The organism is Nocardia sp. CC227C (assembly GCF_030767025.1).
In the GTDB taxonomy this organism is placed as follows: Bacteria; Actinomycetota; Actinomycetes; order Mycobacteriales; family Mycobacteriaceae; genus Nocardia.
In genome coordinates this window covers 57,672-519,044 of the sequence record NZ_JASITE010000002.1, presented here as the reverse complement: position 1 = coordinate 519,044, position 461,373 = coordinate 57,672, and the positions used below count along the sequence as shown (strand labels likewise).

Genomic DNA, 461,373 nt, shown 5'->3' with positions numbered 1-461,373 from the left:
CGGAGGAGCTCGTCGGAGCGGCCGCCGAAATCGCCGACATGGTGCGGGTGACCGGTGCGGCCGTACCGGCGGAGTGGGTTACCCCCGCCGGCTCCGATCCGATCTCCGCCGGAATGGTTCCGCAGCTCAATCAGGAAGCGGCGCAACTGCTCAACGGAATGCGGGGCCTGTTGAGCGTGCTGCAGCGGTCCGCCCACGAGGTCGGCGCGGCGGCCGTGGACTACGCGGCCACCGACTCGACCAACGCCCAACTGCTCGGCGGGACCTCCGGCACCGGCGTCGGCAACCCGGCGGAGCTACCCGGCAACGTGCCGATGCTGGTGCCGCCCGTCATCACGTTTCCCGATCCCGGCCTCGCCGTGGACCCGCTGACCTTCGCGCAGCAGTTGCACGCCGGGCCCGGCGCGGCGGCACCGGCCCGATTCTCGGAGGTGTTGCGCGCCTTCGACGCCGGGCCCGCCACCGACGCCGGCCGCCGCGTCGGCGCCGCCGCCGAAGTATTGCGGAACTGGACACCGGTCGGCGCGCAGGCGTCGGCGGAACTCACCCGGCACAACGACTGGATGGATCGAATCCGGCGGCGGCTGAGCCGACTCGCCGACCGCGTCGACGCCTACAGCGACGCGTTCCGGATCGCCAAGGACAAACACCCCACGCCGTCGGAGATCATCGCCGCCCGCAAGGAACTGCTGCGTGCCATGCGTTCGAAGAACGAGGCCGCGACCTCGGCCGCCCTGGCCAAGTACGAAGAGCTGAATTTGCGGTCCGCGGAGGCGATCGGCGGATACGAGGGGAGCATGGCCGCGGACGCCGCCCAGGGCAATGGCGAGGGCGGCGAGGGTGATTCCAGCATGTTGCAGGCGTTGCTGCCGGCGCTGCTGTCGGCACTGAGCCAGGGCGGAATGATGGCCGCCGACCAGACGCTCACCGAGGGCTCCTACGACGACTACTACGACGACTATCCCGGTGGCTACGGTGATTACGGCGACTATGGCGACTACGGCGGCGTCTCGCCGAGCAGCAGCCCGCCGGGGTCGTTGGACGGCTACGGGCCGGGCGTCAATCCGGCGTACACGCTCGGGCCGATGCCGATGAGCGCCGCACCCTCCGCCACGTCCGGGGGTGGCGCGGGTACCCCCCGCGCCTCGGCCTTCGAACCCATCCGATCCGGATCCTCCCCAACCGGGAACATGATGGGCCGCGGTGGCTATATGCCGATGATGCCGATGATGCCGGGCGCCGGTGGCGCCGGAGCCGGTGGCGGCGGCGGGGATCGCGGCCGGGTCGTCGCCTGGCATCCGGACCGGCTCATGTACGTCGACGACACCCCGCACACCGAATCGGTGATCGGCGAACGACCGGTGATCGCCCCCACCGTGACCCCGCCGACCCCGGCCCCGGCTTCGCAGACCCAGAACAATGCTGGAGGCTCCGCATGAGCGAAATCCATCCCGATGTGCAAGCGGCCCTCGACATGGCCCGCAATCTGCGCCACCGCATCGCCGATATGCGGGAACGGATCGACCAGATCCGCGCTCGCAGGCCCTCACCCGGAGGTGATGTGATCCCGGAGGTCGACGCCATGGGCCGGCTCACCGACCTGTATCTGGCACCCGGCACCACGATGCGGTACACCAGCGACGAACTCGTCCAGGAGATCATGGCGGCGGTCACCGAGAGCACCGCCGACGCCGCGCGTCAACACCGCGCCGTCATGGACAGCACCGTGACCGAAGACAGTGGTGCGGAAGTGGAAACGGTGTCCGGGGCCGCGGGGCCGCGGTCGTGACCGAGGTCGGCGGGACCGTGACGGTCACCGAGACCCTGCGGTGGCTGTACGAGGAAGGGTTGCAGCGGCTGGCGGGTGTGGGTGCGCGGCAATCGAATCCGATCGCCGCGTACACCGTGTCGGTGGCCACCGGCACGGTCACGGTGCATCCGGCCACCGGGGGCGGGGGCGGCTCCGACGCGATCACGCTGTCGGCCGAGGATCTGCCGCATCCGGCGGACAGTTCGCGGCGGCTGGTGGTCGTCGGGATCACCTCGGCGGAGGCGGCGCTGGTCGTCGACCTCGAGACCACGCTCGGCATGGCGATCAACGCCGACCGCCCCGAGTGCGCGGCCCGCTCCTGGGCCATGCAACTTATGCTCAATCCCGAGATCACGCTGACCACCAACAGCGCCGCCACCGCCATCGGCGGCAGCGACCGGTACCGGCACACCTTCATTCCCGGTGGCGGAGCCACCCTCATCAATATCGACGACGCGCGGCCGCCGATCACCACGGTCACGCTCAACCCGACGGCCGAGAGCCCCGATCGACTCGACGTCGAGGCCGACGGCAGCGGGGAGTGCTATCTCGGCACCCGGTTCTGGCGGCTGCGCAAGGTGATGACCATCGACGACACCACCTGGTCGGCGCTGTCGGCGACCCTGGACCCACGACTGGCGGAGGACAACAGCTGATGAACGACGCACACCTCGGCGAATCCGAGGAGGAGACCCCCGCGGCTCCGGACTGGGGCAAGCGCATCTACGAGGTGTTCAACCCGGACAACACGGTCGGTGTCGCCTGCAATCGCGACGGTGAGATCGTCGGCCTGCACATCACCGACGACGCCCGGGAGTACGGGGAGACCTGGCTGTCCGCCGAAGTGCTCAAACTGGCGCGGTTGGCCCATCAGAAATCACGGGTCGGGCTGCGCGCCGAGATGGAATACAAAGGGGCGCGACCCTACACCATCGACGCGTTCGATCTGCCGACCGAGGCGGCCTACCGCGCCATGGAGGACGCCGAACTCGGCACCAGGTCCTGACCGAGCACGCCACCGAGGAACGGAGTAGCCGATGTCGGACAGCGGCGGACCGATACTGGACATCGACGACGCGCCGGAGATCAACTCCGCCGCGGGCAGATTCACGACGGCCGTGCACACGGCCACCGAGGCGGCGCACGGGTCCGCGGCTACCTTGCGACCGGAGACCAAGCCGGTATCCGACCTCGACCGCACGATGTGCGATCAGATGGAATGGGTCCGGTCCACCTTCGCGGCGGCCGCCCGATCCAGCGCCGGCCGTGCCGACGATGTCCTCGTCGACGCCCTGTTCGGCACATCCGAGCTGGAAGCCGCGGATGTGCACAACGGATCCCGGACGCGGTACGAACCGATCTGATGTACGTGCGGTGACGGCACCGGAACAGCAGAGCGCGCACTGGGACGACATCGTCGGCGGGAATTGGCCCGCGATCGGCCCGGCGGAGTGGAGTGCGCTGGAAGCAGCCGCTCGGGAGGCATCCCGGGTGATGAACACCGACGACGCGGCCCGAGCGCGTCTCGACTTCGATGAGCGGGTGCGCTCGAGTGGCCGGTTGCAGTCGGTCAAGGACCGGATGCTGGCCCAGCGCAATGATCCGCAGGCATATTCGGATGCCCTCGCGGCCACCGCCGATGTGCTGCGCAGCTACTCGGATGTGGTGTACCGGACCAGGAATCAGATCCTCGATATCGTCGAGCGCGCGGACCGCGATATCCGCGCCGAACAGCGAGCCGCCGCGGCGGAGGCCGAGGACGACGAGGACGAGGACGGCGAATCGGAGGCGGACCGGGCGGCCGAGCGGGCGGAGCGGATCGCGGCCGTCCTCGCGCGGGCTCGTGCGGACGTCGACGATATCGCCGCCGCCGCCCTGAACTCGATCAGCCCGGTCTCGTTGCCCGAATTGACCGCTATCGCCGACCATTTGGGGCAGCCCGGGCCGCTGGCACCGACTCGGCCCGTGGCACCGGTACCGCCGTCTCCTTCGGTCACCCCGTCGGTGGAGACCCCCGAACCGGATGTCGAGGACCCGCCGATGCCGGACGCGGCCGGACCCCCGGGGGAGTCGCGCAATCCGTATGCCCGAGTACCGCATGCGGCGTTTCCGCTGCGACCGGAGGGCGGGGACGAGCCGGATTCCGCGCGGCCCATCGGTGACGATGTGCGTGCCGACGAGGATTCGCCGGACCCGCCGGAACGTCGGGGTCCCTCCGGGCCGACCGCCGAACCGGCGGGCGGGCAGCCGTCGATCGGCCCGACACCGGGTGCGCCGCCCGTGGGGCCGTGGCACGACCCGCCGGTCGGTGCGGGTACGGGGGGTCCGACCGGATCGGGGATCGGCCGTGCGGTCGCCGCCGCCGACTCCGAGCCGAACGATCGGGAAACGCGCTCGGACACCGAGGATTCGGCCGTCGGCCGGGTCGGTGAGCGCGCTTCCGGAGCCGACGGCGGCACCGACCGTTCCGACAACCCAGGCGGCACCGAAGGTTCCGGAGACAGCGGCGGTCATGGTTCCGGAGACATCGGCGGCGGCGAGTCGGCGTTCGGCCTGGACACGACGCCGGACGCCGGGACCCTCCGGTCCGACGGAGCCGTCGTACCGGGCCAGGTGTCGCCGCCCGCGGTGGTGACCGCGCCACCACCGATGCCGGTGGTCGCCTCGCAGTCGACAGCGGTCGCCACCGGTTCGGCGGGTGCCGCCCCGTCGGCGGCATCGGCCAACTCGGCCGGTGCGGCCCCGCGGCCCGGGGTCGGCGTATTCGGACCGAATTCGGCTGTCCCCCAAGGTGCTCCGGCGGGTGTGCCGCCACAACGGACCGATGCCCGGCCGGACCGGCCGTCGACCGCGATCGGGCGGGACGATGCGGCAGCCGAGCGTGACGAACCACAGCGCGCCGAAGCGGTGGTCGGTGCAGCCATGGTCGCCGCCGCCGCGCCGTCGTTCCTGGTGGGCGAACGCGTAGACGGCGACCTGGTGCTGGCCGAGACCCTGCTGGCCGGAGTGCTCGCCGCCGTCGGCCCCACGGTTCTCGGCCTGGACTGGGCGGTCGCCACCCTGCGTGGACCCGGCGGCCTGAGCGCCTTCCTGACCTCGAACGAGGGGCGTGGCTGGCTGCCCAGCGGGCTGTTCCTGCCGGAGGCGGTATCGATGCCGTGGCTCTGGGCGGAATCCGAACGGGCCGGTGGCGGCTGGGAAGGGATCGCCGATCCGGCCCGGGTACTCGTGGAATTCGGTCTGGCGTGGGGGCAACGCACCGCGGCGGGACTCACCGCGCTGGTCTCCTCGCGGACGATCGGTCTGGATCTGCGCGCCCGGTTCCGTGAGCTGCCGATGGCGGATTCGGTTTCGGCGTCGACGCGGTGGGATCTGCGGTCTCCGGCCCCGGGCCTGGTGGACCGCCTCGGCGCGGTCGGTGCGCGGGAACTGTCCGCGCGGGCCGACGCGATTCCCGGTGGTGAGGTCGCGGCACGGTGCGCCGGGCTGGCGTGGGATGCGCATACGAAGGTCGGCGCGACGACCGCGCCGGGGCCGGAATCGACCACGACTCGCGAAGTGCGGCAACGGATACTGGCGCTCGTGCGGCGGAACGAGGCGGTGCCGCCGGAGCTGTGGGACGAACTGCGCGACGCCGACGACCTGCTCACCGCCGCCATGATGTCCCGGCGGATGGACGCGTCCCGGGTCGACCTGGGTGAACTGAAGACCGGACCCGAGAGTGCCGTGCTGCGCGCCATGGTCTTCGAACGCCGCTGCGACGAACTGGTGCTCCTGCTCGCGGAGACCGCCGCAACCTCCAATGGTCCGGCGGCCAGGCAGTTGATGCGGGACGCCGTGTACGCCCACGCCCAGGTCATCGGGCATCCACGGTTCGTCCCGGATGCACCCGCCGGTCCCGCCGATCCGGGTGGTGGGCGACCGGTCATCACGGCACCGCCGCGCTGACCCCGCGCCGCCGCCTCCCACGACTGGGAAGGTCGGAGAATGTAGGCGACAGGCGCGGGAAAGGACAGAGCGAGCATGCCGGACCGGATGGATATCGACCCGGAAGTGTTGCGTCAGCTCGCGAATCAGCACGATCGGGTCGCCCGCGACACCCGGGAGTGGGCGCGGCCGCCGTCGGCCTGGCTCGACAACTTCCTGCCCACCTACGGCAAGATCGCCTATCCGGTGTACAACGCCCTCGTGCGGTACTACGACGCGCGCCAGCGCGCCGGGGAGCGTCTGGCCGATCAGCACGACCAGACCGCCGCGTCACTGCGGGCCGCCGCGAACGGCTACGAACGCACCGACGACGACATCGCCTCCGGACTCCGCCGGGCCGGAGACGAATTCGGTGCGCCGTCGCAGGCGCCGGGGACACCGGGGATCGGTCAACCTGCTCCGGTCAACGGCGCCCCGTCGGCCGATGCGCCCGCCGTCACCACACCGGGCGGCACGAATGCCGACGCCGGCCTGAACGGCGCACCGGTCGGCGATGGACTCGGTAGGGGTGCCGCCTCGACCACACCAGCCGCGGAACCCATGGCACCCGCGGCGACCGCCGCCAACCCGGCGGCCACCGCTCCATCGACCACCGGCACTCCGATGGCACCCGGCGACACGACGCAGTCGTCCGCCCCGGCCACCACTGGCACCGGCGCGCAACCGTCCGGAGTCCCTTCCGGCGCGTCGACCGCACCCGGCGGCGTGGTGCCGCCGGCGGTGGTGACGCCCGCCGCCGCTTTCACCGGCGGCGCGGACCAGAGCGCATCCGGCACACCGGCCGGATCGAACGCCAACGCCGCGGGCCTGCCGCTGATGCCGATCGCGCCGTTCGCCTCCGCACTGGCCAATGCCAGGGACAAGGCCGCCGGACCGGACTTCGTGGTCGGTGGGCGGCCGGATGACGACCTGGTGCTCGCCCGCACGCTGCTCGGCGGAATCCTTTCCGCCGTAAGGACTTCCGCGCTCGGCCTGCACTGGGCGGTATCGGTGCTGCGCGGACCCGGTGGCGCCATGGTGCTGGTGACCTCGAACGAGGGCCGGGGCTGGCTCCCCGCCGGGGTTTTCGTGCCGCAGGGCACCATGCTGCCGTGGACCGTGGCCGGGGCCGAGACCGCATGGGAGGGCATCTCGGATCCGGCGCGGGTGCTGGCCGAGTTCAGCCTCACGGTCGGCGCCGCGTCCGGTGCCAGGCTGACGGCACTGGTCTCCTCGGCGGAGATCGACTCCGGACTGCGGGAACGCTTCGGTGATGTCTCGATGCAGTCCGCGGTACCGCCCTCCGACGAGGTGGATCTCAGTGTGCAGACGCCGGATACGGTGGACCGGCTGGCGCTCACCGGCATGCCGCAGTTGCAGGACAAGGTCGGCGCGGTGCCCGAGGACAAGCTCCGCGACCGCTGCCTCGGGCTGGCGATCGACGCCCACTCCCGGGTCGGGCAGACCAGCGCACCGACACCGGAGTCGGCCGCGGTGCGCCGGTTGCGCACCAAGATCCTCGATCAGCTGCGGGAAGGCGCCGAAGTACCGCGCGAATGGTGGGACGAACTGCGCGACGCCGACGATCTGCTGGCCGCGGCCATGCTCTCGCGCCGCGTCGATGTGCGTCGTGTCGATCTCGGTGAGCTTCGGGTGGACGACCAGGCCGCGATCCTGCGCGCCCTGGTATATGAACGCCGCTGCGACGAAGTGCTGATGCTGTTGAGCGAGAACGTGACCCGGCAGGAACTGCGCGACGCGGTGTACGCGCACGTGCAGATCATCGGCCACCCGCTCTACACCGCGACACCGGAGACCGTGGCCGCGCCGGACGCGGTCGTGGCGCGGTCGTACGAGGTGCTCGTATCCGAGGCCGATCTCGTGGGTGGCGACACCGGGCAGCCGACCGTCAGTGCCGGACCGCCGGAGGCCGCCGCCACGCCCGGTCCCGCTGCCACGCCCGCTGCCACTGTGCCGCCCGCGTCCGTGCCCGCTCCGGGGGTTGCGCCGCCCACCGCGGCCGCGCCACCCGCCGGCGCCGTTCCGCCGGTATCCACCACGCCCACGGCGGGAGCCGTCGCACCGGACCTTCGCCGCGACGATCGCGGTTCCGGGAAGAGTGGCGAACGGTGACCGCTGGGCGTCGCCCGATCCATCCCGATGTGCGTGCCGCGCAGGCCATGGCGCGGGAACTGCGACACCGCGCGCTGGCGATGCGGGAGAAGTTCGAGCGCATCGTCGCGCGGCGGCCGTCTCCGTCGGGCATGGTGATTCCCGAGGTGAATGCCAAGGGGCAGTTGCTGAATCTGTATCTCGCGCCCGGAACGTGTGCGCGTTTCGACAGCCGGGAGTTGGTAGCCGAGATCATGGCCGCCGTAGTGGAGAGCACCAACGACGCGCGGCGGCAGTACCGGATCGCGATGAACGATCCGACCGATCGGCAACGGCCGCTCGGCGAGATCATGCGGGAGTGGCGTTCCGGAAACGGTCCGAAGGATCAGATTCCCAGCTTTGGGAAGCAAGGAGAATGAACGGCAGGTACGTCAGCGGAGGGAGATACCGGGATGGTCAACCAGCTGCGGGTTGATCCGGACAACCTACGCGCGCTGGCGGACCGGCACGATCGGGCCGCCGCCAAAGCCCGTGAGGCGGGCCGGATTCCGCACGGCTGGATCGGCCGTTTCGAATCCCAGTACGGAACCATCGCAGAACCGGTGCGCGCCGCGCTGGCCGACTATTTCGACCGGCGTCACCGGCGGTCGGAACGCCAGGCCGCCAGGCATGAGCGGACCCGCGACATCCTGCGGGCGGCGGCGAACGAACTCGAACATCGAGACCACGACTCCGGGCGGAATATCGGTGATCGCGGCCGCGGTTTCGACCCCGTGCTCACATCCGGTGGGCCGGTGCCGGTTTCGACGCCGCCCACCGCCACGAACCCGGTAGTGGCGAATCCGGTGGTCACGAACCCGCCGACCGTGAATACCGGACCGTCGGCATCGAATTCCGTGCCGACCGTGCCGATTCCCGGTCGATCGGTTGCGCCGCAAAGCATTCCGGAAGACGACGGACCGGCCCCCGTGGTGACGCCGACGGCGAATACGCCGAACCGCTCCGATCCTCAGCACCCCGGATGGTCGGTGCTGCCTCCCGTGGTGGGCGAACACCCTCGGGCACAGGAGAACATCGGCCGGGCGGGCGGCGGCGGGACCGCGCCACCACCGGGTGGCCCCGCCGGGCTCGGTTCACCGGCTCCGGCCGGGGTTACCGTCTCCGGTCCGGGAGCGGGTCCACCTCCGGTGGGCGGGCTCGCGGCCGCCGACGCCCGCTCCGGAGCCCAGCCCGCCGGAGTCGCCGCGCAGGCATCGCCCACAGCCGTCGGGGCGGCCGCGACAACCGATGGCAACCGGCGGCGCTCACGGCCGGCCCACGAGGAGACCGACAGTGTCGACCTGACGGCCGCCCGCACCCTGCTCGCCTCGATACTGCATGCCGTCGGGTCCACGGCGCCCACCGTGGCATGGTCGGTCGCGGCACTGCGCAGTCCGGTCGGCATGGCGCTGTGCCTCACCACGAACGAAGGCCGGGGCTGGCTGCCGCCCGGCCTGTACCTGCCTCGCAATCTGTCCACGCCGTGGCGGCACGACGATGCGGTGGGCGTTGGGGAATCCGAGTGGGCCGTCTGGGAGCAGTACACCGACCCGGCCCGGATTCTGGTGGAGTTCGCCCGGATCTTCGGGCCGAAAGCGAATGCCAGGCTCACCGCGCTGGTGAGCTCGGAGCACATCGATCCGCGATTGCTAGCGGATAATCCGGACGCGGCGGTCGGTGAGCGGGTCGAGCCCGCGAACGAAGTGAATCTGCGTAGTCCCGGACCCCGTACCGTCGATCGATTGGGCTTCGCCGGGTCCGCTGACGCGCTGGCCGAGGTATTCGCCGTGCCCCGTGCGACGCGCGCGGCCCAGGGACTCGCATTGGCTGTCGACGCCCATCACCGGGTGCGGCGTGCCGATGCCACGCCGGTGGCCGCGGTGCCTGTCGAACAACTGCGGGAACAGACACTGGCACTGCTCGAAGCCGGGGAGCCCGCGCCGAAACAGTGGTGGGCCGAATTGCGGCAGGCAGATAACGCTCTCGCCGAAGTGATCCGATCCCACGCGGCCGGGGACCGGGAAACCATACGGTCTCTGGTATTCCAGCGCCGATGCACCGAACTGGTGCTGCTGTTGGACGGAGAGCCGGGATATCGCCGGCTGCGGGACCAGTTCTACACATACGAGCAGATAGTGAAGCATCCGGCATTCGCCGATGCCCCGGTGGTGTCCGTCGGACCGGTGGGTGAAATCGGTCGACCTGTCACCGTCCCTGACCTCGGTGTCGGATCGGACAGTGGACTGCTGCGCGCCGAGTAGCGAGGAGAGATCATGTCGGATGATACCTATTACGCGGTATACGGCAGCGATGGTGAACGTAAAGACAACAGTGATACTCGCCCGGAAGAGGGATTTTACTACGCTCAAGACGATCCGGAAGGGGAGCTCACCCTTTACGAGGTCGTGGACGGACACCATGTTCCGATCGACTCATGGCCCACATCCGGCGATGTCGACTACCGTGTTTCCGAGGACGGAACCGCGTACTCGGCCGAGGAAACGGACATAAGTGGCGAGGACCACGGTTCGTATCAAACCGATGGCGACAGTCCGGTCGAGGAACACGATATCGAGCAGAGCGATACCCTGGCCGATCTGGATCTCTGGGGTGAATTCGGCGAGCAGACGGTCCTGACTCCGGAGGGCGAGCGCGTCGAAGTGGTGAACCTGCCCATTCCACGGGGTGCCAGTCCGGATCTGGTGCTGTTGATCAGGGATACCCAGGGCACCATGCAGGAAGGCTTCGACTCGATCGGCGTAAGCGATCCGGAGTCGGCTCCCGAGTTCACGAACGTCCTCGCGGATATCGCGACGACGACCGGCTGGAAGGAGGTCATGGGTATTGAGGACCAATCGTCGACCAATGACGAACACGAGACGTTCGCCGATCGAATGGATGAGCGGCAATCCCTGTTCGACGACAAGAACGACACTGTCAAGATCGATGTCGACGACCTCCCGGCCAAGAAGGAAGAGATCCTGACGGCCCTGCGGAGGATCAAGAATGTCCTGAAGTCGGATCTAGAAGTGGATCTACTCGAGTACATGGAGGATCGCGAAAATTCGACGATCAGAGTCGATGACGATGGAAATATCGTCGTAGACGGCTACGAGACCATCGGCAACTTCCATCGAGAGTATTACACCAATGTCGTGTACGAGTTGACCGAAAACGAGTCGGGTGCACGGCAGTACCAGCTGCATCCGGATAGGGAGCAGATCTACTACGTGCAGAAGATCATCGATGCCTCCGAGGCGTGGGAAACGGAATATGACAAGGCGATCGAGGAGTTCCAGGATGCTAGCGCTCGAGTCGATGACGATCCCGACCCCGATCCCGACCCCGACCCTAACCCCGATCCCAACCCCAACCCCAATCCCAACCCGAATCCGAACCCCAACCCGAATCCGAACCCCAACCCGAATCCGAACCCGAACCCCTTCGCCGGCAACGGTCTGAACAACGGCGAGGATCTGTTCGGAGATCTGATCGGTGGCCCGAACGGCGAGACCGGTGCGAACGGCGAGACCGGGGGCGGCAGCGGGATCACCGCCGAGAAGCTGGAACAGATAATCAGCGATCTGGAAGCGTCGCGGGAAACCGATGGTCCCGGGTCGGGTGACACCGGAAACGGTTCCGACGGTTCCGGTGCGGGTTCGGGCGACTCCCCTGACCCTGCCCCCGCCCCGAGCGCCACCCAGACCCCCGCGCCGAGCAACAGTTCCGGCATGGGTGGCTTGGACAGCATGCTGCCGATAGCCGCGCTCATGTCGGGGTTGTCCGGCAACAACAGTCCGTTCGCGCGACGGGAACCCGAGCCCGAGCCCGAAGAGGACCCCCGCGACACCGACCTCGGTGCGAATCCGTACGCGCCCGACCAAGCGGCGGTGCCGGTTCCGGGGAGTGAGTTGCCCGCGCCGGTGACCGCGCCCGACGGTGTCGGTCCCGCGCCGCAGACCTTCACCCCACGGGGTGGGATGGTGGACGTCAAGCTCCCGGACGGTACGACGCAGAAGGTGCCGTCGGTGGTCGCCGAGGCGGTGAACAAGGAGCTGCACAACCCGAACGGCAGTGACGGGCGGGGCGCTTACGAGGGGACGGTCGCGGAGGCGGCGGCCGGCAGTTCGTGGATACCCGTGGGTCCCACACCCGAGGGAACCGATACCGGTGACGAACCGCGCCCGGGCATCCAGACCGGCGATGTGGTGCAGTGGGAGAACCGGACGGCGTTGGTGGTGGTGACCGACGAGGGCCTGAAGGCCATCGTGAGCGGGCAGCTGGTTCCGCTGGATCCGAACAATCCCCCCGATGACGGCAACGGGCCGTACGGTGACTTCGTCGGCTACTTCCACCCGACCGGAATCGACCAGACCGCACCGAATCCCGACCGCACCGACGATGCGGCCACGGCCGAACCGCCGCCCGTCACCGCGTCGGACCGGACCGCGCCGGAACCGCCCGCCGTGGAGGCTCCGACGCTTCGGTGAGGTCGAAATCGGTTGCGCTGGCGGCGATCCGGTTCTCGTGGCTGCCCCGAAAGGTCGACAGGCTCATCCTTCGCCCTTCGATTCATAAGGTGACGGGTATTTGATGTACTCCGGTGGTTCGACGGTGCCGTCCGCATCGGATCCGACGCGGACGCCCAGAAACGATTCGCGTCTGTCATCGGACATTTCGAGGATGGGCGTGCCGGATCCGGCATACACATCCTGAATCATCCCGCCGTTCGTGCGAAGTGATTCGACCGTCAATGGCACGGCTGGTCCGGTCCCCGCTCCGGTGGAGAGCGGCCGACAGTAATAGCCTGGCTGGGCTCATTGCTCGATCTTCATACTGGCAGCCCTCCGTAGCCACAAGGACATGGCGATCGTACGGGTGCCGGAGCACTGGACACCTGGTGCATCCGGATTTTTAGTTGTTCGGGCACATTTCCGACCAATTCTGTTGTACGGTGTGCACACAACCTGTGTGTGCGCTGATGGCTTGGATCGGTGTGTTCACTGAGTCGGGCTCGGCCGTGCCGGATCAGGGCTCGTGGCTGTGGTCGTGGGCGAATCGGTCCGGATTTCCGGAGGCGGTCTCGTCGCTCGCGGCAATGGTCCACGATTACGGTGTCGCTCATGATGTCAACGAACCGACGCCGGCTGACCATCGATTCACCGGATCTTCGGCGTCCCGGAACTCGGCGATGTGATTCGCAAGGTCAGCAGTGGCTGTACGCGGGTCGAGGGCCGATCCGGCGCGAGTGGCGTTTCACGGCACGGATCAGAAATATGGGTGCTGTCAGGCAGAACGCCATGAGTGCTGTCCCGCCGAACAGCTTCCAGCGCCAGTCGTAGTCGGTGGTGTAGGCGACGGGTGAGCGGGCGTCGTCGTGCAATTCGATGCCGGTACGGCTGAATTCGCCGTCGTGGCTGATGAAGTCTCCGGTGAAAGCGCAGCCATCCTTGCCGCATCTGCGGTCGGTCGGGGTGAAGGTGCCGGACGGGCCGCCCGTGAGGTTGCCGTGCGCGGATAGCGTGTCCAGAGTTCGGGTATTTCGTACCCCGGAAACAATTCGAACCACCTTTCTTGTCGTCTTCGCACGATATCCGCACTGGTTTCGATGATTCACCGATTCACAGCGGATGCTGTCTGAATTCTGCGGTGGAGGGTTTTCATGAAACACGAAAGGTTCACTTTATGTCTCGCGCTGGCGAAGTCCGTCGGACGGCGGCCCGACTCGGTGGAATGCCCCAGTGACCTGCAAGGAAACAAGGGGAGAGCATCCGGTGCGTACTGTACGCGGGCTCGGACAAAATCGGTGTGACCGCGACGGTCACCTCCGCCGCGGTCGAGAACGGTAAACTCGACTACCGCCTCGACGTGATCGTGCGGGCGCGGGCGAAATCGCTAATCGTAACGAATTCCCCTTGATGGGAAATGTTGTGCGGTTGGTACGATCGCTCCGCTTCAACTTGCTCGTTCGAGAGGTCAAGAAATGCGAACCGTTCTCGCGCGTATCGCTGTGCGCAAAGAAGAACTGACCGGTCATCCCTTCCTCGAGTACATTGCGGATTCGTCGGTCGACCCGGCTGAGAGATTGAGCTTCGCGCCCTGCATAGCTCCTTTCGTTCTGGGATTCGCCGACGTGAACGTCCTGGGCCTTCGCGACCTCGACGCCGACCATGACCGTGTGCAACATCTCGTCAACGAACACACCTACAAGGGCGATCACCGTTGGCCCATGTTCCTGGATGATCTGGAGACCATGGGGCTCAATCACGCGACGGACCGGGTGTCGATGCTGCGCGAACTCTGGGGTCCGGATCGGCAGGCCGGTCGTCAGCTGGTCTACGGTCTGATGCGGCTCGCCGTGACCGCTGAACCGGTCGAGCGGATCGCCGTGGTCGAGGCCGTGGAGGCCACGGGATATGTTGCCTGGCAGTCGTTTCTGACCGCTTCGGGCGACTACTTCGATGCAACGGGGCGACAACTGCGGTATTTCGGTCCCGAGCACGCCGCATTGGAAACCGGTCACGCCATGGGTGGCGAGGATATCGGCGTGGAGCTTCAGCACATAGAGCTCTGGGATTCGCAACGCCGTCGCGCGCTGGACATGGTCGACGAGGTATTCCGGTTGTTCACCGCAATGTTGACCGAACAATTGAACTTCCTCGCGGTTGCGGATCGAGTGAAGCGGTGGCCGAAGCCGGGTGTGGGCACGTTCAGTTGGATTTCGGCGGACGGTCCTCGGGCGCGGTGACGTCGGGTGGTCCGGCGGAGTCGACCGGGTCGCCGCCACGGCTCGACACCGCCGGTGGCCGCCGATCGGCCGCGACCGGCAGTACGGGGTCGGGTGCGGCGGGCCGCGCGGAGACGGTGACGCCCGGCGGCGAGGTCGGCTCAGTCCTCCGGGTGTCGGATCCGTCCCCGGCGAGCGCGACTTTCGGTGCGGGACGGGCGGTTTCGGGCACGGAGACCCGGGCGGGCGTTTCGGTGGCGGGACGGGTTCTCGACCAGGGGGTCGCGAGAGGGGTGCGCTCGGCGTGCGGTGCCGGGGATGGGGTCGGGTCCACGAGGCCCGGCTCCGGTGGCGTCGTGCTCGATCCGGCCGGTTTCGCGATGCGTGCCCACGGCGTTGCCTTCGGGGAACGCTGTTGACCCGCTCCGGCGGATGGCGCGAGGTTCCCGAGACCGCTACCGGCCCGCTGGCCATCGGCGGATGCCGGTGCCGTCGCCGATGTCGATGCTGATGGAGTGGTGAATGCGGTTGTGTCGGAAAGGGAACCGGCACCGCGAGGGGCGGCCGGATCGGATATCGCGGTGGCCGTGGGCGAATCGGTGGCACGGATATCGTGCTGCCCGTCGGACCGTGGTTCGGCACCGGGACGCTGGCCGACGGGCTCGGAGGAATCGGAGATCGCTCGGGCCGGTGCTGGCGTGTCCCCGGCCGATTGGTCCGCCAGGCGTCCGGCATTGCCGCCGTTGCTCGCCGCGGCGGGGTCGCCGTTGTCCACCGCGGCCGGTTGTTCCGGAGTGCCGCTGCCGTTCCGGTCCGGTGTACCGGTGCCCTGCCGCGCGGCCTCGGTCGGCTGATCGCCTCGACCCGTGCCGTCCGGCGTGGCGGTCGTCGGATGCTGTGCCCGGGACTCGGACGCCGAGGACGCCGCGGATGCCGCGGCGGATTCCGATGATGTTGTGCCGGACGGTTCGCCGGGATCGATCGTCGCGGGTCGCGCCGCCTGTGCTTCCACGGTGGCCGGGGAGGCGGCCGTGGGCGGGCTACCGGAATACGGCGAGTCCCCGCCCGGATTCGGATCCGGTGCGCCCGCTCCGGGGTCGGGCGAGGCCCAGGTGCGGGGGATTCCGGCACGGTCGTCCACTCCGTCCGGAGTGGTGAAGTCCAGGTCGGCGACATTGTTCGCGAAATCCTGTGCGTGCCGGGTGATGTCGGCCGCGTGGTCGTCGAGGACCTGTGCGTATCGCAGTACCTCGTCGGGATCGATGCGGAGTGTCTGTTCCTGCCCGGCATCCGACGGGACGCCGAGGGCGCGGCGGGCGGACTCGTAGGCGAATCCGTTGACAACCCTGGCGACCGTCTCCTCGAGGGGTTCGACCGCGCGGGCGATCACCTCGGCGAGGAGGTAGCTGAGCAGGGTCTGCTCCATGGCGACCAGCAGCCGCCGGGCCGCCGCGGCGATGGCCGGAGTCATGGTGGCGGACAGCCCGGACGTCGCTACCGCGGCCGACATGGCGGTGGCGTAGGCGACCGCCAGTGCCGCGAGTTCGGTCAGGACGGCGACCTTGACCGTGACGATCACCACCGCCGCGGCGTCCAGCGCGGTGGCGACGACGGTGCACGCCTGGTCGAGGTCGGCCATGTTCGTCGCGCTCATGCGCGCCCAGGTGGTGACGAGCTGTTCGTAGGAGTACCCGGAGTAGACCGACCCCATATCGTTGATCGCGCCGGTCGCCGCGGTGTGCGTATCGCGTACCTTCTCCGCGAAAGTGCGAACCTGGTCGGCGAGTTCGCGCACATGGTCTTCGTTGATATCGGGATAGGGAAATCCCAAGAAGTTCAGGAAGAGCGCGACTTCGCTCGGAATCTGAATCGCCATGGGTGCGGCCTCCTGCGGCCCGGTTACAGCACCCGCACGACGACGGAGTTGCGGTCCATATCGGACCAGCGGACGGTCGCCCCGGAGTACGGCGCCTCGATCACCTTGCCGCCGCCCGCCGCGAGTTGCACATGTTCGGGACCGCGGGCGCTGAAGGAACTCCCGGGGAACACCAGATCACCCGGTTGGGCATCGCGCGGGTGTATCCGGACGCCGCTGTAGATCTGCTCGTAGGTGGTGCGGGGCAGCACCACCTCGCCGCCGGACGCCTGTGCCACCGCGTACTGCGTCAACCCCGAGCAGTCGAAGCCGCCGCCGCTCGGGCCGCTCGCGTCGCCGCCACCCCAGACATACGGTGTGCCCAGCCAGCCGCTGGCCGCGGATACCGCTGCACTTCCCGGTGTTCCGTCCGACTGCTGGCGCGGGTCGCGTGGAGCGGGATGAGAGCCGAGTGCCGCGGCCACCGGGCGGATGCGCCGCCGCCGTCGCACCCGACGTACCCGGCGGTCCGGGGGCACGGTGCGGGGGCGGGGCGGCGGGACCACCGGCGGCATGATCTGCGCGGCCAAGCGGCGGGCGGCGTCCACATCGGCGGTGACCTGTCTGGTCGCCTGCGCGATGCTCCGCTGTGCGGTGTCGAGCAGGGCGGGGCCGCTGAACCGCGCATCACCCACCGATACGAGGGCCTGCACCCGGGTCCGGAATTCGGTGAGCTGGTGTGCGAGTTGCTGTCTGCCGACCACGATGCCGTCACCGGATCGGGCCACGGAAGTATGTACGGTGCCGTCTCGGCGGGACTGGCTGTCGGCGACAACGGTGTGCGCGCCGAGGGCTTCGGTGTATCCGGCCAGGCCGGACGCGCTCTGTGCGCGCATACCGGCGGCGATATCGCGCATCATGACCGTCGAATGACCGGTCGCGGGCCGTCCTTCGCCGTACAGGGCGGCCAGCGTACGCAGTGTTTCGTCCACATCAGCAGTCAATTCGGACACCATTCGATCGCTTCACCGCCGCCCACCTCTCGGATCGCCCCCGGTTCATTGTCGGTCCTTCCCATGGTGGGGGATAACCGACAATGGGCAGACGGGGCAGAGAGGTGGTGGCGTCGAATGGCGGCTGAGCTGACCGACGAGCAGGCAGCGGATCTCGAGGAACGACTGTTCGCGCTGTTGGCCGAGGAGACCGAGGGCTCCGAAGGGAAAGAGGACAAGAACTTCTGGACCGTCGAGCTCGTCCGGCCGCCCGGCGCGTCGACCGGTCTGCTGGCCTACATCGCGCTGGCGGAGGCCGCCATCCAAGGCTGTGTGAATCTGCTCGGCATCGGCACGACCAAACCGCCACCGATCGTCGACGACCTCATCCGCCCCGTGGTCTACGAGAATCTCGGCAAGAGCGAGTCGACCGAGGACTACCAGGACACGCTGACCAAGGTCGAGGCCCGCCAGGGCGCGTTGCTGCGGGCGGACCGCAATGTCGTCGAGATCGCGAAATATGTCTCCAGCGAAGAGGATCAGACGCTACGCGCCATCAAGGACATCGTCGGTGACCTCAACGGCAAACTCGAGGCCGTCGGCAAGAGTGAGCTGAAGCCCGCCCAGGAGATGGAGCTGCTGCGCCATCTCGCGGAAGCCGTCGCCGCGGTGCAGAACAAGCTGACCGCTGTCGCGGAGCTGAACAAGGATATGGCCGGTTCCGAGGGCGACGGCGAGGCCGAGCCCGGCAGCGGCGGCGGTGGAGCGGGTGCCGGTGGCGGGGGCGGTGACGGCGGCGGAATCGCCTCGATGCTCCCGATGCTGGCCATGCTTCCCATGATGGCCATGCCGCTGCTGAACATGGTGCCCGACCTGCTGGAGAACCTCAACGGCGAACCGGAGGACGGTGAGGGCGGCGCACAGGCTCCGGAAAGCGCACCCGCGCCGAATGATTCGCCCGCTCCGACCGATCCCCGGAACTCCGAAGCGGAGCAGCCGAACCCGGACGGGAACGAGGCCGGGGGCGAACCGGAGTCGCCACAGCCCGATTCGTCGGCGACGGGCGAAGCGGTCGGGCAACCGGCGGCCGACCCGCTCGGGCCGCTCGGACCGGTGGTCGGCGCACTGGGCCGGACCGTCCGTTCCGCGCTGCAACCGGCGGCAGCACGACCGGCATCGGACGCCGAGGACGGGGAGGACGACGCACGGTCGGCCGACGATTCATCCGAAGACGGCCTCACCGAGATCTAGCGGCGCGGGTCCGCGCGGCCATCGCCGCACGTCCGGACCTGTTCCCACCGGTGGGAATGAGTCCGATGAGACGTTCGGCTGGGTGACTTATGGTGCGGGGGAACGAGATCGGCGGAAGGGACGGGTCGAGTGTCAGGTCCGGAGGACGCGTTCTACACCGGTGTGCAGGCTTTGGGCCTGATCGCCGGCGGTATGCGCAATGAGGAGCACGCGGCAGCCGCATTCCGGGCGGCGACAGATCTGGACCCGGATATGTGCGACGCCTGGCTGGGCCGCGCGATGGCGGGTGAGGTCACCCCCGAGGTGATCTACGGAGCCTACCGCTCGGTGCACAACCTGTACCGGGACCAGCAGCGGGCCGGGCTGGTCGATCGGGCGCTCTGGTGCCAGGTCGAAATCGGGATGTACGGGCTGCGGGTGGCCATGGCCGACCGCGACCAGATCGCCATCGCGCAGGCCGCCGCCTACGGGGAGGCGGGGGAGTGGCGGGAGGCCGCCGCGATCCTGGACGAGGTGCCCGGTGACGAGGTCGCCGAGTTCGTCCGGATGTCCCTCTACTTCCGCACCGAGCGCTGGCCCGACGTGCTGGAGCTGCGGACGCGTCGGCCGCAGCTCGACGACGGCCTGCTCGATATCGCCGCCGAACTGATGGCCGCCCAGGCCATGGCGCATCTGGGCAGGTTCGGCGAGGCCCTGCCGCGGGCCCGGCGACTGGTCGAGGACAGCTCGTCGGGCAACCAGTCCTACATCTGGGCGGACGCGCACTTCCTGTACGGCATGCTGTTGCGGCACACCGGTGAGCACGAGGCCGGCGACAAGGTGCTGAAGGGTTTGCAGGGCTCCGGACTCTGGTCCGCGCGCCCGGAGTGGCAGCGTGCGGTCGAGGACAAGTCCTATCGGCTGGCGGTGACCACGCCGGCCGTGATCGCGTCCCGTACCGACGAATGGGATCCGAAGTCCGGTGACGACCCGGTCGAGGTCGCGGCCGCCGCGGCCCGGGAGGAGCGGGCGTCGCTGCTCGCCGAGGCATCGGAGCTGTTGCGGGCGCAGATCGGCATGGAATCGGTCAAGGAGCAGGTGGACCGGTTGAAATCCGGTGTGCAGATGGATCAGGTCCGCGCCAAGCGCGGCCTGGCCGTCGACTCCAAATCCCAGCACCTGATCTTCTCCGGGCCGCCCGGTACCGGCAAAACCACCATCGCGCGGGTCGTGGCCAAGATCTTCGCCGGGCTCGGGGTGGTCGAGAACGCCGATGTGGTCGAGGTGTCCCGCAACGATATGGTCGGCACCCACCTCGGCCACACCGCACCGAAGACCAATGCGCTGATCGACTCGGCGCTGGGTGGGGTGCTGTTCATCGACGAGGCGTACACGCTGATCCAGGAGGGCCTGTCGGGCGGCGACGCGTTCGGCAAGGAAGCGGTCGACACGCTGCTCGCCCGGATGGAGAACGACCGCGACAAGCTGGTGGTGATCATCGCCGGGTACGAGGACGAGATCGACCGGTTCCTGGCCTCCAACGAGGGCTTGTCCTCACGGTTCACCAAGCGGATCCGCTTCCCCAGCTACGACCCGGACGAACTGGTGCAGATCGCGGATCACATTGCCAAGAAGAAGGATTCGCTGATATCCGAGGACGCCAGGGAGATTCTACGGGAACGGTGCGCGGAGATGTCCCGGCGCGACGCCGGGGGACGGCGCATGATCGATCTGGCCGGCAACGGTCGTTTCGTTCGCAATGTGGTCGAGGCCGCCGAGGCCGAGCGGGACTACCGCTTCACCCGCGACAATGTGGATATCTCGGCCATGACCGATCAAGAGTTGATGACCGTCGACGCGTTCGACATCACGGCGGCCCTGGCGGGTTTGACACCCACCGCACCGAGGTAACGCAGTGGCCCGCTTCCGGGTGGTGTCCAAACACCAGGTTTCCGGATGGCGCTTCCTGCTCCGCCGGATCGAGCACGCTCTGGTGCGCCGCGACGCATCGATGCTGGACGATCCACAGCGCGGTCGATCGACCGCGCTCATGATCGGCCTCGCGCTGGCCTGCGTGGGTGTCGCCGGAGCGGCGGTGCTGGCGTTCTTCTCGCCTGCGAAGAAAGTGGGCGACTCGCCCATCGTGGCCGACAAGGACACCGGGGCGCTGTATGTGAACATGGGCGGCCGCATGTATCCGGCGCTCAACCTGACCTCGGCGCGGCTGATCACCGGGCAGGCGGCCGACCCGGTGCGGGTGGACGCGGGCGAGCTGGCGAAGTACCCGCGCGGACCGTGGGTCGGCATTCCCGGCGCACCGAGCCGCATGGTGGGCAGCACGGATCGCGACTCGTCCTGGGCGGTGTGCGACCGCGCGCGGGGCGGGGCCGCCGCTCCGGTGGATCCGGAGACCGGAGTGCCGACGGCGACGACCGCGCCGGTCCACACCACCGCGATCGGCGGCCCGCTCACGGTGGACGACGACGCGGTCCGGGAGTTGGAGCCGGACGAGGCGCGGCTGATGCGCAACGGCCGCACCATCTGGCTGGTGTACCGCGACGGCTCGAACGGCGCGGTGCGCGCCATGATCGACCTCGCCGATTCCGCGGTGACCCTGGCGCTCGGGCTCGACGCCACCGCACCCGTCATGCCCGCGTCCGACGGACTGATCGAGGCCATACCGGAGGTCCCGGCCCTCCGGGTGCCCGAAATCCCCGACTTCGGTACCAGCATGACCTTCTCGACCGGGTTGACGGTGCCGGTCGGGTCGGTGCTGACGGTCTCACAACCGGACCGCGGCGCGGAGTACTACCTGGTATCGGCGTCGGGTGCGGTCCGGGTGAGCCCGGTATTGGCGGCGATGGTCCGCAATTTCGATGTGCGCGGGGCCATTTCGTCGCAGACGGTGAGCCCGAGCGTGATCGCCGCGAATCTGCGGCCGGGGGACTGGCCGGGGACCGAGCACTACCCCCGCCGTCCCATCAGCCTGGTGGACACCTCGACGCACGCGGTGACCTGCCTGTCCTGGGAACGTCTCGATACGGAACCGAGTGCCATGATCGATCTTCTGGTGGGCCGCCAGCTGCCGCTCGCCCCCGATGAACAGCGGCTGCCGGTCGGACTGGTCACCGCCGCCGGCTCGGCGGGCACCACCGCCGATGCCGCCTACCTGCCGCGCACCAGCGGGCGGTTCATTCAGGTGACCGGTGATGATCCCGAGTCCGGCCTGCGGGAATCGCTGTGGTGGATCTCCGACAGCGGAGTCCGCTACGGCATCGCCGTGGAGCCCGGTCGATCGCCGTCGGCGGATCCGACACTGCGGGCGCTCAACCTCGGTACCCCGGTGCCCGCACCGTGGTCGATCGTCTCGCTGTTCGCGGTCGGGCCCACGCTGTCCGAGGTGGACGCCCGGGTCCAGCACGACGGCATTCCATCCAACGACACCGGTGCCGGCTTCGGTGGGGACGGCCGATGACCACGACGCGACGGTTCGTGCGGCCGGCCAGGATGGTGACCGGGCCGAAGGCCCCGGCGGTGGCCGAGCTCAAACTGCAACCCCCGACCGAACTGCCCCGGCCGGTGCCGCCGTCCAAGCTGAAGATGATCCTGCCCGTCGTCATGGTGGCCGCGATGGTCGGCATGATGGTGATGATGTTCCGCGGCGGGCGGGCCATGTCGCCGATGATGCTGTTCTTCCCCATGATGATGATGGTGTCGATGGTCGGCATGATGAGCGGCGGGCTGGGCGGAGGCGGCAACAAGGGCTCCTCCGCCGAGGTGAACGAGGACCGCAAGGACTATCTGCGCAGCATCACCGACCATCGCAAGACCGTGCACGACGCCGAGGCCGAACTGCATCGCTTCCTGCGGTATTCGCATCCGGGACCGGACGAGGTCGGCAAGCTCGTCGGCGGCAAGCGGATGTGGGAGATCCAGGCGCCGCACCCGCAGTTCCTGCGGGTGCGGATCGGGTTGGGGCGGATCGCCAATCAGGTACGGGTGATCGTGCCGGAGGCGGCGCCCACCTCCGATCTCGATCCGGTGGGCGTCGTCGAGATCACCCGGTTCGCCAAGGCGTATTCCACCGTCGGCGGGATGCCGGTGGCGATGAATCTGCTGTCCACTCCCCAGGTGATCTTCGACGGTGATTCGGACGCGGTGGCCGCGCTGGTTCGGTCGATGCTCGCCGAGATCGTCGTGCTGCACGGCCCGGACCAGGTGGCGGTGGCCGCCGCGCTGCGGGATCCGGACGCGCCGGAGTGGAGTTGGCTGAAATGGCTGCCGCACAGTCAACATCGCGACGCCACCGACGGCATCGGCTCCGGCCGGATGGTCTACCGCACCGTCGGTGAGATCAGGGCCAAGGTGCTGGCCCAATTCAATCGGGGACCGTTCTCCACCACCGCCGAACCCGCGGTGGACAAGAAGCATCTGGTGCTGATCGTCGATGTCGGCGGTTCTGCCAACGAACGCGATATATCCGGTATCGACGGATGCACCTGGATCCGGATCGGTGCGACGGAACAACCGCTGCCGCGGTCGCTCCGGTTCACCGTGGACGCCGACCGGACCATCCGGGAGGTGACCGCGCGGTCCACCCGGCAGGTCGGCGTCGCCGACCGGATATCGGTGTCCGCCATGACCGCGCTGGCCCGCAGCGTCTCCCCCTACCGGCTGTCGTCGGTGGTGGAGGCCGTGGCGGCCGAGCAGGCCAGCGGCGGCACCTCGTGGCAGGAGATGGTCGGCATCGCCGACCCCGGGGCGATCCGCATCGACCGGCAGTGGCCGCCGCGCCGGGACAGCGACCGGGCCAGACTGAACATTCCGTTCGGCCACGATCCGGCGGGCGCGACGGTATTCCTCGACATCAAGGAATCCGCCGAGGAGGGCATGGGCCCGCACGGAATGTGCATCGGCGCAACCGGGTCGGGCAAATCCGAGTTCCTGCGCACCCTGGTGCTGTCCGCCGTCGCCACCCATTCGCCCGATACCCTCAACCTGCTGCTGGTCGACTTCAAAGGCGGCGCGACCTTCCTGGGCTTCGACCGCCTCTCCCATGTGACGGCCGTGGTCACCAATATGGAGGAAGAGTCCGACCTGGTCACCCGTATGGAGGACGTGATCAACGGCGAGATGGCGCGTCGGCAGCGGATTCTGCGCGACGCGGGCAATTTCGCCAATGTGGCCGACTACGAGAAGGCCCGCGAACAGGGCGCGGACCTGGCGCCCTTGCCCACCCTGTTCATCATTCTCGACGAGTTCGCCGAATTGCTGGAGCAGTACCCGGATTTCGCCAAGCTGTTCGTGGCGATCGGGCGGCTGGGCCGGTCGCTGCGCATCCACCTGCTGCTGTCCTCGCAGAAGGTGCCCTCCAACCGGATGGGTGAACTCGAGGCGCACCTGTCGTACCGAGTGGCGTTGCGCACCAACCAGACCAGCGACTCACGCGATGCGATCGGCACCGCGGACGCCTACCACCTGCCGAAGAAGCCCGGATCCGGATACCTGCGTGTCGGCGCCGGTGAACTCCAGCGGTTCCAGGCCGCGTACGTCGGCGACCCGTGGACCGCGCCGTCCCCGACCTCGGCCGGGTCCGCGACCCCGAATCGGGCCCGCAGGCCCGGCGGGGGCTACCGGCCGCCGCAGCTGTTCACGGCGGCCGCCGTCGCCGACATCCGGCCGCCGGTGCCCGAACCGGAGCAGCCCGCGACGCCGGAGCCGGAGCCGGAGGGCGAGCCGGTCACCGTGATGGAGACGGTGCTGCAACAGTTGGCCGGGCACGGCCGGCCGGCGCACAAGATGTGGTTGCCGCCGTTGAACGTGGCGCCCACGCTGGATCGGCTCGTTTCCGCCGTCGAGCCGGGCGGCTTGCGGGTACCGCTGGCGATCGTCGACAAGCCGCGCCAGCAGCGCCAGGACGTGTGGTCGATGGATCTGTCCGGTGCGGGCGGGCACGCGGCCATCGTCGGCGGGCCGCAATCGGGCAAGTCCACCGCGTTGCAGACGCTCATCCTGTCCGCGGCCCTCACCCACACCCCGGAACAGGTGCAGTTCTACTGCCTGGACTTCTCCGGTGGTCTGGCGGCGCTGCGGAATCTCCCGCACGTGGGTTCGGTGGCGCTGCCCCGGGACGCGGACCGAATCCGGCGCACCATCGCGTTGGTGAACAATCTGCTGGCGAGTCGGCAGGCCCTGTTCGCCGAACTCGGCATCGACAGCATGCGTGAGTTCCGGCGGCGATTGGCCGCGCCGGAGACCGCGGCCGAGTTGACCGCCCGCGATCAGCACGGCGACGTCTTCCTGGTCGTCGACGGCTGGGACATCGGGTTCACGATCACCGGGCCGTACTACGACGAGTACATGCCGACGCTGGAAGCCCTTGCCCTGCAGGGCCTGAACTACGGCATCCACCTGGTGATCAGCAGCTCGCGCTGGGCCGCGATCCGGCCCGCGATGAAGGACATGCTGCAGACCCGCGTGGAACTGCGGCTCGGCGATCTCACCGACACCGTCTTCAACTCGCACCGGAGCCTGGTCGCCGCGATTCCGCCGAACCGGCCGGGGCGCTGCATCTCCGTCGACGCCCTGCACATGTTGACCGCGCTGCCCCGGATCGACGGGGTGAGCGAGGCCGACACCGCGGCCGAGGGCTTGACGGCCGCGATCGACCATCTGTCCCGGGTCTACGCCGGACGCAAGGCACCCGCGGTGAAATTGCTGCCGTCTCGGATCGGCTGGAACGAGATCCACGCCGACCGTCCGGCCCCGCAGACGCTCGCACAGCGGCTGGTGCTGCCGTTCGGGGTGCGGGAATCCGATCTCAGTGTCGCGGCCGTCGATTTCGGGGTGTCCACGCACATGATCGTGCTCGGCTCCTCCGGCAGCGGGAAGTCCACGGTGATCGCGGCATTCCTGGAATCGATCCGGCGGCAGTTCACCCCGGACCAGGCCCGCGTGCTGCTCGTCGACTATCGCCGTCGGCACATGGATGCGATCAGCGATGAACAGCGGATCGGATACCTGACCACGGAACGCGATCTCGCCGACGGGCTGCCGGGATTCGCCGCCAAGATGCGCAGCCGCCGCGCCCCGAACGACGTCACCTCGCAACAGCTCAAAGAGCGGTCCTGGTGGAGCGGGCCCGAGATCTTCCTGGTCATCGACGATTACCACATGGTGGCGCAGCGCGGCATGATGAATCCCCTCGACCCGATCAAGGACATCATCGTGGACGGCCGCGACACCGGCCTGCACGTCATCGCGGCACGCAATATCGCGCAGGCCGACTCCGCGCTGTACGACAACATTCTCGGTCAGATGAAGAACCTGAACTCATCCGGCCTGATCATGGACGGATCCAAGCTCGACGGCATTCTGATCGGCGACGTGAAGCCCACGAAACAGCCGGCCGGCCGCGGGATCTTCGTCGAACCTTTACATGCGCGCAAAGACCTGGTGCAAGCGGCCTGGGAGCAGGAATAGGAACGACGAGAACCGATTTCGCGCGCGATTCGCGGAACTATCCCCACTGTTGGGGATGCCTTAACGTTCTGACTGTGCAGCCCGAAAGGGGCAGCATCCGTCGATAGGAGTTCATGCGATGACGCTGCACATTTCTCCGGAGCATCTTCCTGTCACCAGTGCCGAATTAGCCGTCGCGGAGACGACTCTCGTCGGCTCCATGTCGGCCGCCGCGGCGGTCGCCGCGCCTTTTCCCGCCGCCGTGGACCCGGTGAGCGTCCTGTCGGCGGCGGCGTTCGCCGGCTACGCCGCCCCGTTCTTCGAGACCACCGTGACCGGAGCCGGACATCTGCTGGCCGGTGCGCAGGAGCTGGTGCCGATCAGTGTCAACTACCAGGGCACGGATACCACCGGCGGCGCGGTGGTCACACCGCGCGGCGCCGCCTTCAACGGTTGACCTGGAGTGTCCCGTGGGCTTTCCGCTGACCTTCCTGTTCGCGGCGCTGCCGCCGGAATTCAATTCGTACATGCTGTCGACCGGTCCGGGACCGTCGCCCATGCTCGCCACCTCGGCTGGATACCGGCAACTGGCCAATGTGCTCGCTGGTACGGCCGCGGCCTCCGACGGGTCGATGAATTCGATGTCGTTCGCGTGGGCCGGGCCCTCGGCGACGGCCGCGTCGACCGCGTTTCGCACCCACGCCGCCTGGCTGCGGCAACAGGCCGTGGTCGCCGAACAGGTATCGCAGCATGCCGCCGGCGTCGCCGGGGCATATGCGGGAGCCATGGGGACGATGCCGCCGCTGCCGTCGATCCTGGCGGTCAAGGCGGTGATCGAGACCTGCAGGGCGGCCACTCTCGCGGGGGCGGCCTCGGCCCCGACCACCGCCGTGCTGGCGGCCGCCGAAGCGGTCTACGCGACCATGTGGGTCGCGGCGTCGACCTCGATGATCAACTACAGCGGGCAAGCGTCCGCCCATGTGGCGGCGCTCCCGCCACCGATCCAGCCACCGCCGATCGTCGCCGGCACCGGCCCGGTCTCCCCGTACATGTCCACGGCTCCGACCATCGGGCCGGCACCGGCTCCCGGGCCTTCCGCCACTCCGAAGACGACCGTCGGTCCGGGCGGCGGGTCCACCGCCGGTAACCCGACCGGCGGCAACTCGGGCGGTGGTCAGAGCGGGTCCTCGCCGAACACCGGCGATCCGGGGCAAGGACCCTCGCAGTCGACCCCGCAGGCCGACAACCCACTACCCGACGTCGAGCAGGCGGTGTCGTCGGCGGCGGACCAGATGAACGAGCCCGGACTACCCGACATGGCCGATTTCGGAATTTCGGAACACGGCGGTGAATCCATGGGCCAGCCGGGTTTTCCGGGCACGTCGATGGGGTCGACCACCCTCGCCGCCTTGAGTGGCGGTGCGGGCGGCATGGTGGCGATGGGACTGGTCCGGGGCGGCTTCGGCTCCATGTCGGGGCTGGCGACCGGATTCCGGATGCCGTCCAACTGGCCCCCCGGCGTCGGCACCGCCTTCGGGGCACCGGCTGCGGGTGCGTCGGGCGCACCGGCCTCCCGCAGTGCACCACGCCGCGGGGTCACCGCGCCCACGGCGAGAATGCGTCGTCGTCGCGACGACGAGAAGAAGTCGAGCAAGGCATACGTCCCGGGAGAACCCCAGGAGGTGCCGATCCTCGAGAAGCCACCCGTGATCGGCGTCATCGAGTACGCCGGCGACGAGGCCGACTCGTCACACGAGGGCGTTCCCGGTGACGTACACCGCGGCCTAGTGGTAACAACAGAGGAAGGAAAGCCCAATGGCACTTAATGCTGATCCCGATGTACTGATTCCCGCCGCCAGGAGCGCGATGGCCCTGCAGGGAAATCACGAAGGCTATCTGAAGGCGCTGCTCGGCGTACAGGACGAGCTGGCGGCGGCGATCGTCAGCGAGGGTGCCGGTACGGCCGTTCGGGAGGCCATGACGAACGCGCACCAAAAGGGCCATGATCTCGCCGTGAAATTGCAGGAGATCATCCAGACCCTGCAGGACACCGGCATCAGGATCGATGTCAGCGACATGGACGCGGCCGCCCAGGTCCGGAATGCGACATCGCTCGGCACCAATGGCGTGGTGGATGTCGCAGCACCCTCCGGCAGCACGTCAATAAATTACAACTGGTAAGGCCGAACCCCTTCACGAACCGAACATTAATTCACGAATAGCATACGAGGTCGATTGTCATGGCAATGACATACAACTATCAAGCCGTCGATACCACCACCTTGACGTTCCAGCAGATCGCGGGAGCGATCGACGAGAACAATCGGAGCCTGATCAGTCTGGAGAGCGGGCTCAAGGGCTCCTTCACTGGTGAAGCGGCGGAGAACGGCTGGCATCCGCAGATCGATCTGCTGCTGAAGAAGATCGGCGAATACAGCGCGGCCCTGCAGTCGCTGAGGACGGCCATCGCAGCGGCCGGTGGTGCGGGCGGTCTGATGAACATTACGGACAAGGACGCGGGATCGAGGTTCCTTGCTATCGGCATCTAGGCGCGATGGCATCGACCACCGGGTGGCGGAGTGGAATCGGATCCGGTAGCGGTAGATCTGAATGTCGATGCCGCCCTGCTGCTTCAGCAGTTGGTCGGCATCGACTCCTACCCCGTGGTGCTCGCGCTGATGCCCAACATCTACCGCGTCGAGGATCGCGACCGGGTGCACGCGGTCGTGCGTGAGCAGCTCGCCGAGGCGGGCGTGCTCCTGGGCGACCGGGTGCACCCACAGGTCGCGCACTGGCTGGAGTGCCTGTACCGACCGGACGTGGAACTCGCCGCACGGATCATCGACACCGGGGCCGACGAGGTTCCGGCGGGTGTGCTGCGCATGTCGCTGGTCCGCCGGGACGAGACCCATGTGCTGGCGTTGCGGTACGACGACCACGTGGTGATCCAGCCGGTCTTCAATGAAGCCCGCGACCTGCGCGCGGTGGCCGGTGCGTTGCTCGCGGCGTTGGGGTCGTGCCCCGCACTGGAATTCGAGCCGGTGACCGCCGAGCCGGAGGAATTCGTCGGTGAGTCGTCCGACGGCGCGAGCGAGTGGAAGCAGCGATTGCTGGAGTTGGGCGCGGTTCCGCATACCGCGGGTGTGCTGAGCCGGGTGTTCGAAGAGGTGCTGCGGCGGGCGGAGGTGGTGGTCGTCGAACATCACGACGGCGGGTCCACCGAGACCGGCGTCTGTATGAGCGTTTTCGACACCGAGTTCGGCCGGGTCGTCGCGACACCCGGAGTCGGTTACGACGGGCAGCAATGGGCGACCTTCGCACCGGGTGACGACGCCACCGTCGCGGCGGGGGTCGCCGCCCTGGTCGAGATGCTGCCGGGCCGCAGCTGGTTCGACACCAGCCGGGTCTGAACGGGCATCGGCGAGGGAACGAATGAACGTGCGAGGAAGAGGCACATGGTGAATCGACCACCGACTGTCAACGGGCGGGGGGCCGACTCGGGTCGTCCGCTGGGCGGGTACGGCACGTACCTGCTCCCCGATTCCACCGGTTCCGATGCCGCGGGACAGCGGGCGGCTCCCACGGGACCGGGCGACACCCGGTCCGGTGCCGACGCGTCCATCGCCCCGGATGTGTCCGCCGCGCCGTCGAGTCCGCAGCAGCCGAACCCGCAGCAGCCGAGTTCACAGCCGCAGAGCCCGGCCGGTACCGCGGCTCTCACGTCCGCACAGGCGATGGCGCCGCAACACTCCACCGTGCGGGCCCCCGCGCAGGGCGTGGCGCAACCGCCGAATCCGACCGGCGCCGCCACACCGGCATACGCCGGGTCCCCCGTGCATGCGTCCACCGCGCCACCGCCCACCGGGGCCTACCAGCAGGGCCGCGCATCGCGAGACGCGGACCACGGCGCGGTCGGGTCCGGTGGCGGGTCCGCCGCCTCGACGGCCGGTACGGCCGCGTCGGAGGCTTCCGGCGCCGCCGAGCAGGCGGGACGAGACGTGACGAAGTGGTCGGCCGCCGGTGGACTCGAGCCCGAGGTCACCATGGGTGTGGAGCCGATCGGGCAGCGGTCCGAGCCAGCGGGCCGCGTAGAGGTCATCTCGGCCTCGCAGGCCGCCTCACACCTGCTGGCGGAGATCACCGCGACCAATCGCGCCACCCTGCGGGCATCGACCGGCGTGCGCGGCGCGCTCAACAAGGTGGGCTTCCGTTTCGGACTGTCACCGGCCGAGCAGCGCGCCGAGGACCGGCGCACCCGCATCCGGCGGCAGATACCCGGCACCTACCAGATCGCGGTGGTCAGCGTGAAGGGCGGCGTCGGCCGGACCACGACCGCGGCGACCCTCGGATCGACCTTCGCCTCCATCCGCTACGACCGGGTGGTCGCGGTGGACGCCAACCCGGACTTCAGCGACCTCGGCACCCGGACCGTCCGGCATCCGTACGGGCTCACCCTGCGCGATCTGGCGCAGGCCCGGGACCTGCGGGCGTTCTCGGCGGTGCAGGCGTACACCACCACGAACAACGCCAATCTGGTGGTGGTCGCGTCGCCGTGGGCGACCGACGCCACCCGGCCGCTGAGCGGGGAGGAGTACGCCGCGGCCGTGCAGACCCTGCGCGTGCACTACAACCTGGTCCTGGTCGACTGCGGTACCGGTGTTTTCGACTCGGCGACCAATAGCGTGCTGGCCAGCAGCGATGCCGTTCTGGTGGTCACCCCGGCCACGGTGGGCGGGGTGACCGGTGCGGTGGCGACACTGAACTGGCTCGGCTCGCACGGCCTCGAGCGTCTGGTCCACCGGTCGAGCGTAGCCATCGTGCACCAGCACCCGGTGAAGCCGAACGTCGACGTGGCCGCGATCGAGCAGCTCTTCGCGACCGCGGAACGGCCCACGTTCACACTGCCCTACGACGCGCATCTGGCCGAGGGCGGCGAGATCGATCTGCGGCTGCTGGGCAGCGACACCGTGCTGGCCTTCGAGGAACTGGCCGCGGCGCTGTCCGACGGGTTTCCGACATTCCGGGGGGCGACACGGTGACCGCCGTCGCCTCGCCGCCCGCGGACGCGGCGACCTCGGCGGAAGTGGCCCGGGTACGGGTGGCGGTCATGGTCGCCACCTACCAGGTGGATGTCGTGGTACCCACCAAGTTCGCGGTGGAGACCTTCATCGACGATCTGCTCGAGGTGCTGGCCGCGGCGGTCGAGGACGACGACGTCGACTTCACCCCGCCGGTCGGGCAGTGGAGCCTGGCCCGGCCCGGGCAGTTGCCGATTCCGCGCTGGCGCAGCCTCGCCGACCACGACATCGCCGACGGCGCCGTGCTGGTGCTGACGCCGGTCGAATCCGCGGAGGTGTTCCGGCCGATCGTCGAGGACATCACCGACGCGCTCGCCCTGATCAACGAGCGCGAATTCGCCGAGTACGACGCCGGAACATCGGCGGTGGTCGGCTTCGGAGTGCTGGTGGCCGGTGCGGCGTCGATCGCGGGCATGTTGACCTGGTCGTGGTTGCAGAGCGGATCGATTCTGTGGTGCGCGGTGCCCGCTCTGCTGCTGGGCGCGGCGTTCTGGGGCGCGGCGGTCGTCGCGGGCCAGCGGTTTGCCGCACCGCGCGCCTGCCTGGGATCGGCCCTGGCGGCGCTGGTGCTGCTGTTCGCGGGCGGCGCCATGCTGGTGCCGACGGAATACGACGAGACCGGACGGTTCACCGCGGCCAATCTGGCGGCCGGCGCCGTGGTCGCGGCCGTCGCCGCGGCGACCATGATGCGCGTGACCCGGGTGGGGATCGCGACGCTGGTCTCGGTGACCGCACTCGGCATCGTCAGCGCCGTCGCGGCGTTGCCCGCGGCCTATCTGGAGCTGTCCGCGAGTCAGGTGGCGGCCGGGGCGGTGCTGGTCATCGTGATGCTGCTGGGCTCGGCGCCGCGGGTGGCGGCGGTGATCGCCCGGATCCGGCCGCCCGATCTGCCCGACCCGGGCAACGAGGTGGCGCCGGCGACGCTCACCGACATCTTCGACGCCGAATCCGGTAACGAGAGCCAACCGGACGACCCGCAGCGGCGGCGCATCGAGGCCACCTTCGAATCCCGGGCCAGGCTGGCGGTGACGAGCCTGCGCGGGCTGGTCGTCGCGCTGTCGCTGTCGTTGTCCGTCGCCACGGTGCTGACGGCCGCGATGCACCCCGGAAAGATCCGTGAGATCGTGCTCGCGCTGGCGGTGGCGGGAATTCTGGCGATGCGGGCGCGCTGGTATCCGGATCGCGTGCAGGCCATCGCGCTGGTGACCGGATCGGCGGCGACGGTGATCGGGCTGGGCATCGTGCTCGTCGGCGTGCACGACACCGTCGGCGTCCGGCTGCTGGTCGCGGCCATCGTCCTGGTGGCGGCGGTGCTGGCGTGTCTCGCGGCGGTTCGGCTGCCGAATGTCCGGCTGTCCCCGGTCACCAGGCGCGTGACCGATCTGTTCGAATACCTGCTGTTGCTGCTCGTGCCGATTCTGGCGTTCTGGATCATGGGCATCTACGCGGCGATGAGGGCGATCTGATGCGCACGACCGGATGCGCGGTGGCGCTGGTGGCGGCCGCTCTGTTCACTGGTGCGGCGCCCGCGGCGGCCGTCGAGCCGCCGCAGGTCGTCGTCGGCCCGCCACCGGCGGAGGAGCCGCCGAGGCCGGAGTTCCCGATGAAACAGGACAAGGGCTGCGTGGCCGCCGGTCTCCTGCCCGGAACCGATCCGGCGCGGCAGCCTCCGGCCGACACCGCCCTGAACCTGTCCCGAGCCCGGGAATTGAGCCGGGGCGCGGGCGTCACCGTTGCCGTGATCGATACCGGGGTGAAGCCGAGCCACCGGCTGCGCGACGTCGTCGGAGGCGGGGACTACGTCGCCGACGGCGGCGAGGGCCTGTCCGACTGCGACGCGCACGGCACCCTGGTGGCCGGCATCATCGCCGGCACCGCCGACCCTACCGACGGTTTCACCGGCGTCGCCCCGGAGGCCCGGATTCTGTCCATCCGGTACCGGTCCGCGGCGTTCACCGCCGAGGATCCGCAGCACTTCCGGCCGGCCGCGGAGGCGGCGGTGCGGGTCCGCGCGCTGGCCCGTGCCATCGTGCACGCGGCCCGGCAGGGTGCGGGTGTGATCACCGTGGCGCTGCCGATCTGCGTGCCGGTGCGGGAGGCGGTCGATCAGTCCGAGCTCTCGGCGGCCATCGGCTACGCCGTCCGGGTGCGCGGCGCCCTGATCGTCGCCAGCGCCGGTGATACCGGCGGCCCGAAATGCAATCAGCAGAATCCAGGGGTCGACCCCACCGATCCGGTGGACCCGCGCGGCTGGCGACGGGTGCAGACCATATCCACACCCGGATGGTTCACCCCCGAGGTGCTCACCGTCGGCGTCACCACCACCGCCGGCGCCGCGCTGGACAGTTCGCTCGCCGGGCCCTGGGTCTCGGTGGCCGCACCGGGTACCGGAATCGTGTCGCTCGGTCCCGGTGGCGGCGTCGTCAGCGGGGTCGGGGATCCGGCCGCGCTGTCCGAGATCGGCGGTGCGTCGTTCGCCACCGCCTACGTCAGCGGTGTCGCCGCGCTGCTGCGGTCGCGGTTCCCGGGCGAGACGCCGGCCGAGATCGCGACACGCCTGCAGGCCAGCGCTCACTCACCGGCGCGCGGTGTGGACAATGTGGTCGGCGCCGGGCTCATCGATCCGCTGGCGGCGCTCAGCTATCGGTCACCGCCCGGCAGACCGGAAGGACTGTTCCAGTCCGCGCCGCTGGCCGTGGAACCGCCCGAACGACCGCGAGACCTGCGCCCGGCGATCACCGCGACAGTGGTCATCGCCGGTGCCGTCCTGCTGGGTCTGGCGGCGAGTTTCGGCCCCGGGTTCGCCGGGATCCGGCGATCCGGAACACAGTCGACGAGGTCGCGGTGACCGTATCGTTCCGCGGCGCCGGTCCGAGCGGCAACCCGGCCCCGCGACTTCCCTTCGGCGCCGAACCCGGACCGGTCGCCGGGGCGGTGTTCATCGCCGTCCTCCTGGTGGTCGTGCTGTCCCGCACCCACCCGTGGTGGGTCGCCGCGCTCGTCCTGGTGCTGTGGTCGACCGTCGTCGTGGTGCCGGTGGGGCAGCGCACCGGCTACCGGTGGCTGCGCGACTGGATCGGCTACCGCGCCGGTCGATCGGCCCGCTCGCACGAACTCGTGCGACCGAAGCCGGTGGTGGACGTGCGCGTGGCCGCGGGGGTCTGCGGCATCCGGCGTGGGGACACCTCCCTGATCGCGATGATCCAACTGGCCCCGAATCTGGATCTGCCGACGATCATCGGCGCGGGCACCACCTATACCGAGGACACCGTGCCGGTGCCGGTGCTCGCCGAAATGCTCGACCAGTACGGCATCACGATCGATATCGACATCGTGACTACTGGCCGCCGGGTCCGGTCCGTGGGAAGCTACGGCATGCTGTACGACCAGCTGATCGGCACCGACCCGGCGGTCGGGGACCGGCTGACCTGGCTGGTGCTGCGCCTGGACGTCGAACGCAACCTCGAGCCGCTGGCACGGCGTGGTTCGGCGGCGGCCGCGGCGCCGAAAGCGCTTGCCTCCGCGGCACATCGAGTCGCGGCCCGGCTTCGCGAGATCGAGATCGCCGCGCACCCGCTGCCCGCCGAGGACATGCAGGCGGCGACTCGGTTGCTGCACACCGGATTCGAATTGACCGACCTGCGGGAGAGCTGGCGCATGCTGGTCGGCCCGGTGCCGACCCGGCACGTCACCAGCTACGAGATCGATCTCGCGCGGATCGACGATGCCCTGGATTCCTGCTGGACGTGGCACACCGGCCGGACGACCCTCACGGTGGCATTGACCAGCCGGGCCGGCGGGTCGGGCACGGGTGCCGCCGAAGACCGCGAGGTCGAGGTGCGCGCCCTGGCCCGCTATGTCGGCCCGGGGCCGGAGGTGGGCCGCCCCGGGTACCTGCATCCGCTGACGGGTCGCCAGGGCGCCGCGCTACTGGCATCGCTGCCGGTCGGCGGCCGCGATCAGCTGCACCGTATCGGCCGCCCGCGCCGCGTCGATCCGGTGGTGTGGCGGGTCGGGGCGGAGCTCGAGGAGGCGGCGGCGCGACTGCGCATGCCCATCGGCCCCAGCGGGCAGATTCTCGGTGCGATCAGTGGCCGGTCCGAACACAATCTCGCACTGCCCCTGTACGATCCGGTGCGGTACAACCAGCGGCGGCGCACCGTCGACGTGCACGCGGAGCTGCTGATCGCCCAGCAGATCGTGCTCCGTACCGTGGCCGTCGGCGCCGATGTCGAGATCCATTCGAGCCGCCCGGCGGAGTGGCAGCATCTGGTGGACGCGGTCGGAGATCCCCGGTCGTTGCGCCTGTCCGGTGCGCACGGCCCGATCGGGGCGCGGGGCGGCGCGGAGCCCGGAGTCGGCCCGGCGACCGTGGCGGTCTTCGACCAGCTCGTGCCGGATACCACGGCAGCGCCCACCACGATCGTCATCAACGCACCCGGTGGACCGCGGCAGCGGTCCGCCGACCTGTCCATCGATCAGACCGGCGAGGCCGCGATCGATGTCGGTATCCCGATGCACACCGTGCGGATCGACCTGATCGCGCCGATCGGCGAGGACCGGTTCCTGACCGGTGTCGACGAATCCGCCGGTACCTCGTTCCCGGACCGGCAGGGTCCGGTACCCGAACTAGCGGGCGCCCGTTCCGCGTCCAGCTCGGATGGAAAGTAGGTCGAATATCGTGTCAGCGGAGGCGGAACCCCGAAATGGTGGCGGCGGTGAGGAACTGACGCCCCGACAGTTGGCGGCGTCGGTGTTCTCGAAGCGGCTCGCCGAACTCGTCGCGGAATCGGTCGTGTCCACCGAGGACGACGGTCCGGTGCGGTCGCTGACGTTGTATTCACTGGCACAGCACTTGGAGCTGGCCTACCCGGACGTGCCGATATCGCAGTCCGGCCTCTACCGCCTCATCCACGGCGAGGCCATCCCGCGCTTGGATCTGATCGTCGCGCTGGCGCGCGTATTCGATGTCGCGCCAGAGTATTTCATCACCGACAGCAATCCGTAGCCGGTGGCGTTCTCACGTTTGGGAACGGGCGGCGACCGGGAGATCGATACGATTCTCGGCATGCCCGACGAGGAACCGGGAGATGTCTTCCTCCGCCATCGGAGCGTGGTCCTGGCCGCGCTGTTGCCGGGCTCGTCCGGGTCGAAGCCGGCACCGGAACAGCAAGTGCCCGAAGCGGTTCCGTCGGGCTCGGCCGCGCCGCCCCCGGATGCCGCGGACCGCGAGCTGTCGGAGGCGGAAACCGTTCCGGAACCGCGCCGGTCCACCGGGGCGGGGAGCCCGGCTGCGGTCCGCCCGCGTTCGGCCCGGAGGTCCTCGGCCAGTGAGCAGATCAACGCGCTGTTGAACGGCTCGGGGCCGATCGAACCCAGAGCACAGGATTTCCCCGATCCGGTCCGGGTGCCGCCGGAACGCCGCGATACCGCGGCACCGCCGAAACGGCCGGCGGAGCCGGTCGGCAAGGACCGGTTCGACGACCTGCTGCGGCCGGCGGCCGGCGGTCGGCTGGGTGCGTTGACCCAGCGGATCGCGCCCCAGCTGCGTAAACCCAAGGTGCTGCTGTCCGTCGGTGCGGTGCTGGCCGTCCTGCTGCTGGTCGTGCTCATCACCACCGGCGGAGAGCAGCAGTCGGGGCAACCGCTGGTCGTGACCTCGGCGGCGCCGACGCCCGCGCCGGCGCCGGCCGAGCCGACCGAGGAGGTGAGCCGCGGGAAGCCGATCGAGGTGGCGTCGGCGACCAGCCATTGTCCGCCGGGCAGCACCGACGGCATGGACGCCTTCTCGGGTGAAGCGGGCAAGGCGTGGTCGTGCGTGCGGGCCTATCGTGTCGACGGTCAGGTGCTGACCATCGACCTGGGCGGGACCTATCTCGTCGAATCCATCTCGATCGTGCCCGGCTGGGACCACATCCGCGCCGACGGTGTGGACGAATGGGCCAGGCACCGGACGGCGAGCAGGGTGTCGTACCAGTTCGACAACGAGAACTTCACCACCTACACCCAGGAGACCCTCGATCAGCGCGGCGTCGTGACCACCGAGATCGACCCGCCGGTGCGGGCATCGGAGGTCGTTCTGACGATTCTCGAATCGAGCGGCGATCGATCGCTGAACGACACCGCCGTGTCCTCGATCGTGATCACCGGAAAGAAGCAGGGGTAGGTTCGGATGCCCGCGGTGACGTGCGGCTACTGCTCGCATCGCAATGACGGCGACCTCGCGCGCTGTGCGAACTGTGGTGCGCCGCTGGCCGCACCCGCTCCGAAGTCCGGACCGGCGGCGGACCCGGGGCCGAGCGAGGCGCCGCCGAGTCCGGACCACCGGTACCCGGCGCTGGGCGGCGCCGTCGCCCGCATCGGCCACGATGCGGAGTCCGCGGCCCGTTTCGGCGGAGCCGCACTCCGCCACGGCGCGGACGCCTTCCGCACGGTGGGCGCCGTGGAGCACGGGGTGGCCTCCGGGCTGCGTACCCTGACCGAGCGGAAGCGGTATTCACCGCGGCACTGGCTGATGGCTGTCGCGGGGTTGGCTGTGCTGCTGGCGTGTGGCGTGTTCGTCGCGGGCCGGTTCTCGCCGCCGGTCGCGCCGGTCGCCACCACCTCCTCCGCCCGGCTGCCCGAACCACTGCGTGCCGCGACCTGCCGGCCCTACCACGCCGAGCCCGGCGAACGGTGCGTGCTCGCGGCCGGTGACCCGCTGTTGCGGGGTTTGTCCGCGGGCCGGGATCTGACCTTCCACGTGCGCACGCCGACGCCCGATACGCTGGCGGCCACCGTCGAGCGGTGGCGTGCGAGTGCGCGGATGATCGTCGCCGACGGCGACGTGTTCGCGGCGGTGGGTCCCTCGGCCACCGTGCACTACGCCGACACCGGGACCGGCGTCGTCCTGGAGACCGGGGCCTTCGACGGGGACCGGAGCGCCCGGAGCTTCCTGGAGCGGTCGGGCCTGCTCGATCAGGACTCTTCGTGACGTAGTGCCGCCGTCAGATCCGCCGGATCGTCGTAGAGTTCGGCCAATTCCGCGGTGTCGTCCTCCAGATAGCGCAGTACCAGCTGGCTCACCAGCGCCACGGTCGCGCGCCCCGGAACCACGCGGGTCGCGGCCAGCTGCTCGGTGACCCTGGCCAGGTCGTCGGGCGTGCGCTCGGACTGCTGGAAACGGGCCCAGCCCATCCGGTGGAAGAGGTCGACGTGCCGGCGTGCGATGCGGTCGCAGTCGGCGTACAGGTTCTCCAGCTCGTCGACGACCTCGCTCAACGGCAGCCCGGCCTCGGTGAGCCGACTGCCGATGGTGATCAGTCGAGGGTTGGCGATCCGGTAGGTGATGGCGTCGACGGGTTGGTAGAGCCCGATGGCGACGATCCGCGCGAGGCCGTCGGGGACATCGCGGTATCGCTCCTGCAGTTCGGCGGCCGAGATGGTCTCATTGGGGAATTTGCCGGATCGGGCGGTCGTCTCGTCGATGACGCCGAGCACGTCGGAGAGCCCGTCGCCGCGGTCCCATGCCTTCAGCAGTTCCTTGATCCCGCTCAGCTTGATCCCTCGGTTGAGCAGGCGGCTGATGGTACGCACCCGGCTCAGATGCTCGGGGCTGTAGTAGCCGGTTCGGCCCTTCACCATCGGTGGGGGAAGAATGCCACGCTCGTGATAGACGCGCAGGCTGCGGACGGTGGTGCCGGCTTCCCGCGCCAACTCGTCGATCGTGTACTTCGCCTCGACTGCCATCCCTCAAGGAAACCACAGTGACATTTCCTTGAAAATAGAACGACACGATATTCAGCGGTACGTCAGAAAGTGTCACACCAAAATCCAGACTGGTTGGGTCAACAGTCGGCCGATCGGGTGCCGCACGCACCGCAGAACCGGGCGTCGGGCAGCAGCGCGGCCCCGCAGCCGGTGCACGACCGCTCGGTGCTCATACGCTCACCGCAGCTGGTGCAGAACGCCGTCGACGTCGGGTGCACGGCCCGGCACCGTGGGCACGCGGGGCCGGTGTGCCCGCCCTCCGTGTTCCCGGAAGCGCTGTAGTTCCCGGAAACGCTGTAGTTCCCGGAAGCACTGTAGCGTGGCCGCGCCGCGAGTTGCGGGTGGACGGCGCCCAGGCCCAGCCCGGCGCCGAGGAATGCTCCGCCGACGGCCGCGTCACCGCCGCGCGCCATACCCTGACCGGCGCCGATCGCCAGCTCGCCGGCCGCGTACTGCCCGAAGTCCCCCACGAGTTCGAGGTATCTGGTGTCCTTGGCCAGCCGTTTGAGCCGGTCGGCATCGTCGGGCGCCAGGTTGATGTCGAAGTTGCCCATGCGGGTGATCAGCAGCCCGTACCTGCGCAGCTGCCGGTTCGTCACCGCCAGCACCTCGGCGTCGATCTCGGGCATGTGGGCGGAGAGGCCGAGCACCGGCCACCGGCCCCGGGTGACTCCGGACGTCACCGCGATCTTCATCGAGCGCAGCAGCAGGTCGGAGCACCATGCGGTGACCTGATCGGGGTCGGCCAGATCGACGGTCCCGATCAGCCCGGTGACCAGGGCCGCCGGGTCCTGGACCGTCAGCGCGTACTCGCCGAAGACGCGCAGGGTGACGATCTGCTCGGTGCGGGGATCCAGGATGTCGTCGAGCCGTCCGCCGAACTTGTTGCCCGGGAACTCCCTGGTTCCCACGAAGTACAGCTCCGCGCGGTAGGCGTTGCCGCCGGTGACGGCGTCCAGCAGGGCGCCGAGACCCGGCAGTTCGGTGGCGTCGACCCGGTGCCGGCCGGGGGTCATGAGACCCGCGACCTGTCCGGTGTGCACGAACAGCGCGACCTCACCGGAGTTCACGATCACGCGGGAGAAACGCCGGATGTTGACGTCCGGCCATTTGTAGACAAGCTGGTTCTTGCGGCTGTCGGGAACCGCGATGAATTCCCGCTCGAACCAGGCCATGTCGTCGAGGATAGGGCCGCGACCCGTGCCGGCCGGTGCGTCTATTCCCACGGTGGGGAAGAGCCGCGTGGCGCATCGGTGACCGGGCGGCGCAGAATGCCGAGCACACGCCGCCGAGGCAGACCGGGAGGGGGCCGAATGCTCGACCACGGCACCGATACCGCACCAGAGCTGTCCACCACGGGGTTGGTCGCCGCGCTCGACGACGCGGGGCTCGGATCCGGACGCGGTCCGAGGTCACGGCCGAGCGTCCGACGACTCGGCGGGGGCTGGGTCGAGCTGCCGCCGGCCGAGCCCATCGATCCGCGTACCGCGGTCCTCGCCGAACCGGTTGTCCGAGAAGAGAAGCGGTTCTGCTGGCGTTGCGATGAGCCGGTCGGCCGTTCCACCCCGGCAGTGCCGGCCACGGCGTCCGGCGAATGCGAAATCTGTGACGCGCCATTCGATTTCCGGCCCGCACTGGCGGAGGGAGATCTGGTCGCGGATCAATACGAGGTGCAGGGCTGCCTCGCCCACGGCGGCATGGGCTGGGTGTATCTCGCGATCGACCGCAATGTCAGCGATCGGTGGGTGGTGCTGAAAGGGCTGATGACCTACGGCGACTTCGAGGCCCACGCGGTCGCCGTCGCCGAGCGCCAGTTCCTGGCCGAGGTGTCGCACCCCAATATCGTCAAGATATACAACTTCGTTCAGCATCAGCCCCCGGGCGGGCAGCCGTGCGGCTACATCGTGATGGAGTACGCCGACGGCCGGTCGCTGGACGACATCCTGCACACCGCCGCCCCGCACCGGTTCTCGGTCGCCGAGGCCATCGCCTTCGTGCTGGAAATCGTTCCGGCGCTGGAGTATCTGCACTCGTCCGGCCTCGCCTACAACGACCTCAAGCCCGGCAACATCATGGTCGGGGACCGGGTCAAGCTGATCGACCTGGGTGCGGTGGCCGCCATGGATTCGGCCGGATACCTGTACGGCACACCGGGTTTCCAGGCTCCCGAGCTCACCAGCACCGGGCCCACGGTCGCCTCGGACATCTACACGGTCGGCCGCACCCTGGCCGCGCTGACGCTCGACCCGTCGGCCCGCCGTGCGCGCGGCGGCAACGATGATCTGCCCACTCCGATCGAGCAGCCGGTGCTGCGCCGCTACGAGGCTTTCTACCGGCTGCTGCTGCGGGCGACCGATCCCGATCCGGCACTGCGGTTTCCGACCATGCAGGCACTGCACACGCAGCTGACCGGCGTACTCGCCACCGTGCTCGCGACCGACACCGGTGAGGAGTACCCGCAGGCGTCGACGCTGTTCAGCGCGCAGCGCACCAGTTTCGGCACCACGGCACTGATCGCGCCGACCGACAGCCTCGCCGACGGCGTGTACCGGCACGGGACCCTGGACGCGTCCAGCGTGGTCGCGGCGCTGCCGGTGCCGCTGACCGATGTCGACGATCCGAGCGTGAATCTGTCGTCGCGGTCGTTGCCCAGTGATCCGCAGCAGGTACTCGACACGCTGCGGATGGTCGCGGAGTGGTCGCAGGCCGGCAAGATCGACACCCCCGCGTCGTACGAGCTGGAGGGCGCGCTGGCCGAGGTGCGCGCGCATCTCGACATGGGCGATCCGGTCGCCGCCAGGCAGCGGCTGGACCCGATCGAATCCGCCGGTCGGGCGGACTGGCGTATCGCCTGGTACCGGGGTGTGGCGGCGCTGCTGGCGGAGGACTTCGACGAAGCGTTCACCCGATTCGACACGGTGCACACCAGGGTGCCCGGGGAACTCACGCCCACCCTGGCCCTGGCCGCCACCGCCGAACTCCTGTTGCAGGACCGGATGGCGCGGTCCGAATCCGACCCCGCCGCCGAGGACATCGGGCGCTGGCACGAGGTGGCACTGCGCTACTACACGATCGTCTGGCGAACCAACCGCAGTGCGGTCAGCGCCGCCTTCGGGATGGCCCGCCGCCTGGCGGCCGACCGTGATCCGCTCGGCGCGGTGGCGGTCCTGGACGAAGTGGCACGGACCTCCAGTCTGCATTCGGTGGCGCGGATGACCGGCTGTGTGCTGCTGGTGTCCCGCCCGGCGGCAGAGCTCGAGGAATCCGACCTGCATGCCGCCGCGACCCGGGTGCGGGAGCTGCCCGCGGATGAACCGCGCGCACAGCAGATGCGCGTGCTGGTGCTGAATGCCGCGCTGATGTGGCTGACCACCCGCCGCGGCCCGGAACGCCCGGATACGACGCTGCTCGGTGTGCCGTTCACCGAGGACGGCGTGCGGCACGGCGTATCGGAGTCCCTTCGGCTGCTCGCGCGCAAGTGCGACGACCGGATGCACCGCTACCACCTCGTCGACCTGGCCAATCAGGTGCGGCCGCGCACCTGGTGGTAGCGCTGGGGATCCGATGACACGTCTGATCGACTACACCTTCGACGGAACCTGGCTGACCTATGTCGACGAGCGGCAGCTGTCGGCGCGGCTGCGACAGCGGCTCGGCGAGCGGCGGGCCGCCGGGTACCCGCCCGTCCATCAAGGGATCGCCCGGGGTAACGACGCCGCCGTCGTCCTGGGCGCCGTCGGCGTGCTCGGCTCGAGTGTGCTGATGCTGCTGTTCCTGACCGGCACGGGACCGCTGTGGTTGCGGGGCGTCGTGCTCGCCGCGGTGGTCGCCGCCGCCGGTGCGGCGGTGCGGCGGGGCGCGCGTTCCACCGTCTCGTTGACCGCGCGTGACCGGCGCGACGTGGCCGCCGCGACCAGACGCCTGTATGTGCCCGATCCGAGCGATGATCGGGCGCTGCGGGCCGATTCGGCCGAGGCGTTCCCGATTCCCGACCTCATCGCGCGAGCCGTGGAACTGCGGGACAGCATCGCCGCTTCACCCGCCTGGCAGAGCGGCTACCTGCTGTCGCATCGAATGCGGCTGGACCTGGACGCCGAACTCGACGAGATCATCCAGCACGCCCTGCGGCTGGAGTGCGCGTCCGGGCCGCTCGCCGACCCCGTCGGCGATTCCGCGGCCGCGACGACGGCGCGGCGGGCCGCCGAGAATACGCACGCCTCTCTCACCCGGGTGTGGACCGGTCTGGTCTCCCGGGTGAGCGCGCTGACGGCCTACCGCGCGCATCTGGCCGAACTCCAGGCGGAACTGACCAATGCCGAGATCGCCGAGCGCACAGTCGGTGTGGGACTCGACATCACCGAACTGATGGCGGTCGCGACCGACGCGGAACTGGCGGCCGGGCACATCGAGGGGCTGCGGGAGGAGGTCCGGGCGACGGCGCTGGCGATCAACGAGATCGTCGAAACGCTGAACGGCGACCTGGACACCCTGGCCGCGCTCTCGGCGGCGCGGGCATGAAACCGAGGACGAACAGACGAACAGCTGGATGGGAGCACAAGCAATGACGGTTCTGGCGTTGGAGATCGGCCCGGCCAGGTTCGCGGCCGGCCGGGTGGCACCGGACGGGCGCGTGCAGGATGTCCGGGCGATCCCGGTGACCTCGCGCGCGCCCTGGAACAGCTGCCGCGACCTGCTGGTCGAGGTCGCCGCCGGTGGCGATGTCACCAGCGTGGGCATCGGCACCACCGGACCCATCGACATGGCCGCAGGAGTGGCGGCGCCGCCGGATATCGCCGAGTGGCAGGTCGGCTTCGGTCTGGTCGAGGCCACGCGCAAGCAATTCCCTTCGGCCGCCGTGGGAATGGCGCTCGACGGCGTCTGCGTCGCGCTGGCCGAGCAACGCCACGGCCTGCTGCGCGGTGTCCCGGACGCGCTGGTCGTGTCGGTGTCGTCCCGGATCAGCGGCGGCATCGTGGTCGGCGGTTTCGTGGCGGTCGGCCGTACCGGAAACGCGGGGAACATCGGCCATATGGTGATGTCCGGTTACGACGATCTCTGCGACTGCGGCGCCCGCGGGTGCGTGCAGGCCATCGCGAGTACGTCCGCGGCCGTGCGTTGGGCCGAGAAGCGCGGCTGGCATGGAGACGGTTTCGCGGCGCTCACCGCTGCGGCCGGAGCCGGTGACGCGATCGCCGCCGCCGCGGTGGAGCGCATGGGAACCGTTCTCGGACAGGCGGTGTCATCGGTGGCGTCACTGTTCGACGTCGATCGCGTCGTGGTCGGCGGCGAGGCGGCGGCGGCCGGTCCCGCGCTCTGGAAGTCGCTGGGTGCGGCGGTCGGCGCGCATGCGCGGATCGGATTCCTGTCCGGTCTGCGGGTGGTGCCCTCACAGTTGGGCGATACCGCGGTGCTGACCGGTGCCGGATTGCTCGCGCTGCCGCCGGAGAAGCAGTAGCGACAGGCCACGGCGCTCGATGTTGTTGTGTGCCAGCACAGCTGCCGCGGTCTGCGGGGACGGCAGCTGTGCTGGCGAGGCCGGTGGTGATGAGGGGAACCGCCGCCCGACACCTATGTTATCGGCATATGTCGGCACAATCAATACCGTGCACTCAAACAGTGGCAAGAAAATTGAATAGTGCTGGCACCGATGCCCGGTCGGCGTCCTCGACGCCCGGCCGTGAAGGGTTCCCGGCGCTGGGAATCGGGGAGAATTCCACTGAGCCGAGCGGGAATCGAGTCCGCACCTGGCTCGAGGACGGCATGTTCGAGGAAGGACGGACACGACGTTGCGCAGCCGCGGGAATCACGAATCGCGAGCGACAACGCTGGGTTGGCCCCCACCGGCTCGCATCCGGCGCCTGCTGGTGGCGCTGGCCGCGGCGGTGTGCGGCACGGCGGGCACGCTGTTGCCCGCATCGCACGCCCAGGCCACCGATCCGGTGGTCGTGGTGCACCCAGGATTGGCGATCCGGACCACGACCGAGGAGGGCGGCAAGGTCGTCGGCTTCCAATGCACCGTCGGTTTGACCGGATTCGTCGGGAAAGCGCGCTACGCCGTCACGGCCGGGCACTGTCGGCGGCCGGGGGTCGTCACCGACGCCGACGGCAATCCGATCGGCTGGTACGAGTCGTATCAGCCGGACCGGGGACTCACCCTGGGGTTCGGGCTGATTCGCCTGTACGAGGGCATCGGCGTGTCCGCGTCCATGGGGGCCTTCGGTCTCAGCTCCGTCGACGTCGACCCGCGCCGCGGCCAGCAGGTCTGCAAGATCGGGGCCACCACCGGCTGGAACTGCGGCACCATCACCAAGGTCGAGGACGGCGTCATCTACACCACCCGGGACCTCTGGTTCGAACACGGCGATTCGGGTGGTGTCGTCTACCGCCAGACCGCCGACGGGCACGCGGCTTTCGTCGGCATCGCGATGGCCTATGTCAACGACGGTGACCGCGAGGCGATCGTAGAACCGGCCGGTTGGCTCTTCGACCAGATCCGGCGCTACGGCCCGACCGCGAACGAGCCGTTCAAGTGGTACCGGGTGCAGTGAGAACGCCGAATAGAGTTCGGCGCGAAAGGAGTTGCGCCGGTCCGGTGGGCTCGGCTCGCGCCGTCGCGGCTCTTCCCAGCTCCGGGGATGCACGAGACTTGAATGGTCGGAGGAGTCGGGCCGGATGGTGGCGCCGATGAGGCCGACGAGTCGATCGAGGAGCTGAGCATGCTGATGATCGTGTGCGCGCCGGCCACGGGCTCGTCCGGATCCGAGAATCGGATGCCGTCATGGTCGTGACCGGCCAGGACGGGACGGTGGCGCACTATCGAGGCTGGACCGTCGAGCTGCCGCATCCGGCCGGTGGGTCCGCGGGCCTCGATTCGGTGATCGACGCCGCCGAGTTGGCGATCCAGGTCTCGGTCGATCTGTTCGGGTCCGGAGCGGGGGCACAGGCGCCGGATCTGGTGGAGCGGTTCGCGGAGCGAGGGCTGGTCGACGATTCCGGGAACCAGTCGGTCATGGCGGACGATTACGCGTCGAATCGGGACGAGATCGACGAGATCGCGACCGAGCTGCGCAGACAGAACAAGGAGGTGGACACCTCCGCCTACACGACCTCCACCAAGACCAGCGCGGCGATGTCCGATATCGACCACGAGGTCGACGGGCTGAAATCGACGCTCGCCGCCGAGGGGCCCGTCGCGGGCGCGGAACATCTGTCGATGGTGGCCGAAGCTCGGCTCCTGCGCGCCATCCTGCGGACCGTGGACGAAGTCTCCGAGATCGTCGAGGAGGCGTCGAGGGGCGTCGTGGAAGAAGCTGAGCGAATCCACTATTCGTCGCCGACCTACGGGGCTCCGTATCCATCGATGATGATGAACACCGGCGGCTACGGCGGCTACGCCCCCGCCGGGAGTGATTCCGGCGGTGGCGGATACATGCAGCCGGTGAGCGCCGAGGGGATTCCTGGAGGGCAGCACGCCCGGGTGGACGAAATGTATCAACGGCTGCTCGACAACGGGTTCACACCGGCACAAGCGGCGGGCATCCTGGGTAATCTCCAGGTGGAGTCGAGTTTTCGCACCGATGCGTGGAATGCGGGTGAATCTGCCCTGGGCTTGGTGCAGTGGCGAGACGATCGGCTGGAGGGCCTCCGCCAGTTCGCCGCCGAGCGCGACGGGTCGGTCACCGACTGGCGCATCCAGATCGACTACATCTCGCATGAACTCAAGCACGGCGAATCGGCGGCGTACGCGCATCTGCGGAACGCGCAGACACCGGGTGAGGCCGCCGCGGTGTTCGACCAATACTATGAGCGCAGCGACGGGTCGGAGCGTGCGCAGCGCATCGCGAATGCGAACAGCATCGCGAGTTCCATGACGAACAGCATTTCGGTGTAATCGAATTCGGCTGTCATCGAATTCGGCTGTCATTGACCTCGGCGAAGCCGGCCCTGCCGCATCCGGTTCGCGGACTTGGGCCGGCGTCGGCGATTCAATGCTTGTGTTCGAATGTGGCTCGGTGGGAGGGTGATTGGCCTTCCAAACGCTCGTGCAGCGATCGGGCGACCAACTCCGCGGTGGCCGCGACCGCCAGCTGCCGAGCGTGCTCTGCGGCCTGCTCCGGCCCTGCCGTACCGGCATCGGACGATGGTGCCGCCGGGTGGTCGGTGAGACGGCGGATGATCTCGGCCTGCCGAGCGGCGATCCGGCTGCAGTCGGCATGCAGGCGGATGAGCGGCCGGAATATCTCGTCGGCGGGTAGCCCCGCGGCGATCAGCCGTGCGGCCAGCTCGTGCAGTCTGGGGTGGGTGGCGCGGAGCGCGCTGACATCCGGTTCGGTCCCACCGGTCGTGCGCAGCCGCTGCAGTGCGTTCGCCAGTCGGGTGTCGTCGTCGGTGGATCGGCGGTGCGGCGTGCCGTCCCCGAGCGCATTGCTCCGCACCTGTAGGACCTCATCGAGTCCTTCGCCGCGATCCCAGGCGTCGAGGAGCTCTTTGATGCCGGTCAGTTTCATGCCCTTGCGCAGCAGCTGGCCGATGGTCTGCAGCCGGACCAGGTGCTCCGGTCGGTAGTAGCCGATCCGGCCGCGGACCTGCGGGGCCGGTAGCAGACCGCGCTCGTGGTAGACGCGCACGCTGCGCACGGTGGTGTGGGCGGCGCGGGCCAGTGCATCGATGGTGAATTCGGACTCCGTCGTCATAAAACAAGGAAACCACATCGCATAGAGGTACACTAGATAATGTGCCGCTAAATGGCGGGACGCTAAGGGTTGCTCGGCGGCTCGGGATTGGGCTACTGTTCACGAACAGCTCATCCGCAGCTGGTTTCCGGGGACTGTTGAGCAGCCCTGATGAAGGACTTGCGCTTACTCGCGCGCTACGGGGTCGGCATCGCCCGATGCTCCCCGGCGTACCCGGAGACTTGCCATGACTGTTACGCAGCACCGTTCAATGGACCGAGATATCCACGCGGAGAACAAATCGATACCGCGTCCGCCGTGCGCTCAGCATCCCGACAACTGGGACCTGGACACCGGCACGCCGGACGCCTGGCGCCAGGCCGTGGCGGCCTGCCACGAGTGCCCGCTGCTCGTCCAGTGCCAGCGAATGGCGGCGGCCCTGGTCGAATCCGGTGAGGGGCCACGGGCCATGATCTGGGCGGGCGTCGGTTACGACAATTCCGGAAGGGTCATCCAGGATCTGGATCGGCACCGCATCGCTCCCGCCGACCGTCAGCGCCCCACCAGAATCGTTCGTACGCAGGCGGTCTGCAAGAAGGGTTCCGCCGAGCAGCTCACCACGTCCCGGTCCGCGCCCAGGACGCCCCGGGGTGGAATTCAGCGGCAGATCGTGCTCGGCCGCAGCGTGATTCGCTGTTCGGACGGCGAATAGCGGGATCCGACGGCCAGCGGCCGGTGTCGTGTCCCCGGACACGACACCGGCCGCTGCCCGTCAGGCCCGTCGCTCGAACTCGGCCGGGCCGCTCGCCATGCTTCTGATCTGCCGGGCCGCCACCGACAGGGTCGCGAGATCGTGGCCCGGTCCGGAGTGGATCTCGTCCAACATGGCCCGCGCCCGGGCGATCCTGGAACGGTGCGTGGATTCCCAGTGGGCGATCTTCTCCGCCGCTGACTCGTCCGGACCGGTGAGGTCGAGGACCGTGATGGTCAGCGAACGCAGTGCCGCGTAGATGTCGTCGGAGACGGCCAGCCGGGCCAGTGAGGACCAGCGGCCGGCCCGTTCCAGCCGGCGCACCTCGTTGAGGAGCTGTTCGATCTTCAGATGATCGTCGAGAACGTAATGGATCTCGGCCACTTCGGAACGGTCCCGGTGGGTGATCTCCGCGATGTCGATGACGTCCAGCAGCGGGAAGAGATAGATCAGCCGGCTCACCTCGGCCGCCAACTCCGCGGGCGCCCCCAGGTCGATGGCCGTACGCGCGCGCGAGGTGAGGTCGGCCCGGTGGTCGGCGCCGAGCCGGTCGGGCACCGCGGGAGCGAGCGCGCGCACCCCCGGTGCGTACCGGTCGACCTCCGCGGTGATATCGAGCGGCTGTGGCCGATTGCCGAGCAGCCACCGGGAAGCGCGGTCCAGCGTTCGTTTGGTCTCCATCTCCAGCGCGTCCCGGGCCGCCGTCGGCATCTCGGTGGTGCGGATGCGCTCCCACAGCTCGTGCAGATCGAAGATCTGTACCGCGACGCCGAAGGCCCGCACCGCGTCGGCGGTGTCGGCGCCCGCCTCCTCGGACTGCCGGAACGGGTAGGTGATCCCGCCGAAATCCACGACCTCGTTGGCCAGCACGGTTGCCACGATCTGCCGGCGCAGCGGATGCGCGTCGATGGCCCGGCCGAAACGTTGCCGCAGCGGGGCCGGGAAGTAGGTGTGCAGTCGATCCGCGAACAGCGCGTCGTCCGGCAGGGATCCGGCCAGCAGGTCGGCCTTGACGGCGAGTTTCACCTGTGCCATCAGTGTCGCGAGTTCGGGCGAGGTCAGGCCGCGTCCCTCGCCGCCGCGGCGGGCCAGTTCGGCATCCGACGGCAGCGCTTCGAGCTCACGGTCGAGGCCGTGGCCCGACTCCAGCGCCTGGATCGTGCGTCGGTGCAGGTCCAGTGTCTGCGCCGCGTCCGCGCGGGAGAGGCCCATCAGGAAGTTCTGCGCGATATTGTCGCTCAGGACGAGGTCGGACACCTCCTCGGTCATGGAGGCCAGCAGCCGATCACGTTCGCCGGCATCGAGTTCGCCGGCGGCGACCACGCGGTCCAGCAGAATCTTGATGTTGACCTCGTGGTCGGAGCAGTCCACGCCCGCGGAGTTGTCGAGTGCGTCGGTATTGATCCGGCCGCCGGACCGGCAGAACTCGATCCGGCCCCGGGCGGTGGCGCCCAGGTTGCCGCCTTCACCGATCACCTTCACCCGCAGCTGATTTCCGTTCACACGCACGGCGTCGTTGGATTTGTCGCCGGCATCGGCGTCGGTCTCCTCGGTGGCCTTGATGTAGGTGCCGATGCCGCCGTTCCACAACAGGTCGACCGGTGCCAGCAGGATCGCGCGCACCACCTCCGGCGGTGACAGCTCGGTGACGCTGTCGTCCAATCCGAGCGCGGTACGAGCCTGCGGGCTGATCGGGATGCGCTTGGCGGTGCGGTCCCACACTCCGCCGCCAGCACTGATCAGCTCGGCATCGTAATCGGCCCAGGACGAACGGGGCAGGGCGAACAGCCGCTTGCGCTCGGCGAACGAGCGGGCGGCGTCGGGGTCCGGGTCGAGGAAGATGTGCCGGTGGTCGAAGGCAGCGACGAGCCGAATGTGTTCGGAGAGCAGCATGCCGTTGCCGAAGACGTCGCCGCTCATATCGCCGATGCCGACCACGGTGAACGGTTCGGTCTGGACGTCGACGTCGAACTCCCGGAAGTGCCGCTTCACGCTCTCCCAGGCGCCTTTCGCGGTGATGCCCATGGCCTTGTGGTCGTAGCCGACCGATCCGCCGGAGGCGAAGGCGTCACCGAGCCAGAAGCCGTATTGCCGGGCAACGTCATTGGCGATATCGGAGAAGGTCGCCGTGCCCTTGTCGGCGGCGACCACGAGATAGGTGTCGTCGCCGTCGCGGCGCACCACCCGGTCGGGCGGCAGCACCGCGCCGGTGCGTTTGTCGATATTGTCGGTGAGGTCGAGCAGCCCGGAGATGAAGGTGCGGTAGCAGGCGACGCCCTCGTCGCGCAGGGCCTGCCGGTCCGCGGCCGGGTCACCGGTCGTAGCGGGCGGATTCTTCACCACGAAGCCGCCTTTCGCGCCGACCGGAACGATGACCGCGTTCTTGACCGCCTGTGCCTTGGCGAGGCCGAGGATCTCGGTGCGGAAGTCCTCTCGTCGATCCGACCAGCGCAGGCCGCCGCGGGCGACCGCGCCGAAACGCAGGTGCACCCCCTCCATACGGGGCGAGTAGACGTAGATCTCGTACTGCGGCTTCGGTTTCGGCAACTCGTCGATCCGCCGCGGGGCGAATTTGAAGGCCAGATGGTCGCGCGACACCGCCGCCTGCGACCGCACCGTGGCCGGTGATCCGGTCATGTAGTAGTTCGTCCGCAGCGTGGCGGCGATCAAGCCGAGGAAGGCGCGCAGGATCCGGTCGGCGTCCAGGCTGGTGACGGCATCGATGCGGGCGCGCAGCTCGGATTCGATGCGCTGCGCCCGGGCGGGATCGCTGCGATCGGGGTCGAAGTACGCGCCGAAGAGTTCGACGAAGGCCCGCGCCGCGCCGGGTTGCCGCAACAGGACTCGCGTGATGTTGCTCTGACTGTAGGCGAATCCCGCCTGGCGCAGATATCTCGCGTAGGCGCGCAGGACGGACACCTCGTGCCAGTGCAGTCCGGCGCGCAGGACCAGTTCGTTCAGTCCGTCGGTGTCGGCGCGGCCGTGCCACATGGCCGCGAAGGCTTCGGGGAACCGCCGCTGGGCGTCGGTGACCACCGCGGACAGGGCGTCGGCGGTGGTGAGCGCGGAGTCGATGGCGCCGTCCAAGGCGGTGTCCAGCAGGTCTCGCGGTGCGTGCAGGTTGAACCGGTAGATCCAGCGCGGCCGGGAGTCCGGCAGTTCGATCGGGTAGGGCCGCTCGTCGTGCACGTCGACCCCCAGGCTGTGCAGGATCGGCAGCACCCGGCTCAGCGATACGCCCGCGCCGCTGACGTAGAGCGCGAACTGCCAGTCGTCGACCGCGGCGTCGGCCGCCCGGGACAGGTGCATGTCGATCGCGTTGTCACCGAGTTCCTCGAGTCGCTGGATATCGGCCAATGCATGCCCGGGGGTGAAGCTCTCCTTGTAGCCGTCGGGGAAGCTGTCGGCGTACCGCTTGGCGGTCCTGGAATCCACGGCAGCCGTGGCCGCGGCCTCGGCCACCAGCCGATCGGCCCAGGTGTGGGTGGTGGCGAAGAGCAGGTCCTGTAGGTGCTGTCGCCGTGGCTCGGAGAGGTCCGCCGGTCCGGCGTGTTTGCCGCGGTGCACCGTGAAGTAGATGTTGACGAGCTCGGATTCGGTGGCTCGCGCGGAGTAGGCGATGTGTTCGCCGCCGAATTCGGCCAGCAGGATCTGCTGCATCCGCTGGCGCACGGCCGTGTTGTATCGGTCCATCGGCAGATAGACCAGGCACGACACCGTCCGGCCGCGCGGATCGGGTCGCAGGAACAGCCGCACCTGCCGTCGCTGGCCGAGGGTGAGCACCGCGGATGTGGTGTCGAACAGCCGCCTGGTATCCGAGGAGAACAGTTCCACCCGCGGGAAGGACTGCATCACCTCCAGCATCGATCGACCGGAGAACGAATTGAGTTCGAACCCGGCCCATTCGACGACCTGCCGTACCCGGTGTTCGATCACCGGAATGTCCAGGATGTTCTCGTGCAGTGCGGTGATGGTGAAGGTCCCGACGAACAGCTGCTCACCCACCACCCGGCCGTCGGTGTCGTACTCGGCGATGCCGATGAGATAGGGGTTGATCCAGCCCGGTGCCGCGGATTCGATCGCCCCCGGCGCCAGCCGCAGCAGGCCGCGATCCGGTCCGGGTGCCGGGACGTCGATCCTGGTCGCCGAGCCGGCGCGGAGTATGCCGAGCCCGGTGCCCGGCACCGGGCGCAGGGCGGCGGAATCGGCGGGGTCCGCGTTCTCCGCGACGGCGTAGCGGGCGTATCCGAGCAGCACGAAGCGGTCGTCGGCGAGCCAGCGCAACAGCCGTGCGCACTCGCGTGCCTCCGAGGCGTCGGCCCCACCGTGCGGATGAGCGTCCGAGTGGAGCTGATCGGCGAGGTAGGACTGCCGGCGTTGCATGGCGACGGTACTGTCCGCGATCTGGCGCAGATCGGCGAGCAGGGGCGGCAGGACGGCCGCGATCGTCGCCAGTACGCCGTTCTCGGTCGCGGCGCCGAGCTGGATGTGTATCCAGGATTCGCGGGTCGCCCCGCCTGCGGGGTGTGCCGCCGCCCCGTCGCCCTCGTACGGCGCCAGCGAGAGCAGCCGTCCGTTCGGATCGCGAACGACCTCGAAGATCGGATGGATGACGTCGGTGACGGTGGCGCCGAGTCGCCGCAGCGTCGCCACCAGTGACTCGACCAACAAGGGCATATCGGTATTGACCACCTGGACGGCCGGCCCGATGCCGTTCGCTTCGTCCGGGTGGTACACGCGGGTGCTGGCCGTTCCGGAGGTCCGGGTGGCGGCGAGGGCCAGGTGCCGACGGAAGACGCGTTCGGATTCGCCGGGATCCGGCAGCGCGGCGCCGGAACGCACCTGGCGGAAGTACGCCATCTGCAGCGATGTCGGATCACCACCGGGGGCATCGGGACGTGCTGTGCGCGCGGGCAGTTCGGTAACGGAGGTCGTGGTGGTGGCTGATCGGCGTTGCGTCGGCCGCATGGTCAACGCACGCCTTCCCGATGGCTCGACACGGTGTGAGCTCCTGACTGATGTCGATCGGCTGAGATTACCTGAGTGATGTACCGCTAAATAGCGGCACAATACGGTACGCTACACCTGCGTGTCTGCCGGTGGCAAGGAGTCCCTGCGCATTGCCCATCGGACGTCACGTGACTCGTGATCGGTGCGCGGGAGGTTTGCGATGTGCGATGTTCGGATGGGAAAGCTTCGGTTCCGCCGATTCCGGTCGGACACGTGTTCTAGGTTCAACCCATGACGCCTCAACGGCATTGGTGGCCTCAGAAACTCGGTGGACTCGGGAACATTCCCGCTCGGCGGGCTGTTGCCCCGGAAATTATGGGCTCGACTATCGGTGCATCCGTACGGTCGGCTCGGTCGTGGCGGCGGCCGGACATGGCGACACCTGCATATTTCAGCCTGGCATATTTCAGCTTGGTAACCGTCCCTTTTCGACGCGCCGCTGGCTATCGGGCCATCGTGTAGGTTCGCATGGAGCGGTACGGGTGTCAGGCATTACGGCAGCAATAGGCAACTGAGGAACCGATGACGGAATCAGGTCGGGCGATACCGTGGGTGACGGTGGAGACATTGGCTCCCGGTGCCATGTCGGTCGCGACCGTGGGTGGCGAGCAGCGAGCCTTCGCGAACGTGCGCCGCGTACTCCAACGAGTACTCACCAGAACGCCTGCCGTATACGACAGCATCACCACGCGCGGAATCATCGACATCGTCCGGGCCGCACGGCAGCGGGCCGAGCCGGCGGACCTGGAGGTGCCGACGGCCGCCGGGCAGCACCTGGTTCGGGCTCAGCCGGTGCTCGGACCCACCGGCGGCGTGCATGCCGTGCAGTTGTGGATCGGTCCCGTCGGCGCGGCCACCCCGCCGCCTCCGGCGGTGGGCGCGGTCTGGGATCTCGACAGCCAGACGGTCCGCCAGCCCGGTGCGATGACCACCCTGCGCGGTGTGTCGGCCGACGAACATGTGCCCACCATGTCCATCACGGAACTGTTTCATCGGGCGGCCGCGTTCGATCGCCACGGTGAGGTGCTCGATCTCCTGTACGACCCGGGGCCCGAGGACAAACTGCAATTCGATGTGGACGTGGGGCCGCTGGCCGGCCGGTCCGCCGGCCCGCTGGGGCGATGGCGGGTCGCGGCTCGCCCCCGGGATCGCGGCGCGTGGTTGCTGATCGAGGACATCAGGGAGCAGTCGGTGTCACCGGCCTGGCCCACGCTGGAGCAGGTCGGCCTGCGAGAAGCGCACCGGCGGGCCGGAACCCATCTCGCCGTAGTGCAACTCGAGCACACGTCGATCTCGCACTGGCTGACGGATCCGGCGCCCTGGGTGCGGTGGGAGTATCTGTACCGTCCCGTGGACGTCTTCCATCCCGACGACCGCGATCGACTGGTCGCCGCGCGGGACGGCATCCGAGCCGGGGAGACCGCGGAGGTGACCGTGCGAACGCTCGGCTACTCCGGCAGCTATCTCGCGACGCGGTTGCGGCTGTACCCGTATCCCGGCTACTCCCGCAGCCAGCTCGTGATCGGCGAGCTACGTCTGGCCGACGACCTCGGTGAGAGTCCGTCGAGCCGGGCGGGGCCGGGCCGGCTGCCGGAGCCGCTCGGATACGACGAACATTTGCGCCGCCACATCTCCGGGCGGGACCGGTTCGACCGGGCGTCGTGAACGGCTCCCCAGCGGTGGGAACAACGCCGCGGCTCGGGCTTCGGCGTCTCATTACGCTCGGACGGGTGAGGAAAGCAGCGGACGCACGGGTGGATTCGGGGGATGCGCTGCTACGCCGCATGGTCGCCCGACGCCGCCGCGACAACGTGGTCTTCACACTGCTGGCCGGGCTCGCGATACTCGGCGGCGGGCACGCGATCCTGAGCCTGTTCTCCGAACCGCCGCCCGGCCCGTCGGACGATTCGACGGTGGCGATCGTGGGCAATGCCCAACTGGCCGGATCCTTCGCACAGGAATTCGTGGTCGCCTATCTGGGCGCCACGGCCGGGGACCAGGATCGGATCGCGGATTTCGTCGGCGGTGGCGAGTCGATCGCGCTGCCCGCGACCGCTCGGCAGGTCTCCGATCCCGTCGTGGTGTCCGTGCGGCGGACCAGGGCTTCGACGCCGATCGAGATCTGGTCGGTGACGATATCGGTCCGGCCCGAGACCGCGACCAGGACCACGGGCGGGAAACAGACCTCCGCCGCTCCGCCGCCGGAGTACTACCGGGTGGGCGTCGCGGTGAATCACGGTCGGCTGCGCGCCCTTTCGCGGCCGTGGCTGGTCGCGCCGCCCGCCGAGGGGCACGATCTGCTCACGGTGTACTCCTCGCCCTGCGGTGAGGAGTCCCCGCTCGCCCACGTCGCGACCGGCTTCCTCGACGTCTTCCTCACCGGTTCCGGCGACGTGACCCGGTACACCAGCCACGATTCCGGTATCACCGCCCTGCGCCCCGCGCCGTTCGCCGAACTCGAGTCCATCGCGGTATCCGCCCAGGACTCCGGCTGCGGCACAACAGGATCGAGCGCGCTGGTGCTGGCGACGGTGACCCCGGCGGTCGGCGGTGAGACCCTGGCGCCGCTGGACTATCCGCTGACGATGGTGCGCGTCGAGGAGCAGTGGCAGGTGCAGACCATCGATTCCATACCGGCACTGCCGGATCCGATCACCGTCGTAGCCGGCGACGTGGCCCCGAACCCACAGCGGAGTTCGGTACCGACCACCGCGCCGTCGACATCGGTCACCGTACCGCCCGCGACGCAGAACTGACGGGAGCGACCATGGGTAGCAGTCTCACCAATATGCTTTACGGCATATTGCTGTTCGTTCGCTGGGCCGGCCTCATCCTGATCGCGATCGTGGGGATCGGCGTGCTGATCAGCGAAGCCGTCAAGGAGCGCCTGTCGCCGGGGAAGGTCTTGGCCGTCGCCGGCTCGGCGATTCTGGCCGGAGTCCTGATCTGGGTCCTGCCCACGCTCATCAACTACTCGCGTGCCGAGGTCGGTACCGTCATTCCCGATCGGCCCGTCGGGGGCTACTGATGGCCGAGGTCATCCGCGTCTTCACGCCGATCAAGCGCGTGCCGACCGTGATCGGCAAGGCGCAGAACGGGCAGAAGATCCCCTTCGGGCCGTACACGCTGCCGCAGGTCGCCGCGGGCGTCGTGCTCATGCTCGCCACGTCGATCGCCGCCATGTCCATTCCGGGCAATCCCGCCGTGTTCTTCATCATCGGCCTGGTGGTCACCGTGCTCGTGGTGTTCGCACTCGGTCTGGTCCCGGATACCGGGGTGCGGCTGACCTCCCGAATACTGTGGTTCGGCCGCCTGATCCTGATCCGGAAACCGGTGTCCGCCTCCGGAATGCCGGTCAGCCCGGACTCGGCGCGCTATTCGGTGTACATCGAGGACTCCGTCGTGGTCATCCTGCCCGACCCCGACGGGGCGCCCCGACCGGAGCCGCCGGCTCGCGAGCTGGCGAGCGGAATACTCGAGCTGGCCGCCGCGCGGACCGTCGAGCCGACTCGGGAGGAATCCCGGGATGACCTTCGGGAAGAACAGTGATGGCGACCGGGCGCGATATCCAGCCGACCGCGGCGATCCGCGGGAACCTGCAGTTCACCCACGCCGGCCTGGTGACGGCGACCTACTTCATCGAACCGCTCGGCTACGGCCTGCGGTCGCCGCGCGACAAGTACGACGTGAAGCTGGCGCACCACGCCCTGATCACGAATGTGCCCAATGGATCGCTGCTGCTCGGCATCCAGGCCCGGCTCGAGACCCTCGACGTGCTCCGGAAGATGGTCGAGGGTGTCGACCTCGACGAGTGTGAGGACTACGCCGCCGAGGTCGTCGCCTCCTACGAGCGCATCCAGGCGATCGTGCCGCAGACACGGATCTATCTGCTGTCCGTTCCGGTGGGCTCCACCGGGACCGGGATGTCGTCCCTGACCGGATTGTGGCGTGGCAGCAGCTCCGTCGATGTCGCCGCGGTCTCGCGGGCCGACCTGGCCTCCTACGACGAGGAGGCGAGCAAGATCCTGTCCCGGATCGGCGGCGACTTCCGGCCCACCCCGGTCCCGGCCGCGCTGTTCCAATGGCTGTGGGAGCACTACCTGTCGCGCGGGGCGGTCGGCGATCCGGCCGCGCCCACCCGGGTCGGGGTGCTCGAGGACGCCACCGCGGCCGTATTCCGTTCCGCCGCATTGGACGAGGGCGCGCAGGCCGACAACACCCGCCGGTTCCGGCCGTCGTTCACCCCGGTGATCAAGGTGGTGCAGCCGGACAGCGCCGACCGCCCGTCCTATCAGTCGGTGCTCACACCGCGCTCATTTCCCTACGGCGGCATGACTTTTCCGGGCGGCAGCGAATTCCTCGACATGCTCGACGGTCTCGGTGACGTGACGGTCGACTGGGGCATGCGGGTGTCCACCAGATCCGCCGACGAGGTGCTGCAGAACAACGAACTCGGCCTCCGGCGTCTCGGCGAGCAGATGGAACAGCGCGACACCGAGGTCTCCTTCGCCCAGAACACCTTGATGTCGAAGGCGCAGCTGCTCAACGAGTACAACCACCACTTCGAGGTGAACGGCGGCGAGTCGGAGGTGTCCTTCACAACCGTCATCGCGGTCGGCGGTCCCTCCCGGGAGGCGACACTCGATGCGGTCAACGCACTCAAACGGCGCTACAAGCGATTTCAGGTCGAACTGACGGCGCCGGTGGGGGCGCAGGTGGACCTGTGGTCGATGCTGATCCCCGGCAGCCCCGTGCGCCGCGCCTACGAGGATTTCGCCCATATCGTCCCGTCCGACATGTGGGCGGGTTTCGTCCCGTTCACCTCCAGCGATATCGGCGACGACAGCGGCCCGGTGATCGGGATCAACCTGCTGTCCGGGCAATACGAGCCGATCCACTTCGGAATCATGGAGGCGGCGCTGCACGACCTGTCCGCGTCGTTCGCCGTGACGGGGGAACTCGGTTCCGGCAAATCGTTCTTCCTCAAGCTGATGGCGGTGCTCGTGCACGACATGGGCGGTCAGTTCCTGGCCATCGATCGCAGCCAGGTCGGGGAGTGGGCGCACTTCGCCGCCGCCATCGACGATGCGGTGGTGATCGACCTGACCACCCCGACGGTGTCGCTGGATCCGTTGCGGCTGTTCGATGCCCGGGTGGCAGGTGAGCGAGCGCTCGACTCACTGCTGCCGATGCTCGACCTGTCGCCGACGGCGAGCGCCGGCGCGGTCGTCAGCAATATGCTCACCGAGAAGGGACGCGCGGAGCACGGCATCCACACCATGCTGGATCTGGTGCGGGCCGCCCATCGACTGCGGGACGAGCCGGGTTCGGGTCCGGAGTACGCGGATCTGGCGGCTCGGCTCGGTGCCGTCGTGGACCGGGTTCCGGTGCTGTTCGATCCGACGCTGAAACCGCTGCGGCTGACCGCTGCGGCGACCGTCGTGCGCAGCCACGGCCTGGCGTTGCCCACCGCCGAGGAGCTCACCACTCCGCATCTGTACCACCGGCTGCCGCTGACCAAGCGGCTCGGTACCGCGCTCTACGAACTCGTCGGGGTCGCGGCGCGGGAGGCGTTCCTCACCGACAACGGCAGATTCGGCCTCCTGGTCGGGGACGAGGCGCACCACTTCACCCAGACGCAGGTGGGCGCGGCGGTCACCTCGGACTTCAGCCGCGACGGCCGCAAGCATCTGGCCGCCATCGGATTGGCCTCGCACGACCCGGCCACCGACTTCCAGGGCGCGGCGCACAATCTGATCCCGAACCGCTTCGTTTTCCGGCAACGGGACGAGACGCTGGCCCGCAACAGCCTGGAATGGCTCGGCGTCGATCTCGACGAAGCGCCGTTCCTGCTGCAGATCCTGCGGGAGGAGACCTCGCCGCCGGTCGGCCCGGGGCGTCAGGTGCCGCCGCAACGGCGCGGGGAGATGTTCATGCGCGACGCGCTCAGCCGGATCGGCCGCGGCAAGATACTCGGCCCCGCCCGCGGCGACCGGGCCGAGGCCATCACCAGCACGCCGACGGTGTCCGGCCAGTCCGCGTCGCTGGAGCGCCGGGACGCGCGATGAGTACCGACCGGCGTCGGGATACGGCCTGGGAGTTGACCTTCTGGGATATCGAGCGATGGCGGCCCCGAGCGGTCGCCCGGCGATTCCGCGGCTGGCTGGGCGGCTCGCCGTGGCGACGCCGGACGGCGTGGGCGCTGCTCGTGGTCTTCGTGACGCTGGTGCTGCCCGCCCTGCTGGGCGCGGTGGCCGTCGCCCAGTCGGACACCCTGGCCCAGGGCACCGCCAACAGCGGCCTGAGCTGGATGGATGTGCGCGACTCGGATGGCGTCCTGCTCTCGGACTACCGCTTCGTCACCGACCACGGCAGCGTGCTGGAACCGGGCAAGACCGCCTTGGCGCTGGTCTTGGAGCTGGAATTCGCGGGCTACATGGTGTTGGTGACCACCGCCATCTGGCTGATCGGCTACGCGCTGAGCTTCGGCTGGCTCGATATATTCGCCAACGCCCTGACCGGCGTTGCCGACGCCCTGACCGGTCAGATCGCCACGCCCATACTGCTGGTCACCGCGGCGACCATCGGTGCGTTCTTCGTCGGCTGGTTCGTCGTCCGCGGCTATCACGCCAAGGCGACCATGCAGGTGGTGACGATGCTGGCGGTCGGGGTGTTCGGACCGCTGTTCCTCGCGGAGCCGCTGGCGGATGTGCTGGCGTCCGACGGCTTGCTCGCCAAGGGCCGCGACATCGGCATCTCGGTGGCGGCGGGACTGAACGGCCACCTGAACCCGAACCCGGGCACTCTGGTGGCGACGATGCAGGGCGATCTCGCCGACAGCTTCGCCCGGAAGCCGCTGCAGGTGTGGAACTTCGGGCACGTGATCGACGATCGGATGTCCTGTCGCGCGGAATGGACTTCGGGGATGCGGGTCGGCGACTCGGGGCAGGTGAAGGAGGGGCTGAATAAGTGCAACGACACCTATGCCCGTGCGGCGGTGGACAATCCGAGCGCGGGACAGATCGGCACCGGACTGCTGCTGCTGATCTGCGGGGCCATCCTGCTGCTGTTCGCCGTGTACCTGGGCCTCAAGGTGATCAAATCGGCGCTCGACGCCATCTATCACGGCTTCATGGCCATCTTCGGTTTCGCCGCGGGCGGATTCGTATACGGCCCGACACAGACCTTCCTGATCCGTAATCTCGTCGACTCCGTGATGGCGGTGGCGCAGATGGCCGTGTGCACCGTCTTCCTCGGTGTCTATGTGCTGTTCCTGTCCAATGTGTTCGATCAGGCCAGGGGACAGGTGATGGCGGTCTTCGTGATCGGTGCCATTGTCGAGCTCGTGGCTTTCAGCCAGCTGCGTCGGCTGAGCAAGGGGCTGCGCCGGGGCAATGACTGGGTGGCCAATCGCTTCGCCCTTGCGACCCAGGGGCAGATAGGCCAAAGCGCCGGGGGAGGAGGCGGTGGTGGTGGCGGCCGGGCCCTGGGCATGGGCGAGGCCGCCGCCGCGGGTGCGGTGGGCGGCGGGCTCGGTGCCCTGGCCGGTTTCGCCGCGCTGTCGACGATCAGCAGCTCGCCGGCGACCGAGTGGCTGTTCGGCCGCACCTTGAATCCGCTGGCACCTTACGCCCGCCAGCGCCAGCGCTCCGAACTCGCCAGGATGGAATACACGCCGTGGCTGCTGCACCGGCAGAAGTGGCTGTTGCACAATCGGGAATCGTGGCTGCGGGCGGCGGAACGACGCGCGCAGCGGGCCGGTGGCGTGGACGATCCGCTGAAGGTGGCCAATATCATCGACGGACTTTATGATTCGGGCATTCCCAAGGCGGAGCTCAACGGTGCGCTGGCCGAACTCCGGTACAACGGCAAGACCGTGGATCCGATGGACGCGCTGCATGTCGACCGGGCCGTCGCGGTCATGAACGCGTCGAAGTCGCAGAACCCGTACGGATTCGCACCGCTGCAGAAGGCGTTGGCCGCGTGGGAGTCGGTGAACAACCACCCGATCGAGCCGGGGCGGAGTCTGCGCGAACATCGGGCGTTCGTCGCGCAGGCGCATGTCGCCGCGACCAACTTCGCCAGGCATTCGCGGGTGCCGCACTTCATCGACGGCCGCGCCGACATCGACTGGGCGTTCGTGAACGACGTACGGCAGAACTGGGATTCGGCGGCGGCCCTGCAGGCGGCCATCTCACCGGCCCGGTGGAACCAGGTCGGGGCGAACACCCGCCATCACATCGGATCCGAGCTGGCGAACCAGCACCGGGACGCCGTCCTCCGCTATTACAACCACCCCGTCGAGGCGAACCGGCAGCAGGTCGACCAGATCGCGCGGCGCATCTCCAATCTGGACCACCTGGATCCGGAATCCGGTCTGGACCCGTGGGACTCGTGACATGGAATCGAACGACAAGCGCCGACTGACGTTCCTTGTCGCCATGGTTCCGTTTCCGGTCCTGGTGATGATCGTGTTCGCCCTGATGATCATCGGGGCGCTGCTCCTGGTGAGTCTCGTGATCGGAACCGCCGGTCAATCGGCCTCGGCGGATCTGCACTATCAGTGCGACACCGCCATCGGGCCGGACCCCTCGCTCACCGAAACCCCGGTGACGTCCCCCGTGACCGCGACCGCCGCGGCCACGGTCTCCGCGCCGCCTTCGACCAATCCGTACGCCGCCATCACCCTGGACCCCGACGACACCGAAGTCTCCCAGTGGCAACGCGATTGCGTCGAGGCCATGCGCTCGGCCCCGTATCAGCTCCCCGCTCTGCGGATGCCCAACACCGACCCCACCGGGGCATGTGCCGGGCAGCTCGCGATGACGCTGGACGGCAGGCGGTGGGGGGCGGGGGCCGAGGGTGTGTCCGGTGCCGCCGACCTGCCCCGGTCCGTCGTCTATTCGGCCGAGCTTTCCGCGACCACCGGTACGTGTGCGCTGGTGGCCGCGCCCACCCCGGACCCCAGCCGGTCCGGCTGCGCACCCGTGCTGCCGATTACGATCGCCGGGCAAGGGCTGTGCGGGCAGCGCGTGGACCCGTCCGCGGTTTCGGCGGGTGATCTGGTGTTCTGGGAGTACCGGAACAACGCGCCGACTCGGGTCGGTGTGGTCGTCGGCGACGGATGGATCGTCACGGGCGATCCGTCGGCCGGTGGGTTCGTGCGGCAAGCCGTCCCCGATGGCGACGACGTCCGGGTGAAGCGAGTGCTCGGCATGGCAAGTGGTTCCTGAATTTCCGCCGAACTCCCGCTGAATTCTTCGCTGCGAATTTACTGATTGTTCGTTTCTGCGACAATCGCGAGCCCTGTAATCCGCCGCTGTCCGTCGATACGTTATTCGCGTGTACATTACGCCGGATATTCGGCGATGGATTCGGGAAAAGCCATCGCGGCGTCGCGCGGCGTGGATGACGTCCTGCTTCCTACTGCTGGTACTGGTCCCCGGCGCGGTGGGCACCGTCGCGACCGCACAACCGGGCACCGCGCGGGCGAGCGCCGCGGTGAACAGCGGGCTCGGCTGGATGGAAATCCGGGACACCTCCGGTGTGCCGTTGGCGGAATACCATTTCGCGACCGATCACGGGTCGTTGCTCGAGCCCGGAAACGGGATGTGGGCACTGCTGATCACCCTGGAATTCGCCGGTTACATGGTCATAGTCACCACGGCGATCTGGCTGATCGGATACGTACTGAGTTTTCGCTGGCTCGATCTCTTCGCCGACGCGCTGACGGGTGTGGCGGACGGGGTGGCCGCGCAGTTGGCGACTCCGACGGCACTGCTCACCGCCGCCACGATCGGGGCGGTCGTCGTGGCCTGGCTGCTCGTGCGCGGGTATCACGCCAAGGCCGCGGCGCAGACGATCGCCATGCTCGTCGTCGCGGTATTCGGCCCGATCTTCCTCGCCGAACCGCTCGCGGCGGTGCTGTCCTCCGATGGAGTGCTGGTACACGGGCGCGATATCGGGCTGTCGGTGGCGGCGGGACTCAACGGCGACGGCAATCCGCAGCCGAGCGGAGTGGTGGCGGCGGTGCAGGGCGACCTGGCGGACAACTTCGCGCGGCGGCCGCTACAGGTCTGGAATTTCGGGCACGTCGTGGACGGCCGGCACAGCTGCCGGGCGGCCTGGTCCGCGGGAATCCGGTCCGGTGAAGCGGCCGAAGTCGCCGACGGTCTGCGCGATTGCGGGGATACCGCCGCGCACGCGGCCATCGGGAATCCCGGTGCGGGTCAACTGGGTACCGGGTTGTCACTGCTGGTCTTCGGCTCGCTGCTGCTGGCGTTCGCGGCCTATCTGGGCCTGCAGATCATCCGGTCCGCGCTGGACGCGGTGTATCAGGGATTCATGGCGATCTTCGGCTTCGCGGCCGGGGGATTCGTCTACGGGCCGACGCAGACCTTTCTGATCCGCAATATCGTCGACATCGGGATGGCCGCCGCGCGCATGGTGGCCTACACCGTGTCCCTCGGCGTATACGTGCTGTTTCTCGGAAATCTGTTCCGGCTCGCCGGGGATCAGGTCTTGGCCGTTCTCACCATCGGCGGGGTCGTCGAGATCGTCGCGATCTGGCAGCTGCGGAAATTGAAGCGGGGCCTGGATCGCGGTGCCGGGTGGATAGCGAATCGGGTCGCGCTGACGGCGCAGGGCGGCGCCCCGGCCGGTTCCGGTGCATCCGATCCGGCGGCTCTCGGCATGGGGTCCGTGGGCGCGGCGAATTCGCTGTCATCCGGAGCGGGGCTGCTCGTCGGGCTTGCCGCCATGTCCACGGTCAACAAATCGCCGGCCACCGCGTGGCTGCTGGGCAAGACACGGAATCCGTTGTCGCCCTATGCACGCAAGCGCAGGAGGGCCGCACTCGACTTCATGGCGTACACGCCGATGACACTGGAACGGCAGCGATGGTTGCGGGCGAACCGTGACTCCTGGGAGCGTGCCGCCCGCTTTCGCGCCGCGAAGCACGGCGGTGTGGAAACGCCGCTGGCCGTCGCCGAGGTCATCGACTCGCTCATGGATTCCGGGATCCCCAAGGCGGAGCTCAACGGTGCGCTCGCCACCATCGGGGTGCGTCCGGACGACATGTTGCACGCCGACCGCGCCATCGCCGTGCAGAACGCGTCGATGTCGCAGAACACCTATCTGCCGAACCGGGTGCGACAGGCCCTCGCGGCCTGGGAATCGGTGCACAACCATCCGGTCGGGCCACAGCGCGAGATGCGCGAGCATCTGGCCTTCGCCGCGCGCGCACAGGTCGCGGCGCGCAAGCTAGCCCGGGATGCGCCGGGGCCGCGACCCGGTGCGGAGTCGGAGGTCGACTCGGCATTCGTCGATCTCGTGCGCCGGCACTGGGACTCTCCGGCGGCGCTGCGCACCGTCATCCCCGCGGACCGGTGGCGGTCGGTCGGCGCCGCGACCCGGCACGTCATCGGCACCGAGGCGGCCGAGGCTCACAGCGCGGCGGCCGCCCGGTACTACGAAGCGCCCACCGCGCGGAATCGTGCACTCGCCGACCGCACCGCGCGCAGAATCGCCACTCTCGGCCATGGACACCCCGATGAGGGGCCGGGTCCGTGGGATCACTGAGGGCGGGATCACCGAGGGTGGGATTACCGAGGGCCGACGCAGGCCACCATCGCGCCGTGCGCTGACGGTGGCGGGAATCGCGCCGTATCCATCTGTCCGGATTGATCCTTGTCGAAAGTACTCTGCGCTAACGGAATTCGGGCACGTTCTCGATCGATGAGGCAGGTCGGACCCTGTCGTCCGAGCCAGCCGCGGCCCGGTTGGTCGTGTGTTCCCAGTGGTGGTGGTCGGGATGGCGGCGGGAGTGGTCAGGATGGTTGGTGGGCGGTTTCCCGAATGGGTCGAGGAGGCATCGGATGGCCGTGTGGGCGGTGGCGTCGGACGGGGCGGGGGAGTGATGACGGTGGGTACCGAATCGGGGGCCGATGTCGAGATCGTCCCGGAGGCCACGGGTGAGCCGGACCCTTCGGTGTCGGTGGGGTTCGACGAGGACGGTGGCGCGGGACAGGTATCGGCGACACCGTGGATGCCCAGGCGGAACCACCCCGGGGGCACCACCGCGCCCGCGTCGGCACCCACCGCGCCCGTATCGGCGGCCGGGCCGGGCTCGGGCACACCGGCCGTCGCACCGTCGGCGGTGACGCCCGCGGCCGGTTCGGGTGTGCTGCCGAACGCGGGTGTGGCGCAGCCCGGTGCGATCGTGCCCGTGGCGGCGGTGACCGGCCCGGATACCGCGGTGCCGGTGGCCGGGGCCCCGCTACCCGAGGATCTCGGCGTGCCCCGCGAGCGGTCGAGCCCGGGTCTCGACCGAGACGACGCCTCCGATGCCGACACCTCCGATGCCGATGCCGATCCATCCGGTATCGGGGACGCCTTGGCGCAGCTGCTGCCCGCCCTGTCACAGGCCCTGTCCACACCGGACACCCCCACCACCCGGGTGACCGGCCCCGACACCACCGATTCCGACACCACCGATTCCGGCACCGGCACCGGCATATCCGACACCACCGTCACCGGACCCGACGACGAACCGGTCACCGTCGGCTTGTCCTCGCCGGCCGAGCGGGCCCTGCGAATCCTGAAGGTACTGGCCGCCCTCTACGGCGCACGCGAAGCCGCCGCCGCACCCGACACCGGCCTCGACTCGGCCAGCGGCAATACCGGCGGCGCCGGTGCGACAGCCACCGGCCACACCGCCGCCGCCCTGTTCCAGCGGCACGCGGCCACCGCCTTCACCAACCTCGACAACCGGCTCGCCAACTACGTCTCCAACCTCGCCGGCGCCAACACCGTGGACCGCGCCCAACTCCTGCATCTCATCCGCGAAACCAATATCGCGCTCGCCACCCTCGGACCCGACACCTACACCCCGGCGGGCCAGCGCAAAGCCCATCAGATCCTCACCCGCGCCCTCCAGTACGCCCACCAGATCGTCGGCACCGGCCAGGCCAATTCCGCCGAGACCGCCACGCACATCAACCAACTCACCAACCACTACCTCCACAACCTCGCCGGACAGAATCCGGCCACCAGCACCGGTGTCGGCGGCGGCGCGGGCAGCGGCCGCTTCGCACTCCCCGCCCAAGGCACCTTCACCTCCGGATTCGGTCCTCGCTGGGGTAAGCACCACGACGGCGTCGATATCGCCAATGCCATCGGCACGCCGATCCTCGCCGTGGCCGACGGGGTGGTGGTGGCCGCCGGACCGGCCAGCGGATTCGGGCAATGGGTGAAGATCCGGCACGCGGACGGCACCGAGACGATCTACGGGCACGTCGACAGCTATTCGGTCCAGCCTGGGCAGCAGGTCAGCGCCGGGCAGCAGATCGCCCGGATGGGCAATGAGGGCCGTTCCACCGGCCCGCACCTGCATTTCGAGGTACGGCAGAACGGTTCGGCCGTGGATCCGCAGCCCTGGCTCGCGCAGCGTGGGATTCGGGTGGCATAGCTCGGCTCCGTGCCCGCCACGTGCCCGCCGACCGGCCTCGGCACAACTCGCGGCCGCAGCGCTACCGGGCCGTTTGTGCTCTGTGCACAACACGCCCCGCCGACTGTGGTGTCCGGGTACGTTCCCAGGGCTGCGGTAGGCCGTTAGCGTTCGACTTGCTGAGTACGGAACGGATGAGGGTCGTGTCTGTGGCTGTCGATCATTTTGTCTGGCATCGGGCCGAATTCGCCCCGGGCGCGCCCAGTCTCGAAGACCATCGTCTCAGCTGGGGATATCGCGAATTCGTCGAGCGTGTCGATGCCGCGGCCGCCCACCTGGCCGTTACGGGTGTTCGGCGTGGTGCCACGGTTGCGATCGTGCTGCCCAATCGGCTGGAGTTACTGGTGGCTCTGATGGCGGTGTGGCGGCTGGGTGCGATCGCGGCACCGCTGGACCCGGACGGCGGCGAGCCGCTGGTCGAAAAGCAGATCGTCGCCGCCGACGCCGTGGTGGTGCTGGATGATCGCCCGGTGCCCGACGCTCCGCATCGGATCGCCGGGATTCCGCGCTTGGCGGTCGAGGTCCTGGCGCGACCGGTGCCCGTCGGATGGGTCGCTCCGCCGGAACCGACGGGCGAGGATTCCGCTCTGGTGTGTTTCGGGTCCGGTGCCGGGCCGGATTGCGGCGAGTTTTCCCACGGGTGGCTACACGAGGTGGCGGCCGATACGATCCGGTGTCTGGGTCTCACCGGATCCGACCACTGCAGGATCTCGCTGCCGTTGGCCCGAGCCGATGTGATCGGAATGAATTTCGTTGCGGCGATGGTGCTGGGATCTCGGCTCAGCCTGGTCTCGGCCCGGACACCGCCTACTCGGACACCGCCGACGAGAGTGTCGGCGTGCTCGGGTTTCGCGACATTCGGGGCCCAGGTGCCGTAAGGCCGAGCCCCGCGCACGATCCTGCTGAGAGGTCCAGCTCGATGACTGTTTCCGCGCTCCCACCCGAACATCGAGCCGCCGTGTCGTCCGAGCCGTCACCGGCTCTGGTAGCCGGTGTGATCGAGGAGATCGGGACGGCGTTGCGGGCGCGGGAATCGGAAGTGGTCGAGGAGATGACCCTCCGAATACTCAACGAGAACGACTTCACGCGCGCCGATCCGAGAATGGAGAAAATGCGGATCGCCGCGATCCACTCGAATGTTTCGACCATGATCGAGATCTTGGCCAACAACATTCCGCTCGAGCACATGCAACCCCCGATCGCCGCGGTCGAGTCCGCGCGCCGGGCGGCGCAGCGCGAGATCCCGTCCAACCTTCTGGTGCGGTCGTACCATATGGGACAGAACTCGATCATGCGCACCCTCCACGAAGAGGTGGAGCGCAGAAGGCTGCCGGTCGAATTGGGGCTGGCCGTGGTCAAGCTGCTCAACGACAGAATCTACGCCTATGCCGACTGGATCACCTCGTACGTTTTCGAAACCTATGAGGCCGAACGCATTCGGTGGATAAATGCTCGCGGCACAGTGAATTCCTCCACCGTTCAGGGTCTGCTGTCCACGACGGCTCCGGATCAGGCCGCTTTCGAGGACGCCACGGGTTACCGCTTGGACCGAACCCATGTGGCGGCGTTCCTCTGGTACACCGGCGGAGACGAGTCGACCGTGCTGAACGTGCTCGGTTCGGCGGCACGGGCGCTCGCCCGTGACCTCCAGACCGATGGGCCACCATTGGTGACCGCGGTCGACCGGCGCTTGGTGTGGGCATGGCTGCCGTTCGGGGAGCATCGCCCGGCTGTCGAGATCCCGGAGTCGTGGGCGGCGGGTGGGCTGCCGGCCGGGATCCGGCTGGCCTCCGGGTTGCCCGGTCGGGGACTGTCCGGGTTCCGACGCTCCCATCAGCAGGCCGAGGCCACCTATTTCGTGGCCACCGTCCCGGACTCGCCGCCCAGTCGGTCCATGAGCTTCGGTGACCCGGGCGTGGCGGTGGTGTCACTGTTGACTCAGAACCTGGATGCGACCCGGGCCTGGGTCCGAGAGGTGCTCGGGGAACTCGCCAACGATACCGAGCAGGCCGCGCCCCTCCGGGACACCCTGCGCACCTACTATGCGACCGGCGAAAGCCATCTGCACACCGCGCAGCAGATGATCCTGCACCGCAACACGGTCAAGTACCGAATCACCAAGGCGCTGGACATGATCCAGGACGGCAGCACACCGCACAGCAAGCTCGATATCGCCGTGGCCCTCGAGGTCTGCAGCCTGCTCGGGCGCAAGGTCCTGCGCGCACCCCAGCGCTAGCCAGCCGCCCCGGTGAGCGTGCGGTACCTTCGGCACCGGGCATATGAGGTGGGCACCCGGGCATACGAAGCGGGCGCTGAGCGGGTGCCCCCGTCTCAGCGCCCTGTCTCGTACCGGATCAGCCGGTCGCGACCTGATCCTTGGCCGCCGTCGGCGTTCGCTGTCGTCCGAAGTACAGCATGCCGATCGACAGCGATGCGACGAGTAGCACCAGCATCGGGCCGAGCACCCATCCGACCCCGAAGTTGGCGATGATCGGAATCACCCCGGCCGTGACCAGCCCGCCACCGAAGAACGGTTCCAGCAGGAGCTGCTTGTAGCCGAAGGCGGAGTAGGCGGGTGTCTCCAGGTTGGGGTCGACCACGCGGAGCAGGATGAGCCCGGTGGAGGTGACACCCAGCGCCTGGCCGGTGTCGGCGATGCCGCGCTCGAACCAGAAGTTCGGCAGCATCCGCGGCGCCAGGAAGATGAAGGCGCCGATCGTCCAGGCCAGGCCCGCGCCGGCCAGCAGCAGGAACGGTCCGATGTTCGACGCGATGGCCGACAGCGACAGCGTTCCGAGTGCCGCGATCACCAGCACGTCGAGCGAGAATCCCTGCAACCGTTCGATCAGCTGCTGATCGACGATCTCGTCGCGGTCGAAGGCCTGGATGGCCAGCTGGACGATGATGCCGCCGACCATGGCGATCGGGAACAGCGGGACATAGGTGAACAGCTCGAAACTATCGGCCCACAGCTTCGATTCGACCCACTGGATGCCGGTGAGCAGCAGCCAGCCGATCAGCACGCCGAGCGCCAGCAGACCGAAGTGCAGGGTGAGCGTTTCGATGGATGCCGGCTGCACCGTCAGGGTGCCCGCGGCGCGGCGGCGCTCCTTCTCCACGATTCCGGCCTGTTCGGCCACCGAGGGCGAGGCGTCGCTGTGCAGGATCTGGGTCTTGTCGCGACGCACACCCCAGTTGATCAGGGCGATGCCCACGATGATCCCGGACAGGATGCCGATGGTGGCCATGCCGAGGGCGAGGTCCTGCGCCTCCGCGAATCCGAATTCGGCGAAGGTGTCGGCCATTCCGGCGGCGGTGCCGTGGCCGCCTTCGAAGCCGATCTCGATCAGTGTGCCCGTCCATACGGGCACATCGAACAGCGGGACCAGTACGAGTATCGCCAGCAACAGGCCGACGACGTACTGACCGCTGGCGATGGTCATACCGAAGGAGATCTGCGGCCCGGCGATGTGCAGGGCCTCCTTCGGCGACGGCAGGCGATGTCCCATGAACAGCCCGGCGAACACCAGTGAGATGAGCAGGCCCGGCAGGCTGCTCCAGACATCGAGGATCTCCGAGGTGAACAGGCCAGCATCGGCCATCCCGTCGAATCCCACCGCCGCGGCGATCCGACCGAGCACATCGGGGCCGATCAGCAGCGCGAGCACACCACCGATGATCGAACTCGGTATGAACAGCTTCTGCGCCAATCGCCATTTCACTCGGATGATCTTGGAAACCAACATCATCACTCCGATGAGGAGCAGCGCGAAACCTATTGTGTTCGCAGACATCAAGACCCTTTCAGCGCGGCTCCGGGCACCCGAGGCAGATGCCCGGCAGCGCGTATTCGTCACGACGGTGGCACGACGTGTGTAACGGGCCGCCATCGGCGGCGACAACCCGAGACAACTTCCCTCTAAGTACCGTGCCGCTAATCAGCGGTACGTTATTGAGTGTGTCACAGGCATCGGACGTCCCTTCCCGGCAGTGGGAAGCCCCACCGATGCGTCTCGGGCCGCCGTCGTCCTCAGGCGGGGCCGTCGGTGCTCGGGGCGTCGCCGAGATGTAGCGAGACCGCAGGGCCGATGCGGGCGACCAGGCTGTCGCGGGGTTCGGAGGCCACTGGCTCGACCCGCAGGACGTAGCGGAGATAGGCGACGCCCACCAGGTGTGCCATGGCCAGGTCGATACGCAGTTCCGCGTCGGAAACCGGTAGGGCGGAGGCGATCTCGGAGTAGACGCGGCCCTGGATGAACTGGCGGACCAGTGCCGCGGACTCGTCGTGGGTGGCGGCTCCGCGCAGGATGGCCAGCAGCGGAGCCCGGGTGTCGGGGTGATCCCAGATCTCGAAGAAGGCGCGCGTCAGGCGTTCGCCGAGGAGTTCCGGAGGGCCGTCGGTGATGCGGGCCGCGATCTCGGCGGGTTCGAACGGCCACCCCATGGCGGCGCGGAAGAGTTCGGCCTTGCTGCCGAAATAATGGCGGATGAGGCCCGGGTCGACGCCGGCCTCGGCCGCGATCTCGCGCACGCTGGTTCGCTCGTAGCCGGTGGCGGCGAAGCGGCGGCGGGCCGTGGCCAGCAGGACCTCGCGGGTATCGGTTTTTCCTGGTCTGCGTCCGATGGGGGGCATGGTGTCGGAAATTCTACAAGCGTTGACTTCTGGGGTGTGGCGGCTCTAGTCTGTGGAAAAGAATTCCACAGGTGAGGAGTTTTCGAGAATGCCTGCTCCACGCTGGGTCGCTCGCCTCAACAAGGCCGGGCTCAACCGCATCACGAGGTTCATCGCGCCGTGGGCTCCCGGGTGGGCGGTGGTCGTGCATCGCGGCCGCAAATCCGGCAAGGTCTTCCGCACGCCGCTGTGGGCGTTCCGCCGCGACGGCGGGTTCGTGATCGCGCTGACCTACGGACCCGAATCCGATTGGGTGCGCAATGTGCTCGCGGCCGGACACTTCCAGCTCGAGACACGTCGGCGCACCTACGAGGTCAACAGTCCGCACGTCTACCGTGACCCCACGGCCGCCGATATGCCCGCCTTCATTCGTATTATGCTCCGGCACGTGATCAAGGCGCCGGACTTTCTGAGCGCGAACGTGGTCCGCGAATCGACGCCCACCGCCGACTGACCGAATGGCTGGGAACCGTTGTCGCAGGACTCCTGCACAGGTTGATCGCCGAGGGGTCCGGTGAACTGGAATGATCGCCGACCACAGCACTTTCCCGCAGCGCTCGCCGTCATAGCAGAGTCGGTTCGTCCGGAGCCGCTACATGCTTGCGCACTGCGTCGGGCACCGGCAGCACACCCGCGTCCTCGAGTTCGGTGACCGTGAGGCACGGCCCCGAGCAGATCCGATCGAGCAGTTCGGCTTGGACTGAATGCAATTCGATACACCGGCCGACCACATTCAGCAACTCCAGCAGTTCGGTGGTGAACCGAGCCGGCCACTGCTTGGGGTTGATGTCGTCCAGCGGTGAGGTGCGTTTGCCGCCGGGATTGCGTTTGCGGTAGTCGAACCAGTGTTTGACCACCTTCAGTCCGGATACCTCGTACTCCCAGACCGTCCGCGGCACCGGGGCGATGCGGCCGGATCCGATGTGCAACGTCTCGGTGGCCGGCTCGTAGGTGATGACGTCCGGCATTTCGGAGGTGCTATCCGGTATGGTTGCGGTGACTCGGGGTCGTCGGTGCGCGTCGAGCCGCGGCGTGCTGTGCGGGCGGCCCGCATCGGGGTCGGTGTAGCGATGCCCGAATGTATGCAGCCAGAGCACTTCCCGGCCCAGCCGGACCGCATCGGTCCAGCTTTCAAGATCTGTGGTGAGTGGGATTCGAACACCGGGATTTCGCAGATCCTGCGCGAATCGTGTCGTGTAGGCGGGATGGGCCGTGACCGCTGCGACGTACGCGAGCAGGTCCTCGGCGTTGACCGGCGTTCCGAGACGGGAACCCACACAAGTATGCAACCCGGGTGCGGTGTTCGGCATCAGCCCGGCCGCATCGCGGTACAGCGGGAGCACTCGGCCGCCGCGGCCGTTGAAGTGGTGCATGCTGGGGACCAGATCGGTGAACACCAGCGCCGGGCCGGCGGTTATCGGATGGGCATGCTGTTCGGTGACGTAGATTTGTTGTGGGCCACGCACTTCCCAGAGCGGTCTGCGAGCGAAGTCGATGACTCGTGCGTCATAGATGAGGTGCTGACGATCGAAACTGCGGAGGGCGATGGGCTCGATCGTGGGATCGGTACGAGTCTGTTCGGCCAGTGGCGTTCTCGGCGGCTCGGCTCCGGGCAACGCGGGAGGATTACTCGTCAGGCCACGATCTCGGGTCGCCTTCATCAACTCGGCCTTTTCCGTGGCGGTACTTCGAATCAGGCGATCCCACCTACGGACCAGGGTGACCCGATCCGGCGCCTGCACCCAGTTTCGATTCGGCTTCACGCCGGTCTGCGACCACGGTAGCAGGTCTCCGACCAGCGGGTATCTGTCCCATTCACCGGTGCCGGCCGGGCTGAACGGGGCATGCCAATCGTCGGCGGTCGGGATCCACCGCGGCCCGTCCGGTCCCAAATCCGCGAGAGCCGCGAACTTCTCGGAACGCCGCCCATGGACGGCGGTGTAGTGGACTCGTGCCGCCCGACTGGGATCAGAGGTGCCACGGCGCACGAAAACACCTATGCACAAACGGTGTTGAACGCCGGGAAACACGCGGGTGCCGACCGGCGGTTGATGCTCGCCCTCCGGCGAAACGTCGATGATCCACCCCTCATCCGCCGTGCGGCGCAGATATTCACGCATTCCGGAGTAACCCCGCCCCGTCGTGAAGGAGGACGGAGTAATGAAGGCGACGATCCCGGCGGGTGAATCCGGGTGCGCGTCGAATACCTTCCAGGTCGCCCACCGCCAGAAGTACACGTACAGATTCGACAGCACATACTCGTACCTCCCGAATCCTGTGGCGCGGAACGCATCCAGCGGCGCACGCACCCCCCGATGACCGCTGCCGGACTCGACCCACCCGCCCATTCCCTTGGCGCGCTCCCGATACGGCGGGTTCGCGATCACCACCAGTACGCGCGACTCGCGCTTGACCTTGTTCGCGTTGGCGCGGGACCGGGCGATCGGCTCCAGGATCGACGGTATGTAGGTGTGCTCGACGCCCGGGTCGTCGAGGGTGTCGGCGATGAAGAACCTGACCTTCTGCTCCGGGATCTCGGCGCCGTGTTTCGACTTCAACGCTTGGTGCACCCGTAGTTCCGCGACCGCGAACGGGCCGGTCTGGCGCTCGAACCCGATCAGCCGTGTGAACAGAGCCTGTAGCTGCGGTCGCACCGCGCCCTCGCCCTGTTCCTCCGCAATGGTCCGCGCTACCCGGTCGACGATATTGAGCAGGTAGGTGCCGGTGCCCATGGCGGGATCCACGATCTCCACCTCGTCGGTTGCCAATCCCCACTCCCTGCCCAGCCGATCGCGTAGCAGGCGATCGACGAAGCCGACCATGAACGACACGACTTCGTTCGGGGTGTAGTACGAGCCGCTCTGTTGACGCAGCGCTGGGTCGTACTCCTCCAGAAATCGTTCGTAGAAATGCAGATAGGTATCGGTGTTGCCGCGGCTCAATGTGTCCCAGTCGACGGCGCCGACGACACGTTGCATGGTCTTGACGACGACGCTGCGCTCCTCGACCCCGTGACCGGTGAGCACTGTCAGGGAACGACCCATGAGCGAGTGCTTCTTTCCGAGCAGTTCCGCGATTTCGGCCAGGGTGCGCTTCTCGAAGGAGATGCCGTCCACACGGGCGAGCAGCAAGGCGAAGGTCACCGTCTGCGCATACGAATTGGCGAACTCCTCGTCCGTGAGTCCCGGGAACATGTACTGCCGCCAGTCTTCGGCGAGCCCGGTGAAGATCGGGTCCTCCTCACGCCCGTCCTGTTCCCGGGCGAGAGTATCGGCTACCTCGGAACGCAGCAGCCGGCACAGATTGGCGACGGCGTGGACCAATCGGGACACCGAGCGCGGCGGATCCGGCTTCCAGAGCAGGAAATCCGCGACCACCCTGATGAATTCATCGTCAGCCGGCCGGAGCTTGGCATCGGCATGGTGCAGGTCGCCGGTGAACCGGGCGACCTCGCCGACGCGTGCGCCGTAGCGGAACACAGCCCAGTGCGTGCCATCGCTGTACAGCACATTGGGCAGCAGCGTGAGCTTGTCCCATTGCTCGCGTTCGCGCTTGTCCGGATGCCACAGGGTGGGAACCTTCCGACCCGGAGCCTTCAACTCCGCGTATCCGATGCGCGCCCCCTCCACATCCACCATGAAGTCGGGACGGACGCCCAGCGCGTTGAGAGTCGTCTCGGCCACGGTGAGAACCTTGACGCCGAGCTTCGCGCCCACCTCGGTGAGCAGGTCACAGAATGGACCGCTGAGCTGATGCTCGGCCCCGCCCGCCCTGCTTCTGAGCCGAGGTCCGACTGCCGCGCCGAACGTGGCTACGGCAACGGCTATCGATTGTGAGAACTCCTCGGAGTCGACGTATTCAGTTCTCTTCCCCACAGCATTCCCCACAGCTCTCGAACGCACTCGATGAACTGAATGTTCGCACAGGGCAGACGATTTCGTTGTGAAGTTCGGTCAAGGAGTGCGCAATCGAAGCTGGCCGTGCCGGTGTGCGTGCGGGTCGGCGGTGAGGACAGTCAGGACTTTCGGTCGCGAGGTGCTTCCGCTGTCGGCTGAACACGGGCCGAGGTGAGCTGACCGATCGGCATGCGGCGTCGCGGCACGTATGTGAGCATTGTTCGTCACACACACGCGCATTACCGGGGGAGAAGTGGGTCCGTCTCGAAAAGACGGGCAGCTGAAGGCAATTCGTGAGCTGCTGGCGGATGAACCGCTGACAACGGATGAGCTGCTCGGCCGGCTCGAAGCCAGGGGAATTCGGAGGCTGGACCCTACGGATCTGTACCTGCTCCTTCACGAGAGCCGGGTCGCGGAATTCGATAAGGCCACCGGGCGCTGGTATGAGCCAGGTCGCCCAGCCGACGCGGGGAACGATCGAACAGGCAGTCGCGAACAGAGCGCCGATTCCGGGGGCAAAGCGGGAAATACCAACGCTGCGTTGCGCCGCGAACTGCGCAGCCTGCGAGAACGGACTGTGCGTGATGCCGAGGCGCCAGGCCCACAGACCGTGCCGATGGCGGACGGCTGGAAGGAGATCGCGGCTGCGGCGCGGTCGGCGCTGACCTTCGAGCGACAGGCGGCAGTCAGCAAAACGGCGTGGCAAAACACCGAACTCGTCGACGGGGAGATCTTGGAGGAGACTCCCGCGCGGCGGATCGTGCGATACGAGATTCAGGGCAGCGACAGCGTGCGGGAGGGAACCACAGCGACTTTGCTTCCGCCGGAAGGGATGCTCGGACAGCACAATGGCGGCGTCGACGTCGCCGTGCTCACGCAATACGGATCCGAGATCACCATCGATATGGCTGCTGATCACCCGTTCTGGGAGCGCGCGCGGCTCCGGTGCGATCTGTCCTACCTGGTCACCGAGCAGAGCTGTCGATTCTCCGAACTGCTCGCAGGACCGGTGCCGGGATTCGACACCGCCGCCGCGCTGCAACCGGTGACCGCAGACGGCGTGCTCGATCAGGTGCCGGATGTCGAACCGTATACCGGTGCAGGGCTGAATGATCGGCAACGCCTGGCGGTCGCGCACGGACTGTGTACCCGACTCACCTGGCTGTGGGGTCCGCCGGGCACCGGCAAGACGACGACCCTGGCCGCATTGCTGGCCGAGCTGCTCGACAGGGGAAAGACGATCCTGCTGGCCGCTCCGACCAATGCCGCGATCGACGTGGCACTGAGTGCTCTGGTCAACCGCCGCCCGCAGTGGCCGAGCGGTGCGGTGGTGCGAATCGGTCCGACGGACAACGATGTCCTCACCGGGCGCAAGCCCGCCGTTCTGCTCGATGAGATCGCCGCCGAGCAAGGTGCCGAACCCGCGCGCCGACTCGTCGAGATCCGCGGCGAACTCGCGGCGTTGCGCGACCTGCATCGAACCGTCCCCGACAATGACCCGAGCCGTGCCCAGGAACGGACCGCACTGGTCCGCAAAATCCGCGATCTCGAAGGGTTCGTCAAGGGGCTGGTCGAATTGCTCGGGGATGTGCGTGACCAGGTGATCACGCGGGGACAACTCATCGCGTGCACATCGCACCAGATCGTGCTGAAAGAAGTGGTGCGGCGCAAAGACTTCGACGTGGTCGTCATCGATGAAGCCAGTATGATGACCGCCGCGATGACGATGCTCGTCGCGGGGACCGGGGCCGGCCACACGATCGTGGCCGGTGACTTCCGCCAGCTGCCGCCGATCGTGCAGTCCGCGGAGAGCCTGGCGCGTGAATGGCTGGGGCAGAGCGCATTCGAGAAGTCCAGTGTAGCGAGAGCGGTGGGCTCCGACAGCTCGCCCGCCAATCTGGTCGCCCTCGAAACCCAGCATCGGATGCGACCGTCGATCGGGGGGATCATCGGCACCGCCTTCTATCCCGAGGTGGGACTCGCGACCGCACCGTCCGTGCGGCACCGTCCAACTCGGACGATCTCCGACGACGAGCCGCAGCTGCTTCTGATCGATACGTCGGACCTTCGCGCGCCCTTGGCTCGCCGTGAAGGGATGTCGTCCCGCTACAACGTCATGCACGCACAGCTGGCGGCCAATGTCGTCACCGCGCAACTGCGCGGTGCGACTGAGCCGGGAAGTGTTGGGCTGATCAGTCCGTTCGCGCCACAGGCCAGGTTGCTGCACGCGCTCGCACCCGAGCGCGACTCGCGGGTTCTCGCCTCCACCGTCCACCGGTTTCAAGGCGGTGAGACCGATGTGGTGCTCTACGACGCGGTGGAGAGCAGCGGTAGCGATCTGCAGCCGCACAGTTGGTTCACCAAGACCCAAGCGGGCAGTGAAGGTGCGCGTTTGCTCAACGTCGCGATGAGCCGCGCTCGCGAGCAGGTCATTCTGCTGGCGGACATGGGGCGCATCCACCGCGGTCAACCGGCCCAGCCCACACCGGTGCGAAGGTTTCTGAACCTCCTGAAACGCGAAGCACAAGAATGGACGTGGCGCGCGGTTGCGCAGGGCCCCGGGCCGACACGGGTCGAGAACGACCTGAGGGCACTCGGCGACGATCTGGCGAGTGCGAGCGAATGCGTCGAGATCTTCTCGGAAACGGTGGATGGACCCGAGACGCGCTGGATACTCGACATACTCAGCGAACTACCCGAGACTGTGAAGGTCGGATTCTGGTTCGGCCGTGCGGGCATCGGTTCGGTTGTCGAGCAGGCGCTGAGCAAACACCACACCACACTTCATCCGCTGCGCCGGTGCCGGGAGTCGTTCGTGGTCATCGATTCCGTGCTGTGGTCGGCACAGTCACCCATTCTCGGCCGCGCACCGGGCCTCTTGCTGCGCACCGGTCATTCCGGACTCGCCCGAGCAGTACGACGGCAGTCGTTGCGTCGTACTGTCCGCGGTGTGCCCGGCACAGGCCAGAGCGCGGAACGCTGCGCCTGCGGGTCGCTGCGGATGCGCGCCGAGATCAACGGTGGGCCGCGCGCGGGCATCCACAGCCTGTGCCCGCGCTGTCGGAGCTGAGGTCACAACGAACCGAGGATCCGGGCAGGCGCATCACGCGCATGATGCCGACGGGACAGAGCTCGATCGTCCATGTCGTGTAGATCGCGATGAAGCAGACCGGTACACGACTCGTGCCGATGTCGGCTGTCAGTCGGCTCTCACGCCTGATAGTGGTATTAACAGTTTGCAGATGTGGTTGTGGAGGTCAGAATACTCGCACCCGGTCGATGCAGGCAGGTGAAGTAGCAGATCGGGTAGAAATCCGATGTAGGCAACGCGGTGCCCGTGCGACAGTCCCGGCAGTGCGCATTGTCATGCGCATTGCCCTGTGTGGTGCAACGCGCGTAGCATCTGGCCCTGTGCAGCGAGACGATTCTCGCCCAGCTGGTTGATACGGAGAAGTTCGATGTCCCAGTCCGTCCGAGTTCTACTGATGCTGATCGCCACCCTGTTCGGTGTGATCGTCGGGCTCATCGCCGGAATCCTCACCGTTGTCGATGGTGGCTCGCTGTCCTCCGCGGTCGTTCATGGCGCGGCTGGGTGCGCCGGCGCGAGCGTCTTCGCCCTCACGATCATCGCCTTCCTGTTCGGGTTCCGGCAGTGAGCGGCATCGAGAACCGTCTGGTCTCTCGGAAGGAGATCGCCGCCTTGGCGGGCGTCAGCAGGGCGATCCTCTCGACATGGCAGCGGCGGCACCCCGGCTTCCCTCGCCCACGAACCTCGGACCAGCAGGACTTCTTCGTTCTCGCCGATATGCTCGAGTGGCTGAAGACCCGCCCCATCCCCGAGCGTCGTCTGTTACCGACCGAGAAGAAGGGCAGCACGTACGGGGATCGGGCAATCCGGAACGCACGTAGACAGGTCGCTGGCCGATCGGGACCATCTGGTACTCGGGATGGTTCAGGGCAGCGAATCTCCGGCTATGCCGGGGCCCTTGCCGAACTGTTCGGGCCAGTGGCCCAACGAGTGTGCGGTAGCGGACCGCAGATGGACTACTTGCAGCTTCTGCTGTGCGCGGTCTTCGTACGCGTCCAAGCTCCCGGGCAGTGGGCGCGGATCATCGATCTCTCCACCACAGCTGGTCGAGAGCAAAGCGATCCGGCGAAGCTACTGGACTCGATCGGGGCGATCGTTGACGCGGTACTGCGCGAGCACGGTGTGCTGCCGGGTATGCGGCCGGTCTTTGCGCGGCTGCGGCCGGACGCGGTCGAGGACGTGGCCCAGGTCCTACGGATATGCCATGATCTGGGCCGCGATTCGTTTCAGGCGATACTCGATCGTTTCGCGGAGTGGGGCCAGCGCGACAGCAGCGAGTTCTTTACACCATCGAGCATTGTGGGGCTGGTGACCGAGATCCTGCTCCGTGAGGTCGCAGACTCTGTACGGTGCCACGATCCCTATCTGCGGTTCGGAGAATTTCTCTCGGGGACGGTATCTGCTGTCGACGCTGTCGAGGTGACCGGGTACGGACGTCATCCGGAGCAGCTTCGCCTCGCGGCGATGAATATCGCGGTTCATGGCGCAGATGTCGGGAACCTGCTACCCGGCGATGCCTTGGCCGCCGGGGACCTCGTGGCGCGAGCGGTGGAGGCGGACATCGTCGTATCCAATCCGCCGTTCAACCAGAAGACGTCCGGCGAATGGCCTGCGCCCGAGGGAGGCTGGCCCTTCAACGCGCCGCCGAAGAAGAATGGCAACTTCGCCTGGCTCCAGCACGTATTCGCTTCGCTACGCGATGGCGGACGAGCAGGGGTGGTCATGCCGAATCAAGCCGCCGTGTCCGAAGACAAGGACGAACTCGCCATACGTGCCGCAATGGTCGAGAAGGGAGCCGTGGAATGTGTCATCGCCCTACCTCCAGGGCTGTTCGCTGCCACGCCTGTCCCCGTGAGTGTTTGGATTCTCACCCGTCGCGAGCAGAGCAGCGAACCCGTCCTCCTGATCGATGCCCGAGCTGCGGGTGAGAAACAGACCGGGAAGCGAGTCCTGCGCGAACAGGACCAGCGGGCGATCACCGAATGCTACTTCGAATGGCGTTCCAATCCAGCGGAATTCGATTCGAAGGAGCTGGACCAAGGGGGTGTCGCGATTGCTGTCAGCCGCGCCGACATCAAACGTAATGCGTACTCCCTCAGCCCCGCTGACTACCGCGCGATCCCCGGGGCGATCCCAGGCGACAATCGGGTCCCCCTCAGCGCCCTGTGCGAGATCCAGGCAGGCCCCTCGAACAAAATCATCAACAACATCGAGCCCGTGGAAGACGGGATCCCGATTATCGCGCCCAAACAACTGCGGCATCGCAGGATCACAGACGAACATACGCGGCGGATACCACCGGACGTCGCTGCCAGGATGGGAAAGTTCCAGCTCAGGGACGGAGACATCCTGTGCGTCAGGACTGGGACACCGGGCCCCTGTGCGATCGCCGATCGAGGCAACGAGGGCATGCTGTTCGGCACGGGACTGTTGCGGCTACGCGTTCACGACCCCGACTCAGCGGACGCACAGTATCTCCTCGCATTCCTCTCGCTTCCGTCTACCAAGACGTGGATCGAGAACAAAGCCGCTGGCACCAGCATTCCGTCCATAAGTTCAGCCAACCTCGGCAAGCTGCTCGTCCCCCTGCCATCCCTGGATGAGCAGAGGCGAATCGGTGCCGAGGTGGCCACTGCGGATGCGGACATCGCCGCCCTGCACAAGCAGATTCAGGCCGCCGAGGAGAAACGAACCAGAGCAGCCGCCGCCCTCTTCGCGAGGATGGCATCGTCACTTGACGACCACCAACATGATGCCGCCCCGACGGACAAGCGAACCTGAGGGGCAGCCGGAGGCGAACACCTGCTCGTTTCGGCCAGGGATATCACACCGAGCGCAGCGCACCCCGAGTCCATAGTCCAGATTCGAGATCGACAGTAGTTGTGGCGCACGAAATCTGTCGATGAGCCGAACTCGGGCTGCGGGGTGCGCGGTCATCGGAGGGCTGACAAGCTGTCGCACAACGTAATTGCCGGATGCTCGACCACGGGGTCCGCTACGGGATCGAGTCCATGACTCCGCCTCCCGTCGAGTCCCTTCCAGTCCTGTCAGCGCCCCGCGGAACCGCTCATCAGCGCCTTGAACGGCAGTGGCGGCGTGCGGAGGTTGGCGTCGGGGACGCCGGTGCCGTTGGGGTCGAGCAGGCCGTCGTCGTCGGCGTAGGCGCTCTCCCCGGGTGCGGCGTGCAGGGTGGTGACGTACTTCCACAGGCCGTCGGCCAGGGCCACGCCGCCCACCGTCAGGGTGCCGAGCAGGCCGCCGCCGGCCGCGAACGCCATGACCGCCGCCGGTGTGGTCGCCAGGCAGCCCGGACCGACCACCAGACACGATCCGAGGCCGAGTGCCGCGCCCACCAGCGCGCCCAGCACGAACCCGCCGAGAGTGCCGACCAGAGCGCCCTTGGTCATATTTCCGGCCCACTCACCCAGCGCCAGTTGGTTTTCCAGCGGTGAGGCGACCGGGCGCGGGCCGGTGTCGGGGGTGAGCACCAGCGTGTGGCCCGCATCGTTGATGTGGTGTCGAATCGGGTGCACCGTGCCGTCGAGTTCGAAGGCCAGTGGCAGGCTCAGTATTTCGCGGCCCGCCGTGTCGTGGACGAGTACCGTTCGTCCGTCCGCGGCGAGGGCGAAGGTCGCGTGGTCCAGGGTGGTGGTGACAGATCCGTCGGCGACGACGGAGCTGTAGTGTGCCGTCGGCGGTTCGGCGGCGGCGGGCGCGGCCGCCACGCCCATCGCCCCGGCGGTCACGATCGCGGCGAAAGCCGTTGTGCGAATGCGCATCATCGGTTCCCTCCGGTCAGTTCGCGGACGCCGGGACACTCGGCTTGCCCTGGACGAACGGGGCGTACTTGCTCTGGCCCGGCGCCGCGTTGAGCGTGGTCCAGTAGTCGAAGGCCGCCGCTGCCGCGGTGGGTCCACCGGCGAGGATGAGCCCGGTGAGCCCGCCGGCCGCGGCGACCATGCTGACAATGGGCAGCACCGCCACCACACAGCCCAGGCTCAACACCAGGCAGGACGCCCCGGCCAGCGCGATGCCCACGCCGACGCCCGCGACCGCGCCGATCGCGGTGCCGATCAGGCTGCCGACCGAGGTGCCCAGGCTGACCGCGTTGATGAGATCGTTCATGGCGAGCTGGTTCTCCAGCGGCGAGGCGACCGGTCGCAGCGCCGTGCGGTCCAGGCCGTCGAGCTCGGGGGTCAGCCGCAGGGTGCGGCCGTCGGCGGTGATCTGCTGCCGCAGCGGCAGCCGCTGCCCGTCGATGGTGAACGACAGCGGGAACACCTGGAGCGGACGTCCGGCGGTATCGCTGATCGTGACCGACCGGGTATCGGCGGCCAGGGTGAAGGTCCCGTTCTCTAGGGTGGTGACCACGGTGTCGTCGGTCAGGTTCGCCCGGAAGGAGACCGGTTCGGCGGCGGTCTCCGGTGCGGCCGTCGCGGTCGCGGTGCTGGTGACGACGCTCGCGGCCAAGAGGGCCGTGGTCAGGGCTGCTCGACGAATACTCATCTGTTGTTTCCTCATCATGGGTGTTGCGTGCCGTCCTGGATGGACGGCCGGGGTTATGCCTCGACGGCGAGTTCGGTGCGGGCGGCGGCGACCATGGCGGCGGTGGCCGCGGGCAGGGTCCGTTGCGGATCGGGCGCGAAGTGCGGTGAGTGGTTGGCGGGGATGTGCTCCGGCAGGGTGTGGTCCGCGAGCATGACCGCGCGGTCCGATTCGGAGAATCGATCGAGGGGATATCCGCCGATATGCCAGAACACCGAGGGGCAGTCGGCCGCGGTGCCGAGCACGCCGAAGTCCTCGCTGCCGGTCTGCGGGTGCGGCAGGGTGAGCGCGGGAAGTCCGGCGGCGGTGAACGCGGCGAGCACCCGGTCGGTGTCGGCCGGGGTGTTGACCGTGACCGGGAAACGGTCGTAGCACTCGATCAGCGGCGCTTCCGGAGCACCGGCGGCATCCGCCTCGGCCCGGGCGAGCCGCTCGATCCCGTCGAGCATCAGCTGCCGCGCGCTGTCGCTGAAAGTCCGCAGGGTCAACAGCATTTCGGCGGTCTCGGGGATGATGTTGGGCCGGGTGCCAGCGTGCAGCGCGCCCACGGTGAGCACCGGTGACGACGGCCGGGCCGTCTGCCTCGCGGCCAGCGATTGCAGGCGCAGCACCAGCGACGCCGCCATCGACACCGGATCCACGGCCAGGTGCGGGGTGGACCCGTGCCCGCCCTTGCCGCTGAGCACGATGCGCACCGAATCCGAGGCGGCCATGATGGGACCGCCCTTGCTGGCGATCAGTCCCGCGGGCAGGGGGCTCACGTGCTGGCCCAAGCAGATTCGCGGTCGTGGCACCCGGTCGAGCAGGCCGTCGTCGAGCATGGCGCGCGCCCCGCCGCCGGTCTCCTCGGCGGGCTGGAAGATCGCCACCACGGTGCCGGCGACCGGCCCGGCGGCGAGCTGCGCGCAGGCGGCGAGCAGGGCGGTGACATGGATGTCGTGCCCGCACGCGTGCATCACGCCCGGGTTGCGCGACATGTAGTCCAGTCCGGTGTCCTCTTGCACGGGCAGCGCGTCCATATCGGCGCGCAGCCAGATCACCGGGCCGGGTCCGCCGTGCAGCACGCCGACCACCCCGGTGCCGCCGATGCCCTCGGTGACCTCCCAGCCGGGCATGGCGCGCAGCTCGTCGGCGACCAGGCGGGCGGTCTCGAATTCCGCGCCGGACAGCTCCGGGTGCGCGTGCAGGTGTCGGTACACCTGCTGCCAGTGCGGATCGACGGAGGCATCCGGCGCGGTGAAGCCGTTGCGCAGCAGTTCGTCCGGGGCGGTGGTCATGCGAGGGTCTCCTTCGGCTCGGGAGCGGATGGTTTCGGCAGCAGGGCGCGGAAGGCGTCGGCGGTCTGCGGCACCACGGTCGCCGCCGCGATGGCCAGCAGCGGCCCGATGGTCAGCGTCGCGAAGGCCGCGGCGTACCCGACGTGGTCGGTGACCGCGCCGAACAGCAGGGGGGTGACGACTCCGGCGAGCTGGCCGCCGAAGATGATCACCGCCGTGGCCGAGCCCAGCAGTTCGGTGGGCAGCGCCCGCAGCGGGACCGCGAACGCGGGCATATAGCACAGCGACGCCACCGTCCCCAGCACCGTGGCGGCGATGACGAACACGAGCACCGAACCGGCGTGCGGCAGGGCCACGGCCAAGGCGGCGGTGACGATCATGGCCGGTATCACGATCCGCCGGGGCCGTCCGCCGATGCGGTCCGACAGCCGCGCGCCCGCCACCGTGCCCACGGCCGCGAAGACCGTCGCGGGCAGGCCGATCAGCGCGGCCGTGCTGGTCGAGATGCCGTGCTCGTCGTGCAGATAGGTGGGCATCCACGCACTCAGACCCCACACGATCGCGTCATAGCCGAAGAAGATGACCGCGTACCCCAGCAGCGCCGGTGAGCGCATGACCAGCCGTCGCATTCGGTCGTCGCGTACCGGTGGGGCGCCGGGCGCGGTCGCCTCCGGGAGTGGCTCGGGCATCCAGCGTCGCCAGGCCAGCAGCACCGCGACGCCGAGCAGTGAGATGAGGGCGAACATGATGCGCCAGCCCACGGTGGGCAGCAGGACCGCGGCGACCAGGGCGGCCAGCAGGGTGCCGACCGCATTGGAGGCGTTGGTCCAGCCGCTTGCGGTGGTGCGCTGCTCGGGCAGGCTGCGTTCCGACAGCGCCTTGAGTGCGGCGGGCGGGAAGACGCCCTGCACCAGACCGAACAGGAAGCGCATGGCGAGCAGAGTGGAGAACGACCAGGCCACCGCGGTCAGGCCGGTGAAGACCGACCAGGCGAGCAGGCCGATGGTGCCCATCGTCAGTGCGCCGTAGCGGTCGGCCAGCAACCCGGCGGGGATTTGCATGCCCGCGTAGGCGAGGAAGAACACCGACACCACCATGCCCAGCTGGGTGTGGTCGAGTTGCAGGTCCTCGCCGATCGCCGGCAGTGCGAAGTTGATGACTATGCGGTCGATGTAGTCGGCGATCCAGGCCGCCGACAACAGCAACACCGTGATTCGAGTGGTACGCAGCAATCCCGTGGTTCTCCCGTGTGGCGTGATAGTGCTGTCACAATGGGTCATGTGTTCCACAGCACATCGGAAACGCCGGAATCCGACATCGGTAACAGCCCTGCGCAGAGTTTCGACGCGGCGGTCGAGTTCGGGGAGCGCGATCTGGATCTGGTGAACGCGCTGCAGATCAGCCCGCGGGCGTCGTGGTCCCTGATCGGCGCGTCCCTCGGCATCGACGCCACCACCGCGGCCCGGCGCTGGCAGCATCTCACCGATCACGGCCTGGCCTGGACCACCGCGTACGCCCCGGAGTTCGCCACCGTCGGCTACGTGCGGCTGCGCTGCCGGGCCGATACGGTGGCCGAGGTCTCCGCGCGGGCCAGTGCGTACGGCTGCGTTTTCGCGGTCGACCGGACCAGCGGGCGTTACGACCTGCAACTGTCCGTCGCCGCCGAGTCACCCGCGGCGCTGGACGACTTCCGCGTCCGCTGGCTGGCCGAGCATCCCGGCGTCGAGGAGGCCCGCCTGGCCGTGGCCGTGCACCAGTACTCCGACGGCAGTCACTGGCGTCCCCGCGCGCTGGACCCGACCCAGGAGGCGCTGCTGACCGAGGGTGACGAGCGTGCACCCGGAGCGCCCCGCCGCCGCCGCGGCGACCGGGAACTGGTACTGGCCCTCGGCGCCGACGCCCGCCGCAGTGCGGTCGAACTCGCCGCCGACACCGGCCTCAGCGACGCCACGGTGCGCCGCCGCATCTCGGAGATGAGCCGCTCCGGACGCCTGATCTTCCGCTGCGATTTCGCCCAGCAGGCCGCCGGTTGGCGGGTGAACACCAATATTCGCGCGCGTATCCCGGCCACCGAACTGGACGCGCTCGGGGCCGCCCTTCCCGACTGGCCGGAGATCCGCCTCTGCGTGGTGACCGCCGACGATGAGAGCAACGTCCTGCTGATCGCCTGGCTACGCACCCCTCAGGAACTGATCACCCTGGAATCCCGCCTGCTGCATCATTTTCCGACGCTGCGCATCACCGAACGCTCCTACACCCTCAGCGCCCTCAAACGCATGGGCCGCCTCCTCGACCTCCGCACCGGCACCGCGGTCGGGCACGTTCCATTCGACGTCTGGTCCTGAGCGCGATCAACCGCAGCGGGTACCCGCGTCCGATGACCCGGCCCCTTCGCCGGCGAACGGGTCCGGGAACAGAATCTTGTCGGAGAACAGTTCGAGTTCGACGATGACGCCGGTCTCCGGGTCCTTGATGCGATACCGGCCCCGGACATGCGGGAGTTGGCTGCCGCGGGACCGATTTCGAAAGCACGGACCTGGGAAGGCAAGCAGCCGTGGCTGATCACCGGATAAGCCGAGGGGCTCAACACCGACGGAACCGAGCACGCGCGCTTCCGCCGGATGCTGGCCAAGACGGTATGGTCGCCAAGACGGTATGGTCTTCGACCTCGCCACCGCCAACCGCGATCCGAATGTCTTCTCCGACCCCGACCGGCTCGACCCGGAGCGTTCGAACGCCGCCGCGAACGTGGCGTTCGGTTCCGGCAGGCATCAGTGCATCGGCCTTCAGTTGGCCACGATCGAAATGGGTCTGGTGCTGCAACCCTGTTCCGTCGCATCCTCGGCCTGCGCCTGTCGGCGCCGGTAGCGGAGATCGAGTTCGAACGCGAGGCGATCGTCTACGGCGTCCGCTCACTCCCGGTCGAGTGGTGAGCGTCTGTTGCAGATCACCGGCTTGTCGTCGACTTCCTCGCGATGGGTGACGGGGAAGTCCACGGTGATGGCCGGATCGGCTGCCGCAGCGAGGGTTTCGAAGGCCGCCGGGCTGAAGTGCCGCAGGCAGGTGATGTAGAGGTCGCGCACGGTCCCCGCCACCCCGGGACACGGGCACGCCCAGCCGCACCAGAATCGTGCCCACGATCGGGCTGTCGCGCTATTCGCAGCCCACCCCGTCGCGGTCGCGGTCGAGCCCGTATTCGTCCGGCCCGATGACCCGCACGGGTCCTTGCGTGTACACCGGCCCGTTGCCGCTCCCACCGGCGCAGTCCACATCGCTGACGATCGGCAGGCAGGGGTCGTACGAGGGGTGGCAGCTGGATTGTGCTGGCGCGGGGGCGATTCGGGTCACGGGTGGGGGAGGAGGGGCGACCGATCGCGTCTCGGCGGCGGGCGGTGGCTCTGCCTTGGTGGTGTCCGGGGTGGTCGCGGGCGGTGGCTCTGCCTTGGTGGTGTCCGGGGTGGTCGCGGGCGGTGGCTCTGCCCGGGTGGTGTCCGAGGTGGTCGCGGGTGGCGGAACAGACCGCGAGAACTGCGCGGCCGTGGTGGTATGCCGTGCTGTCGTGGAGGTGTCCTCGCCGGAGCCGGTGAGCAGGACGGCGAAGACCGCACCGATCACCACCACCCACGCCGCGACGGCGAGACCGGCGATCACCATGAGGACGGGGTATACCGCGCTGTGACGCGGTGGTCGCGGCGGATGTTCGCGGGGATATGACATTGTGTCCGCCTCGAACGCTGGAGGGTCGCGGCGCGACTTCGGCCGTGTACCGGCCTATCGCCCCCGCACCCGGGGCGTTACCCGATGGGTCGGCGTGCGCGGGTGTCCCGTCTCGGCTTGCAGTCGCTCGCGGGCGATGCGGGCGGCGATGCTGTGCACCGACCAGGTGTCGTGGCCGGCCAGGTGCGCCGGGTGCGTGGTGGTCAGGGAGGTGATGATCCAGGTCGTCATGACGCCGAGGCCGATTCCGAACAGAAACGGCAGCAGGAGGAATGTCATCTCGGTCTCCTGTTCGAGAGGGGTGGGAATCGTGTGCGTGGTGGGGGTATGCGGGGTCGTGGCTATCGGGTGCCCGGCAGTCGGCGTCGTCCGGTGGCGACCTCGTCGGTGAGGTCGTCGTAGCCGACGGCGAGTTCGGCGAGCCGCTGCCAGGCGTCCCACAGTTCCCATTCGTCGGCGGTGGCGAGGGCCGCGAAGGCGCAGGCGGTGAATTTCGACAGGCGGTCGATGACGGCCCCGAGGCTCTCGGTGTGGATGCGGGCGCAGCCGGGTGAAGGCGGTAGCCGCGCCGCGACCCACTGGTCGATGGCGCGGATCAGTGCGGCGCGTTGCTGCTCGATATCGTTGTGCGCCACAGGATTCGCGGTGATCCGGCGATGGTGTACCTCGGCCAGCTCGCTCGCCCAGCGCAGGACGGGGTGATCGCCGTGGACGGTGCCACGGCAGGCGGCGAGTACGCGATCCTTCGGGGGCAGCGTATCCATCAGCGCACCCGCCCTTGCCGGGCGGAGCGGTGTGCCTCTCGGTATCTCGGCGGGTTCGCTGTGATGGTCGGTCCGCTCATCGTTCCTCGATTCCCTCCGGAGATCCGAAGTGCCCTGGTGGGTGTGCTATGTATCACACGCTACGCCTGGTTGTAACAACTAGTCAATACGCATAGCGATACTGCTCTGAATGCCGGTGTTGTACGGTATTTGCGGCTCATTCGCAGGAAGGGGATCGGCATGGCAGAGACGTCGCCCGCAGTCGCGAACTGGGAGTTGATGCTGCGCCTCCGCAGTCGGGCAGACGAGCGCGGAGTGAAAACCGGAGCGATCGCGAAGGCGCTGGACGTCAGCCAGCAGTATTGGTCGGCGCTCACCAGAAGCCGGGGCACGCTCAGCGAAGACAAGCTGAAGATCCTGATGAACCTGCTCGAGTTCGAACCCGACGAGCAGGCGGAGTTACTGGAACTGCGCGATGTGGCGAAGGGGCGTAACCCGTACGCCGAGTACTCCGCCCTCTTCAACGATCAACTCATGCGGTACTACGGCTTGGAAGCCGGAGCGCAGAGCATTCGCAGCTTCGAGAGCGGCGTGATCCCGGGTCTGCTGCAGACGGAGGACTACATCCGGGTCTTGATGAAGGCCAGCGTAACCACCGGTCGGCCAACCGAAGTCGAGCAACGCGTCAGCGCGCGGCTGCGGCGACAGCGGCGACTTGATAGCTCCGACCCTCTCGAACTGTCGGTAGTGATGGGTCAGGCGGCGTTGATGTACCAGGTCGGTGGTAAAGACGTGCAGCGAGAGCAACTTCGGCACGTGATCGCACTGGCCGAGCGGCATCCCGACACTCTCGATATTCGCGTCATCCCCTACGAAGCCGGTGGCGCGATCGCAAGTCTCAACTCCGCCACCTTTCATCTCCTGGATTTCAAGAGCGCACGACTGCCCACGGTGGGTTGGGTCGAGTCCGCCGCATTCGGCGAGATCGCCGACGATCCCAAACGTGTGACCGCACTCGACTACCTGTACAACCAGGTTCAGGCGATCGCGCTCGACCGGAAGCGGTCGCTCGAACTGATCGACCGCGTTGCGAGCCAGCAGATAGGGTAGCGGTGTGAGCACCGAGTTCTTCAAATCCACATTCAGTGGCGGCGACCAGACCTGCGTCGAAGTCGCCCACCGCGCCGATTCCGTGCTCATCCGCGACAGCAAGTTCACCGGATCCCGTGCGCAACAGCCGATCCTGTCGATCGCCCCCACCCGCTGGCGCGCATTTCTCGACCTGGTCCTGACCGGCGATTCGGGAGCCATCGGCCCCGTGCGAATCACCGTTCACCCCGACGCCGGTGCCACCATCGCCGACGAGGTGGTCGCGTTGACCTACGACACCGAGGAGTGGGACGCGTTCCGCAAGGGCGTCGCGGGCGGGGAGTTCGACCGCCCGGAAGCGCTCTCGTGAACCTGGCTGCGGGGCCGTACACCCGATAGGACGCTGGCAGATCAGGTCTTTGGCCCGAACGCCTTGCGTGTGCTGGGCCTAGCCGTCGTCGGGGAGGACCCGAAAGTACTCGAAGTCGGTCAGCGGGCGCATCGCGCGGAAATCGCGTCGATCCAGCGTCAGTACCGCGTCGGTGTCGTATTCCGCCGCCAGCGCAACATTCACGGCGTCTGCCAGATCCAGTGCGAGGTCGCGGTATCGCTCTTCGACCGCTCGGGCGACCTTCAAGGTGTCGAGCCGAGCCTCTGGGATGGTGAACCGCATCCGTTCCACCTGCGTGAACAGATAGTCCATGAGGGTATTGCGATGGGCAAGGCCGAATCGCTGTCGTGCGAGATGGTCGACCTCGGTGAGTACCAGCTGTGAGATCACGATCAAGCTGGACTGTTCCAGCTGTTTACGACAGTCGGCGTGCTCGGGGGCGTTGCGATCGGCTGCCGCGATGATGCCCGAGGTATCCGCGATGACGATCAACGGCGCTGTGCTCCGTCGGCCACGGACCGCGCCACCGCTTCCTTGGTTATCGGCGTACCCGGGCCATCGAATGACGGGAAGTCCAACGGCTCGGACCACATCCGCAGTTTCTGCGCCGCCCGATGGATAGCTTCACGGATGATCTCCGCTTCGGAAACGCCACGGCGAGCAGCCGCATCCCTGATGACGGCAAGATCATCGGGGTCCGCGTAGACATTGGTTCTCTTGAGCGACATGTACCTATGCTAGTCCACGTTCTGAGGTGCGCGAATGTGGATAGTGACGAGAATATGCCGCAAGCCCGAGCGCGCCGGATCCGCCCGCGTGTATCCCGAGGTTGCCGCAGCTCGTCCCGCCGGTCGATCCAGGGGGTTCGTGATCACCCGTGATGGTGTCGTGGTCTATGCAGTGCCGGGACTGTATTGTCTGCTGTATGACCACGCGCTTGAACATAACGCTACCCGATGCGGTGGCCGAGAAGCTTCGTGCGGCGTCGGAGAACAAGCCGAGTGAGTACATCGAGCGGGCGGTGATCCGGCAGATGCTCGCCGACGATCTTCGCAAGCTGGCTGAGTGGGAGCGCGAGCATCCGGAGGACCCCGGGTGGGGTCGGACGAACGATGAGACCGCCGAGGCAATTCTGTTCGGGTCCGCCGGGTGAGTCACGCGCAAGGACAGATATGGAAGACCGAGAGCCGCCTCACGGGCGCGGTGGGGCAGGTCGTGATTGTCGACAGCGATCTCATTGCCGAGGCTCGGCAACGGATAGCCGTCGCTCCCGTGCGCCCGGCCCGCGAAATCCCTCGATCGCTACAGCTGCTCACCGCGACCCTGCCCGGCGGTGACGCGGTGGCGGTCTACGACCTCGCGGTGGTGCCGAAGAACACCCTCACCGAGAGTGTCGGGCACATCCCGGCCGACGCGCTGGACCAGGTGAAGGTCGCGCTCCGAGCCCGCTTCGACCTCTAGGCCGGGCTGGCCTGTGCGGCGGGGAGTTCGACCGCTCGGCGGCGGTTTCGTGATGCGAGCTGCGGGCTGGGCCGCTACTCCCACGGCCGCCGGGTTCCGTGCGAGGACACGGTATCGCCGCCCGACGCCGAGTGGGAGATACGGCCGCACGTGGCGGCGTTCGCAGGGGGGCGGCCGTTCCGCGTCTCGGTCCGGGGTGGGTGGCCTAGTCCGGTTGGGTGGGCCAGCCCGGGTATGCGGGTTGCACCGGCGGGGGTGTGTCGCTGTATGTGATCTCGTCCTCGACGGGTGCGTCGGGGTACAGGCTCAGGGTCCATTCATCGCATGATGCGTCGCTGACGACGTAGGAGATGGTCCATCCGGTGAACACGTTGTAGGTGGGTGCCTGCCAATGCATCCGGTCGGGTGCCGGGCTCGGTGTGGCCGTGGGTGTGGTGGTCGCGGGGGCGGGTGCGTCGTTATTGCGGGTGAACTGGGCCGCGAGGGAGACTCCTCGGCCGTACCACCTCCTGTATTGGCCGTCCTCGAGTTGACCGTAGGCGTTCGGTAGGGCGCAGAATTCGATGAGGTACCCGTCTCCGGTGTCCTGGATTCGCTGGATGTGGCGGAGCACCGTTCCGGCGATGGTTCCGCGGTAACGCTCGACCTCGTAGCGGGTCGTGTATGGCCGGTCCAGGGCTTTGGCGTAGCCGGGGTAGGCGTGGTCGAGTCCGGCGTAGCTGCCGATGATGTCGGATTCGTTTGCGGCTCGCATCAGTGTGGCGGGGGTGGAGAACAGGTCGATGCCGGGTTCGGCCGACCACACCACGGTTGCGTTGCGGACTTCGTCGGGTGGTTCGTATACGCCGCTCGAGGGGGGCGTGCTGGTGCTGGTTGTCGGGGTGTCGCTGATGTCGGTTCGGCCGCATCCGGCGAGGAGGAGTAGCACCGCGCCGATGGTCGCGGTGAGTCGTGCCGGTGTTTGTCGTGTCATCCTGCGGGCCATGAGTTCGAGGAGTCCTTGGGTGCGGCGAGGCCAGCGAGTACATCGTTGGCCGATCTCGCGCGATCGAGGGAAGAGATCTGGTCGCCGAGTGCCACGTTCTCACCGTCGTCGGCTCTCTGGCCGTAGGCGTCGAACTTCGTCGTGTCGATGCCGACCTGAGTGAGTAGTGCGTTCACCCGATCTGTGGAGAGGGTCCGGTCTTCCTGCGACTTGTCTTGGGTGTCGGCGCTGTAATCGGTGTAGGTCTTGAATCGTTGTCCGCTGGCGTCCTTGTACTCCGGAGGCACGTCATTGATGTCGATCCTGCCTTGGTTGGTGAGTTCCAGCAGGGCGTTGTACTTGCGGTGGTCCGGGTCGCCGAAGGTGGTCGCGCCGAAGTTGCCGCCCTCGGTGGTCAATGGGCTGTGCGGGCCGACCTGGTCGGGCCGGAAGTTGTACTTCAGTGGATCATTCGGGTCGACCTGTTCGGGGTCGAACGGGAACACGCCCAGCTTGAACGGTTCGGATGCGGCCGCGACCGCGGCCCCGCCGGGACCCAATCCACCGGTCAAGATCTGCGCGCCGGTGTAGGCGGCATTCCAGTTCGCGGTCTTCTCGCTGGCGGCGTCTCTGGCCTCGCCGGTGCGTTCGGAATACTCGGTCGTAAGCGCTTCGGTGACCGCCCATTCCATCCGGTTGGCGTACCGGCCGATATCGGGATCACCGGCGCCGGGCATACCGGGTGTGACGAATACCTTGTCCATCCGCTGGGATTCCGCCAGGGCCGCGCCGTTGATGATCTGACTGGCGTCGGGGTCGGTGGACAGTACGCTCAACACCCGCACCGTTTCTCGGGGGCCGAAGTCATTGCCGAATCCGAGGGTTCCGGACAGATCATCGGGCATGCCGACCAGTTTGCCGACGAACGGTTGCAGCGCCTCGGCGACCTGCTTCGAGGCATCGGGTGACATCCCGGCATTGTCCAGCGTGCCGAGATCGTCGGGGTTCTGACCGGACAGCAGCACCTTGAAATTATTGGTGCCGTCGGCGGAGTCTGTGGTGGAGATGATGTCGGCGAGTCCGCGTGCGGCTCGCCCGGCCTGGGCGGCCTGGTCGGACTGGGCTTGATAGTCGGGGTGACCCGGCGGCACGGTGACGTGCGCATCCTGTGGGATCCAGTCGGTCATCGCCCCGAGCAGCGGACTGTTCGGGTCGCTGGATTCGCGTTGCAGCAGCGACAGCATCGCGGTGTCGGGGTGGTAACCGTCGCCCAGGATCTCCGGTCCGCCCTCGCCGGTGAAAATGGCGGTGGTGCCCTCGTGGTTGCGGGAAGCGATCTCGATCGCGTTGGTGAGCGAATCATCCAGCGGGACGGCGGAGTCCGGACCCAGCTGAATGTTGTGCGATTCCAGCCAGGCCAGATGCATGCCCTGTCGGTGCAGTTCGGTCGACAGTTTCGTGCCGGGCTGGTAGCTCTGGTCCGACTGTGCGAGAGCGTCGAGGAATCGGCCCTGCTGGGTCAGGAACGTCCCCTGGTTCGCGATGCCCGGCAGCCCCATGTCGGGGTACTGGCCGGCATTGTCGTCCGGTGCCGCGCCGCTGAGGCTCACCCGGGTGGAGATCATCCGCTGGGCGTCGGCGGGTAGGCGGTCGTAGCCGCCGGGGGTCTGGGTGCCGTCCGCTCCGACGCCGACGACCTTCTCGTTCGACAGCAGCATGACCGCGTTGCCGAGGGCCTGCGCCCGCGCTTCGCCTTCGGGCCCCTGCGCCCGCAGTTGCTCGCTGAGTTCGGCGAAGCCCTCCGGTCCGGCGCTGTCGAGGAGGCGTTGGGTGAACTCGAGGGTGGAGGCGGGGACGACGACGGTCGCACCGGCTGCCAGTGCGGCCTGGTCGTCGCCGGAAAGGTTGATCTGGTCGAGGGCCTGCTCGATGCGGGTCATGGCCTCGGGCGGGACCGGGCCTTCCTCGGCGATTTCCGCGCCGAGGTCCGCGCCGGTATTGCCGTCGACCGATGGCACGGCACCGTCTCCGGCATCGGTCAGCTCCGCGAACGCGGTGTCGATGCCGGTGACGACGCTCTGCGCGGCCGTCGCCGCCCCGGACAGCCCGGCTTGCAGGGCGCGGGTGTAGTCATCGGCTTGGCGTTCCAGCGCCGCGAGTTTGATGGTCGCGCTGTCGGCATCGTCGTCGGAGAGCGCGTTCGCCACCTGCGCCAGCGACAGCGTCACGGTGCCGTCCTCACTCCAGAGAAAGCCGCCGGAGGTGATCGCAGTCAGCAGTGTGGTCACCGTTTTCTGGGCGAACCGCAGGGGCTCGAGACCGTTGCCGATGGCGGTACCGGCCGCTTGCAGCGCTCCGACCGTCCGGTAGCCGGTGTCGCGGACGGTCACGCTCTTGTCCCGCAGGCCGTTGCCGAACTTGCCGACCAGGTAGTCGGCGGAGTTGCCGATATCGTTGTAGGCACCGTCGAGTTCGGTCTGGAATGTGCTCGCCTGCCGGGTCCAGAAACTGCCCTGCTGCTCGAGCTGTTCGAGTTGCCAGTCGCGTACCTGCGACACGGTGGGGGACTCGCTCATCGCTGGTCCTCGTTACCGGGGGAATCGGCTCGCGGAGTCGGCTTCCTGCGCCAAGACCGCGGCGAGCCCGTTGCCGGTGCGCACGGCCATCACCCGGACCTGCTCGGTGGTCGCCGTCATGGCGGTGGTGGCCCGGGTGGAACCGGCCGTACACGCCGCGTTGATCCCCGTCCCGGGCAGCAGCGGGGCCATGGTGAGCAGCGAGGACAGCGTCTGGTCGTCGGCGCGGATCGCGCCGAGCGTCTCCGCGGCGGTGTTCATCGCCGACACCAGGCCACGAACTCGCTCCGGATCGACGAAGATGAATTCGTCGGCGTCGTAGCTCATCGGCCGATCCCCCTCGGGTCGATCTGGGCTGCTTCCGCGGTTACTCTACTGGACGCGGATCGCGGGATTCCCGCGCCGAATCGTTTCGTCAGTCGGCCGCGATAGGCGACTTCGGCCGCAGCGGGTGATAGTCCTCATCGTCCTCGTCGCCGCGGCCGTAATCCATGCGCGCGGGTGGCTGGGTGGCCGCCGGTGGCAGGTCACGCTGGGGCGCGTCCCCGATCTGTTCGACGATCGCCGCTGTCCGGGGATCGTCGCGCACCTGGCGAACCAGGTCTTCGACCTGCGCCTGTGCCTGCTCGCGGGCGCTGTTGAGCAGGCGCGTGAGCAGCGGGCCCAGCCGCCGCCCACCCGGAAACGCGTCTTCGTCGATGTGGACGGTGGTGACCCGGCCGTCCGCCTTGACATCGACGTAGACGCCGTCGGCTCGGACGGCGGCATGCCCCTCGGTCAGCGCCTCGGCCAGTCTGTCCAGCTTCGTGCCCAGCGACTCGGCGGTACCGAGCGAGTCCGATCCCGGCCTGTTCACCCATCCCCTCCTTCGAACGATTCGTACGAGAACAGTACCCAGTGGGATCGCGGGCCACGTCTTTCGCGTGTTTCGCCCGTAGAACCCGGGGCTTGTTCGCCATCACCCGCGATGGTGTCGTGTGTCTACGCGCGGTGCGGGGTCGGGAGGAGCCCGCCGCGGGAAGACGGCGAGAGGGAACATTCGTGGGAGACCTGGAGCGGGTCGAGACGCGACGTGCGGAGCTGACCAAGGAGCTGCTGGCCTACTTCGGGTCGATGGCCGAGATCGAATTGTCGCCGGATGACGATATTTTCGCGCTCGGGCTGGTGAATTCGCTGCGGGCGCTGGAGATCGTCGTGCACGTGGAGAAGACGTACGGGATCGCGGTCGAGGTCGAGGATCTCGAGCTGGACAATTTTCGGAGTGCGGCGCGGGCGGCCGCATTCGTCGAACGCAAGCGGGGCGGGGACAGCCGCTCGTGATCGCGGTGGACGAGCTGGTACGGGCCGCGGCCGTGGAGGGCGCGCGGTGGGACCGCGACGGACTGCCCGATGCGATGGTCGAGCGGGCCGCGCGGGCCGGGATTCTCGGCGCGGATCGGCCCGTGGCCGTCGGCGGTGCCGGATGCGATGCGCGCGAGCTGGGAGAACTGGCCGCGACGCTGGGGCACGCGTGCACCAGTCTGCGTTCGCTGCTGACGGTGCACGGGATGGTCGCCGCGGCGGTGGACCGCTGGGGCACGGCCGCACAGCGCGACGAGTGGCTGCCCCGGCTCACCTCCGGTGACCTCGTCGCCGCGCTGGCGGCGACCGAGGCCGGTGCGGGCACCGAACTGTCCGCTGTCGCTACGACTTTCGAACCCGACGGCCAGGACTTCCTGGTGACCGGCACCAAACTGTGGGTCACCTTCGGTCAGCGCGCGGACGTCTATCTCGTGCTCGGCACGAAGTACGTGTCGTCCGCTTCGGCGTCCGGGCCGACCACGCCCCCGGGCGGACTGTGCGCGGCACTGGTGGATCGGCGTCGTCCCGGTGTCGTGGTGGAGCCCGCCGACAGCGGTCTCGGCCTGCGCGGCGCGCGGTTGGCTACCATCCGGTTCGACCGGGTGCGCATCCCCGCCGCCCAGGTGATCGCACCGCCCGGATTCGGCCTCTCCCACGTCATCGGCACCGCGCTGGATCACGGCCGCTACACCGTCGCCTGGGGTTGCGTCGGGCTGGCGCGCGCCTGCCTCGACGATGCCGCCGCCCACGCCGCCACCCGCGTCCAGGGCGGCACCGCACTGGTCGAACACCAGTTGATCCGCGCCACGCTCGGCCGCGGCTGGGCGGAGGTCGAAGGGGCGCGGGCACTGTGCGAACGCGCGGCCGACGCCCGGATCGCCGGATCGCCGGAGGCGCTGATCGCCACCGTCACCGCCAAATACGCCGCCGCCGCGGCCGCCGCCACGGTGAGCGAGCGCGCCGTGCAGGTGCTCGGCGCGGCGGGCTGCGCACCGGACGGTCGCGTCGGCCGGTTCTACCGCGACGCCAAGGTCATGCAGATCATCGAGGGAGCACAGGAGGTCGCCGAGGTGACCATGGGTGAACATGTCGTGCGGGGTGCGCGATGACGCACGACCGCGTACTGCTGGGCCCGGTCGCGGCCTGGTTCCCGGATACCGTGGCCGAGGTCGCCACACTGGCGGAACTGGCCGAGCTGCCCGCCCACCGCCGCGACCACGCCCTGGCCCTTGGCATCGACACGGTACGCGCGGCCGACGACATGACCGAGGGCGATCTCGCCGCCGAGGCGGCGCGCATCGCCCTGGACGAGGCCGCGCTCGACGCCGCCGATCTGGACGCGCTGATCCTGGTCACCGGCCGCGCACCGCGCTACCTGCTGGCCTCGGAGGCGACCCGGCTGCAACACCGGATCGGCGCGACCCGCGCCTTCACCACGGCGGTCGGCGATCTCGGCTGCGTCTCCGTCTCCGCAGCGCTCACCCTGGCCGCCGCGTTGGTGCGCGCCGAAACGCGGTGCCGCACAGCACTCGTGGTCACCGCGGCCAAGACGCCCACCCGCCACCGCTACCGCGCCCCCATGACGCTGCTCGGCGACGGTGCGGCGGCGGTGCTGGTCACCACCTCCGGTGCGGGTCGTTGGGAGTTCGTCGACCAGATCGTGCGCAGCGAAGGCAAATACGCGGACCTCTTCCGCGTCGACTACCGCGATGTCGACGCCGACGACTGGGTGGAGGAGTGCGCCGACGAGTCCGTCTACTCGTTCCGGCTCGCCGTGGAGAGCAAGAAGCGATTCGACGCGATCATTCCGGAACTGCTGTGCCGCAACGAAGTGCCCGCCGACGCACCGGGAGCGCTGATCATGCAGAACCTGTCGGCGGGTGCCTTCGCCTTCTGGGAGGAGGCGCTCGAGCGCCCGGTCGACAAGGTCTGCCGCGCCAATCTGGCGGCCTACGGCCACCTCGGTTCGATGGACATGCTGGTCAATCTCGAAGCCGCCGCACCCACCCGCGCGACCGATGAGTACGCGCTGCTGTTGAACAGCAGCCCGGTCGCCGCCTGGAGCGCCGGACTGCTGCGGAGGCTGTGATGACGACAGTGAAATGCCTGGTCTGGGACCTCGACGACACCGTATGGCCCGGCGTCGTGCTGGAATCCGACGGCGGCGCACCGAAACCAGAAGTGCTGCGAGCCATCCGCGTTCTCGACGAGCGCGGCATCCTGCACGCTGTCGCGAGTCGCGGCGAACCGGCCGCCGCCACAGCGCATTTGCGCGCCCACGGCATCGAGGACATGTTCTCGGCCGTCGAGATCAGCTGGGGCCCCAAGTCGGAGGCCGTCCGCCGCATCGCCGCGGCCCTGAATATCGGCCGCGACACTGTCGCCTTCGTCGACAACGATCCGGTCGAGCTGGCCGAGGTGGCCACGGCCCTTCCGGAAGTACGCTGCTACCCGGCCGATCGCATTGCCGAACTGCCGGAGCTGCCCGAATTCACGCCCGCCACCACGACGTCCGAGGCGCGCCAGCGCCGCGCGCTGTATCGCGCGGAACGGGAACGCCGGGAGTCGCAGGCCGAATTCCGCGGTTCGGACCAGGACTTCCTCGCCTCGCTGGATCTGGTCATGACCGTGCGCCCGGCCACCGAGGCCGATCTGGTGCGCGCACACGAGCTGACCGAACGCACCCACCAGCTCAATACCACCGGCGTCACCTTCGACCTCGGCGAACTGCGGGCGCTGTGCGCCTCCCCGCGCCACGAGGTGCTGGTCGCCTCGCTCACCGACCGCTTCGGCGGCTACGGCACCATCGGGCTGGCGGTGACCGAACGGCGCGGGTCCGATGCGGTGCTGCTCCTGCTGCTCATGTCCTGCCGGGTCATGTCGCGCGGCGTCGGCACGGCGTTCATCGCCGAGGTGGTGCGGCGCGCCGAGGCGGCCGGTTTGCGCCCGGCGGCGGAATTCGTTGCCACACCGATGAATCGGGTCATGCTGGTGACGCTGCGTTTCGCGGGCTTCGATGTGGAAGAGCGCGACGGTGACCGCATCCTGCTCGTCTGTACGACCCCGGCCGCGAGTATCGGCGGCGCCGATCATGTCGAGGTGGTCCGATGAGCACGGATCCGCGGAGCGACCGGCCGGGTGCCGACCTGCTCGACGGGCTCCTGCGCCAAGTCGACCGGGTGCCCGATCGCACCGCTCTCGTGGTGGGGGAGCGCTCGGTCACCTACCGCGAACTCGACACCGCGACAGCGTCGCTGGCGCGTCGACTGCTCGCGGCCGGGGTGCGTACCGGGCAGACGGTCATCGTCTACCAGCAGCAGAGCCTGGATACCCTGATCGGGATGCTCGCGGCCCGGCGCGCGGCGGCGGCCTGGTGCGTGATCGAACCCGGCCACGGTGGCGAGGCGTCCCTGGGCGCGGTGCTGGCCGCGGTGGACTGCGGGGCCGTGATCATCGACGGTCGCGATCCGCTCACCCCGGGCGGCATGGCGGCGGCACCGGCGGACACGACGGGGGGTCCGCCGGTGCTCGACATCGCCGTGCCGGCGGATTCGCTCGAGATACCGCTGCCGAGTCGGTCGCTGCCTCGAGCGCCCGCCTACGCCATCACCACCTCCGGCTCCACGGGGGTGCCCAAGGTGGTCGTGGTGTCCCGCGCGAATCTCGCCACCTTGATCGGGTCGCGCGACTACCCGTACACCGATGGCGAACTGGTCACCTTCTCGGCCATGCGGCTGATCTGGGACGGCTCCCTGATGGCGCTGGCCTGGGCACTCACGATGGGTGGCACGAGCGTGCTGCCCGACGCCCGGATGCTGCGCGACGCGGACGCGGTCGCCGCACTCGCCCGTCGCCACGCGGCGACACATCTGGTCGCCACCCCGTCGTTCTATCGACTGTTGCTGCCGCGCCTGGTCGAGTTGCGGTCGACGCTGCGTATCGTGACGCTGGCCGGGGAGGCGCTTCCGGCGCGTGTGGTGGACGAGCACCGCGAGATCCTGCCCGCCGCCGCCCTGCGCAACGAGTACGGCCCCACCGAGGCGACCGTCACCTGCATCGTGCACCCCGTTGCGGACTCCCCGAGACAGGTGGTGCCGATCGGCAGGCCGACCGCGGGCAGCACGGCGCATCTGCTGGATGCCCGGCTGCGGCCGGTCCGCGGTGGCACCCGGGGCGACCTGTACCTCGGCGGCGGACAGATCACCGATGGCTACGCCGCCCGTCCCGGCCTCACCGCAACCCGTTTCGTGGCCGATCCGTTCGCCGCCGAACCGGGTGCGCGCATGTACCTGACCGGAGATCTCGCTCGCACGGACGCCCGCGGCGATATCGAGTTCCACGGTCGCGCCGACAGCCAGCTCAAGGTTCGCGGCGTGCGCATCGAACGCGGAGCGGTGGAGACGGTGCTGGAAGCCCACCCCGCCGTGCGCGACGCGGTCGTTCTGCCGGTGACCGATGTCGACGACACCGTGTACCTTGCCGGGTTCTGGGTGCCCGTGGACAGCACCGCCGTACCGCCGGCGTCGAGCGCACTGGCCGAATTCTGCGCCGAACGTCTGATGCCCGAGGCGGTTCCGGCACGCTTCGTCCCCATCGACGCCCTGCCGATCGCGGCCGGCAGCAGCAAGCTCGACGAGGCCGCTCTGCACGCCTTGCTGAGCAAACCCGCTGACCGGCAGCCGGTTTCGCGGGACGACTGGTCCGACACCGAGCGCGCGATCGGCGAGATCTGGTCGGAGGTGCTGCTGCACGACGAATTCGACCGCGAGGACCGCTTTCTCGACGTCGGCGGCAACTCCCACCGCGTGGTCGCCCTGCATATGCGGCTGGAGGCGCGCTGGCCGGGCGCGATCTCGGTGGGCCTGCTGTTCGATCTGGACACCGTGGCCGCGCAGGCCGCCGCGCTGCCCGCGGATCCGGCGCACACCGCCGAACCCGCCGCGGCGGCCGATACCCCCCTGGCATTCGAGGTGTGAAGGACATCGTGACCACCCCAGCATTACGCGACGACGACATCGCCGTCATCGGTATCGGTGCGCGCTTCCCGGACGCGGCGAACCTGGACGAGTTCCGCGCCAACCTCGCCGCCGGGCGCGATTCCATCGGCCCCATGCCGGAATCCCGCGCCGAGGCGACCGGCCTGGACCGGTGCGTCCGGTATCTGCCGATGGGCCACCTCGCCGATATCCACAGCTTCGACTACGCCTTCTTCGGGCTGTCCAAACGCGAAGCGGCGCTGATGGATCCGCAGCAGCGAATCGCCCTGGAACTCGCGTACCGCGCCGTCGAGGACGCCGGATACGCGCCCGACACCCTGCGGGCGGCCAGCACCGCGGTGGTGTTCAGCGCGCCCATGCCGAGCTATCACGCCATGGCCGTCGATCCGGGACCGCTCGCCATGCTGGGCAATCTGCCCTTCGGCACTCCGGCCCGGATCGCGCACCTGCTGGGGTTCGACGGCCCCTGCTACGCCGTCGACAGCGGCTGCAACGCCTCCCTCATCGCCGTGCACCACGCCTGCCGGGAATTGCGCGGCGGCGACGCGGATTACGCGCTCGCCGGGGGAGTGAGCGTGCGCGCGAACGGTTCCCCGGCCTGGACCGCGCAGACCATGACCGAGATCGCCTCGCCCGGCAGCAAGGTGCGGGCGTTCGACGCCGACGCCGACGGCACCGTACCCGGTGAGGGCGGCGCGGCCCTGCTGCTGACCACCCTGGCGCGCGCCCGCGCCGACCGCGCGCCGGTGTACGCCGTCATCCGGGGCAGCGCCGTCCTGCACAACGGACATGCCGCCGTCACCATCAGCACCCCGAGCGCCGCCGCGCAGGCCAAGGTCATCGACCGTGCCTGGCGCAAGGCGGGAGTCGACCCCCGCACCGCCGGTTATCTCGAGGCGCACGGCTCCGCCACCCGCCTGGGTGACGCCGTCGAACTCGAGGGCCTGCGCACCGCCTTCGCCGACCGTGCCGCCGCGCTGCCGATCGGCTCGGTCAAAACCAATATCGGCCACCTCGATCACGCCGCCGGAGTAGCGGGCCTGGTCAAAGCGGTCCTCTCGGTCTCCGACGGCCGACTCTTCCCCTCCCTGCACTTCCACCGCCCCACCGGCGATCTCGACCTGGCCGCCGCCGGAATCGAAGTCGTCACCAGCCCCCGCCCCTGGCCGGGCGACGCCCCCCGGCTGGCGGGCGTGAGCTCCTACAGTCTCGGCGGCGCGAACGCCCACTGCGTCATCCAGGAAGCGCCGGACACGCATCCACCCCGGCCCGGACCCGTGCCGCACGCGGCCGCGGTGGCCCGACCGGCATCCGAAACCCTTGCCCGGCGCGCGGAGAACGCCGCGCCACAGCACGGGGCCGGGTTTGCGCAGGCTGATGGCGATCGGGTGGACGGTGAGCCGGTTCGACGGCTCGTCGGAGTGTCGGCGCGGACTCCGGCCGCCTTGGCCGAACTGTGTGGCACGCTCGCGCGGTATGTGCGGGACGGTGCGGCCGAGTTCGCCGATGTCGCGTTCACGCTCGGCCGGGGGCGGGCGCACTTCGGTTACCGTGTCGCGGTAATCGCCTCCGGCAATGCGGAATTGGCCGATGCGCTCGAGAGGCGCGGTAGCGCCGTCGATCCGGCCGGTGCACGGCCGGTCGCGCCGCGGGTGGCATTGCTGCTCTCGCCGGGTGCGATGCCGGTTGATCCGGTCGCCGGGATCGGTGCGGGACCGGCTGCTTCATTCGCTACGGATCTCGATGGAAGCGCCTCAACCACTGCGGACTCCGGCGTTGAACGCGGGACGGCCGGGTCGGATCGTGCGCACTCGGCGCTGCCCGCGCACTCCGCGCTGCCCGCGCACTCCGCGCTGCCCGCGCACTCGGCGCTGCCCGTGCTGCCCGCGCAGTTGCCTGCCGTCGGGACGGCCGCCGAGGTGCTCGCCGGGCAGCTCGCGGCGCATGACCTGCTGCGCGACTCCGGGACTCGATTCGCGGCGGTGCTCAGCGGGGGAGCGTCGAAGTTCCTCGGCCGCTATCTGCTCGGCTCCCGCGAGACGGTGGATGCCGGGGACCTGGCCGCCGCCGCGTCGACGCCCACGGTCGATCGGGCACGATTGTTCGCCGCCGCGCAGACCTTGTTGCGGGACGGCGCGGTCGTTTTCGTCGACCCCAGCCGCGACGGTGTGCTGGGCCGATACCTCGCCGCGGATCTCGCGGACCGATCCGATGCGGAAGTCCTCTTCGGCGCACCGGATTCCGGTGGATCGCTCGGCATCCTGGCTCGCCTCTACGAGCGGGGCGTAGACCTCGATTGGGCCGGGATGCGGCCGGGCGAGGGCCGCCGGGTGCGGCTGCCCGGACATCCGATGCACAGAACTCGGTGCTGGGTCGACCTTCCCACCGCCACGGCTCCCACCCCGGCCGGTGCCGCTACCACTCCCGGCGAGCCCGATGATGCCGCGTCCCACGCGACGGTGACCGGTGCCGCTGCTTCCCCCGTGGCTCCGGCCGGTGGTGGTGCTTCCCGTGTGGCTCCGGCCGGTGGTGGTGCTTCCCGTGTGGCTCCGGCCGGTGGTGGTGCTTCCCGTGTGGCTCCGGCCGGTGGTGGTGCATCCCGTGTGGCCTCGGCCGGTGGTGGTGCGTCCCGCGTGGCTTCGGCCGGTGACGGCGCTTCTCACGTGGCTCCGGCCGGTGCCGGTGCGTCCCACGTGACCACGACCGCTGTCGCTGCGTCCGGCGCGAATTCGGCTGGGGCCGTCGCCGATGTATTCGGGTCCGGTGCCGCGAACGCGACTGTGGCAACCGCCGTCCCGGCATCCGGCTCGACCGCCCCCGCCCGGCGGATGCCCGTGCCCGAGGATGCGACCGCGTGGCTGAGCGGAGTGCTGGGCGAGCTGCTGCACGCGGAGACCGAGATCGGCCCGGACGACGACTATTTCGACGTCGGCGGCAATTCGATCATCGCCGTGCAATTGGTCGAGCGGGTGGAGGAGGCGTTCGGGTTCCGCCCCAAGCTGCTCGATGTGTACGAACGCCCCACCGTCGCCGATTTCGCCGACCTGTTGCGCGCCGGTGCGCGCACGGCGGAGCCCGAGGCGAGCCCGGCGGCGCGCGGGGTTCCGCCCATCACCCGCACCGACGAGCTGGTCATGTCGCCCGGGCAGGAGCGCATGTGGTTCCACCACCAGCTCGTGCCCGATACCACGCTCTACAACTATCCGGTGGTCAACGTGCTGCGCGGGCCGATCGACATCGACGCCGTCAAGGGCACCTTCGAGGATTTCGCCGAGCGTCACGAACCGCTGCGCTACAACCTGGTCGAGGAGAACGGTCACCCGGCGGTGCGGGTGCGGCCCGCGCTGGTGGACTTCTTCCGGGTGGTGGATGTCTCCGGCGACCCCGAGCCGGTCGCCCGGGCACGCGAGCTGCTTCAGGCGGCCGCCGTCCGGCCGTTCGACCTGGCCCGCGACCCCATGGTGCGGGTGCTCGTGGTGACGTTGAGCCCCGATACCCATGTGCTGCAAGTGGTCTGCCACCACTGTGTCACCGACGGCCAGACCCCGGGGATTCTCGCCCGCGAGATTCCGGTGCTGTACGCCGCGCGACAGGAGGGGCGTACGGCCGAGCTCGAACCGCTGCCGATCCGCTACCGCGACTACGCGCGCTGGCATCGTGAACTGCTCGATTCCGGCGCTCTCGACCACGAGCTCGACTACTGGGTGCACGTGCTGCGCGACGCGCCGAAACTGCGGCTGCCCACCGACTTCCCGCGCCCGGCCCGCAAGACGTTCACCGGTGAACTGGAGCCGTTCACGGTGCCGGCGGCCCTGCTCGCCACCGCCCGCACGGTCGCCAAGCGGGAGTCGGTCTCACTGTTCGTGGTGCTGCTCGCCGCCTTCTATCTGCTGCTCGCCCGGCGCAGCGGCCAGCGCGACCTCGTCATCGGCACGCCGACGACCGGTCGGACCCGCCGTGAGCTGGAGGGCCTGATCGGCTTCTTCAACAGCACCGTGGCCCTGCGCGCCAACCTCTCCGGTCCGGCAACGCTGGCCGATGTGCTGGAGCGGGTGCGCGGAATCGTGCTGGGCGCGTTGGAGAATCAGGAGATTCCCTTCGAACGCGTCGTGCACGCGCTCGATGATCAGCGCGACCTGTCGCGCACCCCGATCTTCGATGTGCTCTACGTCCACCAGGACCTCACCAGCACCGGCGCGGCCAACCCGCTCAGCGGCGCGGAGACGGAGTTCTTCGACCTGGAGCACTCGATCCACAACGCCTTCGGCGGATTGCCGCCCGGCACCGCGAAGTTCGACCTCAGCCTGATCACCTACGACCGCAGCGACGATCACGACATGCTGGCCTGCTTCGAGTACAGCACCGAACTGTTCACCCGGCGCACCGCAGCGAGCTTCGCGGCCGCCTACCTCGACATTCTCACCGAAGTCGTGGAGTCGGTCCCGGAACGGTCGATCGAAGAACTGATCGCCCCCGCCCCGGCACCGCCGCCCGAGGTGGAACAGATCGCGGCACTGGACATTCCGACGGACCGTCCGCGTGGCGGCGGCACGGGACCGTACACACCGGGTGTGGTGCGCGTGCGGCCCGATGCCGACTCCACGGACGCGGACCTGCTCGCCGCCTGGGTGACGCTGTTGAGCTGGTACTCCGGTTCGGACGAGGTGGCCGTGGCGCTGTCGACCGGCGCGGCGCGGATGGACCTCGCCGACGAGCCCACCGGATCCGCACTGCGCGCGCGGGCCGCAGCGGCCTTGGCCGCACCGGCGCGACCTGTCGGTGTCGCGGCCCCGCGCTTCGGCGATACCGGCTCGGACGCCACGGAATTGGCGCTCGCTCGTGCGTCCGGCGACCCCGCCGTGCTGGAACTGACCTACGCCACCGAGCTTTTCGACGAATCGACCGCGCGGCAGCTGCTCACCGATCTGGTTCGCCTGCTGCGCGGCCTGTTGGAGACGCCGGAGGAACCGGTGCCGGATATCGCGGTGCGCCGCATCGCCGAAGCGGAGGTGACCCGATGACCGGAATGGTGGGCGTGCTCGGCGCGGGCATCATGGGTGCGGGCATCGCGCAATGCCTCGCGCAGGCCGGGCGTGAGGTCGTCGTGGTCGAACCCGATCCGGGGGCCGTGGAGCGGGCGCGTCGCGGGATCGACGAGGCCGTCCGACTGGCCCTGCTGCTGGGCCGGGGTGATCGCCGCACCGCGCTCGACACCGCCCGCCGGGTGCGCTGGACCGACACCGTCGACGAACTCGGCGCGGTCGACTTCGTCATCGAATGCGCGGTGGAGCGGATCGAGCTGAAGGAGAAGCTGTTCGCCGAACTCGACCGCGTCTGCCCCGCCGACGCCGTCCTCGCCTCCATCACCTCGGCCATTCCCATCGCCCGGTTGGCCGCCGCGACCGGCCGCCCGGACCGGGTGCTCGGCCTGCATTTCATGAATCCGGCCCCGCTGACCGATGCGGTGGAGGTGGTGCGCGGCGCGGCCACCTCGCCCGACACCATGGCGCGCGCCACCGATCTGCTCACCGCGCTGGGCAAGACGCCGATCGTCGTCGGCGACCGGCCCGGCTTCGTCCTGAACCGACTGCTCATGCTGAGCATCGCGGAGGCGGCCGCCCTGCTCGACGCGGGCGAGACCGCAGCCACCGTCGACGCCCTCTTCGAACAGTGCCTGGGCCATCGCATGGGCCCGCTGCGCACCGCGGATCTGATCGGCCTGGACAACGTCGCCGACACCATCGAGGTGCTGCGCGGCGAGACGGGCGCGTCGCACTACCGGGTGCCGCCCGCGCTCGCGGCGCTCGTCACCGCCGGACATTTCGGCCGCAAGACCGGACGAGGATTCCATGACTATCGCTGACCTGCCCGCCGCTCCCGCCGAGACGACATCCACCCGGGCGCCCGCGGACGCACCGCGCGCCGTACCGGCCACCGGTGCCGACACGGTCGACCTGTACCTCGAATTCACCGGCTCGCTGGACGCGAACGAGCTGAGCCGCGCCATCGACGCCGTGCTGGCCGATGTGCCGCTGCCGCACAGCGCTTTTCGCTCCGACGTCGATGCGGCCCGGACGCCCGCGAACCCGCCCGCACCGACCCCGGTGTACACCGACGCCGATCCGGCCTTCATCGCCGCCTGGATCGCCGAGGAGCGTTCGCGCCCAGTGGATGCCGCGAACGGACCGCGGTACCGCCAGGCCGTCTTCCGCCTCGCCGACGACCGGTTGGCCTGGTACCAGCGCTACCACCGCTCGGTCACCGACGCGGCCGGGCCCCTCGTCGTCCTCGGCAGGGTCCGCCACGTCCTGAGCGGCGCGAACGCGACGGCCGAGGCGACCCCGCCGTTCCGCGCGACCGCCGACCGCCTGGAAGACGAACGCCGCTACCGCGAATCGGGCGCGTGGGCCGCCGACCGCGACTACTGGGAGCACGCCCTCGCCACCGCCGCCCGCCCCGACCCCCTCCCCGCGCCGGTGACCGGTGGGCCAGCGTCCGGTGCGGGGGCCGCGCCGCTCTGGGCGGCGGTGGAGGGGGCGCGGGAGCTCACCGGACTGGCGCGGGCATGCGGCGGTGGCACACCCGCGGTGGTGCTGGCCGCGCTGGCCGTGTACGCGGCCCGCATCGCCATGGCCGACTCCGCTGTGATCGCACTGGACAACGGGGAAAGCGCTGTACCGCTGCACATTCCGGTGCTGCCGAGCGATCGGTTCGACGCCATTGCCCGGCTGGTGGGGCGAGAGCTGCGCAAGGCGCGCAGGCACCGCTACCTTCCGGATATCGACGAGCCGTGGCCGGACGCGCCGGTGCACGGGCGGTGGCCCCTGGCCGTGCGCATGCTGGGCGGCGCGGCGACCGATGGACTCGATGCGGCACGGATTTCGGCGTGGTTCGGTCTCGGCCACGCGTTCACCGTGTGCGTGGACGACCGGGCCGAAGGCGGCTGGCGGATCGCCGCCCCCGGCGCGCCGCGCTCCCACCGGGACCGCCTGGCCCGGCTGCTGGGACAGCTGGCCCGCGCCCCGCACCTCCCCATCGCACGGGTGGATATCGCCGCGCCCAGCGAGACCGACCACTTCGTCGGTGAGCGCCCCGCGACCGAGAGCGCGACCCCCACCACCCTCGCCGCCCGGTTCGCCGCGCAGACGGCCCGCTCACCGGAGGCGCTCGCGCTCGTCGGCCCCGGCACCCGCATGACCTACGCGCGGCTGCACCGTGACTCGAATCGGCTGGCGCGCACACTGATCGCCCTGGGAGCGGGGCCGGAACAGCTGGTGGCCCTCGCCATCGGCCCGTCGCCGGAGCAGATCCTCGCACTGCATGCGGTGGTGGCGGCCGGTGCCGCGTATCTGCCGCTCGATCCGGAGCATCCGCGCGCACGCCACGCCCGCATCCTCGATATCGCGCGCCCGGTCTGCGTCCTCACCACGCGGGAGGCCGGATTCGAGGCCCCGGCCGGAGTCCGCGTGATCCACATCGACGAACTCGACCTCGCCGGTGCACCGGACACCACCGTCGCCGATGCCGACCGCATCGCCCCGCTGCGTCCGGACAACCTCGCCTACGTGCTGTTCACCTCGGGCTCCACCGGCGAGCCCAAGGGCGTGGGCGTCACCCATGCCGCCGTCTGCGCCCATCTCGACTGGATGCGGCGGCTGCACCCGCTGGACGACACCGACGCGGTGGTGCGCAAGACCGCCCTGACCTTCGACGTCTCGGCCTGGGAAGTGCTGTGGCCGTTCACCGTCGGCGCCCGGCTGGTGATCGACGGCACGTCCGGTGACCCGGCCGAACTGGCCCGCGTCATCACCGACCACGACGTCACCACCGTGCAGTTCACACCGTCCACGCTGACCGCCCACCGGCGCGCCGTGGCCGCACCGCTGGCACCCAGCGTGCGCCGGGTGCTGCTCGCGGGTGAGGCGCTGACCCCCGCCCTCGCCGCCGCGCTGCCCGCGGTGGCACCGGGGGCGCACGTCGACAATCTCTACGGCCCGACCGAGGCGACCATCGCCGTCACCCGCCACGCCATCGGCGAGCACGACACCGCCGCGGTGCCGATCGGCGCACCCGCCTGGGACGTCCGCGCCCGTGTGCTCGACGCCTGCCTGCGCCCCGTGCCGACGGGTCTGCCGGGCGAGCTGTATCTCGGCGGTGCGACTCTCGCCCGCGGTTATGTGCGGCGGGCCGGGCTCACCGCGGCCCGTTTCGTCGCCGACCCGTTCGGCGGTCCCGGCCAGCGCCTGTACCGCACCGGCGATATCGTCCGCTCGACCGGGCACGGCGAGCTGGAATTCCTCGGCCGCGCCGACTTCCAGGTGAAGCTGCGCGGTATCCGCATCGAACTCGGCGAACTCGAATCGGTGCTCGCCGCACAGGAATCCGTGGCCCAGGCGGTCGCGGTCGTACACGGCGGCCAGGCCGGGGGCCGACTGGTCGCCTACGTCGCCCCCGCCGCCGGTCACCGCATCGACACCGCCGCCCTGGAACAGCGATTGCGGGAACTGCTGCCCCGGCACCTGGTGCCCGCGACGATCATCGGACTCGCGGAGTTCCCCGTGAACCGCTCCGGCAAGGTGGACCGCGCGGCGCTGCCCGCCCCGGACGCCGAGCCGGTGGCCTTCCGCGCCCCGCGCACGGACACCGAAACCGCGCTGGCCGCGGCCTATGCCGAGGTGCTCGGCCGCGACAGCATCGGCGTCGACGAATCCTTCTTCGCGCTCGGCGGCGACAGCATCATGTCCATTCTGCTGGTCTCCCGGGCGCGGGCGCGCGGCGTCGCCGTGACCGCGCAGCAGGTGTACGAACACCGGACCGTCGCCAGGCTGGCGGCCATCGCCGAAACCGCCGGCGTTGTCGATGTTCCACCGCTCGCCGAGCTGCCGGGCGGCGGCGTCGGCGAACTGCCGCTCACTCCGGTGATCCGGTTCCTGGTCGAGCGCGGCGGCAACTTCGACCGCTTCTGCCAGTCCATGACCCTGGAACTGCCCGCCGGAATCGACCGTGCCGCACTGGTTTCCACCATCACCGCAGTGGTCGACCACCACGACATGCTGCGCTCGCGCCTGTACCGCGACGACGCCGGCTACTGGCATGTGCTGGTCACACCGCCGGGCAGCGTCGACGTGGACTCCCGCATCGACCGGGTCGTGCATGCCGCCGATCTCGGACACGACGAGCTGCTGGCGCTGGCCACGGCCGAAGTGAACCGGGCCGTCGACCGCATCGACCCGTCCACCGGCGAGGTGCTGCGATTCGTCTGGCTGACACCGGATTCGGACACCGACTCCGGTCTGCTCATCGTGGCCGCGCACCACATCGCCGTCGACGGCGTCTCCTGGCGCATCCTGCTGCCCGACTTCATTGCCGCCTGGTCCGCGGTCGCCAGCGGCAGCACGCCCCGGCTGCCCGCGGTGGGCACGTCCATGCGCCGGTGGGCGCACGCCCTCGTCGACATCGCACACAGCGAGTCGGTGGCCGCCGAACTGCCGCTCTGGCGCGAGATCGTGACCGGTCCGGATCCGTCGTTCGGCGACCGGCCCTTCGACCCGCACCGCGATCTGGCCGCCGAGGTGACGCACACCAGCGTCGAACTCGACGAGGCCGACACCGAGGCCCTGCTGACCGCCATCCCCGACCGCTACCGGGCCCGGGTGGTCGACGCCCTGCTGACGGCGCTCGCGCTGGCGGTGACCCGCTGGCGGACGCGGCGCGACGAGCACGAGCGGTCGGTGCTGCTGCGGCTGGAGGGCCACGGCCGCGAACAGGACGCGGTACCGGGCACGGAACTGTCCCGCACCGTCGGCTGGTTCACCTCCATCGTCCCGGCCCGACTCGACCTGAGCGGGGTGGACCTGGACGACGCCTTCGCGGGCGGACCGGCGGTGGGGCACGCCCTCAAAGCCGTCAAGGAACAGCTGCGGGCGGTGCCGCACAACGGGTTCGGCTACGGGCTGCTCCGCTACCTCGACGCGGACGCCGCCGCCGCGCTGCCGCCGGGCGAGCCGGGGCAGATCTCGTTCAACTACTTCGGGCACATCACCGGTCTGGACATTCCCGCGGAGCTGGCCGGAATCGGCTTCCTGCCGTCCACCGAGTTCGGCAGGCTGATCATCCGGCCCGATCCCCGGCGTGGCGCACTGGGCGCGGTGGAGGTGGACTCCATCGTCCTCGGCAACCGCCTGGTGACCAGTTTCGGTTGTGCGCGAGGCATATTCGATGCCGCCGATGGTGCCGAGCTGGTCGAGTGGTGGCGGGCGGCGCTGCGCGCCGTCGCACGGCACGCACGCGGTCCGCGGACCCGGGGCGGGCACACCCCCTCCGATTTCCCGCTGACGGCGGTGTCCCAGGGCGATATCGACGGCTGGGAGGGCCGGTACCCGACGCTGCGCGAGGTGTGGCCGGTGACGCCGCTACAGGCGGGCATGATGTTCCACGCCCTGTTCGATCCCGGCGCGGTGGACGTGTACACGGTGCAGCTGGTGCTGAGCCTGGAGGGCGCGGTGGACGCGGCCCGGCTGCGGGCCGCCGCCGCGGCGGCACTGGAGCGGCACGCCAATCTGAGCGCCGCCTTCGACATCGCGACGAGCGGCGCACCGGTGCAGATCGTCACCGGCGACACGGTACTGCCGTGGCGGGAGGTGGATCTGACGACGACGGCGGAGGACTACGATCGTCTGCTCGACGCCGATCGCACCGTGCCGTTCGATCTGACGGATCCGCCGTTGCTGCGTTTCCTGGTGCTCCGCCTCGGTGACGGGCGCACCGAGTTCGTGGTGACCTGCCATCACCTGCTGCTCGACGGCTGGTCGATCCCACTGCTGCTGCGCGAGATCATGGTCGGCTACGCCGGTTTCGACATCGAGCCGCCCCGGCCGTACCGCCACTATGTGGAATGGCTGGCCCGGCAAGACGATTCGGCGTCCCGGCAGGCGTGGACGCAGGCACTGTCGGGACTGGAGGAGCCGACGCTGATCGCGGGTGACGCCACCGGGCACGCGCCCGCCACCCTGCCCCTGGAGCGGTCGTTCGATCTGGACGAGGCCCGGACCCGCGCGGTGACGACACTCGCGGCCGAACTCGAAGTGACCGTCAGCACCATCGTGCAGGCGGCATGGGCGATCCTGCTGGCGCGCACCGTCGATCGCCCCGACATCGTCTTCGGCACGACGGTCTCGGGCCGTCCCGCCGAGCTCGCGGGCATCGAGAACATGGTCGGGCTGTTCATCAACACGATTCCGGTGCGGATTCGACTGCTGCCGGGGGAGTCGGTGGGCGCGCTGCTGCGGCGCGTGCAACGGGAGCAGTTCGGGCTGACCGCGCACCACCATCTGGGCCTGCCCGAGATCGGCGCGCTGGCCGGGCTCGGCGAGGGTGGACTCTTCGACACGCTCCTGGTGGTCGAGTCGTACCCGGTCGACCCGGAGAAACTGCGAGCGGATGCCCTCGCTCACGCCGATCTGGCCATCACCGGAATTCGGTCCCGGGAGGCGACGCACTACGCGCTGACCCTGAACATCCGGCAGACCGACCGGCTGCTGGTCCTGCTCGGCTGGCGACCCGACCTGGTCGACGAGGCCACCGTGGCGCGTCTGGGCGAGCGGTTCGTGCGGGTGCTGGAAGGGCTCGCCGCGAACGCGTCGGCCGAGGTGAGCGAGATCGACGTGCTCGGTGCGGCGGAACGCCTTCGGGTGCTGCGGGAGTGGCAGCGCCCGGAGGTGCGGCTGCCGGAAGCGACCCTGGTCGGACTGTTCCGCGACCGGGTGGCCGCGCACGGCGATGCCGTCGCGGTGCGGTGCGGCGATCGTGCCCTCACCTACCGTGCTCTCGGCGCGGCCTCCCGGGCGCTGGCCCGCGCGCTGGCCGACCGCGGCATCGGGCCCGGAGCGCTGGTGGCCGTGGGGGTTTCGCGCTCCGTCGGACTGGTCGTGGCGCTGCTCGGCGTGCTCGAGTCCGGCGCGGGCTATGTGCCGCTCGATCCGGGCGATCCGTCCCGACGGCTGGAATTCGTACTCTCCGAAACCGATCCGGCCTGCGTCGTCACCTCCGTGTCCGACCGCGACGCCCTGCCCGGACACGGACGGACGCAGCTCGTACTCGACGACGCGGGCGAGCTGCACCACGCGGGCGCGCCCGGCGGCCCGGAAACGCCCAGCGGCCCGGAAACGTCCGGCGCTGGTGCGACGACCGGCGCGTCGGAGGAAGACCGCGGCGGGACGGCGGAAGTCGCCCGCGCTCTACGCCTCCCGCACCCGGATGACGTCGCGTACGTGCTCTACACCTCCGGTTCCACCGGCCGCCCGAAGGGCGTGAGCGTGACCCACCGCAATGTGGTCGCCATGCTCGCCGCCACCCGGACCCTGGTCGACACCGACCACACCGACGTCTGGACCATGTTCCACTCCTGCGCCTTCGATTTCTCGGTGTGGGAGATGTGGGGCGCGCTCGGCAGTGGCGGCACCCTCGTCGTCGTGGACGACGATCTCACCCGCTCGCCGGGCGGGTTCGCCGAACTCCTCGCCCACGAGGGCGTCACGGTGCTGAGCCAGACGCCGTCGGCCTTCACCGCATTGCTGGACAGCGGTGTCCGCCGCGCCGCCGTACCCGCATTGCGGCATATCGTGCTCGGCGGCGAGGCGGTGGACCCGCGTCGGCTGCGGGTCTGGTACGACACCGATCCGGCGGGGAACACCCGGATCTCGAACCTGTACGGCATCACCGAGGCGACCGTGCACGCCACCCACTTCGCGATGGACCGCGCGCACGCGGAATCCGCCCGCGCCAGCGTGATCGGTCGCGGTCTGCCGGGAATGACAGTGCGCGTGCTGGATTCGCGATTGCGTCCCGCGCCGGTCGGCGTCCGCGGTGAGCTCTACCTGGCCGGAGGTCAGCTCGCCCGCGGCTATCACGCCCGTCCGGTGACCACCGCGGAACGCTATGTCGCCGACCCGTTCGGGGCTCCCGGCGCGCGCCTGTACCGCACCGGGGATCTGGCGCGCTGGAACGCCGACGGACAGCTCGAGTACCTCGGTCGCGGCGATCAGCAGGTGAAGATTCGCGGCTATCGCATCGAGCCGCGGGAGGTCGAAGCCGCGCTGCTGGAACACGACTCGGTCGCGCGGGCAGCCGTCGTGGCCCGCACCGCCGAGTCCGGCGCGGCGCGGCTGATCGCCTACGTCGTCCCCGCTCCCGGACCGGCCCCCGCCGTGGAAGATCTGGAAGTCCATATCGCACAGCGTGTTCCGGCGTACATGCGGCCGCTCGCCATCGTGCCGGTCGACACGCTGCCGCTGACCGCCAACGGCAAGCTGGACGTCGCCGCCCTGCCGCGGCCGGTGCTCACCCCACGCTCGGACCTGGCCCCGCGTACCCCGGCCGAGGGGATCGTGGCCGACCTGTTCGCCGAGGTGCTCGGCATCGACCGGCCGGGCGTGGACGACTCCTTCTTCGTCCTCGGCGGCGACAGCATCATCTCCATCCAGCTCGCCTCCCGGGCGCGGGCGCGCGGTCTGCACGTGACGCCCCGGGAAGTCTTCGAACATCGCACCGTCGCCGGAATCGCGGCGGTGGCACGGCCGTTGGCGGCGGACGCCGAACTGCCGCGTCAGCTGCCGGAACTGCCCGGCGGCGGCATCGGCGATATGCCGCTCACCCCCGTCGTCCGGTGGCTCACCGAACGCGGCGGCGGCTTCCGCCGGGTCAACCAGACCCTGACCGTCGAGCTGCCGGTCGGCGTCGGACCCGACGCCGTGATCCCGGCCGTCGGTGCGCTGCTCGAACGGCACGATATGTTGCGGAGCAGGCTGTTCCGCGACGATGTCGGCGAATGGCGATTCGAGACCGCGCCGCCGGGCGCGCTGAACGCGGTCAACCTGGTGCGCCGGGTCGGGTTCGGCGACGACGCGGATGCCGCCGCCCTGCGGGAGATCCTCGCCGTGGAACGCGACGCCGCGCTGGACCGTCTCGATCCGGCGGCCGGGGTGATGGCGCAGTTCGTCTGGCTCGATCCCGAGGACGGGAGCGTTCCGGGACGTCTGAGCATCTGCGTCCACCATCTCGCCGTGGACGGCGTCTCGTGGCGCATCCTGCTGCCCGACCTGTTCACGGCGCTCGCGGCGACCGCGAACGGTGCCGTGCCCCAGCTCGATCCGGTCGGCACCTCCATGCGCCGGTGGGCACACGCGCTGGTGGACGCGGCCTACGCGCCCGAGCGGATCGCCGAACTCGATCGCTGGCGGCGGATCTGCGCGACGCCGGAACCTCCGCTCGGTTCCCGGCCGCTCGATTCGGTCGTGGACACCACCGCGCGACTGGCGACGGTGGAGGTCGCCGTGGCCGACACGGTCACCGAGGCGCTGGTCGGCACCGTCACCGCGCGCTTCCACGCGGGCGTCGACGAGGTGCTGATCGCCGCGCTGGCTGTCGCGCTCGCCGCCTGGCGGGCCGGACGCGGAGTGCACGCCCCGGCGGCGCTGCTGCGGCTGGAGGGGCACGGCCGGGAGGAGCAGGTCGCGCCCGGGGCGGACCTGTCCCGCACGGTGGGCTGGTTCACCTCCGTCTACCCGGTGCGGCTCGACCTCGGCGATATCGATCCCGCGGCGGCGCTGGCCGGAACCGACGCGACCGGTGCGGCGCTCAAGACGGTCAAGGAACAACTGCGCGCCGTCCCCGATCACGGCATCGGCTACGGCCTGCTGCGGTATCTGAATCCCGATACCGCCGAACAGCTTCCGGCGGCGATGCCCGGCCAGGTCGCCTTCAACTACCTCGGCCGCGTCGACGACCGGGGCGGCGATGTGCTCGCGACACCGCAGTCCCACCCGGACCCGGACCTGCCCGCGGCCGCCGCCATCGAGGTGAACGCGTACGTGGCGGGCTCCACCCTCCGTGCCGGACTCACCCATCCGACCACGCTGCTCTCCGAGGCGGAGGTGTCGGAGTTGGCGCGGCTGTGGGCGAGTGCGCTCGGTGCGATCGCGACCCACGCACGCGACGAGCATGCCGGTGGGCATACGCCGTCGGACTTCCCGCTGGTCCGGGTGTCGAGCGCGGACATCATCGGCTGGGAGCGGCAGTACGGCCGGCTGGCCGATGTGTGGCCGTTGGCGCCCTTGCAGTGGGGGCTGTTCTTCCACGCCACCGTCGCCGCGCCGACCGATGCCGCCGTCGCCGACGTCTACAACGTGCAGACGGTGGTCCGGCTGGGCGGAGCCGTCGACCGCGATCGGTTGCGCCGGGCCGGACACGCCATCCTGCGCCGCCATCCGGGGCTGCGCGCGGCCTTCGTCTTCGACTCCTCCGGCACACCGCGCCAGGTGGTGCCGGAGACGGTCGACCTGCCGTGGCGGGAGGTGGATCTGGCCACCGCGGACGAACTGGCCGAGTTCGCCGCGCAGGATCGCACGCGCCCGTTCGATCCGACGCGTCCGCCGCTGGTGCGCTTCACCACGGCCCGCGTCGCCGACACCGAGCACGTGCTGGTCGTCACCTACCATCACATCCTGCTGGACGGCTGGTCGGTACCGCTGGTGCTTCGGGACCTGCTGGCGCTGTACGCCGCCGACGAGCCGCTGCCCGCGCCCGCGGGTTCGTTCCGCGACTACCTCGCCTGGAACCACGGCCGCGATCTCGCGGCGACCATGCGAGCCTGGCGGCGGGCGCTGGACGGCGTGACCGCGCCGTCGCTGGTCGCTCCGGCGACCCGCACCCGCGACAGCGCGGTCACGACGGCGACCCAGCGCTGGTTCCTCGACGCGGAGACCACCGCCGCGCTCGGTGCGGTCGCCGCGGACGCCGGGGTCACGGTCAATACGGTGCTCCAGAGTGTGTGGGCGATTCTGCTGGGGCGCAGGCTCGGCCGCAACGATGTGGTGTTCGGCGCGATCGTCTCCGGGCGTCCGCCCGCGCTGCCCCATGTCGAGTCCATTGTCGGGCTGTGCATCAACACCGTGCCGGTGCGGGTGCGCTTCGGACCGCGCATGCCGGTCGCCGACCTGCTGCGGGTGGTGCAGGCCGAGCAGGCCGAGTTGATGGAGCACCATCAGCTCGGGTTGACCGAGATCCATTCCGCCGCCGGGTTCCGGGACGTGCTGTTCGATACGGTGCTGGCCTTCGAGTCCTATCCGACCGATGCCGAGGGGCTCAGCGCCGCGTCCGCCGCCGTCGAGGGCATCGCCGGTTCGGGGCTCGAAGTCACCGGTACCGCGCATTACCCGCTGACGGTCGTGGTCGATCCGGGCCGGGAGTTGGGGGTGACGATCGGCTATCGCAGCGAGTTCCTCGACGCGGAGCAGGTGTCGGAGATCAGCGCGAGCATGCGAGCGCTGCTCACCGCCATCGCCCGTGACCCGGGCGCGCCGGTCGAGGAGTTGGAGTGACCGCCCGCCTGCCGTTGACCCGTGCCCAGCAGCACATCTGGGTCGCACAGCAACTCGACGACACCGGGCGGCGCCTGATCGTCGGCGGGTACGTGCACATCCACGGCACGATCGACGACGCGGTCTTCGAACGAGCGCTGCGAATCGTCGTCGCAGGAGCGGAGACCCTGCGGGTGCGCTTCGACTCCGCCGCCGACGGCGCCGCTGTCCAGGTGGTCGAGGAGTTGCGGGACTGGCCGTTGTACCGCACCAGCTTTCGCACCGCCACCGATCCGCACGGTGCGGCGTTGCGCTATATGGAAACGGCCCTGGAGCGGCCCTTCGACCTGCGCCGCCCGCCACTGTTCGAACACCATCTGCTCGACCTCGGTGCGATCGGCACCCTGTGGTTCATCCGCTCCCACCACCTGGTCCTCGACGGAGCGTCCTCGGCCGCGTTCATCCGTCGCGTGGCCGACACCTATACCGCGCTGCTGGGCGGGCAGCGGGTGGCGGAGGCGGTGTTCGACCGGGTGGCGGACCTGGTCGCGGAGGACGAGCGGTTCCGCGCCTCCGCGCGGTTCGCCGCCGACCGGGAGTTCTGGGCGCACCGACTCGCGACCGAGCAGCCCTATGACGCACCGCAATTCGCCGGAGCGCCGACGACTGCCGACGGCAATCGATTTCTGCGGCGCGCCGGGGTGCTCGGCGAGGCCGACTGGAAGGCGCTGCGCGCCCGCGCGGAAGCGTCGGGCACACCGTGGCCGGTCTGGGCCTTCGCGGCCAGCGCCATACTGCTGCACGCGGATTCGGGTGTCCGCACGGTCACCCTCGGTCTGGCCGTGCCCGCCAAACGTTCCCGGCACGCGCTCGGAATGACCGCCAATGTCCTCCCGCTGCGGATCACGGTCGATCCGGCGGCCACGGTCGGCGAGCTGCTGGCGGCCGTGCGCGCCGAATCCCTGGTCATCCTGCGCCACCAGCGTTTCCAATACGGTGAGATGCTCGCCGACCTGGGGGGCAGCGGACTCGACGGTGGCATTCTCGGACCCACCGTGAACGTCATGCCCATGCAGAAGGATCTGCGCTTCGGCTCCGAACCGGCCACCCTGCGCCATCTCGCGGCCGGGCGATCCGACAATCTCAACATCAGCCTCTACGACAATGGCGATCCGACGCTGTCGGTGGTGCTCGAGGCGAATACGCTGCGCTATTCCGAATGCGACCTGGCCGCACACCACGGGCGGCTCACCGAAACCCTCGCCGCCCTGGCCGCCGCGCCGCGGGAGCGTCCGCTGGCCCGGCTGCGGACCGCACCGGACCCGGCCGGACCCGCCGCCACCGTCGCACCGGCGGACACCCTGGTCGACCTGTTCGAGCGCACGGCGGCCGCACACGCCTCCGCCGTCGCCGTGGCGCACGGCGACACCGCGCTCGGCTACGGCGAACTCGATCGGCGCGCACAGCGGCTGGCCCGGGTGCTCGCGGGATACGACGTCGGCCCGGGGCATTTCGTGGGTCTCGCGCTGCCGCGTTCGATCGATCTCGTGGTGGCGATGGTGGCGGTGCTGAAGACCGGCGCGGCGTATGTGCCGCTGGACCCGGGCTATCCGGAGCGGCGACTGCGCACCATCGTCGACGACGCGACGCCGACGGTCGTCCTCGCCGGTTCGGCGGTGTCGCTCCCGGAATCCCTTGCGACGCAGTACGTACTGCGGATCGGAGACCCGCCACAGGTCGCGCCCCGGCAGCCACGGCGACCGGGGCCGTCGCACCCGGCGTATGTCATCCACACCTCCGGCACCACCGGGACGCCGAAGGGCGTGGTGGTCACGCACGCCAATGTGGTCCGGCTGCTCACCGCGACCCGGCCGTGGTTCGACTTCGGCCCCGATGATGTCTGGACCCTGTTCCACTCCACCGCGTTCGACTTCTCGGTCTGGGAGATATGGGGTGCGCTGGCGCACGGCGGCAAGCTCGTCGTGGTCGACGCCGAGGTGGCGCGGTCGCCGCGTGACTTCCTCGAACTGCTGGCGGCCCAACGGGTTACGGTGCTCAATCAGACGCCGTCCGCCTTCGGCATGCTGGTCGACGCCGAGGCGGACCGACCGATCGACGGCGACCGGCTCGCCCTGCGCCACGTCATCTTCGGCGGGGAGCCGGTGGAGCCGTGGCGGTTGGCCCGGTGGTGGTCGCGGCACGATCCGCGCCGGCCGCGGCTGATCAATATGTACGGCATCACCGAGACCACGGTGTTCACCACCGGAACGCCCTTGGCGGACACCGCCGCGGCGGGCGATATCGGCACGCCCCTGGCGGATCTGGCGGTGTACGTGCTCGACGCCGCGTTGCGGCCGTGCCCGCCGGGGATGCCCGGGGAACTCTATGTGGCCGGTCCGGGTGTTGCCGCCGGATACCTGCGACGACCGGGCGTCACCGCGGCGCGATTCGTCGCCGACCGTTTCGGCGCGCCCGGCGCGGTCATGTACCGCAGCGGTGATATCGCGCGGTGGACCGCGGCCGGGACGCTCGAATACCTCGGGCGGGCCGACCGGCAGGTCAAGATCCGCGGCTTCCGGATCGAGCCGGGCGAGATCGAGGCCGCGCTGTGCGCGCTCCCGGCCGTGCGGGCGGCGGTGGTGCTGACCGTGGCGCACCGGCCCGGGGATCGGCGGCTGGCGGCCTTCGTCACCGGGGACGGCATCGATACGGGTGCGGTGCGGGCGGGTGTCGCCGAACGGCTGCCCGCCCACGCGATACCCGCCACGATCGTGACCGTCGACGCGATTCCGACCACCCCCAACGGCAAGGTCGACGAACGGCGGCTGCGCGCTCTCGCGACCGGCGCGGGCCCGGCCGACGCCCGGCCGCGCACCGACGCCGAGGCGCGGCTGCACGCCGTATTCGCGGAGGTGCTCGGGCACGACGGCTTCGGGGTCGAGGACGGGTTCTTCGCCATCGGCGGCGACAGCATTCTCGCCATCCGGCTGGCGGACCGCGCCCGCGCGGCCGGATTCGACCTCACCCCCCGGGATGTGTTCGAACAGCAGCACATTCGCGCACTCGCGCGCAGTGCCGGGGCGCTCCCGCCGACCGCCGCCCGCCCCGCCCCCACCCCGCCGGACGGCCGCACCCTCCTGCCGACGACCCCCTTGCAGGCCGGGCTGCTGTTCCACTCGCTGCTCCAGGCGGGGGAGGGCGAGGACCCCTATCTCGTCCAGGCCGTACTGACGCTGAACGGTCCGGTCGACGCGCAACGACTGGCCACCGCCCTGCGCACGGTCCTCGACCGGCATCCGCACCTGCTGGGCCGCTTCGTCATAGACGGCGAGAGTCCGCGCTACGAGATCCGCACCGACCCGGAATTACCCTGGCGCGTAGTAGATCTCACCGCCCGCGCGACCGCTGGCCGCCCACCCGCCGAGTGGGACGACGCGGTGCGTGCGGCACTGGCCGAGGACGTCCGCATGGATCCGCTGGCGGCCCCACTGCTGCGCGCCACGCTCGTCCGCACCGGGCCTCGGTCGGCCACGCTCCTGGTCACCCATCACCACGCGCTGCTCGACGGCTGGTCGCTGGGCATTCTGCTGCGTGAACTGCTGCTGACCTATCACGGGTGCGAACTGCCCTCCGCCCCGGCCTTCGCCGCGTTTCTCGACCTGTCCGCCACCCTGGACCGCGAGCGTGCCCGCGCGGCCTGGGGTCGGGCGCTGCACGGGGCCGAACCCGGCAAGGTCGCCCGCGTCGACCGGCACGGGTGGCGGCGGCCCGTCGAACACCGGTTCACCCTGCCCGCCCCCGTCGTCGCCGCGCTGCGCGAACGCGCCGCCGCGCACGGCCTGACGCTCAACTCGATGGTTCAGGCCCTGTGGGCGCTGGTGCTGGCCGATCTCACCGGCAGCGACGACGTCGTCTTCGGCATCACGGTCTCCGGCCGCGACACCGGCGACCTGCACGACACCGTCGGGCTGCTGATGAACACCGTGCCGCTGCGGGTGCGCCGTCATCCCGCGCAGACGCCGCTCGAACTGGCGTGCCGGATGCAGCGCGAACGGGTGGCGCTGATGGACCACGACCATCTCGGCCTGCCCGACATCATGGCGGCGGCCGGGGTGAGCGACCTGTTCGACACCTCGCTCGTCTTCGAGAACTTCCCGCTCGACACCGCTCTGTCCGACACCGCCCTGTCCGGCACCGCACTGTCCGGCACCACGCTGTCCGGCATCTCGGACGCCGTGCGGGTCAGCTCCGTCGATGTCATCGGCGGAACGCACTTCCCGCTCACCGTGGTCGTGGTGCCGGGGGCCGAGGAGCTCGGCTTCCGCATCGGCGCACGGCTGGACCTCATCGACGCCCTCGCCGATATCGACGAGCTGTGGTCGCGCATCCGCACCGCCGCGGCGGCGCTCGCCGCGCCGTACCCGTCCCCGATCGGGCGGCTGAACCTGCTGCCGCCCGCCCGCCTGACCGAACTGCTCGCCGCCGGACGCGGCGCGGACACCGATATCGAGCACGCGAGCCTGGCCCGGTGTTTCGAGGCGACGGTACGGGATCACGCCCACGACATCGCCCTCTGGTGTGACGGAACGGAATTCACCTACGCCGAGGTGAACTCGCGTGCCAACCGGGTCGCCCGGTGGCTGCGCGCCCGCGGCGCGGGACCGGGCGTGCCGATCGGTCTGGCGCTGCCGCGTTCGGTCGACCTGGTGGTCGCCTTCCTCGCCATCGCCAAACTGGGCGCACTGTGCGTGCCGCTCAGCGACCGCTATCCGCCCGCGCAGGTGCGGCAGCTGCTGGCCTTCACCGAAACCGAGCTGGTGCTGCACGAACTCGACGGCGCGGCGGCGGAATTCGATGACAGCGACCTCGGCGTCAGTGTCTCGCCCGATGCCGTCGCCACCCTCATGTTCACCTCCGGGTCGACCGGTGTGTCCAAGGGCGTCGAGGTCACCCACCGCAATATCGTGGCCCGCGCCCGCGACCGGATCGGCCGCGGCGACGGGCACCGGCGCATGCTCATGCACCTGCCGCACAACTGGGACATGGTGGTCTGGGAACTGTGGCTGCCGCTGCTCACCGGCCGGACGACGGTCATCGCCCGCCCCGGCGTCCTCGATGTGCACGACTACACCGAGATCCTGCGCGCGGTCCGGGTCACCTCGATCATGCTGCCGGCGGGGCTGTTCGACCTGCTGGCCGAGCGGATACCGGACGCGCTCGCCGGACTGCGGATGATCGCCTCCGCCGGTGACGTGCTGCCGCCCCGCGCCGCCGCGACGGTGCGGCGCGGTGGGCGGCCGCCGGTGGTGACGAATCTGTACGGACCGGTGGAGGCGACGAGCTACGCGCTGGGCTTCGCGATTCCGGCGGACATGTCGGCGGATCGGCCGGTACCCGTCGGCCGCCCGGCCGACAACACCCGGGTCACGGTGCTGGACACGGCGTTGCGCCCGGTCCCGGTCGGTGTCGCCGGTGAGATCTACCTGTCCGGGGCGGGACTGGCCAACGGATACCACCGCGCCCCGGCCCACACCGCCGAGCGCTTCGTGGCCGACCCGTTCGGCCCCGCCGGTGAACGCATGTACCGCACGGGCGATCTCGGGCGCTGGGACGCCGACGGTCTGCTGCACTTCCTCGGCCGTGCCGATCGGCAGTTGAAGGTCAACGGTTTTCGCGTCGAACCCGGTGAGGTGGAGGCGGCGCTGCGCCGCGAACCCGGCGTCACCGCCGCGATCGTGACCGCGCGCCGCGCCGCCGGCGGGCAGTCTCTCATCGCGCACATCGTCGCGGCCGACCGGGTCGACACCGCCGCACTGCGGACCCGGCTGGCGGCGACGCTGCCGTCCTACCTGGTGCCCTCGGCCATCGTGGTCCTGGACGAACTGCCGTTGACTCCGATGGGAAAGATCGACGTGGGCGCGCTCCCGATGCCCACGACCGGCGAACGAGTACCGCCCCGCACACCGCGGCAGCGGATCCTGGCGAGCGAATTCGCGTCGGCGCTGGGCATTCCGGAGATCGGTGTCACCGACGACTTCTTCGCGCTCGGCGGCAGCTCACTGTCGGCGATACGGGTGGTCGCGGCCCTGCGGTCCGCGCTCGGTGTCGCCGTATCGCTGCGCGACCTGTTCGAGTCGCCGACCGTCGCGGCCCTCGAGCGGACCCTCGCCCACCGCGAGCCCGAACGCCTGCCGAACGACCTTGCCGCCGTGCGTCGTACCGATCCGATTCCGCTCGCGCCCGCCCAGCAGCGCCTGTGGACCGTGAACTACCTCGGCGGCAACCGCCCCGACTATCTGATCGCCACCGGTCTCGAGCTGTCCGGGCCGCTGGATCCGGCGGCCGTGGCGGCGGCCGTCACCGACCTGGTCGAGCGACACGAGATCCTGCGCACCGTCCTGCCGTACGGCACCGACGGACCCGTGCAGCACATCCTGCCGACGGCGTCCGCACGCCCGGACTTCCGGATCGTCGAGCTGCCCGACGCCGAAAGCATCGGCCGGGCGGTGGATTCCGAACTCGGCAACGGCTTCGACCTCACCGCGAGCCCGCCGCTGCGCATCCGCCTCTACCGCACCGGTCCCGAACACCACATCCTGCTCGGCGTCCTGCACCACGTCGCGGGCGACGGCGAATCCCTGGCCGTGCTCCAGCACGACCTGCTCACCGCCTACCGCGCGCGGGCGGCCGGTCACCCGCCCCGATGGGACGCTCCGGCAACCCAATTCGCCGATTACACGCTGTGGCTCCGGCAACTGCCGCACGCCGACGGCACCCTCCTCGAACGGCAAGCGCGCTACTGGCGGACCGCACTCGACGGCCTGCCGCCGCACCCGGTGCTGCCCACCGATCGTCCCCGCGACCGCCGCCGCGACAACAGCGCGGCGGCGATCCCCATCCACCTGGACGCCGCCACCCACCGCGACCTCGCGCGCGCCGCCCGCGCCCACCGCGCCAGCGTCTACATGCTCGTCCACGCCGCCCTCGCCCGCGCCCTGCACGCGCACGGCGCGGGCCCCGACCTGCCCATCGGCGTCGCCCTGAGCGCCCGCGACACCGCGGGCCTGCAAGACCTGGTCGGCTGTGTGGTCGACACCGCGATCGTCCGCGTCGACCTGTCGGCCGCCCCCACCCCCGCCGACCTCGTAGCGCAGGTCCGCGAACGCGTCCTCGCCGCCTACGACAACAAGGAGTTCCCCTTCGACGACCTCGTGGCCCTGCTCAACCCCCCGCGTTCCCGCACCCACCACCCCCTGTTCCAGGTCATGGTGACCTACCTGCGCGGCACCGAGATCGATGCCGCCGACACCGGACTCACCATCCGCCACCACCCCGTCCCGGTCCGCCACACTCCGTGGGAGCTCCTGCTGAACCTGCGCGAGGAATACGGACCGGACGGGGAGTGCGCCGGTATTCGTGGCGAACTGATCTATGCCGCGGAGCTTTTCGATCGCGGCACGGCGGCAGCCATGGCTGCCGCCATATCGGCCGCCGTGGACGCATTGTGTGCCGAACCGCCGACGGATATGGACCGGGGCGTTCCCGGGTAGCTCCCGGTCATCGCAGCGGCACGGCGACGACCGGCTCGGTGGAGGGCTGCGGCGACCCGCCCGCGGGTTCCACCGACAGCGCGAGTCCTTCGGCGCGGTCCAGCAGTACGACCAGGGGCTCGGTATCGGAGGGCAGCGCATCGAGGACCGCGGCCGAACGCGGTCGGCCGTCGGCCGGTACCAGCCACAGTTGGTAGACGTGTCCGGGCGGAGCCGCCGACACGGCCGCGAAGGACACCGCGGCCGCGTCCAGTTCCGCCGATGCGCTGACGGTCGCCGTGCCGCCGCCGCCGACGACGGCGGTCTCGACTCGGGCGTCGGCATGGGCGCGGATCTGCTGCGCGGTGACGCCGGGCTCCGGCGTGGGCGCGCGCAGCAGCGCCACCCCGGTTGTGGCCGCGATCGCGACCATCACCAGGGCCGCCGCCAACCACCGCAGCGACGGTCGCCGCGCCCCACGACGCAGGACCCTGGGGCGTGGCGCGCCCGCGTCCAGTGCGCGTCGCAGTGCGGCCTCGATACGCGCGGGCGCGGGCACCGCGTCGAGGACCGTCATGGCGGCCATGGCTTCCCGGACGTCGCGGACCACGTCGCGGAAGCCCTCCGCGACAGCCGGATCGGCCGTGCCGAGCGCGTGCTCGACCGCACGCCGATCACGCTCGCCGAGCGCGTCGAGCGCATAGGGGTATGCCAACTCGGGTAAATCCGCGTCGTCCGGAATCGCGTCGTGGAGGTCAGACATCGGTCACCGATCCTGTCGAACAGTTCCGCGGGCGCTCGAGCCCGTCACGGATGCGGGGTTTCACCGTCGACTGCTGGCGAGCGACGGGTTGCGCGCGGGGTAGCGGGCAGGCGGCGCGGGGCGGGGCGCGATCCGGCGGCTGCACACGGCAGCGGTGCGTCGTCCGCGTCTATCTCGATTTCGGCGCGCTCGCCGCCGCGGTTTGGTGTGCGCTCGGACCTTTGTCCGATTCGGCGGCCACCCGAAGAAATCTTCTCGGGCACCAAACCGTGAGTGGGAGCTGGGCGAAGTCCTCTCGGTACTCGTGGACGGTCATGAGTACTCGGGGTCTCAGCACCCCGCGGTTGGACGTCACCGGTCGCTGCCGCCCCCCGACCCGCGGCCGGTGACCCCGGCGAAGGACCGAGCGGGAAGGACACCAATCCGACCGGCATGTCTGGCCGAAGTCCCTCCCGTCCGAATTCCGCGGCCGCGCAAGCGCACCGCACGACGAAAGAAGATGATCATGAAGATGTCGCAGCGCACCCTCGCGGTGGCCGTCGCCCTGGCCACCGCCACCGCCGTCGCGACCGGGTGCTCCGATGACCAGTCCGATTCGACCGCCGCGACCTCGCCGACCACCACGACGGCGGCCGCGACGACCACCGCCGACGCGGCCTCGGATCTGGTCGGGCCCGGGTGTGCGGAGTACGCCGAGCAGGTGCCCACCGGCGCCGGTTCGGTGAGCGGCATGGCACAGGATCCGGTGGCGGTCGCCGCCTCCAACAACCCGATGCTGACCACCCTGGTGGCGGCGGTATCCGGCCAGCTCAACCCGGAGGTGAATCTGGTCGACACCCTGAACGGCGGGCAGTTCACCGTCTTCGCACCGGTCGATTCGGCCTTCGCCAAGATCCCGAGCGAGACCGTGGACGGTCTGAAGACCGATTCGGCGACGCTGACCAAGATCCTCACCTACCACGTGGTGCCCGGCCAGATCGCGCCCGACAAGATCGCCGGAACGCATCAGACCGTCGAGGGCGGGTCGGTCACGGTCACCCGCGATGGCGACGACATCGAGGTCGGTGATGCCTCGGTCGTGTGCGGTGGGGTCAAGACCGCCAATGCGACGGTCTACATGATCGACACCGTGCTGATGCCGCCCGCCTGAGCGAACAGTCCGATACGCCATGGTCGCTCCCGTCTACCACGCCGCCAGGAAGCGAGAGGCTGATGCCGACGCCGCGAATCCCGTTCGACCCGGCCGAGTCCGGCGGAATACCGCAGGTACCGGCATGACCGACGACGAGCATTCGACGGTTGTTCCACTGTTCCGTGATCTCGAGCAGACCGCGGCGGCGCGGCCGTCCTGTCCTGCCGACCGCCCGGAACGGGACAGGGAACTCGCCGAACGTCTCATCGGGCTGCTGGCGGCGGTGGGAGGCGGCGACCGTGCGGCATTCACCGATCTGTACCGCCTGACGAACCACCGGGTCTACGGCTTGGCGCTGCGCATGCTGCGCAACCGGGCCACCGCCGAGGAGATCACCCAGGAGGTGTACCTCCAGGCGTGGTCGCTGGCGGGGCGCTACGACGAGCGGATGGCCAGTCCGATGGGATGGCTGATGATGCTGACCCACCGCCGGGCCGTCGACCGCATCCGCACGGAGCGGTCGGCGACCGGGCGCGAAACCGCCTACGGCCATCTGCATCTGGGTCGTGACCACGACGTCGTGCTGGAAGCCGTGGAGCAGAGTCTCGACGAGGGGGCCGTTCGCGGGTGCCTGGAGACACTCACACCGTTGCAGCGGGAAACCCTCGCGCTGGCCTATTACAGCGGCCGCACCTATTCGGAGGTCGCCGACCACCTGGGTATGCCCTTGTCCACCGTGAAAACCCGTATCCGCGACGGGCTCAAGCGCCTGGCGGCCTGCTTGACAGGAGGCGACCTGCGATGAGCACCACCGAGCGGCCCGACCTGGACCTGCTCGAACTCGCCTACCCGTACGCGATCGACGCCGTGTCCGATGCGGAACGCGCGGCCATCGAAGCGCGCCGGGAACGGGCGGACCGATTCACCGCCGCCGAATTCGACGCCACGGTCGTCGCCCTCCGCGACACCCTGGCCGATCTCACCACGGTCGACTCCGTGCCTCCCCCGGCGGAATTGGAAGGTCGGCTGCTGCGCGCGCTCGACCGTGTCATCCGAGCCGCCGGTGGGGGGTTCCGGATACACGGTGGCCTGGGGCCGTTCTCCCGCCTGGACTGGTTCGCGGCTGCCGTCGTCCTCGTGATCGCCCTCGGCGCGGGCATCGGCTTCGTCGTCCAACGCCCCTGGGAGCCGACCGGTTCCGGTGAGGTGACGGCAGCGATGATCGAACGGCAGCCGGACGCGGTGACCCGCACCGCTCCGATTACCGGCGGCGGTGAGCTGCTGGTGCGCTCGTCGGCCGTGTTGGGGGCCGCGGCGGTCGACCTCCGGGACGTGCCGGTTCCGCCCGTCGGCCGCTGCTATCAGATCTGGCTGGTCGAGCTGGGCGGCGAACCACGGTCGGCCGCCGTCGTGGACGCACTGTCGACCATGCCGGTGGTCACCGGCTTCCGGCTCGCCGACACCCTGGCCGTCACCGTTGAACCGTCCGGTGGCTCCCCTGAGCCGACCACCACCCCGGTGGTCAGCCTCAACCTCACCTGAGCCGACTCGATCCGAAGGAGTCGTCATGTCGAAAACGCCCACTTCCGCCGATGACTCCCAACGGAATTCACCCCTCGGCCGGATCGGCAGGGGAAGGGCCGCGGTGGCCGGGGTACTGGGCTCGGCGACGGTGCTCGGGGTGGGTCATCTCATCGCGGTATTCATCGATCCGGCGTCCTCGCCGTTCTTCGTTCTGGGCGCGACCATGGTCGACAATACCCCGACCGCCTTGAAAGAAGAGGCTATTCGACGCTTCGGCAGCAATGACAAACTGGCCCTGTTCATCTCCATGGCCGTGGTGATGGTCATCGGCGCGGCGATCGCGGGCCTGCTGGAACGCCGACGGCCCATCGGCAGCGCGCTGCTGCTCCTCCTGGGCGGCGTCACGGTGGTGGCGGCGGTGCAACGGCCCACCGCCACACCGTGGTTCGCGCTGCCCACGCTGGTGGGGATCGTCGCCGGAATTCTGGTGCTGCGCGCGCTCGTCTCGTCCGCGGCACCCCGCGCCGGGGAATCCGACGGGCTGTCGCGGCGACGTTTCCTGGCCGGTGCGGTGGCGGCGGGCGCGGTGGCGGCGGGTGCGGCGGCGACCGGCCGCTGGCTGGGCGCTCGCCTGCGGGACGTGGTGGCCGACCGGGCGCGATTCGTACTCCCCGCGGTGCGCCGCGCCGCGCCGCCCATCCCACCGGAGGCCGACCTGCCCGTTCCGGGCATCACCACGCTGCTCACCCCCAACGACCGGTTCTACCGGGTCGACACCGCGCTGCAACTGCCCGCGCTGGTCAGCGACGACTGGCGACTGCGGATACACGGAATGACCGACCGCACCGTGGAATTCGACTTCGACGAGCTGCGGCGACGTCCTGCCGTGGAGCGTGTCATCACCCTCACCTGCGTCTCCAACGAGGTCGGGGGCGAACTGGTCGGCACCGCCCGCTGGCTCGGCTACCCCCTGGCCGACCTGCTCGCCGAGGCCGGGGTTCGGCCGGACGCCGATATGCTGCTGTCCCGCAGCATCGACGGGTTCACGGCCGGAACTCCGCTGGCGGCGGTGCTGGACGGCCGCGACGCCTTGCTCGCGATCGGCATGAACGGCGAGGCCCTGCCGATCGACCACGGTTATCCCGCACGCCTGATCGTGCCGGGACTGTACGGCTACGTCTCCGCCACCAAGTGGGTGGTGGATCTCGAGGTGACGCGCTTCGACCGCGCCCGGGCCTACTGGACCGAGCGCGGCTGGGCCGACCGCGCCCCGATCAAGATCGCCTCCCGCATCGACGTCCCCGCGGCGTTCGCGACCGTCCCCGCCGGACCGGTGACGGTCGCCGGCGTCGCCTGGGCGCAGCGCCGCGGTATCGACAGCGTCGAGGTGCAGGTCGACAACCAGCCTTGGCAGCCCGCCACCCTCGCCGCCGAGTATTCCGTGGACACCTGGCGGCAGTGGACCTGGGAGTGGAGCGCCACCCCGGGCACCCACACCCTGCGGGTGCGCGCCACCGACCGCACCGGCGAGCAGCAGGCCGAACAGCGCACCCCACCTTTCCCGGACGGTTCCACCGGCTGGCACAACCGGGTGATCACGGTGCGCTGAGGACGCCTTCCGCGCCGCGGTCGCGGTGGCGGGCGACCGCGTTCGGTGAGTAGCGCCGCGGTTCCGTTCGAATCGCGACGCCTGCTGTGTATTTGTCTGAATTGTGGTGGTTGCCAATTCTTTCAGCGAACCGACCAATCCGTCCGGCCGTTCGGTCCGACTTCCTGTCTAGCTCGTTGCAGGGAAGTTGCTGCCATGTCCGGAGATTGTCCACGGTTTCTATCGGCGATTGGAGTGTTTTGATGACCGCCTTGGCCTCGGAGCCCGCAGGTCGTGACGCATCGAACACCACGTTCTCTTTCCCCTTGTCAGAGGCCCAGATTGGGATCTGGAACGCACAACACATCGCTCCGCATGTGCCGTTGACCGTGGCGCAGTATGTCGAAATCCACGGCGAATTCGACGCCTCCGTCCTCGGAGAGGCCATGCGGTTGTGCGCTGGGGATTTGCAAAGCCTGCGTCTGCGCATCGTGGAGGTGGCGGGCTCACCTCGGCAGTTGGTCGGTCCCGACAGTCCGGTCGACGTCGCCCGGCACGATTTCCGGTCCTGTGACGACCCGCGCGCGGCGGCGATGTCGTGGATGCGACGCGACGCGGCCGTACCGATCCCGATCCTGGGCGATCGGCTGTTCTCGACCGCCGTGCTGCGTGTGGGCGACGACGAATTCCTGTGGTACGCCAAGATGCATCACATCGCCATCGACGGCTACGGCGCGATGCTGCTGGTCACCCGGATCGCCGAGCACTACACCGCGCTGATCGGCGGCACGACGGCGAGCCCGGCCGTGGCCAAGGACCTGCACTCGATCTACGAGTCCGAGCGCGACTACCGGGAGTCCGAACAGTTCGAGCGGGACCGGCAGTTCTGGAGTGAACGCCTGGCCGCCATCGGCTCCGAGTTCAGCCTCAGCGACCGCCATGGCCCGGTCGGCGGCGACCGGTTGATCGAGGGCGGGCTGCTCGATCCGACTGCGACCACCGAACTCGGCATGGCGCGTGCGCGATTCGGCGCGTCCCGGCCCGCCGTGCTGACCGCCGGGGTGGTCGCCTACGCGGCCGCGGTCACCGGCCGCCGAGATGTCACCCTGAGTCTTCCGGTCACCGCGCGCACCACCGCGGGGCTGCGGATGTCGGCGGGCTACGTCTCGAATGTGGTACCGCTGCACTTCGATATCGACGACGGTCATTCGATCGCGGATCTGGTCGGCCAGGTCGACCCCGGTATCCGCGACGCGCTGCGGCATCAGCGGTATCGGCACGAGGATATGGCGCGTGATCGCGGCGCGGCTGGTGCGGACCGCGGCTTCCTGGGCCCGGTGGTCAATATCATGCTGTTCCACAACGGCATTCGATTCGGGAACGCGGCCGCGACCATGCATCTGCTGTCCACCGGTCCGGTCGAGGACCTGTCGGTGAATATCTACAACGGCTCCGGCGACGGCGAGCTGCACATCGACTTCATCGGCAATCCGGAGCGCTACACCGTCGATGAACTGCGGGCACACCACACGCGCTTCCTGGCCTTTCTCGGCGACTTCCTCTGCGCCGCACCGCCGACGCCGCTGGCGGAGCTGTCCGTTATGGGCGACGCCGAGCGGCGGTTGGTGGCGCGGGACTGGGCGCTGACTCCGGCGGTCGCCGCCGACGGCGTCTTCACTCCCGACGCCACGCTCTCGGACCTCTTCGACACCGTCGTCACCGCGCACGGCGCCGCTGTCGCGGTGACCGGCGACGGCTTCGCGCTGACCTACCGGGAGTTGGACAAGCGGGCGAATCGACTGGCCCGAACGCTGATTCGGCGGGGTGTCGGCCCCGAAACCCTGGTCGCCGTGGCGCTGCCGCGCTCGCCGGAGTTGGTCGTCGCACTCTTGGCCGTGATCAAGGCTGGCGGCGGATACCTGCCTGTCGATCCCGACTATCCGCCCGACCGGATCGCCTACATGCTCTCCGACGCCCGCCCGACCTGCGTCGTCACCGCCGGCGCGCTGGGCTTGCCGGTGCCACCCGAGCTTCCGGTCCTCGACCTGGACCGCCGCGACGCGTACGAGGCCGACTCCGCTCCCGTCGCCGCCGCCGATCGGCTGGGCTCGCTGACACCGGGGCATATCGCCTATGTCATCTACACCTCGGGATCGACCGGACGCCCGAAGGGCGTGCAGATCCCGCACGCCAATGTGGTGACGCTATTGCGAAACTCTGTTCCCGCCTTCGGGTTCGATCACCGTGACGTGTGGACGCTGTTCCACTCCTACGCCTTCGACTTCTCGGTGTGGGAACTGTGGGGTCCGCTGCTCACCGGGGGAACCGTGGTCGTCGTCGACTATCAGACGTCGCGGTCCCCGGACGCGTTCCTGACGTTGCTGCGGCGCGCGCGGGTGACCGTGCTCAACCAGACACCGTCGGCTTTCCACCAGCTCGCCGAGGCTGAACGCGCCGAACCGGTACCGCCGCTGGCGCTGCGCTACATCATCTTCGGTGGTGAGGCGCTGGACCCGCGCCGGCTCTCCGACTGGTACCGCCGCCATGACGACAGCGCGCCGCGGCTGGTCAATATGTACGGCATCACCGAGACCACGGTGCACGTCACTCACCGCGCCCTCGACCGCGACGCCGCGGCGTCCGGCGGCGGTATCGGCCGGGCCCTCCCCGGACTGGGAATCCTGCTGCTGGACAAGCGCATGCGGCCCGCTCCCCTCGGCGTAGTGGGGGAGATCTACGTGTGCGGCGGCCAGCTCGCGCGCGGATACCTCGGCCAGCCGGGGCTGACCGCCGCGCGGTTCGTGGCCGATCCGTTCGGTCCCGCCGGTGCGCGACTGTACCGATCCGGTGACCTCGGCCGCTGGACCGCCTCCGGTGAACTCGAATACCTGGGCCGTGCCGACGAACAGGTCAAGCTGCGCGGCTTCCGCATCGAGCTCGGTGAGATCGAGGCGGCGGTGCTGGCCGATGCCCGGGTGCGGCAGGCGGCGGTGGTCCTGCGCCGCGACAGCCCCGACGAGCCGCGGATCGTGGCCTACGTGGTGCCCGAAGCCGATGTGGCGCTGGAATTGTCGGAATTGCGCGCGGGCGTGGCAGCGCGGCTTCCGGAGCATATGGTGCCTGCGGCGTTCGTGCCGCTGGAAGCCATTCCGCTGACCGTGAACGGCAAGCTGGACCGTCGGGCGCTGCCTGAGCCGGTCGCGGTGACCGCCGCCTACCGTGCCCCGGTCAGCCGGGCCGAGCGAGCCACCGCCGCCGTGCTGGCGGAAGTCCTCGAGGTGGAGCGGGTCGGGTTGGACGACGGCTTCTTCGCACTGGGTGGGAACTCGCTGAGCGCGACCCGGGTGGCCGCGCGCCTGGGCGCGGAACTCGGTGTCGCCGTGCCGATCAGACTGGTCCTGGAGGAGTCGACGGTCGGCGGTCTGGCCGAACGGGTTTCGGCGCTGCGCCCCGAAGCCCGAGACACGCGGCTGGCGGTCCGGTCGCGCCCCGCCCACATTCCGCTGTCCCCGGCACAGCAGCGCCTGTGGTTCATCAACCGATTCGACCAGCGCGCCCACACCTACAACATCCCGTTCGCGGTGCGCATGTGCGGCGAGCTGGACGTCGACGCGATGCGTGCGGCCGTCGCCGACCTCATCGCCCGCCACGAGCCGCTGCGGACCGTCTACCCGGACGGTCCGGACGGCCCGCGGCAGTTGGTGCTGCCGGTGGAAACGGTCACCCCGACCCTGGACGTTCGCGAGGTCCCCGCGGCGGAAACGGACGAATGCCTGCGCGCCATCGCCCGTGTCGGGTTCGACCTCACCACACAGCCGGGGCTGCGGATCGAACTGCTGCGCGCCGCACCCCACGATCACCTGCTGGTCGTCGTCATTCACCATATCGCCGCCGACGGATGGTCGTTGGCGCCGCTGTTCGCAGACCTCTCCACGGCGTACGCCGCACGGCTGTCCGGCCGTGATCCGGACTGGGCCGCGCTGCCGGTCCAGTACGCCGACTACAGCATGTGGCAGAGCGAGGCGCTCGGCGACGCCGCCGATCCCGACAGCGCTGCCGCGGCGGAACTCACCTACTGGCGCGACCAGTTGGCCGACCTGCCGGACGAATTGTCGCTGCCGTACGACCGGCCGCGTCCGGCGGTGCAGTCGTACCGGGGCGCGACGGTGGACGTGGCGGTCGATGCCGCCGTCCACGCGGAACTGTTGCGACTGACCCGCGACACCGACACCACGCCGTTCATGGCCGTGCACGCGGCGTTCTCGGTACTGCTGGCGCGGATGTCGGGCACGGCCGACATCGCCGTGGGCACACCGGTGGCCGGTCGCGGCGAACGCGATCTGGACGGCTTGATCGGCATGTTCGTCAATACCGTCGTCTTCCGGGCGCGGCTGGATCCGAACGAATCCTTCCGGGCGTTTCTGACTCGGCAGCGGACCGTCGACCTGGCCGCCTTCGCGCACTCCCGGCTGCCGTTCGAACGACTGGTGGAGGAACTGAATCCGGTCCGCTCCACCGCCCGGCATCCGCTGGTGCAGATCGGTTTCTCGTTCCAGAACCTGGGTGCGGTCGCGGTCGAAATGCCCGGCCTGACCGTTTCCGGATCGGCCATCGAGACCGGCGTCGCCCAGTTCGACCTGCAACTGGTGCTCACAGACCACCACGACGCCACCGGAGCGCCCGCCGGGATCGACGGGCATATCGTGTACGCCACCGACCTCTTCGACGAGGCAACCGCCGCCGACCTGGGGGCGCGGTTCACCCGCGTGCTCACCGACGCCGTCGCCCGCCCGCACCTGCCGGTGGGCGACCTGGATCTGCTCGACACCGTCGAGCGGGTGCGAATCCTGCACGAGTGGAACGCCACCGACCACCCCCTACCGGCCCGCCAGACGCTCGCCTCGATGTTCGCCGCGCAGGCCGCCCGGACCCCGGCGGCCGTGGCCCTGGTGGTGGATGCCGGTACCGACGCGGAGCCGCTGTCTCTGACCTACGCGGAGTTCTCCGCACGGGTGAACCGTCTCGCCCGCCACCTGATCACGCTGGGCGTCGGCCCGGAGCGGCGGGTGGCGCTGGCGGTGCGCCGTTCGACCGAGCTGATAGTCGGCATGTACGCCGTGCTGGTGGCCGGGGGCGCGTACATCCCCGTCGACCCGGGCCAGCCCGCGGAACGGCTCGACCGGGTGCTCCGCGTCGCCGATCCGCACCTACTGCTGAGCACCGCCGACGATTCCGCCGGTCTGCCGCCCACCTCCGCGCCGGTGGTGGAGATCGACGCGCTGGAGCTGTCCGCGCTGCCGCGCTACCCCGTCCTCGACGGTGAACGGAACGCCCCGCTGCGCCCGGAGCACACCGCCTATATCGTGTTCACCTCGGGGTCCACGGGCCGTCCGAAGGGCGTGGCGGTGCCCCACCGCGCGGTGCTGAACCAATTGCTGTGGAAGCAGGCGACATTCGGCCTGGACAGCGATGACACCGTGCTGTTGAAGACGGCCGCGACCTTCGATCTGTCGGTGTGGGAACTCTATTCGGCGGTACTGGTCGGCGGCCGCACCGTGATCGCCGCCCCGGAGGGCCACCGTGACCCCGCGTACCTGCGCGCACTCATCGACGCGCAGCGGGTGTCCGTGCTGCATCTGGTGCCGTCCATGCTGACCGCCCTGCTGGCCACCTCGCCCGCCGAGCTGCCCGCCATGACGCGGCTGGTGCTCGCCATCGGTGAGGCGCTGCCCGCGGCCACGGCACAGCGCTTCCGCCGGGTCAACCCCCATATCCAGCTGTGGAATCTGTACGGCCCCACGGAAGCCGCGGTGTCGGTGACCGCGCACCGGGTGGACGACTCCGACAGCGCGACCGTCGCGATCGGCCGCCCGGAATGGAATACCCGGGTCTACGTCTTGGACGCGCGGTTGCGGCCGGTCCCGCCCGGTGTGGTGGGCGAACTACATCTCGCTGGCGTCCAGTTGGCGCACGGCTATGTCGGGACGGGGGCGTTGACGGCGGAACGTTTCGTGCCCGACCCGTTCGCCGCGCCGGGCGAACGCATGTACCGCACCGGGGATCTCGCGGCGTGGACACCGGCGGGAGAGCTGGAATACCACGGGCGCACCGATTTTCAGGTCAAGGTCCGCGGATTCCGGATCGAGCTGGGCGATATCGAGGCCGCCCTGCTCGCGCAGGAGGGCATCGCCGCCACGGTGGTCGTCACCCGCCCGGACGCGGCGGGCGGCGACCGGCTGGTCGCCTATCTCGCCCCCGCGCCGGGCCACACCCCGGATCCGGAGGACGTGCGGGCCCGACTGTCCGCCGTGCTGCCCGCCTACATGGTGCCCGCCGCGCTCGTGGTGCTGCCCGCACTGCCGATGACGGCCACCGGCAAGGTCGACCGTGCCGCGCTGCCGGATCCGGTCTTCGCACCCGCTCGCTTCCGAGAGCCGCTGACCCGGGTGGAACGGCTGGTGGCGGCGGTATTCGCCGAGGCACTCGGGGCGGATCGGATCGGCCTCGACGACGACTTCTTCGCCCGCGGCGGCAATTCCCTGCTCGCGACGAAGGTGGCCGCCCGCCTGAGTCGGTCACTGGATGCGGTGGTCGAGGTCAGGGCGTTGTTCGACGCACCGACGGTGGCGGGGTTGGCCGCTCGGTTGGAGACGGTCGCGGGCACCGGCGGTCGGCTCGCGCTGACGGTCGGACCGCGGTCGGGTCGGATACCGCTGTCGTCGGCACAGCGGCGGCTGTGGTTCCTGAACCGCTACGACGTCGAGTCGGGCGCGTACAACATCGCTGTCGCGCTGCGCTTGTCGGGCCGGTTGGCGATCCCCGCCCTGGAATCCGCCGTCTCGGACGTGGTGGCGCGCCACGAGGTGCTGCGCACGGTGTTCCCGGAGGACGCCGAGGGCCCGCACCAGGTGGTGCGGGCCGCCGCCGAGACGCCGATCGCCCGTATCGCTTCCGCTCCCGCGACCGCCGACGCCGATGCACGCGAATTCGCCGCTGCCGGTTTCGATCTGACGGTGGACACGCCGATACGGGTGGGCCTGCTGCGGCTGGCGCCGGACGAGCATCTGCTCGTGGTCGTCGTGCACCACATCGCCGCGGACGGCTGGTCGCTGACGCCGCTCGCCGGGGATCTCGCGGCGGCCTACCGCGCCCGGCTCTCCGGCGTCGCGCCGGAATGGCCGCCGCTGCCGGTGCAGTACGCGGATTTCGCGGTGTGGCAGCAGAATTCGCTGGGCAGCCCGGACGACCCGGGCAGCCTGGCCGCCCGGCAGCTGAACCACTGGCGTGAACGCCTCGCGGAGCTGCCCGAATGTCTGGATCTGCCCACCGACCGGCCGCGACCGCCGGTGGCGTCCCAGCGCGGGGATACCGTGCGCACCCGGCTCGCAGCGCCGGTGCACGCCGCGGTGGCGACGGTGGCGCACCACCGGGGCGTGAGCGTCTTCATGGTGCTGCACGCGGCTCTGGCCGCGCTGCTGGCGCGGCTCGCCGCCACCGACGACGTCGCCATCGGCACCCCGGTCGCGGGGCGCACCGATCCCCGGCTCGACGATCTCATCGGCATGTTCGTGGGCACCCTGGTGCTGCGCACGCCCGTGGACACCGCCGCGCCGTTCGCCGCCCTGCTGGATACGGTGCGCGACATCGATCTGGACGCCTTCGCCCATGCCGATCTGCCATTCGAGCGGCTGGTCGAGGCGCTGGCGCCGGTCCGGTCGTCGGCGCACCATCCGCTGTTCCAGGTGATGCTGTCCGTGCACGGCGAGGTGGCCGATACGGTGGAGTTGCCCGGACTGCACACGACCGCGACAGCGCTCGACACCGGAACCGCCCGGTGGGATCTACAGTTCACCCTGGTCGAAAGGCGTACGGCCGCTGGTGCTCCGGCGGGCATCGAGGTCGAGCTGACCTATGCCACCGATCTCTTCGCGCCCGACTCAGCACGCCGGTTGGTCGAGCGCTACACCGCTTTGCTCACCGCCGCGACGGCCGATCCGGAGCTGCCCGTCGGCGAGCTGCCGCTGCTGACCGTCGACGAGACCCGCACCCTGGCACCGGCGCACGGCGCGGCGGCCGCACCGGTCCGCACGCTGGCCGAGATCTTCACCGCCGCGGCCGCGATCGACCCCGCCCGAGCCGCCGTCCGGGCCGGGGCGCGGGAGCTGACCTACGGCGAACTGGACCGGGTGTCCAATCGGCTCGCCCGGCTGCTGATCGCCGTTGGTGTCGGTCCGGAAAGTGCTGTCGCGCTGGCTATCTCACGGTCGGTCGAATCCTTGTGCGCCCTGGTGGCGGTGGCCAAGGCGGGGGCGGCCTTCCTGCCGGTCGACCCGACCTATCCGATGCCGCGCAAGCAGCACATGCTCACCGACTCCGCCGTCGGGGTGGGCCTCACCGTCACCGCCCATCGTGGCGAACTGCCCGACGGTGACGTGGAATGGCTGGTTCTCGACGACCCGGCGGTGACCGATGCGCAGGCGCGGCTGTCCGACGCCCCGGTCACCGACGCGGACCGGGTCGCGCCGCTGCGAATCGGGCACGCCGCCTATGTGATCTACACCTCCGGCTCCACCGGAAACCCCAAGGGCGTGGCGGTCACCCATACCGGGCTGGCGAACTTCACCCGCACCATGGCCGAGCAGTTCGGCGTCGAATCCAGCGCTCGGACACTGCATTTCGCCTCACCCAGCTTCGACGCTTCGGTGCTGGAACTACTGCTGGCCTGGGGTGCGGGCGCGACCGTGGTGGTCGCGCCGCCAGAGCTGTACGGCGGAGACGAGCTGGCCGAACTGCTGGAGCGGGAACAGATCAGCCATGCTTTCCTGACTCCCGGCGCACTCGCCACCATCGACGCCAGGCGCTGGCCGTTGCCCGGACTGCGCGCCCTGATCGTCGGCGGCGACGCCGTGAGCGCCGAGCTGGTACGGCGCTGGGGACGGGACCGGACGCTGTTCAACGCGTACGGTCCGACCGAGGCCACCATCGCCGCCGTCGTCTCCGCGGCGCTCTCGCCGGGAGAGCGAATAGTCCTGGGCGGCCCGATCCGCGGTGCCGGACTGGTCGTACTCGATCGTCGCCTGCGTCCGGTCCCGCTCGGGGTTGTCGGCGAGCTGTATCTCAGCGGTGCGGGACTGGCGCGCGGTTACCGGGGTCGTCCAGGCGCGACGGCGACGCGCTTCGTGGCCGACCCCTGCGGTGGTGCGGGGGAGCGCATGTACCGCACCGGTGACCTGGTGCGCTGGACCCGGGGTGGGGAGTTGGTGTTCGTCGGCCGCGCCGACGACCAGGTGAAGCTGCGTGGCTTCCGCGTGGAACTAGGCGAGATCAGCGCCGTTGTCGCCGGGTTCGCTGGAGTCCGCTTCGCGCACACCGAGATTCGCGACGACGACGGCGGGCGCGCGCGGATCGTCTGCTACGTGCTCGGCGATGCGGTGGATCCGCGGGCGGTGCGTGCGCACGCCGCGGCGCGGCTGCCCGCCCACATGGTGCCGTCGGCGGTCATCCCGCTGGCGGCGGTGCCGTTGTCGCCGAGCGGAAAACTGGACCGTCGCGCACTGCCGAAACCCGTGTGGGACGCCGACGAACCCGGGCGCGCACCCGCGACCCCGGCCGAGGAGCTGGTGGCCGCCGAGATGGCGCGCATTCTCGGTCGGGAAAGAGTCCACGCCGATCATGCCTTCTTCGACCTGGGCGGCGACTCGCTGTCGGCCACACTGCTGGTATCCCGGATCGCCGCCGCCCACGGTCACCGGCTTGCCGTCCGGGACGTGTTCGAGCATCCGACCCCGGAAGGGTTGGCCCGCATCTTGGACGGAGCCGCGGGCCGGGCGGTCGCGCCCCGACCGAGGCTGCGCCCGGGCGCGGCACCGGCCCGGACACCGCTGTCCTCCGCACAGCAGCGGCTGTGGTTCCTCAACCAGCTCGACACCGATTCCGGCGTGTACAACATCCCGGCGGCGCTGCGATTGCGCGGCGCGCTGGACGAGGCGGCGCTGCGCGCGGCGCTGCTCGACGTGATCACCCGGCACGAGATCCTGCGGACCCTCTATCCACAGGACGAACACGGCCCGCACCAGGTGGTCATCCCCGCCCACGACGTGCCGATGCCGCTGACCCGCCTGGAGGTGTCGCCGCTCGAGGTCGAGTACGACGTGGAGGCCTTCGCCGAACCCGGGTTCGATCTGACCACCGAGCTGCCGTTGCGGGCGGAGCTGATGCGCAGCGGCGACGCGGACTTCACCCTTGCCCTGACCGTCCACCACATCGCCATGGACGGGTGGTCATTGACTCCGCTCTTGGCGGATCTCATGACCGCCTACACGGCGCGCCGGACCGGACACGCCCCGGAATGGTCGCCGTTGCCCGTGCAGTTCCGCGACTTCGCGGTGTGGCAGGCGGAGCTGCTGGGCGACGAGCGCGATCCGGACAGCGTAGCCGGACGCCAGCTGCGGTACTGGCGCTCACGATTGGCAGGACTGCCGGACTGCCTCGAGCTGCCGATCGACCGTCCGCGTCCGGCGGTGGCGACCCATCGCGGTGCGGCGGTGCGGCTGCCCGTGTCCGCCGCGTCGCACGCGCGGCTGCGGGCCTTCGCGCGCGACCACGACGTCACCGAGTTCATGGTGTTGCACGCGGTCGTCGCGCTGCTGTTGGCGCGGCTGGGCGGCGGATCCGACATCGCCATCGGCACCGCGGTCGCGGGCCGCACCGAACCCGAGCTCGAGGAACTGGTCGGCGCGTTCGTCGGCACCCTGGTGTTGCGCACCGCGGTCGATCACGACCGGAGCTTCCGCGAGCTGCTGCGCGAGGTGCGCGAGACCGACCTCGGTGCGTTCGCGCACGCCGACCTGCCGTTCGAGCAGCTGGTCGAGGCGCTGAACCCGGTGCGCTCCACCGCGTATCACCCGCTGTTCCAGGTGAGCCTGTCGGTGGACGATCTCGTGCCCGCCGCGCCCCGACTGCCCGAACTCGAGGTCTCGATTCTGCGGGTCCACCTGACCGTGGCCAAGTTCGACCTGCAGTTCGCTTTCGGTTCCCCCGGCGACGGCGGGTTCGAACTGTGTCTGACCTACGCCACCGACCTGTTCGACGAGGCGACCGCGGCCGGACTCGGCGCTCGACTACTGCGCGTACTCGACGCGGTGACGGCCGATCCGGATGTGCCGGTGGGCGTCGTCGACATCCTCACCCCGGAGGAAACGCGCGCGCTGTCCCCGGTGCACGGCCCGGAGTCCGACATCCTGCTCACCCTCCCGGAACTGTTCGCGCTGGCGGCGGCCGATCCGGACCGTGTCGCGCTGGTGTGCGAGGACCGCGCCCTGACCTACCGCGAACTCGACGAATGGTCGAACCGGTTGGCGCGCCTGCTCATCGCGCGCGGTGCCGGCCCCGCAACGGTGGTGGCGCTGGGAATGGCGCGGTCGGTCGAGTCGGTGGTCGCCACCGTCGCGGTCGCCAAGACCGGCGCCGCCTACCTCCCGGTCGACGTGCGACATCCGATCGAGCGGATCCAGCACATGCTCACCGACTCCGGCGCGCGATTGGGGGTGACCACCGCGGCCGATCAGGGACATCTACCGGCCGAACCGGCGGTCGCCTGGTTGTGCGTCGATGCGGTTCCGGAGTCCGGATCGGACGCGCCGGTGACGGATTCGGACCGTCTCCGGAGCGTACATGTCGATGACGTCGCCTATGTCATCTACACCTCGGGTTCGACCGGGGTACCCAAGGGCGTGGCCGTGCCGCATCGCGGGCTGGCCGGATTCGCCCAGGAGCAACGCACTCGCTATGGTGTCGAGTCCACCAGCCGGACACTGCATTTCGCATCGCCCAGCTTCGACGCCTCGGTGCTGGAACTGCTGCTGGCCTGGTGCGCGGGGGCGACCATGGTGGTGGCCCCCGCCGACAGCTACGGCGGTGACGACCTGGCGACCCTGCTCAAGGGGCAGGCGGTGACGCACGCGTTCCTCACCCCCGCGGCCCTGGCGAGTATCGACGCGGCCCGCTGGCGCTTGCCCGCGCTGCGCTGCCTCGTCGTCGGAGGCGAGGCGGTCGGCGGTGATCTGGTAACCCGCTGGGCCGCACACCGCGCCATGTTCAATGCCTACGGACCCTCGGAAGCCACTGTGGCGCCGGTGATCTCGGCGGCACTGCCGACGGATCAGCCGGTCGTGCTCGGCCGCCCGATTCGCGGTGTGGCGGTCGCCGTGCTGGACACCCGACTGCGCCCGGTGCCGGCCGGGGTGGCGGGAGAGCTGTACGTGGCGGGCGCGGGCCTGGCGCGCGGCTATCTGGAGCGTCCGGGGCTCACCGCGGAGCGTTTCGTCGCGAATCCGTTCGCCACGACGCCGGGCGAGCGGATGTACCGCACGGGTGACGTGGTGCGGTGGTCCGCCTCGGGGGATCTGGTCTTCGTTGGACGCGGGGACGACCAGGTGAAGATTCGCGGCTTCCGCATCGAACTCGGCGAGATCAGTTCCGTGGTGTCCGCCATCGCGGGGATCGGTTTCGCGCACACCGAAGTTCGATACGATCGGGCAGGTACGCCCCGGCTCGTCGTCTACGTCACCACCACCCGGCCGGTGGACGTGCGCGTGGTGCGCACCCACGCCGCTGCCCGGCTGCCGGGCTACATGGTTCCCGCCGCCGTGATCGCGCTGGACACGGTTCCACTCTCGCCCAGCGGGAAACTGGATCGGCAGGCACTGCCCGAACCCGACTGGGACGCGGTCGAGGGTGGCCGCGATCCAGAGACGCCCAGTGAGATCCTGGTGGCAGCGGCCATGGCCGAGATCACCGGTCGCGAGCGGGTCTGCGCCGACCACGACTTCTTCGAGCTCGGCGGCACCTCGCTCACGGCGACACGACTGGTCGCGCAGATCGCCACCGCGACCGGTCACCGGCTCGGGGTGCGCGCGGTGTTCGAGCACCCGACGCCGGAGCGGCTGGCTCAGCTCGTGGACGAGCGCCTGGCACAGGGCGAACCGGCGCTGCCGCGCCTGTGCCGCGGACCTCGCCCGGACCGGGTGCCGCTGTCCCCGGCGCAGCAGCGCCTGTGGTTCCTCAACCGATTCGACGCCGATTCCGGCGCCTACAACATCCCGATGGCGCTGCGTCTGCACGGTGCGGTCGACGTGGCGGCCCTCGGCGCGGCGCTGCGCGACGTGGTGATTCGGCACGAGGCGCTGCGCACGGTGTTTCCGCAGGACGCGACCGGGCCGCATCAGGTGGTGCTGCCCGTGGACGAGCTGCGGTTCGAGCTGCCCGTGGTGGACTGCGCCGCCGAGGAGTTGGCGTCGCGGCTGTGCACGCTGGCCGTCGCGGGATTCGATCTCGCCACCGAACTGCCGGTACGCGCCGAACTGCTGCGGGTCGACGGCGATCGGCTGCTGGCGGTGGTCGTGCACCATATCGCCGCCGACGGCGGTTCGATCGCGCCGTTGGCCGCGGATCTGGCCGCGGCCTACACGGCACGGCGGCGAGGGCAGACGCCGACATGGCCCGAACTAGCGGTCCAGTACGCCGATTTCAGCATCTGGCAGCGGGAGCTGCTGGGCGACGAGGAGGATGCGAACAGCGTCGCCGCCCGCCAGCTGAACTACTGGCGGGACACGCTCTCGGGTGCACCCGAATGCCTCGAACTGCCCACCGACCGCCCGCGCCCGGCGGTACGGGACCAGCACGGCGCGGCGGTCGTCGCCCGACTCGACGGCTCCGCGCACGCCGCGCTGCTGCGGGTCGCCCGCGATCACGACGCGAGCCTGTTCATGGTGCTGCACAGCGTCCTCGCGGTCCTGTTGGCCCGTCTGTCCGGCACCGACGACGTAGTGGTCGGCACGCCTGTCTCCGGTCGCGCCGACGCCCGGCTGCACCCGCTGATCGGCATGTTCGCGGGCACGCTGGCGCTGCGCACCCCGGTCGACCGCGCCACCGCTTTCACCGACCTGCTGGCCGCCGTGCGCGATCGTGATCTGGATGCGTTCGCGCACAGCGATATTCCGTTCGAGCGCTTGGTCGAGGCACTCGACCCCAGGCGGTCCACCGCGCATCACCCGCTGTTCCAGGTGATGCTGTCGGTCCACGACGCGCTGCCGGGCGCACCGCGGCTCGATGACATCGAGGTGACGATCGAGGAGATCGCGCTCGACACCGCGAAGTTCGATCTCCAGTTCACCTTCACCGAAACACAGACCGCCCAGGGCGATCCGGACGGTATCGACATCCGGTTGACCTACGCCACCGATATCTTCGACGCCGGGACGGCCGAGCGTCTGGCGGGTCGGTTCCTGCGGCTGCTGGCCCAAGTCAGCAGGAGTCCGCACAAACCGGTCGGTGATCTCGATCTGCTGTCGGTGGCCGAGCGCGCCAGCCTGGTTCCGGCCCGGGGCGCGCCCGGACCCGTGGCGGCCACCCTGCCGGAGCTGTTCGCCGCCGCCACCACCGACCGCGACCGCATCGCCCTGATCGCGCCGGACGGCGAGTCGCGCTACGGCGAGCTGGACGACCGGTCGAACCGGGTGGCGCACGCCCTGATCGCGCACGGCGTCGGTCCGGGTGACACGGTCGCCCTGGCCCTGCCGCGCTCGGCCGCGTCCGTACTGGCGACGGTGTCGGTCACCAAGACCGGTGCGGCTTTCCTCCCCGTGGACCTCCGCTATCCCGCCGACCGCATCCGGCACATGCTCGCCGATTCCGGCGCGCGCTTGGGCGTGACCGGCGCGGCGGCGGGCGCGGAACTGCCGCCGGACATCACCTGGCTGTCCCTGGCCGAACTGGAGCGATTCGGCTCGGGGGAGCCGGTATCGGACACGGACCGGGTGCGCTCGCCGGGCATCGACGACATCGCGTACGTCATCTACACCTCCGGGTCCACCGGCCGGCCCAAAGGCGTGGCGGTGACCCACCGTGGACTCGCGGGGTTCGCGCTGGAGCAGCGCATCCGGTACGGCGTGGAATCCGACAGCCGGACACTGCATTTCGCGTCGCCGAGTTTCGACGCGGCGGTGCTCGAACTGCTGCTCGCCTGGGGGGCGGGAGCGACCATGGTGATCGCCCCGCCCGAGGTGTACGGCGGCGACGAACTGGCGGCGCTGCTCGACCGCGAACGGGTCACCCACGCGTTCATCACCCCGGCAGCGCTGGCCAGTGTCGACGTCGACCGCTGGCCGCTGCCCGCACTGCGTTGCCTGGTGGTGGGCGGTGAGGCCGTGGGCGCCGAGCTGGTCGCCCGCTGGTCGCCCGGACGGGCGCTGCACAACGGGTACGGCCCGACCGAGACCACCATCATGAGCGCCATCTCCGAACCGCTGACGGATGCGGCTCCGGTGGTGCTCGGACGCCCGATCCGCGGTACCGCCGTGGCCGTGCTGGACCAGCGGTTGCGGCCGCTCCCGCCGGGGGTCGCCGGAGATCTGTACATCGCAGGTGACGGCCTGGCGCGTGGCTACCGGCTGCGCCCCGGGCTCACCGCGCAGCGCTTCGTGGCGAATCCCTACGCCACCGTGCCGGGCGAGCGCATGTACCGGACCGGCGATGCGGTGCGGTGGACGGACGAGGGCGAGCTGATGTTCCTGGGCCGCGGCGACGACCAGGTGAAGATCCGCGGCTTCCGCGTCGAACTCGGCGAGATCAGCGCGGTGATGGCCCAGCTCGACGGTATCCGCTTCGCGCACACCGAGATACGGCGCGATCCGACCGACACCCCGGCCATCGTCTGCTACGTCGTGCCGGACGGCGAGGACGCCGCCGCCGATCCGGCGCGGCTGCGGGAGGCCGCGGCGCGGCGACTGCCCACTCACATGGTTCCGGCGGTGTTCGTGCCACTGGCGTCGATTCCACTGTCGCCCAACGGAAAACTGGACCGTCGAGCGCTGTCGGAACCGGTCTGGCCGACCGCTGCTCCCGGCCGCGCCCCGCGGACACCCACCGAAGCGCTGGTGGCCGGGGTCATGGGTGAGGTGCTCGGCCGGTCCGATATCGGGGCCGATCAGGACTTCTTCGACATCGGCGGCAACTCGCTCTCGGCGACCCAGCTGGTCGCGCGGCTCGCAGCCGTCGGCGGGCGACAGCTCGCGGTGCGGTCGGTCTTCGACCACCCCACTCCCGCCGAACTGGCTGTCCTGCTGGATGATTCGGGATCGGGCGGGCGTCCGGTCCGTCCGGCGTTGACGGCGCGCGAGCGGCCCGTCCGGGTGCCGCTGTCCTCGGCGCAGCAGCGCCTGTGGTTCCTCAACCGATTCGAACCCGGCTCCGGGGCCTACAACATTCCGATCGGACTGCGACTGCGCGGGCGCTTGGACATCGACGCGCTGCGTCTGGCCGTCGCCGATGTCGTCGCACGTCACGAGATCCTGCGCACCGTATTCCCGGAGGACGCCGACGGACCGCATCAGGTGGTCCTGCCGCCGGAGACGCCGGTGCCGGTCGTGTGCGTCGTCTCGAGTTCTCGCACCATGGCCGACGACGCGATCGAGGTGGCGCGTGGCGGGTTCGATCTGAGCGCGGAACCGCCGCTGCGCGCGACCCTGCTTCGGGTCGGCCCGGACGGTCACGTGCTGGTGGTCGTGGTCCATCACATCGCCGCGGACGGGTGGTCGCTGACCCCACTGGCCGCGGATCTGGTGACGGCGTACGAGGCGCGGTGCGGCGGCCGCGTCCCCGAGTGGTCACCCCTGCCGGTCCAGTACGCGGATTACAGCCTGTGGCAACGGGATGCGCTGGGCGGCGAGGACGATCCGGACAGTGTCGCAGCGGCGCAGGTGCGGTACTGGACCGAGCGGTTGGCCGGACTGCCCGAATGCCTGGAGTTGCCCGCCGATCGTCCCCGCCCGGCGGTGGCCACCCATCGCGGGGCCTCGACCTCGGTGCGGGTGGACGCGCGGCTGCACGCCCGCGTGACCGATATCGCGCGGGCGCACGATGTGAGTGTCTTCATGGTGCTGCACGCGGTCTTGGCGGTGCTCATCTCCCGGACCGCCGGGACCGGCGACATCACGATCGGCACGGCCGTGTCCGGGCGCGGCGACGCGGCGCTCGACGATCTGATCGGCATGTTCGTCGGCACGCTGGTGCTGCGGACGCGGATCGACGGCGCGGCCGACTTCCCCACCGTGCTGGCCGCCGTGCGCGATACCGATCTCGACGCCTTCGCCCATGCCGACCTGCCCTTCGAACGGCTGGTGGAACTGCTCAATCCGGTCCGTTCGACCGCCCATCACCCGTTGTTCCAGGTCAGCCTGTCGCTCACGAATATGGGTGTGCCCGCGGTGCGGCTGCCGGAGCTGGAGGTGTCGGGCCTGTCCGTCGACCCGGGCCTGGCGAAGTGTGATCTTCAGTTCACCTTCACCGAAACCCGGACGCCGCACGGGGATCCGGACGGCATCGACCTGTGTCTGACCTATGCCACCGACCTGTTCGACGCCAGTACGGCGGACCGGCTGAGCCGTCGCTTCGTGCGGCTGCTCGAGGGCGTGCTCGACGACCCGCGTGCCGCGGTCGGCGATGTCGACCTGCTCAGCGCCTGGGAGCGGTCGGTCCTCGCACCCGGGCGCGGCGAACCCGCGGCGCCCCCTATCGGCTTGCCGGAACTGTTCGCCCGTGCGGTGGATGCCGCGCACCCGGCGCTCGTCGCGGCTACCCGCACGGTGACCTACGGTGAGCTCGACGCCTGGTCGAACCGGCTGGCCCGCAGGCTCATCGCGGCCGGTGTCGGACCCGGCGACGTCGTCGCGCTGGGTCTGGCGCGATCGGTGGAGTCCGTGGTCGGATCGCTCGCCGTCGCCAAGACCGGGGCGGCCTTCCTGCCCGTGGACGTGCGCCACCCGGTGGACCGCATTCGGCACATGCTGACCGACTCCGCCGTACGCTGCGGTCTGACCGTCGAGTCGGACCGGGACGCGTTGCCCGACGGTCTCGGCGTGGAGTGGCTGCCGGTCGACGCCGCGTCCGAGTGGTCCGACGCACCGATCGACGACGGGGAGCGCACGCGGCCGCTGCTGCTCGACGAGGTCGCGTACGTGATCTACACGTCCGGCTCGACCGGACTGCCCAAGGGCGTGGCCGTCACGCACCGCGGCCTGTTCAACTGCGCCGAGGTGCAACGGGTCCGATTCGGTGTGGACCGCTCGTCGCGCACCCTGCACCTGGCCTCGCCGAGTTTCGACGTCGCTGTGCTGGAACTGCTGCTCGCCTGGTGCGCTGGCGCGACGATGGTCATCGCCGCGACCGACATCTACGGTGGCGACGCGCTGGCCGAACTCATCGAGAGCAGGGCGGTGACCCACGCGGTGATCACCCCCGCCGTGCTGGCGAGCATCGATGTCGATCGCTGGCCGCTGCCACGGCTGCGCACCCTGGTCGTCGGAGGCGAGGCGTTCGACCGGGAACTGGTGGAGCAGTGGGGACGCGGGCGGGCCATGGTGAACGGCTACGGCCCGTCCGAGGCGACGATCGCCACCACCTTCTCCGCGCCGATGCGTCCCGATCGCCCGATCGCCCTGGGCCGTCCGATACGCGGCGTGAGCGCGGTGGTGCTGGACGGGCGGCTGCGTCCGGTGCCGCTGGGCGTGGTCGGTGAACTCTACGTGGGCGGTACCGGCGTCGCGCGCGGCTATCACCGTCGACCGGCGCTGACCGCCGAGCGCTTCATCGCCGACCCGTTCGGCGGCCCCGGAGCGCGGATGTACCGCACCGGCGACCTGGTGCGCTGGAACGCCGAGGGCGAACTCGTCTTCGTCGGCCGTGCCGATGACCAGGTGAAGGTGCGCGGCTTCCGGATCGAACTCGGCGAGGTCACCGCCGTCGTCGGCGAATGCGAGGGAATACGGTTCGTGCACACCGATATTCGTCGCGACGACGCGGGACGGGCGCAGCTGGTGTGCTATGTGGTCGCGCTGGACGGCCGGACCGTCGACCCCGGAGCCCTGCGTGCCGCCGCCGCGGAGCGTCTCCCGGCGCACATGGTGCCCGCGCTGTTCGTGGTGTTGGACTCGATCCCGCTGTCGCCCAACGGAAAGCTCGACCGCCGGGCGCTGCCCGAGCCGAGCTGGGCGGTGGCCGACGGCGGCCGCGCACCTCGGACCGACGGGGAGCGGCTGGCGGCGGCCGCGATGGCCGACGTGATCGGGCGGGACGGAATTCTGGCCGAGCACGATTTCTTCGAGCTGGGCGGGAACTCGCTCTCCGCCACCCAGTTGGTTGCGCGGATCGCGGCGACCTCCGGAATCCGGCTCGAGGTGCGGGCGGTGTTCGAGAATCCCACCCCGGCCGGGTTGGGCGCGGTGCTCGATCGCTCCGACCGTCGCGATCACCGCCCCGCGCTGGCGGCGCGGGTCCGCCCGGCGCGGGTGCCGCTGTCGCCCGCGCAGCAGCGACTGTGGCTGCTCAACCGATTCGACACCGACTCCGGCGCATACAACATTCCACTGGTACTGCGGTTGCGCGGCCCACTGGACGAGACTGCGCTGTGCCGGGCGGTGGCCGATGTGGTGGCGCGGCACGAGGTGCTGCACACCGTGTTCCCGGCGGACGCCGAGGGGCCGCACCAGGTGCCGGTCCCGGACTCGACGCCCTCGGTCCCGGTCATCGACATCACCGACGACCGGGTGGCAGAGTTCGTCCGCTGCTGTGCCGCCGCCGGATTCGACGTCGCCCGGGAGATCCCGATTCGCGCGCAGCTGCTGCGGCTCGCGGCAGACGAGCATGTGCTGGTACTCGTGCTGCACCACATCGCCGCCGACGGCGGCTCGGTCGAGCCGCTGGCGGCCGACCTGGCGGCCGCCTACGAGGCGCGCCGGACGGGCACGACGCCCGCATGGGACGGCCTGCCGGTGCAGTACGCCGACTTCAGCCTGTGGCAGCACGAGATTCTCGGCAGCGAACAGGATCCGGACAGTCCGGCCGCCCGGCAGCTGGCCTACTGGTCCGACCGATTGGCCGGTGCGCCGGAATGCCTGAACCTGCCCGCCGACCGGCCGCGCCCCGCCGTGCCCTCGCATCGGGGTGCGTCGGTGTCCACGCGCATCGACGTCGAATTGCACGGTGAGCTGACCGAATTGGCGCGCCGCCGCGGCGTCAGCGTGTTCATGGTGCTGCACGCCGTCACCGCGGTGCTGCTGAGCCGTCTCGGCGGCACCGCCGACATCTCGGTGGGCACGCCCATCGGCGGGCGCGTCGATCCGAGGCTCGAACCGCTGGTCGGTATGTTCGTGGGCACGCTCGTATTGCGTACGGCGGTGCCGTCCGACCGATCCTTCGCCGACCTGCTGGACACAGTGCGGGAAACCGATCTGGATGCCTTCGCGCACGCCGACATTCCCTTCGAACGCCTGGTGGAGGCGGTGCAACCGAGCCGGTCCGCGGCATATCACCCGCTGTTTCAGGTGATGCTGTCGGTACACAGCGCGGTGCCGCGGGCGCCGCGGCTGGGGGCGGTGGACATCGTCGCCGAGGACCCCGGTATCGACGTGGCGAAGTTCGACCTGCAGTTCACCCTCACCGAATCGTGGACGGACCGGGGCGCTCCGGACGGCATCGACCTGTGCGTCACCTACGCCGAGGATCTCTACGACGCCGACACCGCGCATGAGCTGTGCCGCAGGTTCCATCGGGTGCTCACCGCCGCCGTGGCCGCACCGGATACGGCGGTAGGCGATCTGGACCTGCTCGATGCGCGGGAGCGACGCGACCTCGCACCGGTGCGAGGTGCGATGTCGACCGGCGCGACGCCGTTCCCCGCTCTTTTCGCCGCCGCCGTGGCCTCGGGTCCCGGCACCGTCGCGATCCGCGATCACGAGATCCAGATGAGCTACGACCAGCTCGACCGGGCCACCAACCGGCTGGCCCGGGTGCTGCTGGAGTTCGGTGTCGGGCCGGAATCATATGTGGCGCTAGGTATTCCGAGATCGGTCGACTCGGTGCGGGCCATGTTGGCGGTGATCAAGACCGGAGCCGCCTTCGTGCCCGTCGATCCGTCCTACCCGGCTCAGCGCATCCGGCACATGGTGTCGGACGCGGACGCGCGGATCGGCCTCACCGTCGCCCGCTGCCGCGACGCCCTGCCCGACGGGACGCGGTGGCTGGTGCTCGATGACCCCGCCTTCGCGGCCGAGCTGCGGACATACTCGGACGCGCCGGTGCGCACCGCCGAACGCGGCGGCGGACCACGGCTCGACAATCCGGCGTACCTGATCTACACCTCCGGATCGACCGGCGTGCCCAAGGGAGTGTGCGTGACGCACGCGGGACTCGCCGACTTCACCGCCGAACTGGCCGAACGCGGCGGGGTGACCGGCGATTCGCGGGTGCTGCATTTCGCCTCACCCAGTTTCGACGCCGCCGTCCTGGAGGTGTTGCTCGCGCTCGGCTCGGCCGCGACACTGGTCCTCGCCGACGCCTCGGTCTACGGTGGCGACGCACTGCGAGAGCTGCTGCGCGCCAACGAGGTGACCCACGCCTTCAGCACTCCGGCGGCCCTGTCCACGGTCGACCCCACGGGACTCGACCAGCTCGAGTTCGTCATGGTCGGCGGCGATCGCACCGATCCGGAACTGGTGCGGCGGTGGGTGGACGACACCGCCGCGCCCCGCCGGACCATGCTCAATGCCTACGGTCCGTCGGAGGCCACCGTCGCCGCGACAATCAGCGGCCCGCTGCTGCCCGGTCCGCCGATCACGATCGGGGGGCCGCTGCGCGGGTTCGCCGTCGTGGTGCTGGACGATCGGTTGCACCCGGTGCCGGTGGGTGTGCCCGGCGAACTGCACCTGGCCGGAAACGCGTTGGCGCGGGGGTATCACCGGCGACCGGGACTGACGGCGACGCGATTCGTGGCCGATCCGTTCGGTGCGCCCGGCACCCGCATGTATCGAACCGGTGATCTGGTGCGCTGGCTGTGGCGTGACGGCCGGTGGGAACTCGAATATCTCGGGCGCACCGACCATCAGGTGAAGATTCGTGGCTTCCGCATCGAGTTCGGCGAGATCGACGCCGTACTCGCCGCCCATCCGGAAGTGGCCGCCGCCGCCACCATCGGCTACGACCTGCCGGGTGGTGCGACCATGCTGGCCGCCTATGTGGCTTGTGCGCCGGGCGCGCACCCGACGGCGGGGGAGCTGCGCCGCCACGTCGCCGCCAAGGTACCGGGATACATGGTGCCGCAGGCGATCACGGTACTGGCGGAGCTGCCGCGGACGCCCGCGGGGAAACTCGACCGTGCGGCGCTGCCGGAGCCGGTGCTCCTCGCGAGTGCCGGTTACCGGGAGCCGGGCAACCCGCTGGAAGCCCGGGTGTGCGCCGCCTTCGCCACCGTGCTGGGATCGGACACGGTGGGCGTCGACGACAACTTCTTCGAACTGGGCGGCAACTCCCTGCTCGGCACCCGGCTGGTGGCGGAGCTCCAGGACACCCACGGTGTGCGGATTCCCATGCAGGCCCTCTTCCTGGACCCCACACCGGCCGGGATCGCCGGATACGTCGCGGCTTCGGGGGGCGACGTCGCCGCCGTCGCGGCCGCGCTGGACCCGCTGCTGCCACTGCGGGCGCGGGGCGCGCTGCCGCCGCTGTTCTGTGTCCATTCCGTCAGCGGCGTGGCCTGGAGCTATGCGGCCCTGCTGCCGCACCTCGAACCGGAGCGGCCGGTGTACGGTCTGCAACTGCCGCATCTCACCGAGGACGACACCGGCATCGACTCCATCGAGCAATTGGCACAACGCTATATCCGTGAGTTGCGCGCGGTGCGTCCGCGCGGCCCCTATCACCTGCTCGGCTGGTCGCTGGGCGGATTGATCGCCTACGAGATGGCGGTGCAACTCCGCGCGGCGGGTGCGGAGGTGGGCCTGCTGGCCCTGCTGGACAGCCGAGTGCTGGCCGACGAGCCCGAACCCGCCGATCCCAGTGCGGGCGAACTGCTGGCCGCGTTGCTGGGGGACGAGAGCTTGGCGGCGCGGCATATCACCCCGCAGCACGCCGCGCGACTGCTGCGCGAGCGGCAGGGCCCGCTCGGCGCTCTCGACTCCGATCGAGTGGAGCGACTGTACGCGGGGTACCTGGCGGGGACCGCCATGGGCCACCGGTACCGCCCCGGCGCGTATGCCGGAGATCTCGTGTATTTCACGGCCACCGAACAGGTTTCGCCGGAGGCGGGTGCCGCGATCCCGGACGGCGGCGTGGACCCGTGGCAACGTGTGGTCGGCGGCGCGGTCCACGAACACCTCACCGCCTGTTCGCACGTCGACATGGGCTCGCCGCGGGCACTGGGCGAGATCGGGCCGATAGTGCGGAGTTACCTCGACCGATCACCGACGGACGACGAATCACCGACAGAAAGGGATGACCGATGAGCGAGACCAATCCGTTCGACAACGACGAGGGCCAGTTCTCGGTACTGCGCAATGCCGAGGGGCAGTACTCGCTGTGGCCCGACTTCGCGCCGATCCCCGAGGGCTGGCAGGTCGTCCACGAGGGTGACCGCCGTGACTGCCTCGATTACGTGGAGCTGCACTGGACCGATATGCGTCCGAACAGTCTGGTCGCGGCCCTGGGCTGTGATGGGCACCGTTAGCGACGGGCAGCGGCGTCGGGTGGCACCGGTGTCCTGGTGGGGCCTCTCGATTCTGGTCATCGCGGTCGCGGCGGCGGGGGGCGGGCAGATCCGGGCGGAGCACCGGGCGGCTGACCGGGTGCCGTACGGGCATGCCCGTACGGCACAGCAGTTCACCGTATTCATGCCGGTGGCCAGCGCGTTGGGCGAACTGGACGCGGGGACGGCACCGCGGTTGCACACCGACCGTGCCGCCCTGTTGAGAATCATTGCCTATCACACGGTTCCGGTCGGCCTGCCACCCGAGGCGATCGGCGGAAGCTACCGCACGCTCGCCGGTCACGCGCTGACCGTCACCCGTGGTGCGCGCGGCATCGAGGTCAACGACGCGAAGGTGATACGCGGCGGTTTCCGAACCGCCGACGCCACCGTCTACGTGATCGACAGGGTTCTCACCCCGCCGTCTCCGCACCCACACCTGCCCGGACCGTAGTGATGGGCCGGGCAAGAGGTCCTCGGCCCGCACGTGAACGATGCCGGCGGGGCGGACCGACCCACGGTCGAGGCGTCGGCGATGGCCGCCCGGCACCGGGTCAATGGTGCGCGGCTTCCCGCACCGTACCGAGACCGTTGTCGGCGAACCGGTAGGAGACCGTGGCGTAACCGGATCGAGATCGGGTAGTACCGACGATGATGGTTGCGTTGTGCGGGGTGCGCCGATGACAGGGACGTGGCCGCTGGGGGTGGCGGTGGCGGTGTTCTGTGTCGCAGCCGCCGTGACGGTCGCCGGGTCGTTCCGACTGGCGGCCCTCGGCGACGAGTTGGCCGATCGGACCGGGTGGGGCGAGGCGTTCTTCGGTGCCGTGTTCTTCGGATTGATCACCTCGCTGTCGGGGATCGTCATGACCGCCGTCGCCGCCGCCGACGGTCACCCGGAGCTGGCCTACAGCAACGCTGTCGGTGGGATCGCGGTGCAGACGCTCGCGATCGTCGCCGCCGATGCCGCCTACGGCCGGGCCAATCTCGAACACGCGGCCGCGTCCACCCAGAATCTGCTGTTCGGTTGCCTGCTCATCGTCTTGCTGAGCACGGCGCTGTTGGCATCGTTCAGCCCCGACGCCACCGTCGCCGGCGTACATCCGGCGTCGCTGGTCATGATCGGGCTCTACCTGGGCGGCTTGCATCTCATTCGGGGTCAGAAGCAACCGATGTGGCGGGTGGTGTCCACTCGCGATACCCGGGAGGACCGGCCCGACCGGCACGGCGGGTCCGGTGAGCGTTCGGATGCCTCGATGTGGGCGGATTTCGCGGCCTGCGCCGCGATCGTGATGGCCGGAGGCTGGGCGGTTGCCCGCGCCGGCGAGAGCCTCGTCGCCGCGACCGGGCTCGGCGCCGGTTTCGTCGGCGGCGTCTTCATGGGGCTGGTCAATGCGCTGCCCGAGACCGTCACCGCCATAGCGGCTGTACGGCGAGGTGCGCTCACCCTCGCTGTCGCGGCGATCATCGGCGGCAACAGTCTCGATGCTCTCAATCTCGTCATCGGAGACATCGCCTTCCGTGACGGGTCACTGTTCCATGCCGGTGGCACCGATCAGCTCTTCCTGACCGCCGCCGCGTTGTTGATGACGGCGGTGCTGCTCGGCGGCCTGCTCGTCCGGCAGCGGTACGGGTGGCTGCGCCTGGGTTTCGACGGTGTCCTGTTGACCTTGGTCTACCTCGGTGTTGTCGTCACGCTCGCGTTCTGACCGCATGTGTTTCGTTGTCCCCTGCGTGGCAAGCGAACTCGGTCGACGGCGAGGCGCCGGTTCCAGCACTTACCGCGCATCGCGATCTGTGAGATGCTCGCTCTGCCACTGTGCCGGTCGCCGAAGGTCCGGCGGCCGTGCGCGTTCTCGAGATGAGGAGGAACGATGACAGCAGGTGGTTTCGGACCCGATTCGGGGCATTCGATCGGTGTGGCGGGAGCCGGTATCGGCAGACGCGCCGTCGCCAGGTTCATCGATTGGATCATCGCGGGCATCGTGGGCGCCATTCTGTTCTGGGTGTTGGGGCGCGTGGCGGATCTGCCCGGATGGATCTCCATCCTGCCCGGCGCCGGTTTCGGGTTTCTGTACTTCGTGCTCTTCGAGGTCGCCACCGGCTCGACCCCCGGGAAGAAGGTGCTCGGCCTGCACGTGAACGGCGCCGGTGGGGCGGACCGGCCCACGGTCAAGGAGTCGGCGATGCGGAATGCGTACATGCTGCTCAACCTGATTCCGTGGATAGGAAGCATCCTCTGGTTCTTCGCCGCCATCGGCATCGCCGTCACGGTCGGTGCGAGTTCGACGAATCAGGGCTGGCACGACAACTTCGCCGGTGGCACCCGGGTCATCAAGCGCTGATCTCCGGCGGCTGCGCGGGGTCGGCCAAATATCCTCCGAGGGAACGCTTTTCGCGATCCGGTCGGTAGTTCCGAAGGATAACCATACAGTTGTGCGTGCTAGTGTTCGGTAGCCTCGACAGAGGCGCGGAGCTGCCGACATCGGCTGCCGCGACGACGATCGATAGGAGAAGCTGGTATGGGTGTGAGCCTGTCCAAGGGCGGCAATGTGTCGCTGACCAAGGCGGCCCCGGGACTCACCGCTGTTGCAGTGGGTTTGGGCTGGGATCTGCGTACCACCACGGGTACCGACTTCGACCTGGACGCCAGCGCCATCGGCCTGGGTGCGGACAAGAAGGCCGTGTCGAACGGGCACTTCGTGTTCTTCAACAATCTGAAGTCACCCGACGGCGCCATCGAACACGCCGGTGACAACCGGACCGGTGAGGGCGAGGGCGACGACGAGGTGATCAACGTCGATCTGGCCAACGCGCCGTCGACCATCGACAGCATCGTGTTCCCGGTCTCGATCTACGACGCCGAGTCGCGTAGCCAGAGTTTCGGGCAGGTCCGCAATGCCTACATCCGCGTGGTGGACCGTTCCAACGGCACCGAGCTGGCCCGCTACGATCTGACCGAGGATGCCTCCACCGAGACCGCGATGGTGTTCGGTGAGCTGTATCGCAATGGCGCGGAATGGAAGTTCCGTGCGATCGGCCAGGGCTACACCTCCGGGTTGAGCGGTATCGCCGGCGATTTCGGCGTCACGGTCTGACCGATCCCGACCCGATTCGGCTCGGGACATGGTCCCGAGCCGAATCACTCTCCGTGTCAACCGATCTCACGAGGTCAACCGATATCACGAGGGTTACGGACAGCTGTGCTGTGCTCAGTGCACCGCTTCGGTGGCCTGCTCGGGTGCGGTGGATTCGCCCTGTCGCCGGGCGCGGGCACGCTTGGCCACCTCGACGACGATCGGCAGCACCGACACCAGCACGATGAGCAGGAAGATGAGGTCGATATTGTCGCGGACCACGGCGATCTGGCCGAGCAGATAGCCCAGATAGGTCAGGCCCGAGCCCCAGAGAATCCCGCCGATAATGTTGTAGGCCAGGAATATCCGATAGCGCATTCCGGCCGCGCCCGCCACGACCGGCGCGTAGGTCCGGACGATCGGCACGAACCGGGCCAGCACGATCGTGATCGGCCCGTGCTTGTCGAAGAAGGCGTGTGACTGATCGATGTAGGACTTCTTGAACACCCGGGCGTCGTCATGTTTGAACAATGCGGTTCCGCCGCGGGCCCCGATCATGTAACCCACCTGATCACCGGCGATCGCCGCTATCGGGATCAACAGCAGCAGCACCTCGATCGGCGCGAACGGTGCGATCTCGGTCGATTTCGAGGCGGCGATGAGACCGGCGGTGAACAGCAGCGAATCGCCGGGCAGCAATGGGAACAGCAGGCCGGACTCGATGAACACGACCAGCAGCAGCCCCGCCAGCATCCATGTTCCGAAGGAGTTGAGCAGGTTCACCGGATCCAGGAATCCGGGCAGCAGGGCCAGGTGTGCGGTGGTCGATCCCTCGATCATTTACTGCCCGCCGCCCACTTCATCCCCCAGCCGTAGGCGCGGTCGAGATCGGATTGGTTGCCGGTGATGTAGTTGACCTCGCGCTGTACGGTCAAGCCCCGTCCGGTATTGGTCACCAGCGCGATCGCGCAGATCCGAGCGCCTTCGACCGCGGAATCCAGGCGTACTTCGATCTGGGGGCCGGAGGTCGGGTACATGGTCACCACGCCGTCCACGGCCGCCCAGTTCGCGGCACCCTCGTAGATCATGGCGAAGATCAGGATTCGCCGGAATGCCTCCGGTCGGGCCAGGTTGATGTGCAGGTTCTCACCACCGGCGGCGGCACCGGTGCGGTCGTCGGCGTCCAGACCGATGAAGGGCGGGGCGTCCACCGCGCCGAAGCTGTTGCCGAGTGCCTGGATCACGCCTTTGGAACCGTCTGCGAGCTCGTAGAGGCAGCCGAGATCGAGATCGATGCCGCCGCCGATTCCGGCCAACCTCGCCAGGAACCCGGTCTTGCGCGGCGCGCCGCTGGACCAGTTCAGGTTCACCCGCATGACGCCTTGGCTCTCACCGGATTTGGTGAGATCGACACTGCGTTCGGTCTTGGTGAGGGTGAGCTTGTTCAGGCTCACCGCCGGGGTGGCGTTCGACGGCGGGTCGGCCGCGGCATCCGGCTTCTTGGTGTAGTCGATTCCCACGTTCGTGTCCTCCAGTTGTGTTCGTTACCAGTGGTGTTCGTTACCTCGGAAACTCACGCCCAATTCGATCGGCGGCTCGACCATGCGCGTCCGTCTACGGCGTCAGGGGGCGCGACGGTGGCCCTGGTACCGGCGGCGCGTGACATCGAGTCTCACAGTAACACGCGCTGCTGTATGGTTTTGGCGATGGGCGGGCCGCCGTCGGGCAGGTCGACGCCGCATTGTGAAAATCCGGTGCCGGGTCGAATTCCGGCCGGCGGCACGGGCCGCTGTATCGTTTGATATCCCTTGACGGACGGAGGTGCTGATGTCGGAGACGCTGGTGAGAATCGGAGAACTCGCCGCTCGCGCCGCGGTCAGCACCCGCACCATCGACTACTACACGAGTCTGGGCCTGCTCGAACCCGCACAGCGATCCGCGGGCAACTACCGACTCTACGATCCTGCCGACGTGGATCGCGTGCAGCTCATTCAACGGCTGGAAGCACACGGCATCTCGTTGGAGGAGATCGCGACCGCACTCAGCGCGCAGCCTGTCGACCTCGGTGAGGTGCTGACGCATATCGACGACGATCTGAAGAATCTCCATGCCATCGCCGAGGCCGCCCCCGGTGAGGTCAACGGTCTGCTCGGAGTCATCGCCGCCCGCGTGCATTCGCTGATCACCGTCGCCCTGCAACTCCCGCCCAATGTCCTTATGCTCTGACGCAGTTCATTCCGCCGCTGCTGGACGGCGAGCGGCGCGCGACCATGTCGCGCTGACGTGATCCGGGTCACCGGCAAGCTATGATCTTGCACGGTCTTTTCAGCTGCTGTTCCGTCTAGCCGCTGTCTCCCGGGTCGATGGCGTGTCCGGCCCGGGAACAGCCGAGGATCCGGAAGGAGCCGGGCGTACATGGGGACCCCTCCCACCCTGGTGGATATCGCATCGGCACGAGTGACCGACGACCCGCACAGAATCGTCTTTCGGTTCTCGAGCCACCGGGAGGACACCGAGGAGATCGACTTCCTCCGGCTGTGGGAACGGGTGGCCGCCGTCGCGCGGCGGCTGGGCGACACGACCGTGCCCGGTGACCGCGTGGTGCTGCTGTGCCCACCCGGCCCGGATTTCGTCCACGCGTTCTTCGCGTGCTTGGCGACGCGCCGCATCGCGGTGGCCGTACCGCTGCCCACCTCACCGAGTCAGGTCGACTCGGTCACGGCGATCATCCGGGACAGCGGCGCGGCCGCGGCCATCGCGCCACTGTCGGCGGTGCCCGTCGACGCAACACTGCTCGGCGGCGACATCCGGATCATCGACGTCGATTCGATCGCCGCGGGTTCGGATATCGACATACCCGGCGCGGCGCCCGAAGCCGACGACATCGCCTTCCTCCAATACACCTCGGGCTCCACCGGGTCGCCCAAGGGCGTCGCGGTGCTGCACCGGAACCTCGTGCACAACCTCGAGCTCATCACCGCCGATTTCGGTCTCACCCAGCGCAATTCGCTGGTGTCGTGGTTGCCGCCCTTTCACGATATGGGCTTGATCCAGGGCATTCTGCTGCCGGTGTTCGTCGGCATGCGGGCCACCCTCATGTCGCCCATGACATTTCTGCGCGATCCGCTCACCTGGCTGCGGGCGATATCGGAGAGCGAGAACGTCCTCGCCGGAGGCCCGAATCTGGCGTACGGCCTGTGCACCAAACGGATCTCACCGGCCGAAGCGGCGCGACTGGATCTGAGCGGTTGGGATATGGCCTTCGTCGGCGCGGAGCCGGTCGATCCGAAGACCCTGCGCGCCTTCGCCGCCGCCTTCTCCGGCAGCGGCTTCCGCGCGGAGAGTTTCGTGCCCACCTACGGTCTGGCCGAGTCCACCCTCTACGTCAGCGGCGGTCCGGTGGGCACGGGTGCGCGCCCGCGCGTGTTCTCCACCGACGAACTCGAACGCGGCGTCGCCATCGAATGGCCCACCGGCAGGGAGCTGCTGAGCATGGGACCGGTGCGAGCGGAGCACGTCGCCGTGGTCGACCGGGCGACGGGCGAGCGCTGCCCGGACAACCGGGTCGGCGAGATCTGGCTGCGCGGCGGCAGTGTCGCCGCCGGATACTGGAACAAGCCGGAGGAGAGTCGCCGCGCCTTCGAGGCGAAGATCGCCGGAGAGGACGGGACGGAATACCTGCGCACCGGGGACCTCGGTTTCGTCTGCGCGGGCGAACTGTACGTCTCGGGGCGCAGCAAGGAGCTGATGATCGTCCACGGCCGCAATATCTTCCCGCAGGATGTCGAGCGGACCATCGTCTCCAGCCACCCCGTGCTGCGGCCCGGCGGCTGCGCCGTCTTCGCCGCCACCGTCGACGACGAGGACCGCATCATCGCGGTCCAGGAGTTGAACGACACCCTGGAGCCCGGCAGCGCGGCGGCCCTGGAGGGTTCGATTCGCGACATCGTCAGCCGCGTGCACGCCATCAGCCTGCATCGGGTCGTCTTCGTCGAGAAGGGCGGGGTGCCCAAGACGACCAGCGGCAAGATCCAGCGACAGCGTTTGCGTGAAACATACTCGGCCGCAACGGCATTGGAGGAGAGTGCGCGATGAGCAGTGCGACCGGCGATGCCGCGGTGGTGGACTACTTCGTGGACTGGGTCGCGCGGCGGCTGGAGCGTGACGCGGTCGACCCGCACGCGCCGCTCACCTCCCTGGGCCTCGATTCGGTGCAGGCCGCCGAACTCATGACCATCCTCGAGGACCGATACGACACCGAGATCACCGCCGAGGAGATCTTCGACGGGCTGAGCCTGGCCGATATCGCGGCCAAGGTGAATGGATCCGCCGCGCGGAACACCACGCGCACCATGGATTTCAGCCTGTTGTTCTTCGCCAGCGACGCCCAGCGCGCCGCCGGGGAGCGCTACCGGCTGCTGCTCGAGAGCGCCCGCTTCGCCGATGCGCACGACTTCAAGGGCATCTGGATTCCGGAACGCCATTTCCACAGCTTCGGCGGCCTCTATCCGAACCCGGCGGTACTGGGCGCGGCGCTGGCCTCGGCCACCGAGCGGGTGCGCATTCGCGCCGGGAGCGTGGTTCTCCCGCTGCACAATCCGGTGCGCGTGGCCGAGGACTGGGCGGTGGTGGACAATCTGTCCGACGGCCGGGTCGACGTGGCCTTCGCGACCGGATGGAATGTGGACGATTTCGTCCTCGCCGACCACAACTACGCCGATCGGGTCGAGGTCACCCGGTCCGGTATGGACACCGTGCAGCGGCTCTGGCGCGGCGAATCCGTCGAACTGCCCAATGGGGTGGGCGAACAGCGCTCGGTGCGGATCTTCCCGACCCCCGTCCAACCCGCGCTGCCCACCTGGTTGACCTGTAGCGGCGGTGTGGAGCGCTTCGAGATGGCAGGCGCACTCGGCGCGAATGTGTTGACCGCCTTGCTCTTCCAGGAGGTGGACGAGCTGGCGGAGAAGGTGGCGGCGTACCGCAAGGCACGGGTGGAGCACGGCCACGACGCGGACGACGGCACCGTCACCGTCATGCTGCACACCTTCGTCGGCGAGGACGAGGCGCGGGTCCGGCGTACCGTCGAGAGTCCGTTCAAACGCTATCTGGAGGATTCCGTCGACCTGTGGCGGCGGGGCTCGACCGCGCTGGAGAGCCTGGACGAGTCCGCGCGGACCAAGGTGCTGGACTTCGCCTTCGAACGCTACTACCGCAACAACGGGCTGTTCGGCACCCCGGATTCCGCGTTCTCGATGGTCACCCGGATGCGGGAGATCGGTGTGGACGAGATCGCGTGCCTGATCGACTTCGGCATTCCCGACGCCGACGTGCTGGAAGGTCTCGCAGCACTGGCTCGACTCGAGAAAAGGGCAGCATAGTTGACCGTCCCGCGATCACTGCCGTTCCCGTTATCGGCCGCCCAGCAAGGGATTTGGTACGCACAGCAGTTATCCGGCTCGACCCCGATCACCAATTCGCTCTGCATCGACCTGCGGGGCGACCTCGACCCCGATCTGCTGCTGGCCTCGTTCTGGCTGGTGGCGGGGGAGTTCGAGGCCGCCCGCCTGCGCCTGATCGAAACCGACGGCATCCCGATGCAGGTGGTCGACCGGGAGCTGGACGAACCGGCCCGGTGCCTGGACCTGCGCCGCGCCCCGGACCCGGTCGCCGCCGCCCACGAGTGGATGCGCGCGGAATACAGCGAGCCGGTCGACCTGTACGCCGACCGGCTGATCACCACCGCGGTGCTGCGGGTGGAGCAGCACCGCTGGTTCTGGTACCTGCGCGCCCACCACATCGCCATGGACGGTGTCGCCGCCATGACCCTGCTGACCCGGGTCGGCGCGGTGTACTCCGCCGCGGTCGAGGGCGCCGAGCCCGCGCCGGCACGGGTGCACGGGCTGGCCGAACTGGTCGCCGAGGACGAGAAATACCGTGCCTCCGAGCGTTTCGACAGCGACCGGGAGTACTGGCGGGAGCTGCTGGACGGACTGCCCGCGCCGGTGAGCCTCGCCGGTCGCACCGGTCAGGCCGACGCCCACCCGATCTCGGTGAGCGGATTGCTCTCCGCCGAGACCACGCAGCTGCTCGACGCCGTGGTCAAGAAGCACGCGACCACCCCGGCCACCCTGATACTCGCGGCGTTCGGCCTGTACCTGGGCCGCATGACCGACAGCGCGGATGTCGTCGTGGGCCTGCCGGTGTCGGCGCGCGTCACCACCTCTGCACGGCGGTCGGGCGGCATGCTGGCGAACACCCTCCCGTTCCGGATAGCCACCGGCCCGCACGACACCGTCGGCGCGCTCATCGAATCGGCGCGGCGGCAGCTCATCGACGCGCTGCGCCGCCAGCGCTACCGCCAGGAGGACATGTTCCGGGATATCGGCCGCCTCACGCCGCAATCCCAGGTGTTCGGACCCTTCGTGGACCTGATGATGTTCGACACCAAGATCGTCCTCGGCTCGATCGTCGGCCAGCTCCAGGTGCTGACCCCGGGACTGGTCTCGGATCTGTCCGTCAGCTGCTACTCCGGTGCGGGCGCGGAAGCCACCCGCCTGGACTTCGTCGGGAACCACGACCTCTACACACCGGACGAACTCGCCGCCCACCATCGCCGATTCCTCGGCTTCTTCCACGACTTCCTGCGGGCCGTCGTCACCGACCCGCACACGCCGATCCGGCTCGTCGACGTGATCGACGGCGGCGAACGCGATCGACTGCTGCGGGTGTGGAACGACACCGCGCTCCCGGTGGACTCGGACCGCACCCTGGCGGACATGTTCCGGGCGCGGGAGGCCGAAGCCCCGGACGCGGTCGCCGTGGTATCCGATGGCCGGGAATACACCTACGCGCAACTCGGCGCCCGCGCCCGGAGCCTCGCCGCCCTGCTGCCCGAGCGCGGCGTCGCTCCGGAAACTATTGTCGCCGTGGCACTTCCACGCGGCATGGAGCTGATCACCGCGTTGCTGGCCGTGCTCGAGGCCGGTGCCGCCTACCTGCCCCTCGATCCGGCGTCTCCGCCGGAACGCCTCGCCTACATCCTCGCCGATGCCGCGCCCCGTCTCGTGCTCACCGACGCCGCCACCGCGCACCTGGTCGACCACGAGCAGGTGCCGTGCCTGCGCGTCGATCAGGTGCCGCGCGACGGCGGCGGGCCGCGCGTCCGATCGCCGCGGGTGCGTCCGGACAATGCCGCCTACTACATCTACACCTCCGGCACGACCGGAAACCCCAAGGGCGTAGCGGTAACCCACGCCAACGCGGTATCGCTGTTCGCCGGTACGCGGCCATGGGGCGGTTTCGGCCCCGACGACGTGTGGGCCTGGTGCCATTCGCAGGCGTTCGACTTCTCGGTGTGGGAGATCTGGGGCGCGCTGCTGCACGGCGGCCGGGTGGTGGTCGTGCCGCGCGAGGTGGCGTACTCGCCGCCGGAGCTGTGGGAACTCGTCGTCGCGCAGGGCGTGACGATCCTCAACCAGACCCCCTCGGCGTTCTACGCCCTGATCGAATCCCATTGCACGCGTGCCGATGACAAGAGCGCACTGCGGATGGTCATCTTCGGCGGCGAGGCCCTGGACCCGGCCCGGCTGCGGCGCTGGCCGCTGCTGGAGACCGCCGCCGCTCCCGTGCTGGTGAACATGTACGGGATCACCGAGACCACCGTCCATGTGACGAAACAGCCGCTCACTCGCGAGCAGTGGTGCGGTGAGCCCGGTATCAGCCCGATCGGCGTGCCCCTGGCGAATCTGCGCGTCTACGTCCTGGACGCGTGGCTGCGCCCGGTCCCGATCGGCTCCGCCGGCGAGCTGTACGTGGCGGGCGCCCAGGTCGGCCGCGGCTACCATGACCGACCGGGGCTGACCGCCGCGCGATTCGTGGCCGACCCCTACGACGCGGGTGGCGGCGGACGGCTGTACCGCAGTGGCGATGTGGTCCGCTGGACCGGGGCCGGGGTGCTGGAGTACCTCGGCCGCGCCGACGAACAGGTGAAGATCCGCGGCTACCGCATCGAACTCGGCGAGATCGAGGCCGTGCTCGCCGCCCAGGACTCGGTGGCGCGGGCCGTGGTCACCACCCGCCCCACCGCGACCTCGGATCAGCTTGTCGCCTACATGGTTCCGGATCGCCGGGTCGCGCCGGTGGCACAGCGCTGCCTGGAATTGCGGCGCGACGGCGTCATCGCCGCGAACGAACTGCACGAGCTGCCCAACGGCATGCCGGTGGTGGGCCGCAACCGGTCCAATATCCGCTTCCTGTACGAGGAGATCTTCGAGCGCGCGGAGTACTGCGCCTGCGGTCTGACCATTCCCGAAACCGGCTGTGTGGTCGATATCGGTTCGCACGTCGGCATGTTCTCCCTCTACGCGCAGAGCAAGTCGCCGGAGCTGAGGATATTCGCGGTCGAGCCGATGCCGGAGCTGCGGCGCATGTTCGCGGCGAACGCCGCCCTGCACGGCCTGAACGCGACCCTGGTGCCCTATGCGATCGGCGCGGCGGCCGAGCAGGATACCTTCACCTATTACCCGGAGATGTCGGTGCTGTCCGGGCGGGGCAGCGACAGCCGTGTGCAGCGCGACATCCTGGAGTCCTATCTGCACAACGAATACCGCGGTGAGAGCGATCCGGGGGAGCGCTACGTCGATCAGCTGATCGCCGACCGGCTGGAGTTCGAACAGGTCGACGTGCCCATCCGCACCCTGTCGCACATCATCGGCGAATACGGCATCGACCACATCGATCTGCTGAAGCTCGATGTGGAGGGCAGCGAACTGGATGCGCTGCGCGGCATCGCCTCCGACGACTGGTCGCGCATCGACCGCATGGTCATCGAGGTGCACGATATCGAGGACCGCCTCGCGTGTATCCAGAAGCTGTTGCGGGAGCGGGGATTTCAGGTCGCCTCACGGGTGTCGCCGAAGGTGGAGGGCACCGATCTGCACATCGTCTACGCGGTCCGGCTGGGCCTCGATTCCGATGTCGACGGCGATCGGGTGAATGTGCTGGAGCCGCGGACGCGGTGGATGTCGCCGTCGTCCCTCGGCACCCGGGTGCGGCAGCGGCTGGGGGAGCGGCTGCCCGGCTACATGGTGCCGGACGTGGTCATGGTGCTCGACAGCCTGCCGCTGACGGTGAACGGCAAGGTCGACAAGGCCGCCCTGCCCGACCCGGTGCTGACCCGCACGGTCTACCGCGCGCCCGCCACCGCCATGGAGGAGGTGGTGGCCGGGGTCTTCGGCGAGGTACTCGGCATCGACCGGGTCGGGGCCGACGACGACTTCTTCGAACTGGGCGGCAATTCGCTGTCGGCGACCCGGCTGGCGGCGCGGCTGGCCGACGGCGTCGGCGTCGCGGTGACCGTGCGCCACATCTTCGAGGCGTCCACGGCCGGGGCGCTGGCGGCGCTGCTCGACGAACGCGTCGCGGGCGCGGATGTGGCGCGGGTGGACGCCGGTCCACGCCTGGCTCCGCGGCCGCGTCCGGAGCGGGTGCCGCTGTCGTACGCGCAGCAGCGCATGTGGTTCGTGAACCGATTCGACCCCGACTCGGCGGCGTACAGCATCCCGATGCTGCTGCGGATCGAGGGCCGGGTGGAGGCGGCGGCGCTGACCGCGGCGGTGCGGGATGTGCTCGTCCGGCACGAGGTGCTGCGGACCCGGTATCCCGATGCGGACGGCATCCCGTACCAGGTGGTCGTGCCGGTCGAGGAACTGGCCGAGGCCGCCGACGTGGACCTCGCGCCGCACGCCGTGGACGAGGCCGGTGCCCGCGCGGCGATCGTCGGCGTGGTGGCGACGGGTTTCGATGTGGCGCGGCGCATTCCGCTGCGGGCACGGCTGCTCGCGGTGCGTCCCGACGAATTCGTGCTGGTGCTGGTGGTGCACCACATCAATGCCGACGGCTTCTCCATCGCGGTGCTGGCCCGTGACCTGGCCGCGGCATACGCGGCGAGATGCCGTGGGCGGCAGCCGGAGTGGGCTCCGCTGCCGGTGCAGTACGCCGACTACACGCTGTGGCAGCGCGAGGTGCTCGGATCGGTCGCCGATCCGGAATCACCGCTGGCGCGGCAGCTTCGGTACTGGGTACAGCAGCTGGACGGGCTGCCCGATGTGATCGCGCTGCCCACCGATCGCCCGCGCGCGGCGGTGGCGTCGCATCGCGGCGCGAAGTACGCCTTCGCGGTGGAACCCGACGTGGTCGCGCCGTTGCGGGCGCTGGCGCAATCCGGCGGCGCCACCGTGTTCATGATCTTCCACGCCGCCCTGGCGGTGGTGCTGTCCCGACTGTCGGGCAGCCGGGATATCGCCATCGGTTCGCCGGTGTCGGGGCGCGGTGTGGCCGAGTTGGACGATCTGGTGGGCATGTTCGTGAATACGATCGTGCTGCGCACCCGGGTGGACGAGGCGGAGCCGTTCACCGATCTGCTGGAGCGGGTGCGCGGGGTGGACCTGGACGCGTTCGCGCACGCCGAGGTGCCGTTCGAGCAGGTGGTGGAGGCGGTCGACCCGCCGCGCAGCCGGGCGCATCACCCGCTGTTCCAGGTCATGCTGGCCTTCCACAATCTGGACGAGGTCCGATTCGACTTCCCCGGACTGGTGGTGACCGGATCGGGAGCCGACACCGGGATCGAGCGATTCGACCTGACCTTCACGCTGAGCGACACACCGGACGCCACCGGGGCCATACCGGTCGAACTCGGCTATGCCACCGACCTTTTCGACCCGGCCACGATCGCGGCGCTGGCGCGGCGACTGCGCACGGTGTTGCGTGCGGTGGCGCACGACCCCACCGTCGCGATCCGCGATATCGATGTGCTGTCACCCGCGGAGCGGCACCGGCTGCTCGACGACTGGGGCCGCAACGATCACGCCGTGCACGGCGCGCTGCTGCCCGACCTGCTGGCCGCCGCGGTGTCGAGCAATCCGGACGGCGACGCGGTGGTGGACGGGGACCGGCGGCTCACCTACCGGGCTCTGGATGAGCGCTCGAATCGGCTGGCGCGCTGCCTGATCGATCGCGGGATCGGCCCGGAGGCCGTGGTGGCCGTCGGGATGCCCCGGTCGCTGGAATGGGTGCTCGCCGTGTGGGCGATCACCAAGACGGGGGCCGCCTTCCTGTCCGTCGATCCGGAACATCCGTTGGAGCGCAATCGCTTCGTCTGCACGGATTCCGCTGTGCGCGTGGGTATCACGGCCGCTCGATACACGGCGGCACTGCCCGCCGACGGCATCTCCTGGCTGGTGGCCGATGATCCGGCCGTCGTCTCCGATATCGAGCGGTGCGCGGGGACCGCCATGACCGATGCGGATCGGATCGCGCGGCCCCGGCTGTCGACGACGGCCTATGTCGTCTACACCTCGGGCTCCACGGGTCGTCCGAAGGGTGTGGAGGTCACCCACAGCGGTCTGGCCGCGCTGGTGGCCGACCATCGGCGGCGCGCCGGGGTGGCCGCCGATTCGCGTGTGCTCGCGGTCGCCGCCCGCACCTTCGACGCGGCGATACTGGAACTGCTGCTGTCACTGTCCGGCGGCGCGGCGCTGGTGCTCGCGCCAGAGGACGTGTACGGCGGGCAGCCGCTGGCGGATCTGCTGCGGGCACAGCGCATTACCCATGCCTTCCTCACCCCGTCGGTGGCGATGTCGGTCGACTCCGACGGACTCGACACCGTGCGGGTCGTCATGACCGGCGGCGACCAGTGTGGACCGCAGCTGATTTCGCGCTGGTCGGGTACGGATGCCGGGCGGCGGCGCACGGTGCACAACCTCTACGGTCCGGCCGAGGCGAGCATCTGGGTCACGGGGACGGAACCGGCTCCGGGCCGGTCGGTGGGTATCGGCGGCCCGATCGCCGGGATGTCGGTCGCGGTGCTGGACGAGTGGCTGCGCCCGGTCCCCGCCGGTGTCGTCGGCGAACTGTACGTCTCGGGACCCGGCGTGGCACGCGGGTATCGGGGGCGGCCGGGCCGCACGGCGACGCGGTTCGTGGCCGACCCGCACGGGCGACCCGGCGAACGGTGTTATCGCACCGGTGATCTGGTGCGCTGGGTCGACGGCGCGGCGGAGTCGGGCGCTGCCGAACTGGCCTATGTGGGCCGCGCCGACTTCCAGGTGAAGGTGCGCGGTCAGCGGTTGGAGCTCGGCGAGGTGGAGACCGCGCTGACCGAGGCCGACGGGGTCGAGCAGGCGGTCGCCGTCACCCACGCCACCGCTGCCGGGGTGCGATTGATCGCCTACGTGACATCATCCGGCTCCGGGCTGGACGCGGCGGCGGTGCGGGAGGCGGCACGCCGCCGCCTGCCGGGCTACATGGTGCCGGATGTGGTGACCGTGCTCGACGCGCTGCCCTTGACCAGCAGCGGCAAGGTGGACCGGCGTGCCCTGCCCGAGCCGGTGCTCGACGCGCCCACCTTCCGGGCGCCCGCCACACCCGTCGAGGAGACCATCGCCCGGGTCATCGCCGAGGTCCTCGGCGTCGACCGGGTGGGAGCCGACGACGACTTCTTCGTCCTGGGCGGCGATTCGATCATCTCCATCCAGGTGGTGGCCAAGGCGCGCGAACGCGGGGTGGTGTTCGGCCCCAAGGATGTGTTCGAACAGCGCACCCCCGCCCGACTGGCGGTGATCGCGCGCACCGCCGAGCCGGAGTCCGCCCGCGACACCGCCGACGGCGGCGGTGAGTTCCCGCTGCTGCCGGTCGCCCGGTGGATGGTGGAGTGGGGCAGCGGATTCCGGCGCTTCGATCAGCACGTGGTGCTGCGGCTCCCGGCCGGTGTCGACGCGGCCGACCTCGAGGCGGCGGTCGGCGCACTGCTGGACCATCACGACGCATTGCGGTCCACGCTGCGGCGCAACGGCTTCGGCGACTGGTCACTGGTGGTGTCCCCGCCGGGCAGCGTGCCCGCCGCCGAGGTGCTTTCCCGGCGGGCGCTCGGCCCCGAGACCGACCCGGAGACCGAATCGGGGCGGACAGCGGTCACGGATATCGCCGCCGCGGAACTGGATTCGGCCCTGGCCGCGCTCGATCCGGCCGCCGGGTCGATGGTGCGGTTCGTCTGGCTCGATCCCGGAGACGGGGTGCCCGGTTGGCTGCTGGCGGTCGCGCACCACCTGGTGGTCGACGGCGTGTCCTGGCGGATCGTCATACCCGATCTGCTGTCCGCGCTCACGCAGGCGGGGGCGGGGCGGCCCCCGATGCTGCCGCCGGTCGGAACGTCCCTGCGCCGCTGGACGCACGGCCTGCACGCGGCGGCGACCACCCCGGCGCGGCGACGCGAACTGGCGCTCTGGCAGCACATGACGTCCGGCCCCGACCCGCTCTGGGGCGGACGCGATCTCGATCCGGCCATCGACACCGCCGCCACGCTCGACGAGGTGCGCGTCGAGCTACCGCCGTCGGTGACCCGTGCCCTGCTGTCGCGGGTACCGGCGGTATTCCACGGCGGCGTCGACGACGGGCTGCTCGCGGGCCTGGTGGTGGCCGTGCGCCGCTGGCGGTCCCATCGCGGTATCGACGAACCGTCGGTGCTGGTCCGATTGGAGGGCCACGGGCGCGAGGAACAGGTCGTGCCGGGGGCCGACCTGTCGCGGACGGTGGGCTGGTTCACCTCCATGTACCCGGTGCGCTTCGACTCGCCCGGCGTCGACCTCGACGCGGTGGTGCGGTCGGTCAAGGAGACGCTGCGCTCCATCCCGGACCGGGGCATCGGCTACGGCCTGCTGCGCTACCTCGACGCGGACACCGGCGACCGCCTGCCCCGTCGCATGCCCGGCCGCATCGGCTTCAACTACCTCGGCCGCCTGGCGGGCCTCGGCGACGACGGCATCCACGGCGGGCTGGGTGAGCTGTCCGGAACCCCGGATCCGGAGCTGCCGGTGACCCTGGCCGTGGATATCAGCGCCATCGTCAGCGGCGACCGCCTGCACGCCGCCTTCCGCTACCCGCGCACCCTGCTGCACCGCGCGGACGTGCACGAGCTGGCGTCGGCGTGGTCGCAGGCATTGACGGCCCTCGCCGAACACGCCGAACTGCCGGGCGCGGGCGGGCACACCCCCTCGGACTTCGGGCTGCTGCGCCTGACCCAATCCGACGTCACCGCACTGGAATCCGCCTACCCGGCGCTGCGCGACGTGTGGCCGGTGACGCCCTTGCAGGCCGGTCTGCTCTTCCACGCCGAACTCGACACCGGCGTGGACCGGTACACCGCCCAGCTCGTCCTGCGGCTGACCGGTGCGCTGGACGCGGATCGCCTGCACGCCGCGGCGCGCGCGGTACTGGACACCCACCCGAGCCTGCGGACCGCGTACACCACCACCGGCAGCGGCGTCAGCGTGGCTGTGGTCCTCGACCATGTCGAACTGCCTTGGCAGGTAGTGGATCTCACTGAGCGGCAGGGCGGTGGGTCTGCCGCGACGGACGCGACCGCCGCCGACCTCACGGAGCTGGCCGCCGCGGAGCGGACCCGGCGCTTCGACCCGGCGGCCGCGCCGCTGCTGCGCTTCACCCTCGCCCGGCTGGCCGCGGACCGCTGGGCGCTCGTGCTGACCAACCACCACGTCATTCTCGACGGCTGGTCGTGGCCCCTGCTGCTCACCGAGCTGTTCACCCGCTACGCCGACGCCGATCCGGACACCCGTGCCCTCGGCGCGGCCGGATCGTATCGGGACTTCCTGGCCTGGCTGGCCGCTCGGGATCTGGACGCGGCCCGGACGGCATGGCGCGAAACCCTGCACGGCATCGAACCGACTCTGGTCGCGGGAAGCGCCGAACCCGATTCCGGCGCGGTGGCCGACCACGTCCTCGACCTCGACGACGCCGACACCCGGGCGCTGCTGGCCACCGCCGCCGCCACCGGGGTGACGGTCAACACCGTGCTGCAATCGGCCTGGGCGCTGCTGATCGGGCAGCTGACCGGCCGCGACGACGTGGTGTTCGGGTCGACGGTGTCGGGCCGCCCCGGCGATCTGCCCGGTGCCGAGCGCACCATCGGTCTGTTCATCAATACGGTGCCGACCCGGGTGCGGCTACACCCGGCCGAGCCCCTCACCCGGCTGTGGCGGCGCATGCACGACGAGCAGGCGACACTGCTCGAGCATCAGCATCTCGGACTCACCGAGATCCATGCACTGACCGGCTGCGACCGCCTGTTCGACACGGTCATGGTGTTCGAGTCCTATCCGCTCGACGCCGCGCACATTCGGGCGCTCACCGGCCGGGTGGGCATCGACATCGACGGCGTGGACGCGACCGATTCCACGCACTACCCGCTGACCTGCAGCGTCACTCTGCAAGAGACGCTGCGGATGCGGTTGCAGTATCGGCCCGAGCTGTTCACCGAGGCCGCCGTCGCCGCCTTCGCACAGCGCCTGCGGCAGGTGCTCGGCGCGATCCCCGGCGATGCGGGCCTTCCGCTGCGGGCCGTGGACACCCTGCCGTCGGTACAGCGGCAGCTGCTGTCGCACCGCGGCCGTGGGGTTTCCGTCGACCCCGGCTCGCGCGAGGTGACCCTGCCGCTGCTGCTGGCCGCTGCCGTGGCGGGCAATCCGGGCGGGGACGCGGTCGTGGACGGGGACCGGCGGATCACGTACCGGGACCTGGACGAGCGGTCGAATCGGCTGGCGCACTTCCTGATCGGGCGCGGAATCGGTCCGGAGTCGGTGGTCGCGATCGGGCTGCCGAGGTCGCTGGAGTGGGTGGCGGCGGTCTGGGCTGTGGCCAAGACCGGCGCGGCCTTCCTCTCGCTCGATCCCGCGCATCCGGTGGAACGCAATTCCTTCATGTGCGCCGATTCCGCTGTGCCGGTGGGGATCACCGTCGCTTCGCACGCGGCGGCGCTGCCGAGCGAGCGGACCCGCTGGCTGGTCGTCGACGATCCGGCCGTGGCGGCCGAGATTCGGCACCGCCCGGCGACTCCGGTCGCGGTCCGGCCGCACTCCGGCACTACCGCCTACGTCGTCTACACCTCGGGCTCGACCGGCCGACCCAAGGGTGTCGCCATCACCCACACCGGACTGGCGGCCCTGTGCGCCGAGCAGCGCCAGCGCTTCGGGGTGACCCCGGACGCCCGGGTGCTGAGCGTGGCCGCCCGCACCTTCGACGCCGCTGTCTTCGAACTGCTGCTGGCGCTGTCGGGCGCCGCGACGCTGGTGGTCAGCCCGCCCGACGTCTACGGCGGCCGCGCCCTGGCCGATCTGCTGCACGCGGAACGGGTCAGCCATGCCGTGCTCACCCCGGCCGTGGCCGCCACCGTCGACCCCGTCGGGCTCGACGACCTGGAGGTGCTCTCCCTCGCCGGTGAGGCGTGCTCGCCCGCCCTGGTCGCCCGGTGGTCGCACACCGACAGCGCGGGTCGGCGCCGGGTGCACAACCTGTACGGCCCCGCCGAGGCCACGGTCTGGGTGACCGGCAGCGCCGACCTGCGTGCCGGGGCGCCGGTGCCCATGGGCGCGGTCATCGCCGGAATGACGGTGCGCGTACTGGATTCGTGGCTGCGGCCGGTTCCCGCCGGTGTGGTGGGCGAGCTGTACGTCTCGGGCGCCGGTCTGGCCCGGGGCTACGCGGGCCGTCCGGGGGCGACGGCCGCCCGGTTCGTGGCCGACCCCTTCGGCGCGACCGGACGGCGCATGTACCGCACCGGCGACCTCGTACGCTGGACGGTCGGCGAAAACGGCTCGGACACGGATGAACTGGAGTTCATCGGGCGCGGCGACGGCCAGGTCAAGGTACGGGGCCAGCGCCTGGAGCCGGGCGAGGTCGAAGCGGCCCTGACCGACCTCGCGGGCGTCGACCAGGCCGTCGTCCTGGTGCACACTCCCGCGGACGGCACCGGTGCGCGCCTGGTGGCCTACGTGGTGGCCGACCCGGGCCACCGGCCTGACCCGGCAGCCGTCCGGGAATCCGTGGGCCGACGCCTGCCCGGATTCATGGTGCCGGACGTGGTGATGGTGCTCGACGAGCTGCCGCTCACGGTGAACGGCAAGGTGGACAAGGCGGCGCTGCCCGCACCGGAGTCGAACCGGGCCGTCTATCGCGCTCCCGTGACGCCGGTCGAGCAGCGGGTGGCGGCGATCGTCGCGGAGGTGCTCGGTGCCGACCGCATCGGCCTCGATGACGACTTCTTCGCGTTGGGCGGCAATTCGCTGTCGGCGACCCGGCTGTCGGCGCGGCTGGCCGACGGGATCGGCGTCGCGGTGGGCCTGCGCGATATCTTCGCGCGGCCGGTGCTGGGCGAGCTGGCCGCATCGCTCGCCGCCCGCGCCGCGGAATCGACCGTGGTGGAGGATGTTCCGCCGCTGCGGCCACGGCCGCGCCCGCGGCGGGTGCCGCTGTCCTTCGCGCAGCGGCGGATGTGGTTCGTGAACCGCTTCGCACCGGATTCCGTCGCCTACAGCATTCCGATGGTGCTGCGCCTGTCCGGCCGCGTGGACGTGGCCGCGCTGTCGGCGGCGGTATGGGATGTGCTGAGCCGCCACGAGGTGCTGCGCACGCGCTACCCCGACGCGGACGGCGTTCCGTACCAGGTGGTGGTGCCGGTCGCGGAACTGGCCGCCGAGGCGGAGGTGGACACCACACCGCGCCCGGTGGCCGCCGCCGACGTCGAGGAGGTCGTCGCCGCCGAGGCGGCGGTGGGATTCGATGTCGCGCTGCGGGTTCCGCTGCGGGTGCGGCTGCTGTCGGTGGGGCCCGAGGAGTTCGTGCTGGTGTGGGTGGTGCACCACATCGGCGCGGACGGGTTCTCGATGGGTCCGCTGGCACGCGACCTGGCCGTCGCCTACCGGGCCAGATGTGCCGGGCGGCGGCCGGAGTGGGCTCCGCTGCCGGTGCAGTACGCCGACTACACGCTGTGGCAGCGTGATCTGCTCGGCGCTGCCGACGACCCGAACTCGCTGTCGACGCGGCAGCTCCGGTACTGGTCCGAGCAGTTGGACGGGCTCCCGGACGTCCTGGAGCTGCCGACCGACCGCCCCCGCCCGACCGTGGCGTCGCATCGGGGAGCCACCCTCCACGTCACGGTGGACCCGAGCGTGGTCGCCGGACTGCACGACACCGCCCGCACCCGGGGCGTCACGGTGTTCATGATCGTGCACGCCGCCCTGGCGGTCGTGCTGTCGCGGTTGTCGGGCAGCGCCGATATCGCCATCGGGTCACCGGTGGCGGGACGCGGCGCGGCCGAACTCGACGGTCTCGTCGGCATGTTCGTGAACACGGTGGTACTGCGCACCCGGATCGACGAAGCGGCCTCGATCGCCGACCTGCTGGCCGAGGTGCGCGGTGTCGACCTGGAAGCCTTCGCCCACGCCGAGATTCCCTTCGAGCAGGTGGTGGAGGCGGTCGATCCGCCGCGCAGCGAGGCCCGGCACCCGCTGTTCCAGGTGATGCTGGCCTTCCACAATCTCGCCGACGCCGAAATCGCGCTGCCCGGAGTCGATGTCGTCGCCTCGGGCGCGGACACCGGCGTGGAACGATTCGATCTGACCCTCACCGCCGCCGACACCCCCGACGAACTCGGGGCCATGCCGATCGCGCTCAGCTATGCCGTCGATCTGTTCGATCCGGCCACGGTCTCCGCGCTCGCGCAGCGGCTGCTCCGCGTGCTGAGCGCCATCGCCGCCGATTCCGGTCGCGCCGTGCGGGATATCGAGATCTTGTCGCCGTCCGAACGACACAACCTGCTCGCCGAATGGGGCCGCGCCGACAGCGGCCCGGATTCCGGCGGCGGTACGCTGCCCGAACTGCTGGCGCGGGCCGTGGCGGCGAATCCGGACGGGGACGCGGTCGTCGCGGGCGAGCGCCGACTGACCTACCGCGAGGTGGACGAACGCTCGAATCAGCTGGCGCGCTGTCTGATCGAGTGCGGTATCGGCCCCGAGTCGGTGGTCGCCATAGCCATGCCGAGGTGCGTGGAATGGGTGCTCGCGGTCTGGGCCGTCACGAAGGCCGGGGCCGGATTCCTCTGCCTCGATCCGGCGCATCCGGCCGAACGCAATCACTTCCTGTGCGCCGATTCCGGTGTGGGAGTGGGTATCACGCTGGAGTGCCATCGTGCGGAGCTGTCGGATGCGGTGCACGAGTGGCTGATCGTGGATGCTCCGGACGTGACCGAACGGGTCCGGAACCGCCCGGCGACGCCGGTGACCGACGCGGATCGGCGCGATGCGCCGCGTCCCGACGCCCTCGCCTACATCGTGTACACCTCGGGGTCCACGGGCCGTCCGAAGGGCGTCGAGGTCAGCCATGCCGGACTGGCCGCGGTCGCCGCCGCCCAGGCACACCGGTACGCGACCGACACCGAATCGCGGATACTGGGCGTGGCCGCCCGCACCTTCGACGCCGCCGTGCTGGAGATCCTGCTCGCCGTCCCCGTCGGCGCGACACTCGTGCTCGCTCCCGCCGACGTCTACGGCGGCGAACCGCTGGCCGAACTCCTTCGCGCGCAACGCGTCAGCCACCTGTTCTGGACACCGGCGGTGGCGCGGTCGGTCGACCCCGAGGGGCTCGACGCGCTGCGGGTGGTCTCGGTCGGCGGCGAGCACTTCCCGCCGCGGCTGGTGGCGCGATGGTCGCGCACCGACACCGCGCGTGCGCGCCGCTTCTTCAATGTCTACGGCCCCACGGAAACCACCGTCATCGTGACCGTCAGCCCCGAACTCCGCGCTGGTGATCCGATCACGCTGGGCACGGGAATCGCGGGTATGTCCATGCGGGTGCTGGATTCGTCGCTGCGGCCGGTGCCGTTGGGTGTGGTGGGCGAGCTGTACGTGTCCGGTCCCGGTGTGGCACGGGGATATCGGGGCCGCGCGGGGCTGACCGCGGGACGCTTCGTCGCCGACCCCTACGGGCGGCCCGGTGGGCGGCTGTACCGCACCGGCGATCTGGTGCGGTGGGTGCACGGCGGCGAATCCGGCTCCGCCACAGGCATTCTGGAGTATGTCGGCCGCTCGGACTTCCAGGTGAAGGTGCGCGGTCAGCGCCTGGAGCCGGGCGAGGTCGAGGCGGCGCTGACCGGGGTGATCGGTGTCGAGCAGGCCGTCGCGCTCGCGCACGGGACCGAGGACGCCGCCGGTGCACGACTGGTGGCCTACGTGGTCCCCGTGCCCGGAACCGTGCTGGACCCGGCGGCGGTGCGGGAGTCGGTGAGCCGACGCCTGCCCGGCTATCTGGTGCCGGATGTGGTGACGGTGCTCGACGAACTGCCGCTGACCAGCAGCGGCAAGATCGATCGCCGAGCCCTGCCGGAACCGGTGTTCGCCCCGCGCGAGTTCCGGGCGCCGACCACACCCGCAGAACAAGTGGTGGCCGAGGTGTTCGGCGAGGTGCTGGGCCTCGACCGGGTCGGCGCGGAGGACGACTTCTTCGCCCTGGGCGGTGATTCCATCGTCTCCATCCAGGTGGTGGCGAAGGCCCGCGCCCGGGGCGTGGCCTTCGGTCCGCGCGACGTCTTCGAACAGCGGACGGCGGCGCGCCTCGCGGCCGTCGCCGACACCACCGCCACCGTCGCACTGGCGGAGCTGCCGGGCGGCGGGGTGGGCGAGCTGCCGCTGTTGCCGGTGGCGCATTGGATGATGCAGTGGGGGAAGGGTTTCCAGCGCTTCGACCAGCATGTGGTGCTGCGGCTGCCCGGCGGGGTGTCCGGGGACGGGCTGCACGCCGCGCTGGGCGCGCTGCTGGACCGCCACGACATGCTGCGCTCGGCGCTGCGGTGCGATGCGTCCGGACGGTGGTCGATCTCGGTCGCACCGCCGAGCGCGGTGGTCGCGGCGTCGTTACTGCACCGGCGGCCGATCGGTCCGGACGCCATATCCGACGGTTTGGAGGCGGTCACGGATATCGCCGCCGCGGAGCTGGATTCGGCCCTGAACGCGCTCGATCCGGCCGCCGGGTCGATGGTGCGGTTCGTCTGGCTCGACCCCGGGGACGGGGTGCCCGGTTGGCTGCTGGTGGTGGCGCACCACCTGGTGGTCGACGGGGTGTCCTGGCGCGTGCTGGTGCCGGATCTGCTCTCGGCATGCGAGCAGGCGCGTGCCGGGGTGACCCCCACCCTCGCCCCCGTGGGCACCTCGATGCGGCGGTGGGCGCACGGGCTCGTCGCGGCGGCCGCGGAACCGGCGCGACTGGCGGAACTGGAACTCTGGCAGGCCATTGCCGCCGGACCCGACCCGCTGTGGGGCGGAAGGGAACTCGACCCGGCCGTCGATACCGCCGCGACGCTCGACCAGGTACGCGTGGAGCTGCCGGAGGCGGTGACGCGCACCCTGTTGGGCACGGTTCCGGCCGTATTCCACGGCGGCGTCAACGACGGGCTGCTGGCGGGCCTGGCCGTGGCCGTGCGGCTCTGGCTGGCGCGTCGCGACGTCGACGAACCGACGGTGCTGCTGCGCCTGGAGGGGCACGGCCGCGAGGAACAGGTGGTGCCCGGTGCGGACCTGTCCCGCACGGTGGGCTGGTTCACCTCGATGTTCCCGGTGCGGTTCGACCTGACCGGCATCGACCTCACCGACGTCGGCGCGGTGGTGCGGTCGGTGAAGGAGACCCTGCGCGCCATTCCGGACAAGGGCATCGGCTACGGCCTGCTGCGGTACCTCAATGCCGACACCGCCGCCCGGCTGCCCGACCGCATGCCGGGCCGGATCGGCTTCAACTACCTGGGCCGGATCTCCGCCGCGGACACCGGCGACGACGGAGTGCACGGCGGCCTGGGCGAACTGGATGCCGCACCGGATCCCGATATGCCGGTGACCGTCGCTGTGGACGTCAGCGCGATCGCCATCGACGATCGGCTGCGGGCCACCTTCCGTTTCCCGCGTACGCTGCTCGGCCGGTCCGAGGTGGAGGAGTTGGCGCAGTTGTGGTCGCGGGCGTTGACCGTGATCGCCGAGTATGCCGAACGGCCCGGTGCGGGTGGGCATTCGCCGTCGGATTTCGATCTGGTGCGGCTCGCGCAGTCCGAGATCGACGCGCTCGAGCTGGCGTATCCGTCGTTGCGCGATATCTGGCCGGTGACTCCGTTGCAGGCCGGGCTGCTGTTCCACGCCCAGCTGGCCGACACCGACGCGGACGCCTATGTCGCGCAGCTGATTCTGCGTCTGCACGGCGAACTGGACCTGCCCCGCCTGCACCGCGCGGCCTCCGCGCTGCTGGCCCGCCACGAGGGCCTGCGCACCGCGTTCCCCACCACCGACAGCGGCGTCACCGTGGCGGTGCTCCGTGACGGCGTCGAACTGCCCTGGCGGGTAGTCGATCTCACCGACGATCCCGATCCCGACACCGCGGTGGCGCGGTTGGCCGCCGCGGAGAAGGCGACCCCCTTCGACCCCGCCGCCGCACCGCTGTTGCGGTGCGTGGTCGCCGCGCTGCCCGCCGACCGGTGGGCGCTGGTGCTGACCAACCACCACGTCATCCTCGACGGCTGGTCGTGGCCGCTGCTGCTCACCGACCTGTTCGGCCGCTACGCCGACGCACCCGCCACCGCACCCGGCTCGTACCGGGACTTCCTCGCCTGGTTGGCGACCCGCGACCGGGACGCGGCCCGCGCGGCGTGGACCGCGGCGCTCGACGGCGCCGAGCCCACCCTCCTCGCCGCCTGCGCCGAGCCCACCCTCCTCGCCGCCTGCGCCGAGCCCACCCTCCTCGCCGCCGGGGCCGCGCACGGCACCGGCCCGCTCGCGGTGGCCGATCACGCGATCACGCTGGACGGCGGCGCAACCCGGGAACTGGTGGCCGCCGCCGCGGCTGCGGGCGTGACCGTCAATACCGTCCTCCAGTCGGCCTGGGCCATCATGACCGCACGGTGGAGCGGTCGGACCGATGTAGTCTTCGGGGCCACCGTCTCCGGGCGTCCCGGCGACCTGCCCGCCGCCGACCGCACCATCGGCCTGTTCATCAATACGATTCCGACCCGGGTTCGCCTGCATCCCGACGAAACCGTGCCCCAGCTGTGGGCTCGCATGCACCGGGAACAGGCGGTGCTGCTGGACCACCACCATGTCGGCCTGCGCGAGATCCACGCGCTCACCGGGCACGACAGCCTCTTCGACACCCTCATGGTGCTGGAGTCGTACCCGGTGGACGCCGACGGCATCGAACACGCCATCGGCGACGGCGGCCTCACCGTCGAGCGCATCGTCGCCGACGACGCCACCCACTACCCGCTCACCTGCACCGCCACCGTCCAGGACGCGCTGCGCCTGCGAATCCAGTACCACACGGCGGTTTTCGACGCCGACACCATCGCCGCGTTCGCGCGGGGGCTGCGGCAGGTGCTGCGCGCCATCAGCACCGAGCCCGCCGGCACGGTGCGCGACATCGACCCGCTGGCGGAGCGGGACCGGCATCCGTCGCCGTGCGCCGGAGACGGCGGCCTTGCCGAGGCGGGCGCGCCGCTGCCGGATCTGCTGGCGGCGGCCGTGGCGAGCAATCCGGATGGCGAGGCGCTGGTGGACGGCGACCGCACCCTCACCTACCGGCAACTGGACGAGCACGCGAATCGCTTGGCGCGCTTTCTGATCGGCCGTGGCGTCGGTCCCGAGTCGGTGGTGGCGGTGGGCGTACCCCGCTCCCTGGAATGGGTGCTGGCGGTCTGGGCCGTCACCAGGACCGGCGCGGCGTTCCTGTCCGTGGATCCGGGCCACCCGCTCGACCGCAATCGCTACGTCTGCGCCGATTCCGGGGTGCGGGTCGGCCTCACCGTGACCGCGCACGCCGCCGGCCTACCGGCGGAGGGGACGTCGTGGCTGGTCCTCGACGCGCCCGGCACCGCGCACGAGATCGCGGCCTGTGCGTCCGCACCGGTGACGGCCGCGGACCGCGGTGCGGTGCGGCCGTCCACCACGGCCTACGTGGTCTACACCTCCGGCTCGACCGGCCGCCCGAAGGGCGTGGAGGTCACCCACGCCGGACTGGCGAACCTGGTGGCCGATCACCGCGACCGCGTTGCCGTCGAACCGGATTCGCGCGTGCTGGCGGTCGCGGCCCGCACCTTCGACGCGGCCGTGCTGGAACTGCTGCTCGCGGTCTCCGCCGGTGCCGCGCTGGTCGTCGCGCCCGAGGAGGTCTACGGCGGGCCGCCCCTGGCGGAGCTGCTGCGGTCGCGGCGCGTCACCCACGCGTTCCTCACACCCGCGGTGGCGCTGTCGATGGACGCCGACGGGCTCGACGCTCTGCTGGTGGTGCTGACCGGCGGCGATCGCTGCCCACCGCAGCTGGTGGCGCGGTGGTCGCGCACCGACGCGGCCCGGCGGCGGCGCGTGCACAACCTGTACGGTCCGGCGGAGGCCACCATCTGGGTGACCGGCAGCCGGGCACTGCGCCCGGACGCGCCGATCACGCTGGGCGCGAACATCACCGGCATGTCGGTGGCGGTCCTGGACCCCTGGCTGCGCCCCGTGCCCGCGGGTGTGGTCGGTGAACTCTACGTCTCGGGACCCGGTGTGGCGCGCGGCTATCGGGGCCGGGCGGGCCTCACCGCGACCCGGTTCGTCGCCGACCCGCACGGGCTGCCCGGACGGCGGCTGTACCGCACCGGCGACCTGGTGCGCTGGGTCGATGGCGAATCCGACTCCGGTGCAAGGGAACTGGTATTCGTCGGCCGCGCCGACTTCCAGGTCAAGGTGCGCGGTCAGCGATTGGAACTCGGCGAGGTCGAAGCCGCGCTGACCGGAGTGGCGGGCGTGGGCCAGGCCGTCGCGGCCGTGCGTCATCCGGCGGACGACTCCGCCGCGGCGCGGCTGGTGGCCTATGTCGTGGCCGCGCCCGGCAGCGTCCTGGACCCAGCGGGCGTACGGGAATCGGTGGCCCGGCGGCTGCCCGCGTTCCTGGTGCCGGATGTGGTGACGGTCCTCGACGAACTGCCGTTGAACAGCAGCGGCAAGGTCGACCGCCGTGCCCTCCCCGCGCCCGTCCTCGCGCCGCGGCACTTCCGCGCGCCCGCCGGTGCGACCGAGCAAATCATCGCCGAGGTGTTCGCCGACGTGCTCGGTACCGACCGCGTCGGCGTGGACGACGACTTCTTCGTCCTGGGCGGCGATTCCATCGTCTCCATCCAGGTCGTGGCCAAAGCCAGGGCGCGGGGTGTGGTGTTCGGCCCGCGGGAGGTGTTCGAGCAGCGGACCGCGGCGCGTCTCGCCACGGTGGCCCGGGCCGCCGAGGACGCGGCCGCCGCCCTGGCCGAGCTGCCCGGCGGCGGCGTGGGCGAGCTGCCCCTGCTGCCGGTGGCCCGGTGGATGGTGGAGTGGGGCAAGGGTTTCCAACGCTTCGATCAGCACGTGGTGCTGCGGCTACCGGCCGGTGTCGACGAATCGGCGCTGCTCGGGGCCGTCGGCGCACTGCTGGAGCGCCACGACGCGCTCCGCTCCACGCTGCGCCGCGACGATTCGGGGGAGTGGTCCCTGCTGGTCGCCCCGGCGGACGCGGTGACCGCGACGACCGTGGTGCACCGGCGTGCGCTCGATCCGGCCATCGACGTCGACTCCGAGCGTGGTCGCCGGACCGTCACCCATATCGCCGCGGTGGAACTGGATGCGGCGCTGCGGCGGTTGGATCCGAGCACCGGCGACATGGTGCGGCTGGTGTGGCTCGAGCCCGCCGACGGCGCACCCGGATGGCTGGTGATCGCGGCGCACCATCTCGTCGTCGACGGTGTGTCCTGGCGGGTGCTGGTGCCGGACCTGCTCTCGGCCCTGGCCCAGGCCGGGACCGGTGCCGCACCGGCCCTGCCGCCGGTGGGCACCTCCCTGCGGCGCTGGGCCCACGGCCTGCTGGCCGCCGCCGCCGAGACGGCCCGCACGGCCGAACTGCCTGTCTGGCAATCCATGGTGACCGGTCCCGACCCGGTGTGGGGCGGGCGCGAACTGGATCCCGGAATCGATACGGCCGAGGTCTTGGACGAGGTCGGCATCGAACTGCCCGAGCAGGTGACCCGCGCCCTGCTGTCGACGGTGCCGGCGGTCTTCCACGGCGGCGTCAATGACGGATTGCTGGCGAGTCTGGCCGCGGCCGTGCGCATCTGGCGACACCGGCGGGGTATCGCGGAGTCGTCGGTGCTGGTGCGCCTGGAGGGCCACGGACGCGAGGAACAGGTGGTGCCCGGTGCGGACCTGTCGCGGACGGTCGGCTGGTTCACCTCCATGTTCCCGGTCCGCCTCGATACGGCCGCGCTGGACCCGGACGGCCCGCTCACCGGTGACGCCGGTCCGGTCGCGCTGGTGCGGTCGGTGAAGGAGACCCTGCGCGCCATTCCGGACAAGGGCATCGGCTACGGCCTGCTGCGGTACCTCAATCCCGAGACCGCCGCCCAGCTGCCGGACCGGATGCCCGGCCGCATCGCCTTCAACTATCTTGGCCGCCTGTCCGAGACCGGCGGCGACGAGATCCACGGGGGCCTGGGCGAACTCGCGGTGGCACCCGATCCCGAGACGCCCGTGACGGTCGCCCTGGACGTCAGCGCGATCGCGGTGGGCGATCGGCTGCGGGGGAGCATCCGCTTCCCGCGTACGTTGCTCGGCCGGTCCGAGGTGGAGGAGTTGGCGCAGTTGTGGTCGCGGGCGTTGACCGTGATCGCGGAGTATGCCGAACGGCCGGGTGCGGGTGGGTATTCGCCGTCGGATTTCGATCTGGTGCGGCTCGCGCAGTCCGAGATCGACGCGCTCGAGCTGGCGTATCCGTCGCTGTGCGATATCTGGCCGGTGACTCCGTTGCAGGCCGGGCTGCTGTTCCACGCCCAGCTGGCCGACACCGACCTCTACGCCGCACAGGTGCTGCTGCGGCTGTCCGGCGACCTGGACACCGACCGGCTGCGCGAGGCGGGGGCCGCCGTGCTCGCCCGCCACCCGAGCCTGCGCACCGCGTTCCCCAGCGGCCGCGGCGGCACCACCGTGGCGGTGGTCTGCGAGGACGTCGAAATACCGTGGTCCTACGTCGATCTCACCGACGAGACCGATCCCGAAGGCGCGCTCGCGGCGCTGGCCGCCGCGGAGAAGGCGCGGCGCTTCGATCTCGCGGCGGCCCCGCTGCTGCGCTGCACCGTCGTCACGCTGGCCCCGCGGCGGTGGGCACTGATCCTGACCAACCACCACGTGATTCTCGACGGCTGGTCCTGCCCGCTGCTGCTCACCGAACTGTTCGCCGCATACCTGGGCGAGGACGCGCCGACGGCTCCCGGCTCGTATCGAGACTTCCTGGCGTGGCTGGCGACTCGCGATCGGGATGCCGCCCGCGACGCCTGGGCTCGCGCGCTGGACGGCGTCGAACCGGCTCTGATCGCCGGTGCCGCCGCCGACACCGGGACCGTCGCCGACCACTGGATCACGCTCGCGGACAACGAGACCCGGGAACTGACTGCCGCCGCCGCGGCGGCGGGCGTCACGCTCAACACCGTCCTCCAGTCGGTGTGGGCCGTGCTGATCGCGGGGCTGACCGGCCGCGGCGACGTGGTGTTCGGGTCGACGGTGTCGGGCCGCCCCGGTGACCTGCCCGGTGCCGAGAGCGCCATCGGGCTGTTCATCAACACGGTGCCGACCCGGGTGCGGCTGCGCCCGGCCGAGACCGCCGCCCGGCTGTGGACGCGCATACACGACGAACAGGCGTCCCTGCTCGACCATCAACACTTGGGGCTCACCGAGATTCACGCGCTCGCCGGCGGCGACGCGCTGTTCGACACCGTCATGGTGCTGGAGTCCTACCCGGTCGACGTCGACGCCGTGCGACGCCTCACCGGCCCCGGCGCTGTCGCCGTCACCGGTGTGAGCGCCGCGGACTCCACCCACTATCCGCTCACCTGTAGCGTCATCCAGCAGGACGGCCTGCGGATTCGGTTGCAGTACCGTCCGGACGCGCTGGACCGGACCGCCGTCACGGCGTTCTCCGCCCGGCTGCACGAGATCCTGCGCGCGGTCGCCCGCGACCCGGAAACGCCGGTGCGCGCCCTCGGACTGCCGTCGCCCGCCGAGCACGATCGACTCGTGCGCGGCTGGGGACGCTGCGGCGGCCCCGTCCCGGCCGCCGTGACCCTGCCGGAGCTGCTGGCGGCGGCGGTGAGCCGCAATCCCGACGGCGGCGCGGTCATCGGCGGCCACCGGACCCTGACCTACCGCGAACTCGACGAGCGCTCGAATCGGCTGGCGCGCCACCTGATCGGCCGGGGCGTCGGTCCGGAGTCGGTGATCGCGATCGGCCTGCCCCGGTGCCCGGAATGGGTGCTGGCGGTCTGGGCCATCGCCAAGACCGGTGCCGCGTTCCTCTCGCTGGACCCCGGGCACCCGCTCGACCGCAATCGGTTCGTCTGCGCCGATTCCGTTGTGCGCGTCGGTATGACGATCGCGGCGCACGCGACGGCGCTGCCCCGCGACGGCGTGGCCTGGCTCACCCTGGACGACCCGGACACCGCCGGTGCGATCGCGGCGTGCGCGCCCGCGCCGGTCACCGACGCCGACCGCCGCCACGGCATTCGACTCGGCAATACCGCCTACCTCGTCTACACCTCCGGTTCCACCGGCCGCCCCAAGGGCGTGGAGGTCACCCACGCCGGACTGGCCGCGCTGGCCGCCGCGCAGCTCCGCGACCACGAGGTGCGGCCGGATTCGCGGGTGCTGGCGGTGTCCGCGCGGACCTTCGACGCGGCCGTCCTCGAATTCCTGTCGGCGGTCTCGGGCGGTGCGCTGCTGGTGATCGCGTCCGACGACGTGTACGGCGGCCCGCCGCTGGCCGAGCTGCTGCGCGCCGAGCGCATCACGCACGCGTTCATGACGCCCGCGGTGGCGCTGACCGTGGAAACGGAAGGGCTGGATGAGCTGCGCATGGTCATGACCGGCGGTGATCGCTGTGCGCCGCAGCTGGTTTCGCGCTGGTCGCGGACCGATACCGCGCGTCGGCGCACGGTGCGCAATCTGTACGGCCCCGCCGAGGCGACGGTCTGGGTGACGGGCGCCGAGCTGACGCCCGGCCGCCCGGTGGTGATCGGCGGGCCGATCCCGGGCATGGGTGTGGTGGTGCTGGATTCGTGGTTGCGGCCGGTACCCGCCGGTGTGACGGGTGAACTGTACGTCTCCGGACCCGGTGTGGCGCGCGGCTACCGGGGGCGCGCGGGCCTGACCGCCTCGCGCTTCGTCGCCGATCCGTTCGGGTCGGCGGGCGAGCGCCTGTACCGCACCGGCGATCTGGTGCGGTGGTTGCCCGACGCGGATCCCGAGTCCGGTGCACTGGAATTCGTGGGCCGGGTCGACTTCCAGGTGAAGGTGCGCGGTCAGCGGCTGGAACCCGGCGAGGTCGAGACGGCGCTGACCGAGCTGACGGGCGTCGAACAGGCCGCCGTCGTCGTGCACACCTCCAACGGCGCTGCCAATGCTCGCCTGGTGGCCTATGCGGTCGCCGCCCCGGGGCACCGGCTCGACCCGGCGGCGGTGCGCCGGGAGCTGGGCCAGCGCCTGCCCGGCTATCTGGTGCCGGACGCGGTGACGGTGCTGGATCGGCTGCCGGTCACGGTGAACGGCAAGGTCGACAAGGCGGCGCTGCCCGAACCGGCCTGGGAGCGGGCGGATTACCGCGCCCCGGCCACCCTGATGGAGGAGCTGGTGGCCCGGGTGTACGCGACCGTGCTCGACATCGAGCGCATCGGCCGCGACGACGACTTCTTCGCCCTGGGCGGCAATTCGCTGTCGGCGACCAGGCTCGCGGCGCGGCTGGCCGACGCGACCGGTCTCGGCGTCGGCGTGCGCGATGTGTTCGAGCGGCCGACGGTCGCCGAGCTGGCGGCGCTGCTCGGCACCCGCACCGCCGGAGCGGCAGTGGACGTGCCGCGGATCGCCGCGCGGGTGCGGCCGGAGCGGGTACCGCTGTCGTTCGCGCAGCAGCGCATGTGGTTCGTCAACCGCTTCGCCCCCGAATCCGCGGCCTACAGCATCCCCCTGGCGCTGCGCCTGTCCGGCGCGGTGCACGCGTCGGCGCTCGCGGCCGCCGTCCGAGATGTGCTGGGCCGCCACGAGGTGCTGCGCACCCGGTACCCGGATGTGGACGGTGTGCCGTTCCAGGTGGTCGTCCCGGTGGCGGAGCTGGCCGCCGTGGCCGAGGTCGACCTGACGCCGCGAGCGGTGCACCCCGCCGCCGTGGCCGCCGCCGTCTCCGCCGCCGCGGCAATGGGATTCGATGTGGTGCAGCGGGTTCCGCTGCGGGTGCGACTGCTGTCCACCGGTCCCGACGAGTACGTGCTGGTGTGGGTGGTGCACCACATCGCCGCCGACGGATTCTCCATGGCCCCGCTGGCGCGGGATCTGGCCACCGCCTACGCCGCCCGGTGCGCCGGGCGGCAGCCGGACTGGACGCCGCTGCCGGTGCAGTACGCCGACTACACGCTGTGGCAGCGCGAGCTGCTGGGCGCGGCGGACGACCCGGATTCGACGCTGTCCCGACAGCTCGACTTCTGGACCCAGCGGCTGCGTGACCTGCCGGAGGTGCTGGAGCTGCCCACCGACCGTCCGCGCCCGGCCGTGGCCTCCCACCGGGGCGCCGGCCACCGGTTCGCCGTGGACCCGGCGGTGGTCACCGGCCTGCGGGAGCTCGCGCACGCCCGTGGGGTGACCGTGTTCATGGTCTTCCACGCGGCCCTGGCCGTGCTGCTGGCGCGGTTGTCGAGCAGTGACGACATCGCCGTGGGCACACCGGTCGCCGGGCGCGGCGCGGCCGAACTCGACGATCTGGTGGGCATGTTCGTCAACACGCTCGTGCTGCGCACCCGCGTGGACGAGTCGGTGCCCTTCACCGAGTTGCTGGCCGACATCCGCGGCGTCGACCTGGATGCCTTCGCGCACGCGGAGATTCCCTTCGAACAGGTGGTGGAGGCGGTGGACCCGCCGCGGACCCAGGCCCAGCACCCGCTGTTCCAGGTGATGCTGGCCTTCCAGAACCTGGCTCCGGCCGCCGTCGAACTGCCGGACGTGGTGGTGACGCCCGTGGCGGCCGATACCGGCATCGAACGGTTCGACCTGACCCTCACCCTGACCGAGACCCCCGATGCCGACGGTGCGATCGGAGTGCACATCAGCTATGCCACCGATCTCTTCGACGCGCGGACGGTCGCCGCTTTCGCCGAACGGCTGCTACGGGTGCTGCGCGCCATCACCGCGAATCCCGCCGTACCCGTGCGGGATATCGACATCCTCGCGGTCCCGGAGCGGCAGCGCCTGCTGGCCGAATGCGGTCACGGGACCGAACTCGACCTCGCCACGATCACGCTGCCGGAGCTGCTGGACACCGCGGTGGCGGGGCATCCCGAGGGCGACGCCGTCGTGGACGGTGACCGGCGACTGTCCTACCGCGAGCTGGACCACCACTCGAACCGGTTGGCGCGCTGCCTGATCGGACGCGGCATCGGACCCGAGTCGGTGGTCGCCATCGGTATCGCGCGCTCGCTGGACTGGGTGCTGGCGGTCTGGGCCGTCGCCAAGACCGGCGCGGCCTTCGTCTCGGTGGATCCCGCGCATCCCGTGGACCGAAACCTGTTCGTGTGCAACGATTCCGGTGCGCGCTGTTTGCTCACCGTGGACGATCCCGGCTTCGCCGCGCCCGGTGTGGAGACGATCCGCCTCGATGCGATCGACCTGACGCGGTTCGACGCGACCGCGGTGGCCGACACCGATCGCCGCGGCCTGCTGCTGCCGTCCAGCACGGCGTATGTCGTCTACACATCGGGCTCCACCGGCCGCCCGAAGGGGGTGGCGGTCCCGCATACCGGCCTGGCCGCCCTGGTGGCGACGGATCAGCGCGAATACGATGTCGACCCGGATTCGCGCGTACTGGCCGTGGCGGCACGGACATTCGACGCCGCCGTGCTCGAACTGCTGCTGGCGTTGTCCGGCAGCGCCACGCTGGTCGTCGCGCCCGCGGACGCGTTCGGCGGCCAGCCGCTCGCGGAGATCCTGCGCGCGGGGCGCGTCACCCACGCCTTCCTGACACCCGCGGTCGCGCTCTCGGTGGACCCGGACGGGCTCGACGACCTGCGGGTGGTGCTCACCGGTGGGGACCGGTGCCCGCCCCAACTGGTGTCCCGCTGGTCGCGCACCGATACGGCGCGACGGCGGCGCGTGCACAACCTGTACGGCCCCGCCGAGACGACGATCTGGGTGACCGCCAGCGCCGAACTGCTGCCCGACGCCCCGGTCGCTCTCGGTTCCGCGATTCCCGGGGCCGCGCTGCTGGTGCTCGACGCCTGGCTGCGCCCGGTGCCCGCGGGTGTGGTCGGCGAGCTGTACGTGGCGGGACCCGGTGTGGCACGCGGCTATCGGGGCCGGGCCGCGGCGACGGCGACCAGATTCGTCGCCGACCCCTACGGCCCACCCGGTGCCCGCCTGTACCGCACCGGCGACCTGGTGCGCTGGACGACCGACTCTTCCAACGCGTTCGAACTCCGCACGAGCACGGGAGAATTCGCCGCCGCGGGCGGTTCGGCGGCAGACCGGCCCGGGGTGCTGACCTTCGTGGGCCGCGCCGATTTCCAGGTGAAGGTGCGCGGCCAGCGGTTGGAGCTGGGTGAGGTCGAAGCGGCGCTGAGCGACCTGGACCACATCGAGCAGGCGGCCGTCGTCGTGCACACCCCCGACGACGCCGCCGGGGCGCGCCTGGTGGCGTATGTGACGGCGCGGCCGGACCACACCGTGGACCCGGACCGGGTGCGCCGGGAGCTGGGTCGGCGCCTGCCCGGCTACATGGTGCCCGACGACGTCATGGCGCTCACCGCCCTGCCGATGACCGCCAGCGGCAAGGTCGACCGCCGCGCGCTGCCGGAACCGGTGATCGCGCCGCGCGCCTTCCGCGCACCCGCGACCGTGACCGAGCGATTGGTCGCGGCGGTGTTCGCCGAGGTGCTCGGGGTCGACCGGGTGGGCGCGGACGACGACTTCTTCGCCCTCGGCGGGAATTCGCTCAGCGCCGTGCGGGTCGTCACGCTGCTGCGGTCCCGTACCGGCAGGCAGCTGCGGTACGGCAACCTGTTCTCCGACGCCACCCCGGCCGCGCTCGCGCACGCCCTGGACGGCGGCGCGGACACCATGGACATCTCCCTCGGCGTCCTGACCCCGCTGCGCTCCGCGGGCACCCGCCCGCCGCTGTTCTGCGTTCATCCCGGCGGCGGCCTGGCCTGGGTGTACGGCTCGCTGGCCGGCCACCTCGACGCCGACCGCCCCGTGTACGGCCTCCAGGACCCGCACATCGTCGCCGACGAAACCCGGCTGGAATCGGTTGGCGCGTACGCCGATCGGTACGTGCGCGAACTCCTCGAACGGTTCCCGGACACCACCTACCACCTGCTGGGCTGGTCCCTGGGCGGCCAGATCGCCCACGCCATGGCCGCGCGACTCCAGGAACTCGGCCACTCGGTCGGCCTGCTCGCCCTGGTGGACGCCGGAATCGCCACCGAGCCCGTCGAGATGCCGGCACCCGAACCGCGGGAGGTGGCCGAGACCGTCGGCCGGATTCTCGGCGGCTGGCGAGAGGCCCTCGGCCTGTCCGACATCCCCGGCATCGACCGGGTCGAGGACTTCTACGCCCTGGTTTCGGATCGGATCAGCCGAGCCGGAATCCTGACGGCACGGCAGGTGGAGCGGGTCATCGAGAGCTTCTCGCAACCGCTGCCCTACAGCCCGCGCCGCTTCACCGGCGACGCCCTGCTGTTCACCTCCGCCCGCGAGCCGAACCGGGACGGATTCACCGAAACTTGGCGGCGGTACATCACCGGACATATCGAGGAGATCCCCGTCGACGCCTGGCACACCGGAATGCTGAACGCCGACAAGGCAGCCGAGCTCGGGCCGATCCTGCAGGCCCGGCTGCGAACCCTGGAGAACGGCTCCCCGGCAGGTCAGCCGCCCAACGGCCGGTTAGGTGACAATCCGATCACATAGCAACTACACAGGCAATTCTGGCGCGGAACACGGCTCGAGGCTGTTGACTATGGTTGTGCTGATCGGCAGCACCGCGAGTCCGAGGAGGTCGGGCATGCACAGCGCAGCCATCGGGGTCGGAGCCGTCACGCCGGTAGGTCCGGACGGGGAGGGGCGGGCGGTGCGGGTCGCGGGGGAAGCGGTCAGCAAGCGCGGACGGCGCGAGATCAACGCCGATGCGGTCGCGACGGTGACCGATCGCCGGGTCGGTCGCACCGCGGTGGTCGTGGCCGACGGTGTCGGCGACCATCTGGGTGCGGCGCGGGCGGCCCGCATCGTGGCCCGCACGGCGGCGCGGGTGGCGGTCACCGAGGGTGCGCGCGCCGGAATTCTCGCCGCGCGAACCGAACTGGAACGTGAGCTACCCGAGACCGGCGGCGACAGCGTGCTGGCGGTCGCGGTGCTGCCCGCCGACGGTCGCCCCGACGGCCCCTGCGATATCGCCTGGGTCGGCGACTGCCGCGTCTACCGCTGGAACGGCCGCGTTCTGCACCAGATCACCACCGACCACACCGTGGCCGAGTACTTCCGCCTCCGCGGCCACGAACCCCTAGCCGGCATGGGCCATCTGGTCACCACCTCCGCCCGCACGGCCCGCCCCGAGGACATCGGCCAGGCCGCCACCGGCTCCAGCACCGGCCGCTTCCTGCTCACCACCGACGGTATTCACAAACCCCTCGACATGACCACCATCAAATCCCTGCTCACCCACCCCACCACCCCCGGCCTCACCGCCGACTCCCTGGTGGAGACCGCACTCACCACGGGCGGCACCGACAACGCCACCGCCCTCGTGGTGGACGTGCGCGCCTGATTCCCCCCACATCTCCCGCGGCGACGCGCCGCCCGCGATCGCGGACCACCGCGGTATTCAGCACTGCCGCACCGTGAGTTGTCGTTCGACAGGGAACTTCGCGGGCGCATCCACCGAACGTCTGATCTGGTCTGCTGGCCGCCGACTTCCACGTCGAGCACGGTCCCCGGATCTCGACTCGTCGTGTCGCACAGACTCTGTGGCCCGATCCTTTACCTGTGCGGGAGGGGAAACGGCCCGGAGAGCAGGAGGGCTCTCCGGGCCACGGCCGTCCGGTGGGCGGTATGTCGTCCTACAGGAGGTTCGCCAAGCCGGACAGCGGTCCGGGGAGGGCCGCGAGGTGGTTCTTGATGCCTGTCGCCACCGGGTTGGGGGTTTCGGCTCGGAGGCGGTCGAGCTCGGTCTGCATGGTGTGCACCGTTGATTCGTAGTGAGCGTCCACCGCGGCTGTGTTCTCGGGATCACCGGGTTCGGTGGACCAGTCCAGGGGCGGTAGGAAGCTGACGTCGACGGTGGCGGGGAGGGGCAGTTGCGGTATGACCGGGGCGATGCCGAACGGGACGCCGACGGTGTAGGGGAACACCTTGGCGCGGAACAGCTTGTCGAGCCGCAACAGTTTGGCGGTGCGCTCGCCGCGGCTGAGGACGAAGATGGAGTCGTGGCCGCCGTTGGCGACCGCGGGGATGACCGGCACCCCCAGTTTCAGGGCCAGCCGGATGAATCCCTTGCGCCCGGCGAAATCGATCGTGCCGCGCTCGGTCCAGGGACGGCACGCCTCCCAGTCGCCGCCGGGGTACACCATAACCGCGCCGCCGTCCTTCAGCCCGGCCGTTGCCGCCTCCTGGGAGGCGGGAATCACGCCGAACTGCCGCAGACTCTCGCCGAGGAACGGTGCGCGCAAAAGGATTTCGTGCGCGACACCGAATGTCGGCTCGGTGGGGCGGCGCTGCATCATGGCCATGAAGGTGATCCACACCTCGGGCGCCCAGTAGATGGAGGAGTGATTGCCGATGACCAGCGCCGGACCCGAGGCGGGCAGATTCTCCAGCCCACTCACCTTCGGGGTGAAATAGCTCGTATAGGCCCGCGCGAGGGGGAGCAGCGGGTGATTCGGATCCGGAACCTGCGTGGTGGTGCTCATGTACCCATTCCTGTCTATCGCACTGGCGGTGGACGGGCGGTGCGAGACGGCCTGCGCCGATGCTCGAAAAAGCCTCGGGCGGAATCGAATTGCCCCCGGTACATCCCCATTGATAGTCCCCGAACGACCGCGCGAACGCGGACCGGTACGGCGCTGCGGTGCTCCATCGTCGCCGCGCTGCGATCGATGTCCGTCACCGTCCTCCTGCCCTTTCGACGTTAGCAGCCAAGCATTTGCTTGGTAGGAAGTGTGCGGAATCCAACAGTCGCGGGCACCCCCGGCGAATCCGCCCGCGCCGTCCTAGGATTCCCCGGCCGTCCCCCGATGCCAATCCGGCAGCCGCTCGTCGATGAAAGTGGTGAGATCCTTACCCGCCGCCTCGTTGCGCCGCACATCCGTGAGATAGGCGCGCATGGCCTCTCGCGTCTCCGGCTGCGAGGCGGCGGCCAGGAACCCGGCCCGCTCCACATGCAGTCCGGCCTCCAGCCCCGCCGAGCCTCCCTCGTGCACAGCGCGTTTGACGGCGGCGACGGCCACGGGGGAGCGCCGCGCCAACCGCCGCGCGGTATCGAGCGCCTCAGCGAGCAGCCGATCCGGATCGACCAGTCGGTTCACCAGTCCGATATCCCGCGCCGCGGCGGCGTCGATCGGCGCGCCCTCCAGGCACAGTTCCAACGCCCGCGCCGCCCCGAGCGAACGCGTGAGCAGCTGGGTGCCGCCGCCGCCCGGAATCAGCCCGACCAGGATCTCCGGCTGCCCGATGCGGTACGGCCCGTCGGCCATGAGCCGGATATCGCAGGACAGCACCAGCTCGCAGCCGCCACCCATGGCGTGGCCGTTCACCGCGGCGACGAACACCTTGTCCGATCGCCGCATCAGGCGGCACACCTCGTGATAGCGCAGGATATCGGTGAGCCCCGCGGTCATCCCCCGGCCGAGCACCGCCTGTGCCCCCGGCAGCCGGTTGGCCGCGCCGGTGGTCCGCAGCGCCGCACCGGCCAGCGCCGGACTCAGCGGCAGCGGGCTGGCTTCGGCACCGGCGAGAATCTCGGCCACGTCGTAGTGGCTCACGAATACCCCGGGGAGCGCGCTGGTCACCACGACCGCCCGCACCGTCTCGTCGTCGGCCAGCCGGTGCAGCAGCGCTTCCAGTTCCCGCATCATCTCGCCGGTGAGGAAGTTGTAGGGCGGATTATCCAATTCCACGGTGAGGACGGCATCGTGCCGCCGGGTGCGAATCGCATTCATCCGCCCACGATATGGACGCCGAAGCGCCCGGCGGAATACCCGCGCGGGCGCTCTTGTCGCCTGCACAGTTCCGGCCGGCGATTCCGGGCAGTATGCCGGGTCACCGCACCGGCGGCAGCGTCCGTTCGTCCGGATCGACGCCCGTGGGCTGATTCGCCCCATTGTCGGGCACATTCGGCCGCGGCGCATTGCCCGATCCGCGGATCTGTTGGTCGGCGGGCGGATTCACGCAATAGTTCCAGCGGCGGAAGGTGCTGTCCTGCACCACGTATTGGGGGGTCTGCTTGGTCGGATACTGGCAGAACGGGCGCGGCCAGATATCGACGATGGTATAGAACTCGCCGTCGTGCGCGGGAACGCCCATGGCGGAGGTGCCGATCAGCAGCGATGGAAACAGCGCCCGCAGTGCCGGAATCCGCAGCTGAGCCGCGCGGACGACGGCACTGAGATTGGTGGCCAGGCTGGTGATGGGGTCGGCATTGCGGTCCAGCGTCCGCGCCGTCACCTCGATCATGCCCGGCGCGTCCTCGAGCAGCGCCCGGATCTCGGCGTCCGCGGCGTTGACCTGGTCGATGAGAACGCGCGAATTGCTGGTCAGCGTGCCCAGATCCGGCTGGGCCTGGGAGGTGGTGGCGGCGATGGTGCGCAGGCTGGTGATGAGATTGGTGGTCTGCGGCAGCAGATTGTCCAATCCGGCCACGGCCAGGCTGATGCCGTTCACGAAGGCGCGGAACTGGTCCGGCCCGCCGCTGAGCGCGATATCGAGCTCGTCGAGGATGACGGCGAACTTGTCCGGATCGATCTGGGCGATGAGTTCGCTGGAATTGATCAGTACCTCCGACAGCGGCACCGGGGTGGAAGTGCGGGAGGCGTCGAACGGCACCACCGCCCCGTCGTCGAGGTACGGCCCTCGATCGGTGTCGGGCACGAAGTCGATGTACTGCTCCCCGGCGGCGGACAGCGCGTGCACGTGGACGGCCGTATCTCGCGGAATCCGGTACCGGTTGTCGATCTCCGCGCGCACCGCCACCGCGGCCCCGGCGTGGGTGAGGTCGACGGCCGTGATCTCGCCGATCCGGTAGCCGCGCCAGGTGACGTTGTTACCCACCTGCAAACCGCCCGACCGGTCCAGTTGGACGGTCACCGTGTAGGCCGATCCGGGCGCCCGCACCCGCATCACGTCGAACAGTAGATAACCGCCTCCGACCAGCACTCCGAATGCGAGGGTGAGACCGCTCGCCAGAAACCTGTGACGCTGGGAATTGCTCACGAGCCACCTTTGCCGCCGAGTACCGGAACAGTGCAACAGCTAACTCTTGGCGAAAACGTCGCCAATAGTAGCGGGTCCGCGTGCGTCGATTGCGTGATTGCGACACGACCCTCGCGTCATGTGACGACACGCCGGTGTGGTGGGGTACTCTTCGCGCAGCTAATGGACGGCAACCGAGGTTCGGGGGTCGGAAGTGTGCTGGGGAAAGGGAGATTCGATGATCGCCCGCTGCGTGTGGTTGGCCGGTGTCGCAGGTGCGTGTGCGGTCCTGGCGTCGGGATGTGCCGGCCGGGACGACGCCACCGAGGCGTTCGGTGCGGAACCCGCCGCGACGGACGCCTCGAACGCGCACCGCAGCGTCTTCGTCACCGAGTGCGCGGGAACGGCGGCCGGTTGGCGGGCGGCCGGGGTGGTGAGCAACCGCGACGACGTCGAGCACCGCTACTCGGTGGTGGTCAGCTTCGTCACGCCGGAATCGACGGTCCTGGAGCGCACCCGAACCGAGGTATCGGTGCGGCCGGGGGCGACGGAGAACTTCACCACGGAAACCCGGCTCGACCCGGTGCGGCGGCCGGATACCGTGGCGTGCGTGCTGCGGGATGTGGAACAGCTCTGAACTCGGCCGACCGATTGCCGGGAAGCCGCCGCGGGCTCGGCGCGAACTCGTCCCGGCGGGGCCGCGCGGCACTTAGGATCGGCGGGGGGCCGGACTCTCCGTTGTGGATTTGTCGGTGCCATGGTGCATGCTCTTGGGCACGCAAGTGTCCACCACCGCTCGGAGTGCCCCATGTCGTCCCGCCGCACCAAGCCACAGCCCTTGTCGGATAGCGAGATACGGCAGATCGCCACGGATATCGAGGCGGGCCGTCCGCCGATGGTGTGGTTCACGGCCGCGGCGGTCGGGGTGCCGGAGGGGAGGTCCGGGAAGGTGCTCGCGCTCGGCGATCCCTCCGAGGGTGATTTCCTACAGATAAAACCGACCGGCTCGAAAGATGTGATGGCCTTCGGCCCCACCGAGGTCACCCTGATCAAACCGGCCCGGCCCCAGAAGGACGCCGCGGCAGGGAAGAAGGCGACCGCGGCGAAGACCGCGGCCGCCGCGACAACGACCGAAGCGAAACCGCCTGTAGCGAAACCGACAACGGCAACCAGGAAGGATTCCACTGTGACGATGTCGTCGCCCGCGACCATGCCATCGGCCCAGCCGAACGTATCGCCCGCGCCCGATCCCGCAGCGGCACAGCCCGGCTCGGCGCCGGAGCCCGCGGGCACCGCCACCACCAACGGCGACACGGCCAAGGCGGCCAAACCCGCCGGTTCCCGCCCCGCCCGCAATGCCGCCGCCGCATCCCGCAAGACCAAGGCCCCGGAGGTGACCGTCACCCTCTCCGGCACCGCCGACGGTGAATGGACCCTCGATGTCGTCAATGGCAAGAAGCGCACCATTCGCGGTCTCTCGGTGCCGAGTTCGTCGGTAGCCCAGGCGGCCAAGATCCTGCACCCGGAGGTGGCCGAAGTGGTCGACTCCGTACTCGAGGCGGTGCGGGGCGCCCAGCGCGCCAAGGTGGAACAGCTCCAGGCCGAACTGGAGAACGCCCGCCGCCTGCTCGACGAGCTCGGCAGCGACTGACCCGCCGTCCCGCCCGGTCCCGTTGCGCCGCCGCGCGAACCGGGTTTGGGCGGGACACCGCGCACGTCCGGCCGGGTGGGCCGCTCAGACCGCCGTTTCCCGCTGCCAGACCGGTTGAACGGCCGGTGGGCCGGGGCTCGACTCGTCCTGGAACACACAGCCGAGCGAGAACTCCTTGGCCTGGTACATGGCCGAATCCGCCTCGCGCAGCAGGTCGTACACGGTGGTGTCGCTGCCTCGACCGCCGCTGCACGCGACGCCGATACTGGCCGCGATCCGCACCTCGGCCGCGCTGAGTTCGAACGGCTCCCCGAGCGCGACCAGCAGTCGCTCCGCCAGCAGCGTGGCCTCCTGCCGACCCACCGGGGTGAGCACCACGAACTCGTCACCGCCGTAGCGGGCGGCGGCGTCGTCGCGGCGGATGATGCGCCGAATCCGCGCCGCCGCATTGGCGATCAACTCGTCGCCCACCGCGTGCCCGTAGTTGTCGTTGACCCGTTTGAACCCGTCCAGATCGATGAACAGCAGCGCCAGCGGCGCCTCGCCCCAGCGCTCGCGATTGCGGTACAGCGTCCGCAGCAGCGCCGCGCGGTTGAGCAGTCCGGTCAGCATGTCGTGATCGGCCTGGTACTGCGCCCGCCGCTCGCTGCGCGCACTGCGTTCGATGGCCCGCTCACTGCGCAGCAGCATTCCGGCCAGCAGCAGCGCGAACAGCGATGACACCACCAGTCGGTCCACCGGATCCAGACTCGATCCCACCACCGGCACCAGCGACGCCACGATGAGCACGATGGCGATGATGCTGGCCCGCTGCCGCGACCGATGCGACAGGATTCGCCGCGGTTCCCCGAGCGTGACCATGGTCGGGTGCAAAGCCGCCACCCCGATCAGCGTATAGGCCAGTTGCAGTGGCACCAGCAGGATCTCGTGTCCGATCACCGCCGATCCGGCCGTCTCCAGGTTGTAGCCCAGATTGGCCGCCAGAATGATCAGCATGGCCAGGTGCACCAGGCGCAGGGAGTATTCCGAGCGCGCCGAGGTCACCGCCGAATGCGCGACCACGGTCAGCATGAGCGCGTCCACCACCGGGTAGGTGGCGGCGGTCAGCGTGGTGAACGAGATCCGCTCGGCCGCGTGCAGGATCGGCGAGATGAGGAAGGTCCACGAGGCCAGCAGCGCGCCCAGTCCGATGAGCGCGGAATCCAGCAGCAGGTCGTGATCGATGCTGCGCTTGCGGGGCCGCAGCCACAACACCGCCGCCGCGCCGATGCCGCAGTATCCACTGAGCGTGAACAGGTCGTCGAAGGGGTGCGACTCCCAGTGCGTGACGTCCCGCAGCACCGTCCCGGTGGTGAGCTGCACGGCGGAAATCGAGAGCAGATACCACGGCAACGGCTGCGGCGGTGAGTAGCGGCGCAACCCCACCCCGATCATGGTCACGCTGGCGATGACGGAAACGCTGAGCGTGAACGCCCCGAGGGAGCGGGAAGCAAGGAGCAGCAGGGTCAGCAGGCAGAGCAGAAGACCGAACAGCACGCTGCGCCAACGGAATCCGAATAGTCGACCGGACCTCTCCGTTGGCCCTGCCTCCCTGTCCACCAGCCGCCCCCTTTGTCCGCTCCGTCCCCGATGAAGCCGCCACTACATCGTAGGCCCGCGATTCCTCCGCCATGAGGTCACCCGGTGCGCACTGGGCGCGGCTCGTCGGGGTGAGGTGAACCCCGTGTACGGCCATACGGTCCCGGGTAGCAGAGTCGATCATGTCACGAAAACAAGCTTCCCGTATCGGACTTGGACGAACGCGTAGGTCTGCTTTTCGCAAGGTTCGTTTTGCATGCTGCACACGAGGCATCGGCTTCCGGGTGGCTGGGGCGCGCGACCCGCTGACAGGCGTGTCCCCGGGCGATCATCACCGGGCCTACGGACTGGACAGTTAGTATTCGCCGCACGGTTGTTCGTCTCCGCCCGATTGCTTCGTCAGGAGAGCTGTATGCCGTTCCACGCCGCCGGTTCCGCCGACACCCTGACCGCTGTACTCGCGGACGGGCAATTGCGGCTGGATGCCGATCCCGTCGACTACGCGCTGGTAGCGCTGTATTTCATCTTCGTTCTCGGCATCGGTCTGCTGGCCAGGCAGCGGGTGTCGTCGAGTATCGACTTCTTCCTGTCCGGCCGGTCGCTGCCCGCCTGGGTGACCGGTCTGGCCTTCATCTCCGCCAATCTCGGTGCGGTCGAGATCATGGGCATGTCCGCCAACGGCGCGGAGTACGGCATGCCGACCATGCACTACTTCTGGATCGGCGCGGTTCCGGCCATGTTGTTCCTGGGCGTGGTCATGATGCCGTTCTACTACGGCTCCAAGGTGCGCAGCGTCCCGGAATTCATGCGGCGGCGCTTCGGACCGGGCGCGCACCTGGTCAATGCGCTCAGCTTCGCGGTGGCGCAGGTGCTCATCGCGGGGGTCAACCTGTATCTGCTCGGCACCATCCTCAATGTGCTGCTGGGCTGGCCGCTGTGGGTGTCGGTGATGGCGGCGGCGGTGATCGTGCTCTCCTACATCACGCTGGGCGGCCTGTCGGCGGCCATCTACAACGAGGTGCTGCAGTTCTTCGTGATCGTGGCCGCGCTGCTGCCGCTGACCCTGGTCGGTTTGCACAAGGTGGGCGGCTGGGATGGCCTGCGAGACAAGGTGACCGCCGGTCCCGGCGGCGCGCAACAGGTCGAGGCGTGGCCGGGCAATGAACTGTCCGGCTTCGCGAGCAACTTCATGTCCGTTCTCGGCATCGTGTTCGGTCTGGGCTTCGTGCTGTCCTTCGGCTACTGGACCACCAACTTCGTCGAGGTGCAGCGCGCCATGGCGACCCACTCGATCTCCGCCGCGCGGCGCACGCCGATCATCGGCGCGTACCCGAAGATGTTCGTCCCCTTCATCGTCGTCATTCCGGGCATGATCGCCGCGGTGCTGGTGCCGCAGATCGTCGACCTCAAGGCGCAGACCACGGCGAATCCGGACTACAAGGGCGACACCACTTACAACCAGGCGCTGCTGTACCTCATGAAGGACACGTTGCCCAACGGGCTGCTCGGGGTGGGGCTGGCCGGACTGCTCGCGGCGTTCATGGCGGGCATGGCGGCCAATATCTCGGCGTTCAACACCGTGTTCAGCTACGACCTGTGGCAGCAGTACGTGGTCAAGGACCGGGAGGACGGGTACTACCTGACCGTGGGTCGCCTGGCCACCATCGGCGCGACCGTCGCCGCCATCGGCACCGCGTTCATCGCGGGCAACTTCGGCAATATGATGGACTACCTGCAAACGCTGTTCAGCTTCTTCAATGCCCCGCTGTTCGCGACATTCATTCTGGGCATGTTCTGGAAGCGAATGACCCCGGCAGCGGGCTGGGCGGGCCTGGTGGCCGGAACCGCCTCGGCCATCGGCGTTTTCATCCTGCACGAGGCCGGTGCCTTCCAGCTGTCCGGGCAGGGTTCGAGTTTCGTGGCGGCGGGTGTGGCGTTCGCGGTGGATATCGTGGTGAGCGTGGTCGTCACCCAGGTGTCGCGGCCCAAGCCCGCGGCGGAACTGGTCGGCCTGGTCTACTCCGAGACCCCGAAAGAAGTGCGCACCGACCCGGAATCGGACACCCTGCCCTGGTATCAGCGTCCCGTCCTGCTGGCCGGTATCGCGCTGGTCATCGTTATCGCCCTCAATATATTCATCGGCTGAATCCGCGCCGGACAACCGCATTCGCCGGATAGGAAAGGCCCGCCATGCTGTTCGATATCCGCACCATCGTCGGCGCACTGCTCGCCTGCTACGGCCTCATTCTCCTGGTGGCGGGTCTGACCTACGACGCCGCCGAGCAGGACGCCAAGACCGGCGGCATCGACATCAACCAGTGGACCGGCATCGGCATGCTCATCGCCGCCGCCGCCTTCTTCACCTGGGTCCGCCTGCGCCCCGTCCAGGTGCCGCCCACCCCGCCGGAGGACGAGAAGCCCGCCGAGTGACGCTGCGCCGCAGGGTGCTCCGGGCCGCCACGGCGTGTCGTGTGCGGCATCGGTAACGAACGATCCCTCCGCTCCCGACACACAGTCGTCGGACGGATGACGATGCGGTCCTCGTCCCCGCCGCCGGTCGGCACCGTGCCACCGGGAAGCACCACCGAAGGTGAGCCAATGGAGTACTTCGCGCCCCGCTCGCTCGAACTCGTCGACTGCTCGGTCGAATTGGAGAACCTGACCAGACTGGACCTCTCGAACGTCGTCGCCTTACACCGGGACTGCGATCCGGCCGCCTGTTCGCTGCACTCCCGCGCGGCCGCACTGCTCGGCATCGGCCACGCACCCCCGCCCCGCCGCTACCGACGCGAGCCCCATCGCTGAACGTATGAACGACCGTGCGGGACAGCGCAACCCGGATTGACGCCACTGTGATTGAAACCGGGTGTCCGGCACGGAATGTCACGCCGCTGTCGGAACGGACCGCGGCGGAACGGCGGTAGTCGCGGATTCCCGTCACTATCAGCGCAGCGTGGTCCGGTGTGCGATCGAGCAATGTGACCGTTGTGGCACAGTGGTTCTGGCCGTGAAGTCGAGCGCGCCGTGGCGGGGCGGCAACCCTCGCCGAACTGCTCGACATCACCCACATCCTGTGGTGCCGACCCCTATGCCGACAACCGTTTCGGGCATCGTGCCGAGGTTGCGGCCGTGCGCGAATAGTCGTGGTCGCCGGTGGGCGATATTCAGTGGGGCAGCGTGGACTTCCGGTCCGGCGCGAGAAGCGTGAGGTCGGTGCGGGCGGGTGCGGCGCAGCAGTCGCAGCTCGGCGCGGTCGCCGCGGGTGGAACGGCCGGGGTGTCGACGGGGCGGAGTGCCGGTGTGCCGGGGAGGCGGGCGGCGCGGATGCCGTTGGCGATGACGAAGACCTCGGCGAGTTCGTGGATGACGACCACGGTGGCCAGGCCGAGGACGCCGGTGGCGGCGAGCGGGACCAGCGACAGCACGATCGCGGCGGACAAGCCCATGTTCTGGAGCATGATCGCGCGGGCGCGGCGGGCGTGGTGCACGGCCCGCGGCAGCTGCCGCAGATCGTGCCCGAGCAGCGCGATATCGGCGGTCTCGATGGCGACATCGGTTCCCATGGCTCCCATGGCGATTCCGATATCGGCGGTGGCCAGGGCGGGGGCGTCGTTGACGCCGTCGCCGACCATGGCGACCGCGCCGGGGCGCTCCCGGCGCAATCGGGCGATGTGTTCGGCCTTGTCGGTGGGGCGCAGTTCGGCACGGACGTCGTCGATACCCGCCCGTGCGGCGAGCGCGGCCGCCGTGCGGGTGTTGTCGCCGGTCAGCATGGCCACCCGCACTCCGGCCCGGTGCAGGGCGGCGACGGTCTCGGCGGCCTCGGGGCGCAGCTCGTCACGGATGCCGACCAATCCGATCAGGGTGTGATCGTATTCGAGGAGCGCGACCGTCACACCGGCGTCCTGGAGTCGATCGACATGTTCGGCGAGCGCGCCGGGCGGAATCCAGCCGGGTTTGCCGAGGCGGGCCGCCCGCCCGCCGACGGTGCCCTCGATGCCCGCGCCGGGCACCGTGGTGACGTCCCGTGCGGGTACGGCGGATGCGGGTGCGTCGGCCAGAATCGCGGCGGCGAGCGGATGTTCGCTGCGCGCCTCCAGCGCGGCGGCGAGGGTGTGGACCCGGGCGCGGGAATGGCCCGCGACGGGCACGATCTCGACGACCGTGGGCCGATTGCGGGTCAGCGTGCCGGTCTTGTCGAGCGCGATCGTGCGCACCGCGCCGAGCGCTTCCAGTGCGGCACCGCCCTTGACCAGCACCCCGAGCCGGGTGGCGGCGCCGACCGCGGCGATGACGGTGACCGGCACCGAGATGGCCAGCGCACACGGGGCGGCGGCGACCAGCACCACCAGCGCGCGTTCCAACCACAGCGCCGGATCGCCGAAAGCAGCGCCGAGAGCGGCGATTCCGGCGGCGAGCACCATGACGGCGGGTACCAGCGGGCGAGCCAACCGGTCGGCCAGCCGCTGCCGGGAACCCTTGTGCCGCTGCGCGTCCTCGACCACACGGACGACCTTGGCCAGCGAATTGTCCGCCACGGTCGCGGTCGCCCGCACCACCAGCGCGCCGTGCGCATTGATCGACCCGGCGAACACCGCGTCCCCCGGGCCGACCTCCACCGGTACCGACTCCCCGGTCACCGCGGCGGTATCCAGACTCGAACGTCCCTCGCGCACAATGCCGTCGCTGCCGATCCGGTCACCGGCCCGCACCAGCATCAGGTCCCCGACCCGCAGTTCACCGGGTTCGATGGTGGTCTCGTGCGTATCGCGCAGCACCCGCACCCGTTCCGGCACCAGGGCGAGCAGCGCCCGCAACCCCTGCCGGGTGCGCGCGAGCGAATAGTCCTCCAGGGCTTCGCTGATGGAGAACAGGAATGCCAGCATGGCCGCCTCGGCGAACTGCCCCAGCGCCAGTGCCCCGACCAAGGCGATCGTCATCAAGGTGGCCACGCCGATCCGCCGCCGCGGCAGCGCCCGCACCGCTCCCGGCACGAAGGTCGCCCCGCCGACCGCCGCCGCGGCCAGGTGCGCCGCGACCGCCGTGGACTCGAAGCCGGACCAGCCCGCCGCGAAACCGCCGAGCAGCAGCACCCCCGCCGCACCGGCCAGCCGGAGTTCCCGCACCTGCCACAACCGCCGCGGGCGTTCACCCCCGGCGGGTCCCGCGGTTCCGGTCCCCGTGGGTCCCGCGGTCCCGTGCTCGTCGGGTCCGTCGTCGATGCCGCAGCAGGCGTCGCTCATCGTCGCATTCGCTTCCGTGTTCTCAGCAGCAGTCCTGGGTTTCGGCGGCGGGGCAGCACGCTGGGTCCACCGCCAACACCAAACCCAGCAGATCCCCGAGCGCCGCGGCGATACGCCGGTCGGCAAGCTCGTACCGATTGCGCCGCCCCTCCGGCACCGCCACCACCAGCCCGCATCCCCGCAGGCAGGCAAGGTGATTCGACAGAATCTGCCGCGAGACCCCGATGCGTTCCGCCATCTCCGACGGATATGCGGGGCCGCTCCGCAAGCTCAACAGGATCTGGGTACGCGTCGGATCCGACAGCGCGTGCCCGAACCGAGCCAAGGCATCCGAGTGCAGCAGAGTCTCCATACTCGAACGCTACATCAGATTCTGTATACAGAAAAGTATGAACAATACGCGTCCGTCGCGGATCGACGGCGTGCCCCGGACCGGCCGGCCGCTCTCGGGATCGCGGACGGTCGGCCGAACGCGCGATGAATGGGTAGGGTCACCGCCGGTGAGGGAAGAATCGACCGGCGGACCGGGGCGGTGGGCGCGGTGGTCGACGGCGGTCGCACTGCTGGCGTCGGCGGCCGCGGTGCTGCTGGGACGCGTGCTGATCGCCGATCACGCCCGGGAGATCGCCGATGCCACCCGACCCTGGCGGGCATCGACGCGGTACGGACCGGCGGAGCCGGCCGGACTGCTGTGGCCGTGGTTGGTCGCGGCGCTGGTGGCGCTGCTCGCGGTGCGGCACAGCCCCCAGCTCGGCTGCGGGGTGGCGTGGTCGAACGCCGCCGACGCGGTGCGGCTGGCCGAGCAGTGGCCCGAGGATCCCCGCCGATGAGCGGTGACCCCGCCCGGTCGGGCCGGGCGGGGTCGGGTCGTGCTAGTCGGCGGGCTGGGGTAGCGGTGCGTTGATGGTGTTGAAGTAGTCGATGATCGACGCCACCGCCACCGGGGCGGTGATCAGCACCGTGCCCGCGATGCCGATGAGGCTCGCCCCCGCGGCCGCGCCGACCAGGCAGCCGACGACCGGTCCAACACCGAAGAGGGTCGCGACCACACCCGTGACGACGCCGGCCGTGACCGCGCCGAGGGCGCAGCCGACGAGACCACCGAGCACGGTGGTGGTCAGACCCGAGAGGGTGCCCGCCAGACCGATCCGGGAGGTCATACGGGACCAGGCGGCCTTCTCCCGGTCGTATTCGTTCTTGAATTCGGCCTTGTCCTCGAACGGCAGGGCGACGGGCTGGTACACGGCGTGGTCGCGATCGAGCTGCGGTGTCAGTGTGGCGCTGCGGCCGGAGATCTCGGCGGCGATGGGGAAGACGAAATCGTCCACCCGCACCTGGAGGGGAGCGCCCGCCATGACCGTGCCGTCGGCCGACTTGATCGCCAGCGCGCCGTCGGCGACCTCCAGCGAACCGATATCGGTGGAGAGCGTCAGGCTCCGCTCGTGCGCCTGGTAGGAGACGTTGACCGGCGCGGGACCGCTTGGTGCTTCGGCGTGGCCGGTGCCGGTCGCGACGCCGAGGGCGGCGACGAGCAGGGCCGAGGTGGCGGCGAACGTGTTGATCTTCATCGGGTGTATTCCTTCGGTAGTCGCGCAGGGTCCAGCGCGCCGCCTCCATGCCGGTGAACAGGCGACGAGACCCTGAGAATGGGTGGACCGCACCGGCGGCACGGCGCGGATGCCGTGTCGCTGCGGTGAAGTCGGAATCGAGTCAGGCCGAGGCGCGGCGGCGTGCGATCAGACCGACCACCACGTCCACGACGAGGAAGCCGAGCACGCTGAGCCCGATGAGCGGAGCGAACCAGCCCACCACCACGGCCGCGACCGCGAACGGCAGCAGCAGCCACGGCGGCGTCTGCCGCAGCGCCCCGCGCCGCGGAGCCTTGCCGACGGCGAATGCCTTGGCGTCCTTGGTCGGTCGCCGCCGCCACCACATGAGGTAGCCGCGCACGATCACCGTGATCAGCCCGACCATGACGGCCAACAGCAGCAACTGGTTGAGCAGGCCGAACATCAGGCCCATATGGAACTGGATGCCCCAGTTGGTCAGTTTGGCGGCCAGTGACCAGTCGGAGTACCGCAGCTCGTCGGTGACCTCACCGGTCGCACCGTCCACGGCGATGGAGTCGACGGTGAGCACCCCGGGCATCCGGCGTTCCTTGGCGGTGAACGCCACGCCTTCCGCCGCCGGAATGCTGATCTCCACGGGCGATTCGATGCCGTTGGCCCGCACCACGCCGTAGACCAGATCGGCCTGCTCGATCGCCTTGTCCGATGGCGAGACCGCCGCCGGATCCGGCATGGCGTGGTGGGAATGCTCACCGGCGGGCATGGACGTCGCCGCCGCGCCGGGCAGCTTCGCACTCACCGCCGGGGTGGTCCAGCTCATCTCCTCGCGGACCTTCTTGATGTTCTCACCGGCGTATGTCGACCAGGTCATACCGGTCACCGAGAGCAGCAGCACGATCGGCAGAATCCAGACGCCGACGGCCGCATGCCAATTCAGCGAACGGCCACGCGGGCGGGAACGATCCGGCCACAGCAGCCAGCGCGCGGACCGGCGCTCGCGCCGTGCCCGCACCCGCCGGATCCACAGCACCAGCCCGGCCAGGGCGATCACCCACAGCCAGGAGGCGGCCAGCTCGCTGTAGAGGCGACCCGGTTCGCCGAGGTGCAGGTCGCTGTGCAGCTGGCTGATCCAGGTGCGCATGGGCAGCGCGCCCGAACTGCCGTAGACGACGCTGTCGCCCAGTGGCTCGGCGGTCACCGGATCCACGAAGACGGCGCGTCGTTCGGACGACCCGAGCGTCGGATCGGTGAAGATCACCCGCGTGGTGTCCCCGGTGCCCTGCGCCGGGGCGACGGCCGCCAGCGCCAGGTCCGGCTGCTGCGCGGCGGCGGCGCGGATCTGGTCCGAGAGCGGCTTGACCGGTCCGGTCGAATCGGTGTGCAGCAGTCCCCGGTTGGTGATGTTCTCCAGCGTGGGGGCAATGGCGTAGAGCGCGCCCGTGACGGCCGCGATCAGTATGAACGGGGCGACGAAAACGCCCGCGTAGAAATGCAGTCGCAGCATCAGCGCCTGAAATGCGCCGCTTGCCTTCTTTTTACCGCCACCCGCGGATTCGGCGGATGAATCCGTTTCCGGGGTAGGCGAAATAGGCGGTGTCGTCCCGACACCGCTTTCCGTGGTGGTCACTAGCGGACTTTCTGTTCGAGGGGCAGCCCCGGCGCGCGGAATACCGCATGCCGCATCGGCATTCGCGGACAGCGCGATCACACGGACGGGAAAGTCCGTGTGCCGGGGAAGAAAGGAGAATCAGCCTCGAACGAGAACGGGTGGCCCGCGGGTGCGCAGCGCGTCGGTTGCGAAGACCCGCAGCACGATCCGATCGCGGTGCTCGATGGGCAGGGCGGGCGGACCCGCGAGCACCGGCAGCACGACGGGCACGGGCAGCACCCGCGCCACCACGGCGGTGACGATCCGATAGGCGGCCTCCGCGCCCAGGATCACGAACGCCGCGGCGATGGCGGCCACGATATGCGCCATCAGCATGGACGGCGTCCACACCGACTGATGGTGGTGATGCCCACTCCCGGCGCCCCACGACATGGCGAGGTGGCCCAGCAGCTGTCCGCCCACCAGCGCGCCCACCAGCCCGACGGCGGTGGTGCGCAGCGAGCGCACCCCGGCGGTCAGCGCGCCTACGGCGGCGCAGCCCGCGATGAGCAGGGTCAGCGCGCCGGAATCGGGGGCCATGGCGCCGGAGGCCCAGCCGTGCGCGGCGACGGCCAGCGCCCCGGAAATCGAACCGGCCGCTCCACCGCGCAATACCGCGGCATCACCGCGGAAATGCGCCGAAGAGCGGCCGGACTCGAAACTCACCCGCTGATAATAGCGGTCCCGGGATCGAGGTCTTCACACCCGCTACCCACCGGGATGCCGATGGTGTGATCGCGCTGAATTACTCCGCCGGGACTTCCATGTCGACCAGCGGCTTGCGCAGCAGTTTTCCGGTGGCATTGCGCGGCAGCTCGTCCAGGAAGATCACCTCGCGCGGCACCTTGTAGCGCGCCAGGTTCTCCTTCACGAAATCCTTGATCTCCTGGGCATCGCGCTTGGAGTCCGGCCCCGGAACCACGATGGCGCGCAAACGCTTTCCGAAGGCGGGGTCGTCCACGCCCACCACGGCCGCCTCCAATACGTCGGGACGGTTGGAGATGAGGTGCTCCACTTCCTGCGGGAAGACGTTCTCGCCGCCGGAGACGATCATGTCGTCGTCGCGGCCGTCGATGAACAGCAGGCCGTCGGCGTCGAAGTGGCCCACATCGCCGGAGGACATGAGGCCGTCCACGAACTCCTTGGTGCGGCCGTCGGTGTACGCCTTGAAGGAGTGCGCGTTGCCGATGAAGATGGTGCCCGTCACGCCCGGCTTGGTGATGGGCTCGCGGTTCTCGTCGTACAGGGCGAGGGTGATGCCGACCGGCGGGCGGCCCGCGGTGGTCGGCGACTTGCGCAGCTCATCCGGGGTGGCCACGGTGATGACCGCGCATTCGGTGGAGCCGTACAGGTTGTAGAGCGTCGGCCCGAAGTAGTCGAGGCTGCGGGTGACCACGTCCGGCGGGATGGCCGATCCGGCGGCGAAGATGACGCGCAGGGATGCCTTCGGGTTGTACTCGGCCAGCACCTCCGGCGGCAGATCGAGCATGCGCTGCAACATGGTGGGCACCACGGTCAGGCCCTGTGCCCGGTGCTTCACGATATTGGCGATCGTGAGCTCCGGGTCGAAGCGGCGCTGCTGGAAGACCACCCTGTTGCCCAGGGCGATGGACAGCGTGAACTGCGACAGGCCGGTGCCGTGGAAGATGGGCGCGGCCATCACCATGGTGCCGTTGCGCGGCAGCGGGATTCGGTCCAGGAACTGGGCGGAGATGAACGGGCTCACCTTGTCGCGCGGCGCGCCCTTCGGGGTGCCGGTGGTGCCGGAGGTCAGGATGACCATGCCGCCCGGCTTCTCCGGGGGTGCGATCGGCGCGCTGGACTGTCCCTGTGACACCGACTCGATGGTGGGAATGTCCGGATCGGCGTTGTCCTGCTCGTCCACCCAGGTGAGGATGCGCGGAATGTCCCCGGGAATGGCGCTCATGAGCTCGAAGAACTCACTGTCGTGCAGTACCGCCTTGACCTGTTCGCGGGCCGCGACATCGGCGAACTGCGGCTTGGCGAAGCCGGTGTTCATGAGGACGGCGCGCACCCCGAGCTTGCCGGTGGCGAGCAGGCTCAGCACCATGCCGCGATGGTCGCGGGCCAGCACCGCCACCACATCGCCGGGCCGCAGGCCGCGGGCGCTGAGTCCGCGCGCGAAGGCGTTGGACAGCTCGTCGAGCTCCTTGACCGACAGCTCACCGCGCTCGTCGATGATGGCGGCGTGCGGGTTGGTCTGCGCGGCGTGCATGACCACCCCGGCGAACGGGCCGAACTTGAGCACGTTCAGCGCGGACTTGACGGCGTGATCGGGCCGCAGTGGATTGAACAGGCCCCGCTTCATCATGGCGTTCACGCTGAGCGCCGTGTCGCTGACCTTTTTCAACGTGCTGTTTGCCGTCGGACGGGCAACTGACATGGGTACAACCATTCCCGCGATCACCGTGCCGGACGAGTCGGACGGTGGACCGCGACATCGAGATCCAGTGCGCTTGCAGCCTAGCAAGCGCAGGCAGAAAGGTTGTGGCCCAGGTCTCTGTAACCCCAAGTTGCGCTTAATTCGTTCGGAATGTGACCCTCGGCTACACCTCGTACTCGACCAGCACGCGACGCAGCAGCTTGCCCGTGGTGTTGCGGGGCAGATCGTCGAGGAAGACCACCTCGCGCGGCACCTTGTAGCGGGCCAGATTGCCCTTCACGTACGCCTTGATCTCCTCGGCGTCCGGACTCGCGCCCGGTTCCGGGACGATGAAGGCGCGCAAACGCTTTCCGAACTCCACATCGTCCACGCCGACCACCGCCGCGTCGAAGACGTCCGGCCGCTCCAACAGCAGGTTCTCCACCTCCTGCGGGAAGACGTTCTCACCGCCGGAGACGATCATGTCGTCGTCGCGGCCGTCCACGAACAGCAGGCCGTTGTCGTCGAAATGCCCGACATCGCCGCTGGACATGTAGCCGTCGATGATCTGCTTGTGCCGCCCGTCGGTGTAGCCCTCGAAGGGCGCTCCCGAACGGATGAAGATGCGGCCGGTGACGTTCTTGGCGTGGATGCGCTTGTCGTCGTCATCGAACAGGGCGACCTCGCAGGTCAGCGGTGATTTACCGGCCGTACCCGGAGCCTTCGCCAGATCCTCCGGCCGCGCCACCGTCGCCACCGCGCATTCGGTCGAGCCGTACAGGTTGTACAGCACCGGCCCGAAAACCTCCTGGGTGCGCACGCTGAGCTCGGGCGACAGCGCCGAACCGGCGATGACGATGCCCTTCAGCGAGGAGGTGTCGTACTTCTCGCGGACGGCCGGATCCAGCTCCACCATGCGGTGCAGCATGGTCGGCACCGCCACCAGCATGTCGGCTTTGTGCTCGTCGATCAGCCGCAGCGTGCGTTCGGCGTCGAACCGGCGGACCAGCACCACCTTGTTGCCGAGTGCCGTGCCGACCAGCCAGGTGCCCATGCCGGTGCTGTGGAAGATGGGGGAGACGATCACCATGGTGCCCTGGCGTGGGAAGTCGATGCGGTCCACCATCTGCACGGTGCCGATCGGGCCGACCTTGGTGCGCGGGGCGCCCTTGGGCAGGCCGGTGGTGCCGCTGGTGAGGATGATGAAGCCGCCCGGCTTCTCCGGGGCGGGCAGCCGCTCGGTGGAATTCTCCGCCACCAACGTGTCGAGGGTCGTCGCCCCCGCCGGGACCTCATGCCCCTCGTCCACCCAGGTGAGCACGCGCGGCAGCTCGGGCGGCAGGGCGTCGAGCAGGCCGAGGAACTCGCTGTCGTGCAGTACGGCCTTGACGTTCTCCCGGGCGCACACCTCCGCGAACTGTGGTTTGGCGAATCCGGTGTTCATCAGGGCAGAGCGCACACCCAGCTTCCCGGCGGCGGCCAGCGAGAGCAGCAGGCCGCGGTGGTCGCGGGCCAGGATGCCGATCACCATGCCCGGCTGGATGCCCATGGCCTGCAGGCCCCGGGCCACCGCCGTCGACGCCTCGTCGAGTTCCCGGTAGGTCATCTCGCCGCGTTCGTCGGCCAGGGCCGGGCGGTCCGGCCAGACTCGCGCGGCATGCTGCACCATGGTGGCCTGCGGCCCGAAAACCTTGGCCTCCCGCATGGTTCGCAGGGTTTCCATGGGGTTGCGGGGATCGCTGACGCCGACCTCCCGCAACCGTCCCAGACCCTTGATCACCTCTCCGGTGTGGGTCAAACGCTGCTGCACCGAGTGCAGAATCGAGGCCATCTCGATCAACCTCCGAACTTGTGGTCGTGTCGGTGCACCACCGCACGACACCCTGCGATTGGCGCAACCGTAGCAGCGGAGTGTGACCGGCGTTACAGGAATCCGGTCAGATCGGACAGCGCGGCCGGGTGCGTCCACCGACCAGGCGTGCGTAGCCGTGGCGGAGCGCCGGTGGTTACATGGACCAGGTGACCGAATCCACGGAGTTGCTCTTCGGCGTGTACGCGGCGGGTCAGGTCAGCACGGTGGCCGGGCCGCCCGACGACCGCGCCGCCATCTCGGACCTGGTGCGGCGGCTACAGGGGGACGCGCCGTTCGTGGTGCGGGAGTACCTGCACTACCTGGGGACGCCGCCGGATCCGGAGCGGGCGGCGGTGCTGCATCCCGACCGGGTCTACGGTGAGCTGACCATGCCGGACCGGTGGTATCTGGACGGGCACCGGCAGCTGGATCTGGTGCTCTGCTATCTGCCGGTGACCGCCGATGTTGAGGGCTGGCTGCGTTTCATCGACCGGGCCATCGACCGGTACGGACGCCTCGTGCGCTACCTCCAGATCACCCTGGAACCCAACTTCGACATCCCGTGGATCGACGGCAGTTCCCCCGGCGTCGTGGAGGCGCTGGTACGCGGAATGGCGCACGCGCGCAAGGCACTCGACACCGTGGGCCTGGACGCGGTGCGCATCGGGTTCTCGGTAGCCGAGTCGCCGGACTGGATGGGAGGTGACGCGGCGTTCTGGGAGCAGCTGGCGGCCGTCCCCGCGCACGAATTCGCCGATCTGGTCGACTATGTGGGGCTGGCCCTGTACCCCGACGCCTTCTCCCCGGTCGCGCCGCACGGCACTCCCGGCGATATCGATTCGCAGGTGAAGCACGGCATCCGGCAGCTGCGTGAGGAGTCACTGCCCAAGGCGCACATCGGATCTCACGTGCCCATCCACATCTGCGAGTGCGGCAGCATCACCGGCGCGGAGCGCACCCCCGAACATCAGGCCGACAGCATCGACCACCTGGTGCGCGCGGTGGCGGCGGTCCGAAGCCGCTACCACGTGACCCATCTCGAGTTGTTCGGCCTGCGCGACGCGGACTCCACCCAGCCCGAACCCATGGCGCAGCTGGGCATTACGACCAGCGACTACCGCCCCAAGGCCGCCTTCGACACCTATCGGCGGTTGGTGGAGGAGTTCAGCGCCTGACGCTCGGCCCCGCAACCCCGGTGCGCTGAAACTCACCGCCGCCACATCGGATTGCTCCAGGCTCGCGCACCCGCGTCGTCGGTGACCGTCACCCGCACAAACGGGCTGCGCGTGAACATGTCCAGCGGCAGCGAACATTCGGTGAGCCCGTCGCCCGCCCGCCACTGCGCACCAGGCACCGACCCGGTCACCACGATCTTGCGCACCGGCGAGCACCGCACCGTGATCCGGCCGTCCCCGATCTCGATGCCGTGCATCTCCGGCCCCGTACTGGAGTAGTAGTGCCCGGCCTTCAGCGCGCTCAGCAACGCATCGGGATCGAGTGATTCGGCCCGCACCCGCACCCAGGCGTCACGGCCCGGCGGATCCTGCGGCTGAAAGTGACAGTCGTCGGCCGCGTACGCGTCGAGCCGATGCCCACGCCCGAGCAGCACATCGTAGAGATGCAGACCGTCCCCCCGGTCCTCCCGCGCGGCAAGCGAATTGAACACCTCCACCGCATGAGCCGCATCGAGTGTGGCCGCATCCTCGACGGTCAGCAACGCCGCGGCCGGATGCGCCATCCCGATGAACGCCCCCGCCGCCCGCGCCCGCCGCGCCAACTCCGGCCCGGTCTCACCCGGCTCCGGCGGCACGAACCCCACCGGCAACCCCACCGCGACAATGTGCCACTTACTCGCGAACTCCGTTCGCGGCGCCTCCAATTCAGCCCCCAACAGCGTGGTGAACCCGCCATCGCGCACCCCCCGCGTATCGGTCACCGGAAACCCGTACTCCGCCCGAAAATGATCCGTCACCGCCACGAAGTCGTACCCGGCCTCCCGATACCGCCCACACACCTCCTCCGGCGACAACGCCCCATCCGACCGATCCGAATGACAATGCAGATTCCCCCGCCAGAACCGGCCGGGCACGTCGAAGGTCAGCACCGCCCCATTGTGCGGACACCGGCGCGAGACGAAGCCTCGCGCCGGTGCCGTTGTCGCAGTGCTTACTTCAGCTTGTCGCTGCTCAGCCCCAGTACGCGGCGGGCCACGATGAGCTGCTGGATCTGCTGGGTGCCTTCGAAGATGTCCAAGATCTTCGAGTCGCGGCCCCACTTCTCGAGCAGGGTGCGCTGGCTGTAGCCGAGGGGGCCCGCGAGTTCGACGGCCTTGAGGGTGACGTCGGTGCCCATGCGGCCGGCCTTGGCCTTGGACATGGACGCCTCGAGGGAGTTCGGCTTCTTGTTGTCGGCCATCCAGGCCGCACGTAGGGAGAGCAGGTAGGCGGCTTCCCAGTCGGCTTCCAGGCGGAGGTATTCCGCGGCGGCGGCGTGCTGGTTGTTCGGCGGGGTGTCGTAGGAGATCTCGACGCCCGCGTCGGTGAGGACCTTGCGCAGTTCCTCGAGGGCGGCGCGGCCGACGCCGACGGCCATACCGGCCACCAGCGGGCGGGTGTTGTCGAACGTCTGCATGACGCCCGCGAAACCCTTCTCCACATTGACTTCCGGCGAACCGAGGATGTTGTCCTTGGGGATGCGGCAGTCCTCGAAGCGGATCTCCGCGGTGTCGGACGCCTTGATGCCGAGCTTGTGCTCGAGACGGGACACGGTGAGGCCCTTGGCATCCCGGGGCACCACGAAGGACTTGATGGCGGCGCGGCCCTTGGACTTGTCCACGGTGGCCCACACCACGATGTGGGTGGCGCGCGAACCCGCGGTCACGAAGATCTTGGTGCCGTTGAGCACCCACTCGTCACCGTCGAGCACCGCGGTGGTGGACACCGCGGCCGAGTCGGAGCCGAAGGACGGCTCGGTGATCGCCATGGCGGCCCACACCTTGCCGAAGCGCGCCAACTGCTCGTCGGTGGCGACGGCGGCGATGGCCGCATTGCCCAGCCCCTGGTAGGGGATGGAGAGCATGAGGCCGACATCGCCCCACGAGGTCTCCAGGGCGTTCATGAGCGCGGACATATTGCCGCCGTTGCTGTTGCCCAGCAGTTCGGTGGCGTGGCCGTCGTCCTCACCCTCCTGAGCCTTGCGGCCACCGGTGGCGCCGGAGATGTCCTGCGCGCCGGAGTCGGACAGGCCCTCCACCATGGCGGCCATGGTGTCCAGCTCGACCGGGTACTCGTGCTCGGCCAGATCGTACTTGCGAGAGGTGGGGCGGAAGATCTCCGCGGCGACCTGATGGGCCTGGTTGGCGCTGGCCCGGAGCTTCTTGGGGAGTTCGAGATTGATCATAGTTGGTCTCCGTGTGTGAGGAATCGGCCCCGCGACGCGCAGCGTCTCGATGCAAGGGCGGCGGCGGGGCCGAGGCGGGCCTAGACGAGGACGACGCCTTCGGCGACGCCGATGCCGCGCAGATCGCGGTACCAGCGCTCGACCGGGTGCTCCTTGGTGAAGCCGTGGCCGCCGAGCAACTGCACGCCGTCCAGGCCGATCTGCATGCCCTTGTCGGTGGCCAGCTTCTTCGCCAGCGCCGCCTCGCGGGCGAACGACAGCCCCTGCTCGGCGCGCGACGCGCCGCGCAGCGTCACCAGGCGCATGCCGTCCAGCTCGATCGCCATATTGGCGACCATGAACGCCACCGCCTGCCGGTGCGCGATCGGCTCACCGAACGCCTCGCGCTCCTTCACATACGGGATCACGTAGTCCAGCACGGCCTGACCGGTGCCGACCGCCAGCGACGACCAGCCCAGCCGGGCCAGCCGCACCGCGTCGGCGTAATCCTCGGCGCGCTGCGCCGCGTCGGCATCGCCCAGGACGGCGGTGGCCGGGACCGCGACATTGTTCAGCAGCAGGCGACCCAGGCCCGCGGCGCGCAGACCCATCGCCGGATCGGCCTCGATCACCACACCGTCGGTATCGGATTCGATGATGAAAAAGGCCGGGCGGCCGTCGAGTTCGGCGGCGACGATGAACAGCTCGGCGTCACCGGCGGCCGGGACCAGGCTCTTCACACCGTTGAGGCGGTAGCCGCTGGGGGAGCGGGTCGCCTTGGTGCGCAGTGCGAAGGGGTCGAACAGCGGCTGCGGCTCGCTGATCACGACCGACGCCTGCGGCACGTTCTCGCCGGTGAAAGCGCCCAGATAGGTCCGCTGCTGGGCGTCGGTTCCCCACTGCGACAGCGCCACGGCCACGCCGCTGGGGGCCAGGATGGGCAGCGCGAGTCCCATATCGCCGTGCGCGAGCGCCTCGGCGACCAGCGCGTTGGTGACCGCGCCGCGCTCGGAGGCCGCGCCGTCCAGCTCCTCGGGAACATTGATCAGGGTGATGCCGAGTTCCGCGGCCCGCTCGAGCAGGTCACGCGGGGCCTTGGCGGCGTTGTCGGAATCGTAGGCGGCCGGGCGCAGGATCTCCTCGGCGAATTCCCGCACCGTCTCGACGATCATCTGCTGTTCGTCGGTCGGGGTCAGGTCGAAGTAGTCCTTGCCCCGGGACTCGTTGGCGGGCAGCCGTTTCGGAGCGCCGCCGCCGGACACCTTCTCGAAGGCCCGGGTGGCCGCGCCGAGGGTGCGGAAGCCGGTCTTGGTGCCCTCGTAGGTGAGCCGCTCGATGGGCTTGCGCAGCTTGTACTTCTCGGCGAGTTCCGATCCCGTGATCGTCGTCATGACCCGCATGGCCGCGCCCATCCAGTCGCGCTTGACCGGGTTGAGTCCGACAGCGGAGGTGTCCCGCTTCGTTGCGGTGTCTCGAGTACTCATAATCACCAAATTTCTCGGGTGTGTGGGGTGATCCTGCCCAGCAATCTTACTCCTGAGTAAGACTATCTTACTTTAGAGTAAGAAAGCCGTCGAGAGTTGTCGAATCACCTGGTCGTCGGTGGAGTGTCGAACTCGCGGCGGCTAGTGAAACAAAACTGCTTCAGAAAGTGGCGGGCTGGGCTACCGTGGGTGCGCATCATCCGCCCCCGCAAGGAGGTCGCACCCATGAAGAGACTCGTGGCCACGGCCGGCGCCGTCGCCGCCCTGACCCTCGCCGTCGTGCCCGCCGCATCCGCCACCATTCCGCTGGAGCCCTATCAGCCGCTCCGGACCCCGGCCGAGGCGGGCCCCATCGGCACCGAATTCGGCAGCAGCGGCAGCGCCAGCGAGGTCGGCTCCAACTCCGCGCTGCCCACCCCCGGTGGCGGCGACACCGACGTGGATGTCGGCATCGACACCAACTCCGCCGGATTCGACCTGATTCCGGACTGACCCGCGCGTACCGGCGACGGCACCGCAGCTGGCGCGCCGGTACCCGCGCCGAGCCGCACCGGTGTGGGACGGTAATCGTGTGTACTGGGTAGCGGGAGTTTTCGCGGTCGTGCTGGGGGTGTTCGCCGATCGGTACGGCTACCACCGCGACGAGATGTACTTCCTCGCGGCGGGGCGGCGACTCGACTGGGGATACGCCGACCAACCGCCGCTGACGCCGCTGCTCGCCAGGGCCGTCTCGGCCGTCGACGCGGATTCGCTGGTGCTGCTGCGGCTTCCGGCCATCGTGGCGGCCACCGTCGTGGTGATCTGCGCCGGGCTCGCGGCACGCGAACTCGGCGGCGGGAAAGCCGCGCAGGCGCTGGCATCGGCCTCGGTGGCGGCCGCGGCGCTGGTCATGGCGGCCGGGCATCTGTTCGGCACGACGATCATCGATCTCGCGGTGTGGTCGGGCGTGGTCGTCCTGCTCTTGCGACTGCTGCGATCGGAAGCCGACCCGCGGCTGTGGCTCGCGGTGGGGGCGCTGGCGGGGATCGGACTGCTGAACAAGGCGCTCATCGCGGTGCCGCTGGTTGTCACGGCGGTGTGCTTCGCCGCGATCGGGCCGCGAAAGATATTCGCCACCAGGTACTTTCCCTTCGCTGTCCTGCTCTCGGTGCTGCTGGTGACGCCCTACCTGGTCTGGCAGGCCCGGCACGGGTGGCCGCAATGGGAGGTGAGCAGGTCGCTGGCGGGCGGATCGTCGGGCACGTCGGACACGGCGCTCACCTTCGTCCTCCTGCAATTGGGGTTGATCGGCCCGCTGCTGGTGCCGCTGTGGGGGTTCGGCCTGTGGTGGCTGTGGCGGCGGCCGCCGTATCGCGCTTTCGTGCTCGCCTACGGCGTGCTGTTCGCTGGCTACGCGGTCGCCGGCGGGAAGGCGTACTACCTGGGTGGAATGTATCCGCTGTTGCTCGCCGCCGGGGCGGTGGGACTCGAGCGGTGGTACACGGCACGTCGGGTGCGCGCGGTCGGCGTCGGCGCCGTGGTGGGGGTCGGCGCGGTGGGGTCGGCACTGCTGTTCCTGCCGGTGCTGCCGATCTCCGCGCTTGCGGAATCGCCGGTGCCGGTGGTGAATTACGACGCGGGGGAGACCATCGGCTGGCCGGAGTTCGTGCGGCAGATCGCCGAGATCCGATCCGAGGTCGCGCCCGACTCCGAACTACTCACATCCAACTACGGGGAGGCCGCCGCTCTCGAGCGCTTCGGAGCGGCGTACCGCCTGCCGACGCCGCACAGCGGGCACAACGCCTACTGGTGGTGGGGTCCGCCCGACGACGGCCGATGGGTGTTCACGGTGGGTATTCCGCGGTCGGAGCTCGAAAGTCTTTGTCACGAACCGGAATCGGTGGGGCGGATCGACAACGGATTCGGTGTCGACAATGACGAACAGGGTGCGGAGCTGTTCCTGTGCCGCGATCTTCGCAGGTCATGGGATGGCATGTGGTCTATGATGCGTCATCTCGGATAAGGTTCGAACACAACGCAATTGCGCTCGCAGGTACTCGAAACCCCTTGTTTTCAAAGTGATTCGCTGCGTTGCAAGATCTGTATAACGAGGAGTTTCGTTCGGTTATTTCGATCTCATCTCGTCAACTGTCAAGGGCCGCTACGTTTTTCACCGAGGCGAAAGGAGGAAAGTCATGTTGTCAGGACTCGTCTCTGTAGTCGTTGGTCTGCTCGGTGGTCTCGTCGGGGTGCTGATCGGCCCCATGGATGGTGGCGGCACCGGATCCGCCTAGTTACCTCCGGACAGTGGAACGCCCCCGCGACGGAGCGGGGGCGTTCTTGTCGTTCCCGGCGTGAACTCAGCTCGCCAGCGCGGCCAGCACCACGTCGTGCAGCAGACCGTTGGTGGCCACCGCGCTGCCGCCGTGCGGGCCGGGGGTGCCGTCCAGAGCGGTGAAGCGGCCGCCCGCCTCCCTGATGAGGATGTCCAGCGCGGCCATATCCCACAGGGACAGTTCGGGTTCGGTGACGATATCCACCGCGCCCTCCGCCAGCAGCGCGTATCCGAAGAAGTCGCCGTAGCCGCGCACCCGCCACACCTCGTCGGTGAGCGTGATGAGCTGATCCCGGCGGCCGATATCGCGCCACCCCGACAGGCTGGAGATCGCCAGGCTGGCCGAACCCAGCAGCGGCACCGCCGACACCGAGATCGCCTTCGGCTCACCCGACTCGAAACTGCTCCACGCCCCCGCCCCGCGCGCCGCCCACCAGCGCCGCGCCAGTGCCGGAGCGCTCACCACGCCCACCACCGGCTCGCCGTCCTCCAGCAGCGCGATGAGCGTCGCCCACACCGGCACCCCGCGCACGAAGTTCTTGGTCCCGTCGATCGGATCGACCACCCACTGCCGCCCCCTGAACTCGGCCTCCCCGCCGAACTCCTCACCCAATACCGCGTCGCCCGGCCGCTCCGCCGCCAATATCGCCCGGATCTCCCGCTCCACCGCGAGATCCGCATCCGACACCGGCGTCAGATCCGGCTTCGAGTCGATCTTCAGATCGAGCGCACCGAACCGATCACGGGTAATCCCATCGGCCGCATCGGCCATCCGCAGGGCGAGTTCGAGGTCACTGGAATACGAGGTCACGCCCCAAACCGTAACCTGTCACCCGCCACCGGACCTGTCGGCCGGCCTTCCCGATGACGATCGATAGGTCACACACTCGCCGGCTGCGTACGGGCGGCGGCCAGGGCGGCCGACCACCAGTGGAGTTCGTCGAGCATGGCGGTCGCGGCTTCCTCGGGGCCGGTGGGGTCGAGCAGCTTTCCCTCGGCGTCGAACAGCAGGTAGAAGCGGGGGAAGGAGACGTAGCCGCGGACGGTGTGGGCGTGGAGTTCGTTGAAGACCTGGCGCAGGTGTTCGATGGCCAGGATGCCGCCGCTGTTGCCGCTGTAGCCGACGAAGGCGATGGCCTTGCGGTTCCACTGGGTGAAATGCCAGTCGATGGCGGCCTTGAGGGAGCTCGGGTAGCTGCGGTTGAACTCCGGGGTGACGATGACGAACGCGTCGGCCGCGCCCAGGCGTTCGGTCAGGTCGACCATGCCCGCCGGGCGGGGCGGGTCGGGATCCATGAGCGGGGAGACCGCGGGCAGGGCGTGTGGCAGGTTCGATTCCGCCAGGTCGATCAGATCCACCTCGAAACCGCCGTGTGCGCGGGCGTACTCGGTGATCCAGTTCGCGACCACCGGGCCGAAGCGGCCCTCGCGAACACTGGCGATGATCACCGCGAGGCGCAGGGGAGTGCCGGACATGAGAGCTCCTTGACGAGTCGAGTGGCGTTGGCGGCCGCGGGTGCGGTCGGGCAACCGAGCGCGTGCCGGCGCTCGGTGCGCGGTTGCCGAGTTCGACTCTGCCGCCGCTCGGGCGCGGTGGGGAGGCCGCGCCGAGAGTGGTAGCGGCAGGGCCACTCTCCGGGGTGCGGGCGCTGTTACGTTCGAGAGGTGAGCGACAACGAGATGGGGCTGTTCCTGCGTAGTCGGCGCGAGGCGGTCACGCCCGCGGCGGTGGGGCTGCCGGCCGGATCGCGGCGGCGCACGCCCGGCCTGCGCCGCTCCGAACTCGCCACGCTGGCCGGGGTGAGCGTCGAATACCTCACCCGGTTGGAACAGGGACGGGACCGGCATCCCTCGGCGGAGGTGCTGTCGGCGCTGGCGGACGCGCTGCGGCTGACCTCCAGTGAACGCATTCACCTGTATCAGATGCAGAAGGGCGGGCGCGGCTTCCACTGCCTGGGCGGCGCCCTGCCCAACCGGGAGGTGCGCCCGGCCGTGCTCGCCATCCTCGACCGGCTCGAACCCGCGCCCGCCGCGGTGCTCAACCGACTCGGTGAGGTGCTGGCCTGCACGGAAGGCTATCGCGGGCTCATGGAACCTTCGGGCCTGCTCGATTCCGGCCTGCCCGCCAACTTCACCCGCTACGTCTTCGCCGATCCCCGCGCCCGCACCACCTACCCGGACTGGGCGCACCTGGCCGACGCCGCCGTCGCCACCCTGAAAGCCGGTCCCTTCCGCTCCGATGCCCTGGTCGCGGCGCTGGCCGACGAACTCGCCGTCACCGTCGGCCCGGAATTCACCGACCGGGTGCTCTCGGTACCCGGTTTCGCCGCCGCCAACGGCATCCACCGCCTGGTCCACCCGGAGGCCGGCGAACTCCGCCTGGCCTGGGAGCGCCTGGATCTCTCCGTCGACGACGACCAGCATGTTCTGGTCCACCTCCCCGCCGACGACCCCACCGCCGCCGCCCTGGACCGGCTGGTCGGACGCCGTCCCGGCGGTCTGCGTGCCCTCGGCTGACGCGGACCGGGCGGCCCGTCTCGGTAATCCCTTGGGCGGGAAGCTTTTCCACTCGTCAGCGATGCGGACTCGGCGTACCATGTCACCGTGACCGATCGAAGCGAATTCCAGGAAGCCGTGTCGCGCGCCGCGCGACGGGGCGTCGACCAGTCGCCGCGTTCCGAGGTGTGAAGAGAACCGGCCGCGCCGGGCGATCCCGCGGCCGACGGCTTCCCATCGACTCGCCATTCCACCGTCCGCTGCGGGCCATCGCGCCCGAGGGCGGGCACCTCATCGAATTCCCGCGGTCCCGGATCGGCTCCCGACCGGCGATACGCGTGCAAAACCCCGTCGCGGCACCCGAGCCGGGCGCTTAAATTTCGGAGAGGCGGCCCTGTAGCCTTGAACACCGTGCATCCTGACGTCTCCGCTGATCTTGCCGAACTCGACGCGACCCTGAAGACCGTCGAGTCGGTGCTCGATATCGACGAGTTGGTCCGCCGCATCGACGAGCTGGAGCAGCAGGCCGCCGACCCGGAGCTGTGGAACAACCAGGAACACGCCCAGGCCGTCACCAGCGAGCTCTCGCACGCCCAGGGCGAACTGCGCCGCGTGCGTGACCTGCGCCAGCGGCTCGAGGACCTGCCCGTGCTCTACGAACTCGCCGAGGGCGAGGAGGGCGAGGCCCGCACCCAGGCCGTCGCCGACGCCGACGCCGAGCGCGCGGCCCTGCACGCCGATGTGGAGGCCATGGAGGTCCGCACCCTGCTGTCGGGCGAGTACGACAAGCGTGAGGCGCTGGTCAATATCCGCTCCGGCGCGGGCGGCGTGGACGCCGCCGACTGGGCGCAGATGCTCATGCGCATGTACGTGCGCTGGGCCGAGCGGCACAAGTACCCGGTGGAGATCTACGACACCTCCTACGCGGAAGAGGCCGGTATCAAGTCGGCCACCTTCGCCGTCAAGACCCCGTACGCCTACGGCACCCTGTCGGTGGAGATGGGCACGCACCGCCTGGTGCGTATCAGCCCGTTCGACAACCAGGGCCGCCGCCAGACCTCCTTCGCCGAGGTCGAAGTACTGCCCGTGGTCGAGACCACCGACCACATCGAGATTCCGGACAACGAGGTGCGCGTCGACGTATACCGCTCCTCCGGACCCGGCGGTCAGAGCGTCAACACCACGGACTCGGCGGTGCGCCTCACGCACATCCCGACCGGCATCGTGGTCACCTGCCAGAACGAGAAGTCGCAGCTACAGAACAAGATCTCGGCCATGCGGGTGCTCCAGGCCAAGCTGCTGGAGCGCAAGCGGCAGGAGGAGCGCGCGCAGATGGACGCGCTCAAGACCAACGAGGGCGCGTCGTGGGGCAACCAGATGCGGTCCTACGTGCTGCACCCATATCAGATGGTGAAGGATCTGCGCACCAACTACGAGGTCAACAATCCGTCGGCGGTGCTGGACGGCGATATCGACTCCTTCATCGAGAGCGGGATCCGCTGGCGCATGCAGCAGAATCAAGATGCCTGAGCGCGGGCGGCATCCGCTGGCGGATGCCGGAGCACGACCGGCAACCCTCCGCGGCACGATCACTGAGCGCTGACTCGAGGTACAACCATGCAGATGCTGCTCGCCGCGAGTACCGCCGCGGATTTCGGCAACTGGGTCCGGTCGAGCGGACTCGAGATCGTGCTGCTGATCGTCGGCGCGATGCTGTTCAGCCGGTTCGTGACCTACGTGCGCGACCGGGTGACCCGCCGGATCGACGCCGGATTCCACAGCAGCGATTCGCTGGTGCGCTCGGAGGCGGCCAAGCATCGGCATGCGCTCGCCCAGGTGCTCACCTGGGTGGTGTTGTCGCTGGTGTACTTCCTGGTCGGTTTGGAAGTATTGCAGCGCTTGGGATTTCAGCTCGGTGGTCTGGTCGCCCCGGCGGCGGTGCTCGGTGCGGCGCTCGGTTTCGGTGCGCAGCGCATCGTGCAGGACATACTGGCCGGTTTCTTCCTCATCACCGAAAAGCAGTACGGCTATGGTGATGTCGTCAGCATTGCGGTAACGGGCTCATCACAGGATGCTGAAGGTACGGTAGAGGACGTCACCTTGCGTATCACCACGCTGCGCAACGCTGACGGCGAAGTGATCACCGTACCCAATGGTCAGATCGTGAAAGTTGTCAATCTGTCGAAGGATTGGGCGCGTGCGGCCATCGACGTGCCCGTACCCGCCAGCGCCGACATCAACCGGGTCAACGAGATCCTGCACGAGGTCTGCAGCCGCGCTTTCGCCGATCGCAAGCTCAAATCGCTGTTGCTCGACGAGCCGACGGTCATGGGTGTCGAAGATCTCACCGTCGATCAGATGAACATCAAGATGGTCGCCCGGACGTTGCCGGGCAAACAGTTCGAAGTAGGGCGCGAGCTGCGGGTGCGGGTGGCCGCGGCGCTGCGCCGAGAGGGTCTGAGTGAAACTGCGTAAATCACCGGGCTTCACGCTGAAAGCCCGCAAATCCACAGCGATCCTGATGACCGTGTGGGTCGCGACATTCGTGCTGTACATCCTCGTCAAGCCGGAAGACTCACAGCGACCGGCGTATACCCCCATCGTCAACTCGGTGCTCAACAATGACGCGACCGGCGGTGTGGCCCCGCCGCCCCGCTGAACCCGAGGCCGCGCGGCGCGCCGGTGTGTGCGGCGCGCCTGGCTACACTGGCTCCCCGTGATAACCCTGCGGAACGTCACCAAGTCCTACAAGACCTCGACGCGACCCGCGCTGGACAACGTCTCCGTCGATATCGGAAAGGGCGAGTTCGTCTTCGTGATCGGACCGTCCGGTTCCGGCAAATCGACCTTCATGCGTTTGCTGCTCAAAGACGAGAAGCCGACAGCGGGCGAGGTCTGGGTGGCGGACTTCCGGGTGGACCGGCTACCCGGGCGCAAAGTGCCGAAACTGCGGCAGCGTATCGGCTGTGTCTTCCAGGACTTCCGGCTGCTGCAACAGAAGACGGTCGAGCAGAATGTCGCCTTCGCCCTCGAGGTGATCGGCAAGAAGGGCTCGTTCATCAATCGCGCGGTGCCCGAGGCGCTGGACATGGTGGGGCTGTCCGGCAAGGCCGACCGGCTGCCGAGCGAACTCTCCGGTGGTGAGCAGCAGCGCGTCGCGCTCGCTCGCGCCTTCGTGAACCGGCCGCTGGTGCTGCTGGCCGACGAACCCACCGGCAACCTCGACCCGGATACCAGTCAGGACATCATGACGCTGCTGGAACGCATCAACCGCACGGGCACCACGGTGGTGATGGCCACCCACGACAACACCATCGTCGACGCCATGCGGCGGCGCGTGGTGGAACTCGATCGCGGTCGCCTGGTGCGCGACGACGAGACCGGCGTGTACGGGGTGGGCCGGTAATGCGCATCGGCTTCCTATTCGGTGAGGTGTTCACCGGCCTGCGCCGCAACATCACCATGACCATCGCCATGATTCTCACCACCGCGGTGTCGCTGACCATGCTCGGCGGCGGCCTGCTCGCGGTGCGCATGGCGGACAAGATCGAGAACTTCTACATGGACCGCGTCGAGATCCGGCTGTATCTCGACGATGTCGTCTCCAGCACCGACCCGGATTGCCTCGCCGAACCCTGCGCATCGCTGCAGGCGGACCTGAAGGCGAACGACATGGTGGCGAGCGTGCAGTTCGTCAACAGCGAGGAGGCGGTGCAGGAGGTCAAGGAGACCACCTTCAAGGATCAGCCGGGGCTGGCCGACGAGGTCACCAAGGAGGGGCTGCCCGCGTCGTTCCGGGTGAAGCTGACCGACGCCGAGAACTATCAGGCCATCTACGACGAGTTCGCGACGCGGCCGGGCGTGATGACGGTGCTCAACGACAAGGACATCGTCGACCGGCTGGTGAGCTTCTTCGTCGGATTGCGCAATGCCGCATTCGGTTTGGCGCTGTTGCAGGCGTTCGCGGCGCTGCTGCTCATCGCGAACATGGTGCAGGTGGCGGCCCTGGCCCGCAAGACCGAGGTGGGCATCATGCGTCTGGTCGGCGCGACCCGCTGGTACACGCAGCTGCCGTTCCTGCTGGAAGCCGTGCTGGCCGCGCTGGTGGGGTCGGCGCTGGCGGTGGCGGGACTGTTCATGGCCAAGCCGCTGGTGATCAACCGGGCGCTGGGCGACCTGTTCGACAATCGCGTGCTGCCGGGTATCAGCGGTGACGACATCGCGGCGGTGTCGTTCGTCATCCTGCCGGTCGGTGTCGGATTCGCCGCGCTGACGGCCTATGCCGCACTGCGGTACTACGTGCGGGAGTGATCGTCCGCGAACAAACGGTGCGAAGTCTCGCGGGGACCGGACAACGGGGTTCCCCTGTCGGCGTCGATCCGTAGGATTGCCGGGGTGAGTGCCCCGGAGATCGAGACCATGTCCGCCACTGGTGCCGACGTCGGCAGTGACGCCGCGCACGAGGTGCTACGCCGGGTATTCGGTTACGACAGTTTCCGGGGGCCGCAAGCGGCCATTGTCGACCAGGTGATCTCCGGCGGTGACGCGCTGGTGCTCATGCCCACCGGCGGCGGCAAATCGCTGTGCTATCAGATCCCGGCGCTGGTGCGTCCCGGCGTCGGCGTGGTGATCTCACCGCTCATCGCGCTCATGCAGGATCAGGTGGACGCGCTCAACGCCCTCGGCGTGCGGGCCGGGTTCCTCAACTCCACCCAGTTTCCCGACGAACGGCGCACGGTGGAGGCGCAATTCGTGGCGGGGGAGCTGGATGTGCTCTACCTCGCGCCGGAACGACTGCGGCTGGACGCCACCGCGCAACTGCTGGACCGCGGCAAGATCTCCGTCTTCGCCATCGACGAGGCGCACTGTGTCTCGCAGTGGGGCCACGATTTCCGGCCCGACTATCTGGCGCTGTCCATGCTGCACGAGCGCTGGCCGGATGTTCCGCGCATCGCGCTCACCGCCACCGCGACCGAGGCGACCCGCAAGGAGATCGCCCAGCGGCTGGATCTGACCGGGGCGAAACACTTCGTCGCGAGTTTCGACCGGCCCAACATCCAATACCGGATCGAGGCCAAGAACCGGGCCGACCAGCAACTGCTGTCGTTCATTCGCGCCGAGCACGCCGGGGACGCGGGCATCGTGTACTGCCTGTCCCGCAACTCGGTGGAGAAGACGGCGGCCTTCCTGACCGCCAACGGCATCGAGGCCGTGCCCTATCACGCGGGGCTGGACAATCGCACCCGGGCGACCAACCAGGCCCGCTTCCTGCGTGAGGACGGTTTGGTCGTCTGCGCCACCATCGCGTTCGGCATGGGTATCGACAAACCCGATGTGCGCTTCGTCGCGCATCTGGATCTGCCGAAATCGGTGGAGGGCTACTACCAGGAGACCGGTCGCGCCGGACGCGACGGGCTCCCGTCCACGGCGTGGATGGTCTACGGGCTCAGCGATGTCGTGCAGCAGCGCAAGATGATCGACCTCTCCGACGGTGACGCCGCGCATCGGCGGCAGTTGCAACTGCACCTCGACGCCATGCTGGCGCTGTGTGAAACGGTGGAGTGCCGCCGCACCCAGCTGCTCAACTACTTCGGTCAGGCCGGGGAGAAGTGCGGCAACTGCGATACCTGCCTCACCCCGCCCGAGTCCTGGGACGGCACCGTCGCGGCCCAGAAGGTGCTGTCCACGGTGCTGCGCCTGAAGCGGGAACGCGGCCAGAGTTTCGGCGCGGGCCACATCGTCGACATCCTCATCGGCAAGCGCAACCCCAAGGTCGAACAGCACGCCCACCACGAACTCAAGGTGTTCGGCGTGGGCAGCGAACTGCGCGATATCGAATGGCGCGGCGTCATCCGCCAGCTCCTCGCCCAGGGGCTGCTGGCGGTGCACGGCGACTACGGCGTGCTCACCCTCACCGAGGCCAGCAATCAGGTGCTGTTCGAGAAACGCCAGGTCAAACTGCGCCGCGAACCCGAACGCAGCAAGGCGGCCCGCACATCCAAGTCCGGCAAGGCTTCCCGGCTCGCCGCCGCGGACATGTCCCCGGCCGACAACGAGCTGTTCGAGAAGCTCCGGGCCTGGCGTGCGGGTGTGGCCAAGGAGCAGGGCGTGCCCGCCTACGTGGTGTTCCACGACGCCACGCTCCGCGAGATCGCCGCCCGCAAGCCCGCCTCACTCGCCGATCTCGGCGGTATCTCGGGTATCGGTGAGGGCAAGCGCGCCAAGTACGGCGAGGGAGTGCTGGAGGTCGTGGCCGGAGCCGGCGCGTCGGCGCTCGCGCCCGGAGATCGTGCCCCCGGCGCGGGTCGGTCGGGTGTGCCCGCGGGTCACACCGGGTCGAACGCCACCGGATCGCGGTCCGGTGCGACACCGGCCCGCACCGGTCGAGCGGCGGTGTCGGCATCCGACGCTCCCGACGACATACCGCTTCCCGAGCCGCCGCCGGAGTACGACGAGCTGCCGCCGCCGGACTGGGAGTAGGTCGCTCCGCCGGGCGGCACCCGCCACTTCCCCGCAATCCCACGATTGGGTACCGAACCGGCGTCGGAGGCATAAAACGCCCTGGCCGGGGATACCTTTCGGGCATGGATTCCAGTAACGGCGCTGGTGACGAACTCGACATCGAGAGCCCACCGGAGGCCGAGGCGGCGGATGCGGGCGTGGTCCCACCGCCGCGAGTGCACGAGATCGTGGATTCCGGCTGGCTGGGGCGGCGACGCGCGCCGCGCCGCGGCCGACCGAGGTGGACCACGATCGTCCTGTCCGCCCTGTGGATCGGTACCCTGCTGCTCTACCTGTGGCTGCAACGCGGCGGGTAGTGCGGGCCCGACCAGGGAATAATCCCGTTGCCCGACCACTTAGAGTGGTGCTGTGAAAGAAAAGGGTCGCAAGGTCATCGCCACCAACCGCAAGGCGCGGCACAACTACACGATCCTGGAGACCTTCGAGGCCGGGGTCGCGCTGGTGGGCACCGAGGTGAAGAGCCTGCGGGAGGGCAAGGCATCGCTGGTCGACGCCTACGCCACCATCGACGACGGCGAGGTCTGGCTGCGCGGTCTGCACGTCCCCGAATACGGGCACGGCACCTGGACCAATCACGCCCCGCGACGCACCCGCAAACTGCTGCTGCACCGCCGCGAGATCGACAAGCTGACCGGCAAGACCAAGGAGACCAGCCTCACCCTGGTCCCGCTGTCCATGTACTTCAGCGACGGCAAGGTGAAGGTCGAACTGGCCCTGGCCAAGGGCAAGCAGGACTACGACAAGCGCCAGGACCTGGCCCGTCGCACCGCCGAACGCGAGGTCACCCGCGAGATCGGCCGCCGCATCAAGGGCATGCGCTGACCGCCGCCCACCTGCACCGATCCTGTCGGCCACGCCACGCTGACACCGTCAGCCACGCCACAGCGGGATAATGGAATGATCCGCCGGTCGCGGAGTGTTAAAGTTACAAGCCCGGTCGCAAGATCGGGAGTTCATCTGGATCGATGAACACAGACGGGGCTGAACGGTTTCGACTGCGTACGTTGATTCAGGGGAAGCGTGTCGGTGCAGGCAGGAGACCACCGTATAAGCGTCGCTGTAACCCTATAAGCGCCGATTCTCATCAGCGCGACTACGCTCTCGCTGCCTAAGCAGTAGAGCGTGTCTGTCAGCCCGGGTTCGCCCTCGACCCGGTCCCTGGCATCAGCTAGAGGGCTCTACCGTCCGCTGCGGCCGCGGCGTCGGACGGGACACCAAACAGCGGCTGGGATCGTCATCTCGGCTTGTTCGCGTGACCGGGAGATCCGAGCAGAGACACAGCGAACTGCACACGGAGAAGCCCTGAAGATGCGGCGGAGGACCCGGGTTCGATTCCCGGCAGCTCCACTGAGGCCCCTCACCTGAACCGCAGGTGAGGGGCTTTTTGCCATGTCAGGCACTGCCCGAAACCTCCGTGGACACCCAGACGGGCGGCTATCCGTGGTGCGTGCCCGTAGACGGGTCGAACACCTTCACGCCCTTTCCGACGAAGTCCTTGACGTTCTGAGTCGCCAGGATCGCATCATGAGCTAAGGCGATAGCCGCTATTTGTGCGTCGAGAACTTCCCCTGCCGTCGGTCTGGGGCGCTTCACCATCAATGTCGCATAGTAGAAGGCAGCGGCGTAGTCGAATGTCAGAACCCGTCCGGCTGCCTCGAGGGGTGCGAATACGGCATCGGCCGCAACATCGAGCGCGGCGCGCTTCTTTCCCTTATCGAGCGCGTAGATGCCGTTGAGGGTCTCCATGACGGTGACGGAAGTCGTGTAGATCGTCGGCTGGGTGACCAACCAGGCGGCCACGATCGGATGTTTTTCCGGAGTCATGGCCGCTGCGATCACACTGGTGTCGAGGATGAGCACTACTTGGTACCTTCGTGCCGGACACCGATTTCCGGCACGTCGCCATCAAGTGCTTGCCGAAGCTCAGCCAGCCTGGCAAGCAGGGCGGCCCCAGACAGAGGGCTGGGTGTAGAGGTGTCGTCCTCGGCGGCAGCGCGAGTGAGTATGTCCCGTATTTCGGCTTCCATAGACCGACCGTGACGCGCGGCCCGACGCTGAATGGTTGCCTTGATGACGGGATCGAGGTTGCGGACATTCAGATTGGTCGGCGTCGCCTTGGCGACCGCGTCTTTGGCAGTCGCCTTACGTGCCTTGTGGGTCTTCGGTGTCTTGGTCGTCGCCATGAAGTCAATGATATCGGAACGCTCTCAGATTGCACTCATGATCTCGACCGGACCGAGCCAGCGGGCGCGCGCGGTTGATCGGCCGGGTCGATCCGGTAGCTCGCGGTGCCTACCATCGGCACATGTCCTACGAGGAGAGTCGCCGGGTGCAGCGGGAGGCCGTTGCGGAGTTTCGGGCCAATGGGGGGAAGTTGGGTGGGGTGTACGAGCAGTTCGATGTGTTGTTGCTGACCACCGAGGGGGAGGGAGGGGAGCGGCGGACTGTGCCGGTGGGGTATGTGCGGGATGGGGAGCGGCTGGTCGTGTTCGCGGCCGACAACGGGCGGGAGCGGGGGCCGAATTGGTTTCACGAATTGGTCGCGCGGCCGCGGGTGGAGGTCGAGGTGGGGCGTGAGGTGTGGTCGATGGTCGCTTCGGTGGCGACGGGGGAGGAGCGGAAGCGGTTGTGGGATGGGCAGATCGAGCGGTGGGGATTCCTGAAGGATATGCAGGCTGAAGTGTCGTGGGAGATTCCCATCGTGGTTCTCACCGTGTGCGATGAAGATGTCGAGGGTGACTGGACTCACATCGACCGTACTCGCTGAATCTCATGTTAATAACAGGCCAATAAATGGCATTCGCTGTTCATTCGCGCCAACTGTTTTTCCCGGTCGTGGGCATGGCTGTGCGCTGTGGGAGCCGTATTTATTTCGTACGATTTGATTATTGTGATCAGCGGCTACCTTTTACGGATTCCACGGGTTGTCGGCCGCAATTGCCGGTGTTAGCTTTTCTCACGTCCCCCCGAAAACCCTCTCATCAGTACAGGTGGTTCAGAAATGATTAACTTCGTCAGCGGAATCGATGCTGGTTCCTCGGTGCTCAACAGTGGTTCCGGTGTGCTCGGGAGCGGCTTGGACCTGGGTACCGCGATCATCAAGCTGGTCGGCTCGATCGTCGGAATCTTCGCCTGATCCATCGTGAATGCGGCGGTGCATTGCCATAGGGCATGCACCGCCGCATTCGTATATTCTCCGTAAATTCAGGCATTCGGGTCGCCGTAGGCCGCAGCTATTTCCCTGGAGCTGTTCCAACGGCTGAAGGTGGGCGATTGGGGCCAGCCCGTGGGGGAGTCCTGCCATTCTTCCTGGCGGCCGTAGGGGAGCAGGTCGGTGAGGGCGAAGGTGTAACCGAGTTGTTCGGTGCCGCGGCCGGTGGTGTGCCAGGTGCGGTAGACGGTGTCGCCGTCCCGAAGGAAGACGTTGATGGCGAATCCGCCGCCGGGCGGTGCGCCGACATCGGCGCCGAAGGAGCTGTCGGCGGTGGAGTACCACGGCATCGTGTTGCCGACCCGGCGCTTGTAGGCGAGTGCTTCGTCGATGCGGCCCTGGGTGACGATGACGAAGCGGGCGTCGTAGTTCGCCAGGAACTCCAATCGGGTGAATTGCGAGGTGAATCCGGTGCAGCCGTCGCACTGCCACGCCTCGCCGGGGAACCACATGTGGTGGTAGACGATCAGTTGGGACTTGCCGTCGAAGACATCCGCCAGGTGGATCGTTCCGTCGGGGCCTTCGAGGGTGTAATCCGGCATCTCGACCATTGGCAGGCGGCGGCGTTGGGCGGCTATCGCGTCGAGTTCCCTGGTCGCGGCCTTCTCGCGGATCCGCAAAGCGTCGAGTTCGCGTTGCCAGGTATCGGAGTCGGCGATCGGCGGCAGGGCGTTCGTGCTCATGGGTCCTCCAGTGCTCACAGCTTTCAGGCTGTAAATACAGACTCCGTTGGCGGGTGGAATTCATCGGTGACGGACCTACGGACTGATCGGTTCAGAATTGAGACGGCAGACGGGGTGGGCCGGTCGACCGCCTTGTCGGCCGCCCACACTCGCAGCCGCCCCCGCGGCCGGATCGGACGATCCGGAATTCGCCGCGCGGGCGGAAGCTTTCGGCAATCGCATGCTGGGGGGGCGTGAACGACGGCTTCCTGGCGCTCATGGTCAGCATCGGTCACCAAACCGAGCTGTTCGACGTCATGAGCACCATGCCACCGGCCACCAGTGCGGATATCGCCCGCGCCGCGAATCTGCTGCCGAGCGATGGGGTGGCCCGCGTTGGCGTGCCGCCTCGTCCGGCCCAGCCCGCGACTATCTGGGACCGCTGCGGGAGGTCGGCCATCGCGCCGTCTACGTACGGGCGCAACGGATTCCGGGCGACCCGGAGCGACTGGCCGTGTACTGCTCGCTGTGGCGCAGCCTCGCCGATCCGCGCTGCGATCTGGTCGCCGAGGCCCCGTTGCTGCCGCACACCCCGGTCAGGTGGTGTGGGGCACCCGGGATCCGATCAACCCGTGGCCGCTCAACCGGCGCGGTATCGCCCGCGCGTTGCCGCACGCCCGCGTCGCTACCCTGCCCACCGGGCATGAACCGTTCAGCGAGAACCCCGCCCTGTTCCTGGACGCGGTGCGGCCGTTTTCGCGACGACTACATCCTCGCCCTGCACCGGACCTTTCACGACCACCTGTTCGAGCGGGTGCGGGACCGGATCGCCGACCATCGGCCCGGGCCGAACGCCTCGCCACCGGTATCCAGGTCTACCTCGACGGCTGCCTCGCAGAACCCGCCACCAAGGCCCTGCTCGTGCAGGCCCGCACCGAGGCGGCGCTCGGTGACGAAGTGGCACAGCGCAATCGGCAGGCCGCGGACGTCATCACCGAGGATCTCTCCGCGATCGGCTGGACAGACCCCGAACCGGTCGCGTCCCTGCTCGTCGCGACCATCGCGGAAGCCGCGCTGATGGAACTGGTCGATCGGAGCCCCCGCCCCGACCTCCGTGACGCGCTGCTCCGCTTGGCCGCGCGGGCCGTGTGACCTCAGTGGCGGGCGTCGGCCCGCTCCGCACGGAGAATGAGCAGTGTGATCTCGCTGGGGGCGAAGACCCGCAGCTGCGGACCCCAGAAGCCGGTGCCGCGACTGGTGTAGAGCTGGGTCGCGCCGTGCCGGGACAGGCCGGCCACCACCGGTTGGTCGAGGCGGACCAGGTAGCGGAAGGGCCAGATCTGGCCGCCGTGGGTATGGCCGGAGATCTGCAGGGCCACACCCGCCGCCTGCGCCTCGGTGATCTGTTTGGGCTGGTGGGCCAGCAGGATGACCGGGAGTTCGCGGTTCGCGCCGCCCAGGGCGGCGGTGAGGTTGGGGCCGTGGCCGGGGAGGGTGGTGCCGGTGGGGTCGTCGATGCCCGCCAGGACCAGGCTGTCGCCTCCGCTGGTCAGCACCTCGTGCTGATTGTGGAGCGGCTGCCAGCCGATCGAGGTCATATGCTCGATCCAGCCCTGTGCGTCGCCGAAGTACTCGTGGTTGCCGGTGATGTAGTAGCGGCCGAGCCGGGCCTGCACCTTGCCGAGCGGATCCACCTGCGGGTGCCGCTTCTCGACCGAGCCGTCGGCGAGATCGCCCGCATGGCAGGCGATATCGGGATCGAGCGAATTGACCACCTCGACCACGCGCTCGGACCAGCGCAGCCGATCGGTGGCGGCGTAGTGGGTGTCGGTGACGACCGCCACGCGCAACCCGTCGAGCCCGGCACCCAGGCCGCGGATGGGGACCTCCAGGGTGCGCACCCGGGGAACGCGCCGGGCTTCGACGACACCCCAGACGCTGAGCGCCACGGCGACCGTGAGCACGCCAGCCGCGACGATGCGCGAGCGTGCCGGATCATCCACCCCCGCCACGGCCAGCCCCAGCCCGGCGACCAGGCCGATGGCCGACCAGCTGAACAGAATCCACATCACGCCGAGCAGGGTGTCGCCCGCGATGGCCGCCGCATCCGACTGCCTGCGCCCGTGTCCGAGCATCAGGGTGATCGGCAGCGCCACATAGCCCAGTCCGACGACCGCCGAACCCAGCCAGAACAGCGTGCTCGTGCCCTCGGTGGGCGCGGCCACCAGCGCCCACCAGGGTAGGAGGAACAGCAGGGCGGGAATCGCCAGGAACAGGACCAGTCGGGGCAGATATTTCACGGAAGGACCATTCTCGTCGGCGCGGCGCGAGTGGGGGAGTGCCGCGCCGGTGGTCCCACCGAGATTAACAGCGTCGGACCGTGAGGCGTTCGAGCTGTCGTAGCAGCTCGGAGGCCGCGACCGGCCCCAACGCCCCGAAGACGCCGCCGCTGATCTCCACGCCGAAGATGCGCAGTTCGTCGGGGTCGTCGTGGAATCCGCCCCGAATGCCGTGATCGAGGGTGAGCGTCACCTGGTGGCGAGCGTCGACGCGGCGGAACGCGCGCCGGTCGGCGAGCACCCACCCGTACTGCTGAAGCCCGAACACCCGGCCGGTGGGCACCCGTCGATTGTCGAAGCGGGCCAGGCGATTCGAGGCCGCCTCCGCCGGGGTGAGGGCGTACACCTCCCGATCGAGCTGGGCGAACGGTTGCGACAGCCCGCGGTCGGCGAAAACCGCGCGCCACCGGTCGAGGGCGGCGAGTTCGAGCGGATGCGCGATCCGGACGAGTGCGTCGTCCGGCGGTTCGAGCGGCCGCCCGTCCGGGTCGACGTATCCGCCGTCGCCCTCGATGCGAAACGATTCGGTGACGGTGTCGTCGGCATCGACGACCGCCCAGACGAGCCGCCGCGCCAACTGTCCGCGGTCCTGCTGTGCCACGACCGTCTTCCGATGCGCCCCCACCCGCCAGCGTCGACCGTCCACCATCGCCCCCTCGAGGTACCGAATCTGTTCGGTGGACATCTGTCAGCTCCTCGGCGCGGGGTGCGGGAATCGGATACGCGCAGTCGATTGCGGGCACGCGTGCGGAGCCTCAGATGTGTCCCAGGACCATCTCACCCCGCGGACGAAGACCAGCCCGGCGGTGTACATCTCACAGCGCGCACCGCTACTCACTCCGTGAACCTGACGACGCCGTCCACGGGAGGGTAAGCGTCACGGTAGCCGGATTCCTCAGAAGCGAGCGGACTGACGGCCCCGTAGGGGAGGTCGAACTCCGCCCAGTGCAGCCGCGAAGCAATCACATAGCTCTCCACCGAACCTCGCTCCAGGTAGAACACGACGCTGCTCGGCCGGATCGATCCGATGCGCTGTGCGAGCTCGGCGCGTTCTGCGCCCTCCGCGCGGCGGACATCGATCGGACCTAGATCCTTCCAGCACGAAATGCGCTCAACACCAGCGAAGAACAGATCGAGAACCTGTACGGGAGAGCCGCCGGGAGCGTCGTCGTCGAGCTCTGGGAACCCACGGATCACCGCGTAGCTGTGGCCATGTCGGTAGTCGACCAGGCTGTACTGCCGCCGATCGGCGATGTCCAGCTCAGCGCGGATCGTCCTCATTTCAGCAACCCCCAAGTACCTGGCCTGTTGTTCCAACGATAGAGGTCCACCCTGGCCATGAGGCCCGCATGGTCGATCTGGATCAGCTCGCACTGCGTATTGGCCGGACTCGCCGCCTCCAGGGCTCGTCGTAGGCCATCTGCGCGCCTTGCCGTCCATCGAGCATGAAGAAGATTCGACCCTCTCCTCGCCCGAGTCAGGCGATCGCGCATGGACATCAGCACCGGGGCGAAACTACCTGTGGCTGAACGACATCGTGTGCATCGGGTCGGGCTATCCGGTCGAGAACGGGGGTCGACTACCGGGCATTCGAGGTGCTCTGACGCATCGAGGGCGCGAGCAGGGCGTCCAGGGCGCGGTGCACCCGCAGCACGTTGCCGCTTTCCGTGCTCACCAGCAGATCCCCGCCCGGGCCCGCGGCGACGGCCGTCATGGGCTCGCCCGCCAGCACGGTGCAGGTGGTGTGGGTGTCCGGATCGACGCGCACCAGGTGGCCGCTGGTGGTGGCGACGTAGAGGCGGCCGTCCGGGCCGACGGCGAGATCGTCCGGGAGCGCGGGGGCGGTGAACGGGGCGGGGGCCAGGTCGGCGGCGACGGTCGGGTGGCCGGGATCGGCGAGCGGTACGCGCAGCACCCGGGCGGCCGGACTGCCCATGAGCGTGACGTACACCGAATCACCGTGCACCACAATGCCGTTGACGGCCAGGCCATTGTCGCTGACGGTCTTGGGGGCGCGGTCGGTCCAATCGGCGTCGACGGTGCCGTCGGGCCGGATGCGGACGACCCCGGCGGTGGTGTCTCCGACGTAGAGATTGCCCGCCGCGTCGAAGTCCGCGCCATTGGCCATGCCGAGGCCGCTCACGAAGGGCTCCGGCCGGGGCGCGGCGGCGCTCGGGTCCAGGCGGACCACACCGCCGGTGCGGGTGATCGCGGAGAACGGCGCATTGCCGGTGTTGACGTACAGCAGCCCGTCGGGGCCGAAGGATATCGCGCCGGGGAAGGCCACGGGAACCGTCGCGGTGAGTTCCCCCGAGGGGCTGTAGCGCTCCACCGCGTTCCGGTACGTGCGGCCCACCCACACATTGCCCCGATCGTCGACGCCGATGCTCTCCGCCCAGTCCAGCACCGGAATGCGCAGCGGCAGAGCCGTTGTCGTGACGGCGGTGCATCCGCCCGGTGCGGCGCTCGCCGGAGCCGGGGCGACGGCGATCACGGCGGCCAGCGCCGCGCCCCCGGCCGCGAGGGACAGCCGGACGGCGGGGCGTGCTGCGGTGGCGGCGTTGCCGCGGTGGCGTTGCATGGACTGTGGTACTCCCGTTCGACTATCCGACCCGGAGTCAGGCTAGCGGTTCGCCGTCGTTGCCGCGCCGGCCGATTCGCCCGGCCGGTGACCGCCGGGTAACCTTCGGCTCGCACAAGATCTGAAAGGACCGTGGTGAAGACTTCGGGCTCGGAGGAAGCGACTGCCGAGCGCGTCGTGGACGTCTTGGTGGTGGGTTCGGGAGCGGCGGGGATGAGTGCCGCGCTGACCGCCGCGACCCACGGCTTGTCCACCGTGATCATCGAGAAGTCCTCGTACTGGGGCGGTTCCAGCGCACGGTCCGGTGGCGGCGTCTGGATTCCCGATAATCCGGTGCTGCGTGCGCAGGCCCCGGCCGACGATCTCGAGGACGCCCGCCGCTATCTGCACGGCATAGTCGGCCCGCACGCCGATCCGGCGCGGATCGACGCGTACCTGGACCGCGGCGCGGAAGCCCTGAGTTTCCTCATCGACACCGCCCCGCTGCATCTGGAATGGGTGCGCGACTACGCCGACTACTACCCGGAGGTCCCCGGTGGCCGGGCCGCCGGCCGCTCCTGCGAGCCGCTGCCCTTCGACACCCGACGACTCGGCGCCGACGCCGCCACCATGCACCCGCCCTACAGCGCCGCACCGACCAACCTGGTGGTGAAGCAGTCCGAATACCGTTGGCTCAGTCTGGGATTGCGCACCTGGCGCGGCCCCGCCGCCATGATGCGGGTCGGCGCGCGGGCGGTCGGCGCCTACCTGCGCGGCCGCCGCCTGCGCGGTCTCGGCGCGGCCCTCATGGGCGAGCTCATGCTGGGCGTGCGGGCGGCCGGGGTGCCCGTGGAACTCGATACCGCACTCACCGAACTCATCACCGAGAACGATCGCGTGGTGGGGGTGCGGGTCGACCGCGACGGCCGCTCCGAGGTGTGGCGTGCGCGGCACGGAATCGTGCTGGCCTGCGGCGGTTTCGAGCACAATGCGGAGGTGCGGCGCAAGTACCAGCGTGAGCCCGTCGGCTCGGCGTGGACCACCGGCGCGCCCACCAATACCGGCGACGGCATCACCGCCGCGTTGAAACTCGGTGCGGCCGTGCGCCTCATGGACGACGCCTGGTGGGGCCCCGCCATCCCGCTACCGGAGGGGCCGTGGTTCGCGCTGACCGAACGTTCGCTGCCGCGCAGCATCGTGGTGAACGGCCGGGGTGAGCGGTTCATGAACGAATCGCTGCCGTATGTCGAAGCGGTGCACCGGATGTACGGCGGTGAGTTCGGGCGCGGCGACGGTCCGGGCGAGCACATTCCCGCCTGGCTCGTCTTCGACAAGAAGTACCGCAACCGGTACATGTTCGCCACACTGCCCGGCCGTGCCCCGCTGCCCGCGTCCTGGTACGAGTCCGGCGTGCTGGTACAGGCCGCCACCGTGGCGGAGCTGGCGCAACGGATGGAGGTGCCCGCGGACGCCCTGCTGGCCACCGTCGAACGTTTCAACGCCTTCGCGGAGAACGGCGTGGACGAGGACTTCCGGCGCGGCGAGAGCGTCTACGACCGCTACTACGGCGATATCGCCAACAAGCCGAATCCGAGCCTGGGGCCGCTGACCAAGGGCCCGTTCTACGCGGTGCGCCTGGTGCCGGGTGATCTCGGCACCAAGGGCGGCATCGACACCGACGTCGCCGGGCGCGCGCTGCGGGCCGACGGCTCGGTCATCGCGGGCCTGTACGCGGCGGGCAACACCAGTGCGCCCGTCATGGGCCACACCTACGCTGGCCCGGGGGCCACCATCGGACCCGCGCTGGTGTTCGGGTACCTCGCGGCACGCGATATCGCCGACCGGGCGCGCGGCTGACACTCCGACAGCGCGCGCCACGCCACCGCGGGGCCGGGTATCGGTCATTCTCGACCGTGGGTGGACAGGGTGGTTCCGAGACCGGATTCGAGGTTGCGGTGGCGCGCCGCAGATACCGAAGGGGGCTTCATGGGTGGCGTGGGCAGGTGGCGGGCGGCGGTGGTGGCGCTCGCGGCGACGGTGATCGCGGCGTGCGGGGCGGCGGACGGCGTGCGGGATCCGCACGTGTGGCTGGAGGAACTCGACAGCCCGCGGGTGCGGACGTGGGTGTCCGACCAGAACGCGCGGACGCTCGGTGTACTGGAACAGCATCCGAACTTCCCCGGCAATCTCGAGGTGGCGCGCGAACTCGGCGATTCCCCCGACCGGATTCCCATGCCCCGGCTGGAGCACGGTCAGGTCGGCAACTTCTGGCGGGACGCCGACCACCCGCGCGGTATCTGGCGCGAAACCACCCGTGCCGATTACGAGTCACCGCAACCGAAGTGGACCACGGTGCTGGACCTCGACGCGATCGCGCGGGCGGACGGCAGGAATTGGGTGTGGAAGGGCATCGACTGCGACCCGGTCCGGCACACCCGGTGTCTGGTGCGCCTCTCCGAGGGCGGCGAGGACGCCGTCACCGTCCGGGAATTCGACCGCGCCACCGGGAAATTCGTCGACAATGGGTTCACGCTCCCGCGCGGCAAGCAGTACGCGGCCTGGCTCGACCTCGATACGCTGCTGGTCTCGCGCGAGTGGCGGCCCGGTGAGGTCACCGCCTCCGGCTACCCCTATATCGTCAAACAGCTGCGGCGCGGCCAGCCGCTCGACGCCGCCGTGGAGGTGCTGCGCGGCGACCCCGCCGACGAACTCGCCACCCAGCCGGTGCTGCTGGAGGACGGCGCGGGCGGCCGGATGAGCCTGATCCTGCGCGGCACCACCTTCTTCGAACATCAGGTGAGCCGTTTCGACGGCAGCGGACCGGAACTGCTCGCCGTCCCGCCCAAACACGATCTCGAGGGACTGCTCGGCGATCGGCTGCTGATCGGCCTGCGCCAGGACTGGACGGTCGCGGGCGCCACCCATACCGCCGGAAGTCTGCTGTCGCTGTCGGTGGCCGAACTCACCGCCGATCCGAGCCGGGTGCGGCCGGTGCCGGTCTACGTGCCCGGACCGCAGGAGACGCTGGGCAGCGTATTGGTCACCCGCGACCGGATCGTGGTCACCTCGCTCGACGATGTGCGCGGGCGCGCCACCGTCTACACGCCGCGGCCCGACGGAACCTGGTCCGCCGCGCCGGTTCCCGTACCCGAGAACGCCACCGTCGACGCCGTGGACGCCGATGCGACGGGCGATACCGCCTATCTGGCGGTCACGTCGTTCCTCACGCCGACCACGCTGCTGAGTCTCGATGCGGCCACCGGCGCGGCCAACCCGGTGAAAACGGCTCCGGCCCGGTTCGATTCGTCGCGTTTCGTGGTGGAGCAGCGCAAGGTCACCTCGCCGGACGGCACCGGTGTGCCCTACTTCGTGGTCCGGCCCGCCGAGATGGCATTCGACGGCACCAATCCCACCGTGCTGTCGGCCTACGGCGGCTTCGGTGCGGCGTCCACACCCGGTTACGACGGGGTGCTCGGCCGCCTGTGGTTGGAGCGGGGCGGCGTCTACGTGCTGGCGAATATTCGCGGCGGCGGTGAATACGGTCCGCAGTGGCACGAGGCGGCGCGCGGGGTGCACCGGCAGCGCGCCTACGACGACTTCGCCGCCGTGGCACAGGATCTCATCGCCCGCGGCATCACCACACCGCGCCACCTCGGCATCCAGGGCGGTTCCAACGGCGGACTGCTGGTCGGCGTGCAACTCGTGCAGCGCCCGCACCTGTGGAACGCCGTCGACATCGCGGTCCCGCTGCTGGACATGCTGCGCTACGAGCAGATCGCCGCGGGTGCCTCCTGGGTGGACGAATACGGCACGGTGGCCGATCCGGAGCAGCGCGCCTTCCTGGCGTCCATCTCGCCCTACGCCCAGCTGCGGCCCGAGGCGGTCTACCCGGAACCGCTGGTGTGGACCACCACCACCGACGATCGCGTCGGCCCCCAGCATGCCCGCAAATTCGCGGCCCGGCTCGCCGAACAAGGCCACCCGTACCTGTTCTACGAGGCCACCCAGGGCGGCCACGGCGGCGGCTCGAACAATGACGAGCGGGCGCACACCACCGCGCTGGAGTACACGTATTTCCAACGTCAGCTCATGTGAGCGGTTCGCGAATGACGCAGCCGCGAGATCGGCGGTGTGCAGCGGGTGAACGCGAGGTCAGCGGTCGATGAGCGCGACCGCGATCGGCACCAGCAGTTCCACGAGCTCGTCCACCGGCGGGCGGGGCTGCTCCAGCAGCCATTCGTGCGCCAGGCCGTTGATCGCGCCGATGAGGGCGCTGGTGGCCAGGGCCGGATTGCCGCGCACCCGCGCACCGGATCCGGCGATGGGCTCCAGCGCCGCCAGCACCACCCGGCCCCAGGCGTGGCGGCGGGCGCGGCGGTGCCGTTCCATGCGCTCGCTCACACCGACGACCTCGATGAAGGCCACCTTGGCGCGGTACGGGTCGGAGTCGATGGAGGCCAGATACGCCGCCAGTACCCGGGTGACCGCGGCGGTGGGGTCGCCGCCGGTGAGATCGCCCAGCGCCGCGGCGATGGCGGCCCCGGCCTCGTCCTGGATTCGGTCGTAGGCGGCGACGAGGACGTCCTCGCGGGTCTCGAACTCCTCGTAGAACTGCCGTTTGGACAGTCCGGCCACCGCGCACACATCGGCCAGCGAGCAGTTGGCGTAGCCGCGTTCGGCGAAGATCTTGGTCGCGGCGTCCAGGAAGCGCTGCCGGCGTTCGGCCCTGCGCTCGGCCACGGCCCGCCCGCGGTACTGCCTGCCCTCCACTGTCACGTCACACACCGTAGCCGGGCGGCTGCCGGGGACGGGAACCGCTCAGGGGCGTGGACGCAATCCGTGGGTGAGATGGCGAACCATATCGGTCAGCAGCTGGTCGGCGTCGTACTCGGTGGTGAAGTCCGAGGCCACGATGGTGGCGACGCCCTGTAGTGCGGCGATGGCGGTCAGGCCCAGGCGTTTGGGATCACCGGCCACGATCTCGCCCTCGGCCTGCCCCACGGCGATGAGGTCCACCGGCACTTCGAAGGCGCGCTGCACCGCCTCGGACAGTTCGGGGGAGGTGGAGCGCTGCTTGCGGGCGAACATGAGGGCCAGCAGTTCCGGATTCTCGACGGAGAAGCGCAGATAGGCCCGGGCCATGCCGTAGAGGCGCTCGGTGACCGGGCCCTCGATGGCGGTTCGGGCGAAGCTTTCGCCCAGCCGGTCGAAGCCGGTGGCGGCGAGCTGGTCGAGCAGTGCCTGCTTGTCGCGGAAGTGGCGGCTCGGGGCCGCGTGGCTGACGCCGATATCGCGGGCGAGCTGGCGTAGCGACAGGCCGTCCACCCCTACTTTGCGCAAGGTGGCCTCGGCGCGTAGGAGCAGCGCCGAGCGCAGATCACCGTGGTGGTAGCGAGAACGGATGGACATGGTCCGCACAGGATATCCGACACATCCGGAATGTTGGCATTGACTACTTTGTAGTCACTGCCTACATTTGCGAGTGCTATGACGAACCAGAGCGCCCCCGAGGCGAAAAGCGGTGCGCACGTGGATGAGACGAACGCACCCCAAGACCAACCCGCCGCCGCGACGGCCCCCGTATCCGGACGCCACCTCTCCCCGCGCGGGTGGATCTTCCCGATCGCGGTCGTGAGCCTGCTCGCCGCGCTGCTGGGCACCATGTACCTCGGCTACACCGCCGACCCGGAGAAGAATCTGCACGACTTCCCGATCGCGCTGGTCAATCAGGACGTCGGCGACACCATCGACGGGCAGACCGTCAACTTCGGCGACCAGATCACCGCGGCCATGGTCGAGAAGATCCCGGACGACAAGATCGACCTGCGTCTGCTCGGCATCAACGAGGCCCGACGGCAGCTCCAGCACGGGCAGGTCTACGGAGCCATCATCATTCCCGGGGACTTCACCAAGCGGATGTCCATTCTCGGCGCGTCCGCCGTGGTGCCCGGCGAGGTGGAACGCCCCATCATCACCGTCGACACCAACCCGCGCGCGGGCACCTACGCGGCCTCGATCATGCAGCGGGTGACCGATCGCGCCATGCGCGAGGTGAACACGGCCGTCGGCATCCAGCTCACCGAGCGGGTGGAGGCGCAGCTGCAACCGCCGCCGGGCAGCGAGACCGCGGCCGCCGCGCTCACCGGGGCCGCACGCCTGCAACTCGCCGAGCCGATCAATATCGACATCGCGCCCTACCGTCCCCTGCCCGAGGGCACCGGACAGGGCCTGTCGGCCTTCTTCTACACGCTCATCCTGCTGTTCGCGGGCTTCAGCGGGGCAATGATCATCCATTCGCTGGTGGACTCCTCGCTCGGCTACGCGCCCGCGGAATACGGTCCCTACTACCGGAATTCGCCCCCCGCGCCGATCAGCCGCTGGCGCACGCTGCTGCTCAAATGGGGTGTCGCGGCGGTGGCCGCGCCCATCGTGTCCGCCATCTTCCTCGGCATCGCCACCCTGCTGGACATGCCCGTCGACCATCCGCTCACGCTGTTCCTGTACGGCACCCTGGCCGTGGTCGCGGTCGCGGTGACCGGGCTGTCGGTGCTGGCCGCCTTCGGCACGCCGGGGCTGGTGGTGAACATGGTGCTGTTCGTGGTGCTCGGACTGCCGTCCTCGTCCGGATCCATTCCGATCGAGGCGACCCCGCGCTACATCGCCGACCTGGCCGCCTTCGAACCCATGCACCAGATCTACCTGGCCGTGCGCGCGATCCTGTTCTTCGACGGTCATCTGGAGGCCGGCCTGAGCCAGGGCATCTGGATGACGATGCTCGGCCTCGGAATCGGCCTGTTGTTCGGGGCGATCGCCACGCACACCTACGATCTGCGCGGCCTGTCCCGGCTCGGCGTCGCGCACCGCCCGGTCGCGGAGTCGTAGCCGCACCGAAACGAACCGACCGATCGTGCTGTGCGCCGGGGACTTCCGACTCTGGACGGGCCGGGCTACCCTGCGGATACTGGCTGCGAACAAGGCGTTGTGGGTGGTTCGGTGGGATGGGTGCTGCACAGTTCGATCAGCTGACCGGACAGTTCCTCCGGTCGGTTCGCGACGGGGGCGGCGGGCTGGTGGCCGTGTGCGGGGCCTGCGTGCACGTGCTGCCGGTACGGCGGGCGGCCATAGTGCTCGAGGAGCGCGATGCCGGACTGCAACCCTGGTGCGCCAGTGACGAGATCGCCGACCGGGTGGAGGCCGCGCAGGCCACCGCCGGGGAAGGGCCGGCGGCGACGGCGGTGGACGACGGTGTGCCGGTCGCCGTTCCCGACCTGGCGACCGGGGTCGAACGCTGGCCGGGATTCGCCGAGGCGCTGGGTGACGCCGCCCCGCGCGGATCCCTGCTGGCGATTCCCCTGCGCCTGGGCGGCGCCCGGCTCGGTGCGCTCGACCTGTACCGGGATGCGATCGGGCGGCCCGGGCCCCGGCTGGTGACGGCGGGCCTGCACATTGCCGACCTGGTCACCGCCAGTCTCGTGCTGGCCGCCGAGGGGGCCGCGCGGCGGTGGGGGCAGCCGCCGTCGAGCCGGTGGATTCACCAGGCCGCGGGGATGGCAAGTGCCCAACTCGGCATCGAGGTGACCGACGCCTACGCGCGGATGCGCGGATACGCCTTCTCCCACGGGCTTTCGCTGGCCCAGGTGGCGCGGGGCGTGGTGGATCGCAGCATATGTTTCGAGCCGGAATGAGACGGCTATTCCGTTGCGGCTTCACGTTCTCATACGATGGGAAGTTGGGCGGCGCGGCACGGAGTACTTTCGCGGCGGAGACGTATGTCCGGCGAGCGGGGTGATGGCGGGTGTCAGACAGTGAGCTGCTGGTGCTGCGCAGCGCCATGGGGGTCCTGGAACCCGACGCGGTCACCGTCGCGGTCCGCCTGCCCGATCAGCCCGAGTTGTTCGGTGCGCTGCCGGAGGAACTGCTGGAACTCGAAGCCTGCCAGTGGGAAAGGCACGACGGTCCCGGTGCGGTCTCCTTCTCGTGCCGCGCACCCATGACCATCACCGAGATCGGTCGCTACCGTGACATCTGGCCGGAGTACGCCGATCTGGCGCGGCGGCACGGCATCAGCGCCGTGGCTGCCATCCCCATGCGCGTGGACGACACCGAAGCGGGTGTGCTGAGCCTGTATTCGCGCGAACCGCGACCGTGGTCGAGGCGCGATGTGCATCGTGCCGCGCTATTGGCGGCCATGGCCGCCGAGCACATTCTCAGCAGACATCAGGTGCGGCAGCATCAGCGCACCACCGCCGAACTGCGGCACGCGCTGACCTCGCGGATAGTGGTGGAACAGGCCAAGGGCGTCATCGCGCACGCCCACGGCACCACGACCACGGCGGCGTTCGAGCTCATTCGCGCGCATGCCCGGCGCAATCGGGTCACCGTGCACGCCGTCGCGCGCGGCATCGTGGAACTGGGTCTGCGAATCTGAGTGACCCGGCGAAGATCTCCGATGTGAACTTCGCCGACGGAGTAGCCTGAGCACTGCGGAGCCGAGATCCCCTGTCCCCGGATGGAATCCGTAACTGGTAGGCGAGCGTCCCGATCCTCGACGCCCGACCGAGATCCTGCACATCCACCCGGGGGCTTCACTCATGTCACAACCACCGTGTACCACGGCGGCGCCCGCCGCCCGCCCGACCCGCCGCGGCAGCGACTACGACGATCTGCTCCGCCGCGTCGGCGAACGCGACCGCGACGCGTACGACCGGCTCTACCGCGCCACCCGCACCCTGGTGTTCTCCCGGGTGCACACCATCGTGCGGGACACCGGATACGCCGAGGAGACCTGCCACGAGGTGTATCTCCAGGTCTGGCGCAGCGCCGCCGCCTTCGACCCGGCCCGCGGCAATGCCCTCACCTGGCTGTGCGCGCTGGCCCACCATCAGGCGGTGGACCGCGTACGCCGCGAGCGCACCGCCTACGGGTACGAAAACCGCTGGGGTGCCAGCGATTACCGCCGCCCCGCCGACGTGGTGGCCGAGGAGATCGTGCGCCGCCACGAAGAGCACGCGGTACGAACGGGTTTGACCGCCCTCACCCCACGCCAACGCGAATCCGTGGTGCTGGCCTTCTACTGCGGCCTCACCTACCGCCAGGTCGCCGCCCGCCTCGGCATCGGCGAACCCGCGGCCAAGGCACGCATCAGATCCGGCCTGGCCCAACTGAAGACGGTGCTGCTGGCCGACACCGCCCTGCCCGCCCGCGGCTGAGAACCGTATCCGGTCCGATGCGCGGCTCAGGTCCAGCGGACACGGCCGCCGCTGAGGCAGACTCCGATGGCTAGGCCATTTCACCGCGGCCGATTTCGATGGCTCGGCCACTTCACCGCGGCCGATTCCGATGGCTCGGCCACTTCACCGCGGGCGACTCCGATCGCTCGGCCGCTTCCCGCGGCGGATCTGACTGTGTGGCCGCATGGGGCTGATCCGGGCATCATGGGGCGCGGACGGACACCGGCCGGGGCACCGACCTCGCCGGGTCGGGTGCCACTGCCGCATCGCGGCGGGCTGCGGAGGTCGCGCCGCCGGCATCGGCCGACCGCCGGTCCGGCATCGTAGCCGTCGTGGCGGGCATCGGCGCGCTCGCGCGGCGCGAGCGCGGGTTCACCGTCGGCGGCCGTCAGCGCTCGCGGTGCCGGTCAGTGGCTGGCGGTGGCCTTGAAACCGCGGGGCACGAGGGCCATCGTGAGCAGGGCCACCGTGCCGACGAGCGCCACCGAGATCCACGCGGTGGTGGTGAGGGCGAGGTCGAAGGCGTGGCCGGTGGCGGCGAGGATCTGCTCGGCGATCGCATCGTCCGCCCGGTTCGCCACATAGACCGCACCGCCGACGGAGCCCCGCGCGGTATCGAGATCCTCGCCGGTCAGCGGCAGTCCGGTCATATTGGCGGCGAAGATGCGGGCGTGGATGCTGCCGAGCAGCGCCACGCCGAGACCGATGCCGAGTTCGTAGTTGGTCTCCTCGACGGCTCCGGCCTGGCCCGCGCGCTCCGGCGGCACCGCCGCCACCATGACCGCGGCCGCCGTGGTGACGGCGAGCCCGTCGCCGAGCCCGAGGGCGACCAGCACCAGCGCCACCACGGGGTACTCGGTGGGCTCCGGCGAGATCGCCAGCACCGCGAAACCGGCGGCGAGGGCGAACAATCCGAGACCGAGCACGGTGCGCACCCCGACGTGGCGCAGCAGCCACGGCGTGGCCAGCGAACCCAGCAGCGTCGCCACCGCCGCCGGAATGGTGCGCACACCGGCCTCGAGCGGCGAGTAGCCGTGAATGTACTGCAGCCACAACGAGATCAGGAACAGCGCCGCGCCGATGGCGAGCATGGCCACCAGCGTCGCCAGCGCCGCCGCGAGGAAGGTGCGATTGCGGAACAGCCGCACATCCAGCAGCGGATCGGCCGAGCGCAGCTGCCGCAGCGCGAACAGCGCCAGCAACGCCACCGCCACCAGCAGCATCGCCGCGTCGAGCACCGTCACGCTGCCGGTGGCGAGATGTTTGATGCTCCAGGCAAGCGCCACGACACCGGCGATGGACAGCGCCGCGCTGGTGAGATCGAGGCGGCCCCGCCGCGGTGCGCGGTACTCCGGCAGCAGCGCGATACCCGCCGCCACCGTCACCACGACCACCGGCACATTTATCCAGAACGCCGCCGCCCAGCCGAAATGCTCCACCAGCACACCACCGGCGACCGGTCCGACGCATGCGCCCGCACCGGCCACCGCCGCCCAGATGCCGATGGCCAGCGTGCGTTCGTGGTCATCGGTGAAGATGGTGCGGATCAGCGACAGCGTGGACGGCATGACCATGGCCCCGCCGATTCCGAGCAGCACCCGTCCGAGAATGAGCTGCCAGGGCTGCTGCGCCGTCGCCGCGACCACCGACGCGAGGCCGAACAGCACGAAACCGATGAGGAACAGCCGCTTTCGCCCCTGCCGGTCACCCAGTGCACCGCAGGTGATGAGCAGGCCGCCCAGGACGAGTCCGTAGATGTCGATGATCCACAGTTGTTCGATCGGGCTGGGCTGCATGTCCCGGATGAGCGAGGGCAGCGCCACATTCAGGATGGTGGCGTCCATGGCCACCAGCAGCAGGCTCGCGCACAGCACCGCCAGCATGGCCCAGCGTCCGGGCGGTGCGGCCTCCGCGCTGTCGGAATCGGGCGCGGGCGGCTGCCCGTGGGGGACCCGGCCCATCGTCGCGCCTCCTCGCCTCACGTGTCGGCAATGGTTCGGCTACCAACGATAGACCGCGCCGGATGGGATGGCCGCGCCGGACGCGGCCGTCGCCGCTACTTCGTGGCCGAATCGCCGTTCGGTCCGTCGGCGCCGGAACGCGCCGCCAGCGCGTGCTTGCCATCACCCGCGGCGCGCTGCGCCACCAGCAGGTCGCGGATCTCGGCGAGCAGTTCCAATTCGGTGGGGTCAGCCTTGACCTCGGTCGGGGCGGCGAACCGCTTCTTCAGATGGTTCATGGGCAGGATGAGCACGAAGTACAGCACCGCCGCCACCATGACGAAATTGATGGCCGCGCTGATGATCGGCCCCACCGCCACGAAGGTGGCGGGTTTGTCGCCGACGATCTGAAAGCCCAGGCCCAGTTCACCATTGGTGCCGAGTATCGCCAGCAGGGGTTCGATCAGACCATTGGTGACCGAGGTCACGATGGCGGTGAACGCCGTGCCCATGACGACCGCCACCGCCAGGTCGATGACGTTGCCCCTCATCAGGAACTCTTTGAAACCCTTGAACATGATCCGCTGTATCCAATCCGCGCCGGTCCACTAGTGCCGGGCGCAGTCTATGGCGGATCGAGCCGTGATTTCGCCCTGACGACCAGGTTTATTAGCTGTGAAGTTGCCAACCCCGGTGGGGTGGATCGTGACTCAGCCCACCCCCGCGCGTTTCGGCGTCCGGACGGGGCGGATCGCGCGGTCGTCGCGGAACGTGCGCACCAGGGCCACGCACATGGCCAGCATGACCACGCTGAACGGCAGGGCGATGAGCACCGCGACGGTTTGCAGCGTGGTGAGCGCCTGCGCGCCCTCGCCGCTGGCCACCAGCAGCGCGATGGCCACCGTGCCCATGGAACATGTCCAGAACACCCGGCTCCACACCGGCGGTTCCGGATTGCCGCCGGAGGAGATCATATTCACCACCAGCGCACCGGAATCGGCGGAGGTGACGAAGAACAGCACGATCACCAGGATCGCGATACCCGCGGTCAGCGCGCCGCCGGGGAGCGTGTGCAGCAGGGAGAACAGCGCACTGTCGCGATCGGGGCCGTCCGGCCCGACGAGCCCACCGCCGCCGAACATCTCCCGGAACAGTCCCGCACCGCCGAAGACGCTGAACCACAGGAAGGTCAGCAGTGTGGGCACCAGCAGCACTCCGGCGACGAACTCACGCACGGTGCGCCCCCGCGAGATACGGGCGATGAACACGCCCACGAAGGGAGCCCAGGAGATCCACCAGCCCCAGTAGAAGACCGTCCACTGCTGCGTCCAGTCGGTGCCCTTCGGCCCCTCGGTCGCGCCGGTGTAGAAGCTGACCTTGGGCAACTGCTGGAGGTAGGTCCCGAGGTTCTGCACCAGGTCGTTGACGATGAACAGCGTCGGACCGACCGCGAGCACGAACAGCAGCAGCAGGCCCGCCAGCCCCATATTGATCTGCGACAGCCATTTGATGCCGCGGTCCACGCCGGTCACCACCGACACGGTGGCCAGCAGGGTGACGGCGATGATGAGCACCACCTGAAAGCCCTTGCCGGGCTGGTTGATCCAGCCCTGATAGTTCAGGCCCGCCGAGATCTGGAGCACGCCCAGCCCGAGCGAGGTGGCCACGCCGAATACGGTGCCGATCACCGCGACGATATCGATGAGGTCACCGCGCCACCCGCGAATGCGTTCCGGAGCGAGCGATTCCAGTGCCCATCGAATGGACACCGGACGCTTCCGGCGGTGGATCGAGTACGCGACGGCCAGTCCCACCACCACATAGATGGCCCACGGGTGAATTCCCCAGTGCAGGAACGTCTGCACCATGGCGGCGTCGGCGCGCTCGGCGGCCGAATCACCCACGCCCGGGCGGGGATCGTCGTAATGGAACAGCGGTTCGGCCACGCCCCAGAACACCAGGCCGATGCCCATTCCGGCGGCGAACAACATGGCCAGCCAGGCGGTGATCGAGTACTCGGCCGGTTCCCCGTCCTCGCCGAGAGTGATGTCGCCGAATCGACCGAGCCCCAACCAGATCGCGAACACCACGAACAGTGACACGATGACGATGTAGTACCACCCCATTCCGCCGATCACATTGTCCTGCAAGGCTTTCGCCTGCTCGGCGGCGGTGTCGCGGAACACGATGGCATACACCGTGAACGCCACCACCACGATGGCTGCGGGCCAGAACACCCGGGGTTCGACGGCGGATCGAGGGTGAACCTCGCTCGTATCGGATGAAACCCTGCTCGGTGCGCTCACGTACTCCGTCCTCTGTGCTGTCGGCGTATCCCCTGCGAATCCCCCATACACACGTGTTCTCGACCCCGGCCCGCAGACGGTCGGGGTCGAGAACACGCGATGCTACGAATCGCCCATCTTGTTCTTCAGGTTCGCGACGATCTCGTCGAGCGCCCGCATGGCGTCCGCGGCAGCGCCCTCGAGATTCGCCCGAGCCTGTTCGAGCGATTTCTGGATATCCTCACCCGCGAGTCGGTCGGCCAATGCCTTGGCCATATCCGCGAATTCGGCCGCGGCCGTCTGGGCGCGGTCGGCGAGTTCGGCGGCGGCGCTGCTGGCCTTCTCGGCCAGCTGCCCCGCCGCGTCCCCGGCACGATCGGCCCACTCGCCAGCGGTATCGCTGATGTTCTCGGCGAGTTCGTCGGACGTCGCGGTGAGATTGTTGTCCTCGTCGGTCACGCGTGCTCCCGCCTACCGGCCGCCGCCGAGCTTGTCCTTGGCGTCGCGCATGGCGCCTTCGGCCTTGTCACGTGCCTCGGTGGCCCGGCGCTTGGCGTCACCGCTCGCCTCGTGGAACTTGGATTCGAACTCGTCGGCCTGATCCTCGATCTTGTTCCCCATGCGGTCGGCCTGCTCCTTGGCCTGCCGCGCGGCCTCCTTGGCCTTGTCCCTGAGCGACATCGAAACCTCCGTAGGTCTGGCACGCCCGGACCGGGCGTGCACTGGTTCGGGGTACTTCGACGAGCGATCTTTCAGCAAACGATCCTACGCCCGTTCGGCATGAAAAAGCCCGGTCGGTCCGGAATAATCCGGAACCGACCGGGCTGGAGGGGGGTGCCGCAGGTCAGCGTGCCGGGCCGAGCACCCGATCGAGATAGGGATTGGCGAAAAGGCCGTTCGGGTCGAAGCGGCGGCGCACCGCCGCGAACCGCTCCCACTCCGGATACCGCTCGGCCAGGGTCGCCGCCGTCTGGAAGTGCCGCTTACCCCAGTGCGGACGGCCGCCGTACCGGTCGAAGACCGCCTCGCACGCCCGGAAGTACGGCTCGTACTCCATCCCGGCGTACTGGTGCACCGCGATGTAGCAGGTCGCACGCCCGCCGGCGGGGGATAGGAAGGCGTCGTCGGGCGCCACCCAGCGCACTTCGATGGGCATGACGGTGTCGAACCGGGCCGCCACTTCCTTGATTTCGCGAATGACGTCCACGGAGTGCTCGCGCGCAACGGCGTACTCCATCTCGGTGAAGCGGAACAGGCGCGGGCTGGCGAACACCCGGTAGGAGCGCTCCACCTGGCGGCGGTAGCTGCCCGCCAGGGCCGAGAAGCGCTGCACCCGGGGGATGAGCGCGGGGGTGCGGCGGGTGAGGCGGCACAGCAGGTCGAACATGTGGTTGTTGATCAGGACGTCGGAGAACCATTCGACGCCCCGCCCGCGCGGCTGCTCCGGCAGTTCGACCGTATTGTTGCGCTTGGTCATGGCGATGTCGCTGTGGGCGAACATGTAGAACTCGAAGTGCTCGTTGCCGTCCACGTGCGAATCCAGATCGGCCAGCACGTCCTCGAGCGGGAGTGGCCGCTCGATGCCCTCGAGCACGAAGGAGGGCACCATCTGCAGCGTCACCGCGGTGACCACGCCGAGTGCGCCGATATTGACCCGCGCCGCGCGCCAGCCGTCCGGATCTGTCTGCTCGTTCAGCTCCACCCGGCTGCCGTCGGCCAGCACCATCTCGATCGAGTGCAGGGCGGCCGAGAGGTTCTGGAGTTTGGCGCCGGTGCCGTGGGTGCCGGTCGCGGTCGCGCCCGCGATGGTCTGCACGTCGATATCGCCCAGATTGGGGAAGGCCAGGCCGAGCGGGTGCAGGGAGTTGCTGGCGGCATCGAGCGTGAGACCCGCGTCGACGCGGACGAGTCCGCTGGTGCGATCCACCGTGTGGATCCGGTTCATCTTCGACAGCCGCAGGAGGGTGCCGTCGGTGCACACGGTGTCGGTGAACGAGTGGCCCGATCCGGCCACGCGGACGGTCTGCCCGGCGGCCTCGGCCCGTGCGAGCAGTGCGGCGACTTCCTCGGGCGAGCCCGGTTCGGCGATGGCTGCCGGAGTACAGCGCTGATCCCCGGCCCAGTTCACCCAAGAGTTGGTCATGCGTCCAACTCTAAACCGGACATGTGATCGGCGCTACCGTTTCCGGTTCATGCACATCGCCGCCTTGCCCCGCTCCACCTCCTCCTCGGTGAGCGGCGGCACGTCGAGGGGGATGCGCGGGACCGCGTCGCCGCGCACGCCGTTGAGGATGAGCGCCATGTAGCGCCGCCAGACGTCCGGGTTGACCGGCCGGGCGAAACCCGCGACGGCGTCGACCATATTGACCATGGCGAAGAAGTCGCCGGACTCGATCTCGGGCCGCAGCGCTCCGGCGTCCTTGGCGCGCTGCACCACCTGGAACATGCCGGGCCGGACGCGATCGCGCATGCACTCGAAGCGCTCCATGCTGTCCTTCATCTCGAGCAGCACCTCGCTCAGGCCGCGATTGGTGGCCATGTGGCGGCAGGCGTACTCGAACAGCTCCACCAGGCCGGTCCACGGATCGGGATGGTGCAGCGCGGTTTCCACCGCCGCGGCGAACTCGTTGACGTTCTGGTCGAACACCTCCGAGATCAGTTCCTGTTTGTTGGCGAAACGGCGGTACACGGTGCCCACGCCGACCCCCGCCTTGTCGGCGACATCATCGAGGGTGATCTCGAGCCCGTGCTCGGCGAACAGCTCGCGCGCGGCGGCGATGATCCGCTGCTGATTGCGGGCGGCGTCGGCGCGCAGGCGACGGGCGGGCTGCCCCGTGGCGGGACGATCCGAGGGGGTCGTCCCGGCCGCTGCGGCCGTGGTGGTGGCGTGATTCACACCCATATGCTAGCAACCTTCGGGATTAAGTGGAGGCGATATCTCCGTTTTGATGGTAACTTCTGCAATGAAACCGGAGGGCCTTCCTCCGCTAAGTGTACGGGACAAGGACACCGCATGACTTCCACCATCGACATAGCGAAACCGGCTCCGCCGACCGGTCGTCGCGGCTCCCATGCCCTGCGCTGGTGGGTGCTCGCGGTACTCGGCGTCGCACAGCTCATGGTCGTGCTCGACGCGACCGTCGTGAACATCGCCCTGCCCGAGGCGCAGGCCGACCTCGGCTTCTCCAATGCCGACCGGCAGTGGGTGATCACCGGCTACGCGCTCGCCTTCGGCAGCCTGCTGCTGCTCGGCGGGCGGCTCTCCGACCTGTTCGGTCGTCGCACCACCTTCATCGTCGGCCTGGTCGGCTTCGCCGTCGCCTCCGCGGTGGGCGGGGCCGCGGCGAACTTCGAGATGCTGGTCGCCTCCCGTGTCGCCCAGGGTGTGTTCGGCGCGCTGCTGGCCCCCGCGGCGCTCTCGCTGCTGACCGTCACCTTCACCGAACCGGGTGAACGCGCCAAGGCTTTCGGCATCTTCGGCGCCATCGCCGGTGCGGGCGGCGCACTCGGTCTGCTGCTCGGCGGAGCGCTCACCGAATGGGCGTCCTGGCGCTGGGTCATGTACGTGAACCTGATCTTCGCGGCCGTCGCGCTGATCGGCGCGGTACTGCTGCTGGCCAAGCACGTCACCACCGGGGAACGGCCGAAGCTCGATATTCCGGGCACCATCACCGTGACCGCGGCGCTGTTCGCCGTCGTCTACGGCTTCTCCAAGGCCGAATCCGACGGCTGGACCGACTCGGCCACGCTCGGCTTCCTGATCGGCGGCGCGGTGCTGCTGGCGGTGTTCTTCTGGATCGAGCAGCGGGTGGCGCATCCGCTGCTGCCGCTGCGGGTCATCGCCGACCGCACTCGCGGCGCGTCCTACCTCACCGTATTCGCCATCGGCATCGGCATGTTCGCCATGTTCCTGTTCCTCACCTACTACATGCAGCAGCAGCTGGGATACACGCCGATCGTGACCGGCGTGGCGTTCCTGCCCATGGTGGTGGGCATGGTGATCGCCTCCACCACCGTGCCGTCGCTGGTGCTGCCACGGGTCGGGCCGCGCGTGACGGTGGTGTCCGGCTACCTGCTCGCGACCCTGGGCATGGTGCTGCTCACCCGCATCGGGGTGGATACCGGCTACGCCAGCCACATCCTGCCGAGCCTGATCATCATGGGCGTCGGCCTCGGTGCGGCCATGTCCACCGCCTTCGCCGGCGCCACCGCGGGTGTGCAGCACACCGACGCGGGCGTCGCCTCGGCCATGGTGAACACCAGCCAGCAGGTCGGCGGCTCCATCGGCACCGCCCTGCTGAGCACGCTGGCGGCCAGCGCCTTCGACGGCTACGTCGCCGACCACCTGCCGCCCGACCCGGGCGTGCTGGCCCAGGCCGCCGTGGCGAGCTACACCACCACCTTCTGGTGGGCGGCGGGCATCTTCTTGGTCGGCGCGGTCATCACCGGTCTGATCATGCCGAACTCGGTGCCGGTTCCGGCCGAGGGTGAACCCGTGCTGGCGCACTGAGTCTCGCCGTCGCACGGCGACAGAACGGTGCCCCGTCCACGATCGAGGACGGGGCACCGATCGTTCGCGCGGCCCCGGATTCAGCAGTTGGACGGGGCCGCCAGGCCCGCGAAGCGATCCGCGAGGTAGCTGAAGGCGCGCGGCGCCCCGGCGAAGATGGCCGTGCCGTGATCGGCCCCGGGGATCACCTCGAACAGCACCGGGGTCCCGGCGTGGCAGTAGCGTCCCGCCACGCCGAGTGCCAGATCCAGCGGCACCTGGTCGTTACCGCCGTGCCACTGGTAGACCGGCGCGCGCGGCGTACCCGCGTGGATCTCCAGGCTGTTCTCGTGCAGGATGCGGATATTGTTGGCGCTGGCTTCCATTCCGGGACGGAACATCTCGCCGATGGAGTGGTTCGCGCCCGCGCTGATGATCTCGTTCACGCAGGCATTGGCGATCTGCGAGCGCAGCGCCAGACCGGCCGGGCTGAGCGCGTCGTCGAGATTCATCTCCGCCGGGTACTCGCGTTCCAGTCCGACCGCCACCGCGAAGCCGAGCCCGAACAGCGGATGCGGCGCATTGCCGATCTGCAGGGCCATCTTGCCCGGATTCACCGGTACGCCGCCGATGGCCACCCCGACGATCGGCAGCTCCGGCGCGTACTCCGCCGCCAGCGCCGCCGCGAAGCCGGTCGCCATGGCGCCGCCCGAGTACCCGGCCAGTCCGACCGGCGAATCACCCAGTCCCGCAGGGGCGAAGCGCTGCACCGCCCGAATGCCGTCGAGGGTGATCTGTCCGCCCATGCGGGCCGCGCCGTAGGCACTGGTCGGCCCGAGATGATCCGGCACCGTCACCGCCCAGCCCCGGGCCAGCAGCAGGTTCAGGGCCGGAGCCTCCTGCAGGCTGCCGTCGAACAGGCTGTGCGACGGAGCGCATTGCGTCCCCAGGGAGTTCACGAACGGCTGATACGACACGATGGGCCGCGGTCCGCCGCCGCCGGGCACGATGAGCGTGGTCACCGCGGAGATGGGAGCGCCCGCGGAGTTGGTGGAGCGGTAGTTCAGCTGCCACACCGTCGCACCCGGATAGCCGTGGGCGGGCACGATGCGGCTGTTGATGACATCGCCGGGGGCGAAGGCGCCGATATTGCCCGGTGGCGCGTAGAACCCGTCCGGGTCCGGAATGGGATAGATGGCGCCGTGGGCGGCCGGGGCCGCGCCGAGAGTGCTCGCCAGAGCCGCCGCTACGGCTGCGGCGATAACCGAGCTCCGGACCAGCAACCTCCTGGTCGATTGCCGTACCGTCAACTTCGCTCCTCCAGGCCGATGGGACAACGCTGAGATGGCGGCACTATCCTCGCAGTCCCGAGGTGTCGTTCGGCCTCAGCAACACGCCGAATAGCAACGAATTGGCTATCGAGGTGGAGGGGTGGTGGTCAGCACGTTCGCGCGATCCGACGCACCGGCCCTCGCCGCCATCGCCGCGGGCGGGGCGCTGGGTTCGAGCCTGCGCTACGGCGTGGCCGTCTGGTTGCCCCGGCGCGGCGAGATCCCCTGGCAGACCCTGGCCGTCAATGTCGTCGGCTGCTTCGCCATCGGCGTACTCATGGTGTGCGTGACCGAGATCTGGGTTGCCCGACGGCTACCGCGGCTCTTTCTGGGTGTCGGGGTCCTGGGCGGATTCACCACCTTCTCCACCTTCAGCGTGGAAGTTCGTACACTGCTCGAATCGGGCCGGACGGTTTCCGCGTTCGGTTACCTCGGGGGAACGGTGGTGGCGTCGGTGGGCGCGGTCGTAATCGGGGTGGGCGCGACGCGGTGGTGGAGACGGACCGGGACAGGCACGGCGAAAGGGGGCAGGTGATGAACGAACCGACGGGCGCGCACTGGCGGCCCGCCTCGCGGCTGACGGTACTGCTGAGCGAGGACGACCGGTGGCAGCATCGCCCCCGCTATCACGAGATCGTGCGGCGTGCCCGAGATGCCGGATTGGCCGGGGCCAGTGTGTGGCGCGGCGTCGAGGGATTCGGAGCGTCGGCGGATATCCACACCACTCGACTATTGGATCTCGCCGACCGCCTACCGGTGCTGGTGATGATCATCGATGACACCGACGCTCTGCGGCAATTCGTGGAAACCAATGCGGACCTGCTGAATTCGCTCACGGTGGCGCTGTCTCCGGTGGAATCCTGGCAGGGGGAGCGCGCGTGACGATGCTGCTCGTGGCGCTCGGCGGCATGGTCGGGGCGCCGGTTCGCTATCTGGCGGATCGCGCGATCGCCCGTCGATTCGCTAGTGTCTTCCCACTGGGCACATTGACGGTGAACGTGACCGGGTCGGCGATTCTGGGCGCGCTGATCGGCGCGGGAGCAAACCACTGGCTGCTCGCCGTGGCCGGAACGGGCTTCTGCGGCGCGCTGACCACGTTCAGTACGTTCGGATACGAGACGGTTCGATTGCTCGAGGAGGGCGCTTACAGCTATGCGGTGGCGAACGTCGTGATCGGCGTTGTGGCGAGCCTGGCCGCGGCCTTCCTCGGTGCCGGTGCCGCCCAGTTGTCCCTGGGCGCGGCGCACGGGGGGTTGCCGTGATCCTGATGACCAGCCGGGCACAGGCGATACGGAAGGGAGGCCCGAGCATGGCCCACGATCGAGCCGGTCGACCGGCCCGGGCCGCGGACCTCGTCGACGTCGCGCACCTGGTGACGGCCTACTACAGCCGTATCCCGGATCCGGCGGATCCGGCGCAGCTGGTCGCCTTCGGCACCTCCGGGCATCGCGGGTCAAGTCTCGACAACGCCTTCAACGAGGCGCACATTCTCGCCATCACGCAGGCGATCGTGGAGTATCGCGCCACCCGCGGCATCACCGGGCCGGTGTATCTGGCCCGCGATACGCACGCCCTGTCCGAGCCCGCGTGGACCACCGCGCTCGAGGTGCTCGCCGCCAACGACGTCACCGCCGTCATCGACGCGCGCGACCGCTACACGCCCACACCGGCCTTGAGCCACGCCGTGCTGCGGCACAATCGCGGCGGCACCCGGCATCAGGCCGACGGCATCGTCGTGACGCCCTCGCACAATCCGCCCCGCGACGGCGGATTCAAGTACAACCCGCCGCACGGCGGCCCGGCCGACACGGTCGCCACCGACGCCATCGCCGCGCGGGCCAACGATCTGCTGCGCAACGGCCTGTCCGAGGTGAAGCGCACGACCTTGGCGCACGCGCTGGCGGGCCGGGTGGAGCGCTACGACTACCTGGACCGCTATATCGCGGATCTGCCGAACGTGTTGAACCTGGACGCCATTCGCGGTGCCGGCATCCGGCTCGGCGCCGACCCCATGGGCGGCGCGAGCGTGGACTACTGGGAGGAGATCGGGCAGCGCTACGACCTCGAACTCGAGGTGGTGAACCCCTTCGTCGACCCCACCTGGCGGTTCATGACGCTGGACAGCGACGGGCGCATCCGGATGGACCCGTCCTCGCGCTACGCCATGGCGTCGCTGGTGTCGATTCGCGACGACTACGACATCTCCACCGGCAACGACGCCGACGCCGACCGGCACGGCATCGTGACTCCCGATGCGGGACTGATGAATCCGAACCACTACCTGGCGGTGGCCATCGAGTACCTGATCGCCAACCGGATGGGGTGGGACGCGCTCACCAAGATCGGCAAGACGGTGGTCACCTCCGCCATGATCGACCGCGTGGTCCGGGTGCTGGGCCGCGACGTGTACGAGGTGCCGGTCGGCTTCAAATGGTTCGTGCCCGGATTGTTCAGCGGCAGCCTGGCATTCGGCGGTGAGGAGAGCGCCGGAGCCTCCTTCCTGCGCAGCGACGGCACCGTGTGGACCACCGACAAGGACGGCATCCTGCTGGCGCTGCTGGCCGCCGAGATCACCGCCGTCACCGGGCAGAGCCCGTCCACGCGCTACACCGAGATGGAGAAGCGCTACGGCAGCCCGGCCTACGCGCGCACCGACGCCGACGCCACCCCGGAACAGAAAGCCCGGCTGGCGGCGTTGACGCCGGATGTGATCACAGCGACCGAGATCGCCGGGGAGCAAGTCACCGGCATTCAGACCCGCGCGCGCGGCAACGGCGCGGCGCTGGGCGGGGTGAAGGTAACCACCGAGAACGCCTGGTTCGCCGCCCGGCCCTCCGGCACCGAGGACAAGTACAAGATCTACGCGGAGTCGTTCGAGGGCCCGGAGCACCTGGCCCGGGTACAGGCGGCCGCGGAGGAAGTTGTGCGACAGGCGCTATCGGAGTGAGCAGATCCAAATCCCTGCCGGTCGAGATCTGGGTGCTGGTGGGGGCGGCATTCACCATCGCCATCGGATTCGGGCTCGTCGCACCGGCGCTACCGCAGTACGCGCGCGGCTTCGGAGTGGGCGTCGCGGCGGCCTCGGCCATTGTCAGCGCCTTCGCACTGATGCGACTGCTGTTCGCGCCCATGAGCGGGCGGCTGGTGCAGAAACTGGGGGAGCGGCCGGTCTATCTGGGCGGGCTGCTGATCGTGGCGGTGTCCACGGGGGCGTGCGCGCTGGCGCAGAGCTACTGGCAGTTGCTGATGCTGCGATCGCTCGGCGGTATCGGGTCGACCATGTTCACGGTGTCGTCGTTGGCGCTGGTGATCCGCATGTCACCGCCGACGGAGCGGGGTCGGGTGTCCGGGGTGTACTCGACCAGCTTCCTGATCGGTTCCATCTCCGGTCCGCTGGTGGGCGGTGCGCTGGCCGGGTGGGGGTTGCGCGCGCCGTTCGTCATCTACGCCGCCGCGCTGCTGGTGGCCAGTGCCATCGTGTATGTGGCGCTGAAGGATTCGCCGCTGGTGCGGCCGGAGGCGGCGGGTGACACGCCGGTCATGACCTTTCGGGAGGCGGTGCGCAAGGCCGAGTACCGGGCGGTGCTGTGGTCCAACTTCGGCAATGGCGCGGCGGTGTTCGGGGTGCGCATGGCGCTGGTGCCGCTGCTCGTGGTGGAGGTGCTGCGCTACGACGCCGCCCTGGCCGGGGTGGCGCTCACGGTGTTCGCGGCGGGCAACGCGGTGGTGCTGTTCCAGTCGGGGCGCTGGTCGGATCGCCTGGGCCGCAGACCGTTTCTGATCTGCGGCACGCTGCTGTGCGCGGTCGGCACGGCCGGACTCGGCTTCGCGGGGAACCTGCCGTGGCTGCTGGTCGCCTCCTTCGTCGCGGGTCTCGGGTCCGGCATGTTCACCCCCGCCCAGCAGGCCGCGGTCGCCGATATCGTCGGCGCGGGACGGCGCGGCGGACCGGTGCTGGCGGGCTTCCAGATGTCGGCGGACCTGGGCACGGTCCTCGGCCCCTACGCGGTCGGCCTGCTCGCCGAACACCTCTCCTACGGTTTCGCACTCGCGGTCACGGGCGCACTGCTGGCCTCGGCGGCGGTGGCGTGGGCGATCGTGCCGGAGCCGTTGCAGCGTAAGCCGCTGGTGGAGACGACGGCCGCAGCGACGACCCGCCCTCAGGACTGAGCGGGCTCGCGGAGGTCGGGGTGGACGCGCGGAGGTCTGGGTGGATGCGTTTTCGGACGGGTTGCGTACCCACGCGGCTCGGGGTTGGGGCAGAGTGGTGGCCGTGAGCAAACCGACGACGAACTACACCCCGCGTCCGGTGTCCAACAAGACCACCTATGCCCTCGGGGCGGTGGCCGTGGTGGTGGTCGCGCTGATCGTGTTCGCCCTGTTCCAGTGGAGCGGCGGCGACACCGAGATCCGCAATGACGGTTACGGTCCCGCGCACGACCCCGCTGTCTCCGTGGCCCTCGACTCCGACGGCGCGATCGTGCTCGGCAAACCCGATATCGCCAAGACCGTCGAGATCTACGAAGACCCGCTGTGCCCCGCCTGCGGCTCCCTGGAACGCATCTACGGCCAGGAGATCGCCCAGCAGATCGACGAGGGCAAGATCGCGGTCCGCTACCGCCTGGTCAACTTCCTCGACGGGAAGTCCGGCAGCAAGGACTACTCGACCCGCGCCGTCGCCGCCAACGAATGTGTGGCGCAGGAGGGCGACGGCCCCGTCTACGCCAAGTTCCACGAACTCCTCTTCACCGACAAGCAGCCCGCCGAGGGCAGCGGCAACCTGGACAACCGGGAACTGGCCGCCATCGCCGAGGAGGCCGGAGCCCCCGAATCCGCCCAGCAGTGCATCATCTCCGGCGACCGCGTCGACTCCGCCCGCAACCACGCCGAAGCGGCCATCGCCGCCCTCGAGGCGGCCACCGGTGGCGCGGCGGGCACCCCGTCGGTCTTCCTGGACGGCCGCGAGATCGACGTCAACAACAAGGACTGGGTGCTCGACGCCGCCGAGTGAGCGGTGCCGGCGCATCGGCGTCCGCGCGCGGACGGCCCTCGCCACGCCGCCGATGCGGGACGCTCGTAGCACCGATCCCGAATCCGCTTGCCGCACAGCATCGGACGGATGCAGCGGCACTGAGCGGGGACGGCCGCAACGAGACCGCACGAGCGAGCCGCAGGCACTGGACCTGCGGCTCGCTCTCTGTGCCGGACAAGCTGTGTTCAGTTCCGTCGCGCCCCACACCTGTGGGCCGCGGGCAAGGCAGCCGTGCCAGATCGGCGGCTGTCCGCTGCCGCACCCGTCGCATCGGACGACTCGCTGTGCTCCCCATGGTCGGCGCGTGACTGCCTGCGCGCAGTGAGGCGCGTGGTCAACGGCGGAACGACGCGGTGTGGTTCACCGGTAGGTCGTCGGGGATGTCGTTGTCGGGAGTGCAGCGGGACAGCTGCGGGTGGATGAGGGCGTGCCCGTCGATCGGGTAGGCGAGATCGGCCGGGACGGTGCGCAGTGGCTGCGGCGGTCGCACGTGTACCCGCTCGTACGGTGTCGGCGGCACGGCGGGAGCGTCGATATCGGTGTGCGGGAACAGATATCGCGCACCTTCGCGCGTGGTGGTGTGGGTTTCGCCGCTGGGGTCGGTCCATTCGATCCGATCGGCATCCGCGCGACGCACCCGCCACGCCTGACTTCCTCGATCCGCCAGCATCTTCAGCCGGTGGTGCCGCGTGCACAACGCTGCCACGTGCGCCATACCCGGGAGCCGCGGCCGGGCGTTCGTCGCCTCGACATACGCGAGCTGGGCATCGGTGGCGGGCATGCCGCATCCGGGAAATCGGCACACGCCGTCGATGGCCCGCACCTCCTCGGGCGACTGCGTCGACGACGGCCGCCGCGCTCCCGCTTCCGGTGCCGGAGGCTCCGACACCACCTCGAACCGCGCGTACTTCGCGATCTCCCGAGCCAATGTGGTATCGATCGGCCCGTACCCGACCAACATGGCGGGATCGTTCCGCAGCCCCGCGAGGGTCTCGGCCGAGACCCCGATCTGGATCAACGGCTGCCGTGGCCCATGCGATTCCGGCCGCACGGGTGCGGCATCGCCGCGAGGGTCGGTGGGTTCGGTCCGTCCCGGTGGTGTGTCGCGAGTCGCAGCGGGTCCGATCCGCGAAGGTGCCGTGTCGCCGCCGGTCGTCGCTGGTTCGTGCGGTGCCGCTCGGGTGTCGCCCTGAGCCGCTGGGGTTTCGCCCTGGGTCGGTCGGGCGTCGTCGTGGGTCGCTGGGGATTCGTCCGGGGCTGGTCGGGTGTCATCGCGGGTCGTCGGGCGTTCGGTCCGCGCCGGGGGAGTGGTGTCGCGCGTCGATGCGAATTCGGCTCCGGCCGCGGTGCGGTCGCTTGCGGCGTGGGACCCGACTGTGGTGTCGCCGCTGCCGGACGCGGCGTGACCGGTGTCGCCGTAGGCATGTGCCGGGTCGAACGTCGCCGATGCGGACCCGCCACCGGCTCCGGCCGCGGTCGTCGACTTCGGACAGCGCGCACCGCGACCGCACGCACACCACAACCGTTGCGATCCGTCCGCCAGCGCCACCAGCGCGTCGGCCCGGCGCTGCGGCATGGTGCGCGGGTCCTCGGCGCATACCTGCCCGCACAGTTCCCGCAGCCGATTGGCCACGGTCTGCGCACCCACCGCGGGCAGCAGCCCGTCGAATACCGCCATCCCGTCCTGCACCGCGCGTATCCGCACGTCTCGGTCGTGCTCGCGCTCCTCGCGCCGTTCCCGCTCGCCGTCCGGATCCAACCGCGCCACCCACCGCCGCGCCGTCTGCCGCAGCCGCACCGGATCGTAGCGCGTCGCCGCGTCGATCAGCTTGGGCTCCACCGTTTCCCGCACCTCGCGTGCCAGCCCGCGCGTGGTCTCTGCGATCACCTGCACCCGCGCCAGGTCGATCCGCCCGTCTCCGAACGCCTTCCGGGTGCCCGGTAGTTCATCGAGGGCGAGTCCGATATCGATGAGCGCCGCCGCCACCGGCTCGGTGATCTGCACCGCCACCGCCACCTCGGCCGCCGCGAACTCCCCGGCCCGCACCCCACCGGGCCCCGGCGTCGCATTGGCCGCCCGATGCCGCCGATACAGCTCCCGCACGGCTGTGATCTCCGCCGCCTGTGCGAATGCGGCGGCTCCGTGCGCCCTCCGCAATGCGTCGACCAGCTCCTCGTCACCCATCACCCGGACCTCCCTGCTGTCGAACATATGTTCGAGCCTACCCCCGAAGATCGCTCTTGTCACCCACCTATCCAGGCGATTTGGTCCGCACGACAGCGGTGGTGTAACTTCGTTCAAGCCAGCGGGGAACACCCCGCTGACACAAAACTGAACACGGGGCTATGGCGCAGCTGGTAGCGCACCACACTGGCAGTGTGGGGGTCAGGGGTTCGAGTCCCCTTAGCTCCACTCCACCACAGAGCCGCAGGTCATTGACCTGTGGCTCTCTTGTTCTTCCGGCAATGCACGAATCCGGTAGATGCCCTACGTAGTACCCTACGTTCATGAATTGCGGTTGTCTCGCCGCTGGTGCTGGATGAGGTCGATCATCTGCTCGTGGCGCGGTTCGGAATGGATCGCCGCACAGCCGATCTCGTCCTCGATGACTTGCTCACCTCGGCAGAGGAGGGCGCGGTGCTCGTGCCGCAGGTGGACCGTGATGACCTCCGAGTCGCCCAGAAGATCATCGAGCAGTACCGTGGCCTCCGCCTCGACCTGGCCGACGCGGTCACGGTCGTGCTCGCCGAGCGCTACCTCACCAATGACATCTTGACGTTGGATGAGAAGGACTTTCGCGCCGTGCGCCCCCTGACGCCCGCTCATCCGTCGTTCCGGCTCTTGCTCCAGGGCGATTGAACCACCGACAGCCGCGGTCGGTTAACGCTGTCGGCCACGACCTCTATGGACACGCCCCGCGGCCGAACCGGATTCGCGACGTCATCCGCGGGGCCGATGTGCGGTCCCGATCGCCGTCGTACGGTGGAAAGGGTCTTGTCCGTGCGAAAAGGGAGGCGCCGTGCGGGATCTGCGCGACAAGGTCGCCGTTGTCACCGGGGCGGCCAGCGGAATCGGGCGGGGCATGGTCGAGGCGTTCCTCGATGCCGGAACGCGGGTGGTCCTCAGCGATGTGGAGGAGGACGCACTCGCGGCGACCACGGCGGAGTTGCGGTCAGCCGGTGGGGACGTGCTCGGCATCGTGACGGATGTGTCGAATCCCGACGAGGTGGCGGCGCTCGCGGCGGCGACCCTGGAGAGGTACGGGGCCGTGCACATCCTGTGCAACAACGCCGGGGTGGCCGGGGGCGGCGTGCCGTCGTGGACGAGCTCGCTCGACGACTGGGCCTGGGTGCTCGGGGTCAATCTCATGGGAGTCGTGCACGGTCACCGCAGCTTCTTGCCGATCATGATCGAGCAGGACGAGGAGGCACACATCGTCAACACCGCGTCGGTGGCGGGCGTGGCGGGCGGATCCGGGGTCTACGGCGCGACCAAATCCGCGGTGGTGGCGCTGTCGGAAACGGTCCACATGGAACTCGTCGGCAGCGGATTGAAGCCCCGGATCTCCGTGCTGATGCCGGGCGTGGTCGATACGCGCATCCTGGACTCCGACCGCAACCGCCCCGACCGCTTCGCCGATGTCGGCCCGAGCCAGCTCCCGCCCGAAGTGAGCATGGACGACCTGCGGCAGTTCTTCGCCCACGGGACCAGCCCGCGGATCGTCGGCGACCAGACGCTGCGCGCCATCCGCGAGGAACGCCTCTACGTGCTGACCCACCCGGAGTGGAAGGGGCACATCGAACACCGGATGAAGGCAATCCTCAACGGTGAGAACCTGACTCCGCTGCCGCCGCCGGAGACCGAGTAGCCGATGCGGGTCGCGGTCGGTCCGTGCCGCACTGCTATACTCGCCATGATGACTACCGGGACGGCCTTGTGCCACACACGGATTGGTGACCCGGTGCTCCGCTGAGCGCCGCGCGGGCAGTGCGCTCGCGTCCGACCGTCCGGCGAGAATCCCGTGCCGATGCGCGGGCCCCACCCTGTTTCGTGACGATCACCAGCTTCGACAGATCGATCACGACAGGAGGATTCATGTCCGCACGTTTCAATCACACCATCATCGCCGCCAAGGACCGTCGCGAGTCCGCGGCGTTCTTCCGGGATATCTTCGAGTTCGCCGACGCGCCCTCGTGGGGAGTGTTCACCAACCTGCTGTGCGAGGACGGGGTACTGCTCCAGTTCGCCGAACCGCCGTTCGATATCCAGATGCAGCACTACGCGTTCCTCGTCGACGACGCGCTGTTCGATCGCGCGTACGCCAAGCTGTCCGACGGGGGCGTGGAGCACTGGGCCGATCCGCACTTCCAGCGGCCCGGCGAGATCAACTCCGAGCACGGCGGGCGCGGGGTCTACTTCCGCGACCCCGCCGGTCACGGCATCGAGATGATCACCCGACCCTATCTGTGATTCTCGAGGTCGCAGAGCGCCTTTCGCATGGGGGCGCTCTGCGCGACCGGCCGGATTACCGCAGCGCGTGACGGGGCGAGTCGTCGAGTCCGCCGTGGGCGGAGGTTCGGGTGCGGTCCGACGAGCGTGTGTTCGCCTGTCCCGCTCGGAATCCAGGTGACCGATGCTTTGCCGTCCGGTCCCGCGGTGGCGTAGTCCGGATTCGTGTTCCGCCAGGACTCGTGGTCCGGCCAGATATCGCGGAAGCGCAGCTGAGTGCCCGGCTCCGCGCGCACCGTGAGCGTGTACGAGCAGCCGGTGCCGTAGGAGGCCGACGACCCGAAGCTGAGCCTCGGCTCCACACCGACCCCGGAAACGGTGGCGGCACCCGCCTGTGGAGCCGCCACCGCGACCGCGGTGGTCAGCGCACCGAATGCGGGCTGTTCCCGGACTTCGTGTGGCGATACTGAGTGTCAGCCGCCGGTTTTGCCGCCACCCTCGAGTTCCTGGATCCGTTTGGTGGCCTCGGAGAGTCGCTTCTTGCGGGCCGCCGCGTCGGACTTCTTCAGCTCTTCGTACACCTCTTCGTCGGAATCGCTGAACCGCAGGATCATGCGCGGGATGCTCAGGGTGATGATGAGCGAGGGCCAGATGATCCAGGCATAGTCCCAGCCCACGATCACCTGGAATACGAGGAAGGTGATGAGGGTGATGCCGACGATGATCCAGTCGAGTGAGTCGATGGTGTTGCCGCGGGCGCGGAGCGCGGCGAGTTCGGCCGCCGCGTTGTCGCCACCCGGCGCTGGGGGGTTGTCGTTGACGGGGACCTTGGCCACCTGTCCGTTGACTCGCGTCAGCGGCACGCCGCCGGGCAGGCCGCTGAACGCCTCCCCGAGCGAGCCCAGGGTGCGGGCGGTGGCGATCGCGCCCGAGCGGTCGTAGAACTCGGTGCTGTCCAAGCGTCCGTCGGCATAGTGCTTGCCGAGCGCGTCGAGGGCGTGTGTCCGCTCGTCGTCGCTGAGGAACAGGTCGTCGGGGTCGGGATTGGCGGCCATGGCGTCGGTGTTTCCTTGCGCGAGCTGAATTCGTCGGTACCTCTCCAGTGTGGCACTCGGTGGGCTGCGCGGGTGCCGCTCGGGCTCATCACCGCCCATATCGGCGTCGGCGGACTCCGTGTGTCATGAACGAAAGCCGCGGATCGGCGATCCGCGGCTCCGGTGAGTACCCCGTCGCACGACGCGGTGTCGATCATCGCTATTTGACGGTGCGGTCCTCTCGGTAGTGGAAGTTCTCCGCATGGTCTCCATTGCCGGTGTAGAGGGCGCGAACCGCTCCCTCGAACGCCGCTTTGCGGGTGGTGTTCTCGTCGGCGTGGTAGAAGCCGAAATTGGGTTCGAAGAAGACGACTTCGGTGCCGCCACTGGTGAGGACGACGGCCTCATGGTTCTGGTGCTGGGCGCTGTCGGGATTCTTGCCGTTCTTGCCGAACCAGAGGCCGACGCGATAGACCTTGTTGGCGGCCAGGTCGGCGGGGATCTGGTGGTAGGTCTGCTGGGCTTTGCCGTGTGCTTCGCCGCCCTTGTCGCGCAGGTTCTTGGCCTTGCCCGCTTTCACGATCGTGGCGGGCACCGCGTTCTTGGCGACTTCGACGGCTTCGGAGAACTTCTTGACCCCGTTCCACATGCTCTCGCGCACGTATTCGCTCATGTAGTAGCAGATTCCGCCGCTCGAATAACCGACGTCGCCGAGCCAGAGTTCCTGGGGGCATTCCTTCAGTTTGGTGGTGGGCATCGTATTCATCCTCCGATGGCGGGGTGGATCGTAATATGCTCCGCTGCAACGAATTATACGAATGACCAAGAGCATGTACTTGACAATGCAATCTCCAGGAAAATTGTCGGATCAAATCCGACTGGTCAGAACTTGACCGAGGCATGGTTCGGTTCGTGCCCGCCCCGGTCGAGTCTGCTGCCGGTAGCGACTGCTGCCCGTTCGCTGCCCCTCGCGCCGTGAGAAGCGGCCGGGTTCCATACTGGTCGCTACCCTGGATTGACAAGTAGGACGGTGGTTTGCGCCAGGCGCGGTGCCGAATCTCGGACGGGGTTGGATAGGTGAAGCCGGAGCTGGTTCTGACGCCGCTGATGAGCGAGCTGATCAGGGATGTCCTCGCGGTCCCGGAGCGACTGTCCGCCATGGTGGACGCGCTCGGTTCGCCGCTGAATATCATTGTACCCGAACAGATCACGGCCAACGCGGCGGAGTACCGCGCGGTCTACGACAGGCGGCGGCTGAGCGGCGCGGTGTACTTCGCGCACAAGGCCAACCGGTCCAGTGCGCTGATCCGCGAGCTGGCGGCGGGGGAGTGCGGGGTGGACGTCGCCTCGCTGGGCGAACTGCGGCATGTGCTCGCGGCCGGGTTCGGTGGGGACCGGATCATGGCGACCGGACCCAAGGACGCCGAATTCCTGTGGCTCGCAGCCCGGGTGGGGGCGGTGGTGAACGCCGACTCCCGCGCGGAACTGCGGGAACTGGCCGCCATCGTCGACCGTTTCGGCCTGCCGCCGGTGCGGGTGATGATCCGACTCTCGGCCTTCGATTCGCCGGGGGTGCCGATTCTGAGCCGCCCCAGCCGATTCGGGGTGCACGCCCGCGAACTCGCCGACGTGCTGGACATTCTCGACGAGCACCGGGCCGCGCTGCGCTTGCTCGGTGTGTCCTACCACCTGGACACCACCGGCATCGAGGAGAAGGCGCTCGCCCTCGAAGGCTGCCTGCTGGCCATGCACGAGGCCCTGGGGCGCGGCTTCGCTCCCACCGCCATCGACATCGGCGGCGGTTTCGGCGTGAACTATCTGGCCGACCGCGGCGAATGGGAGCGCTACACCACCGAACTCGGCACCGCCGTCCTGGGCCTGCGGCCACCCATGACCTGGCAGAACCACGGCTACGGCCTGCGCGCCGAGGCCGGAACCCTGCGCGGCGCCCTGGGCGTGTATCCGGCCTACCGCGACACGGCCGGCGCACGGTACCTGGACGAGTTGCTCGATCGCGAATCCGTCGGCCTGGAACGGCCGTTCGCCACCCTGCTGCTGGAGAACCTCTACGACCTACACATCGAGCCCGGACGCGCGCTGGTGGACCAGTGCGGCCTCACCCTGGCCCGGGTCGCCGAGGTGCGCACCACCCACGGCGGCGACCTGCTGGTCCGGCTGGCGGCCAATTCTCGCGATATCAGCGCGGAAGATCATGCGGTGCTGATGGATCCGGTGCTGCTGCCGTCGCGACCGGGCACGCCGACCGGCGTGTACCTGGCGGGCAATCTGTGCCTCGAGGACGACCTGATCACCCGCCGCCAGGTGACGCTGCCCCGCCCGCCGGAGCCGGGAGATGTGCTGGCCTTCGTGAACACGGCGGGCTACTTCATGGATTTCGCGGCGGATCACGCGCTGATGCAGCCCATCGCCCGCACGGTCGCGGTCCATCGCGCCGCGGGCGGATGGGCGTGGTGCCTGGACGAACAGTACTGGCCGGTGAAAGGGAACCGCTCATGAAGTACGACAGCATTCTCGACGCCATCGGGGATACGCCGCTGGTCCGGATCGACCCCACCGTGCACGGGCTGCGCCATATCGACCTGTACGCCAAGCTGGAGATGCTCAATCCGTTCGGCTCGGTGAAGGACCGCCCGGCCTGGAATATGGTGCGCGAGGACCTGCCCGCGGCCATCGAGCGCGGCGACGCCATCGTGGAACTGTCCAGCGGCAATACCGCCAAGGCGCTCGCGGTCATCGCGGCCATGCACGGCTTGTCGTTCAAGAGCGTCACCAACCGCATGCGGGTGCCCGAGATCAAGGATCTGCTGCTGTTGCTCGGCGCGCAGATCGAGGAACTGCCGGGGCAGACCGAATGCCTGGACCCGACCGACACCGAGGATCCGCTCACCCGCATGTACCGGATGCTCACCGAGGAGGGCAACGGCTACCTGCACACCGATCAGTACTTCAATCCGCGCAATCTGGACGCGCACCGGGTCGGCACCGCCACCGAGATCATCAAGGATCTCGACGGCCGGGCCCCGGATGTCTTCATCGCCTGCGTCGGCACGGCCGGGTCGTCGTCGGGGGTGGCGGGCGTGCTGCGCGAACACGATCCGGCCGTCTCGGTGATCGGATTGGTCGCGGCCAAAAGCGATTTCATCCCCGGCATCCGAAATATCGACGAGGTCAACGAGGTCGGGCTGTTCGACCCGGACAACTACGACACGCTCGACGCGGTGAGCGCCGCCGAGGCCATCGACGGCATGCTCACCCTCAACCGCCGCTGCGGCATCCTCGGCGGACCCACCGCCGGTGCGGCGTATTTCGGTGCCCTGCGCCACCTCTCGGCCCTCGACGCCACCCTCACCGAGCGCCGCACCGCGGTGTTCATCGTGTGCGATCGGGTGGAGAGCTATATGAGCTACCTCCGCAAGCGCCGCCCCGACCTGTTCAAGCAGCCGCCGCGACGCAACTCGCTGGACACGCTGACCGACGCCGAGATCGCCGCCGCCGTCCAGGTGGACGTGCCCGCGGCGCGTGAGTGGATCGACCGGGAACGCCCGCTGGTGGTGGACCTGCGCGGCGGATTCGCCTACACCGCACTGCATATCGAGAACTCGATCAATATGGTCGACGAGCTCTTCGACGAACTGCTGCGCGGCGGACTGCCGTTCGGTTCCGCCCGGCCGGTGTTGCTGGTGTGCCCGGTCGGCGAGAAGTCCGCTCGCTACGCGGCGCTGCTGACGAGAATGGGGCATCGGGACGCGCGCAGCCTGCGCGGCGGCATCGTGGCCTGGCGGGACGCGGGCGCACCGCTGGTTCGGGACTGATGCCATGACCACCATGACGAATCCGGGCGAGGTGCTGCACCGCCTCGTGGACTGGCAGCGGGGGTTGCGGGCGCAGTTCCCGATCATCGCGAACAATCCGGGACTGGCGTATCTGGACAGCGCGGCCACCACACAGAAGCCGACGGCGGTGCTCGATGCCGTCACCGAGTATCTGACCACCGGCAACGCCAATGCCGGGCGCGGCTCCTACCCGTGGGGCACCGCCACCGGCCGACGAATCGACGCCGCCCGCGACCGCATCCGGCAGACGCTGGGCGACAACGGCTCCGAGTCGACGGTCGAGTTCGTCGACGGCACCAGTGCCGGGCTGCGCGCGGTGGCGCGGGACTGGCTGGCGGAGCTGCTCACCGACGGTGACGAGATCATCGCCCCGTTCGGCGATCACGAAGCCAATCTGCGGCCCTGGCTGGACCTGCGGGACAGCCTGGCGCGCAGCGGTATTCGAGTCACCGTGCGGCCCATGCCGGTGGACCCCACGTCCGGGGACTACGACCACCGGGCACTGCCGTCCATCGTGACCGACCGGACCCGCTTCGTCGCCGTGACCCATGTGCACCATGTGTTCGGCGTCGACCTGAATGTGCACCGGGTGCGCGCCGCGGTCGGCCCGGACGTGCCGATCTGCCTGGACGCCGCGCAGAGCGTCGGGCATCGGCCGGTATCGGTGGCCGACCTCGATGTCGACTTCGTCGTGTTCTCCGGGCACAAGTCGCTGGCGCTGCCCGGCGTCGGCGCGGTGTGGGCGCGCAACCGGCGCGGCCCCCGCTTCGCGCTGCGGGGCTGGGCTGGCACGCCGAATACGACCGGCATCGTGAGCCTGGCGGCCGCCTTCGACTGGCTCGACGCGGCCGGACCGGCCGAAGTCGGGGCTTGGAACACCGCCCTCGCGGCCCGCCTCACCGACGGCCTCTCCCGGCTGGCGGGGGTGCGGGTGCTTGGCTGTCAGCGCAGTCTCGACGCCGATTCCCCGGTGCAGCGCCGAGAGGGCATCGTGACCTTCCGGCATGCGCGGGTCCGGTCGGACGATCTCGGTTTCGTCCTCGCCGACGAGGGCATCATGGTGCGCGCCGACAGCCACTGCCAGGCCGGTCGGGATTCCGACGACCACGCGGTGCGGGTCAGCATGCACGTCTACAACACACCGGAGGAGATCGACCGGGTGCTCGAGGTGGTGCGGCGCTGCGAGGAGATGGCGAGCTGACTACGCCCCGGGCCGGCGTCCCCGCCAACCGGTGCGGGCGGTGAGCAGGGCCAGGTCGTGACGGTGACCGAGCCACGCGCCGTCGTCCGGGTCGAGCAGCCGCTCCCACGCGGCGGCATCGTCGGCGGTCAGGAACGGCCCCGCCCGGCCCACCCGCGCCGCCAGCTCGGCCAGCACCACCCCGCGCACCTCGGCGGGCAGCGGCGCGGGAATGTCGACCAGTTCGGTGTAGGCGGTGACATCGGTGAGCCCGGCGCGGGCGAGAATATCGGCCCAGCCCCGACCCGGGCGTTTCGCGCCCGCCCGGCCGAAGAACCACTGGGTGAAATGCCGGTCGTGGGCCTCGTCCAACCGGATCTCCAGTCCGGGACGGCCGATGCCGGTGTCCCAGGGCAGGCAGCGGGTGGGCAGTCCGCCCTCCGCCAGGCACAGCACGCCGCCCGGCCGCAGCATGCCGACCAGTGCCCGGGTCGCGGCATCCCAGTCGCGGGCGTGGTGCACGCACCACGACGACCACACCGCGTCGGCGGCTTCGGGCAGCGGCGGCGCGCCGTCCTCCACATCGTGCAGGACCGGCCGGATCCGATCGCCGACACCGGCGTCGTGGGCCGCCGCCACGGTCGCCTCGAGCATGGCCGGATCCAGGTCGACGGCGTAGACCCGGCCGTGCGGGCCGACGGCGTGGGCCAGCGCGACGGTGGCGGTCCCGGCTCCGGGACCCACGTCGGCGACCACGGCACCGGTCGTGACGCCCAGCGGGGCGAGCAGGCGCAGGGTCGCGTCGAGGAATACGGCCTCGGCGGCCGCCGGATCGTCGGTGGATGTCCCGGTCCCCGGGCTGCCCGTCCGCCGCTGCGCGCTGATCGTCACGCGGCGATACTACTGAACATCGTTTTCAATGCGAAGTCGACGCGGCGTCGGCGTTTCCGACCGGGTGCGAACACCGCGGCCGGAAACGCGCGTACCGGGGCGATCGCTACACGCTCACCCGCTGCCCGGCGTCGACGCCGTCGCCCTCCCGAATACCGAAGCGGGCGTGCAGATGTCGCAGCGGTGCGGGCGACCACCAGGTCCACCGGCCGCCGAGCCGCATGGCCGCGGGCAGCAGGAATCCCCGGATCAGGGTGGCATCGGCGAGCACCGCCAGCGGCAGCCCGATGCCGAACGCCTTCATGAAGGTGATGTCGGAGACCAGGAAGCCGAGGAACACCACGGAGATGAGCACCGCGGCGGCGGTGACGATGCGGCCGATGCGTTCCAGACCGCCGGCCACGGCCGCGGTCGGATCGCCGGTGCGCTCGTACTCCTCGCGAATGCGGGCGAGCAGGAACACCTGGTAGTCCATGGCCAGGCCGAAGGCCACCCCGAACAGCATGACGGGGACGGTGGCGGTGAGGGTGCCGGTGACGGTGAAGCCGAGCAGTCCGGACAGATGGCCGTCCTGGAAGATCCAGACCAGTGAGCCGAAGGTCGCGGTGAGGCTCAGGCAGCTCAGCAGCACCGCCACCACCGGCAGGAACACACTGCCGGTGAGCAGGAACAGCAGCACCATCATGGCGGCGACCACCACCGCCAGCGCGAGCGGAAGCCGTTGCACCAGTGCGTCGGTCGCGTCCAGGCTGACCGCCGCGACGCCGCCCACCAGCGCCTCGCCGGGAGCATCGACCGCGCGAATGTCTGCGACCAGCGTCTCCAGCGTCGCGGCGTCGTCGGTATCGGGCACCACGGTGAGGAAGGCGCCGCCGTCCGCGCCGTACCGGGCGTGCGCCGCGGTCGGCGAAACCACCTGTGCGCCATCGGAGTAGCCGCCGGAGAGGGTGTCGATCCGCTGCACATGCGGCAGTTCCGACAGGCGCGTGGCATATGCGCCGAGGTCGGCGTCGAGCCGGGGCAGCACCACGGTCAGCGCGTTCTGCTCGCTGGTGTCGAAGTCGGCCCGCACGGTTTCGGCGACCTGCCGGGCGCTGGAGGATTCGGGCATGGACCGCTCGTCCGGGAAGCCCAGTTTCAGCCCGAGGAACGGCGATCCGACCGCGAGCAGCAGCGCGATCACCGAGACCGCGACGGTACCGGGCCGCCGCATGACGAACATGGCGAGCCGATGCCACCGGCCCTCCTGCACGGCCCGGGAGTCGTTGTCGGCTTTACGGATTCGCCACTTGTCCACCCGCCGTCCCAGCACCGCCAGCAGGGCGGGCAGCACGGTCAGGGAAGACAGCGCCGCGATCAAGGCCACCGCGATACCCGCGAGACCCACCGACCGCACCGCCAGCAGCGGGAAGAACAGCAGCCCCGACAGCGCCACCGCCACGGTGACCGCCGAGAACGCGACGGTTCGTCCCGCCGACCGCATGGTCGTGGCCAGCGCCGGACCCGGTTCGGCCCCCGCCGTGAGCTCCTCGCGGTAGCGGCTCACGATGAGCAGGCTGTAGTCGATGGCCAGACCCAGCCCCAGCAGCGTCGCCACGTTCATCGACAGCGACGACAGCTCCGTCATCCCGGCGAGCAGCCAGATCGCCCCCATGGTGAGCAGCACCGTGACCATCGCGACCAGCAGGGGCAGCAGCGCCGCCAGCACACTGCCGAAGACGAACAGCAGGGCCACGAGCGTGATCGGGAATGCGATGGACTCGCCCGCGATGGCGTCGCGCTCGCTCTGCTCGAACATCTCGCGCTGCAACATGGCGTAGCCGCCGACCCGCACCTCCAGTCCGTCGTGCGCCCCGGCGTAGCGCGGGGCGATATCGGCGATCCGCTCGTCGATGTGGTCCGGGTCGCCGAGGATGGTCGCGATCACCACTGCGCGATCGCCGCCGGAGCCGCGCAGCACCGGCGGCTTGCCCGCCGTCCAGTAGGACGTCACCCCGGTGACGTCGGGTTCCGCGCCGAGGCGCGCGGTGAGCGCCGTGGCCGCGGCGGTGGCGTCCGGGTCGTCGACCGAACCCGGCGTCCGCACCAGCAGCACCAGATTCGGTTCGCCCTGGCCGAACTGGTCGCTCAGGATGTCCGCGGCGGCGCGGGATTCCGCTCCCGGATCATCGAATCCGCCGCCTTTCAAACGGTCGAACAGGGTCGCGGCCGCGACGCCCGCCAGCAGCACGGCGATCGTGGCCACGACCAGCACCGCCCGCCGATGGCGTGCGCACAGGCTCGTCGTTCTCTCCAGCACCTGGGTCTCCTCCCGTCGGCCGCCGCACCGCGGTGGCACGTATGAGAGACGGGCGGGAGTGGTGAACGTGACGGGCTGCGATGCGGATCACATGCGGCCGCGATGTCACATTTCGCGGTGCGCCGACCCTCCTAAGCTCGACACCGTCAGAGGAGGAGATGTGACCGACACCGCCGCGGACACCGCGACCAGGACCTTCGCCGAACATCGAGATCTGCTGTTCGCCCTGGTCTACAACCTGCTGGGCAGTATCGCCGATACCGAGGACGTATTGCAGGAAACCTGGCTGTCCTGGCTGCCGCGGTATCGGAGCGGTGCGGACGAGATCGCCAATCCGCGTGCGTACCTGGTGCGCATCGCGGTCAATGCCGCCCTGGCGCGGCAGTCGGATATCGCGCGCCGACGCGAAACCTACATCGGCCCCTGGCTGCCCGAACCGCTGCTCACCGCCGACGCCGATTCCGCTGATGCCGCGCTGCGCACCGACGCGGTATCCATGGCCATGCTCGTGGTGCTGCAAACCCTGACCCCGCTGGAACGGGCGGTCTTCGTCCTGCACGAGGTCTTCGGGTATCGGCACGCCGAGATCGCCGCCATGGTCGGCCGGGAGCCGGCCGCCGTGCGGCAGCTCGCGCATCGCGCCCGATCCCACGTGCAGGCCCGCCGCCCCCGCTTCCGCGCCGACCCGGTCGTGCAGCGGCGGGTGACCGAACGGTTCCTGGACGCGCAGCGGGGCGGCGAGCTGTCCGCCCTGATGGATTTGCTCGCGCCCGACGTCGTGTTCCATTCCGACGGCGGCGGCCGCATCCGGACCGCCTTGCGTCCCATCGAGGGCGCGGCCAAGGTCGCCCGCCTGCTCACCGGCTCCGGTGTCCGCGGCACCATGGCCGAACTCGACTTTCGGCTCGGCCACATCAACGGTGAGCCCGCCGTCATCTGCTTCCGCCGGGGTGAGCCCTACGGTGTGGGGGTACTCGACATCGATCCCGAGACCGAGCGCATCCGCAGCATCTACACCATCGGCAATCCGGACAAACTCACCAGCATGGCGCGCTGAGCCGTATCGAGGACGCCGAGTGTGTCGCCGACGTTCTCCACGAATCGGTCCGGATCGATATCCATCTCGGTGATCGCCCGGGTGGTGGTGTCGTCGACTTCCCGGCGTGCGCGCTGCCGACGCATTCCCCTACGGCCGCGGGGCGGTCGACGAGATCGCCGCGCTGAACTCCACCACGGGAACCTCGATCTCACCCCACGGTGTGGGGACGGTTCCGGGGCTGACCCGCACCGGCGGGATACCCCGCGGTGTTTGCTGGGGGTCGCACCAGGTGGGGCGCGGTTGAGGCGCTGAGGGGAAGTCGTTGCACCCGAAGCTGTTTCCGCCCGGATCGTGGTCGTCATCGTCGTCGTGATCCCCGCCGTCGTCGATCGGCCCGCCGGGGAAGCCGGGGTAATGGGGAAGCCAGTGGAACCACGGCCCGCCGGGGAAGGCCGGATCCCAGGGGAACAGCGGTCCTCCGGGCATGCCGTGCCGGGGCAAGTTGTCGGACTGCGGGGGGCTCGGGGGTGCGGTCGGCTCCTGCGGTTCCGCGGGGAGGGGCGGTTCCGCGGGGAGCGGTGGCTCGCCGGGTTGCACGGGAAGGTCGGGCAGATCGATGCCGTCCTCGTCGCCGGGTCGGCCGTGACCGGGGCCGCCGGTTCCGTGACCGATACCGTTGTCCGAATCGCGGTCGTCGCGCTCCCCCGCGGGACCGTCGCCATGGCCGCCGCCGAAACCGGGGGCGTCGGGGATCGTGCCCCCGAGACCGGGGCTGTCGATGCCGGGGTCGCCGAATCCGTCGTCGTCGGTATCGCCGCCGAAGCCCGGGCCGCGCCCGTCCCCGTCGCCCATGCCGGGTGAGCCGCCGCCCGGAAAGTCACCGGGGGAACGGGAGGGGTCCGACCGGTTGTCGCTGTCGAATCCACCCCCGTCGAATCCACCCCCGTCGAATCCACCCCCGTCGAATCCACCGCCGCTGTCGCCAGCGCCGGTATCGCTGTCACCCGCGGAGTTGTCGGCACCCGGGGCGGCCGTCGCCATGGCGGCGATGCGCATGCCACCGGCGAACCCGGTGGTGACACCGGCGGGGATCAGGCTCAATGAGGCCGCGATCGCCGTGGTGGCCAGCAGTTTCGGTGTGCGGCCACGCTGTCTCGCAGTGCGCATACCCGTCTCCGTTCATCGGATGCCCTCCGTGTCATAGCGCCGAAGGGGCGGAACTACTTACCCATCAAACGTACCACTGTTTAGCGGCACATTAAATGACGCGTCCTTGGGGGTTGAAATGCTGCCACCTGAACTATCCACCGCTCTCCGCGGTGTCGAAATGGATGACCAGGTACGGCTAGGTGGCGTATATCGCCAGGTGGAAGCCCCGTTGCAAGTTCGATGCCGCCTTCCCGGTGCTGGGAATAGTCCATGCCCTCTTAGGTGTGACACTACTTAATGCGCCGCCAACTAGCGGCAAGAAGCTACCGGATCGATCGGCCGCTCAGCCCGCCGATTCGACCGGACGGTACGAACGGAGCGATTCGATGACCAGCACCACGATGCCGACCACCCGGGCCCGCCGACTGCTGGCCGGTGCCACCCTCGCCTGCGCGCTGACCGGCGTGGCCTTCGGCGCGGGCGCCGGAGCCGCGAGCGCCGCGCCCGACAAGGACTTCGGCGATTCGACCGGATGGGATCACATCGACCCGCGCGGTTTCCACCACTCGTTCTCCGACCCCCGGGCGCGGGCCGAGCGGGACCAGGCGCGGCGCGACCACTTCCCCGACTCCTTCGGTGAGCAGGCCGAGGCGGCCAACAGCTCCGGCGGCACCACCACCACCTGGACTCCGGCTAACCGCGACGACGGTTCCGGGTGGGTCGTGTGCAAGCCGATGGCCCGGTTTTGCTGACGCGTCCCGCCCGTCGGCTCGGTTGTCCCGGTATTCAGTTGTCCCAGGACGCGACGCCGACCGGCCCGACGCCGACGCACACCGTGAGTCCCGGCGTGAGCGCGCCGATCCGGAGCGCGCGGCCGCTGCCGGCGGTCCGCACATAGACGGTGTTCAGTCCGCGCCGGATCGGAACGGTCACCCAACCGCCGTGTTCCAGGGCGACGGTGATGCTGCCGTCCGCGCTGGCGAGGTAGTTGAGCTGGGTGGTCCATTCGTGGTCGAGCAGTGGGCCATCGAGCGGAAGAACGGCGGGTGTGGTGCCGTGCACGCGGTATCCGCAGTCGCGGTCGGGTCCGGGGCTGATGCCGCGGTTCCACCACACCTGGGCGTCGACGATCGCGCCGGTATCGGTGATCATCCGTAGCCGGGGCGTGGAGGTGGCGAAGGCGTCCGCCGGTGCGACGGCGGACAGCACCCGGCTGATCAGGTTCTGCGGATAGGCCGTCGGATTCAGCACCTGCCACGGCACTTCTTGTTCCAGCAGTGGTTCCTGCTGCCAATCACGCAGTGCCGCCTGCGTATTCGCGATGTAGGCGCGCGCCGGGTTGGGTTGCCAGCTGCGTACGAAGGTGTAGGTGGACCAGCAGCAGCTCAGGGCGAACACCGTTGTCACGGCAATGGCGGCACGGGAGCGCCCACGGGTGACGCGGCGGGCGTGCGCCGACAGGACCAGGGCCAGTGCCGCGGCCAGCACCACCGTCGAGTCGGCGAAATAGCGCAGTGACCGGAGCAGTTCCGCCGCGGCGGTATTCGGTCCGCCGCGCGCCAGCACGATCGGCAGTTGGGCGAGCACGATATAGGCGGCGACCACCAGCCATACCGCGAGCACGCGATGGCGGGCGCGGATGGTCACCGCCACCACCGCGGCCAGCGCGAACCAGGCCGCCACCACCGCCCAGTCCGGCGGATCCGCCCACGGTGTCGCCGGAGGCCAGCGCTCCCAGCGCCAGGGTCCGCCGAACAGCGCGGGCGCGACATCCAATGCCGCTGTCCCGGAGAGGAATTCCCGGGTCTCGGTACTGCCTCCGGATATCCGGGGCAGGCCGACCACCGCGAGATACGCGATCGACCAGCAGGCCAGCAGCAGGCCGGAGCCGATCCACAGCGCCGCTCCCCGCCGCGCCACCGTGCGCACCGGCGCGGCCCGGCCGTCCACATACCGGACCAGCACCGCGAAGGCGAAAGCCGTGAACGGGACTATCGCCGCCTTCTCGAAGAACAGCAGCGCCACCGCCGACACCGCGATCCCCGATATCGCGTACCGTCGCCGTCGAGTCCGCACCAGCAGCACCGCATCGGCGATCACCCAGGCGAGCGCGCCCTGCAACGGCAGCGCGTTGAGCGCCGCCGACCACCACGCGAAAGCCGGAATCGTCAACGGGCAGAACGCATAGAACACCAGCGGCACCAACACCGCCCACCGCACGCCCAGCAGCACCAGTAGCATGCGCAGCACGGCCACCGACGCCACGAGTTGCAGCAGCACCATGGAGGCCGCCGCCACACTCCATTCCAACGGGGCCACCGCCGTCACCACCCACGAGGTGGCGAAGGCCAGCGGCATGAAATGGCCGTCGTGGTCGTAGCGCAGCAACTCCGCCGACCACACCGGATGCTCGGCCGCCCGGCTCACCAGAATGAAATCGTCCCAGTAGAAGTACCCGGACCCGGCGACCCACCCCCGAACCACCAGCTGCAACACCACCACACCCACCGCCGCGACCACGACCGGCCGCACCCGCGGCCTGCGGTGCACCGATTCCGCGTCCGCATCGGCTCGCGACAGGTCGATCGTGACGGTGTCCATGCCGCCCCACCGTAACGCGCGTACCGGCCGGACGGCGTGCAGCCCGCGGCGGCCCCGACTATCCGGCGGGCATCCCGTCCGCACCGCCGAGTTCGGTGTAGAGGCTGAGCCGGTTGCCGTCGGGATCGCTGAACTCGCAGTAGTCCACCAGGCCCTCGACGTGGACCATCGGGTCCACGTCGACTCCGAGCCCGACCAGCCGGTCCCGCTCGGCGTGCGCATCGGCCACCGCGAACCGCAGCACCCAGGGCCCGCCGACATCCTCCCCCTCGCCCAGTTGGAGCCACCAGCCACCCATGTCGTACTCGGCCACGCCCTCGATCGGCTTCAGATCCGGTCCGGAGCGGTCCAAGATCCGCTCGTACCAGCGAGTGGCCGCCGCCAGATCTCGGACGGGAATGTTCACGGTCACCTCTGTGGGGTTCATATCGGTTCCTTCCATGCGGAGACGAACGGTCGACTATTCCTTCGACGAATGGCAAGGCCGGGAATCGACAGCCACGTTCCGATGATTGCGGCTGATTGCGGCGCGGTTCGCGAGATGCGGGTGGCGCGGTCGTACGGCGAGCGGTACCGAACCGGCCGGTAGCATCCCGCCCATGCTGAATTCCGCGCTGTCGCCGCTCGGGGAACCGCTGGATTCGCGGCGGTTGCAGCAGTTTCTGTGTGTGGCGGAGTCCGCCGGCTTCAGTCGGGCCGCTGCGCGTCTGCACGTGAGCCAGCAGGCGCTCAGCAGTTCGATCGCCAAACTGGAGGGGCAGCTGGGGGTGGAGCTGTTCGACCGGTCCGGTCGGCAGGTGCGGTTGACGGCGGCGGGGGAGGCCCTGCGGGAGGGGGCGTCGGTGCTGTTGGCGGCGGGGCAGGTGCTGGCACGGCAGGTGCGGGACGCGGCGGCGGCGCAGCGGCGGCCGTTCGTGGTGGCGCATACGCCGGCCATCACCGCCGACGAGGTGCACGGGGTGCTGGAGCCGGTGCGCACGGGGATGCCGGAGGTGTCCGTGACGGCCGTTCAGATGTTCCCGAAGGAGCTCGAAGCGGCGGTGCTGGACGGCCGCGTCGATCTCGCGCTGCGACGGGGCACGACCGTGCCCGCCACGCTGGCCTCGGCGGTGATCGCCTACCACCCGCTGCGCATCGCGGTCGCGAACGGGCATCCGCTGGCCGAACGCCGTACCGTCGCGGTCGGTGAGCTGCGCGCGGAGCGAATCGTCGTGTGGGCGCCGCCGGGGGCGTCGTTCTACACGGACTTCATTCTGAGTACCTGTCGCCGTGCGGGTTTCGAGCCGTCGCTGGTCGTCGACCGGATCCAGGGCACGACACCGGTGACGGCCGTGCTCGACTATCCGGACGCGGTCGCCTTCGTCACCGCGCCGCCCGGCCCCGCCCTCGGCGACCGGGTGCGGGTCGTCGAGATCGAGCATCCGCCGCTGGCCCCCGTGCAGGCCGTGTGGCTGCCGCACACCCGATCGGCGATTCGTGACCTGCTGACCACGGGCGATAATCCGCATATGCTCAGCTAACAAGTAGTTCTTGTAGGTTGACCAAAAACTTCTGTTTCCCATTTGTGGGTCACGCTTCTAGCGTCGGAACCGGAAGATCTCCGAATTCCGAACGAAGGACTCTCCTATGAGCAACACGTTGGCAGGTAGGTCGGCGGTCGTGGCCGCGGGTGCGAAGAACCTCGGTGGGTTGATCAGCAACTCCCTGGCGGAACGGGGTGCGAATGTGCTGGTGCACTACAACAGTGCGAGCACCGAGGCCGAGGCGGACAAGACCGTCGCCGCCATCGAGGCGCTCGGCCGCAAGGCGGTCAAGTTCCAGGCCGACCTGACCGTTCCGGCGAATGTCCGGCAGCTGTTCGACGCGGCCGTCGATGCCTTCGGCACGGTGGATGTCGCCGTCAACACGGTCGGCAAGGTGCTGCGCAAGCCGATCGCGGAAACCACCGAGGCCGAATACGATTCGATGTTCGACATCAATGCCAAGGCCGCCTACTTCTTCCTCCAGGAGGCCGGTAGACGGCTCGCGGACAACGGCAGCATCGTCACCGTGGTGACCTCGCTGCTGGCCGCGTTCACCGACGGCTACTCCACCTACGCCGGTGCCAAATCCCCGGTGGAGCATTTCACCCGCGCCGCCGCGAAGGAGTTCGCCGCCCGCGGCATCTCGGTCAACAATGTGGCCCCCGGCCCGATGGACACCCCGTTCTTCTACCCGCAGGAAACCCCCGAGCGGGTGGAATTCCACAAGTCCCAGGCCATGGGCGGCCGCCTCACCCGCATCGAGGACATCGCCCCCCTGGTGGAATTCCTGGTCACCGACGGCGGCTGGATCACCGGTCAGACCATCTTCGCCAACGGCGGCTACACCACCCGCTGACCCGGCCGCCCCGTCGCGCGAACGCCCCCGTCGATCCGCCGATCACCTCCGCGTGTTCGCTGTGCACCCGTATGCCTTTCGTGGTCGGGGGAAGGGGAAGTCGGTGTGGGAGCCGACGGTGTGCGGGTGCCAATCCAGCGGATCGGTGGTGCCCGAGCGCACGAATTCACCCCAGGCTCGGCGCATGGGCGCGCCCAGCGTGTCGATACGGTCGAAGGGGAGGCCGTGCAGCATGGGTGCGGCGCGCCACGCGTCGGCGTCACCGAACAGCAGTGGCAGGTCGATGCAGTGGCAGGCGCCGAACGGCGCGTTCGGGGCCAGCGGTTCGACGCGGTAGCGGTGGACCACCGCCCCGGCGGCGGTGAGTTCGTCGGCGAAGCGCCGGGAGGGTTCGTCGAATACCCTGCGTCCCAACGCATTCGACACCGATGCCGCGATGAGCCCGCCGACGAGCGGGACCCCGCGCACCGCCGCGAAGATCGGATGCGGGCCGTGGAAGGCGGCCATCTCGTGCCGGGTGTGGCCGATGATCACCCGCAGCTCAGGAGCCCGGCTCCGCAGCTCGTCGCGCCACGACTCCCGGTCCGGCAGCGGGTCCACCCCGGAGATCGGCAGGAACGGTGGTGCGGCATTGAGCCCGCCGGGTCCGGCCAGCTCTCGCACCGCCGCCCCCTGCGCCCGCATCACGGCCTCGACCGGCGCGGTGCGCGGATCGTCGTCGAGCCGGTCGAGCACCGCCCGCCCCGCCCGTTCCGCGCGTTCACGGTCGGGAAAGGACAGTCCCAGCGGTGCGCTCTGCAGAATGGCGCGGTGGAACAGCGGCCGGGTGCGCGGGATCCCGAGCAGCGCCGCGATGGACTGTCCACCCGCGGATTGCCCTGCGACGGTGACCTGCTCGGGATCACCGCCGAACTCGGCGATGGTGTCGCGCACCCATTCCAGGGCCGTGATCTGGTCGAGCAGGCCGAGATTGCCCGGCGACACACCCGGAGCGCGTAGATATCCCAGCGCACCGAGCCGATAGTTGACCGCGACGACCGCGATGCCGGTCTCGCGTACCAGTCGCCGTGCCCCGTACCACGCCCAGGAGCCGCTGCCGGACAGGTATGCCCCGCCGTGCAGCCAGACCAGCACCGGCAGCGTGCCCGGCGCGGCATCGGCCGGGACGGTGACCGTCACCGACAGGCAGTCCTCGGATCGCGGCAGCGCCTCCGGCGCGCCCATGACCGCTTCCATGCGCGAAGGGGTCTGCGGCGCAATGGATACCGGTCCCATCGTGGGATCGGACGGGCGGAGACGGCGGGGTGGCTCGAAACGCCGTGCGTGGGCGTAGCGCACGCCGCGGAAAACGGCCACGCCGTCGGTGATCTCACCGCGCCAGCGGCCGGAGGGGGTAGTCGCCATCGACATGATTCCTCGCTTCTATCGCAAGCTGACTTGCGATATGGCCACCGTAGGACGCCTCCGCCGGAAACGCAAGAGCACTTGCGATAAGGTGCGCAGGATGGACAAGCCGAAGCCCCCGCAGCTCCGCGGCGTGAAGTTGCAGCGAGCGGTACTCGACGCGACCATCGCCCGGCTCGAGGCGGTGGGCATCGACCAGGTGCGCATCGCCGATGTGGCGGTCGCGGCGGGCGTGCACGAGACCTCGATCTACCGGCGCTGGCGGACCCTCGCCCGGCTGCTCGCCGATGCGCTGGTCTCGCGCACCGCCGCCGAGGTGCCGATCCCCGACACCGGTTCGGTCCGCACCGATCTGGTGGAATTCACCACCGCCCTGGCTCGTTTCGTGGCGACCCCCACCGGAACCGCCCTGGTGCGCGGCACCGTGCTGGCCGACGACGACCCCGAGGTCGCCGCCATGCGCGAGGAGTACTGGCGTCAGCGCCTCGCGGCCTCGGAGCAGATCGTGCGCCGCGCCCAGGCCCGGGGCGAGGTCGCGACCACAGCCGACCCGCGCACGGTCGTGCTGACGCTCGGCGGCTTGGTCCACATGCACGCCACCCACCTGGGCCGCGAGGTCTCACCGCAGACGATCCGCACCGCGGTCGACATGATCGTCGACGGAATCGCGGCAGCGTGACCGCGAGCCCGGACCGCCGCCGAAACGCATCGAGCGGGTGATCGGGTCGGCGGTGCGGAGCGCTCGGCCGGAATGGCTCGGGCAGTCCGCCGAGTTGGACGACCCGCTAGGCGCTGACCCGCGCCGGTGGCGAGAAGGTGCGCAGCAGCGGTTCCACCACGCGGGCGGCGATCGGTCCCAGCACCGCCATGAGCAGCACGTAGGTGGTCGCCAACGCCGCGAATTCGGCGGGTACGGCACCGGCCGCGACCGCCAGACCGGCGATGACGATGGAGAACTCGCCGTGTGCCACCAGCGCCGCGCCCGCCCGCGCCCGGCCGTTGCGGGAGGCCCCGGCGCGGCGGGCGGCCCACCAGCCGGTGAAGAGTTTGGCGGCGGTGGTCACCACGGCCAGCGCGACGGCCCAGCCGAGCACGGGCGGGATGCTGCTGGGGTCGGTGCTCAAACCGAACAGGACGAAGAACAGCGCGGCGAACAGGTCGCGTAGCGGTTCCAGGAGTTTGGCGGCATTGTGCGCCGTCGATCCCGAGATCGCGATACCGAGCAGGAACGCGCCCACCGCGGCGGAGACCTGGAGGGCGGATGCGACCCCGGCGATCAGCAGCGCCGCGCCCAGCAGCTTGAGCAGGAAGATCTCGCGGATATCGCTGTCGACGATCATGGACACGTATCGGCCGTAGCGCAGCGCCACCACGAGCACCACGGTGACCGCCGCCAGGGCGATGCCGACCGACTGCAACCCGGCCAGGAAGCCGATCCCGGCCAGGACCGCGGTGAGCACCGGCAGGTATCCGGCCATGACGAGGTCTTCGAACACCAGGATGGACAGAATGGTCGGCGTCTCCCGGTTGCCGAGTCGGCCGAGGTCGTTGAGCACCTTCGCGACGATGCCGGAGGAGGAGATGTAGGTGACGCCCGCCATGGCCACCGCCCCGGTCACGCCCCAGCCCAGCCACAGCGCCACCAGTACGCCCGGGGTCGCGTTCAACACCAGATCGACCACGCCCGCGGCCCAGGATCTGCGCATTCCCGTCACGAGTTCGCTTGCGCTGTACTCCAGTCCGAGCAGCAACAGCAGCAGCACCACGCCGATCTCACTGGCGAGATGGATGAATTCGTCGATGTGGTCGAGTTCGACCAGCCCGCCGGTGCCGAATACCAGCCCGCCGATGAGGTACAGCGGGATCGGCGACATGCCGATCCGCGCGGCCAGCCGTCCGAGCAGTCCCAACCCGAAGAAGACCGCGCCCAGTTGAATGAGTGCGAGCGCGGTTTCGTGTGCCACCATCTACTTTCAGCTATCCCGTCACAGTCATGGCGGCGGGTGGGGCATCAGCCGTTGTCGCGGAGTGTTCTCCGTCCAGACCTCCCGGCTCGCTCGATGGTAATGATTCCGTAAAGAATTCGGTTTTGCAAACCGAACGGCCTGGTCGGCCACAGACTTCCGGCCAATGCCGACCGGTAGCCATCCTTTCCCCGCGCGGCAACGAATAGCGATCACCGCACGTGTGGGTCGGGCCACACCGGCCGACACGTGAATCACCTTGTTCCATAACGCATCTTCACGAAGGAGGAATACCCATGATCCCGCGCTTCATCGATGACGTCACCTCGGCAATCAACAACCTCCTCGCCTGGCTGCTGATCCCGTAGGCGAGCCGCCGCCCGGGGCAGTCGCCGCCCCGGGCGGATTCCCACCCCCGTACGCCTCCCGGGAGGCTCGCGCGGTGGCCACGGCGTGTCCGCCGCGATTCGAGTACTCGGATGCTCGGTGCATCGCGGTGTGCCGGGGCCGCGTTCTACCGTGGATCCGGGGTCGCAGGGCGAAACGGAGTCATCATGCCTACCGCGAATTTCGGGACGAAGGACGAACCCGGTTTCGAACTCGAGCAGAGTCCGGATCTGATCGTGGTGCGCGCACGGTACGGGCGCGGAGTGCCATTGCAGACGGGATCGGTGCGCACGCCCGTCAGCGCGGTGCTCGAGGACGCGCACCTCATGCAGAGCTACCCCGAGGCGGGGGTCGAGGTGTATCGCATCCCACCCGGGTCCGGGACGGTCGAGGAACGCAAGACACGCTTGAACGCCGCGCCCGAGGTGCGTTTCGCCGGACACGTGCTGGTGGATCCGGTCGGCGACGAACCCGTGCTGTACACCGAGAACATCTTCGTGAAGTTCGTCGACGAGGCCGACCCCGGCGACTGCGAGGAAGTGCTGCGCGATGCCGGGCTGTCCATCAAGCATCGGGTGGGCTACGCCGAGAACGCCTACTTCGCCGCCGCTCCGGAAGGCACCGGGCAGCGGACCTTCGATATCGCGAACACGCTGCTGCGGCGTGCCGATGTCGTCTACGCCCATCCCGAACTGATCCGCCGTCGCGCCCGCAAGGCCGTCTTCGCCCCGCAGTGGCATCTGCGCACCACCGTCATCGGCGGGGTGACCGTGGACGCGCACGCGAATGTCGAAGCGGCCCATGCCCTCACTCGCGGCGCGGGCGTGACGGTGGCCGTCATCGACGACGGCGTCGACATCGACCATCCGGAGTTCGCCGGTACCGGCAAGGTGGTCGCGCCGCGCGACGTCACCCTGCGCACCGACGATCCCCGCCCGAAGGACCCATTCGGCACCGGTCCCGACTTCGGCGACAATCACGGCACCGCGTGCGCGGGTGTGGCCTGCGCCGATGGCGCGCTCGGCGCGTCCGGCGTTGCTCCCGCCGCCGCCCTCATGCCTATTCGCCTGGTGTCGGGCCTCGGTTCCCAGGCGGAGGCGCAGGCTTTCCAGTGGGCGGCCGACCACGGTGCGGACGTCATCTCGTGCAGCTGGGGTCCGGCCGACGGCCTGTGGTTCCGGCCGGACGATCCGGCCCATCAGCGGGTGGTCCCGATGCCCGCCAGCACCCGACTCGCCATCGACTACGTGATCACCGAGGGCCGCGGCGGCAAGGGCTGCGTCATCTGCTTCGCCGCGGGCAACGGCAACGAGTCCGTCGACAACGACGGCTACGCCAGCCACCCCGCCGTGATCGCCGTCGCCGCCTGCAACGACACCGGAAGGCGCAGTGTTTACAGCGATTTCGGCAGGGCGGTGTCATGTTCGTTCCCCAGCAACGACTTCGGTCACGCGCCCTTCGGCCATCCCGAGCCCCTCACCACCGGCATCTGGACCGTCGACCGTCGCGGCGCGGACGGCTACAACCCCGGCGATCCCGAATGGGGCGATGCCGCAGGGCATTTCACCAACAGTTTCGGCGGTACCTCGAGCGCCTGCCCGGGTGCGGCCGGAGTCGCGGCGCTGGTGCTGTCGGTGCGTCCGGACCTGACCCGGCAGCAGGTCAAGGATGTGCTCGAGGGCTCCTGCGATCGAATCGACAGCTCCGGCGGCGGCTACGACGAGGCGGGCCACAGCGCCGTGTACGGCTTCGGCAGGCTCAACGCGCTGGCCGCGGTCCAGGCCGCTCAGGCCGCGGTGCCCGGTCCGGTACCGGTGGTCTGACCCGCGTTCATCCGCCCGGAGGACGGCCGCCGATGGCGGCGGTCACGGCCGCCGCGGCGGTGCGCAGCGGGGCGGCCAGCTCCGGCCAGCTGTGGCCGCATTCGATCGCCTCGTCCGGGCAGTGGTGGCGCAGGGTGAGCCCGAGTGCGGCGATGGGCCGCCCGCCGTGGTCGAACACCGCGTCGGCGACGGTGGCGAAACCCGGCGTGATGTAGCCGTCCTCGACCGCCCAGCCGCGCGCCGCCTCCGCGCGCAGCAGGCGGCGCAGCGCCCGCAGATCACGCGGCCCCCGGGTGGTGCGCATGGGAAACGCGGCCGGTCCCGGAAAGAGCGCGCGCACATGCTTCGGCGTCAGATGTCCGAGGATGGCGCGCCCGGTGGCGGTCAGGTGGGCGGGCAGTCGCACCCCCACATCGGTGACCAGGGTCTGCGGGCGCGGCGGCCGCTGCTCGATGAGGTACAGCGACTCGTTGCCGTGCAGGATGCCGAGGTGCCCGGTGCAGCCCACCGCGTCGACCAGTCCGCGCAGCAGCGGAGCCGCCACCCGCTCGAGCGGATCGTGCCGCAGGTAGGCGGACCCGATCTCGAACGCGCCGATACCGAGCCCGTATCTGCGTTCGGCCGCCAGGTAGGCCACGTACCCGGCGGCCTGCAACTCGTTGAGCAGCTGATACGTGGTGGAACGGGGGATGCCGAGTTCGCGGGCGATCACCGCGGCGGGCACCGGATGCGGGCGCTGCGCGAGCAGTCCGAGGATGCGCAGACCACGTCGCAGCGCCGGAATGTCACCGCTCATCCGCCATCACCTCACCCGTCCGCGGTCCATTCTGTCTGAAATACCAGACGAAACCCGGCCCGGGGTGCTCGATCGCGGCGGCCCGAAGCGTTGGAATGGTGCCCATGACGATCGGAATCCAGCGGGTGCTGGTGAGCGCGGACCCTGTGACGCGGTCGGAGGTGGTGGCGGTCGCGCGGCAGGGCGCGCGCGTGGAGCTCGCCGAACCGGATCTGGCTCGCCTGGCGAAGGTGCGCGGCCACATCGACGATCTGGCGCACGGGGAGCGGCCGGTATACGGCGTTTCCACCGGCTTCGGCGCGCTGGCCCTGCGGCACATTCCGCCGGACCGCCGCACCGATCTGCAACGCTCGCTCATCCGCTCGCACGCCGCGGGTGCGGGCACGCCGGTGGAGGCGGAGGTGGTGCGGGCCATGATGCTGCTGCGCCTGCGCACCCTCATGTCCGGGCACACCGGCGTGCGGCCGGAGACCGCGCGGGCGTTGGCGGCGCTGCTGGACAGCGGCCTGATCCCGGTCGTGCCGGAGTACGGTTCACTGGGCTGTTCGGGTGATCTGGCCCCGCTCGCGGCCGTGGCGCTGGCGCTCATGGGTGAGGGCTCGGTGCACGGTCCGGACGGTCCGCGCCCGATGGCCGAGGCCGCCGCCGCGGCCGGGCTCACCCCGCTGGTGCTGGCGGAGAAGGAGGGGCTGGCACTGACCAACGGCACCGACGGCATGCTCGGCATGCTGGTGCTGGCCATCGACGATCTGCACCGGCTGTTCGACGTCGCCGATCTGACCGCCGCCATGAGTGTGGAAGCGCAGTTGGGCACCGACCGGGTGTTCGCCGCCGATCTCCAGGCCTTGCGCCCGCATCCCGGGCAAGCCGTCTCCGCGGCGAATATGCGTGCGGCCCTGGCTGATTCGGCGATCGTGGCCAGCCACCGCGGCGACGACTGCCCACGCGTGCAGGACGCCTATTCGCTGCGCTGCGCTCCGCAGGTGCACGGCGCGGCGCGCGACACCCTGGCGTACGCGGAGACCGTGGCCGAGCGGGAACTGCGTTCGGCCGTCGACAATCCGGTGGTGCTCGAGGACGGCCGGGTGGAGTCCAACGGCAACTTCCACGGCGCGCCCGTCGCGTATGTGCTGGACTTCCTGGCCATCGCCATCGCGGATGTGGCGTCCATCGCCGAGCGCCGCACCGACCGCATGCTCGATGTGCACCGCTCGCACGGGCTGCCGCCGTTCCTGGCCGACGACCCGGGTGTCGACTCCGGCTACATGATCGCCCAGTACACCCAGGCGGGCGTGGTGTCGGAACTCAAGCGCTGCGCGGCCCCCGCCTCGGTGGATTCCATTCCGTCCAGTGCCATGCAGGAGGACCATGTGTCCATGGGCTGGGCGGCCGCACGCAAGCTGCGCCGCGCCGTGGACGGGCTGACCACCGTGCTGGCCATCGAATTGCTCACCGCCGCACGGGCACTCGACCTGCGCGCGCCGCTGCGGCCCGCGCCGGTGACCGGCGCGGTTCGGGATCTGCTGCGCACGCGGGTGCCCGGACCGGGGCCGGACCGTCATCTCGCCCCGGATATCGCGGCCGCCATCGAGCTGATCCGAACCGGTGCGGTCGACCAACTGCTGGACAAGGGGGTTTCGAACTCATGAGCAGGACGATCCGCGCCGCCCGCGGCACCGAGCGCACGGCGCACACCTGGCAGGCCGAGGCGGCGCTGCGCATGCTGCACAACAACCTCGATCCCGAGGTCGCCGAGCGTCCGGAGGATCTCGTCGTCTACGGCGGCACCGGCAAGGCGGCCCGGGACTGGTCCAGCTTCGACGCCATCGGCCGCTGTCTGACCGACCTGCGCGCGGACGAGACGCTGCTGGTGCAGTCCGGCAAGCCGGTCGGTGTGCTGCGCACCCACGAATGGGCGCCCCGCGTGCTCATCGCCAACTCCAATCTGGTGCCGGACTGGGCGACGTGGCCGGAGTTCCGGCGGCTCGAGTCCATGGGGCTCACCATGTACGGCCAGATGACGGCAGGCTCGTGGATCTACATCGGCACCCAGGGCATCCTCCAGGGCACCTACGAGACCTTCGCGGCGGTGGCGGCCAAGCGGTTCGGCGGCAGCCTGGCCGGAACCCTCACCGTCACAGCGGGTCTGGGCGGTATGGGGGGTGCGCAGCCGTTGGCCGTCACCATGAACGACGGTGTGGCGCTGTGCGTCGAATGCGATCCGGAGCACGCGCGGCGGCGAGTGGTGACGCGCTACCTGGACGAGATCGCCACCGACCTCGACGATGCGCTGGCGCGGGTGCTGGCCGCCAAACGGGAGCGGCGGCCGCTGTCGGTGGCCGTCATCGGCAATGCCGCCGAGGTGCTGCCGGAGCTGCTGCGCCGTGAGATCGACGTGGATGTGGTCACCGACCAGACCTCCGCCCACGACCCGCTCACCTACCTGCCGATCGGCGTGGCAGTCGAGGAGTGGGACGACTACGCGGCGCGCAAGCCCGACGAATTCACCCGCCGCGCGCGCGAATCCATGGCCGCCCACGTCGCCGCGATGGTGGGCTTCCTGGATCGCGGGGCCGAGGTGTTCGACTACGGGAACTCGATTCGGGGTGAGGCGAAGCTCGCGGGTTACGAGCGGGCCTTCGACTTCCCGGGTTTCGTGCCCGCGTACATCCGACCGCTGTTCTGCGAGGGCAAGGGCCCGTTCCGCTGGGTCGCGCTCTCCGGCGATCCGGCCGATATCGCCGCCACCGACCGCGCCATCCTGGAGTTGTTCCCGCACAACGAATCCCTGGCCCGCTGGATTCGCCTGGCGGGGGAGCGGGTGGCCTTCCAGGGGCTGCCCGCCCGCATCTGCTGGCTCGGCTACGGCGAACGGCACCTGGCCGGGCTGCGCTTCAACGAGATGGTGGCCAGCGGTGAGGTGTCCGCGCCCATCGTGATCGGCCGCGACCACCTGGACTGCGGTTCGGTGGCATCGCCGTACCGGGAGACCGAGGCCATGGCCGACGGCTCGGACGCCATCGCCGACTGGCCGCTGCTCAATGCCCTGGTCAACACCGCTTCCGGTGCGAGTTGGGTATCCATTCACCACGGCGGTGGCGTGGGCATGGGCCGGTCCGTCCATGCCGGACAGGTCATCGTCGCGGACGGCACCGAACTTGCCGCGCAGAAGATCGAGCGGGTGCTGAGCAACGACCCCGGCATGGGCGTGCTGCGTCACGTGGACGCCGGATACCCGGAGGCCGAGGACGTCGCCCGTGCCCGCGGCGTCCGGATTCCACTGTGGGACAGGTGATGCGGTGAGCACACGGGCGCCGTCCGCCAACGACCTGCTGGCCGAGATCGAACGTGTCGGCGCGGATGCCGCTCGCGGCGGCTATTCGCGGCACGTCTTCACCCCCGCCGACGGTGAACTGCGCGAGTGGTTCACCGCCGCCGCCCGCGCCCGCGGCCTCGAGGTGCACACCGATCGAAACGCCAACCTGTGGGCCTGGTTCGGGGCACCCGGGCGCAATGCCGTGGTCACCGGCAGCCACCTGGATTCGGTGCCGGGCGGCGGCGCCTACGACGGGCCGCTCGGGGTGGTGAGCGCCCTGGCGGCCGTCGATCTGCTGCGGGCGCAGGGCTTCACACCGCGCCGCCCGGTGGCCATCGTGGTCTTCGCAGAGGAGGAGGGCGGCCGTTTCGGGGTGCCGTGCCTCGGATCTCGCCTGCTCACCGGGACCCTGTCCCCGGCGGAGGCGCTGGCGTTGCGCGACGCCGACGGCACCACCTTCGCCGATGCCGCGCGCGCCGCCGGACGCCGCCCGGAGCATTTCGGCCGCGACGGTGAAACCCTCGGCCGCATCGGCGCCTTCGTGGAACTGCACGTGGAGCAGGGCCGCGGCCTGGTGCGGATGGACGCGCCCGTGGCGGTGGGCAGCAATATCATTCCGCACGGACGCTGGCGGTTCACCTTCACCGGACAGGGCAACCACGCCGGAACCACGCTCATGGACGACCGCCGCGATCCCATGCTGGCCGCGGCTGGGCTGGTGCTGGCGGTGCGGCGCTGCGCGGCGGCGGTTCCGGAGGCCCGAGCCACCGTGGGACGGTTGGTGCCGACCCCGGGCGGCACCAATGTCATCGCGTCCCGGGTCGATGTCTGGCTCGATGCCCGCCTGCCCGAGCCGGGCGATGTCCGCGCCCTGGTCGCGGAGATCACCGAGGCGGCCGCCGCTGCCGCGGATCTCGAGGGGTGCACCGTCGAGGTGCGTGAGCAGTCCTTCGAGGGCACCGCGGATTTCGACCCGGTGCTGCGGGACCGGCTCAGCGCGCTGCTCGGCGGCGCGCCGATCCTGCCGACCGGAGCGGGGCACGATGCCGCGGTATTGGCCCCCTTCGTGCCCACCGCCATGCTCTATGTCCGCAATCCGACCGGTATCAGCCACGCGCCGGAGGAGTTCGCCGAACCCGCCGATATCGATTACGGGACAGTGGAACTGGCCCGTGTCCTGCGGAGTCTGACCGAATGACCACGTACTGGTGCGAGCGAGCGTGGCTGCCCGGCGGCGTGGCGAGCGGGGTGCGCATCGACGTGGCCGACGGCGTCGTCGCCGCGGTGTCCACCGCCGCGCGGCGCGGTGGGACGGTGCTGTCCGGCCTGGTGGTGCCCGGCTTCGCGAACACCCACTCGCATGCCTTCCACCGTGCCCTGCGCGGGCGTACCCATGATGATCGCGGCAGCTTCTGGACCTGGCGCGACCGCATGTACGCGCTGGCCGAACGGTTGCGGCCGGATTCGTACTACCGGCTGGCCCGCGCGGTGTACGCGGAGATGGTGCTGGCGGGCTATACCAGCGTCGCCGAATTCCACTACCTGCACCATCCCGGTGGCGGGCAGCGCTACGGCGATCCCAACGAGTTCTCCCACGCGCTGGTCGCCGCGGCCGCCGACGCCGGTATCCGGCTGACCCTGCTGGACGTGTGCTATCTGGCGGGCGGCTTCGGACAGCCCACCGTCGGCGTGCAGCGGCGGTTCGACGACGGTGATGCCGACGCCTGGGCGCGGCGCATCGAATCCTTCCGTCCGGCAGGTGATCTCGTCATTCCCGGAGCGGCGATTCATTCCGTGCGGGCCGTCCCGGTCGACCAGCTGCCCACCGTGGTGGCCGCGGCCGCGGATCGCCCGCTGCACGTGCATCTCTCCGAGCAGCCGCGCGAGAACGCGGAATGCCTCGAACGCTACGGGTGCAGCCCCACGCGGCTGTTGGCCTCGGCCGGTGCCCTGACGCCGCGCACCGTGGCGGTCCACGCGACCCATCTGGATCCCGCCGATATCAGCGCGCTGGCCGAGAGCTGGGTATGTCTGTGTCCCAGTACGGAATCCGATCTGGGCGACGGTATCGGGCCCGCGCGGCGACTCGCGGACGCCGGGGTGCGGCTGTGTCTGGGGAGCGATTCGAACGCGGTGGTCGATCCGTGGTTCGAAACCAGAGCCCTGGAATGGCACGAACGCCTGGCCGCCGGTCGCCGCGGTCGCTTCGACCCGGCGGAATTGCTGTCCGCCGCCACCGGTCACGCCGCCTCGGGCTGGCTCGGGCCGGGGGAGATCGCACCCGGGTGGGATGCCGACCTGGTGGTCGTCGATACCGGCTCGCCGCGTACGGCGGGCGCGGATGAGACTGGAATCCTGTACGCCGCAACTGCTTCCGATGTCACCGATGTGATGGTCGCGGGCCGATGGGTGGTCCGTGGGCGAGCGCACCGCGACATCGATGATGTCGCGGCGGCACTGGCTACCGAAATCGCCGCGCTGACGACCTAATCGGTGTGTGAGGTCTCGACCGTATCGGTGTCGTCGTAGCCGGGCTGGGCGACGGACTGGCCGATGCCGGCCAGAATGCCCAGCACCAGCATGACGATGAGCAGAATCCGACCGCCCTTGGAAACCCACAGCGGCCGGGTGGGGGAGGCGACGGGCGGCTGTGCCGCCGCCAGCACCGGATCGGTGGGCTGGGTGCCGTCGCCGAAGGGGCCCTTCAGATAGGTGGGGGTGAGCAGATAGGCGTAGGCGCTGGTGCGCAATTGGGTGCGGATGACCGCGGCGGTGGCCTCGAACACCGGCTGCGGCATGCGACCGGTAATGAGGACGATGAGCCAGATGAACAAGGCGATGACGGTCCACCCGGTGGTCAGCCAGCTGGCGAAGACCATGATGGGGAGGGCCAGGATCAGGCGGAAGAGCACCGCCAAGCGGTTCAGTTCGGTCGGCTGATGGAACAGCACTCGGACCGGATAGTCGGTCGGATTCCAGGCGAAGGGCGGGTACGCGTCCACCAGCAGCATGCCGTAGCCGTAGACCCGGGTGCTGTAGGAGAAGTAGCCGCGGAGAAACTCCGTGCACCAGTCGGGGAGACGGCCGAGGACGAGCGCGCCGAACCAGCCGCAGATCACCACGACGATCGCGGCCAGCCCGAGCAGCCAGACGGCGATGGCCTGCGGAATGACGAGCAGCAGCCGGAACAGCACGGTCAGGCGTGAATGCTCTTCCGGCGGAAAGACATCCAGATCGATAGTGGGTTCCTCGACTGGAACGCCGGTTTCGGGTGCGGGATAGTTCTCGGGGCCAGTCATAATGGGACCTCCCGGGTCGACGTAGTCGGTGCGTTTCGATTCAGGCGAATGTAGCCCAGAATTCGCTAACCGGGTGGTGCGAAACCCCCGGACGCCTCCGAGTGACGCTGACATGGTCTCATTCGAGAGCCGCGGGTGCTACCCCGATTTCCCTGGGATCGCAGGTGCCGCGGCCGCGGTCCCGCCCGCACGACATTCGGACGGGAAACCGCGGCCGCACCGGGTCCGTGCGATCAGCCGAGGCTGAAGGGCTGGCCCCAGAGGCGCAGCTCGGAACGGCCGAACTTGGTGGTCACCTCGACGCCGACGAAGGCGCGCGCCTGGGCGTATCCGGCGCAACCGGAGAGGCCGAGGGTGGAGTCCTTCCAGTTCACCGACGCCTGCTGCTCGGTGAACTTGAACCCGCGCAGGTAGCTCTTCTCGCCGTAGGCATTCGGGCCCTCGAGGTCGAGCAGCCAGAAGGTGGACGCCTGGCCGGGGCCGAGGGTCAGGTTGCCGCCGGTGCTGACCCCGCCGCTGCCCTTGCCCTCCCAGGTGGTGGCGGCGTTCGCGCCACCGGTGCCGTTGCCGCCGCTGATGTCGACCTGGCAGCCGACCACGTAGCCGGGGTAGATCTTCGAGTACTTGTGCTCGCCATGGATCTCCACCTCGGCCCGGCCGGACGCCCACACATTGCGGTGCAGCGGGGTCGCGCCCATGGAGGGATTGATGTTGACCGACTCGTTCACCAGGCGGATGGTGACGGCGGTGCCGTCGGGCAGTGTCTGGGTGATCTCACCGCCCGGCAGCGGGATGAAGGTGTCGGCGTGCGCGGCACCGGGGGAGAACAGGCCCAGCGCGATGGTGGCGGTCGCCGCGACGCCGACCAGGCGGGCGGCGGCTTTCTTCAGGATGGTCATGATGTTGTCTCTTTCGGAGCGTGAATGCTGTTCAGCACGAGTGGGATCGATGAAGACGGCCGGTGTCAGCCGATGCTGAACGGAGCCCCGTAGAGGGTGGTCTTCGAGTAGTTGGTGCCGATGATCTCGACGACGGTGTAGGCGCGCGCCTGCGCGTATCCGGCGCAACCCTGGATCTGGAGTTCCACATCCTTGTAGCTGACGTGGAACTGACCCGCCTCGACGATGTCGAAGCCCTCGACGCCGACGAACTTCACCTCGCCGGGGCCGATCTTCACCGAGATGGAGCCACCGGCGTTCATGCCGGTGGTGGTGATGCCGCCGGAGACGCCGGCAGAGATGGCGTTGTCGGCAATGCTGACCTGGCAGCCGACGATGTAGCCGGTGTTGATCCGCGAGGAGCCGTGCGTCGAGGAGTTGTTGGTGCCCGGCGCCCCGCTGCCGCCCGCGAAGGGCTTGGGGTCGCCCTTGGGGGTGTCGGTCACGTCGGCGATCACGGTGCCGCTCACCCAGGCCACGCGTCCGGCGCCATTGGCGGCCATGGACGGCGAGATCAGGGCGCTCTCCGCGACGCGCTTGATGGTCACGCCGGGGCCGACCGTCTCGCCGTCCGGCAATGGGACGAAGGTGTCGGCGGTCGCCGTACCGCTGGCCAGCCCGAGGGCGGCGGTTGCCAGCGCGGAGGCAGCAAGGAGTTTTCGCATCGTGGGGGTTTCCTCATCAGGTGGGGGAATCGAATCGCGTTCTCGGACAACTCGCAGCGACCGGGAACGCGACTCGCGTCTAGCAGTGGGAAGGACTACCACCCCCAACACCGGGAATAGTGCTCGTACAGTGTACAAATATGGGATGTATCACAGTGGAGCCCTGAAAATGCCTGGTGGGTAAGCGGGTTCGCTAAAACTGGGAGGGCTCGCCGTACTGCCCGTCGATATCCGCACGGCTGGACAAATCCCCCCGTTTGCAGGTTAGGCTAACCTTGCCAACCTGTGACCGTATTCGTCGACGTGCCGCGTGACCTGCACCGACGCGCTGATGAGAAAGTTCTGATGGACAGATCGCGAAACAGCCTCAGCACGGCCAGCGATGCTCCGGCAATCGCCGCCGCGCCCACCCGGCACCGACGGGGTTGGCTCGCGGCCGGTGCGGTGCTCACGCTCATCTGCCTGCTCAGCCTGCTCATAGGTGCGAAATCCATTGCGGTGGGTGAGGTCTGGGCGGCCTTGTGGCACGGCGGCGACTCGGCGGACCGGCTGATCGTCACCGAGTACCGGCTGCCGCGCACCCTGCTCGGCCTGCTCGTGGGCATCGCGCTCGGTGTCGCGGGCTGCCTGATGCAGGGGTTGACGCGCAATCCGCTCGCGGATCCGGGGCTGCTCGGCATCAATGCCGGGGCCGCTTTCGCGATCACCGTCGCGGTCGCCTTCCTCGGTGTCACCGATATCGCCTCCTACGTGTGGTTCGGCTTCGTCGGCGCCGCGCTCGTCGCACTGGTGGTCTACCGCCTGGGCACCGCGGGCAGGCAGGGCGCGGATCCGGTGCGCCTGACCCTGGCGGGCGTGGCGGTCACCGCGGTGCTCACCGGCCTGACCAAGGGCCTGATCCTGCTCAACGCCAAGGCTTTCGACGAGATGCGCCAGTGGGACTCCGGATCCCTGACCGGGCGCGGTTACGACATCATCGCCGGGGCGGCGCCCTTCATCGCCATCGGGCTGGTGGCCGCTGTCATCGCCGCACGGTCGCTCAATGCCGTCGCCCTCGGCGACGATCTGGCCCACTCGCTGGGGGTGCGGGTCACCCGCACCCGGCTGCTCACCGCCGCGGCCCTGACCCTGCTGTGCGGCACCGCGACCGCCGCCGTCGGGCCCATCACCTTCATCGGCCTGGCGGTCCCGCATATCGCCCGCTGGATCGTGGGTCCCGACCAGCGCTGGGTCATCGCCTATTCGCTGCTGCTCGCGCCGACCCTGGTGTTGGGCGCGGATGTGCTGGGCCGCATCCTCATTCCCGGCGACGAGGTCCCGGCCGGTCTGGTGACCGCCTTCCTCGGCGCACCCGTGCTCATCTGGCTGGCCCGTCGCGCCCGGGCGGGTGCGGCATGACCGCGGAGATCGACTTCGGCCGGACCACCCTGGTGGTGCGCGCCCGCGGGCGCAGCGCCCGGATGGGGCTGCGCACCGCCGTGGTGTGCGCGGTGCTCGTCGCCGCCGCGCTGGGCGTGGCCGTACTGGCACTGGGTACCGGCGATTACGCCATTCCACCGGATCGCGTGGTGCGCGCGCTGTTCGTCGGTGACAACCGCTTCGACCGACTCGTGGTGTGGGAGTGGCGATTCCCACGGGTACTGCTGGCCTTGGCGCTCGGCGCGGCGCTGGGCGTGAGTGGCGCGATCCTGCAATCGGTGACCCGGAATCCGCTGGGCAGCCCCGATATCGTGGGTTTCAACACCGGGGCCTACACCGGCGCGCTGCTGGTCATCCTCACCCTGGGCGGCGGCAACTTTCAGACCGCGGCCGGTGCGCTGATCGGCGGTCTCGGTGCGGCGCTGGCCATTCAGCTGCTGGCGTTCCGGCACCACGTCAGCGGCTTCCGGCTGATCATCGTGGGTATCGGCGTGAGTGCCATGCTGGCCTCGGTCAACACCTGGCTGATCCTGCGGGCCGATCTGCACGCCGCCATGTCGGCCGCCGCGTGGGGCGCGGGCTCACTGAACGGGCTGTCCTGGCCGCAGGTCGGTCCGGCGCTGGCCATCCTGGCCGTCCTGGCCGTCGCCGTGATTCCGGCGGCGCCCCGGCTGCGCATGCTGGAATTGGGCGACGATCTGGCGCACGCCTTCGGGATTCGGGTGGGTCGCGCCCGCATGCTGCTGATCGTGCTGAGCGTGGCGCTCACCGCGACCGCCACCGCCGTGGCCGGGCCGATCGCCTTCGTCGCCTTGGCCGCGCCGCAACTGGGTCGCCGCCTGGCGCGCACCCCGTCCACCGCGCTCGCACCGGCCGCCGCCATGGGGGCGCTGCTGCTGGTCGCCTGCGACTGGATCGCCCAGCGCGTCTTCGCCCCCACCACGCTGCCGGTCGGTGTCGTCACCGTCTCGATCGGCGGACTGTACCTGGCCTATCTGCTGGTGGCCGAGGCGCGACGGAACTAGGGGAAGCGATGATGAACGAAACCGGCGACACCGCTGGGGAATCGGCCGCCGCGGCGGCGCGGCTGCGCGCGGATCGGGTGCGGCTCGGCTACGGCGGCCGCGTGATCAGCGACGGGCTCTCGGTGGACATCCCGGACGGGACGTTCACCGTCATCATCGGCCCCAATGCCTGCGGCAAGTCCACGCTGCTGCGGGCGCTGGCCCGGCTGTTGAAGCCGGAGCACGGCGCGGTGCTGTTGGACGGCAAGGCGATCGCGTCGTATCCGGCCAAGGAGGTGGCCCGGCGCGTCGGGCTGCTGCCGCAGACCTCCACCGCGCCCGACGGCATCCGGGTGGCGGATCTGGTTGCGCGCGGTCGGTATCCGCATCAGTCGCTGCTGCGGCAGTGGTCGCAGGCCGACGCCGAGGCCGTCGCCGCCGCCATGGCCGCCACCGGTGTGACGGAGCTGTCCGCGCGCCCGGTGGACGAACTGTCCGGCGGGCAGCGGCAGCGCGTGTGGATCGCCATGGTGCTGGCGCAGGACACGCCGGTCGTGCTGCTGGACGAGCCGACCACCTATCTGGATATCGCCCATCAGATTCAACTGCTGGATCTGTGCCGGGCGCTGAATCGGGACTCCGGCCGCACCGTGGTCGCGGTGTTGCACGACCTGAACCACGCCTTCCGCTACGCCGATCACCTGATCGCCATGCGGGACGGGCGTGTGGTCGCCGCCGGACCGCCCGGCGAGATCGTCACGGCGGAGCTGGTCCGGGAGGTCTTCTCGCTCGGCTGCCGGGTTATCGACGATCCGGAAACCGGTGCGCCGCTGGTCGTTCCGTTGGCGAGTGACGCCGCCCGGGTGAGTTGACGACCACCGGTCGGAGTCGAGTCGAGAGGAAGGTTCCCCACTGCAACTAAAGTTAGGCTAACCTACCTTGGTTGTTCGTGGGACGTCCGCAGGGGTTGTGCGGACCGGATGTCGTTGCTGATGAAGGGAGTTGCCGTGGTGTCGGTGGAGCGGGACGATGCGAAGACCACTCACGGACTGCCGCTGACCGGACCGCAGCTGGGCATCTGGAACGCTCAGCGCTTCGATCCCGAATCGGGTCGCTATCTGGTCGGCGAGGTGCTGGAGATCGTCGGTGATACTCCCGTCGACGTCGACCTGCTCGCCGAGGCCATCCGCCGCACCGTGGCCGAGGCCGAGAACATGCGGCTGCGCTTCCGGGAAACCGCCGAGGGGCCACGGCAGTTCGTCACCGCCGCCGAGGCCGTACTGCGGCCGACCGTCGACCTGCGCGCCGCCGCCGATCCCGTGGCGCTCGCGCACGAGGCGGTGGCGCTCGAACGGGCGCGCGCCGCCGAGGACTGCCGTGCCATGGTGGACCGGCAGCTGTACAACTACACGCTCATCCGGGTCACCGACCGCCAGGTCTGGTGCGTGCAGCTCTACCACCACCTCATCGTGGACGGCTACAGCGCGGCGCTGCTCTCGCGTCGGGTGGCCGCGCACTACACCGCGCTGCGACGCGGAAAGCCCGCTCCCAAGCCCACTTTCGGCACCATCGCCGCGCTGGTGGCGGAGGAGCGGGAGTACCGCGCCGGTGCGCAATTCGAACTGGAGCGCCGATTCTGGCGCGATCAGCTCACCCCGTGGCCCGATCTCGACGGCCGCGGCCGCCACCTGGGCGGAGCGGTGGAGCGCACGCTGCGCGCCGAGGCGGTGCTGTCGGCCGAGACACTGGCCCGGCTGCGCGAATACGCCGAGAACTACGGCATCACGTGGGCGGATGCGCTGGTGGCGAGCTACGCGGCCTTCCTGAACCGGGAACTGGGCACCTCCGATGTGGTGGTCTCCATGCTGCTCATGGGGCGGGTCGGCCGGGCCGCTCTGACCACCCCGGCCATGGCCGTGAACGTGCTGCCGCTGCGCCTGCCCGTGCGCGCCGACGACCGCCTCGGCGACCTCGCGCCGCGGGTGGCCGAGGCCTTGCGCGCGGTGCGGGCGCATCAGCGCTACAGCGGTCACGATCTGGCCCGCGACTTCCACGGCTACGGCGCGGGCGAACTGCTGCACGGCGTCGGCATCAATCTCAAGGTCTTCGACTTCGCCCTGGACTTCGACGGCGCGCGCGGCGTCCTGCGCAATGTGGCCGGTGGGCCGCCGGAGGACCTCGGCCTGACCGTCACCCCGCTGCCCGACGGCACGGTGCTGCTCGGCTTCGAACCCGATGCGCGCACCAATGATCCGGCGGATGTGCGGCGGCGCATCGACGGGCTGGTCCGGGTGATCGACGCCTTCACCGGTGATGACAAGCCCCCGGTCGGGGCGCTGGAACTGCTTGCCCGCGAGGAGCGCGCGCGGCTGCTGGCCGCGCGTTCCGGTGCGGCAGCGACCGACAACGTCGAACTGGTAACCGACGCCCTGGACCGCCTGGTCGCCGAACGGCCCGATGCCGTGGTGCTCGCGGCGGGCAGCGGTGAGAGCCAGTGGACCGCAGCAGAATTCGGTGCGCGTGTGAACCGACTCGCCCGCTGGCTGCTCGCCAGGGGCGTGCGGCCGGAAACCGTGGTCGGCGTCGCCCTGCCTCGAACCCCGGACCTCGTGGTGGCCCTGTTCGCGGTGTGGCGCGCGGGCGGCGTCTTCCTGCCGCTCGACCCCGAACATCCGCTACCGCGCCTGCACGCCGTGATCGACGACGCCACTCCCGACCTGGTGCTCAGCGCGGGCGAGTTGGCCGCCCGGCTGGCAGCCACGGCCGCCGACCGGGGCACGGGGGCCGCCGAATCCGGTGCGGTGCGTCCGGAGAGCGGACGACCACCGATCCGTTGGGTGGACATCGACGCCGCGAGATTCCGCGACGAACTCGACCGGCACTCCGGCACGCCCCGCGCCGCCGAAGCGGTGCACGGCGCGGAGGCCGGCCGTGAACAGTTGGTTGGGCGGCGGGGTGACCGCTCCCTCCGCACCGGGTCGCTCGTATCCCTCCCTGCGGATTCGGCCGCTGATCGCGGCACGGGTCGCGCCGAGGCCACCGACGATTCGCGAGTGCTCGCCGCGGTCGCATCGGCACCGCAAGACCATGGTGGCTCTCGCGACGGCGCGGCGGTCGCTTCCTCCGTCGGCTCGGGGACGGGCGCGGGCAGCTCGGAATCGTCGGGCGGTGTGGACCCGAGGCACGGTGCGTACCTCATCTACACCTCCGGGTCGACCGGTCGGCCCAAGGGCGTGTTGGTGGAGCACGGGGCGTTGGCGCGGTTGCTGGCCGCGCATCGGGCCGGGATGTACGCCGACACCGCCGCCCGCGCCGGTCGGCCGCTGGCGGTGGCGCATACGACGTCCTTCGCCTTCGATGCCGCGCTCGATCCGCTGCTGTGGCTGCTCGATGGGCACCGTATCCACGTGTACGACAGCGAGATTCGGCGTGATCCCGCCGCGCTGGTGGCGGCCTTCGCGCGGGACGGGATCGACGTCGTCGACGGGACGCCCACCTTCGCGGCGGCGCTGGTGGAGCACGGGTTGGCCGATACCGCGCCGCGGCTGCTTGCGCTCGGCGGCGAAGCGTGCCCGCCGGAGCTGTGGCAGCGCGTTCAGCACGCGGGGATCGACGCCGTCAACCTCTACGGTCCGACCGAGGCCACCGTCGACGCGCTCACCGCACCGGTGGACGGTGCGCGCCCGGCCATCGGCGCGCCGGTTCCGGGGGCGCGGATCTACCTGTTGGACAACGCGTTGCAGGCTGTGGCCGACCATCGGGTGGGTGAGCTGTACCTGGCCGGGCCGCAGCTCGCGCGCGGCTACCTCGGGCGTCCGGGTGCGACCGCGGACCGGTTCGTCGCCGACCCCTACGGTCCGCCGGGTGCGCGCATGTACCGCACCGGTGACCGGGCACGGTGGGTCCCCGGCCGCGGTTACGAGTACGTCGGCCGCGTCGACAACCAGGTCAAGATTCGTGGTCACCGTGTGGAGCTGGGCGAGGTCGAGGCCGCGCTCGGGGCGCTGCCCGAGGTGCGGGCGGCGGTCGCCGACATTCGCGAGATCTCCGGCCGTCCCACCCTGATCGGGTATGTGGTTCCGGCCGGCGCCGCGCCGAACGTGGTCGAACTGCGTTCGCGGTTGGCGGATGCGGTGCCCGACCACATGGTGCCGTCCCGGCTCGTCGTCGTGGACGATCTGCCGCACACCGTGAACGGGAAGATCGACCGGGCGGCACTGCCGGAACCGCCGTCCGACACCGGCGGTCGCCTGCCGTCCACCCCGGCGGAGATCGTCCTGTGCGCGGTGGTCGGGATCGCGCTCGGGCACGACGCCGTCAGCGTGGACGAGGACTTCTTCGGTGTCGGCGGAGACAGCATCACCGCCATCAGCGTGAGCAGCCGTCTGCGTGAGCGCGGGCTCGTCCTGTCGCCACAGGAGTTGCTGTCCCGCCGGGCGCTGAGCGAACTCGCCGCCAGCGCGACGACTGCCGGGGCGGCCGCCACCCCCGGACGACCCGCTTCGCGGGGTGTGGCACTGCCACAGGCGATCTCGGACGAGCTGACTTCCCGCTACGGTGAGATCGCCGACGTACTGCCGCTGTCGCCGTTGCAGGAGGGGCTGCTCTTCCACGCCCTGCGCGACGGCGGCGACGACGTCTACACCATGACGGCGCGATTCGAACTCGACGGCCCGGCCGATGCGGAGCGCCTGTCGGCGGCCTTCGAACGCATGCTGGCCCGGCACCCGAATCTGGGCGCGGCCTTCCGCTACGAAGACTTCGACCAGCCGGTGCAGGTGGTTCCGGCCGTGCCGCGAGCGTCCTTCCGAGTGGAGGACCTGCGCGACCGCGCGGCCGGGGATGCCGAGCGGATCGCCGCCGAGTTGGAGCGGCGTGCGGGCACCGAACCCTTCGACATCGCCGAACCACCGTTGCTGCGGGTCGTCCTGATCCGCCTGACCGATACCGCGCACCGGCTCGTCCTCATCGCGCATCACCTGCTCGCCGACGGCTGGTCGGTGCCGATCATGCTGCGCGAAACGCTCGCGATCTACCACGGCGACGGCGAGAACCTACCCGCCCCCGGCTATTACGGCGACTACCTGGCCTGGCTCACCGGCCGCGACACCGCGGCGGCGGTCCAGCGCTGGAGCGCGTATCTGCGCGGCGTGCCCGCGCCGACGCTGGTCGGCACCGCCGCCGGGCGTCGCCTGCCCGCCGTGGGCCTGGACATCGACCTGCCCGACACCGCCGGCGCCGATCTGGAGAGTCTGGGCCGACGGTACGGCCTGACCATGAGCACGCTCGTGCAGGGCGCGTGGTCGATGGTGCTGGCCGAGCAGGTCGGCCGCACCGATGTGGTGTTCGGCGCGGTCATCTCCGGCCGCCCGGCGGATCTGCCCGAGGTCGAGAAAACCGTTGGCCTGTTCAGCAATACGGTGCCGGTGCGCCTGCGCCTGGACGTGCACCGCCCGCTGGTCGAGCAGCTCGGCGAGTTCCAGCGGGCGTGTTTCGATATGCAGGCCCACGGCTATCTCGGCCTGGCCACGGTCGAGCGCACCGCTGGACTCGGACGGCTCTTCGACACCCTCGTCGTCTTCGAGAACTTCCCGAAATCGGGCCTGCGCCAACCCGACACCCACGACGTGCGGGTCACCGACGTGGTGGTGCACAGCCTCACTCACTTCCCGATCACGGTCACCGCACGGCCCGGCGAGCGATTCCGCCTCATGCTCCACCACGACCCGGCGGCGGTGCCGGACAGCACGGCCGCGCGGTTCGCGCAGCGCCTCGGCGCGGTCCTGACCGCCGTGACCGCCGATCCCGCCGCCACGGTCGCGGCGGTCACCGCGGCGACCACCCGGCGTGAAACCCACGGCGGCACCCTCGCGGACTGGGGGACCGTCGTCGATCCGAAGGCCCCGGCGGTGACGTTCGCGGACACCACGATCGACTACGGCGAATTCCTCGCCCGAGCCAACCGCCTCGCCCGCTGGCTCATCGCACGCGGTATCGGGCCCGAAACCGTGGTGGCGCTGGCCATGCCACGCACCATCGACGCGGTCGTCGCCGCCCACGCCATCGTGCGCGCCGGCGGCGTCTACCTGCCCGTCGATCCCGAGCAGCCCGCCCAGCGCATCCAACGCATACTCGAAACCGCCGCTCCGGCACTGACTCTCGAAACACTCGACGGTGTCGACACGAGCGGATTCGCGGACACCGAACTCACCGACGCCGAGCGCATCGCACCGCTGCGCCCCGCGAACACCGCCTATCTGCTGTTCACCTCCGGCTCCACCGGCGTGCCCAAAGGCGTGGCCGTCAGTCACGAGTCGATCGTGAACACCTTCGAATGGCTCTGGGAGCAGCAGCGTTTCGGCCCCGGCGATACCGTGCTGTACCGCACGCCGCCCATCTTCGACGCCTCGCTGCTGGAGCTGTATCTCCCGCTGCTGGTCGGCGCGCGGATCGTGCTCACCCGTCCGGACGGCCACCGCGACCCCTACTACCAAACCGAACTCATGCGCGCCGAACGGGTGAGCGCCGTCCAGATGACGACCTCCATGCTGACGGTGCTCGCCGAGGAGACCGACCTGGACGGCTGCGCCGACCTGCGCTGCGTCATCACCGGCGGTGAGGCGCTGCCCCCCGCTACCGCGCACCGGGTACGCGAACTGACCGGTGCGCGGGTGCACAACCTCTACGGCCCGACCGAGGCCGCGGTGTGCATCACCTACCACGAGGCCGCCGCCGCCGATACCGCGTCGGTGCCGATCGGCAGGCCCGCCAAGGGATCCGGGGTGCGCGTCCTGGATGACCGGCTGCGGCCGGTCCCGGCCGGAAGTATCGGCGAGCTGTACCTGATCGGTGTCCAGCTGGCCGGCGGCTACCTGGCCCGCCCCGACCTGACCGCCGCCGCCTTCGTCGCCGACCCCTACGCCGTCGGCGCCCGCATGTACCGCACCGGCGACCTGGTGAAGTGGAATCCGAACGGCGAACTCGACTACCTCGGTCGCGGCGACAGCCAGGTGAAGCTGCGCGGCCAGCGCATCGAACTCGGCGATATCGAATCGGCCCTGCTGACCTGTGCCGGTGTGGCGCAAGCGGCGGTCCTGCTGCGTGAGGACACCCCCGGCGACCAGCGCCTGGTGGCCTACCTCATCCCGCGCGGCGGTGCCGCCCTCGACCCCGACACCATCCGCGCCGAACTGCGAACCACCCTGCCCGCGTACATGATCCCGGTCGCGTACGTGGTGCTCGACCAGATCCCGCGCACCGCGAGCGAGAAAATCGACCGCAAGGCGCTACCGGTCCCGAGCCACGACGCCGACCCTGCCGACTCGACGGCCCCTGGAGTCCCCGGCGGCCGGACACCAGCCCGCGAAACGCCGGGCGAGAGTGCGCATTCCGCTCGGAACGGCGTCGGCGCAGTGGAGCATGAGCCCACGGGACGAGATGAGTTGTCGGCCCCGGTGGAGCTCGCGCGGACGGCGGGTGCCGCCGTGGCGGAGAACTCCGGTCCGGCGGGTGGAATCCCAGCCGCGTCCTCCCAGCGCGCCGTGGAGCCGGAGTTGCGCGCCGTGGAGCCGGAGTTGGCGGCCGCGGGCGGGCGGGCGTCGGTGCGGGGAGCCGCGGAGACAACCGATTCGCCCACGGAGGTTGCGCTGGTCGGCGATATCCGCGCCGCCATGGCGGCGGTCCTGTCCGCGCCCGAAATCGGCGTGGACGACGACTTCTTCGCCGCGGGCGGTCACTCGCTCACCGCCGTCCGCCTGACCGGCAGGCTGCGACGCACCGGCTTGGACACCGTCCTGGACGACATCTTCGCCGCCCCGACCGCGCGTGCCCTCGCCGCCCGCATCGGCGCGCGCGGCGCGGTGCTCCGCCCGGCGGATGCGTATCGGACCGGCGGTAGCGACCGGGCCGCGAGCGGAAAGAGCGCCGGGGGCACCGAAGTGCCAGGCGGCGAGCGAGCAAGCGGCGCCGACGGAGTACTGGACACCGATGGAGCCGGGGGTATCGGGGGCGGTGCGAACCCGGAAGGAGCTGGGGGCGGCGACCGCGCCGCGACCAGCGCCGACGCCCACGCCCTGCTCGGCAGCCGCCTGGACCACGTGCTGGACCTGCGCGCCACCGGTTCGGCCGCGCCGCTGTTCTGCGTGCACCCGATCGGCGGCACCGCCTGGCAGTTCGGGCCGCTGGCCCGGCTGCTGCGGGCGGACCGACCGATCATCGGACTGCAATTGCCCGCCCTGCGCGACCGGGACTTCCACGCGGACACCCTCGAAGACCTGGCCCGCCACTACCGGGCCACCATCCGCCGCATCCAGCCGCACGGCCCCTACCGTCTGCTCGGATATTCGCTGGGCGGCAATATCGTGCATGCCATGGCGGCCGCCCTCGAGGCCGAGGGGGAGTCGCTCGCCTATGTGGGCCTGGTGGATTCACACCCGCTGGCCAGCCTCGCCGATCAGGCGGCGCGGGCGCTCACCGCTCCCGCCGAGCTGGACCGGTTGCTACCCGAACTCCCTTCGGACGCACCGGAACTCGCCGACGCCGTGCGCGCCGCCGCGACCGCGCTGCTCGGCATGGTCACCCGTTCGACGCCGCCGCGCTACCGCGGCTCCATGGCCCTCTACGCCGCCGACACCGGGACCCAGCCGGGTCGGGCCGAGGCCCAGCTGTCGGGCTGGCTGGCCGACGGCGCGCGCCTGGTGGTGCGCCGACTGCCCTACTCGCACTTCGACATCGTGTCCCCGACCGGTTGGACCGAGGTCGCGGCGCTGCTGGACGCCGACCCGGCGATCCGCGAATGACCCTCCCCCAGAAGAAAAGAAAGAACACATCATCCATGTCGCTGTACCGAATGACGGCCCGCCTACGCGCCGCCGTCGCCTTGTTCCTGCTCTCGCTGATCGCGGTGGTGGCGGGCTGTAGCAGTTCCGCCTCCGACGATGCGAGCGCATCCGGCACCCGCGAGGTGCAGACCGACCGCGGCGCCGTCACCGTGCCCGCCGATCCCCAGCGCATCGTGGTCGTCAACGGCTCACTCGCCGGCTACCTCTACGATCTGGGCGCCGAGGTCGAGGCGGCGGACCCGCGCGTACTCGGTGTGACCCTGAAGCCCGGCGAGTTCCCGGCCGCCTGGGCGGCGGACGCCGAGGCGCAGGGCACCAAGGTGCTGCCCTCCGGCGATGACATCAACCTGGAGTTCATCGCCTCCCAGCAGCCGGACCTGATCATCGGCGGCGGCCAGGGCTACCCCGGCCAGCAGTCCATCGACGCCTACGACAAGCTCACCGCCATCGCCCCGACCGTGCTGGTGCCCTCGAATCTGACCAACTGGCAGGACCAGCTGAAGTCGGTCGCCGACGCGGTGAACCGGTCCGACGCGGTCGACGGCCTGATCAGCTCGTACAACGACAAGATCGCCGAGGTGAAGTCGAGCATCAAGGTGCCGCAGGGCGCGGTGTCGGTCTTCCAGTCGCGCAAGGATCTCAAGCCCTCGGTCATCGCCCCCGGCACCCCGCTGGCCGCGCTGCTGACCGAGGTCGGCTTCACCATCGACGACCAGGTGGAGGCCAAGGCGGGCAATCCGACCCGCGCCGCGGCCGCCGACTGGGTCTCGTTCAGCCCCGAACTGACCACCACCGTGGTCGACGCGCCCGTGCTGTTCGTCGTGCAGCTCGACGGCGGCCGCAGCATCGCCCAGCTGCGGGAGGACCCGATGCTGGCCGCGCTTCCGGCGTTCCGGTCCGGTGCGGTGTACGAGCTGCCCGCCACCAGCCAGCGCCCCGACTACCGCAATGTGATGGCCACCCTCGACCTGCTCGAGGAGCGCTTCCGGTGACAGCCGTCGGCGGCCTGCTCATCGATACCTCGCCCCTGCGTGCCAGCCGGGAGTTCCGCTGCGCCTTCGCGGCTCGGCTGGTATCGGTGCTGGGGATCGGGCTGCTCATGGTGGCGCTGCCCGTGCAGGTCTACCAGCTGACCGGATCCTCGCTGCATGTCGCCGGCGTCACCACGGTCACCGCGGTCGCCCTGTTCGTCGGAAGTCTGGCGGGCGGGGTGATCGCGGACCGCTACGACCGCCGCGACGTGATCCAGTGGTCGCGCACCGCGGCGGGCCTCGGGTTTCTCGCACTCGGCGGGAATGCCGTGCTGCCGGAACCGTTCCTGGCCGTCGTCTACGCCGCGGGCGTGGTGGACGGGCTGGCCGGTGGCGTCAGCGGGTCGGCGCTGATGGCGCTGGTCCCCATGCTGGTCGGCCGGGAGAAGGTGGCCGCCGCCGGTGCGCTCACCGCGCTGACCTCGGATCTGGGCACCATGATCACCCCCGCGCTGGCCGGTCTGCTGATCGCGAAAACCGGTGTGGGGCCGGCGTTCTTCCTGGCAGCCGGTGCGACCGTTGCCACGGTCGGGCTGATCCGCGCCATCGGACCGCAGCCGCCCCCGGTCCGCGATGTGCAGCATCCGCTGCGGGAGCTGGCGATCGGCATTCGCTTCTCGATGCGGCACAGAGCTATTCGCGCCGCACTGCTCACCGGGCTGATCGCCATGCTGGTGAGCGGACCGCTGGTGCTGCTGCCCGCCCTGGCCGAACACGATCTCGGCGCGGGTACGACCACCCTCGGCCTGCTCTACGCCGCCCCCGGTGCGGGTGCGGTGCTCGGCTCGCTCACCAGCGGCTGGATCGGGCGCAGCGTCCGGCCCGGCCGTGCCCTGCTGATCTCACTGGCGCTCATGCCGCTCGGCGTCATCGTGGCCGGGCTGGCCCCGCATGCCGCCGTGGTCTTCCTCGGCCTGGCCGGATTCGGCCTGGCCCGCGCGGTGAACATGGTGTTGCGCTACACCGTGCTCCAGCAGCAGGCCCCGGAGGAGCTGCGCGGCCGGGTCTCCGGCCTGCTCATGGTGCAGGCCGTCACCGGCACCGCGGTCGGCTCCATGGTGGCCGGGCTGGTGGGCCAATTCTTCGCGCCCGGAACCGCACTCGTGGTCTACGGGATGTCCGTACTGGTACTCGGCGCGGTGACGGTCCTGGCCGCCGCGCCCGTCTTGGGAAAGGAGTAGCGCCATGGATCGTGCCGCTTATGCCGAACGCATCACCGAGGTGCTGTCCGGCGAGCACGGAGCCAAGGTCGGCTATCCGATCGGATTGTGCGCGGTGGAGGTGAAGCGCACCGTCGCGGTGGGCGCCGGACTGGTGCGCATCACCTTCGGTGGCGAGGACCTGGCCGGATTCCACAGCTACGTGCCGGACGAGCACGTGCGCCTGGTCTTTCCGAGCGACGACGGGGTGCTGCGGCTGCCGCGCAAGGACGGTCTGTCCCTGGAGTGGGGGCAGCCGCGTCCGGTGTCGCGCGAGTACACGGTGCGCCGTTTCAGCGCCACGGACCGGGAACTCGATATCGACTTCGCCATCCACCCCGGCGGTCTGGCCTCGGAATGGGCGCTGGCCGCCACGCCGGGCACCCCCATGCACATCGCGGGGCCGCCCGGTGGCGTCGTGGTGCCGACGAGCTATGACAAGTTCCTGCTCGCGGGCGATATCACCGCGCTGCCCGCCATCGCCCGCTGGCTGGAATGGCTGCCGCGTGCGGCGGCCGGATGGGCCGTCGTCGAGGTGGGCGGTCCCGAGGACGAGATCGCCATCGACGCCCCGCCCGGCTTCGAGGTGCGGTGGGTGCACCGCGGCGACGCCGAACCGGGCACCGGAGACGCCTTCGAGAAGGCGGTCCGCGGTGTGGAAGTGCCCGCGGGGGAACGGGTGTACGTCTGGCTCGCAGGGGAGGCGGGGGTGCTGAAGCCGCTGCGCCGCTGGGTGCGCACCGAACTGGGGGTGGGACCGAAGGACAGCCTGATCGCCGGGTACTGGAAGCGCGGCGTGGCCGATTACGACCGAGACGAGTGAGGGATCATGACGAACGAGAACACCACCGTGGCCGAGCGTGAACGCGTGATCGCCGATGTGGCGGCGGCATTGGGCGTGAGCCCCGACACTCTCACCGACGAGACCAATCTCCTGGATGCCGGACTGGATTCGGTCCGCATCATGTCGCTGGTGGAGAAGTGGCGCTCGGCAGGCTACGAGCACATCGACTTCCCCGCGCTGGCATCGGATCCGGTACTGGGGTCCTGGATCGAAGCCTTGGCCTGATGGGCGTACTCCCGGTGGCCCGCGGCCGACCGGAAACCACGGTGGCTTCCGGTCGCGCCGCGACGACGCGACCGGGCCTACGAAACCCGCTGTGCCCCTTCGGCGAGCAGTCGCCGCAGTTCCTTGCGGCTGGTCTTGCCCACCCCGGTCTCCGGGAAGTCGTCCACGACCACCACCGCGTCCGGCATCTTCCACGCCGCCACCCCGCGTTCGCGCACGAACGCCCGGACGGTGGCCAGGGTGGGCCGGTTCGCAGGATCGGCGGCCTGGACGAACGCGGAGATGCGCTGTCCCAGCACCGGATCCGGGGTGCCGACGATGACCGCGTCCCGAATTCCCGGATGCGCCAGCAGATGCGCCTCCAGTTCCTCGGCCGAGACCTTCTCACCGCCGCGGTTCACCCAGTCCCCGGCTCGCCCCCGCACGTCCAGGTTGCCGTCCGGGCGCACGCACACCACGTCGCCGGTGCGGTACCAGCCCTGTTCGGTGAAGCTGCGGGCATTGGCCTCGGGGTTGTCGTAGTACCCGCGAATCGTGTACGGGCCGTGCGTGATCAGATTGCCGGGTGTACCGGGCGGCACCTCCTCGTCGGCGTCGTCGACCACCATGACGCGGTCGTGCTCGGACATCGGGCGGCCCTGGGTGCGCACCACCACCTCGATCGGATCGTCCAGCCGGGTGTAGCAGACCAGGCCCTCGGCCATGCCGAAGACCTGTTGCAGGGTCACGCCCAGCGCCGGACCCACCCGCCGCGCCAATTCCTCCTGGCAGCGCGCCCCGCCCACCTGCACCACGCGCAGGCTGGACAGGTCGGGGAGGTCGCCGCCGCCCTCCGCCTTCTCCACCCACAGCCGGGCCAGCGGCGGCACCAGCCCGGTGATGGTGACCCCGAAGCGTTCGATGGCTCGGAACGCGGTCGCGGGTGTCGGGTCCGGGGTCATGGCCACGGTGCCGCCCGCCCACAGTGCGCCCAGAATGCCGGGCGAGCTCATCGGGAAGTTGTGCGCCACCGGCAGGGTCGCGAGATAGACGGTGTCGGTGTCGAGTTCGCAGATCTCGGCGCTGCGCCGCACGCTGTAGAGGTAGTCGTCGTGGGTGCGGGGGATGAGCTTCGGAATGCCGGTGCTGCCGCCGGACAGCTGCAGGAACGCGACATCGCTCGCATCGGGGGCGGGCAGCTCACCGGGCTCGTCCCGGACTGCCGCGATGTGCTGCGCTCCCTCCGGCAGCGCGGCGCTCGCGTCGTCGGTGACCACGAGGATGTGCCGCAGCGACGGCACCTGCGCGCGGATCGAATCCGCCAGCGCCGCATAGTCGAAACGCTGATGCACCCCGCTGGTGATGACGGCGGTGGCGGCGCTGGCCGTGGCGATCGGCACCAGTTCGGCCTGCCGATGCGCGGGCAGGCAGAACACCGGCAGCGCGCCGAGCCGGAAGAGCGCGAAGATCACCTCCACGAACTCCGCGCGATTGGGCAGTTGCACGAGCACCCGGTCGCGCGGGCGGATGCCCAGCCGCGCCAGTCCGGTGGCCAGCGACCGGGAGCGGTGGTCCAGTTCGGCGTAGGTCCAGCGGTGCCGCTCGTCCACGACGGCGACCGCCTCTCCGGTGGCGGCCGCGCGGGCGGTCAGCACGTCACCGAAGGTCTCTCCGGTCCAGCAGCCGAGTTCTCGGTACCGTCGCGCCTCATCGGTCGGCCACGGGGTGAAGCCGGGGAGAACGGTCGATGGCATTGGGGCACACCTTCTTTCGAGGATTCTGTGGGCACTCGCACACCGGGGAGCGGCACGCGTACCTATTCTTATCAGGTTAGGCTAACCTTATGTTCATGATCGATTCGGGTAAGCGCGTGGTCGTCGTGACCGGCGCGGCGGCGGGTATCGGAGCGGCCGTCGCCGCCGAACTCGCGAGCGGAGCGCACGCACTGGCGCTGTGGGACCGCGACCCTCGGGTACACGAGGTGGCGCGCGAACTCGGCGGCCGCACCACGGCAACCGTGGTGGCCGCCGAGGTGGATGTGGCCGACACGGCATCGGTGCACGACGCCTTCGACCGATTCACCGCCGAGTACGGCCCGGCGGACGTGCTCGTGCACGCCGCCGGAGTCATGGATTCCGGTGCGGCACTGGATATCACGTCCGAGGAGTGGGATCGCAGCTTCGCCGTCAACGCCACCGGCACCATGCATGTCACCCAGCGGGCCGCCCGCGAGATGGTCACCGCCGGGCGCGGTGCGATCGTGGTGGTCTCCTCCAATGCCGCGAGCACGCCCCGCGTCGGCATGGCCGCCTACTGTGCCTCCAAGGCCGCCGCCACCGCCTACACCCGCGCGCTCGCCCTCCAGGTCGCCCCGCACGGCGTCCGGGTGAATCTGGTCTCGCCCGGCTCCACCGACACCGCCATGCTGCGCGGCCTGTACGCCGACGGCGACGACCGCCCCCTCGGCGATGCCGACCACGCCGGTCTGCTGGCCGGTGATCCCGACCAGTTCCGGCTCGGCATCCCGCTGCGCCGCATCGCGCGACCCGCCGATATCGCCGCGGCGGTGCGCTTCCTGGTATCCGACGACGCTCGCCACATCACCCTGCACGATCTGCGGGTGGACGGCGGCGCGACCCTCGATATGTGACCCGAGAGGATGATCCCTATTTCCGCCACGACAGATACCGATTCGACCGATAGCGCGGACCCCGCCTTCGTACTCGCCCGCCCCTACCGCACGGTGGTGGCGGGGCGCGGCGGCCGCGTCTTCCGATCCGCACACGATGCGGTGACGGCGCTGCGCACGGGTGAGGTCGGCCATATCGTCGGCGCGCTGCCCTTCGCGCCGGACGCACCGGCGGCGCTGTGGGCGCCGGACGCCATCACCGTGACCGAATCCGGCTACGTTCCCGACGCCTCGGCCCGCCCGGTCTTCGACTTCGAGGCCGCCGTCCCGGAGCCCGACACCCATGTGCGGCGGGTGGCCGCGGCGGTGCGGCTGCTGGCCGACGAGTCACATCCCATTCGAAAGGTGGTGCTGGCCCGGTCTATCCGCGCCCGCGCCGCCGCCGCGACCCGAGCGGTGGAGATCCTGGACCGCCTGGTGTCGACCGATCCCATGGGCAACGGCTTCCTGGTGAACCTGTCCGCCGCGGGTGCGCCGTATACCGGCAGGCACCTCGTCGGGTCCAGCCCGGAGATCCTGATCCGCCGCGACGGCAGCGAGGTGCTGAGTCATCCGCTGGCCGGATCGGCACGGCGGATTCTCGGCGACGAGCGGGCCGACCGGGTGGTGGCGGAAACGCTGCTCGGCTCCTCGAAGGATCAGCACGAGCACCGCTATGTGGTCGACCAGGTCAGCGGCGTGCTGCGCGACCGCTGCGCCGAGGTGGTCGCGCCCGCCCCCGAACTCACCAGCACCCCCGAGATGTGGCATCTCGGCACGCCGATCACCGCCACCGTGCGCGCCGACGGCCCCTCCGCGCTGGAACTGGCGGCCGCTCTGCATCCGACTCCGGCCATCTGCGGTACCCCCACCGCCGAGGCGGCGCGGCTGATCGCCGAACTCGAGGGCGACCGCGGGTTCTACGCGGGCGCGGTGGGCTGGTGCGACGCCGAGGGCAACGGCGAGTGGATGGTCAGCATTCGCTGCGCCGAACTGGCCGCCGACGGTCTGAGCCTGCTGGCGCACGCGGGCGGCGGCATCGTGGCCGAATCCGATCCGGCCGCCGAATTGGCCGAGACCACCGGCAAATTCCAGCGCATCCTGGCCCCGCTCGGCATCGCGGACCTACCGGTCACCGTCGCCTGATCGCCATACACACGATTTCGGAGATCCCATGCCTATACCGCCGATCGCGCCCTATTCGATGCCCACGCCCGAGGAGGTGACCGCCAACCAGGTGGAGTGGACCGTCGATCCGGCCCGCACCGCACTGCTCATCCACGATATGCAGCAGTACTTCCTGGCCGCCTACGACACCGGGGCGGAACCGGCGCGCACACTCATCGCCAATATCGCGCGACTGCGAAACCGCTGCCACGAGTTGGGGATTCCGGTCATCTACACCATGCAGCCGGGCAATCAGCACCCGTCCCGCCGCGGCATCCTCGCCGACTTCTGGGGCACCGGCATGGCGCACGGCCCAGAGACGGAGGTGATCGCCGAACTGCGCCCCGACGACCGCGACATCCAGGTCACCAAATGGCGCTACTCCGCCTTCCAACGCACCGACCTGCGCGAACTGCTCGGCTACTACAACCGCGACCATCTCGTGGTCACCGGCGTCTACACCCATATGGGCTGCATGCTCAGCGCCGCCGAAGCCTTCATGAGCGATGTGCGGCCCTTCCTGGCGCTGGACGCCACCGCCGACTTCAGCCGCGAGGAGCACCTGATGGCCCTGAACTACACCGCCCGCCGCTGCGGCGCGGTGCTGACCACCGCGGAGCTGCTGCACCAGCTCGACGGTGCGTCGGTGTCCGCGCGGCGCGCGTCATGAGCGGGTGACGGACCTGCCGAGCAGGGTGGTGGCCGGACGCACCCCCCGGCTCGGCTACCGGTCCGACGCGGCCCGCGGCCGCGCGTGCACGCGGATCGTCGGGGAGCCGCCCGGGGTGCTGCGGCGGGATCGACGGAGCGTCAGGCCGCGGGGCAGGGCGTGCCCAGATAGGGCAGGCCGAGCGCGCGGTGCACCAGGTACGACACGGCGGGGGATTCGGGAAGGACGCCGTGGTGGTGGGTGTCGGTCGGGCAGACGTCCTGCACCCAGGCATTGGTGACGGTGGCGCGCGGTCCGGCGCGCAGGAAGGTGGCCTCCGGCGGGGTGACCACGCGGTCCACCCGGCTGGCGATGGCGGTGCCCCTTTCGCCAGCACGGTGTTTCGGCGGGCAGCGTTCGGTGTGCTAGATGCCAAACCATCAGGTCTCCAGGCTCATGCAACCACCGGGGGCTACCGGTCGGCAATCTTCGCGCCGGTGCGGCGCGGGCGGTATTTCCGGTAGGTTTCCCACCATGGCGCTACCGTCCGAGTTCCTGGCCGTCGCCGAACGCGTGAACAATTGGGGGCGTTGGGGTTCCGACGACGAGATCGGCACGCTCAACCTGATCACCGACGAGGTGGTGCGGGCCGCGGCCGCGACCGTGCGGACGGGACGGCGGGTGCCGCTGGCGGTGCCGTTGCGCCAGCGGGGGATCCAGACCGGGCTGATTCCCGGCCGGGTGAACCCGCTGCACACCATGCTCGCGGTGAACTGGGAGATGTTCGGTCCCGGCACCATCGCCACCAGCGACGACGCGGTGACCATGGGCTTGCAGGCCGGAACGCACTGGGATGCGCTGACGCACATCTCCTACCACGGCCGCATCTACAACGGCCGCCCCGCCGACAGCATCACCGCCCACCACGGCTGTGCCTTCAGCGGCATCGACACCGCGCGCCACATCGTGTCGCGCGGTGTGCTGCTGGATGTGGCGGCGGCGCACGGCGTCGCGGGCCTGCCGTCGAATCACGCTGTGACACCGGAGGATCTGGTGGCAGCCGAGGATTTCGGGGGAGTGCGGGTGCGGGCCGGGGACGTGGTACTGGTGCGCACCGGACAGCTGCGGCTGTATCTGGCCGGTGACCGCGACGCCTACGCCATGCCCTCGCCCGGCCTGTCGATCCGGTGCCCGGAATGGTTCCACGCGCGCGATGTCGCGGCCGTCGCCAACGACACCCTGGTCTTCGAGATCTTCCCGCCGGAGATCGAGAACCTCTTCCTGGCGGTGCACGCGCTGCACCTGGTCGACATGGGCATGCTGCAGGGACAGAACTGGAATCTCGAGGAGTTGTCGGCGGTGTGCGCGGAGGAACGCCGATACGAGTTCCTCCTGTCCGCGATGCCGGAACCCTTCGTGGGGGCGACCGGAACACCGGTCGCCCCGGTCGCCATTCTCTAGCTATGGATCAGCTACCGTCGGTTCCGGGTCCTCGGCGGCCCGGACATGCGATAGGAGGCTGATTCATGGTCGCGCTGCGTCGGGCACTGATCGGAGCCGCGGCGGTCGCCCTGCTCGCCACGGCGGCACCGGCCACCGCCGCACCCGCCGCGACGCCGGGCAGCCTCATCGGCGTCATCGACCGACCAGCGGGCTGGCGGGGTATGGCCGCGGGCGCGGTGGTCGACTACTGGATGACCGGATCGCAGGGCGAACCGGTCCCCGCCAGCGGTGCGCTGTTCGTCCCCGCCGGACCGCCGCCGCCCGAGGGCTGGCCGATCATGGTGTACGACCACGGCACCAGCGGTCTCGGGCCGAACTGCGGCGGACAGACCACCCCGGACGCCGACCCGCTGTGGCCGCTGTTCCGGAACCTGGTGGCCCAGGGCATCGCCGTGGTGGCCCCCGACTACCTGGGCCTGGGTCGCTTCGACACCGGCACGCACCCCTACCTGGAGATCCGCACCGAGGCGACGGCGGCCATCGACCTGGTGCGGGCCACGCGGGCCGCGAATCCGGGCCTCTCGCGCACCTGGGCCGTCTTCGGCGAATCCCAGGGCGGCCAGGCGGCCCTGGGCGCGGCCCACCTCCAGGTCACCTACGCCCCCGAACTCGACTTCCGCGGCACCGTCGCCCTCGATCCGGAATCCGATGTGGAGAAGGTCGCGCCCCTCATGGGGCCGTGGGTGCCGAATGCGCGCGCCCTCGACAAGGTCACCGACTTCTCCGCCTACATCCTGGCCGGATTGCGGGCCGCCCGACCGGATTTCGATGTGAACCACTACCTCAGCCCCACCGGTCGCGCGGTGGTCGACAGCATCGGTGACCTCTGCTCGGCGCAGATCACCGAGCGTCTGGCCGGACTGTCGCTGGGCGACCTGTTGGCCGAGCCGCTGGTGGACGACCGGTTCCGCAGCACGCTCAACGGCTATATGGAGGTACCCGTCACCGGATACGACCGCCCGATCCTGCTGCTGGTCAACGCCACCGACACCACGGTGCCCTCGCCGCTGCACGCCGCCCTGACGGCCCAGTTCGCCGCGCACGGCGTGGACTTCCAGACCGTCCTCGGCCTCGGCGCGCACACCGACATGAACCCGGCCATGCACGAGGCCACCGCCGCGTTCATCGCCCGGATCTTCGCGGCACCCGCCGTGCGCTGACCGGGACCGCGCGAAAGTCGACGCCTCGATGTCGTCACGGGTGGTTTGGGCCGCCTCGCGGGTGGGCACCTGATCGGGAATGGACGTAGTCAAGGATCTCGACCTCCGCACCGCCATCGTCCGGGGCGACACCGGTGCGGGACTCGGCGCGCACCGGCGCACCTACGTCGCCGTGCGGCCGCCCTCCCGGCGGCACGCGCTCGAGGTCATCGGCCTGCTGCTCTGCGCGATGGTAGCGGCGATCGGCACGGCCACCGGTGCGGCGGTCCTGGTCATCCCCGGTCTCGCGGGCGCGCTCATCCTCGGCGTGCGCCTGCTGTGCGAGTGGACGCGGCTGGCCTACCTGAACGGACGCGACCGCGATACCCGGCTGGAGCTGTACGACGGCGGCTGCGTGGCCGTCGTCGGCGGCCGCGCACGGACCATCCGATACGACAGCGCCACGGTGCGGCGGACCGTGACCGAGGACGCCGACCACCACGCACCCGACCGGGCCGTGCATCCGTACACGGTGACCGACATCGGAGGCGATCCGATCGTGCTGCGGCACACCATCGATCGGTGCGAGGAGTGGGGCCCGGAGATCGACCGCGCCGTCACCGCCGCGCAGCTGCCCCGGGCGCTGGCCACCCTGGAGTCGGGCGGCCGGCTCGACTTCGCGCCCTTCTGGATGACGTCCACCGAGATCGGCGTGGGGCACCGTGCGGTGTCGTGGGCCCGGATCAGCGGCATCGTGGTGCACAAGGGCTGGGTATCGGTGCGCATTCGTGGGGAATCGCTGCCGCTGGAATCGCTGCCCGCCGACGTGATCGGAAACTTCACGCTGTTCCGCACGGTCGCCGAGCGGATGCGAACGGCGCCCGCGGCCCGGCCCTGACCACCGCGTCGCCGGTCGGAATCGGGCAGGGACGACGAGTTGGTGTTCGACATCCGACCAGCCTTGACAGCGCCACCGCCGCACTGGTTGCGAGAGTTCGCCGCTGTCGTCGCCGATCGTGCGCGATGGGGCGGCACTGGGCTGCTCGCCCGGCTGCGGGACGCACCGCCGATGACATCGCCGATCGGTTGTCGCTGAGCGCCCCGGGAGACGGTGGCGAATCACGGCCGTGACCGACCCGACGCGGCACACTGAGCCGGTCGAAGGCTTCGGCGCGTGCCTCGAGGAACCCAGCCGGGCCGAGGTCTCACAGGCCGTGGTGACTGGTTAGTCGTGCTCGCTGATGTCGGGCAGTGGTGCGGTAGCCAGCCGGTGTGCCTCGGCAGGGGGGAGGCCGAGCATGCGCAGTAGTTGTTCGGCGAGTTGGTCGTAGAGGGTGTCGTCGTCCATGTTCGGGTCGGTGCAGGACAGGTGCAGCGCTCCCAGTAGTGAACCGGCGGTCGCGGCGAGTGCGAGTTTCGGGTTCGGGGTGGTGAAGCGTCCCGCCGCGACGGCGGCGGTGATGTCGCGGAGCGCGCGTGGCGCCAGGCCTCGGTCGGAGTCCAGGTAGGACACTCCGTGACGCACCATGATCTGCGCGACCTGGGGTCGCCGGCGAGCGAGGCGCCCGGTCAGCCGGACGGATTGGGCGAACCTGGCTGCCGGGTCCGGCTGGGCGCGACCGAGTCGGTCCAGCAGCTCGCCCATCTCTTCAAGGACATCGTCGACCGCCGCCTCGAACAGTTCCGTCTTGGTGGCGAAGTGGTTGTAGAAGGACCCGAAGCCGACGTCGGCGGCGTCGGTGATGTTCTGGATGCTCGCCTGGTGGGCGGTGCCCTCGGCAAGCATCGCGCGGGCCGCGTCGAGGAGTTTGCGGCGGGTCTGTGCCTTGCGGCGCTCGAGACGGGTCCCCGCGCCGACACGAGGTGCGGCCATGTCCGGCAGCCTACGCGCCAATGACAGGACCGATGAAATCCTCAGTAGCGTCTTGACGATCGTTCGCACATAAGTGATGATTCTATCAGTTACGAGCATGTTGACTACTGAAGGGGTCGGCCATGACTCTCGACATTCCCGCTCCGGGTGGGTCACCGCCCGTGTCGGCACACCGTGATCTGCACAGCGAGCAGGGAGCGCGGCTGGGCGAGCATCCAGGCCGGGCTCGCGGTCCGGTGGTGAAGGTGGTCGATCTGGCGTGGTTGGTGTTCGAGAAGCCGGATCTGGGCCGGGCGGAGACGTTCGCCCGTGACTTCGGGTTCGCGGTGGCGTCTCGCACGCCCGATGAGCTGCGGCTGCGGGGAACGTGGGCGGGCACGGACGCGCTCGTGATCCGCCGTGGTCGACGTTCGCGGTTCGTCGGGTCCGTGTTCCGGGCGGCCGACCGATCCGATCTGAACCGTCTTGCCCGGCACGCGGGGGTGGGGGTGCGTCCGTTGAGGCCCGGCAGCCCAGGGTCCATTGTGGATGTTGTCGACCCGACCGGCATCTCGGTGAGCGTCGTGCATGGTGCGGAGACTCATCAGACCCTGCCCGATCAGCGGCCGTTGCCCGTCAACACGGGGGCGGCGGCGCCGCGGATCAATGCCGGTCAGCGCCCGGCGCGCGAGCCGGCACGGGTGCAACGGCTGGGGCACGTCGTGTTGCAGACCCCGCGCTTCCTGGCCGCGCTGGACTGGTACCTGGAAACCCTGGGCCTGATCGTCAGTGACTTCCTGTTCCTGCCCGGCCAGCGCGACCGCGGCCCGACAATGGCGTTCCTGCGGTGCGATCGCGGCAGCGTCGCGACCGACCACCACACACTGGCGATGCATCTGGGACCCGAGCGAGGGTACGTGCACTCCGCCTACCAGGTGACCGACCTGGACGCGCTGGCCGCGGGGGGTGAGTACCTGGCCGAGCGCGGTTACCACAGGGCGTGGGGTATCGGCCGGCACATCCAGGGCAGCCAGCTGTTCGACTACTGGCGGGATCCGGACCGGCTGATGGTCGAGCACTTCGCCGACGGTGACCTGTTCGACGCCTCTCTCGAACCTGGCTGGGCGCCGATGTCGGGCTCCGGTCTGGCTCAGTGGGGGCCGTCGGTGACGCGCGACTTCCTCGGCGCGACACCGTCTCCGGCGCGGCTGCGCGCGGTGGTCGAGGCGTTGCGCGGCGAGAACACCGAACTCACCGCCGGCCGGCTGCTGAACTTGTTGAAGGCGATGGCACGATGACGACGACGGTTCTGCGCACGGCCGACCGGTGGTGGGTCGAGGATCCCGGCACGGGCCGGGCGGTGGAGGTGGACACGACCGCACGGACCACCGCGGAGCTGCTGGCTGACCGCGACGCGGTGGACCAGGCCGCCGCCACCGTAGCGGCGTCGGCGGACGCGGTCGAGGTGGCTGACCTGGACCTGTGCTCTCCGGTCACCGCGCGGTGCCGGGTGGTGGCGCAGATGGTCAACTACCGCTCGCACGCCATGGAATCGGGCTTCAACCCGGACGCCGTGCTGCCGACGTTCTTCCGCAAAGCGTCCGGTTCGATCACCGGGCCGACCGCGACGATCGTACGCCCGGCACACGTGCGACTGCTGGACTACGAGGTCGAACTCGGGTTGGTCATCGGCGAGCGACTGCCGGTCGGCACGGCCGTGACCGAGTCGAGCCTGCCGCGGTACGTGGCTGGACTGGTGATCGCCAACGACGTCAGCGCCCGCGACCTGCAGCTGCCCAAAGGCCAGTTCTACGAGGGCAAGTCCTACCCGACGTTCACCCCGGTCGGGCCTCGCCTGGTGTTGCTGGCCGAACACGAGTTCCCGCACCTGGAACGGCTGCGGCTGCGATTGTGGGTCAATCACGTGCTGCGGCAGGACCGCACCGTCGCCGACATGATCGTGCCCCCGGCTCGGGCGCTGACCCTGCTCGCCCGCTTCCAGACACTCGACCCCGGCGATCTGCTTCTCACCGGAACCCCTGGCGGCACGGCGTTGCAGGCCCCGCCGAAGCCGGTGGAGCTGGTCGCCGGTCTGCTGCCCGCCGCGGTCAAGTGGAAGATCTTCCTGGGCGCGCAAGCGAAGAAGGACGCCTACCTGCAGCACGGCGACTTGGTGACCGCGTCGATCTCCACCGACGACGGCGTTCTCGACCTCGGTTCGCAGCGCACCCCGGTGGAGCACCGGTGACCGGCACCGATCGGCTATGGCCGCGCTTCCAGGATGCCGGGGACCTGGCCGCGATCGAGCGGGTCCCGTGGGTCGAGCGCGGTCTGCCCGCCGGTACTCGGCATCTCGTCGACCAGGCTGCCGCGGCATGGCCGGACCGTGCCGCGATCAGCGCGTTGCCGTCGGCCGCGGCCTGGCACCCGCCGGTGACGCTCGGCTTCGCCGAGCTGCGAGTCCGGGCGGTCCAGACCGCGGGGGTGCTGGCCCGGCTCGGCGTCGGGCGTGGTGACCCGGTCGGTGTGAAGGACGTGGTCGTGGTCGACCGGGTTCCGCTCACTGCGGTCGGCGAGGTGTTCGAACCAGCGCCGCGTTGCGACGCCATCGAGAACGTCACCGAGAACATGGTCACCGGGACGGGTGCGCCGTGACCGGCCCGGTGGTGATCGTCGGGGCCGGTCCGGTCGGGCTGACCGCGGCGCTGTTGCTGGCTCGCCGGGGCGTCGAGTGTCTGGTGCTGGAGCGGCATCCGGCACCGTATCCGCTGCCGCGTGCAGTGCATCTCGACGGTGAGGCGGTGCGCATCCTGCAGGAGATCGGGATCGCCGACGAGTTCGGTCGCATCAGCCGGCCCATGCCGGGTCTGCGACTGGTCGACGGCGGTTTGGGCACACTGGCGGAGTTCCGGCGGGAGAACACGGTCGGGTACTGCGGGCATCCCGACGCGTCGATGTTCGACCAACCCGACCTGGAAGCGTTGCTGGGCGACGCAGCCGACCGCTCGCCGCAGGTAGTGATCCGCCGTCGCGCCGAGCTGACCGGCGTGGTCCATCACGGTTCGGGGGCGCACGTGGATTACGAATACGACGGACGGTGCCACCAGGTTCATGCCGCCGCGGTGCTGGGCTGCGACGGCGCGAAGAGCACCGTGCGTGCCGCGCTCGACGTCGGTGTTCGGGATCTGGGGTTCACCGAGCCGTGGCTGGTCGTGGACGTTCGCTCACCAAAGCCGCTGCGGATGTGGGAGGGTGTGCACCAGGTGTGCGCCGCACGGCGTGCGGCCACGTTCATGCACCTGGTCGGTGACCGGTACCGGTGGGAGTTCCGGATACTCGACACCGACGACATCACCGAGCTCACCTCACCGGCGGGCCTTGCCACGCTGCTCGCCCCATGGCGACTCGCGGTCGACGAACTCGATGTCGTTCGCCTTGCCACCTATACCTTTCAGGCCCGGGTCGCTGAGCGCTGGCGTGAGCGCCGGGTCTTCCTGCTCGGCGACGCGGCACACCAGACGCCGCCATTCATCGGGCAGGGCCTCGGTTCGGGTTTGCGGGATGCGCACAACCTGGCGTGGAAGCTCGTGCACGTGCTGCGCGGCGCGGCCGACGACGGGTTGCTGGACACCTATCAGTTCGAACGGCAACCACACGTGATCCGGCTGATCCGCGAAGCGATCCTGGTCGGCTGGGCACTCACCGGAGGTGGCGGACGTGGCGCCGCGTTTCGGCGCCCACTCGTCCGCGGGTTGTGCCGGCTCCCGGCGCTGGACCGGCTCGCGCTCACCCCAGCCTCGCCCCGCCTGCGACTGGGCGTGCGCTCGCGCGGGTCCCGCCTGGTCGGCAGGCTGTGCCCGCAGCCCCGTTCGGCCCGCGCCGCCGCCTGGTTCGACGACACGCTCGGCGACGAGTTCGCACTACTCACCCTGGATCCGCCGCCCTCGGCGGCCGCCCGGTCGGCGAACCTCGCGGTCGTACCGATCGAACCGGACGGTCCGCTGGGCCGATGGCTCCGCGGAGCCGGAGCCCGCGCGGTGCTCGTGCGACCGGACCGGGTGATATGCGCGACCGCCCGCCGCCCCGCCGACGTGGACCGACTGCTTTCCGTTCCGGTGCGCACGCTGCACCAAACCGAGTCACTGTGCGGCGTGAGGTAGCGAGCGGATGCCGCCAGCGGGGCTGAACTACACGTCCGCCGGATCGCCCCGGCGTACAGCGGACTCGCCAAGTCCTCGGGTCGAGAGCTAACGCCGGTGCGCGTCGTCACGCCCGACCGATCTGCCGGCGTGCCCCCGCCGTGTCGGTTCCGACGGTCGACGTTCACGCACGGGGCGGGGCAGCTGTTCTGCTGCCGGGTTGCGGCCGAGGCGGTAGGCGTACTCGTCGCGCGGACCTTTCCGCGGCGCGCTGGATGTCCTGAACTGTGTCACCGCCGGGAACAGCAGCCACCGAGGGGCATCGCCGGTACGGTGAGCGCGGCCTCGTCGATGTCCTGGCCTGCCAGCTCGTCGATGTGGTTCGCCAGGTCGTCGGCGGTGAAGGGGTGCCCGGCGCGCACGACGAGCGAGATCGAGGCAAGATTGTCCACGGACGCGAGCGGGTCGGAGTCGAGCAGCACCAAGTCGGCGTCCATCCCCGCCGCGACTCGTCCCATCCGGCCGGTGCGGCCGAGGTAGCGTGCCGGGGCGGTCGTCGCCGACCGCAACACCTCCAGCGGCGAGAGCCCTGCCCTGGCCAGCTCCCGGAACTCGAGCTGGATCGAGTTCCCCACGCCGCGGCCGGCGCCGTCGGTTCCCGCGAGGATGGGCACCCTCGCCTGATTCCAGATGCCCACCGTCTCGATGGTGCGCTCGTAGTAGCGACGGAAGGTCTCCCTGGTGCCAGCGGGAAGTGCCGCGAACTCGTCCACAGTGGACAAGTACTCCCCTCGGGCTTCGGCGGTTATGGTGTTCAACCACGGGTCGTTCCGGTAGACGGTGTCGTCAGCGAGGTACTTCGAACGGGTGCCGACCAGCGTCGGGCACTGCCACATGCCGTTGTCGACGAGGATCGCGGCCAGATCCCGCACACGGCCCTGGTCGAAGGTCTCGAAAGCGCGCGCGAGTAGACGGAGATCCTCCTCACTCGTCGTGTTGGACGCGTTCCCGGTCAGAGTCCCCTTCGCCAACGCGATGAAAACGTCACCGGCGTAGGGCAGCCCGGCCACCCAAGAGGGCAGGGGCAGTCCGGTGTCCTTTTCGTTCCACAGAGTGTCCGCGTCTCGGGAACAGGAGATCCACATGTTCGTGCTCGTGCCGAGGTGCTCGACGCAGTCGAACCCAGCGCTGGCCGCCTCGTCGATCTTGATCGACGGCGGTAGATGTCCGGCGATGCGCAGCCCGTGATCGTGCGCGGCCTCCACCGCCGCGAAGAACACATCCCGCTCCGTCATGATCATCTTGATGAAGTCGGCGCCCCGGTCCCACTGCCGGGCGATCTCGTCGCGGACCTCGTCGGCCGACAGCGCGTTGAAGGGCAACAGCAGTTCTCCCGGCATGGCCAGCAGCCCCGGCGCCCGCGGTGTCAGGGGCAGGCGCTGCTCGGCCCGATAGCGCAGCATCTGCGCTGAACCCTCCATCTGCCGTATCCCCGTCACTCCTTCGGCGAGCATCGTCGCCAGCGCCAGCGCCGGGCGCTCAGCCTGCAACGCATGGGTGTGCATGTCGTTGAAGCCCGGTACCGCGAACCGGCCCGTCCCAACGACCACACGCACGCCATTCTCGACCGGGATCGTTCCCGCCGGCGCCACTGACCTGATCCGGCCGTCGCCGACCAGGATCGACATCCTCGCGGAACGAACTCCGTCCTGGGGATCGACGACCGTCACATCATCGATCAGAATCGGGCTCGCGGTCGGGAACTCCACCCGGCCCGGCGCCTCCTGCCGCAGGAGTGACGCGACGATCTGACCGCCGACCGCACCCGTCCCCACGAGCAACGCGCTCTTGCCCGCCCGCTTCAGAAAAGACCGCCGCGTCGAACTCCTGCCCCCGCCGTTCTCTACGTCCTCGGACGCGGCTTCGTGCAGAACCATCTCCCCGTCCACCGACGCGTCGCCGTCCCGCCGCTGATTCACCGCCCGATCCCCCTTCATGACAGGCCTCGCGCAAGGTGATTTTTCACCCACTACTGAGGATATCATCAACTCTGCTCGTGGGGGCTGCGGAACAGGCTGCGGTGACGATGAGTAACCGGATACCTCGACGCACATCCTGGATCCGAAGAATTACCCGGCCCGACACCGACGCCCGCGCGATCACCGCGGGCGCTCGGTCGTGTCCATGGGCGAAAACCGGGGTGGGTCAAGGTAACTTGACCATCCTCGACGGCGTGCTGCAGCCGGAGTGCTGGTGGCGTGGGTGTCGGATCGGAGTGTCGCGGTGCGACGCGCGCATCCGGCGGGCAATTCCTCGGAATCGGTTGCTCTAAAACTGCTGGGCTGTCAGGATATTCCGCACGTGGCCGCTTCCGATCGGATGTGGTCGCGTTGTATTCCCTTTTGCGAGAACAGTATTCATCGGCGTGTGTCCAATTTCAGGAGTTAGGCCATGACTGCGGGGACCTTCTCCGATACGGGGAGATTTCTCGCCCTGGGGCGAGAGACCGCTCGGGAGCTACTTCTCGAATTATCCGATGGAGCAAAGGATTCGCGGACGGGAGTATTGCGTGTCACCGGAGATCCGGGTGGAGATTTCCATATCGTCCGGGGTCGGATAGTCATCGTCGATTCGCCCGGCGCGCCGGGCGTCGGCGATCTGCTGACCCGCCCCGGACGGGCCGCCTCCGGTGTCGCGGAAATGCGGGTGGTGGCGATGATGGCGGCGCTGGACGGGGCGTTCGCCATAGCCGCCGGCTGGCTCGGCAGCTGCTACTGGCAGGAGCCGATCGAACAGCCACCACCCGTCTTCGCGCCGCCCACCCCCGGCATCGAGCCCGGTTGGCTGCTGTTCGAGACCGATCGGCGTTTGCGCGCCCTCGCACACGCCGGGGTGTCACCGCACCGAAACCACTTGGCGCTCACCGATCGCGGCCGCACCCTGCTGGCCGGGGCGGTGCCGCATCCGTGGGCGGAGATCCTGCTGCGGGTGAACGGCCGCCGCAGCTGCCGCGATATCGCCATGCAGCTCAGCCGCGGTCTCTACCCGGTCACCGTGGAGGTCTCCCGCATGCTCGGCGACGACATCCTCACGATCACCCCGCCGCAGCGGGAAGCCACCGAACCGCCCCCAACGGCCTCGGGCCGCTCCCTGCTGCCGCGCCGCCGCCGCGGAGCCAGCGGCATCAACGACACCCTCCGACCACCTCCGCCGCGCGCCCGGATCGGCCAACAGGTCATCCCCGTCGCGCGGGAACCAGAAAGGAAGCCATGAATACCGCCAACCCCGCCGCGCAGGGCAGTCTCTCCGATCGCATCGCGATTCTCGTGAAGGTGATGCGCTCCGAGGTCCCCGAATGCATTGCCGCCGGCGCCATCGATATGGCGACCGGCATGCTGCTCGCGGTCGAAACCGTCGACAACCACCCCCAGGAAGTCCTCGATCTCCTCGCGGCCGCCACCCTGGAAATCTTCCAGGGCCGCAATGTGACCATGATCGAAGACATTTGGAAGGAACGCCGCGGCGTACGAACCGACCGCCACTATTTCCAGGAAATCCTGGTCAACAGCGACAACCTCACCCACCTGTTCATCCGCACCGAAAGCCGCGACGACGTGGTAGTCGTAGCCGTATGCCGCAAAACCGTCAATGTAGGCATGCTCTTCGCCCAGTCCCGCCGAGTCCTGAAAGATACCGGCCGCCTTTAATCCTCCAGCAGCAACCTACTCGCAACAACGCCCCCCATCCTCCGGGTGCCGCTGCTCCGGCATCGGTCCGCCACCGCCCGCCAAGCCCCGGCCGCCCCGCCTCACGACGGCCGGGAGTGCCCCTCCCACCCGATTTGCCCCCACACCCCCGCCCCGTGTAATTTTCATCCGCGCACTCGGGAGCACTCCGAGAGCAAACACGCGGGGCTATGGCGCAGCTGGTAGCGCACCACACTGGCAGTGTGGGGGTCAGGGGTTCGAGTCCCCTTAGCTCCACCATGACAGCCTTACTCAAACCCCTGACACGGAAAACGTCAGCAAGAGTTGGCAGGGCTGTCGCAGTAGACATACGAGGAGCCTCCACATCGTGGGGGCTTCTTTGTTTTTGCCGATGATGGAGCGTCTCAGCGGCTGCGGGGTACTCCCAGGCATCCCGGTAGACCGCCAGGGCCTCGTGAAGCTCGCTGAAAAGCGGCTTCTTGTCATCATCGACAACCTCGAGCTCATCGACGAAGAACTTGTCATAGAACGTCTGGTTGAGGTGGCGCCGGGCGTTCGGGTCTGCGTTCTGGTACAGCAGGTACGGATTCGCCGTCAGCGTCAGAGCGTCACGCAGCACCGCCGCGCCGACGGCCAGCTGCTCGTTTATGCCGGTAAGGCTGGCCTCGATGCGGCTACGTTCGGTCTTGATCGTGTTGAGTTTGACCCGGATCTTGGCCTGGGGAAGCGTGCCGTCCGCAGCGAGATCGACGAGGTTGCTCTCTTGAGCGTCCAGCTGATCAAGGCGGCGCTTGAGACTGGCATGCCGCTCACGGGCGTTGCCTTGTTCGTCGTCGACGGCGGCTTCCAGCCGGGCATGGACGTCGGCGGAGAAATCCTCTGGAAGCCGCAGGAAGCGGTAGCGCTCGGCGACAGCGTGCTCGACCCGCTCGACACGGAGATGGGGGAGATCGCACAGCTTCTCCTGGCGGGCTCGGCAGATGAAGTAGCTGTACCGCTGTTTGGTCTTGCCGGTGACCTCGGTGTAGATGAGGCGTGTGGTGCGCCCGTTCTGTCGGCAGCGGCTGCAGAAGAGGATCCCTTTGAGATAGTGCTGGTGGATCCGATCGCGCTGTCCGGGCGCGCTGCGGGCGTTGAGAATGTCCTGCACCCGATCGAACAGCTCTTGGCTCACGAGGGCTTCGTGCCGACCGGGATATAGGTCACCCTTGTACTTCACGAACCCGGCGTAGTACGGATCGCGGAGGATGTGGTGCCAACTGCTGTCGCTGACAGGCTTCTCCACTGGGTGGCGGCCCGAAGGGCGGGTGGTCAGCCCAAGGTCGGCCATCGTGTCCACCAACCGGTCGATGCTGTACTCGTCAGTGGCGTACAGTTCCCAGGCCTTCTTGACCAGCGGCGCTCGTTGAGGGTCGAGCGTGACCGCATTGACGAGGCGGCCTTCGATCTCGACCCGAGCGTTAAGGTACCCAAGGCGCGTGCGGCCGATTGTTCCGCCGTTGGTCGCCTTGTTCTGCAGCTTGATGCGGATGTCCTCACCGGACAGCTTGTTCTGGACATCGTTGAAGATGTCGGTGATCGCCTCCATCGCTTCAGCGAAGATTCCCTCGCCGAAGTCCTCGCGTGCGGAGACCAGCCGGACGCCCAGTTTGTCGAGGAGCCGCTTGGTGATCGCCGCATCGATGTAGTTGCGGAATGCCCGGGAGCGGGCGTAGACGATCACGTACTTGATCTCGCGGTGGTCGCGCAGGTACTCGATCAGCTCCTGGAACTCTCGCCGCTTATCGATGGTCTGGGCGGATACCCCGGGATCGAAGAACTCTCGCTCGACCCGGGCGCCGATGTTGGTCGCCTTCTTGTCGACGTAGATACGTTGCGTCGCTATGGAATTCCCGTCCGGGTCGATGTCGCGGGCGGTATCGAGCTGCTTCTTGCTGGAGACACGCAGATAGGAAACAGCGAGCTCCAGCCCCTTGCAAGGCTCGATGGTGGTATCGGGCGTGGTCGGATTCATACAGCGGAACCTCCTCGGGTAGGTGCAGTGATTCCTTGATGGCCGATTGACGTGATTGGTTCGCCGGAGGCAAGGATCAGCGCGACGTTCAGACGGCGGAAGCGGTTATGCAGCCGCTCGGCAGCCGCCAGATCGCGCGCGAACCGGTGTCGCCCCGGGAAGATCACTGCCCGAATGTTCGGGTGGCGGGCGAGGTATGCCAAGAGGCGTCGCAGAGCCGGACGGCGGCGCAGGCTTATAGCGGGCACCCCGATCTCGACAAACTCTTGCACGATTCCGAAGCCGCGTTCGACGGCAAGACGATGACCGGCGTCGCGCTGCACCTGGATCCTGATCGGCTCGCCGTACTGCCAAACACCTTGCCGCCCTGCGGCTGTCGACAGGAACAACACCGCCGGAACGAAGTCGTCGGCTAGCGGATCCGTCATCCCCTGTCCTCCCGTGAACGGACAGCTTCAGTTCCCCGGCTACCAATAAGCCCGAGCTCGCGGAGACGTTCGTGGACGACTGCCTCGGCCACGCCGAACTGTTCGGCGAGCGCGCGAATGTCCGTCGTGCCCGTGGAAAGAGCTGCCCGGAGCAGGGTGTCTGGCACCAGCAGGTACCTGGCGAAGTACTGTGCGGCGTAATCGGCCTGGCGGCTCGCTGACCTCAATCGCACGTCATGGTACAGCAGGTCCTCGAAGCCGTAGTCGAGCAGCGATTTGAACTCGTACGCCACCGTGAAGAGCTGTCGCTTCCAGTGGTCGTCCTTGTTGATCTGAATCACCCACTGGCGAGCCCGAGTATCCCAGAAGCTAGCGCCATGGAGCCGTTGGCCGGTGATGTAGTCGACGCGCAGCTTCGGCATTCGCGAGATAGCCATGATCGGACCCGTGCTGGTTTGGCGGGCGTGATCGAGGATGAGATCGGCTTGTTCACGGGCAAGTCTGAGACCCTGCGCAAACGAAATCGGTCGGGCAGGCATGCCCCGCCGAAGCCTGGTGAGGTTTATCTTCGGGTGGTTCGTGCGGGGACCGCTACGGGTGAGAGGTCTGGGCTGGGGGAGGGTATTCGCTGGTAAAAGCATGTAAGGATTTCCTTTCGATTTTCACTTGCTTATCGGCTTTCCTTTCGGTGTATGTTCGCCGTACTGTCGCCTTGGTGTTTGTACTATTTGAGGTTCTCCTTTCTCTTGGTATTAGCGATCTTGGGGATAATGCGCCTCATTAGGTGCGGTCGTGGCGGCTGTGCACGTGGTCGTGCGAGCTATTCAGCAGGATCCGGTGCCGCTTCGTGACGGCCTCGATGGCGTCGAAGACCTCGCGGGCAATGTCGGGACTGACGTCGTGGTACGTGACGCGGATCCGTGGCGTGCGGACTAAGTTCTTCGCGCGCGGCATCCCCCCTGTCAGATCGAAGAGCTCGTCGGCGGGAATGCCCAGCGCCTCGGCGATCGCTCGAAGGCACTGTGGAGTGGGGTGAGCGAAGACGCCCTGTTCAATGCGGCTCACGGTCGAAGGGTTCAACCCCGCGCGTCCGGCCAGGTCCTTGCCGCTCAGCTTCAGTGCACGCCGCCTCTCCGTGATTCTGTCTGCTAATTGGGTGGCCGTGTTCGTTTTGGTTAAAACCATTGCAATTCTCCTTTATTTCCAATTTTAAGAATAACTCCAAAATTGCGCAATTACAATTTATTTCTGGAAAAATGGCGAATTGTGAACAGGGTGCGATCTAAGCTATGGCATCTATTGGTTGGCGTCGAAGACCCATACGCCGCCAGTATCAGCCGGAACCGTCGTGATGGCGCCGCGCTGAAGCATTGCCTGGCCAATCGCTTCGTAGTCGATGTGAACGAACGCACGGATTGCTTCTGGAGCTGCCAGACGGAGCTGGTCGAGGATTCCCTGCCGCATGAGGAGCGTGCACGCGAACGCGGCAAGGCTGTCGTGGTGTCCGCGATAGGTCCTGTTGAAGGCGCCGAACTGAGCCGGATCGTGTTCGCAAGCGGCTGCCCAGGCCGCAAACGCTGCCCCGTGCTTGGTGATCCCTTGGGCGACCGCCGCAAGCAGTTCGACGGTCTGGACGCCTTCCAATCCGATCGCGCCGGTGGTGACGCCGAAGCTGCCGAAGTCTTGGTAGTCCCATATGCAGAGCGGGTGTTCGACCTCCTCCTGCTCGAAGACGGCATATAGCTCAGCGCGGATAAGGGCAGGGTCGCGCGCCATGTCGAACCACGCGCCGTCGGTCAGTTCGGCCCGCAGTGGTAAGCTGCGGGTGACGTATATGCGTGGCAGAAGCCGCCGTTTGGATTCATAGCCTCGCTCAACGTCCGGCGTGGCGGAGCCGATATCAGGCTCGTTCTCATTGCTATTGGGAATCTGTGGAAACTGTTCATGCATAGATCACCTCCTTTCTGGTATTCGTCTCAGTCGGCGATCGGACGGCCCGGATTCATGGACTCTGCTCGGTCCCATGGGTTCCGGACTTGCCTCTTCGCTCGTGCCGCACGAGTGCGCCGCGGACGATGTCAGAGGCCAGCGCATCGACGATCCCCTGAAGATCGCCAGTGGTCAGCTCCTCATAGGATGCAGCGAGCTCCAGAACGTGGCTGGCTACGGCGTCGGTTCGGGCGTCGAGGATGCGCGGATCAGCGCTGACGTCAGGAGTGAGCGCATGGAGTCGGTAAACCTGTTGCCGCGCAACGGAAACGGCGAGTGCCCATGCTTCCTCTGGCTTCCGGCCGACCGTGTCGTACACGCTCTGAAGTAGAGCGTCGCCCACCGCCCAGGTGAGTTGGAACTCGTTCGGATGAGGCGTTTCAGCCCCCGACGCGGCGTCCGCGTCCGTGTCTATGGGTCGCAGGTTCTCGGGTGAATTAGGCTGTGGGTCATATCTTTTCTCGCTCATCGCACCTACTTTCGGGGTTAGGGTTTCTTGGTATTGGCCAGGCGGACAACGGAGAGGGGATGGCCCCTCGTCCGCTGTCCGCTGGCCTTGTCACCGGGGTGAGCTGAGAACTGCTCAGCTGTCCGTTGGTTCGCCGTCCGGCCGCTGTCCGCTGCGGCGGCCTCGTCCACGGCGGCTGCCTGGCGGCTGTTCGCCCTCCGCCATGTCGCCCCCGGAGTCCGAGGCGTCCGTCATCGAGTCGGTGGCACTCTCGTCGTCAACTACGGGTGGTGGCAGTGGGGTCTCGGTGAACAGGTTGTTGATTGCCGCCTGTCGGGCACGTGCCTCTTCCTCAATCGCGGCGCGGGCGGCGTTGGCCCTAGCCATGAGGTCGGGGTCGTTCTTAGCGGCCTCGATCCAGGCGTCGACGGCGAGGAGGCACTCAACCTTCAGGCTGGTACCCCTGAGCTCGGCAATCCACGTCAGTTGAGTGTGCCGGGCGGTATCGATCCGGATTGCCAGGGTGACTTCCCTGTTCGAACTTTCGGACATCGCAATCTCCTCGGTGCGAGCGGCCGGCAAGCGCTTGAGTGCGCTTACGACAACGGCCGCAGGACACCGACGAGGGCACTGGGGCTATCCGCTGGGCTCGGGCGGGGCGGCGGATGGACCGTGCGCCCTGCTGTGGGCGTGTCGGCGGTCGGACGGCACCGGGTAACCGGGAATAACAATGTCCGAGTTGATTTCGTTGCCCCAGGCATCCCACCCCGGCTGCCGCCGGCGAGCGAACAGTTCGAGGTACGGGCCGCGGCTGACCCGCTCGATGATCGCGTATTGCTCTTCGGGCTTGTGGCTGTGGTCCTGGATCGGCGCAAACATCCACGTCGGCTGAGAACGGTAGTGGACTGGGGCTCGGCCGCGGGTGCCGAAAATCAAGTGTTCGGTGGCATTCCGGAGATAATTGCCCAGGTGAAAGCGGGGCTTGATCCATGTGAGCGGTGAGCGGTAGGTGAACCCCCATGCCGACATGACGTCGTAGCCCGCGCGCCACGATCCGTTGGTGACCCACAGCCACAGGTGGGCGTTGTCCTCCGCGAGGTCGGCGACCGGCATGGCGGCGATCTGGTCGACGGTCATCAGTGGGTAGTGCCGGATCGCTCCGCGTCCACCCGCCTGATCGATGTTCCATGGCGGGTCGGCCAGGATGGTGCGATAGCGTTGCGGATACGGCGAATCTTCCTGTGGTTGAGTTTCTCTGGTCGTTGTCATACGTCGCCTACTTTCTGCATAGCGGCATTTAGCTGGTCGGGTGCGATGACCCGGAACAGGTCGGCTCGCAGCGTTCGGTCCCTGTCAATCGCCTCGCGCAGGGCGGTGCGCCGCCGTTCGGCGTTCGCTTCGGGATTGGCGGCTATGCACCAGATCACCAGCGGGAAGGCCCCGTCGCTTTGCTCTTGTTCGATACCTTGACGCCGGTACGCCTCGTACTCTCGACACTTCCGAAGGAGGGTCGGGATACTCTCAGTGCCCCTGTCGATCTCGACGAAAGCTGCATCGACGAACTCGCTGCCGGGCGGCGCCGCGGTCTCGGCGAAGAGGTCGGGCTTGAGTGTCAGCCGGGCCCCACCGATGCCGACGTATGTACGCCAGGCGGTGGGCTCGATGTCGCAGCGCAGCAGTTCCAGCTGTCCTTCGCGGTGAGCCTGTACGAGCGCGACGTGCGCCTCCGCGACGGCCAGCTGATGGTCGAGGAACCGCTGCGTAGGCTCATGGAAGCGGCGGCGAGCCGTTGTCCCTCGGTCGGCGCGCAGGAGGCGCTCGCCAACTTGGTCGACGTAGTACACGATGCCGCTGCTGCCAGCCCGGTGTCCGCCCACCCGCCGGGACAGCCGCTCCACCAGTCCCTCGCGTCGCAGCCGGGCCAGCACGCGCTGTGCCGAGCGCAGGCCGCTCGCTGTGGGCAGTTCACCGAAGTGCAGCACTTGGATATGCGGCACGGTCAGGAACCGGTGTTCGGCCACCGATCTGAGGATCGACCAGTCACGTTCGCTGAGTGCACGAGCGAGGGCGTCGAGGTCACGTACCGGGCGACGGCCGCGTTGCTGACGGTGGGGTGTGGTGCCCGTATGGGCACCATCATTCGCGTCCAGCAGCGACGCCAACTCGTTTGTGACCGGCGCAGATGGGGGAGCGGTGGTCGATGCGGCACGAACACCGGGACGAATACCGCTACCAGATGTAGTTTCTACGTCGCTTTCGCCTTCTCCGAGCCCGGGGTGGCGTAGTCCTTCTATCGTCATGCTTGTCTCCTTCGCCGCCGGGACGTACCGCCCGTGTCGCCGTTCACTTGATCGAGCAGCTCGGCGAATCCGGCTTCGATCTCATCGAGCGGTTGGCCGTAGCGTTCGCGGCTGAGACGCCGGATCTCGTTCGGATCGCTGGCTTCCGGGGGCGGCGGCAAGGTGATGCCGGAAGCCCAGGGCTGGACCGTGTTGTCGCGCATCAGGTTCACGTACACGTGGTGGGCAGGCAGGGCGCCGAAGTCTTCGGGCGTGAGCACGGACTGTCCGGTCGCCATGTCCTTGGCGTCGCCGGCTTGAAGCTGGAAGGTGATGCGGCTTCTCGCGTTGTTCCGGAAGGCGTCGAGCATCGCGGGCGGCAACTGCTTCTGGTACTGATGCGCCAAATGGAACCCGGCTCGCAAGGACCGTGCGGTGGCCAGCGCGTCGCCCAAATCTGTTGGGAGCCGGAGATAATCCTGGACTTCGTCGATGTAGATCATGACCGGTGTTCGGGTTGTCTCCGGTGTGCCGGCCCGTTCGCGGATCGCCTGCCACAGTTCAGCGAGGATGATCGCACCAAGCAGTTGTGCCGCCTCCGGCCCGATGACGCCCTTCTGGAGCGGCACCAGCAGCACTTTGTTCTCGCGCAGCACCTGCCGGATATTGAACTTTGGATTACGCTGCGCCAAAACGGCTCTCAGCTGCTTCGTCAAGAGCGGACGGAGCTTGTTGCTCAGTGGCGCGATCTTCGTGTCCACCGCCTCCGGCGACAGCGAGTCGAACCACGCCCAGAACGGCCCGGCCGCGAACGGATCCTCTCGGATGACCCGCTGGGTCAGGGAGCGTCGGAACCCTGGATTCGTCAGCAGCAGCGGCAACATCGTCAAGCTGGCGTCGTCGCGCTTGGCTAACACCTCCAAGGAGTTTCGGAGGATGTCGGCCGAGCGCGGGCCGAGGTCGCCGTGGATGGCGTGGATGGTGCCGAACAGCGAGTCGGCGATCACCTCGGGTGTGCGGCCCTCGCTGTGTGCCAAGGGATTTATGCCGACCGGTGCTTCGTCGAGCGGATCGAGGAGCACAATGTCGCCGGCCCGCTCATCCGGGATGCGCGCCAAGATGTCGGATACGAGGTCCTTGGGCTCGATCACCACCACCGGCCGCCCCGCTTCGAGGTCCTGGACGATCAGGTTGAGAAGCAGCGTCGATTTGCCGGTGCCGTTCGGCCCGATTACCCAGGTATGACGCATGCTGTCGAGCACGTCGTACCCGATGGTGCCCGTCACGCCCGGCGCGTTGGCCTCCGCGATCACCCGCTCACCACTGAGTAGTGCAGGGGTCGGGCGTACCGGCTTCGGATGCAACGGCGGTTGGCCGGGGAAGCGCTCGTCGTGATCGCTGACCGGCCACGCGAGGAGGTGGCTCACTTCCGGCACGCTGAGCGGCTGCCCCGGAGCGAGAACTGACCAGACGGCCTTGGGTTCGTTGATATTCCCGGCCTTCTCGTTCGCCAGTTTGAAGTGAACCCCGGCGGTCTCGACCGTCCCGATGGCGGCGGCCAACCCAAGCAGCATCGACTTCCGCCGTTCCGCGGCACTGGCCGTGACGCCGATACGTATGAGGGCCGAGAACCCGTGCTGGCCGAGCTTGCGTGCGATGGCCTGCTTGGCGTTCGGGCGCCGGTCAGGCAGCAGGCCGTGCCAGACTTTCGATGCCATCGACTGGTGCCCGCCGTCCGGGCCGGATACCGGAGGTAGCATCGGCTGTCGGCGCGGACCCAGCACGACTTGAATCACCAGGCACTCATCGTGTTTCACCACGGTGAGGGCGGAGAGGATAGATCGGCTGGAAGCCACCCGGTCGACCGGTTCCAGGGGCCAGTCCGTCGCGGTCAGCTTCAACCGGCGGGTGGTGACGGTGTCGCCGCGCTCGACGGCATCGAACGGCGTGACGACCGCGCCCGGCACCATCTGCTCGACAGACCGCCGGACGTTAGGTGCGTGCCGAAGCTGGCTGCCGACCAGGTATTCCACGCCATCGACGGTGGAGCGGGCTTCAAGGATCAGCTGTGGGGCGTGCTTTTGCGCCGCCCAGTGGCGGAGCAGCGACGTTGCTGCTCCTTCACGGAATGGGCTGGGCCAGAAGAGGAGCTGCCAGACGAGGGTGTCGCTCGTGAATTCGGTTTCCTGGCTATTCGTTGTCATTGTCGGCCTCCTTTCCGTCGGATACGTCCGCGCTCGCTGATCCTGAAGGGATGTCCTCGCTGTTCGGTTCGGCCGTGGCCTGCGTCCTGATGCCCATGGCGATCATGGCGCGGCTGAGTTTCTGCAGGTCGGGGCGCTGGTGCTGCACCTCCTCGATCACGATGTGCTTCTCAGGCTTAGGCTTGCGGCTGCGTTCGCGGGCAGCGCGCCGGTAATTGGGTCGTCCGGTTTTTGACATAGCAGTCCTCCATGAGGGATTAGTTGGTAAAACTGAGTTCGGCGTATGGCCGATCTATGGCGAATTGCCTTTGCGCAACTGCACTGTCTCTAATATGTTTTGCTTTTGCGCACTAAACAATGTTTGATGCAAAAAGCACTACATCGAAACGAATGCCGCTATATGGGGTAACAGCGCGAATGTCCGAGGAATCAACACTGTCACCATCCGGCACGCATTCGGCGCCAGATAGCGATGCCGCCGATCACGACGGCGACCAGCCCGATCACGCCCAGGACCACCGCCAGCGCCGGCCACATCGACTGGATGAGGCTGACTGCGAAGTAGATCGCGAGCACGCCGAGCAAGACGGCGACGCAGCCCCGTTTGAACTTCTCGGCAACGTTCAGGTCGTCGCTCATCGCTGTGCCCGATCCGCTTGCTGGGTTTCCGTCGACGCTTCCGCCCGGAGCCGGCCCAGGGCTTTCGCGATCTCCCGGGCGGTCGCGGCAACGGGCGCGATCGCAACTGCGTTTCCGAGTTGCCGGAGCGTCTGGGCGTTGCTTACCGGAAACACGAAGTCCTCCGGGAATCCCTGCATCCGCCGGATTTCGTCGATGCCAATTTGGCGGACGCTCCCGTCGACCAAGTAGTGGGACCAGTTGTAGCGCGAGCTGAACGGTTTGGCGTAGCCGCTGGCCAGGATGGTCTTGCCGATCTTCCTGTGACAGTCGCCGTTGAGTAGGTCATCCATCGTGACCACCAGCGGTACCGGGCTGGGGAAACGAAACCGCGTCGACCGGCGCCGGAACCCCACCATGAACAGGCGGGGACGAAGCTGCGGCAGCCCGAAGTCACAGGCCCGCAGCACCTTCAGGTGCAAGGCGTAGCCGAGATGATCGGTCAGAAGGGACTTCATGACATCGACGGTTCGTCCGCCGTCGTGGGTTAGCAGCCCCCTGACGTTCTCCAGGAAGAACGCCATTGGACGCGTGGCATCCAGGATGCGCACGATATCGAAGAACCCCGTCCCCCGCGTGTCGTCAAACCCCCGCCGGACGCCAGATTCGGAAAATGGCTGGCAAGGAAATCCCGCTGTGAGCACGTCGTATTTTGGAAGATCCCGGGCATCTACCTTGCGGATATCGCCGACGAATTGCCCATCACCGAACATCTTGGGATAGCGCTGGTGGAAGTTCGCTTCGAATGTCTTCCTCGCTGCGGGGTTGCTTTCGCTGGCGAAGACAGTGGAAGCGCCGAGCGTTTCGAACCCCAGGGAGAATCCGCCGATACCGGCATAGAGCTCAGCGACTTTCAGCGGCTCCGAAGCGGCTGGTCGGCATGACTGTCGGCGCGTCAGCGCCTTGATACCCGCAGGAATCGGTCCACTACCGCTGGGACGTGGGTTCATGCCTACCACTCCCCACCGAGATCATCGGCGGCGTCGTCCGGCTCGGTGGGGGCAGTCGATACCGGCGCCGGGCGCCTAGGCGCGGCCGTGGACGGCGTGCCCTTGGTGGCCGTGCTGTCCGCGGCCATCAGCTCGTCCAGCCGCTCCATCAGTCCGATCAGCACCGAGCGGTCGACACCGACGAACGGCCGGAGCAGGTTGGCGTTCGGGCTACCGTCCTGGTTCGCGAACACCGCCTCCGGTCCGCACCCCTGGTGGTACGACCGGGCCAGCAGCCGCACTCGGTCTGCGCCCTTTATCGGCGCGCCCATCTTGGCGAGCGTGGCGCCGAGGACGCGCTCGGCCTTCAGTTTGAGCGGCGGCAACTGCGCCGCGAGACCATCGCACTGGCGCTGCAGCGCCATCCGCTGCTGCTCGATGGGTTCCAATTGCATAGCCAGGTGGCCGATCTCGTCGGTCTGAAGCGAGCCGTCGCGGTACTTGGTGGCGAAGACCACCACGTTCACCACGATGACGATGAGCGCGAAGAACACGCCCAGGACAGCCGCGCCGGTGATCCCGCCGCCCGCAGCCATGCTGTCCGTCACGATCCGGTACGCCATCACCACTCCGGCGCCGACCGTCGTCATGGTCGCCAAGCTGAGGAACAGCACCGGCACGAGGCGCGCGGGGCCATCGGGCAGGGAGACGCCTCCGTGTTCGTCCTTGTAGCCCTTGAGATCCCGGCCAAAGAACTTTAGGCCGACCGCCACGGCCGCAGTGCCAAGGAGCGCGAAGACGATAGCCGTGATGAGCGGGACCAAGCTTTCGCTCCAGGCCGTACCGTCGCCGGAAGCCAGTCCGGCCATGTCCACGTTGAACACCTGGCTGGCGAAGTACAGCAGCACCGGGAAATCCAGCAGTGCCGCCCAGGTCGAGAAGCGGTGCGCCCAAGCTGGCACCCGCCGGTGCTTCAAGCTGCCCGCGTCGCGCTCCGTGGTGATCTTCGCGCTGACGGTCTTCATGCGTTCGGCGGCCTCGCGTACCGGCATGACGTCGCCGTTGAAGCCGGTGACGGGCAGGTCCTCCAGGCGATCGAGTTCGGCCCGTGCCGTGGTCATTTCGCCCCGGATCCCGGCAGCGGCGTCCAGCAGGTGGCCGAGCTGGTCGGCACCCTGGTCGCGTGCCTCCTCGGCCGCCAGCATGCCCTTGCTCATCACCAGGGCTTCCATCTGGCTGAAGGTGTCGGGCTCACGCGGTTCGCCGATGCGCTGCTGCTCACCGGCCAGCGCGAGCACCTGGGGTAGCCAGTCGCGCGGGATCGGGCTGCCGGTGGCGAGGGACAGGGCGATGTTGCGCTTCGGTATGGATGGCGGCGATGCCGCACCGGTGCCCGTCGCCGACGGCGTGGTGATCGCGCCGGGCAGCACCTCGGGGTGATCGACGTTCCCAGTACTGGGCGCGGTGGGCTGGATGGTCATGGTGGCTCCAATCTGGTTGGGGGATAGGGGTTCTGAGGGGACCGATGTAGTCGGCAGATATCACCGGCCGCCGCGGTGGAAGAAGGTAAGCTCCACGCGCCGGTTCTGCTGCGCGGCCGTCTCGACAAAGACGCCGTCCACGATGTTCGGCACCACTGGTTCGCTGGCGCCCTTGCCGGTGACGCTGCCGATCTGGTCGCGCCGAAGGCCAAGGGCGAGCAGGCGATCCGCCACCGCCCGAGCGCGGCGACCGGCGAGGTCGTTGTGGTCGTCACCGTCGCCGGTGTCCGCGATGTGCCCGGTGACGTCGATAGACTGGACGCTGCAGCGGGTGGCGGCCTGGACGATCGGGCGGAGAGCATCGTCGGCGTCGGCGGACAGGAGCGCGCTGTCCGGCGCGAAGCGCAGCACGTCGGTCAAGCTGGCCCAGACCGGGCAGCCCTCTTCGGTGACGGCGTCGGGCACCGGCACCACCGGCACGGGCATGGTGGCCACTGGCGCCGCTGCGGACGGCATGTCGTGCGCGACGGTGCAACTGGCTGCCCCAGCGCGCTGGCAAATGCCCACCCACAGCTGCTCGACCAACTGCCGCGCGAACGGTGGCAAGCCGGGCTGTGATCCGGCCGCGACGCCCAAGCCGTGGAACGTCACGTGACGGCCCGCGAGGTTGGGCAGATGCCCTTGCCGGGCGACGCTGTCGATGACGCTCTGCACGTTGGTGTTCCAGTCGATGATGCGCAGGTCGACCGGTGCGACTGTGCTGATGCCCGAGGAGAGGACATGCAGCTCGCCGGGCAGCTGACTGGCACGGTCGAGCAATCCGAGGAGATCGAGGCCGGGCCGGTCGGCACGTACATCGGCCACTGTGTTCGCCAGCTCACGCACCGAGGCGGCGATCTGGCGGTCGGCGTCGGCTGCGGCGTGCTGCACCTGGCCGTTGGGGCGGAGCGGCGTCAGGTCGTTGATGGTGATGTCGCCGGTGGCCGAGAACACCACGCGCACAGTGGCGTCGCCGGTGCGCCTGGACTGTTTGGCCATGTCGGCCAGTGCTCCAGCGATTGAATCCGGGAGGGTGACGCGAGGTTCGGCGCGGGTCGCCGTGGCCACGATGGTGACGGAGGGTTGTGAGTCCGCAGGCGCCGCGGTACAGCCGACCAGGCTGAGGAACCCGGGTAAACTCGCGAATAGTGCCAGCAACGAAAGAACCGCGTGTAGCGCAGACGAATCGGCAGTCGGGCGCGAAACAAGCTGGCAAGCAGCAGCGTCCGATGAGGACTCCAGGTAGGTGTGATGAGACATGCAGCATTCCGCCTTCCGAGATATGCCGGTGGTATGCGAGCTGCCAATGCTTGTCGCGATTTGCGGTGCAGCTCTGGCTGAAACGCTACGAAGCTGCAGGTCAGAAAGCAGGCGTGTGAGATGGCGCTGAAGTTGGTGGGAAAGTTGGCGGGTTGCTGCTGCCGTACTGACAACCACTGGTCGGCGGGAACATGATGGCGTCATGACCCGCAGCTATCCTCGCTCTCAACTCCATGAAGCACTGGAGCAGTACGGCCGACGAGGGCGACGCCTATCGGAAGGCCGGATGCTGAGTGTTGACGTGGTGCTGCGCCAGCTCGGCGATGGCACTCTACTTTCCGACCCGGGGTACCGCGAGCAACTTGCGCGCAGGGTCGTCACTGTGTTGCGCTCGCTCATCACGGCAATTGCCGATCCGGTGGACCGGCGCATCGCCGAGGCGGTGTTGGCTGCGACGCCCGAGTTCTACGACAAAACGGTCGAGCAGCGCCGTGCCTTCGTTCGTGAGCACGACCTTGGGTTCACCGACGAACAGTTCAAGACGCGTCGGGCCCGCGTGGTTGGAGACCTCGCGGCCGATCTGACCGCTGCCTTCCGGAACCACACAGAGCCTATGTCGCGCATCTTCATTTCCGGCAGCTACGACGATGTCAGTTGGGATCGTGATGCCACGGAGCTCGGTACAGCGCTGGCCGATTTGCCCGTCAGTCTCATAGCAGGAATGGGCCTGCCGGGTCGACGAGTGAGCTATGCGATGGCTGATGCGCTGGCCGCCAAGGGGATCTATTCACCCACCCGAATCCAGCTTTTTTCCCGCGCGAATGTAACACAGCCCACTGACGCCGATCGCAGGGTCGGCAGCATCGTGTATGTGGGCTCGACACAACAGGAGAAGCGCCGCGAGATGGTGCATCACTCCTCGGTGGTTATCCTGTTCGGCGGCGGAAACGGCACCATGGAGGAGACGAACCTGGCAGAAGAGCACGGTGTTCCAGTGATACCGCTCGCTTTCACCGGCGGTGCAGCGCAGCAGTATTGGGTTTCGCATCGGCATGCGACGGGCGATATTCGGATTGGTGGCCATCCGGTCGATCCGGGTACGTACGCGTTGCTCAATCACGAAGTACACAGTCTGGCTCTGCGCGCAGCGATCGACCTCGTGACACAGGTACTTTACAACCGCAAGCCATGAGTTAGTAGCATCGTAGAACAACCACAATTACTTGATAGCCTCCAAGAGTTCCGGAAACACCCGTGTCCCCAGCCGCCTGTCGTATGTTCTTACGAGATCAATAATATATTCTCGGAGCTGCACAGAAGACGTGCGTGATGCAATCTCTTGCAAGAGTGATCGTATCTCCCGATAGTTTTGCTCGGCGACGGCTTCGATAATGGCTTCCGCGACGTCGTCGTCAAGTTTCGAAGCCACTTCGGTGATCGATCTCGCCGTCGCACCGAATCCGTACCCGCACGCCAAGCGAGCCGCGTTTTGAAGTTCGCGACGCCAAAGGGTGGGGGTTATGCCAAAGAACCCGCCAGTAGACAGCCTGTCAAGATAGTCGAGTATAAACTCGCTCGACTTGGCCGGCGAGTGTCCGCCGAGAAGCGACAGGTATTCGCACACGACGGCGAATCGCGTGCCGTTGACGAAGACCTCGTCATTTCCAAATTCATAAAGTCCCAGCGTGCGTATTATAAGCCAATGCTCGGCTGAGGATTCTGCCCGGATGGTGAGTAGCCTCAATAGAGCTTCCGTACATTTGACAGCCGTCGATATTGGCAGACCCTCCTGGCCCGGTGCGCGAGTGACCGGAGGCGATGCTTCCGGCTCGACGCTGATGTACCGTGTCAGATACGCAACCTGACCATCGACATCCGCTATTTGTGTCTGCTTCCATAGAATTCCTATCAGTGGATTAAGCGCCTCGGGGTCGTCTATCGTGTCCAGTAGCCCTCGCAGCTCATCCCAACTGATATCGAGCCTCACTTTATCCATGATGCTTGCCAGAAGGGCGGTACCTCGTTTTTTCTCATCCGTATCCGTTGTCGCGATAAGGGTTTGACCATAGACGAACAGTGCGGGGGCGACGGCGGCGAGGCTATGGGGATAAAGGTCGGCAGAATTCACAATTTTCTCGATATCGGAACTTCGGGACCTTGTCAGCGCAATAGACAAAACAGCATCGAACACGGCGGCGGTTTTCGGTGCATGCATGGCCATCGTGCCGAATAATACATCGAACTCTTGGTCGGAAAACTTGCTGGCATCCGATGCCATTTTAGCGAGCAGGCGTTGTGCCGAGCGCACCCCGTCATCTGCGGCCATCGGGACGAGACGCAGCATACGTGTATCCGACAACCAATCGGCATTATTCAGCTTACTCGGCAATACACGGCTGAGCAGACCTTCAGGAAGGCTGAACTGTGACAGAAGGTCGAGAATGGCACCTTGACGCCTGGTGACGCGCCCTTTCTGCGCGGACAATCCGATCGTCTTGAGCACAGTTCGCGCCAGCGACTCCAGGGCTCGCGCGCTAGGCGATTCGGATTGAATTATCCTAGGCAAGACTATTGCCACAACAAGATCTCGAATTGCGGGGCTATCTGCGTCAAGCAACGAGCCAATCGCAGGATCGATCCGCTCGTCTCCACCCTCCATTTCTATCACGAATTCTTGTATACCAATAAGCCGGGATTCTACGACTAGATTTGATTCGGTATCATCCGGATGCATGGCATATGAAAGTTGCCGCTCCCAGGACTCGATCGACTCCCAGAAGCCGGCGCGGCGCCACTCGGCAGCTTGGAGCGATCCGAGGCCAACTATGAAGTTCCGGTTCTGGCGCTGTTCATCTGTCGACGATCTAACAATTTCATTGTAAAAATCTACGTCGCCGATCTCTGGCCATTGATCGCGCAAATACTCAAGTTCAATGCGTGCATTGTTTTCGGATCGGATGAGCAGGGCGACCAAGCTGGACCGGACCAGAGACCGCGCGACAGGAGAGATAACTTTTAGAACCGACAGCAGACTACGCTTCAGCCCGACCTCGTCACTTTGACTACTAACGACTTGCACTGGGTCGATATACTCGACAGCGGCGACAACATCCAACGGCGCTCTCATGCCAATTCGAGAGAAAGCCTCTAACACTGTCGACTTCACGGCAGAATCATTGGTCGTCTGCCATATAAGAATAAGCTGGCTGATCGTCATGCCATTACTCTTATTCGCGATCGACGGCAGAACCCGCGCTGCTCTCTGAAGGGCAGAGCTGCCGACTTCACGTAACCGTTCGCGAGGATCTTCAATCAGCTCGTTGTGATACACCCAAGCGACCGATCCAATAGCTTGAATGGAATCACTTCTTGAGCTTATAAGTGAACTCACGACCTCTTGGGCCACAGGCAGGAATATCCGATTGTGTCCAGCAAGGATAAGCGTCTGTTCTAGCGCTGCGCCAACAAACAGGTCTCCGTCGCCAGCCGCCACCCGCTCAGCGATCACACGGAGAACAATCGGTTCGGCGGTAAACAGAATTCCCTTCGCGGCAGCATACTCCAACATTATTTGATGGAAGAACCCCACCAGCGTGTTGTTTCGAACAAGCGTGCCTCGCGACACCAGAATGTCGAGACCTTCACGAACTGTCCTATCCTCATTCTGCGCTCGCGAATCGATACATGCCTGCGTAGAGTCCTCGAAAGCGTCACTCGGCAGATCCGGGGTTCCAGCAATCAGGAGTCCGATACCCGCGTATCCAGCGAATCGGCTCAGATTCTCGGTCGGTCTCGTTTGCAAGGAAGCAGCAGACTCATACCTAGCGTCTCGTACGATTCTGCGCTCCCAATAGGCTCCGAGCAGACCTGTCACGTCAACGTCATCAAGTTCGGGCTCGTTAGGAGAAGAGAGATCAAACAGCATGCGGAGAAGAAGCGGACTTCGGCAGACATTGGCTACGGGAAGCCAACGCGCGTTCGCGTTCAGAATGCGCTCCGCCAACTGGTCGGATGAGGAGTCCGGGCAATAGTGGCGGGCAAGCTTGTGAGCTGCACGATCCAGCTCACGGTTATCATAGGATTCTAAAACAACATGTCGCGCACTGTTGATGTTGATCAGTGCATATTCTTGCGGTCGGGTCGAATAGAGGGCAGCGTAGCCACGGCTCTCGATCGCAGTTATCAGTGAGCGCAGCTCTTGTCTATTATGCTCGTCATGAAGAAGGAGGTCGACGGTATCGAGGAGGAGTATGGGTGTGATGCCAGCTTGCTGGAATTCATCCATTGCTGCGATCAGTTGGCGTTTGAGTTGTTCTTTGTCACGTTGCAATACCCACGCCGCAGACAGCAGTAGTGCCTGAACACCGACTTGTCTGTTAAGACTTCTCTGCAATGACCACAGTAAAGTGCTCTTGCCGGCCCCCGCTTCTCCGACGATGATTCGCGGCCAGGTGTGTAGGACATCGCATACCTGTTTTCGAAGATCGGGCTCAATAGTACGAAAAATATGCAGATTGCCGCCTACGGCAACGTCTTCAACATAGTTTGCCGAGATTACCAACAACTCCCGAGTACCGTCGGACCAGCCGACAGTACGCCGCTGAACAAATTGCCGGAAATCGTTCGGGCGACTGAACACATCGTAGAGCGCGATCGAAAGAATATGTGCATATTCCTTCTTGCGATTTGATCCGCTCTTGGGATGGGGTGCAGCGCCAGCGTTTCGCCTGAGCGCGCGATTCTCACTCCATTTTGCCCAAGAGAATCGACACGCTTGGGAGTTCATACTTATCGTTTTCACGCCATGTGGGTCACATGCAGTCCGAATACTAGCGAAGTCATCGTCCGAAGGGTAGCCATCAAAGAAAAAATAGGCCCTTGCCCCCGCCATCGCCGCAGTGGCCACAATATCCTTCACTGTACCGCTTGTAGAGCCAGCGGCGGCCGTGTACGAGAGGGCAAGTTTGACCGTTTCGAGAAGCCGCTCATCGTCGATGCCTCCCGAGGCAGCGTAAAGACCAATGCGATTCTCGATGATGTCCGCAATATTTGGGCAGGCGTCGGCCGTGAACTTCGACGCGCGCGCACTGAATTGTTCCAGCACATCAGACTCGATGGCAGCCAGGAGATCTCGCACGGCTTGATCATATCACCAGACGTCGAGGCGGCGTTGTGAAATAGTCATCGATTACAGAGATGGGAATTGTACTGCATATTGCATTTTTGTCCTTAATGCGTATTAAGTAACTTCTGGAGGTCGGCCACATCGAGAGGCCGAGGTATGGATTCATCGGATATACTCGCTGATGATCGCAAGATAAACGCCATCGCTGCCTATTTCTGGTCGGTGTGTACGGCGGATGACAGAGAACAACAGCTTTGGATCGCCCGGGGCAACGACCGAACTGGCTTCCTTGCGGACGCCGTCGTTCGCGAATTCACCTGGCTGGCTCAATTTCTCAGGGCTTGGCTTATAAAAAGCCATGGGATGGAGGCTTGCCGTGATTCGTACGAGGTATGCATGGCAGTGTTCGACCGCGCAAAAGAAGTTCACAACGGCGGATCCGGAGGCTTTCGCCGATGGTCGATCCAGTTGACGGATTGCGCGTCTGCGGAAAATGACAGTACAGAACCAGTGTTAGAACGCGAAGAGTTCGAGTCAATTCTACGCGCGACAGCCGCAGAGCGTATCCGGATGTTCGAAACACTCACCACTCTTCGAAAGGAGTAGATAACTTCCGATAGATTACGCATTGCCGATCTCCACCCCGTCTTCTGAGGCGGGGTTTTCGCTTGCCGCCGAAAGTGACTTTGAATCGTGATCGCTCCTTGGTGCACCGTGCTTCGGGATACGCCATAGTCCAGCCACGCTGGTCTACCAGGGCCTTTCCGGTCGTGTTCCAGTCAGTGGGTCGATATTCCACTGATCCTTCCAGTCGACACGATCAACGGCGATGCCGATCGCCATACCGTCGAGCTCGTTCCGTCACCGAGATATCAGAGAGGTAATCGTGACCAACGCGCACGACTCGTCCAGGCCGCCCGCTGATCCTTTCACGATCAATATCCACCTGCTCAACGCTGCTCTCGGTGCTGTCAGCGAACTCACCGCCGAACTGTTGGAGACCGCTGAGCAGCACCGGACTGTCGCGCCGCACCGAGCCGCACAGATGATGGTCCTTGCCAACGTGCTCATGGAGCAGACCGACATCTGGCTCCGGCAAGTAACCCGCGCATGAACATGCGCACCGAGATCACCCCGCAGTGCCCAGCCTGCGGGGTGTCCCTCTCTCCGGACACCGGGCACACCGCGCAGATCGACTGGTGGCTCGAACCGGCGAACATCCTGCCGCCGAATGTCGACCATGAGTCGTTCGGCCTGGAACCCGAGGTCTTTGAAGGGTTCCTCCGCGGCTTCCGCATCGACACCGAAGACAAGGTGCGGACACTCGTTCGGGCGTACGGCGTCGTCCAGCACCACGTCGCGCCCTTCGTGATGAAGGTTGTCGTGGATATGATCCCGGACCTCGTAGCCGCGGTCGATAAGGATCCCACGACGAAAATCGTCGCGAACGGCCGCGACGGTCACGCGTTCGGCTTCGTCCTGGCCGAGCTGATGCCGAATCTCTTCGCCCGCCACGGCGCCAGCATGTATCTACCGCGGCAGCTGGTCGACATTGCACTCCAGGACGCGGAAACCCATGAGGGGAGGGATTTTTCGCATATCGAGGTGTTTCGGAAGCGCCCGACAGTACCTGTCGATCCCACCGACATGCTACGACAGCTCACCGCCTACTTCGAGCAGTACGGCGTCGATGTTGACGCCGGCGGCCAGGATATCCACCTGATAGACATCTGCTTCAGAGGAAGTATCCAGGAGAAGCTGGCCGCCCTGTTCCCCAAGACGGCCTTCTGGGGACACCTCGCGTTATACGAAGCCGTGCCCGAGGATCCGCATCCGGGCACCAAGAAGGGTTATGCGCTCCATCTGGACGTCACCAGCAACCACGAGCGAGGACCGCTGAAGGGACCGCTGCCCGAGGACCTGGAATTGACCTTTCTTCACCAAGATGCCTACGTCGCGATCGAGAGCCTGATCTCAGGAAGCAAGAGCAGCCCAACCCGTTTCGGTGCCAACGGACGTCCCGACGCCCGGCGGCATCGGCACGACCAGCGTCCACTCAGGGGCATCAACCCGGCGCTCGTCGCCCCTGAGTACGCCGATCCGTTGGTGCGCGAAGCGGTCTTGTCCATCAGTGTGATTGCGATCATCCACTATGCCCGTGACCTCGTACCGATCATCACCGCAGCCGGTGCAAGGTGGTACGAATCGGCGCCCGACACCCCGTGGTATGCCGAGCTGGCCCAACATGGTCACGCCCTACGCGACCAGCTCCGCGCATGGATCACCCGATCCGACACCGTTGACCCCGAGTTCGCATGTCTTCTGGACGCTTTCGCTGTTCGCATCAACAAGTACGTAGTCGAGAACATCGACGAACGACTGCGCAGGGCGAACCTGATCGACGCGGAGCGCCACAAGATCTGGCAGGAGATCACCAAGTTGTACCGATCGTGAGCCTCGCACCGGATCAACTGGCCAGCACAATAATCGCCACGGTGCCGCCCAACAGCGCAATGCCCAGGTGGGCGGCTACCCACAAGTGATGCAGTCGGATACTGGAGAGCGTCTTGTACCGTTGTTTGTGTTGACTCTCATTCTCCGACCACAGTTGTTCGATTCGTAGGTCCGGGTACAGCTCGGACAAGCGGCGCTGGAAATGCTCAGCACCATACGTATGCAGCTTGAACCGCTCATAATACTTTGCCGAGATCAGGGCGCCGAACAGGCCGAGCACGCCGACCGCGGACGCCACCGCCGCCGACATGATCCTTGAGTCAGACTGCAGCGCAACGTAACTCATGCCACCCACGGCGCCGATCACCACTACCAAGGTCATGATGGCTCGGTGGTTCTCGGACTGTCGAGCCTGGCTACGCTGCTCTTGCCAGAGGCGCAGTAGAACTTCAGCTCCGCCTTCGTATCGGTCGAGTGTTCGATGGATGCTCTGGTACAGCGTGCGTTCTTGGTGCGATTCGACTGCTTCCCACGTAAGGTCCGACTGCATAGGATCGTTGTCAGATTGAGCAGTAGGTCGGGCCAGCCGAAGTTGCACGTCCTCCCACTTGGACAGCCAGCTCTCTACGTCTCCCTGGCATGCTTTGACGAAGGCCTCGGTCGTCTCCCATGTCGGGAAATGGTCACCGCCAGCAGCCTCCGAAAGTGCTGTACGCGAACGACCTGTCAGCCTCGCCATCTGAAGGTACTTGGGGCTGCCCGCATCGACACGGAGTGCGCGTAGCTCAGCGGCAAACGCCTGAATCGGGCCAGCTGAAGGGTCCAGCGGACGTTCCGGACGAGGCATAGCTTATTACTCCAGAAGGCGACAGGTGAATCGAATAACAACTATAACTCCCACCTCGGTCGACCGACCGGAAGCTACGACCATGACTTCGGACCAAACCTTCACGATTGTAGATGCCGTCGATTGAGGCGCATTTGCATTCCAATTATGAAGGGTCGGCTGGTCTAGTCCGCAAGAGATCGGCCCTTTTCCTCCCATGCAAGTGACGAACTTATCGCCTCTTCGAGTGAGTAGACCGGGTCCCACTGAAGTAGGTGGCGTGTGTGATCGATGTCTGCTGTTGAGATCCCGATGTCACCTGGTCGTCGCGACGCAATGCGAACATTGAGATTGCATCCAGCAACGCGCTCGAATGATGCCAGCAGTTCCATAACGGTCGTCCCGACGCCCGTTCCAATATTCATCACTTCGTGATCAGTGCTACCATGATTCATTATGTCATCGAAACGTGATAACGCCTGAATATGCGCGATCGCTAAGTCCCATACGTGTATAAAATCCCGAATGGCCGTGCCATCGCGCGTCGGCCAGTCATTGCCGTAAACAGGAAAATCCCAGCCAAACTTTCTACAGGCGAGCATCTGAGCGATCACATGTGTCGAACTGATATCCACTGTGTTACCCGAACGTAACTTAGGATCCGCTCCTACGACATTGTAGTATCTCATCACGATGGATCGCAGACCAGACGAGGAAACATCGGCTAGAAATTGTTCCGCCATACTCTTCGATGATGCGTACGGATTCGATGGGCGACTCCTATTTGAAATATCACTGACCGAGCCTTGTATTGCAGCTGTAGAACTGAAAACGACGCGATCGCAGCCCAAATCTGTTATTTCCCCGACGAACTTTATAGTTTCGGCCAGATTGACACGATAGTAATCGAGGGGACGTTTCAGGGACTCAGGTACCGACGTCAGGGCTGCGCAATGCACGACGCAGTAAATGTCCGAATGATCCTTGAAAACTCGACGGACCAGATTTCTGTCGCCCACGTCCCCTTCATAGAAAATCCTACCTTCGGTAAATCTACGTTGACCAGTCGACAGGTTGTCTAGAATCAACGGCGTGATACCGGAGTCAATGCAGGCTGAGGCGAGAGTGCTACCGATGTAGCCACCGCCTCCTGAAATCAGGATCTTCATTTTCTGCCCAGCTTATGTATTTACGTGGCCATCTCCATGGCTGCGAGCGCTAGTCGTGTTTCCAAAGTGCACGAGATCTAGGCTCAGTACCGATAACTGAGAATTAGACAGCTGCTGCAGCCGAGTATTCCAAATCTGTCTATCGCTAAGATCGAGTGCACCGAATCTTTGGCCTTTCAACAGATGCAATCGATTTAGCGATGCAGCAAAGTCACGGACTCTCACGCCCGCTCGAAAGTGCACAGCACGAGCCAGCTCCCTAATAATGCAGCGGGGCAGATCGTACTGATCGATTCTATCTAGAACGATGATCGAGCAGTCAGTTCGAGGTGCGGGATAGAATAGATGCCGATCAATGTCAGCTATGAGGCGTTCTTAGTAATACGCATGAGCCAGCAGAGCGAGTCGAGTAAAACCACTATCACCAGGACACGCTAACAGCTTCCTTGCCGACCGCGATCCGAGTATCAGAACAATCCGCTGGATTTGCGGATGCAAAGGAAGTTGCTTCAGCATTGGTTCAAGTAATCCGAAGGGAGGATTGGCTACAATCTTCTGAACGCCAGTAAGGTCAGATTCCAGAAAATCTTCCAATCGCACATCGACTTTCGAGCAACGTTTCGAGATGGACCTTAGCTCCGATTCGAAGCGCTTATCCTTTTCGATAGCTATCACTCTGCGAGCACGCTGCATCAGGCCTACAGTGATTGTACCCAGCCCAGCGCCTACGTCTGCCACCACGTCACTCGCCGATACGTCGGCAGCGTCGACTATGCAGTCGACGACCTCGGTGCTTACGAGCAGATGCTGATCTAAAACGTCGCTGCTGAGCGAAAACGGTAGATCGCCTATGGTCGCCAGCAGTTCAGGATTCACCGCAAAGGTGTCCGAACCTGCCGGCCTGTTACTTCGAGTATTTGTCATACTACAATAGTACTACACTTTCTTGTGGATACTAACCCTCTGTACCCGGCGTGTCCGGATGAGTATTAATCAGCTGAGACAATCTGCTGTCCGATCGGTACGACGCAATTAAAAAAGCCTCCGCGAAGGTTGCCTCACCGTACATCGAGCCACGGTATGCACCCAGCCCACGCGCCGCAGAACCCAGGGAATAGCGGTTGTCTTCGTCGGTATAACACTGCAATGCCGCTTCTTTCACAGCCATTATATCCTCTTGAAAAGAATATACAGCTCCAGGTCGCTGGATCGGTGTCCAGATCTCGTAACAAAGCACGGTGGATATCGGAGAAGCCTTCGCGAGGTGTTGATGCGGACTGTAGGCAAGCCAAGTCGCCTCAGAACCGACCATGCTGACCATGTGATGATCCAGATCTGTCTCCGCCACGTGCGGCAACAAGACAATCGTCGGCTCTATATCCCGGAATACGATGGCGAGCTCCGACGCAACATCGTACCAGCTGCGCATCTTCCGGGCTGCGTACCCAAGGAAGTACGTATCATGGATGTGAAGAATGCTTGCGGCGTCTCTAGCTTGGTCCCGCCGGATCGGAATATGATCAGTGTGCAGCTCTCCATCAGTTACAAATACCACGCTAGTCCGAATGCCTTTAGCCGCTGCGTGCTGCAGGATCCCGCCCGTACCGAATGCTTCGTCGTCTGGATGTGGCGCCACAACGACAACGTGATCAGATGGCTTTGCCGCGTCGTTCATCGTCACTCTTCTTAATGATCACGTTCTCGATGAATAGGGTATCGAGAGGAGAGGCAAAGAAGGTTCGTATTGCGTCCAGTGGATTGCACACGATGGGCTCCCCTGCTCCATTGAAAGAAGTATTCAGAACAATTCCCTTGCCAGTTATCCGGCGAACACACTGAAGCAGATTAGAAAATGGATCATCAATCTCCTCGACAGTCTGCGGCCGGGAAGTTCCGTCTATATGGATCACGGCCGGGTATTCGCGCCGCGCAGCTTCCGTTATCGGAAGACTTACAAGCATGTATGGGGAGTCGAGCGTGTCTCCGAACATATAGGGCACCTCCTTTTGAAGTAGCGACGGGGCGAATGGCCGCCATTGCTCTCTTCGTTTAACTGTATTGACGAGAATCTTCTGACCAGGGATTGTGCCACTACAAAGAATGCTACGATTGCCCAGCGCGCGTGGCCCAACTTCCGCTCTGCCTTGGAACCATCCAATCAGGGCTCCCTCGGCAAGTTGCTTTGCAGCCTCGTCACTCGGGTCATCGATCTCTTTACTATCGATTTCTAACGAACGCAGGAGTGAAACCACACGGTTCGTATCGAACCGCGGGCCCAATGCCCACGAGCCGTTGTGCTCAACGGGCTGGCCTCGTTCAACCGACACATACATCGCCGCTCCGAGAGCAACCCCGCCGTCATGTGGCGCTGGTTGCAACTGCAAGTCAATGCCCTCGGAGTGCAACTTACCGTTGACTACGCAATTTAAGCCGACCCCGCCAGCAACACAGACTGTTGATTCACCGGTGGATTGAATAGCATGCTTCACCAGACCAGTGACTGCGAGATCAAGGGTCAACTGTGCGTCTGCGGCCACCTGTACTGCACGGTGTCGCTCTAATGTCTTTTGGAACGTGTCTGCCGAATGGATAACATTAAGTCCAGCCGGCACTGGGGCACTAGCACCATAATTGTCTTCAAAATATCTTAGCCAGTGTAATACTACGTCTGACTCCAAAGAAGCTGATGGCACTTCCGTATCTATGCCGTTCTGAATCCATTTGAGAGGGAGCTGACGGCGTGATCTTCCATAGGCAGCAAGGCCCATCGTCTTTCCGGCGTCCAAAAATTGAAATCCACAGTACTCGGTAGCCGCCTGGTACATCAGTCCAATAGAGCACGGCAAGGGCCACGATTCCAGCTTTCTCAAACGTTCCCCAGCGCCGTGAAAAAGGGATACTGATTCAGTTTCTCCACAACCGTCTACCACGAGGATCGCTGCCGATTTCCTCGGAATCCAGTAGTATGTGGATGCAGCATGGGCTAAGTGATGCGGAACCCAAGCCAGATCAGGCATGGCTCGTATATGCTTGATCCCTGTGACAGCGCGGATAAATTCGGCACTGGTCAGTGCGAAGGATCGGCCACGGGCTTCGTGGTACTGCGGCAAGTTCCATCCATATGCGACCACGTCGACATCGTCAAGGGTTATACCTGCCTCATCGAGTACGGCGGCGGTTGCCGTGGTAGGCATTCTTGACACGGAGTGCCGAAGGCGGGTTAGTCTCTCTTCCTCGACGAAAGACTTGATTTTTCCGTCGATGATCAATGCCGCTGCAGGATCATGCGTCCCGTCATTCCACCCGTTAAGACCGAGTACTATCATTCTCGCTCCTTTTCCGCGCATGTCCAGGATCGTTCATAGTCCAATAGAAGACCGTATGGTGCGAGGTAAGTTCCGTAGGGTGATGTCCACGCCAAATCGAACTTTGAAGCTGATCGACCTCAAGACTGTCCACATCCACTCCCAGGAAGAATGCGAGCGCTATTCGGGCCTTCGACTCACTATCGACGCTGTACGCTGTACGCACCAATTTGGTGCCGTAGTTTATTCCCTGATCTTCCAGCAAAGCCCGCATTGCCGAGGTGCGTTCCGATAACCGGTCTGTCAAACCCTGCTCGAAGGCCTTTTTGCAGATATGGTATTGATCTCCAGATGGTGCTGATACTACGGCGATCCATATTGATCGATCTGATGAGAGGTTCTTCAATAGATTGAAGACCTCAACGGGCTCCGATATATATCCGAGTACGCGGCAAAACAAGAAGACATCTATCTCAATCGGCTGCGTGAATAGCTTCACGAGCTCGTCCAAATTATGAGTCCTCCCTGCTTGTCTACGGCTAACGAGCCAATCATTGCCGGATGGCTCGACGGAGACAGATGATTCTCTGCCGGTTTCGATTCTCATTTCGACTTCTCCTGTGCCACTTCCGAAGTCGAGGAGTCGAATTTGCGTGAACCCGTGCTCGAAAAGTATCTGGTCTATTGACCGTGCGATCATTAGTGCTTCATTAGATGCCGATCGAAACGTCACGAAGGCGATTTCCTCAGGCCCGGTCCACCGAATAGTCGGCCACATTGCTTTGCTCCTCAACAAACTGAGTGATAGCGTGTATTTTTACAGATGCAATGCGGAGTCCGCGATTGGATAGTGTTTTGTCATCATTTGAAAGTAGTAGCCGGAGGCGAATGCAACCATCCATGCCAGCATATACAAGGCGGTGAGCATGGACTTTTTCCGCGAAACTATTAACAGATAGGCCGGGCTAGCGCCAAGGCGTGCGAAATCTATCGCTAGGGATTCCCTCAGGCTTCGTCGTCCGCCATAAATCCACCCGCCCAGGATGATTCCCTTCTGTATGCCGACACGATATCCCATTCCGTACCGGAATGAACTTCGGAGGTCTTGCAGGATACTCAAAGGCGGGTGCTCGACGATCGCCTGACTATCGAAGCGTATCTCTACCTGGGCGTGAGCTACTCGTTGATCGAACTCGTGATCTTCGCACCAGTGAATTTCGTTGTCGAAATAGTACCCTCCAATCATTTCGCGGATATCTTTTCGGAATGCAAGGGGAGGCGAGTACGCGTTCTTCACATCGGCAGTGTGGTACTCCCTGCTCATAGCTATTACCCGACTCGTCCAACCTCGGTGAAGAAACCGCACCGACCCCTTACACATCGGAGCCATGGTCGTTCCTTTATAGAGCCGCATGATCGTGCCCGGAGAGAAGATGCAATCAGAGTCCATCAGGATTACGACAGGATACGTAGAGACAGTTATTCCGGCGTTGTACGCTTTTCCCAGATTCCGTTCTTCGATCTCTGTCGTTAACAGTCTATGGAATCTTCCCGTGGCGCGCCTTACTGCCTCCCTGACCAGAGTCGTGGGCTTGTTGAATACTATTACCAGCTCGACCGACTCGTCGATCGAGCGAATGCATTCCGCGATCCGAGGGTCGTCGGCCGCAGGAACTATAACGGAGACGGGCAGTGCGTCCATCGTAACTCCGATGTATACGCCGGGCGGGAATCCGACTGGTTGTGGCTGTGGATCGGTTGTTCGATTTCCATCCTTTGTAAGTCAATTTCTGGTTGTCCCACGCGCCGACGGTCAAAAACGTGTGCCGACGGTCTATTGATAGATCTCGGTTGTCCAGTTAGACATGGGAGGGGCTGATCAGGACGCGTATGACGCCGGTCGAAACGGCTCCCCCAAATGCCCCGTGTCATTCCTCCTTACCGACCCCGCCGCCACCGCCCCTCCTCCGGCCCGCACCAGCTGAGTTGTTCCCGCTGCCCACACCGTCTGGCTCGTAAAGTCCACCCGAAACGTCACCTCCTCCCGGCTCCACGGCACAGCTGCAGGAACGACTGCGCCGCAGCCACCACCGTCTCCTCGTGCGCCACGACCATCGCGGTCTCCCCCGTAGTGCCGCCGCACGATCGGCTCCAGCTCCCGGCCCGTCCGCTGTACCAGCGGGATCCAGGATTCCGCCCCGGCCGCCAATGGCAGATGTAGCGCCTGGCTTGTCTGCAAGTACCTGCCCGTATGCCCTTCGACAGAATGACCCACAACACCATGAGCATGACGCCACTGAACTCTCCTGGTGCATCGAGTCGTTCGACGAGCTGGTTGCGGTGCGGGCCAGACGCTTGCGCCTGCCCAAGAGCAGGGGCCGGAGGGGGATGGCACGGAATTTCCACCAAGGCGGGTGTGGCCGGAGGGTGGAGACGTGGCAACGAAGACGGACGACCCAGCCCCGGCCGGTGGCTGAGCGATGCCGCCGCTGGTGTGGCCCGCCTCGGTGTGCTTCGCGGCCGTGCTGGGCTTCCGGATCGGGGTGTGGTGGCAGCGCACCAACCAGCCGGGGCGACATGAGTTCGTCCCTGGCCAGCATCACGGTGACGAAACCGAGACGGTCCCAGAACATTCGGTCGACGAGCTGGACGAGCCCACCGATCCGATGCCGCGCCCGCCGGCCTCGCCCCACCGCCGCCGCCGGCCGAGCGTGGATGACGACACCGAGGTGTTGCCGCAGTTACAGGACATCCGGCCACCGTCCCGTGCGACGCCGATCTGGAAGCCGCCGTGGGTTGACCGCCCGCAGCGGCCGAGACATCGGCGATGAAGGAGCTGCTGGAGCACACCACTCATTCCCGCCCTCATCGCCATGGTCCAGACGACCCGGAGACGCTGGCGGCTTTGGTTATTCGGCCCGCCCTCATCGCAGCCGAACGCAGCGGGGCCACGGCGATGCACCGCCTTCCAAGCCCTACTCGCCCACGGAGGCCACATGCCATGAGCACCCACAGTTTTGTTCAGGCCGATAGCCCGCTGGCCGAGCACCTGTGCCAGGTGCAACTCCTCGAGCTGACGCGTGGAGGAGCCTTCGAACTGCGCTACGCCCATCGCCATCACCATCCGGACGAGTGCCTGGTGCATTTGGCGGTGGCGGTGTTCCTGCTGGAGGCGGCGGACTGACTGCCGACCCGCCCGAGTACCCGGTCTTTCCCAAGCTGCGCTGCGACAAAGTTCGCTGTGCCGATATTCCCTCCCGATTTCTCCATCACGAAACGTCGGCCACTCATCATGGGCATGCCGCCAAACACCGACCAGTTCCCGCGCCAGATGTAGCATGACCGTGCTTGGCTCCTCCACACCCGCGCGCACGCGCAGAAACGGCCCGGCGTCCGGTAGCGGTTGAGCCAGTGTGGCTCCTACGGGCGGCACGGTGAGGGCGAGCGGCTTTTTCAGAGTGGAGCCATAGAAGATGCAGTGCTCCGGGCTCGCTTCTGGCATCGTGGTGTGCCTTCGGATTTAGATTCGTGACGAGTCTCAGTCCCACAGGTCGGCGCATGGAAGCGGCGGCAGATCGGCCCGGACGTCGTCATCGACGGTAACGACCAGCTCCGGGAACCCTTGTGCCAGTTGGTCGGCGACGTTTTGCGCCTGCTCGGCACTGGCCCGGTAGTCCAGAGTGAGGGCACCGGACTCGATGTGGATATGCCGAATGCGTCGGGACGAGTGTCGATCTCGCATGATCGTCACACTCCAGGCAGTTGGCGCCGACCGGTCTCGACCTCGGCGGCCAAGCAGTCGTAGCCCTGGCACAGGTCGACCAACTGACGAGCCTCGGATATCTCGTCGCCGCCGGGCCGCTTGGTCTTGGCAGTCACCGCCTCCCACAGATCCGCCATCCTGGCCGCGATCTCGCCAATGCTCTCCGTGTGCAGCGCGATTTCGCCGACGACGTCAGTTCTCACCCGCGATGCTGCTCTCCCTCGCTGGCGCCGGTACTGCTGCAACCGCTCAGCGACGGCGTCGTCGATGATGGCAACTAGGAATTCGATGTCTGTCTGCGCCACGACCAGTTCGGATGCCGCATGCCGCAGCTTGTCGGCCGAGGCCGTGTCACTGCCGAGAACCTCGTACGCCCGCCGGTACTGCCTCTGGCAGGCCACCAGGTCGAACGCCGGGTCGAGGATGTCGACAGCCGTCAGGGGCGGCTTTCCGCCAAACGCCGCCAAGAACATCTCGCTCGACGGCAGCGGCTCCATCGGCACCCACCCCGGCCCGCTGGCGCCGACTGAATGCTTGTCGTGGTCATCGTCGTGAGTTGCGGTACCCATCAGTGATCACCGTGGATGGATTGCGGAAGGCTTCGTACGGCCGGCGTTAATCAGCACGTCGAGCGCCGCACGCTTCCGTGGGCAGTGCTTGGCGCGGCACGCCACATGAAACTGCATCACGGTGTGCGCCTGAGCGACCGTGAATGGCGTCGGTGGTGCCTGATGCGCTGCTACGCCACATCGAGCGACGCACGGGTACCGCGTGGGCGAATGCATGGTGGCTCTCCAGTCGGGTCGGCTCGATGTCGTTCGAGGCACCCGGTACCGGGGGCTTTCGCCACTGGTCCGGCGGCTCAAGGCGGGCCAGTGCGCCGTGAAGGGCAGTACGGCGTCACCCCGGTACCGGGTACAGGCGTGACCGTACGGCCGCAAAACCGCCTACACCGCCCCGAAATAGCCCAACCCTTTTGAAATATACGAAAACCCGTATATCGTCCGAACTAGCGCCAAAACCTTTGCTAACCAGCCGATTCCGGCGTGCGCGTTGGATCCGACCCGAGGGATCGAGGTAGCCCACGATGCAGACGACCGGTGAGATAATTCGGCGACTTCGCAGATCGGTCGGACTCACCCAGGCGGAACTCGGCGCGCTGCTCCACCTCACGCAGCCGGCCGTCTCGCAGTTAGAGCACGACGGCCCGGCCGTCCATGACGTCCGAGTGCTGCGGCGGGTAGCCAATGCACTGCAGGTCTCCTTGGCTACGTTGCTTCCTGAAACCCGGGAGGAGCCCGACGTGAACCGGCGCCCGTTGTTCCAATCCGGACTCGCGGCGGTCGCCCTATCCGGCGACGGTCAAGCTGCGGAGGATCCGGGTGCGCTGCGGCTACGCGTCAGTCAGCCTGACGTTGACCGAATTGTCCGGAGCATCAACGAGATCCATGAACTCCAGCTCATGGCCGGCGGTGACCAGCTCTGCGCGCTCGCGTCCAGCCAAGTGCGCTACGTCGAGCAGCTGCTCGACCGCGGCACCTACACCGATCCCGTCGGCAAGGTACTCACGAGCGCCGGTGCCGAGATGATGACCGCCGCCGGGTGGGTCCACTACGACGCGGGCCGGTGGCAACAGGCCAAACGCTACTACGCTGACGCCGCCCAGGCCGCCACAATCTCCGGCGACGGCGTCGCGGCCGCGCACGCCTGGATCAACGCGTGTCTGCTGTCGTACCGGGAGGGTTCACGCCCCAAGGAGGGGGTGAAGCTGGCAGAAGCCGCCCAGCTGGCGGCGCGTCGTGAGGGTGGTCCGAAGCTGCGGGCCCTCGCCGCCGTTCGCGAGGCCGAAGCCCGCAGCGTCCTGGGTGACCGCACCGGCACCGCCGCGGCCGTCAGCCGCGCTCAGCGAGCGTACGAATCGGCACGCGGCCATGACCCGGAGTACCTGAAGCACCTGTCGGCGGCCCAACTGAGCGGCCTTTCCGGCCTGGCATTCATGCGGCTCAATGATCACCAGACCGCCGCGGCGTACCTGAACGCCGCGATAGCCGGTTCTGCCGGGTTCGCCCGAGAGCAGGCCGCCTGGCGGATCCGGCTGGCGCAGAACCATGTTCAGGCCGGACAACTCACCGACGCCTGCACGGTTCTGACCCGGCACTTCGACGCCGTCACGACCGTCGCATCGACACGGCTCCGGACGGCTATGGAGAACATCGTCGAGAGCCTCCGACCGCAGGCGGCAGCTCCTGAGGTGGGGGAGTTCCTCGGGAGGTGGATGGACCGGTGAACTGGATCGTGCCGGGATCAGAACTCCACCGGGCGCCGGATCATTAGTCTGTCCCCGCGACCTGCCGCGCAACCCGCTCAGCCAAGAGCTCGTATCGCGTTCTCGTGGCATCGAAGGACAGACAGTACTCGCGAGTCGAGCTGTATCCCTTGGTCTTTGGCTGCGGCGAGGAGAACTCCGTAACCTCGGGAAACTGCTCCCTGGTGAGGTCGACGAGCGCCTCCTCGATGAGGTTGACGTAGTGGGAGACCTGCTTCCCAGACGGCAGCGTCGCCATAGAGTGCAAGATGTCACCGCCAAGGTAGTCCTGGACGACACAGGCAGTCACCGCGCACTGGCCCTTCGCGCGGTTCAGGTCTGTCCAGTCGGACGAGGCGCTCGTTTCTGCCGACCACGCCTGCTTGAGTGCGCGCCGGAGGGCATCGATGGTTACAGAGCCCATGCTGGAATGCTATCTGAGATGCGATGACGCGGGGCGAGCTCGTCAGCCGTTCTGGGCGAGTGACCACTTGTCGGGGCTTCGTCGATGTTCACCCCGTACAGCAGCGACTCGACTCCCTGCGCCCGCAAGACGGCAGCGCCGACACCGGATCCGCCGGAACCTGGTATCACGCCGTCAACCATGTGCCGACCGCCGGTGTAGTGCGGCTGGCCATCCCCCTATCTTTCAGAGTGTCGTTAACGCTGGACGATCGGCCATCGACGTATGGGGCATGGCATCCCGCTCGTATCGAGGTGTGAAGAACCGCATTGCATTCGACCGCGGCGAACTACTGAGCAAGATAGTGACTCCTCGTAACGTCGAGGAGCGGATGGCAGCGCGCTACACCGGCCCCATCGGGGAGTTGAACCGCTGGGTGGATACGGTGCAGGCCGTGACCGGCGAGAGTGTGCCGTACTTCGATCCCAGAGCTGGGTCGCGTGGAGCGAAAGTGCTGATGGTGCTGCAGGATCCCTCGGGCGCTGCGCACGGAGAGTCGGGTTTCATCAGTCTGCACAACAACGACCAGACTGCGCATAACGTGTACCAGCTATGCGAGGAAACGGGACTGCAGTACACCGACTACATCCCCTGGAATGTCATCCCGTGGTGGGTCGCCAATCCCGCCAAGGGGAGGCGCAGTCTCCAGGACGAGGCAGTGCGTGCTCGACCCTATCTTGAGGAAGTGGTCGACTTACTTCCTGGCGACCTCGCGGCGGTCATCGTGATGGGGAAGACGAAGACCTGGCCCGCTTGGACGGCGGCGGTAGGACGGAAGCACCCGAGGTTTCGCAATGCCGAGGTCTTGTTCACCGCCAGTCCAGGGCCGCAGTCGATCTTTCAGGACGACAAGGACACCCATCGCCGGAACCGCGATACCATCGCAGAAGCCTTTTCGCGCGTTGCGGGAATGATTCGGTGATCCGTAAGCGTGACGGACAATCACGAAAACCGCCGAACATCCATCTCGGCGATGAGGTAGACGGTACCGAAACTGGCCATGAACCCGGCCAACGATGCTTTTCCACGAGGTGCGCGTCGGCTCAACTCACACCACCGACCTGAGCGACGGCGACAGAAACGCGCGGTGGCGAGATGCCCCTGGCTCTAGCGGAGGATGCTGAGCCGGGGGCGAAGCCTCCTTGCGGCGGTGATCAGCCGAGGCGTCCCACAACCTCCGCGAGTGTCACCCCCAGCGCCTCCGCCACATGCCGCAACTCGATCACATCCAACCGCCGCTCGCCGCTCTCGTACTTACTGACGAAGGACTGGGGGACGTCAAGCCGGGCGGCCACCTCCACCTGGGTGAGGCCCGCGTCGCGGCGCAGCTGCCTTAGCACCGCGCAAAGGCGCTGGTACTCGGCCGAATAGATCGACTTTTCCACAAGGCAAACCGCACCTTGCGCCGCGCAATATCCCAATTTAGGATATTTCGCACCGCGCCCATTCCGGCGGCGCGGCAACCGGGTAGGGAGGTGAACCATGGGCGGCGGTGACGGCTTCATCGGCGGTGGCGACGGCTAAAATGCCCTCGTGTCGACATGAAAGGGTCGTAGTGGACAGAATGAAACCCGCTGCGGCCCTTTCCCTTTCGCTATTAATCATTGCTTAGGCTTGCTACAATAGTGGCAGTCTATGCACGATCAGCTTCAGCGCATCACCAAACTGCAGACCATCATCGCCGCCATCCTGGTGGCTGGTCTTGGAATCGGGTTGATGGTGCTGGGTGCGTACTTGTCCGAGACCCTGGCACCGGGCTGGCTCAGCTTCTTCCCCTGGAGCGAGGTCGGCGGCACTCTGCTCGTGGCCGCGGTGCTCGGCCTGGGCATCGACTACTTCGTCGGCAAAGATCGGGAAGCCCGCGACGTCGCCCGGCTCAAGCGAGTGCTGGCCGAATCCGCTCCAGCCATGCGCGACGCAGTGATCCAAGGATTCGCGCTCGGTAACCAAGACCTCGCGCGAGTGGCCAGCCCAGAAACGCTCGACGGCGTCATCCGCAACAGCCTCGCGCTGCGTCTCGGTGACAAGACGTTCGCCGAGGAGGTCTACCAAGACATCCGCGACCAGGCCATCCAGGCGTCGGAGCGCTGGCACGACGCCAAGGTCGAGATCCGGCTGTCGCCGGCCTCCTACCTCCCGTCGAAGAACCCCGCCCGGCCAGATCTCTTCACCGTCACGGTGCGCTGGGAGTACAGCGTCATCCCCAGACACCAATCGCGCCGCTTCGCCGCCGTCTCCGACAAGACCGAATACGCCGAACTGGCGCGCGAGGATGGCACCTTCGCCTGGTATGTCACGCCCAAAGAGGGCATCGACGCCACCGATCAGGTCGCGTTCGAACTACTCCAGTTCAGTGTCGACGGACAGGAGCGCACCATCCGGCGTTCCGCCCGAAAGACTGGGCAGATCTACACTGCCGACCTCGGCCTCGATGTGAGGCAGGCCGAGGCACCGGTCACCATCGCGTACACCTACCGCACCGTCACCGAGCGGCGCGGCCACCTGCTCTTCGTCGACATCGAGCAGCCCACCCGCGGCATCGAGGTCGAACTCGACTACAGCGACTGCGCTATCGAGCGGGTCAGCGTGCTCGACTTCATCGCCAGCAGCAGGGCAACCCGTATCGAACGCTCACCAAACACTGTGCCCGGCAGATCCGTTCGGGTCGGCCTTGACGGCTGGGTCTTCCCGCGAAGCGGCGTCGGATTCGTCTGGGTTACAGCTGAGCGCCCGGCTTCCACTATTGCATCCAGCAACGGCGCCCGGAAGCGGCCGCGCAACGTCCGAGCCCCGGGCGGGTCCTCTTTGGACTGACCGGTTGTGCCAAATCCGTGAACCCGGCGCTCCCTCGCCGCCGGCACGTTAGCGTCAGGTTCGCCAATGTGGCAGTGATCTTGCAGCGTCGCAGGAAGGGAGGCTCGTCATGAACAACACCGATCTGGGAGCCCGGCTGAACCTGGTGTTCGAGATGTGGGAACGCCACCACGGTCGACCGCTGTCCGACGAGATGGTGGCCGAATGGCTGACTGCCGCAGGCTATCCCGCCCCTGCGGACTACATCACCGCCCTCCGGAGCGGGGGAGCCCTCGGCGGGGCACCGGCCCTGCTACGGATGGGCCTGGCCGAGTTCTTCGACGTCGATCCAGGACTCTTTGCCGCCGATCCGGTCATGACGCATGCTGGCGACGCCGAGGTGGTGGAGGGATTCCACAACCGGTCGTTGCGGCGGCTGGGTCGAGTGGCCCATGGCATGTCGCTGGGGGCCATGCTGTATCTCGATAGTCTGGTCGGTGCGCTGCGCCGTGCTGAGCAGTTGCCGGACGTACCGAGTACTGCTCGCGTCTGAGGATTCAGATTCCAGGACATGTGCCTGGCGGGGCCTGCGGGTATCGCCAGGCACAGTCGTGCCTATGCGTCCGCCAGCCTCACCGTGATGTCACCGCCCGACCGCCCGACGATCGTCGCCCCGCCGACTTGGGCCAGGAAGTCGCGGAAGCTGCGAAAGCCGTGGGCGCTCTCATCGAATGTCGGATCCAGTGCGAGCATCTTGGTCTTGATCGCGCTGGCGGTGGGGGTGTCGGTCATGATCTGGGACATCGCTTGAACGAGAAGGTGCCGGGCCTGTGTGGTGTCGCTGGCGGCGGTTGCCGGGTGACGATTGGCGGTGATCTTGTCGGCTGGGTCGGCGTGGCGCAAGACGGTCTCCCAGAACTTGTACTCGCTACACACCGATACCAGCCGGGTGCTCGTGGTGGTCTCGCTGGCGCCGATGCCGATGACATGTTTGCCGAACTCGCGCAGCTTCTGCACGAGCGGGGTGAAGTCGCTGTCGCCGGTGACCAATACGAAGACCCCGATCTCCGCGTGGGTGATCAGGGTTTCCATCGCATCGACGGCCAACCGGATGTCGGCGGCGTTCTTGTGCGTCCCTGGTGCGAACCGGCCGAGCTGGACCAGATCGATGCCGTTTTCGGCGAGTGCCTGCTCGTACCGGCCGAACCGTTCATCACGCCAGTCGGCATAGGCGCGCCGTACCGACGCATTGCCGAACCCGCGGCACAGCCAGCGCAGCGCCGCGGCCGGAATAGCCTGTGTGCCAGGAGCGCCCCCGCCCACACCGAGGGCGAGGTTCTCGAAGTCCAGGAAGACGGCAACGGCCTCACTGCCGGAAAGGCGCGATTCCCGTCGCATGCGCATCGCCTCCGCTCGTACTCTACGAGCAGCGTAGATTGCCTTCGCAGCAGCGGGCGGCATCTTCGGAAAACCCCGCCGCGCTCAGCAGTGGTCGCCCCGGCACGTGCTTCGCCGAGGTGCGCAGGATCGGTTCAGCGGCCGATTTGATGCCCACCTCGCGAAGAAACATCATGTCCGCCCCGTCGAGAGGAGCGGACGCGCGCATGCGCTACGCGTTCGCCTTGTTGTAGGCCTCCAGCACCTCACTCGGGACGCGGCCGCGGCTGGACACCTCGAAGCCGTTCTTGCGCGCCCAGTCCCGGATCGCCTGCGTCTGCTCCCGATCGACCGCCGGCCGCGGCTTGCCCGCCGCCTTGCCTCGCGGCACGCGGCCGACCCGGCGCGCGTGCGGAGTCCACTGCTCGAACATCCCGCGCATCTTGGCGGCGTTCAACTTCGACAGGTCGATCTCGTAGGCCACACCATCGACAGCGAACAGCACCGTCTCCTCGGCCTTGGACTGACCGTCGTAGTCGTCCACCATCTCGACGATGACCTTGCGTGCCATGAAGCAGCCCTTTCCAGTGTGATTTCCGTGGTGAGTGGGATCGTAAACCGTGGAAAGGAGATGGTCTGCTAGCGGATGACCGATACAGTCGAGTGCCCGCGACGGGCAAGCCGGCACCGAGGGGAACTGGACGGCTTGTCTGGCAGCGAAGGCAAAGGCTGCTTGCGTTTCGAGTGTCGGCTCGCAGGCCGGGGCGCCCGGACCGCACGTATCCTCACCGCCGGGTATCGGCAATCAGCATGGTCCGCACGTAAGACGGCTCGAACCGATGGACTCCGGGCGAATTTCAGGGTAGCGGCCGTACCGATGTCGGAGATGGGTCGGTGGGAAAGTCGTCCAGATCGGTGAGGACGAGTCGTCGGGCAGCGACTCGGTCATCCGTCGCTTTGTTTACGTCACCCAGATCGGCGGCCCGGTGGCCGTCGAATACGGCCCGGACATAACGTGGAAGGGCCGTGAGTCGTTGTCCGTCCAAGATGGAATCTGCGTCCTGCGTGTCCTCGGGTACCGGAGCCATAGGCGCTGTGGTCTCGGGAGTGCCGCTGAGCAGACGCCAATGGATGACGTCGACGATGTCGGTAAGCCCCGCAGGGATACGTTCGTGCGCACGGGTGGCGTCGGTAGGCGAAAACAGCATCGACCACGGCATAGCGTGCGCCAAATAGCGTGGGACGTAGTGTCGATGGCGGGCCTGCAGCAGGTTCCGCACGACACGACTCGGCAAGGCCGAACATCCCCACCATCGCGGATTCTCCTCCCCAAGCGTCACTGTCTCGTAGCCGTGCGGGTGCATGGGGCTTCGCATCGTGATCGGCCGCCCCGACGTATGCGGGAAGAACTGGTCGTTGGTCTTCAGGGCTGCGAGGTCGTGGCCGTCGAAATGGCCACTGGCCCAACCATTGTAGAAAACGTGGTACGGAAGGTACCCGCGTTGATCGCATCCGGCGATCAGCAGGTCGATCTGCCGAATACCCGTGTTCCCGATCCTATGGCCGAGATGCCGATAGTTTTGGCCGAAGAACTTTTTCGCCTGTACCCGCAGGCACAGCCACCGGGTATCTGCTCCGATCCACCACTCCCAGTCCGCACCGACGCGTGCCTCCTCCCGTTTGCTGGGTTTGTGGACGAGAATCTGTGGAAACTGCTGGTTCAGTTCGAACAGCAGATAGTCGGTGATGGACTCTTCGCTGGGTGCCAGGCCACGCGGTTGTCCGTGTTCGAGGCGACGCCACGTGTCCACTGCCAGGTAGTCCATCGCTGCCGTCAGGTCCGCGTGCGTCGCCATAGATCGATCATGATGGAGAGACCGGCGCCGCTCCAGCGGTAGCACGCGATCTGCTGTCCGGCCAATAATCGGTACTGCCGAAACGGCATGGAGCCCTGACCGTTTCGCGCGTACCTCGAGCGGTCTCAACGCGCGCTCTGGTAGGCAGGTCCCACTCCGTCCCCAAGAGCCAAACCGAGCCCCGGACCGTCTGCGTCGGCGCGGGGCTCGTTCGGGGGTAGTCGGACCGTGCTGATCGCATCAGCGTGGTTGACGGTCGGACGCTACCAGGACCCGCCGACAAGCACAGAACCCGCTGCCGTCGGACTCGCTAGTGCTGGAGCTGCCAGACGAGGTTGCCGCGCAGGCGGCCGTTTTGGGTCTTGTTGCACTGGATCGCGCGGCCCTGCCCGTCGACCCACTGCTCACCTTCACCCAAGCAGTCATCGCCGGGCGAAACGCTGTGATGCGGGTCGACCGGCAACTCCTCGTTGACCGGCCACCACACGTACGCGTCGGTACGCTTCACCTGCACGCAATACACGGTCTGCCCGTCCGCGGTCTGAGCAACGGTCCGCGTCGGCGCGTATGTGGACGCGCAGTAGTCGCCGATGTTCACTGTCTCGGTGGTCGACAGCGGGGGCGCTGGCGCGTCGGTGCCGCCGCTGCCGGTGGGTAACGCTGCCGCGGTGGGTGCGCCGGCGAGCAGCGTGAGCGCGGCGATGCTGACGATGCGAGCGAGTGTCTTCACGGGATGTCCCTTCATGGCGTGGGATGAACGTCGTGGTCGGGGCATCCGTTGAGGCGTGGGCGATGTTAGCCACCGCTGTCTGGTTTGGGCGACCTCGGCACAGAATGTCTGCGGCGGGGCGGTGCCGGTCTACCCAGTATTCTCGGGTTCGCCGCCGCGTCAGGTGATCTTCCGCCGCAGCAGCCACCGAATCCACGCCAGATCCAACTGGACGGTCAAATCGTCAGGGTCGTAACCTATTTCGCGAAGCTCACGACGCCGATGCTGGTCCATCCACCAGTTAGACGGTGATCCGCAGGCGCCGGTTCCCTCAACACAGCGCTCGCGTGCCAACACATGCGACCCGCCGCAACCGAACCCGACTACAGCCGTCCGCGCCGGCCGCTAAGTAGGACGATGAACAGCGGCACACGCAGCGAACGCGGCCACTCGATCTCGGTGAGGTCCGGGTCTGCGGTCAGAAGCAGCATCGAATCGACCTGTTCGGTCTCCGCGTATCGTACGAGCTGGTCTTGCACGTACTCTTCGGTCCACATGCTGGTGGTCTTGACCTTGACCCCGACCTTGTGCAGGTCGTCGTAGTAGATGAGGAAGTCGATGCGGCTGCCTCTCGCCGCGGAGGTTGCCTTCGCCAGATCGCGTTCGTGGTCGATGGTGACGTCGTTGTCGACGTCGGCGTCCTGCCACACCTGCCGGATGAGTTCGTGGAATTCGTCCTCGTCGCAGTATCGGAAGTCGGTCGTGTTGTCGGCGAACGGGTCCACGAGCGGCTTGATGTACGTGGTCCAGATTGGTGAGTCGTTGGAGTCGCCCGGTCTCAGGCAGACCATGTGCACGAAGTGCTTGTCGATGTAGTCCGGATTGTTGTCGCCTGGCCCATCCCAGTCCATGGCACTCCTTGTCGTCGGACGCACGGATTTTACCCTGCAACGCAAGCAGATTCGCTTACTCTGTTGTGTGCACTCCGCACAGAGCCCACATCCACCCGGAGGCTCGATGTTCACCTCGCAGTCTGCTCACGACTTTCTCGTGATCGTGACCCGCGTTCTCGCCGTAGCGATCTTCGTCATTTTGCCGACCTGGACGACGCTCAGGGTCAGGAGTCCAGCGGGTGCGCTTTGCGTGGTGGCAGGGATTCCTTTATACATCGGCCTGACAGCGATTTACGACAAGTTGTTCGTAGATGCTCCAGTCGAAGGGGCAGTGGCTGCACTCCTTTTACTAAATACGGTCCTGATCATAACGCTTGTCGGAATGGGTATGAACCTCATGGACGAAATATCCAGAGAGCTGACCGAAAGGTCTCCCAATCAGAATCGATCGCAATGAGCTGGATAGTTATTATTCTGAAGCCCGTCGGTGTCGGCGGCGGAACTGTTCTCGCTGCCTGCGCCGTCGCACTGCCGATTCTTCTGCTAATATTCCTCGGAGTAGGCACTTCCGCAGTGTGGTCAACAATTGCCATGCTCGTGCTTGCGGCAGTAATCCTCTTTGTCCAAGCTATGTCCCTCTATACAAGCAGATCGAAGAGTACCCCCACCGCTGCGGGTTCAAGGGAGCACTACGGTTTTGGCAAGATACTGTCGGAGGCCAGTGCTGTAGTAGGGGCTGCCGTAGCCGTTGCGATCGGTATCGTCATCTTGTGGGGAATCATTTGGTTCATCGCTGAGTTTATTCAGCTTCTGGTCGATGGGAGCAAGCCTGGGAATAATGAGTGCGAACGAATTGGCTTTTGCTGATGCGAGCACGCTCGAAGCTATTCTGTTTCCACTGCTGAACGAGTAGACTTAAACCCGCCCGCCTGGCATGCCGGTCTTTAATCATAGCGGCTGACAGGCGGTCGTCGGTGAGACAGCAGCAAAACTCATCAGCTGACCTCTATTTGTCGTCTGGATGGTCAGCGACTGAAGCTGTCAGAATGCTCTGAGATCTAGCATCGCACATACTCCATCGTCCTCTCGATGCATACGGCAACGTGCCGAACTCATCGAGTGGCCGCACGAGTGGGGGTGATACCTCTGGTTGCTTGTAACCAGCCGGGAGTTTCTGGTTCTGCCATAGTGGATAATACGATCAGAACAACTCATACGAATCCCGCTCAATCCGGAATCCTCGTCCCGTCATAGTGTCGCGGCAGGTGATGCCGAGGTAGATGTCGCTCTCGCGGGTGAACGGGCCAACCGACTTCGTAGTTCCGTACTCGAACGCAGCGCTCGTCAGATTGGCGATCGAGTCGGGCGGGCAGATGAAGACCGCCTCCTGGGCCTTCGGTCAGCAGAATCGACCGCCCAAGAGTCGTTGGGTTACATCCCGGCGGTGGCGGCTGGTATTGAATGTTGTTGGCGTCGCAGCGGATTGACGCGGGCGTTCCAAGTGTCGCGACGCACGACAAGTTCGAACTCGGCGATCGAAATTGCACAGTCTCAGGTGGTGGTGGCGGTTGGTCTGACTCGCGTTGCCCAGGCGACATCAGCAGGACGAGCAGGACCAGCCCGGCGATGATCGCCAGGATGATGATCAACGAACCGCATCGCCGTCGGCCCCGGGGCGGCTGCCCGGGCCGCGCGGGGTAGCGAGCAGTTGTGGGCTGGTATTACGGCGCGGCGGGCGGTACGTACGGTGACCTCGTCGGGATGCCAGGTGGTCCGCGTTGTTTCCCTCTGCGGCACAGTCGGTCTCGGTCTCGGTGCCGGCTGCGAAGTGCCCCGTATGTGGGGCGCTGGCCTATATCGAGGTCCCAGCCCTGGTCACCAACCCGGGAACCTCGACGTCGCTGCTGCTGGCTATGTCATTTGCCGACCTGGACCACCACACGGAGCAGGTGGGCGAGCGGCTTCCTCACCGAGGCGCAGAAGGCGGGCGCGTGCGCTAGCCGTCCGGTGCTGGATCTGGCGGTCCCAGTTCCGCGACAGCTTCTTTCCAACTGTTGCTGCAACCTCATCGACCGAACACCGGAGCTGTCCGGTGCCTCATCATCTGGAGCAGGGAGATTCGCTCAGCGGTCAAGCATGTCCCTTGGTTGATCGAGAGCCTTGGTTTGACTACATGTCAACTGCTCCTCTGCCAACACACCGTGCTGCAAGGGCTGATCCAAGCGCTCGCGGAACACGCACGCGGTACGATTCCCGCTATCATGCATTGCCTAGACATCCGAGACAGAGCCGTCGCCTCAAAGGGGGACCACTACTACGATGTATATCGAGCGCGTTTCCCTGAAGAATATTAAGGGCTTCGATGAAATCGAGTTAGACTTTTCCGGAACTGATGGGGGGCATTCCGGCTGGGCAGTAATCACGGGTGACAACGGTTCGGGCAAGACTGCTCTGATAAAGTCCATATGCATGGCAGTCCTTGGTCCCGACGACTCCAGAGTCTTGCTGACTGACCTTCGCGGTTGGGTAAGTGACGGACAGGATTCAGGATCGATCTCCGTTGAGGTCAAGCCGGATCATGAATTTGATCGAACAGCTAAGGGTGGATTTCGTGTGAAGAGCACGTTCTGGGCTGAGATCGAATTTGCACGCGAAGGAGGGTCGTGGTCGGTTTCATCGGCCGACATCAACAGAAACAAGAAAAAGGGTGCATTCAATGGACCCTGGTCAGTTGGAACACCAGGCTGGTTTCTTCTCGGCTATGGTCCCTTTCGAAGACTATACGGTAGCTCCCCTGATGCGCAAAGACTCATGGTTATTCCCGGGCGTGTTCCTAGAGTCGCTACGCTGTTCAAGGAGGATGCGACACTGGGAGAATGTGAACAGTGGGTTAAGCAACTGAATTATAAGAAATTGGAAGAGCAAGAATCTGAGAAAATTGCCCTGGAAAGCTTGCTCAACATTCTGAATGATGACTTTCTTCGGCAGGGTGTGTCGGTGAACGGGGTAAACTCGGAAGGTCTTTGGTTAAAAGATTCCGCTGGACGCACCATGCCGCTCTCTGATATGAGCGAAGGGTATCGATCTGCATTAGCAATGCTGATCGATATATTTCGTCATATGGTCGATGTATACGGTGCCGTAGAGCTTGTTGCACGCGACGACGAAGGTCACTTCTATGTAAATCGGCCTGGCGTAGTCGTGATTGATGAAATTGACTCGCATCTCCACCCCGCATGGCAACGAGAAATCGGCTTTTGGCTTAAGCGGCACTTTCCCTTGATACAGTTTATCGTCACAACCCACAGTCCGCTGATTTGCCAAGCGGCTGATAGAGGGCGGATATTCCATCTCCCGCAGCCAGGTACTGGAGCGCGGGCGTTTAGGCTAACGGAGCAAGATTTCAATTCCGTAATTGCAGGAAAGCCTGACCAGATCCTAATATCCCCCGCTTTCGGATTGCCATACTCGCGTTCTCCCAGAGCTGTCCAAGCCAATAAGGCGCATGCACGCCTCCGCGCCAAACAAATTGCGGGTAAGATCAGTGAATCCGAAGAACGAGAGCTTGAGCAGCTTAAGCTCTTCGTGAATTGAGCCGAAGGTGCGGAGAATTCATAAAGGCCAGCTCAGCCTGGTGGATCGAGTAGAGCTGTTTCGTAGATCTCGGCTTGTATCGACACGGTCCGAAGCGGATAGCGAGTGGAAGAGATTTCGGCGATCGCATAAGAGTGGAGGAGTCGTCGATGCGCTGAGAATTGCTGCCGGAGTTAGGCAGAGGTGTGTCTATTGCTGCGACTCAAGATCTGCCGACGTAGATCACTTTGTTCCTATCGCCAACAATTACAAGCTAGCCTTTAGTTGGGGTAACCTTCTTTGGGTTTGTCCTGAGTGCAATCGACGTAAGAACGCGAGATTTCCGGTGAGCGCCTTCGGTGAGGCTCTCCTGCTTAACCCGGAGAGAGTGGATCCATGGAACCACTTCATTTTGGACTCAGCTAACGGCATGATCAGTCCGAGGTATGTGGGGCCGGGATTCGATATTTTCGGAGAAAAAACGTTAGAGGTTCTGGAATGCATCAACTATGAGGCCGTTACTGAAGGCCGCAGGCGCGTATTACGCCGATACTACGATGCAGTCGATGCCGTTCTTAGTGGCACCTCACCTACGTTCGCGATGATTAAAGTGGTCAGGGAAGCGAAAGAGGATGACTTCGGGCTATCCTCCTGGTTCGCTGCACACGAGGGTGCTGATGAAAAACAATTCAAGGAACTGAAGATTCGGTTTCCAAGACAGTGGCGGACGTTTCAGCGGATATCCGCCAGGTGGGCATGAGCGAGACGCCTTCTACACTGTCGACGGGAGGCCTCTGAATCCCACGGTTCATCTTTGCGCAGGTGACCTCCCGGCTTGTGGCGAATCCGGGATCACACGCCTTCGCCGCCATTTCTGCCGGGGCGAACGCGTCCTCGTTGGCTGGCCACAGATTTCTTGCCAACCACCCAGTCTGATCGTCCTACCCTAAGAACTTGGTGGCTGCATGCCGCGAATTAGTCCTGACTAGCTACTTGCCGTCGAGTTCTCCGCGCTTCCTTAGCAACGAACCTTGTGGGGATTCGCGCCGATAAAGAAGGTGATAAAAGGCTTTTAGCTACTGATTGAAAATAGACATCGAGAAGGAGCGAGATCAACTATTCTTCTATGAGCTTGGGTGCGAGGTGCTAGGACGGCCGCGGGCGAACCTGGGAGTCGGGACTGTGCGGGACCGTATGGAACGTATTAACGCCGGCAAGGCCGAGTGCGCGCGCCAACGTGCTGTCGCAGATCGGGCAGAACAGGCACGCCGGTCTCCAGCGCCAACGCGTGAGCATGGGTGGTACGCGCGGTATATCGAGGGCAATAATACGATAGAGATTTTCATTGGTCGCGACGGTGGTCTGACCTCTGAGCGACCCCATGTCCATGTAATTCATGACGGACGGAGGGGCGAGATGCGAATGCTAATTACGCAAGCGGATGGGGGTAAATCAAACTTGACGATTTTGAAAGGTGCACCGAGCGGAAGCGAGGTCAACGCCGTAATTGCTCAGCTTCTTGCCAAGATGTAAAGTGCTCGAACGAGCTGACGAGTTCCTGCCATTCATACTGCATTTCAGCCAGATCGCACCCACCAGTAGAAATGCTGCGTGCGTAGGCCGCGATGGCTGTTAGCTCTGCATGGTGCTGCGAGAGTGGTGATTCCCAGAGCGGGGCTAGTGCTCTTGCACCCTCGATAATTTCGAGCTTGCCACTGGAAACACTAACCACGATGCACTCAATCGCGAATTTTAGAAAGCCCAGCTGTTCGATCCGTGGAGGGTTTTCGGTGTGGGAAAGCCTATCAGTATAGGCGAACAGATTTGTAAACTGCTTATCGACTGATTCTTTCATCATCTATTTCAAGCATAGATTCGGGCGTTAATGGATATAATGCCCATTATGGGCCCATAAGATATGAAAGTCAGATGCGGCAGGTATAAGCTGGTCAAGGATTGGCCCGCTAACTAGCCGTGTTTCCGTGACCGGCTCCCGCCCTTCGGCCGCATCTTCACCCCCGCCTTGATCAACGCCCGTCGTACCGTCTGCGGCCACACGCCGAACCGAGTGCCAATCTCCGACAGCGACAACCCCTCCGCTTCGTACATCCGCATGGCCGTCTGTGCGTCACCTTCGCTCAACCCCTGACGTCGCATCGTCACGCCCTGCTCGGCCAGCAATCGCAACACACTGCCGTGGCTCAGCCTGAACCGTGGAGCAAGCTCCGTCGTGTGCGCTCCCGCCCGATACGCGGCCGCTAGCTCCTCGGCGACGGCCGGGGGTAGTCGCTGCGACAGCTTGTGGATCTGCGGTAGGGGAGGGGTTCTACTACCTTCGGCTGTGTCGACCTGCAATGATGGCATCATCTCAACCGTTTTTCGTAAACGTTCCGGCTGGTACGTAGGTTTCGAATAGGCCCCCAGCAGTTCCACTTCGATCGCAGGTCAGGCCCGGTTTCCGCCGGGCCTTTCCTGTGCTTCGGCTCTGTTCGGCGCGCCGTCGGAGCGGAGTCGGTCCGGCGTGAGGTGCGCGTCCATCGAGGCGCGCAGTTCGGCGAGCACCGTCTCGAACTGCCGGAGCAACTGCGGCGGGTACTGGGACAGGATGGCGTCCTGCTGGGTGTTGAGTGGTTCGAAGTAGCTGTCCGCGATCTCTTTGACGTCGTTGCTGCTGCGCAGGGTGACGATGCGGCGATCGGTGTGTTCGCGGGTGCGCGAGATGTATCCGGCCCGCTCGAGGCGGTTCAGCAGGGCGGTCATCGCTCCCGACGACAGGGAGATGCGCTTGCTCAGTAGGACGGGGGAGAGCGGGGTGCCCTGGGCTTCGGCGGCGGAGATCTCCAGCAGGGCGAAGGCATCGGTGGAATGCACGCCCAGTGACACGGCGAAGCGCCGGCCGAGTTCGGTGAAACTCGATCCGTACGCCCGGAGCTCCTCCGCGAGCCGTTCACGTTGCACCGCAACATCATCCGGTGACTTCGCCGCCGCCATCCAGGTGCCTCCTGCTCATCTCGCGACCGTGGGACTCGGTTGACAACCTACCCGCGCCGAATCTATCTTCATCGCAAAGATACTTTATGATGGAGATGCATTGAATACTGAACCAGTCGCCCATCCCGCCCGGCAATGGCTCGGCATTGTCGCGGTATCGCTGGGCGTGGCCCTGATCGTCGTCGACCTCACCATCGTCAATGTGATCCTCGCGCCGATCATCGAGGACCTATCGATCGATTCCACTCAGGCGCAATGGGTTCAGGAGTCCTACGCCATTGTTTTCGCGGCGCTGCTGCTGCTGGCCGGTCGGCTGTCCGATCTGCACGGCGCGCGCAAGGTCTTCCTCATCGGCCTCCTGGTATTCGGCGCGACCAGCCTGCTCGCGGCGCTGGCGCCCAACGGCGGGCTGCTGATCGCGGCACGATTCCTGCAGGGCGTCGGCGGGGCGATGATTCTGCCGACCTCATTGGCGCTGGTCAACGCGACCTTCACCGGTAAGGCCCGCGCCCAGGCATTCGCCATCTGGGGATCGACCATCGGCGCGGCCGCGGCTGTCGGCCCACTGCTGGGCGGCTGGCTGGCGGACTTCTCCTGGCGCTGGGCCTTCGGTGTCAATCTGCCGCTGGTCGCGTTGATCCTGGCCGGGGTGCTGCTCTTCATCCCGGCCTCACCGCGCATGTCCGGCGGAGTCGACGTGCTGGGTGCGGTCCTCTCGGCACTCGGACTCGCCGCACTCGCCTACGCGATGATCGAGGGGCGAACCCACGGGTGGTTGCTTACCACCGAACCGCTGAAGCTCGGTGGATTCACCTGGAGCGGTGGACTTTCCCCGATCTTCGTCCTGTTCCTCGTGGCCGCGGTGATCCTGTTCGCGTTCTGGCGGCGACAGGCCTGGCTCGGTCGCACCGGCGGTGAACCGCTGATGGATGTGCGACTGTTCGCCATTCCCTCCTTTCGCAATGGCAATGTCGTCACCCTGATCGTGGGGCTCGGCGAGTTCGGAATCATCGCGGTGCTGCCGCTGTGGTTGCAGTTCGTGCTGGATTACAGTGCGCTGCAGGCGGGTCTGGCCCTGTGCGCCCTGGCGGTGGGCAGCTTCTGCGCGAGCGGTGCGAGCTTCTCCATGGCCGCGTCGGTATCCGCGCTGGGACAGGTTCGGGTAGGGCTGATCCTGGAGGCCATGGGTCTGGTGCTCCTGGGGGCGACCGCCGCCACCGACAGCGCCTGGTGGTGGATCGCGGTCGCCCTCTTCGTCTACGGTGTAGGTGTCGGGTTCGCCACCGCGCAGGTGACCAATGTCGTACTCGCCGACGTACCCGTCGAGAGTGCCGGCCAGGGTTCGGGAATCCAAAGCGCGGCACGGGAATTCGGTTCCGCGCTCGGAATTGCGGTGCTGACGACGCTGTACTTCACCACACTCGGCTCCAGTCTGCGTGACCGCCTCGACGCGGCCGCGGTTCCAGACGCCCGTTCCCTCAGCGCGGTGGTGACCGACAGTGCCGGATCGGCCATTCCAACATTGGCGGCCGATCCGAACACTCGAGTCGTCGCCGACGCCGCCGGTGCGGCGATGACGACCGGGTTGCAGGTATCGAGCTACGTCTGCGCCGGACTGCTGGTGCTGGCCTTGGTATCCACGGCCTTCATCTCGCCGGCGCGAGATCGCGCGACTCGCGAGGCCCTGACACCGTGACCGGTCGGCCGAGGAGTGTGGCGTCGTCGACGGCGTGGGCGACGAGGCGGAAGAACAGCTTGTTCACCAGGTCGAGTCGCAGCCGTGTCTCGGCGACACCGAAAGCGCTCTGCACCACCAGCTTTCGGACGCCGTGCCGGCGTATGGCCGCGACGACCTGCCGGGTTCCGGCCGAGCGGATATCGATGGGTGTGTGCGCCGGACCGAGAATCCGCACGCGCAGCGGACTCTCGGCTATACCGATTCGCACACCCGAGAGCAAGGCGATCGCTCTCCACGCGGTGTGCTTCTGTCGGGCACCGACCGCGTGGATCAGCATGTCGGACCCATCGACCAGCACCGTGCGGTCCATATGCTGGTGCGTCGGGTCCACCGCTCATTCGATCTGTTCTGCCAGCGCGATGAGGATGCCCGCGGGGCCGCGCAGGTAGCAGAGGCGGTAGCTGTTCTCGTATTGCACCAGGTCGCCGAGGAGTTCGGCACCGTGGGGGCGCAGGCGGGCGAGGGTTGCGTCGATGTTCTCGACGGCGAACATGATGCGGTGCATGCCGAGGGTGTTGGCCGGCGGGTTCGGGTCGGCGTCTCGGGCTGGGGGTGACTGGTATTCGGTCAGTTCCGAGTCCGAGCGCGGCGAAGAATGCCGTGGCCGCCGCGAGGTCGTCGATGACGATCGCGATGTTGTCCAATCGCTGAATTGTCCCGGGTTGGCGGCTGTGCGGGTCGATGTCGCCCATGATGGCTCCCTTCGGGGCGCACCGCGGGTCAGATGGGGCGTGTGTATTGGCGCTTGGTTCGAACCACTCGGTTGTAGCAGCGCCTCGAGTCGAAGGAATTACAGTGCCTGTATCCCTTTCAGGACCGCACGGAGCACGGTGAGGTCATCGGAAGAACCCGGGCCGACGGCGGGAGCGCGGAAGTCGAGGACGCCGTCACCGATGAGATCCCCGACCAGGATCTTGGTCGCGGTGATCGGCAGGTGCAGCCGGGCGGCGATCTCGGCCACCGAGAGTGGCGACCGAGTCATCTCCACGATGGCAGCGTATTCGGGTTCGGGGCGGCGCAGCCTGCCGAGGCTGGAAGCCACCACTCGGGTGACCATGTCCACATCGGTGCGACGGGTCCCGGATCGGCCACGCGTCACCGCGTAGAGCCGGACCACCGGCCCGGCATCCTCGTCGTACCACGAATCCTGTGAATCGTTCATGAGTACTCGGGCTGCGCCGGAATTCGCCGCTCTTCGACAGGATCGGCAGCGCTTGCATCCGGAGCGGAGGTCGTGAGCGAATTCGGGATCAGCACGATAGCCTTCACGCCGCCATAGTCGGATTCCGTGAGCCGCACTGTAATACGGTGGCGGGCCGCCAGTTTCGCGACCACGAACAAGCCGAGCCGGATATCTCCGGCCAGGGTCGCGACGCTGAAATCCGGTGGCTGTGCCAGCAGCGCGTTGCGGGCGGCCATATCCTCCTCGGTCATACCGAGGCCCTGATCGGAGATCTCGATGGCGATTCCCTTGCCGACCAGACCACCGGTGACCTCGACGGGCGACTCCGGTGGGGAGAACGTGGTGGCATTGTCGGCCAGTTCCGCCAAGAGGTGGATGATATCGGTGACGGCGGATCCGACGATCTGTGTCTCCGGCAGCTTTCGGACATGAATTCTGGTGTAGTCCAGCGATTCCGCGCCCGCACCGCGAACCACATCGATCAGCGGCACCGGATTGCGCCACTTGCGTCCCGGCTGTTCTCCGCCGAGCACGATGAGGTTCTCGGAGTTGCGCCGGGCGCGAGTCGCCAAGTGGTCGAGCTGGAACAGCAATTTCAGCCGGTCCGGTTCCGGTTCCTCCCGCTCGGCCTTGTCCAGCAGGGCCAGCTGGCGGTGAACCACGCCCTGGGACCGGTGGGCGATCTTCACGAACACCGCGTTCACGCCCGCCCGGGTCTTGGCCTCGGCCACCGCCGCGTTCACCGCCGCCCGGTGCGCGCGGTTGAAAGCGTCTGCGACGTGGCCGATCTCGTCGGACCCGAAGTCCAATCGGTCGGCGTCCTGATCGAACTCCTCGCCGGCCGATAGTCGGCGGATGGTGTCCGGCAATCGTTCATCGGCCAATTCCAGCGTGTCCCGGCGTAGCCGGCGCAGGCGTGCGATGAACCGGTTGGCCAGCACCAGCGCGCCGAGGAAGGCCAGCAGCGCGAGCGAGAGTACACCCGCCCCGGCGGACAGCGAATTCCGCTCGAGCCGATTGCCTCGTTCGGTCGCCTCGAAATGCGCGTCGACACTTTGGGTTTCCCACAGGCTCAGCAGATCGCGCCGGACCTTGCCAGCGACCTGCTGCCACTCGGTCAGCGTCAGCGGTAGCGGATCGGCGGATTCGCTGGAGGATCGACCGCTGTCGTCGGCCGCGGCGACCGGGCCGCGCTGGATGATCGCGTCCTCCATGGCACGCAGCCGTTGCCATTCAGTGCTCGCGGTAAGCGCCTTCCATTGGTCGAGGTGCGCCCCCTGCAGCACCGACCCGATGTAGGCGATCTCGCCGCGTCCGTCGCCGATGTATCCGGTCAATTCCACCAGCAGCTCCGGCGACAGCTCCCCGGTGAGCATCATCAGCGAGCCCAAACCGCTTGTCTGTGAGATGGATTCGGCGGCACGCAGCGCATGCACCGACTTGTACAGCTCGACCGCGATATGGGATTCGGGCGCGACGTCCGCCGAGATCAGCCAGCCGTTGACGATGGCCGCGACCGCCATGCTGTACGCGGTGAACGCGTCCGCGGCCGGAATGGCGCGCGCATCGATCGCGGCCCGCAGGGCCGGCACCTTCTGGCCGACACCGACCCGGAAGAACCCGTCCTTCAGGTCGGGCCGCAGCTCCGACAGGGCATTGGCCTGGGCCACCACCGCCGCGTACCCCGCATCGGACTGCTTGCGCGCCGCCGGCAACGCGAACCCCGCCGAGTCGTCCCCGGCCAGGAACAGCAGTGAAAGCCTGCGTTCCTCCTGGAATGCCTCGATCATCATGATCGACGGCCCAGAGGTGCCGCGCGCCAGTTCAGCGAACCGATTGGCCTCGCGCCCGCTCTGCACCAGGTAGGCGGATCCGCCGACCCCAATCGCGAGCAACGCGATACTCGGAATGAGCACGATGACCAGCACTCTGGTCCGCACGCTGGCAGTCCGCCGCCACAGTGCTGAGATCTCATGGAGGAATCTGCTGCCGATCACCGAATTCTCGCCTACTCACAGGTCTGGCTATTTGCCAGCGGTGATCGCAAAGCTAGTCACTGAAACGCCACCCCCGCAACACTTTCACCGATTAGCAGCATCCGAATTCACAGGGATGTCAGTCAACCGGGAGACCGGCATGGGAAGCCGGATCACAGCGCCACCTCGACTGCATGGGTACCAGGTCGACGGCGAGGAAGGTCAGTTCACAGGCACGATGTGGTGGCCGATGAGGTCTTCCACGGGTCGCCCGGCCTCGCTTCGGCCCGGGGGTTCGGCGCCGTCGAAGATGGCGTCGAGGATATCGGCGTGATCGAGGGTGGCGGGCAGGCGGTGAGATGCGCGGGCGCTGACGATAACCGAGTGCAGTACGGCGGCGTAGAGACGGGAGCGCGGAATGGTCAGTCGCCAACCGCGGCGTTCGCGTTCCATGCGCGTCCTGCCCTATACGGCGGGTACCCCTCTAGGTGATCTGACCGGGCCGTTCACGATCTTGGACTTCGGCGACGCCAACCACCAGCCTGACGAACCATCGGTGGTGTATGTCGAAAGCTACACCGGCGCTATGTACTTCGACGATCGCGATAGCGTTGCGCGCTACCGCGCAGCGCACGACGCCATGCGGCGAGTAGCGTTGGACGCGCGGCAGAGCCGCGACCTGCTTCGGCACATGAGCAAGGGAGCCAGAGCATGAACGTCGACCTGTCCGAGGCTCAATGGTTCGAGGCTCAATGGTTCAAGAGCAGCTATAGCGGCGGCAGTCAGGATTGTGTCGAGGTCGCGTATATTGCGGCAAGCGCGGTCGGCGTGCGCGACTCCAGGAACCCGTCCGGACCGGTCCTCATCTTCGCCCCCGAAGCGTGGGATGCCTTCACCGCCGGTGTCGCGGGTGGTGAGTTCGATCGCCCGTAGGCGTGTGCCGTGACCGCACACTCTCCGGCCTGACGGTGTCGCCTACCCCGAGGCCGTCGACCACACCGGCGGGTCGACTCGACGAAGCCGCCGCGACTCGGCTGAGCAACGTCAGGTCGTCGCCGGTTGGCCCGGTGGCGGAGTAGGGCAATCACGTTGGTGTACTGCGGTTTGCGATCTTACTGAGGCATGACCACACAAGGCATGACCATACAATTGGGGGCGTAACCGGCGGCCTTCCCGGACCGACACCCGAGTGGGGACGAAAATCGGGAGGAAATCAATGAACAAGCTCATCGGTACGGGGCTGGCGGCCTTCTTGGTGGCCGGTGCGGTCGCGGGCTGCCAGGACACCACGACACCGCCCGGGCCCGGCGCGCCGACACCCGGCCCCTCGGAACCGGGCACGGTGCCCGGGACCGCCGCGCCGACGGACACGTCGCGACCGGACCAGCCGCCGGTCACGACGCGTCCGCCGGTCGACGGCATTCCCGCTACCGCGGGCAATGGTCTGTGCGTTGATCCAGGGTCGGGTGTGGTCGGCGCGGCGATCGACTCGCTCGGGCCGACAGTGGGCGGTGATTCGTACAGCGTCGACAGTGCCATCGACGCGGCGGTCGGGTCGTGCCCGGAGCTGCTCTGGGTGCTGGCGACGACGCCGGGTGGCACGGCCAGTTCGCCGTACCACGTGCTGTTCTTCAACCACGACGGGTATCTCGGCACCGCGACGTCCAAGGCCACGTCGTACACGAGTGTCGTCGGCTCCTCCGACCGCGCTGTCCAGGTGCAATACCGCTGGCTGACCGGTGACGATGCCAACTGCTGCCCGTCGGGCGGTCCGACGGTCATCACCTTCACCCTCGGTTCGGACGGCAGCACGGTCACCCCGAACCCGTCGATTCCGGACGAGGTCGCCAACCCCGGCGCTCCCCGGTAGCGGTTCGCCCGAATGCTGAAAAGCCAAGTCGTCGGGCCACTCGCACGCCTCTCCGAGCGCGTACGGGTGGCCCGACTGGTTATCGATGCGGAACCTTGCCGACTAGGTGTACTTCAGATCCCCGGCTTCCTGGATCAGCCGCCCGGTGATGTAGAGGTCGCCATTGGAATCCAGAACGGCGATGATCTTCTTCATGCTGCCGTGGTGGGTGGTGAAGAAGATCTTGTCGGCTTCTTGGCTGGTGCTGTAGTTTGAATTGACCGAGAGTTCGATGCTCACCGGAGAGCTGATGAGTACATCCTTCTTCGGTGAACTCGGGTAGCACTGATTCTGCCGCAGCCGGATTCGGCCGTGCGTATCACCCTCGTTCCAGTCGGTCGCCAGGCCCAGATCGATGTCGGGCATGCTGATCACCTTCCTTGACTCCCCCGGAGTGTGTCCCCGGGAGCTGTGGCGAAGCGCCGTTGCTTCCAGGCTTGGCGGACCGCGCCGATTGCGGTCCGCAGGTGCCGCGCGGCGTGTTGCGGAAGTCGGGTACCGATAGGTATCGAGCCGAAGGCGAGTGCCTTGCTCGAATGTATCGCGCTGCAATGAAGTATAGATAGTGAGCGTGCAGAAGCGTGGTCGTTTCGAAAGCTCATTCGCGGTGAATTCCCTTGTGGGAGAGAAATATAGCTGTAAACGCCCGACCGGTTCCGTTGTTACGACCGCCGTGGGCGCGTCATACCGACAACCACGGCACCCCCGCGCGCAGCAGCACATTGGCGTAGGGCTGCGCCTCGCCGGTGCGGACCACGAAGCGGCACTGGGCGATGCGGGCCTTGAACTCGGAGTGGTCGAGCAGCTTCGCCTGTAGGCGATCGGTGAGCAGGGCGGCGGCGTCGGGGTTGTGGGCGGTGACATCGCCGCTGCCCCACGCCGCTTCCACGGTGACCTCGCTCAGAATGAGGTCGAGCACCGGCTCGAAGCGGGGGAGACCGTAGCTGATGCCGAGGTCGATGACCGGGACGTCGGCCGGAACGGGGAGGCCGGAGTCGCTGACGGCGAACAGATCGGTATGGCGTAGCGCGGTGAGCGCCGACAGCAGGTCGGCGTGGATGATGCCGGTGGATCGCACGGTCGAATTCCTTTGCGGGGCCGAAGTGGTCAGAACGGGCGCGTGGCCGGTGGGACGGTGTCGAGGGCGGCGGTGATCTGCTCGCGGGTGGGATAGGCGGTATGGGTGCCGGGGGACTGGACGGCCAGTGCGGCGGCGGCGGTCGCGAAGGCGACGCCGGTGGGCAGATCGTCCCCGCGAGCGAGCGCGGTCGCCAGTGCGCCGACGAAGGCGTCCCCGGCTCCGGTGGAATCGGTCGCGGGGACTCGCGGAGCCGGCTGGTATCCGCCGACGGCGGTGCGGCCGTCGCGGCGGACCCAGACCGCCCCGGCCGCACCCAGGGTGGCGACCACGGCGGGAACGCCGCTCAGGCACAGCTCACGCGCTTGGTCGAACGTCTCCCGCGGTGTCGTCGCGCTCGTGCCGGTGAATGTCGAGAGCTCGGTTTCGTTGACTATCAACGGATCACACCGGTGCAGCAGATCGGTGGGCAGGGTGGCGGCGGGGGCGGCGTTGAGGATGAAGCGTCGTGCGCGCCGCGCCGCCCAGGCCACCACTCGAACCGGCACCTCCAGCTGTGCCACCACCACCTCCGCGTCCGCGACGAGCCGCGCCGCGACCGAGGCGTCGAGTTCCGCATCGGTCTCCCACCGGAAGTTGGCGGCCGGGTCGACCACGATCTGGTTCTCACCCCCGGCGACGGTGATATAGGCCGTACCGGTGTGCGCGCCGGGCACCTCGCCCACGGCGTCGAGTCCGATGCCGTACTCGCGCAGGGACTTCCGTAGCGAAGGGTCCGGATCCGCGCCGATCCTGGCCACGAACTCGACGTGCCCACCCGCCTTGGCCGCGGCCACCGCCTGGTTGGATCCCTTGCCGCCCAGATTGGTTCGCGTACCGATGGCGAGGGTGGTCTCACCGGGCGCGGGCAGCCGCGGCACCTCGCACACCACGTCCCGATTGACCGAACCGAGCACCACCACCGTCACGAGGCCACCTCCGCGGCGACGTCGAGATTGCCGGGCGCGGCACCGGTGATGAGCGCGACCAGCCGGTCGCCGTCCACCTCGTCGATACGGTGTGCGGCAACGGATCTGCCGCGCCGCAGCACCACCACGTTGTCGCAGATGCGCAGCACCTGGTCGAGATCGTGGCTGATGATCAGCACCGTGACGCCGCGTTCGCGCAGGCCGCGCACCAGCTGTTCCACCGCCGCTGTCTCCCGGACTCCCAGCGCGGCGGTCGGCTCGTCCATGATGACCATGGACTTGCCCCACGCCACCGCCCGCGCGATGGCGATGCTCTGGCGCTGACCACCGCTCATCCGCCGCACGGTGGTGCGCACCGACGGCACGTCGACATCCAGATCGCGCAGGATCTCCCCGCTGCGGGCGATCATGGCCTTGCGATTGACGATGCCGAGCGGATACACCAGCTCACGGTTGAGAAACAGGTTCTGCCAGACGGTCAGATCGTCGATGAGCGCCAGATCCTGGTAGACGGTCTCGATGCCCATCCGCCGGGCATGCTCCGGCGAACGCAACCGCACCGGCTCGCCCCGGAACAGGATCTGCCCGGTATCGGGCGGCTGCACGCCGGTGAGGCAGCGCACGAGCGTCGACTTGCCCGCGCCGTTGTCGCCGACCAGCGCGGTGACCTCACCCTCGGGAATCGTCATGCTGACCCCGGCCAGCGCGCGCACCGAGTCGAACGACTTGGTGAGACCTCGCGCCTCCAGTAGTGGAATCTTCATGCCCTGACCTACTTTCGGAAGCGGGCGATGCCCGCGGCGAGCAGCAGCACCGCGCCGACCGCGACCGGCTGGTAGTACTGCGAGATGCCGAGAATGGTGAAGCCGTTGATGAGCGAGGTGAAAAGTACCGCGCCGCAGACGGTTCCGAGCACGGATGCCTTGCCGCCGGACAGCGAGGAGCCACCCAGCACCACGGCCGCGATGGAACTCAGCAGATAGGTGGTCTGCAACGACGGATCCGCCCCGCCGTTGCGGGCGACCAGCATGACACCGGCTATGCCGCAGAGCAATCCGGACATTGCGTAGGCGAACAGGCGAATCCGGTTCACCGGAATGCCGGTGTCGCGGGCCGCCTCCAGCCGACCGCCGGTCGCGAGCAGGTGGGTGCCGATCCGGGTCCGGAAGATGATCACCGCCACCGCCAGCGCGGCCAGCAGTGCCAGCAGCCAGAACCAGCGCACCGGGCCGATGCCGTCGAGTGCGAGCCGTTGCAGGAACTGGGAACCGACCGCCTGCGTATTGCCGTGGGTCAACAGCAGGGTGATGCCGTTGAGCACGCTCAGCATGCCGAGGGTGACCACGAAATCGGTCATGCCCAGGCGGCCGACGAGCACACCGTTGACGACGCCGACCGCGAGCCCGCCGAGGATCGCACCGGCGATGCCGATCGCGAGTGGCTGGCCGTGCGCGGTCAGATAGCCGAGAATCGCTGCGGCCCAAGGCAGATTCGCGCCGACGGAGAGGTCGATGCCACCGGCCGTGATCGCGAACTGCTGGCCCAGGGCCAGCACGGTCAGAATGGTCGATGCGACCAGCAGGTCACCGATATTGTCCAGCGTCAGGAAGTGCGGGGTGGCGATGAAGAACACCACCCAGAGCACCACCAGGGCCAGCGGGGCCGCGAATTCCGCGATTCTGGAGAGGATCTCGGTGTGCCCCGCGCGCTCGCGCGAGTCGACCGACACGATGTCCACGGTGGCCGTCACTTGTCCAACAGCCCTTCGATCGGGTTGTCGAAGGCGACGATCGGGCGCGGGAACGACGCGATCTGCTGGTCGACATTGTCCGCGCCGATGAACGCGATCGGGGCGACGACTCGCTCGGGCAGCGTCTTGCCCTGGTGCAGCGCCAGGCACCCCTGTACGGCGAGTTGGCCTTCGGCATAGGGGTATTGGGTCACGGTGCCGTACAGGTCGCCGGACTTCACGGCGTCGAGCGCGGCCTGTATGCCGTCGACCGAGATCACCTTGATCTGCTCCGACTTGCCGGCGTTCTTGATCGCCTGCGCCGCACCGAGGCCCATGGTGTCGTTGGCGGCGAAGACGCCGGTGATGTCGGGATGCGCCCGCAGCATCGCCTCGGTGACCTGCAGGCCCTTGTCCTGCTCGTAGTCGGCGGGGGCCTTCTGCACGATATCCAGTGTGCCCGCAACGGCGTCGCTGAAGCCCTGATCACGGTTGATGCCGTTCTGCTCGCCCGCGATGCCCTGCAGCATGACGACCTTGCCGCTGCCGCCCAGCGCCCGCACCATCCGCTCGCCCGCGATCCGACCGGCATCGAGATTGTCCGAACCGATGAAGCTGGCGTAGCTGACGCCCGCCGCCTCGGACGCCTTCGGGTCGATCCGGGTGTCGAGGTTCAGGATCGGAATGTCCTTGCGCGCGACCGGCGTCAGCGGAGTGATCACATTGGTGCTGTTGACCGGGACCACGCCGAAGCAGTCGTACCCCCGCGCCGCCATGGTGGAGATCTGGGCGTTCTCGCCGTCGGCGTCGGTCTCGGACTGTCCGGCCTGGACATCGACCCGCACGCCCAGCGCGTCCGCCTCGGCCAGCGCACCGTCGCGCAGCGCCGCCCAGTACGGGTTGGTGAAATTCCGGGTGACGATCGCGATCTTGAAATCGTCGGAGCCGGAATCCGCACCGCGGCCGCAACCGGTCGTCAGTGCGGCGACCGCGGTGACCAGGGCGACAGGTATCAGAGCGCGGCGAAATCGTGCATTCATCGTGAACCGACCTAATCTGTTTCGTAGTATCAACTCGTGTTGATCAACACGAGTTGATGACAGTGTGTGATGCGGGTCACGAGCTGTCAAGGGGCTGGCCGTTCACCGTCGGCCGGTTCGATGCTTGGATGGACGGTGCGCGAGAAGGAGATAACTCGATGGCGGTCACACGGGCCGACGTGGCTCGGCTGGCGGGTACGTCTCCGGCGCTGGTCAGTTATGTGATCAACGGTGGGCCGCGGCAGGTCGCCCCGGCGACCCGGGCTCGGATCGAGGCCGCCATCGCCGAACTCGGCTACCGGCCCAATATGTCCGCGCGCAGCCTGCGCACCAACCGCGGTCACGCCCTCGGCATGGTGATTCCGGACGGGGCCAATCCATTCTTCGCCGAGCTGTCCGCGGTGATCGAGGCGGCGGCGTTCGCGCGCGGATATCCGCTGTTCGTCGGCAATGCCGCCGGAGATCCCGCGCGGGAGCAAGCCTATGTTCGCTCGTTCATCGACCGGCGCGTCGAAGGGCTGCTGGCGATCTCCTCCGCCTGGGAGACCGGTATCGCCGATGCCTGCGAGCAAGCCGGGATGGTGCTGGTCGCCCTGGACCGCATCATCGACCCGGCCCGGTGCACGCATGTGCTGTGCGATTCGGTCGCGGGGGCGCAGCAGGCCGTGGACCATCTCATCGACCATGGTCACCGCCGAATCGCCTGCCTGAGCGGGCCGCATGTCTCCACGGCCGAGGACCGGGTGCGGGGATATCGGAATGCCTTGGCGGCCAAGGACTTGCCTGAAGGGGCGATCGTGCGCACCGATTTCGGCGGTGCCGCGGGCTATCACGCCCTGGCCGAGTTGATGGCCGGTCCGGACACTCCGACCGCCGTATTCGTCACCAGCGATCTCCAGGCCATGGGGATGCTCCGCGCCGCCTACGACGCTGGCCTGCGGGTTCCCGGCGATCTGGCCGTGGTGGCCTTCGACGGCATCGAATACTCCCGCTACACGCGTCCCGGCCTGACCACCATGGTCCAACCGGCCCGCCGCATGGGCGAACTGGCGGTGGACCTGCTCCTCGGTCAAATAGAAAGCAGCGCACCCGATCCCGGCATCATCCGCCTCGCCGCCGAACTGCGCACCCGCGGTTCCTGCGGCTGCCCGGACGAATTCTGACGCTGCCCGGATCGGGGTCGACGGCGGGTGGTGTGGGGCTACCGCCGCCGATGCGGCGGTAGCGGCCGCGCTCCCGGCATCCGTGTGGGGAGGCGGCCGCTACGGTGGCGGCTCAGGCCGCGACCACCCCGCGCTGGAGGCGTGCGCCCAGCAGGGTCAGGCCCAATGCGATGAGCAGCAGCAGCGCCAGGGTCCAGGCCAGGGCCGAGAATCCATGCGGTGCGGCGACGGCCGCGATGATCGGGCCGATGGTGGCGCCGACGTAGAAGCTGAACATGGCGACCGAGGAGGCCGCGGCCCGGGCCTCGCCGCCGAGTTCGCCGGTGGTCTGGAGGACGGCGGGCGCGATGACGCCGAGCCCGCCGACCAGGATCGCGAGCAGCACGGTCAGGATGCCGATATGGCTGCCCTCGAAGGTGGCGGCCACCATGGCCACCGCGGCGACCAGCGCGCCGAGCACGATCTGATTGTGTTTGGTGAGCCGGGCGAGCGGCACGGCCAGCAGCGGCAGCGCCACCATGACCGGCAGCGCGCCCGCGCGCAGGGCGAGCAGTTCGCCCGAGCCGTGGACCAATCCGGTGATTTCGATGCCGGTGTAGACGCCCACCATGACGGCCATGGACAGCGCGCCCGCGATCAGCAGGGGGAGCAGCGGCGTGATCCGCAGTACCGCGGGCACGGTGGCGTAGCTGTGCAGCAGCGGCCGGTCCGTGCCGGTCGGCGCATCGGCGACCATGACCGCGCGCAGTGCCAGCGCCAGCGCCGCGAAGGCAACCGCCGAACCGAGGAACATGGTGCGCCACGGGAACGAGGCGACCACGGCCTGGGACGCGATCTGCGCCAGTACCGTCGCGGCCAGGAACGAGGTGGCCACCGACATGGTCACCACGGCGCGATGCCCGGGCGTGATCCGGGTGGCGACATAGGCCATGATCGCGGGCGGTATCGAGCCGACCACCAGGCCCTGGACGACCCGCAGGCCGATGGCGAGCGGCGCGCTGAGGGCCAAACCGGTCAATAGGGTGACCACTGCGGCCGCGAGCATGCCGGTCATCAGCACGCGGCGATGGCCGTAGCGGTCCGACAGCGGGCCGAAGGCGACGAAGCCGCCGGCGTAGCCGAAGGCGAAGGCGCTGATAATCCAGGTCATGGCGCCCGCGCCCACGTGCCAGTCGGATTGCATGGCACTGAACAGCGGAATCGGTATGTACATCTGCCCGGTTGCCAGCAGGGCGGACAAGACGAAGACCGGCAGCGTGCGCGCGGTGTGCGCGCGGTGCGCGGCGGTCGAGACCTGGGTGTCGGTCGGATTCGGCAGGGTGGTGGTCGGCATGGAGACGACGGTAGGACGTCCAGGACCATCATGTCAACCAAACAGTTGGATTGCTGGATGTTAGAGTCGCAACCATGAACGCTCCGGCCAAACGCAGTGACGCGACCAGATGGGCCCTGCTGTGCGCGGCTCGCGCGGAATTCGCCGAGTACGGCCTGGCGGGCGCGCGCGTCGACCGCATCGCGGAGGCGGCGGGGGTGAACAAAGAGCGCATCTACGGCCTGTTCGGCAGCAAGGACAAACTGTTCGACGTCATCCTCATCGACACCATGCGCGAATTCCTCGACGTGGTGCAGCCGCTGTCGGAGACCGAACCCGGTGAGTACGTCGGGAAGCTCTTCGACTACCACCGCGAGAATCCGCAGCTGCTGCGGCTGCTGCTGTGGGAGGGCCTGCACCGCGGCGCGGACGCGCACGATATCGACGGCTGGCGCGCCGAACACTACGTGCGCAAATTCGAACGGGCACAGGAGCAGTTCGGCGTGGACGCGCGCCGCGCCGGGCTGGTGCTGCTCGCACTGTGCGGGCTGGCCAACTGGTCACTGGCGGTGCCGCAGACCACCCGGCTGCTGCTCGGCGAGGCGGCCGACGACACGGAGGCCACCAAGCGGTTCATGGCCGATTTCGCGCGGTCGGCCATGCGCGGGTCGCGCGGGGACCTCGAGGCGGTCAATGTATTGACCGGTGGTGATCGGGGCGAGGAGCCGGGCGCTCCGGACGGGGAGGACGCGGTGGACCGGGCCGCCCGCCGCCTGCGCGAGGCGCAGGCCGCCGCGGACGCCGCCCGCGACGAACTCGCCGCCGCGCTGCGGGCATCCCGCGCCGGCGGCGCGAGCGCGAACCAGCTGGCCCGGCAGGTCGCCGGTACGCTCTCGCGGCCGGTCGTCCTGAAGCTGCTCGCCGATCCCGACACCCGCGAGCACTGACGGGCCGCCGCCAGGGGGCCGGGCCCTGCTCGCGGGCTATCCGGAGATGCTCGGCAACGGGCAGCCGAAGCTGCCGGTGGCGGTGCTCGCGGCGACCTGGACAGTCAGCGAGGGCAGGGTGAACACGTCGTCGCCGCCCCAGCTGCCGGTGGCCGTGAGCACGTGCTGTCCGGTGGTCTCCGGTGTCCAGGACACCTGCGCGGCCTTGCCGATCAGGCCGCCGCCCACCGTGTCGGTGCCGATCTCGACGCCGTTGTCGAAGAAGGTGATCGGCAGTCCATTGCTCGAACTGCTGCCGCCGCCGACCATGTCGCCACTGGTGACCGAATAGCTGCAACCTACCTTCGGATTCGATTCCGCCATGTCGACATAGCCCGGACCGTCGGCCGCCGCGTGCGGCGCCAGCAGCACCAGCACCGCGCCGATTCCGACGGCCGCCGTACCGAATGTGGCGCCGCGCACCCGAGTTGTCACCATGAGATCCCTTCCGGCTGTGTGGTTCTCCACCCCGAATAAAGTGAAATTAACATCCTTCACATTTGCTCGCGGTGGATTCACGCAACCGGCGACGGTGTCGACGATGCGCTCACACCGGCTGCCCACGCAGTGGCAGTGGAGCATCGGTGAAGCGTCGGCCGATCCGGATCGGCCGCGGTGAGCAGGTCGGCCAGCGGTCGTGCGGTCCTGACGAATCACCCTGCGATGGATCGCGATTCAGATTCGCGGCAGGGTGTCGGGCTCAGCGGGTGATGCGCTTGCGGTATTCGCCGGGCGCGACGCCGTGGAATCGGTGGTGACCTCCGCGCTCTCCAGTGGATCGCGCACCGCCGCGAGCAGACCCGCCCCGGCGGTGAGGCCTGCGGCCAGGGGCGAAGCCGAGCTGCTCGACGAACTGGAGCTGATGCTCTACCCGGTGGTCGCGGGCAAAGGGGCGCGACTGTTCACCGAGAGCGGGCTGCTGCGCCGCCTGGAACTCGTCGGCTCGCAACGCACCGGCAGCGGCATCGTCATCAACACCTATCGCCCGGCCTGATCGACCACGCCGCCGATCCGCGCGGAGGCGGAGTCCCCGCCGTATCGGCAGCGGGTGTCCTCCCGGGACGGCACGAGCATCCGAGCCGTGTCGGCGGGTGGCTCGAACCCGGCTGACCGGCGACCCGGCGGGAGCCATGGCATGCCGCAGTGGCCTCGGCGCATGACATATAGTAATGCGACACTTGGTAGCTGATAGTTAGCTTCGGTGGGTGACTTGGTTCGGATTCCGGGTTGTCACGTTCAGGAGGCTGCTGGTGGCCCTGTCTTCATCGCGTTCGCGGCGGCGTCTCTTCGGGTCGGTCGGCGTGCTGGTGGTGAGCTTCGTCGTGGGCGCGTCGGGGCTGGCGGGGGCGCAGCCGACGGAGCTCGACCCGCCCCCGCCGCCCCCGGCGGAGGCGGTGCCGGCGGCGGTACCGCTGTCGACGCTCGGCATGGGGCGCGTGCTGGCGTTTCCGGGACAGGAGCACGAGGTGGCGCTGACGCTGCCGGTGCTGCCGGGGCTGGCGCCGATGGAACTGGTGGGGACGGTGCAGCTGCCGCCGTATGTGGCTCGCGGAACGCTGGAGGTGACATCGGGGGATCGACTGCTGGATCGGGTGGATCTGCCGCTGGAGCGCAATGCGCCGGTGCGGCTGTCGCTGGCCGGTGCGGAGGTCGAGAACAGCGCTATCGCGGTGACGCTGAGTTCGGCGCTGGTGCCCGAGGCGGGAACCTGCATCACCGACTGGCTCGGGCGGCCGATGACGTTGTCGGATCCCGCCGTGGAATATTCCGGCCGGGAGGCGCAGCCGACCACGGTCGCCGAGTTCCTGCCGCCCGTGCTGCGGCGGGTCACGGTCTACCTGCCGGAGCGCCCGTCGGAGGTGGAGAGTGCGGCCGCCTTGAAGATGCTCACGGCCGTCGTCGCCCGCTACGACGGCCAGCCGGTTGCCGTGGATTTGCGGCCGATGGGCGGCGGGGCCGCCGTGCCGGATCATGCCCCGGAGTTCCTGGAGCGGCAGATCGCCATCGCCGAATCCGCCGACACCGGATTGCGGCTCACGGCCGACGGTCCCGGACCGCTGCTGACGGTGTCCGGCACCCGCGACACGCTGCCCGACCAGATCCGGCTGCTCACCAGCGACCTCGCGCGCATCGCGCTCACCTCGGGGGCCACGGCGGTATCGCTGCCCGCCGCGCCGCAGCTGCCGCCGGAGGTCAGCACGTTGAGCGATCTCGGTGAGACACGACTCAGCGCCACGGCCGTCGGCGTGGTGAGCGTCGACATCGGCATCGACCAGTCCCGGCTCGGCCGCCCCACCCGCGATATCCGCGTGCGCCTGCTGGGCAACTACACCCCGCTGCCGCAGACGCTGAACGGCCAGATCACGGTGACCGCCCGCGACCGGCAGATCGACAGCTGGCCGGTGGACGCGAGCGGCCGCATCGAACGCTGGATCGAGATTCCGGACGAACTGCTCGGCCGGTTCACGACACTGACGGTCACCCTGGCGCAGACCGGTCTGACCCACGGCTGCGGTTTGGAGCAGCCGGTTGTGCTGACCATCGACCCGGCCAGTGAGATCACCGGGGTCGAGGCGAAACCGCCGGTGCCCCCGGGCTTCCAGGCTCTGCCGCAGGCGATGCTGCCCACCGTGCGGGTCGGGATGCGCGATCCCGGTTTCGCCGATACCCGCCGCGCCGCGCGCATCCTGGTCGGCATGCAGCGCTTGACACCGGTGCCGTTGCGGCCGGAGCTGGTGTCGTTCGACACCGCGGTGCGCGGCACCGATCCCGCCGTGCTGATCGCCGCCGACGGTGATGTGCCCGAGTCGATTCGACCGCCGCTCAGCCGATCCGGCGATCAGATCACCGTGTACAGCGGACCGGCGCGCGCCGAACTGCGCATCGATCCGCTGATTCCCTTCGGCTCCCTCCAGACCATCTGGTCGAATGACCGCACCGTACTGGTCGCCACCTCCACCGAGGAGCCCGAACGGGTGGACCGCATACTGGACTGGCTGGACGGCGATCCGGACCGCTGGTCCCGGCTCACCGGGAATGTGCTGTACCAGACCGGCGATCGCGATCCGGAGTACTTCGATCCGCACGAGGTGATCGTCGGCCGGCCCGGCGACTCGGCCGATATTCCGGTCGCCCGCATCCTGACCATCGTCGGAGCCGTGGTGCTCGCCCTGGGTCTGGTCGCGGGCCTGCTGATCCTGGCTCGGCGTCGGCGCGACCACTGACATGAACGCGAAAGTGTCGGCACGGCGGTCGAATCCGGCTGCCGCGATGGTCGCCCGGGGGACGCTGATCGCCGTGGCGGTGGTGGTGGCCTTCCGGGGCACGGTGCTCGAGATCACCGAGGACATCGCGCGGGGCTCATTTCTGGGCTATCTGATGCTGATGCCCGTGCTGGCGGGATTCGCGGCCATCGGCATCGCACTGCGCCGAGGCGGTGAGCTGCCGATCCACGATCGGCAGACCGACGTCATCGTCGGTCTGATCGGCGTGGCCCTGTCCATGGCGGTGGTGGGTCTGCTGGTGGGTCGCTACCGCTACCACTACGAACTGCTGCACCTGGATGTGCTGGCGGCGTGGTTGTTCCTGTTCAGCGCCTGTGTGCTGGTGTTCGGACTGCGGCCGACCTGTCGGTTCTGGCCGGTGTGGCTACTGCTGTTCGGGGCCGCGCCGCTGGTCTACGGTGTGACGCTCGCGGCCCTGGGTGGCGGCGATATCGCCGCCGGGGTGGTCATGATCCTGATCGCGGCCGTGACGGCGGCCATAGCGACGGGGCGCACCGTGGCCCGTGGCTGCGCAGCCGCCGTCATCGCCCTCGCCGTGGGCGGGCTCTGCCTGCTCGTGCTGCACGCCGCCCTGCCCGCCGCCCGGGGCATCGTCTACCAGGCCGTGCCGTCGGTGACCGGCCTGAGTGCGGCCTGTGCGGTGATGTACCTGTACCAGTGGCGCGGCGGGACGCTCGAGCCGTTGGACCGGCCGCTGGCCGCGCTGACGGCCGGACAGTCGTACGGGGCGCTGGCGCTCGTCGTATCCGGCGCGGCGGTATTGGCTCTGATTCCGGTGTACGAGGATTACGGCATCGAATCGCCGGAGGTCGCCGGGCTCACCATCATGGGGTCGCACCCGGTACCGCCGGGCTGGCAACTGCTCAGTGAGGACGAATATCCCTGGGCTCGACGCTATCTGGGCTCGGAATCGACGCTCACCAGGCAGTTGATTCGCGCAGAACATGGCAATCCAAACTGGGACAAGGAATCCCGCCGCCGTCGCGTCGTAGTGGATACGGTGCGCGGTGAAGATCCGTACAGCATCAACAATGTCCCGGAGTTCGTGCTGTACCGCCTCCAGCAGCCGCGGATCAGTCCACCCACCTTCATCGATCTGGGCCACGGTGTCACCGCCCGGCTCAATGTCGTGCTGGACGACCGCAGGCTGCTGAGCTGGACCTGGCTGAGCTGGAACTGGAGTGGCGCGGGCGGATCGGAACGGATCGCCCTCATCGCCGCCGACAATCACCTGTCCGACGCGGAATTCCCGCCGCTGCAACCCCATTTCACCGCCTACCTGGGCAACCTCACGAATCAGCTGTTCCGCGGCAATGCCGTTGTCCTGGACAGTCATTCGTATGCCGTCGAGGCCGACCTGGCCCCCAAGGACGAGGACCTGCTGACCACGGTCGCCCGAGCCATGGTGGGGGCGAGAACGTCATGACCGCCGTCGATCCGGAATCCCCGGAGTTCAAGGCCGCGGCCCTGCACGCGGCGGTGCACGGGTTGCGTGAGTCGGATCCGCTGGCCTCGGCCGCGGTGGCGTTCCTGCCGTGGCAGCGCGCGGCATTCCTCGCGCTGGTGCTGGCGGTCGCGGTGTGCGCGGTGTTGTTCCCGCTCGTCACCGGCACGGTGCTGGTGGCACTGTGCACGCTGGGGTATCTCGCGGTACTGGGTGACCGGGTGCTGATCTTCACCCGCGGGATGGCCCGCGACGCCATCATGACCGTCGACGACGCCCGCGCCCGCGCATTGCCCGCCGATGAACTGCCGCCCTACACCATTCTGGTGCCCGCCTACGGCGAACCGGAGGTGGTCGGCGATCTCGTCGCCGCGCTGGAGTCCATCGAGTACCCGCGTGACCGGATGCAGGTGCTGCTGCTCCTGGAGGAGGACGACGAACCCACCATCGCGGCGGCTCGGGCGGCTGGAATCGGTTCGGGCGGAGCCGAACACATCACCATCGTGCTGGTACCGGCCGCCGATCCGCGCACCAAGCCGAAGGCGTGCAACTATGGATTGCGCCGTGCCACCGGCGACATCGTCACCATCTATGACGCCGAGGACATCCCGGATCCGCTGCAACTGCGCCGCGTGGTCGCCGCCTTCCGGGAACTGCCGTCCACGGTGGTGTGCGTACAGGCCAAGCTGGCCTTCCACAATGCCCGGCAGAATCTGCTCACCGCCTGGTTCACCATGGACTACGGGCTGTGGTTCGGCTATCTGCTGCCCGGCCTGATGCGCAGTTCCGCCCCGATTCCCCTGGGCGGCACCTCGAATCACTTCAAACGCGACGTGGTTACCGCCATCGGGGCGTGGGATCCCTACAACGTCACCGAGGACGCCGACCTCGGCGTGCGCATCGCGGCCCGCGGCTACGCCACCGCGGTCATCGACTCCACCACGCTGGAGGAGGCCAATCCCGACCCGATCAACTGGATTCGGCAGCGTTCTCGATGGTACAAGGGCTATTTGCAGAGCTGGCTGGTGCACACCCGCCGTCCGGTGCGGCTGTGGCGGCAGATCGGGACCGTCGCCTTCCTACGTTTCACGCTGTTTCTGGCGGGCACGCCGATCATCGCCTGCCTGAACCTGGTGTTCTGGGCGATGAGCCTGGCGTGGATTCTGGGTCAGCCCTCGGTGATCGAGCAGCTGTTCCCGGCCGCCGTCTACTTCCCGGCCCTGGTCGCGCTGGTGCTCGGCAATGCCGCGACCATCTACATGAACCTGCTCGCCTGCCGGGAGAACGACCGCCCCGATCTGCTGCTCGCCTGCCTGACCTCACCGGCGTACTGGCTGCTGATGAGTATCGCCGCGACCAAGGGCTGCTGGCAGCTGTTGCGCAATCCGTCGTACTGGGAGAAGACCTTTCACGGTCTCGGTACGGCGGAGAAGAACGCATGACACGCCTGCGGTCGCACGCGGCGTCGGCGGTCTTCGTCGCCACGAGCCTGCTGTACCTGATCACCGGGTGGCTGGTGACGGCCGGCCACGGCTATCTGATGGGCGACGCGCTCAGCCGGGTTTCGGCCGCCCAGGCCGCGCTGTTCAGCCGCGATCCGCACCTGTCGGCCATCGGCTTCGTCTTCACCCCGCTCACCGCGCTGGCGCAGCTGCCCGCGGTGGCGCTCTCCCCGCTGCTGCCCGGCCTGACCACCTGGGGCCTGTCCGGGGTGCTCATGACCGCGCTGTTCATGGGCGGTGCGGTGACCACCGTCTACGGCATCGGCACCGATCGGGGCGCGCCCGCGTGGCTCACCCGCGCGGTGACGGTGCTGTTCGCACTCAATCCGATGATCCTGTTCTACGGCGGCAACGGGATGAGCGAGGCGCTGTTTCTGTTCTGCCTGTGCTGGGCGATCCGACGGCTCATGCGCTGGGTGCGCACCGACGGCGCGCACGATCTGACCGCCTGCGGCATCGCCCTCGGCCTGGGCTATCTGACCCGCTACGACGCGCTCGCCCCGGCCGCGGCCGCCGGTGCGTTCGTCGCCGCGTGCACGCTGTGGCGGCGGCGCGGCGAGGCCCGGCGCTGGTGGGCGACGGCCATGGATGTGTGTCTGGTGCTCGCGCCGGTGGCGCTGGCCTTCTTCGTGTGGGCGGCCACCAGTTGGCTGATCACCGGTCAGGCATTTCAGCAGTTCACCTCGCAGTACGGCAACACCGCCATTCTGGAGCAGTCCGGCGCGACCGCCGCGGGCGATTCGACAGCGGCGCTGGAGTATTCGATCGCCGCGATGCTGGTACTCGGTCCGGCGCTGCCGCTGCTGGTGCCGATGGCCGGAGCCCTGGGAATTCGTCGCCGCGATCTCCAGGTGCTGGTGCCCATGCTGCTGTGCGGTGCCGTGCTGGCCTTTCAAACCCTCAGCTACGCAACAGGTTCCACCTTCGCGTTCTTGCGTTTCTACATAGCCGCGATACCGCTGGCGGCCGTGCTGACGCTGCTGCTCGCGCCCGCCCGCGGACAACCGCCCAGCCGCCGTCTCGGCGAGCACGCGACGGCCGTGGCGACTCCGCGCTCGGTGCCGGTCGGCGTGCCGGTGGCCGCCGTCCTGGTATTGGCGGCCGCGCTGCCGCTGACCACGCTCGGCATGAACAGCTCGCGCTTGGCCGTGCAGGAGTACGCGCTGGGCGCGGCGCTGTTCCCGCAGCCGGACAATGCCTCCGAGCGTCACGCCGATCAGCGTCGGATCGCCGCGACCTTCACCACGGGGCGCAAGCTCGCGCGCTATCTGGACTCGCTGGGACTGCCGCCCGGCGCGGTTCTCATGGATACTTTGTACGGCTTCTCCGTAGTGGTCGCCTCGGAGCGGCCCGACCAGTTCGTGGTGCCGTCCGACCGCGATTTCGTGCGCATCCTGAACCGGCCCGCCGAACGCGGGGTGCGCTACATCCTGGCGGTGCCGCCGACCGGGCGTGGCGTGTCGGACGCGGTGAACCGCAGGTACCCCACCATGTTCGAGAACGGCGCGCAGATAGCGACATTGGAGCTGGAGATACCGGCCGACGGTGCGAGCGAACCGGATTGGCGGCTCTACCGGGTGCTGGGCGCGGGCTGATCACCCGGCGGTGATGCGTTCGGCCATCAGCTCCCACAGCGGGTCGTCCGGTCCCACGTCGAAGGTGCACGCGTCGGTCCGCGGGTCGGGGACGAAGGCCCAGACCAGTGCCCCGGCCGCCCCGGCCGCTCGCTGCCCGGTCATCTTGCGATCGACCGCGTCCCGCCGTGCCGGGAGGCTGCGGCAGCTGCCCGCCGCGACCCCGATCTCGGCCACCAGCAGCGGCTTTCCCAACAGCTCGGCTTGATCGAGTCGAACGGCCAGGCCGTCGAAGGCGTCGCCGGGGACCGCGATGTCCTCCGCGCCGTAGTCGTGGAATTCCAGGACATCGATGAACGGCGAGGCGCCGACCCGAAGGAACTCCTCGCCCGCCGTCCCGCACTGCCCGCCGCCGATGAATCCGGCGAAGACGAGCCGTCCCGGATCCAAGCGGCGGACCAGCGCTCCGGATTCGTCCATGAAGGTACGGAGCACGGCCGCGGCGTCGTCCGGGCAGGAGCGATGATCGTCGGCGCAATCTCCGGCGCAGACGCCCGGCTCCGGTTCGCCGATCACCTCCCACCCGGCCACCACCGGTGAACCGCGCCACCGCTGTACCGCCGCCCGGATCCAATCGCGGGTGCTCAGTACCACGCGGCCCTCGATCGGCCTGACCTCGGTCCATCCCCGCGCGAACCATTCCCGCTGCTTGAAGGTCTCGTCATCGCAGGCCCCGTCCTGCGGAACCAGCACCGGCAGCACCAGTTGCGCATGTCGTTCCGCGGCGGCGAACACGGCGTCCACGGCGCGGAAGTCCAGCGCACCAGTCGTCTTGTTCACCGCCAGCGCCTGGAAGACATTGAATCGGGTGAGGGAATGGCGCGGCAGCCGTGCGAAGAACTCGTCGAGATTCACCTCCGCGCCGCACCCGAGATTGACCCCGTAATCGGTGGCGAGCTGGGGAGCATTGAAACCCGCCGGCCACCAGGGTTTCCCATTGAGCAGCAGCCCGGATGCCGCGGCGCTGACCGCCGCCTCGGCCGCCGGCGGTCCATCGGGAACGACGGCATCCGGCGCATCCGGGCCGCCATCGGCGCATCCCGCCCCGAGACACAGCGCGGCGAGGACGGCGAGAACGCGAACACGTGCGGACAACGGACCTCCTGGCAGCGAGGCGAGCGGGGTCGGCTACCTTCTCACGATCGCAGATGTACCGACCCATCCCCGGCGGACGCACCGGATGCCGGTTCGGCTCGTTGTTCCGGCCCGTTGCCGCCGCCGGTCACGATGGGCGGGAGGTGCGCCACGTGGGACGCGTGGCGGCCGCGGCGATGCCCGATCGGGCCGGTCAGCGCTCGCCGCGATCGGACTTCGCCAGGTGGGAGATGGTCTCGACGAAGGCGCGGACGGCCGCGGTGTCACGTCCCGCATGCCACAGGAGTCCGTATTCGACGGGCGGAGCGTCGCTGAGCGGGATGTAGGTGAGCTCTTGGCGGGAGTGGTACTGCTCGGCTCGGGCGGAGAGGATGGTGACGCCCTTGCCTTCGCCTATGTAGCAGAGGATTTCGTGGAAGGTCATGGCCACGGGGTCGTGCCGGATCGGTGCTCCGCTCGGGGTTCGGTGCGGGTAGCGCCGGTCGTAGAAGCCGGGGGACAGTCCGGAGAAGGTGATCAGCGGGTACGGCGCGAGGTCCTCCAGGGAAACGGAATCCCGTTGTGCGAGAGGGTGATTTCTGGGAGTGAGCAGTGCGGGAGGTTCGGTGAACAGGACGGGTCCGTTGACGATGCCCGGTTCGTCGGTCGGCCACTCGCTGAGCTGTAGGTCGACCTCGCCCGCGGTGAGCGGTCCGAAGGAATCGGCCAGCGACATCTCCTGTATCCGCACCTCGCATCCGGGGTAGCGGTCCCGGAACTGGTCGGCGGCGCGGAACATGAGTGCGCCGCACCAGGGCGAGGAGAACGCGAGCCGCACCGGGCCGGTGACGTTCCGCGTGGCCTCGGTGGCATTGTGTATCGCCTGCTGGACGAGGGCGTATCCGACGTTCAGCTCATCCTGGAAGCGCTGCCCGACCGAGGTCAACGCCACTCGTCGGCTGCTGCGTTCGAAGAGTGGACCGCCGATGCGGCGTTCGAGCTTCTTGATGGTCTGGCTCACCCGTCCGGGGGAGACTCGCAAACGTTCGGCGGTCCGGGCGAAGTGCAGTTCCTCCGCCAGCGCCAGGAAGGTTTCGATCTCGTGCCGTTCCATGCCGCTACCGTTTAGTCCTGCTGAACATAGGTTCACTGTATCGTCATCGATCCGGCGGGTCGCCCCGGCCGATGATGGGGGGTTGGCCTGGCGGGACGCGCACCGAAATTCCGGTCGGCTTAGTTCTGCTAAACCGGCCTTGGCCGGATCGTCATTGCTCCGAACAACGGTGCTGATCGACGCTTGACAGGCAGAAACGGCCGGATTCCCGGCCGCCGCCGACGATCGAGCTGGATCGTTACTCGACTGGAAATGGATTCCCCATGCGATCATCACCGCTGCCCGATGCCGGAGTGCCCGCGCGAGCCGGCGCGAAGGAATGGCTCGGGCTCTCCGTGCTGCTACTTCCCACGGTGCTGCTGTTCCTCACCATGACGGTGCTGTTCCTGGCCACCCCGGATATCGCCGTCGACCTGCGTCCGAGCAGCGGAGAATTGCTCTGGATCAATGACATCTACGGATTCGCCATGGCCGGGTTGCTGGTGGCGATGGGCACCCTGGGCGACCGGATCGGCCGCCGCCGGATACTCCTGTTCGGCGCGATCATCTTCGGCGCGGCGTCGGCCGTCGCCGCCTTCGCTCCCACCGCCGGTGCGCTGATCGTCGCCCGCGCCGTCATGGGAATCGGCGCCGCGGCCGTGATGCCGTCGACGCTCTCGCTGATCAGCAATATGTTCCTCGATGCCAGGCAGCGCGGTACCGCGGTGGGCCTGTGGGCCGCGGCCGTATCCGTCGGTGTCGCCACCGGGCCGCTGTTCGGCGGTTTGCTGCTGGAGAATTTCTGGTGGGGCGCAGCGCTTCTCATCGGTGTGCCGGTGATGGCGGTGGTGGTGGCCGCCGTGCCCGTATTGGTTCCCGAATACCGCGCGCCGCAGGCCGGCCGACTCGACCTGCCCAGTGTCGCACTGTCTTTGGTCATGGTGCTGCCGATCGTCTACGGAATCAAGGAGTTCGCCGCGCACGGCATGACCGCTACGGCCGGCTGCGCGGTTCTGGCCGGTGTCGCGCTGCTGGCGGTCTTCATCCGGCGGCAGTTGCGGCTGGACGACCCGCTGCTGGATATGCGCTTGTTCCGCAATCGCACCTTCAGCAGTGCGCTGGGCGTCACGCTGCTCAATACGATCGCGCTCGGTGGTATCTATCTGCTGTTCACCCAGTATCTGCAGTTGGTCGAGGGACGATCGCCGCTGGCGGCGGGCCTGCTGATCCTGCCCGCCGCGGTGCTGCTGGTGATCGTCTCGATGCTCGCCCCGGTACTCGCCCGCCGCATCCGCCCGGCCTACCTCGTGGCGGCGGGCAGTCTGCTGTCCGTGGTCGGCTATCTGGTGCTCACCCAGGTCGATTCGGCCGCCGGACCGGCCCTGCTGATCATCGGCTTCTACATCCTGTATCCGGGAATCGCGCCGGAAATGGCACTGGTCACCGATATCGCGCTCGGATCGGCCCCGCCCGAGAAGGCCGGTGCCGCATCCGCTCTCAACAGCACCGCGAGTGACCTCGGTATCTCACTCGGCATCGCACTGCTCGGCAGCATCGGTGCCGCAGGCTACCGCGCCGACATGTCCGAATTCGACCTCACGGGCCTGTCCGCCGACGCCGCTGCCGCCGCCCGAGACACCCTGCCCGGCGCGTTGGCCGCCGCCGAGGAACTGCCGTACCAGGTCGGCGAGTCCTTGGCGGCCTCGGCGAAGGCGGCGTTCGCGCACGGCCTCGGCCTGGCCGCGGCGGCCGCGGCGGGTCTGGTCGCCGTCGCCGTGGTGCTTTCCGCGCTGCTGCTGCGTCGCGTTCCGCCGACCGGTGCCGCGACCGCGGTGGCCGCGCCCGCCGCGGACGCCGACCAGGCCGCCGAACCGTTGACGGAACTGGTCTCGCAGCGAAGCCGGGACTGAGCACGGGGGCCGGGCTCCGAGGACGGTGCCGCGACCGAGTCGATCCGCGCTGTGGGCATTCCGCCGCCGACCTGTTCGGCGGCGGAATTCCCCGGCCGTTCACCCGCCGGTACCGGCCCGCCGATAACGTGTCCGCCGTGGCGCATGGAGGGTCGAGGGCCGGACAGATAGCGCTGGCCGTGGTGGTCGCGGGGGTGCTTGGCGCACCGGCGGCACAGGCACAGCCGGAGATGTGGCCGGAGGTGCGGCTGGTGGGGGAGCGGGTGATCGCACACGATCTCGAGGTGCGGGGCACGGTGCTCGGTGGATTGTCGGGGATCGACTACCGCGCGAACACCGGGGAGTACGTGCTGATCAGCGACGATCGGTCGGAACGGAATCCGGCGCGGTTCTACACGGCGCGTTTCGCGGTGGACGGCGACGGATTGGGGCCGGTCACCTTCACCGGCACGCATGCGCTGCTCGATCCCTCCGGCGCCGAGTATCCGGCGAAATCCGTTGACCCCGAGGAGATTCGGGTCGATCCGTGGACCGGAGACCACTTCTGGACCCAGGAGGGTGAGCGCGCGGACACGGTGCTGATCGACCCGTCGGTGCGGATCGCCCGCCCGGACGGCGCCTACGTAGGCGACCTTCCGATTCCCGACAACGAGCGCATGCGCCCCGATGCGGGCCCGCGCCGCAATGCCGCACTGGAGGCGGCGACCTTCGCCGCGGGCGGCACCCTGTTCGTGACGGCGCTCGAGGGCCCGCTGCTCGAGGACGGGCCCGGACCCACCATCGCGCACGGCTCGCTCAACCGCCTGACCGTGCAGGCCCGATCCGGCCCGGTCCTGGCCCAGTACCTGTACCCGACCGAGCCGGTGTTCGCCGCATCGCGCCCCACACCGGGTCGCGGCGACAACGGCATCGTCTCCATCCTCGCGACCGACCCGCTGGACCCGTCGACGCTGCTGGTCCTGGAACGCGCCTACGTGCCCGGCGTCGGCAACAAGATCCGCCTCTACGAAGCCGATCTGGCCGCCGCCACCAATGTGCACGGCGGTGCCGCGACCGGGGCGCGTCCGGCTGCCAAACGCCTCGTCGCCGACCTGGACGACCTCGGCCTCACCCACATCGACAATATCGAGGGCATGACCTGGGGCCCGCGGCTGCCCTCCGGCGAACGCACCCTGATTCTGGTGAGCGACAACAATTTCAGCGCCGGACAGGTCACCCAGCTCATCGCCCTCGCCATGCGCTAGCCCGCGTGGACCGCGCGCGTTTCCCACGTACGCGGCCCGACCGCCCGGTACCGTCACGGAGACAGCGCGTTGAAAGGTGGGCGATGTCACAATCCACTGATTCTCCGGCCGTCGTGGACGATTCCAGCGGAGCGGCCCTGCGACGTTGGATCGGCCTCGGCGTCGGCGTGGTCCTGGCCGTGATCGTGTATTGGGTGCTGCCCGATTCACTGGGCACGCCCGCCCGCTCGACGGCGGCGGTGGCCGTGCTGATGGCGGTGTGGTGGATGACCGAGGCGTTGCCGCTGCCCGCCACGGCGCTGGTGCCGCTGGTGGCGTTTCCGCTGCTGAATGTCGCGCCGATGGGGACGCGGGGGCTGGATGCCGTCGGGGACGATGCCACCACCGGTGATGTGCTCGGTGCCGCCGCCCCTTACGCCGACAAGATCATCTTCCTGTTCCTGGGCGGCTTCCTGCTGGCGGCGACCATGCAGAAATGGGGACTGCACCGCCGCATCGCACTGCGGACCATCCGCGCGGTCGGCACCCGGCCGGTCTGGCTGATCGCGGGATTCATGCTGGCCACGGCCTTCCTGTCGATGTGGGTCAGCAATACCGCCACCGCCGTCATGATGCTGCCCATCGGACTGTCGGTGATCGTGCTGACCACGCGGCTCGGGGACGGCGACGGCGATCCCAATTTCGCCGTGGCGCTCATGCTCGGTATCGCCTACGCGGCGTCGATCGGCTCGCTGGGGACGATCATCGGCACCCCGCCCAACGGTCTGCTGGTGTCGAATCTGGCCGAGGAGGGCATCGCCATCTCCTTCGGGCAGTGGATGCTGTTCGGGGTGCCGATCGCCGCTCTGTTCCTGGTACTGGCCTGGATCGTGTTGACCCGCTGGATATTTCCACCCCGCATGGACGAAATCCCCGGCGGCCGTGAGGCCATCGACGAGCAGTATCGCGAACTGGGGCCGATGTCGCGCGGAGAGACCACGGTGCTGGTGGTCTTCGTGACCACCGCGCTGGCCTGGATTCTCATCCCGACCCTGTTCGGCTCCAATGGAATCGACGCGTTGCGCGACGCGGTGCCGTTCCTGACCCGCATCGGCGACGAGGTGATCGCCATCGCCATGGCCATCGCCCTGTTCGTCATTCCGGTCGGCCGCGGTGAGCGTCTGCTGGACTGGGAGACGGCCAAGGGGATCCCCTGGGGCATTCTGCTGCTCTTCGGCGGCGGGCTGTCGCTGGCCAACCAGATCCGGGTGACCGGGCTGGGCACCTGGATCGGCGATCAGGTGTCCGGGCTCGGCGGCATCCCGATCCTGCTGCTGGTCGCCGTGGTCACCGGCCTGGTGCTGCTGCTCACCGAACTGACCAGCAACACCGCCACGACAGCGACCTTCCTCCCGATCATCATCGGCGTGGCGGGCGGTCTCGGCCTGGACCCGATGCTGCTCGCGGTCCCGGTGGCGCTGGCCGCGACATCGGCCTTCATGCTGCCGGTCGCCACACCGCCCAACGCGGTGGTCTTCGGCTCGGGACATATCCGCATCGGCCAGATGATCAGGGCCGGAATCGGTCTCAATGTGATCGGCATGGTCCTGATCACCCTGGCCATGTTCACCCTAGCCGGACCGATCCTGGGCGTCGACCTCTGACAGTCCTTACGGCCGGGCGGTACTCGCCGCGGCCGGACCGCGTGGCGCGGTGTCCGATCGGTCGTGACGACGCCGCGCGAACATCGGTCCCATGACGGCGCACACCGGCGCGATCAGGGCGGTGAACCCGTTGAACGCGCCGCAGGTGAGATAGGAGGACACGGCCGTGCCGATCACGCCCGCGGCGATGTCGAAGCGCCCGCCGCTATCCTGCCCGGCTGGGTTCGCCGGTGGCCCCCTCCCAGGCGCGTTCCGGCGGGGTGCCGACGAAGCGGCCGCAGACGACTGCGGCGACGGTGGCGACGATCCAGCCCGGCACGATCTCGTACCAGCCGGTATCGGCCAGGGCGTCGACCTGCCGCCACACCACGACCGTGATCGCTCCGCCGAGAATGCCCGCCATCGCGCCCGCGGCGGTCATCCGCGGCCAGTACAGCGACAGCAGGATGACCGGACCGAACGCTGCCCCGAAGCCCGCCCAGGCGTAGGCGACGATATCGAGCACCGCGCCGCCGCTGAGCGCCATCACATAGGCGACGACCGCGACCACGACGACGGCCGCGCGGCCCACCCACACCAGCACCCGTTCGGAGGCGTCGCGGTCGAGGAAGGCGTGGTAGAAGTCCTCGGTCAGCGCGGTGGAGGACACCAGCAACTGGCTGTCGGCGGTGGACATGATGGCCGCCAGCACGGCGGCCAGCACCAGACCGGCTATCCAGGGCGCCAGCTGCTGCTGGGTGAGGGCGATGAACACCGTCTCCGGATTGTTCAGCGGTTCGTCGAGCACCACCACGCCGATCAGGCCGATGGCACACGCGGCCGTGAGTGTGATGACCACCCAGGTCATTCCGATGCGGCGTGCGGTGGGCACGTCGCCGGCACTGCGAATCCCCATGAACCGCGCCAGAATATGCGGCTGACCGAAGTAGCCGAGTCCCCAGGCGAGCAGCGACACGATGGCCACGAAGCCGAGCGAGCCGCCGTCGCCCCAGACGCCGTCGGTGAAGCTCGCCTCCGCACCCATATCGACCAGGGCGGGGGTCTTGTCGCCCAACGCGTCACGCACCGCGCCGATACCGCCGAAAGCGGCGACGGCGACGACGGGCACCAGCACCAGTGCGAAGAACATGAGCAGGCCCTGCACCACATCGGTGAAGCTCACCGCGAGGAACCCGCCCAGGAACGCGTACAGGACGATGACCAGCACCGCGACCGTGATGGCCAGCGTCGAATCGACGCCGAACACCTCCTCGAACAGCACCCCGCCGGCGACCAGGCCACTGGCCACGTACACCGTGAAGAAGACCAGGATCACCAGCGCCGACACCACCCGCAGCAGCCGCGTGCGATCCTCGAACCGGCTCTCGAAATACGAGGACAGACTCACCGCGTTCCCGGCGCGCTCGGTGTAGGTGCGCAGTCGCGGTGCGACGAACAGCCAGTTGAGGTAGGTGCCGACGGCCAGCCCGACGGCGATCCAGGTGGCGCCGATCCCGGCGGCGTACACCGCGCCGGGCAGCCCCAGCAGCAGCCAGCCGGACATATCGCTGGCCTGCGCCGACAGCGCGGCGGTGGGGGCATTGAGTTGTCGCCCGCCCAAGGCGAAATCGGCGAGCGTCGCCGTGCGCCGATACACCCACACCCCGATCGCCACCATAGCGACGAGATAGATGATGAACGTGGTCAGCGTTACCGCGTCCAATTCGACCATGACGGGCACCTCCCGGGTCCGCAGCGGCTTATGGCCGCGAGAGCGTACGGCACCGCACCGGAACGGGTGTGCCCGGAAGCTGGTGCCCGAGTTGTCGGATCACGGTAGACGATGATCGCGCCCCGAGGGGGCGACTCCCCGGGATTGAGGGCAGGTCCGGCCTTTCGCGAACAGCTGAGGGGGACCGGCGGCGGATCCAGTCCGCCCGGTCGTGGTGGTGAGATGCCGGGGGTCAGGGCGGGCAGCTCATCCGACCGGTGGGTTCAGTGGCGCGCAGCGCGTTCCGGTCGATTACCCGAAGTTCGGTGCGCCGGGAACCATTCCGGCGGCTGTGGGCAGCTGGCCGGTGGAGGGTGCGAAGGATGCCATCAGCTCCCAGGTGCGGGCCTGTGCTCGCTTGGATGCCTCGCGGCCGGCCGCGGCCACGGCGGTGCCCAGCTGTTCCAGCGAGATTCGCCGGGCGTCGGCATCGAAGCGCACGTCGGTGAGGACGCCGGTCGCGTCGACGGTGACCTCCACCAGGCCATCCGCCGACTCCGCGGTGCACCGGAGGGTGTTCAGCCGCTGATGGATCTCGGCGAGTCGGGTCTGCTGATCGCCGAGTGCGTCGACAACCTGGTCGATCTGCTCGCGCGCCGCGTCGGCAGGCGATCGCAGGTCTGCTCGTTCCGCACTGTCCATCGCATCTCCTCGTCTCGCGATCCGGTTCGTTCGCAGCAATTGTCGGTTCTTCCCACTGTGGGGAGTAACCCGTCCGCGAAGCGTCCCGGCGCGGGGATGCTCAGCCGCCGAGTGCCGTGAGCGCGGCGCGCAGCCCTGGTAGCTCGGGAGATGGAGAAGCTCTTCCTCTCCCTGGCCTGAGTGCCCCTGGTTTCCAGCGGGATTCCCGCCGTCACGCACCCTGTGGCAGGGTGGTGCGGGCAGTTGTCGGTTGGTGCTCGGAAGGCTCGGTGTGGTTTCGCGGTTGGGGCGCAGCAGATTCCCGTGGATTGTCGCCCTGGTGGCGGTGCTGGCCGGGCTGGGTGCGGTGCCGGTGCCCGCCGCGGCCGACGCCGTCGACAGCTATGTCGACGAGCTCGCCGAGGCGGCGGAAACGCCGGTGCTGCGCTGGAACGACTGCGGCGACGGATTCCGGTGCGCGAGCGCGGCGGTGCCACTGGACTACCACCGGCCGCACGATGAGCGCATCGAACTGGCCGTGATCGAACTGCCCGCCGCCGATCCGGATGCCCGCATCGGCACGCTGTTCGTCAACTTCGGCGGCCCCGGCGCGTCCGGAGTCGACCGGCTGCGGGACCGGGCCCGCTGGCCGTGGCTGTTCTCCGCGGAGCTGCGGGCGCGCTTCGACATCGTCTCGTGGGACCCGCGAGCGGTGGCGCGCAGCGCGGCGGCTCGGTGCTTCCCGAATACCGATGAGCAGCTGGCGTTCCTGGGCGCGTTCCCGCAGATGCCCGGGGATCCGGCCGGAGAGGCCGAATTCTATTCCTACAATCGGGAATTCGCCGAGCGCTGTGCGCGGTCGGCGGGTCCGATCCTGAACCATGCCTCGACCGCGAACACCGCGCGGGACCTGGAGCTGCTGCGGCGGGCCGTCGGTGACGAGCGACTGACCTACCACGGCATCTCCTACGGCACCCAGCTCGGCGCCACCTACGCCAATATGTTCCCCGGGCGCGTCCGGGCCATGGCGTTCGACGGATCCATGGACTTCCAGGGCAGCGCCACTGGCCACGGGACGCAGGGGGACACCGTTCCGCTGGACGCCCGCCAGGACGTGGCCACCGGTATGGCGGAGACCTTCGACGCCTTTCTGCGGCAGTGCGAGCAGGCCGGGCCGAATTGCGCCTTCTCCGCCGGGTTCCCGGGGCTCAAGTGGCGGGTGATCGCCGAACGGGCGCGCTTCGCGCCCATCCAGCTGAACGGATACACCTGGACCTACTCCGCGATCGTCAACGCGGCGGCCGGCCTTGCGCGCCCGTCGACCTATCCGGCACTGGCCGAACTGCTGCAATCGCTGTTCGACTCCGTCTTCGGCCTGCCGGGCATCGCGCCGATCTCCGGCGGTGCGAACTACACCGGCAATCGCACGGAGGCGTTCTTCACCACCCAGTGCGTGGACAGCACGGTGCCCACCGACCCGGCGGTGTACAGCCGCGCCGCCGTCACCGAGGACCGGCGGGTGCCGTACTTCGGCCGCATCGGCGTCTTCGACATGATGGCCTGCGCGTTCTGGCAGGCACAGGACGCCGACCGCTACACCGGCCCCTGGAACCGCCGCACCGCCGCCCCGATCCTGGTGCTCAACAGCCGATTCGATCCGGCCACACCGCTGGCGGGCGCGTACGCGGGCGCCGCACAGCTGGCCGACGCCCGCGTGGTGGTGGTCGAGGGGACGGGGCACAGCAGTATGTATGTGCCCAGCACCTGCGCCGAACGGGTGAAGCGGGAGTATCTGTTCACCGGCGAACTGCCCCCGGCGGACACCCGCTGCGCGATGGACCGCTCGCCGTTCGATCCGGCCTGACTCACCCGATGGTGACGAACCCCCGCGCCGCCATCCACGCGCGCGCCACCTGCGCCGGCTCCCGGCCCTCCACGTCCACCTGCCGGTTCAGTTCGGTGATGGTCTCGTTGGTGAGCAGTCGCGAGATCGGCGTCAGCACCTCGATCACCTCCGGATGCGCCGTGGCGAAATCCTCCCGCATGACCAGGGCCGCATTGTAGGTCGGGAAGAAGCCGCGATCATCGGTGAGCAGCCGCAAATCCAGCGCGGGAATGCGGCCGTCGGTGGCGGCGACGGACCCGAAGCGGCATTGGCGGGCATCGGCGACGGCCTGGTAGACGAGCGCGTCCTGCACGATCTGCTTCGGCACCCGCCCGGCGTCGATGCCGTAGGTGCGCGTCATCCCGGGGAAACCGTCCTGGCGCACATTGAATTCGGTGCCGACGCAGGTGGCGGCCGCGGCTGGATCGGCGGCGGCCAGCGCCGCGTAGTCGGACAGGGTGGTCACCCCGGTCTCCTCGGCGGTGCGGGCGCTGGTCGCGATCGCATAGGTGTTGTTCATGGGAGCCAGTGCCGCCCAGATCATGCCGTGCGCGGCCAGATCGGCGTCGCGCACCGCCTCGAACTGCTCCCGTGAACCCGGCACCGGGATCTCGTTGCCCAGGTAGTTGATCCAGCCCGTCCCGGTGTAGTCGTAGGCGATATCGATCTGCCCGCGTTCCTGCGCGTCGCGCAGACTGTTGGAGCCGACGATATTGGTGAGGTCGCGCACCTGCGCCCCGGCCGCCGACAGCGCGAACTCGATGAGGTAGCCGAGAATGATCTGCTCGGTGAAGTCCTTGGAACCGACCGTGATCGGGACGCCCTCCAGGGCGGGGACGGGCCGGATGGAGCCGGGCTGCACGCGCAGCGGCACCGCGCTGCCCGCCTCCAATCCGCAGGCCGCCGCGAGCATTCCGAGTGCGAGCAGCACGGCCGTGCAGCCGCGCCGAATCCTGCCGTTCACCGCAACCCCCTCGGCCCGAGGAACCGTTCGGCCAGCGCGCCCAGCCAGTCGATGAACAGGGCCAGCGCCACCGCGAGCAGCGCGCCCACCCAGAGCGTGACGTTGTCGCGCAGTTTGTAGCCGGTGTCGATGAGAATGCCCAGCCCGCCCGCGCTCACCAGGAACGACAGTGTGGCCGTGCCCACCGCCAGCACCAGCGAGGTGCGCAGGCCCGCCAGAATGTAGGGCACCGCGAGCGGGAATTCGATGCGCCGCAACACCGTCGCCGCCGACATGCCCTGGCCGCGACCGGCGTCGACGATCGCCGGATCGACCTCGTCGTAGCCAAGGATGGTGTTGCGCAGCACCGGAAGCAGCGACAGCAGCACGATCGGGGCGACCCCGATCCAGAAGCCGGTGGTGCGGGTGATCAGATAGAACAGCACGATGAGGCCGATCGCCGGGGCCGCCGCGCCGATATTCGCGAGGCCGACGAACAGCGGTGTGAGACGCCGGAATCGGGGGCGGGTGAGCAGGGTGCCCAGCGGTACGGCGATGGCGATGACGATCGCGACCACGGTCACGGTGATGAGGATGTGCTGCCAGGTGACGGTGGCGATATTGGTCGCGGTGAGGCTGGCGCGCTGCGTCGCCGTGAGTTCGCGTGCGAAGGCCCACACCAGCACCCCCACGCTCAGCGCCACCGCGAGCAGCGGTTGGGCCACCAGCCGGATGCGTTCGGCGCGCCGCTCGGCCCGCGCGGTCACGCCGAATCTCCCGCGTCGGCGCGCGCGTGCGCGGTGCGGATGGCGGACAGGTGCGCGACCAGCGTGTCGATGGTGATCAGCCCCGCGTACGCGCCCCGGCGGCCGGTGACGACGGCATTGGCGGTGCTGTCGGCCAGCAGCGCCTCCAGCGCCTCCTGCAATGTGGATCGCAGCGAAACCGCCTCGCCCACCGGCGTTCCCACCTCTCGCAGCGAGGTCGCGTGCGCGAGCTGGGGGAGGGTGACCCAGCGCAGCGGGCGGCTGTGGTCGTCGAGGATCAGGCCGAAGTCGCGCCGGCCCTTGGCGAGCGTGTCGCGCAGCAGGTCGACCGAGGAGCTCTCCGCCGCGGTGGGGCAGTCGCCCAGATCCACGTCCGCGACCCGGGTCAGGGTGAGCTGTTTGAGCGCGGCGTCCGCGCCCACGAACCCGGCCACGGTCTCATCGGCCGGTTCGGCCAGGATCGCGGCCGGGGTGTCGTATTGCAGGATGCGGGATCGATTGCCCAGCACGGCGATACGGTCGCCGAGCTTGACCGCCTCGTTGAAATCGTGGGTGACGAAAACGATGGTCTTGCGCAATTCGGCTTGCAGCCGCAGCAATTCGTCCTGGAGCAGGCCGCGGGTGATGGGGTCGACCGCGCCGAACGGCTCGTCCATGAGCAGCACCGGCGGATCGGCGGCCAGCGCCCGCGCCACGCCCACCCGCTGCTGCTGACCGCCCGACAGCTGGCGCGGATAGCGGTCGCGGAAGGTGTCCGGGTCGAGCCCGACCAGCTCGAGCATCTCGTCGACGCGCTCGGCGATGCGGGTGCGGTCCCAGCCGATCAGGCCGGGGACGGTGGCCACATTCCGTGCCACCGTGAGATGCGGGAAGAGTCCGGCCTGCTGGATGGAGTAGCCGATGCCGCGGCGCAGCCGATCCGGGTTCACCGCCGCGGTGTCGCGCCCGTCGATGGTGATGGTGCCCGAACTGGGTTCGATGAGCCGGTTGATCATGCGCATGGTGGTGGTCTTGCCGCAGCCCGACGGCCCCACCAGCACCACCGTCTCACCGGCCGGAATGGTCATGGAGACCTGGTCGACCGCCGGATCGCGCTGCCCCGGATAGTGCTTGGTGACGGCGTCGAGCACGATCTCGGCCCCGGAGACGGCCGGTTCGGCACTGCTGGTGTCAGGCACGGATACCCCCGGATGTGGTCAGTCGCCCGGCGAGGACGAGGAGTGCGTCGAGCAGCAGGGCCAGCACGACGATGAGCACGGTGCCGGTGAGCGCCTGCGGCACCGCCGTCGGCGTGCCCAGCCGGGCCAGCCCCGAGAAGATGAGGTTGCCCAGGCCCGGCCCCTTGGCGTAGGCGGCGATGGCGAGAATGCCCATGATCATCTGGGTGCTGATCCGCATGCCCGCGAGAATGGCGGGCCAGGCCAGCGGCAGTTCGATCCGTGCCAGCACCCGCAGCCGGTTCATCCCCACGCCTCGCGCGGCGTCGGTCACCGCCGGGTCCACCGCGGACAGTCCCACGATGGTGTTGCGCAGGATCGGCAGCAGCGCGTACAGCACCAGTGCGGTGATGGTCGGCGGAACACCAAGTCCCAGAACGGGAATCAGTATCCCGAGCAGCGCGAACGACGGAATGGTCAGAATGATGCTCGCGGTGGCGGTCGCCGCCGCCGACCCCAGCGGGCTGCGGTGCACCAGCGCGCCGATCAGCACCGCCACCACCGAGGCGATGGCGATGGCCTGCACCACCGCGGAGACGTGCAGATACGAATCCGTCATCAGTTGATGGCGGTGGTCGACGATGAAACTCCACAGGGCGTCCAGTGCTCACCCTCCCCGCTGGTCGGTATCGCGGCTGAGCATAGTGGGGAAACCGCGGGGGTCGGGGATTTCGCCGCATACCGACGCACCGGCGGCGACTGACCGAACGGTATGGTCTGACCCGACGCAGGGAACACCGGTGTGAATCCGGGGCTGTCCCGCAACTGTCACCGAGGAGCGATCCGCCGAATACGGCCACGACCTGCCCAGGTTGGAAGGCCGGTGGAGAGCGTCGATCCGGGAGCCAGGATACCTGCGCCGGCGGTAACGGGAGCACACCCACGAGGATGGCGATGAACAACTACACACCAGCCCGGCCCGGCTTCGGTCGGCGGCGATTCCTGCTCGGCGGCATGGGCGCACTCGGCGCGGTCGCGCTGGGCGGCACCGGCGTGCTCGCGGGCTGCGGCAGCGAGACCGGCCCGGCGGGTGCGCCGGACGGGCCGCCGCGCACCGGCGGGCGGCTGCGGTCGGTGATCGCGGGCCGCTCCGCGAGTTCCGATGTGCTCGATCCGCACGAGGCGGGGAGTTCGGCGGGCGGCGCGGTGTCGAAGAACGTGTGGGACAAGCTGGTCGCGTACAACAACGACCTGACCCTGCGCTACCGGCTCGCGGAGTCGCTGGAACCGAACGCCGACGGCAGCGAGTGGCGCATCCGGTTGCGACCGGGGGTGGTCTTCAGCGACGGCGCGCCACTGACCTCGCGGGATGTGCTGTGGAGTTTCGAGCGCATGCTCGATCCGGCCAAGAAGTCCTCCGGCGACCTCTCGGTGGTCGATATGTCCCGCAGCCGGGCCGACGGCGACCTCGACGTGCTGGTCGCGATGAAAACCCCGCTGGCCGACTTCGGTTCGGTGCTGGCTGGCTGGTACTGCTACATCGTCAAGGACGGCACCGGGGCCATCGACGGCTCCGTGCTGCCGGTGGGCACCGGCCCGTTCGCACTGGAGCGGTGGTCCCCCGGGGACCGGACGCTGCTGCGCCGCAACGAGCGCTACTGGGACGGACGTCCGCTGCTCGACGAGGTCGAGATCATCCAGATCGCCGAGACCGAGGCGCGGGTCAACGCCTTCCTGTCCGGGGAAGCCGATGTGGTGCACGAGATCTCGTACCTCCAGGCGCGCACGCTGTCCGACGATCCCGACACCACCGTGGTGGTTCCGCCCGCCGGGCTGATGGGCGCGTTCCAGATGCGGGTGGACACACCACCGTTCGACGATGTGCGGGTCCGTCAGGCCATGCGACTGGCGGTGGACCGGCAGGCCATGGTGGACGCGGTGTACTACGGCTACGCCGAGGTCGGCAATGACATCTACGGCAAGGGCGCGCCGTTCTACCACGACGGACTGCCGCAGCGCTCCTACGATCCGGACCGGGCGCGGGAACTGCTGCGCGCGGCGGGCAAGGAGAATCTGACCGTCACCCTGCCCACGGCCGACGGCGCGCCGGGCATGCTCGCGTCGGCCACGCTCTTCGCCGAGCAGGCCGAGGCCGCGGGCATCACCATCAACCTGGAATCGGTACCGGCCGACACCTACTTCTCGCAGATCAGCGGTAAAGCGCCGCTGTCGCATATCGGTTGGTGGAACTACAGTCTCGACTACTTCTACGGCCAGACCATGACCAGCACCTCACCGAGCAACGGCACCGGCTGGCGGCGGCCCGAGTGGGACGCCACCTTCGCGCAGGCCCGTGCCGCCATGGATCCGCGGCGGCGTGCGGAGCTGTATCGCGAACTCCAGGAAGAGCTCTGGAACGAGGGCGGCTACATCCTGCACAGCTTCGCCAAACGTCCCGACGCGGCCAAGAACCACGTCGGGGGTGTGCGCAACGGCGTGCCCGGCACCGACGACTGGGCCAACTACGCCACCACCTGGCTCGCCACCTAGGCATGCTCGGCTATCTCGCGCGGCGCGTCGGCGGTGGCCTCGGAGTGCTGCTCGCCGTCGCGCTCGTGGTGTTCGGCCTGTTCGAATCGCTGGATTCGGACGCGGCCACGGTGAAGCTGTCGCGCACCGGCGGCGGCGACCCCACACCGGAACAGCTCGCCGCGGTGCGCGCCGAACTCGGGCTGGACCGGCCCGCGCCGGTGCGCTTCGTGGAGTGGCTCACCGGCTTCGTCCGGGGCGATTTCGGGACCTCGCTCATCTCGGGGCGGCCGGTGGAGGAGGTGCTGCTCGGCCGGGTGGCCAACAGCGCCACCCTGGCGGCCGTCACCGTCGCGCTGCTGATCCCGCTCGCCGTGGCGTTCGGGCTGCTGGCCGGGGCGCGGGCCGGGTCGCGCACCGATCGGCTGATCAGCACGGCGGCGCTGGCCGCGGAATCGGTGCCGCCCTTCGTCTTCGGCGTCCTGCTGGTGGCGACGGTATCGCTGTCGCTGCGGCTGCTGCCCGCGGTATCGCTGCTGCCGACCGGCGCGAGCCCGTGGAGTCGCCCGGAGATACTGGCATTGCCCGTGCTGTGCCTGCTGATCGGGCTCTCACCGCATCCGGTGCGGCTGGTGCGGGCGCAGACCGCGGAGGTCATGGCGCGGCCGCATATCCGGACCGCACGGCTCAACGGCATTCGCGGGCCGGGGCTGATGCTGCGGCATGTCGCACCCAATGCGGTGTCGGCGTCGATACAGCCGCTCGCCGGGTCGGTGGTCGGGTTGATCGGCGGAATCGCGGTGGTGGAGACGCTCTTCAGCTATCCGGGCCTGTCCCAGGAGGTGCTGCGCGCCATCGAGGCGCGCGACTTCCCGTTCGTGCAGTCGGCGGCCGTGCTGATGGCCGCCGTCGGCATCGGGGTGTACCTGATCGCGGATCTGCTCACGCTGCTGGTGAGCCCGAAGGTGCGGCATCTGGCCGTCACGGGGGAATCGTCATGAGTCACAGGCTGATTCGTTCCGGCTGGCTGATCGTCACCCTGGCCGTGCTGTTGGTGGTGCTGCTCGGACCGGCACTCGCGCCGTACGGCCCGACCGCGGCCGTCGCGCCGCCGTTCCAGGGGCCGTCCGGGAGTCATCTCCTCGGCACGGATGTGGTGGGCCGCGACGTGCTCTCGCGAGTGCTGCACGGTGGACTGCCGCTGCTGTCCATCGCGGGACTCGCGCTGGTGGTGGCCTATGCGCTGGGACTCGGGCTGGGATTGACCGCCGGACTGCGCCGGGCGGTGGACGGCTGGATCATGCGGCCCGTGGACGCCATCGTGGTGATTCCCTGGTTCCTGCTGCTCGCGGTGATCGCCACCGCCATGGGTTCGGGACCGGCCGCGATCGTGGTGACCACGGCACTGGCCTCGGTGCCGTGGATCATCCGCATCGTGCGCACCGGCACGATGGAGGTCGCCACCACCGGCTATCTGGAATCGGCGCGGGCGCGGGGAGAGCCGCTGTGGCGGCTCGCGCTGGTCGAGGTGCTGCCCAATCTCCGGTCGGTGGTGCTGGCCGACGCCGGAGTCCGCATGTCGGCGAGCATCTCCATGGTCGCGGTGAGCGGCTTCCTGGGGCTGGGGCTGCGGCCGCCCTCGGCGGACTGGGCGCTCATGATCACCGAGAACCGGCCGGGTTTCGGGATGCAGCCGTTGGCGGTGCTGGCGCCCGCGCTGTTGATCATGGTGCTGGTGGTGTCGGTCAATATGCTCACCGACCGCGCGCTCGGATCCGCGCGCGCGGCGGGCACCTGGTCGGCGGGCGGGCGGTCCGCGGCGGCACGGCGGGTGGGCGCGCGGGCGGCGGTTCGTGCGGGCGCACGGCAGTCCGGAACGCGCCGCGTGACCGCGTTGTCCGGACCGGGGTTGACGGTGACCGGGCTCGACGTCCGCGATGCCGCCGGAAATGCCGTGCTGGAGGACATCTCGGTGCACATCCCGGCCGGCGGCGGCCTGGCCGTGGTCGGCCCCTCCGGCGCGGGCAAGACCACCTTGGCGCTGGCGCTGCTCGGCGCGCTCCCGGACGGGCTGACGGCCTCCGGTGCGGTCGGGCTCGGCGACAGCGGCCATCGGCGCGCCGTGGGCTACGTGCCACAGGATCCGGCGACCGGGCTCAATCCGGCCCTGCGCATCGGTGCCGCCCTGCGCGAGATCGCGCGCCGCCACGGCGAATCCGATACCGCCGCGAGTGTCGGCACGGCACTGCGCCGGGTCGACCTGCCCGCCGACCGCGAATTCCAGCGCCGCTTCCCACACGAACTGTCCGGCGGTCAGCAGCAGCGGGTGCTGCTGACCATGGCGCTGCTCGGCGATCCCGCCCTGGTGGTGCTCGACGAGCCGACAACGGGCTTGGACGCACGGACCCGGGATCGCCTGGTGGACACCCTGCTCCGCATCCGCCGCGCCCGCACGAGCACACTGCTCGTGATCACCCACGACCTCGCCTCGGTCGCCCCGCTCATCGACGAGGTGCTGGAGTTGGACGGTGGGCGGGCGGTGTCGCCCGTGGCGCGCGGTGGCGAGCCGTCGCAGCCTGGCGGTGGCGAAACCGATTCGTGGACAGGTGCTTCGGCATCGTCGGCTGGTGCGTACGTATTGTCGGACGGCGGCGAGTCGTCGCCGTCGCGCGATCGTGAATCCGTGGCGTCCTGCGATGCCGAAGCCGCGGTGTCCGCGGAAGTCGAAGTGCCGGTGCCGTGTGGTACCGAAGCCGCGGCGCGCGGCGATATCGGCGGTGCGCCGGTCTTCTCCGGCTCCGGTGGCGCGGGGATCGCGGTGCGCGATGGCGCTGGATCACCCGGGCCGGGTCGAGCCGGATCGCCGGGACCGTGCTCCGGCGAATCACGTGGTGCGGCATCAGTATCCGCGGTGCGGCGGGCATCGGTGGAACGACACGCGTCGGCGCGGCCGCCCGCCGGGGATGCGATACCGGTGTTGCGAGTGGACGGGCTCACGGTCGGGCACGGACGGCGCGGGCGCTTCCGGCCCGTCGTGGACGGGCTGTCGTTCGACCTGCACGCCGGGGAATGCCTCGCCGTGACCGGGCGGTCCGGTGCCGGAAAGACCACGGTGGCACGGGCATTGGCGGGTCTGCACGCACCGGTTCGGGGGGTGGTCGATCTCGACGGCGTGCCCCTGCGTCCGCGCGTGGACCGTCGCCCGGTCGAACACCGGCGAGCCGTGCAGTTGGTCTTCCAGAATCCGGCCACCTCGCTCAATCCCGCTTACCGTATCGGTGCGCAGATCGGGCGGCCGTCGCGACTGCTGCACGGACTCGACGCCGCCGCCGCGCGACGGCGGACCCGGGAGCTGCTCGAGAGTGTCGGGTTGGACGCGGAGCTGCGGACGCGGCGGCCGGAACATCTGTCCGGCGGTCAACAGCAGCGCGCCGCCATCGCCCGCGCGCTGGCCGCCGCACCCCGGGTGCTGATCTGCGACGAGATCACCTCGTCGCTGGACCCGCCGTCCCGGGACACCGTGCTCGACCTGCTCGAGCGGCTGCGGCGGGAGGGGTTGGCGCTCATCGTGATCAGCCACCAGGAAGCCGTCGTCGACCGGCTGGCCGATCGGGTGCTGGAGATCGCGGAGGACGGTGCGCAGGCGGCCGCGATGACGCCGTCGACCGGGTCACCGGCTGTGGTCCCACGTGCGCCATCCGGTACATCGCGCTGAGCCACAGCGGGATTCGCCGCATCGGCGTAGCGTTCTCGGCGCGGACTACGGTGGGAGGCACGTGGTGTACGGGGTCACGCGGTCCGGAGAACGGGGATCGATCAGGGCGTGGTTGCGCACGGCCGTCACGATGGTGGCGGCAGTCGTGCTGATGGCGTCCTTCGGTGCCGCGGTGGCCGATGCCGCACCGGCGCGGCGCGCACCGGCGGGTGTTTTCCAGGAGCTGTGGGTGCCGTCGAGCATGGGCCCGATCAAGGTGCAGGTGCAGTGGGCGGCGCGCGGCGGGAGTGCCGCGCTGTACGTGCTCGACGGATTGCGCGCGCCGGACGACCACAGCCAGTGGACCAGTGACACCGACGCCCTGCGCCAGTTCGCCGGTGACAACGTGACTCTGGTGTTCCCGGTCGGCGGCCGGTCGAGCTTCTACGCCGACTGGTATCGGCCGAGCGGCACCAACGGTCAGCGCATCACCTATCGGTGGGAGACCTTCCTCACCCGCGAGCTGCCGGGATTCCTGGCCCGCTACGGAGTGTCCCGTACCGACAACGCCGTCGTCGGGGCGTCCATGGGCGGCAATGCCGCACTCGTCCTGGCCGCCTACCACCGCGACCAGTTCCGTTTCGCGGGCAGCTTTTCCGGTTTCGTGAACCCGACCTTCCCGCTGTGGCACGAGGCCATGCGGGCGGCCATGTGGGACGAGGGCCGCTTCGCCGTCGACGATATGTGGGGCCCGGCGGGCGATCCCGCCTGGCGGCGCAACGACGCCACGGTGCAGGCCGAACGCCTGCGTGGGCTGCCGATGTACATCTCCACCGGCAACGGCGTGCCCGGCCTGCCCGATATCGGCTACGGCCTCGGCAACACCGCCAATGCCATGGCGCTGGAGGCCATGACCTTGGCGGCCGCCCGCATCTTCCACGATCGCCTCGCCGCACTCGGCATCCCGGCCCGCTTCGACTTCGTCCAGGGCACCCACGTCTGGCCCTACTGGCAGCAGGCCCTCGCGGCCGCCCGGCCCATGATTCTCGACGCCCTCCGCGCCCACTGATGTCCGGTCCAGCGGGCGCTTCGGCGAACGCGATGCGGGCCGCGAGTACTGTCGAAGGGCATTCGATCGAACTCTGGTGGAGGTAGTGCAGATGGCTCGGATTCCCACGTCGCTGCTCGCGGCCGGTGGGCTCACCGGCGGTTTCGCGCTCGCGCAGGCGACCAAGCAGCGGCAGCTGGGTGGGGCGGTGTTCGCGGCGGGGACCCTCGCAGCGGTGCCGCGCTGGTACCGGACCGCGGGGGCCGGGGGCGCGGCGGCCCTGACCGGCATGGCGATCGGTGCCATGGGGGCCTCGCATCCGCTGGCCAAGAAGATCGGGGCCTGGCCGTCGGTGGCGGTGGTGTCGAGCGCGGTGGCGCTGGCCGCCTGGGCCGCGGTGGACCGCCGGGCCTGAGCGCCCGGGTCCGGCACCGGGAGGACGTCGTGAGGGAGCGGGCCGTGGCGACCCTGCGGGTGACGGTCGCGGTCACGGGCGGCGGCATGGTGGAGGTCACCTGGTCACCGGCCGGGGACGCCCGCGTCAAGTTCGAGTACGCGCGAATCTTCCTGGTGCCCTTGGACCCGGCGCCTTCGGACCCGGTGACTCCGTACTCTGCGGGACCACGCCGGTATCTGGAACTCGTGGACGGCCGTTCCGCGGCCGTCCTGCGCCTGCCCGCCCTTCCCGACGGTGACTACGCCGTCGAGGTCGACGCCTACGGCAGCGCCAGCTGGGGCGACGGCAGGCTGGACGGCCGCGGTCGCAGCGCCGCCTTCACGCTCGGTGCGCGCGGCTGAGTTCCGGCCACGGACACCGGCTGTCACGACCGCCGCATAGGGTTGCGCCATGACGATCAACCCGTTCTTCGAGCGCAGCCCGCTTCCGTACGAACTCCCCGTCTTCGCGGAGATCGCCGACGAGCACTACCTGCCCGCGTTCGAACGGGGAATGGCCGAGCAGTTGGCCGAGGTCGCGGCCATCACCGTCACCGACGGCGAGCCGACCTTCGCCGATACGATCGAGGCGCTGGAGCGTTCGGGTGCGCTGCTGACCCGTGTGTCGAACGTCTTCTTCAATGTCGCCTCCGCCGACGCCACCGAGCGGATCGAGGCCATCGAGGCCGAGATATCGCCGCGGCTCGCGGCGCACCGGGACGCCATCCACCTGGACCCGGCCCTGTTCGCCCGCATCGAATCGCTGTACGAGCGGCGCGACGCACTCGGCTTGGATGCCGAACAGGCGCGGCTGCTGGAGCAATACCACATCCGGTTCGTCCGCGCGGGGGCCAGGCTGGATGCGGCGGGGCAGAACCGATTGCGTGAACTCAATGCCGAACTCGCCACGGCGGCAACGGAATTCGGGCAGCGTAATCTGGCGGCCGGTAATGCCGCCACGCTGATTCTCGACAGCGAGGCGCAGTTGGCCGGACTCGCGCCCACGGCGGTCGCCGCCGCGGCCGAGCACGCCGGATCGCTCGGGCACCCGGGCAAGTGGGCGCTGAGGCTACAGAACGTCTCCAATCAGCCGGTACTGGCGCAGCTGGCCGACCGGGAGGTGCGGCGGCGTGTGATGGCCGCCTCGCTGGGGCGCGGCTTCGGCAACGGTGGCAACGGCGCGCTCGCGGCCCACATGGCCGCCCTGCGAGCCGAGCGGGCGGCGCTGCTCGGCTACCACGACCACGCCGCCTACGCGGTGGCCGACCAGACCGCGAAAACCGTGGCGGCGGTGGAGGATATGCTCGCCCGCCTGGTTCCGCCCGCGGTGGCCAACGCCGAGCGTGAGGCCGCCGAACTCACCGCCGCCATGCGCGCGGACACCGGCGCCGACGCCGAGCTGTGCTCCTGGGATTGGCAGTACTGGTCGGAAAAGGTGCGCGCCGAACGCTTCTCGGTGGACGCCGAGGCGCTGCGCCCGTACTTCGAACTGGAACGCGTGCTCGTCGACGGCGTATTCTTCGCCGCCGAACGGGTCTACGGCATCACCCTGCGGGAGCGGAAGGATCTGCTCGGCTACCACCCCGAGGTCCGGGTCTTCGAGGTCTTCGACGCCGACGGCGCACCGCTGGGCCTGTTCCTCGGCGACTTCTTCGCCCGGCCGTCCAAACGCGGCGGCGCGTGGATGAACGAACTGGTCAGCCAGTCGACGCTGCTGGGGCAGCGGCCGGTGGTGGTCAACAACCTCAATATCGTGAAGCCGCCGGAATCGGAACCGGCCCTGCTCACCTGGGACAATGTCCGCACCCTTTTCCACGAGTTCGGGCACGCGCTGCACGGGCTGTTCTCGAACGTGCGCTATCCGTTCTTCTCCGGCACCGAGGTGCCGCGCGATTTCGTCGAGTTCCCGTCGCAGGTGAACGAGATGTGGATGTCGCATCCGCAGGTGCTGCCGCACTACGCCCGACATGTCGAGACCGGCGAGCCGATGCCCGCCGCGCTGGTCGAGCGCATGGCCGCCGCCGAACGCTTCGGCGAGGGCTTCCGCACCGTCGAGTACCTGGCCGCCGCACTGCTGGACTGGGCGTGGCACCGCATCTCCGCCGCCGACGCACCGACCGATGCCGAGGCGTTCGAACGCCGGGCGCTCCGCACGGCCGGAATCGCGCTCGCCGCCGTTCCGCCGCGCTACCGCACCGGCTACTTCGCCCACATCTTCGCCGGGGGTTATGCGGCGGGCTACTACTCCTACCTCTGGAGCGAGGTGCTCGACGCCGACACCGCGGAGTGGTTCGCCGACGGTGCGGCCCCGATCCGGGACAAGGGCGAGACCTTCCGCCGGGAGCTGCTCTCGCGCGGCGGCTCGGTCGATCCGCTCACGGCCTTCGCGGCCTTCCGCGGCCGCGCGCCCGAGGTCGAGCCACTGCTCGTCCGTCGCGGCCTGACCACCTGAGCCGTCCGCACGCGGTTCATATCGGGCGGGTGTCGCCGGTATAGTCGCCGCGGATGAGTTGTTCCACCCCTGTTGCTGTGCCGAAGTCGCCGGACCGTCGCTCGAGGCTGGTCGTGTGGCTCGTTCCGCTATTGTGCGCGGGCTTGGCCGCGTGGGGCCTGACGACCTCGGTCTGGCCGTTCAAGGAGATCAGCGGCGGGTTCATCGACCTTCAGGTGTACCGGCTCGGCGTCGATACGCTGCGACACGGCGGCGACCTGTACGGGCAGCTGCCGCAGACCACCATCGGCATCGGGCTGCCGTTCATCTACCCGCCCTTCGCCGCGCTGGTGCTCATGCCGTTCGCACTGGTGCCGTGGCCGGTGGCGGCCGTCGCCTTCTTCGTGACCTCGGTGGCCGCGCTGGCGGTCACGCTCTACGTGGTCGCCCGGCGGATCTGGCCGGAAGCGCGGCGCCGTCGGCTCGCGGTCTTCGTCACCGCGTGCGCGACACCGCTGGCGCTGCTGCTGGAACCGGCTCGCTCGACGCTGGACTTCGGTCAGGTCAATCTGCTGCTGATGGCGCTGGTGGCGGCCGACTGCCTGGTGGAGAAGCCGCGTTGGCGGCGCGGCGTGCTGATCGGCATCGCCGCCGCGGTCAAACTGACCCCGGCCGCCTTCGTGCTCTACTTCCTCATCCGCCGCGACTACCGCGCCGCCGCCACCGCGGCGGTGACGGGGGCCGCCGCGACCGCGGTCACCTTCCTGGTGCTGCCCCGGAGTTCGATCGACTACTGGTTCGGTGGGCTGGGCAACGCCTCCGGGCTGAGCGGGTCGGCGTTCCACACCAATCAGTCGATCCAGGCCGTGCTGACCCGGCTCTCGGTGCACAAGCCGTTGTCCACCATCCTGTGGCTGGCGATCGCGGCGGCGCTGCTGGCGCTGGTGGTGGCGGCCATGCGCCGGGCCGTGGACCACCCGCCGCTGGTCCTGGCCGTCAACGCGGTGTTCACCCTGCTGGTCTCGCCGATCTCGTGGTCGCACCACTGGATCTGGATCGCCCCGGCCCTGCTCGCCATGATCGGGTACGCGACGCGGCTGCCGTGGCGGCGGGGGATCGGCTGGTACGCGGCCATCGCCGTCACGGCCGCGATCTATGTGATCGGTCCGCAGAACTGGCTGCCGGACGGGGAGCACCGCGAGACATCCTGGACGCCCTGGCAGCACTTCATCGGCAATACCTACATTTGGTGGAGTCTGCTGCTGGTGGCGCTGTTCCTGGTGGTCACCCGGCGGCGGGCGCTGCCCGCCGCCGCCACCGCACCCGATCTGATGCCCGCCCGATAGCGGGCACTACTGGCGGTAGGTCGCCAGGAAGCGGCCGATGCGCTCGATGACCGCCTCCAGATCGTCGGCGTGCGGCAGGGTGACGATCCGGAAGTGGTCCGGCCGCGGCCAGTTGAAGCCGGTGCCCTGCACGATGTGGATCTTCTCCTGGAGCAGCAGGTCCAGGATGAACCGCTCGTCGCTGTGGATCGGGTACATGTCCAGATCGATGCGGGGGAAGGCGTAGAGCGCGCCCTTGGGCTTGACACAGGAGATGCCAGGAATGGCGTTGAGCGCCTCCCAGGCGCGTTCGCTCTGCTCCCGTAGCCGCCCGCCCGGCAGGGTGAGGTCGTAGATGCTCTGATGGCCGCCCAGTGCGGCCTGAATCGCCTGCTGAGCGGGGACGTTGGCGCACAGGCGCAGCCCCGCGAGCATGGTCAGGCCCTCGAGGTAGTTCTCGGCGTGCTGGGTGGGCCCGGTGACCACCAGCCAGCCGGAGCGGAAGCCCGCGCAGCGGTACGCCTTGGACAGGCCGGAGAAGGTCAGGCACAGCAGATCGGGGGCCAGGGTGGCGGTGGCGGTGTGCGGGGATTCGTCGTAGCGGATCTTGTCGTAGATCTCGTCGGAGAACACCACCAGGCTGTGGCGGCGCGCGACCTCCAGGATCTGGCGCAGCACCTCGTCGGAGTACACCGCGCCGGTGGGGTTGTTCGGGTTGATGACGACGATGGCGCGGGTGCGGTCGGTGATCTTGGATTCGATATCGGCGACATCGGGGAACCAGTCCGAGGACTCGTCGCAGACGTAGTGCACGGGACGGCCGCCGTTGAGCGTGGTGGCCGCCGTCCAGAGCGGGAAGTCCGGTGCGGGAACGAGGACTTCGTCACCGTTCTCCAGCAGCGCGGTCATGGCCATCATGATCAGTTCGGAGACGCCGTTGCCGAGGAAGACGTCCTCGACGTCCACATCGGGCAGGCCGAGCGTCTGGTAGTACTGCACCACCGCCCGGCGCGCGCTGAGCAGGCCCTTCGAGGTGCAGTAGCCGCTGGAGCCGGGCAGGTTGCGCACGATGTCCTGGAGGATCTCGGCGGGCGCCTCGAATCCGAACGGCAGCGGGTTGCCCGTGTTGAGCTTCACCACATGATGACCCTCGGCCTCCAGCCGTGCGGCGTGTTCGGCCACCGGGCCGCGGATCTCGTAGGAGACACCCGCCAGCTTGCTGGACTGCTTGACCTGCATGAACAACCCCTTCTCGATCCGGTTGCCGCACACTCTACTTGGAAAATCAAAGTTTGCACTTGGAATTTCCAAGTGACACGTTACAGTGGGCCCGTGCCACGCCGAAGCTACGACCACTACTGCGCAGTCAGCCGGGCCCTCGACATCGTCGGGGACCGCTGGAGTCTGCTGGTGGTGCGCGAACTGTGTTCCGGGCCGCGCCGTTACAGCGATCTGTTCGCCGATCTACCGGGCATCAGCACCGATATGCTCGCCGCGCGGCTCAAGGATCTGGAACGCGAGGGCGTTCTGACGCGCGGTCGGGCCGGAACGCGGGCCGCGACGGCCGTCTACGAGCTCACGCCCGCGGGGCTCGCGCTACGGCCCGTGCTCGACGCGCTCTCCGCCTGGGGGACGCCACTGCTCGGCGAGCGCCGCGCCACCGACGCCGTGCGTGCCCACTGGTTCGCGCTGCCGCTGGGACGTGCTGTGGCGCAAATGATTCCGAAGGGTACCGTTACCGTGCGAATCGGCGAAACGGCATTGCACTATACGGTCACCGACAGCGGGATCGCCCACTACGACGGTCCCGCCGTCGACCCCGACCTCGAACTCCATCTCGATCTGTCCGTGGCCATCGCGGTGGCCACGGGCGCACGGTCCCTCACCGAGGCTGCGAAGTCGCCTGCGCCGGAACGGTGAACGACCCGATTCTCACCACGCCGCGCCGATGAATCCGCCGATGACGGCACCGACGAAGCAGCCGACGATCGCGCCGACCAGGAAGAACCAGATGCCGATCAGCACGCCGACGACGCAGCCGATCGCGATGCCCGCGAAGATGTGGCCGGGTCCGCCGGCCTCATGCATGAAGGGCAGGTCCTGCGAGGTGACCGCGGCCGGTGTCGGCCCGCCCACCGGGGCGAGGGTCAATGCGGTGTCACTGTGCAGGGTCGGCGTGACGGCGAGGTTCGCGCCGGCCTCCGTGCGCAGGCTCGTCGGGATCGCTCCGACGACCGCGCCATTGTCCGCCACCACCTGCACGGCGTCCGGAGTGAGGACGAATTTGCCGGAGGCGAGGGTGACCAAGGCATTCGAATGGTCCGCGGCCAGGGTCGCGGTGTAGCCGACCGAGCCGTCCACCCCGCTGACGCTGAGGCCCGCCTGACCGTGTGCCGTTGCCATGGTGATTCCGGTGGCCGCTACGGCGAACACCGCTGTCGCCACCAATTTCTTGATAAACATGATCTCTTCCATCCGTTCGGGATTTCCTTTGACGTTCCCCCGACGAACGGCACTGGACGGTAAGAAAATGATGCGCTTGCGGGGCATTTGCTGTCCAGAGGGGTGTGCGGTCCCCCGAAAGCGTCTCCGGGTCGGATTCGTGCCACCGGCCTCGGCTCACCCACGCGGACCGGCGGGTGCGGACGCGAAGGAGCCGACGCGGCCGGGCGCGGTGTCCGGCCTCGTCGGCTCCGAATGGCTGAGCGTGGAGTTGTCAGCCGATCAGGCGGCAGGCACCGGTGCCGTCCGCCTCGCCCTCGCGCGGCGGGATGCCGGCGATCGTGCAGTACGCTCCGGCGGGCATGGGGGTGATCTTGATGTCGGGGCCGCTGATGCAGTTCACGAAGGCCGGGTAGCCCTGGATCGCGAACTGGACCTTCTGGTACTCCCCATTGCCGGTCTCCCGGCAGACCTGGGTGGCCTGCGCGTCGAAGTCCGCGGGGTTACCAGCGCTGGCGGTGCCGCCGCCGAAGGCGGTCAGCGCGGCCGCGGCGACGCCCACCAGTGCCGCAGTCCGGACGTTGATCATATGAATCTCCTTGCTGTGGGGATGCTTTGGTTCCAATTCCCGACCTCGGGATACCGTACGGGGCGACTGCCCTCCCGGCCAAGAATTCGCGCTACTGATCGGGAAAACCGGCTGCGCCGCAGTTCAGCGGAAGGCGTCCGCGGGCGCTGCGGCCCCACTGGCCGAAGGTGCGCGCGCCGCCGCCCGGTAGCCGGGCAGCGATATCTCGGACCGGTTCGGGTTCGCGACCACCGGATCACGTCGGGGTGACCCGGGTCTCCTTCGTAGGGGCACCCGAATAGCCGAGTTCTTGCTACGGTTTTCGCTCGTCGCCCCGAAATGCTGCCGGATTCACGGGCGGCGATGATGTGCGCGCGGCAGCGGAAAGGACGGCCGCAATGCTCGTACCGGTTCCCGCCTGGGCGAGCTCGGCGGGTCGGCGGCGACCGGCAGACGACGAGGAATTCCTGCGAATCGTTTCCGAACCTCTTCCATTACGCCCGATGCGCAGATCGCCGCGAATTCCCCTGGCCCCCGCACAGGAGCGTATGTGGCATGCCGCGCAGGCCGGACTTTCGGGTGACTGGAATATTGCTCGCGCTTTTCGAATTCGTGGACAGGCGGTGAACATTTCCGCCCTCACCACCGCGCTAGAGGATGTGGTGCGGCGGCACACGCCGCTGCGCACCTGCTATCCGCCCGCCGTGGACGGTCCGATCCAGGTGGTGGTGGACGCCGACTTCGCCCGCCTCGACGTCGCGGTGGTGGACACCTTCACCGGCCGCCTCGCCGGGCAACTCGCCGAGTTCAGCTCCCACGCATTCGATCTCGCGACCGAACTGCCCATCCGGGCGCGGGTCTTCCGGCTCGGCCAGCGGGATGTGGTGCTCGCCTTGGTGATTCACCACATCTCGGTGGACGGCGCGTCCATCGGCCCGCTCATGCGCGATCTGGTGACCGCGTACCTGGCGCGGGCGGCCGGACACGCACCCGACTGGCCGCCGCTGCCCGTCGACTATGTCGACTACACGCTGTGGAAACACGAGTACCTGGGCGACTTCGACGATCCGTACAGCCGCGCCAGTGCCCAGCTGCGCTATTGGGCGATCACTCTGGCGGGCCGTCCCACACCGCTGGAGTTCCCCTACGACAGACCGCGACCGGTGCGCCCCGACGCCACCGGCGACACCGTCGCCGTCCGCTTCGACGCCGAGTTGCATCGCGATCTGCTCGCCCGCGCCCGTCGGTGCGGCTCCAGCCTGTTCATGCTGTTGCAGACCGCGTTCGCGTTGAGTGTCGGGGCCTTCGCGAACTCCCGCGACGTCACGGTGGCCACCGCCGTGTCCGGCCGCGACGACCCGCTGCTGGCCGATCTGGTCGGCAATCTCGCCGATGACGTGCTCATGCGGATTCGCCTGCACCGCACCGCCGATCTGGCCGAACTCCTCGACCAGGTGCGGCGGGTCAGCCTCGCCGCCTTCGCGCACCCCGACACCCCCAATCCCCGGCTGAAGCGGTGTCTGCCGCAGGATCCATCGCATCCGCTCTTCCAGGCCACGCTGATCCTGCAACGCGCCGACGCCGCCCCGGCCGCGGCCGCCGCGGTGGGCGAGCTGTCCGTGACGGAGCTGCCCACCGGTGTGGTCCGCGCCAAACACGACCTGGAGTTCGGTCTCACCGAGCAGTACGACCACACCGGCGCGGCCGTCGGAATCGACGGTGCCTTCCGCTACCCGGTGGCCCGCTTCGACCGCGAGACCGCCGAACGCTTCGTCGAGAAGTTCACCGCCACGGTCGATCTCATTGCCTCCGGCTACGACGGTCCGATCGAACCGCTGCTGTCCACCACGCCGCGACGCCGCCCGCGCCGACCGCAGCGGTGCCGATCCCCGCGAGAAAATTCATAGTCCGCACTAACCTGGGACTCGGCTGCCGCCGTGGGTCGAGATGAGGGCGTGTTGTGATCTGTCCGCATTGCAGTGCGAATCTGCCGCGCCGAGAGCGGGGTGAGCGCCGGTGTTCGAAGTGCGGAGGGTCCTTCGCCCTCGAACCCGGGGCGAGTCCACTCGGGCTGCACGATCTGCGCCTGCGCAGACTGGTCGACCGGCTCCGGGACGAACGGGAGCTGTGCTACACGGGCGCGCAGCTCTGGTACGCGGCCTCCCGGACGAAACTGCCGGATGGACTCGGCCTGTTCCGCCGTGTGCGGCTGGGGGTCTGCGCCACCATCGTGGGATTCGGGCTGCTCATCTGGCTGGTTGGTGCGCCGGGGTTCGCGGCGATCGTGATCACCGCCGTGCTGGTGGCGTCGGTCGTGCTCGGCATGCGGCGGCTGCGGCCCTGGTTCGCCGAGCGTGCCGTGATCCGAATGCCGGTGCCCTACGACAGCTTTCGCGCCGACGTCATCGGCGCGTGGGCGAGCGCCTACGGCGCCGCGCCCCCGGGCGTGGTGGACGAGACCACGATTCGACCCCCCGCGGTGGAGGATCCGCGGTACGCGGTGCTGTGCCAGGACCGCAGCGTGCTCGCCTGCCTCACCGCCAATGACGTGGCGGGGACCTGGTCGATGCTGGTGACGGACCGGATGGAGCTGCTGCCCGCAGATATTCCGGTATTCCTCCTGCACGACGCCAGCGTGCGCGGCATCACCTTCGCCGTCGACGCGCGGGCGGCGCTGGGCGGCCGAGCCGTCACGGTCGGCCTGCTGCCGCACTCCGTCGCGATGAGCCGATCGGCCCTGCGGCTGCGGGAACCGTGGCACGGCGACGCCGATCTGGACCGGCTGCGGCGAGAGGGCCTGCCGGAGTCGGGGATCGACTGGCTGGCCGAGGGATGGTGGGCGCCGATCGCCGCCGTACCGCCCGCCAAACTGCTCTCCGCACTGGGGCGGGCGATCGAACGGGTCGACGCGGCGGACGACCCGGATCACGACCGCGCCCGCCGGACAGGGTTCCTCTCCTGGCCGACCGGATGAGCCGGGCACGGATTGCGAGGCCGCGCACCGCTGTTCGAGCGCCGTCCTGGGTATCCGTGCCGCCGGACCGCCCCGGCCGCCGCCGACGCGCCGATCGTCATCGTGACCGCGGCCGTCGACGACGAGCGGGCGGGCTGCGTGGTGGGGTTCGCCACGCAGGTCGCCATCGAACCCCCACGTTTTCTGGTGTGTGTCTCCAAGGCCAATCACACCTACGGTGTCGCGCGGCGCGCGAACCATATCGGAGTGCATGTGGTGGATCGCGAGAATATCGCTCTCGCGCAATTGTTCGGCGCCGAAACCGGGGACGAGATGGATAAATTCAGCTGGTGCCGGTGGTACGTGGGGCCGCACGGCGCACCGCTGCTCGAGGACGCCGCCGCCTGGTTCGTCGGCCGGGTGGTGGCGCGCCACGACTTCGGCGACCACCAGGGGATGGTGCTGGCCCCCGAGTACGGCACGGCACCCGCCGCGACGGTGACGGCGCTGCGCTACCACGACGTCGCCGATCTGGAACCGGGGCATCCCAGCTGAGCACACCGGTGGCGCGCGGGTGATCACTCCATGCCGTGCGCCTGCGCCACCAGATCGAAGAACACCCAGACCCCGCCCCGGTCGTAGGACTCGGGGGCCTCGGAGCCGCCCAGGAACGGGTACGGCGTGGCGATGTACACCTCGTCGGCCGCCAGCGCGCCCAGGCGTGCGCGGATCGCCGAAACATGGTGCGGTTGCAGCACATACGTCACCACATCCGGATCGAACAGCACCCGATCCACGAAATCGGCGAGTTCGGCGAACGGGCCGTAGACCTTGACGCCCGGACTGTAGGGGTCGAGCAGCCCGTACTCGCCGGTCCGTGTGCTCATCAGGAAGGCGTGCCCCAGATCCGAGTACCCCACCACCGTGTCGAACCGCGGGTAGTGCGGCGCCCACGCGGGCATCACCCGATCGAAGCGGACGGGGTCGAGCAATCGGAAGGGCACGCTGGTCACCGCGCCCATCCAACCAGAGCGGCCGTCAGCCCCGGGCGGGCGGGCCGTGGCGGCGCAGCGCCCGCGGCAGGGCGATCGCCACCGCCACCGTGACCAGCGTGCCGCCCGCGCCCGCGACCACGAGGGTGGTGCGGGGGTCGGTGGCGTCGAGCAGCAGCCCGCCCCCGACATACGAGAGCGCGGCGGCGATTCCGATGGCGCCGTACAGATTTCCGAAAACCCGGCCGAGCATGCCGTCGGGCACCAGCCGCTGGATCAGGGTGTTGGACGCCACGTCCATCCCCGCGATGCCCAGACCGCGCACGGCCTGCACGGTGAACGCGGCGGTCACCGACCACGCCAGCCCGGTGAGCAGGTTTCCGGCGCTGCTGACCAGGAAGCCGCCGATGAGCAGCGCGGTCATCGAGACGCGGGTGCCCAGGCGGCCGATCAGCGCATAGCCGATCAGCAGGCCGATGCCCACCGCGCCGAGCAGCAGGCCCACCGCGGCGTCGCCGGAGTGCAGGGTCTGCGTGGCGAGCAACACCAGCGCCACGTCGTCCACGCCGTTGCACGCCACCACAGCGCAGAAGCCGAGCGCCACGATCCGCACCACCGGGGTGCGCAGGATGTAGCGCAGGCCCGTCGCGGCCTCGGTCAGCAGCGAACCCGGCGCTCCGGCCGCCGCGGTCGGCGGCATCGGCCGGGTGGCGAGCAGGACCAGCGCCGACAGCAGGAACGAGAACGCGTCGACCAGCAGCACACCCCGAATGCCGAGGAAGGGCAGCAGGGCGGCGGCCAACAGCGGGCCGAACGCCTCGGCGGCATTGGCCCCGAACCCGATGGTGGAGTTCGCGGTCGCCAGGTCCTTGTCCGCCACCATGGCGGGCACCGCGGACCGGGAGGCGGGCTGGAAGATATTCGACGCGATGGACCGCGCCGCCACCAGCGCCAGCAGCAGCGGCAACGGCGGCAGCGACAGCGCGATCAGCAGGACGAGCACGCCCTGCGCCAGCTCGCAGCCGATCATGAGGCGGCGGCGGTCGAAACGGTCGCTGAGCGCACCGGTGAGCGGACTCAGCAGCGAGGGCACGAAATCGCCGACGAGCAGCAGCAACGCCACCGCCAACCCCTGCCCGGTGGTGTGCGCGACATGCAGCATGAGCGCGACCAGACTCATGGAGTCGCCCGCGTAGGACACCACCCGCGCCGTGAACAGCGCGCCGAGCGGGCGATTGGCGCGCAGCAGCGGCAGTGCGCGGCCGCGCTCCGCGGTCGACGAGGGGGACGGCATGCGGATGGCCTCCACCGGATCGGCTGTCTCGCCACGGCGGGCCGCCCCGGCAGCGCCCCATGGTGCCCCGGGGCCGAATCCCACGCAATCCATTTCCGGATTCGGCGGTGCGCGCCTGCGCAACAACCGCGCACCGGTCGGATACCCTGCGAGCCGATTCGAAGATCTGGCCACGATTGACCCGGGTTCACCGAAAGGCGGGGCACGATGAGCGGATTCGACACTTCACGCCTGATGGCAGGCGCCGCGTGCGCGGCGGCCTGTCTGGCACTACCGGCGGTCCTCGCGCCGCACGCGCAGGCGGCGGTCTCACCGAATCTGTCGGTGACGATGGGGGGTTCCGCGCTCGGCGCGGCCGGACTAGCGGCGGTCGGCTGCCCGCAGACCGCGACGGCCCGGGTGACCATGCCCGACGGCAGCCCGGTCACCGGCGGCTTCGTCGACTTCTTCAGCCGCCTCCCCGGCGTGGCGGGCAATACCGTCGGCACCGCCCCGGTGCACGACGGCACCGCCAGCATCCCGTGGGTTCCCGATATCGACGGCCAGCACATCGTCAGCGCCGTCTACTACGGCGGCCCGGCCGACGTCCGCACCACCGCCGGCTACACCACCATCACCACGGTCGACACCGGCGGCGTCTGCGCCTGACGAGCAACCGGCAGCATGGCGCGCCGCGGGTCACCGACCCCGGCTTGCGTCCGACCCGGGCCCGGTCCACGCGGACCGGGCCCGCCTCGCGTTCGGGTGGCGTCGGAAACTGCTGCGCCCCGAGAACTTTGGGCCCGACAACTTGGGTCTGAGGTCACGGGCCGCCGATCGCTAGCGTTCTGACCCGAGTCGTGATGGGTCGGGAGTGGAGAGGCTGGCGTGCGTCGAGCGTTGATCAGTGCCGTGGTGGCGGCGGTGGCGGCCGGAATGCTGCTCGTGGGGCTCGAGCAGCCGGTCGCCGGGGCCGCGCCCGCGGGGGTGAAGCACTGTGCGGTCAGCAGCGGGCGGGAGCCGCAGACCGCCACTCCCGAGGAGGTCGGGCTGGACGCGGGGAAACTGCGGGAGGCATTGGACTTCGCGAACGATCCGACCCGCTTCACCTTCCGGGTGTACCGCAACAACTGCCTCGTCCTCGAGCGCGACAGCCACGAGGGTGCGGGCCGCATGCCGTGGAATCTGTGGAGCAGCACCAAGAGCGTGGTGTCCATGGTGGCCGGAATCGCCGTCGGCGACGGGAAGCTCGATGTCGACGACCCCATCGACCGCTATCTGCCGCCGGGGCTGGGTGATGCCGCGCACCGCGCCATCACCGTGCGCAATCTGCTCACCGAATCCTCGGGCATGCAGGTGGCGGTGGCCTCGGAGGGCATCACCGGACTGGCGCAGATCGATCCGAATGTGGTGGCACAGGCCCTCGGCATGCCGATCGTCCATGAGCAGGGCACCGAATGGCAGTACAGCCAGCGCGCCGTGGATCTCGTCGTCTACGTCGTCCAGCAGGCCGTCGGCGAGGACTTCCAGGCGTACGCACAGCGAAAGCTGTTCGATCCCTTGGGAATCCCGGCCGACGACTATCACTGGGCGCGCGACCGCAGCGGCAACACCTACGGCTACGCCCATCTGGTGCTGCCGCCCGACGACTTCGTCAAACTCGGCTTGCTCCTGACCAACCGCGGCAATTGGGGTGGGCGGCAACTGATTCCGACCGACTATCTGGACCAGGCGAGCAGTTCCGCCGCCACCCACCCCTGCTACGGGTTCCTGTTCACCATCAACGGCCCGACCTGCGACGGCGCCTTCCCCGGCCTGCCGAAGGACGCCATTCAGATGTCGGGCATGATGCGCCAGGACAATTTCATCGTGCCGAGCCTCGGCCTGCTGGTCAGCTGGACCGGCGTCACGATTCCGGGCGGATCGGTGAGCTTCCCGCACGATGTGCTGCGCGCGGTATCCCAGGCGTTCCTGTCCCCGAAACTCGAGGACCCGGGTCCGTACACGCCGAAACCGGATATCAGCCTCACCGACCCCATGATCACCAATCCGGATGCGACCCTGGCCGCGCTCGGCCTCGGACCCATGACCTATCCGGGTTGCGGCCCGCTGAACTGCCTGGGCAGACCGCTGTCCCCGCCCTTCGCCGACTGGCCCGCGGGATGTTTCGTACTCGGCTGCGTCGGACCCGTCCCGGGCATTCGGTAGGCCCGCGTCAGAACCTCAGGTGGACCGCCGCGATATGCCAGAAAGTCCGATCGTGGACGGCCTCGAAATCCCAACTATCGGTGAGCGCGTGGGTGGTGGCGACGATGCCGGGGACGTCGAAGTCCTCCCGGGTGGCGGTGCCTTTGGCTTCCAGGGCGGTGATGACGTAGGCGGTGGCGCTTTCCATGGTGTGTGGCATGCGAACTCCAATCATCGTTGAATGGTGTGCGGCCGCGGTAACCGGCCGCAGTGACCGGTCACGTCCTGGCGTCGGAAAGTACGTCCTCGTATCGGTATTCGGTCGGGATGGCGATTCCCGTGGCGTGCGCCTGTTCCTCCCGCTGGCGTAGCTCCACGCGGCGGATCTTCCCCGAGATCGTCTTGGGCAGCTCGGTGAACTCCAAGCGTCGCACACGGAGATAGGGCGCGAGGTGATCACGGGCGTATTCCATTATGGCGCGCGCCGTTTCGCGGGTCGGTTCCCACCCCGCGGCGAGCGTCACATAGGCCTTGGGAACGGTCAGGCGGGTGTCGTCGGGCTGCGGCACCACCGCGGCCTCCACCACGGCCGGATGTTCGATGAGCACGCTCTCCAGTTCGAACGGCGAGACCTTGTAGTCGGAGGACTTGAACACGTCGTCGGTGCGGCCGACGTAGGTGATGTAGCCGTCGGCGTCCCGGCTGGCCACATCCCCGGTGTGGTAGTAGCCGTCGGCCATGACCGCGGCATTGCGTTCGGGATCGCCCAGATAGCCCGTCATGAGATTGACCGGCGCGGCGCTCAGATCCAGACAGATCTCGCCCTCGTCACCGAGTTCACCGCTGATCGGATCGACCAGCGCCACCGGCACTCCCGGCGCGGGACGGCCCATGGACCCGGCCTTGACCGGCTGCCCCGGCGTATTGCCCACCTGCAAGGTGGTCTCCGTCTGGCCGAAGCCGTCGCGGATGGTGAGCCCCCACGCCTTCTCCACCTGCGCGATGACATCCGGATTGAGCGGTTCACCCGCGCCGAGGATTTCGCGCAGTCCGGTCGGGCGCTCGCCCAGATCGGCCTGGATCAGCATGCGCCACACCGTCGGCGGCGCGCAGAAGGTGTTCACCTCGGCGCGGCGCAACTGCGCGAGCAGCGCCGCGGCGTCGAACCGGCCGTAGTTGTAGACGAAGACGGTCGCCTCCGCGATCCACGGCGTGAAGAAGCAGCTCCACGCGTGCTTGGCCCAGCCCGGCGCGCTGATGGCCAGATGCACGTCGCCGGGCCGCACGCCGATCCAGTACATGGTGGACAGGTGGCCGACCGGATAGCTGATCTGCGAGTGCTGCACCATCTTCGGCTTGCTGGTGGTTCCGGAGGTGAAATACACCAGCAGCGGATCCTCGACCGTGGTGACCGCCGTGAACGGTCCCGCCGACAGGTACGTCGACGATTCGGCGTAGCCGTGCCAGCCGGGGATCTGCCCGCCCACCACGATGCGCCGGTAATCGCCCGCGACCTCGGTGAACTTCGGGGCGTCGGCGGCATTGGCGATGACGAAGCGCACCGCGCCGCGTTCGATCCGGTCGGCGAGATCGGCGGGGCCGAGCGCCGCCGTGGTCGGCATGATGACCGCGCCCAGCTTGGCGATGGCCAGCATGGCCTCCCACAGTTCGACCTGATTGCCGAGCATCAGCAATACCCGGTCACCCTTGCCGACGCCCAGCGCCGACAGCCAGGTGGCCACCTGATCGGAGCGGGCCGCCATCTCGTCGAAGGTGACGCGCTGCTCGCGGCCGTCCTCCTCCACGATCCAGAGGGCGGGGCGGTCGTTGCCGCGGGCGATCACGTCGAACCAGTCCGTCGCCCAGTTGAACGTGCCGGTCAGCCGCGGCCAGGCGAACTCGCGCACGGCAGCGTCGTAATCGGTCGCGGCGGCGACCAACTGATCCCGAGCGGCGCGGTAGGCATCGGTGTTCGCGGTCATCGGTCCTCCTCGGACAGGCCGAGCAGGCGCGCGGCGACCTCGCGCATCTCGACCTTGCGGATCTTGCCGGTGACGGTCATGGGGAACTCGTCGACGACGTGGACGTAACGGGGGATCTTGAAATGCGCCAGGCGGCCGGTGCAGAACTCGCGCAGCGCCTTCGGGGTCAACAGCGGGGCGTCCTCGCGCAGGCGCACCCAGGCCATGAGCTCCTCGCCGTACTTGGCGTCGGGCACCCCGATCACCTGGGCGTCGAGGATGTCCGGATGGGTGTAGAGGAACTCCTCGATCTCGCGCGGATAGATGTTCTCCCCGCCGCGGATCACCATGTCCTTGATCCGGCCGGTGATGGCGACGTAGCCCTCGTCGTCCATGGTGGCCAGATCGCCGGTGTGCATCCAGCGCGCGGAATCGATCGCCTCCGCGGTCTTCTCGGGATCGTTCCAGTAGCCGAGCATGACCGAGTAGCCGCGGGTGCACAGCTCGCCGGGTTCGCCGCGCGGCACCGTCAGCCCCGTCACCGGGTCCACGATCTTGATCTCGGTGTGCGGTCCGGCGCGGCCCACGGTGGCGGTGCGCTGCACCAGGCTGTCGTCGCGGCGGGTCTGAGTGGAGACCGGTGAGGTCTCGGTCATGCCGTAGCAGATCGACACCTCGCGCATGCCCATGCGCTCGATGACCTGTTTCATCACCTCCACCGGGCACGGCGACCCGGCCATGATGCCGGTGCGCAGCGAGGACAGGTCGTAGGAGTCGAAATCCGGTTCGGCCAGTTCGGCGATGAACATGGTCGGCACCCCGTACAGCGAGGTGCAGCGTTCGGCCGCCACCGCCGCCAGGGTGGCCTTCGGATCGAAGGCCGGGGCCGGGACGACCATGGTCGCGCCGTGGCTGGTGGCCGCCAGATTGCCCATGACCATGCCGAAGCAGTGGTAGAAGGGCACCGGAATGCAGATCCGGTCCTGCTCGGTGTAACCGCACAGCTCACCCACGAAGTATCCGTTGTTGAGGATGTTGTGGTGGCTCAGCGTCGCACCCTTGGGGAAACCCGTTGTGCCCGAGGTGTACTGGATGTTGATGGGATCGTCGGGGGAGAGGGCGGCCTGTGCCCGCGCCAGCTCGTCCCGGTCGGCGGTGCGTCCGGCCTCGAACAGCGCCCGCCAGTCGGCGGAATCCAGCAGGATCACCCGGTCGAGATCGGGGCAGTCCGCCCGCACCTCGTCGATCATGGCCGCGTAGTCCGAGGTCTTGAACGCCGGTGCCGCGATCAGGGCGCGAATTCCGGCCTGCCGCAGCACGTATCGCAGCTCGTGCGAGCGGTACGCCGGATTGATGTTCACCAGGATCGCGCCGATCTTGGCCGTCGCGTACTGCGTCAGCGTCCACTGCGGGCAGTTCGGCGACCAGACGCCCACCCGGTCGCCCTTGCCGATCCCCGCCGCCAGCAGACCCAGCGCGAGCGCGTCGACCTCGGCGACGAACTCCCGGTAGGTCCAGCGCTCGCCGGAACCGTGGTCGACCAGCGCCTCGCGGTGCGGATGCGCGGCGGCCGTGCGGTCGAGGTTGTCGCCGATGGTGTCGCCGAGCAGCGGCGCATCCCAGACGCCGAAGGTATAGCTCACCGGCCGGAGCCGGTCCATGCTCTTGCTCACTCCGATAGGATCCACATCACACCGATCCGCCGACTACCCCCGAAAAGGTGTATCCCGATGACCCGCACAGCCGACTCGCTGCGGCCCCGCGACGCCGATGCGCTGCGGGCCGAACTGCGTCGGATCGCGACCGCGACCGGGGCTCCGGTCGCCTTCGGCGGCGCGGTCCAAGCGGGGACGCTGGTGCTCAGCGAGTTCATCGGCACCCGCACCAACGGTATGCGCGGACTCGCGGTCCAGCCGCAGTCCGGACTGGGCGGCCGGGCGGTGGCCAGTCGGCGGCCGACGTCGGTGGCGGACTACCGCTCGGACTCCACCATCACCCACCACTACGACGTTCCGGTGCTCGGCGAGGGGCTGCGGGCCGTGGTGGCGGTGCCGGTGGTGGTCGCGGGGGAGTCCCGGGCGGTGCTCTACGTCGCCAACCGCGACCCCAGTCCCATCGGCGACCGCATCGCCGAATTCATGGTGCAGGCCGGTCGCCGCCTGAGCCTGGAGTTGACCATTCGCGACGAGGTGGACCGGCGCGTGCGCCTGCATACCGCGCAACCCCGGCGTCCCGTCGCGCCCGCCGCGGATGCCGTCGTCACCGAACAGCTTCGGGATCTGCACGCCGAACTGCGCGGCCTCACCCAGGAAGTCTCCGATGGCACCGCCCGCGAGCGTCTGCGGGCGATGTCCGAACGGCTCGCGCGCCTCGTCTCGGGTGTCACCGCACCCGACGATCCGGTCACCCTGGCTCCCCGCGAGGTCGACGTCCTCGCCCAGATCGCCCTCGGCTGTACCAATATCGAAGCGGCCCAGCGACTTTCCCTGAAACCGGAAACAGTGAAGAGCTATCTGCGCAGCGCCATGGTCAAACTCGGCGCGCACACCCGCCACGAGGCGGTGGTGCAGGCCCGCCGCCACGGCCTGCTCCCGTAGCCCGGGCTCGTCGCCACCGTGCCGGATCGCGCGTCGGCGGCGGTGCGGACGGGCGTCGGTGAGCGCGGTGGGTGCGTCTCCGGTGACGTCGGCTACGCGGTGGGCCGGATGCCGTAGGACTCGATCTTGCGGTAGAGCGATGAGCGGGCGATGCCGAGCATCCGGGCGGCGTGATGGCGGTTGCCGCCGACCTGGACCAGCGCCTTGACGATGGCGTCGCGTTCCACCACCTCGATGGGCGTGAGCACCCGGCGGCTGGCGGCGAAACAGGATTCGGGCAGGTCGGCGCGGCGCAGATCGCCCGCCGGGCGGCGGGCCAGAGCGGTGCGCAGGGCGTCGCGGAGTTCGGCGATATTGCCGGGCCAGTCGTAGCCGAGCAGCACGCGCATGGCGTCCGGGGTCGGGTGCACCGCGCGCCGGGGGGCCAGCGTGCTCAGCAGGCGCGGAATGATCTGGCGCAGATCGTCGATGTGGTGGCGCAGGGCGGGCACTGTGATCGAATGCTCGAAATGCCGGAGTACCGCGTCCAACCGTCCGGGCTCGGCCGATTCGGCGGTCGTCATGGTCACCGCCAGCCAGTGGTCCGCGGTGTCCACGGCGGTGAGGCGGGCCGCCAGTTCCTCCACCGTCCGGTCGGACAGTTCGTTCAGGTGCGCGAGCACGACGGTGGCCGGTCGCGGCGCGTCCCACGCGGCGTCGAAGCGGCTCGACACGGCATCGTCGCGGCAGTCGACCACCACCAGGGAGCGGGTCGGATAGGTGTGGCGGTGGGCGGCGGCGATCAGGGCGCGCTTGCCCACACCCGGCTCGCCGAGCATGACCAGCGGTCGTCGCGCCCGCGCGGTCTCGAGCACGTCGGAGCAGGCCATCCGCCAGGCGGGCGATTCACCGGGCACCTCCGACAGGCCGATCCGCCGGGTGGTGTGGGGGATCGCGCGTGCCGCCGCGGGGGCGAGGTCGACCTGTAGGACCACACCGGCCGCCGGACCGTCCGCCGGTACCGGAATCGAGCGCACCCGAGCCTTCCGCCCGGTCGGCAGATCGACCGTCACGACCGTGCCGCGCGCACCCGTCAGCCCCGCCGCGAGTTCGCGCAGGCGGATGCGGTCGTGCGGGCTGAGTTCGGCATCCGCGCGGGCATCGGTCATGAAGACCTCCCCGGCGAGGGCGACCGTGGGGGTGCGGCCCATCCGGCCGACCCGCAGGAAGCTGTCCAGCACCGCCTGCTGCCCCAGCGACGCCGTGGCGCGCAGCTCGCTCTCGATGCCGCGGGCCGCCTCCCGCACCAGGGCCAGCATGAGGCCGTTGGCATCCTTGGCCAGGCAGCTCAGATCCAGAACGCCCTGCACCGCGCCGGTCAGCGGATCGCGGACGGGCGCACCCGCGCACGCGAAGACCGTGATGTTCTCCGCGTAATGCTCCGCGCCCCGGATCAGCACGGCCTTTCCGGCGGCGAGTGCGGTGCCGACACCGTTGGTGCCGACCGTGTCCTCGGTGTAGACGAAGCCCGGCGCGAAGAACACCCCGTCGAACCGGCCGGTCAGAAACCGCTGATTGTCGCGGCGCAGCAGCACGCGACCGCTCTGATCGGCCAGTGCGATGCTCACCGGCATATCACTCAGCTCGCGTTCCAGCCGGTCGATCACCGGCAGCGCGCAGCGCGCGAATCGTCCGTGCAGATCCAGGTCGTCCAGGTAGGTCCGGTCGAGCACATTCTCGACATCGTCGACCCCCGCGTGCACCGAACGCTGCCACGAGGCCACGACCAGGTCCGATACCGCACCGGATGGAATATCGCCCGCGGCGACGAATACCTCGCGTGCGCGTTCGACACCGATCGTGTCATCTCCAGCGTCCACCGCACTCCTCGAGCTATCGAATCGTCGGAAGAACGGCGGGGGTGAATACGCCGTCAGCGGATTGTCCGCAGTGCGCGCGCGACTCGTCAAGGGGCAACTGTCCCAAAGTGGGACAGCGGACCGACTCCTCGGTTGCGCACACTGGTAGAACCGACGACGAATCCGCGTGCGGTGTGAGCGAATCCAAGTTGGGGGCTCACGCCGCGGCGTCAGTTGACGGTCTGCTCCGGAGCATGGTGACAACGTCGTCGCCCGTGGCCGCCCGCCCAAGGCCGCGTCGCCCCGGAACAGGTTGCACCCCTCCCTCGGCCACCCGCGCGAGCCCGAAGTGCCCTCGGGCTCGAGCGGGTGGCCGCTTCGCCGGTGCCTGCCGAGCTGTGAAAGCGGCTGCGCCGCAATAAAATCAGTGGTCACGGTGGTGGGACCGCTCCTACACTGCCGGAATGAATACCGCGTTTCTGCTCGACCACTTCCGAACTCACGATGCGCCGCTGGCGCTTTCGCGAGCCGGGGTCGTGGGCTGGGACGACGCGGACCTCCACCGTATCGCCTACGCCGACGATCCCGAGGGCTACGTGCTGCTCGCCCTCGTCCCCGGGGTGCACCCGCAACAGCGTGCGCGCGTGCTGCTGTGCGCGCTGAGCGCGTCGCGCGCGGGACTCGACGCCGCCACCCGCGACATCCTGGATCGGGCCGTGCGCGCGCTCATCTTCGGGCTGCCCCCGCACTCGGTCGTTACGGTGCTGCTCGCGCTGCGCCGGCTGCGGGTCAACCACAAGCACACCACCCGCGCCGTGCTGACCTTCGTCCTGGAGCATCCGGAGGCGGAGCGGCTCATCGCGGCGCGCCGTCCCGCACTGGTGGACTGCTTCGAGCACGCGCTCGGCAAGGTCACCGCGCGCGGGTGCGCCCGGCGCATCGCCGCGGGCGACAGCGGATCTCCGGAACTGCGCCGGGCGCTGCTGCGGTTCACGGTGCACCCGCAGCGGGCATGCGCCCGGGTCGCGGCGCTGTACGGACCCGGCACCCACGGGGCGCCCGCGCCCCGGGAGCCGGTCGTCGCGCTGGAACCCCCGCGGGTGCGCCCGGCCGTGGTGACGGTGACCAACCGCGGCGATATCGCGGCCACGCTGGTGCATCTGTACCGAGGCGGCTCGGACCCCGAATTGCGCACGGCGCTGGCCGGATACGTGGCCGCGGCCGCCGGTGACCTGCCTCGGCTGCACGCCACCGTCGCCCTGGTGCTCGACACCTCGGATTCGCTGCGCGGCTACGGCGAGCGGGAATGGGCGCTGCAGTCCCAGGCGCAGGCGCTGCGGCTGGTGCTCGGTGCGGTGTGCGCGCGCCTGACCGTGATCGAGATCGGTGACGAGCAGCGCGGCCCCACCGACCTGGCCACCGGCCTGCTCGACGCCCTCGACACCGCGCCCGATCTGGTGGCGGTGGTCACCGACGGGTACGAGAACCGCTACCCGGGCGACCTGGCGCGCGTGGTGGACACCCTGCCGCGCGCGGGCGTCGAGACGCCGATCGTGCTGTGCCGGTCGCTGTTCACCGACGGCGACGACCGTGCCCGCCGCGATCCGGCCCCGGCCCTGCCGCACCAGGACTTCTGGCATCAGGACGATTTCGCCGCCCTGCTCCCGTGGCTGTTCGCACACTGCCCGGCGGGAGCGGACTGGATCCGCACCACGGCACTGCGGTTCCTGGCACGACACCCCGCGACCGCGGTGCCGGAAGACTCGGAAGGAGTGCGCATATGACCCGGCTCGACACCCTGATCCCCAGCCCGCTCGCATTGCCCGGCTACCGGCTCGGTGTACCGCAGCGCGCGGGTGCGCTCACCATGGTGCCCGTGTACGGGCCCGGCCGTCCCGGCATCGTGCCGCCCCGTTCCGGACTGAAACTGAAGCGAGTGGTCGGCTACGGAAATGTGGAGCTGCACAACGGTTCCGACTCCGGAGTCGCCATCGTGCCGCTGCACATCGGCTACATCCAGGACGGCGCGCAGAATCATGCGCTGTGCTCGGCCGCGCTGCTGGCGGCGGGGCAGACCCGGCTGTTCCGGGATGCCTGCTGCGTGCAGGCCGCACAGGGCGGCTACCTGGAGGGCCGCGATCAGTGGTTCTTCGTGCTGCCCTGGGAACTGCGCACCCGCGCGCTGGAACTGCGTGGGCGCGAGGGCTATTCGAAGCTGTGGCCGGATATCGCCGCGGTCAACCGGTGCTACGGGCTGCCCGAGCGTGGGCACCTGGAGCAGATCCTCACCCGCAAGCGGGCCGTGCTGACCCGTTTCCGCAGCCGTCTGGAGCGCGTACCGGAGCAACTCGGCGCGGTGTTCTTCGTGGGTGAGCGGTTCGCGGGGTTGGAACTCGCGCCTGATCCGCGCTTCTTCGCCGAGATGTGGATGCCGCTGGTGTGTTTCGCCTACGGTGTGGCCGCCTGGCAGGCCGAGCCGGAGCCGGTGGACCCGGTACCGTTCGAGGCCACCGACCTCGCCGGAATCCGGACCGCCCTGGAACGGTCACGCGCCGAGCGCGATCACGCGGTGCTCGCTCGGCTGCCCGCGGCCGGTGATCTCGCCGCGGTGGAGGAGGAGCGCTACCTGGGCCTGCGCCTGCACACCGTCACGGGGTCGGGTCTGGCGGGCCAAGTGGTGAGCGAATCCGGGCGGGTCGTCTACGCCTCGATATTCGCCGCCTGAAATGAGTTGCGCGACAGCGGGAAAGCGAGTTCACTAGGACATACGGGAACTGTGCCGAGCACGGTGGGAACCGACTTCATCCCATATGGAGTAATCGCCTGAGAAGCGAAGTTCGCCCCATCACTGCGTCGGCCGCCCATCCCGTTCCCCCGCCGCGGCGGACCCGCTCACCGACGCACGGTCAGCAGGGCGGCGATGCGGTCGAGTTCGGTCGGGAATTCGCCCCCGTCTAGTCGGTCGTCCGGCTCCATCATGCCGTCGGCCAGCGGCCGGGCGGTGACCCGGTGGTCGATCCGCTGCTGCGATCCGGACGGTCGCCGTTCCGCCAGGACCGCCCGGCGGGCCCGCAATTCGGCCCGTAGCGCGTCCATGAAGCACAGGTACTCGGCCGAGGGCACGCAGATCTCGCGGGCCGGTGTCCGGTGCGCGGACCGCAGGCGCGAGGACGCCGGGACGACCACACCGTGGCGCGGCGTCGTGCCCGCGGCCTCCTGGGTGCGCAACCAGGCCCGCATATTGCCGGAGGCGATACTGGGCAGGAGTTCGACGGCACGGTCCCACTCCAGCCCCTCGACGGCGCGCGGATCGCTCACCGCGGTCACGACGACGGCATATGCCGTACCCACGGTTGCGATCATCCGCATCAACCCCTTGTCCTGTCGTGCCGTTCGCCGCGCTCCGGGTCCGCTCGTGGGCCGGGACTCGTTGTGATCTTTCAGGATACGACGAAATATATTGCACTACTGGGCGTTTCATTACGCATATTGTTCGGTCGTTCCCGTCCGCCGGTCGGCCGCCCGGTTTGCTGGGCCGGTGCGCGATCGCGGCGGCTCAGCTCACCCGCGCCACCACCGCGCGCGGCAGCCGGGGCAGGACCGCGCCGATCAGCCGCCAGGGCCAGGCGGGCACATCGGCGCGCGCGGGCTCGCGCTCGATGGCGGCGACCATGGCGGCCACGCCCTTGTCCAGCGAGGCAACCAGTTTCGCGTCCCCCGCCTGCGCCGACATCTCGGTGGCGATGAAACCCGGCTGCACGGTCGTGACGGTGATCGGGCTGCTCCGCAACTCGATGGCCAGACCCTCGCCGAGTGCGGACAGCCCGGCTTTGCTGGCCGCGTACGCCGCCTTCTTGCCGGGCAGCCCGCGCACCGCGCTCATGGAGGAGATCAGCACCAGATGACCGGACCGCTGCTCGCGGAGGATGCCCAGGGCGGCCTCGGCCTGGGCCAGCGCACTCACGAAATTGGTGGTGGTGGTGGCGATATTGGCCTCGGCGCGCCCGGTGCCCACTCGGGCGCCCTTCCCGATACCGGCGTTCACGATGATCCGGTCCAGCCCGCCCAGTTCCTCGCGCAACTCGCCGAAGACCTTCGGCACCGCCGCGTGGTCGTCCACGTCCAGGGCCCGCACCGCGACGGTGATGTCCGGATGGGCGGCGCGCAGCTCATCGCGCAGTTCCGTCAACCGGTCCAGGCGGCGGGCGCACAGCGCCAGATCGCGGCCTCGGCGGGCGAACTCGCGGGCCATGCCCGCACCGAGTCCGGAACTCGCTCCGGTGATCAGGATTCTGCGCCTCGTCATACCGCCACCCTAGCCGGACCGCACGGTCGGAATGCGGTACTCGTCAGCCGAACGAGCCGGTGCTGGGCGGTGTGGGGACCATGCGCCAGCTGCCGCAGTTGTCGCTGCGGAATGCCACATCGGTTGCCTTGATCTCCACCCGCACGGGACGCACCCGGGTGAAGTCGCTGGCGATGATGTAATAGTTCGGATCGTTGTAGTCGGTATCGGTCTGGACTTTCCACAGCCGCCGCCAGAAACAGGCCACGGCGGGATCCTCGACGCCACTGGCCTCGTAGTAACCCGGCTGTATATCGACGCCGACCAGGTACTGGCCATCGCCCGGTATTTCCGCGGCCGGTGCGGCGGCGGCGAAACCCGACGTCAGCGGCGTGAGCGCGGACGCCATTACCCCCGCGATCGCAAGCGTGCGCAGTCGCACGGCGGTCCTCCCTCGCAGTTCGCGACGGCCGCGCGCAGCTTTCCGGTGCGTGCGGCCCCGTGGTGACAGATCCCCGAATCTCTCCGGGCGCAGGTTTATCAGAGAATGTGTGGAGAAATGTGATGAACGCCCGAATTCATTGCGTACAAACCGGTTTCAATGTGCTCGAGCGGGAGGGTGGCGCGAGCGATTTCAGAGTAGTCCCCGCGGGTTCCCCTCGGACCCACGGGGACCGCGCCGCCGGCTTCCGGAGGGTGGCGCGGGAGAAACGGTACCGGACGGTTTCACAACTGGGCAAACCGGCCATTCGCTTAGCTTTGCGAATGGTTTGAGTGGCAATCCGACCGTTCGGACGTTTCGGAATTAGGTATCGACCACCGATGTCGTTCCCGGGTCGGATCGCGATATTCAGGACATGACACACTTGCGGCCCCTCCCCACCTTGACCGCCACCCGCACCGGTCCGCCGGGCTGCGCCGACCGCTGCGCCGGGCTGTGCACCGATTCCGGCCTCGCCGAGGTCCTCCGCGCCGACAAGGCCCTGCTGCACTGGCGCGCCCTGCGCCGCCTGGGCGACCCCGGGCTGGCCGAGCACGCCGTCCAGGAGACCCTGCTCCGGGCCTGGCGCGCCTGCGGCACCTACAACCCCGACCGCGGCAGCGTGCGCACCTGGCTGCTCACCATCGAACGCAATGTCCTCACCGATATCGCCCGGATGCGCGCCGCCCGCCCCGGCGACAGCGCCTGGGACGAACTCGGCGACGTGGCCGAAGGCCACTACGCCCGCCCGGACTTCGCCGACACCCTCGCCGACGGCCTGCTGGTGGCGGAACTGCTCGCCCGCCTGCCCGCACCGCAGCGCGACGCCGTGGTCCAGGTCATCCTGAACGACCGCGCCTACCAGGACGTGGCCGCCGATATGGGGATCCCCGTCGGCACCGTCAAAACCCGGGTGCACTACGCCCTGCGCTCCCTGCGCCGACAGCCCCTCAGCGCCTGACCCACCCCGCCACGCCGCACCAGGAGTTCCGATGAAACGGGCCGGTCCCATCCTCACCCTCATCGCAGTGGCCGCCGTCGGCGGCGGCCTGCTGCTGACCAATATCGTCACCCGGGGCGGCAGCGACTCCGCGCCCGCCGACAGCGCCGGTCCCGCCACCGCCGTCACGGCACCCGCCACCGCGAATCCCACCGGCGCGAGTCCCACCACCGCGAGTCCCACCACCGTGCCGCCCACCGCCGCCGCGACCCCGTTCCCGGCCCAGGCCGACTACGTGACCACCATCGCGACCGAGAACCGCCCGCTCACCCTGTCGGTCACGGTCACCGGGGATCGTTCGGTCGCCTACGTCTGCGACGGCGCGAGCGTCGAGAGCTGGCTGCGCGGCGACGCCGCCGCCGGGCGCACCGAGCTGTCGGGCAAGGAGTCCCGGATCGAAGCCGCCCTCCTCGACGGCGCGCTGACCGGGCTGCTGACGCTGGGGGAGCGCAGCTGGGAATTCACCGCACCCGCCGTGCGAGACCCGGCGGGGATCTACATCGACCGCGACGCGGGCGCGCGCGACAGCTGGGTGGTCGCCCCCGACGGCTCGGTCACGGGCGTGCGCCGCAATGCCGACGGGTCCACCTCACCCGCCCCGAACCTGGCTCCCGACGCCCGGAAGGTGACCGGTGATGACGACGACTTCTGAGCCGCCCGCCCGCGAAAACGGCGGTAACACAACGGCTTCGGCCATCGCCCTGATCGTGCTCGCGGGCGCGGCCACCGCCGTCGCGCTCGGTGTCTACGGTGCGGTGCACACCCCGGCGGGCACCGCCGTGAGCCTGGCCGGATTCTCCAGCCCCGGCGCGGTGAAGTCCTGGCTCGCCACCGCCGTGGTGGTGCTTGCCGTGGGCCAGGACATCAGTGCGCTGGCCATGTACGGCCTGCTGCCGAGGATTCGCCCCGGCCGGTGGGCCGGGTTCTGGCACGTCTGGTCGGGCCGGCTGGCGGTGCTGATCAGCCTGCCGGTCGCGGTGCACTGTCTCTACGCCTTCGGCTTCGCCACCTTCGACACCCGGGTGCTGGTGCACTCGCTGCTCGGCTGTCTGCTGTACGGCGTCTTCGTCACCAAGATGCTGCTGCTCACCCGAAAAGGGCTGCCCGGCTGGGTGATTCCGCTCGCGGGTGGGTTGCTGTTCACCGGAGTCGTCGGGCTGTGGTTCAGCTCGGCGGTCTGGTACTTCCGGGTCAAGGGATTCGGCGCGTGAACCCGGCGGCCCGCCCGTACGTCGATAACCATGAGCGGTCGTTTCCGGCCCCCTTCGAACAGGAGTGAACCCATGACCCACGACAGTGACATCTCTGATATCTCGACGCCGGACGCCGAGTCCGGCGGCCCGCGGCTGGACCGCCGCACCGCGCTGGCCGGTGTGGGTGTGGCAGCGACCGCCGTGACCCTGGCCGCGTGTTCCAGCTACGGCGGCAGTCAGGCCGATTCGGACGCACCGGAGCAGCGGGCGGAGGGACAGCCCCCGGCCGAGTTGGCCAGGACCGCCGACGTACCGGTGGGCGGCGGGCTCATTGCCGGTGATGTGGTCATCACGCAGGCCGCTGTCGGCGCCTTCCAGGGCTTCTCGTCGACCTGTACGCACGCCGGGTGCAAGGTGAACGAGGTGTCCGACGGCCTGATCAAGTGCCCGTGCCACGGCAGCAGCTTCCGGCTGGACGGCACGGTCGCCAGCGGTCCGGCGGCGCGTCCGCTGAACGGTCGCTCGATCCGGGTCGAGGGCGACCGCATCGTGTCGTCCTGACGGCCTCGTAGCCCCTGACCACTGGTAACAGTTCGATCACAGCGCCGCCAGGCGCTTGCCAGAAGGTAACCAGCGTTGCGAGAGTGAACCACTGGGTTTGGTGTTACTAGTGGGAAGGGAGGGGCGTTCCGCCCGGATCGCCGTCACCGCTTATGAAGCCAAGCATCATCAAGGCTGGTATTCGCACTGCCGTCACGGCCGCGGCGATCACCACCGTGGCCGGGTTCGTCCCGGCCATCGCGCTGGCCGCGCCCGACAACCCCGCGCCCGACGGTCCCGCGATTTCCGAATTGCCCCAGAAGCTCGCCGGGAAGACCGTCTTCCTGGACCCGGGGCACCAGGGCCCCGATCACAACCAGAACATCGCCCGGCCGGTCTCCGACGGCCGGGGCGGCTCCAAGCCGTGCCAGACCACCGGCATGATCACCGTCAACGGCGTCCCCGAGCACACCATCAACTGGAATGTCGCGCAGTTGGTGCGGACCTCGCTCGAGGGCCTCGGCGCGCGGGTCGTCCTCAGCCGGTCCGACGACACCGGCTGGGGCGGCTGCATCGACGAACGCGCGGCCGCGGCCAACCAGTCCGGAGCCGATGTCGCGGTGAGCATCCACGCCGACAGCGCGCCCGCCGAACTGCGCGGCTTCCACCTCATCGTTCCGGAACTGCCGGTGCCCGACGCCAAGGCCACCGAGGTGCAGGGCGGCCCCGGACTGGCCGCCAGCCAGGTCATGCGCGACGCCTATGTGCGCGCCGGGTTCCCCATCGCCGCCTACGGCGGGAACGAGGGCCTGCAGACCCGCGCCGACATCGCCGGTCCGGCGCTGACCCACGTGCCCGACGTCTTCCTCGAAATGGGCAACGGCGCGAACCCCGAGGACGCGCGACTGCTCGAATCGCCCGAGGGGCAATTGCGCCACGCGGTGGCCATCACCACCGGCTTGGCGGCCTTCCTGCTCGGACTGGACCCGGGTCCGGCCGAGCAGGAGCGGGCCGCCGTTCCGGAACCGGCTCCGCAGGTGCAGGCGCAGCCGCCCGCCGCCGCGCCGGAGGTGCCCGTCCCAGCGCCGGAGGTGCCCGCCTATCCGGTGCAGCCCGCTCAGGCCGTCGAGCCGGACCCGGCTCCGGGGGATGAGCAACCGCCGGTGCAGCACGGCGCTCCGCTCGAACCGCAGGCATCCGGCGATTCGACCACTCCGGGGGAGGCACTCCCGGCCGCGCCGGATCCGGATCAGCCGCAACCCGATCAGCCCGCCGCCGTTCCGGCCTCCGGCGTTCCGCACGGCGTCCAGCCGATCTCGGAGGGCGTGCCGATTCCGGCCGGTGCCCCGGCCACCCCGCAGGCTCCCGGCGCGCAGCCGGATCCGCAGGTGCCCGCCGCGGCCGCCAAGCCGAACCCGGCCGCTCCGGCCGCACCGCAACTGCCGAACGCGAAGCCGAGTCCGGGGGCGGCGGCACCGTCCACACCGGGTGCGGACAAGTCGCAGCCGTCGGAGTCCGGATCGCTGAAGACGCTGGTGCAGACCGCCGTGCAGCTGCTGGGGCCGATGGCCAAGATGCTCGGCATGAACAGCCAGGAGACCGGGATCGCCTCCAGCCTGGTCAATCTCGCCTACACGCTGGTCTCGACCCTCATGTCGGAATTGATCGCGCCGAGCGACTGAGCGCCGTGCCCGCGAAGTATCGCCGCCCTCGCACCGAGTTCCCCGGTGCGAGGGCGTTTTTCAGTGCCGGGGGCGGGGGCGGCCCGGCGGCGACGACAAGATCAACACGGACCGACCGGTGCGTGGGATTCGGGCAAACTTCTCGCGATCTCGCTGTCCGCCCGGGTGCGTGGAACCCGAGCCCCCGCTCACCGGCGCTGCCGTCGCCGGGAGGAGCAACTGCGGACAACCGGGTGTCCTCTGCTTGGCAAGCATCCGGCGCGGTGGTTGCCTGAAACACGGGTCGGGTCATGGTGACTGGTGAAACAACGACTCGTCGATCGAGGTGAACTGATGGTGTTCGGCGTTGGTCTCAGTATCGGCACGGTCAATACGGTGTGCGCGACGGCATCGGATCGTGCGGGCAAGAATCCGCCCGGCCGTCGCCGCGGCGCCGTCCCCATTACCTGGCGGACCACCCTCACCTTCGACAGTTCGGGCAATGCCCGCGTCGGCCGGATTCCCAAACACGGTCGCGTCATCACCGAATTCGCCGATCTGACCCAGCGCGGCGCGCCGACCGCACGCGTCGGCCATCGTGCGCTCACGGCACCGGATCTGGTGGCGACCGTGGCGTACAGCGTGATCGAGGAGGTGCTGGGGAAGGCTCCGGCCGCGGATACCGCCGTCACGGTGGCCCATCCGGCCGGGTACTCCGAGGATCACGTGGCCGAACTGCGCGCCGCGCTCGCGGGTGTCGGGCTCGATCGGGCCACGCTGCTGGCCGAGCCCCTCGCGGCGGTGTCCTGGCTCGCCGCCGAGCGCGGCCCGCTCACGCCGGGGCTGGCGCTCGTGTACGACCTGGGTGGCTCCGGGCTCACCGTCACCCTCGTACGCGTGGGGGCGGGCGCGCCCGCCGATCCCATCGTGGGGGAGCCGGTGCGCTCGACCGACTACGGCGGTCGCGCCTTCGGCGGCATGCTCGCGCAGCATCTGCGGCGGCAGGGGAGTTCGGTCGTCTCCCACGTCTCCGACGCCGACGCGAGCGAACTACGCGCCCGCCACGTGCGCCGCTCCCTGACCCTGGTCTACCAGGGCCTGCGCATCGCCGACGTCACCATGGCCGATGTCGACCGCGTGCTGGTCGTCGGCGGGGCCGCCCGTCCGCCCGAGGTGGCCGAGGTGCTCTCGGCCGAACTGGCACGCCCTGTCATCGTGGCGCAGGACCCCGAGCGCACCATCGCCGACGGCGCGGCCATCGCGGCCCGCGACGCCCAACTCGACCATGCGGCCGCGACCCACCGACACCCCGGCTTCGGCCTCTTCCGCCGCCGCCTGGCCCGCGTCGCCGCTCTCTGACGAGCGCGCTCGATTCGCGGTTACAGATAACTCCGTCCGTTGTGATCCGAGTCTCACCGTGCGTCGACGTGTATTCGCCCCGGTCACGACTCGCGAGTAACCAGATATCCGTGACAGCATTATTGACGTAACTTCGGTTTGGTGTAACCATGGGACACAGTTACCGACACTGAACTGGAGAGGCTGTGACGACGATGTCCGTAGCCACAACGCCCATCGACGACCCGATCGTCGCGGAAGCTCAGGAATACGCGCAGAAGCTGCTGCTGCTGTCGGAAGGGTCGGTGAACAAGCACTTCGACCCCTACGAGGACATCGACTGGGAGAACCCGGACTTCGACGCGAACACCAAGCCCGAGCGCTGGATCCTGCCCGAATCCGCGGATCCGCTGGGCCGCCACCCCTGGTACCGCGCGCTGACCGACGAGCAGAAGATCGCCATCGGCAAGTACCGCCAGGCCAATGTCGCCAAGGTCGGCCTGCAGTTCGAGTCCATCCTGATCAGCGGCATGGTGCAGCACACCTTCTCGCTGCCCAACGGCGACCCGGAGTTCCGGTACTGCACCCACGAGATGGCCGAAGAGCTCAACCACACCCTGATGTTCCAGGAGATGGTGAACCGCATCGGCATGGACGTGCCGGGTATGGGCCCGCTGGTGCGCCAGCTCCGTCACTTCGGCGTGCCGGTCGCGGTCATGTTCCCGAACCTGTTCTTCATGGCCGTGCTCGCGGGCGAGGAGCCCATCGACCACATCCAGAAGCAGATCCTGCGCTCCGGTGAGGACGTGCACCCGATCATGCGCGGCGTGATGGCGATCCACGTCGCCGAGGAGGCCCGCCACATCTCCTTCGCGCACGAGTTCCTCAAGCAGCACGTGCCCGAGCAGGGCGCGCCGCAGCGGTTCGTGCTCTCCATCGCGATGCCGATCGTCATGTGGATTCTGGGCCGCTCCATCGCGACCCCGCCCAAGGCGTTCTTCCGGGAGTTCGATATCCCGGAGAAGGTGCGCAAGGAGCTGTTCTACGGGTCCAAGGACGCCAAGCAGGTCTTCGCCGACTACTTCGTGGACGTGCGCGCCCTGGCCAAGGAGATCGGTCTGATGAACCCGGTCTCCAAGGCGGTGTGGAAGCTGCTGCGCATCGACGGCCCCACCTCCCGCTACCGCTCGGAGCCCCTCCGCGGCAGCAAGGTGGCCTAGATGCCGTACGTCGTCACGCAGTCCTGCTGCAGCGACGCGTCCTGCGTCTACGCCTGCCCGGTCAACTGCATCCACCCCACGCCGGACGAGCCCGACTTCCGGACGGCGGAGATGCTCTACGTCGACCCGAAGGCGTGCGTGGACTGCGGCGCGTGCGCCACCGCCTGCCCGGTGGACGCCATCACCTCCTCGAAGAAGCTGACCGCGGACCAGCAGCCGTTCATCGAGATCAACGCCGACTTCTACCGGCAGGAGCGGCCCCGGCCGCTGCTGGCGCGGCCTATCCCCGCGCCCGAGGTGAAGCCGGGCCGGGAGCCGTTGCGGGTGGCCGTGATCGGTTCCGGACCGTCGGCCATGTACGCCGCCGACGAACTGCTCACCCAGGCGGGGGTGCAGGTGACGGTGTTCGACCGGCTGTCCACGCCCTACGGTCTGGCCCGCTTCGGCGTCGCGCCCGATCACACCAGGACCCGTCAGGTCGCCAAGCTCTTCGACACCATCTCGGCGCAGCCGGGCTTCGGCTCGTACCTGAATGTCGAGGTCGGCAAGCATATTTCGCACGAGGAGCTGCTGCGGCACTATCACGCCGTGGTGTACGCGGTGGGCGCCTCCGCGGACCGCAAGCTCGGCATCCCGGGTGAGGGGCTGCCGGGCAGCGTCTCGGCGACCGAGTTCGTGGCCTGGTACAACGGGCATCCCGATCACGCCGATCGGTACTTCGACCTGTCGCAGCGGCGGGCGGTCATCGTCGGCAACGGCAATGTCGCCCTCGACGTGGCGCGGCTGCTGACCACCGATCCGGAGCTGCTGGCCGGGACCGAGGTCTCGCCCAAGGCACTGCAGGCGCTGCGGCGCAGCAAGATCGAGGAAGTGGTGATCGTCGGACGTCGGGGTCCGGCCGAATCCGCCTTCACCGTGCCGGAATTCGTGGGCCTGCTGGGTGCCGACGTGGATATCGTGGTCGAGGGTGAGATTCCCGAGACCCCGGCCGACGCGCCGCGGAAGGTCGAACAGAAGCTGAAGCTGCTGCGCGGACTGGCGGAACGGGCCACCGGCAAGCGCAAGCGCATCGTATTCAAGTATCTGGCGTCGCCGACCGCTCTCACCGGGGTCGACCGGGTGACCGGGATGGAACTGGTGCGCAACGAGCTCGTCGCCGATGCCGACGGCGCGGTGCGGGCGGCGGCCACCGACCGGACCGAAACCCTGGACACCGGACTGGTGCTCACCTCGGTGGGATATCGGGGTGTGCCGCTGACCGGACTGCCGTTCGACGAGCGGGCCGGGGTGGTTCCGAATCTGGACGGCCGGGTGTTGGAGACCGCGGGCGGTGCGGTGGTGTCCGGGTCCTATGTCACCGGGTGGATCAAGCGGGGACCGACCGGTTTTATCGGTACCAACAAGTCCTGCGCTCAGGAAACCGTGCGGCAGCTGGTCGCGGACTTCAATGCGGGACGGCTGCCCGAACCGGCCGGTAACGCAGCCGAATTCGACCGTTTGGTCGGGACTCGGCAGCCGCGGGTCGTTCGTGGCGGCGCCGCCAACCATCCGCGACGTTCGCTGCGCCTGCTGGTGCGGAGCCGCTAGCCCGCGCAGGGTCCGGAAACCGACCTCACGACCGCCGTATGCGTACCGATCGCATACGGCGGTCGTCCTGTTTGGGTGAATAGTCCTGCTGTGCGCCGTGATTCGCTGTCCCTGAGTGTCGAATATCGCTGCGCGACCGTCCAGGATGTGTGAGTTGTGCGAGCGGGTGTAATGCCGCGGGGCGGCCGAACGACGTCCTTCGTGTGACCGTCCGAGTGTCGGCCGGGTAGCGGTCTATTCCATTCCGAATACCGAAGTTTCGGGTGAGCAACCAAGCAGTGACCCGAAAATCGCCGGGCCGTACGGACGATGCGGTTTTGTTTTCCGGACTCTTCTCGCGTACCGGTTGGTATTGACTGGCGTTCGCTGGGTTGTAGCCACAAAGCGAGACTGGTCGGTATTTAGATTCCGAAAGTTGGCTGTGATCTTGGTCTTGATGCTGTTCGACCAGTAGATTCGCAAACTTGGCTACCGTTCACGAAAACTTTTCCACCGATTCAACATTCACGTCCGGCACGAGCCAGCTAACCTGAACGCGCTGTTTGGTAAACGACCGCGACCACATGGTTGTGCGACGTGGGGCCGTGGTCACGGTGCGTTGACGGGATAGCGATGACTGTTGGTTTTGGCATGAGCATCGGCACAGTGAACTCCGTGTGGGCGATCACCAGCTCGACCTCGCGGGCGGCGGGTGAACGCAATCGGCCCGCGGTCCGGGTCCGGCGCACGGCCGTCACCTTCGACAGTGCCGGCGGTGCCCGAATCGGTGGAATCCCCCGATTCGCCCCCGTGGTAACGGATTTCGCCGATCTCAGCCGCGAACCCGATCCGGTGGTGGTCGGTGGTCGCATCTGGTCGCCCGCCGATCTGGTCGCCGCGGTGGTGAATGGACTCATCGAGACCAACGCGCCCGAGGCGCCCGCCGTAACCGCCTATCCCGCAAGTTATTCCGACAAGCATGTGCATCGACTGCGGCGTGCGCTGGACTGGTCCGGCGGATCCGACGTCCTGCTCATGCCAGAACCGGTGGCGGCGGTGGAGTGGCTCGACGCCCACCACGGCATCTCCGAGGGCGGCCTCACCCTGGTCTACGACCTGGGCGGCAACAGTCTCGATATCGCGGTGGTGCGCACCGAGGCCGACCGCGGCGAGCGCGGGATACTCGGCCGGGCCGAACGCTCCCACGACTACGGCGGCCGACCGCTCGGCACCCTGCTGGCCCGCTACGCGCGCAGTATCGCCCCCGACGCCGCCCAGCCCGTCTCGGCCGTGGTGCCCGCGGCGGACACCAGCAGACTGCGCACCTGGCACATTCGCAATTCACTACGGCTGGTGCGGGCCACGGTGCACCGGTGCGGACTGAGCCTCAACCACATCGACCGCATTCTGCTCATCGGCGGCGCGGCGCGCCCGGTCGAGGTGGCGCGGGCGCTGAGCGAACTCGGTCTGCCCATCATCATGTCGCCGGACCCGGCGCACACCGTCGCCATCGGCGCGGCCATCGCCGCCGCGCGCAGCGCCGAGACCGGTTCCGCCATCGGCAAATACGCGCCCAAGGCGGCCGCCTTCTCCGGCGCCGCCGTCGCCTCGGCCCTGGCCATGTCGGCCGCCGCCATGATGGGCGGCACCCCGGGTGCGCCCGGCTTCCAGGCGACGCCGGACACCACCGGCGCCACCAAGACTTCCGGGACCGGCGCTCACGATGTCCTCCTCCTCGACGACGTGAGCGCCGGGCCCGGGAGCCGCGTCCACGCGGTGAGCGCCGCGGCGAGCATCCGCGACTACGGCGTGCTGCCGCCAACGGTGACCGCCGAATGGTCCGGCGGGCGGCCCGTGCATCGGGTGTATGCGGGCAACCACTGCGAAACCCGTTCCTCCGCAGGCAATACCACCTACGCCGACCCGTCGCGGTTCACCAATCCGGTGCCCTTCGAACTGCCCCGCGATTCCAGCGGCGGCGGTGGCGGTGGCGGTGGCGTGGTGATCGGGCCCGTCGATCCGGGCCAGCTCCCGTCGGTGAGCCTGCCGCCCGGACTGCCCGATATGCCGAATGCCGGTGACCCCGTGACGAATCCGATCGGAATCCCCGATCTCGGCGATATTCCGACCGCTCCGGTGGACGGCACGCCGCAGCTGCCCTCCCTGCCCGATTCGATGCCCGATCTGCCGACCGTGCCCGATACCGCAGATCCCGGTACGACGCTGCCCGACACCGGCGACACGGTCCCCGGCGATCCGGTCGGCACCGACGGCGCGCCGGACACGAGCGGCGACGCCGGGACACCCGCGGATGGGAGCGCCACCGATGGTGGCAGCACCGGCGGTGGAACGACTTCCGGTGGCGGTGCGCCCACGGGGGGCACCGACGGCGGTGGATCGACCTCGGACGGTTCGACCTCCGGCGGCAGTACCTCCGGCGGCTCGACCAGTGGCGGTTCCACGTCCGGCGGCAGCACCTCGGGTGGGAACACGTCGGGCGGGAACACTTCGGGCGGCAGCACTTCGGGCGGGAACACCTCGGGTGGTTCCGGCGGCTACGGCTCGGGTGGTTCCACCTCCGGAGGCTCCACATCCGGAGGTGGCTACGGGTCCGGTGGCTCCGGCGGCGGTTACGGCGGCGGGGGCTACGGTTCCGGCGGCGGCGACTCGTCATCCGGTGGCTCCGGCTCGGGCGGCTCCTCGTCCGGGGGATCCGATTCGGGTGGCAGCTCCGGTTCCGGCGGCAAGAGTTCGTCCGGCGGCAGTTCGTCATCCGGCGGCTCGAGCAAGAGTTCCGGCGGATCGGGCGCGAGTTCCGGCGGATCGTCCTCCGGCGGTTCAGGTGGCAGCGGTGGCTCTGGTGGTTCCGGTGGCAGCGGCGGTTCCGGTGGTTCCGGTGGCAGTGGTGGTTCCGGCGGCGGAGGCGGTGGTTCCGACAAGTAGTGCCCAGACCGACCCGCGCAGTACCGATTTCCCCTCCACCCCAGCGGCTACCGCGATCCCGATCGCAGGTGGCCCCCCAGCTGGTCGGCCGTCACGCCCCCGTGCGACCCAGTGACGGTCGGCTCGCCGCCCAGCACGACGAATTGCCCTTCGTGTCACCGGCATGCCACCGGTTACGTGCTCGGGCGGCCTCCAACGGGCCCACCCCGCGTCGTTCTCCCGTGCCCACGACGCGGGGTGGGCCGCTCGACCGCCCGCCGCTCGACCGCCCGCCGCTCGACGGACGGCCGCCCCGGTCAGCGTGCGGTGAAGCCGCCGTCGATCGCCAGGGCCGCGCCGGTGACGAAGCTCGCCTCGTCGCTGAGCAAGTAGGCGCAGAAGGCGGCGATCTCGTCGGGGGCGGCGATGCGTCCGAGGGGGTGCAGGGCGGCGATCGCCGCCTCGCCCTCGGGCGTCGCGCCCATGGAATCGCGGAAGGCGGGGGTGTCCACGGCCCCGGAAACCACCGCGTTGACCCGGATTCCGCGTCCGGCGGACTCCAGCGCGACCGCTCGGGTGAGTCCGATGACGCCGTGCTTGGCCGCCACGTACGGGGCGACCTGTCCCATGCCGACGACTCCCAGATTGGAGGCGTTGTTGAGAATCGCGCCGCCGCCCGATGCCGCCAATGCCGGAACCTGGTGCCGCAGGCCGTAATACACGCTGGTGAGGTTGAGCTCCAGATCGGCGCGCCAGCCGGATTCGTCGATCGTCTCGATATCGCCGAACGTGTTCAGTGCCCCGGCATTGTTGAAAGCGGCGTCCAGCCTGCCGAATTCGTGCACCGCCGCGGCCGTGAGGCGTTCGACATCGGCCTCCACGGTGACATCGGTGGGTACGAAGACCGCCCGCCCACCGGCCGTCCGGATTTCCTCGGCCATCCGGTCGCCGGCCTCCTTGCTGCGCGCGCCCAGCACCACGGCGCCGCCCTCGGCGGCGACCCGCCGCGCCACGGCCGCGCCGATGCCCGAGGTGGCACCGGTGATCAGGACGACTTTCGACTCGAAGCGAGAACCCATCGCGCTATCCCCTTGCGGTAGAGACTGTTTTGTTGACACGTCTAGTAAAGGACGGGCGCGGGTTCGGATCCGGCGGGAATCGGTCGTCGCGTTCGGCGGCGAGAACTCAGCGATCGGTGGGGGCGAGCAGATCGGGCAGTGCGTCCAGCCCGTCGACCACCACCCCGTAGCGGGTGGCCTGGGGCAGTTCCGCATGCAGGTAGCCCCATGGGCCACGCCGGATGAGCACCGGCACCATGCCCGCGGCATTGGCGGGCATGACATCGTTGTCGACCCGGTCGCCGACGTAGCAGATCTCGGACGGCCGCAACTCGGTCACCTCCACCACCTTGTCGAAGAACTTCGGATCCGGCTTCTCGAACTCCCATTCGGCGGAGGTGTAGACGGCGTCGACGGGCAGGTCCATCCGTTCCAGTGCGGCCTTGGCCTGCGGCGGCTGATTGCCCGCGATGATCACGCGCAGCCCGCGGGCACGCAGTGTGGCCAGTGCCCGCCGCACATCCGGATACAGATCGTCGGCGTCGAAGTTCACCCGCAGGCTGTCGGGCTCCTCCGCCGCCCAGGCGATCTGTTCTTCCTCCAGATCGATTCCGGGCGAGAGTACTTCGAAGGCGTCGGCCAATGGTCGCCCGGTGGCGGCCATTCCGCCGATCACCCCGAGCATGGCGAACCGGGGCACCCCCAGCCGGTCGGCCCAGCGGCACCAGATCCGCGTCTCGTCGATCAGCGTCTCGCCCACGTCGAACACCACAGCCTTGATCACCGGCCCAGCGTATCGGTGCGCGGGACGCGGCCGAGCGGCATCCCCGGCCCCCGTGCTCGTCTCGGGGGTGCGGGACGGCGTGCGTGCGGCGATCGACTGGATTCGGCCCGGGGCGCGGGTGGGTGCCGCGGTTTCCGGGCGCGATCGGTCCGTGGTGGGTATGGTGCGGAGGGCGTTTGTGAAACTACCGCCTTTCAAAAAGGAGTCCCTCATGCGCATCCTGCTGCGGACCGGCGTCCTCGCCCTCGGGATCGGCGCGGCCGCCGCCCTCGCGGGACCGGCTGTCGCCGATATCCCGCTGGTCGAGGCCCCGAGCGCCGACATCGTCGTACCCGACGCCCGGACCGCTCCGATCGACGACGACATGTGTTCCAGCATCACCGGTTCCTTCGGCAAGGACTACGAAGCCTGCATGTAGTCGCCGGTACGCCGGCACGCATGCGGCTGTCGGCCCGAGCAGTCCCGGGCGGGGGTACCAGGCTCGGGCCGATGGTGCCGGACGGCCGCGCGACGGTCATCGTTCCCGGATGGATTCAGGCGGTCAGCGTGCGGGGGAGTGACGCCGCGGCGTCGAAGCGGTCCAGTGCGACCTGGACGAGCCGCGGGTGTGTGCCGATCGCCGCGGTGTGGGTGACATCGGGGGCCGCGGTCGCCAGTCGGTCGGTGAGCAGCCCGGGAGCCAGGAACCACGGGGCGACCAGGAGTTGCCGCGCACCGCGGGCGCGCAGGCGCGACAGCGCGGCGGTGACCGTGGGTTCGATGGTGGCGAAACAGATCTCGGTGGACCAGCCGGTGTGGGCGGTGAGCAGCCGCGCCACCTGTGCTGTGCGTTCGTTCGCCGCGGTCGACGACGAGCCCACGGCCGCCACCGCGACGCCCAGGTGCGGCCCGCTCGTCAGAGGCGAGGCGGCGACAGCGTCCACGTCGACGCGTGACGCGGCGATCGAAGTCGCGTCGATGCGCGCGGAGCGCAACGCCTCCCCGCATGATCCGGCGGTCAGCGACTCGAGCACACGGTCACGCAGTACTTCGACCAGAAGCGGATCGGGTCCGAGCACATCGGCCTGGGTCAGCCGCAGTCGCGGGTGCCGGGCACCGGCATGCGCCAGCAACCCGGGCAGGTCCACCCGGGCGTGAAAAGCCTTGCCCAGCAACAGCGGCACCACCACGGCATGCGAATGACCATCCGCGGCCACGGTCGCCACGACCTGCTCCACCGACGGCGTGCTCAGATCCAGAAACGCCAGGCGCACATCCAGATCCGGACGCGCGGCGGAAATCCGTTCCGTGAGGGCGTGCATCGTCGCGGCAGAGCGCGGATCACGGCTGCCGTGCGCCACCAGGATCAGTGCGGGAGCTCGGTGCGCAGCGTGATCGCGAGATACCGCGTCGGCGCGCGGCGCGGCGTGCGGTGCCACCACGCGCCCGGCCGTGCGTCGCGAGTCGCGCCCGCGCCGTGCGGTAGCGACGACCTCCGGTGCCGGGAACCGGCCGCCGAGCGCTCCGGCGACCGAACCACCCCAACCCTCGGTGAACTCGCTCACCGGTGACGGACCCGTCTCCGCGCTGCTCACACGCCGATCTCCGCACCGACCTCGACGGCGGTCAGCGCATCGCCCACCAGGCCCGCGGCGAGGGTGTTGCCGCCCGCGGGGTCGATGAGCAGGAAGGAACCGGTGTGCCGGTTGACGCTGTAGTCGTCGGCGACGACGGGATCGGCCACGCGCACCGAGATACGGCCGATGTCGTTGAGCGACAGGGTTTCCGGGTTGGGGTCGGCGGCCAGATGCTGTTCGTCGAAACGCTCCAGCAGTGCGCCCACGATGGCCTGGGTGGTGCGGGTGCCGTGCTTGAGCAGCAGGCGCGCGCCCGGGCGCAGCGGCTTGTCACCGAGCCAGCACACGGTGGCGTCGAAGGAGTCGATGGGCTCGGGGGCGTCGGCCGCGGCGGCGATGGTGTCGCCGCGCGAGACGTCCACGTCGTCGGCCAGCACCAGGGTGACGCTGCGACCCGGCTGTGCCTGCGGCAGTTCACCATCGGGGGTGTCGATGCGCTCGACGGTGGTGCGGGTGCCCGAGGGCAGCACCACGACCTCGTCGCCCTTGGTGACCACGCCCGCGGTGACCTGACCGGCGTAGCCGCGGTAGTCCGGGTACTCGGCGGTGCGCGGCCGGATCACGTACTGCACGGGGAAGCGCAGCCCCACCTCGTGGCGGCCGTGGCTGTCGGCGTCCACCGGCACCGATTCCAGGTGCTCGATGAGTGAGGGGCCGGTGTAGTACGGGGTGTTCTCCGAGCGCGAGGCGACATTGTCGCCGTGCAGCGCCGACACCGGAATCTCCTGCACGTCCTCGGGAGCCCAGCCGAGTTTGGCCGTGAGTTCACCGAATTCGCCGCGGATCCGGTCGAACACGGCGGCCGGATCGTCCACCAGGTCGATCTTGTTGACCGCCAGTACCAGCTTCGGCACGCCCAGCAGCGCCATGACGGCGGCGTGGCGGCGGGTCTGCTCGATCACGCCCTTGCGGGCGTCCACGAGCAGGATCACCAGCTGCGCGGTGGACGCGCCGGAGACGGTATTGCGCGTGTACTGCACATGCCCCGGCGTATCCGCGAGCACGAAAGACCGCTTGGGCGTGGCGAAGTAGCGGTACGCCACGTCGATGGTGATGCCCTGTTCGCGCTCGGCGCGCAGGCCGTCCACCAGCAGCGAGAGGTCCGGGGTGGACAGGCCCTTGTCGACCGAGGCGCGGGTGACCGCGTCGATCTGGTCGGCCAGAACCGATTTGGTGTCGTACAGCAGGCGTCCGACCAGGGTGGACTTGCCGTCGTCCACCGACCCGGCGGTGGCGAGTCGCAAAAGCTGTGCCGGATGCTCGCTCCGCAGGCTGCGCTCGGCAGACATCAGAAATAACCCTCTCGTTTACGGTCTTCCATGGCGGCCTCGGAGACGCGGTCGTCGCCGCGGGTCGCGCCACGTTCGGTGAGCCGGGACGCGG

The 461,373-nt window shown here is 68.6% G+C and carries 356 protein-coding genes, 2 tRNA genes, 1 other RNA gene, 5 pseudogenes and 1 riboswitch (2 of these 365 running past the window's edge); of the genes and pseudogenes, 211 read left to right on the top strand and 153 right to left on the bottom strand.

Features of this window, described 5'->3' with window-relative positions; genetic code table 11:
- The 10 genes from QMO76_RS05375 to QMO76_RS05330 form a co-directional block, all read left to right on the top strand.
- Positions 1-1,439, top strand: partial view of a PE family protein gene (locus QMO76_RS05375; protein ID WP_306360054.1) — the 3' portion only. It extends 19 nt beyond the left edge of the window; only the last 1,439 of its 1,458 coding nucleotides appear in the window; the start codon falls outside the window, past its left edge; its stop codon occupies positions 1,437-1,439.
- The gene (locus QMO76_RS05370) at positions 1,436-1,789 is read left to right on the top strand and encodes a YbaB/EbfC family nucleoid-associated protein (RefSeq protein ID WP_306360053.1); all 354 of its coding nucleotides are present in this window, start codon (positions 1,436-1,438) and stop codon (positions 1,787-1,789) included. The genes QMO76_RS05375 and QMO76_RS05370 overlap by 4 nt, the downstream gene beginning before the upstream one ends.
- Positions 1,786-2,466 carry a hypothetical protein gene (locus QMO76_RS05365; protein WP_306360052.1) on the top strand — a complete coding sequence of 227 codons (681 nt, stop codon included), beginning with the start codon at positions 1,786-1,788 and terminating at the stop codon, positions 2,464-2,466. The genes QMO76_RS05370 and QMO76_RS05365 overlap by 4 nt, the downstream gene beginning before the upstream one ends.
- Positions 2,466-2,816, top strand: a complete 351-nt coding sequence (locus tag QMO76_RS05360; RefSeq protein WP_306360051.1) for a hypothetical protein — start codon at positions 2,466-2,468, stop codon at positions 2,814-2,816. Before QMO76_RS05365 ends, QMO76_RS05360 begins: the two co-directional genes overlap by 1 nt.
- 31 nt (positions 2,817-2,847) lie before the next feature.
- Entirely contained in the window at positions 2,848-3,174 is a 327-nt protein-coding gene (locus QMO76_RS05355) for a hypothetical protein (protein WP_306360050.1), read from the top strand.
- A gap of 10 nt (positions 3,175-3,184) precedes the next feature.
- Positions 3,185-5,758: a hypothetical protein gene (locus tag QMO76_RS05350; RefSeq protein ID WP_306360049.1), complete on the top strand. Its 2,574-nt coding sequence runs from the start codon at positions 3,185-3,187 to the stop codon at positions 5,756-5,758.
- Between the two features lie 75 nt (positions 5,759-5,833).
- A complete protein-coding gene (locus QMO76_RS05345; RefSeq protein WP_306360048.1) occupies positions 5,834-7,909 on the top strand; it encodes a type VII secretion target in 2,076 nt (691 codons plus the stop codon).
- Between the two features lie 29 nt (positions 7,910-7,938).
- Complete coding sequence (locus QMO76_RS05340; RefSeq protein WP_306360047.1) at positions 7,939-8,307, top strand: YbaB/EbfC family nucleoid-associated protein; 369 nt, start codon at positions 7,939-7,941, stop codon at positions 8,305-8,307.
- Positions 8,308-8,340: 33 nt separating this feature from the next.
- Entirely contained in the window at positions 8,341-10,188 is a 1,848-nt protein-coding gene (locus QMO76_RS05335) for a type VII secretion target (RefSeq protein WP_306360046.1), read from the top strand.
- A gap of 12 nt (positions 10,189-10,200) precedes the next feature.
- Positions 10,201-12,417, top strand: a complete 2,217-nt coding sequence (locus QMO76_RS05330; protein ID WP_306360045.1) for a hypothetical protein — start codon at positions 10,201-10,203, stop codon at positions 12,415-12,417.
- A 63-nt stretch (positions 12,418-12,480) separates the two neighbouring features.
- On the opposite strand, the gene QMO76_RS05325 is transcribed toward QMO76_RS05330, so the two are convergent.
- Positions 12,481-12,687: a hypothetical protein gene (locus QMO76_RS05325; RefSeq protein ID WP_306360044.1), complete on the bottom strand. Its 207-nt coding sequence runs from the start codon at positions 12,685-12,687 to the stop codon at positions 12,481-12,483.
- Positions 12,688-12,908: 221 nt separating this feature from the next.
- Between QMO76_RS05325 and QMO76_RS35290 the strand changes: the two genes are divergently transcribed.
- The gene (locus QMO76_RS35290; protein WP_372341899.1) at positions 12,909-13,124 is read left to right on the top strand and encodes a DUF6882 domain-containing protein; all 216 of its coding nucleotides are present in this window, start codon (positions 12,909-12,911) and stop codon (positions 13,122-13,124) included.
- A gap of 9 nt (positions 13,125-13,133) precedes the next feature.
- Here QMO76_RS35290 and QMO76_RS05320 read toward each other — a convergent pair whose 3' ends face one another.
- Positions 13,134-13,598 (bottom strand): hypothetical protein, encoded by a 465-nt coding sequence (locus tag QMO76_RS05320; RefSeq protein WP_306360043.1) that lies wholly within the window; start codon positions 13,596-13,598, stop codon positions 13,134-13,136.
- 312 nt (positions 13,599-13,910) lie between these two features.
- Here QMO76_RS05320 and QMO76_RS05315 point away from each other — a divergent pair, with 312 nt between their 5' ends.
- Entirely contained in the window at positions 13,911-14,675 is a 765-nt protein-coding gene (locus QMO76_RS05315; RefSeq protein WP_306360042.1) for a hypothetical protein, read from the top strand.
- Here QMO76_RS05315 and QMO76_RS05310 read toward each other — a convergent pair.
- On the bottom strand, positions 14,638-16,530 hold the full coding sequence (locus QMO76_RS05310; RefSeq protein ID WP_306360041.1) for a hypothetical protein: 1,893 nt from the start codon (positions 16,528-16,530) through the stop codon (positions 14,638-14,640). The genes QMO76_RS05315 and QMO76_RS05310 overlap by 38 nt on opposite strands.
- Before the next feature lie 23 nt (positions 16,531-16,553).
- Positions 16,554-17,501, bottom strand: a complete 948-nt coding sequence (locus QMO76_RS05305; protein WP_306360040.1) for a C40 family peptidase — start codon at positions 17,499-17,501, stop codon at positions 16,554-16,556.
- Between the two features lie 138 nt (positions 17,502-17,639).
- On the opposite strand from QMO76_RS05305, the gene QMO76_RS05300 reads away from it, so the two are divergent.
- From QMO76_RS05300 to QMO76_RS05225, 16 genes are all read left to right on the top strand, one after another.
- Positions 17,640-18,752, top strand: a complete 1,113-nt coding sequence (locus QMO76_RS05300) for a hypothetical protein (protein WP_306360039.1) — start codon at positions 17,640-17,642, stop codon at positions 18,750-18,752.
- Positions 18,753-18,881: 129 nt separating this feature from the next.
- A complete protein-coding gene (gene eccA / locus QMO76_RS05295) occupies positions 18,882-20,642 on the top strand; it encodes a type VII secretion AAA-ATPase EccA (protein ID WP_306360038.1) in 1,761 nt (586 codons plus the stop codon).
- Positions 20,643-20,646: 4 nt separating this feature from the next.
- Positions 20,647-22,206, top strand: coding sequence for a type VII secretion protein EccB (eccB, locus tag QMO76_RS05290; RefSeq protein WP_306360037.1), 1,560 nt, complete (start codon positions 20,647-20,649; stop codon positions 22,204-22,206).
- Positions 22,203-26,213 (top strand): type VII secretion protein EccCa, encoded by a 4,011-nt coding sequence (eccCa, locus tag QMO76_RS05285; RefSeq protein WP_306360036.1) that lies wholly within the window; start codon positions 22,203-22,205, stop codon positions 26,211-26,213. The genes eccB and eccCa overlap by 4 nt, the downstream gene beginning before the upstream one ends.
- Before the next feature lie 118 nt (positions 26,214-26,331).
- Positions 26,332-26,649: a PE domain-containing protein gene (locus QMO76_RS05280; RefSeq protein WP_306360035.1), complete on the top strand. Its 318-nt coding sequence runs from the start codon at positions 26,332-26,334 to the stop codon at positions 26,647-26,649.
- 13 nt (positions 26,650-26,662) lie between these two features.
- Positions 26,663-28,018: a PPE family protein gene (locus tag QMO76_RS05275; RefSeq protein WP_306360034.1), complete on the top strand. Its 1,356-nt coding sequence runs from the start codon at positions 26,663-26,665 to the stop codon at positions 28,016-28,018.
- Entirely contained in the window at positions 28,008-28,373 is a 366-nt protein-coding gene (locus tag QMO76_RS05270) for a hypothetical protein (protein WP_306360033.1), read from the top strand. The genes QMO76_RS05275 and QMO76_RS05270 overlap by 11 nt, the downstream gene beginning before the upstream one ends.
- 65 nt (positions 28,374-28,438) lie before the next feature.
- Entirely contained in the window at positions 28,439-28,741 is a 303-nt protein-coding gene (locus tag QMO76_RS05265; protein WP_306360032.1) for a hypothetical protein, read from the top strand.
- A 30-nt stretch (positions 28,742-28,771) separates the two neighbouring features.
- Complete coding sequence (locus tag QMO76_RS05260; RefSeq protein ID WP_306360031.1) at positions 28,772-29,602, top strand: ESX secretion-associated protein EspG; 831 nt, start codon at positions 28,772-28,774, stop codon at positions 29,600-29,602.
- A 45-nt stretch (positions 29,603-29,647) separates the two neighbouring features.
- On the top strand, positions 29,648-31,231 hold the full coding sequence (locus tag QMO76_RS05255) for a MinD/ParA family protein (protein WP_306360030.1): 1,584 nt from the start codon (positions 29,648-29,650) through the stop codon (positions 31,229-31,231).
- Positions 31,228-32,736: a type VII secretion integral membrane protein EccD gene (gene eccD / locus QMO76_RS05250; RefSeq protein ID WP_306360029.1), complete on the top strand. Its 1,509-nt coding sequence runs from the start codon at positions 31,228-31,230 to the stop codon at positions 32,734-32,736. The genes QMO76_RS05255 and eccD overlap by 4 nt, the downstream gene beginning before the upstream one ends.
- A complete protein-coding gene (gene mycP / locus QMO76_RS05245) occupies positions 32,736-34,118 on the top strand; it encodes a type VII secretion-associated serine protease mycosin (RefSeq protein ID WP_306360028.1) in 1,383 nt (460 codons plus the stop codon). The genes eccD and mycP overlap by 1 nt, the downstream gene beginning before the upstream one ends.
- Entirely contained in the window at positions 34,115-35,941 is a 1,827-nt protein-coding gene (gene eccE, locus QMO76_RS05240) for a type VII secretion protein EccE (RefSeq protein ID WP_306360027.1), read from the top strand. The genes mycP and eccE overlap by 4 nt, the downstream gene beginning before the upstream one ends.
- Positions 35,942-35,951: 10 nt before the next feature.
- Positions 35,952-36,278, top strand: a complete 327-nt coding sequence (locus tag QMO76_RS05235; RefSeq protein WP_306360026.1) for a helix-turn-helix domain-containing protein — start codon at positions 35,952-35,954, stop codon at positions 36,276-36,278.
- A gap of 60 nt (positions 36,279-36,338) precedes the next feature.
- Positions 36,339-37,436 carry a discoidin domain-containing protein gene (locus QMO76_RS05230; RefSeq protein ID WP_306360025.1) on the top strand — a complete coding sequence of 366 codons (1,098 nt, stop codon included), beginning with the start codon at positions 36,339-36,341 and terminating at the stop codon, positions 37,434-37,436.
- A gap of 6 nt (positions 37,437-37,442) precedes the next feature.
- Entirely contained in the window at positions 37,443-38,243 is an 801-nt protein-coding gene (locus QMO76_RS05225) for a hypothetical protein (RefSeq protein WP_306360024.1), read from the top strand.
- Here QMO76_RS05225 and QMO76_RS05220 read toward each other — a convergent pair.
- Positions 38,228-38,998: a MerR family transcriptional regulator gene (locus QMO76_RS05220; protein ID WP_306360023.1), complete on the bottom strand. Its 771-nt coding sequence runs from the start codon at positions 38,996-38,998 to the stop codon at positions 38,228-38,230. The two genes, QMO76_RS05225 and QMO76_RS05220, sit on opposite strands and share 16 nt — an antisense overlap.
- A 98-nt stretch (positions 38,999-39,096) precedes the next feature.
- Complete coding sequence (locus tag QMO76_RS05215; protein WP_306360022.1) at positions 39,097-40,194, bottom strand: SPFH domain-containing protein; 1,098 nt, start codon at positions 40,192-40,194, stop codon at positions 39,097-39,099.
- Positions 40,195-40,332: 138 nt separating this feature from the next.
- On the opposite strand from QMO76_RS05215, the gene QMO76_RS05210 reads away from it, so the two are divergent.
- From QMO76_RS05210 to QMO76_RS05190, 5 genes are all read left to right on the top strand, one after another.
- Positions 40,333-42,570, top strand: coding sequence for a serine/threonine-protein kinase (locus QMO76_RS05210; RefSeq protein ID WP_306360021.1), 2,238 nt, complete (start codon positions 40,333-40,335; stop codon positions 42,568-42,570).
- A gap of 13 nt (positions 42,571-42,583) precedes the next feature.
- Complete coding sequence (locus tag QMO76_RS05205; protein WP_306360020.1) at positions 42,584-43,537, top strand: hypothetical protein; 954 nt, start codon at positions 42,584-42,586, stop codon at positions 43,535-43,537.
- Positions 43,538-43,580: 43 nt separating this feature from the next.
- Complete coding sequence (locus QMO76_RS05200; RefSeq protein WP_306360019.1) at positions 43,581-44,474, top strand: ROK family protein; 894 nt, start codon at positions 43,581-43,583, stop codon at positions 44,472-44,474.
- Between the two features lie 331 nt (positions 44,475-44,805).
- Positions 44,806-45,567: a hypothetical protein gene (locus QMO76_RS05195; RefSeq protein WP_306360018.1), complete on the top strand. Its 762-nt coding sequence runs from the start codon at positions 44,806-44,808 to the stop codon at positions 45,565-45,567.
- A gap of 230 nt (positions 45,568-45,797) precedes the next feature.
- Positions 45,798-46,910 carry a phage tail tip lysozyme gene (locus tag QMO76_RS05190; RefSeq protein WP_306360017.1) on the top strand — a complete coding sequence of 371 codons (1,113 nt, stop codon included), beginning with the start codon at positions 45,798-45,800 and terminating at the stop codon, positions 46,908-46,910.
- A gap of 94 nt (positions 46,911-47,004) precedes the next feature.
- On the opposite strand, the gene QMO76_RS05185 is transcribed toward QMO76_RS05190, so the two are convergent.
- Positions 47,005-47,712: a MerR family transcriptional regulator gene (locus QMO76_RS05185; RefSeq protein ID WP_306360016.1), complete on the bottom strand. Its 708-nt coding sequence runs from the start codon at positions 47,710-47,712 to the stop codon at positions 47,005-47,007.
- Positions 47,713-47,962: 250 nt separating this feature from the next.
- Here QMO76_RS05185 and QMO76_RS05180 point away from each other — a divergent pair, with 250 nt between their 5' ends.
- The gene (locus tag QMO76_RS05180) at positions 47,963-48,403 is read left to right on the top strand and encodes a hypothetical protein (protein WP_306360015.1); all 441 of its coding nucleotides are present in this window, start codon (positions 47,963-47,965) and stop codon (positions 48,401-48,403) included.
- Positions 48,404-48,463: 60 nt separating this feature from the next.
- On the opposite strand, the gene QMO76_RS05175 is transcribed toward QMO76_RS05180, so the two are convergent.
- On the bottom strand, positions 48,464-53,302 hold the full coding sequence (locus QMO76_RS05175) for an NAD-glutamate dehydrogenase (protein ID WP_372341906.1): 4,839 nt from the start codon (positions 53,300-53,302) through the stop codon (positions 48,464-48,466).
- Positions 53,303-53,974: 672 nt separating this feature from the next.
- Between QMO76_RS05175 and QMO76_RS05170 the strand changes: the two genes are divergently transcribed.
- The 12 genes and pseudogenes from QMO76_RS05170 to QMO76_RS05115 all read left to right on the top strand — a co-directional run bounded on the left by QMO76_RS05170 (position 53,975) and on the right by QMO76_RS05115 (position 69,195).
- Entirely contained in the window at positions 53,975-55,117 is a 1,143-nt protein-coding gene (locus QMO76_RS05170; protein ID WP_306360014.1) for a GAF domain-containing protein, read from the top strand.
- A gap of 65 nt (positions 55,118-55,182) precedes the next feature.
- Positions 55,183-56,208: a conjugal transfer protein gene (locus QMO76_RS05165; protein ID WP_306360013.1), complete on the top strand. Its 1,026-nt coding sequence runs from the start codon at positions 55,183-55,185 to the stop codon at positions 56,206-56,208.
- Positions 56,209-56,219: 11 nt separating this feature from the next.
- A complete protein-coding gene (locus tag QMO76_RS05160) occupies positions 56,220-56,480 on the top strand; it encodes a hypothetical protein (RefSeq protein ID WP_029931741.1) in 261 nt (86 codons plus the stop codon).
- Positions 56,480-57,001: a hypothetical protein gene (locus QMO76_RS05155; RefSeq protein WP_306360012.1), complete on the top strand. Its 522-nt coding sequence runs from the start codon at positions 56,480-56,482 to the stop codon at positions 56,999-57,001. The genes QMO76_RS05160 and QMO76_RS05155 overlap by 1 nt, the downstream gene beginning before the upstream one ends.
- Positions 57,001-59,520 carry an ATP-binding protein gene (locus QMO76_RS05150; protein ID WP_306360011.1) on the top strand — a complete coding sequence of 840 codons (2,520 nt, stop codon included), beginning with the start codon at positions 57,001-57,003 and terminating at the stop codon, positions 59,518-59,520. The genes QMO76_RS05155 and QMO76_RS05150 overlap by 1 nt, the downstream gene beginning before the upstream one ends.
- The gene (locus QMO76_RS05145; RefSeq protein WP_306360010.1) at positions 59,517-61,850 is read left to right on the top strand and encodes a hypothetical protein; all 2,334 of its coding nucleotides are present in this window, start codon (positions 59,517-59,519) and stop codon (positions 61,848-61,850) included. The genes QMO76_RS05150 and QMO76_RS05145 overlap by 4 nt, the downstream gene beginning before the upstream one ends.
- Before the next feature lies 1 nt (position 61,851).
- On the top strand, positions 61,852-62,685 hold the full coding sequence (locus QMO76_RS05140; RefSeq protein ID WP_306360009.1) for a hypothetical protein: 834 nt from the start codon (positions 61,852-61,854) through the stop codon (positions 62,683-62,685).
- 175 nt (positions 62,686-62,860) lie between these two features.
- The gene (locus tag QMO76_RS05135) at positions 62,861-65,032 is read left to right on the top strand and encodes a hypothetical protein (RefSeq protein ID WP_306360008.1); all 2,172 of its coding nucleotides are present in this window, start codon (positions 62,861-62,863) and stop codon (positions 65,030-65,032) included.
- 232 nt (positions 65,033-65,264) lie between these two features.
- Positions 65,265-66,467: pseudogene (locus QMO76_RS05130) on the top strand (DUF4226 domain-containing protein); the annotation flags it as partial.
- An 81-nt stretch (positions 66,468-66,548) separates the two neighbouring features.
- A pseudogene (locus tag QMO76_RS05125) lies at positions 66,549-66,920 on the top strand (M23 family metallopeptidase); the annotation flags it as partial.
- Between the two features lie 20 nt (positions 66,921-66,940).
- On the top strand, positions 66,941-67,837 hold the full coding sequence (locus tag QMO76_RS05120) for an AMP-binding protein (RefSeq protein ID WP_306360007.1): 897 nt from the start codon (positions 66,941-66,943) through the stop codon (positions 67,835-67,837).
- A gap of 41 nt (positions 67,838-67,878) precedes the next feature.
- Positions 67,879-69,195 carry a CdaR family transcriptional regulator gene (locus tag QMO76_RS05115; protein ID WP_306360006.1) on the top strand — a complete coding sequence of 439 codons (1,317 nt, stop codon included), beginning with the start codon at positions 67,879-67,881 and terminating at the stop codon, positions 69,193-69,195.
- A gap of 118 nt (positions 69,196-69,313) precedes the next feature.
- Here QMO76_RS05115 and QMO76_RS05110 read toward each other — a convergent pair whose 3' ends face one another.
- Positions 69,314-70,753, bottom strand: a complete 1,440-nt coding sequence (locus tag QMO76_RS05110) for a sodium/glutamate symporter (RefSeq protein WP_306360005.1) — start codon at positions 70,751-70,753, stop codon at positions 69,314-69,316.
- 236 nt (positions 70,754-70,989) lie between these two features.
- The gene (locus QMO76_RS05105) at positions 70,990-71,592 is read right to left on the bottom strand and encodes a TetR/AcrR family transcriptional regulator (protein ID WP_306360004.1); all 603 of its coding nucleotides are present in this window, start codon (positions 71,590-71,592) and stop codon (positions 70,990-70,992) included.
- A gap of 88 nt (positions 71,593-71,680) precedes the next feature.
- Here QMO76_RS05105 and QMO76_RS05100 point away from each other — a divergent pair, with 88 nt between their 5' ends.
- Positions 71,681-72,085 (top strand): nitroreductase family deazaflavin-dependent oxidoreductase, encoded by a 405-nt coding sequence (locus QMO76_RS05100; RefSeq protein WP_306360003.1) that lies wholly within the window; start codon positions 71,681-71,683, stop codon positions 72,083-72,085.
- Positions 72,086-72,194: 109 nt separating this feature from the next.
- Here the strand turns inward: QMO76_RS05100 and QMO76_RS05095 are convergent, their stop codons facing one another.
- Entirely contained in the window at positions 72,195-75,314 is a 3,120-nt protein-coding gene (locus QMO76_RS05095) for a type ISP restriction/modification enzyme (RefSeq protein WP_306360002.1), read from the bottom strand.
- Between the two features lie 466 nt (positions 75,315-75,780).
- Here QMO76_RS05095 and QMO76_RS05090 point away from each other — a divergent pair, with 466 nt between their 5' ends.
- From QMO76_RS05090 to QMO76_RS05080, 3 genes are all read left to right on the top strand, one after another.
- A complete protein-coding gene (locus QMO76_RS05090) occupies positions 75,781-78,597 on the top strand; it encodes a DEAD/DEAH box helicase (protein ID WP_306360001.1) in 2,817 nt (938 codons plus the stop codon).
- Positions 78,598-78,985: 388 nt separating this feature from the next.
- On the top strand, positions 78,986-79,183 hold the full coding sequence (locus tag QMO76_RS05085; RefSeq protein WP_306360000.1) for a hypothetical protein: 198 nt from the start codon (positions 78,986-78,988) through the stop codon (positions 79,181-79,183).
- Positions 79,180-81,396 carry a type I restriction-modification system subunit M/S gene (locus QMO76_RS05080; RefSeq protein WP_306359999.1) on the top strand — a complete coding sequence of 739 codons (2,217 nt, stop codon included), beginning with the start codon at positions 79,180-79,182 and terminating at the stop codon, positions 81,394-81,396. Before QMO76_RS05085 ends, QMO76_RS05080 begins: the two co-directional genes overlap by 4 nt.
- Positions 81,397-81,662: 266 nt before the next feature.
- Here the strand turns inward: QMO76_RS05080 and QMO76_RS05075 are convergent, their stop codons facing one another.
- Genes QMO76_RS05075 through QMO76_RS05060 form a run of 4 tightly spaced genes read right to left on the bottom strand, consistent with a single transcriptional unit; the run spans position 81,663 to position 85,669 of the window.
- Positions 81,663-82,394: a hypothetical protein gene (locus QMO76_RS05075; RefSeq protein WP_306359998.1), complete on the bottom strand. Its 732-nt coding sequence runs from the start codon at positions 82,392-82,394 to the stop codon at positions 81,663-81,665.
- Between the two features lie 16 nt (positions 82,395-82,410).
- On the bottom strand, positions 82,411-83,121 hold the full coding sequence (locus QMO76_RS05070) for a hypothetical protein (RefSeq protein WP_306359997.1): 711 nt from the start codon (positions 83,119-83,121) through the stop codon (positions 82,411-82,413).
- Between the two features lie 53 nt (positions 83,122-83,174).
- Positions 83,175-84,437: an amidohydrolase gene (locus QMO76_RS05065; protein WP_306359996.1), complete on the bottom strand. Its 1,263-nt coding sequence runs from the start codon at positions 84,435-84,437 to the stop codon at positions 83,175-83,177.
- Positions 84,434-85,669: an MFS transporter gene (locus tag QMO76_RS05060; RefSeq protein ID WP_306359995.1), complete on the bottom strand. Its 1,236-nt coding sequence runs from the start codon at positions 85,667-85,669 to the stop codon at positions 84,434-84,436. Before QMO76_RS05060 ends, QMO76_RS05065 begins: the two co-directional genes overlap by 4 nt.
- A 48-nt stretch (positions 85,670-85,717) precedes the next feature.
- Here QMO76_RS05060 and QMO76_RS05055 point away from each other — a divergent pair, with 48 nt between their 5' ends.
- Positions 85,718-86,782 (top strand): Lrp/AsnC family transcriptional regulator, encoded by a 1,065-nt coding sequence (locus QMO76_RS05055; protein ID WP_306359994.1) that lies wholly within the window; start codon positions 85,718-85,720, stop codon positions 86,780-86,782.
- 310 nt (positions 86,783-87,092) lie between these two features.
- Positions 87,093-87,305: a cytochrome P450 gene (locus QMO76_RS05050; protein ID WP_306359993.1), complete on the top strand. Its 213-nt coding sequence runs from the start codon at positions 87,093-87,095 to the stop codon at positions 87,303-87,305.
- Between the two features lie 44 nt (positions 87,306-87,349).
- Here QMO76_RS05050 and QMO76_RS05045 read toward each other — a convergent pair whose 3' ends face one another.
- From QMO76_RS05045 to QMO76_RS05030, 4 genes are all read right to left on the bottom strand, one after another.
- On the bottom strand, positions 87,350-87,532 hold the full coding sequence (locus tag QMO76_RS05045; RefSeq protein WP_306359991.1) for a hypothetical protein: 183 nt from the start codon (positions 87,530-87,532) through the stop codon (positions 87,350-87,352).
- Between the two features lie 58 nt (positions 87,533-87,590).
- Positions 87,591-88,091 (bottom strand): hypothetical protein, encoded by a 501-nt coding sequence (locus tag QMO76_RS05040; protein WP_306359990.1) that lies wholly within the window; start codon positions 88,089-88,091, stop codon positions 87,591-87,593.
- 117 nt (positions 88,092-88,208) lie between these two features.
- Entirely contained in the window at positions 88,209-88,433 is a 225-nt protein-coding gene (locus QMO76_RS05035) for a hypothetical protein (protein ID WP_306359989.1), read from the bottom strand.
- A 62-nt stretch (positions 88,434-88,495) separates the two neighbouring features.
- The gene (locus tag QMO76_RS05030; RefSeq protein WP_306359988.1) at positions 88,496-88,918 is read right to left on the bottom strand and encodes a DUF4254 domain-containing protein; all 423 of its coding nucleotides are present in this window, start codon (positions 88,916-88,918) and stop codon (positions 88,496-88,498) included.
- Between the two features lie 240 nt (positions 88,919-89,158).
- Between QMO76_RS05030 and QMO76_RS05025 the strand changes: the two genes are divergently transcribed.
- Positions 89,159-90,028, top strand: a complete 870-nt coding sequence (locus QMO76_RS05025) for a helix-turn-helix transcriptional regulator (RefSeq protein WP_306359987.1) — start codon at positions 89,159-89,161, stop codon at positions 90,026-90,028.
- A gap of 4 nt (positions 90,029-90,032) precedes the next feature.
- Complete coding sequence (locus QMO76_RS05020; RefSeq protein WP_306359986.1) at positions 90,033-90,377, top strand: DUF397 domain-containing protein; 345 nt, start codon at positions 90,033-90,035, stop codon at positions 90,375-90,377.
- Positions 90,378-90,455: 78 nt separating this feature from the next.
- On the opposite strand, the gene QMO76_RS05015 is transcribed toward QMO76_RS05020, so the two are convergent.
- Positions 90,456-90,890 carry a type II toxin-antitoxin system VapC family toxin gene (locus QMO76_RS05015; RefSeq protein ID WP_306359985.1) on the bottom strand — a complete coding sequence of 145 codons (435 nt, stop codon included), beginning with the start codon at positions 90,888-90,890 and terminating at the stop codon, positions 90,456-90,458.
- Entirely contained in the window at positions 90,887-91,126 is a 240-nt protein-coding gene (locus QMO76_RS05010; protein ID WP_306359984.1) for a CopG family transcriptional regulator, read from the bottom strand. Before QMO76_RS05010 ends, QMO76_RS05015 begins: the two co-directional genes overlap by 4 nt.
- Positions 91,127-91,323: 197 nt before the next feature.
- Between QMO76_RS05010 and QMO76_RS05005 the strand changes: the two genes are divergently transcribed.
- Positions 91,324-91,551, top strand: a complete 228-nt coding sequence (locus tag QMO76_RS05005) for a hypothetical protein (protein ID WP_306359983.1) — start codon at positions 91,324-91,326, stop codon at positions 91,549-91,551.
- Complete coding sequence (locus tag QMO76_RS05000) at positions 91,548-91,859, top strand: hypothetical protein (RefSeq protein ID WP_306359982.1); 312 nt, start codon at positions 91,548-91,550, stop codon at positions 91,857-91,859. Before QMO76_RS05005 ends, QMO76_RS05000 begins: the two co-directional genes overlap by 4 nt.
- 205 nt (positions 91,860-92,064) lie before the next feature.
- Here QMO76_RS05000 and QMO76_RS04995 read toward each other — a convergent pair whose 3' ends face one another.
- The 4 genes from QMO76_RS04995 to QMO76_RS04980 all read right to left on the bottom strand — a co-directional run bounded on the left by QMO76_RS04995 (position 92,065) and on the right by QMO76_RS04980 (position 96,255).
- The gene (locus QMO76_RS04995) at positions 92,065-92,832 is read right to left on the bottom strand and encodes a hypothetical protein (protein WP_306359981.1); all 768 of its coding nucleotides are present in this window, start codon (positions 92,830-92,832) and stop codon (positions 92,065-92,067) included.
- Positions 92,829-95,399, bottom strand: a complete 2,571-nt coding sequence (locus QMO76_RS04990) for a hypothetical protein (RefSeq protein WP_306359980.1) — start codon at positions 95,397-95,399, stop codon at positions 92,829-92,831. Before QMO76_RS04990 ends, QMO76_RS04995 begins: the two co-directional genes overlap by 4 nt.
- Before the next feature lie 12 nt (positions 95,400-95,411).
- Positions 95,412-95,726 (bottom strand): hypothetical protein, encoded by a 315-nt coding sequence (locus QMO76_RS04985; RefSeq protein WP_306359979.1) that lies wholly within the window; start codon positions 95,724-95,726, stop codon positions 95,412-95,414.
- 88 nt (positions 95,727-95,814) lie between these two features.
- Positions 95,815-96,255 carry a hypothetical protein gene (locus QMO76_RS04980; protein WP_306359978.1) on the bottom strand — a complete coding sequence of 147 codons (441 nt, stop codon included), beginning with the start codon at positions 96,253-96,255 and terminating at the stop codon, positions 95,815-95,817.
- Between the two features lie 185 nt (positions 96,256-96,440).
- On the opposite strand from QMO76_RS04980, the gene QMO76_RS04975 reads away from it, so the two are divergent.
- From QMO76_RS04975 to QMO76_RS04935, 9 genes are read left to right on the top strand one after another with little or no spacing between them, the layout of a single operon-like run.
- Positions 96,441-96,719 carry an acyl carrier protein gene (locus QMO76_RS04975; protein WP_306359977.1) on the top strand — a complete coding sequence of 93 codons (279 nt, stop codon included), beginning with the start codon at positions 96,441-96,443 and terminating at the stop codon, positions 96,717-96,719.
- The gene (locus QMO76_RS04970; protein WP_306359976.1) at positions 96,716-97,849 is read left to right on the top strand and encodes an acyl-CoA dehydrogenase family protein; all 1,134 of its coding nucleotides are present in this window, start codon (positions 96,716-96,718) and stop codon (positions 97,847-97,849) included. The genes QMO76_RS04975 and QMO76_RS04970 overlap by 4 nt, the downstream gene beginning before the upstream one ends.
- Complete coding sequence (locus QMO76_RS04965) at positions 97,846-98,829, top strand: 3-oxoacyl-ACP synthase (protein ID WP_306359975.1); 984 nt, start codon at positions 97,846-97,848, stop codon at positions 98,827-98,829. The genes QMO76_RS04970 and QMO76_RS04965 overlap by 4 nt, the downstream gene beginning before the upstream one ends.
- Positions 98,829-99,851, top strand: coding sequence for an HAD family hydrolase (locus tag QMO76_RS04960; protein WP_306359974.1), 1,023 nt, complete (start codon positions 98,829-98,831; stop codon positions 99,849-99,851). Before QMO76_RS04965 ends, QMO76_RS04960 begins: the two co-directional genes overlap by 1 nt.
- Entirely contained in the window at positions 99,848-101,716 is a 1,869-nt protein-coding gene (locus tag QMO76_RS04955) for a non-ribosomal peptide synthetase (protein ID WP_306359973.1), read from the top strand. The genes QMO76_RS04960 and QMO76_RS04955 overlap by 4 nt, the downstream gene beginning before the upstream one ends.
- Positions 101,717-101,724: 8 nt before the next feature.
- Positions 101,725-106,758, top strand: coding sequence for a condensation domain-containing protein (locus QMO76_RS04950; protein ID WP_306359972.1), 5,034 nt, complete (start codon positions 101,725-101,727; stop codon positions 106,756-106,758).
- Positions 106,755-107,600 (top strand): 3-hydroxyacyl-CoA dehydrogenase family protein, encoded by an 846-nt coding sequence (locus tag QMO76_RS04945; RefSeq protein WP_306359971.1) that lies wholly within the window; start codon positions 106,755-106,757, stop codon positions 107,598-107,600. The genes QMO76_RS04950 and QMO76_RS04945 overlap by 4 nt, the downstream gene beginning before the upstream one ends.
- Positions 107,587-118,113 carry a non-ribosomal peptide synthetase gene (locus tag QMO76_RS04940; protein WP_306359970.1) on the top strand — a complete coding sequence of 3,509 codons (10,527 nt, stop codon included), beginning with the start codon at positions 107,587-107,589 and terminating at the stop codon, positions 118,111-118,113. The genes QMO76_RS04945 and QMO76_RS04940 overlap by 14 nt, the downstream gene beginning before the upstream one ends.
- On the top strand, positions 118,110-125,642 hold the full coding sequence (locus QMO76_RS04935; protein ID WP_306359969.1) for a non-ribosomal peptide synthetase: 7,533 nt from the start codon (positions 118,110-118,112) through the stop codon (positions 125,640-125,642). Before QMO76_RS04940 ends, QMO76_RS04935 begins: the two co-directional genes overlap by 4 nt.
- Before the next feature lie 7 nt (positions 125,643-125,649).
- Here QMO76_RS04935 and QMO76_RS04930 read toward each other — a convergent pair whose 3' ends face one another.
- Positions 125,650-126,384 (bottom strand): anti-sigma factor, encoded by a 735-nt coding sequence (locus tag QMO76_RS04930; protein WP_306359968.1) that lies wholly within the window; start codon positions 126,382-126,384, stop codon positions 125,650-125,652.
- A gap of 505 nt (positions 126,385-126,889) precedes the next feature.
- Between QMO76_RS04930 and QMO76_RS04925 the strand changes: the two genes are divergently transcribed.
- The 10 genes from QMO76_RS04925 (at position 126,890) to QMO76_RS04880 (ending at position 157,295) form a co-directional block, all read left to right on the top strand.
- On the top strand, positions 126,890-127,534 hold the full coding sequence (locus QMO76_RS04925) for a fasciclin domain-containing protein (RefSeq protein WP_306359967.1): 645 nt from the start codon (positions 126,890-126,892) through the stop codon (positions 127,532-127,534).
- 124 nt (positions 127,535-127,658) lie between these two features.
- On the top strand, positions 127,659-128,321 hold the full coding sequence (gene sigK / locus QMO76_RS04920) for an ECF RNA polymerase sigma factor SigK (protein WP_306359966.1): 663 nt from the start codon (positions 127,659-127,661) through the stop codon (positions 128,319-128,321).
- Positions 128,318-129,058 (top strand): anti-sigma factor domain-containing protein, encoded by a 741-nt coding sequence (locus QMO76_RS04915; protein ID WP_306359965.1) that lies wholly within the window; start codon positions 128,318-128,320, stop codon positions 129,056-129,058. Before sigK ends, QMO76_RS04915 begins: the two co-directional genes overlap by 4 nt.
- Before the next feature lie 25 nt (positions 129,059-129,083).
- The gene (locus QMO76_RS04910) at positions 129,084-130,649 is read left to right on the top strand and encodes a molybdopterin-dependent oxidoreductase (RefSeq protein ID WP_306359964.1); all 1,566 of its coding nucleotides are present in this window, start codon (positions 129,084-129,086) and stop codon (positions 130,647-130,649) included.
- Positions 130,650-130,891: 242 nt separating this feature from the next.
- On the top strand, positions 130,892-153,961 hold the full coding sequence (locus QMO76_RS04905) for a non-ribosomal peptide synthetase (RefSeq protein WP_306359963.1): 23,070 nt from the start codon (positions 130,892-130,894) through the stop codon (positions 153,959-153,961).
- Positions 153,958-154,182: an MbtH family protein gene (locus QMO76_RS04900; protein WP_306359962.1), complete on the top strand. Its 225-nt coding sequence runs from the start codon at positions 153,958-153,960 to the stop codon at positions 154,180-154,182. Before QMO76_RS04905 ends, QMO76_RS04900 begins: the two co-directional genes overlap by 4 nt.
- On the top strand, positions 154,169-154,654 hold the full coding sequence (locus QMO76_RS04895; RefSeq protein ID WP_306359961.1) for a fasciclin domain-containing protein: 486 nt from the start codon (positions 154,169-154,171) through the stop codon (positions 154,652-154,654). Before QMO76_RS04900 ends, QMO76_RS04895 begins: the two co-directional genes overlap by 14 nt.
- Positions 154,655-154,880: 226 nt before the next feature.
- Positions 154,881-155,906, top strand: coding sequence for a sodium:calcium antiporter (locus tag QMO76_RS04890; RefSeq protein ID WP_306359960.1), 1,026 nt, complete (start codon positions 154,881-154,883; stop codon positions 155,904-155,906).
- A gap of 165 nt (positions 155,907-156,071) precedes the next feature.
- Positions 156,072-156,542: an RDD family protein gene (locus QMO76_RS04885; RefSeq protein ID WP_306359959.1), complete on the top strand. Its 471-nt coding sequence runs from the start codon at positions 156,072-156,074 to the stop codon at positions 156,540-156,542.
- A 177-nt stretch (positions 156,543-156,719) separates the two neighbouring features.
- Complete coding sequence (locus QMO76_RS04880; protein WP_306359958.1) at positions 156,720-157,295, top strand: TerD family protein; 576 nt, start codon at positions 156,720-156,722, stop codon at positions 157,293-157,295.
- 114 nt (positions 157,296-157,409) lie between these two features.
- Here the strand turns inward: QMO76_RS04880 and QMO76_RS04875 are convergent, their stop codons facing one another.
- Both QMO76_RS04875 and QMO76_RS04870 read right to left on the bottom strand, forming a co-directional pair.
- Positions 157,410-158,114 carry a VTT domain-containing protein gene (locus QMO76_RS04875; RefSeq protein ID WP_306359957.1) on the bottom strand — a complete coding sequence of 235 codons (705 nt, stop codon included), beginning with the start codon at positions 158,112-158,114 and terminating at the stop codon, positions 157,410-157,412.
- Positions 158,111-158,794 (bottom strand): tellurium resistance protein, encoded by a 684-nt coding sequence (locus QMO76_RS04870; RefSeq protein WP_372341898.1) that lies wholly within the window; start codon positions 158,792-158,794, stop codon positions 158,111-158,113. Before QMO76_RS04870 ends, QMO76_RS04875 begins: the two co-directional genes overlap by 4 nt.
- 307 nt (positions 158,795-159,101) lie before the next feature.
- On the opposite strand from QMO76_RS04870, the gene QMO76_RS04865 reads away from it, so the two are divergent.
- The 5 genes from QMO76_RS04865 (at position 159,102) to QMO76_RS04845 (ending at position 192,002) form a co-directional block, all read left to right on the top strand.
- Complete coding sequence (locus tag QMO76_RS04865) at positions 159,102-159,500, top strand: MerR family transcriptional regulator (RefSeq protein ID WP_306359956.1); 399 nt, start codon at positions 159,102-159,104, stop codon at positions 159,498-159,500.
- 189 nt (positions 159,501-159,689) lie between these two features.
- Positions 159,690-161,369: a fatty acyl-AMP ligase gene (locus tag QMO76_RS04860; protein ID WP_306359955.1), complete on the top strand. Its 1,680-nt coding sequence runs from the start codon at positions 159,690-159,692 to the stop codon at positions 161,367-161,369.
- Positions 161,366-162,652: a MupA/Atu3671 family FMN-dependent luciferase-like monooxygenase gene (locus QMO76_RS04855; protein WP_306359954.1), complete on the top strand. Its 1,287-nt coding sequence runs from the start codon at positions 161,366-161,368 to the stop codon at positions 162,650-162,652. The genes QMO76_RS04860 and QMO76_RS04855 overlap by 4 nt, the downstream gene beginning before the upstream one ends.
- Positions 162,653-191,149 (top strand): non-ribosomal peptide synthase/polyketide synthase, encoded by a 28,497-nt coding sequence (locus tag QMO76_RS04850; RefSeq protein ID WP_306359953.1) that lies wholly within the window; start codon positions 162,653-162,655, stop codon positions 191,147-191,149.
- Between the two features lie 94 nt (positions 191,150-191,243).
- Positions 191,244-192,002: a PP2C family serine/threonine-protein phosphatase gene (locus QMO76_RS04845; protein ID WP_306359952.1), complete on the top strand. Its 759-nt coding sequence runs from the start codon at positions 191,244-191,246 to the stop codon at positions 192,000-192,002.
- 292 nt (positions 192,003-192,294) lie between these two features.
- Here QMO76_RS04845 and QMO76_RS04840 read toward each other — a convergent pair whose 3' ends face one another.
- The 3 genes from QMO76_RS04840 to QMO76_RS04830 all read right to left on the bottom strand — a co-directional run bounded on the left by QMO76_RS04840 (position 192,295) and on the right by QMO76_RS04830 (position 195,661).
- A complete protein-coding gene (locus QMO76_RS04840; RefSeq protein ID WP_306359951.1) occupies positions 192,295-193,143 on the bottom strand; it encodes a lysophospholipid acyltransferase family protein in 849 nt (282 codons plus the stop codon).
- A 300-nt stretch (positions 193,144-193,443) separates the two neighbouring features.
- Positions 193,444-194,391, bottom strand: a complete 948-nt coding sequence (locus QMO76_RS04835) for an enoyl-CoA hydratase/isomerase family protein (RefSeq protein ID WP_306359950.1) — start codon at positions 194,389-194,391, stop codon at positions 193,444-193,446.
- Between the two features lie 100 nt (positions 194,392-194,491).
- Positions 194,492-195,661, bottom strand: a complete 1,170-nt coding sequence (locus QMO76_RS04830; protein ID WP_306359949.1) for an MCE family protein — start codon at positions 195,659-195,661, stop codon at positions 194,492-194,494.
- A gap of 217 nt (positions 195,662-195,878) precedes the next feature.
- On the opposite strand from QMO76_RS04830, the gene QMO76_RS04825 reads away from it, so the two are divergent.
- Both QMO76_RS04825 and QMO76_RS04820 read left to right on the top strand, forming a co-directional pair.
- Positions 195,879-196,277, top strand: a complete 399-nt coding sequence (locus tag QMO76_RS04825; protein ID WP_306359948.1) for a hypothetical protein — start codon at positions 195,879-195,881, stop codon at positions 196,275-196,277.
- A gap of 171 nt (positions 196,278-196,448) precedes the next feature.
- A complete protein-coding gene (locus tag QMO76_RS04820) occupies positions 196,449-197,291 on the top strand; it encodes a DUF6319 family protein (protein ID WP_306359947.1) in 843 nt (280 codons plus the stop codon).
- An 84-nt stretch (positions 197,292-197,375) separates the two neighbouring features.
- On the opposite strand, the gene QMO76_RS04815 is transcribed toward QMO76_RS04820, so the two are convergent.
- Positions 197,376-198,827, bottom strand: a complete 1,452-nt coding sequence (locus QMO76_RS04815; protein WP_306359946.1) for a GGDEF domain-containing protein — start codon at positions 198,825-198,827, stop codon at positions 197,376-197,378.
- Between the two features lie 454 nt (positions 198,828-199,281).
- Between QMO76_RS04815 and QMO76_RS04810 the strand changes: the two genes are divergently transcribed.
- From QMO76_RS04810 to QMO76_RS04800, 3 genes are all read left to right on the top strand, one after another.
- A complete protein-coding gene (locus QMO76_RS04810) occupies positions 199,282-201,015 on the top strand; it encodes a sodium:solute symporter family protein (RefSeq protein ID WP_306359945.1) in 1,734 nt (577 codons plus the stop codon).
- A 44-nt stretch (positions 201,016-201,059) separates the two neighbouring features.
- Positions 201,060-201,299 carry a hypothetical protein gene (locus tag QMO76_RS04805; protein ID WP_306359944.1) on the top strand — a complete coding sequence of 80 codons (240 nt, stop codon included), beginning with the start codon at positions 201,060-201,062 and terminating at the stop codon, positions 201,297-201,299.
- Between the two features lie 168 nt (positions 201,300-201,467).
- Positions 201,468-201,674 (top strand): hypothetical protein, encoded by a 207-nt coding sequence (locus QMO76_RS04800; RefSeq protein ID WP_306359943.1) that lies wholly within the window; start codon positions 201,468-201,470, stop codon positions 201,672-201,674.
- 359 nt (positions 201,675-202,033) lie between these two features.
- Here the strand turns inward: QMO76_RS04800 and QMO76_RS04795 are convergent, their stop codons facing one another.
- Entirely contained in the window at positions 202,034-204,112 is a 2,079-nt protein-coding gene (locus QMO76_RS04795) for a cation-translocating P-type ATPase (protein ID WP_306359942.1), read from the bottom strand.
- Positions 204,113-204,134: 22 nt separating this feature from the next.
- The gene (locus QMO76_RS04790; protein WP_306359941.1) at positions 204,135-204,464 is read right to left on the bottom strand and encodes a helix-turn-helix transcriptional regulator; all 330 of its coding nucleotides are present in this window, start codon (positions 204,462-204,464) and stop codon (positions 204,135-204,137) included.
- 148 nt (positions 204,465-204,612) lie between these two features.
- Between QMO76_RS04790 and QMO76_RS04785 the strand changes: the two genes are divergently transcribed.
- Positions 204,613-204,942: a hypothetical protein gene (locus tag QMO76_RS04785; RefSeq protein ID WP_306359940.1), complete on the top strand. Its 330-nt coding sequence runs from the start codon at positions 204,613-204,615 to the stop codon at positions 204,940-204,942.
- A 42-nt stretch (positions 204,943-204,984) separates the two neighbouring features.
- On the opposite strand, the gene QMO76_RS04780 is transcribed toward QMO76_RS04785, so the two are convergent.
- The 5 genes from QMO76_RS04780 to QMO76_RS04760 all read right to left on the bottom strand — a co-directional run bounded on the left by QMO76_RS04780 (position 204,985) and on the right by QMO76_RS04760 (position 211,542).
- Positions 204,985-205,680 carry a hypothetical protein gene (locus QMO76_RS04780; protein WP_306359939.1) on the bottom strand — a complete coding sequence of 232 codons (696 nt, stop codon included), beginning with the start codon at positions 205,678-205,680 and terminating at the stop codon, positions 204,985-204,987.
- A 142-nt stretch (positions 205,681-205,822) separates the two neighbouring features.
- Entirely contained in the window at positions 205,823-207,184 is a 1,362-nt protein-coding gene (locus tag QMO76_RS04775; RefSeq protein WP_306359938.1) for a PepSY domain-containing protein, read from the bottom strand.
- Positions 207,185-207,427: 243 nt separating this feature from the next.
- Positions 207,428-207,994, bottom strand: a complete 567-nt coding sequence (locus QMO76_RS04770; protein WP_306359937.1) for a hypothetical protein — start codon at positions 207,992-207,994, stop codon at positions 207,428-207,430.
- Between the two features lie 79 nt (positions 207,995-208,073).
- A complete protein-coding gene (locus QMO76_RS04765) occupies positions 208,074-209,732 on the bottom strand; it encodes an acyl-CoA synthetase (RefSeq protein ID WP_306359936.1) in 1,659 nt (552 codons plus the stop codon).
- 163 nt (positions 209,733-209,895) lie between these two features.
- Positions 209,896-211,542 (bottom strand): acyl-CoA synthetase, encoded by a 1,647-nt coding sequence (locus QMO76_RS04760; RefSeq protein WP_306359935.1) that lies wholly within the window; start codon positions 211,540-211,542, stop codon positions 209,896-209,898.
- A gap of 188 nt (positions 211,543-211,730) precedes the next feature.
- Here QMO76_RS04760 and QMO76_RS04755 point away from each other — a divergent pair, with 188 nt between their 5' ends.
- Positions 211,731-212,738 (top strand): hypothetical protein, encoded by a 1,008-nt coding sequence (locus QMO76_RS04755; protein ID WP_306359934.1) that lies wholly within the window; start codon positions 211,731-211,733, stop codon positions 212,736-212,738.
- A 32-nt stretch (positions 212,739-212,770) separates the two neighbouring features.
- On the opposite strand, the gene QMO76_RS04750 is transcribed toward QMO76_RS04755, so the two are convergent.
- The 3 genes from QMO76_RS04750 to QMO76_RS04740 form a co-directional block, all read right to left on the bottom strand.
- Positions 212,771-213,667 carry a CehA/McbA family metallohydrolase gene (locus QMO76_RS04750; RefSeq protein ID WP_306359933.1) on the bottom strand — a complete coding sequence of 299 codons (897 nt, stop codon included), beginning with the start codon at positions 213,665-213,667 and terminating at the stop codon, positions 212,771-212,773.
- Positions 213,668-213,729: 62 nt separating this feature from the next.
- Positions 213,730-214,962 carry an acyl-CoA dehydrogenase family protein gene (locus tag QMO76_RS04745; RefSeq protein WP_306359932.1) on the bottom strand — a complete coding sequence of 411 codons (1,233 nt, stop codon included), beginning with the start codon at positions 214,960-214,962 and terminating at the stop codon, positions 213,730-213,732.
- An 80-nt stretch (positions 214,963-215,042) separates the two neighbouring features.
- Entirely contained in the window at positions 215,043-216,431 is a 1,389-nt protein-coding gene (locus tag QMO76_RS04740) for an acyl-CoA dehydrogenase family protein (RefSeq protein WP_372341897.1), read from the bottom strand.
- A 219-nt stretch (positions 216,432-216,650) separates the two neighbouring features.
- Here QMO76_RS04740 and QMO76_RS04735 point away from each other — a divergent pair, with 219 nt between their 5' ends.
- Entirely contained in the window at positions 216,651-216,917 is a 267-nt protein-coding gene (locus tag QMO76_RS04735; protein WP_306359930.1) for a hypothetical protein, read from the top strand.
- Between the two features lie 79 nt (positions 216,918-216,996).
- Entirely contained in the window at positions 216,997-218,427 is a 1,431-nt protein-coding gene (locus QMO76_RS04730; protein WP_306359929.1) for a glycosyltransferase family 39 protein, read from the top strand.
- A 337-nt stretch (positions 218,428-218,764) separates the two neighbouring features.
- Here the strand turns inward: QMO76_RS04730 and hisN are convergent, their stop codons facing one another.
- Both hisN and QMO76_RS04720 read right to left on the bottom strand, forming a co-directional pair.
- Positions 218,765-219,550, bottom strand: a complete 786-nt coding sequence (hisN, locus tag QMO76_RS04725; RefSeq protein ID WP_306359928.1) for a histidinol-phosphatase — start codon at positions 219,548-219,550, stop codon at positions 218,765-218,767.
- 68 nt (positions 219,551-219,618) lie between these two features.
- Positions 219,619-220,215 (bottom strand): NADPH-dependent FMN reductase, encoded by a 597-nt coding sequence (locus QMO76_RS04720; protein WP_306359927.1) that lies wholly within the window; start codon positions 220,213-220,215, stop codon positions 219,619-219,621.
- A gap of 189 nt (positions 220,216-220,404) precedes the next feature.
- Between QMO76_RS04720 and QMO76_RS04715 the strand changes: the two genes are divergently transcribed.
- The 10 genes from QMO76_RS04715 to ssrA all read left to right on the top strand — a co-directional run bounded on the left by QMO76_RS04715 (position 220,405) and on the right by ssrA (position 229,107).
- Entirely contained in the window at positions 220,405-221,256 is an 852-nt protein-coding gene (locus QMO76_RS04715) for a helix-turn-helix domain-containing protein (protein ID WP_306359926.1), read from the top strand.
- Between the two features lie 390 nt (positions 221,257-221,646).
- Entirely contained in the window at positions 221,647-222,765 is a 1,119-nt protein-coding gene (prfB, locus tag QMO76_RS04710; protein ID WP_306359925.1) for a peptide chain release factor 2, read from the top strand.
- 87 nt (positions 222,766-222,852) lie between these two features.
- A complete protein-coding gene (locus QMO76_RS04705) occupies positions 222,853-223,710 on the top strand; it encodes a mechanosensitive ion channel family protein (protein WP_306359924.1) in 858 nt (285 codons plus the stop codon).
- Positions 223,697-223,894, top strand: a complete 198-nt coding sequence (locus QMO76_RS04700) for a hypothetical protein (RefSeq protein ID WP_306359923.1) — start codon at positions 223,697-223,699, stop codon at positions 223,892-223,894. The genes QMO76_RS04705 and QMO76_RS04700 overlap by 14 nt, the downstream gene beginning before the upstream one ends.
- 57 nt (positions 223,895-223,951) lie before the next feature.
- Positions 223,952-224,641, top strand: a complete 690-nt coding sequence (gene ftsE, locus QMO76_RS04695) for a cell division ATP-binding protein FtsE (RefSeq protein ID WP_029931836.1) — start codon at positions 223,952-223,954, stop codon at positions 224,639-224,641.
- Positions 224,641-225,546: a permease-like cell division protein FtsX gene (gene ftsX, locus QMO76_RS04690; RefSeq protein ID WP_306359922.1), complete on the top strand. Its 906-nt coding sequence runs from the start codon at positions 224,641-224,643 to the stop codon at positions 225,544-225,546. The genes ftsE and ftsX overlap by 1 nt, the downstream gene beginning before the upstream one ends.
- A gap of 108 nt (positions 225,547-225,654) precedes the next feature.
- Positions 225,655-227,715 carry a DNA helicase RecQ gene (gene recQ / locus QMO76_RS04685; RefSeq protein WP_306360177.1) on the top strand — a complete coding sequence of 687 codons (2,061 nt, stop codon included), beginning with the start codon at positions 225,655-225,657 and terminating at the stop codon, positions 227,713-227,715.
- Between the two features lie 104 nt (positions 227,716-227,819).
- Positions 227,820-228,053, top strand: coding sequence for a hypothetical protein (locus QMO76_RS04680; protein WP_306359921.1), 234 nt, complete (start codon positions 227,820-227,822; stop codon positions 228,051-228,053).
- A gap of 52 nt (positions 228,054-228,105) precedes the next feature.
- Positions 228,106-228,579 carry an SsrA-binding protein SmpB gene (smpB, locus tag QMO76_RS04675; RefSeq protein ID WP_029931840.1) on the top strand — a complete coding sequence of 158 codons (474 nt, stop codon included), beginning with the start codon at positions 228,106-228,108 and terminating at the stop codon, positions 228,577-228,579.
- A 155-nt stretch (positions 228,580-228,734) separates the two neighbouring features.
- Positions 228,735-229,107, top strand: a transfer-messenger RNA (tmRNA) gene (ssrA, locus tag QMO76_RS04670).
- A gap of 84 nt (positions 229,108-229,191) precedes the next feature.
- Here the strand turns inward: ssrA and QMO76_RS04665 are convergent.
- Positions 229,192-229,617 (bottom strand): PIN domain-containing protein, encoded by a 426-nt coding sequence (locus tag QMO76_RS04665; protein WP_306359920.1) that lies wholly within the window; start codon positions 229,615-229,617, stop codon positions 229,192-229,194.
- A complete protein-coding gene (locus tag QMO76_RS04660; RefSeq protein WP_306359919.1) occupies positions 229,617-229,940 on the bottom strand; it encodes a hypothetical protein in 324 nt (107 codons plus the stop codon). Before QMO76_RS04660 ends, QMO76_RS04665 begins: the two co-directional genes overlap by 1 nt.
- Positions 229,941-230,062: 122 nt before the next feature.
- Here QMO76_RS04660 and QMO76_RS04655 point away from each other — a divergent pair, with 122 nt between their 5' ends.
- Together QMO76_RS04655 and QMO76_RS04650 are read left to right on the top strand one after the other, a co-directional pair.
- Positions 230,063-230,524 (top strand): nitroreductase/quinone reductase family protein, encoded by a 462-nt coding sequence (locus tag QMO76_RS04655; RefSeq protein WP_306359918.1) that lies wholly within the window; start codon positions 230,063-230,065, stop codon positions 230,522-230,524.
- A 234-nt stretch (positions 230,525-230,758) separates the two neighbouring features.
- Positions 230,759-230,893 (top strand): hypothetical protein, encoded by a 135-nt coding sequence (locus QMO76_RS04650; protein ID WP_306359917.1) that lies wholly within the window; start codon positions 230,759-230,761, stop codon positions 230,891-230,893.
- Between the two features lie 68 nt (positions 230,894-230,961).
- Here QMO76_RS04650 and QMO76_RS04645 read toward each other — a convergent pair whose 3' ends face one another.
- Complete coding sequence (locus QMO76_RS04645; RefSeq protein WP_306359916.1) at positions 230,962-231,651, bottom strand: DUF899 family protein; 690 nt, start codon at positions 231,649-231,651, stop codon at positions 230,962-230,964.
- A gap of 257 nt (positions 231,652-231,908) precedes the next feature.
- On the opposite strand from QMO76_RS04645, the gene QMO76_RS35285 reads away from it, so the two are divergent.
- Both QMO76_RS35285 and QMO76_RS04640 read left to right on the top strand, forming a co-directional pair.
- On the top strand, positions 231,909-232,337 hold the full coding sequence (locus QMO76_RS35285; RefSeq protein WP_372341905.1) for a hypothetical protein: 429 nt from the start codon (positions 231,909-231,911) through the stop codon (positions 232,335-232,337).
- On the top strand, positions 232,231-232,782 hold the full coding sequence (locus QMO76_RS04640) for an alpha/beta fold hydrolase (RefSeq protein WP_306359915.1): 552 nt from the start codon (positions 232,231-232,233) through the stop codon (positions 232,780-232,782). Before QMO76_RS35285 ends, QMO76_RS04640 begins: the two co-directional genes overlap by 107 nt.
- A 2-nt stretch (positions 232,783-232,784) precedes the next feature.
- On the opposite strand, the gene QMO76_RS04635 is transcribed toward QMO76_RS04640, so the two are convergent.
- The 4 genes from QMO76_RS04635 to QMO76_RS04620 form a co-directional block, all read right to left on the bottom strand.
- Positions 232,785-233,930 carry a metallophosphoesterase gene (locus tag QMO76_RS04635; protein WP_306359914.1) on the bottom strand — a complete coding sequence of 382 codons (1,146 nt, stop codon included), beginning with the start codon at positions 233,928-233,930 and terminating at the stop codon, positions 232,785-232,787.
- A gap of 64 nt (positions 233,931-233,994) precedes the next feature.
- The gene (locus QMO76_RS04630) at positions 233,995-234,654 is read right to left on the bottom strand and encodes a DUF4132 domain-containing protein (RefSeq protein WP_306359913.1); all 660 of its coding nucleotides are present in this window, start codon (positions 234,652-234,654) and stop codon (positions 233,995-233,997) included.
- Between the two features lie 149 nt (positions 234,655-234,803).
- Positions 234,804-235,250, bottom strand: a complete 447-nt coding sequence (locus tag QMO76_RS04625) for a hypothetical protein (protein ID WP_306359912.1) — start codon at positions 235,248-235,250, stop codon at positions 234,804-234,806.
- A gap of 298 nt (positions 235,251-235,548) precedes the next feature.
- Positions 235,549-236,550, bottom strand: coding sequence for an SMP-30/gluconolactonase/LRE family protein (locus tag QMO76_RS04620; RefSeq protein ID WP_306359911.1), 1,002 nt, complete (start codon positions 236,548-236,550; stop codon positions 235,549-235,551).
- 135 nt (positions 236,551-236,685) lie between these two features.
- Between QMO76_RS04620 and kstD the strand changes: the two genes are divergently transcribed.
- Both kstD and QMO76_RS04610 read left to right on the top strand, forming a co-directional pair.
- On the top strand, positions 236,686-238,386 hold the full coding sequence (kstD, locus tag QMO76_RS04615) for a 3-oxosteroid 1-dehydrogenase (RefSeq protein WP_306359910.1): 1,701 nt from the start codon (positions 236,686-236,688) through the stop codon (positions 238,384-238,386).
- A 129-nt stretch (positions 238,387-238,515) separates the two neighbouring features.
- On the top strand, positions 238,516-240,624 hold the full coding sequence (locus tag QMO76_RS04610; protein ID WP_306359909.1) for a prolyl oligopeptidase family protein: 2,109 nt from the start codon (positions 238,516-238,518) through the stop codon (positions 240,622-240,624).
- A gap of 57 nt (positions 240,625-240,681) precedes the next feature.
- Here the strand turns inward: QMO76_RS04610 and QMO76_RS04605 are convergent, their stop codons facing one another.
- Together QMO76_RS04605 and QMO76_RS04600 are read right to left on the bottom strand one after the other, a co-directional pair.
- Complete coding sequence (locus QMO76_RS04605; RefSeq protein ID WP_306359908.1) at positions 240,682-241,305, bottom strand: TetR/AcrR family transcriptional regulator; 624 nt, start codon at positions 241,303-241,305, stop codon at positions 240,682-240,684.
- Between the two features lie 42 nt (positions 241,306-241,347).
- Complete coding sequence (locus tag QMO76_RS04600; RefSeq protein ID WP_306359907.1) at positions 241,348-241,938, bottom strand: TetR/AcrR family transcriptional regulator; 591 nt, start codon at positions 241,936-241,938, stop codon at positions 241,348-241,350.
- A gap of 78 nt (positions 241,939-242,016) precedes the next feature.
- Between QMO76_RS04600 and QMO76_RS04595 the strand changes: the two genes are divergently transcribed.
- The 4 genes from QMO76_RS04595 (at position 242,017) to QMO76_RS04580 (ending at position 245,738) form a co-directional block, all read left to right on the top strand.
- On the top strand, positions 242,017-243,411 hold the full coding sequence (locus tag QMO76_RS04595; RefSeq protein ID WP_306359906.1) for a YhgE/Pip domain-containing protein: 1,395 nt from the start codon (positions 242,017-242,019) through the stop codon (positions 243,409-243,411).
- Positions 243,412-243,527: 116 nt separating this feature from the next.
- Positions 243,528-244,214 (top strand): GAF and ANTAR domain-containing protein, encoded by a 687-nt coding sequence (locus QMO76_RS04590; protein ID WP_306359905.1) that lies wholly within the window; start codon positions 243,528-243,530, stop codon positions 244,212-244,214.
- Positions 244,215-244,324: 110 nt separating this feature from the next.
- A complete protein-coding gene (locus QMO76_RS04585; RefSeq protein WP_306359904.1) occupies positions 244,325-244,957 on the top strand; it encodes an ANTAR domain-containing protein in 633 nt (210 codons plus the stop codon).
- A gap of 163 nt (positions 244,958-245,120) precedes the next feature.
- Positions 245,121-245,738 (top strand): sigma-70 family RNA polymerase sigma factor, encoded by a 618-nt coding sequence (locus QMO76_RS04580; protein ID WP_306359903.1) that lies wholly within the window; start codon positions 245,121-245,123, stop codon positions 245,736-245,738.
- A 428-nt stretch (positions 245,739-246,166) separates the two neighbouring features.
- Here the strand turns inward: QMO76_RS04580 and QMO76_RS04575 are convergent, their stop codons facing one another.
- The 7 genes from QMO76_RS04575 to QMO76_RS04545 form a co-directional block, all read right to left on the bottom strand.
- A complete protein-coding gene (locus tag QMO76_RS04575) occupies positions 246,167-247,720 on the bottom strand; it encodes an MFS transporter (RefSeq protein WP_306359902.1) in 1,554 nt (517 codons plus the stop codon).
- A 95-nt stretch (positions 247,721-247,815) separates the two neighbouring features.
- Positions 247,816-248,277 carry a large conductance mechanosensitive channel protein MscL gene (gene mscL, locus QMO76_RS04570; RefSeq protein ID WP_306359901.1) on the bottom strand — a complete coding sequence of 154 codons (462 nt, stop codon included), beginning with the start codon at positions 248,275-248,277 and terminating at the stop codon, positions 247,816-247,818.
- A 132-nt stretch (positions 248,278-248,409) separates the two neighbouring features.
- The gene (locus QMO76_RS04565) at positions 248,410-249,936 is read right to left on the bottom strand and encodes a BCCT family transporter (RefSeq protein ID WP_306359900.1); all 1,527 of its coding nucleotides are present in this window, start codon (positions 249,934-249,936) and stop codon (positions 248,410-248,412) included.
- Positions 249,937-250,107: 171 nt separating this feature from the next.
- Positions 250,108-250,443, bottom strand: a complete 336-nt coding sequence (locus QMO76_RS04560) for a hypothetical protein (protein ID WP_306359899.1) — start codon at positions 250,441-250,443, stop codon at positions 250,108-250,110.
- A gap of 12 nt (positions 250,444-250,455) precedes the next feature.
- A complete protein-coding gene (locus QMO76_RS04555) occupies positions 250,456-250,665 on the bottom strand; it encodes a hypothetical protein (protein ID WP_306359898.1) in 210 nt (69 codons plus the stop codon).
- Between the two features lie 163 nt (positions 250,666-250,828).
- Entirely contained in the window at positions 250,829-252,127 is a 1,299-nt protein-coding gene (locus QMO76_RS04550; RefSeq protein ID WP_306359897.1) for a D-arabinono-1,4-lactone oxidase, read from the bottom strand.
- A gap of 33 nt (positions 252,128-252,160) precedes the next feature.
- Positions 252,161-252,880: a TetR/AcrR family transcriptional regulator gene (locus QMO76_RS04545; protein WP_372341896.1), complete on the bottom strand. Its 720-nt coding sequence runs from the start codon at positions 252,878-252,880 to the stop codon at positions 252,161-252,163.
- A 117-nt stretch (positions 252,881-252,997) separates the two neighbouring features.
- On the opposite strand from QMO76_RS04545, the gene QMO76_RS04540 reads away from it, so the two are divergent.
- Entirely contained in the window at positions 252,998-254,494 is a 1,497-nt protein-coding gene (locus QMO76_RS04540; RefSeq protein ID WP_306359896.1) for an MFS transporter, read from the top strand.
- Between the two features lie 80 nt (positions 254,495-254,574).
- On the opposite strand, the gene QMO76_RS04535 is transcribed toward QMO76_RS04540, so the two are convergent.
- Positions 254,575-255,783 carry a lipase family protein gene (locus QMO76_RS04535; RefSeq protein ID WP_306359895.1) on the bottom strand — a complete coding sequence of 403 codons (1,209 nt, stop codon included), beginning with the start codon at positions 255,781-255,783 and terminating at the stop codon, positions 254,575-254,577.
- 121 nt (positions 255,784-255,904) lie between these two features.
- Between QMO76_RS04535 and crcB (QMO76_RS04530) the strand changes: the two genes are divergently transcribed.
- The 6 genes from crcB (QMO76_RS04530) (at position 255,905) to QMO76_RS04505 (ending at position 260,815) form a co-directional block, all read left to right on the top strand.
- Positions 255,905-256,339: a fluoride efflux transporter CrcB gene (gene crcB / locus QMO76_RS04530; RefSeq protein WP_306359894.1), complete on the top strand. Its 435-nt coding sequence runs from the start codon at positions 255,905-255,907 to the stop codon at positions 256,337-256,339.
- Positions 256,339-256,686: a DUF190 domain-containing protein gene (locus QMO76_RS04525; RefSeq protein WP_306359893.1), complete on the top strand. Its 348-nt coding sequence runs from the start codon at positions 256,339-256,341 to the stop codon at positions 256,684-256,686. Before crcB (QMO76_RS04530) ends, QMO76_RS04525 begins: the two co-directional genes overlap by 1 nt.
- Positions 256,687-256,688: 2 nt before the next feature.
- Entirely contained in the window at positions 256,689-257,066 is a 378-nt protein-coding gene (gene crcB / locus QMO76_RS04520; protein ID WP_306360175.1) for a fluoride efflux transporter CrcB, read from the top strand.
- A gap of 47 nt (positions 257,067-257,113) precedes the next feature.
- Positions 257,114-258,751, top strand: a complete 1,638-nt coding sequence (gene pgm / locus QMO76_RS04515; RefSeq protein WP_306359892.1) for a phosphoglucomutase (alpha-D-glucose-1,6-bisphosphate-dependent) — start codon at positions 257,114-257,116, stop codon at positions 258,749-258,751.
- Positions 258,748-259,974 (top strand): MFS transporter, encoded by a 1,227-nt coding sequence (locus tag QMO76_RS04510; protein ID WP_306359891.1) that lies wholly within the window; start codon positions 258,748-258,750, stop codon positions 259,972-259,974. The genes pgm and QMO76_RS04510 overlap by 4 nt, the downstream gene beginning before the upstream one ends.
- A 103-nt stretch (positions 259,975-260,077) precedes the next feature.
- A complete protein-coding gene (locus QMO76_RS04505; protein WP_306359890.1) occupies positions 260,078-260,815 on the top strand; it encodes a thioredoxin domain-containing protein in 738 nt (245 codons plus the stop codon).
- Positions 260,816-261,170: 355 nt separating this feature from the next.
- Here QMO76_RS04505 and QMO76_RS04500 read toward each other — a convergent pair whose 3' ends face one another.
- Positions 261,171-263,048 (bottom strand): DUF222 domain-containing protein, encoded by a 1,878-nt coding sequence (locus QMO76_RS04500; RefSeq protein WP_306359889.1) that lies wholly within the window; start codon positions 263,046-263,048, stop codon positions 261,171-261,173.
- 128 nt (positions 263,049-263,176) lie between these two features.
- Here QMO76_RS04500 and QMO76_RS04495 point away from each other — a divergent pair.
- From QMO76_RS04495 to QMO76_RS04480, 4 genes are all read left to right on the top strand, one after another.
- Positions 263,177-263,249: transfer RNA gene (locus tag QMO76_RS04495), tRNA-Ala, on the top strand.
- 120 nt (positions 263,250-263,369) lie between these two features.
- Positions 263,370-263,696 (top strand): VapC toxin family PIN domain ribonuclease, encoded by a 327-nt coding sequence (locus QMO76_RS04490; protein WP_306359888.1) that lies wholly within the window; start codon positions 263,370-263,372, stop codon positions 263,694-263,696.
- 160 nt (positions 263,697-263,856) lie between these two features.
- Entirely contained in the window at positions 263,857-264,705 is an 849-nt protein-coding gene (locus tag QMO76_RS04485; RefSeq protein ID WP_306359887.1) for an SDR family NAD(P)-dependent oxidoreductase, read from the top strand.
- A gap of 227 nt (positions 264,706-264,932) precedes the next feature.
- A complete protein-coding gene (locus QMO76_RS04480) occupies positions 264,933-265,307 on the top strand; it encodes a VOC family protein (RefSeq protein ID WP_306359886.1) in 375 nt (124 codons plus the stop codon).
- A 452-nt stretch (positions 265,308-265,759) separates the two neighbouring features.
- Here the strand turns inward: QMO76_RS04480 and QMO76_RS04475 are convergent, their stop codons facing one another.
- Both QMO76_RS04475 and QMO76_RS04470 read right to left on the bottom strand, forming a co-directional pair.
- Entirely contained in the window at positions 265,760-266,341 is a 582-nt protein-coding gene (locus QMO76_RS04475) for a DUF1707 domain-containing protein (RefSeq protein WP_306359885.1), read from the bottom strand.
- A 199-nt stretch (positions 266,342-266,540) separates the two neighbouring features.
- Positions 266,541-267,077: a hypothetical protein gene (locus QMO76_RS04470; protein ID WP_306359884.1), complete on the bottom strand. Its 537-nt coding sequence runs from the start codon at positions 267,075-267,077 to the stop codon at positions 266,541-266,543.
- A 320-nt stretch (positions 267,078-267,397) separates the two neighbouring features.
- Between QMO76_RS04470 and QMO76_RS04465 the strand changes: the two genes are divergently transcribed.
- Genes QMO76_RS04465 through QMO76_RS04455 form a run of 3 tightly spaced genes read left to right on the top strand, consistent with a single transcriptional unit; the run spans position 267,398 to position 271,375 of the window.
- Positions 267,398-268,837 (top strand): alanine racemase, encoded by a 1,440-nt coding sequence (locus QMO76_RS04465; protein ID WP_306359883.1) that lies wholly within the window; start codon positions 267,398-267,400, stop codon positions 268,835-268,837.
- A complete protein-coding gene (locus QMO76_RS04460) occupies positions 268,834-270,153 on the top strand; it encodes a pyridoxal-phosphate dependent enzyme (protein ID WP_306359882.1) in 1,320 nt (439 codons plus the stop codon). The genes QMO76_RS04465 and QMO76_RS04460 overlap by 4 nt, the downstream gene beginning before the upstream one ends.
- Positions 270,154-270,157: 4 nt before the next feature.
- The gene (locus tag QMO76_RS04455; RefSeq protein WP_306359881.1) at positions 270,158-271,375 is read left to right on the top strand and encodes an aminotransferase class V-fold PLP-dependent enzyme; all 1,218 of its coding nucleotides are present in this window, start codon (positions 270,158-270,160) and stop codon (positions 271,373-271,375) included.
- Here QMO76_RS04455 and QMO76_RS04450 read toward each other — a convergent pair whose 3' ends face one another.
- Complete coding sequence (locus QMO76_RS04450) at positions 271,376-272,245, bottom strand: class I SAM-dependent methyltransferase (RefSeq protein ID WP_306359880.1); 870 nt, start codon at positions 272,243-272,245, stop codon at positions 271,376-271,378.
- 106 nt (positions 272,246-272,351) lie between these two features.
- Positions 272,352-274,544, bottom strand: coding sequence for an MMPL family transporter (locus QMO76_RS04445; RefSeq protein ID WP_306359879.1), 2,193 nt, complete (start codon positions 274,542-274,544; stop codon positions 272,352-272,354).
- A gap of 160 nt (positions 274,545-274,704) precedes the next feature.
- Between QMO76_RS04445 and sigJ the strand changes: the two genes are divergently transcribed.
- Positions 274,705-275,601 carry an RNA polymerase sigma factor SigJ gene (gene sigJ / locus QMO76_RS04440; RefSeq protein WP_306359878.1) on the top strand — a complete coding sequence of 299 codons (897 nt, stop codon included), beginning with the start codon at positions 274,705-274,707 and terminating at the stop codon, positions 275,599-275,601.
- Here sigJ and QMO76_RS04435 read toward each other — a convergent pair.
- Together QMO76_RS04435 and QMO76_RS04430 are read right to left on the bottom strand one after the other, a co-directional pair.
- The gene (locus QMO76_RS04435) at positions 275,556-275,726 is read right to left on the bottom strand and encodes a hypothetical protein (RefSeq protein ID WP_306359877.1); all 171 of its coding nucleotides are present in this window, start codon (positions 275,724-275,726) and stop codon (positions 275,556-275,558) included. The genes sigJ and QMO76_RS04435 overlap by 46 nt on opposite strands.
- Before the next feature lie 4 nt (positions 275,727-275,730).
- On the bottom strand, positions 275,731-276,750 hold the full coding sequence (locus QMO76_RS04430) for a hypothetical protein (RefSeq protein WP_306359876.1): 1,020 nt from the start codon (positions 276,748-276,750) through the stop codon (positions 275,731-275,733).
- A gap of 368 nt (positions 276,751-277,118) precedes the next feature.
- Here QMO76_RS04430 and QMO76_RS04425 point away from each other — a divergent pair, with 368 nt between their 5' ends.
- Positions 277,119-277,484, top strand: coding sequence for a hypothetical protein (locus QMO76_RS04425; RefSeq protein ID WP_306359875.1), 366 nt, complete (start codon positions 277,119-277,121; stop codon positions 277,482-277,484).
- 34 nt (positions 277,485-277,518) lie between these two features.
- On the opposite strand, the gene QMO76_RS04420 is transcribed toward QMO76_RS04425, so the two are convergent.
- Entirely contained in the window at positions 277,519-279,333 is a 1,815-nt protein-coding gene (locus QMO76_RS04420; RefSeq protein WP_306359874.1) for a hypothetical protein, read from the bottom strand.
- Between the two features lie 58 nt (positions 279,334-279,391).
- Positions 279,392-279,760 carry a VOC family protein gene (locus tag QMO76_RS04415; RefSeq protein ID WP_306359873.1) on the bottom strand — a complete coding sequence of 123 codons (369 nt, stop codon included), beginning with the start codon at positions 279,758-279,760 and terminating at the stop codon, positions 279,392-279,394.
- Positions 279,761-279,932: 172 nt separating this feature from the next.
- On the opposite strand from QMO76_RS04415, the gene QMO76_RS04410 reads away from it, so the two are divergent.
- Entirely contained in the window at positions 279,933-280,853 is a 921-nt protein-coding gene (locus tag QMO76_RS04410) for a LysR family transcriptional regulator (protein WP_306359872.1), read from the top strand.
- Between the two features lie 106 nt (positions 280,854-280,959).
- Positions 280,960-281,712 carry an SDR family oxidoreductase gene (locus QMO76_RS04405; RefSeq protein WP_306359871.1) on the top strand — a complete coding sequence of 251 codons (753 nt, stop codon included), beginning with the start codon at positions 280,960-280,962 and terminating at the stop codon, positions 281,710-281,712.
- A gap of 42 nt (positions 281,713-281,754) precedes the next feature.
- Here the strand turns inward: QMO76_RS04405 and QMO76_RS04400 are convergent, their stop codons facing one another.
- A complete protein-coding gene (locus QMO76_RS04400; protein ID WP_306359870.1) occupies positions 281,755-283,116 on the bottom strand; it encodes a carboxylesterase family protein in 1,362 nt (453 codons plus the stop codon).
- A 100-nt stretch (positions 283,117-283,216) separates the two neighbouring features.
- Between QMO76_RS04400 and QMO76_RS04395 the strand changes: the two genes are divergently transcribed.
- Positions 283,217-283,795, top strand: coding sequence for a TetR-like C-terminal domain-containing protein (locus QMO76_RS04395; RefSeq protein ID WP_306359869.1), 579 nt, complete (start codon positions 283,217-283,219; stop codon positions 283,793-283,795).
- 106 nt (positions 283,796-283,901) lie between these two features.
- Here the strand turns inward: QMO76_RS04395 and QMO76_RS04390 are convergent, their stop codons facing one another.
- Positions 283,902-285,083, bottom strand: a complete 1,182-nt coding sequence (locus QMO76_RS04390; protein WP_306359868.1) for a cation:proton antiporter — start codon at positions 285,081-285,083, stop codon at positions 283,902-283,904.
- A gap of 551 nt (positions 285,084-285,634) precedes the next feature.
- Between QMO76_RS04390 and QMO76_RS04385 the strand changes: the two genes are divergently transcribed.
- Positions 285,635-287,290: a S8 family serine peptidase gene (locus QMO76_RS04385; RefSeq protein ID WP_306359867.1), complete on the top strand. Its 1,656-nt coding sequence runs from the start codon at positions 285,635-285,637 to the stop codon at positions 287,288-287,290.
- 7 nt (positions 287,291-287,297) lie between these two features.
- Here the strand turns inward: QMO76_RS04385 and QMO76_RS04380 are convergent, their stop codons facing one another.
- Positions 287,298-288,086 carry an IclR family transcriptional regulator gene (locus tag QMO76_RS04380; RefSeq protein ID WP_306359866.1) on the bottom strand — a complete coding sequence of 263 codons (789 nt, stop codon included), beginning with the start codon at positions 288,084-288,086 and terminating at the stop codon, positions 287,298-287,300.
- A gap of 104 nt (positions 288,087-288,190) precedes the next feature.
- On the opposite strand from QMO76_RS04380, the gene hutH reads away from it, so the two are divergent.
- From hutH to QMO76_RS04360, 4 genes are read left to right on the top strand one after another with little or no spacing between them, the layout of a single operon-like run.
- Entirely contained in the window at positions 288,191-289,735 is a 1,545-nt protein-coding gene (gene hutH, locus QMO76_RS04375; RefSeq protein ID WP_306359865.1) for a histidine ammonia-lyase, read from the top strand.
- Complete coding sequence (hutU, locus tag QMO76_RS04370; protein WP_306359864.1) at positions 289,732-291,381, top strand: urocanate hydratase; 1,650 nt, start codon at positions 289,732-289,734, stop codon at positions 291,379-291,381. Before hutH ends, hutU begins: the two co-directional genes overlap by 4 nt.
- A gap of 4 nt (positions 291,382-291,385) precedes the next feature.
- Complete coding sequence (locus QMO76_RS04365; protein ID WP_306359863.1) at positions 291,386-292,600, top strand: allantoate amidohydrolase; 1,215 nt, start codon at positions 291,386-291,388, stop codon at positions 292,598-292,600.
- Positions 292,597-293,892, top strand: a complete 1,296-nt coding sequence (locus QMO76_RS04360; RefSeq protein ID WP_306359862.1) for a formimidoylglutamate deiminase — start codon at positions 292,597-292,599, stop codon at positions 293,890-293,892. The genes QMO76_RS04365 and QMO76_RS04360 overlap by 4 nt, the downstream gene beginning before the upstream one ends.
- On the opposite strand, the gene QMO76_RS04355 is transcribed toward QMO76_RS04360, so the two are convergent.
- From QMO76_RS04355 to QMO76_RS04345, 3 genes are all read right to left on the bottom strand, one after another.
- Positions 293,889-294,701, bottom strand: a complete 813-nt coding sequence (locus QMO76_RS04355) for a DUF4389 domain-containing protein (protein ID WP_306359861.1) — start codon at positions 294,699-294,701, stop codon at positions 293,889-293,891. The two genes, QMO76_RS04360 and QMO76_RS04355, sit on opposite strands and share 4 nt — an antisense overlap.
- A 233-nt stretch (positions 294,702-294,934) precedes the next feature.
- On the bottom strand, positions 294,935-295,600 hold the full coding sequence (locus tag QMO76_RS04350; protein ID WP_306359860.1) for an MspA family porin: 666 nt from the start codon (positions 295,598-295,600) through the stop codon (positions 294,935-294,937).
- A 65-nt stretch (positions 295,601-295,665) separates the two neighbouring features.
- Positions 295,666-296,304, bottom strand: coding sequence for an MspA family porin (locus tag QMO76_RS04345; RefSeq protein ID WP_306359859.1), 639 nt, complete (start codon positions 296,302-296,304; stop codon positions 295,666-295,668).
- A gap of 345 nt (positions 296,305-296,649) precedes the next feature.
- Between QMO76_RS04345 and QMO76_RS04340 the strand changes: the two genes are divergently transcribed.
- From QMO76_RS04340 to QMO76_RS04305, 8 genes are all read left to right on the top strand, one after another.
- The gene (locus QMO76_RS04340) at positions 296,650-297,702 is read left to right on the top strand and encodes an iron ABC transporter permease (protein ID WP_306359858.1); all 1,053 of its coding nucleotides are present in this window, start codon (positions 296,650-296,652) and stop codon (positions 297,700-297,702) included.
- Positions 297,699-298,748: an iron chelate uptake ABC transporter family permease subunit gene (locus QMO76_RS04335; protein ID WP_306359857.1), complete on the top strand. Its 1,050-nt coding sequence runs from the start codon at positions 297,699-297,701 to the stop codon at positions 298,746-298,748. The genes QMO76_RS04340 and QMO76_RS04335 overlap by 4 nt, the downstream gene beginning before the upstream one ends.
- Before the next feature lie 11 nt (positions 298,749-298,759).
- Positions 298,760-299,599, top strand: a complete 840-nt coding sequence (locus QMO76_RS04330) for an ABC transporter ATP-binding protein (protein ID WP_306360174.1) — start codon at positions 298,760-298,762, stop codon at positions 299,597-299,599.
- 120 nt (positions 299,600-299,719) lie between these two features.
- Positions 299,720-307,525, top strand: a complete 7,806-nt coding sequence (locus QMO76_RS04325) for a non-ribosomal peptide synthetase (protein WP_306359856.1) — start codon at positions 299,720-299,722, stop codon at positions 307,523-307,525.
- A 35-nt stretch (positions 307,526-307,560) separates the two neighbouring features.
- Complete coding sequence (locus QMO76_RS04320; RefSeq protein ID WP_306359855.1) at positions 307,561-308,559, top strand: ABC transporter substrate-binding protein; 999 nt, start codon at positions 307,561-307,563, stop codon at positions 308,557-308,559.
- A complete protein-coding gene (gene entS / locus QMO76_RS04315) occupies positions 308,556-309,779 on the top strand; it encodes an enterobactin transporter EntS (RefSeq protein ID WP_306359854.1) in 1,224 nt (407 codons plus the stop codon). The genes QMO76_RS04320 and entS overlap by 4 nt, the downstream gene beginning before the upstream one ends.
- A gap of 4 nt (positions 309,780-309,783) precedes the next feature.
- Positions 309,784-310,620 carry a siderophore-interacting protein gene (locus tag QMO76_RS04310; RefSeq protein WP_306359853.1) on the top strand — a complete coding sequence of 279 codons (837 nt, stop codon included), beginning with the start codon at positions 309,784-309,786 and terminating at the stop codon, positions 310,618-310,620.
- A 6-nt stretch (positions 310,621-310,626) separates the two neighbouring features.
- Complete coding sequence (locus tag QMO76_RS04305) at positions 310,627-310,866, top strand: phosphopantetheine-binding protein (RefSeq protein WP_306359852.1); 240 nt, start codon at positions 310,627-310,629, stop codon at positions 310,864-310,866.
- A gap of 77 nt (positions 310,867-310,943) precedes the next feature.
- On the opposite strand, the gene QMO76_RS04300 is transcribed toward QMO76_RS04305, so the two are convergent.
- A complete protein-coding gene (locus QMO76_RS04300) occupies positions 310,944-312,599 on the bottom strand; it encodes a (2,3-dihydroxybenzoyl)adenylate synthase (RefSeq protein ID WP_306359851.1) in 1,656 nt (551 codons plus the stop codon).
- Positions 312,600-312,688: 89 nt separating this feature from the next.
- Between QMO76_RS04300 and QMO76_RS04295 the strand changes: the two genes are divergently transcribed.
- From QMO76_RS04295 to QMO76_RS04285, 3 genes are read left to right on the top strand one after another with little or no spacing between them, the layout of a single operon-like run.
- Positions 312,689-313,495, top strand: a complete 807-nt coding sequence (locus QMO76_RS04295) for an SDR family oxidoreductase (protein ID WP_306359850.1) — start codon at positions 312,689-312,691, stop codon at positions 313,493-313,495.
- A 9-nt stretch (positions 313,496-313,504) separates the two neighbouring features.
- Positions 313,505-314,659 (top strand): isochorismate synthase MenF, encoded by a 1,155-nt coding sequence (locus tag QMO76_RS04290; protein ID WP_306359849.1) that lies wholly within the window; start codon positions 313,505-313,507, stop codon positions 314,657-314,659.
- 28 nt (positions 314,660-314,687) lie between these two features.
- The gene (locus tag QMO76_RS04285; protein ID WP_306359848.1) at positions 314,688-315,350 is read left to right on the top strand and encodes an isochorismatase family protein; all 663 of its coding nucleotides are present in this window, start codon (positions 314,688-314,690) and stop codon (positions 315,348-315,350) included.
- Between the two features lie 140 nt (positions 315,351-315,490).
- Here QMO76_RS04285 and QMO76_RS04280 read toward each other — a convergent pair whose 3' ends face one another.
- Complete coding sequence (locus tag QMO76_RS04280) at positions 315,491-315,682, bottom strand: hypothetical protein (protein WP_306359847.1); 192 nt, start codon at positions 315,680-315,682, stop codon at positions 315,491-315,493.
- Between the two features lie 181 nt (positions 315,683-315,863).
- On the opposite strand from QMO76_RS04280, the gene QMO76_RS04275 reads away from it, so the two are divergent.
- From QMO76_RS04275 to QMO76_RS04265, 3 genes are all read left to right on the top strand, one after another.
- A complete protein-coding gene (locus QMO76_RS04275; RefSeq protein ID WP_306359846.1) occupies positions 315,864-316,790 on the top strand; it encodes a cyclase family protein in 927 nt (308 codons plus the stop codon).
- A gap of 65 nt (positions 316,791-316,855) precedes the next feature.
- Entirely contained in the window at positions 316,856-317,992 is a 1,137-nt protein-coding gene (locus QMO76_RS04270; protein WP_306359845.1) for an alpha/beta fold hydrolase, read from the top strand.
- Between the two features lie 79 nt (positions 317,993-318,071).
- The gene (locus QMO76_RS04265) at positions 318,072-318,869 is read left to right on the top strand and encodes a DUF6585 family protein (protein WP_306359844.1); all 798 of its coding nucleotides are present in this window, start codon (positions 318,072-318,074) and stop codon (positions 318,867-318,869) included.
- A gap of 327 nt (positions 318,870-319,196) precedes the next feature.
- Here the strand turns inward: QMO76_RS04265 and QMO76_RS04260 are convergent, their stop codons facing one another.
- A complete protein-coding gene (locus QMO76_RS04260; protein ID WP_306359843.1) occupies positions 319,197-319,844 on the bottom strand; it encodes a TetR/AcrR family transcriptional regulator in 648 nt (215 codons plus the stop codon).
- A gap of 122 nt (positions 319,845-319,966) precedes the next feature.
- On the opposite strand from QMO76_RS04260, the gene QMO76_RS04255 reads away from it, so the two are divergent.
- Genes QMO76_RS04255 through QMO76_RS04240 form a run of 4 tightly spaced genes read left to right on the top strand, consistent with a single transcriptional unit; the run spans position 319,967 to position 323,983 of the window.
- Positions 319,967-321,121, top strand: a complete 1,155-nt coding sequence (locus QMO76_RS04255) for a VOC family protein (RefSeq protein WP_306359842.1) — start codon at positions 319,967-319,969, stop codon at positions 321,119-321,121.
- Positions 321,118-322,071, top strand: coding sequence for a fumarylacetoacetate hydrolase family protein (locus QMO76_RS04250; RefSeq protein WP_306359841.1), 954 nt, complete (start codon positions 321,118-321,120; stop codon positions 322,069-322,071). Before QMO76_RS04255 ends, QMO76_RS04250 begins: the two co-directional genes overlap by 4 nt.
- Complete coding sequence (locus QMO76_RS04245; RefSeq protein ID WP_306359840.1) at positions 322,068-322,478, top strand: hypothetical protein; 411 nt, start codon at positions 322,068-322,070, stop codon at positions 322,476-322,478. Before QMO76_RS04250 ends, QMO76_RS04245 begins: the two co-directional genes overlap by 4 nt.
- Positions 322,475-323,983 (top strand): bifunctional 3-(3-hydroxy-phenyl)propionate/3-hydroxycinnamic acid hydroxylase, encoded by a 1,509-nt coding sequence (locus QMO76_RS04240; protein WP_306359839.1) that lies wholly within the window; start codon positions 322,475-322,477, stop codon positions 323,981-323,983. Before QMO76_RS04245 ends, QMO76_RS04240 begins: the two co-directional genes overlap by 4 nt.
- A 269-nt stretch (positions 323,984-324,252) precedes the next feature.
- Here QMO76_RS04240 and QMO76_RS04235 read toward each other — a convergent pair whose 3' ends face one another.
- Positions 324,253-325,941 (bottom strand): amidohydrolase family protein, encoded by a 1,689-nt coding sequence (locus QMO76_RS04235; protein ID WP_306359838.1) that lies wholly within the window; start codon positions 325,939-325,941, stop codon positions 324,253-324,255.
- Positions 325,942-326,527: 586 nt separating this feature from the next.
- On the opposite strand from QMO76_RS04235, the gene QMO76_RS04230 reads away from it, so the two are divergent.
- The 3 genes from QMO76_RS04230 to QMO76_RS04220 all read left to right on the top strand — a co-directional run bounded on the left by QMO76_RS04230 (position 326,528) and on the right by QMO76_RS04220 (position 327,948).
- Complete coding sequence (locus QMO76_RS04230; RefSeq protein ID WP_306359837.1) at positions 326,528-327,235, top strand: hypothetical protein; 708 nt, start codon at positions 326,528-326,530, stop codon at positions 327,233-327,235.
- Positions 327,232-327,669, top strand: coding sequence for a hypothetical protein (locus QMO76_RS04225; protein ID WP_306359836.1), 438 nt, complete (start codon positions 327,232-327,234; stop codon positions 327,667-327,669). The genes QMO76_RS04230 and QMO76_RS04225 overlap by 4 nt, the downstream gene beginning before the upstream one ends.
- A gap of 203 nt (positions 327,670-327,872) precedes the next feature.
- Positions 327,873-327,948: transfer RNA gene (locus QMO76_RS04220), tRNA-Ala, on the top strand.
- Positions 327,949-328,624: 676 nt separating this feature from the next.
- Here the strand turns inward: QMO76_RS04220 and QMO76_RS35280 are convergent.
- The 15 genes and pseudogenes from QMO76_RS35280 to QMO76_RS04140 form a co-directional block, all read right to left on the bottom strand.
- Positions 328,625-329,683 (bottom strand): annotated as a pseudogene (locus tag QMO76_RS35280) (recombinase family protein); the annotation flags it as partial.
- Positions 329,680-330,111: a recombinase family protein gene (locus tag QMO76_RS04205; RefSeq protein ID WP_306359833.1), complete on the bottom strand. Its 432-nt coding sequence runs from the start codon at positions 330,109-330,111 to the stop codon at positions 329,680-329,682. The pseudogene QMO76_RS35280 and the gene QMO76_RS04205, both read right to left, overlap by 4 nt.
- The gene (locus tag QMO76_RS04200) at positions 330,108-330,650 is read right to left on the bottom strand and encodes an ImmA/IrrE family metallo-endopeptidase (protein WP_306359832.1); all 543 of its coding nucleotides are present in this window, start codon (positions 330,648-330,650) and stop codon (positions 330,108-330,110) included. The genes QMO76_RS04205 and QMO76_RS04200 overlap by 4 nt, the downstream gene beginning before the upstream one ends.
- Before the next feature lie 241 nt (positions 330,651-330,891).
- On the bottom strand, positions 330,892-331,296 hold the full coding sequence (locus QMO76_RS04195) for a helix-turn-helix domain-containing protein (protein WP_306359831.1): 405 nt from the start codon (positions 331,294-331,296) through the stop codon (positions 330,892-330,894).
- Positions 331,297-331,407: 111 nt separating this feature from the next.
- Positions 331,408-332,061: an antirestriction protein ArdA gene (locus QMO76_RS04190; RefSeq protein ID WP_306359830.1), complete on the bottom strand. Its 654-nt coding sequence runs from the start codon at positions 332,059-332,061 to the stop codon at positions 331,408-331,410.
- Between the two features lie 52 nt (positions 332,062-332,113).
- The gene (locus QMO76_RS04185; protein WP_306359829.1) at positions 332,114-332,569 is read right to left on the bottom strand and encodes a hypothetical protein; all 456 of its coding nucleotides are present in this window, start codon (positions 332,567-332,569) and stop codon (positions 332,114-332,116) included.
- Between the two features lie 114 nt (positions 332,570-332,683).
- Positions 332,684-333,100 (bottom strand): hypothetical protein, encoded by a 417-nt coding sequence (locus QMO76_RS04180; protein ID WP_306359828.1) that lies wholly within the window; start codon positions 333,098-333,100, stop codon positions 332,684-332,686.
- A gap of 84 nt (positions 333,101-333,184) precedes the next feature.
- On the bottom strand, positions 333,185-333,817 hold the full coding sequence (locus QMO76_RS04175) for an MT-A70 family methyltransferase (RefSeq protein ID WP_306359826.1): 633 nt from the start codon (positions 333,815-333,817) through the stop codon (positions 333,185-333,187).
- Positions 333,814-334,848, bottom strand: a complete 1,035-nt coding sequence (locus QMO76_RS04170) for a replication-relaxation family protein (RefSeq protein WP_306359825.1) — start codon at positions 334,846-334,848, stop codon at positions 333,814-333,816. Before QMO76_RS04170 ends, QMO76_RS04175 begins: the two co-directional genes overlap by 4 nt.
- On the bottom strand, positions 334,845-337,031 hold the full coding sequence (locus QMO76_RS04165; RefSeq protein ID WP_306359824.1) for a type IV secretory system conjugative DNA transfer family protein: 2,187 nt from the start codon (positions 337,029-337,031) through the stop codon (positions 334,845-334,847). Before QMO76_RS04165 ends, QMO76_RS04170 begins: the two co-directional genes overlap by 4 nt.
- The gene (locus QMO76_RS04160) at positions 337,018-337,269 is read right to left on the bottom strand and encodes a hypothetical protein (RefSeq protein WP_306359823.1); all 252 of its coding nucleotides are present in this window, start codon (positions 337,267-337,269) and stop codon (positions 337,018-337,020) included. The genes QMO76_RS04165 and QMO76_RS04160 overlap by 14 nt, the downstream gene beginning before the upstream one ends.
- Positions 337,270-337,469: 200 nt before the next feature.
- Positions 337,470-337,670, bottom strand: a complete 201-nt coding sequence (locus QMO76_RS04155) for a hypothetical protein (protein WP_306359822.1) — start codon at positions 337,668-337,670, stop codon at positions 337,470-337,472.
- A complete protein-coding gene (locus tag QMO76_RS04150; protein WP_306359821.1) occupies positions 337,667-338,659 on the bottom strand; it encodes a DNA cytosine methyltransferase in 993 nt (330 codons plus the stop codon). Before QMO76_RS04150 ends, QMO76_RS04155 begins: the two co-directional genes overlap by 4 nt.
- 2 nt (positions 338,660-338,661) lie before the next feature.
- The gene (locus QMO76_RS04145; protein WP_306359820.1) at positions 338,662-340,119 is read right to left on the bottom strand and encodes a hypothetical protein; all 1,458 of its coding nucleotides are present in this window, start codon (positions 340,117-340,119) and stop codon (positions 338,662-338,664) included.
- Positions 340,120-340,179: 60 nt separating this feature from the next.
- Entirely contained in the window at positions 340,180-341,157 is a 978-nt protein-coding gene (locus tag QMO76_RS04140; protein WP_306359819.1) for an OmpA family protein, read from the bottom strand.
- Positions 341,158-341,620: 463 nt separating this feature from the next.
- Here QMO76_RS04140 and QMO76_RS04135 point away from each other — a divergent pair, with 463 nt between their 5' ends.
- Positions 341,621-342,610 (top strand): hypothetical protein, encoded by a 990-nt coding sequence (locus QMO76_RS04135; RefSeq protein ID WP_306359818.1) that lies wholly within the window; start codon positions 341,621-341,623, stop codon positions 342,608-342,610.
- Positions 342,611-342,637: 27 nt separating this feature from the next.
- Here QMO76_RS04135 and QMO76_RS04130 read toward each other — a convergent pair whose 3' ends face one another.
- Complete coding sequence (locus QMO76_RS04130; protein WP_306359817.1) at positions 342,638-346,555, bottom strand: hypothetical protein; 3,918 nt, start codon at positions 346,553-346,555, stop codon at positions 342,638-342,640.
- A 144-nt stretch (positions 346,556-346,699) separates the two neighbouring features.
- Here QMO76_RS04130 and QMO76_RS04125 point away from each other — a divergent pair, with 144 nt between their 5' ends.
- The 3 genes from QMO76_RS04125 to QMO76_RS04115 all read left to right on the top strand — a co-directional run bounded on the left by QMO76_RS04125 (position 346,700) and on the right by QMO76_RS04115 (position 348,997).
- Positions 346,700-347,149 (top strand): hypothetical protein, encoded by a 450-nt coding sequence (locus tag QMO76_RS04125; RefSeq protein ID WP_306359816.1) that lies wholly within the window; start codon positions 346,700-346,702, stop codon positions 347,147-347,149.
- 280 nt (positions 347,150-347,429) lie between these two features.
- Complete coding sequence (locus QMO76_RS04120; RefSeq protein ID WP_306359815.1) at positions 347,430-347,657, top strand: hypothetical protein; 228 nt, start codon at positions 347,430-347,432, stop codon at positions 347,655-347,657.
- On the top strand, positions 347,654-348,997 hold the full coding sequence (locus QMO76_RS04115) for a hypothetical protein (RefSeq protein ID WP_306359814.1): 1,344 nt from the start codon (positions 347,654-347,656) through the stop codon (positions 348,995-348,997). Before QMO76_RS04120 ends, QMO76_RS04115 begins: the two co-directional genes overlap by 4 nt.
- Before the next feature lie 13 nt (positions 348,998-349,010).
- Here the strand turns inward: QMO76_RS04115 and QMO76_RS04110 are convergent, their stop codons facing one another.
- The 7 genes and pseudogenes from QMO76_RS04110 to QMO76_RS04085 all read right to left on the bottom strand — a co-directional run bounded on the left by QMO76_RS04110 (position 349,011) and on the right by QMO76_RS04085 (position 355,999).
- The gene (locus QMO76_RS04110; protein ID WP_306359813.1) at positions 349,011-349,379 is read right to left on the bottom strand and encodes a hypothetical protein; all 369 of its coding nucleotides are present in this window, start codon (positions 349,377-349,379) and stop codon (positions 349,011-349,013) included.
- A 255-nt stretch (positions 349,380-349,634) separates the two neighbouring features.
- Positions 349,635-349,844: pseudogene (locus tag QMO76_RS35275) on the bottom strand (helix-turn-helix domain-containing protein); the annotation flags it as partial.
- A 164-nt stretch (positions 349,845-350,008) separates the two neighbouring features.
- A complete protein-coding gene (gene galE, locus QMO76_RS04105; RefSeq protein WP_306359812.1) occupies positions 350,009-350,992 on the bottom strand; it encodes a UDP-glucose 4-epimerase GalE in 984 nt (327 codons plus the stop codon).
- A 375-nt stretch (positions 350,993-351,367) separates the two neighbouring features.
- Positions 351,368-351,916 carry an rRNA adenine N-6-methyltransferase family protein gene (locus QMO76_RS04100; RefSeq protein WP_306359811.1) on the bottom strand — a complete coding sequence of 183 codons (549 nt, stop codon included), beginning with the start codon at positions 351,914-351,916 and terminating at the stop codon, positions 351,368-351,370.
- A 31-nt stretch (positions 351,917-351,947) separates the two neighbouring features.
- Entirely contained in the window at positions 351,948-352,667 is a 720-nt protein-coding gene (locus QMO76_RS04095; RefSeq protein WP_306359810.1) for a PIG-L deacetylase family protein, read from the bottom strand.
- Entirely contained in the window at positions 352,642-354,318 is a 1,677-nt protein-coding gene (locus tag QMO76_RS04090; protein WP_306359809.1) for a carbamoyltransferase C-terminal domain-containing protein, read from the bottom strand. Before QMO76_RS04090 ends, QMO76_RS04095 begins: the two co-directional genes overlap by 26 nt.
- Before the next feature lie 796 nt (positions 354,319-355,114).
- Positions 355,115-355,999: a glycosyltransferase gene (locus tag QMO76_RS04085; RefSeq protein ID WP_306359808.1), complete on the bottom strand. Its 885-nt coding sequence runs from the start codon at positions 355,997-355,999 to the stop codon at positions 355,115-355,117.
- A gap of 778 nt (positions 356,000-356,777) precedes the next feature.
- Between QMO76_RS04085 and QMO76_RS04080 the strand changes: the two genes are divergently transcribed.
- Together QMO76_RS04080 and QMO76_RS04075 are read left to right on the top strand one after the other, a co-directional pair.
- Positions 356,778-357,128: a hypothetical protein gene (locus QMO76_RS04080; RefSeq protein ID WP_306359807.1), complete on the top strand. Its 351-nt coding sequence runs from the start codon at positions 356,778-356,780 to the stop codon at positions 357,126-357,128.
- A gap of 170 nt (positions 357,129-357,298) precedes the next feature.
- Positions 357,299-357,481 (top strand): hypothetical protein, encoded by a 183-nt coding sequence (locus QMO76_RS04075; RefSeq protein WP_306359806.1) that lies wholly within the window; start codon positions 357,299-357,301, stop codon positions 357,479-357,481.
- A gap of 354 nt (positions 357,482-357,835) precedes the next feature.
- Here the strand turns inward: QMO76_RS04075 and QMO76_RS04070 are convergent, their stop codons facing one another.
- Together QMO76_RS04070 and QMO76_RS04065 are read right to left on the bottom strand one after the other, a co-directional pair.
- Complete coding sequence (locus QMO76_RS04070) at positions 357,836-358,048, bottom strand: hypothetical protein (protein WP_306359805.1); 213 nt, start codon at positions 358,046-358,048, stop codon at positions 357,836-357,838.
- The gene (locus QMO76_RS04065; RefSeq protein WP_306359804.1) at positions 358,045-358,629 is read right to left on the bottom strand and encodes a hypothetical protein; all 585 of its coding nucleotides are present in this window, start codon (positions 358,627-358,629) and stop codon (positions 358,045-358,047) included. The genes QMO76_RS04070 and QMO76_RS04065 overlap by 4 nt, the downstream gene beginning before the upstream one ends.
- Positions 358,630-359,147: 518 nt before the next feature.
- On the opposite strand from QMO76_RS04065, the gene QMO76_RS04060 reads away from it, so the two are divergent.
- Positions 359,148-360,347 carry a helix-turn-helix domain-containing protein gene (locus QMO76_RS04060; protein ID WP_306359803.1) on the top strand — a complete coding sequence of 400 codons (1,200 nt, stop codon included), beginning with the start codon at positions 359,148-359,150 and terminating at the stop codon, positions 360,345-360,347.
- A 43-nt stretch (positions 360,348-360,390) separates the two neighbouring features.
- Here the strand turns inward: QMO76_RS04060 and QMO76_RS04055 are convergent, their stop codons facing one another.
- Positions 360,391-360,789 carry a hypothetical protein gene (locus tag QMO76_RS04055; RefSeq protein ID WP_306359802.1) on the bottom strand — a complete coding sequence of 133 codons (399 nt, stop codon included), beginning with the start codon at positions 360,787-360,789 and terminating at the stop codon, positions 360,391-360,393.
- Between the two features lie 295 nt (positions 360,790-361,084).
- On the opposite strand from QMO76_RS04055, the gene QMO76_RS04050 reads away from it, so the two are divergent.
- Entirely contained in the window at positions 361,085-361,750 is a 666-nt protein-coding gene (locus QMO76_RS04050) for a hypothetical protein (protein ID WP_306359801.1), read from the top strand.
- A gap of 232 nt (positions 361,751-361,982) precedes the next feature.
- Here the strand turns inward: QMO76_RS04050 and QMO76_RS04045 are convergent, their stop codons facing one another.
- The gene (locus QMO76_RS04045) at positions 361,983-362,213 is read right to left on the bottom strand and encodes a helix-turn-helix domain-containing protein (protein ID WP_306359800.1); all 231 of its coding nucleotides are present in this window, start codon (positions 362,211-362,213) and stop codon (positions 361,983-361,985) included.
- Positions 362,214-362,463: 250 nt separating this feature from the next.
- Between QMO76_RS04045 and QMO76_RS04040 the strand changes: the two genes are divergently transcribed.
- Both QMO76_RS04040 and QMO76_RS04035 read left to right on the top strand, forming a co-directional pair.
- Positions 362,464-363,642, top strand: coding sequence for a hypothetical protein (locus QMO76_RS04040; protein WP_306359799.1), 1,179 nt, complete (start codon positions 362,464-362,466; stop codon positions 363,640-363,642).
- Between the two features lie 109 nt (positions 363,643-363,751).
- The gene (locus QMO76_RS04035) at positions 363,752-364,174 is read left to right on the top strand and encodes a hypothetical protein (RefSeq protein ID WP_306359798.1); all 423 of its coding nucleotides are present in this window, start codon (positions 363,752-363,754) and stop codon (positions 364,172-364,174) included.
- Between the two features lie 62 nt (positions 364,175-364,236).
- Here QMO76_RS04035 and QMO76_RS04030 read toward each other — a convergent pair whose 3' ends face one another.
- The 5 genes from QMO76_RS04030 to QMO76_RS04010 all read right to left on the bottom strand — a co-directional run bounded on the left by QMO76_RS04030 (position 364,237) and on the right by QMO76_RS04010 (position 368,474).
- Positions 364,237-365,082 (bottom strand): NYN domain-containing protein, encoded by an 846-nt coding sequence (locus QMO76_RS04030; RefSeq protein WP_306359797.1) that lies wholly within the window; start codon positions 365,080-365,082, stop codon positions 364,237-364,239.
- Between the two features lie 148 nt (positions 365,083-365,230).
- On the bottom strand, positions 365,231-365,569 hold the full coding sequence (locus tag QMO76_RS04025; protein ID WP_306359796.1) for an Lsr2 family protein: 339 nt from the start codon (positions 365,567-365,569) through the stop codon (positions 365,231-365,233).
- Between the two features lie 286 nt (positions 365,570-365,855).
- Positions 365,856-366,854 carry a DUF6615 family protein gene (locus QMO76_RS04020; protein ID WP_306359795.1) on the bottom strand — a complete coding sequence of 333 codons (999 nt, stop codon included), beginning with the start codon at positions 366,852-366,854 and terminating at the stop codon, positions 365,856-365,858.
- Between the two features lie 310 nt (positions 366,855-367,164).
- A complete protein-coding gene (locus QMO76_RS04015; RefSeq protein WP_306359794.1) occupies positions 367,165-367,584 on the bottom strand; it encodes a hypothetical protein in 420 nt (139 codons plus the stop codon).
- Between the two features lie 362 nt (positions 367,585-367,946).
- Entirely contained in the window at positions 367,947-368,474 is a 528-nt protein-coding gene (locus QMO76_RS04010) for a hypothetical protein (protein ID WP_306359793.1), read from the bottom strand.
- Positions 368,475-368,580: 106 nt separating this feature from the next.
- Between QMO76_RS04010 and QMO76_RS04005 the strand changes: the two genes are divergently transcribed.
- From QMO76_RS04005 to QMO76_RS03990, 5 genes and pseudogenes are all read left to right on the top strand, one after another.
- Positions 368,581-368,913 carry a hypothetical protein gene (locus QMO76_RS04005; protein ID WP_306359792.1) on the top strand — a complete coding sequence of 111 codons (333 nt, stop codon included), beginning with the start codon at positions 368,581-368,583 and terminating at the stop codon, positions 368,911-368,913.
- Complete coding sequence (locus QMO76_RS04000) at positions 368,910-369,323, top strand: hypothetical protein (protein ID WP_306359791.1); 414 nt, start codon at positions 368,910-368,912, stop codon at positions 369,321-369,323. Before QMO76_RS04005 ends, QMO76_RS04000 begins: the two co-directional genes overlap by 4 nt.
- 1,452 nt (positions 369,324-370,775) lie before the next feature.
- A complete protein-coding gene (locus tag QMO76_RS03995; protein ID WP_306359790.1) occupies positions 370,776-372,050 on the top strand; it encodes an AAA family ATPase in 1,275 nt (424 codons plus the stop codon).
- A gap of 7 nt (positions 372,051-372,057) precedes the next feature.
- Positions 372,058-372,357: pseudogene (locus QMO76_RS35270) on the top strand (HNH endonuclease signature motif containing protein); the annotation flags it as partial.
- A gap of 18 nt (positions 372,358-372,375) precedes the next feature.
- Positions 372,376-372,789 (top strand): hypothetical protein, encoded by a 414-nt coding sequence (locus tag QMO76_RS03990; RefSeq protein WP_306359789.1) that lies wholly within the window; start codon positions 372,376-372,378, stop codon positions 372,787-372,789.
- Between the two features lie 735 nt (positions 372,790-373,524).
- Here QMO76_RS03990 and QMO76_RS03985 read toward each other — a convergent pair.
- From QMO76_RS03985 to QMO76_RS03975, 3 genes are all read right to left on the bottom strand, one after another.
- Positions 373,525-373,887, bottom strand: coding sequence for a hypothetical protein (locus tag QMO76_RS03985; protein WP_306359788.1), 363 nt, complete (start codon positions 373,885-373,887; stop codon positions 373,525-373,527).
- Between the two features lie 110 nt (positions 373,888-373,997).
- The gene (locus QMO76_RS03980) at positions 373,998-374,462 is read right to left on the bottom strand and encodes a helix-turn-helix domain-containing protein (RefSeq protein ID WP_306359787.1); all 465 of its coding nucleotides are present in this window, start codon (positions 374,460-374,462) and stop codon (positions 373,998-374,000) included.
- A 12-nt stretch (positions 374,463-374,474) separates the two neighbouring features.
- A complete protein-coding gene (locus tag QMO76_RS03975) occupies positions 374,475-374,987 on the bottom strand; it encodes a MarR family winged helix-turn-helix transcriptional regulator (RefSeq protein ID WP_306359786.1) in 513 nt (170 codons plus the stop codon).
- A 133-nt stretch (positions 374,988-375,120) separates the two neighbouring features.
- On the opposite strand from QMO76_RS03975, the gene QMO76_RS03970 reads away from it, so the two are divergent.
- Positions 375,121-376,716 carry a DHA2 family efflux MFS transporter permease subunit gene (locus tag QMO76_RS03970; RefSeq protein WP_306359785.1) on the top strand — a complete coding sequence of 532 codons (1,596 nt, stop codon included), beginning with the start codon at positions 375,121-375,123 and terminating at the stop codon, positions 376,714-376,716.
- Here the strand turns inward: QMO76_RS03970 and QMO76_RS03965 are convergent.
- The 5 genes from QMO76_RS03965 to QMO76_RS03945 form a co-directional block, all read right to left on the bottom strand.
- Positions 376,667-377,089 carry a hypothetical protein gene (locus tag QMO76_RS03965; RefSeq protein ID WP_306359784.1) on the bottom strand — a complete coding sequence of 141 codons (423 nt, stop codon included), beginning with the start codon at positions 377,087-377,089 and terminating at the stop codon, positions 376,667-376,669. The genes QMO76_RS03970 and QMO76_RS03965 overlap by 50 nt on opposite strands.
- A 3-nt stretch (positions 377,090-377,092) precedes the next feature.
- Positions 377,093-377,329: a VOC family protein gene (locus tag QMO76_RS03960; protein ID WP_372341904.1), complete on the bottom strand. Its 237-nt coding sequence runs from the start codon at positions 377,327-377,329 to the stop codon at positions 377,093-377,095.
- A 219-nt stretch (positions 377,330-377,548) separates the two neighbouring features.
- Positions 377,549-377,920, bottom strand: coding sequence for a DUF742 domain-containing protein (locus QMO76_RS03955; protein WP_306359782.1), 372 nt, complete (start codon positions 377,918-377,920; stop codon positions 377,549-377,551).
- A complete protein-coding gene (locus QMO76_RS03950; RefSeq protein WP_306359781.1) occupies positions 377,917-379,881 on the bottom strand; it encodes an ATP-binding protein in 1,965 nt (654 codons plus the stop codon). Before QMO76_RS03950 ends, QMO76_RS03955 begins: the two co-directional genes overlap by 4 nt.
- A gap of 258 nt (positions 379,882-380,139) precedes the next feature.
- Positions 380,140-380,370, bottom strand: coding sequence for a hypothetical protein (locus QMO76_RS03945; protein ID WP_306359780.1), 231 nt, complete (start codon positions 380,368-380,370; stop codon positions 380,140-380,142).
- On the opposite strand from QMO76_RS03945, the gene QMO76_RS03940 reads away from it, so the two are divergent.
- The 3 genes from QMO76_RS03940 to QMO76_RS03930 all read left to right on the top strand — a co-directional run bounded on the left by QMO76_RS03940 (position 380,369) and on the right by QMO76_RS03930 (position 381,787).
- On the top strand, positions 380,369-380,632 hold the full coding sequence (locus tag QMO76_RS03940) for a Scr1 family TA system antitoxin-like transcriptional regulator (protein ID WP_306359779.1): 264 nt from the start codon (positions 380,369-380,371) through the stop codon (positions 380,630-380,632). The two genes, QMO76_RS03945 and QMO76_RS03940, sit on opposite strands and share 2 nt — an antisense overlap.
- Positions 380,629-380,850, top strand: coding sequence for a DUF397 domain-containing protein (locus QMO76_RS03935; protein ID WP_306359778.1), 222 nt, complete (start codon positions 380,629-380,631; stop codon positions 380,848-380,850). Before QMO76_RS03940 ends, QMO76_RS03935 begins: the two co-directional genes overlap by 4 nt.
- Positions 380,851-381,133: 283 nt before the next feature.
- Positions 381,134-381,787, top strand: a complete 654-nt coding sequence (locus tag QMO76_RS03930; RefSeq protein WP_306359777.1) for an LppP/LprE family lipoprotein — start codon at positions 381,134-381,136, stop codon at positions 381,785-381,787.
- Positions 381,788-381,889: 102 nt separating this feature from the next.
- Here the strand turns inward: QMO76_RS03930 and QMO76_RS03925 are convergent, their stop codons facing one another.
- The 6 genes from QMO76_RS03925 to QMO76_RS03900 form a co-directional block, all read right to left on the bottom strand.
- Positions 381,890-382,192 carry a DUF6342 family protein gene (locus QMO76_RS03925; RefSeq protein WP_306359776.1) on the bottom strand — a complete coding sequence of 101 codons (303 nt, stop codon included), beginning with the start codon at positions 382,190-382,192 and terminating at the stop codon, positions 381,890-381,892.
- A 316-nt stretch (positions 382,193-382,508) separates the two neighbouring features.
- Entirely contained in the window at positions 382,509-382,904 is a 396-nt protein-coding gene (rbsD, locus tag QMO76_RS03920; protein ID WP_306359775.1) for a D-ribose pyranase, read from the bottom strand.
- 29 nt (positions 382,905-382,933) lie between these two features.
- Positions 382,934-383,872 (bottom strand): ribokinase, encoded by a 939-nt coding sequence (locus QMO76_RS03915; RefSeq protein ID WP_306359774.1) that lies wholly within the window; start codon positions 383,870-383,872, stop codon positions 382,934-382,936.
- Positions 383,869-384,636: an ATP-binding cassette domain-containing protein gene (locus QMO76_RS03910; RefSeq protein WP_306359773.1), complete on the bottom strand. Its 768-nt coding sequence runs from the start codon at positions 384,634-384,636 to the stop codon at positions 383,869-383,871. Before QMO76_RS03910 ends, QMO76_RS03915 begins: the two co-directional genes overlap by 4 nt.
- 8 nt (positions 384,637-384,644) lie before the next feature.
- Positions 384,645-385,601 carry an ABC transporter permease gene (locus QMO76_RS03905; RefSeq protein ID WP_306359772.1) on the bottom strand — a complete coding sequence of 319 codons (957 nt, stop codon included), beginning with the start codon at positions 385,599-385,601 and terminating at the stop codon, positions 384,645-384,647.
- A gap of 17 nt (positions 385,602-385,618) precedes the next feature.
- Positions 385,619-386,641 carry a substrate-binding domain-containing protein gene (locus QMO76_RS03900; RefSeq protein ID WP_306359771.1) on the bottom strand — a complete coding sequence of 341 codons (1,023 nt, stop codon included), beginning with the start codon at positions 386,639-386,641 and terminating at the stop codon, positions 385,619-385,621.
- A 158-nt stretch (positions 386,642-386,799) separates the two neighbouring features.
- Between QMO76_RS03900 and QMO76_RS03895 the strand changes: the two genes are divergently transcribed.
- A complete protein-coding gene (locus QMO76_RS03895; protein ID WP_306359770.1) occupies positions 386,800-387,804 on the top strand; it encodes a LacI family DNA-binding transcriptional regulator in 1,005 nt (334 codons plus the stop codon).
- A gap of 112 nt (positions 387,805-387,916) precedes the next feature.
- Here the strand turns inward: QMO76_RS03895 and QMO76_RS03890 are convergent, their stop codons facing one another.
- The gene (locus QMO76_RS03890) at positions 387,917-389,137 is read right to left on the bottom strand and encodes an MFS transporter (RefSeq protein WP_306359769.1); all 1,221 of its coding nucleotides are present in this window, start codon (positions 389,135-389,137) and stop codon (positions 387,917-387,919) included.
- A 74-nt stretch (positions 389,138-389,211) separates the two neighbouring features.
- Here QMO76_RS03890 and QMO76_RS03885 point away from each other — a divergent pair, with 74 nt between their 5' ends.
- Positions 389,212-390,063, top strand: coding sequence for a TetR/AcrR family transcriptional regulator (locus QMO76_RS03885; RefSeq protein ID WP_306359768.1), 852 nt, complete (start codon positions 389,212-389,214; stop codon positions 390,061-390,063).
- A gap of 36 nt (positions 390,064-390,099) precedes the next feature.
- Here the strand turns inward: QMO76_RS03885 and QMO76_RS03880 are convergent, their stop codons facing one another.
- Entirely contained in the window at positions 390,100-390,540 is a 441-nt protein-coding gene (locus QMO76_RS03880; protein ID WP_306359767.1) for a hypothetical protein, read from the bottom strand.
- Between the two features lie 253 nt (positions 390,541-390,793).
- On the opposite strand from QMO76_RS03880, the gene QMO76_RS03875 reads away from it, so the two are divergent.
- The 5 genes from QMO76_RS03875 to QMO76_RS03855 all read left to right on the top strand — a co-directional run bounded on the left by QMO76_RS03875 (position 390,794) and on the right by QMO76_RS03855 (position 397,927).
- A complete protein-coding gene (locus QMO76_RS03875) occupies positions 390,794-391,096 on the top strand; it encodes a dihydrofolate reductase family protein (RefSeq protein WP_306359766.1) in 303 nt (100 codons plus the stop codon).
- Between the two features lie 256 nt (positions 391,097-391,352).
- Positions 391,353-393,326 (top strand): hypothetical protein, encoded by a 1,974-nt coding sequence (locus QMO76_RS03870; RefSeq protein WP_306359765.1) that lies wholly within the window; start codon positions 391,353-391,355, stop codon positions 393,324-393,326.
- Position 393,327: 1 nt separating this feature from the next.
- Complete coding sequence (locus tag QMO76_RS03865; RefSeq protein ID WP_306359764.1) at positions 393,328-394,812, top strand: hypothetical protein; 1,485 nt, start codon at positions 393,328-393,330, stop codon at positions 394,810-394,812.
- Positions 394,809-396,272, top strand: coding sequence for a glycosyltransferase (locus QMO76_RS03860; RefSeq protein WP_306359763.1), 1,464 nt, complete (start codon positions 394,809-394,811; stop codon positions 396,270-396,272). Before QMO76_RS03865 ends, QMO76_RS03860 begins: the two co-directional genes overlap by 4 nt.
- Positions 396,269-397,927, top strand: a complete 1,659-nt coding sequence (locus QMO76_RS03855) for a glycosyltransferase family 39 protein (RefSeq protein WP_306359762.1) — start codon at positions 396,269-396,271, stop codon at positions 397,925-397,927. Before QMO76_RS03860 ends, QMO76_RS03855 begins: the two co-directional genes overlap by 4 nt.
- Here QMO76_RS03855 and QMO76_RS03850 read toward each other — a convergent pair whose 3' ends face one another.
- Positions 397,928-399,061 carry a beta-mannosidase gene (locus QMO76_RS03850; RefSeq protein ID WP_306359761.1) on the bottom strand — a complete coding sequence of 378 codons (1,134 nt, stop codon included), beginning with the start codon at positions 399,059-399,061 and terminating at the stop codon, positions 397,928-397,930.
- Positions 399,062-399,254: 193 nt separating this feature from the next.
- Positions 399,255-400,154, bottom strand: a complete 900-nt coding sequence (locus QMO76_RS03845; RefSeq protein ID WP_306359760.1) for a LysR family transcriptional regulator — start codon at positions 400,152-400,154, stop codon at positions 399,255-399,257.
- 263 nt (positions 400,155-400,417) lie between these two features.
- On the opposite strand from QMO76_RS03845, the gene QMO76_RS03840 reads away from it, so the two are divergent.
- The 3 genes from QMO76_RS03840 to QMO76_RS03830 all read left to right on the top strand — a co-directional run bounded on the left by QMO76_RS03840 (position 400,418) and on the right by QMO76_RS03830 (position 404,930).
- Complete coding sequence (locus QMO76_RS03840; RefSeq protein WP_306359759.1) at positions 400,418-402,043, top strand: MFS transporter; 1,626 nt, start codon at positions 400,418-400,420, stop codon at positions 402,041-402,043.
- Positions 402,044-402,180: 137 nt separating this feature from the next.
- Positions 402,181-403,287, top strand: a complete 1,107-nt coding sequence (locus tag QMO76_RS03835) for an esterase-like activity of phytase family protein (RefSeq protein WP_306359758.1) — start codon at positions 402,181-402,183, stop codon at positions 403,285-403,287.
- A gap of 83 nt (positions 403,288-403,370) precedes the next feature.
- Positions 403,371-404,930, top strand: coding sequence for a DASS family sodium-coupled anion symporter (locus tag QMO76_RS03830; protein WP_306359757.1), 1,560 nt, complete (start codon positions 403,371-403,373; stop codon positions 404,928-404,930).
- Positions 404,931-405,135: 205 nt separating this feature from the next.
- On the opposite strand, the gene putP is transcribed toward QMO76_RS03830, so the two are convergent.
- A complete protein-coding gene (gene putP, locus QMO76_RS03825) occupies positions 405,136-406,641 on the bottom strand; it encodes a sodium/proline symporter PutP (protein ID WP_306359756.1) in 1,506 nt (501 codons plus the stop codon).
- Positions 406,642-406,932: 291 nt separating this feature from the next.
- Positions 406,933-407,322, bottom strand: coding sequence for a YbaB/EbfC family nucleoid-associated protein (locus QMO76_RS03820; protein ID WP_306359755.1), 390 nt, complete (start codon positions 407,320-407,322; stop codon positions 406,933-406,935).
- 283 nt (positions 407,323-407,605) lie between these two features.
- On the opposite strand from QMO76_RS03820, the gene QMO76_RS03815 reads away from it, so the two are divergent.
- A complete protein-coding gene (locus tag QMO76_RS03815; RefSeq protein WP_306359754.1) occupies positions 407,606-409,165 on the top strand; it encodes an alpha/beta hydrolase in 1,560 nt (519 codons plus the stop codon).
- A gap of 1 nt (position 409,166) precedes the next feature.
- Here the strand turns inward: QMO76_RS03815 and QMO76_RS03810 are convergent, their stop codons facing one another.
- The 4 genes from QMO76_RS03810 to QMO76_RS03795 are packed head-to-tail and all read right to left on the bottom strand — an operon-like array spanning position 409,167 to position 412,717.
- Complete coding sequence (locus QMO76_RS03810) at positions 409,167-410,099, bottom strand: glycine betaine ABC transporter substrate-binding protein (RefSeq protein WP_306360173.1); 933 nt, start codon at positions 410,097-410,099, stop codon at positions 409,167-409,169.
- Between the two features lie 47 nt (positions 410,100-410,146).
- On the bottom strand, positions 410,147-410,896 hold the full coding sequence (locus QMO76_RS03805; protein ID WP_306359753.1) for an ABC transporter permease: 750 nt from the start codon (positions 410,894-410,896) through the stop codon (positions 410,147-410,149).
- On the bottom strand, positions 410,893-412,074 hold the full coding sequence (locus tag QMO76_RS03800) for an ABC transporter ATP-binding protein (RefSeq protein ID WP_306359752.1): 1,182 nt from the start codon (positions 412,072-412,074) through the stop codon (positions 410,893-410,895). Before QMO76_RS03800 ends, QMO76_RS03805 begins: the two co-directional genes overlap by 4 nt.
- The gene (locus QMO76_RS03795) at positions 412,067-412,717 is read right to left on the bottom strand and encodes an ABC transporter permease (RefSeq protein ID WP_306360172.1); all 651 of its coding nucleotides are present in this window, start codon (positions 412,715-412,717) and stop codon (positions 412,067-412,069) included. Before QMO76_RS03795 ends, QMO76_RS03800 begins: the two co-directional genes overlap by 8 nt.
- A gap of 125 nt (positions 412,718-412,842) precedes the next feature.
- Positions 412,843-412,969: riboswitch (cobalamin riboswitch) on the top strand.
- A 38-nt stretch (positions 412,970-413,007) separates the two neighbouring features.
- On the opposite strand from QMO76_RS03795, the gene QMO76_RS03790 reads away from it, so the two are divergent.
- The 8 genes from QMO76_RS03790 (at position 413,008) to QMO76_RS03755 (ending at position 423,536) form a co-directional block, all read left to right on the top strand.
- The gene (locus QMO76_RS03790) at positions 413,008-414,603 is read left to right on the top strand and encodes an ABC transporter substrate-binding protein (RefSeq protein ID WP_306359751.1); all 1,596 of its coding nucleotides are present in this window, start codon (positions 413,008-413,010) and stop codon (positions 414,601-414,603) included.
- Positions 414,604-414,605: 2 nt separating this feature from the next.
- Complete coding sequence (locus tag QMO76_RS03785; protein WP_306359750.1) at positions 414,606-415,583, top strand: ABC transporter permease; 978 nt, start codon at positions 414,606-414,608, stop codon at positions 415,581-415,583.
- On the top strand, positions 415,580-418,297 hold the full coding sequence (locus QMO76_RS03780; RefSeq protein WP_306359749.1) for an ATP-binding cassette domain-containing protein: 2,718 nt from the start codon (positions 415,580-415,582) through the stop codon (positions 418,295-418,297). The genes QMO76_RS03785 and QMO76_RS03780 overlap by 4 nt, the downstream gene beginning before the upstream one ends.
- Positions 418,298-418,427: 130 nt before the next feature.
- A complete protein-coding gene (locus tag QMO76_RS03775; protein WP_372341894.1) occupies positions 418,428-419,345 on the top strand; it encodes an alpha/beta hydrolase in 918 nt (305 codons plus the stop codon).
- Positions 419,346-419,436: 91 nt separating this feature from the next.
- On the top strand, positions 419,437-419,739 hold the full coding sequence (locus tag QMO76_RS03770) for a hypothetical protein (protein ID WP_306359748.1): 303 nt from the start codon (positions 419,437-419,439) through the stop codon (positions 419,737-419,739).
- Between the two features lie 29 nt (positions 419,740-419,768).
- Positions 419,769-420,122: a hypothetical protein gene (locus tag QMO76_RS03765; RefSeq protein WP_306359747.1), complete on the top strand. Its 354-nt coding sequence runs from the start codon at positions 419,769-419,771 to the stop codon at positions 420,120-420,122.
- A 49-nt stretch (positions 420,123-420,171) separates the two neighbouring features.
- Positions 420,172-422,211, top strand: a complete 2,040-nt coding sequence (locus tag QMO76_RS03760; protein WP_306359746.1) for a M3 family metallopeptidase — start codon at positions 420,172-420,174, stop codon at positions 422,209-422,211.
- A 143-nt stretch (positions 422,212-422,354) separates the two neighbouring features.
- Positions 422,355-423,536, top strand: coding sequence for a glycosyltransferase 87 family protein (locus tag QMO76_RS03755; protein ID WP_306359745.1), 1,182 nt, complete (start codon positions 422,355-422,357; stop codon positions 423,534-423,536).
- A gap of 6 nt (positions 423,537-423,542) precedes the next feature.
- Here the strand turns inward: QMO76_RS03755 and QMO76_RS03750 are convergent, their stop codons facing one another.
- Positions 423,543-424,754 (bottom strand): pyridoxal phosphate-dependent aminotransferase, encoded by a 1,212-nt coding sequence (locus QMO76_RS03750; RefSeq protein ID WP_306359744.1) that lies wholly within the window; start codon positions 424,752-424,754, stop codon positions 423,543-423,545.
- A gap of 72 nt (positions 424,755-424,826) precedes the next feature.
- Between QMO76_RS03750 and QMO76_RS03745 the strand changes: the two genes are divergently transcribed.
- On the top strand, positions 424,827-425,435 hold the full coding sequence (locus QMO76_RS03745) for a helix-turn-helix domain-containing protein (protein ID WP_306359743.1): 609 nt from the start codon (positions 424,827-424,829) through the stop codon (positions 425,433-425,435).
- 12 nt (positions 425,436-425,447) lie between these two features.
- Here the strand turns inward: QMO76_RS03745 and QMO76_RS03740 are convergent, their stop codons facing one another.
- Both QMO76_RS03740 and QMO76_RS03735 read right to left on the bottom strand, forming a co-directional pair.
- Positions 425,448-425,978, bottom strand: a complete 531-nt coding sequence (locus tag QMO76_RS03740; protein ID WP_306359742.1) for a hypothetical protein — start codon at positions 425,976-425,978, stop codon at positions 425,448-425,450.
- Between the two features lie 253 nt (positions 425,979-426,231).
- Positions 426,232-426,546 carry a hypothetical protein gene (locus QMO76_RS03735; protein WP_306359741.1) on the bottom strand — a complete coding sequence of 105 codons (315 nt, stop codon included), beginning with the start codon at positions 426,544-426,546 and terminating at the stop codon, positions 426,232-426,234.
- A gap of 377 nt (positions 426,547-426,923) precedes the next feature.
- On the opposite strand from QMO76_RS03735, the gene QMO76_RS03730 reads away from it, so the two are divergent.
- Genes QMO76_RS03730 through QMO76_RS03720 form a run of 3 tightly spaced genes read left to right on the top strand, consistent with a single transcriptional unit; the run spans position 426,924 to position 430,033 of the window.
- Positions 426,924-428,432 carry a condensation domain-containing protein gene (locus QMO76_RS03730; RefSeq protein ID WP_306359740.1) on the top strand — a complete coding sequence of 503 codons (1,509 nt, stop codon included), beginning with the start codon at positions 426,924-426,926 and terminating at the stop codon, positions 428,430-428,432.
- A gap of 53 nt (positions 428,433-428,485) precedes the next feature.
- The gene (locus QMO76_RS03725) at positions 428,486-429,499 is read left to right on the top strand and encodes a hypothetical protein (RefSeq protein WP_306359739.1); all 1,014 of its coding nucleotides are present in this window, start codon (positions 428,486-428,488) and stop codon (positions 429,497-429,499) included.
- A 12-nt stretch (positions 429,500-429,511) separates the two neighbouring features.
- Positions 429,512-430,033 (top strand): flavin reductase family protein, encoded by a 522-nt coding sequence (locus QMO76_RS03720; protein WP_306359738.1) that lies wholly within the window; start codon positions 429,512-429,514, stop codon positions 430,031-430,033.
- 23 nt (positions 430,034-430,056) lie between these two features.
- Here QMO76_RS03720 and QMO76_RS03715 read toward each other — a convergent pair whose 3' ends face one another.
- Positions 430,057-430,491, bottom strand: a complete 435-nt coding sequence (locus tag QMO76_RS03715; RefSeq protein WP_306359737.1) for a T6SS immunity protein Tdi1 domain-containing protein — start codon at positions 430,489-430,491, stop codon at positions 430,057-430,059.
- A gap of 25 nt (positions 430,492-430,516) precedes the next feature.
- Positions 430,517-431,848: an MFS transporter gene (locus QMO76_RS03710; RefSeq protein ID WP_306359736.1), complete on the bottom strand. Its 1,332-nt coding sequence runs from the start codon at positions 431,846-431,848 to the stop codon at positions 430,517-430,519.
- Between the two features lie 150 nt (positions 431,849-431,998).
- Here QMO76_RS03710 and QMO76_RS03705 point away from each other — a divergent pair, with 150 nt between their 5' ends.
- Together QMO76_RS03705 and QMO76_RS03700 are read left to right on the top strand one after the other, a co-directional pair.
- On the top strand, positions 431,999-432,412 hold the full coding sequence (locus tag QMO76_RS03705; RefSeq protein WP_306359735.1) for a hypothetical protein: 414 nt from the start codon (positions 431,999-432,001) through the stop codon (positions 432,410-432,412).
- A gap of 219 nt (positions 432,413-432,631) precedes the next feature.
- Complete coding sequence (locus QMO76_RS03700) at positions 432,632-433,951, top strand: serine hydrolase (protein ID WP_306359734.1); 1,320 nt, start codon at positions 432,632-432,634, stop codon at positions 433,949-433,951.
- A gap of 7 nt (positions 433,952-433,958) precedes the next feature.
- Here QMO76_RS03700 and QMO76_RS03695 read toward each other — a convergent pair whose 3' ends face one another.
- From QMO76_RS03695 to QMO76_RS03685, 3 genes are read right to left on the bottom strand one after another with little or no spacing between them, the layout of a single operon-like run.
- On the bottom strand, positions 433,959-434,150 hold the full coding sequence (locus QMO76_RS03695) for a hypothetical protein (protein WP_306359733.1): 192 nt from the start codon (positions 434,148-434,150) through the stop codon (positions 433,959-433,961).
- Between the two features lie 58 nt (positions 434,151-434,208).
- Complete coding sequence (locus QMO76_RS03690; protein ID WP_306359732.1) at positions 434,209-435,912, bottom strand: AMP-binding protein; 1,704 nt, start codon at positions 435,910-435,912, stop codon at positions 434,209-434,211.
- Positions 435,909-437,552, bottom strand: coding sequence for an AMP-binding protein (locus QMO76_RS03685; protein WP_306360170.1), 1,644 nt, complete (start codon positions 437,550-437,552; stop codon positions 435,909-435,911). The genes QMO76_RS03690 and QMO76_RS03685 overlap by 4 nt, the downstream gene beginning before the upstream one ends.
- Before the next feature lie 69 nt (positions 437,553-437,621).
- Between QMO76_RS03685 and QMO76_RS03680 the strand changes: the two genes are divergently transcribed.
- Positions 437,622-438,488 (top strand): LuxR C-terminal-related transcriptional regulator, encoded by an 867-nt coding sequence (locus tag QMO76_RS03680; protein WP_306359731.1) that lies wholly within the window; start codon positions 437,622-437,624, stop codon positions 438,486-438,488.
- A gap of 92 nt (positions 438,489-438,580) precedes the next feature.
- Here QMO76_RS03680 and QMO76_RS03675 read toward each other — a convergent pair whose 3' ends face one another.
- The gene (locus tag QMO76_RS03675; RefSeq protein ID WP_306359730.1) at positions 438,581-440,347 is read right to left on the bottom strand and encodes a sigma-54-dependent Fis family transcriptional regulator; all 1,767 of its coding nucleotides are present in this window, start codon (positions 440,345-440,347) and stop codon (positions 438,581-438,583) included.
- A gap of 443 nt (positions 440,348-440,790) precedes the next feature.
- On the opposite strand from QMO76_RS03675, the gene QMO76_RS03670 reads away from it, so the two are divergent.
- Together QMO76_RS03670 and QMO76_RS03665 are read left to right on the top strand one after the other, a co-directional pair.
- The gene (locus QMO76_RS03670) at positions 440,791-442,110 is read left to right on the top strand and encodes a hypothetical protein (RefSeq protein ID WP_306359729.1); all 1,320 of its coding nucleotides are present in this window, start codon (positions 440,791-440,793) and stop codon (positions 442,108-442,110) included.
- Positions 442,107-443,051, top strand: coding sequence for an ARPP-1 family domain-containing protein (locus tag QMO76_RS03665; protein ID WP_306359728.1), 945 nt, complete (start codon positions 442,107-442,109; stop codon positions 443,049-443,051). The genes QMO76_RS03670 and QMO76_RS03665 overlap by 4 nt, the downstream gene beginning before the upstream one ends.
- Before the next feature lie 167 nt (positions 443,052-443,218).
- Here QMO76_RS03665 and QMO76_RS03660 read toward each other — a convergent pair whose 3' ends face one another.
- From QMO76_RS03660 to QMO76_RS03650, 3 genes are all read right to left on the bottom strand, one after another.
- Entirely contained in the window at positions 443,219-443,689 is a 471-nt protein-coding gene (locus QMO76_RS03660; protein ID WP_306359727.1) for a hypothetical protein, read from the bottom strand.
- Positions 443,690-443,882: 193 nt separating this feature from the next.
- Positions 443,883-444,632, bottom strand: coding sequence for an SDR family oxidoreductase (locus tag QMO76_RS03655; RefSeq protein ID WP_306359726.1), 750 nt, complete (start codon positions 444,630-444,632; stop codon positions 443,883-443,885).
- A gap of 43 nt (positions 444,633-444,675) precedes the next feature.
- Positions 444,676-445,053: a hypothetical protein gene (locus QMO76_RS03650; protein ID WP_306359725.1), complete on the bottom strand. Its 378-nt coding sequence runs from the start codon at positions 445,051-445,053 to the stop codon at positions 444,676-444,678.
- Positions 445,054-445,468: 415 nt separating this feature from the next.
- Here QMO76_RS03650 and QMO76_RS03645 point away from each other — a divergent pair, with 415 nt between their 5' ends.
- From QMO76_RS03645 to QMO76_RS03605, 9 genes are all read left to right on the top strand, one after another.
- Positions 445,469-446,053: a sigma-70 family RNA polymerase sigma factor gene (locus QMO76_RS03645; protein ID WP_306359724.1), complete on the top strand. Its 585-nt coding sequence runs from the start codon at positions 445,469-445,471 to the stop codon at positions 446,051-446,053.
- 31 nt (positions 446,054-446,084) lie between these two features.
- Positions 446,085-446,744, top strand: a complete 660-nt coding sequence (locus QMO76_RS03640; protein ID WP_306359723.1) for a hypothetical protein — start codon at positions 446,085-446,087, stop codon at positions 446,742-446,744.
- On the top strand, positions 446,728-447,303 hold the full coding sequence (locus QMO76_RS03635; RefSeq protein WP_306359722.1) for a DUF6529 family protein: 576 nt from the start codon (positions 446,728-446,730) through the stop codon (positions 447,301-447,303). Before QMO76_RS03640 ends, QMO76_RS03635 begins: the two co-directional genes overlap by 17 nt.
- A 72-nt stretch (positions 447,304-447,375) precedes the next feature.
- Positions 447,376-447,846, top strand: coding sequence for a ubiquinol-cytochrome c reductase iron-sulfur subunit (locus QMO76_RS03630; protein ID WP_306359721.1), 471 nt, complete (start codon positions 447,376-447,378; stop codon positions 447,844-447,846).
- 152 nt (positions 447,847-447,998) lie between these two features.
- Positions 447,999-449,507 (top strand): N-acetylmuramoyl-L-alanine amidase, encoded by a 1,509-nt coding sequence (locus tag QMO76_RS35265; protein ID WP_372341893.1) that lies wholly within the window; start codon positions 447,999-448,001, stop codon positions 449,505-449,507.
- 333 nt (positions 449,508-449,840) lie between these two features.
- Positions 449,841-450,845: an Hsp70 family protein gene (locus QMO76_RS03620; RefSeq protein ID WP_306359720.1), complete on the top strand. Its 1,005-nt coding sequence runs from the start codon at positions 449,841-449,843 to the stop codon at positions 450,843-450,845.
- 194 nt (positions 450,846-451,039) lie between these two features.
- Positions 451,040-452,044, top strand: a complete 1,005-nt coding sequence (locus QMO76_RS03615; protein ID WP_306359719.1) for a diiron oxygenase — start codon at positions 451,040-451,042, stop codon at positions 452,042-452,044.
- Positions 452,045-453,631, top strand: coding sequence for an FAD-dependent oxidoreductase (locus QMO76_RS03610; protein ID WP_306359718.1), 1,587 nt, complete (start codon positions 452,045-452,047; stop codon positions 453,629-453,631).
- Positions 453,632-454,261: 630 nt separating this feature from the next.
- Positions 454,262-456,553 (top strand): hypothetical protein, encoded by a 2,292-nt coding sequence (locus QMO76_RS03605; protein WP_306359717.1) that lies wholly within the window; start codon positions 454,262-454,264, stop codon positions 456,551-456,553.
- Positions 456,554-456,849: 296 nt separating this feature from the next.
- Here QMO76_RS03605 and QMO76_RS03600 read toward each other — a convergent pair whose 3' ends face one another.
- Both QMO76_RS03600 and QMO76_RS03595 read right to left on the bottom strand, forming a co-directional pair.
- Complete coding sequence (locus QMO76_RS03600; protein ID WP_306359716.1) at positions 456,850-457,611, bottom strand: SDR family NAD(P)-dependent oxidoreductase; 762 nt, start codon at positions 457,609-457,611, stop codon at positions 456,850-456,852.
- 106 nt (positions 457,612-457,717) lie between these two features.
- A complete protein-coding gene (locus tag QMO76_RS03595; protein WP_306359715.1) occupies positions 457,718-458,374 on the bottom strand; it encodes an HAD family hydrolase in 657 nt (218 codons plus the stop codon).
- A gap of 211 nt (positions 458,375-458,585) precedes the next feature.
- Here QMO76_RS03595 and QMO76_RS03590 point away from each other — a divergent pair, with 211 nt between their 5' ends.
- Positions 458,586-458,792: a hypothetical protein gene (locus QMO76_RS03590; RefSeq protein ID WP_306359714.1), complete on the top strand. Its 207-nt coding sequence runs from the start codon at positions 458,586-458,588 to the stop codon at positions 458,790-458,792.
- 115 nt (positions 458,793-458,907) lie between these two features.
- Here QMO76_RS03590 and QMO76_RS03585 read toward each other — a convergent pair whose 3' ends face one another.
- The 3 genes from QMO76_RS03585 to cysD all read right to left on the bottom strand — a co-directional run.
- A complete protein-coding gene (locus tag QMO76_RS03585) occupies positions 458,908-459,723 on the bottom strand; it encodes a sirohydrochlorin chelatase (RefSeq protein ID WP_306360169.1) in 816 nt (271 codons plus the stop codon).
- A gap of 221 nt (positions 459,724-459,944) precedes the next feature.
- On the bottom strand, positions 459,945-461,279 hold the full coding sequence (locus QMO76_RS03580; RefSeq protein ID WP_306359713.1) for a sulfate adenylyltransferase subunit 1: 1,335 nt from the start codon (positions 461,277-461,279) through the stop codon (positions 459,945-459,947).
- On the bottom strand, positions 461,279-461,373 hold the final stretch of the coding sequence (gene cysD, locus QMO76_RS03575) for a sulfate adenylyltransferase subunit CysD (protein ID WP_306359712.1). The gene runs 877 nt beyond the window's last position; only the last 95 of its 972 coding nucleotides appear in the window; its start codon lies beyond the right edge, outside the window; it ends in the stop codon at positions 461,279-461,281. Before cysD ends, QMO76_RS03580 begins: the two co-directional genes overlap by 1 nt.

Coding starts and splice junctions, on each gene's coding strand:
- QMO76_RS05370 (WP_306360053.1), top strand. CDS start 1,436: ATGAGCGAAATCCATCCCGATGTGCAAGCGGCCCTCGACATGGCCCGC.
- QMO76_RS05360 (WP_306360051.1), top strand. CDS start 2,466: ATGAACGACGCACACCTCGGCGAATCCGAGGAGGAGACCCCCGCGGCT.
- QMO76_RS05355 (WP_306360050.1), top strand. CDS start 2,848: ATGTCGGACAGCGGCGGACCGATACTGGACATCGACGACGCGCCGGAG.
- QMO76_RS05345 (WP_306360048.1), top strand. CDS start 5,834: ATGCCGGACCGGATGGATATCGACCCGGAAGTGTTGCGTCAGCTCGCG.
- QMO76_RS05335 (WP_306360046.1), top strand. CDS start 8,341: ATGGTCAACCAGCTGCGGGTTGATCCGGACAACCTACGCGCGCTGGCG.
- QMO76_RS05330 (WP_306360045.1), top strand. CDS start 10,201: ATGTCGGATGATACCTATTACGCGGTATACGGCAGCGATGGTGAACGT.
- QMO76_RS35290 (WP_372341899.1), top strand. CDS start 12,909: ATGGCTTGGATCGGTGTGTTCACTGAGTCGGGCTCGGCCGTGCCGGAT.
- QMO76_RS05315 (WP_306360042.1), top strand. CDS start 13,911: ATGCGAACCGTTCTCGCGCGTATCGCTGTGCGCAAAGAAGAACTGACC.
- QMO76_RS05310 (WP_306360041.1), bottom strand. CDS start 16,530: ATGGCGATTCAGATTCCGAGCGAAGTCGCGCTCTTCCTGAACTTCTTG.
- QMO76_RS05300 (WP_306360039.1), top strand. CDS start 17,640: ATGGCGGCTGAGCTGACCGACGAGCAGGCAGCGGATCTCGAGGAACGA.
- eccCa (WP_306360036.1), top strand. CDS start 22,203: ATGACCACGACGCGACGGTTCGTGCGGCCGGCCAGGATGGTGACCGGG.
- QMO76_RS05280 (WP_306360035.1), top strand. CDS start 26,332: ATGACGCTGCACATTTCTCCGGAGCATCTTCCTGTCACCAGTGCCGAA.
- QMO76_RS05270 (WP_306360033.1), top strand. CDS start 28,008: ATGGCACTTAATGCTGATCCCGATGTACTGATTCCCGCCGCCAGGAGC.
- QMO76_RS05265 (WP_306360032.1), top strand. CDS start 28,439: ATGACATACAACTATCAAGCCGTCGATACCACCACCTTGACGTTCCAG.
- QMO76_RS05255 (WP_306360030.1), top strand. CDS start 29,648: ATGGTGAATCGACCACCGACTGTCAACGGGCGGGGGGCCGACTCGGGT.
- mycP (WP_306360028.1), top strand. CDS start 32,736: ATGCGCACGACCGGATGCGCGGTGGCGCTGGTGGCGGCCGCTCTGTTC.
- QMO76_RS05230 (WP_306360025.1), top strand. CDS start 36,339: ATGCCCGACGAGGAACCGGGAGATGTCTTCCTCCGCCATCGGAGCGTG.
- QMO76_RS05225 (WP_306360024.1), top strand. CDS start 37,443: ATGCCCGCGGTGACGTGCGGCTACTGCTCGCATCGCAATGACGGCGAC.
- QMO76_RS05220 (WP_306360023.1), bottom strand. CDS start 38,998: ATGGCAGTCGAGGCGAAGTACACGATCGACGAGTTGGCGCGGGAAGCC.
- QMO76_RS05215 (WP_306360022.1), bottom strand. CDS start 40,194: ATGGCCTGGTTCGAGCGGGAATTCATCGCGGTTCCCGACAGCCGCAAG.
- QMO76_RS05210 (WP_306360021.1), top strand. CDS start 40,333: ATGCTCGACCACGGCACCGATACCGCACCAGAGCTGTCCACCACGGGG.
- QMO76_RS05205 (WP_306360020.1), top strand. CDS start 42,584: ATGACACGTCTGATCGACTACACCTTCGACGGAACCTGGCTGACCTAT.
- QMO76_RS05200 (WP_306360019.1), top strand. CDS start 43,581: ATGACGGTTCTGGCGTTGGAGATCGGCCCGGCCAGGTTCGCGGCCGGC.
- QMO76_RS05190 (WP_306360017.1), top strand. CDS start 45,798: ATGGTCGTGACCGGCCAGGACGGGACGGTGGCGCACTATCGAGGCTGG.
- QMO76_RS05185 (WP_306360016.1), bottom strand. CDS start 47,712: ATGACGACGGAGTCCGAATTCACCATCGATGCACTGGCCCGCGCCGCC.
- QMO76_RS05180 (WP_306360015.1), top strand. CDS start 47,963: ATGGACCGAGATATCCACGCGGAGAACAAATCGATACCGCGTCCGCCG.
- QMO76_RS05175 (WP_372341906.1), bottom strand. CDS start 53,302: ATGGCGTACTTCCGCCAGGTGCGTTCCGGCGCCGCGCTGCCGGATCCC.
- QMO76_RS05170 (WP_306360014.1), top strand. CDS start 53,975: ATGACGGAATCAGGTCGGGCGATACCGTGGGTGACGGTGGAGACATTG.
- QMO76_RS05160 (WP_029931741.1), top strand. CDS start 56,220: ATGGGTAGCAGTCTCACCAATATGCTTTACGGCATATTGCTGTTCGTT.
- QMO76_RS05155 (WP_306360012.1), top strand. CDS start 56,480: ATGGCCGAGGTCATCCGCGTCTTCACGCCGATCAAGCGCGTGCCGACC.
- QMO76_RS05150 (WP_306360011.1), top strand. CDS start 57,001: ATGGCGACCGGGCGCGATATCCAGCCGACCGCGGCGATCCGCGGGAAC.
- QMO76_RS05145 (WP_306360010.1), top strand. CDS start 59,517: ATGAGTACCGACCGGCGTCGGGATACGGCCTGGGAGTTGACCTTCTGG.
- QMO76_RS05140 (WP_306360009.1), top strand. CDS start 61,852: ATGGAATCGAACGACAAGCGCCGACTGACGTTCCTTGTCGCCATGGTT.
- QMO76_RS05135 (WP_306360008.1), top strand. CDS start 62,861: ATGACGTCCTGCTTCCTACTGCTGGTACTGGTCCCCGGCGCGGTGGGC.
- QMO76_RS05115 (WP_306360006.1), top strand. CDS start 67,879: ATGACTGTTTCCGCGCTCCCACCCGAACATCGAGCCGCCGTGTCGTCC.
- QMO76_RS05110 (WP_306360005.1), bottom strand. CDS start 70,753: ATGTCTGCGAACACAATAGGTTTCGCGCTGCTCCTCATCGGAGTGATG.
- QMO76_RS05105 (WP_306360004.1), bottom strand. CDS start 71,592: ATGCCCCCCATCGGACGCAGACCAGGAAAAACCGATACCCGCGAGGTC.
- QMO76_RS05100 (WP_306360003.1), top strand. CDS start 71,681: ATGCCTGCTCCACGCTGGGTCGCTCGCCTCAACAAGGCCGGGCTCAAC.
- QMO76_RS05085 (WP_306360000.1), top strand. CDS start 78,986: ATGTCCCAGTCCGTCCGAGTTCTACTGATGCTGATCGCCACCCTGTTC.
- QMO76_RS05075 (WP_306359998.1), bottom strand. CDS start 82,394: ATGCGCATTCGCACAACGGCTTTCGCCGCGATCGTGACCGCCGGGGCG.
- QMO76_RS05070 (WP_306359997.1), bottom strand. CDS start 83,121: ATGAGTATTCGTCGAGCAGCCCTGACCACGGCCCTCTTGGCCGCGAGC.
- QMO76_RS05065 (WP_306359996.1), bottom strand. CDS start 84,437: ATGACCACCGCCCCGGACGAACTGCTGCGCAACGGCTTCACCGCGCCG.
- QMO76_RS05050 (WP_306359993.1), top strand. CDS start 87,093: ATGGTCTTCGACCTCGCCACCGCCAACCGCGATCCGAATGTCTTCTCC.
- QMO76_RS05040 (WP_306359990.1), bottom strand. CDS start 88,091: ATGGTGATCGCCGGTCTCGCCGTCGCGGCGTGGGTGGTGGTGATCGGT.
- QMO76_RS05035 (WP_306359989.1), bottom strand. CDS start 88,433: ATGACATTCCTCCTGCTGCCGTTTCTGTTCGGAATCGGCCTCGGCGTC.
- QMO76_RS05030 (WP_306359988.1), bottom strand. CDS start 88,918: ATGGATACGCTGCCCCCGAAGGATCGCGTACTCGCCGCCTGCCGTGGC.
- QMO76_RS05025 (WP_306359987.1), top strand. CDS start 89,159: ATGGCAGAGACGTCGCCCGCAGTCGCGAACTGGGAGTTGATGCTGCGC.
- QMO76_RS05010 (WP_306359984.1), bottom strand. CDS start 91,126: ATGTCGCTCAAGAGAACCAATGTCTACGCGGACCCCGATGATCTTGCC.
- QMO76_RS05005 (WP_306359983.1), top strand. CDS start 91,324: ATGACCACGCGCTTGAACATAACGCTACCCGATGCGGTGGCCGAGAAG.
- QMO76_RS04995 (WP_306359981.1), bottom strand. CDS start 92,832: ATGACACGACAAACACCGGCACGACTCACCGCGACCATCGGCGCGGTG.
- QMO76_RS04990 (WP_306359980.1), bottom strand. CDS start 95,399: ATGAGCGAGTCCCCCACCGTGTCGCAGGTACGCGACTGGCAACTCGAA.
- QMO76_RS04985 (WP_306359979.1), bottom strand. CDS start 95,726: ATGAGCTACGACGCCGACGAATTCATCTTCGTCGATCCGGAGCGAGTT.
- QMO76_RS04965 (WP_306359975.1), top strand. CDS start 97,846: ATGACGCACGACCGCGTACTGCTGGGCCCGGTCGCGGCCTGGTTCCCG.
- QMO76_RS04960 (WP_306359974.1), top strand. CDS start 98,829: ATGACGACAGTGAAATGCCTGGTCTGGGACCTCGACGACACCGTATGG.
- QMO76_RS04955 (WP_306359973.1), top strand. CDS start 99,848: ATGAGCACGGATCCGCGGAGCGACCGGCCGGGTGCCGACCTGCTCGAC.
- QMO76_RS04945 (WP_306359971.1), top strand. CDS start 106,755: ATGACCGGAATGGTGGGCGTGCTCGGCGCGGGCATCATGGGTGCGGGC.
- QMO76_RS04940 (WP_306359970.1), top strand. CDS start 107,587: ATGACTATCGCTGACCTGCCCGCCGCTCCCGCCGAGACGACATCCACC.
- QMO76_RS04930 (WP_306359968.1), bottom strand. CDS start 126,384: ATGTCTGACCTCCACGACGCGATTCCGGACGACGCGGATTTACCCGAG.
- QMO76_RS04925 (WP_306359967.1), top strand. CDS start 126,890: ATGAAGATGTCGCAGCGCACCCTCGCGGTGGCCGTCGCCCTGGCCACC.
- sigK (WP_306359966.1), top strand. CDS start 127,659: ATGACCGACGACGAGCATTCGACGGTTGTTCCACTGTTCCGTGATCTC.
- QMO76_RS04915 (WP_306359965.1), top strand. CDS start 128,318: ATGAGCACCACCGAGCGGCCCGACCTGGACCTGCTCGAACTCGCCTAC.
- QMO76_RS04910 (WP_306359964.1), top strand. CDS start 129,084: ATGTCGAAAACGCCCACTTCCGCCGATGACTCCCAACGGAATTCACCC.
- QMO76_RS04905 (WP_306359963.1), top strand. CDS start 130,892: ATGACCGCCTTGGCCTCGGAGCCCGCAGGTCGTGACGCATCGAACACC.
- QMO76_RS04900 (WP_306359962.1), top strand. CDS start 153,958: ATGAGCGAGACCAATCCGTTCGACAACGACGAGGGCCAGTTCTCGGTA.
- QMO76_RS04895 (WP_306359961.1), top strand. CDS start 154,169: ATGGGCACCGTTAGCGACGGGCAGCGGCGTCGGGTGGCACCGGTGTCC.
- QMO76_RS04890 (WP_306359960.1), top strand. CDS start 154,881: ATGACAGGGACGTGGCCGCTGGGGGTGGCGGTGGCGGTGTTCTGTGTC.
- QMO76_RS04885 (WP_306359959.1), top strand. CDS start 156,072: ATGACAGCAGGTGGTTTCGGACCCGATTCGGGGCATTCGATCGGTGTG.
- QMO76_RS04880 (WP_306359958.1), top strand. CDS start 156,720: ATGGGTGTGAGCCTGTCCAAGGGCGGCAATGTGTCGCTGACCAAGGCG.
- QMO76_RS04875 (WP_306359957.1), bottom strand. CDS start 158,114: ATGATCGAGGGATCGACCACCGCACACCTGGCCCTGCTGCCCGGATTC.
- QMO76_RS04865 (WP_306359956.1), top strand. CDS start 159,102: ATGTCGGAGACGCTGGTGAGAATCGGAGAACTCGCCGCTCGCGCCGCG.
- QMO76_RS04860 (WP_306359955.1), top strand. CDS start 159,690: ATGGGGACCCCTCCCACCCTGGTGGATATCGCATCGGCACGAGTGACC.
- QMO76_RS04855 (WP_306359954.1), top strand. CDS start 161,366: ATGAGCAGTGCGACCGGCGATGCCGCGGTGGTGGACTACTTCGTGGAC.
- QMO76_RS04845 (WP_306359952.1), top strand. CDS start 191,244: ATGCACAGCGCAGCCATCGGGGTCGGAGCCGTCACGCCGGTAGGTCCG.
- QMO76_RS04840 (WP_306359951.1), bottom strand. CDS start 193,143: ATGAGCACCACCACGCAGGTTCCGGATCCGAATCACCCGCTGCTCCCC.
- QMO76_RS04835 (WP_306359950.1), bottom strand. CDS start 194,391: ATGAATGCGATTCGCACCCGGCGGCACGATGCCGTCCTCACCGTGGAA.
- QMO76_RS04825 (WP_306359948.1), top strand. CDS start 195,879: ATGATCGCCCGCTGCGTGTGGTTGGCCGGTGTCGCAGGTGCGTGTGCG.
- QMO76_RS04820 (WP_306359947.1), top strand. CDS start 196,449: ATGTCGTCCCGCCGCACCAAGCCACAGCCCTTGTCGGATAGCGAGATA.
- QMO76_RS04810 (WP_306359945.1), top strand. CDS start 199,282: ATGCCGTTCCACGCCGCCGGTTCCGCCGACACCCTGACCGCTGTACTC.
- QMO76_RS04805 (WP_306359944.1), top strand. CDS start 201,060: ATGCTGTTCGATATCCGCACCATCGTCGGCGCACTGCTCGCCTGCTAC.
- QMO76_RS04800 (WP_306359943.1), top strand. CDS start 201,468: ATGGAGTACTTCGCGCCCCGCTCGCTCGAACTCGTCGACTGCTCGGTC.
- QMO76_RS04795 (WP_306359942.1), bottom strand. CDS start 204,112: ATGAGCGACGCCTGCTGCGGCATCGACGACGGACCCGACGAGCACGGG.
- QMO76_RS04790 (WP_306359941.1), bottom strand. CDS start 204,464: ATGGAGACTCTGCTGCACTCGGATGCCTTGGCTCGGTTCGGGCACGCG.
- QMO76_RS04780 (WP_306359939.1), bottom strand. CDS start 205,680: ATGAAGATCAACACGTTCGCCGCCACCTCGGCCCTGCTCGTCGCCGCC.
- QMO76_RS04775 (WP_306359938.1), bottom strand. CDS start 207,184: ATGCTGCGACTGCATTTCTACGCGGGCGTTTTCGTCGCCCCGTTCATA.
- QMO76_RS04765 (WP_306359936.1), bottom strand. CDS start 209,732: ATGTCAGTTGCCCGTCCGACGGCAAACAGCACGTTGAAAAAGGTCAGC.
- QMO76_RS04760 (WP_306359935.1), bottom strand. CDS start 211,542: ATGGCCTCGATTCTGCACTCGGTGCAGCAGCGTTTGACCCACACCGGA.
- QMO76_RS04745 (WP_306359932.1), bottom strand. CDS start 214,962: ATGATCAATCTCGAACTCCCCAAGAAGCTCCGGGCCAGCGCCAACCAG.
- QMO76_RS04735 (WP_306359930.1), top strand. CDS start 216,651: ATGAAGAGACTCGTGGCCACGGCCGGCGCCGTCGCCGCCCTGACCCTC.
- QMO76_RS04720 (WP_306359927.1), bottom strand. CDS start 220,215: ATGTCCGGCACTCCCCTGCGCCTCGCGGTGATCATCGCCAGTGTTCGC.
- QMO76_RS04705 (WP_306359924.1), top strand. CDS start 222,853: ATGCAGATGCTGCTCGCCGCGAGTACCGCCGCGGATTTCGGCAACTGG.
- ftsX (WP_306359922.1), top strand. CDS start 224,641: ATGCGCATCGGCTTCCTATTCGGTGAGGTGTTCACCGGCCTGCGCCGC.
- recQ (WP_306360177.1), top strand. CDS start 225,655: ATGTCCGCCACTGGTGCCGACGTCGGCAGTGACGCCGCGCACGAGGTG.
- QMO76_RS04680 (WP_306359921.1), top strand. CDS start 227,820: ATGGATTCCAGTAACGGCGCTGGTGACGAACTCGACATCGAGAGCCCA.
- QMO76_RS04660 (WP_306359919.1), bottom strand. CDS start 229,940: ATGGCGACGACCAAGACACCGAAGACCCACAAGGCACGTAAGGCGACT.
- QMO76_RS04655 (WP_306359918.1), top strand. CDS start 230,063: ATGTCCTACGAGGAGAGTCGCCGGGTGCAGCGGGAGGCCGTTGCGGAG.
- QMO76_RS04650 (WP_306359917.1), top strand. CDS start 230,759: ATGATTAACTTCGTCAGCGGAATCGATGCTGGTTCCTCGGTGCTCAAC.
- QMO76_RS04645 (WP_306359916.1), bottom strand. CDS start 231,651: ATGAGCACGAACGCCCTGCCGCCGATCGCCGACTCCGATACCTGGCAA.
- QMO76_RS35285 (WP_372341905.1), top strand. CDS start 231,909: ATGGTCAGCATCGGTCACCAAACCGAGCTGTTCGACGTCATGAGCACC.
- QMO76_RS04630 (WP_306359913.1), bottom strand. CDS start 234,654: ATGTCCACCGAACAGATTCGGTACCTCGAGGGGGCGATGGTGGACGGT.
- QMO76_RS04625 (WP_306359912.1), bottom strand. CDS start 235,250: ATGAGGACGATCCGCGCTGAGCTGGACATCGCCGATCGGCGGCAGTAC.
- QMO76_RS04620 (WP_306359911.1), bottom strand. CDS start 236,550: ATGCAACGCCACCGCGGCAACGCCGCCACCGCAGCACGCCCCGCCGTC.
- QMO76_RS04610 (WP_306359909.1), top strand. CDS start 238,516: ATGGGTGGCGTGGGCAGGTGGCGGGCGGCGGTGGTGGCGCTCGCGGCG.
- QMO76_RS04600 (WP_306359907.1), bottom strand. CDS start 241,938: ATGTCCATCCGTTCTCGCTACCACCACGGTGATCTGCGCTCGGCGCTG.
- QMO76_RS04595 (WP_306359906.1), top strand. CDS start 242,017: ATGACGAACCAGAGCGCCCCCGAGGCGAAAAGCGGTGCGCACGTGGAT.
- QMO76_RS04590 (WP_306359905.1), top strand. CDS start 243,528: ATGGGTGCTGCACAGTTCGATCAGCTGACCGGACAGTTCCTCCGGTCG.
- QMO76_RS04580 (WP_306359903.1), top strand. CDS start 245,121: ATGTCACAACCACCGTGTACCACGGCGGCGCCCGCCGCCCGCCCGACC.
- QMO76_RS04575 (WP_306359902.1), bottom strand. CDS start 247,720: ATGGGCCGGGTCCCCCACGGGCAGCCGCCCGCGCCCGATTCCGACAGC.
- mscL (WP_306359901.1), bottom strand. CDS start 248,277: ATGTTCAAGGGTTTCAAAGAGTTCCTGATGAGGGGCAACGTCATCGAC.
- QMO76_RS04555 (WP_306359898.1), bottom strand. CDS start 250,665: ATGTCGCTCAGGGACAAGGCCAAGGAGGCCGCGCGGCAGGCCAAGGAG.
- QMO76_RS04550 (WP_306359897.1), bottom strand. CDS start 252,127: ATGACCAACTCTTGGGTGAACTGGGCCGGGGATCAGCGCTGTACTCCG.
- QMO76_RS04540 (WP_306359896.1), top strand. CDS start 252,998: ATGACTTCCACCATCGACATAGCGAAACCGGCTCCGCCGACCGGTCGT.
- QMO76_RS04525 (WP_306359893.1), top strand. CDS start 256,339: ATGAACGAACCGACGGGCGCGCACTGGCGGCCCGCCTCGCGGCTGACG.
- crcB (WP_306360175.1), top strand. CDS start 256,689: ATGCTGCTCGTGGCGCTCGGCGGCATGGTCGGGGCGCCGGTTCGCTAT.
- pgm (WP_306359892.1), top strand. CDS start 257,114: ATGGCCCACGATCGAGCCGGTCGACCGGCCCGGGCCGCGGACCTCGTC.
- QMO76_RS04500 (WP_306359889.1), bottom strand. CDS start 263,048: ATGTTCGACAGCAGGGAGGTCCGGGTGATGGGTGACGAGGAGCTGGTC.
- QMO76_RS04480 (WP_306359886.1), top strand. CDS start 264,933: ATGTCCGCACGTTTCAATCACACCATCATCGCCGCCAAGGACCGTCGC.
- QMO76_RS04475 (WP_306359885.1), bottom strand. CDS start 266,341: ATGGCCGCCAATCCCGACCCCGACGACCTGTTCCTCAGCGACGACGAG.
- QMO76_RS04470 (WP_306359884.1), bottom strand. CDS start 267,077: ATGCCCACCACCAAACTGAAGGAATGCCCCCAGGAACTCTGGCTCGGC.
- QMO76_RS04460 (WP_306359882.1), top strand. CDS start 268,834: ATGAAGTACGACAGCATTCTCGACGCCATCGGGGATACGCCGCTGGTC.
- QMO76_RS04455 (WP_306359881.1), top strand. CDS start 270,158: ATGACCACCATGACGAATCCGGGCGAGGTGCTGCACCGCCTCGTGGAC.
- QMO76_RS04435 (WP_306359877.1), bottom strand. CDS start 275,726: ATGCGTCGGCAGCGCGCACGCCGGGAAGTCGACGACACCACCACCCGG.
- QMO76_RS04430 (WP_306359876.1), bottom strand. CDS start 276,750: ATGCGCACTGCGAGACAGCGTGGCCGCACACCGAAACTGCTGGCCACC.
- QMO76_RS04425 (WP_306359875.1), top strand. CDS start 277,119: ATGACCAGCACCACGATGCCGACCACCCGGGCCCGCCGACTGCTGGCC.
- QMO76_RS04420 (WP_306359874.1), bottom strand. CDS start 279,333: ATGGACACCGTCACGATCGACCTGTCGCGAGCCGATGCGGACGCGGAA.
- QMO76_RS04415 (WP_306359873.1), bottom strand. CDS start 279,760: ATGAACCCCACAGAGGTGACCGTGAACATTCCCGTCCGAGATCTGGCG.
- QMO76_RS04410 (WP_306359872.1), top strand. CDS start 279,933: ATGCTGAATTCCGCGCTGTCGCCGCTCGGGGAACCGCTGGATTCGCGG.
- QMO76_RS04405 (WP_306359871.1), top strand. CDS start 280,960: ATGAGCAACACGTTGGCAGGTAGGTCGGCGGTCGTGGCCGCGGGTGCG.
- QMO76_RS04400 (WP_306359870.1), bottom strand. CDS start 283,116: ATGGCGACTACCCCCTCCGGCCGCTGGCGCGGTGAGATCACCGACGGC.
- QMO76_RS04395 (WP_306359869.1), top strand. CDS start 283,217: ATGGACAAGCCGAAGCCCCCGCAGCTCCGCGGCGTGAAGTTGCAGCGA.
- QMO76_RS04390 (WP_306359868.1), bottom strand. CDS start 285,083: ATGGTGGCACACGAAACCGCGCTCGCACTCATTCAACTGGGCGCGGTC.
- QMO76_RS04385 (WP_306359867.1), top strand. CDS start 285,635: ATGCCTACCGCGAATTTCGGGACGAAGGACGAACCCGGTTTCGAACTC.
- QMO76_RS04380 (WP_306359866.1), bottom strand. CDS start 288,086: ATGAGCGGTGACATTCCGGCGCTGCGACGTGGTCTGCGCATCCTCGGA.
- hutH (WP_306359865.1), top strand. CDS start 288,191: ATGACGATCGGAATCCAGCGGGTGCTGGTGAGCGCGGACCCTGTGACG.
- hutU (WP_306359864.1), top strand. CDS start 289,732: ATGAGCAGGACGATCCGCGCCGCCCGCGGCACCGAGCGCACGGCGCAC.
- QMO76_RS04360 (WP_306359862.1), top strand. CDS start 292,597: ATGACCACGTACTGGTGCGAGCGAGCGTGGCTGCCCGGCGGCGTGGCG.
- QMO76_RS04355 (WP_306359861.1), bottom strand. CDS start 294,701: ATGACTGGCCCCGAGAACTATCCCGCACCCGAAACCGGCGTTCCAGTC.
- QMO76_RS04350 (WP_306359860.1), bottom strand. CDS start 295,600: ATGACCATCCTGAAGAAAGCCGCCGCCCGCCTGGTCGGCGTCGCGGCG.
- QMO76_RS04345 (WP_306359859.1), bottom strand. CDS start 296,304: ATGCGAAAACTCCTTGCTGCCTCCGCGCTGGCAACCGCCGCCCTCGGG.
- QMO76_RS04340 (WP_306359858.1), top strand. CDS start 296,650: ATGGACAGATCGCGAAACAGCCTCAGCACGGCCAGCGATGCTCCGGCA.
- QMO76_RS04335 (WP_306359857.1), top strand. CDS start 297,699: ATGACCGCGGAGATCGACTTCGGCCGGACCACCCTGGTGGTGCGCGCC.
- QMO76_RS04330 (WP_306360174.1), top strand. CDS start 298,760: ATGAACGAAACCGGCGACACCGCTGGGGAATCGGCCGCCGCGGCGGCG.
- QMO76_RS04325 (WP_306359856.1), top strand. CDS start 299,720: ATGAAGGGAGTTGCCGTGGTGTCGGTGGAGCGGGACGATGCGAAGACC.
- QMO76_RS04320 (WP_306359855.1), top strand. CDS start 307,561: ATGTCGCTGTACCGAATGACGGCCCGCCTACGCGCCGCCGTCGCCTTG.
- QMO76_RS04310 (WP_306359853.1), top strand. CDS start 309,784: ATGGATCGTGCCGCTTATGCCGAACGCATCACCGAGGTGCTGTCCGGC.
- QMO76_RS04305 (WP_306359852.1), top strand. CDS start 310,627: ATGACGAACGAGAACACCACCGTGGCCGAGCGTGAACGCGTGATCGCC.
- QMO76_RS04300 (WP_306359851.1), bottom strand. CDS start 312,599: ATGCCATCGACCGTTCTCCCCGGCTTCACCCCGTGGCCGACCGATGAG.
- QMO76_RS04295 (WP_306359850.1), top strand. CDS start 312,689: ATGTTCATGATCGATTCGGGTAAGCGCGTGGTCGTCGTGACCGGCGCG.
- QMO76_RS04290 (WP_306359849.1), top strand. CDS start 313,505: ATGATCCCTATTTCCGCCACGACAGATACCGATTCGACCGATAGCGCG.
- QMO76_RS04285 (WP_306359848.1), top strand. CDS start 314,688: ATGCCTATACCGCCGATCGCGCCCTATTCGATGCCCACGCCCGAGGAG.
- QMO76_RS04275 (WP_306359846.1), top strand. CDS start 315,864: ATGGCGCTACCGTCCGAGTTCCTGGCCGTCGCCGAACGCGTGAACAAT.
- QMO76_RS04270 (WP_306359845.1), top strand. CDS start 316,856: ATGGTCGCGCTGCGTCGGGCACTGATCGGAGCCGCGGCGGTCGCCCTG.
- QMO76_RS04265 (WP_306359844.1), top strand. CDS start 318,072: ATGGACGTAGTCAAGGATCTCGACCTCCGCACCGCCATCGTCCGGGGC.
- QMO76_RS04260 (WP_306359843.1), bottom strand. CDS start 319,844: ATGGCCGCACCTCGTGTCGGCGCGGGGACCCGTCTCGAGCGCCGCAAG.
- QMO76_RS04255 (WP_306359842.1), top strand. CDS start 319,967: ATGACTCTCGACATTCCCGCTCCGGGTGGGTCACCGCCCGTGTCGGCA.
- QMO76_RS04250 (WP_306359841.1), top strand. CDS start 321,118: ATGACGACGACGGTTCTGCGCACGGCCGACCGGTGGTGGGTCGAGGAT.
- QMO76_RS04225 (WP_306359836.1), top strand. CDS start 327,232: ATGAATACCGCCAACCCCGCCGCGCAGGGCAGTCTCTCCGATCGCATC.
- QMO76_RS04205 (WP_306359833.1), bottom strand. CDS start 330,111: ATGACGGATCCGCTAGCCGACGACTTCGTTCCGGCGGTGTTGTTCCTG.
- QMO76_RS04200 (WP_306359832.1), bottom strand. CDS start 330,650: ATGCCTGCCCGACCGATTTCGTTTGCGCAGGGTCTCAGACTTGCCCGT.
- QMO76_RS04195 (WP_306359831.1), bottom strand. CDS start 331,296: ATGGTTTTAACCAAAACGAACACGGCCACCCAATTAGCAGACAGAATC.
- QMO76_RS04190 (WP_306359830.1), bottom strand. CDS start 332,061: ATGCATGAACAGTTTCCACAGATTCCCAATAGCAATGAGAACGAGCCT.
- QMO76_RS04185 (WP_306359829.1), bottom strand. CDS start 332,569: ATGAGCGAGAAAAGATATGACCCACAGCCTAATTCACCCGAGAACCTG.
- QMO76_RS04180 (WP_306359828.1), bottom strand. CDS start 333,100: ATGTCCGAAAGTTCGAACAGGGAAGTCACCCTGGCAATCCGGATCGAT.
- QMO76_RS04175 (WP_306359826.1), bottom strand. CDS start 333,817: ATGACAACGACCAGAGAAACTCAACCACAGGAAGATTCGCCGTATCCG.
- QMO76_RS04170 (WP_306359825.1), bottom strand. CDS start 334,848: ATGACGATAGAAGGACTACGCCACCCCGGGCTCGGAGAAGGCGAAAGC.
- QMO76_RS04165 (WP_306359824.1), bottom strand. CDS start 337,031: ATGACAACGAATAGCCAGGAAACCGAATTCACGAGCGACACCCTCGTC.
- QMO76_RS04160 (WP_306359823.1), bottom strand. CDS start 337,269: ATGTCAAAAACCGGACGACCCAATTACCGGCGCGCTGCCCGCGAACGC.
- QMO76_RS04155 (WP_306359822.1), bottom strand. CDS start 337,670: ATGAGCGACGACCTGAACGTTGCCGAGAAGTTCAAACGGGGCTGCGTC.
- QMO76_RS04150 (WP_306359821.1), bottom strand. CDS start 338,659: ATGAACCCACGTCCCAGCGGTAGTGGACCGATTCCTGCGGGTATCAAG.
- QMO76_RS04145 (WP_306359820.1), bottom strand. CDS start 340,119: ATGACCATCCAGCCCACCGCGCCCAGTACTGGGAACGTCGATCACCCC.
- QMO76_RS04140 (WP_306359819.1), bottom strand. CDS start 341,157: ATGGCCAAACAGTCCAGGCGCACCGGCGACGCCACTGTGCGCGTGGTG.
- QMO76_RS04135 (WP_306359818.1), top strand. CDS start 341,621: ATGACCCGCAGCTATCCTCGCTCTCAACTCCATGAAGCACTGGAGCAG.
- QMO76_RS04125 (WP_306359816.1), top strand. CDS start 346,700: ATGGATTCATCGGATATACTCGCTGATGATCGCAAGATAAACGCCATC.
- QMO76_RS04115 (WP_306359814.1), top strand. CDS start 347,654: ATGAACATGCGCACCGAGATCACCCCGCAGTGCCCAGCCTGCGGGGTG.
- QMO76_RS04110 (WP_306359813.1), bottom strand. CDS start 349,379: ATGACCTTGGTAGTGGTGATCGGCGCCGTGGGTGGCATGAGTTACGTT.
- galE (WP_306359812.1), bottom strand. CDS start 350,992: ATGAAGATCCTGATTTCAGGAGGCGGTGGCTACATCGGTAGCACTCTC.
- QMO76_RS04100 (WP_306359811.1), bottom strand. CDS start 351,916: ATGACAAATACTCGAAGTAACAGGCCGGCAGGTTCGGACACCTTTGCG.
- QMO76_RS04095 (WP_306359810.1), bottom strand. CDS start 352,667: ATGAACGACGCGGCAAAGCCATCTGATCACGTTGTCGTTGTGGCGCCA.
- QMO76_RS04090 (WP_306359809.1), bottom strand. CDS start 354,318: ATGATAGTACTCGGTCTTAACGGGTGGAATGACGGGACGCATGATCCT.
- QMO76_RS04085 (WP_306359808.1), bottom strand. CDS start 355,999: ATGGACGCACTGCCCGTCTCCGTTATAGTTCCTGCGGCCGACGACCCT.
- QMO76_RS04080 (WP_306359807.1), top strand. CDS start 356,778: ATGCCGCCGCTGGTGTGGCCCGCCTCGGTGTGCTTCGCGGCCGTGCTG.
- QMO76_RS04075 (WP_306359806.1), top strand. CDS start 357,299: ATGAGCACCCACAGTTTTGTTCAGGCCGATAGCCCGCTGGCCGAGCAC.
- QMO76_RS04065 (WP_306359804.1), bottom strand. CDS start 358,629: ATGGGTACCGCAACTCACGACGATGACCACGACAAGCATTCAGTCGGC.
- QMO76_RS04060 (WP_306359803.1), top strand. CDS start 359,148: ATGCAGACGACCGGTGAGATAATTCGGCGACTTCGCAGATCGGTCGGA.
- QMO76_RS04055 (WP_306359802.1), bottom strand. CDS start 360,789: ATGGGCTCTGTAACCATCGATGCCCTCCGGCGCGCACTCAAGCAGGCG.
- QMO76_RS04040 (WP_306359799.1), top strand. CDS start 362,464: ATGCACGATCAGCTTCAGCGCATCACCAAACTGCAGACCATCATCGCC.
- QMO76_RS04035 (WP_306359798.1), top strand. CDS start 363,752: ATGAACAACACCGATCTGGGAGCCCGGCTGAACCTGGTGTTCGAGATG.
- QMO76_RS04030 (WP_306359797.1), bottom strand. CDS start 365,082: ATGCCGCCCGCTGCTGCGAAGGCAATCTACGCTGCTCGTAGAGTACGA.
- QMO76_RS04025 (WP_306359796.1), bottom strand. CDS start 365,569: ATGGCACGCAAGGTCATCGTCGAGATGGTGGACGACTACGACGGTCAG.
- QMO76_RS04020 (WP_306359795.1), bottom strand. CDS start 366,854: ATGGCGACGCACGCGGACCTGACGGCAGCGATGGACTACCTGGCAGTG.
- QMO76_RS04010 (WP_306359793.1), bottom strand. CDS start 368,474: ATGGACTGGGATGGGCCAGGCGACAACAATCCGGACTACATCGACAAG.
- QMO76_RS04005 (WP_306359792.1), top strand. CDS start 368,581: ATGTTCACCTCGCAGTCTGCTCACGACTTTCTCGTGATCGTGACCCGC.
- QMO76_RS04000 (WP_306359791.1), top strand. CDS start 368,910: ATGAGCTGGATAGTTATTATTCTGAAGCCCGTCGGTGTCGGCGGCGGA.
- QMO76_RS03995 (WP_306359790.1), top strand. CDS start 370,776: ATGTATATCGAGCGCGTTTCCCTGAAGAATATTAAGGGCTTCGATGAA.
- QMO76_RS03985 (WP_306359788.1), bottom strand. CDS start 373,887: ATGATGAAAGAATCAGTCGATAAGCAGTTTACAAATCTGTTCGCCTAT.
- QMO76_RS03955 (WP_306359782.1), bottom strand. CDS start 377,920: ATGAACGATTCACAGGATTCGTGGTACGACGAGGATGCCGGGCCGGTG.
- QMO76_RS03940 (WP_306359779.1), top strand. CDS start 380,369: ATGCGCGTCCTGCCCTATACGGCGGGTACCCCTCTAGGTGATCTGACC.
- QMO76_RS03945 (WP_306359780.1), bottom strand. CDS start 380,370: ATGGAACGCGAACGCCGCGGTTGGCGACTGACCATTCCGCGCTCCCGT.
- QMO76_RS03935 (WP_306359778.1), top strand. CDS start 380,629: ATGAACGTCGACCTGTCCGAGGCTCAATGGTTCGAGGCTCAATGGTTC.
- QMO76_RS03930 (WP_306359777.1), top strand. CDS start 381,134: ATGAACAAGCTCATCGGTACGGGGCTGGCGGCCTTCTTGGTGGCCGGT.
- QMO76_RS03925 (WP_306359776.1), bottom strand. CDS start 382,192: ATGCCCGACATCGATCTGGGCCTGGCGACCGACTGGAACGAGGGTGAT.
- QMO76_RS03910 (WP_306359773.1), bottom strand. CDS start 384,636: ATGAAGATTCCACTACTGGAGGCGCGAGGTCTCACCAAGTCGTTCGAC.
- QMO76_RS03900 (WP_306359771.1), bottom strand. CDS start 386,641: ATGAATGCACGATTTCGCCGCGCTCTGATACCTGTCGCCCTGGTCACC.
- QMO76_RS03895 (WP_306359770.1), top strand. CDS start 386,800: ATGGCGGTCACACGGGCCGACGTGGCTCGGCTGGCGGGTACGTCTCCG.
- QMO76_RS03890 (WP_306359769.1), bottom strand. CDS start 389,137: ATGCCGACCACCACCCTGCCGAATCCGACCGACACCCAGGTCTCGACC.
- QMO76_RS03885 (WP_306359768.1), top strand. CDS start 389,212: ATGAACGCTCCGGCCAAACGCAGTGACGCGACCAGATGGGCCCTGCTG.
- QMO76_RS03880 (WP_306359767.1), bottom strand. CDS start 390,540: ATGGTGACAACTCGGGTGCGCGGCGCCACATTCGGTACGGCGGCCGTC.
- QMO76_RS03865 (WP_306359764.1), top strand. CDS start 393,328: ATGAACGCGAAAGTGTCGGCACGGCGGTCGAATCCGGCTGCCGCGATG.
- QMO76_RS03860 (WP_306359763.1), top strand. CDS start 394,809: ATGACCGCCGTCGATCCGGAATCCCCGGAGTTCAAGGCCGCGGCCCTG.
- QMO76_RS03855 (WP_306359762.1), top strand. CDS start 396,269: ATGACACGCCTGCGGTCGCACGCGGCGTCGGCGGTCTTCGTCGCCACG.
- QMO76_RS03845 (WP_306359760.1), bottom strand. CDS start 400,154: ATGGAACGGCACGAGATCGAAACCTTCCTGGCGCTGGCGGAGGAACTG.
- QMO76_RS03840 (WP_306359759.1), top strand. CDS start 400,418: ATGCGATCATCACCGCTGCCCGATGCCGGAGTGCCCGCGCGAGCCGGC.
- QMO76_RS03830 (WP_306359757.1), top strand. CDS start 403,371: ATGTCACAATCCACTGATTCTCCGGCCGTCGTGGACGATTCCAGCGGA.
- putP (WP_306359756.1), bottom strand. CDS start 406,641: ATGGTCGAATTGGACGCGGTAACGCTGACCACGTTCATCATCTATCTC.
- QMO76_RS03820 (WP_306359755.1), bottom strand. CDS start 407,322: ATGGACAGTGCGGAACGAGCAGACCTGCGATCGCCTGCCGACGCGGCG.
- QMO76_RS03810 (WP_306360173.1), bottom strand. CDS start 410,099: ATGCTCGCGGCGGCCTGCGGATTGGAGGCGGGCAGCGCGGTGCCGCTG.
- QMO76_RS03790 (WP_306359751.1), top strand. CDS start 413,008: ATGAACAACTACACACCAGCCCGGCCCGGCTTCGGTCGGCGGCGATTC.
- QMO76_RS03785 (WP_306359750.1), top strand. CDS start 414,606: ATGCTCGGCTATCTCGCGCGGCGCGTCGGCGGTGGCCTCGGAGTGCTG.
- QMO76_RS03780 (WP_306359749.1), top strand. CDS start 415,580: ATGAGTCACAGGCTGATTCGTTCCGGCTGGCTGATCGTCACCCTGGCC.
- QMO76_RS03775 (WP_372341894.1), top strand. CDS start 418,428: ATGGTGGCGGCAGTCGTGCTGATGGCGTCCTTCGGTGCCGCGGTGGCC.
- QMO76_RS03770 (WP_306359748.1), top strand. CDS start 419,437: ATGGCTCGGATTCCCACGTCGCTGCTCGCGGCCGGTGGGCTCACCGGC.
- QMO76_RS03760 (WP_306359746.1), top strand. CDS start 420,172: ATGACGATCAACCCGTTCTTCGAGCGCAGCCCGCTTCCGTACGAACTC.
- QMO76_RS03750 (WP_306359744.1), bottom strand. CDS start 424,754: ATGCAGGTCAAGCAGTCCAGCAAGCTGGCGGGTGTCTCCTACGAGATC.
- QMO76_RS03740 (WP_306359742.1), bottom strand. CDS start 425,978: ATGTTTATCAAGAAATTGGTGGCGACAGCGGTGTTCGCCGTAGCGGCC.
- QMO76_RS03735 (WP_306359741.1), bottom strand. CDS start 426,546: ATGATCAACGTCCGGACTGCGGCACTGGTGGGCGTCGCCGCGGCCGCG.
- QMO76_RS03730 (WP_306359740.1), top strand. CDS start 426,924: ATGCTCGTACCGGTTCCCGCCTGGGCGAGCTCGGCGGGTCGGCGGCGA.
- QMO76_RS03705 (WP_306359735.1), top strand. CDS start 431,999: ATGGCAGGCGCCGCGTGCGCGGCGGCCTGTCTGGCACTACCGGCGGTC.
- QMO76_RS03695 (WP_306359733.1), bottom strand. CDS start 434,150: ATGCCACACACCATGGAAAGCGCCACCGCCTACGTCATCACCGCCCTG.
- QMO76_RS03690 (WP_306359732.1), bottom strand. CDS start 435,912: ATGACCGCGAACACCGATGCCTACCGCGCCGCTCGGGATCAGTTGGTC.
- QMO76_RS03685 (WP_306360170.1), bottom strand. CDS start 437,552: ATGGACCGGCTCCGGCCGGTGAGCTATACCTTCGGCGTCTGGGATGCG.
- QMO76_RS03680 (WP_306359731.1), top strand. CDS start 437,622: ATGACCCGCACAGCCGACTCGCTGCGGCCCCGCGACGCCGATGCGCTG.
- QMO76_RS03670 (WP_306359729.1), top strand. CDS start 440,791: ATGAATACCGCGTTTCTGCTCGACCACTTCCGAACTCACGATGCGCCG.
- QMO76_RS03665 (WP_306359728.1), top strand. CDS start 442,107: ATGACCCGGCTCGACACCCTGATCCCCAGCCCGCTCGCATTGCCCGGC.
- QMO76_RS03660 (WP_306359727.1), bottom strand. CDS start 443,689: ATGATCGCAACCGTGGGTACGGCATATGCCGTCGTCGTGACCGCGGTG.
- QMO76_RS03655 (WP_306359726.1), bottom strand. CDS start 444,632: ATGACGAGGCGCAGAATCCTGATCACCGGAGCGAGTTCCGGACTCGGT.
- QMO76_RS03645 (WP_306359724.1), top strand. CDS start 445,469: ATGACACACTTGCGGCCCCTCCCCACCTTGACCGCCACCCGCACCGGT.
- QMO76_RS03640 (WP_306359723.1), top strand. CDS start 446,085: ATGAAACGGGCCGGTCCCATCCTCACCCTCATCGCAGTGGCCGCCGTC.
- QMO76_RS03635 (WP_306359722.1), top strand. CDS start 446,728: ATGACGACGACTTCTGAGCCGCCCGCCCGCGAAAACGGCGGTAACACA.
- QMO76_RS03630 (WP_306359721.1), top strand. CDS start 447,376: ATGACCCACGACAGTGACATCTCTGATATCTCGACGCCGGACGCCGAG.
- QMO76_RS35265 (WP_372341893.1), top strand. CDS start 447,999: ATGAAGCCAAGCATCATCAAGGCTGGTATTCGCACTGCCGTCACGGCC.
- QMO76_RS03620 (WP_306359720.1), top strand. CDS start 449,841: ATGGTGTTCGGCGTTGGTCTCAGTATCGGCACGGTCAATACGGTGTGC.
- QMO76_RS03615 (WP_306359719.1), top strand. CDS start 451,040: ATGTCCGTAGCCACAACGCCCATCGACGACCCGATCGTCGCGGAAGCT.
- QMO76_RS03610 (WP_306359718.1), top strand. CDS start 452,045: ATGCCGTACGTCGTCACGCAGTCCTGCTGCAGCGACGCGTCCTGCGTC.
- QMO76_RS03605 (WP_306359717.1), top strand. CDS start 454,262: ATGAGCATCGGCACAGTGAACTCCGTGTGGGCGATCACCAGCTCGACC.
- QMO76_RS03600 (WP_306359716.1), bottom strand. CDS start 457,611: ATGGGTTCTCGCTTCGAGTCGAAAGTCGTCCTGATCACCGGTGCCACC.
- QMO76_RS03590 (WP_306359714.1), top strand. CDS start 458,586: ATGCGCATCCTGCTGCGGACCGGCGTCCTCGCCCTCGGGATCGGCGCG.
- QMO76_RS03580 (WP_306359713.1), bottom strand. CDS start 461,279: ATGTCTGCCGAGCGCAGCCTGCGGAGCGAGCATCCGGCACAGCTTTTG.